379 protein-coding genes, 5 tRNA genes and 3 pseudogenes are annotated in these 449,485 nt (G+C 62.2%); 164 read left to right on the forward strand and 223 right to left on the reverse strand.

Going from position 1 to position 449,485, the window contains the following annotated elements:
• Positions 1–13 precede the first annotated feature (13 nt).
• The 7 genes from acnA to CDO35_RS06110 all read left to right on the forward strand — a co-directional run bounded on the left by acnA (position 14) and on the right by CDO35_RS06110 (position 8,382).
• A complete protein-coding gene (acnA, locus tag CDO35_RS06080) occupies positions 14–2,755 on the forward strand; it encodes an aconitate hydratase AcnA (protein ID WP_099523061.1) in 2,742 nt (913 codons plus the stop codon).
• Between the two features lie 177 nt (positions 2,756–2,932).
• Positions 2,933–4,498, forward strand: coding sequence for a methyl-accepting chemotaxis protein (locus CDO35_RS06085; protein WP_099523062.1), 1,566 nt, complete (start codon positions 2,933–2,935; stop codon positions 4,496–4,498).
• A gap of 219 nt (positions 4,499–4,717) precedes the next feature.
• Positions 4,718–5,869, forward strand: coding sequence for a PIN domain-containing protein (locus CDO35_RS06090; RefSeq protein ID WP_099523063.1), 1,152 nt, complete (start codon positions 4,718–4,720; stop codon positions 5,867–5,869).
• 47 nt (positions 5,870–5,916) lie between these two features.
• Positions 5,917–6,279 (forward strand): VOC family protein, encoded by a 363-nt coding sequence (locus tag CDO35_RS06095; protein ID WP_099523064.1) that lies wholly within the window; start codon positions 5,917–5,919, stop codon positions 6,277–6,279.
• A 254-nt stretch (positions 6,280–6,533) separates the two neighbouring features.
• On the forward strand, positions 6,534–7,235 hold the full coding sequence (locus CDO35_RS06100; protein WP_099523065.1) for an SDR family oxidoreductase: 702 nt from the start codon (positions 6,534–6,536) through the stop codon (positions 7,233–7,235).
• 24 nt (positions 7,236–7,259) lie between these two features.
• Positions 7,260–7,823: a GNAT family N-acetyltransferase gene (locus tag CDO35_RS06105; RefSeq protein WP_099523066.1), complete on the forward strand. Its 564-nt coding sequence runs from the start codon at positions 7,260–7,262 to the stop codon at positions 7,821–7,823.
• A 22-nt stretch (positions 7,824–7,845) separates the two neighbouring features.
• Complete coding sequence (locus CDO35_RS06110; protein WP_099523067.1) at positions 7,846–8,382, forward strand: DinB family protein; 537 nt, start codon at positions 7,846–7,848, stop codon at positions 8,380–8,382.
• 40 nt (positions 8,383–8,422) lie between these two features.
• On the opposite strand, the gene CDO35_RS06115 is transcribed toward CDO35_RS06110, so the two are convergent.
• From CDO35_RS06115 to CDO35_RS06135, 5 genes are all read right to left on the reverse strand, one after another.
• Positions 8,423–9,130, reverse strand: a complete 708-nt coding sequence (locus CDO35_RS06115) for a type 1 glutamine amidotransferase (RefSeq protein ID WP_099523068.1) — start codon at positions 9,128–9,130, stop codon at positions 8,423–8,425.
• Positions 9,131–9,367: 237 nt separating this feature from the next.
• Positions 9,368–9,712 (reverse strand): ribonuclease E inhibitor RraB, encoded by a 345-nt coding sequence (locus CDO35_RS06120; protein ID WP_017679242.1) that lies wholly within the window; start codon positions 9,710–9,712, stop codon positions 9,368–9,370.
• 319 nt (positions 9,713–10,031) lie between these two features.
• Positions 10,032–10,793, reverse strand: coding sequence for an SDR family oxidoreductase (locus tag CDO35_RS06125; protein WP_099523069.1), 762 nt, complete (start codon positions 10,791–10,793; stop codon positions 10,032–10,034).
• A complete protein-coding gene (locus CDO35_RS06130; protein ID WP_099523070.1) occupies positions 10,793–11,722 on the reverse strand; it encodes an alpha/beta hydrolase in 930 nt (309 codons plus the stop codon). Before CDO35_RS06130 ends, CDO35_RS06125 begins: the two co-directional genes overlap by 1 nt.
• Complete coding sequence (locus CDO35_RS06135; protein WP_208019938.1) at positions 11,706–13,181, reverse strand: flavin-containing monooxygenase; 1,476 nt, start codon at positions 13,179–13,181, stop codon at positions 11,706–11,708. Before CDO35_RS06135 ends, CDO35_RS06130 begins: the two co-directional genes overlap by 17 nt.
• 98 nt (positions 13,182–13,279) lie before the next feature.
• Between CDO35_RS06135 and CDO35_RS06140 the strand changes: the two genes are divergently transcribed.
• The 3 genes from CDO35_RS06140 to CDO35_RS06150 all read left to right on the forward strand — a co-directional run bounded on the left by CDO35_RS06140 (position 13,280) and on the right by CDO35_RS06150 (position 15,839).
• Positions 13,280–14,299, forward strand: a complete 1,020-nt coding sequence (locus tag CDO35_RS06140; RefSeq protein WP_208019939.1) for an AraC family transcriptional regulator — start codon at positions 13,280–13,282, stop codon at positions 14,297–14,299.
• A 160-nt stretch (positions 14,300–14,459) separates the two neighbouring features.
• On the forward strand, positions 14,460–15,338 hold the full coding sequence (locus tag CDO35_RS06145) for a DNA-3-methyladenine glycosylase family protein (RefSeq protein WP_099523072.1): 879 nt from the start codon (positions 14,460–14,462) through the stop codon (positions 15,336–15,338).
• Between the two features lie 3 nt (positions 15,339–15,341).
• Entirely contained in the window at positions 15,342–15,839 is a 498-nt protein-coding gene (locus tag CDO35_RS06150) for a methylated-DNA--[protein]-cysteine S-methyltransferase (protein ID WP_099523073.1), read from the forward strand.
• Between the two features lie 5 nt (positions 15,840–15,844).
• Here the strand turns inward: CDO35_RS06150 and CDO35_RS06155 are convergent, their stop codons facing one another.
• The 5 genes from CDO35_RS06155 to aroC all read right to left on the reverse strand — a co-directional run bounded on the left by CDO35_RS06155 (position 15,845) and on the right by aroC (position 19,464).
• Positions 15,845–16,402, reverse strand: a complete 558-nt coding sequence (locus CDO35_RS06155) for a histidine phosphatase family protein (protein WP_099523074.1) — start codon at positions 16,400–16,402, stop codon at positions 15,845–15,847.
• Positions 16,399–16,590 carry a PLDc N-terminal domain-containing protein gene (locus tag CDO35_RS06160; RefSeq protein ID WP_099523075.1) on the reverse strand — a complete coding sequence of 64 codons (192 nt, stop codon included), beginning with the start codon at positions 16,588–16,590 and terminating at the stop codon, positions 16,399–16,401. Before CDO35_RS06160 ends, CDO35_RS06155 begins: the two co-directional genes overlap by 4 nt.
• Positions 16,591–16,651: 61 nt before the next feature.
• The gene (locus tag CDO35_RS06165; protein WP_099523076.1) at positions 16,652–17,191 is read right to left on the reverse strand and encodes a cupin domain-containing protein; all 540 of its coding nucleotides are present in this window, start codon (positions 17,189–17,191) and stop codon (positions 16,652–16,654) included.
• Positions 17,192–17,207: 16 nt separating this feature from the next.
• A complete protein-coding gene (locus CDO35_RS06170) occupies positions 17,208–18,359 on the reverse strand; it encodes an MFS transporter (RefSeq protein WP_099523077.1) in 1,152 nt (383 codons plus the stop codon).
• A gap of 13 nt (positions 18,360–18,372) precedes the next feature.
• A complete protein-coding gene (aroC, locus tag CDO35_RS06175; protein WP_099523078.1) occupies positions 18,373–19,464 on the reverse strand; it encodes a chorismate synthase in 1,092 nt (363 codons plus the stop codon).
• A gap of 124 nt (positions 19,465–19,588) precedes the next feature.
• Here aroC and CDO35_RS06180 point away from each other — a divergent pair, with 124 nt between their 5' ends.
• Together CDO35_RS06180 and CDO35_RS06185 are read left to right on the forward strand one after the other, a co-directional pair.
• Positions 19,589–20,581: an alpha/beta hydrolase gene (locus CDO35_RS06180; protein WP_099523079.1), complete on the forward strand. Its 993-nt coding sequence runs from the start codon at positions 19,589–19,591 to the stop codon at positions 20,579–20,581.
• Between the two features lie 36 nt (positions 20,582–20,617).
• On the forward strand, positions 20,618–21,412 hold the full coding sequence (locus CDO35_RS06185) for a hypothetical protein (protein WP_099523080.1): 795 nt from the start codon (positions 20,618–20,620) through the stop codon (positions 21,410–21,412).
• Between the two features lie 207 nt (positions 21,413–21,619).
• Here CDO35_RS06185 and uraH read toward each other — a convergent pair whose 3' ends face one another.
• Positions 21,620–21,973 carry a hydroxyisourate hydrolase gene (gene uraH / locus CDO35_RS06190; protein ID WP_003460854.1) on the reverse strand — a complete coding sequence of 118 codons (354 nt, stop codon included), beginning with the start codon at positions 21,971–21,973 and terminating at the stop codon, positions 21,620–21,622.
• A 402-nt stretch (positions 21,974–22,375) separates the two neighbouring features.
• Here uraH and puuE point away from each other — a divergent pair, with 402 nt between their 5' ends.
• The 7 genes from puuE (at position 22,376) to CDO35_RS06225 (ending at position 30,443) form a co-directional block, all read left to right on the forward strand.
• On the forward strand, positions 22,376–23,317 hold the full coding sequence (gene puuE, locus CDO35_RS06195) for an allantoinase PuuE (protein WP_099523081.1): 942 nt from the start codon (positions 22,376–22,378) through the stop codon (positions 23,315–23,317).
• A complete protein-coding gene (gene uraD, locus CDO35_RS06200) occupies positions 23,314–23,829 on the forward strand; it encodes a 2-oxo-4-hydroxy-4-carboxy-5-ureidoimidazoline decarboxylase (RefSeq protein WP_099523082.1) in 516 nt (171 codons plus the stop codon). The genes puuE and uraD overlap by 4 nt, the downstream gene beginning before the upstream one ends.
• 42 nt (positions 23,830–23,871) lie before the next feature.
• The gene (locus CDO35_RS06205; protein WP_099523083.1) at positions 23,872–24,375 is read left to right on the forward strand and encodes an ureidoglycolate lyase; all 504 of its coding nucleotides are present in this window, start codon (positions 23,872–23,874) and stop codon (positions 24,373–24,375) included.
• 47 nt (positions 24,376–24,422) lie between these two features.
• Positions 24,423–25,760, forward strand: coding sequence for a urate hydroxylase PuuD (locus CDO35_RS06210; RefSeq protein ID WP_099523084.1), 1,338 nt, complete (start codon positions 24,423–24,425; stop codon positions 25,758–25,760).
• 252 nt (positions 25,761–26,012) lie between these two features.
• Positions 26,013–27,515, forward strand: coding sequence for a nucleobase:cation symporter-2 family protein (locus CDO35_RS06215; RefSeq protein ID WP_099523085.1), 1,503 nt, complete (start codon positions 26,013–26,015; stop codon positions 27,513–27,515).
• A 76-nt stretch (positions 27,516–27,591) separates the two neighbouring features.
• A complete protein-coding gene (locus CDO35_RS06220) occupies positions 27,592–28,452 on the forward strand; it encodes an outer membrane protein OmpK (RefSeq protein ID WP_099523086.1) in 861 nt (286 codons plus the stop codon).
• A gap of 524 nt (positions 28,453–28,976) precedes the next feature.
• A complete protein-coding gene (locus tag CDO35_RS06225) occupies positions 28,977–30,443 on the forward strand; it encodes an NCS1 family nucleobase:cation symporter-1 (protein ID WP_099523087.1) in 1,467 nt (488 codons plus the stop codon).
• Between the two features lie 4 nt (positions 30,444–30,447).
• Here the strand turns inward: CDO35_RS06225 and CDO35_RS06230 are convergent, their stop codons facing one another.
• Positions 30,448–31,287 (reverse strand): substrate-binding periplasmic protein, encoded by an 840-nt coding sequence (locus tag CDO35_RS06230; protein ID WP_099523088.1) that lies wholly within the window; start codon positions 31,285–31,287, stop codon positions 30,448–30,450.
• Positions 31,288–31,328: 41 nt separating this feature from the next.
• The gene (gene moaA / locus CDO35_RS06235) at positions 31,329–32,324 is read right to left on the reverse strand and encodes a GTP 3',8-cyclase MoaA (protein ID WP_099523089.1); all 996 of its coding nucleotides are present in this window, start codon (positions 32,322–32,324) and stop codon (positions 31,329–31,331) included.
• A 213-nt stretch (positions 32,325–32,537) separates the two neighbouring features.
• Here moaA and CDO35_RS06240 point away from each other — a divergent pair, with 213 nt between their 5' ends.
• Complete coding sequence (locus CDO35_RS06240) at positions 32,538–33,182, forward strand: TetR/AcrR family transcriptional regulator (RefSeq protein WP_017679203.1); 645 nt, start codon at positions 32,538–32,540, stop codon at positions 33,180–33,182.
• Between the two features lie 278 nt (positions 33,183–33,460).
• Here the strand turns inward: CDO35_RS06240 and CDO35_RS06245 are convergent, their stop codons facing one another.
• Both CDO35_RS06245 and CDO35_RS06250 read right to left on the reverse strand, forming a co-directional pair.
• The gene (locus CDO35_RS06245) at positions 33,461–33,895 is read right to left on the reverse strand and encodes a GlcG/HbpS family heme-binding protein (protein ID WP_099523090.1); all 435 of its coding nucleotides are present in this window, start codon (positions 33,893–33,895) and stop codon (positions 33,461–33,463) included.
• 176 nt (positions 33,896–34,071) lie between these two features.
• Complete coding sequence (locus tag CDO35_RS06250; protein WP_099523091.1) at positions 34,072–34,986, reverse strand: LysR family transcriptional regulator; 915 nt, start codon at positions 34,984–34,986, stop codon at positions 34,072–34,074.
• 109 nt (positions 34,987–35,095) lie between these two features.
• On the opposite strand from CDO35_RS06250, the gene gcl reads away from it, so the two are divergent.
• From gcl to CDO35_RS06300, 10 genes are all read left to right on the forward strand, one after another.
• On the forward strand, positions 35,096–36,871 hold the full coding sequence (gcl, locus tag CDO35_RS06255) for a glyoxylate carboligase (RefSeq protein ID WP_099523092.1): 1,776 nt from the start codon (positions 35,096–35,098) through the stop codon (positions 36,869–36,871).
• Between the two features lie 95 nt (positions 36,872–36,966).
• The gene (gene hyi / locus CDO35_RS06260) at positions 36,967–37,749 is read left to right on the forward strand and encodes a hydroxypyruvate isomerase (protein ID WP_099523093.1); all 783 of its coding nucleotides are present in this window, start codon (positions 36,967–36,969) and stop codon (positions 37,747–37,749) included.
• A gap of 26 nt (positions 37,750–37,775) precedes the next feature.
• Complete coding sequence (locus tag CDO35_RS06265; protein ID WP_099523094.1) at positions 37,776–38,666, forward strand: 2-hydroxy-3-oxopropionate reductase; 891 nt, start codon at positions 37,776–37,778, stop codon at positions 38,664–38,666.
• A 411-nt stretch (positions 38,667–39,077) separates the two neighbouring features.
• On the forward strand, positions 39,078–40,349 hold the full coding sequence (locus CDO35_RS06270) for a glycerate kinase type-2 family protein (protein WP_099523095.1): 1,272 nt from the start codon (positions 39,078–39,080) through the stop codon (positions 40,347–40,349).
• Positions 40,346–41,761: a pyruvate kinase gene (gene pyk / locus CDO35_RS06275; RefSeq protein WP_099523096.1), complete on the forward strand. Its 1,416-nt coding sequence runs from the start codon at positions 40,346–40,348 to the stop codon at positions 41,759–41,761. The genes CDO35_RS06270 and pyk overlap by 4 nt, the downstream gene beginning before the upstream one ends.
• Positions 41,762–42,084: 323 nt before the next feature.
• Positions 42,085–42,996, forward strand: coding sequence for an urea transporter (locus CDO35_RS06280; protein WP_099523097.1), 912 nt, complete (start codon positions 42,085–42,087; stop codon positions 42,994–42,996).
• 171 nt (positions 42,997–43,167) lie between these two features.
• Positions 43,168–44,193 carry a DNA topoisomerase IB gene (locus tag CDO35_RS06285; RefSeq protein ID WP_099523098.1) on the forward strand — a complete coding sequence of 342 codons (1,026 nt, stop codon included), beginning with the start codon at positions 43,168–43,170 and terminating at the stop codon, positions 44,191–44,193.
• A 59-nt stretch (positions 44,194–44,252) separates the two neighbouring features.
• Complete coding sequence (locus tag CDO35_RS06290; protein WP_099523099.1) at positions 44,253–44,642, forward strand: hypothetical protein; 390 nt, start codon at positions 44,253–44,255, stop codon at positions 44,640–44,642.
• Between the two features lie 64 nt (positions 44,643–44,706).
• Entirely contained in the window at positions 44,707–45,573 is an 867-nt protein-coding gene (locus CDO35_RS06295) for an ion transporter (RefSeq protein ID WP_099523100.1), read from the forward strand.
• Between the two features lie 83 nt (positions 45,574–45,656).
• Complete coding sequence (locus CDO35_RS06300; RefSeq protein WP_099523101.1) at positions 45,657–47,114, forward strand: SLC13 family permease; 1,458 nt, start codon at positions 45,657–45,659, stop codon at positions 47,112–47,114.
• 84 nt (positions 47,115–47,198) lie between these two features.
• On the opposite strand, the gene CDO35_RS06305 is transcribed toward CDO35_RS06300, so the two are convergent.
• The 10 genes from CDO35_RS06305 to ccmA form a co-directional block, all read right to left on the reverse strand.
• Complete coding sequence (locus CDO35_RS06305; protein WP_099523102.1) at positions 47,199–47,525, reverse strand: hypothetical protein; 327 nt, start codon at positions 47,523–47,525, stop codon at positions 47,199–47,201.
• Entirely contained in the window at positions 47,522–48,733 is a 1,212-nt protein-coding gene (gene ccmI / locus CDO35_RS06310; RefSeq protein ID WP_099523103.1) for a c-type cytochrome biogenesis protein CcmI, read from the reverse strand. Before ccmI ends, CDO35_RS06305 begins: the two co-directional genes overlap by 4 nt.
• Positions 48,730–49,218 carry a cytochrome c-type biogenesis protein gene (locus tag CDO35_RS06315; RefSeq protein ID WP_099523104.1) on the reverse strand — a complete coding sequence of 163 codons (489 nt, stop codon included), beginning with the start codon at positions 49,216–49,218 and terminating at the stop codon, positions 48,730–48,732. The genes ccmI and CDO35_RS06315 overlap by 4 nt, the downstream gene beginning before the upstream one ends.
• A complete protein-coding gene (locus CDO35_RS06320; RefSeq protein ID WP_099523105.1) occupies positions 49,215–49,754 on the reverse strand; it encodes a DsbE family thiol:disulfide interchange protein in 540 nt (179 codons plus the stop codon). Before CDO35_RS06320 ends, CDO35_RS06315 begins: the two co-directional genes overlap by 4 nt.
• A complete protein-coding gene (locus CDO35_RS06325) occupies positions 49,751–51,724 on the reverse strand; it encodes a heme lyase CcmF/NrfE family subunit (RefSeq protein WP_099523106.1) in 1,974 nt (657 codons plus the stop codon). Before CDO35_RS06325 ends, CDO35_RS06320 begins: the two co-directional genes overlap by 4 nt.
• Positions 51,721–52,209, reverse strand: a complete 489-nt coding sequence (gene ccmE, locus CDO35_RS06330) for a cytochrome c maturation protein CcmE (RefSeq protein ID WP_099523107.1) — start codon at positions 52,207–52,209, stop codon at positions 51,721–51,723. Before ccmE ends, CDO35_RS06325 begins: the two co-directional genes overlap by 4 nt.
• Positions 52,206–52,382 carry a heme exporter protein CcmD gene (ccmD, locus tag CDO35_RS06335; protein WP_079783423.1) on the reverse strand — a complete coding sequence of 59 codons (177 nt, stop codon included), beginning with the start codon at positions 52,380–52,382 and terminating at the stop codon, positions 52,206–52,208. Before ccmD ends, ccmE begins: the two co-directional genes overlap by 4 nt.
• Positions 52,379–53,134 carry a heme ABC transporter permease gene (locus CDO35_RS06340; RefSeq protein ID WP_099523108.1) on the reverse strand — a complete coding sequence of 252 codons (756 nt, stop codon included), beginning with the start codon at positions 53,132–53,134 and terminating at the stop codon, positions 52,379–52,381. Before CDO35_RS06340 ends, ccmD begins: the two co-directional genes overlap by 4 nt.
• Before the next feature lie 65 nt (positions 53,135–53,199).
• Entirely contained in the window at positions 53,200–53,871 is a 672-nt protein-coding gene (gene ccmB / locus CDO35_RS06345; RefSeq protein WP_037002833.1) for a heme exporter protein CcmB, read from the reverse strand.
• On the reverse strand, positions 53,868–54,512 hold the full coding sequence (gene ccmA / locus CDO35_RS06350; protein ID WP_099523109.1) for a cytochrome c biogenesis heme-transporting ATPase CcmA: 645 nt from the start codon (positions 54,510–54,512) through the stop codon (positions 53,868–53,870). The genes ccmB and ccmA overlap by 4 nt, the downstream gene beginning before the upstream one ends.
• 204 nt (positions 54,513–54,716) lie before the next feature.
• Here ccmA and fliK point away from each other — a divergent pair, with 204 nt between their 5' ends.
• Both fliK and CDO35_RS06360 read left to right on the forward strand, forming a co-directional pair.
• Positions 54,717–56,246: a flagellar hook-length control protein FliK gene (fliK, locus tag CDO35_RS06355; protein ID WP_099523110.1), complete on the forward strand. Its 1,530-nt coding sequence runs from the start codon at positions 54,717–54,719 to the stop codon at positions 56,244–56,246.
• Positions 56,243–56,593, forward strand: coding sequence for an EscU/YscU/HrcU family type III secretion system export apparatus switch protein (locus tag CDO35_RS06360; RefSeq protein WP_099523111.1), 351 nt, complete (start codon positions 56,243–56,245; stop codon positions 56,591–56,593). Before fliK ends, CDO35_RS06360 begins: the two co-directional genes overlap by 4 nt.
• Before the next feature lie 58 nt (positions 56,594–56,651).
• Here the strand turns inward: CDO35_RS06360 and CDO35_RS06365 are convergent, their stop codons facing one another.
• From CDO35_RS06365 to CDO35_RS06585, 45 genes are all read right to left on the reverse strand, one after another.
• Positions 56,652–57,065, reverse strand: a complete 414-nt coding sequence (locus CDO35_RS06365) for a DUF2802 domain-containing protein (protein ID WP_099523112.1) — start codon at positions 57,063–57,065, stop codon at positions 56,652–56,654.
• 3 nt (positions 57,066–57,068) lie between these two features.
• Positions 57,069–57,548: a chemotaxis protein CheW gene (locus tag CDO35_RS06370; protein WP_003243242.1), complete on the reverse strand. Its 480-nt coding sequence runs from the start codon at positions 57,546–57,548 to the stop codon at positions 57,069–57,071.
• 95 nt (positions 57,549–57,643) lie between these two features.
• On the reverse strand, positions 57,644–58,447 hold the full coding sequence (locus CDO35_RS06375) for a CheW domain-containing protein (protein WP_099523113.1): 804 nt from the start codon (positions 58,445–58,447) through the stop codon (positions 57,644–57,646).
• An 86-nt stretch (positions 58,448–58,533) separates the two neighbouring features.
• The gene (locus tag CDO35_RS06380; RefSeq protein ID WP_099523114.1) at positions 58,534–59,322 is read right to left on the reverse strand and encodes a ParA family protein; all 789 of its coding nucleotides are present in this window, start codon (positions 59,320–59,322) and stop codon (positions 58,534–58,536) included.
• Positions 59,323–59,404: 82 nt separating this feature from the next.
• Positions 59,405–60,214: a flagellar motor protein MotD gene (gene motD, locus CDO35_RS06385; RefSeq protein WP_099523115.1), complete on the reverse strand. Its 810-nt coding sequence runs from the start codon at positions 60,212–60,214 to the stop codon at positions 59,405–59,407.
• Positions 60,215–60,226: 12 nt separating this feature from the next.
• Complete coding sequence (locus CDO35_RS06390) at positions 60,227–60,967, reverse strand: flagellar motor protein (RefSeq protein WP_099523116.1); 741 nt, start codon at positions 60,965–60,967, stop codon at positions 60,227–60,229.
• A 25-nt stretch (positions 60,968–60,992) separates the two neighbouring features.
• Entirely contained in the window at positions 60,993–62,129 is a 1,137-nt protein-coding gene (locus CDO35_RS06395) for a protein-glutamate methylesterase/protein-glutamine glutaminase (RefSeq protein WP_099523117.1), read from the reverse strand.
• A 45-nt stretch (positions 62,130–62,174) separates the two neighbouring features.
• Positions 62,175–64,388, reverse strand: a complete 2,214-nt coding sequence (locus CDO35_RS06400; protein ID WP_099523118.1) for a chemotaxis protein CheA — start codon at positions 64,386–64,388, stop codon at positions 62,175–62,177.
• A gap of 12 nt (positions 64,389–64,400) precedes the next feature.
• Entirely contained in the window at positions 64,401–65,189 is a 789-nt protein-coding gene (locus tag CDO35_RS06405) for a protein phosphatase CheZ (protein ID WP_099523119.1), read from the reverse strand.
• A 19-nt stretch (positions 65,190–65,208) separates the two neighbouring features.
• Positions 65,209–65,583 (reverse strand): chemotaxis response regulator CheY, encoded by a 375-nt coding sequence (locus CDO35_RS06410; protein ID WP_169968482.1) that lies wholly within the window; start codon positions 65,581–65,583, stop codon positions 65,209–65,211.
• Positions 65,584–65,682: 99 nt separating this feature from the next.
• Entirely contained in the window at positions 65,683–66,429 is a 747-nt protein-coding gene (gene fliA, locus CDO35_RS06415) for an RNA polymerase sigma factor FliA (RefSeq protein WP_166432387.1), read from the reverse strand.
• A complete protein-coding gene (gene fleN / locus CDO35_RS06420; protein WP_162843938.1) occupies positions 66,426–67,256 on the reverse strand; it encodes a flagellar synthesis regulator FleN in 831 nt (276 codons plus the stop codon). Before fleN ends, fliA begins: the two co-directional genes overlap by 4 nt.
• 114 nt (positions 67,257–67,370) lie before the next feature.
• Positions 67,371–68,681 (reverse strand): flagellar biosynthesis GTPase FlhF, encoded by a 1,311-nt coding sequence (gene flhF, locus CDO35_RS06425; RefSeq protein ID WP_099523121.1) that lies wholly within the window; start codon positions 68,679–68,681, stop codon positions 67,371–67,373.
• Positions 68,682–68,692: 11 nt separating this feature from the next.
• On the reverse strand, positions 68,693–70,840 hold the full coding sequence (flhA, locus tag CDO35_RS06430) for a flagellar biosynthesis protein FlhA (protein ID WP_099523122.1): 2,148 nt from the start codon (positions 70,838–70,840) through the stop codon (positions 68,693–68,695).
• 83 nt (positions 70,841–70,923) lie between these two features.
• Positions 70,924–72,060, reverse strand: a complete 1,137-nt coding sequence (gene flhB / locus CDO35_RS06435) for a flagellar biosynthesis protein FlhB (RefSeq protein WP_099523123.1) — start codon at positions 72,058–72,060, stop codon at positions 70,924–70,926.
• Between the two features lie 2 nt (positions 72,061–72,062).
• Positions 72,063–72,839, reverse strand: coding sequence for a flagellar biosynthetic protein FliR (fliR, locus tag CDO35_RS06440; RefSeq protein ID WP_099523124.1), 777 nt, complete (start codon positions 72,837–72,839; stop codon positions 72,063–72,065).
• Positions 72,840–72,852: 13 nt separating this feature from the next.
• Positions 72,853–73,122, reverse strand: coding sequence for a flagellar biosynthesis protein FliQ (gene fliQ, locus CDO35_RS06445; protein ID WP_013714993.1), 270 nt, complete (start codon positions 73,120–73,122; stop codon positions 72,853–72,855).
• An 11-nt stretch (positions 73,123–73,133) separates the two neighbouring features.
• Positions 73,134–73,919, reverse strand: a complete 786-nt coding sequence (gene fliP, locus CDO35_RS06450; RefSeq protein ID WP_099523125.1) for a flagellar type III secretion system pore protein FliP — start codon at positions 73,917–73,919, stop codon at positions 73,134–73,136.
• The gene (gene fliO / locus CDO35_RS06455) at positions 73,919–74,350 is read right to left on the reverse strand and encodes a flagellar biosynthetic protein FliO (RefSeq protein ID WP_099523126.1); all 432 of its coding nucleotides are present in this window, start codon (positions 74,348–74,350) and stop codon (positions 73,919–73,921) included. The genes fliP and fliO overlap by 1 nt, the downstream gene beginning before the upstream one ends.
• 2 nt (positions 74,351–74,352) lie before the next feature.
• On the reverse strand, positions 74,353–74,829 hold the full coding sequence (gene fliN, locus CDO35_RS06460; RefSeq protein WP_099523127.1) for a flagellar motor switch protein FliN: 477 nt from the start codon (positions 74,827–74,829) through the stop codon (positions 74,353–74,355).
• Between the two features lie 71 nt (positions 74,830–74,900).
• Positions 74,901–75,872 (reverse strand): flagellar motor switch protein FliM, encoded by a 972-nt coding sequence (fliM, locus tag CDO35_RS06465; RefSeq protein ID WP_017679168.1) that lies wholly within the window; start codon positions 75,870–75,872, stop codon positions 74,901–74,903.
• 12 nt (positions 75,873–75,884) lie between these two features.
• A complete protein-coding gene (gene fliL, locus CDO35_RS06470) occupies positions 75,885–76,406 on the reverse strand; it encodes a flagellar basal body-associated protein FliL (protein ID WP_099523128.1) in 522 nt (173 codons plus the stop codon).
• Between the two features lie 228 nt (positions 76,407–76,634).
• The gene (locus tag CDO35_RS06475) at positions 76,635–77,861 is read right to left on the reverse strand and encodes a flagellar hook-length control protein FliK (protein WP_099523129.1); all 1,227 of its coding nucleotides are present in this window, start codon (positions 77,859–77,861) and stop codon (positions 76,635–76,637) included.
• A gap of 67 nt (positions 77,862–77,928) precedes the next feature.
• On the reverse strand, positions 77,929–78,282 hold the full coding sequence (locus tag CDO35_RS06480; RefSeq protein ID WP_099523130.1) for an Hpt domain-containing protein: 354 nt from the start codon (positions 78,280–78,282) through the stop codon (positions 77,929–77,931).
• 30 nt (positions 78,283–78,312) lie between these two features.
• Positions 78,313–80,001, reverse strand: a complete 1,689-nt coding sequence (locus CDO35_RS06485; protein ID WP_099523131.1) for an ATP-binding SpoIIE family protein phosphatase — start codon at positions 79,999–80,001, stop codon at positions 78,313–78,315.
• A 2-nt stretch (positions 80,002–80,003) separates the two neighbouring features.
• Positions 80,004–80,309 (reverse strand): STAS domain-containing protein, encoded by a 306-nt coding sequence (locus CDO35_RS06490; RefSeq protein WP_099523132.1) that lies wholly within the window; start codon positions 80,307–80,309, stop codon positions 80,004–80,006.
• Positions 80,310–80,394: 85 nt separating this feature from the next.
• A complete protein-coding gene (gene fliJ / locus CDO35_RS06495; protein ID WP_021489636.1) occupies positions 80,395–80,844 on the reverse strand; it encodes a flagellar export protein FliJ in 450 nt (149 codons plus the stop codon).
• A gap of 46 nt (positions 80,845–80,890) precedes the next feature.
• Positions 80,891–82,237 carry a flagellar protein export ATPase FliI gene (fliI, locus tag CDO35_RS06500; RefSeq protein WP_099523133.1) on the reverse strand — a complete coding sequence of 449 codons (1,347 nt, stop codon included), beginning with the start codon at positions 82,235–82,237 and terminating at the stop codon, positions 80,891–80,893.
• Positions 82,227–83,027: a flagellar assembly protein FliH gene (gene fliH / locus CDO35_RS06505; RefSeq protein WP_099523134.1), complete on the reverse strand. Its 801-nt coding sequence runs from the start codon at positions 83,025–83,027 to the stop codon at positions 82,227–82,229. The genes fliI and fliH overlap by 11 nt, the downstream gene beginning before the upstream one ends.
• A gap of 3 nt (positions 83,028–83,030) precedes the next feature.
• Complete coding sequence (fliG, locus tag CDO35_RS06510; protein ID WP_099523135.1) at positions 83,031–84,047, reverse strand: flagellar motor switch protein FliG; 1,017 nt, start codon at positions 84,045–84,047, stop codon at positions 83,031–83,033.
• Entirely contained in the window at positions 84,040–85,824 is a 1,785-nt protein-coding gene (gene fliF / locus CDO35_RS06515; protein ID WP_099523136.1) for a flagellar basal-body MS-ring/collar protein FliF, read from the reverse strand. The genes fliG and fliF overlap by 8 nt, the downstream gene beginning before the upstream one ends.
• A 10-nt stretch (positions 85,825–85,834) precedes the next feature.
• Entirely contained in the window at positions 85,835–86,164 is a 330-nt protein-coding gene (gene fliE, locus CDO35_RS06520; RefSeq protein ID WP_013714978.1) for a flagellar hook-basal body complex protein FliE, read from the reverse strand.
• Positions 86,165–86,415: 251 nt separating this feature from the next.
• Positions 86,416–87,831: a sigma-54-dependent response regulator transcription factor FleR gene (fleR, locus tag CDO35_RS06525; RefSeq protein ID WP_099523137.1), complete on the reverse strand. Its 1,416-nt coding sequence runs from the start codon at positions 87,829–87,831 to the stop codon at positions 86,416–86,418.
• A 3-nt stretch (positions 87,832–87,834) separates the two neighbouring features.
• Positions 87,835–89,049, reverse strand: a complete 1,215-nt coding sequence (locus tag CDO35_RS06530; protein WP_099523138.1) for a sensor histidine kinase — start codon at positions 89,047–89,049, stop codon at positions 87,835–87,837.
• Positions 89,050–89,216: 167 nt separating this feature from the next.
• Positions 89,217–90,692, reverse strand: a complete 1,476-nt coding sequence (locus tag CDO35_RS06535) for a sigma-54 dependent transcriptional regulator (RefSeq protein ID WP_017679155.1) — start codon at positions 90,690–90,692, stop codon at positions 89,217–89,219.
• A gap of 257 nt (positions 90,693–90,949) precedes the next feature.
• Positions 90,950–91,243: a flagellar protein FliT gene (gene fliT, locus CDO35_RS06540; protein WP_099523139.1), complete on the reverse strand. Its 294-nt coding sequence runs from the start codon at positions 91,241–91,243 to the stop codon at positions 90,950–90,952.
• 21 nt (positions 91,244–91,264) lie between these two features.
• Positions 91,265–91,645, reverse strand: coding sequence for a flagellar export chaperone FliS (fliS, locus tag CDO35_RS06545; protein WP_017361938.1), 381 nt, complete (start codon positions 91,643–91,645; stop codon positions 91,265–91,267).
• Positions 91,646–91,747: 102 nt separating this feature from the next.
• Positions 91,748–92,140, reverse strand: coding sequence for a flagellar export chaperone FliS (gene fliS / locus CDO35_RS06550; RefSeq protein ID WP_099523140.1), 393 nt, complete (start codon positions 92,138–92,140; stop codon positions 91,748–91,750).
• Between the two features lie 3 nt (positions 92,141–92,143).
• Positions 92,144–93,613, reverse strand: coding sequence for a flagellar filament capping protein FliD (fliD, locus tag CDO35_RS06555; RefSeq protein WP_099523141.1), 1,470 nt, complete (start codon positions 93,611–93,613; stop codon positions 92,144–92,146).
• A 79-nt stretch (positions 93,614–93,692) separates the two neighbouring features.
• Complete coding sequence (locus CDO35_RS06560) at positions 93,693–94,085, reverse strand: flagellar protein FlaG (protein WP_099523142.1); 393 nt, start codon at positions 94,083–94,085, stop codon at positions 93,693–93,695.
• A 72-nt stretch (positions 94,086–94,157) separates the two neighbouring features.
• A complete protein-coding gene (locus CDO35_RS06565) occupies positions 94,158–95,642 on the reverse strand; it encodes a flagellin (RefSeq protein ID WP_099523143.1) in 1,485 nt (494 codons plus the stop codon).
• Positions 95,643–95,890: 248 nt separating this feature from the next.
• Entirely contained in the window at positions 95,891–101,449 is a 5,559-nt protein-coding gene (locus CDO35_RS06570; protein ID WP_099523144.1) for a glycosyltransferase, read from the reverse strand.
• A gap of 71 nt (positions 101,450–101,520) precedes the next feature.
• Positions 101,521–101,931 carry a sugar 3,4-ketoisomerase gene (locus tag CDO35_RS06575; protein ID WP_099523145.1) on the reverse strand — a complete coding sequence of 137 codons (411 nt, stop codon included), beginning with the start codon at positions 101,929–101,931 and terminating at the stop codon, positions 101,521–101,523.
• A gap of 149 nt (positions 101,932–102,080) precedes the next feature.
• Complete coding sequence (locus CDO35_RS06580) at positions 102,081–103,190, reverse strand: DegT/DnrJ/EryC1/StrS family aminotransferase (protein ID WP_099523146.1); 1,110 nt, start codon at positions 103,188–103,190, stop codon at positions 102,081–102,083.
• Position 103,191: 1 nt separating this feature from the next.
• On the reverse strand, positions 103,192–103,656 hold the full coding sequence (locus CDO35_RS06585; RefSeq protein ID WP_099523147.1) for an acyltransferase: 465 nt from the start codon (positions 103,654–103,656) through the stop codon (positions 103,192–103,194).
• 128 nt (positions 103,657–103,784) lie between these two features.
• Here CDO35_RS06585 and CDO35_RS06590 point away from each other — a divergent pair, with 128 nt between their 5' ends.
• Genes CDO35_RS06590 through CDO35_RS06605 form a run of 4 tightly spaced genes read left to right on the forward strand, consistent with a single transcriptional unit; the run spans position 103,785 to position 106,658 of the window.
• On the forward strand, positions 103,785–104,849 hold the full coding sequence (locus CDO35_RS06590; protein WP_099523148.1) for a CDP-glycerol glycerophosphotransferase family protein: 1,065 nt from the start codon (positions 103,785–103,787) through the stop codon (positions 104,847–104,849).
• A complete protein-coding gene (locus tag CDO35_RS06595) occupies positions 104,849–105,370 on the forward strand; it encodes an adenylyl-sulfate kinase (protein WP_099523149.1) in 522 nt (173 codons plus the stop codon). Before CDO35_RS06590 ends, CDO35_RS06595 begins: the two co-directional genes overlap by 1 nt.
• Positions 105,367–105,942 (forward strand): hypothetical protein, encoded by a 576-nt coding sequence (locus tag CDO35_RS06600; protein WP_099523150.1) that lies wholly within the window; start codon positions 105,367–105,369, stop codon positions 105,940–105,942. The genes CDO35_RS06595 and CDO35_RS06600 overlap by 4 nt, the downstream gene beginning before the upstream one ends.
• Positions 105,939–106,658 carry a formyltransferase family protein gene (locus CDO35_RS06605; RefSeq protein ID WP_099523151.1) on the forward strand — a complete coding sequence of 240 codons (720 nt, stop codon included), beginning with the start codon at positions 105,939–105,941 and terminating at the stop codon, positions 106,656–106,658. Before CDO35_RS06600 ends, CDO35_RS06605 begins: the two co-directional genes overlap by 4 nt.
• Positions 106,659–106,672: 14 nt before the next feature.
• On the opposite strand, the gene CDO35_RS06610 is transcribed toward CDO35_RS06605, so the two are convergent.
• The 17 genes from CDO35_RS06610 to CDO35_RS06690 form a co-directional block, all read right to left on the reverse strand.
• Positions 106,673–107,878: a class I SAM-dependent methyltransferase gene (locus tag CDO35_RS06610; protein ID WP_099523152.1), complete on the reverse strand. Its 1,206-nt coding sequence runs from the start codon at positions 107,876–107,878 to the stop codon at positions 106,673–106,675.
• A gap of 17 nt (positions 107,879–107,895) precedes the next feature.
• Positions 107,896–108,636, reverse strand: a complete 741-nt coding sequence (locus tag CDO35_RS06615; RefSeq protein WP_099523153.1) for a phosphocholine cytidylyltransferase family protein — start codon at positions 108,634–108,636, stop codon at positions 107,896–107,898.
• A gap of 7 nt (positions 108,637–108,643) precedes the next feature.
• The gene (locus CDO35_RS06620) at positions 108,644–109,246 is read right to left on the reverse strand and encodes a gamma-glutamyl-gamma-aminobutyrate hydrolase family protein (RefSeq protein ID WP_243699053.1); all 603 of its coding nucleotides are present in this window, start codon (positions 109,244–109,246) and stop codon (positions 108,644–108,646) included.
• Positions 109,243–111,570, reverse strand: coding sequence for a PEP/pyruvate-binding domain-containing protein (locus tag CDO35_RS06625; RefSeq protein ID WP_166432389.1), 2,328 nt, complete (start codon positions 111,568–111,570; stop codon positions 109,243–109,245). Before CDO35_RS06625 ends, CDO35_RS06620 begins: the two co-directional genes overlap by 4 nt.
• 68 nt (positions 111,571–111,638) lie before the next feature.
• Complete coding sequence (locus CDO35_RS06630; RefSeq protein WP_099523156.1) at positions 111,639–113,327, reverse strand: flagellar hook-associated protein 3; 1,689 nt, start codon at positions 113,325–113,327, stop codon at positions 111,639–111,641.
• A gap of 68 nt (positions 113,328–113,395) precedes the next feature.
• Positions 113,396–115,441 (reverse strand): flagellar hook-associated protein FlgK, encoded by a 2,046-nt coding sequence (gene flgK / locus CDO35_RS06635; protein WP_099523157.1) that lies wholly within the window; start codon positions 115,439–115,441, stop codon positions 113,396–113,398.
• A 9-nt stretch (positions 115,442–115,450) separates the two neighbouring features.
• Positions 115,451–116,635 (reverse strand): flagellar assembly peptidoglycan hydrolase FlgJ, encoded by a 1,185-nt coding sequence (gene flgJ / locus CDO35_RS06640; protein ID WP_099523158.1) that lies wholly within the window; start codon positions 116,633–116,635, stop codon positions 115,451–115,453.
• A gap of 13 nt (positions 116,636–116,648) precedes the next feature.
• Positions 116,649–117,728: a flagellar basal body P-ring protein FlgI gene (locus CDO35_RS06645; protein ID WP_037002928.1), complete on the reverse strand. Its 1,080-nt coding sequence runs from the start codon at positions 117,726–117,728 to the stop codon at positions 116,649–116,651.
• A gap of 256 nt (positions 117,729–117,984) precedes the next feature.
• Positions 117,985–118,707: a flagellar basal body L-ring protein FlgH gene (gene flgH, locus CDO35_RS06650; protein ID WP_074916121.1), complete on the reverse strand. Its 723-nt coding sequence runs from the start codon at positions 118,705–118,707 to the stop codon at positions 117,985–117,987.
• A 38-nt stretch (positions 118,708–118,745) separates the two neighbouring features.
• Positions 118,746–119,531 (reverse strand): flagellar basal-body rod protein FlgG, encoded by a 786-nt coding sequence (flgG, locus tag CDO35_RS06655; protein WP_099523159.1) that lies wholly within the window; start codon positions 119,529–119,531, stop codon positions 118,746–118,748.
• Positions 119,532–119,577: 46 nt separating this feature from the next.
• Positions 119,578–120,318, reverse strand: a complete 741-nt coding sequence (locus tag CDO35_RS06660) for a flagellar basal body rod protein FlgF (protein WP_099523160.1) — start codon at positions 120,316–120,318, stop codon at positions 119,578–119,580.
• Between the two features lie 209 nt (positions 120,319–120,527).
• Positions 120,528–121,898, reverse strand: a complete 1,371-nt coding sequence (gene flgE, locus CDO35_RS06665) for a flagellar hook protein FlgE (RefSeq protein WP_099523161.1) — start codon at positions 121,896–121,898, stop codon at positions 120,528–120,530.
• A 36-nt stretch (positions 121,899–121,934) separates the two neighbouring features.
• Positions 121,935–122,600, reverse strand: a complete 666-nt coding sequence (flgD, locus tag CDO35_RS06670; protein WP_099523162.1) for a flagellar hook assembly protein FlgD — start codon at positions 122,598–122,600, stop codon at positions 121,935–121,937.
• Between the two features lie 21 nt (positions 122,601–122,621).
• Positions 122,622–123,065: a flagellar basal body rod protein FlgC gene (gene flgC, locus CDO35_RS06675; RefSeq protein ID WP_013714948.1), complete on the reverse strand. Its 444-nt coding sequence runs from the start codon at positions 123,063–123,065 to the stop codon at positions 122,622–122,624.
• 11 nt (positions 123,066–123,076) lie between these two features.
• Positions 123,077–123,484, reverse strand: coding sequence for a flagellar basal body rod protein FlgB (flgB, locus tag CDO35_RS06680; RefSeq protein ID WP_099523163.1), 408 nt, complete (start codon positions 123,482–123,484; stop codon positions 123,077–123,079).
• Between the two features lie 364 nt (positions 123,485–123,848).
• Positions 123,849–124,676 (reverse strand): protein-glutamate O-methyltransferase CheR, encoded by an 828-nt coding sequence (gene cheR, locus CDO35_RS06685; protein WP_099523164.1) that lies wholly within the window; start codon positions 124,674–124,676, stop codon positions 123,849–123,851.
• A gap of 43 nt (positions 124,677–124,719) precedes the next feature.
• Positions 124,720–125,652, reverse strand: coding sequence for a chemotaxis protein CheV (locus CDO35_RS06690; RefSeq protein ID WP_099523165.1), 933 nt, complete (start codon positions 125,650–125,652; stop codon positions 124,720–124,722).
• 77 nt (positions 125,653–125,729) lie between these two features.
• On the opposite strand from CDO35_RS06690, the gene flgA reads away from it, so the two are divergent.
• The 4 genes from flgA (at position 125,730) to CDO35_RS06710 (ending at position 128,317) form a co-directional block, all read left to right on the forward strand.
• A complete protein-coding gene (gene flgA, locus CDO35_RS06695; RefSeq protein WP_099523166.1) occupies positions 125,730–126,488 on the forward strand; it encodes a flagellar basal body P-ring formation chaperone FlgA in 759 nt (252 codons plus the stop codon).
• A gap of 135 nt (positions 126,489–126,623) precedes the next feature.
• Positions 126,624–126,959 (forward strand): flagellar biosynthesis anti-sigma factor FlgM, encoded by a 336-nt coding sequence (flgM, locus tag CDO35_RS06700; RefSeq protein ID WP_003460690.1) that lies wholly within the window; start codon positions 126,624–126,626, stop codon positions 126,957–126,959.
• A 50-nt stretch (positions 126,960–127,009) separates the two neighbouring features.
• Positions 127,010–127,477 carry a flagella synthesis protein FlgN gene (locus CDO35_RS06705; protein WP_099523167.1) on the forward strand — a complete coding sequence of 156 codons (468 nt, stop codon included), beginning with the start codon at positions 127,010–127,012 and terminating at the stop codon, positions 127,475–127,477.
• A 90-nt stretch (positions 127,478–127,567) separates the two neighbouring features.
• On the forward strand, positions 127,568–128,317 hold the full coding sequence (locus CDO35_RS06710) for a flagellar brake protein (RefSeq protein ID WP_099523168.1): 750 nt from the start codon (positions 127,568–127,570) through the stop codon (positions 128,315–128,317).
• A 4-nt stretch (positions 128,318–128,321) separates the two neighbouring features.
• Here CDO35_RS06710 and CDO35_RS06715 read toward each other — a convergent pair whose 3' ends face one another.
• Positions 128,322–129,650: an MFS transporter gene (locus CDO35_RS06715; RefSeq protein WP_099523169.1), complete on the reverse strand. Its 1,329-nt coding sequence runs from the start codon at positions 129,648–129,650 to the stop codon at positions 128,322–128,324.
• 39 nt (positions 129,651–129,689) lie between these two features.
• Entirely contained in the window at positions 129,690–130,931 is a 1,242-nt protein-coding gene (locus tag CDO35_RS06720; RefSeq protein WP_166432392.1) for a glutamine synthetase family protein, read from the reverse strand.
• Between the two features lie 381 nt (positions 130,932–131,312).
• On the opposite strand from CDO35_RS06720, the gene sstT reads away from it, so the two are divergent.
• Positions 131,313–132,536 carry a serine/threonine transporter SstT gene (sstT, locus tag CDO35_RS06725; RefSeq protein ID WP_099523616.1) on the forward strand — a complete coding sequence of 408 codons (1,224 nt, stop codon included), beginning with the start codon at positions 131,313–131,315 and terminating at the stop codon, positions 132,534–132,536.
• 77 nt (positions 132,537–132,613) lie between these two features.
• Here sstT and CDO35_RS06730 read toward each other — a convergent pair whose 3' ends face one another.
• On the reverse strand, positions 132,614–134,038 hold the full coding sequence (locus CDO35_RS06730) for a diaminobutyrate--2-oxoglutarate transaminase (protein WP_099523171.1): 1,425 nt from the start codon (positions 134,036–134,038) through the stop codon (positions 132,614–132,616).
• 143 nt (positions 134,039–134,181) lie between these two features.
• Positions 134,182–136,266: a TonB-dependent receptor gene (locus CDO35_RS06735; RefSeq protein WP_099523172.1), complete on the reverse strand. Its 2,085-nt coding sequence runs from the start codon at positions 136,264–136,266 to the stop codon at positions 134,182–134,184.
• Positions 136,267–136,683: 417 nt separating this feature from the next.
• On the opposite strand from CDO35_RS06735, the gene CDO35_RS06740 reads away from it, so the two are divergent.
• From CDO35_RS06740 to CDO35_RS06780, 9 genes are all read left to right on the forward strand, one after another.
• Complete coding sequence (locus CDO35_RS06740; RefSeq protein ID WP_425048529.1) at positions 136,684–137,682, forward strand: TauD/TfdA family dioxygenase; 999 nt, start codon at positions 136,684–136,686, stop codon at positions 137,680–137,682.
• An 8-nt stretch (positions 137,683–137,690) separates the two neighbouring features.
• A complete protein-coding gene (locus tag CDO35_RS06745; protein ID WP_158233721.1) occupies positions 137,691–139,145 on the forward strand; it encodes a condensation domain-containing protein in 1,455 nt (484 codons plus the stop codon).
• 15 nt (positions 139,146–139,160) lie between these two features.
• Entirely contained in the window at positions 139,161–140,213 is a 1,053-nt protein-coding gene (locus tag CDO35_RS06750) for a TauD/TfdA family dioxygenase (protein WP_099523174.1), read from the forward strand.
• Between the two features lie 36 nt (positions 140,214–140,249).
• Positions 140,250–143,387 carry a non-ribosomal peptide synthetase gene (locus CDO35_RS06755; RefSeq protein WP_099523175.1) on the forward strand — a complete coding sequence of 1,046 codons (3,138 nt, stop codon included), beginning with the start codon at positions 140,250–140,252 and terminating at the stop codon, positions 143,385–143,387.
• 55 nt (positions 143,388–143,442) lie between these two features.
• A complete protein-coding gene (locus CDO35_RS06760; protein WP_099523176.1) occupies positions 143,443–157,503 on the forward strand; it encodes a non-ribosomal peptide synthetase in 14,061 nt (4,686 codons plus the stop codon).
• Positions 157,504–157,590: 87 nt separating this feature from the next.
• A complete protein-coding gene (locus CDO35_RS06765; protein WP_099523177.1) occupies positions 157,591–167,754 on the forward strand; it encodes a non-ribosomal peptide synthetase in 10,164 nt (3,387 codons plus the stop codon).
• Positions 167,754–171,599: a non-ribosomal peptide synthetase gene (locus CDO35_RS06770; protein WP_099523178.1), complete on the forward strand. Its 3,846-nt coding sequence runs from the start codon at positions 167,754–167,756 to the stop codon at positions 171,597–171,599. The genes CDO35_RS06765 and CDO35_RS06770 overlap by 1 nt, the downstream gene beginning before the upstream one ends.
• 1 nt (position 171,600) lies before the next feature.
• A complete protein-coding gene (locus CDO35_RS06775) occupies positions 171,601–173,247 on the forward strand; it encodes a cyclic peptide export ABC transporter (protein WP_099523179.1) in 1,647 nt (548 codons plus the stop codon).
• A gap of 3 nt (positions 173,248–173,250) precedes the next feature.
• Entirely contained in the window at positions 173,251–174,024 is a 774-nt protein-coding gene (locus CDO35_RS06780; RefSeq protein ID WP_099523180.1) for a thioesterase II family protein, read from the forward strand.
• Positions 174,025–174,151: 127 nt separating this feature from the next.
• Here CDO35_RS06780 and fhuF read toward each other — a convergent pair whose 3' ends face one another.
• Positions 174,152–174,808, reverse strand: a complete 657-nt coding sequence (gene fhuF, locus CDO35_RS06785) for a siderophore-iron reductase FhuF (RefSeq protein ID WP_099523181.1) — start codon at positions 174,806–174,808, stop codon at positions 174,152–174,154.
• Positions 174,809–175,040: 232 nt separating this feature from the next.
• On the opposite strand from fhuF, the gene CDO35_RS06790 reads away from it, so the two are divergent.
• Positions 175,041–176,738 (forward strand): ABC transporter ATP-binding protein/permease, encoded by a 1,698-nt coding sequence (locus tag CDO35_RS06790; protein ID WP_099523182.1) that lies wholly within the window; start codon positions 175,041–175,043, stop codon positions 176,736–176,738.
• Positions 176,739–176,824: 86 nt separating this feature from the next.
• Here the strand turns inward: CDO35_RS06790 and CDO35_RS06795 are convergent.
• The 3 genes from CDO35_RS06795 to CDO35_RS06805 all read right to left on the reverse strand — a co-directional run bounded on the left by CDO35_RS06795 (position 176,825) and on the right by CDO35_RS06805 (position 181,625).
• Positions 176,825–176,899 (reverse strand) — tRNA-Arg (locus tag CDO35_RS06795).
• 75 nt (positions 176,900–176,974) lie between these two features.
• Positions 176,975–178,087 (reverse strand): Leu/Phe/Val dehydrogenase, encoded by a 1,113-nt coding sequence (locus CDO35_RS06800; RefSeq protein WP_099523183.1) that lies wholly within the window; start codon positions 178,085–178,087, stop codon positions 176,975–176,977.
• A gap of 70 nt (positions 178,088–178,157) precedes the next feature.
• On the reverse strand, positions 178,158–181,625 hold the full coding sequence (locus CDO35_RS06805; protein ID WP_099523184.1) for an indolepyruvate ferredoxin oxidoreductase family protein: 3,468 nt from the start codon (positions 181,623–181,625) through the stop codon (positions 178,158–178,160).
• Positions 181,626–181,823: 198 nt separating this feature from the next.
• Here CDO35_RS06805 and CDO35_RS06810 point away from each other — a divergent pair, with 198 nt between their 5' ends.
• The gene (locus tag CDO35_RS06810; protein ID WP_099523185.1) at positions 181,824–182,291 is read left to right on the forward strand and encodes an Lrp/AsnC family transcriptional regulator; all 468 of its coding nucleotides are present in this window, start codon (positions 181,824–181,826) and stop codon (positions 182,289–182,291) included.
• Here CDO35_RS06810 and CDO35_RS06815 read toward each other — a convergent pair.
• Positions 182,288–183,238: a DMT family transporter gene (locus CDO35_RS06815; protein WP_099523186.1), complete on the reverse strand. Its 951-nt coding sequence runs from the start codon at positions 183,236–183,238 to the stop codon at positions 182,288–182,290. The two genes, CDO35_RS06810 and CDO35_RS06815, sit on opposite strands and share 4 nt — an antisense overlap.
• A 278-nt stretch (positions 183,239–183,516) precedes the next feature.
• Here CDO35_RS06815 and CDO35_RS06820 point away from each other — a divergent pair.
• A pseudogene (locus CDO35_RS06820) lies at positions 183,517–183,687 on the forward strand (DUF6316 family protein); the annotation flags it as partial.
• Between the two features lie 100 nt (positions 183,688–183,787).
• Here CDO35_RS06820 and CDO35_RS06825 read toward each other — a convergent pair.
• Positions 183,788–184,777 (reverse strand): alpha/beta fold hydrolase, encoded by a 990-nt coding sequence (locus CDO35_RS06825; RefSeq protein ID WP_099523187.1) that lies wholly within the window; start codon positions 184,775–184,777, stop codon positions 183,788–183,790.
• Positions 184,778–184,975: 198 nt separating this feature from the next.
• A complete protein-coding gene (gene metE, locus CDO35_RS06830; protein WP_099523188.1) occupies positions 184,976–187,279 on the reverse strand; it encodes a 5-methyltetrahydropteroyltriglutamate--homocysteine S-methyltransferase in 2,304 nt (767 codons plus the stop codon).
• A 168-nt stretch (positions 187,280–187,447) separates the two neighbouring features.
• On the opposite strand from metE, the gene metR reads away from it, so the two are divergent.
• The 16 genes from metR to CDO35_RS06910 all read left to right on the forward strand — a co-directional run bounded on the left by metR (position 187,448) and on the right by CDO35_RS06910 (position 210,052).
• On the forward strand, positions 187,448–188,365 hold the full coding sequence (metR, locus tag CDO35_RS06835; protein WP_074916181.1) for a transcriptional regulator MetR: 918 nt from the start codon (positions 187,448–187,450) through the stop codon (positions 188,363–188,365).
• Positions 188,366–188,602: 237 nt separating this feature from the next.
• Entirely contained in the window at positions 188,603–189,256 is a 654-nt protein-coding gene (locus CDO35_RS06840) for a TetR/AcrR family transcriptional regulator (protein ID WP_099523189.1), read from the forward strand.
• A gap of 6 nt (positions 189,257–189,262) precedes the next feature.
• Entirely contained in the window at positions 189,263–190,345 is a 1,083-nt protein-coding gene (locus CDO35_RS06845) for an efflux RND transporter periplasmic adaptor subunit (RefSeq protein WP_099523190.1), read from the forward strand.
• 1 nt (position 190,346) lies between these two features.
• Entirely contained in the window at positions 190,347–193,502 is a 3,156-nt protein-coding gene (locus CDO35_RS06850; protein ID WP_099523191.1) for an efflux RND transporter permease subunit, read from the forward strand.
• An 808-nt stretch (positions 193,503–194,310) separates the two neighbouring features.
• Positions 194,311–195,621, forward strand: a complete 1,311-nt coding sequence (locus CDO35_RS06855; protein ID WP_099523192.1) for a nucleotide sugar dehydrogenase — start codon at positions 194,311–194,313, stop codon at positions 195,619–195,621.
• Positions 195,622–195,734: 113 nt separating this feature from the next.
• Positions 195,735–197,159 carry a mannose-1-phosphate guanylyltransferase/mannose-6-phosphate isomerase gene (locus tag CDO35_RS06860; RefSeq protein ID WP_099523193.1) on the forward strand — a complete coding sequence of 475 codons (1,425 nt, stop codon included), beginning with the start codon at positions 195,735–195,737 and terminating at the stop codon, positions 197,157–197,159.
• A 61-nt stretch (positions 197,160–197,220) separates the two neighbouring features.
• Positions 197,221–198,741, forward strand: a complete 1,521-nt coding sequence (locus tag CDO35_RS06865) for a glycosyltransferase (protein ID WP_099523194.1) — start codon at positions 197,221–197,223, stop codon at positions 198,739–198,741.
• Positions 198,742–198,758: 17 nt separating this feature from the next.
• The gene (locus CDO35_RS06870) at positions 198,759–199,904 is read left to right on the forward strand and encodes a PilZ domain-containing protein (RefSeq protein ID WP_099523195.1); all 1,146 of its coding nucleotides are present in this window, start codon (positions 198,759–198,761) and stop codon (positions 199,902–199,904) included.
• Between the two features lie 43 nt (positions 199,905–199,947).
• Complete coding sequence (locus CDO35_RS06875) at positions 199,948–201,387, forward strand: sel1 repeat family protein (protein ID WP_208019940.1); 1,440 nt, start codon at positions 199,948–199,950, stop codon at positions 201,385–201,387.
• Complete coding sequence (locus CDO35_RS06880) at positions 201,384–202,775, forward strand: alginate export family protein (RefSeq protein ID WP_099523197.1); 1,392 nt, start codon at positions 201,384–201,386, stop codon at positions 202,773–202,775. The genes CDO35_RS06875 and CDO35_RS06880 overlap by 4 nt, the downstream gene beginning before the upstream one ends.
• Before the next feature lie 17 nt (positions 202,776–202,792).
• Positions 202,793–204,226, forward strand: a complete 1,434-nt coding sequence (locus CDO35_RS06885; protein WP_099523198.1) for an MBOAT family O-acyltransferase — start codon at positions 202,793–202,795, stop codon at positions 204,224–204,226.
• Between the two features lie 10 nt (positions 204,227–204,236).
• Positions 204,237–205,340: an alginate O-acetyltransferase gene (locus tag CDO35_RS06890; protein ID WP_099523199.1), complete on the forward strand. Its 1,104-nt coding sequence runs from the start codon at positions 204,237–204,239 to the stop codon at positions 205,338–205,340.
• A 15-nt stretch (positions 205,341–205,355) separates the two neighbouring features.
• Positions 205,356–205,997: an alginate O-acetyltransferase AlgF gene (locus CDO35_RS06895; protein ID WP_099523200.1), complete on the forward strand. Its 642-nt coding sequence runs from the start codon at positions 205,356–205,358 to the stop codon at positions 205,995–205,997.
• Between the two features lie 34 nt (positions 205,998–206,031).
• On the forward strand, positions 206,032–207,450 hold the full coding sequence (locus CDO35_RS06900; RefSeq protein WP_099523201.1) for an alginate O-acetyltransferase AlgX-related protein: 1,419 nt from the start codon (positions 206,032–206,034) through the stop codon (positions 207,448–207,450).
• Positions 207,441–208,556: a polysaccharide lyase gene (locus tag CDO35_RS06905; protein ID WP_166432390.1), complete on the forward strand. Its 1,116-nt coding sequence runs from the start codon at positions 207,441–207,443 to the stop codon at positions 208,554–208,556. The genes CDO35_RS06900 and CDO35_RS06905 overlap by 10 nt, the downstream gene beginning before the upstream one ends.
• A 14-nt stretch (positions 208,557–208,570) precedes the next feature.
• Positions 208,571–210,052 (forward strand): right-handed parallel beta-helix repeat-containing protein, encoded by a 1,482-nt coding sequence (locus tag CDO35_RS06910; protein ID WP_099523202.1) that lies wholly within the window; start codon positions 208,571–208,573, stop codon positions 210,050–210,052.
• Between the two features lie 60 nt (positions 210,053–210,112).
• Here CDO35_RS06910 and CDO35_RS06915 read toward each other — a convergent pair whose 3' ends face one another.
• From CDO35_RS06915 to CDO35_RS06930, 5 genes are all read right to left on the reverse strand, one after another.
• Positions 210,113–210,793, reverse strand: a complete 681-nt coding sequence (locus CDO35_RS06915; RefSeq protein WP_099523203.1) for a polysaccharide lyase family 7 protein — start codon at positions 210,791–210,793, stop codon at positions 210,113–210,115.
• A gap of 109 nt (positions 210,794–210,902) precedes the next feature.
• Positions 210,903–211,244 carry a hypothetical protein gene (locus CDO35_RS22775; protein WP_143507306.1) on the reverse strand — a complete coding sequence of 114 codons (342 nt, stop codon included), beginning with the start codon at positions 211,242–211,244 and terminating at the stop codon, positions 210,903–210,905.
• A 114-nt stretch (positions 211,245–211,358) separates the two neighbouring features.
• Positions 211,359–212,840, reverse strand: coding sequence for a P-loop ATPase, Sll1717 family (locus tag CDO35_RS22955; RefSeq protein ID WP_208019941.1), 1,482 nt, complete (start codon positions 212,838–212,840; stop codon positions 211,359–211,361).
• Positions 212,841–212,876: 36 nt separating this feature from the next.
• A complete protein-coding gene (locus tag CDO35_RS06925; protein WP_099523204.1) occupies positions 212,877–213,425 on the reverse strand; it encodes a hypothetical protein in 549 nt (182 codons plus the stop codon).
• 15 nt (positions 213,426–213,440) lie between these two features.
• Positions 213,441–213,752 carry a hypothetical protein gene (locus CDO35_RS06930; RefSeq protein WP_017364004.1) on the reverse strand — a complete coding sequence of 104 codons (312 nt, stop codon included), beginning with the start codon at positions 213,750–213,752 and terminating at the stop codon, positions 213,441–213,443.
• Between the two features lie 472 nt (positions 213,753–214,224).
• Here CDO35_RS06930 and CDO35_RS06940 point away from each other — a divergent pair, with 472 nt between their 5' ends.
• The 14 genes from CDO35_RS06940 (at position 214,225) to CDO35_RS07005 (ending at position 222,468) form a co-directional block, all read left to right on the forward strand.
• Complete coding sequence (locus tag CDO35_RS06940) at positions 214,225–214,443, forward strand: MerR family transcriptional regulator (protein WP_003245701.1); 219 nt, start codon at positions 214,225–214,227, stop codon at positions 214,441–214,443.
• 39 nt (positions 214,444–214,482) lie between these two features.
• Positions 214,483–214,779 carry a lysogeny maintenance protein PflM gene (pflM, locus tag CDO35_RS06945; RefSeq protein WP_158233722.1) on the forward strand — a complete coding sequence of 99 codons (297 nt, stop codon included), beginning with the start codon at positions 214,483–214,485 and terminating at the stop codon, positions 214,777–214,779.
• 4 nt (positions 214,780–214,783) lie between these two features.
• Positions 214,784–215,071 carry a hypothetical protein gene (locus CDO35_RS06950; RefSeq protein ID WP_099523206.1) on the forward strand — a complete coding sequence of 96 codons (288 nt, stop codon included), beginning with the start codon at positions 214,784–214,786 and terminating at the stop codon, positions 215,069–215,071.
• A gap of 254 nt (positions 215,072–215,325) precedes the next feature.
• Positions 215,326–215,706 (forward strand): hypothetical protein, encoded by a 381-nt coding sequence (locus tag CDO35_RS06955; protein ID WP_099523207.1) that lies wholly within the window; start codon positions 215,326–215,328, stop codon positions 215,704–215,706.
• Between the two features lie 15 nt (positions 215,707–215,721).
• On the forward strand, positions 215,722–215,901 hold the full coding sequence (locus CDO35_RS06960) for a hypothetical protein (RefSeq protein WP_099523209.1): 180 nt from the start codon (positions 215,722–215,724) through the stop codon (positions 215,899–215,901).
• Positions 215,902–215,912: 11 nt separating this feature from the next.
• Entirely contained in the window at positions 215,913–216,116 is a 204-nt protein-coding gene (locus tag CDO35_RS06965; protein WP_099523210.1) for a hypothetical protein, read from the forward strand.
• An 11-nt stretch (positions 216,117–216,127) separates the two neighbouring features.
• Positions 216,128–216,334 carry a major capsid protein gene (locus CDO35_RS06970; RefSeq protein WP_099523212.1) on the forward strand — a complete coding sequence of 69 codons (207 nt, stop codon included), beginning with the start codon at positions 216,128–216,130 and terminating at the stop codon, positions 216,332–216,334.
• A 135-nt stretch (positions 216,335–216,469) separates the two neighbouring features.
• Entirely contained in the window at positions 216,470–217,855 is a 1,386-nt protein-coding gene (locus CDO35_RS22780) for a virulence factor TspB C-terminal domain-related protein (RefSeq protein WP_143507307.1), read from the forward strand.
• Between the two features lies 1 nt (position 217,856).
• Complete coding sequence (locus tag CDO35_RS06980) at positions 217,857–218,174, forward strand: DUF2523 domain-containing protein (RefSeq protein WP_099523215.1); 318 nt, start codon at positions 217,857–217,859, stop codon at positions 218,172–218,174.
• On the forward strand, positions 218,174–219,364 hold the full coding sequence (locus tag CDO35_RS06985; RefSeq protein ID WP_099523217.1) for a zonular occludens toxin domain-containing protein: 1,191 nt from the start codon (positions 218,174–218,176) through the stop codon (positions 219,362–219,364). The genes CDO35_RS06980 and CDO35_RS06985 overlap by 1 nt, the downstream gene beginning before the upstream one ends.
• A 153-nt stretch (positions 219,365–219,517) precedes the next feature.
• Positions 219,518–220,795, forward strand: a complete 1,278-nt coding sequence (locus CDO35_RS06990; protein WP_099523218.1) for a hypothetical protein — start codon at positions 219,518–219,520, stop codon at positions 220,793–220,795.
• A complete protein-coding gene (locus CDO35_RS06995) occupies positions 220,795–221,808 on the forward strand; it encodes a phage integrase (protein ID WP_099523220.1) in 1,014 nt (337 codons plus the stop codon). Before CDO35_RS06990 ends, CDO35_RS06995 begins: the two co-directional genes overlap by 1 nt.
• 100 nt (positions 221,809–221,908) lie before the next feature.
• Positions 221,909–222,184 carry an antitoxin of toxin-antitoxin stability system gene (locus CDO35_RS07000; RefSeq protein ID WP_099523222.1) on the forward strand — a complete coding sequence of 92 codons (276 nt, stop codon included), beginning with the start codon at positions 221,909–221,911 and terminating at the stop codon, positions 222,182–222,184.
• On the forward strand, positions 222,184–222,468 hold the full coding sequence (locus CDO35_RS07005; RefSeq protein WP_099523224.1) for a type II toxin-antitoxin system RelE/ParE family toxin: 285 nt from the start codon (positions 222,184–222,186) through the stop codon (positions 222,466–222,468). The genes CDO35_RS07000 and CDO35_RS07005 overlap by 1 nt, the downstream gene beginning before the upstream one ends.
• Before the next feature lie 402 nt (positions 222,469–222,870).
• Here CDO35_RS07005 and CDO35_RS07015 read toward each other — a convergent pair.
• The 4 genes from CDO35_RS07015 to dapA form a co-directional block, all read right to left on the reverse strand.
• A tRNA-Ser gene (locus CDO35_RS07015) sits at positions 222,871–222,960 on the reverse strand.
• A gap of 118 nt (positions 222,961–223,078) precedes the next feature.
• Positions 223,079–223,948, reverse strand: coding sequence for a phosphoribosylaminoimidazolesuccinocarboxamide synthase (locus tag CDO35_RS07020; RefSeq protein ID WP_045735233.1), 870 nt, complete (start codon positions 223,946–223,948; stop codon positions 223,079–223,081).
• Positions 223,949–224,061: 113 nt separating this feature from the next.
• Positions 224,062–225,186, reverse strand: coding sequence for an outer membrane protein assembly factor BamC (gene bamC / locus CDO35_RS07025; RefSeq protein ID WP_099523228.1), 1,125 nt, complete (start codon positions 225,184–225,186; stop codon positions 224,062–224,064).
• 16 nt (positions 225,187–225,202) lie between these two features.
• Complete coding sequence (gene dapA, locus CDO35_RS07030; RefSeq protein WP_003460631.1) at positions 225,203–226,081, reverse strand: 4-hydroxy-tetrahydrodipicolinate synthase; 879 nt, start codon at positions 226,079–226,081, stop codon at positions 225,203–225,205.
• A 247-nt stretch (positions 226,082–226,328) separates the two neighbouring features.
• Here dapA and CDO35_RS07035 point away from each other — a divergent pair, with 247 nt between their 5' ends.
• A complete protein-coding gene (locus tag CDO35_RS07035) occupies positions 226,329–226,886 on the forward strand; it encodes a glycine cleavage system transcriptional repressor (RefSeq protein ID WP_072425349.1) in 558 nt (185 codons plus the stop codon).
• A gap of 146 nt (positions 226,887–227,032) precedes the next feature.
• Positions 227,033–227,506, forward strand: coding sequence for a peroxiredoxin (locus CDO35_RS07040; protein WP_099523230.1), 474 nt, complete (start codon positions 227,033–227,035; stop codon positions 227,504–227,506).
• A 131-nt stretch (positions 227,507–227,637) separates the two neighbouring features.
• On the opposite strand, the gene CDO35_RS07045 is transcribed toward CDO35_RS07040, so the two are convergent.
• Both CDO35_RS07045 and CDO35_RS07050 read right to left on the reverse strand, forming a co-directional pair.
• Positions 227,638–228,699: an AI-2E family transporter gene (locus CDO35_RS07045; RefSeq protein ID WP_099523232.1), complete on the reverse strand. Its 1,062-nt coding sequence runs from the start codon at positions 228,697–228,699 to the stop codon at positions 227,638–227,640.
• A gap of 114 nt (positions 228,700–228,813) precedes the next feature.
• Positions 228,814–229,053, reverse strand: a complete 240-nt coding sequence (locus CDO35_RS07050; protein ID WP_017679080.1) for a sulfurtransferase TusA family protein — start codon at positions 229,051–229,053, stop codon at positions 228,814–228,816.
• A 108-nt stretch (positions 229,054–229,161) separates the two neighbouring features.
• Between CDO35_RS07050 and CDO35_RS07055 the strand changes: the two genes are divergently transcribed.
• Entirely contained in the window at positions 229,162–230,595 is a 1,434-nt protein-coding gene (locus tag CDO35_RS07055; protein WP_099523234.1) for a M48 family metalloprotease, read from the forward strand.
• A 215-nt stretch (positions 230,596–230,810) separates the two neighbouring features.
• On the opposite strand, the gene CDO35_RS07060 is transcribed toward CDO35_RS07055, so the two are convergent.
• The 5 genes from CDO35_RS07060 to CDO35_RS07080 all read right to left on the reverse strand — a co-directional run bounded on the left by CDO35_RS07060 (position 230,811) and on the right by CDO35_RS07080 (position 240,004).
• On the reverse strand, positions 230,811–235,652 hold the full coding sequence (locus CDO35_RS07060; protein WP_099523235.1) for an NAD-glutamate dehydrogenase: 4,842 nt from the start codon (positions 235,650–235,652) through the stop codon (positions 230,811–230,813).
• Between the two features lie 284 nt (positions 235,653–235,936).
• Entirely contained in the window at positions 235,937–237,241 is a 1,305-nt protein-coding gene (locus CDO35_RS07065) for a TRAP transporter large permease (RefSeq protein ID WP_099523237.1), read from the reverse strand.
• Positions 237,242–237,299: 58 nt separating this feature from the next.
• Positions 237,300–237,806: a TRAP transporter small permease gene (locus CDO35_RS07070; RefSeq protein ID WP_099523239.1), complete on the reverse strand. Its 507-nt coding sequence runs from the start codon at positions 237,804–237,806 to the stop codon at positions 237,300–237,302.
• 66 nt (positions 237,807–237,872) lie between these two features.
• Positions 237,873–238,850: a TRAP transporter substrate-binding protein gene (locus tag CDO35_RS07075; protein WP_099523241.1), complete on the reverse strand. Its 978-nt coding sequence runs from the start codon at positions 238,848–238,850 to the stop codon at positions 237,873–237,875.
• Positions 238,851–239,059: 209 nt separating this feature from the next.
• Positions 239,060–240,004 carry a LysR family transcriptional regulator gene (locus tag CDO35_RS07080; RefSeq protein ID WP_099523243.1) on the reverse strand — a complete coding sequence of 315 codons (945 nt, stop codon included), beginning with the start codon at positions 240,002–240,004 and terminating at the stop codon, positions 239,060–239,062.
• 271 nt (positions 240,005–240,275) lie between these two features.
• Between CDO35_RS07080 and CDO35_RS07085 the strand changes: the two genes are divergently transcribed.
• Positions 240,276–241,499, forward strand: a complete 1,224-nt coding sequence (locus CDO35_RS07085) for an OprD family porin (RefSeq protein WP_099523245.1) — start codon at positions 240,276–240,278, stop codon at positions 241,497–241,499.
• Between the two features lie 138 nt (positions 241,500–241,637).
• Positions 241,638–243,521: a methyl-accepting chemotaxis protein gene (locus CDO35_RS07090; RefSeq protein WP_099523247.1), complete on the forward strand. Its 1,884-nt coding sequence runs from the start codon at positions 241,638–241,640 to the stop codon at positions 243,519–243,521.
• 50 nt (positions 243,522–243,571) lie between these two features.
• Here CDO35_RS07090 and CDO35_RS07095 read toward each other — a convergent pair whose 3' ends face one another.
• Complete coding sequence (locus CDO35_RS07095; RefSeq protein WP_099523248.1) at positions 243,572–244,477, reverse strand: TRAP transporter substrate-binding protein; 906 nt, start codon at positions 244,475–244,477, stop codon at positions 243,572–243,574.
• A 427-nt stretch (positions 244,478–244,904) separates the two neighbouring features.
• Here CDO35_RS07095 and CDO35_RS07105 point away from each other — a divergent pair, with 427 nt between their 5' ends.
• The 9 genes from CDO35_RS07105 to CDO35_RS07145 all read left to right on the forward strand — a co-directional run bounded on the left by CDO35_RS07105 (position 244,905) and on the right by CDO35_RS07145 (position 254,373).
• The gene (locus CDO35_RS07105; protein WP_099523251.1) at positions 244,905–245,657 is read left to right on the forward strand and encodes a 5-oxoprolinase subunit PxpA; all 753 of its coding nucleotides are present in this window, start codon (positions 244,905–244,907) and stop codon (positions 245,655–245,657) included.
• On the forward strand, positions 245,654–246,367 hold the full coding sequence (locus CDO35_RS07110) for a 5-oxoprolinase subunit B family protein (RefSeq protein ID WP_099523253.1): 714 nt from the start codon (positions 245,654–245,656) through the stop codon (positions 246,365–246,367). The genes CDO35_RS07105 and CDO35_RS07110 overlap by 4 nt, the downstream gene beginning before the upstream one ends.
• Positions 246,364–247,293 (forward strand): 5-oxoprolinase subunit C family protein, encoded by a 930-nt coding sequence (locus CDO35_RS07115; RefSeq protein ID WP_099523254.1) that lies wholly within the window; start codon positions 246,364–246,366, stop codon positions 247,291–247,293. The genes CDO35_RS07110 and CDO35_RS07115 overlap by 4 nt, the downstream gene beginning before the upstream one ends.
• 190 nt (positions 247,294–247,483) lie before the next feature.
• Positions 247,484–248,443: an AAA family ATPase gene (locus tag CDO35_RS07120; protein WP_099523255.1), complete on the forward strand. Its 960-nt coding sequence runs from the start codon at positions 247,484–247,486 to the stop codon at positions 248,441–248,443.
• Between the two features lie 100 nt (positions 248,444–248,543).
• On the forward strand, positions 248,544–249,491 hold the full coding sequence (locus tag CDO35_RS07125) for a DUF58 domain-containing protein (RefSeq protein WP_099523257.1): 948 nt from the start codon (positions 248,544–248,546) through the stop codon (positions 249,489–249,491).
• On the forward strand, positions 249,488–249,982 hold the full coding sequence (locus CDO35_RS07130) for a DUF4381 domain-containing protein (RefSeq protein ID WP_099523259.1): 495 nt from the start codon (positions 249,488–249,490) through the stop codon (positions 249,980–249,982). Before CDO35_RS07125 ends, CDO35_RS07130 begins: the two co-directional genes overlap by 4 nt.
• Entirely contained in the window at positions 249,975–250,979 is a 1,005-nt protein-coding gene (locus tag CDO35_RS07135) for a vWA domain-containing protein (RefSeq protein WP_099523261.1), read from the forward strand. Before CDO35_RS07130 ends, CDO35_RS07135 begins: the two co-directional genes overlap by 8 nt.
• The gene (locus tag CDO35_RS07140) at positions 250,976–252,736 is read left to right on the forward strand and encodes a VWA domain-containing protein (protein WP_099523262.1); all 1,761 of its coding nucleotides are present in this window, start codon (positions 250,976–250,978) and stop codon (positions 252,734–252,736) included. The genes CDO35_RS07135 and CDO35_RS07140 overlap by 4 nt, the downstream gene beginning before the upstream one ends.
• The gene (locus CDO35_RS07145; RefSeq protein ID WP_099523264.1) at positions 252,733–254,373 is read left to right on the forward strand and encodes a BatD family protein; all 1,641 of its coding nucleotides are present in this window, start codon (positions 252,733–252,735) and stop codon (positions 254,371–254,373) included. The genes CDO35_RS07140 and CDO35_RS07145 overlap by 4 nt, the downstream gene beginning before the upstream one ends.
• Positions 254,374–254,618: 245 nt before the next feature.
• On the opposite strand, the gene CDO35_RS07150 is transcribed toward CDO35_RS07145, so the two are convergent.
• From CDO35_RS07150 to CDO35_RS07195, 10 genes are all read right to left on the reverse strand, one after another.
• On the reverse strand, positions 254,619–256,973 hold the full coding sequence (locus tag CDO35_RS07150; protein ID WP_099523265.1) for an efflux RND transporter permease subunit: 2,355 nt from the start codon (positions 256,971–256,973) through the stop codon (positions 254,619–254,621).
• Between the two features lie 18 nt (positions 256,974–256,991).
• A complete protein-coding gene (locus CDO35_RS07155) occupies positions 256,992–258,086 on the reverse strand; it encodes a YCF48-related protein (protein WP_425048530.1) in 1,095 nt (364 codons plus the stop codon).
• Between the two features lie 397 nt (positions 258,087–258,483).
• Positions 258,484–259,854, reverse strand: a complete 1,371-nt coding sequence (locus CDO35_RS07160; protein WP_099523269.1) for a DUF1329 domain-containing protein — start codon at positions 259,852–259,854, stop codon at positions 258,484–258,486.
• Between the two features lie 67 nt (positions 259,855–259,921).
• A complete protein-coding gene (locus CDO35_RS07165) occupies positions 259,922–261,904 on the reverse strand; it encodes a DUF1302 domain-containing protein (RefSeq protein WP_099523271.1) in 1,983 nt (660 codons plus the stop codon).
• Between the two features lie 473 nt (positions 261,905–262,377).
• On the reverse strand, positions 262,378–265,035 hold the full coding sequence (gene pepN, locus CDO35_RS07170) for an aminopeptidase N (protein WP_099523273.1): 2,658 nt from the start codon (positions 265,033–265,035) through the stop codon (positions 262,378–262,380).
• Positions 265,036–265,086: 51 nt separating this feature from the next.
• Positions 265,087–265,923 (reverse strand): DUF2797 domain-containing protein, encoded by an 837-nt coding sequence (locus CDO35_RS07175; RefSeq protein WP_099523275.1) that lies wholly within the window; start codon positions 265,921–265,923, stop codon positions 265,087–265,089.
• Positions 265,923–266,186, reverse strand: coding sequence for a YeaC family protein (locus tag CDO35_RS07180; protein WP_099523277.1), 264 nt, complete (start codon positions 266,184–266,186; stop codon positions 265,923–265,925). The genes CDO35_RS07175 and CDO35_RS07180 overlap by 1 nt, the downstream gene beginning before the upstream one ends.
• A 63-nt stretch (positions 266,187–266,249) precedes the next feature.
• A complete protein-coding gene (locus tag CDO35_RS07185; protein WP_099523279.1) occupies positions 266,250–267,104 on the reverse strand; it encodes a rhomboid family intramembrane serine protease in 855 nt (284 codons plus the stop codon).
• Entirely contained in the window at positions 267,101–268,075 is a 975-nt protein-coding gene (locus CDO35_RS07190) for a metallophosphoesterase (RefSeq protein WP_099523281.1), read from the reverse strand. The genes CDO35_RS07185 and CDO35_RS07190 overlap by 4 nt, the downstream gene beginning before the upstream one ends.
• A complete protein-coding gene (locus CDO35_RS07195) occupies positions 268,076–268,963 on the reverse strand; it encodes an NAD(+) kinase (RefSeq protein ID WP_099523283.1) in 888 nt (295 codons plus the stop codon).
• Positions 268,964–269,060: 97 nt separating this feature from the next.
• On the opposite strand from CDO35_RS07195, the gene CDO35_RS07200 reads away from it, so the two are divergent.
• Positions 269,061–269,993 (forward strand): DUF1853 family protein, encoded by a 933-nt coding sequence (locus CDO35_RS07200; protein WP_099523627.1) that lies wholly within the window; start codon positions 269,061–269,063, stop codon positions 269,991–269,993.
• 80 nt (positions 269,994–270,073) lie between these two features.
• On the opposite strand, the gene CDO35_RS07205 is transcribed toward CDO35_RS07200, so the two are convergent.
• The 3 genes from CDO35_RS07205 to CDO35_RS07215 are packed head-to-tail and all read right to left on the reverse strand — an operon-like array spanning position 270,074 to position 273,517.
• On the reverse strand, positions 270,074–271,183 hold the full coding sequence (locus tag CDO35_RS07205) for a cyclic nucleotide-binding domain-containing protein (RefSeq protein ID WP_099523285.1): 1,110 nt from the start codon (positions 271,181–271,183) through the stop codon (positions 270,074–270,076).
• Positions 271,184–271,205: 22 nt separating this feature from the next.
• Positions 271,206–272,147: a 1-aminocyclopropane-1-carboxylate deaminase/D-cysteine desulfhydrase gene (locus CDO35_RS07210; protein WP_099523287.1), complete on the reverse strand. Its 942-nt coding sequence runs from the start codon at positions 272,145–272,147 to the stop codon at positions 271,206–271,208.
• A gap of 2 nt (positions 272,148–272,149) precedes the next feature.
• Positions 272,150–273,517, reverse strand: coding sequence for a chromosome partitioning protein ParA (locus CDO35_RS07215; RefSeq protein WP_099523289.1), 1,368 nt, complete (start codon positions 273,515–273,517; stop codon positions 272,150–272,152).
• Positions 273,518–274,086: 569 nt separating this feature from the next.
• Between CDO35_RS07215 and CDO35_RS07220 the strand changes: the two genes are divergently transcribed.
• Positions 274,087–275,043, forward strand: coding sequence for a TAXI family TRAP transporter solute-binding subunit (locus CDO35_RS07220; protein ID WP_099523290.1), 957 nt, complete (start codon positions 274,087–274,089; stop codon positions 275,041–275,043).
• A gap of 8 nt (positions 275,044–275,051) precedes the next feature.
• On the opposite strand, the gene CDO35_RS07225 is transcribed toward CDO35_RS07220, so the two are convergent.
• Positions 275,052–275,483 carry a nuclear transport factor 2 family protein gene (locus CDO35_RS07225; RefSeq protein WP_099523292.1) on the reverse strand — a complete coding sequence of 144 codons (432 nt, stop codon included), beginning with the start codon at positions 275,481–275,483 and terminating at the stop codon, positions 275,052–275,054.
• 203 nt (positions 275,484–275,686) lie between these two features.
• Positions 275,687–277,720: an NADPH-dependent 2,4-dienoyl-CoA reductase gene (locus tag CDO35_RS07235; protein ID WP_099523629.1), complete on the reverse strand. Its 2,034-nt coding sequence runs from the start codon at positions 277,718–277,720 to the stop codon at positions 275,687–275,689.
• A gap of 202 nt (positions 277,721–277,922) precedes the next feature.
• Between CDO35_RS07235 and CDO35_RS07240 the strand changes: the two genes are divergently transcribed.
• On the forward strand, positions 277,923–278,948 hold the full coding sequence (locus tag CDO35_RS07240) for a carbon-nitrogen hydrolase family protein (protein ID WP_099523295.1): 1,026 nt from the start codon (positions 277,923–277,925) through the stop codon (positions 278,946–278,948).
• Complete coding sequence (locus CDO35_RS07245; protein ID WP_208019942.1) at positions 278,945–280,030, forward strand: AraC family transcriptional regulator; 1,086 nt, start codon at positions 278,945–278,947, stop codon at positions 280,028–280,030. The genes CDO35_RS07240 and CDO35_RS07245 overlap by 4 nt, the downstream gene beginning before the upstream one ends.
• A 192-nt stretch (positions 280,031–280,222) precedes the next feature.
• Here CDO35_RS07245 and CDO35_RS07250 read toward each other — a convergent pair.
• The 4 genes from CDO35_RS07250 to CDO35_RS07265 all read right to left on the reverse strand — a co-directional run bounded on the left by CDO35_RS07250 (position 280,223) and on the right by CDO35_RS07265 (position 281,165).
• Positions 280,223–280,299 (reverse strand) — tRNA-Asp (locus CDO35_RS07250).
• 108 nt (positions 280,300–280,407) lie between these two features.
• Positions 280,408–280,484: transfer RNA gene (locus CDO35_RS07255), tRNA-Asp, on the reverse strand.
• Between the two features lie 35 nt (positions 280,485–280,519).
• Positions 280,520–280,595: transfer RNA gene (locus CDO35_RS07260), tRNA-Val, on the reverse strand.
• Positions 280,596–280,691: 96 nt separating this feature from the next.
• Positions 280,692–281,165 (reverse strand): MarR family winged helix-turn-helix transcriptional regulator, encoded by a 474-nt coding sequence (locus tag CDO35_RS07265; RefSeq protein WP_037000023.1) that lies wholly within the window; start codon positions 281,163–281,165, stop codon positions 280,692–280,694.
• A 113-nt stretch (positions 281,166–281,278) separates the two neighbouring features.
• On the opposite strand from CDO35_RS07265, the gene CDO35_RS07270 reads away from it, so the two are divergent.
• From CDO35_RS07270 to CDO35_RS07290, 5 genes are all read left to right on the forward strand, one after another.
• Positions 281,279–283,048, forward strand: coding sequence for an N-acetylglutaminylglutamine amidotransferase (locus tag CDO35_RS07270; protein WP_099523300.1), 1,770 nt, complete (start codon positions 281,279–281,281; stop codon positions 283,046–283,048).
• 130 nt (positions 283,049–283,178) lie between these two features.
• Positions 283,179–284,918 carry an N-acetylglutaminylglutamine synthetase gene (gene ngg / locus CDO35_RS07275; protein WP_099523302.1) on the forward strand — a complete coding sequence of 580 codons (1,740 nt, stop codon included), beginning with the start codon at positions 283,179–283,181 and terminating at the stop codon, positions 284,916–284,918.
• A gap of 62 nt (positions 284,919–284,980) precedes the next feature.
• Entirely contained in the window at positions 284,981–286,180 is a 1,200-nt protein-coding gene (locus CDO35_RS07280) for an osmoprotectant NAGGN system M42 family peptidase (RefSeq protein WP_099523304.1), read from the forward strand.
• A 156-nt stretch (positions 286,181–286,336) separates the two neighbouring features.
• The gene (locus tag CDO35_RS07285) at positions 286,337–289,087 is read left to right on the forward strand and encodes a hybrid sensor histidine kinase/response regulator (protein ID WP_099523306.1); all 2,751 of its coding nucleotides are present in this window, start codon (positions 286,337–286,339) and stop codon (positions 289,085–289,087) included.
• Between the two features lie 63 nt (positions 289,088–289,150).
• Positions 289,151–289,402, forward strand: a complete 252-nt coding sequence (locus CDO35_RS07290; RefSeq protein ID WP_037000031.1) for a YheU family protein — start codon at positions 289,151–289,153, stop codon at positions 289,400–289,402.
• Here the strand turns inward: CDO35_RS07290 and CDO35_RS07295 are convergent.
• The 3 genes from CDO35_RS07295 to ttcA form a co-directional block, all read right to left on the reverse strand.
• Positions 289,392–290,063, reverse strand: coding sequence for a DNA-3-methyladenine glycosylase I (locus CDO35_RS07295; protein WP_099523308.1), 672 nt, complete (start codon positions 290,061–290,063; stop codon positions 289,392–289,394). The genes CDO35_RS07290 and CDO35_RS07295 overlap by 11 nt on opposite strands.
• Positions 290,064–290,222: 159 nt before the next feature.
• On the reverse strand, positions 290,223–291,287 hold the full coding sequence (locus CDO35_RS07300) for a 3-deoxy-7-phosphoheptulonate synthase (RefSeq protein WP_099523310.1): 1,065 nt from the start codon (positions 291,285–291,287) through the stop codon (positions 290,223–290,225).
• A gap of 515 nt (positions 291,288–291,802) precedes the next feature.
• On the reverse strand, positions 291,803–292,627 hold the full coding sequence (gene ttcA, locus CDO35_RS07305; protein ID WP_099523313.1) for a tRNA 2-thiocytidine(32) synthetase TtcA: 825 nt from the start codon (positions 292,625–292,627) through the stop codon (positions 291,803–291,805).
• A gap of 101 nt (positions 292,628–292,728) precedes the next feature.
• On the opposite strand from ttcA, the gene CDO35_RS07310 reads away from it, so the two are divergent.
• The 4 genes from CDO35_RS07310 (at position 292,729) to CDO35_RS07325 (ending at position 295,439) form a co-directional block, all read left to right on the forward strand.
• A complete protein-coding gene (locus CDO35_RS07310) occupies positions 292,729–293,322 on the forward strand; it encodes a DNA-J related domain-containing protein (RefSeq protein ID WP_099523314.1) in 594 nt (197 codons plus the stop codon).
• Between the two features lie 166 nt (positions 293,323–293,488).
• Positions 293,489–294,088, forward strand: coding sequence for a Yip1 family protein (locus CDO35_RS07315; protein WP_099523316.1), 600 nt, complete (start codon positions 293,489–293,491; stop codon positions 294,086–294,088).
• A 132-nt stretch (positions 294,089–294,220) separates the two neighbouring features.
• On the forward strand, positions 294,221–294,883 hold the full coding sequence (locus tag CDO35_RS07320; protein WP_099523318.1) for a Yip1 family protein: 663 nt from the start codon (positions 294,221–294,223) through the stop codon (positions 294,881–294,883).
• Between the two features lie 61 nt (positions 294,884–294,944).
• Positions 294,945–295,439, forward strand: coding sequence for a SprT family zinc-dependent metalloprotease (locus CDO35_RS07325; RefSeq protein ID WP_099523320.1), 495 nt, complete (start codon positions 294,945–294,947; stop codon positions 295,437–295,439).
• Positions 295,440–295,475: 36 nt separating this feature from the next.
• Here CDO35_RS07325 and CDO35_RS07330 read toward each other — a convergent pair whose 3' ends face one another.
• The 6 genes from CDO35_RS07330 to CDO35_RS07355 all read right to left on the reverse strand — a co-directional run bounded on the left by CDO35_RS07330 (position 295,476) and on the right by CDO35_RS07355 (position 304,969).
• On the reverse strand, positions 295,476–296,912 hold the full coding sequence (locus CDO35_RS07330) for a response regulator (RefSeq protein ID WP_158233723.1): 1,437 nt from the start codon (positions 296,910–296,912) through the stop codon (positions 295,476–295,478).
• 144 nt (positions 296,913–297,056) lie between these two features.
• Positions 297,057–300,098, reverse strand: a complete 3,042-nt coding sequence (locus CDO35_RS07335) for a response regulator (protein ID WP_099523324.1) — start codon at positions 300,096–300,098, stop codon at positions 297,057–297,059.
• A 2-nt stretch (positions 300,099–300,100) separates the two neighbouring features.
• On the reverse strand, positions 300,101–300,610 hold the full coding sequence (locus CDO35_RS07340; protein WP_208019943.1) for a putative pterin-binding protein: 510 nt from the start codon (positions 300,608–300,610) through the stop codon (positions 300,101–300,103).
• A gap of 224 nt (positions 300,611–300,834) precedes the next feature.
• Entirely contained in the window at positions 300,835–302,016 is a 1,182-nt protein-coding gene (locus tag CDO35_RS07345) for a CaiB/BaiF CoA transferase family protein (RefSeq protein ID WP_099523326.1), read from the reverse strand.
• An 80-nt stretch (positions 302,017–302,096) separates the two neighbouring features.
• A complete protein-coding gene (locus CDO35_RS07350) occupies positions 302,097–303,737 on the reverse strand; it encodes an AMP-binding protein (RefSeq protein ID WP_099523328.1) in 1,641 nt (546 codons plus the stop codon).
• 92 nt (positions 303,738–303,829) lie between these two features.
• The gene (locus CDO35_RS07355) at positions 303,830–304,969 is read right to left on the reverse strand and encodes an acyl-CoA dehydrogenase family protein (RefSeq protein WP_099523330.1); all 1,140 of its coding nucleotides are present in this window, start codon (positions 304,967–304,969) and stop codon (positions 303,830–303,832) included.
• A 163-nt stretch (positions 304,970–305,132) separates the two neighbouring features.
• On the opposite strand from CDO35_RS07355, the gene CDO35_RS07360 reads away from it, so the two are divergent.
• Both CDO35_RS07360 and CDO35_RS22785 read left to right on the forward strand, forming a co-directional pair.
• A complete protein-coding gene (locus CDO35_RS07360; RefSeq protein WP_099523332.1) occupies positions 305,133–306,131 on the forward strand; it encodes an AraC family transcriptional regulator in 999 nt (332 codons plus the stop codon).
• Positions 306,132–306,397: 266 nt separating this feature from the next.
• Positions 306,398–307,279, forward strand: coding sequence for a DUF5677 domain-containing protein (locus tag CDO35_RS22785; RefSeq protein WP_143507309.1), 882 nt, complete (start codon positions 306,398–306,400; stop codon positions 307,277–307,279).
• A 219-nt stretch (positions 307,280–307,498) separates the two neighbouring features.
• Here the strand turns inward: CDO35_RS22785 and CDO35_RS07365 are convergent, their stop codons facing one another.
• The 5 genes from CDO35_RS07365 to CDO35_RS07385 all read right to left on the reverse strand — a co-directional run bounded on the left by CDO35_RS07365 (position 307,499) and on the right by CDO35_RS07385 (position 312,286).
• Positions 307,499–308,881 (reverse strand): ATP-binding protein, encoded by a 1,383-nt coding sequence (locus CDO35_RS07365; RefSeq protein ID WP_099523334.1) that lies wholly within the window; start codon positions 308,879–308,881, stop codon positions 307,499–307,501.
• Complete coding sequence (locus tag CDO35_RS07370) at positions 308,878–309,555, reverse strand: response regulator transcription factor (RefSeq protein WP_099523335.1); 678 nt, start codon at positions 309,553–309,555, stop codon at positions 308,878–308,880. The genes CDO35_RS07365 and CDO35_RS07370 overlap by 4 nt, the downstream gene beginning before the upstream one ends.
• 266 nt (positions 309,556–309,821) lie before the next feature.
• A complete protein-coding gene (locus tag CDO35_RS07375; RefSeq protein ID WP_099523337.1) occupies positions 309,822–310,427 on the reverse strand; it encodes an outer membrane beta-barrel protein in 606 nt (201 codons plus the stop codon).
• Positions 310,428–310,539: 112 nt separating this feature from the next.
• Positions 310,540–311,712, reverse strand: a complete 1,173-nt coding sequence (locus CDO35_RS07380) for an MFS transporter (RefSeq protein WP_099523338.1) — start codon at positions 311,710–311,712, stop codon at positions 310,540–310,542.
• A gap of 97 nt (positions 311,713–311,809) precedes the next feature.
• Complete coding sequence (locus CDO35_RS07385; protein ID WP_099523340.1) at positions 311,810–312,286, reverse strand: TlpA disulfide reductase family protein; 477 nt, start codon at positions 312,284–312,286, stop codon at positions 311,810–311,812.
• Between the two features lie 30 nt (positions 312,287–312,316).
• Between CDO35_RS07385 and CDO35_RS07390 the strand changes: the two genes are divergently transcribed.
• Positions 312,317–313,723 (forward strand): pilus assembly protein PilZ, encoded by a 1,407-nt coding sequence (locus tag CDO35_RS07390; protein WP_099523342.1) that lies wholly within the window; start codon positions 312,317–312,319, stop codon positions 313,721–313,723.
• Positions 313,724–313,837: 114 nt separating this feature from the next.
• Positions 313,838–314,230 (forward strand): hypothetical protein, encoded by a 393-nt coding sequence (locus tag CDO35_RS07395; RefSeq protein WP_099523345.1) that lies wholly within the window; start codon positions 313,838–313,840, stop codon positions 314,228–314,230.
• Positions 314,231–314,278: 48 nt separating this feature from the next.
• Here CDO35_RS07395 and CDO35_RS23005 read toward each other — a convergent pair whose 3' ends face one another.
• On the reverse strand, positions 314,279–314,479 hold the full coding sequence (locus CDO35_RS23005) for a hypothetical protein (protein WP_099523633.1): 201 nt from the start codon (positions 314,477–314,479) through the stop codon (positions 314,279–314,281).
• Positions 314,480–314,691: 212 nt separating this feature from the next.
• Entirely contained in the window at positions 314,692–315,909 is a 1,218-nt protein-coding gene (locus CDO35_RS07405; protein WP_099523349.1) for a YihY family inner membrane protein, read from the reverse strand.
• A gap of 142 nt (positions 315,910–316,051) precedes the next feature.
• Between CDO35_RS07405 and arsC the strand changes: the two genes are divergently transcribed.
• Genes arsC through CDO35_RS07420 form a run of 3 tightly spaced genes read left to right on the forward strand, consistent with a single transcriptional unit; the run spans position 316,052 to position 317,408 of the window.
• Positions 316,052–316,405, forward strand: coding sequence for an arsenate reductase (glutaredoxin) (gene arsC, locus CDO35_RS07410; RefSeq protein WP_099523352.1), 354 nt, complete (start codon positions 316,052–316,054; stop codon positions 316,403–316,405).
• Entirely contained in the window at positions 316,402–316,998 is a 597-nt protein-coding gene (wrbA, locus tag CDO35_RS07415; protein WP_099523354.1) for an NAD(P)H:quinone oxidoreductase, read from the forward strand. Before arsC ends, wrbA begins: the two co-directional genes overlap by 4 nt.
• A gap of 2 nt (positions 316,999–317,000) precedes the next feature.
• On the forward strand, positions 317,001–317,408 hold the full coding sequence (locus tag CDO35_RS07420) for a DUF2069 domain-containing protein (protein WP_099523357.1): 408 nt from the start codon (positions 317,001–317,003) through the stop codon (positions 317,406–317,408).
• Between the two features lie 96 nt (positions 317,409–317,504).
• Here CDO35_RS07420 and hda read toward each other — a convergent pair whose 3' ends face one another.
• The 3 genes from hda to CDO35_RS07435 form a co-directional block, all read right to left on the reverse strand.
• Entirely contained in the window at positions 317,505–318,209 is a 705-nt protein-coding gene (hda, locus tag CDO35_RS07425; protein ID WP_099523360.1) for a DnaA regulatory inactivator Hda, read from the reverse strand.
• Between the two features lie 268 nt (positions 318,210–318,477).
• A complete protein-coding gene (locus CDO35_RS07430; protein ID WP_099523363.1) occupies positions 318,478–319,563 on the reverse strand; it encodes an AI-2E family transporter in 1,086 nt (361 codons plus the stop codon).
• A 73-nt stretch (positions 319,564–319,636) separates the two neighbouring features.
• The gene (locus tag CDO35_RS07435) at positions 319,637–320,677 is read right to left on the reverse strand and encodes a DUF2066 domain-containing protein (RefSeq protein ID WP_099523365.1); all 1,041 of its coding nucleotides are present in this window, start codon (positions 320,675–320,677) and stop codon (positions 319,637–319,639) included.
• 247 nt (positions 320,678–320,924) lie between these two features.
• Between CDO35_RS07435 and purM the strand changes: the two genes are divergently transcribed.
• The 3 genes from purM to CDO35_RS07450 are packed head-to-tail and all read left to right on the forward strand — an operon-like array spanning position 320,925 to position 323,352.
• Positions 320,925–321,983, forward strand: a complete 1,059-nt coding sequence (gene purM, locus CDO35_RS07440) for a phosphoribosylformylglycinamidine cyclo-ligase (RefSeq protein ID WP_099523368.1) — start codon at positions 320,925–320,927, stop codon at positions 321,981–321,983.
• Positions 321,983–322,627 (forward strand): phosphoribosylglycinamide formyltransferase, encoded by a 645-nt coding sequence (gene purN / locus CDO35_RS07445; protein ID WP_099523370.1) that lies wholly within the window; start codon positions 321,983–321,985, stop codon positions 322,625–322,627. Before purM ends, purN begins: the two co-directional genes overlap by 1 nt.
• An 8-nt stretch (positions 322,628–322,635) precedes the next feature.
• The gene (locus CDO35_RS07450) at positions 322,636–323,352 is read left to right on the forward strand and encodes a DUF3108 domain-containing protein (protein ID WP_099523373.1); all 717 of its coding nucleotides are present in this window, start codon (positions 322,636–322,638) and stop codon (positions 323,350–323,352) included.
• A gap of 85 nt (positions 323,353–323,437) precedes the next feature.
• Here CDO35_RS07450 and CDO35_RS07455 read toward each other — a convergent pair whose 3' ends face one another.
• The gene (locus tag CDO35_RS07455; protein WP_099523375.1) at positions 323,438–324,646 is read right to left on the reverse strand and encodes an ammonium transporter; all 1,209 of its coding nucleotides are present in this window, start codon (positions 324,644–324,646) and stop codon (positions 323,438–323,440) included.
• A gap of 371 nt (positions 324,647–325,017) precedes the next feature.
• Between CDO35_RS07455 and CDO35_RS07460 the strand changes: the two genes are divergently transcribed.
• From CDO35_RS07460 to CDO35_RS07490, 7 genes are all read left to right on the forward strand, one after another.
• A complete protein-coding gene (locus CDO35_RS07460; RefSeq protein WP_099523377.1) occupies positions 325,018–325,335 on the forward strand; it encodes an ElaB/YgaM/YqjD family protein in 318 nt (105 codons plus the stop codon).
• A gap of 8 nt (positions 325,336–325,343) precedes the next feature.
• Positions 325,344–325,703, forward strand: coding sequence for a phage holin family protein (locus tag CDO35_RS07465; RefSeq protein ID WP_099523380.1), 360 nt, complete (start codon positions 325,344–325,346; stop codon positions 325,701–325,703).
• Positions 325,700–325,984, forward strand: a complete 285-nt coding sequence (locus CDO35_RS07470) for a hypothetical protein (protein WP_099523383.1) — start codon at positions 325,700–325,702, stop codon at positions 325,982–325,984. Before CDO35_RS07465 ends, CDO35_RS07470 begins: the two co-directional genes overlap by 4 nt.
• 115 nt (positions 325,985–326,099) lie before the next feature.
• The gene (locus tag CDO35_RS07475; RefSeq protein WP_099523386.1) at positions 326,100–327,263 is read left to right on the forward strand and encodes an EAL domain-containing protein; all 1,164 of its coding nucleotides are present in this window, start codon (positions 326,100–326,102) and stop codon (positions 327,261–327,263) included.
• Between the two features lie 71 nt (positions 327,264–327,334).
• Positions 327,335–328,666: a deoxyguanosinetriphosphate triphosphohydrolase gene (locus CDO35_RS07480; RefSeq protein WP_099523390.1), complete on the forward strand. Its 1,332-nt coding sequence runs from the start codon at positions 327,335–327,337 to the stop codon at positions 328,664–328,666.
• Positions 328,667–328,678: 12 nt separating this feature from the next.
• Positions 328,679–329,743: an FUSC family protein gene (locus tag CDO35_RS07485; protein WP_099523392.1), complete on the forward strand. Its 1,065-nt coding sequence runs from the start codon at positions 328,679–328,681 to the stop codon at positions 329,741–329,743.
• Positions 329,744–329,813: 70 nt separating this feature from the next.
• Positions 329,814–332,765, forward strand: a complete 2,952-nt coding sequence (locus tag CDO35_RS07490) for an HD domain-containing phosphohydrolase (RefSeq protein ID WP_099523395.1) — start codon at positions 329,814–329,816, stop codon at positions 332,763–332,765.
• Between the two features lie 136 nt (positions 332,766–332,901).
• On the opposite strand, the gene CDO35_RS07495 is transcribed toward CDO35_RS07490, so the two are convergent.
• Positions 332,902–333,243, reverse strand: a complete 342-nt coding sequence (locus CDO35_RS07495) for a YggL family protein (RefSeq protein ID WP_045735171.1) — start codon at positions 333,241–333,243, stop codon at positions 332,902–332,904.
• 247 nt (positions 333,244–333,490) lie between these two features.
• Here CDO35_RS07495 and dacB point away from each other — a divergent pair, with 247 nt between their 5' ends.
• Positions 333,491–334,927, forward strand: a complete 1,437-nt coding sequence (dacB, locus tag CDO35_RS07500; RefSeq protein WP_099523398.1) for a D-alanyl-D-alanine carboxypeptidase/D-alanyl-D-alanine endopeptidase — start codon at positions 333,491–333,493, stop codon at positions 334,925–334,927.
• 71 nt (positions 334,928–334,998) lie between these two features.
• Here the strand turns inward: dacB and rlmKL are convergent, their stop codons facing one another.
• Positions 334,999–337,179: a bifunctional 23S rRNA (guanine(2069)-N(7))-methyltransferase RlmK/23S rRNA (guanine(2445)-N(2))-methyltransferase RlmL gene (rlmKL, locus tag CDO35_RS07505; protein ID WP_099523400.1), complete on the reverse strand. Its 2,181-nt coding sequence runs from the start codon at positions 337,177–337,179 to the stop codon at positions 334,999–335,001.
• Between the two features lie 415 nt (positions 337,180–337,594).
• Here rlmKL and rmf point away from each other — a divergent pair, with 415 nt between their 5' ends.
• Entirely contained in the window at positions 337,595–337,810 is a 216-nt protein-coding gene (gene rmf, locus CDO35_RS07510) for a ribosome modulation factor (protein ID WP_003244273.1), read from the forward strand.
• A 93-nt stretch (positions 337,811–337,903) separates the two neighbouring features.
• Here the strand turns inward: rmf and CDO35_RS07515 are convergent, their stop codons facing one another.
• Positions 337,904–338,926: a quinone-dependent dihydroorotate dehydrogenase gene (locus CDO35_RS07515; protein WP_099523403.1), complete on the reverse strand. Its 1,023-nt coding sequence runs from the start codon at positions 338,924–338,926 to the stop codon at positions 337,904–337,906.
• 86 nt (positions 338,927–339,012) lie between these two features.
• The gene (locus CDO35_RS07520) at positions 339,013–339,234 is read right to left on the reverse strand and encodes a DUF2835 domain-containing protein (protein WP_099523405.1); all 222 of its coding nucleotides are present in this window, start codon (positions 339,232–339,234) and stop codon (positions 339,013–339,015) included.
• Positions 339,235–339,378: 144 nt separating this feature from the next.
• On the opposite strand from CDO35_RS07520, the gene CDO35_RS07525 reads away from it, so the two are divergent.
• Positions 339,379–340,260 carry a DUF6685 family protein gene (locus CDO35_RS07525; RefSeq protein WP_099523407.1) on the forward strand — a complete coding sequence of 294 codons (882 nt, stop codon included), beginning with the start codon at positions 339,379–339,381 and terminating at the stop codon, positions 340,258–340,260.
• Between the two features lie 13 nt (positions 340,261–340,273).
• On the opposite strand, the gene recX is transcribed toward CDO35_RS07525, so the two are convergent.
• The 3 genes from recX to CDO35_RS07540 form a co-directional block, all read right to left on the reverse strand.
• Positions 340,274–340,735, reverse strand: a complete 462-nt coding sequence (gene recX / locus CDO35_RS07530; RefSeq protein ID WP_099523409.1) for a recombination regulator RecX — start codon at positions 340,733–340,735, stop codon at positions 340,274–340,276.
• 11 nt (positions 340,736–340,746) lie between these two features.
• Positions 340,747–341,790 carry a recombinase RecA gene (recA, locus tag CDO35_RS07535; RefSeq protein WP_099523412.1) on the reverse strand — a complete coding sequence of 348 codons (1,044 nt, stop codon included), beginning with the start codon at positions 341,788–341,790 and terminating at the stop codon, positions 340,747–340,749.
• An 87-nt stretch (positions 341,791–341,877) separates the two neighbouring features.
• Entirely contained in the window at positions 341,878–342,378 is a 501-nt protein-coding gene (locus CDO35_RS07540) for a CinA family protein (protein ID WP_099523415.1), read from the reverse strand.
• Between the two features lie 110 nt (positions 342,379–342,488).
• Here CDO35_RS07540 and CDO35_RS07545 point away from each other — a divergent pair, with 110 nt between their 5' ends.
• The 3 genes from CDO35_RS07545 (at position 342,489) to fdxA (ending at position 346,914) form a co-directional block, all read left to right on the forward strand.
• The gene (locus CDO35_RS07545; protein WP_099523418.1) at positions 342,489–343,793 is read left to right on the forward strand and encodes a methyl-accepting chemotaxis protein; all 1,305 of its coding nucleotides are present in this window, start codon (positions 342,489–342,491) and stop codon (positions 343,791–343,793) included.
• 91 nt (positions 343,794–343,884) lie between these two features.
• Positions 343,885–346,452 (forward strand): DNA mismatch repair protein MutS, encoded by a 2,568-nt coding sequence (gene mutS, locus CDO35_RS07550; RefSeq protein ID WP_099523420.1) that lies wholly within the window; start codon positions 343,885–343,887, stop codon positions 346,450–346,452.
• A gap of 138 nt (positions 346,453–346,590) precedes the next feature.
• Positions 346,591–346,914, forward strand: coding sequence for a ferredoxin FdxA (fdxA, locus tag CDO35_RS07555; RefSeq protein WP_017678218.1), 324 nt, complete (start codon positions 346,591–346,593; stop codon positions 346,912–346,914).
• A 435-nt stretch (positions 346,915–347,349) separates the two neighbouring features.
• Here fdxA and rpoS read toward each other — a convergent pair whose 3' ends face one another.
• From rpoS to CDO35_RS07600, 9 genes are all read right to left on the reverse strand, one after another.
• Complete coding sequence (rpoS, locus tag CDO35_RS07560; protein WP_004424060.1) at positions 347,350–348,357, reverse strand: RNA polymerase sigma factor RpoS; 1,008 nt, start codon at positions 348,355–348,357, stop codon at positions 347,350–347,352.
• 101 nt (positions 348,358–348,458) lie between these two features.
• Entirely contained in the window at positions 348,459–349,274 is an 816-nt protein-coding gene (locus tag CDO35_RS07565; protein ID WP_099523635.1) for a peptidoglycan DD-metalloendopeptidase family protein, read from the reverse strand.
• A 111-nt stretch (positions 349,275–349,385) separates the two neighbouring features.
• Positions 349,386–350,324: a polyprenyl-phosphate transporter gene (locus CDO35_RS07570; protein WP_099523423.1), complete on the reverse strand. Its 939-nt coding sequence runs from the start codon at positions 350,322–350,324 to the stop codon at positions 349,386–349,388.
• Positions 350,325–350,349: 25 nt separating this feature from the next.
• Positions 350,350–350,985, reverse strand: a complete 636-nt coding sequence (locus tag CDO35_RS07575) for a protein-L-isoaspartate(D-aspartate) O-methyltransferase (RefSeq protein WP_166432394.1) — start codon at positions 350,983–350,985, stop codon at positions 350,350–350,352.
• Positions 350,986–351,023: 38 nt separating this feature from the next.
• Positions 351,024–351,773 (reverse strand): 5'/3'-nucleotidase SurE, encoded by a 750-nt coding sequence (gene surE, locus CDO35_RS07580; protein WP_099523426.1) that lies wholly within the window; start codon positions 351,771–351,773, stop codon positions 351,024–351,026.
• Positions 351,761–352,819, reverse strand: a complete 1,059-nt coding sequence (gene truD / locus CDO35_RS07585; protein WP_099523428.1) for a tRNA pseudouridine(13) synthase TruD — start codon at positions 352,817–352,819, stop codon at positions 351,761–351,763. The genes surE and truD overlap by 13 nt, the downstream gene beginning before the upstream one ends.
• Positions 352,816–353,289, reverse strand: coding sequence for a 2-C-methyl-D-erythritol 2,4-cyclodiphosphate synthase (gene ispF / locus CDO35_RS07590; RefSeq protein WP_099523430.1), 474 nt, complete (start codon positions 353,287–353,289; stop codon positions 352,816–352,818). The genes truD and ispF overlap by 4 nt, the downstream gene beginning before the upstream one ends.
• 99 nt (positions 353,290–353,388) lie before the next feature.
• Positions 353,389–354,237: an S-formylglutathione hydrolase gene (fghA, locus tag CDO35_RS07595; RefSeq protein WP_099523433.1), complete on the reverse strand. Its 849-nt coding sequence runs from the start codon at positions 354,235–354,237 to the stop codon at positions 353,389–353,391.
• 99 nt (positions 354,238–354,336) lie between these two features.
• Complete coding sequence (locus CDO35_RS07600) at positions 354,337–355,449, reverse strand: S-(hydroxymethyl)glutathione dehydrogenase/class III alcohol dehydrogenase (protein WP_099523435.1); 1,113 nt, start codon at positions 355,447–355,449, stop codon at positions 354,337–354,339.
• 174 nt (positions 355,450–355,623) lie between these two features.
• Between CDO35_RS07600 and CDO35_RS07605 the strand changes: the two genes are divergently transcribed.
• Positions 355,624–356,520, forward strand: coding sequence for a LysR family transcriptional regulator (locus CDO35_RS07605; protein ID WP_099523438.1), 897 nt, complete (start codon positions 355,624–355,626; stop codon positions 356,518–356,520).
• 143 nt (positions 356,521–356,663) lie between these two features.
• Positions 356,664–356,987, forward strand: coding sequence for an HPF/RaiA family ribosome-associated protein (locus CDO35_RS07610; RefSeq protein ID WP_099523440.1), 324 nt, complete (start codon positions 356,664–356,666; stop codon positions 356,985–356,987).
• A gap of 13 nt (positions 356,988–357,000) precedes the next feature.
• Here CDO35_RS07610 and ispD read toward each other — a convergent pair whose 3' ends face one another.
• The 23 genes from ispD to rpsB all read right to left on the reverse strand — a co-directional run bounded on the left by ispD (position 357,001) and on the right by rpsB (position 382,838).
• Positions 357,001–357,699 (reverse strand): 2-C-methyl-D-erythritol 4-phosphate cytidylyltransferase, encoded by a 699-nt coding sequence (gene ispD / locus CDO35_RS07615; protein ID WP_099523442.1) that lies wholly within the window; start codon positions 357,697–357,699, stop codon positions 357,001–357,003.
• On the reverse strand, positions 357,696–357,974 hold the full coding sequence (locus CDO35_RS07620) for a septum formation initiator family protein (RefSeq protein ID WP_099523444.1): 279 nt from the start codon (positions 357,972–357,974) through the stop codon (positions 357,696–357,698). The genes ispD and CDO35_RS07620 overlap by 4 nt, the downstream gene beginning before the upstream one ends.
• A gap of 288 nt (positions 357,975–358,262) precedes the next feature.
• Positions 358,263–359,552 (reverse strand): phosphopyruvate hydratase, encoded by a 1,290-nt coding sequence (gene eno / locus CDO35_RS07625; RefSeq protein WP_099523446.1) that lies wholly within the window; start codon positions 359,550–359,552, stop codon positions 358,263–358,265.
• 147 nt (positions 359,553–359,699) lie between these two features.
• Positions 359,700–360,545 carry a 3-deoxy-8-phosphooctulonate synthase gene (gene kdsA / locus CDO35_RS07630; RefSeq protein ID WP_099523448.1) on the reverse strand — a complete coding sequence of 282 codons (846 nt, stop codon included), beginning with the start codon at positions 360,543–360,545 and terminating at the stop codon, positions 359,700–359,702.
• A 3-nt stretch (positions 360,546–360,548) separates the two neighbouring features.
• Positions 360,549–362,180 (reverse strand): CTP synthase, encoded by a 1,632-nt coding sequence (locus CDO35_RS07635; protein ID WP_099523450.1) that lies wholly within the window; start codon positions 362,178–362,180, stop codon positions 360,549–360,551.
• Positions 362,181–362,331: 151 nt separating this feature from the next.
• Positions 362,332–363,654, reverse strand: a complete 1,323-nt coding sequence (gene tilS / locus CDO35_RS07640) for a tRNA lysidine(34) synthetase TilS (RefSeq protein ID WP_099523453.1) — start codon at positions 363,652–363,654, stop codon at positions 362,332–362,334.
• 58 nt (positions 363,655–363,712) lie between these two features.
• Positions 363,713–364,663, reverse strand: coding sequence for an acetyl-CoA carboxylase carboxyltransferase subunit alpha (locus CDO35_RS07645; protein WP_099523456.1), 951 nt, complete (start codon positions 364,661–364,663; stop codon positions 363,713–363,715).
• Between the two features lie 137 nt (positions 364,664–364,800).
• Positions 364,801–368,331 carry a DNA polymerase III subunit alpha gene (dnaE, locus tag CDO35_RS07650; protein WP_099523459.1) on the reverse strand — a complete coding sequence of 1,177 codons (3,531 nt, stop codon included), beginning with the start codon at positions 368,329–368,331 and terminating at the stop codon, positions 364,801–364,803.
• A 72-nt stretch (positions 368,332–368,403) separates the two neighbouring features.
• Positions 368,404–369,000 (reverse strand): ribonuclease HII, encoded by a 597-nt coding sequence (gene rnhB / locus CDO35_RS07655; RefSeq protein ID WP_099523461.1) that lies wholly within the window; start codon positions 368,998–369,000, stop codon positions 368,404–368,406.
• Positions 369,000–370,133 carry a lipid-A-disaccharide synthase gene (gene lpxB, locus CDO35_RS07660; protein WP_099523464.1) on the reverse strand — a complete coding sequence of 378 codons (1,134 nt, stop codon included), beginning with the start codon at positions 370,131–370,133 and terminating at the stop codon, positions 369,000–369,002. The genes rnhB and lpxB overlap by 1 nt, the downstream gene beginning before the upstream one ends.
• A 5-nt stretch (positions 370,134–370,138) precedes the next feature.
• Positions 370,139–370,915: an acyl-ACP--UDP-N-acetylglucosamine O-acyltransferase gene (gene lpxA, locus CDO35_RS07665; RefSeq protein ID WP_099523467.1), complete on the reverse strand. Its 777-nt coding sequence runs from the start codon at positions 370,913–370,915 to the stop codon at positions 370,139–370,141.
• The gene (gene fabZ, locus CDO35_RS07670; RefSeq protein WP_003244215.1) at positions 370,912–371,352 is read right to left on the reverse strand and encodes a 3-hydroxyacyl-ACP dehydratase FabZ; all 441 of its coding nucleotides are present in this window, start codon (positions 371,350–371,352) and stop codon (positions 370,912–370,914) included. Before fabZ ends, lpxA begins: the two co-directional genes overlap by 4 nt.
• 47 nt (positions 371,353–371,399) lie before the next feature.
• Positions 371,400–372,455: a UDP-3-O-(3-hydroxymyristoyl)glucosamine N-acyltransferase gene (gene lpxD, locus CDO35_RS07675; RefSeq protein ID WP_099523470.1), complete on the reverse strand. Its 1,056-nt coding sequence runs from the start codon at positions 372,453–372,455 to the stop codon at positions 371,400–371,402.
• Positions 372,456–372,457: 2 nt separating this feature from the next.
• Positions 372,458–372,961 carry an OmpH/Skp family outer membrane protein gene (locus CDO35_RS07680; RefSeq protein ID WP_099523471.1) on the reverse strand — a complete coding sequence of 168 codons (504 nt, stop codon included), beginning with the start codon at positions 372,959–372,961 and terminating at the stop codon, positions 372,458–372,460.
• A gap of 44 nt (positions 372,962–373,005) precedes the next feature.
• Positions 373,006–375,366 (reverse strand): outer membrane protein assembly factor BamA, encoded by a 2,361-nt coding sequence (gene bamA / locus CDO35_RS07685; protein ID WP_099523473.1) that lies wholly within the window; start codon positions 375,364–375,366, stop codon positions 373,006–373,008.
• An 85-nt stretch (positions 375,367–375,451) separates the two neighbouring features.
• Complete coding sequence (gene rseP / locus CDO35_RS07690) at positions 375,452–376,804, reverse strand: sigma E protease regulator RseP (RefSeq protein WP_099523476.1); 1,353 nt, start codon at positions 376,802–376,804, stop codon at positions 375,452–375,454.
• A 53-nt stretch (positions 376,805–376,857) separates the two neighbouring features.
• A complete protein-coding gene (gene ispC / locus CDO35_RS07695) occupies positions 376,858–378,042 on the reverse strand; it encodes a 1-deoxy-D-xylulose-5-phosphate reductoisomerase (RefSeq protein WP_099523478.1) in 1,185 nt (394 codons plus the stop codon).
• Positions 378,039–378,854: a phosphatidate cytidylyltransferase gene (locus CDO35_RS07700; protein ID WP_099523480.1), complete on the reverse strand. Its 816-nt coding sequence runs from the start codon at positions 378,852–378,854 to the stop codon at positions 378,039–378,041. The genes ispC and CDO35_RS07700 overlap by 4 nt, the downstream gene beginning before the upstream one ends.
• Positions 378,854–379,600 (reverse strand): polyprenyl diphosphate synthase, encoded by a 747-nt coding sequence (uppS, locus tag CDO35_RS07705; protein ID WP_099523482.1) that lies wholly within the window; start codon positions 379,598–379,600, stop codon positions 378,854–378,856. Before uppS ends, CDO35_RS07700 begins: the two co-directional genes overlap by 1 nt.
• A 17-nt stretch (positions 379,601–379,617) precedes the next feature.
• A complete protein-coding gene (frr, locus tag CDO35_RS07710; protein ID WP_099523484.1) occupies positions 379,618–380,175 on the reverse strand; it encodes a ribosome recycling factor in 558 nt (185 codons plus the stop codon).
• The gene (gene pyrH, locus CDO35_RS07715; protein ID WP_004424012.1) at positions 380,172–380,915 is read right to left on the reverse strand and encodes a UMP kinase; all 744 of its coding nucleotides are present in this window, start codon (positions 380,913–380,915) and stop codon (positions 380,172–380,174) included. Before pyrH ends, frr begins: the two co-directional genes overlap by 4 nt.
• 187 nt (positions 380,916–381,102) lie before the next feature.
• Positions 381,103–381,966, reverse strand: a complete 864-nt coding sequence (gene tsf, locus CDO35_RS07720) for a translation elongation factor Ts (RefSeq protein WP_099523486.1) — start codon at positions 381,964–381,966, stop codon at positions 381,103–381,105.
• 128 nt (positions 381,967–382,094) lie between these two features.
• Positions 382,095–382,838 (reverse strand): 30S ribosomal protein S2, encoded by a 744-nt coding sequence (rpsB, locus tag CDO35_RS07725; protein WP_099523488.1) that lies wholly within the window; start codon positions 382,836–382,838, stop codon positions 382,095–382,097.
• Between the two features lie 282 nt (positions 382,839–383,120).
• Between rpsB and map the strand changes: the two genes are divergently transcribed.
• From map to dapC, 3 genes are all read left to right on the forward strand, one after another.
• A complete protein-coding gene (gene map, locus CDO35_RS07730) occupies positions 383,121–383,909 on the forward strand; it encodes a type I methionyl aminopeptidase (protein WP_099523490.1) in 789 nt (262 codons plus the stop codon).
• An 83-nt stretch (positions 383,910–383,992) separates the two neighbouring features.
• Entirely contained in the window at positions 383,993–386,692 is a 2,700-nt protein-coding gene (locus CDO35_RS07735) for a [protein-PII] uridylyltransferase (RefSeq protein ID WP_099523492.1), read from the forward strand.
• A 37-nt stretch (positions 386,693–386,729) separates the two neighbouring features.
• Positions 386,730–387,926, forward strand: a complete 1,197-nt coding sequence (gene dapC / locus CDO35_RS07740; protein WP_099523494.1) for a succinyldiaminopimelate transaminase — start codon at positions 386,730–386,732, stop codon at positions 387,924–387,926.
• 159 nt (positions 387,927–388,085) lie between these two features.
• Here dapC and CDO35_RS07745 read toward each other — a convergent pair whose 3' ends face one another.
• Positions 388,086–389,720, reverse strand: a complete 1,635-nt coding sequence (locus tag CDO35_RS07745; protein WP_099523496.1) for a Na+/H+ antiporter — start codon at positions 389,718–389,720, stop codon at positions 388,086–388,088.
• A 152-nt stretch (positions 389,721–389,872) separates the two neighbouring features.
• Between CDO35_RS07745 and CDO35_RS07750 the strand changes: the two genes are divergently transcribed.
• From CDO35_RS07750 to CDO35_RS07765, 4 genes are all read left to right on the forward strand, one after another.
• Entirely contained in the window at positions 389,873–390,220 is a 348-nt protein-coding gene (locus CDO35_RS07750) for an ArsC family reductase (protein WP_099523498.1), read from the forward strand.
• A 38-nt stretch (positions 390,221–390,258) separates the two neighbouring features.
• Positions 390,259–391,293 carry a 2,3,4,5-tetrahydropyridine-2,6-dicarboxylate N-succinyltransferase gene (gene dapD / locus CDO35_RS07755; RefSeq protein WP_099523500.1) on the forward strand — a complete coding sequence of 345 codons (1,035 nt, stop codon included), beginning with the start codon at positions 390,259–390,261 and terminating at the stop codon, positions 391,291–391,293.
• 183 nt (positions 391,294–391,476) lie between these two features.
• On the forward strand, positions 391,477–392,682 hold the full coding sequence (locus CDO35_RS07760; protein ID WP_099523502.1) for an aminotransferase class V-fold PLP-dependent enzyme: 1,206 nt from the start codon (positions 391,477–391,479) through the stop codon (positions 392,680–392,682).
• A gap of 103 nt (positions 392,683–392,785) precedes the next feature.
• Entirely contained in the window at positions 392,786–393,199 is a 414-nt protein-coding gene (locus CDO35_RS07765) for a SufE family protein (protein ID WP_099523503.1), read from the forward strand.
• A gap of 25 nt (positions 393,200–393,224) precedes the next feature.
• Here the strand turns inward: CDO35_RS07765 and CDO35_RS07770 are convergent, their stop codons facing one another.
• From CDO35_RS07770 to tcdA, 3 genes are all read right to left on the reverse strand, one after another.
• A complete protein-coding gene (locus tag CDO35_RS07770; protein WP_099523505.1) occupies positions 393,225–393,695 on the reverse strand; it encodes a YehS family protein in 471 nt (156 codons plus the stop codon).
• 38 nt (positions 393,696–393,733) lie between these two features.
• The gene (locus CDO35_RS07775) at positions 393,734–394,528 is read right to left on the reverse strand and encodes a substrate-binding periplasmic protein (protein WP_099523507.1); all 795 of its coding nucleotides are present in this window, start codon (positions 394,526–394,528) and stop codon (positions 393,734–393,736) included.
• A gap of 151 nt (positions 394,529–394,679) precedes the next feature.
• Complete coding sequence (tcdA, locus tag CDO35_RS07780) at positions 394,680–395,489, reverse strand: tRNA cyclic N6-threonylcarbamoyladenosine(37) synthase TcdA (protein ID WP_099523508.1); 810 nt, start codon at positions 395,487–395,489, stop codon at positions 394,680–394,682.
• A gap of 344 nt (positions 395,490–395,833) precedes the next feature.
• On the opposite strand from tcdA, the gene dapE reads away from it, so the two are divergent.
• From dapE to CDO35_RS07800, 3 genes are read left to right on the forward strand one after another with little or no spacing between them, the layout of a single operon-like run.
• Entirely contained in the window at positions 395,834–396,976 is a 1,143-nt protein-coding gene (dapE, locus tag CDO35_RS07790; protein WP_099523637.1) for a succinyl-diaminopimelate desuccinylase, read from the forward strand.
• Entirely contained in the window at positions 396,973–397,800 is an 828-nt protein-coding gene (locus CDO35_RS07795) for a putative RNA methyltransferase (RefSeq protein ID WP_099523510.1), read from the forward strand. The genes dapE and CDO35_RS07795 overlap by 4 nt, the downstream gene beginning before the upstream one ends.
• 5 nt (positions 397,801–397,805) lie before the next feature.
• Complete coding sequence (locus CDO35_RS07800; RefSeq protein WP_099523513.1) at positions 397,806–398,180, forward strand: hypothetical protein; 375 nt, start codon at positions 397,806–397,808, stop codon at positions 398,178–398,180.
• A 331-nt stretch (positions 398,181–398,511) separates the two neighbouring features.
• On the opposite strand, the gene CDO35_RS07805 is transcribed toward CDO35_RS07800, so the two are convergent.
• Positions 398,512–398,721 (reverse strand): cold-shock protein, encoded by a 210-nt coding sequence (locus CDO35_RS07805; protein WP_004423973.1) that lies wholly within the window; start codon positions 398,719–398,721, stop codon positions 398,512–398,514.
• A 559-nt stretch (positions 398,722–399,280) separates the two neighbouring features.
• Between CDO35_RS07805 and CDO35_RS07810 the strand changes: the two genes are divergently transcribed.
• Both CDO35_RS07810 and CDO35_RS07815 read left to right on the forward strand, forming a co-directional pair.
• Positions 399,281–399,673, forward strand: coding sequence for a hypothetical protein (locus tag CDO35_RS07810; RefSeq protein WP_099523515.1), 393 nt, complete (start codon positions 399,281–399,283; stop codon positions 399,671–399,673).
• A 10-nt stretch (positions 399,674–399,683) separates the two neighbouring features.
• Positions 399,684–400,100, forward strand: a complete 417-nt coding sequence (locus CDO35_RS07815) for a hypothetical protein (protein ID WP_243699054.1) — start codon at positions 399,684–399,686, stop codon at positions 400,098–400,100.
• Positions 400,101–400,156: 56 nt separating this feature from the next.
• Here CDO35_RS07815 and CDO35_RS07820 read toward each other — a convergent pair whose 3' ends face one another.
• Positions 400,157–401,968 carry a bifunctional diguanylate cyclase/phosphodiesterase gene (locus tag CDO35_RS07820; RefSeq protein ID WP_208019945.1) on the reverse strand — a complete coding sequence of 604 codons (1,812 nt, stop codon included), beginning with the start codon at positions 401,966–401,968 and terminating at the stop codon, positions 400,157–400,159.
• 359 nt (positions 401,969–402,327) lie between these two features.
• On the opposite strand from CDO35_RS07820, the gene CDO35_RS07825 reads away from it, so the two are divergent.
• The 3 genes from CDO35_RS07825 (at position 402,328) to CDO35_RS07835 (ending at position 406,842) form a co-directional block, all read left to right on the forward strand.
• Entirely contained in the window at positions 402,328–403,170 is an 843-nt protein-coding gene (locus CDO35_RS07825) for an EamA family transporter (RefSeq protein WP_099523521.1), read from the forward strand.
• A 337-nt stretch (positions 403,171–403,507) separates the two neighbouring features.
• Positions 403,508–405,991, forward strand: coding sequence for a glycerol-3-phosphate 1-O-acyltransferase PlsB (gene plsB / locus CDO35_RS07830; RefSeq protein ID WP_099523524.1), 2,484 nt, complete (start codon positions 403,508–403,510; stop codon positions 405,989–405,991).
• Positions 405,992–406,128: 137 nt separating this feature from the next.
• Positions 406,129–406,842 (forward strand): S1 family peptidase, encoded by a 714-nt coding sequence (locus CDO35_RS07835; protein ID WP_099523526.1) that lies wholly within the window; start codon positions 406,129–406,131, stop codon positions 406,840–406,842.
• A gap of 182 nt (positions 406,843–407,024) precedes the next feature.
• On the opposite strand, the gene CDO35_RS07840 is transcribed toward CDO35_RS07835, so the two are convergent.
• The 6 genes from CDO35_RS07840 to CDO35_RS07865 all read right to left on the reverse strand — a co-directional run bounded on the left by CDO35_RS07840 (position 407,025) and on the right by CDO35_RS07865 (position 412,445).
• Positions 407,025–408,632: a malate:quinone oxidoreductase gene (locus CDO35_RS07840; protein WP_099523528.1), complete on the reverse strand. Its 1,608-nt coding sequence runs from the start codon at positions 408,630–408,632 to the stop codon at positions 407,025–407,027.
• Between the two features lie 296 nt (positions 408,633–408,928).
• A complete protein-coding gene (locus CDO35_RS07845) occupies positions 408,929–409,612 on the reverse strand; it encodes an LrgB family protein (RefSeq protein ID WP_074918209.1) in 684 nt (227 codons plus the stop codon).
• Entirely contained in the window at positions 409,609–409,962 is a 354-nt protein-coding gene (locus tag CDO35_RS07850) for a CidA/LrgA family protein (RefSeq protein WP_017674822.1), read from the reverse strand. Before CDO35_RS07850 ends, CDO35_RS07845 begins: the two co-directional genes overlap by 4 nt.
• On the reverse strand, positions 409,959–410,477 hold the full coding sequence (locus CDO35_RS07855; RefSeq protein ID WP_099523530.1) for a DUF934 domain-containing protein: 519 nt from the start codon (positions 410,475–410,477) through the stop codon (positions 409,959–409,961). The genes CDO35_RS07850 and CDO35_RS07855 overlap by 4 nt, the downstream gene beginning before the upstream one ends.
• Complete coding sequence (locus CDO35_RS07860; protein ID WP_099523532.1) at positions 410,474–412,141, reverse strand: nitrite/sulfite reductase; 1,668 nt, start codon at positions 412,139–412,141, stop codon at positions 410,474–410,476. The genes CDO35_RS07855 and CDO35_RS07860 overlap by 4 nt, the downstream gene beginning before the upstream one ends.
• 31 nt (positions 412,142–412,172) lie before the next feature.
• Entirely contained in the window at positions 412,173–412,445 is a 273-nt protein-coding gene (locus tag CDO35_RS07865; protein ID WP_099523533.1) for a hypothetical protein, read from the reverse strand.
• 37 nt (positions 412,446–412,482) lie between these two features.
• Here CDO35_RS07865 and ccoG point away from each other — a divergent pair, with 37 nt between their 5' ends.
• Positions 412,483–413,895, forward strand: a complete 1,413-nt coding sequence (gene ccoG / locus CDO35_RS07870; protein ID WP_099523535.1) for a cytochrome c oxidase accessory protein CcoG — start codon at positions 412,483–412,485, stop codon at positions 413,893–413,895.
• A gap of 282 nt (positions 413,896–414,177) precedes the next feature.
• Entirely contained in the window at positions 414,178–415,590 is a 1,413-nt protein-coding gene (mapR, locus tag CDO35_RS07875; RefSeq protein ID WP_099523537.1) for a GntR family transcriptional regulator MpaR, read from the forward strand.
• Positions 415,591–415,801: 211 nt separating this feature from the next.
• Here the strand turns inward: mapR and CDO35_RS07880 are convergent, their stop codons facing one another.
• The 9 genes from CDO35_RS07880 to CDO35_RS07920 form a co-directional block, all read right to left on the reverse strand.
• The gene (locus CDO35_RS07880; protein WP_099523539.1) at positions 415,802–417,040 is read right to left on the reverse strand and encodes a maltoporin; all 1,239 of its coding nucleotides are present in this window, start codon (positions 417,038–417,040) and stop codon (positions 415,802–415,804) included.
• 172 nt (positions 417,041–417,212) lie between these two features.
• On the reverse strand, positions 417,213–418,379 hold the full coding sequence (locus CDO35_RS07885) for an ABC transporter ATP-binding protein (protein ID WP_099523542.1): 1,167 nt from the start codon (positions 418,377–418,379) through the stop codon (positions 417,213–417,215).
• A gap of 25 nt (positions 418,380–418,404) precedes the next feature.
• Positions 418,405–419,232, reverse strand: a complete 828-nt coding sequence (locus CDO35_RS07890; protein WP_099523545.1) for a carbohydrate ABC transporter permease — start codon at positions 419,230–419,232, stop codon at positions 418,405–418,407.
• Positions 419,233–419,302: 70 nt separating this feature from the next.
• Entirely contained in the window at positions 419,303–420,211 is a 909-nt protein-coding gene (locus CDO35_RS07895; protein WP_099523548.1) for a carbohydrate ABC transporter permease, read from the reverse strand.
• 116 nt (positions 420,212–420,327) lie between these two features.
• Complete coding sequence (locus tag CDO35_RS07900) at positions 420,328–421,596, reverse strand: ABC transporter substrate-binding protein (RefSeq protein WP_099523551.1); 1,269 nt, start codon at positions 421,594–421,596, stop codon at positions 420,328–420,330.
• Positions 421,597–421,700: 104 nt separating this feature from the next.
• Positions 421,701–422,945, reverse strand: coding sequence for a D-mannose isomerase (locus CDO35_RS07905; RefSeq protein WP_243699055.1), 1,245 nt, complete (start codon positions 422,943–422,945; stop codon positions 421,701–421,703).
• Positions 422,946–423,061: 116 nt separating this feature from the next.
• Complete coding sequence (locus tag CDO35_RS07910; RefSeq protein WP_099523555.1) at positions 423,062–424,513, reverse strand: ATP-binding protein; 1,452 nt, start codon at positions 424,511–424,513, stop codon at positions 423,062–423,064.
• A complete protein-coding gene (locus tag CDO35_RS07915; protein WP_092376686.1) occupies positions 424,503–425,237 on the reverse strand; it encodes a response regulator in 735 nt (244 codons plus the stop codon). The genes CDO35_RS07910 and CDO35_RS07915 overlap by 11 nt, the downstream gene beginning before the upstream one ends.
• Positions 425,238–425,292: 55 nt before the next feature.
• The gene (locus CDO35_RS07920) at positions 425,293–426,279 is read right to left on the reverse strand and encodes a glucokinase (RefSeq protein ID WP_099523558.1); all 987 of its coding nucleotides are present in this window, start codon (positions 426,277–426,279) and stop codon (positions 425,293–425,295) included.
• A gap of 322 nt (positions 426,280–426,601) precedes the next feature.
• Between CDO35_RS07920 and ubiM the strand changes: the two genes are divergently transcribed.
• From ubiM to CDO35_RS07940, 4 genes are all read left to right on the forward strand, one after another.
• Positions 426,602–427,771, forward strand: a complete 1,170-nt coding sequence (gene ubiM / locus CDO35_RS07925; RefSeq protein ID WP_099523561.1) for a 5-demethoxyubiquinol-8 5-hydroxylase UbiM — start codon at positions 426,602–426,604, stop codon at positions 427,769–427,771.
• 105 nt (positions 427,772–427,876) lie between these two features.
• Positions 427,877–428,650 carry an SDR family oxidoreductase gene (locus CDO35_RS07930; protein ID WP_099523564.1) on the forward strand — a complete coding sequence of 258 codons (774 nt, stop codon included), beginning with the start codon at positions 427,877–427,879 and terminating at the stop codon, positions 428,648–428,650.
• A gap of 30 nt (positions 428,651–428,680) precedes the next feature.
• On the forward strand, positions 428,681–428,935 hold the full coding sequence (locus CDO35_RS07935) for a hypothetical protein (RefSeq protein WP_099523567.1): 255 nt from the start codon (positions 428,681–428,683) through the stop codon (positions 428,933–428,935).
• 12 nt (positions 428,936–428,947) lie between these two features.
• On the forward strand, positions 428,948–429,853 hold the full coding sequence (locus tag CDO35_RS07940) for a LysR family transcriptional regulator (RefSeq protein ID WP_099523570.1): 906 nt from the start codon (positions 428,948–428,950) through the stop codon (positions 429,851–429,853).
• A 51-nt stretch (positions 429,854–429,904) separates the two neighbouring features.
• Here the strand turns inward: CDO35_RS07940 and CDO35_RS07945 are convergent, their stop codons facing one another.
• A complete protein-coding gene (locus CDO35_RS07945; protein WP_099523573.1) occupies positions 429,905–430,561 on the reverse strand; it encodes a TIGR04211 family SH3 domain-containing protein in 657 nt (218 codons plus the stop codon).
• Between the two features lie 231 nt (positions 430,562–430,792).
• Positions 430,793–432,154, reverse strand: a complete 1,362-nt coding sequence (locus tag CDO35_RS07950; RefSeq protein ID WP_099523576.1) for a putative bifunctional diguanylate cyclase/phosphodiesterase — start codon at positions 432,152–432,154, stop codon at positions 430,793–430,795.
• Positions 432,155–432,527: 373 nt separating this feature from the next.
• Here CDO35_RS07950 and CDO35_RS07955 point away from each other — a divergent pair, with 373 nt between their 5' ends.
• The 4 genes from CDO35_RS07955 to CDO35_RS07970 all read left to right on the forward strand — a co-directional run bounded on the left by CDO35_RS07955 (position 432,528) and on the right by CDO35_RS07970 (position 436,218).
• Entirely contained in the window at positions 432,528–434,306 is a 1,779-nt protein-coding gene (locus tag CDO35_RS07955; protein ID WP_099523578.1) for an acyl-CoA dehydrogenase C-terminal domain-containing protein, read from the forward strand.
• Between the two features lie 129 nt (positions 434,307–434,435).
• Positions 434,436–434,981 carry a chalcone isomerase family protein gene (locus CDO35_RS07960; protein WP_099523581.1) on the forward strand — a complete coding sequence of 182 codons (546 nt, stop codon included), beginning with the start codon at positions 434,436–434,438 and terminating at the stop codon, positions 434,979–434,981.
• Between the two features lie 8 nt (positions 434,982–434,989).
• Positions 434,990–435,523, forward strand: a complete 534-nt coding sequence (locus CDO35_RS07965; RefSeq protein WP_099523583.1) for a DUF3833 domain-containing protein — start codon at positions 434,990–434,992, stop codon at positions 435,521–435,523.
• Complete coding sequence (locus CDO35_RS07970; RefSeq protein WP_099523586.1) at positions 435,520–436,218, forward strand: SDR family NAD(P)-dependent oxidoreductase; 699 nt, start codon at positions 435,520–435,522, stop codon at positions 436,216–436,218. The genes CDO35_RS07965 and CDO35_RS07970 overlap by 4 nt, the downstream gene beginning before the upstream one ends.
• Before the next feature lie 10 nt (positions 436,219–436,228).
• Here CDO35_RS07970 and CDO35_RS07975 read toward each other — a convergent pair whose 3' ends face one another.
• A complete protein-coding gene (locus CDO35_RS07975; RefSeq protein WP_099523589.1) occupies positions 436,229–436,780 on the reverse strand; it encodes a TetR/AcrR family transcriptional regulator in 552 nt (183 codons plus the stop codon).
• A 172-nt stretch (positions 436,781–436,952) separates the two neighbouring features.
• Here CDO35_RS07975 and CDO35_RS07980 point away from each other — a divergent pair, with 172 nt between their 5' ends.
• Genes CDO35_RS07980 through CDO35_RS07990 form a run of 3 tightly spaced genes read left to right on the forward strand, consistent with a single transcriptional unit; the run spans position 436,953 to position 442,680 of the window.
• Positions 436,953–438,122 carry an efflux RND transporter periplasmic adaptor subunit gene (locus CDO35_RS07980; protein ID WP_099523592.1) on the forward strand — a complete coding sequence of 390 codons (1,170 nt, stop codon included), beginning with the start codon at positions 436,953–436,955 and terminating at the stop codon, positions 438,120–438,122.
• A gap of 15 nt (positions 438,123–438,137) precedes the next feature.
• Entirely contained in the window at positions 438,138–441,275 is a 3,138-nt protein-coding gene (locus CDO35_RS07985) for an efflux RND transporter permease subunit (protein ID WP_099523595.1), read from the forward strand.
• Between the two features lie 4 nt (positions 441,276–441,279).
• A complete protein-coding gene (locus CDO35_RS07990; protein ID WP_099523597.1) occupies positions 441,280–442,680 on the forward strand; it encodes an efflux transporter outer membrane subunit in 1,401 nt (466 codons plus the stop codon).
• A gap of 74 nt (positions 442,681–442,754) precedes the next feature.
• Here the strand turns inward: CDO35_RS07990 and CDO35_RS07995 are convergent, their stop codons facing one another.
• The gene (locus CDO35_RS07995; protein ID WP_099523639.1) at positions 442,755–443,156 is read right to left on the reverse strand and encodes a hypothetical protein; all 402 of its coding nucleotides are present in this window, start codon (positions 443,154–443,156) and stop codon (positions 442,755–442,757) included.
• A 117-nt stretch (positions 443,157–443,273) separates the two neighbouring features.
• Here CDO35_RS07995 and CDO35_RS08000 point away from each other — a divergent pair, with 117 nt between their 5' ends.
• On the forward strand, positions 443,274–443,951 hold the full coding sequence (locus CDO35_RS08000; protein WP_099523599.1) for a DUF4197 domain-containing protein: 678 nt from the start codon (positions 443,274–443,276) through the stop codon (positions 443,949–443,951).
• A 160-nt stretch (positions 443,952–444,111) separates the two neighbouring features.
• Here CDO35_RS08000 and CDO35_RS08005 read toward each other — a convergent pair whose 3' ends face one another.
• From CDO35_RS08005 to dctM, 5 genes and pseudogenes are all read right to left on the reverse strand, one after another.
• Positions 444,112–444,894 carry an EAL domain-containing protein gene (locus tag CDO35_RS08005; protein WP_099523601.1) on the reverse strand — a complete coding sequence of 261 codons (783 nt, stop codon included), beginning with the start codon at positions 444,892–444,894 and terminating at the stop codon, positions 444,112–444,114.
• A gap of 42 nt (positions 444,895–444,936) precedes the next feature.
• On the reverse strand, positions 444,937–445,800 hold the full coding sequence (locus tag CDO35_RS23200; protein ID WP_425048531.1) for a methyl-accepting chemotaxis protein: 864 nt from the start codon (positions 445,798–445,800) through the stop codon (positions 444,937–444,939).
• Positions 445,792–446,664 (reverse strand): annotated as a pseudogene (locus tag CDO35_RS23205) (CHASE3 domain-containing protein); the annotation flags it as partial. The gene CDO35_RS23200 and the pseudogene CDO35_RS23205, both read right to left, overlap by 9 nt.
• A gap of 137 nt (positions 446,665–446,801) precedes the next feature.
• Positions 446,802–448,763, reverse strand: a complete 1,962-nt coding sequence (gene acs / locus CDO35_RS08015) for an acetate--CoA ligase (RefSeq protein WP_099523606.1) — start codon at positions 448,761–448,763, stop codon at positions 446,802–446,804.
• Between the two features lie 215 nt (positions 448,764–448,978).
• Positions 448,979–449,485: pseudogene (gene dctM / locus CDO35_RS08020) on the reverse strand (C4-dicarboxylate TRAP transporter large permease protein DctM); the annotation flags it as partial.

Below are 449,485 nucleotides of genomic sequence, written 5' to 3' on the forward strand. Positions count from 1 at the left end.
AAGGAGATGTGCAATGCCCTCCCTCGATAGCCTGAACTGCCGCCGCGAACTGAAAGTCGGCGACGCCACTTACCGCTATTTCAGCCTGCCCGAGGCTGCCCAACGCCTCGGCAACATCGACCGTCTGCCCAAGTCGCTCAAGGTCCTGCTGGAAAACCTGCTGCGCAACGAAGACGGCCAGACCGTGCAGCCGCAGGATCTGCAAGCCATGGTCGACTGGCTGGACCAGCGCGCCTCCGACCGCGAGATCCAATACCGCCCGGCGCGCGTACTAATGCAGGACTTCACCGGCGTGCCGGCGGTGGTCGACCTGGCCGCCATGCGCGACGCCATGGCCAAGGCCGGCGGCGATCCGCAGCGGATCAACCCGCTGTCGCCGGTGGACCTGGTTATCGACCACTCGGTGATGGTCGACCGCTATGCCTCCTCCAGCGCCTTTCACGATAACGTCGAGCTGGAAATGCAGCGCAACGGCGAACGCTACGCCTTTCTGCGCTGGGGCCAGCACGCCTTCGACAACTTCAGCGTGGTGCCGCCAGGCACCGGCATCTGCCACCAGGTCAACCTCGAGTACCTGGCGCGCACCGTGTGGACCAAAGAAGAAGACGGCGCCACCCTCGCCTACCCCGACACCCTGGTCGGCACCGACTCGCACACCACCATGATCAACGGCCTCGGCGTACTCGGCTGGGGCGTCGGCGGCATCGAGGCGGAAGCGGCCATGCTCGGCCAGCCGGTTTCGATGCTGATTCCCGAAGTGATCGGCTTCAAGCTCAGCGGCAAGCTGAAAGAAGGCATCACCGCCACCGACCTGGTGCTCACCGTCACCCAGATGCTGCGCAAGAAAGGCGTGGTGGGCAAATTCGTCGAGTTCTACGGCGACGGCCTGGCCGACCTACCCCTGGCCGACCGCGCCACCATCGCCAACATGGCCCCGGAATACGGCGCCACCTGCGGCTTCTTCCCGGTGGACGAGATCACTCTCGGCTACCTGCGTCTGTCCGGCCGCCCGGATGCCACCGTGCAACTGGTCGAGGCCTACAGCAAGGCCCAGGGCCTGTGGCGCGAGCCAGGCGCCGAGCCGCTGTTCACCGACAGCCTGAGCCTGGATATGGGCAGCGTCGAAGCCAGCCTGGCCGGACCGAAGCGCCCGCAGGATCGCGTCTCGCTGGGCCAGGTCAGCCAGGCCTTCGACGATTTCGTCGGCCTGCAGCTCAAACCGGCGGCCAAAGAAGAAGGCCGCATGCTCAGCGAAGGCGGCGGCGGTACCGCCGTGGGCGGCGACAAGCAGAGCGGCGAAGTCGACTATGAAGACGACGGCCATACCCATCGCCTGAAAGACGGCGCAGTTGTGATCGCCGCCATCACCTCCTGCACCAATACCTCCAACCCCAGCGTGATGATGGCCGCCGGTCTGCTGGCCAAGAAAGCCGTGGAAAAAGGCCTGCAGCGCCAGCCCTGGGTGAAGAGTTCGCTGGCCCCCGGCTCCAAGGTGGTCACCGAATACTTCGACGCTGCCGGTCTGACGCCCTATCTGGAGAAGCTCGGCTTCGACCTGGTGGGCTACGGCTGCACCACCTGCATCGGCAACTCCGGCCCGCTGCGTGAGCCCATCGAGAAAGCCATCACCCAGGCCGACCTGACCGTCGCCTCGGTGCTCTCCGGCAACCGCAACTTCGAGGGCCGTGTGCACCCGCTGGTGAAAACCAACTGGCTGGCCTCGCCGCCCCTGGTGGTGGCCTACGCCCTGGCCGGTAGCGTGCGCCTCGACCTGACCCGCGATGCCCTCGGCACCGGCAAGGACGGTCAACCGGTATATCTGAAGGATATCTGGCCGACCCAGGCCGAGATCACCCAGGCCATCGCCCAGGTCGACACCGCCATGTTCCGTAAGGAATACGCCGAAGTCTTCGCCGGCGACGAGAAATGGCAGGCCATCGCCGTGCCCAAGGCCGATACCTACGCCTGGCAAGGCGACTCCACCTATATCCAGCATCCGCCATTCTTCGAGAATATCGCTGGCGACCCGCCACGTATCACCGATATCCGCCAGGCGCGCATCCTCGCCCTGCTCGGCGACTCGGTGACCACCGACCACATCTCGCCGGCCGGCAACATCAAGGCCGACAGCCCGGCCGGGCGCTACCTGAGCGAGCATTGCGTGGATAAGGCCGACTTCAACTCCTACGGCTCGCGCCGGGGTAACCATGAAGTGATGATGCGCGGCACCTTCGCCAATATCCGCATCCGCAACGAAATGCTCGGCGGCGAGGAAGGCGGTAACACCCTGCACATCCCCAGCGGCGAGAAGCTGGCGATCTACGACGCCGCCATGCGCTATCAGGCCGAAGGCACGCCGCTGCTGATCATCGCCGGCAAGGAATACGGCACCGGCTCCAGTCGCGACTGGGCGGCCAAGGGCACCAACCTGCTGGGGGTCAAGGCGGTGATCGCCGAGAGCTTCGAGCGCATCCACCGCTCCAACCTGGTGGGCATGGGCGTGCTGCCGCTGCAGTTCAAACCCGGTACCGACCGCACCAGCCTGAAACTGACCGGCAAGGAAGTGCTGGCCATCGAAGGTCTGGAAGGCGTGGAACTGCGCCCGCAGATGCCCCTGACGCTGATCATCACCCGTGAAGACGGCACACATGAGGAAGTCGAAGTGCTGTGCCGCATCGACACTCTCAACGAGGTCGAGTACTTCAAGGTCGGCGGCATCCTGCACTACGTGCTGCGCCAGATGATCGCCAACTGATGCACCTGCCCTGCCGCGCCACGCGGCAGGGCCTTACCGTCGGGCCAAGGACGGCTCATGCCGTGACAAAAATGTGACGTCATTCAAAAAGCGTTTACACTCGCCAAAAATGGATTCAGCCCTCAACTTTGCCGTCCGTCGGCCGATGACAGGGCATTACAACGACGGATACCTGCCATGCGTAACAACCAGCCGGTCACTCAGCGTGAGCGCACTTTTCCTGCGCAACAACGCCTGATATCCACCACCGATCTCAAAGGGCAAATCACCTACTGCAACGACGCCTTCGTCGACATCAGCGGCTTCAGTCGTGAAGAGCTGCTGCGCGCGCCACACAACATCGTGCGCCACCCGGACGTTCCGGCGGCCGTGTTCGAGCATATGTGGACGACCCTTAAGAAGGGCCGCCCGTGGATGGGCATCGTCAAGAACCGCTGCAAGAACGGTGACCACTACTGGGTCAACGCCTACGTCACGCCCGTGACCGAAAACAACCAGGTCGTCGGCTACGAATCCGTCCGTGTCAAACCGACCGCCGAGCAGGTACGCCGCGCCGAAACGCTGTACGCCCGCATCAACGCCGGCAAGTCTGCCGTCCCGGCCAGCAACCATTGGCTGCCCATCGTCCAGGCGTGGATGCCCTTCATTCTGGTCAGCCAGATCGGCTTCATGATCGGCCACTGGATGGGCAGCAACTGGGGCTTCATCCTCGCCGCCCTGCTCTCCGTGCCGCTGGGCCTGGCTGGCATCGCCTGGCAGACGCGCGGCGTCAAACGCCTGCTGCGCATTGCCGAGCAAACCACATCCGACCCGCTGATCGCGCAGATGTACACCGACAGCCGTGGCGCCGAAGCACGCCTGGAAATGGCCATGCTCAGCCAGGAAGCACGCCTGAAAACCTGCCTCACCCGCCTGCAGGACACCGCCGAGCAACTCACCCTGCAAGCGCGTGAAGCCGACAAGCTAGCGCACAACAGCTCGGCTGGCCTCGAGCGCCAGCGCAGCGAGACCGAGCAGGTCGCTACCGCCGTCAACGAAATGGCCGCCACCACCCTGGAAGTGGCGAGCAACGTCGCCCGTACCGCTATCGCCACCCAGGAAGCCAACCGCCTTACCAGCGAAGGCCGCACCATCGCCGCAGAAACCCGCGAAGCCATCCAGCGCCTGTCGCAATCGGTGGGCGATACCGGCGAGACCGTGACCCGCCTGGCCCAGGACAGCAGCGAGATTGGCGGCGTGGTCGACGTGATCAAAGGCATCGCCGACCAGACCAACCTGCTCGCCCTCAACGCCGCCATCGAAGCTGCTCGCGCTGGCGAAATGGGCCGCGGTTTCGCCGTGGTAGCCGACGAGGTACGTTCGCTGGCGCAACGCACCGCCGAGTCCACCGAACAGATCCACGCCCTGATCGCCAAACTGCAGCGCACCGCCGAAGAGGCCGTGCTGACCATGGAAATTGGCCGCAAGCAGGCCGACGAAGGCGTCGAACGCGTGCTGCAGGCCGATCAGGCGCTGTCCGGCATCAGCGACTCGGTGGCTAATATCGCCGACATGGCCAATCAGATCGCCGCCGCGGCGGAAGAGCAAAGCGCCGTCGCCGACGAGATCAACCAGAACATCACCACCATCGCCCAACTGGCCGACCAGACTGCTGGCGAAGCCAACGACACCGCCAAACTCAGCGAAGCCCTGACCAACACCGCACAGGGTCAGTATGCGTTGGTGGAGCGGTTTAACCGCTGAAACGAAAGGTGCAGTGGTTAAACCGCTGTGCCTTTCGTTCTCCTCGTCTAGAGAAACTCTGGAAAAACCGTTTTTACAAAGTCGCCGCTCTATAAGTCGTATGGTTACTGGCCTGCAACTTCCGAAAAGGAACCTTTCAGAGCTTCCCTAGCACAGAGAAAAAGCAAAGCCTACTTAGATAGCCATATTGAACATAGAAAATAACCAAGGAGCCAATGCATGCCCGAAGGAATTCCCACTCCCGCGCAGCTATTAAATGGAGAAATCAGTTTTTTCTCGATTGACACGGATGTAATTCAAAGCGCGGGATATAGCTTTGAAGCAGGCGCCTTGAATCAGCTTCACAGACAACTTCCTTCAAGCATGGAACTTCAATTAACGGACATAGTTGCGAATGAAATAATAAAACACCTAATGGATCCAGTGCTCAAGTCCATTCAAACATTCGAAAGTTCTTTAAACAACCTGAAGCGCAGAGCAGAGTTACCGCTAGATCAAATCAGCGATCTTTTCCGAGCAATGACGCCAACCGAATCGGCCAGCGCTCATTTCCGCAAGCGCCTGGAAGATTATGCCTCAAAGTGCAGAGGCGGAGTTCTACCAACTGAAGGCGATGGCATTCTGACAGAGCTATTTAATAGATATTTCAACTCCAGCCCTCCATTTGAATTGAATGCAGCCAAGAAAACTGAATTCCCAGATGCAACATCTCTTCTGGTGCTGGAAAAATTTGCTACGAATAACGAAACAACCGGAATAGTAATATCAAAAGACAACGGATGGGAGGCTTTCGCAGCCCAATCAGAATATCTTTACTGTGTAAAATCCTTAGACGAACTCACTGCACTTTTCACAGCGACAGGAGCGCTCGCAGCTCAAGTACACGAAGCAATAAACAAGGCTTTAGAAGACGAAAAATCCCCTTTACGCTCAAAACTTAGCAATGCACTCGAAGATCACCTCCACAACGCATCCTGGAGCATTGGAGAAATATACTCCAATGTAAACGCCCGCGTTGAAGGTGAAGTCTCTGACATCCATTTGAGCGATCACGATCTTCTAGTAGAAAAAACCTCAATATGGAACGACGAGGAAGACCCAACCCGCTGGCTTATTGAGGTAACTGCCTCTGTACAAGTCAATGCATCTATTTCGGTAGTCACTTACTTATGGGACTCTATCGATAAGGAAGAGGTAGAGCTTGAATCTGATAACCTCGACAGCCAGACAGAAATAGAAGTCTCCGCGTTTCTTACCTGCTCGAATGTCGAAGCTGACTCGGCTCCAACAGACTGGGACATCGAGGTGGAAATCGCTCCAGGCGACTACGAGATTGATGTCGGAGAGGTTCAAGCTTTTCCGTGGGATTAAGCTCAGCGCCCCAAGAGCAGTACTCTTTCAATGCCAAGGAACCCGGCATGCCAACCCACGAAAAGATCAACTACGTCGAATACCCAACCCGCGACCTGCCCGCCACCAGGGCTTTCTTCCAAGCCGCTTTCGGCTGGGGCTTCACGAACTACGGCCCCGATTACGCCGCCTTCGCCGACGAAGGCCTGGATGGCGGTTTCTTCAGCGCCGAGATGTCCGCGCGCAGCGACAACGGCAGCGCGCTGATCGTGTTCTATAGCGCACAGCTGGAAGACACCCTGGCCAAGGTCAAGGCTGCGGGTGGTGAAATCATCAAACCGATCTTTACCTTCCCAGGTGGCCGACGCTTTCACTTCGTCGAGCCAGGCGGCAACGAGTTTGCCGTATGGTCGGAGCCGAGCGGTCAGTAGTCGCCATCACCTGCGAGCCTGCATCACCTGCAGCGACCGTCGTTCCGCGCAGGCGGGTACCCAGAACAACTCTCTGGGCTCCCGCCTTCGCGGGAGTGACGGTGAGAGCAATCCCCCACGCGATAAGTGCTTGTCTGGCATATCCCGTTTGACCCACCACCAGTTCCCCACTTAACGTCCCAGTCTTCCTCTCGGGCGAGCGTTACCCTCGCCGGAGCCATGGAAGAACCCAGCATGAATCAAGGAGGTACAGGATGCGCATCATGGTGATTGGTGCAAGCCGAGGTCTCGGCCGTGCGCTGGTAGAGGGTTTGGCGCCAAGCCACGAGCTGATCGGAATTTCACGCAGCCGCCCGGCCGATCTGCCTACGGGCATCCAGTGGATCGAAGCGGATATGAGCGATCCGCTGCGAGCTGTGGACGCCATTGAAGCCCAGGCACCGCAAAAGCTGGACGCGATCATCTACAACCTGGGGATCTGGGAAACTCGCGCGTTCGAGGATGACTACAGCTTTCTGCAGGACGACGACGCGCAGATTCTCGAGATGGTCAGCGTTAATATCGGTGCGACCTTACTGCTGCTCAAACGCCTGCTACCGCGCCTGCTAGGCGGCGCCAAGCCGCAGTTGATCCTCACCGCCTCCACCTCGGCCCTGCCACAGAGCGGCCGCCCGGAAGTCACCTTCGGCGCCAGCAAGTTCGCCCTCAAGGGCATTGCCGAGACCCTGCGCGAAGGTTTTCGCGATCAGCGTCTGGCCGTCACCTGCCTGCAACTGGGCTACCTCAATACCCAGGATGGCCTGCAAACACCGGTTGAACAGGCGGCGCAAAATGGCGAAGGTCAGCTGATTCCGCTGCACGATGTCGTCGCTCTGGTGCGAACGCTACTGAGCCTGTCCGATGCCAGTTACGTGCGTGAGCTGGTGCTACCGGCCATCGCCGACGAGCGCTTTTGAACACCTGAGCCGCGAGGAAATCCGATGCCCGATCATTCCGTCACGCTGACGACGCCACGTCTTGTCCTGCGCCCTCTGCAAGCAGCGGATGCTGCCGCGCTGTTCGCGATCTTTTCCGATCCGCAAGTCATGCAGTACTGGAACACGCCACCTTGGAGCTCCGAAGTCGTGGCACAGGATTTCATCCGCGCCGAGCAACAGGCCATGCACGATGGCCAACGCCTGACCCTGGCTATCGTCGACAGGGAAAGCGCCGAGCTGATCGGCAAATGCCTACTGTTCAACTATGAGCCGGAGTCGCGTCGTGCAGAGATCGGTTTTGGCATTGCATCGTCTGCCTGGGGCAAGGGTTACGTTCAGGAGGCGGCTGGCGAGCTACTGCGCCATGGTTTCGAAGCTTTGAAGCTGAATCGTGTCGAGGCTGAAATCGACCCAACCAACAGCGCCTCCGGTCGTGCTCTGGAGCGCCTGGGCTTCAGCCAGGAAGGATTGCTACGTCAGCGTTGGATCATCGACGGACAGGTGTCGGACTCGGCACTCTTCGGGCTGCTCAGCGAAGATTGGCGCAGCCGCCACAGTCAACGGTAAGTCGTACGCAACAGGTGAAAACATGCAGAGAATCGACCATATCCGCCTGATGGCACGCTACAACAGCTGGATGAACGAACGGCTCTACGCGGCTGCTTCCACTCTGGCCGACGAAGCGCTGAGTGCCGAGCGTGGTGCGTTCTTCGGCTCGATCCTCGGCACGCTCAATCATCTGCTGGTGGCTGACCGGATCTGGCTTGGGCGCTATACCGCACACCCGGCGAACTTCCGCTCATTGCAGGCGCTCGCAGGGCCGGAAGCGCCGACGCGCCTGGATCAATCGATGGGTACGGATATACGCGAGCTGGCCGCACTGCGTAAACAGCTGGACAGTTGCATCGAAGCCCTGGCCGCCGAGATGGGCGAAGAGCAGCTGGATCAGCCGTTGAGCTACCGCAACATGAAGGGTGCGGCCGCGCAAAAGCACTTCTTCGCACTGCTGATGCATCTGTTCAACCACCAGACGCATCACCGCGGGCAGGCTACGACGCTACTAACCCAGGCGGGCGTGGATGTAGGTGTGACGGATCTGCTGGCGTTGATCCCTGACGAGCTTTGAGCTGCGGCCAAGCGCCGATGGCACCTCGCCCTCTCCAGGCTCAAAGGCCAGCGAGTTTCAGCCAGTGTGCGTAGAAACCTTCGGCAACCTGGTTCAGTGCCCTGACCTTCCCACTCAGGTCGTCATGCATCTCGGCGATACTCTGCTGGCTGGGCTGGCGGGCATTGAGCAAATGTGCCCAGTCGTCTAGCCAGAGCGCGATCAGATCTTCGGTCATCTCCGGATGGCCCTGCAGCGCCAGCACCTTGTCACCCCAGGCGAAGGCCTGATTGTCGCACCACTGACTACTCAACAGAGGCTGGGCGCCGTCAGGCAGCGAGAAGGTGTCGCCGTGCCACTGGAAGATGCTGAACGCTGCAGGCAGATGCGCCAGCCAGGGGCTATCGACAGCTTCTGCACGACGTTGCATGTGCTGCCAACCCGCTTCGGTGTAAGGCATGCGACGGATGCCGGCACCCAGTGCCTTGGCCAGCAGCTGGCCGCCCAGGCAGTGACCGATGATGGGAATGTCGCGCTTGATAAAGCGCTGCAACGCAGTCACTTCGTCGACGATCCAGGGCAACGGGTCATTGACGCTCATCGGCCCGCCCATCACGGCGACCGCCTTGGGCCGCTCCAGGTCGTAACCGTGCAGTTCACCCAGATCGACGCGCAGCACGTCGAAACTGCAGCCACGCGCCTGCAGCACCTGCGCCAGATGGGCTGGCGGGCAATAATCGATATGAGTCAGGATCAGAACATCGGCCATAGCTACCTCCGCCGCGCAGTCTGCGCGAGAAGGATTGGCAAGTCGAGGTGGGCTGGGAGTTGAAGCCATCGGCCGGACAGCCGGCCGATGGTCTGAGCTGATGGACGCCGCTGCATCCACATTTGAGGATGTCCTGAAAAAGCCAGCTATCGTCACTCCCGCGAAGGCGGGAGCCCAGATAATTCGATGGTTCTGGATGCCCGCCTGCGCGGGCATGACAATTTTTTCAGTGTTTCCCTAACGCATGGCTGACGCTTTCACCTCCTGGGTAACGCCCCAGCCATCCATCTTGCCGCCCAGCGGGACGACGATGGACTCCAGGTCATGTTCGAACTCGCCGATACCGGCATGGGTGGCATACATCACTTTGCTGATTTGCAGGTGCCAGATGCCGTCCTCACGGGCGGATATCTGAGCGTTGAGCGACTCGCCGCGAAAGTTTCTGGCCGCCGTTCTGGCCCGTTCTTCGTCGGGAAAGATGGCGTAGAACTCGATCGGGTGAAACTGGGCGAAGTCGAATCCCCCTTCTTTCATCCGACGCAGCACCGATGTGCTGGAGTCTTCGTGGAAGGCTGTGCTCATAAACGACCCCCTCTCAGGCTATGGATGGATTAACCGCTTTCCCAATGCGACCGTCCTACAGACGGTGTCGCGGCCTCTACCGGAAACCTCTGAAAACGCCCTGCGTTTACAGAAGCACCCAAGTGGCGCCGCCCCGAGAATCGAGCTGGTGCTCGATGTGTCTACTGCAAGCGTATCGACGACTGCCCGACAGAACGCCGGGCTGAAAACCGTCACCCCAAGAGTAGCCGCTAAACGCGAGGTTGGCGTCGCCCAGAAAGCCTTTGTGACAAAGCCGACGACCGACGGCAATTGGCCAGCCTGAACGCCTTGCCGGAACTCATGAACGACTGAGCCAGGCCATCAGTAACCTGTTGATCCAGCCCGGCGTGATCTGCCCAAGGTTGAACAACAGCCCGAACTGCAGCCCCACCGGGCGATGCACGGTGCTGGCGTGGGCCTGCTTCCAGGCCGCTTCGGCGATCTGCTCGGCCTCCAGGCGCACGCCCAGACGACGCATCACCGGCGGACGCTGCGCCTGACTGCGCACCATCGGCGTGTCGACGAATGGCGGCATCAGGTCACCCACACGGATGCCATGTTCGCGCCACTCCAGCTCCAGCGCCTCGGTAAGCCCTCGCACGGCGAACTTGCTGGCTGAGTAACTGGCCAGCTGCGGCACGCCGTAAAGCCCCGAGGCCGAGCCCATATTGATCACCTGCGCGTCCGGCGTGACTTTGAGATAGTTAAAGGCCGCATGGCAGAGGTTGAGCACGCCGAGCACGTTGATCTGTACCAGCCGTGTGTGTTGCTCCAGCTCGATATCGGCGAAGGCACCGGTGCGCAGAATGCCTGCGCCGTTGAACAACAGGCGCAACTGGCCACCACTTTGCGCGCAGAAGTCGGCCAGCGCGGCTTTCACCGCCGCGGCATCGACCACATCCAGCGGCGCATGCCAGGCGCCACCCAGCTCTGTGGCCAAGGCTGCCAGCGCCTTTTCATCGACATCGAGCAACCCGACGCGCCAGCCCCGTGCGTGAAACAGCCGCGCGGTGGCGGCGCCAATGCCTGATGCGGCGCCGCTGATGAGAATGCTGTTCATCACACACCCCGCTCACGGAGAAAGGCCGCCACACGGGCGATGGCGTAATCCGCCGCGCGCAACATGCCGACATGCGCCTGGAATACGTGCCACAACCCCGGATAACGCTCCAGGCGCAGGTTGATCCCAGCCGCTTTGGCGCGCTCGGCCAGGCGCAGGCTGTCGTTGAGCAGCAACTCGTCTTCGCCCACCTGGATCAGCGTCGGCGGCAGTTGGCTAAGGTCAGCGAACAGCGGCGACATGCCCGGATCATTGCGCGGCAGGTCGGCCGGGCAATACAGCTGCGCGGCCTGTTCGATCCAACTGGGATGGAGCAGCGGATCTCCGGCCAGCGGCTCGTGCATCTGCTCACCGGTGAAGTCGGTGACCGGCGAGAAGCACACCAGGGCGGCGGGCGCCGGCAGACCGAGTTCGATAATGCGCAGGCAGCCGACCAGGCTCAGGTTGCCGCCGGCCGAGTCGCCGCCAATGGCGATCTGTTCAGGTCTATAACCGGCGTCCAGCAGCGCCTGGTAAGCCGCCACCACATCATCGCGCGCAGCGGGATAGGGATGTTCCGGCGCCAGGCGGTAATCCAGCGCACAGACTTCAAGGACAGCGCGTTTGGCCAGGCTGGCGCAGATGCCCCGGTGCGTGTCCGGCCCGCCGATCATGAAGGCGCCACCGTGTAAATAAAGCAGCACGCTACCGCTGCTGGCAGGCGGTCGATGCCATTCGCAAGGGCGCCCGGCCAGGGTATCGGCGCTGCGCGTTACGCCACGCGGCGTCAGGGTGATGGTGGTGAGTGCGCGCAATATGCGGCGCTGCGCCGGCACGGGCATCGGTGGCCGCACCAGACCGCGAAAGAACAGACGCAGAAAACCGCGCAACAGGCCGCGCAGCAGCATCTGCTCGGCAGCGGGGGCTTTGAAGTCAGCGGACGCAGTCATAGTCGGCAAGCTCCGGAGTACGGGTCATGAGGCGATAGGTGAAGGTGAAACCCGGCCAGTTGTTGGTGTTCTTGCCGGTATCGGTCTTGTACCAGCTGTCGCAACCCTGTTCCCATATCGTTCGATGGGTCGCCTGTTGCAACTCCGCGTTGTAGTGCCGTTGCACCGTCGGCCGCAGATCGAGATAACGCAGTTGCTGCTCGCGCAGCACCTGCAGGCAGCCCAGTACGTAGGCGTACTGGCTCTCCAGCATGTAGAGAATCGAGTTGTGGCCGAGGTTGGTGTTCGGCCCGTAGAGCAGGAACAGATTGGGAAAGCCGCTGACGCTGATGCCCTTGTAAGCCTCGGCGCCCTCCTTCCAGGCCTGATTCAGCTCCAGCCCGTCGAGGCCGCGAATGCACATCGGCGCGAGGAAGTCGGTGGCGGTGAAACCGGTGCCGTAGATCAGCACATCGCAGGGGTGCTCACGACCATCGGCCGTCACCAGGGAATGCTCGCGCACCTCGCGAATCGCCGCGTCGACGATCTCGACATTGGCCTGCGCCAGCGCCGGGAAGTAGTCGTTGCTGATCAGGATACGTTTGCAACCCATGGGGTAGTTCGGCTGCAACTGCGCGCGCTTGCCAGCATCGGGCATCTGCCGCTGCAGGTGGCGGGTGAAGCTGTGGCGAAACAGGCGCATCAGCCAGGGGAAGCGGATAAAGGCCAGCGCCCGCCCCTCGTGATGCAGGTATTGCAGGAGGCGGTCGGCGCGTTGCAGCAGCGGCAAACGCTGTTTCAGGGCAATCTCCCAGGGTCGATAGGTACGATCCGGTTTGGCCAGCACATAGGCCGCCGAACGCTGGAACAGGCTCAGGCTGGCGACCTTCGGCTGGATCTGCGGCACGAACTGGATCGCCGAAGCGCCGGTGCCGATCACCGCCACGCGCTTGCCGGTCAGATCCAGATCATGCCGCCAGCGTGCCGAGTGAAAAGCCTCGCCACGGAAATGTTCCAGGCCGAGCAGTTTCGGATAGGCCGGCCGATTGAGCTGGCCGCAGGCACTGATCAGCGCCTGCGTCTCGATCACTTCGCCCCCTGCCAGCTCGACACGCCAGATACCGCGCGCGGCATCGAAATCGGCACCGAGCACTTCGCTGTTCAGGCGGATGTGCGGGCGCAGCCGGTGTTTCTCCACGCATTGCAGGATGTAGGCGTGGATTTCCGCCTGCGGCGCGAACTTGCGCGACCAGTCGTGCTTGGGCTCGAAGGAAAAGGAATACAGGTGCGAAGGCACATCGCAGGCGGCGCCCGGATAGCTGTTGTCGCGCCAGGTACCGCCGACCTCGCCAGCCTTCTCGAGCAAAAGGAAGTCGTCCTCGCCGGCCTTGCGCAACTGCATGGCCAGACCCAGACCGGCAAAGCCGCTGCCGATGATCAACACGCGCCAAGGCGCGTTCGTACGGGGGTTGTTGTTCATTGTGATGACCCGTGTATGAAGATGAACCGATGCTACTTGCCTCGCCCTGCCCGGGTTATGGCATAGTCGGCCAGGATATTGTGATTTTCGGACAATCTATGTCATCCCCTTGGCCTGCACGCCGCAGTATCACCAGCATTCAGTTGCTCACCCAACTGGGGCTCGATCTGGGTCTGAGCCTGGACAGGTGCCTGCATCAAACGGGGCTCAGCCCGGTGCAGTTGGCCAGCCTGAATGGGGAGATCGAGGCGCAGCGTGAGCTGCAGTTGATTGCCAACCTGATCGAGGCGCTGCCAGCAGTCGAAGATCTCGGCTTGCAGGCCGGTCGACGCTACCACCTGACCACCTATGGCGCCTGGGGTTATGCCATTCTCAGCAGCGCCACGGTGCGCCAGGCCGCCGAGCTGGGCCTGCGCTATCACGGCCTGACCTATGCCTTCACCCGCATCAGCCTGAATGTGGAGGATGCCGTCGCCAGCCTGAATTTCGACGACAGCGCCCTGCCCCCGGCGCTGCATGATTTCATCGTGCAGCGCGACATGGTCGGAGCCCTGGTGGTCGTGCGTGAATTGCTCGGTAGCTCGCTGCGATTACTTGATGTGGAGCTGCGCCAAAACGCGCCGGCTGATCTGGCGCCTTTCATCGCCGCCTTCGGCCAGGCGCCACGCTTTGGCGCACCCTGCAATCGCATGGGCTTCGCTGCCGAACTGCTGGACGCCCCGCTGCCACGGGCCAACCCGCAACTGGTCAGCGCCTGCGAGCAGCAGTGCCAGGCATTGCTGGCGCGCCATCAATGGCATCAGGGCCTGGCCGGGCGGGTGCGCCAGTTGCTGTTGCAGTCGCCGGGGCAGATCGCCGATATGGAACAGGTCGCGGAGCGTCTACACCTGAGCAGCCGTACCCTGAGGCGCCGCCTGATCGAGGAAGGCACCAGCTTCCGTGCGCTGCAGGATGAAGTGCGCCAGGCACTGGCCGAAGAGCTGCTGGCAGGCGGCGGCCTGAGCCTGGAGGAAATCGCCGAGCGCCTGGGTTATGGCGAGCTGTCGAACTTCATCCACGCCTTCAAGCGCTGGAAGGGCATGACGCCAGGGCGTTATCAACGTGGGGCGATGGTGTAGGCGTATTTCTGGTGGACTGTTCGCTGCGCTCCTGAGCCTCCGCTACGAGTGGTCGGCATTTCGATCCTCTCTACGAACAGCCGGTATTCCATTCTCCCAACGGGATTTGAAAGTCATCTTCACGCTGACAAGCCGCAAGCACCGCGCTAGGGTGCCAGCCATGAACATCATCACGCTGCTTCTGCCCTACCAACCGCCCTGGCACTGGCAACAGTTCCACAGCCATTTTGCCCTGCGCGCGATTCCTGGGCTGGAGACGCTGAGCGCGGACAGCTACAGCCGTGGCTTCAGCCTCGATGGCGCACCGGGCTGGTTCAGGGTCGCTCCGCTGCCGGGGCAGAACGCGCTGGAGTTGCGCTGTTACCTGGCCTCGCCCGCGCATCTGGATCAACTCGAACGACGCATACGGCGCATGTTCGATCTCGACAGTGACCCCGAAACCATTGCCTTGCACCTGAGCACTGATGAGTTGCTCGCGCCACTGCTGCTGCGCAATCCCGGCCTGCGCCTGCCGGTGGCGTTCGATCCGTTCGAGCAGGCGGTTCGCGCCATCGTCGGTCAGCAGGTCACGGTCAAGGCGGCGGTCACCATCGTCGGGCGCCTGGTGCAGCGTGTCGGCACGCTAATCGAGACGCCGGAGACGCTGGGCATCAGCCATCTGTTCCCCTCGCCGCAAGCGCTTGCAGAAGCCGATCTGACCGGCATCGGCATGCCCGGCAAGCGTGTGCAGTGCCTGCAGCACTTCGCCGCGCGCATCGCCGATGGCAGCCTGAAGCTTGATCTGGAAGAAGGCAGCCTGGCGCTGATCGAGCGATTGTGTGCCCTACCCGGCATTGGCCCGTGGACAGCGGAGTACATCGCCCTGCGCGCGTTCGGTGAGGCTGACGCCTTTCCCGCAAGCGACCTAGGTCTACTCAAGGCGCCAGTGTGGGGAACGGAAGGTATCGACGCGCGGCGCCTCAAGGCTCACGCCGAGGCCTGGCGTCCGTGGCGTGCTTATGCGGCGGCACATCTTTGGCACAACTATTCGGGAGGCTGAACCATGCATTACCGCTACCACGACAGCCCGGTCGGCCCGCTGTTTCTGGCGGCCGATGAAAGCGGCTTGCAATTGCTGCTGATGGAGCTGGACAGCCGGCCCTGGCGCATCGAAGACCATTGGCAGCCCGCCGGCCGTGAGCTGGACGCTGTCTGCAGCCAGCTGGACGAATACTTTGCCGGCAAGCGTCGCCAATTCGAAGTGCGCCTGGCCCCTCAGGGCACGGCATTCCAGCAGGCGGTCTGGCAGGCGCTGCAGGCCATCCCCTATGGCCGCACCTGCAGCTATTCGGAGCTGGCCAATGTCATCGGCAGACCACAGGCCGTGCGTGCGGTGGGAACCGCCAATGGCGCCAACCCGATCGCCATCATCGTGCCCTGCCATCGCGTGATCGGCCGCGACGGCAGCCTCACCGGTTACGCCGGCGGCCTGCCACGCAAGCAGCAATTACTGGAACTGGAAGGCGTATTGCAGCCAGCGCAGGCGCAACTGGCCTTGTAGCCCTCTCAGGGCGCAGGTATACGTGCCAGTGGCTGAACCCGAGGGCGCAGCGGTAAAGGCAAAATCAGCCCCTCGCCCGAAGCGGGAAAGATGCCGGTCAAGGCAGTGATATTGACTTGGTGGGAAACCAGCACCAACGGCGCACCCGCAGGCAACTCGTTGATCTGGCGAATCAGCTCGGCGGTCTGCTCGCTACCCTCCTCTGGCTGACCAAAGAACGAATCCAATGCCGGGAATGGCTGTACCGGGCCGCGCTGCATGGTGCTGGCCGTATCCTGCGCGCGGCACCAACGACTGCTGAGAAGGCGCGGCTGCTCGATCCCCTGACTCGCGAGCAACTCGCCCCAACGCCGGGCCTCGGCACGCCCTTGATCGTTCAGGTTGCGCTGGGTTTCGCATTGTCCCAGACGAAAGTTCGCCGGGTCGCCCGTACCTGGCGCCGTGGCATGGCGCATCAGCAATAGCGCACGGCCCTCGCGCAGCGCCTGCCAGGCGTCGGCGTTGTCTGCTGCCACACTGAACAGCGGCAGCAGCACGAGGGCCAACAGCCATAGGCGCTTCATATCCTGACGTTGCCGCGCGGCCCCATCAGCGCCCAGATGATCAGGCCGACCACAGGCAGCAGCACGATCAGCAGAATCCATAGAATCTTGATCCCGGTCTCGGCGCTGCTCTTGATCACGTTGAGGATGGCCCAGATATCCAGGGCGAGGATGACCAGGCCAATCAGGCCATTGAACATGGAACCCATGACGACACTCCTGTCTGAGAAGTTGCCTTCATAGGATAGTCAGCGACCGGCGCCGGTTCCCTCAATCGCCGAGGCGGGCAAAACGGCTGGCGATATCGTCATCGGTGCGCACAGGTGCGTCCTCGCTGGCGCTCAGGCGCGCCACCAGCGCATGCGGTTCCTCCCCCAGGTCGAACCAGTAGCGGGTACCCGCTGGCAGCGACAGCAGGTCACCCTTCTCGCCCTGCAGCATGTAGACGTGATCTTCGAGGTGCAGGCTGAGTTGGGCGAAGCCACCGAGGAACAACCAGGCACTGGCCGTCGATTGCGACTGCTCATCCAGATGACGCGCACGCAACTCCAGTTTCTGCGGATGGTTGCGCTGCAGGTTGAACAGCTCCTGCTGCACATGGCCTTCCTTGCCCATGAACGCCTGCAGCCACAGACCATAAGCTGCGTCGAACTCGGCCTGCTCACAGCCGGGGCGCAACGCAGCCGGCAGCTCCACCTGGCGATAATCGATGCCTACCGCCGCCAGGGTGCTGGCGATGTCCTCGGCGTGGTTCAGTATCTTGTTCGGCAGTTCCGGGGAGGTGTGCTGGTAGACGGCGAGGCTGCTCATGAAGGGTTCACTCGATTCAGGGCCGCTCGGGCGGCAGACGGGTGGCAATGATGAAGGCGGCTAGCAAGGCTACCAGACTGGCGATGGCGAAGGTCCAGGCCGGGCCCAGGCTCTTCCAGCTGTAACCGGCATACAGCGCGCCCAACGCACCGCCAATCCCGGCCAGACTGACATACAGTGCCTGGGCCTGGCCCTGCTGGCGATCGGCGAAGCTGCGTTGCACGAAGTGAATGCACGCAGCATGGAAAGCGCCAAAAGTGGCGGCGTGCATGCACTGCGCCAGCAACAGCACTGGCAGGTACTGGGCCAGGTTACCCAGCAGCAGCCAGCGCACGGCGGTGATCAGGAAGCTGGCCAACAATACCGCGCGCAGCGAATAGCGCTGCAGCAGCCGCGCCATGACCAGGAACAGCAGAATCTCCGCCACTACCCCCAGCGCCCAGAACAACCCGATGGCGCCGCGGCTGTAGCCAACACCCTCCAGGTGCAGGGTCAGGAAGGTGTAGTACGGACCGTTGCTCAGTTGCATCAGCCCGACGCAAGCGTAGAACGCGAGGATGCCGGGGCGACGCAATTGGCGCAGAAAACCATCCGACTCCAGCGTGCTAGGGCGCAGCACAGGCTGCGCATTGGGCACCCACAAACTGCTGGCGACGATACCGGCCATGATCACCAGCAGCGCTGCCGGATAGGCATCCAGGCTCAGCCATTCGAACAGCAGGCCGAGGCCGACTACGGCGACGATGAAGCCGATGCTGCCCCAAAGGCGAATCTGGCTGTAGCGCGCCGCCTGCTCGCGCAGATGGGCCAGGGTGATGACCTCGAACTGTGGCAGCACCGCATGCCAGAAGAAAGCGTGAGTGGCCATGATCAGCGCCAGCCAGGCGTAGCTCTGGCTGAAGAAGATGCCGGCGAAGCAGACCAGGGTGCACAGCGCGCCGAAACGCACGATCAACAGGCGCTGACCGGTGTGGTCACCCAGCCAGCCCCACAAGTTCGGTGCCAGGCAACGCATCAGCATGGGAATGGCGATCAACTCGCCGATCCGCGCCGGGGAAAAGCCCAGATGGTCGAAGTACAGGGCCAGGAACGGCGCCGTACCCCCAAGCAGAGCGAAGTAGAAGAAGTAGAAGCCGGACAGCCTCCAGTACGGCAGTGCCCCGCTCATGCCGCCGCCCGGATCACAGCTGCGGCAGCACCGGCGTGGTGACGCGCACGTCGGCATTCTGCCCGCGATGGCGCAGCAGATGATCCATCAGCACGATGGCCATCATGGCCTCGGCAATCGGCGTGGCACGAATGCCCACGCAGGGGTCGTGACGGCCCTTGGTGATGACGTCCACCGGGTTGCCATCGACATCAATGGAGCGCCCCGGCGTGGTGATGCTGGAGGTCGGCTTGAGCGCCAGGTGAGCGACGATCGGCTGGCCGCTGGAGATGCCGCCGAGGATGCCGCCGGCGTTATTGGAGAGGAAGCCCTCCGGGGTCAGCTCGTCGCGATGCTCGGTGCCACGCTGGGCGACGCAGGCGAAGCCGGCGCCGATCTCCACGCCCTTGACCGCGTTGATGCTCATCAGCGCATGGGCCAGTTCGGCATCGAGGCGGTCGAAGATTGGCTCACCGAGGCCCGGCATGACGCCTTCGGCGACTACGGTGATCTTCGCGCCGACCGAATCCTGGTCACGGCGCAGCTGATCCATGTAGGCCTCCAGCTCCGGCACCTTGTCCGGATCGGGGCTGAAGAAGGCGTTCTCTTCCACCGAATCCCAGGTCTTGAACGGAATCTCGATAGGGCCGAGCTGGCTCATGTAGCCACGGATGACGATGCCCTGGCTGGCCAGGAACTTCTTGGCGATGGCACCGGCCGCCACACGCATGGCGGTTTCGCGCGCCGAGCTGCGGCCACCGCCACGGTAATCGCGCAAGCCGTACTTGTGGTGGTAGGTGTAATCGGCGTGGGCCGGGCGGAACAGGTCCTTGATCGCCGAGTAGTCCTTGGACTTCTGGTCCGTGTTGCGGATCAGCAGGCCGATGGAGCAGCCGGTGGTCTTGCCCTCGAACACGCCGGAGAGAATCTCCACCTCGTCGGCTTCCTGGCGCTGCGTGGTGTGGCGGCTGGTGCCCGGCTTGCGGCGATCGAGATCACGCTGCAGGTCTTCCAGAGAAATCTCGACACCCGGCGGGCAACCGTCGACGATGGCGACCAGCGCCGGGCCATGGCTTTCGCCAGCGGTGGTGACGGTGAACAGCTTGCCGTAGGTATTGCCGGACATGGGAAGACACTCCGCGAGATTCAGCATCGGCCTGCCACTGCGCAGGCCCGATTCACAAGGTGGGCGAGTATACCTGCCACCTACTTGCAGTTCACCCCGAACCTTGTCCAACCGAACGCGTCCAATGCCAGTCTGCCACTACCCTACCCTCATCATGCTACGAGCCCTGCTCTTGTCCCTCACCCTGATCACCGGTCTGGCCCAGGCCAACACCACCCGACAACTGCCCATCAGCCTCGACACCGACCAGGGCACCCTGTACGGCAGCCTGCTGGTGCCGCAAAGCGACAAACCGGTGCCGGTGGCGCTGCTGATCGCCGGCTCCGGCCCCACCGACCGCGACGGCAACAACCCAGAGGGTGGCCATAACGATGCATTGAAAAAGCTGGCCCAGGTCCTGGCGCGCAATGGCATCGCCAGCCTGCGCTATGACAAACGCGGCGTGGCCGCCAGCCGCGCCGCCACACCGGATGAGAAAGACCTCAGCGTCGAGCGCTACGTCGCCGATGTCGAAGGCTGGGCCAGTCTGCTAAGGGACGATCCGCGTTTTGATCGACTGATTCTTATCGGTCACAGCGAGGGCGCGCTGATCGCCAGCCTGGCCGCACCTGGCAGCCAGGCCAGTGCTCTGGTATCTATCGCCGGCCCCGCCTACCCCATTGGCCAGGTGCTGGACATGCAACTGGCCATGCGCCTGCCACCGCCGTTGCTGGACGAGAGCCGGCACATCCTCGCCAACCTGATCCGCGGCAAGCTGCAGCCCAAGGTGCCCAAGGAACTACAAGCGATCTATCGCCCCAGCGTGCAGCCCTACCTGATCAGCCTGCTACGCCAGGACCCGGCGGAGAACTTCGCCGCGCTGCAGATACCCGCCTTGATCGTGCAGGGCACCCACGACGCCCAGGTCAGCCCGGACAACGCCGAGGTACTCAAGCAGGCCAAGCCCGATGCCGAGCTGGCGTTGATCCCCAGCATGAACCACGTGATGCGCATCACCCCGGCGCCCTGGAACGAGCAGCTAGCGTCCTACGACGATCCGCAGCTACCCTTGGCCCGTGCGCTGGGCGAACGGATCGTGTCCTTTATTCGCTCCAGTGCTGAGGAAAATGGCCGATAACGCATCGAAGGCCACCGAACAGTACACAGGACGCCCATGAGCGAGAACCCAGCCCCGGTGGCGCAAGCCGCCGACGCCGTAGCAGGCGAGACGCCCGCCGCGCCGCATCCCTGGACTGACCTGCCAGCCGAGCAGTTCAGTCTGCTGCGCCTGGCGCCACTGCCGGTCGACCGGGAGACCGGGCCGCGACCGCTGCGTTTCGTTCAACTCGGCCGTGTGGAGCGTCACGCCAAGGATCTGAGCCTGCTGCGCCTGACCATCCAGGTGCCAGGCCAACGCCTGCATCGGCAGAACAACCTGCTGGAAGTATGGGCCGATCATCAGCGCAAAGAAGTTCGCTTCGGCCCGGACAAGGGCCTCAGCGTGGAGCCCGCCAACCGCGGTCTCGGGCGTTTTCTCATGGCGCAGGGCATCGCCTGGGCGCGCAAGCAATACGCGCACTATCAGGTCGAGGGCGGCGCCCTGCCGACCAAGGACAACTTCAACGAAGCGGCCCGCGCCCGGCGTGACCACGCGCTGAAAGCGCAGGGTTTCACCATCGAGTACAGCGACCCGTTGCAGCTCAAGCCGTTCTACAGCGCGCCACGGGTCAGCTCGCTGCACGGCGACTGGCATGCCGAGAAGGTGCAGATCATCGAGTTGCTGGATGCTGCCGCGATGCTGCAGCAGGCCGACCAGACGCTGCAGGAGCAGGACGTCAAACTGCGCAAACTGGAAGATCGGCTCGAACGCCTCAAGCGCGAGGACAGCGGCCTGCGCTTCACCATCACCTGCCTGGTGGCGTTCAGCCTGTTTCAGGCCGGCCTGCTGATCTGGATCGCCACACGCTAGGGCCCCTTGCTACACAAGGCGCACCCTACGCCGCCCATCACGCTGTTCGTAATAGGCGCCCCACCGATGGGCCGTGCGATGGTTCACCCAGCAACAGCACCCCGAAGTACAGGCGAAAAAAAGCCCGCAGTGTGAGCGGGCGTAAGGACTCAAACGAGTCTGAGGGTGACAAGCATTCGTCTGGCAGGCGCCTGGCCTGCCAGTCACTCAGCTACCGCGGTAGGTGGAGTAGCTGTAAGGGGAAATCAGCAGCGGCACGTGGTAGTGCTCCTGGCCGGCATCGATGCCGAAACGCAGGACGACCACGTCGAGGAAGGCCGTATCAGGCAGTTTCACGCCACGGGCGCGGTAGTAGTCGCCGGCGTGGAAGTGCAGCTGGTAGACGCCCGTGCGGTAGTCATCACCCTGCAAAACCGGCGCATCGCAACGGCCGTCGTGGTTGGTGGTAACGCTGTTGATCAGCTCCAGCTGCGCGCCTTCGACGCGATACAGCTCGACCTTGATGTCACTCCCTGGGCAGCCGTGTGCGGCATCCAGTACATGTGTAGTCAAACGTCCCATGGGTCTCGGATGCCCGCGGCGCCTGGCGCCCTACGAACACCACACCTCCTCTACTCTGTTGAAATCGGCTCGTCGCAATGCTCCGACGCAATCGCAGGATAGCATGCAGATCGAATATAAAACACTTTACGCATAAATTGTACACAATAATTCCAGTGCAGGCGCTGTCGGAGCACCAAACAGGCTCATCGCCCACATCGACGCACACCAGCAACTACGCCATCGGCCGCATGAATTACTGACCAGTGCGGCAATTTTTCAGGCGAGACGCACACTGAATAAAATGATGAAAAGTCGATTTACAAACGGCAACTAACTTTGTATACAATTAGTCATCCCGGTCGCGTAGCCGTCGATTTCCCGGCACGCAGTGACCGCAACGCTCCAGATAGGAAGACTGCAGTGAACGCTGATTACCCACGCGATCTGATCGGCTACGGCGCCAACCCGCCTCACCCGCACTGGCCGAACGATGCCCGTATTGCCCTGTCCTTCGTGCTCAATTACGAAGAAGGCGGCGAGCGCAACATTCTTCACGGGGACAAGGAATCCGAGGCATTCCTCTCCGAGATGGTCGCCGCTCAGCCGCTGCAGGGCCAGCGCAACCTGTGCATGGAGTCGCTCTACGAGTACGGCAGCCGCACCGGCGTCTGGCGCCTGCTCAACCTGTTCAAGCAACACGACATTCCACTGACCATCTTCGCCGTGGCCATGGCCGCCCAGCGTCACCCAGACGTGATCCGCGAAATGGTCGCTGCCGGGCATGAGATCTGCAGTCACGGCTATCGCTGGATCGACTACCAGAACATGGACGAAGCCACCGAGCGCGAGCACATGCTCGAGGCCATTCGCATCCTCACCGAACTGAGCGGCGAACGTCCGCTGGGCTGGTATACCGGTCGCCTGGGCCCGAACACCCGGCGCCTCGTGCGTGAGGAAGGCGGCTTCCTCTACGACTCTGACACCTACGACGACGACCTGCCCTACTGGGACCCGGCCAGCACCGCAGAGAAGCCGCACCTGGTAATCCCCTACACCCTCGACACCAACGACATGCGCTTCACCCAGGTGCAGGGCTTCAACAAGGGCGACGATTTCTTCGAATACCTAAAGGATGCCTTCGACGTGCTCTACGCCGAGGGTAAAGCCGGCGCTCCGAAGATGCTGTCGATCGGCATGCACTGCCGCCTGCTCGGTCGTCCGGCCCGCCTGGCCTCGCTGGCACGCTTCATCGACTATGTGAAGAGCCATGACAAGATCTGGTGCGCCCGCCGCGTCGACATCGCCAAGCACTGGCATGCCACCCACCCCTTCAGCGCGACCGAAAAAGAGAGCCGCCCATGAGCCGTTTCCAGACCCTGACTCCTTCCCAGCTGAGCCGCGACGCGTTCGTCGCCGCCTTCGCCGACATCTACGAGCACTCGCCCTGGGTGGCCGAGAAAGCCTATGACCTCGGCCTGGACGCGTCGGTAGACGACATCGACGGCCTGCAGCAGCGCATGGCCGATATTCTCCTGTCCGCCAGCCATGACGCGCAGCTTGCTCTGATCAACGCGCACCCGGACTTGGCCGGCAAGGCTGCCGTACGCGGCGAACTGACCGCCTCCAGCACCGCCGAGCAATCCGGCGCCGGTATCCACGAGTGCACCGCCGAGGAGTTCGCTCGCTTCACCGAACTCAACGACGCCTACAAAGCCAAGTTCGGCTTCCCCTTCATCAAGGCCGTCAAGGGCAGCAACCGCCACCAGATCCTGGCCGCCTTCGAGGAGCGTATTCACAACACGCCGGAGCAGGAATTCGCCACCGCCCTGGCCGAGATCAACAAGATCGCCCTCTTCCGCCTGCAGCAGCTGTAAGCGCTGCAACCTCCCCATCCGAACAGAACAAGTAGAACAGCCATGCGTAGCCTGACCATCGAGCCCCTGAGCAAAGAAGCCTTCGCCCCTTTCGGTGACGTGATCGAAACCGAAGGCAGCGATTTCTTCATGATCAACAACGGTTCCACCCGCCGCTATCACAAGCTGGCCACGGTGCAGACCGCACAGCCGGAGGATCAGGCCATCATCAGCATCTTCAGCGCTGAGTCGCTCGAGATGCCGTTGACCATCCGCATGCTGGAACGCCATCCGCTGGGCAGCCAGGCTTTCATTCCGCTGCTCGGCAACCCCTTTCTGATCGTGGTCGCGCCAGTTGGCGATGTACCTGTATCAGGGTCCGTCCGTGCCTTCCTCAGTAATGGCAGGCAGGGCATCAATTACCATCGCGGCGTCTGGCACCACCCGGTGCTGACGATCGAAAAGCGGGATGACTTCCTGGTGGTTGATCGCAGTGGTTCCGGCAACAACTGCGATGAGCATTTCTTCAATGAGGACGAGCTTCTCCTCCTCAACCCCCACCAATAAGAGAAGCCTGGGGCTGGCGTGCCTACCCTGGGAAAGAGGTACAGATCGTGGAAGCACATTTCACCGAATGGCTAAACCTGGGCATCCGCTGGATCCATATGATCACCGGTATCGCCTGGATCGGCGCATCGTTCTATTTCGTCTGGCTGGAGAACAACCTCAACCGTAGCAATCCCCGCGAGGGCCTATCGGGCGACCTCTGGGCGATTCACGGCGGCGGTATCTACCACCTGGAAAAGTACAAGTTGGCTCCGCCGAAAATGCCGGAGAACCTGCACTGGTTCAAATGGGAAGCCTACGCCACCTGGCTGTCGGGCGTCGCCCTGCTGCTGGTGGTTTACTACCTCAACCCGAGCCTGTATCTGGTCAAGCCAGGTGTCGACCTGGCGCCAGCAGCGGCCATCGCCATCGGCCTCGGCTCCATGGCACTGAGCTATGTGATCTACCACTTCCTGTGCGATTCGCCGCTGGGCAAACGCCCGGCCCTGCTCGGCGCCGTACTGTTCGTTCTGATCATCGCTGCCGCCTACGGCTTCAGCCAAATTTTCAGCGGCCGCGCCGCGTACATCCATGTCGGCGCCATCATCGGCACCATCATGGTCGGCAACGTGTTCTTCACCATCATGCCGGCCCAGCGCGCACTGGTTAAGGCCATCGAGGAAAACACTACGCCGGACCCGACCCTGCCGGCCAAAGGCCTGCTGCGCTCGCGCCACAACAACTACTTCACCCTGCCAGTGCTGTTCATCATGATCAGCAACCACTTCCCGAGCACCTACGGCAGCCAGTACAACTGGCTGATCCTGGCAGGTATCGCGATTCTGGCCGTGCTGGTGCGCCACTACTTCAACACCCGCCACGACAGCAGCAAGTACGTCTGGACGCTGCCGGCCGCAGCGCTGGGCATGATCTGCCTGGCTTACGTCACCGGCCCGCAAACCAAGGCGGTCAGCGCACCGGCAACGGCTCAAGCGCCGGCAATCAAGTACGCTCCCGTTCCTGCAACCGGTCGCCCTGGCAACCCCGTCACCACCAACGAGCCTGCTGCCGAGGAAACCCAAGCCAAAGTCGATGCAAGCGAGGAACCGTCCACTGCCGCTGACAGTGCGACAACTGCCGCCAGCACCGATTTCGCCCAGGTTGAAAGCGTGATCCACGAGCGTTGCACCGTATGCCACTCGGCGAGCCCGAGCAGCCCGATGTTCAGCGCCGCGCCGGCCGGCCTGATGCTCGATACGCCGGAGCAGATGAAGGCTCAGGCCGCGAAGATCCACGCGCAGACTGTGGCCACGCAGATCATGCCGCTGGGCAATATCACCCAGATGACCCAGGACGAACGTGATCTGATCGGCAGCTGGATCAGCAAAGGCGCTCAGATCAACTGATTGCCACACATGTCGCGCCCGTGACTCGGCGCGGCATCTTTTTACATCCATGAACCGCAGGCAGCGCGAGCTGACCGGCGGTTCATTTTTTGTGCACAATATAAAAATAAATTGTTTTTAACAGTGTCCACAAGTTGCTATAGTCGACTACATCCTGACCAGTCGGACAATTTTTTCGATTGATCGGAGTAGAGGTGCCGTGAAGCCTCGTGTAAGCCCATGACCATATAAGAACAACTGGCAGGCTATGACATGACCACAGACAGCAACACCCAAGCCCCAGCTACGCCCGACGGCAACAGCGACCTGATCTATCAGCTGGACGACACGCCAGCTTTCGCCCCAGCCATCTTCGCGGCGTTGCAGCATGTGCTGGCCAGCTTCGTTGGCATCATCACCCCTACCCTGATCGTCGGCAGTGCTCTGGGCCTGGGTGCCCACGTGCCTTACCTGGTGAGCATGGCGCTGTTCGTCTCCGGCCTCGGTACCTTCGTCCAGGCCAAACGCATCGGCCCGATCGGTTCCGGCCTGCTGTGCCTGCAAGGCACCAGTTTCGGCTTCCTCAGCGTGATTCTCAGCGCCGGCTTCATCGTCAAGGGCCGTGGCGCCAGCGAGGAAGAGATACTCGCCACGCTGTTCGGCATCTGCTTCTGCGCCGCCTTCGTCGAGATTGCCTTCAGCCAATTCATCAACAAGCTGCGCAAGGTCATCACCCCGGTGGTCACCGGCACCATCATCTGCCTGATGGGCTTGTCACTGATCAAGGTGGGCATGACCGATCTGGCCGGCGGCTATGGCGCGCCGGATCTCGGCGCCCTGCACCATCTGGCCCTCGGCGGCCTGGTGCTGGGCACCATAGTCCTGCTCAACCGCGCCTCGTCACAGGTGCTGCGCCTTTCTGCCGTGATCATCGGCCTGACCCTGGGCTTCGCCGTTGCCTGGTTCACCGGCCGAGTGGACTTCGCCAACATGGCCGAGGTACCGCTGATCAGCGTGCCGCAGCCATTCAAGTACGGCTTCGGCTTTGACTGGATCGCCTTCGTGCCCATCGCCGTGATCTTCCTGATCACTCCACTGGAGACAGCAGGCGACCTGACCGCCAACTCGATCATCTCCAAGCAGCCGGTCAAAGGACCGGTATACATGCGCCGGATCAAGTCCGGGGTGCTGGCCGATGGCTGCAATTCGGCAGTCGCCGCCATGTTCAACAGCCTGCCGATGACCACCTTCAGCCAGAACAACGGGGTGATCCAGCTCACCGGTGTGGCCAGCCGCCACGTGGCTTTCTATATCGCCGGTATCCTGGTACTGCTCGGCCTGTTCCCGGTAGTGGGTGCAGTACTGCAACTGATGCCCAAGCCGGTACTCGGTGGCGCCACCCTGATCATGTTCGGCACCGTTGCGGTGGCCGGCATCAAGATTCTCAGCGAAGCCGGTCTGCATCGTCGCAACGTGCTGATCGTGGCCATATCTCTAGGCCTTGGCCTGGGTGTAGCCGGCGTGCCGGATGTGCTGTCGCACATGCCGGACGTACTGAAGAATATCTTCGGCTCGCCCATCACCATCGGCGCCTTCAGTGCCATCGCGCTGAACATCTTCCTGCCCGATGAGAACCACGAAGTCGAGGAAGACGACTACGACCCCGAGGCGCACCTGCACACCGTGCTGCAGAACCGCCCGGACGATGTAGCCAGCGACGACGACAGCCTCAAGACGCTCAGCCGCGACCTCGACCCGGCCGCCCGACTTAGCTGATCCCAGACTTAGAACCAACTCCCGGCGGCACGCTGCCGGGAGACGCACGCTTGCACGCCAACAATAAGGAAAACCGATGAAACTCAAGCATCTGCCCCACTGCCTCGCCCTGTCAGCCGGACTGTTCTCCGGCCAGCAAGCACTCGCTGGCGACCTGCTCTACTGGCAGGACAACAGCCTGTCCTACCTGTACGGCGAGAACTTCCAGCGCATGAACTTCAACGGCGAAGAACAGCGCACCCAGACCACCTTCACCTTCGAGCACGCCAGCGGCTGGGCCTGGGGCGACATCTTCTACTTTCTCGACTACATCCGCGCAGACAACGTGCAGACGCGCGGCAGCTTCGACAACGGCAGCTTCCGTCAGCACGACAAGGATTCCTTCTACTACATGGAGTTCTCCCCGCGCGTCAGCCTGAGCTGGCTGACCGGACAGAAGCTGGCCGCCGGCCCGATCAAGGACGTCTTCGCTGCCTTCACCTACGAGAAAGGCAACGGCGGCCCTGGCCCGGAGAACTACCTCTACGGCATTGGCCTGGACTGGGAAGTGCCCGGCTTCACCTACTTCAAGACCAACCTGTATCAGGTGAAGATCAACAACCACACCTTCTTCGCCGACAGTAATAGCAACGGCTACGCCACCCAGCTGACCGTCAGCGCCGCGTACCCGTTCAGCCTGGGTGACCAGGATTTCGTCGTCGACGGCTTCCTCGACTGGCGTTCGCCGTCGCGTGATGCCGGCACCCAGACCTCGGTGGGCTCTTCGATCCAGGTCAAGTGGGATGCAGGCAAGGCACTGTTCGGCAAGGAACGTCAGCTTTACGTGGGCACCGAGATCAACATGTGGCGCGCCAAGTACGGCGTGAAGCCGGTGGACGGGTCGGATGATCGCTTCGACCAGACCGCCGTGCAGGCATTGGTCAAGTATCACTTCTGATCACGGCCGCAACGAACCTCGCCAACGTCGGGTAGGGACGGTGGCCAGGTAAAAGGGGGATGGCGTTCGCGCCCTCCCCCTTTTTCTTTGACCGATCAATGGCAGGTGCGTACGACACACCCTACGCGGCAGGGCACCATCCGCAGGATGCGCCGTACGCACCGCCCTTGGCAAAGCGGTCTGTATCGCCGCACCAACCCAGCGCCAGCAAATACACCTCAGCACCACGCCGGTGCACAACCGGGACTCCAAGGCGCTTTTCAATCAATAGCTTGCAGCCATGCAACTGACCGCAAAGTCAAGTTTTTGATCACAATATATTTGATTTTTGTGTGCAATTTATCCGAAAGCCATATTCAGCAACGTATTTTCTGTGTACAAGACATTCAGGTTACGACCGAAACACTGTCGAAATGGCTGTATACATCGATTCAGTCATGACGCGAATACAAAATCGGAACGAAACCTGCAGACAAATCTCCTCATAGATCGCCGCGGCGCAAGAACAAAACTGGGAGCTGTCCATGTCCACCACCGAAGACTTTCGCATAAAGCACATCGATCCCTCGCTACACAACGAGGACCTCGCCCCACTGGCCCCAGAAAAACGTACCTGGGGCTGGTTCGAGATTTTCAACGTCTGGTCGAACGACATTCAAAGCCTGTTCGGCTACACCCTGGCGGCGACGCTGTTCATCTCCTACGGGCTCAATGGCTGGGCGGTACTCGCTGGCATCGTGCTCGCCGGCTTCATCGTCATGGGCCTGGTACAGCTGACCGGCAAACCCAGCGTCAAGTACGGTATTCCCTTCCCAGTGTTCGCCCGCGCCAGCATGGGCGTGCGCGGCGCAAACTTCCCTGCGCTGGTGCGCGGCATCGTCGCCATCTTCTGGTACGGCGTGCAGACCTACTTCGCTTCCACCGCAGTGGCCCTGCTGCTCAACTCACTGCTGGAGCCGCAGAACCCGGCTCTATACATGGGGCTGACCGCCATCGGCTGGCTGTCCTATGTGATCGTCTGTCTGTTCCAAGTAGGGCTGTTCGTCTGCGGCATGAGCTGGATCACCCGCTTCCTGAACTGGGCGGGACCGCTGGTCTACGTGGTGATGATCGCGCTGATGGGCCTGATCTGGTACAAGGCCGGCCCGAGCCTGCTCAGCGAGCTGGGCAACATCTTCAGTGGCTCAGGCGAATACAAGGCCGGACCAGTGGCCGCGTTCTTTGCCGTCGTCGGCACCATGGTCGCCTACTTCGCCGCCGTGGTGATCAACTACGGTGACTTCGCCCGCTTCGTCAAAAGCGAAAAGCAGATGACCATCGGCAATTTCCTCGGCCTGCCGGTGAGCCTGGCATTCTTCTCGCTGATCGCGCTGGTGATCACCGCCGGCACCGTAGTGGTGTTCGGTGAAACGCTGACCAACCCGACCGATATCGTCGCGCGTGTCGACAACCTGACCCTGACCATCATCGCTGCGCTGACCTTCTTCGCCGCAACCGTGGGCATCAACCTGGTGGCCAACTTCATCCCGCCAGCCTATGACCTGGCCAACCTGGCGCCGGCGCATATCAGTGCCCGCACCGGTGGCTTCATCACCGCCGGCATCGCCTTCTTCATCGGCGCCCTGTGGGTGGCCTTCATCAGTAGCGTCGGTATCGCCGCCTTCGTCGACACCCTGGGTGCGGTACTGGCGCCGTTGTACGGCATCATCGTCGCCGACTACTACCTGGTACGTCGCCGCAAACTCGACCTGCAGCAGCTGTTCAGCGCCGAGGTCGGTTCGGCCTATTACTTCGACGGCGGCTGGAACCGCAAGGCGATGCTCGCCTTCGCCATCGGTTCCGTATTCTCCGTCGCCTCGGTATGGGCGCCCGTTCTGAGCCACCTGTCTGGCTACGCCTGGCTGCTTGGCGCCCTGCTCGGCGCCGTACTGCACTACGGCCTGATGCATGGCCAGGCGCAGGCACTGAAACGCGCCGACGCCAGCCTCTGAGCACTCACTGACGGGACGAAGCCGGCGCCTGTGCGCCGGCTTTTTCTTTCTGCCGCTCGAGAAAGTCCACCTTCCATTGCTCGACCCCCATGTACTCACTATCGAGATTGGCCTCTACCCGATAGCTCGCCTTGAGCGCCGCCACCTGGGCCGCGTGTTCCGCGAGAAAACGATCAAAACGGGCGATCAGCTGCGGATGGCGCAAGCTCGACAGATGAAAACTGCCACGGGTGTGCGGCAACTTGGGGTCGAACACCAGGGCACCAGGCCGGGCGCGAATGTTGTCCAGATAATGGGTGGCCACCACCACATTGAAGTAGGCGCCGTCAGTCTCCTGCTTCAAGGCCTGACGAATCATCTGGCGCAGATCATCGCTGTAGCTCAGCTGGATCTGCCCACTGTCGATACGCTGCTCGTATCCACGCGGCGTCCAGCCCTGCACCATCGCCAGGCGATGAATGTTCTCCAACGGCTGCCCCTGACGCTGCGGCGCGACCAGCGCACCATCGACGTAGTCGACCACGGCCTGGCTGTACTGCAGCGCCATGCCCGCCTTTTGCGCGCCGGCCCAGTGCGGACTGTCCGGGTACTTGAAGTCGATCTCGCCGCGCTGCAGGGCCGGCAGCAACTGATCCACCGGCAACGCCTTGTAGCTCAGGCTCAGGCCACTATCGGCGGCGAAGGCATCCAGCACCTCGCGGGCGAAGCCACGGTACTGCCCCTCACCATCGAGGCTGTAGTGCGGCGCGAACGGCAGGTCCTCGACACCGACCACGTAGGTCTGCGCCAGGGCAGCGGGCGTCAGCAGAATGGTGGAAAACAGGCACAGTCGTACGGGCTGCATCAAGAGCCTCCTTATTGTTGTTTTGAGATTGCGGTGACGGCCTAGCCGCCGGTCATGCTCATGAAGCGCACCACCTGTACCTGCTCGTCGGTGGCGAAATGGTGCCGCTCGGGTTTCAGACGCAGCGCCTCGATCAGCGCCTGGCGCAGGCGCTCGCCGTCACCAGGATGTGCCCGCAACAGGCGCTTGAGATCCAGCGCGTTGTCGTGGCCAAGGCAGAGCACCAACTTGCCCTCGGCAGTGACCCGCACACGGTTGCAGTCGCCGCAGAAGTTGTGACTGTGTGGCGAGATGAACCCTACCTGGGTCTGCGTGCCGAGCACTTGCCAGTAGCGTGATGGGCCGCCGGTAACCTTGCTGCTGCGCACCAGCGCATGACGCTGTTCGATGCGCTGACGCACCTCGTCGCTGGAGCAGAAGGTCTGCTCGCGGCTATGGCTGACCACACTGCCCAACGGCATTTCCTCGATGAAGCTGATGTCCAGCCCGCGCTCGATGGCGAACTCGACCAGATCCAGCACCTCGTCGTCGTTACGCCCGCTCTGCACCACGCTGTTGAGCTTGATCCGCTCGAAGCCGGCCGCGCGTGCCGCCTCGATACCAGCCAGCACCTGATCGAGCTTGTCGCGCCGGGTAAAGGCGGCAAAGCGTTCGCGCTGCAGGGAATCCAGGCTGATGTTCAGGCGCCGCACGCCAGCCGCGCGCAACGGTGCAGCCATCTCTGCCAGTTGCGAGCCATTGGTGGTGATCGCCAAGTCATCCAGCTCGTCACGCTCACCCAGGCGCTGCAGCAGGCTCAGCAGGTTCTTGCGCACCAGCGGCTCGCCACCGGTGATGCGGATACGTCGCACGCCCAGCCCGATGAAGGCATCGGCCACGGCGTAGAGTTCTTCCAGGCTGAGAATCTGCGCGCGCGGCGCGAACTGCATGTCTTCGCTCATGCAGTAGGTGCAGCGAAAATCGCAGCGATCGGTCACCGACAAACGCAGGTAGGTGATGCGCCGACCGAAGGGATCGACGAGCTGATGGGTGTTCACGGTAGGTCTCCTGCAGCGTCACGCGCCGAGACTTTTATGTCATGGATAACGCTGTGCGCGATAGAAACAGAAAAGCGATTTCTTGTATACAGAAATTTGACCACAGAGTCAGTTAAGCGCTGAGCAGCCCGTGGCCACTGCCTTGAGCCTCGCGCAAAGCCGGTGCTACCATGCCCGACCGCCGCCCGGCGGCAGAGCAAACCACAGGGCCTTATGACCAGCATCCGCGAGCGTAACAAAGAGCTCATCCTGCGCGCAGCCAGCGAGGAGTTCGCCGACAAGGGCTTCGCCGCCACCAAGACCAGTGACATTGCGGCCAAGGCAGGCCTGCCCAAGCCCAACGTCTACTACTACTTCAAGTCCAAGGAAAACCTCTACCGCGAGGTCCTGGAAAGCATCATCGAGCCACTGCTGGCCGCCTCTGCCCCCTTCAACCAGCCGGGCCATCCGAGCGAAGTGCTGACCGCCTACATCCGCTCGAAGATCCGCATCTCCCGCGAACTGCCCCACGCCTCCAAGGTATTCGCCAGCGAGATCATGCACGGTGCGCCGCACCTGTCGCCGGAACAGACCGAACAGCTCAACGCCCAGGCCAAACACAACATCGCCTGCATCCAGCGCTGGATCGATCAACGACAGATGGCGCAGGTCGATCCGCACCACCTGCTGTTCAGCATCTGGGCGGCGACCCAGACCTACGCCGACTTCGACTGGCAGATATCCACCGTCACCGGCAAGGCCAGCCTGGACGATGCCGACTACGAAGCCGCCGCGCAGACCATCATTCGCCTGGTGCTCAAAGGCTGCGACGTCAGCCCGATGCCATCGAAGGCATCCGAGTTGGTGACCAGCGCCTAACTCGAATCCGCGGCCTATGCCAAACCCGTAGGGTTCGCCGCGCGCACCGAGTTTACGACACGGACGTTCGGGAAGCCCTGGTGCGCACGGCACACCCTACGGACTGGTGGATGTACACCCTACGCAAAGCCGAAAACCGTGGGAGGCGCTTTAGCGGCGACGCTTCGATGCCGAAGTCGCGGCTCAAGCCCCTCCCACAGTCGTAGCCCGGATGCATCGGGGGCATCGCGCAGCCGTGATCAAGCCGGTGCGCAGAGCCTAGGCGGCCCCGCAACACCCTACACCCCTGCGTCCGCCTGCAGACCCAGCGACTCCAGCGCACTCACCGCACACTGCTCATCGATATCCGAGGTGTCGCCAGTGATACCGACGGCGCCAATCACCTCGCCGCGCTCGTCCCGAATCAGAACCCCGCCCGGCGCCGGGATCAGGCTGCCCTGCGCCAGATTGTTGACCGCACCGATGAACGCCGGACGTTGCTGCGCGTCGGCAGCGATCAGCCGCGAGCCCTTGCCCAAGGCCAACGCCCCCCAGGCCTTGCCAATGGCGATCTGCGGGCGCAGCAGGCTGGCGCCGTCCTCGCGCTGCAGGCTGATCAGGTGTCCACCGGCATCCAACACCGCCACCGTCAGCGGCGCCGCCTTTATCTCTCGCCCCACGGCGAGGGCATTGAGGGTGATGTTCAAAGCGACATTCAGGTTAAGGCTACTCATAGAGGCAATCTCCAAAACTGCAGATACGGGCATCCACACACGCAAGTGCGCGGCATCAGAAAACGCCCTATGAAATAGCCGAAGGAGAAACCGATTACAATCACTGAGCACAATTAAAATAATTTTTGTGCACAAAAATTAAAATCAAATAACTCAATCAAAGTATCGAATAACCCTTACCCATTACGGGCTTCCCAGTAGCCCGGCGTGTTGTAGATGCCTTTCAGATAATCGATGAAGAAACGCACCTTGGCCGGCAGATAACGCTGCTGCGGGAACACCGCCTGGATGTCGTAGGCTGGCAGAGCGTACTCGTCAAGCACCGTCACCAACTCGCCCGCTTTCAGCTCGGCCTGGATCTCCCAGGTGGAGCGCCAGCCGATCCCCAGCCCCTGCTTGACCCAGCTATAGAGCAGCTCGCCATCGTTGCAGTCGAGGTTGCCGGCCACCTTCACCGCCACCTGTCGACCGTCACGCAGGAAGGTCCAGCCACGTTGCTGGCCACCCTGCATGTTGAACGCCAGGCAGTTGTGCCGCACCAGGTCATCCGGCGTGCGCGGCACGCCATACAACTCGAAATAACGCGGCGCGCCGCAGACCACTCGGCGATTGGGAAACAGCTTGAGCGCCACATAGTTGGGGTCGGTGACCTCACCGATGCGAATGCCCATGTCGTAGCCCTGACGCACCAGATCCACCACGCTGTCAGTGAAGTTGAACGACAGCTTGAGGTCTGGGTATTGCGCCAGGAACGCCGGTGCATGGGGCGCGATATGACGCCGGCCGAACGCCGCCGGCGCGGACACCACCAGATGCCCGCGCACCGATTTACCGCCGCGCGCGACGCTGGCATCGGCCTCGTCGAAGTCCTTGAGCAGGTTGCGGGCACGCTCCAGGTATTGCTCGCCCAGGTCGGTCAGTTGCAGCCCGCGCGTGGAGCGGTGCATCAGTTTGACGCCCAGGTGTTGCTCCAGCGCATCCAGCCGCCGGCCCATCACCACGGGCGTCACGCCCTCGCTGAGGGCGGCCGAAGCGAAGCTGCCGTTGTCGGCAACCAGAACGAAACTACGGATAAGGGTATGACGGTCCATTCGATACTCCAGATATCGACAGAACTGAAGTATCCATCAATTCCCCCTCTTTCGCCCAGCGGTCATCCTCTCCCTCAACAGAAAAACAACCGATTCGAGAGGAATGGTCATGGCCAGAATGAGAGCAATCGAGGCAGCCGTACTGGTGATGCGTCGCGAAGGCGTTGATATCGCGTTCGGCGTCCCCGGCGCTGCCATCAACCCCCTGTATGCCGCACTGAAGAAACTCGGTGGCATCGATCACGTCCTGGCCCGTCACGTCGAAGGCGCTTCGCACATGGCCGAGGGTTACACCCGCACCAATGCCGGCAACATCGGCGTGTGCATCGGTACCTCCGGCCCCGCCGGCACCGATATGGTCACCGGCCTGTACTCGGCATCCGCCGACTCCATTCCAATTTTGTGCATCACCGGCCAGGCGCCGCGTGCCCGTATGCACAAGGAAGATTTCCAGGCAGTCGACATCACCAGCATCGTCGGTCCGGTGACCAAGTGGGCCACCACCGTGATGGAGCCCGGCCAAGTGCCGCGCGCCTTCCAACGTGCCTTCCATGAAATGCGCAGTGGCCGTCCTGGCCCGGTGCTGATCGACCTGCCGTTCGACGTGCAGATGGCCGAGATCGAATTCGACATCGACGCCTACGAGCCACTGCCGGTTGCCAAGCCGAGCACCAGCCGCGTCCAGGCCGAGAAAGCCATCGCGATGCTCAACGACGCCGAGCGCCCGCTACTGGTCGCTGGTGGCGGTATCTTCAATGCCGATGCGGCGGACAAACTGGTCGAATTCGCCGAATTGACCGGCGTGCCGGTAGTGCCGACGCTGATGGGCTGGGGCGCGATCCCTGACGATCACAAGCTGATGGTCGGCATGGTCGGTCTGCAGACCTCGCACCGTTACGGCAACGCTACCCTGCTCGCCTCCGACCTGGTATTCGGCATCGGCAACCGCTGGGCTAACCGCCACACCGGTTCGGTCGACGTCTATACCGAAGGCCGCAAGTTCATCCACGTCGACATCGAACCGACGCAGATTGGCCGCGTGTTCAACCCGGATCTGGGCATCGCCTCCGATGCCGGCAAAGCACTGGACGCCTTCCTCGAAGTGGCCCGCGAGTGGAAAGCCGCCGGCAAGCTGAAAGATCGCAGCGCCTGGGTCGAGTCCTGCCGCGAGCGTAAGCGTACCCTGCAGCGCAAGACCCACTTCGACAACGTGCCGGCCAAACCGCAGCGCGTGTACGAAGAGATGAACGAAGCCTTCGGCAAGGACACCTGCTACGTCAGCACCATCGGTCTGTCGCAGATCGCCGGCGCTCAGTTCCTGCACGTGTACAAGCCGCGTCACTGGATCAACTGCGGCCAGGCCGGCCCACTGGGCTGGACCATTCCGGCGGCCCTGGGTGTGGTCAAGGCCGACCCGCAGCGTCAGGTCGTGGCACTGTCTGGCGACTATGACTTCCAGTTCATGATCGAGGAGCTGGCCGTCGGTGCGCAGTTCAACCTGCCCTACATCCATGTGCTGGTGAACAACTCCTACCTGGGTCTGATCCGTCAGGCGCAGCGCGGCTTCGACATCGATTACTGCGTGCAACTGGCGTTCGAGAACATCAACGCGCCGGAGCTCAACGGTTACGGCGTCGACCACGTCGCGGTAGTCGAGGGCCTGGGCTGCAAGGCGATCCGCGTGCTCGACCCGAACGAGCTGCAGAACGCCTTCGCCGAAGCCAAGCGCCTGATGGCCGAGCACCGCGTACCGGTGGTGGTGGAGATCATCCTAGAGCGTGTCACCAACATCTCCATGGGCACCGAGATCAACGCCATCAACGAGTTCGAGGAACTGGCCGAGCGCGGCGTCGACGCCCCGACCGCCATCTCGCTGCTCGACTGATCCGTAGGGTGCGCCACGCGCACCGCCATATGAGCGCGTACCACCAGGTGCGCAAGGCGCACCCTACGAAATTGCACCACGACAAGGAGCCAACCATGCCCCGTTTTGCTGCCAACCTGTCCATGCTGTTCACCGAAGTGGACTTTCTGGACCGTTTCGCCGCTGCCGCCGAAGCCGGTTTCAGCGGCGTGGAATACCTCTTCCCCTATGACTTCGCGGTAGAAGAGATCAAAGCCCGCCTGGACGCCAACAAGCTCGAGCAGGTGCTGTTCAACCTGCCAGCCGGCGACTGGGCCAAGGGTGAGCGCGGCATCGCCTGCCACCCGGACCGCGTCGAGGAGTTCCGCTCTGGCGTCGACAAGGCCATCGCCTACGCCAAGGTGCTGGGCAACAAGCAGATCAACTGCCTGGCCGGCATCCGCCCGCAGGGCGTGGACTGCGCGACCGTCGAGAAGACCTTCGTCGACAACCTGCGCTACGCCGCTGACAAGCTGGCTGGCGCCGGCATTCGCCTGGTCATGGAAGCCATCAACACCCGCGACATCCCCGGCTTCTACCTGAACAACACCAAGCAGGCGCTGGACATCCGCGACAAGGTCGGCAGCACCAACCTGTACCTGCAGTACGACATCTACCACATGCAGATCATGGAAGGTGACCTGGCCCGTACGGTTGAAAGCAACCTGGCCGCCATCAACCACGTGCAGCTGGCCGACAACCCGGGCCGCAACGAGCCGGGCACTGGCGAGATCAACTATCGCTTCCTCTTCGAGCACCTGGATCGCATCGGCTACCAGGGCTGGATCGGCTGTGAATACAAGCCGGCAACCACCACCGCTGCCGGCCTCGGCTGGATGAAAGCGCACAACGCAATCTGAGCCCCACTCTTCAGGAGCAATCTCTCATGGCTAAAATCGGATTCATCGGCACCGGCATCATGGGCAAACCCATGGCGCAGAACCTGCAGAAAGCCGGCCACACCCTGTTCTTCTCCGAGCACTTCGACAAGGCCCCGGCCGACCTGGTTGGCGACAACGGCATCGCCCTGGCCAACCCGAAGGAAGTCGCCCAGGAAGCCGAATTCATCATCGTCATGGTCCCGGACACCCCGCAGGTCGAAGACGTGCTGTTCCGCGCCGATGGCGTTGCCGCGGGCGTTGGCGCTGGCAAGGTAGTGATCGACATGAGCTCGATCTCCCCCACCGCGACCAAGACCTTCGCCGAGAAGATCAAGGCCACCGGCGCCGCTTACCTGGACGCCCCGGTGTCTGGCGGTGAAGTTGGTGCCAAGGCCGCGACCCTGTCGATCATGGTCGGTGGCTGCCCGAATGCCTTCGAACGCGCCCTGCCGCTGTTCCAGGCGATGGGCAAGAACATCACCCGCGTCGGCGGCAATGGCGACGGCCAGACTGCCAAGGTGGCTAACCAGATCATCGTCGCACTGAACATCCAGGCAGTGGCCGAAGCTCTGCTGTTCGCCGCCAAGAACGGCGCCGATCCAGCCAAGGTGCGTGAAGCGCTGATGGGTGGCTTCGCCGGCTCGAAAATCCTCGAAGTGCACGGCGAGCGCATGATCAAGGGCACCTTCGATCCGGGCTTCCGCATCAGCCTGCACCAGAAGGACCTCAACCTGGCGCTGTCCGGCGCTCGCGAGCTGGGCCTGAACCTGCCCAACACTGCCAACGCCCAGCAAGTGTTCAGCACCTGCGCGGCCCTCGACGGCAGCGGTTGGGACCACTCCGGCCTGATCAAGGGTCTGGAGCACATGGCCAACTTCAATATCCGCGGCGAGTAACAGAGCGCCCTCTCCCCCGGCCCCTCTCCCGCATGCGGGAGAGGGGAGACAAGCAGCTCGGCGTTATACCGATTTTCGGCGTACGCCAAACCAGTCCCCTCTCCCATTTATGGGAGAGGGTGAGGGAGAGGGGCTTTGCTTCTGGCTCACCCTTTCGACCTTCCTGGCAGGAGGTGTCACGGCCCGATTGCCAGGTCGGTCGATTCCACTCCCCAGGCGCTGCCACGCGGCGCCTGCGGACTGGAATCGATCCAGCGAAAGAACATTGATCGTTCCCACGCTCTGCGTGGGCATGCATCTCGTGACGATCCGCGTCGCACAACAGCAGACGCCTGAGCGTCTCGCCAGGCGTTACCACGCGGACGCGGGAACGATCATCCAGCGTCACCCCCAGAACAAGAGAACATCGCCATGACCTTCGACCCGCAACGCCTGCTGCGCGACCTGTTCGCCACCGCCATCGCTGCCGCGCATCCGCGCCAGGTGCTGGCCGATCATCTGCCCGCCGACCGCAGTGGCCGCGTCATCGTCATCGGCGCTGGCAAGGCCGCAGCGGCAATGGCTGAGGTGATCGAGCAGGAATGGCAAGGCGAGGTCAGCGGCCTGGTGGTGACCCGCTACGAGCACGGCGCCGACTGCAAGAAGATCGAAGTGGTGGAAGCCGCACATCCGGTGCCGGACGATGCCGGCGAGCGCGTCGCGCGCCGGGTGCTGGAATTAGTGTCGAACCTCAGCGAAGACGACCGCGTGATCTTCCTTCTCTCCGGTGGCGGCTCCTCGCTGCTGGCGCTGCCAGCCGAAGGCATCAGCCTCAAGGACAAGCAGGCGATCAACAAGGCCCTGCTCAAATCCGGCGCCACCATCGGTGAGATGAACTGCGTACGCAAGCACCTCTCGGCGATCAAGGGCGGACGTCTGGCCAAGGCCTGCTGGCCGGCCACCGTGTACACCTACGCCATCTCCGACGTGCCCGGTGACGAAGCCACGGTGATTGCCTCCGGCCCCACCGTGGGTGACCCGACCACCTCGGCCGAAGCCCTGACGATTCTTGCCCGCTACGCCATAGACATCCCGGCCAACGTACGCAGCTGGCTGCAGGACCCACGCTCGGAAACGGTCAAGCCCGGCGATCCGGTACTCGCTCGTAGCCACTTCCAATTGATCGCCACCCCGCAGCAGTCGCTCGACGCCGCCGCGGCCAAGGCCGAAGCCGCCGGTTTCCCGGTGCTGATCCTCGGCGACCTGGAAGGCGAGTCGCGCGACGTGGCCAAGGTGCATGCCGGCATCGCCCGCCAGGTGCAGCTGCACGGCCAGCCGATCAAACCGCCCTGCGTAATCCTATCCGGCGGCGAAACCACCGTCACCGTGCGCGGCAACGGCCGTGGCGGGCGCAACGCCGAATTCCTCCTCAGCCTCACCGACAGCCTCAAGGGCCTGCCCGGTGTCTACGCGCTGGCCGGTGATACCGACGGCATCGACGGCTCCGAAGACAACGCCGGCGCCATCATGACGCCGTACAGCTATGCCCGTGCCGGCATCAAGGGCCTGAGCGCCCGCGACGAGCTGGACGACAACAACGGCTATGGCTATTTCGCCGCCCTCGACGAGTTGATCGTCACCGGCCCGACCCGTACCAACGTCAACGATTTCCGCGCCATTCTGATTCTCGAGAACGACCAATGAACGCCGACAAGAAAGTAAAGATCCTCGCCACCCTCGGCCCGGCCATCCGCGATGCCGCACACATCCGCCAACTGGTGGAAGCCGGGGTCAACCTGTTTCGCCTCAATTTCAGCCACGGCGAACACGCCGATCACGCCCAGCGCTACCAGTGGGTGCGCGAAGTGGAGCGCGAGCTGAACCAGCCCATCGGCATCCTCATGGACCTGCAGGGGCCGAAGCTGCGCGTCGGCCGCTTTGCCGAAGGCAAGGTGCAACTGGTCAACGGCCAGAGCCTGCGCCTGGATCTGGACAAGACGCCCGGCGACGCCAGCCGGGTCAACCTGCCCCACCCGGAAATCATCGAAGCCCTGCAGCCGGGCATGAGCCTGCTGCTGGACGACGGGCGCCTGCGTCTGAAAGTGACTGCCAAGCAGAATGATGCCGTGATCACCGAAGTGATCGCCGGTGGCGAACTGTCCGACCGCAAGGGCGTCAACGTACCCGAGGCCGTACTGCAGCTGTCGCCACTGACCGAAAAGGATCGCCGCGACCTGACCTTCGGCCTGGAGCTGGGTGTGGACTGGGTCGCGCTGTCCTTTGTGCAGCGCCCCGAGGACATCGTCGAAGCCCGCGAACTGATAGGCGGCAAGGCCTTCCTAATGGCCAAGATCGAGAAGCCCTCGGCGGTGATCCATCTGGAGGAAATCGCCAAGCTGTGCGACGCCATCATGGTGGCGCGCGGTGACCTGGGCGTGGAAGTACCGGCCGAGAACGTGCCGCGTATCCAGAAGGACATCGTGCGCACCTGTCGCCAACTGGGCCGCCCGGTAGTTGTGGCCACGCAGATGCTCGAATCCATGCGTTTCTCCCCGGCACCGACCCGTGCCGAAGTCACCGACGTGGCCAACGCCGTGGCCGAGGGCGCAGATGCGGTGATGCTGTCGGCCGAAACCGCCTCCGGCGACTACCCGCTGGAAACCGTGCAGATGATGAGCAAGATCATCCGTCAGGTGGAAAACGGTCCGGACTACCAGAGCCAGCTCGACGTCGGCCGTCCGCAGGCCGAGGCCACCGCCAGCGATGCCATCAGTTGCGCCATTCGCCGTATCAGCTCGATCCTGCCGGTCGCCGCATTGGTCAACTACACCGAGTCTGGTGCCAGCAGCCTGCGCGCCTCGCGCGAGCGGCCCAAGGCGCCAATCCTGAGCCTGACGCCGAGCCTGACCACGGCGCGGCGCCTGACCGTGGCCTGGGGCATCTATTCGGTGGTCAACGAACGCCTGCGCAAGGTCGAGGAAGTCACCAGTACCGCGCTGGAAATCGCCCAGGCCCAGGGCATGGCTCAACGTGGCGAAACCGTGGTGATCACCGCCGGTGAACCCTTCGGCCAACCCGGCAGCACCAACAGCCTGAGGATCGAAACACTGCATTAAGCCGAGCTGCTCTCCTGTAGGGTGCGCCATGCGCACCGAAAGCCGTACGCACGAAAAAAAGGTGCGCACGGGGCACCCTACACAGCTCCGTAGCTCGGATTAAATCCGGGGAATGCTCTGACCCTGCGCCCCGGATTTCATACGGGCTGTGCGTTGTATTGATTCGTAGGGTGTCGCGGGGCCGCCTGGCCCGTGTGCATCTTGCGTCCCGTTATCGGTGCGCACGGCGCACCCTACGTAGCTCCTCCAAGCGACACGGACGGCTCCCCTCTCCCGCTTGCGGGAGAGGGGCTGGGGGAGAGGGCTCTCTTGGCACAGACATCATGCCTCCACTAGCAACCGCACACCCTGCCCTGCAAAGCCTGCGAGCCTTGCTCAACGGCTTCGCTCAGATCTTCCTGCAACAGCACCCCGGCTGCGGCCTGCTGGTGCTGATCGCCATCCTCATCGGCGCCCCTGAACTGTTGCCCGGCGCCCTGCTCGGCGGCCTGACCTCGATGCTACTCGCGCAACGCCGTGGCTACCCACCTGCCGATATCGCCATCGGCCTGTATGGCTACAACGGCATTCTGCTCGGCCTGCTACTCAGCCTGAAACTGCCATGGACACCGCTGCTACCCGTGCTAATCATCACCAGTGCAGCCTTTTCCAGCCTGCTGCTGGCGCCCTGGATGCAGCGCATGCGCAAACATGACTGGCTGCCCGCCTTCACCTTTCCCTTCGTGCTGCTGGGTTGGCTGATGCTGGCACTGGTCATCCGGCTACAACTGCCCCTCGATACGCCAGCCGGCACGCCCGCTGCACCGGAGCTGAGTTTCCTGCAGCTGCTACTCGGCGTGCTGCGCGGCTTGGGTCAGGTCATCTTTCTCGACTCGCCCCTGGCTGGCCTGTGCCTGCTGATCGGATTGCGCCTGGCCGATGGCCGCACGGCGCTGTGGGCGTTATTGGGCTCCAGCAGCGGCTCGGCACTGGCTCTGTTCTACGGTTGGCCCAGCGATGGCACGCTGGCCGGTCTCTACGGCTACAACGCCACCCTCGCCGCCATCGCCCTGGCCCAGGTTTATCGCTGCCCATTGGTCCCCGCAGTGGGAATTATCCTTGCCCTGGTCCTGCAACCGGGTTTCAGCGCACTGGGCCTACCAGCCCTGACCATGCCATTCATACTCGCCTGCTGGCTGGTGAAAGCCAGCGCTCAGAGCTGGCAACAGGCTGTGAAGCGCAGCACACCCTCCTGAGGCCTGGCAACAGCAGAAGCAGCTCTTCAGCTCGTAAAAACTGAACTACCGCTACGCTCGGAGGGCTAATGGATATCTGCCACGCCGAGCGATGCCAATGCGCTACATCATTTTCTGTCCCGCTACTGCCGTGTCGCCTGCGTTTAGTGCCTCGTTGCAGGATGCCTGGCGATGAGCCCAGCGCCTGACGACATCGATCTACCCGCCGACCTGCGTTATGTCGACGACAGCATGCCGGGTATCAGCCGGCGCAAGCTGCGTGGCAAGTTCTGCTATTTCGACAGCCAGGGCCAACGCATCCGCGACAAGCGACAAGTGGCCCGCATCGATGCCCTGGCAGTGCCGCCCGCCTATACCGAAGTGTGGATCTGCCCATTTCCCAACGGCCACCTGCAGGCAACCGGCCGCGATGCCCGCGGGCGCAAGCAATACCGCTACCACGCGCGCTGGCGCGAAATCCGCGATGCCGACAAATACGCCAGCCTGCTGGCATTCGGCAAAGCCTTGCCAGCACTGCGTGAAGCCCTGCAGCAGCACCTGAGCCTGTGCGAGCACCGTCGCGAGAAAGTGTTGGCCACCGTGATCATGCTGCTGGACAACACCCTGATCCGGGTCGGCAACGCCCGTTACGCGCGGGAAAATCGCTCCTATGGCCTGACCACACTGCGCAATCGTCACGTCGAGGTACAAGGCAGCACGATTCGCTTCCACTTCCGTGGCAAGAGCGGTATCGAACACGAGGTACAGGTCAGTGACCGCCGCCTGGCCCGCATCATCCAGCGGTGCCTGGAACTGCCCGGGCAACACCTGTTCCAGTATCTGGACGAGGATGGCGAACGTCGCGCGGTGACCTCCACCGACATCAACGACTACCTGCGTGAGCTGACCGGCGCAGACTTCACCGCCAAGCACTACCGCACCTGGGCCGGCAGCGCGCTGGCCCTGACGCTGCTACGCGAGCTCGAATGGCAGCCGGAAAGTGCGGCCAAGAAACATGTGGTGGCCATGGTCAAGGAAGTGGCTGAGCAATTGCGCAATACGCCGGCCGTCTGCCGCAAGTGCTACATCCACCCTGCCTTGCTCGAAGCCTTCCAGGCTGGCGATCTGGCCGGTATCCGCCTGGCAGCGCCGCGCAAGGGCCTGCGTGCAGAAGAAAGCCTGTTGATGCGTTTTCTGGAAAAACTGCCGCCCGCCTGAGGCCATCAACTATAGTCGCGACTACCGCCTGCAGGCTGCCACCAAGGAACGATGCACGCATGAACGGATGGATACTGGGCCTGAGCCTGCAACTGTTGGCCGCGCCGTTGCTGGCCGAAGAGGTGATGACGGTGATCGGGCCGGTGCAGCAGATCGAGGTGATCGAGATCGGCCAAGGCCCCAACACGGCCGTGGACCGCTGCGAGGAGCATAGCGTGAGCGCAGAGGAAGTCGCCGACTTCCTGCGCCACGCCATCGTCATCACCAACCGCCAGGAACACGACTGGTACCTCTACAGCCCCTGTTACGCCACCGGCACGTTGACCAGCCGTTACGGTCAGTGGCACTGGCTGCTACGTAACATGGGCACGGGCTGGCTGACGGCGGTCACCGGCGAGACCTTGGTGCTCGGTGATCCCAGGCAGGAGTCGTCGCTGGAAGGGGATTAGAAGCCTTGCCCTCGCTCCGCCTTCTTGCCTAGGCTGTGCCCTTTCGCTTGATTTGGACCTTGCCATGGAAAACCGGCAGAGCTGGCGCCAACGCCTTTACATCATCATTTTCGAAACCAGTACACCGGCGGCGCAGCGCTTCGACAACTGGCTGCTGGTGGCTATTCTCGCCAGCCTGGTGGTGGTGATGCTCGATAGCATCGAGCGCTTTCACAGCCAATATGCGGGGATATTCAGTGCCCTGGAGTGGTTTTTCACCGCCCTGTTCGCCATCGAGTACGGCCTGCGCTTGTACAGCTCGCCGAAGCCGATGCGCTATGTCTTCAGTTTCTTCGGCCTGGTGGATCTGCTCGCGGTGCTGCCAGCGATCCTGGCGTTGATGTTCGCCGATGCGCAGTACCTGATGATCGTCCGTGTCATCCGCATGATCCGTATCTTCCGTGTGCTCAAGCTGCGCCAGTACCTGACTCAGGCCAACTTCCTGCTGGTAGCGCTGCGCGGCAGCAAACAGAAGATCGTGGTGTTTCTGGTGTCCGTCTCGACCTTGGTCACCGTATATGGCGCGCTGATGTACGTCATCGAAGGCCCGGCCAATGGCTTCACCAGCATTCCCACCAGTATTTACTGGGCGGTGGTGACGTTGACCACCGTAGGTTTCGGCGACATCACTCCGCAAACCCCCATAGGCCAGATGCTCGCTACGCTGGTGATGATCACCGGCTACTCGATCATCGCCGTACCTACCGGTATTTTCACCGCCGAACTGGCCAACGCCATGCGCCAGGACGGTCTTATGGAGCACGACTGCCCGCATTGTCGCAAGAACCGTCACGAGTACAGTGCGGCGTTCTGTAGCCGCTGCGGTGGACCGCTGTTCAGCAGACAAGTCGAGCAGTCAGCGTCGTCGCAAAACACACCTGAAACAGACTGAAGCAAAACCGATCGGCCAGCGCGTGGTCATAAAGTCGCCCCCTGGGCTATAAAGCCCGCCTTTTTAGTTTAAGGAAGCGCGCCATGGCCGTTACCACCAATGAATCCACGGCACCTGCCAAGGCTGCCTGGATTGGTCTGATTCTGGGACCCTTGCTACTGCTCGTCTGCCTGGTCACCGAGCCGCCAGCCGGCCTCTCCAGCACCGCCTGGGCCACCATCGGCCTGACCCTGCTGATGGCCACCTGGTGGTCGACCGAAGCCATTCCGATCCCGGCCACTTCGCTGCTGCCGATCCTGTTGATCCCGGCACTGGGCATCGACAGCCTCAATGCCGCCACCGCACCCTACGCCAACCCGACCATCTACCTGTTCCTCGGTGGTTTCGTCCTGGGCCTGGCCATGGAGCGCTGGAACCTGCACAAGCGCATCGCGCTGATGACGCTGCTGGCCATGGGCAGCAAGCCGAGCCGGCAGATCGCTGGTTTCATGATGGCCACGGCCTTCCTCAGCATGTGGGTGAGCAACACCGCTACCACCATCATGATGCTGCCTATCGGCCTTTCGGTGATCGGCATGCTCACCAGCGAGAAGAGCACCGGCGAAGCCGATCGTGAGCGCTTCGCCACTGCCTTGCTGCTGGCGATTGCTTACGCCGCCAGTGTAGGCGGTATCGCCACGCTGATCGGCACCCCACCGAATGCCTTGCTGGCCGCCTTCCTCGCCGACAACTATGACGTTCAGATCGGCTTCGGCCAGTGGATGCTGCTCGGCGTGCCAGTAGCCGTGATCATGCTGGCGTTCATCTGGTGGTGGCTGACCCGTGGCGGCTTCAACCTGGCCGGACATGACAGCACGCAACTGATCCGCAGCGAACTGGCCGAACTCGGCCCACTGAGCCGTGGCGAGAAGCTGGTGGCGCTGGTGTTCGTGGCCACGGCACTGGCCTGGGTGTTCCAGCCGCTGATCGGCGAATGGGTATCGGGCGTCAACGACACCAGCATCGCCATCGCCGCGGCGCTGGCGCTGTTCATCATCCCGGTGGATACCAAGCAGCGCGTGTTCCTGATGAACTGGGAAAGCGCCAGCAAACTGCCCTGGGGCGTGCTGCTGCTATTCGGCGGCGGCCTGTCGCTGGCGGGTGTGATTCGCAGCACCGGCCTGGCCGAGTGGATCGCGCAAAGCCTCGGCGCACTGAGCGCCCTACCGGTGATCGCGATGATCGGCGTGGTGGTACTGGTGATCATCTTCTTGACCGAAGTCACCTCCAACACCGCCACCGCTGCCGCCTTCTTGCCGCTGCTGGGGGCGCTAGCCGTAGCGCAGGGTATGCCGGCCGAACTGCTGGCGATTCCTGCCGCCATCGCCGCCAGTTGCGCCTTCATGATGCCGGTGGCAACGCCGCCCAATGCCATCGTGTTCGGCACCGGGCACATGAAGATACAGTCGATGATCAAGGCGGGCTTCGTCCTCAACCTGTTCGGCGTGGTGCTGGTGACGCTGATCTGCTACCTGCTGGTGGGCATGATCTGGGCGCATTGAGCACGGATCACAGCCAATGAAAACGGCGCCTTCGGGCGCCGTTTTCGTTAGGAATGCAAAGCGGGTGAAACCCGCCCTACGGGATCAGCGGTTCTGGTACTGGCGAAACAACCCGGGCGGAATGCCCGAGCTGTCGGTGTCCTTCCACGGCCCACCGGCTTGCGACGACCAGCTCCAGCCACCATCCCAGCGATAGAACACACGCTCACGGTAGTAGAGATCCCGCGCACCTTCGACCACATAGACGCCCAAGCCCGGATTCCAATGGCTCTTCACCCCAGGCGGCGGTGCGTAGCGCGGGTGCGATGGCTGCTGTACCGGTGGCAGCTCCCCCACCGGCGCGCTCGGTTGCTGCAGTACACAGCCACTCAGGCCGAGCCCGAGTGCGCAGGCCAGCGCCAGGCGCTTCACTGGGTCTGCCCGTCGCGGCTGTCGATCAGCAGCGCCTGAACGTCACGGGCGGTATTGGCAACCGGGCCAGTCTGGCCCGTCCATTCGCCCTGGGTGGCGTTACCCGCACGGGATACACGCGCCACCAGCTGTACCTGGTCGAATCGGGAAATCTTCAGTTCGGGCATCATTGCATCCACGTCGGATAGGCTGATCTGCACCGGCAGGTCGGAGACCTTCAGGCGTTTGACTGCCAGCGGCATCGGTGGGCCGCTGAGTGCACGGGCGAAGACGAATACGGCATCGTCCGGCTGCACGTTCTGCTGCACCTCGGGCGACAGCGACACGCTGACCTCCAACGCATGCACCTTGGCACTCGGCGCGGCTGCCGCATTGGGCTGCTCGCCCTCGCTCATCTGCTGGCGGGCGCGCTCGATACCACCGGCGATGGCCGCACGCGACGGGTCTTGCTCCGGCAGCACGGCGACCAGACGCTCCCAGTAGAGCACGGCATCAGCATAGCGCTGGTTTTCATAGGCGGCGATACCAAGCAGGCCCAGGCTGGTGACCTCTTGCGGGTCGGCCTTCAGCGCTTCGTCGGTGAGCGCCTGCATCTGCTCACTCCACTGCTTGCCTTCAGCGAAGTACAACGCCTGCGCCCACTGGCCGAGCAGTTCCGGGGCGCGCCCGGCAATTTCCACGGCACGCTCGAACGCCTTGGCGGCATCGCCAGCGCGCTCCTGCGCCATGTAGGTACGGCCGAGGAAGTACCAGGCCTCGGCGGAGTCTGGCTGCTGCTGGACAGTCTGCTCCAGGCGCGCAGTCATTTCCTCGATGCTCTGCGGCTGCGCAGCGGCCAGTTGGCGAGTCTGTACGACCTCATCGACCGCGCCCCAATGCAGGTACAGGGCCACGCCCAGCAAAGGTACCAACAGCGCCGAAACTAGCGGAATCTTGCCGCCGAGCACGCTGCTGCGGCGCTGCACGCCTTCGGTGTCATCGAGCAGCTCGCGCGCGGCCTCGGCGCGGCCGGCCTCCATCTGCGCATCATCGAGTACGCCGGCCTGACGCTGGTTTTCCAGCTCCTGCAGGCGCTCCTGATAGAGGGTGACGTTGAGTGCAGTACGGTCTTCTTCGGCCTGCAGCTTGCGAATACGCAGAACCGGAATCAGCAGAAACGCCAGGGCAGTCAGCAACAGCAGCCCAGCGGGCAACCAGAAATCGATCATCGGTCTTTCTTGTCCTGAGAGGCTTGTTCGAGCAACGCGGCGAGGCGCGCCTGCTCATTGGCGGAGAGGCCAGCGACTGGGCGATTCTTCTGCTCGCTACGGCGACGCAGAACGATCACTCCGAGCACGCCGAACCCCAGTACCAGCAGGCCGGCCGGGCCATACCAAAGCAGCAGCGTGCGGCTAGTCAGCGGCGGTTTGTAGAGCACGAAATCGCCATAGCGCGAGACCAGGAAATCGATGATCTCGTCGTTGCTCTTGCCCGCTTCGAGCATGCGGTAGATCTCGTTGCGCAGGTCCATGGCGATCGGCGCATCGGAATCGGCGATGTTCTGGTTCTGGCACTTCGGGCAACGCAGCTCTTCGACCAGATTGCGATAACGCTGGCGTTCGGCTTCATTGGCGAACTCGAAGGTATCGATGGCGGCATGCGCGCTGGCCAGTAGACCAAGCGACAAACCGGCAGAAATCAACAGGCGCTTCATGGCTGGGCCTCGTCGACCAGCTGCTGGTAGATCGGCGCCAGCTGCTCGCGCCAGACACGCTCGTCGATGGTGCCGACGTACTTGTGGCGAATGATGCCCTTGGCATCGACGAAGAAAGTCTCCGGCGCGCCGTACACACCCAGGTCCAGCCCCAGGCTGCCCTTGGCATCTTCGATATTGAGCTGATAGGGGTTGTGCAGGTCGCGCAGCCATTTCTGCGCCGGCTCGCGCTGATCCTTGTAGTTGACCCCATGGATCACCACGCCAGCCTCGGCCAGTTTGTTCAGCACCGGATGTTCGTGACGGCAGGCCGGGCACCAGGTGGCCCAGACGTTGACCAGCGCAGGCCGACCCTTGATGTCAGCCTCAGTGAGAGTGCGCTCGGGATCGTCCAGCGACGGCAGGCTGAAAGCCGGGAACGGCTTGCCGATCAGCGCCGACGGCAGTTCGGATGGATCAAGGAACAGGCCGCGATAGAGGAATACGGCGATCGCCAGAAAGGCCAGCAGCGGCAACAGCAGGAGCAGGCGTCTCATGCACTGGCCTCCTGCATGCCAAGGGCTTCGCGCACGCGGGTTCTGACCTTGATCCGGTAGCGCTTGTCGGCCGCGGCGAGGAAGCCACCGAAGCCCATCAGCAACGCACCCAGCCAGATCCAGCGGACGAACGGCTTGATGTGAATGCGTACGGCCCAGGCGCCCTGCTCCAGTGGCTCACCGAGGGCGACGAAGAGGTCGCGAGTGAAACCAGCATCGATGCCCGCCTCGGTCATGGTCGCCTGCTGCACGGTGTACAGACGCTTCTCCGGGTGCAGCACCTTGATCTGCCGCTCGCCGTCGAATACGCGCACCGTGCCCTTATCGGAAATGAAATTGGGGCCCTCGTGATGCACGGCGCCGTCGAACTGGAAGCGATAGCCGGCCAGCTCCACGGAATCACCCGGCGCCATGCGCAGATCGCGCTCGTAGCTGCCAAGACTGGTAAGCACCACACCCAGGGCGCACACGGCGAAACCGAAGTGCGCCATCTGCATGCCCCAGTAGCTGCGGCTCAGGCTCGGCAGCCCCTTGATCAGGCCCTTGTGGCGCGTCTTGTCGAGGATATCACGCACGCCAGCGAGGATTACCCAGAAGGCCAGCAGGCAGACGGCCAGTACAGCCCAGTGGAAATCACCATGCAAGAAGGTGGCGATGACCGCCAGGACCACACTGGCCACCAGTACCGGCGCCAGCATGCTGCCCAGCCATTTCAGCGGGGTATCCTTCCAGCGCACCAGTACGCCAACGCTGATCACCGCCATCAGCAGTGCCATCAGCGGCAGGAACAACGCGTTGAAGTAAGGCGGGCCAACCGACAGCTTGGCGCCGGTCAGCGCATCGAGCACCAACGGGTAGAGGGTGCCGAGCAGAATCATCGCGGCCGACACCACCAGCACGATGTTGTTGACCAACAGCAGCGTCTCACGCGACCACAGGCCAAAGCCGACCTGGCTCCTGACCACCGGCGCGCGCACAGCGAACAACGCCAGCGAACCACCCACCACCACCAGCAGGAAAGCGAGGATGAACACGCCGCGCTCCGGATCGGTAGCAAAGGCGTGTACCGAAGTCAGTACGCCGGAGCGAACCAGGAAGGTGCCCAACAGGCTCAGGGAGAAGGCGGCGATGGCCAGCAGCACGGTCCAGCTCTTGAACACCCCGCGCTTCTCGGTCACGGCGAGGGAGTGAATCAATGCGGTGCCCACCAACCAGGGCATGAAGGACGCGTTCTCTACCGGGTCCCAGAACCACCAGCCACCCCAACCCAGCTCGTAGTAGGCCCACCAGGAGCCCAGGGCGATACCGATGCCGAGGAAGGCCCAGGCGATGATGGTCCACGGACGCGACCAGCGCGCCCAGGCGGCGTCCAGCTTGCCGCCAAGCAAGGCGGCGATGGCGAAGGCGAAAGCCACCGAGAAACCGACATAGCCCATGTACAGCATCGGCGGATGCACGATCAGGCCGAAGTCCTGCAGCAGCGGGTTGAGGTCGCGGCCATCAGCCGGCGAGTTCGGCAGCAGGCGCTCGAAGGGGTTGGAGGTAACGATCAGGAACAGCAGGAAGCCGACACTGATCATGCCCATCACCGCCAGCACGCGTGCAAGCATTTCTTCCGGCAGATGGCGCGAGAAGATCGCCACGGCGAAGGTCCAGCCGGCCAGGATCAAGGCCCACAGCAGCAAGGAGCCTTCGTGTGCGCCCCATACCGCGCTGAACTTGTAGTACCAGGGCAGCGCGCTGTTGGAGTTGTTGGCCACGTAGGCGACGGAAAAATCGTCGACCATGAAGGCATAGGTCAGGCATATGAAGGAAAACAGCAAAAAGGCGAACTGACCCCAGGCAGCCGGCTGCGCCAGGCTCATCCACTGGTGGTCACCACGCCAGGCACCGATCAGCGGCAGCGTCGCCTGTACCAGACACAGGCACAGCGCCAGGATCATCGCCAGATGGCCGAGCTCGGGGATCATTGTGCACTCTCCTGCTGATAGCCCTGTTTGGCGGCTTTGGCCTCATTGTGCTTCTGCATCATTCCGCTCTTTTCCAGCGCCTGCATGACTTCAGGCGGCATGTAATTCTCGTCGTGCTTGGCCAGCACCTCGTCGGCTACCAGCACGCCTTGTTCATTGACCCGACCCAGGGCGACGATGCCCTGCCCTTCACGGAACAGATCCGGGAGGATGCCGTGGTAGCGAATGGTCACGCCGTGAGCGCCGTCGGTGACGACGAAGTCGACTTCCAGAGTATCGGCGGAACGCTTCACCGAGCCCTCTTCCACCAGGCCGCCGGCACGGATGCGGGTATCGACCGGCGCCTCGCCATTGGCGATCTGGCTCGGGGTGTAGAACAGGTTGATGTTCTCCTGCAGCGCGGTCAGCGCCAGCGCAACGGCGATGCTGACGCCGCAGAGGATGGCCAGGACGATATACAGGCGTTTCTTGCGAACCGGATTCACTTCGACTTCTCCCGGCGCAAACGACGCGCCTCGTCTTGCAGGTAACGGCGGCGCGCCAGGATCGGCAGCACCACATTCAACGCCAGGATCGCCAGGCTGATGCCGTAGGCGCTCCAGACGTAGGGGCCATGGGTACCCATGGCGAGAAATTCGGAAAAGGACGAAAAGCTCATGCCTTGCCCTCCACCAGTGCCTGTACTTCGGCTTTCACCCAGCTGCTGCGCGCTTCGCGCTTGAGCACTTCCAGGCGCATGCGGTAAAGCAACATGGCACCGAAGAAACAGTAGAAACCCAACACCGCCAGCAGCAGCGGCAGCCACATTTCCACCGGCATCGCCGGCTTTTCGGTGATCTTGAAAGTGGCAGTCTGGTGCAGCGAGTTCCACCACTCCACCGAGTACTTGATGATCGGAATGTTGACCACACCGACGATGGCCAGCACAGCGCAGGCCTTGGCGGCGCTGTCGCGGTTGCTGATGGCGTTGCCCAGGGCGATGACGCCGAAGTAGAGGAACAGCAGGATCAGCATCGAGGTCAGGCGCGCATCCCAGACCCAGTAGGTGCCCCAGGTCGGTTTGCCCCAGATGGCGCCGGTGAGCAGCGCAATGGCGGTCATCCAGGCACCAATGGGGGCAGCCTGTTGCACGGCGACGTCGGCCAGCTTCATCTTCCACACCAGGCCGACCAGGCCTGCAACGGCCAGCGTCACGTAGATGGACTGAGCGAGAAAGGCGGCAGGAACGTGGATGTAGATGATGCGAAAGCTGTTGCCCTGCTGGTAATCCGGCGGCGCGAACGCCAGGCCCCAGATCAGGCCAGCGGCGATCAGCAACACGGCAGCGATGCTGAGCCAGGGCAGCCAGCGGCCGCTCATCTCATAGAACCACTTGGGCGAACCCCATTTGTGAAACCACGTCCAGTTCATGCTCGACTCATTATTCAGGCCTGATCCGGCGGTTGCCCGGTTCAGAGGTCAATCACGGTTCGTTGTTATTCGCCGACGCTGATGGTCAGACCGGCGGCAATCGCAAAAGGTGTCAGGGTCACTGCCAATGCAGTGAGGCTGGCCAGCCATAACAGATGGCCGGTCGCCGGCAGTCCTTGCAGGGCCGCCTGCAACGCCCCGCTGCCAAGAATCAGCACCGGGATGTACAGCGGCAGAATCAACAGCGCCAGCAGCAGACCGCCGCGCTTGAGACCGACGGTGAGCGCAGCGCCCACCGCACCGAGCAGGCTCAGCACCGGGGTGCCGAGCAGCAGGGAAATCAGCAGCACCGGCAGGCAACGCCCAGGCAAGCCGAGCATCAGCGCCAGCAAGGGCGCCAGCAGTACTAGCGCCAACCCACTGAATAGCCAGTGTGCCAGCACCTTGGCCAACACCAGAAGAGGCAGGGGGTGCGACGAAAGGACCCACTGTTCGAGCGAGCCGTCCTCGAAATCACTGCGGAAAAGCCCGTCCAGCGAGAGCAGCACGGCCAAAAGCGCCGCAACCCAGACCAGGCCAGGGGAAAGGGTTTGCAACAATTGCGTCTCTGGTCCCACCGCCAGCGGGAACAGCGCGATGACGATGGCGAAGAACACCAGCGGGTTGGCCAGATCGGACGGACGGCGAGCGAGCAGGCGCATTTCGCGCGACAGCAGCTGTGTGAAAACGTTGCTCATGCGGCGTACTGCCCCAGATCCAGGTCGCGATAGGTCGCCGGTGTACGCTGCAGACTGTGGTGAGTGGTCAGCACCACGACGCCACCGCGTTCGCAATGGCCGGCCAGGTGCGCTTCGAGTTGCGCCACACCGCTCTTGTCCAGCGCGGTGAACGGCTCATCGAGCACCCACAGCGGGGGCGTATCGGCCAAATAAAGGCGTGCCAGCGCGACACGGCGCTGTTGGCCGGCCGACAGGGTATGACAGGGAACGTCCTCAAAACCGCGCAGGCCGACCGCTTCCAGCGCCTGCCAGATCGCCTCGCGACTGGCCGGGCGATGCAGCGCGCAGAGCCAGGCCAGGTTCTCTTCGGCGCTCAGCAGGCCCTTGATGCCGGCGGCATGGCCAATCCACAACAGGTTGCGCGCCAACTCGCTGCGCTGCTCGGCCAGGGCCTGGCCCTGCAGGAGGATATCACCGGAGGTCGGCTGACGCAGGCCCGCGATCAGCCGTAGCAAGCTGGTCTTGCCGCTGCCGTTGGGGCCGCTGATCTGCAACATGTCGCCCGGCTGCAGGGCGAAGTGCAACTGCTCGAAGAGCATGCGCCAGTCCCGCTCACAGCTGAGCGCCACGGCTTCGAGAAGGGGAACGGGACGGGTCATCGATACCTGGCAGGGTTAAAGTCGACGGTGCTCCGGCCGCTATACTGACGCGTGCCGGAACTACTATGCGCAGCGGGGCGGCATTATACATGGCGCGCCGCTGTCCCCGCAGTCAGCATTTTCGACAGGGTGTTAATCTGTGGCAGGCAAATCGGCCGTAGGCTGTACTCGTGAAGCAGTACACCATCAGATACGTGAGAGCCCATGAGCGAAATCAGCAGCCCACGCCCACTTCCCCCTTCCGCGCCAGTGATTCGCAACACTGCGACCGCCGCTGACATGGCTGTGCGCCTGTTGCAGCCACTGGAAGGCATGCTGGCGGCCGGCGAAAGCGCCAAGGCCGAAGTCGTGGCGATTCGCGAACAAGCGCAAAGCTTCCAGCTGCTGCTCAAACTGACCCTCGCAGGCGGCAAGCAGGCGACTCTGCAAGCCGAAAGCTCCAGACCGCTGGCTCAGGGCAGCGCGCTAGTGGTCACCGCACTGTCCGAGACTCGCCTGGCGCTGGCCTTGCAGGCTGGCGGTGACAAGCCGCTGACCAGCCTCGACTTGCAGCAACTGCCGCCCGGCACACTGGTGCAGGGCAAGGTCGTCAGCAACGCCCCGCTGCCGACAGAGAATGCGCAGACGATCTATCGCCTGGTGGTCAACCTGCTCAACACTCCGCTGGCGGGCAACAAGCTGGCCATCGACAGCCCCCTGAATCTGCCGCTCGGCAGCCTGCTCAGCGCGCAAGTGCAAGGCAGCCAGAGCCTCGCCTTTCTGCCGCTCAGCGGCCGCCTCGATCAGTTGGTGCTGGGCCAGCAACTGGCCGCCCAGCAGAATCGCCAGGCGTCACTGGAGGGCTTGTTCAAGGGCCTGCAGAACCTGGGCGGTGGCGATGAGGCGCTGCGCGGCAGTATCGACAAGCTGCTTGCCGGCCTCCCCGACAGCAACCAGTTAAGCACCGCCAAAGGCCTGGCGCAGGCACTCGAAGGCAGTGGTGTGCTGCTCGAAGCCAAACTGCTGCAGGGCCAGACCGGCTCATTGCCGCAGGACCTGAAGGCCAACCTGCTGCGCCTGATCGCCCAGCTGATGCCGCAACTTCCAGGTGTCTCCGGGCCCCTTGCCGGCCTGCAGAACGCCCTTAACCAGAACTTGCCCAACCTGGCTCGGCAACTGCTCGGCGCAGGCGCTACCGGAACGGCACGCCAACAGGCGCTGACCTTTCCCCTACCCTCGCGCTTGCTGCAGAACATGGACGGCGAAGCCGACCTGGAAACCCTGCTGAAGCTCGCCGCTGCAGCCGTCTCACGGCTGCAGACCCATCAGCTATCGAGCCTGGCGCAAACCCAGGTGGATGCCAACGGCAACCTGCTGACCACCTGGCAGCTGGAGCTGCCCATGCGCCACCAGCAGGAAGTGATTCCACTGCAGATCAAACTGCAGCGCGAAGACAGTGGCAAGGCGGAGAAAGCGGAGCAGAAGGAAACGCTCTGGCGCGTGGAACTGGCCTTCGACCTCGATCATCTTGGCCCGCTGCAGGTTCGCGCCCAACTACTGCGCGGCAGCCTCTCCAGCCAACTGTGGGCCGAACGCGCCGATACGGCATCGCTGATCACCGCCGAGCTGGGCAACCTGCGTGAGCGCCTGCTAGCCGCAGGACTGGAGGTTGGCGAACTGGCCTGCAGCCAGGGCATGCCACCGCAAGGACCGAAAACCTCGCTGGAACAACGCTGGGTGGACGAAACCGCATGAGCCGCAAGCCGCAGTCCGAAGCGCGTCAGGCCATCGCCCTCAATTATGACGGGCAAAGCGCACCGATACTTAGCGCCAAGGGTGATGATGAATTGGCTGAAGCCATCCTTGCCATCGCTCGCGAATACGAAGTACCGATTTATGAGAACGCCGAGTTAGTACGCCTGCTGGCGCGCCTGGAGTTGGGCGATGCCATTCCTGAGGCGCTGTATCGCTGCATTGCCGAGATCATCGCTTTTGCCTGGCACCTGCAGGGCAAGACACCGGAGGGTTTCACTCCGGCACAGGAAAGCGAGCGCGACGTCACCCCGCCACTTCCCCGCCTGAGTGGGCCGGCTGCCGATTAACGGGAAACTGCCAGAACGCGTTGAGTGACCGGCAGAAAGAGCTTCGCGGCCGCAGCGCTTAGGCTTTCTTGGGTCGATGCAGCCGGCTGATCAGCTCGGCCTCGGCCGTGCTGAGGCCGCAGGACTGGGTGAGATCGTCGACGCTGGCGCCCATGCCAACCAGGCGAGCGGCCTGGGTGAAGGACAGACTGTTGGGATCGCGCTGCTCGATCTGGCTAACCTTGTCCGGCAGTGGCGCCACCACACGGCGCAGCTCATGCAGCTCTTCGCCCATGCGAATGCTGCCGGTCAGGTAGGCGTCGAGACGTTTACTCAGTTCCCTGATCCGTGCATCGCGCACGGCGTCACGCTTGGCCTGTTCGTCCAGCAGGCGTTGCTGGTTGCGGTACAGGCCTTTGCAGACGATGCCCAGGGCCACGCATAGCAGCGCCACGAAGGCCAGAGCCGCGGCAAGCATGGCGAATTCGGACATGGCTCAGATGCTCTCCAGCTCCGACCACTCTTCCTCGGACATCATCTTGTCCAGCTCGACCAAAATCAGCAGTTCGCCGTTCTTGTTGCACACGCCCTGGATGAACTTGGCCGACTCGTCGTTGCCGACGTTCGGTGCAGTCTCGATCTCGGACTGACGCAGGTAGACCACTTCGGCCACGCTATCGACCAGGATGCCGACCACTTGCTTGTCCGCTTCGATGATGACGATACGGGTATTGTCGGTGACCGGCGCCGAACCCAGGCCGAAACGCTGGCGGGTATCGATCACGGTGACCACATTGCCACGCAGGTTGATGATGCCCAGCACGTAGCTCGGCGCGCCCGGAACCGGAGCGATCTCGGTGTAGCGCAGGACTTCCTGCACCTGCATCACGTTGATGCCGTAGGTCTCGTTGTCCAGGCGAAAGGTCACCCACTGCAGAATCGGATCTTCGGCACCTTGTGCAGAACTTTTCTTCATGTCCCTAGCCTCGTCAAAAACCGCTCAGTGCGGCATGCGCGGGTCGACCCGCTTGTCATCAACTATAGAGCCCGTTGGCACAGGCCCACCAATTCTCAATGCAGTTTTCCGCCATTCAGGCGCTTCGCCCCACCGCTGGCGATCAGTTCAGCCAATGCCGCTACGTCGAGCAGCGCGCACATGTGTTCGATCACAGTGCCAGCCAACCAGGGACGCTGGGTACGCTGGCTGCGCCACTTGACCTCGCTCGGGTCCAGGCGAATCGAACGGCTGACCTGATGCACCGACAGCCCCCACTCGTAGCCCTGCACCGAAATCACGTACTGCAGACCCTCGCGGAAGTCCTCGCGATAACGGTCTGGCATCACCCAACGGGCGGTATCCAGTACCTTCAGGTTACCGGCCTGGCTCGGCAGGATGCCGAGAAACCAATCCGGCTGACCAAACAGCGGAGTCAGCTCCTGGCCTTCGAGCGGATAGATCGAGCCCAGGCAAATCAGCGGCACGGCCAGGGTCAACCCGGCAACATCGAACAGCAGGCATTCGAACGGCTCCTCGGCCCAGGCAGGACGACCATCGGCCAGGAGCGCTGCCGGCTGCGGCGCCAGCTCGGCAGCGGGAGCAACTACTGGCGGCGCCTCATCGATGACCGGAGCCTGTATCGGTGCGAGTAATTCAACCGGCGCAACGTCCGCCTGTACCTGCGGTTCGATCACGCTAGCGAGCACTACTGGCTCGACCAGTCGCGCATCGCGCACTTGCTCCTCGAGCACTGCAGCCTCGAATTCGTCGAAGCTGACGGACATCTCCAGTTCGGCGGCAGCTTCCTGCAGCAGCCCATCGAGGTAGGACTGCAGAGCCAACTGGGAACGCGTAGCGGTGGCGAGGTTACGACTCATGACTGGAACCCGGAATAAGATCTTGACAGCCTATCGGCCGCGGCATGCTCCGACTTGAGTGTCGCAGTTCAACACAGACGCTCATTTCAAGCCACCTGCGCCGCCGGCTGATGACTCAACAGATGCTTGAGCAGCGCACGATAGGCGATCACCCCACGGCTACCGGCATCGAACTGCGAGGGCGTGCGCCCTGCCCGGCTGGCATCACGCAAGCGCGTGTCGACCGGAATGTAAGCCGGCCACAGGTGCTCAGGGTAAGTGTTGCGCAGTACCCGCAGCGTACTCATGGACGCCTGGGTACGGCGGTCGAACAGCGTCGGCACGATGGTGTAAGGCAAGGCCTGCTTGCGCGAACGATTGATCATCGCCAGCGTAGTGATCATGCGCTCCAGGCCTTTCACTGCGAGGAACTCGGTCTGCACCGGAATCACCAGTTGCTGGCTGGCGGCCAGGGCATTGACCATCAGCACGCCGAGCAAGGGTGGGCTGTCGATGATGGCGTGATCGAAATCTTCCCACAGTTGCGCCAGGCTCTTGGCGATCACCAGACCCAGGCCATTCTGCCCCGGCGACTGGCGCTCGAGCGTGGCCAGCGCGGTGCTCGACGGCAACAGGGAGATATTCTCGTGACTGGTGCTGTGCAGCAGTTGCTTGGGCAGGCCCTGCGGCACGTTGCCCTGGTGCAGGAACAGATCGAAGCAACTGTGCTCCAGCGCGTCGGGATCATGACCGAAGTAACTGGTCATCGATCCATGCGGATCGAGATCGACCACGACCACACGCTTGCCGGCATCGGCCAACAGGCCTGCCAGGGCGATGGAGGTGGTGGTCTTGCCGACCCCGCCCTTTTGGTTGGCTACTGCCCAAACTTTCATTTTCTCTCATCCTCCCGGCAAGAGGCGCTCAGGCCGAGAATGGCTGTCGCACGCACACAGCAGGCGACTGGGATTTGACGGCTCACGACTGTGGAACCCCCGACGCAGACGCTGGTGCAGGTTGCGTGCCAGCCTCTGACTGCTGGGTCGCGGCACTGCCAGCGCCACGTCGCGTGTCGAGGTTGCGCGAAATCACCAGCACGACCCGGCGATTACGCCCCCTGCCCTCGGCGGTGACATTGTCCGCCACCGGCTGGAATTCACCGTAACCGACAGCCGCCAGACGTGAAGGGTCGACGCCATCCATGGCCAGCATACGCACGATGCTCGCCGCACGCGCGGAAGACAACTCCCAGTTGGTAGGGTATTGGGCGGTCTGGATCGGCAGGTTGTCGGTGAATCCTTCCACCTTAACCGGATTCTGATAGGGCGCCAGAATCTTGGCGACCTTCTCGATGATGTCGAACGCCTGGTTGTTCGGAATGGCATCACCACTGGGAAACAACAGACTGGAGCTGAGCTCGATCTCGATCCACATCTCGTTGCCGCGCACGGTCAACTGCTCACTCTGGATCAGCTCGCCAAATGCCTCGCGCACGCTGGAGGCGATGTTCTGCAGGGTCGAATCCGAGCTGGGGTCATCCATCGAGGTGTTATCAGGCTCGCTGGTGCGCGGCCGTTCCTCGCCGACCGGAATCGGCTTGATCGAGCGATCAGGCTGATTGAATACACCGGTCAGCGACTCGGAAAGAATCTTGTACTTGCCTTCGTTGATCGAAGAGATCGAGTACATCACCACGAAAAAGGCGAACAGCAAGGTGATGAAGTCGGCATAGGAGACCAGCCAACGCTCGTGATTCTCGTGCTCTTCATGATGCCGCCTGCGCGCCATGCCATACCTCCATCAGTCCATGAAGCCTTGCAGCTTCAGTTCGATGGAACGCGGGTTCTCACCCTCGGCGATGGACAGGATGCCTTCGAGGAGCATCTCGCGGTAACGCGACTGGCGCAGCGCGATGGACTTGAGCTTGTTGCCCATCGGTAGCAGCAGCAGGTTGGCAAAACCGACACCGTAGATGGTGGCGACGAACGCCACGGCAATGCCACTGCCGAGCATGCTGGGATCAGCCAGGTTGCCCATCACATGGATCAGGCCCATTACCGCGCCGATGATGCCAATGGTCGGGGCATAGCCGCCCATGCTCTCGAACACCTTGGCAGCCTGGATATCACGGGCCTCCTGAGTGTAGAGATCGACCTCGAGAATGCTGCGAATGGATTCCGGCTCGGCGCCATCGACCAGCAACTGCAGGCCTTTGCGCGCATAAGGGTCAGGCTCAGCATCGGCCACAGCCTCGAGGCCGAGCAGGCCTTCCTTGCGCGCCACCATGCTCCAGCCGGTCACACGATTGATGCCACCGACCAGATCGATACGAGGCGGGAAGAAGATCCAGCGCATGATGCTCATGGCACGCTTGAACACTTGCACCGGCGCCTGCAGAAAAGCCGCGCCCAGCGTGCCACCGATGACGATCAGTGCCGCCGGACCGTTGAGCAACGCTCCGGCGTTGCCCCCTTCCAGATAATTGCCACCCAGAATGGCGACGAACGCCAGGATGACGCCGATTAGGCTCAGTACATCCATGCGCGGTTTCCACACTTAGCCTGGGTCACTGGCAAGCCTCGGTCAGGTGCCGGCCGATGTCATCCAGGCCATAGACGGCATCCGCCAGGTTGGCCTTGACCACGGCCATGGGCATGCCATAGATCACGCAACTGGCCTCATCCTGCGCCCACACCTGACTGCCGCCCTGCTTGAGCAGGCGCGCGCCCTCTCGGCCATCAGCGCCCATGCCGGTCAGAACCACGGCCAGCACCTTGTCGCCATAGGACTTGGCGGCCGAGCCGAAGGTGATATCGACGCAGGGTTTGTAGTTGAGGCGCTCGTCACCCGGCAGGATTTTTATCGCGCCGCGCGCATCGACCATCATCTGCTTGCCACCAGGCGCCAGCAACGCCAGGCCAGGGCGCAGAATATCGCCGTCCTCAGCCTCCTTGACCTGAATGCGACACAGCTTGTCCAGGCGCTCGGCGAAGGCCTTGGTGAAGGCCGCTGGCATATGCTGGATCAGCACCAGCGGTGCCGGGAAATTGGCCGGCAGCTGTGTCAGTACACGCTGCAACGCCACCGGGCCACCTGTGGACGTGCCGATGGCCACCAGCTTGTAAGCCTTGCGCTTGGGCGCAGACGAAACCGCTGCCCCACCACCGGTACGTGCAGGAGCTGCGGGAACGGGAGCGGGAGCCGGCACAGCAGGCCGCGTTGAAACGGCCGGACGACTAATCGGCGCCGCACTCGGACTCGCCGCAGTCGGCGCCGGAGCCACCGCAGCCGAGCTGAAACGACGGTTGCTGCGAGCAATGCTATGCACCTTCTCACAGAGCATCTGCTTGACCTTTTCAGGGTTGCGCGAGATGTCTTCGAAGTTCTTCGGCAGAAAATCCACCGCACCGGCGTCCAACGCATCGAGCGTCACGCGGGCCCCTTCGTGGGTCAGCGAAGAGAACATCAATACTGGCGTCGGGCAGCGCTGCATGATGTTTCGAACCGCAGTGATGCCGTCCATCATCGGCATCTCGTAATCCATGGTGATCACGTCGGGCTTGAGCGCCAACGCCTGATCGATGGCTTCCCGCCCATTGGTGGCCGTGCCCACAACCTGAATACTGGGGTCAGCAGACAGAATTTCTGAAACGCGCCGGCGGAAGAAACCGGAGTCGTCCACCACCAGAACCTTAACAGCCATACACACTCCTAGACGGCGCGAAGCCATGACCCGCGCCGCGAAACATCAGAAACGTCGAGCGTAGCGCTTGAGCATGCTCGGTACGTCGAGAATCAACGCGATGCGTCCATCGCCAGTGATCGTGGCGCCGGACATCCCGGGCGTGCCTTGCAGCATCTTGCCCAGCGGTTTGATTACCACTTCCTCCTGCCCGACCAATTGATCGACGACAAAGCCGATGCGCTGGCTACCGACGGTGAGGATCACCACATGGCCCTCGCGCTGACCTTCGTGGAAGGCCTGCGGCACCAGCCAACGTTTGAGATAGAACAGCGGCAGCGCCTTGTCGCGCACGATCACCACTTCCTGGCCATCAACCACATTGGTGCGCGACAGGTCGAGGTGGAAGATCTCGTTGACGTTGACCAGCGGGAAGGCGAAGGCCTGGTTCTCCAGCATCACCATCAGGGTCGGCATGATCGCCAGGGTCAGCGGCACCTTGATGATGATCTTCGAGCCCTGCCCCTTCTGTGAGAACACGTTGACCGTGCCATTGAGCTGGGAAATCTTGGTCTTCACCACGTCCATGCCCACACCGCGGCCGGACACATCGGAGATCTCGGTCTTGGTCGAGAAGCCCGGGGCGAAGATCAGGTTGTAGCATTCGAACTCATTGAGCCGATCAGCCGCGTCCTTGTCCAGCAGGCCTTTCTCCACAGCCTTGGCACGCAGCACATCAGCGTCCATACCCTTGCCGTCATCGGTGATCGACAACAGGATGTGGTCACCCTCCTGCTCGGCGGACAGCACCACGCGGCCAGCGCGTGCCTTGCCGGCTTTCTCGCGCTCTTCCGGGGTTTCCACGCCGTGGTCGACGGCGTTGCGCACCAAGTGCACCAGCGGGTCGGCCAGCGCCTCAACCAGGTTCTTGTCGAGGTCGGTTTCCTCGCCCACCAGTTCGAGGTTGATCTCTTTTTTCAGATTGCGCGCCAGATCGCGGACCAGGCGCGGGAAGCGGCCGAAGACCTTCTTGATCGGCTGCATGCGGGTCTTCATCACCGAGGTCTGCAGATCCGCGGTGACCACGTCGAGGTTCGACACCGCCTTGGACATGGCCTCGTCGCCGCTGTTGAGGCCCAGACGCACCAGACGGTTACGTACCAGCACCAGCTCGCCGACCATGTTCATGATCTCGTCGAGGCGTGCGGTATCGACCCGTACGGTGGTTTCGGCTTCGCTGGCAGGGGCCTTCTCCGCCGCTGCCGGGGTTGGGGCCGGCACCGCGGCACGCGGTGCGGCAGGTTCAGCCTTGGCCGCAGCTGGCTTGGCTGCTGGTGCCGCGGCCTTGGGCGCGGCAGCCGGTTTCTCAGCGACTACAGGTGCAGGCTCGCTGGGCGGGACGAACTTGCCCTTGCCGTGCAACTGATCGAGCAAGGACTCGAACTCGTCATCGGTAATCTCGTCGCCAGCCGGGGCTGGCGCAGCGGCAGCGACTGGCGCAGCGGCTTCGGTCGTCGCAGAGAACTGACCTTTGCCATGCAGTTGATCAAGCAGTGCTTCGAATTCGTCGTCGGTAATGTCATCGCCTGCCGCTGCACCAGCAGGCGCAGAAGCGACTACCGTGGAGGCAGGCGCCTCGACAGCGCCGGCAAACTGTCCCTTGCCGTGCAATTGATCGAGCAGCGACTCGAACTCGTCATCGGTGATCTCATCGCTGGCACTGACTTCGGCGCTCGGAGCTGCAGCCGGCGCGTCACCCAGCGCATCGAGCAGTTGCTCGAATTCGCTGTCAGTGATGTCGCCCGCGGAGACCGACGGCGCAGCAGGCTGAGGCTCTGGTGCGGGTTCTGGTTCGGCCTGCTGCACCGGCGCAGGAGCCGCTTCGGCGCCGCCCGGTTCGGCCAGGCGTGACAGTGCCGCCAGAAGCTCAGGCGACGCGGGTGTCGGCTCGCGGCGCTCACGCACCTCGCCGAACATGCCGTTTACTGCATCAAGAGCCTCGAGCACCACATCCATCAGCTCCGAATCGACGCGACGCTCACCCTTGCGCAGGATGTCGAAGACGTTTTCGGCGATATGGCAGCACTCCACCAGCTCGTTGAGCTGGAGGAAACCCGCTCCGCCCTTGACGGTATGAAAACCGCGGAAGATGGCGTTGAGCAGGTTCATGTCGTCCGGTCGGCTTTCCAGCTCGACTAACTGTTCGGACAACTGTTCGAGAATCTCGCCGGCCTCTACCAGGAAATCCTGGAGGATCTCTTCATCGGCGCCGAAGCTCATATTGTGTGCTCCTTAGAACCCTAGGCTGGACAGCAGGTCGTCGACATCGTCTTGGCTGGATGCAACGTCATCACGCTTATCGGCATGAATCTGCGGACCTTCACCCCGCGATGGCTCTTTTGATTTTTCTCGTTCGCTACGCAGCTCTTCGTGGTCGTGCCGGATACCCGCAAAACGGTCGACCTGGCTGGCCATGAGCATCAATTTCAGCAGATTGCTTTCCACTTCGGTCACCAGCTGGGTGACACGCTTGATCACCTGACCGGTAAGGTCCTGATAGTCCTGCGCCAGCAGAATGTCATTGAGGTGACCGGAAAGTTTGGCGCCATCTCGCTCGCTACGGGCGAGGAACAGCTCGACCCGCTTGGCCAGTTCACGGAAGCCGTCGGCACCGATCTCGCGGCGCATGAAGCGACCCCATTCGACGCTCAGGCTCTGCGCTTCATCGCTCAGATCATTGACCAGCGGCGCGCTCTGCTCGACCAGATCCATGGTCCGATTGGCGGCCTTCTCGGTCATGGTCACGACGTAGTTCAGACGCTCGGTAGCGTCGGCGATCTGCGACAGCTCCTGAGCATGCGGCATACGCGGATCGAGTTGAAAATTGACAATGGCGTTGTGCAGTTCACGGGTCAGTTTGCCGACCTCGTGATACAGCCCGCGATCACGGACCTTGTTGAGCTCGTTGATCAGTTGCACCGCAGCGCCGAAGTTGCCTTGTTCAAGGCTATCGACCAGATCGCGGGCGTTGTTTTTCAGGGTCGACTCGAGGTCACCCAGCGTGGAGTCATCGTGTTCCATAGCACCCTCGCGGCTGGCATCAGCCGTTGACTCGCTCGAAGATCTTCTCGATCTTTTCCTTCAGCACCTGAGCGGTGAAGGGTTTGACCACATAACCATTCACACCGGCCTGAGCCGCCTCGATGATCTGATCGCGTTTGGCTTCAGCAGTCACCATCAGCACCGGCAGGTGCTTGAGACGCTCGTCGGCACGCACGGCACGTAGCAGGTCGATGCCAGTCATTCCGGGCATGTTCCAGTCGGTGACCAGAAAGTCGAAGCTGCCGCTTTGCAGCATCGGCAGCGCCGAGGTGCCGTCATCGGCTTCTGCGGTATTGGTGAAACCCAAGTCCCGCAAGAGGTTCTTGATGATCCGTCGCATCGTCGAGAAATCGTCAACGATGAGGATTTTCATGTTCTTGTCCAAGTCGACCTCCGTACAGTCCCAAACGTATTGCGCTTGCAACTACGTCCTTTAATCGTGAAACCGTTTGCGCCTGCGAGCACGCCGCGTTCAGCCAGCGCGCCATTCACTCAGCCGCGAGCGCAAACGCGCCGCGCACTGGCTGTGCAACTGGCTCACGCGTGACTCGCTAACCCCCAGCACTTCACCGATTTCCTTCAAGTTCAGTTCTTCATCGTAATACAGCGCCAGCACCAGACGTTCACGCTCCGGCAAACCGGCGATGGCATCGGCCAAAGCCGCCTGGAAGCGTTCGTCTTCGAGGTCCCGCGAAGGTTCGAGGTGGTTGTGCCCGGCGTCTTCGTGCAACCCGCCGTGCTCGCCGTCCTGCAACAGGTCGTCGAAACTGAACAGGCGGCTGCCCAAAGTGTCGCCAAGAATGCCGTAGTAATCCTCCAGACTCAATTGGAGTTCGGCCGCAACCTCGTGATCTTTAGCGTCACGCCCGGTTCTTGCCTCAACCACACGAATGGCATCGCTGACCATGCGGCTGTTGCGGTGCACCGAACGCGGCGCCCAATCGCCCTTGCGCACCTCATCGAGCATGGAGCCGCGAATGCGGATACCGGCGAAGGTCTCGAAACTGGCGCCCTTGCTGGAGTCGTATTTGCGCGAGGCTTCGAGCAAACCGATCATGCCGGCCTGGATCAGATCATCGACCTGCACGCTGGCCGGCAGACGGGCCAACAGGTGGTAGGCGATGCGTTTGACCAGCGGCGCATAGCGCTCGATCAGTTGGTGCTGGGAGTCCTGCGCCTGAGCCTTGTTGTACATACGAAGTCCAGAGGCTGCTGTCATACGGCCGAGTCTGCGGTCGGTTGTTGCACCAGACGCTCGACGAAAAACTCCAGATGACCACGGGGATTGGCCGGTAACGGCCAGGTATCTACCTTCTGAGCTATCGCCTTGAACGCCAGGGCGCACTTGGAGCGAGGGAAGGCTTCATAGACAGCGCGCTGTTTCTGCACGGCCTTGCGCACGCATTCGTCGTAGGGCACGGCACCGACATACTGCAGGGCGACATCGAGGAAACGATCCGTCACCTTGGTCAGCTTAGCAAAGAGATTGCGTCCTTCCTGCGGGCTGTGGGCCATATTGGCCAGCACGCGGAAGCGGCTGATGCCATGGTCACGGTTGAGCAGCTTGATCAGCGCGTAGGCGTCGGTAATCGAGGTAGGCTCGTCGCAGACCACCACGAGGATCTCCTGCGCGGCACGCACGAAGCTGACCACCGCATCACCGATGCCTGCGGCGGTGTCGATCACCAGCACGTCAAGATTTTCGCTGATGTCACTGAACGCCTGGATCAAGCCGGCGTGCTGCATCGGCGTGAGGCTGACCATGCTCTGCGTACCGGACGCAGCCGGCACGATACGCACGCCACCCGGCCCCTGCAGCAGGACGTCACGCAAATCGCATTCACCCGCGATGACATCGGCCAGGGTGCGCTTGGGCGTCAGGCCCAACAGAACGTCGACGTTGGCCAAGCCAAGGTCAGCGTCCATCAGCATCACCCGACGGCCGAGATCGGCCAGGGCCATGGACAGATTGACCGATACATTGGTCTTGCCGACGCCACCCTTGCCGCCAGTCACCGCAATCACCTGTACGGGATGCATACCCATGTTCTTTCTACACCTTGTCTAACTTCGACTTGGCCCTACAGGTCGTTGAAAAGCACCTATTGAGGCCGTTCACTCCCGCACCACGTGGCGAGAGGGTGCAACATTCTCGCTGCTTCAGCCGGCCCGCTTGGCCGGGTTGTGATAGAGGCCGGCGAACATCTGCGCCATGGCATCTTCACTCGGTTCCTCGGCAGCCTGCAGGCCCACCGCCCGGCTGACCAACTGGTGACTGCGTGGCACCTGCAGATCGTCCGGAATCCGCGGCCCATCCGTCACATAGGCTACCGGCAGTTGCTGGCCTATAGCCAGGCCTAAAACCTCGCCCAGGCTCGCCGCTTCGTCCAGCTTCGTCAGTATGCAGCCAGAAAGGCCACAACGCTTGTAACTATGGTAGGCCGCCTTGAGCACTTGGCTCTGACTTGTTGCGGCCAATACCAGATAATTCTTCGCCTTGATGCGTGCCGAGGCCAGACTTTCCAACTGCAGACGCAACGCCGGATCGTTGCTCGGCAGGCCAGCGGTATCGACCAGCACTACGCGTTTCTTGGCCAGCGGTGCAAGCGCCTGCAACAGGGACTGGCCCGGATCGATCTGGGTCACCGACACACCGAGGATGCGCCCCAGGGTCTTGAGCTGTTCCTGCGCGCCAATACGGAAGCTGTCCATGCTCACCAGAGCGACCTGCTGCGAGCCGTACTTAAGCACATAACGCGCAGCCAGCTTGGCCAGCGTAGTGGTCTTGCCCATGCCGGCCGGACCGACCAGGGCGATCACGCCCCCCTCTTCCAGCGGCTCGACCTTGGGCGTAGCGATCGCATGGGCCAGATGTGCCAGCAGCATACGCCAGGCCTGACGCGGTTCGGCAACGCCGGCCACCTTGCTCAGCAACGCCTGCGACAGTTCGGCGGACAACCCCATGCGCTGCAAGCGGCGCCACAGATTGGCTTGCTGCGGGCGACGATTCTGCAGTTGGCCCCAGGCAATGGAGCCCAGCTGTACTTCGATCAGCTCACGCAAGCCATGCAGCTCGAAGCGCATGGCATCCAGCGCGCGCGGGTCGACCGCCGGCGTTGCAGGCGCAGCGGCCTCGACGGGGCGCTGTGGCTTGACGGGAGTCGCTGGCAGCTCGGGCGCCAGCAAGGATTCATTGGCGAATAATTGACGGTCCTTGCCGGCATCCTGCTCGGCACGTGTGCTCAGCTCAGCCTGGGCGCTGGCGATGCGCGCCTGGGTCTTGCGCAGCTCGGCTTCTAGGGCCGGGTTCGGACGTACCGGCGTCGGTGCCTGATAATCCAGCGCAGCAGTCAGCTCGACACCACCGGCAACGCGGCGATTGCCGATGATCGAGGCGTCGGCGCCCAATTCATCACGCACCAGTTTCATGGCGGTCCGCATATCGGCGGCGAAGAAGCGTTTGACCTGCATGACCCTTTACCTCAGTTCTGGCCAACCGTAGCGACTATGGTGACCTGCTTGTTGTCCGGAATTTCCTGGTACGCCAGCACGTGCATGCTGGGTACCGCCAGCCGCGCGAAGCGCGACAACATCGCCCGGACCGGTCCGGCCACCAGCAGAATCACCGGTTTGCCGAGCATCTCCTGGCGCTGCGCCGCTTCCACCAGGGAACGCTGCAGCTTCTCGGCCATGCCCGGTTCGAGGAGGATGCCATCCTCGCCGCCTTGACCGGCCTTCTGCAGACTGTTGAGCAAGATCTGTTCCAACCTTGGCTCGAGGGTTATCACAGGCAGCTCCGGCTCTAGTCCCACGATGCCTTGCACGATGGCGCGGGCCAGCGCAACGCGTACCGCAGCGACCATCGCGGCGGGATCTTGACTCTTCGGTGCGACGTTGGCGATGGCCTCGGCGATGGTGCGGATGTCCCGCACCGGTACCTGCTCCTGCAACAGCGCCTGCAGCACCTTGAGCAGGGTCGACAGCGATACCAGTCCCGGCACCAACTCTTCGGCCAGCTTCGGCGAGCTTTTGGCCAGCAACTGCATCAGTTGCTGCACTTCCTCATGGCCCAACAGCTCATGAGCGTGCTTGTGCAGGACCTGGTTGAGGTGAGTGGCCACCACGGTACTGGCGTCGACCACGGTGTAGCCCAGCGACTGCGCCTGATCGCGCTGAGTGGGGTCGATCCACACGGCCTCCAGACCGAATGCCGGATCCTTGGCGGCGATGCCGTTGAGCGGACCGAACACCTGACCGGGGTTGATCGCCAATTCACGATCCGGATACACCTCGGCCTCGGCCACGCTGACACCCATCAGCGTCAGGCGATAAGCGTTGGGCGCCAAGTCGAGGTTGTCGCGGATATGCACCGAGGGCATGAGAAAGCCCATTTCCTGCGACAGCTTCTTGCGCACGCCCTTGATCCGCGCGAGCAGTTGACCACCCTGATTGCGGTCCACCAGAGGAATCAGGCGATAGCCTACCTCCAGGCCGACCATGTCCACCGGAGTGACATCCTCCCAACCCAGCTCCTTAACCTCCTGAGCCTTCTGCGTCGGCAGCAGCTCCTGCTGGCGCTGCACCTCCTTGACCTCTTCTTCCTTGACCTTGCGGTTCTTGTGCGCGATCCAGTAGGCGCCACCTGCGGCGATCAGACCCAGGCTGATGAAGGAAAAGTGCGGCATGCCCGGCACCAGCCCCATGGCGATGAGGATCGCCGCCGCCACCGCCAGCGCCCGCGGTGACGCGAACATCTGCCGATTGACCTGCGCACCCATGTCTTCGGAGCTGGAAACACGGGTCACCATCACCGCAGCAGCAGTGGACAGCAACAGCGAAGGAATCTGCGCGACCAGGCCATCACCGATGGTCAGCAGGGTGTAGACCTTACCGGCATCGGCGAAGGCCAGGCTGTGCTGTAGCACGCCGATGGCGATACCGCCGATGAGGTTGATGAACAGGATCAGCAGGCCGGCGATGGCATCGCCACGGACGAACTTGCTGGCACCGTCCATCGAACCGTAGAAATCTGCCTCCTGGGCCACCTCGCTGCGGCGTTTCTTGGCTTCGTTCTGATCGATCAGACCGGCGTTGAGGTCGGCGTCGATGGCCATCTGCTTACCGGGCATGGCGTCGAGAGTGAAGCGCGCGCTCACCTCGGAGATACGCCCAGCGCCCTTGGTGACCACCACGAAGTTGATGATCATGAGGATGGCGAACACCACGATACCAACCACGTAGTTGCCGCCGATCACCACCTCACCGAATGCCTGGATCACCTGGCCAGCCGCGCCATGCCCTTCGTGACCATTGAGCAGCACCACACGGGTCGAAGCCACGTTAAGCGCCAGACGCAGCAGCGTGGCGGCCAGCAGGATGGTGGGGAATACAGCGAAATCCAGCGGGCGCAGCGCGTAGATACTGACCAGCAACACGACGATGGACAGCGCGATACTGAAGGTGAACAGGGTATCGAGCAGAAACGGCGGCACCGGCAGCATGACCATGCCGAGCATGACCAGCAGCAGCAGCGGAATGCCCAGGTTGCCATGGCGCAAACCTGCAAGGTTGCTGCGTACGTCACCGATTAACTGTGCGCGATCTACTGCCACGTCCCTACCCCAAGCCATTCAATCTTTTGACGCGAAAGTGCGTCCTAGAGAGGTCATGGCAAGAAGCGTTCCAGAAGTGACACGACAGCGCGCTACACGCCCTAAGAGTCGCGGCGTAGATCCGCCGGGATCGGGAAGTCCGGCAGCGGGCCTGGGCGCTTGCCCTTGCCGGCCTGGTATTGACGAAGCTGATAGACGTAGGCCAGCACCTGCGCCACGGCCAGATACAGGCCAGCAGGAATTTCCTGGTCCAGCTCGGTGGAGTAATACACCGCACGGGCCAATGCCGGGGACTCCAGCACCATCACCTTGTGCTCCTGGGCGATCTCGCGAATCTTCAGCGCCAGGAAATCGCCGCCCTTTGCCAGCAACACCGGTGCGCTCCCCTTCTCCGGGTCGTACTTGAGCGCTACGGCGAAGTGCGTCGGGTTGGTGATGACCACGTCAGCCTGCGGCACGGCTTGCATCATCCGCCGTTCGGCCATCTCACGCTGCAGTTGACGAATACGTCCTTTCACCTCGGGCTTGCCCTCGGTGTCCTTGTACTCGTCGCGCACCTCCTGCTTGGTCATCATCAGCTTCTGCTTGTGACTCCACAGCTGGAACGGCACATCCACCGCGGCGATCAGGATAAGCCCGCAGGACAGCCAGAACGCACTCCAGCCGACAACCTTCAGGCTGTGCAGGATGGCGGGCTCGACGGGCTCGTTGGCAATGGCCAGCAGATCGTCCTGGTCCACCGAAAGCACCACCAGCGCCACCGCCAGGATTACCAGAAACTTGGCAAGCGCCTTGAGCAACTCGACCAACGCCTGAACCGAGAACATGCGCTTGAGACCCGCCAATGGGTTCATCCGACTGGCTTTGGGTTGCAGCGCCTCGGCAGAGAACAACCACCCCCCCAGCGCGATGGGGCCAGCGATGGAGGCGATCAACAACGCAATGAAAAAGGGTTGCACCGCCAGCAATGCCTGCTTGCCCGAAGCCAGCAGATAAAGCGCCATGCTGCGTTCGCTCATCAGCACATCGCGCGGCAAGCTGAAATTACCGCGCATGACATCCATCAACACATTGCCCATGTAGGCGCCGAAAATGATCAGGGCGACAGTGCCGGTGAGCGTCACCGCCACCGTGTTGAGCTCCTTGGACCGAGCGATCTGGCCTTTCTTGCGCGACTCTTCAAGTCGCTTGCCTGTGGGTTCCTCGCTCTTGTCGGCGCCGCTCTCGCTTTCGGCCATCGCTACCTCACAAGAGCGAATTCGCTCAGCTGCTGCAGGGCTTCGCTGGCCAGCGCCTGGAACAGGTTGCCGAAATCGGAAAGCCCCACCCAGAAAATTACCAGGCCCATGGCCAGGGTCAGGGGGAAGCCGATGGAAAAGATGTTCAGTTGCGGCGCGGCGCGCGTCATCACGCCAAACGCCAGGTTGATCACCAGCAGCGCGGTGACCATGGGCAGCGTCAACAACAGGCCGGCGCCGATCACCCAGCCCAGTTTGCCAGCCAGCTCCCAGTAATGATTGACCATCAACCCTTGCCCGGACGGCAGCGTGACGAAGCTCTCCGCCAGAATTTCCAGCACTACCAGATGGCCGTTGATGGCCAAAAACAGCAAGGTCACCAGCATCAGCATGAACTGGCCAAGCACCGGCACCGACACACCATTGGTAGGGTCGACCATGGAGGCAAAGCCCAGGCCCATCTGCATGGCGATGATCTGCCCCGCCACGGCGAACAGATGAAAGAACAACTGCAGAATAAAGCCGAACATGGCGCCGATCAGCACCTGCTCGAGGATCAGCAGCAGACTACGCAGGCTCAAGGCATCGACCTGCGGCATCGGTGGTAGCGTCGGTACCAGCACCACACTGATGGCCAGCGCCAGATAGAGGCGTACGCGGTTCGGCACCAGCTGGGTACCGATGATGGGCATCACCATCAACATCGCCGCGATGCGAAACAACGGCAGCAGAAACTGGCCGACCCAGCCGCTGATCTGCTCGTTGCTCAACTCCAGCATCGCGCCCAGCCCCTCAACCGATGAGGTACGGAATGTTCTGGATCAACGTCTGGGTGTACTCCATCAGCTGACTCACCAGCCAGGGGCCGGCCCAGATCAGCGTGATCAGCATCACCATCAGGCGAGGCAAAAAGCTCAGCGTCTGTTCGTTGATCTGCGTGGCAGCCTGGAACATGGCCACGATCAGGCCGACCACCAGGCTCGGCACCACGGCCAGGCCGACAATCAGCACGATCAGCCAGAGCGCTTCGCGAAACAGGTCAACCGCTACCTCGGGAGTCATCAAAGGCCTCGCTATATGGTGCCGAAACTGGCGGCCAAGGTGCCCATGATCAGCGCCCAGCCGTCAACCAGGACGAACAGCATGATCTTGAATGGCAATGAGATGATCAGTGGCGACAGCATCATCATCCCCATCGCCATGAGGATACTGGCGACCACCATGTCGATGATCAGAAACGGGATAAAGATCATGAAGCCGATCTGGAAAGCGGTCTTCAACTCGGAGGTGACGAACGCTGGCACCAGAATGGTCAACGGCACGTCTTCGACACCGGCCAGGTCGGTACGCTTGGACAAACGAACGAACAGCGCCAGGTCGCTCTCACGAGTCTGCGCCAGCATGAAGTCGCGGATTGGTACCTCTGCCCGTGTCAGCGCCTCCTGAGCGACGATCTCCTCGTTCAGATAAGGCTGCAGCGCATCGGTGTTAATCCGGTCGAAAATCGGCGCCATGATGAACATCGTCAGAAACAGCGCCAGGCCGACCAGGATCTGGTTGGACGGCGTCTGCTGCAGACCCAGCGCCTGACGCAGGATGGAGAAGACGATGATGATCCGCGTGAAGCTGGTCATCAGCATGACGAACGCCGGGATGAAACTCAGCGCCGTCATGATCAGCAGGATCTGCAGGCTGACCGAGTATTCCTGCTGCCCCTGGGCGTCGGTGGACAGGGTGATGGCGGGGATCGACAACGGACTGCTGCCCGTCTGGATTAGCGAATTGCCTGCAGGAGGGTCCTCGGCGAACGCCAGAGAAGCGGCGAGGCTCAGCACCAGCACCAGCAACAAACGCAGCATCAGGATTTGTCCTTCTGATCCTTGCCCATCAGCTCCATCAGGCGCTGGGCGAACTCTGGCGTGGCCTGCTCGGTATCGGCCAGATGCACTGGCTCCTTGAGCACGTGCAGCGGGGTAATGCGCCCAGCGGACAGCCCCAGCAAAATCTGCTCGTTGCCTACCTGCACCAGCACCAGGCGATCACGCGGGCCGAGCGCCTGGCTCGACAACAGCTTGATCACCTGCCCGCCCTTCGGGTTCAGTTGCTGCACTCGGCGCAACAGCCAGGCGAGCAGGAAGATCAAACCGATCACCAGCAACAAGCCGAGCAGCAACTGGCCGAGCTGACCGGCTATGTCGCTGCCAGCCATGGGAGTCGCTGCCTTGCCAGCGGGCTCGGCAGCCATGGCCGCCACAGGCATGCTGAGAAACAGAGCGAGAAGACGAGCCATGGTCAGCGCAGCTTCTTGATACGTTCGCTGGGGCTGATCACGTCGGTCAGGCGAATGCCGAACTTCTCGTTGACCACCACCACTTCGCCATGAGCGATCAACGTGCCGTTGACCAGCACATCGAGCGGCTCACCGGCCAGACGATCCAGCTCGATCACCGAGCCCTGATTGAGCTGCAGCAGATTACGGATAGTGATATCGGTGTTGCCCACTTCCATGGAGATGGACACTGGAATATCCAGGATCACATCCAGATTGGGGCCATCCAGATTGACCGGCAGATTGCCGGGAGGCGGTGCGCTGCCGAACTCTTCCATCGGTGCACGCGGTGCGGCCGGTTGCGCTGCCTGAGCGCCCCCCTGCCCTGCGAGCATGGCATCGATATCGTCCTGATCGGCATCACCTGCCTCGGCCAGCGCTGCGGCCCATTCATCGGCCAGTGCCTGTTCCTCGGGGGAGGTGTTTTCTTCGTCTGCCATCGTGATTCCTCGCCTGGCTTCTGCTATTCGTTCACGTCGGGCTTTGTCAGCCCTGGAGAGTTACCAACGCCTCAGCGTTGGCGTTCGATTGGTTCCAGCACCTGCAGGGCCAGATTGCCCTTGTGCGCTCCCAGCTTGACCTTGAAGGTCGGCACGCCATTGGCGCGCATGACCACGTTGTCCGGCAACTCCACGGGGATCACATCACCCGGCTGCATATGCAGGATGTCGCGCAGCTTCAACTGGCGACGGGCGACGGTGGCGGCCAGCGGCACGCTGACATCGAGAATGTCCTCGCGCAGGGCCTTGATCCAGCGCTCGTCCTGATCATCGACATCGGATTGGAAGCCGGCATCGAGCATTTCGCGGATCGGCTCGATCATCGAGTACGGCATGGTGATGTGCAGATCGCCACCGCCGCCGTCGAGCTCGATATGGAAGGTGGACACCACCACCACTTCGCTGGGGCTGACGATGTTGGCCAGCGCCGGGTTGACCTCGGAGTTGACGTACTCGAAGTTGATATCCATGACCGCGTGCCAGGCTTCGCGCAGGTCGACGAACGCCTGGTCGAGCACCATGCGCACGACACGCAGTTCGGTTGGAGTGAACTCACGGCCTTCGATCTTGGCATGGCGCCCATCACCGCCGAAGAAGTTATCCACCAGCTTGAACACCAGCTTGGCGTCGAGAATGAACAGACCGGTGCCGCGCAGCGGCTTCATCTTCACCAGGTTGAGACTGGTAGGCACGTACAACGAGTGAACGTATTCGCCGAATTTCATCACCTGCACACCACCGACGGCGACGTCAGCCGAGCGGCGCAACAGGTTGAACATGCTGATGCGGGTATAACGGGCAAAGCGCTCGTTGATCATCTCCAGCGTCGGCATGCGCCCACGGACGATACGATCCTGACTGGTCAGGTCGTACTGTTTGACGCTCCCCGGCTCCGCTGCGTCCTCGGTTTCCACCAAGCCGTCATCGACACCATGCAACAGCGCATCGATCTCGTCCTGGGAAAGCAGGTCTTGCACGGCCATCTTCGGCTCCCGCTACTGCAACACGAAATTGGTGAACAGCACCTGCTCGACCACAGTGCTGCCGGTTTCCTTCTGCGCCAGTTCCTGCACGCTGGCCAGCGCCTGCTGCAGAAGCATTTCCTTGCCCAACGGCGTTTGCAGCGCGGCAAAATCCTGACCGGACAGCAACATCACCAGACGGTTACGCAATACCGGCATATGCACCTTGAGCTTCTCCATGCCGGCGGTATCACGGCTCATCAAGGCCATGCTGACCTGCAGGTAGCGGGTACGGTTCTGGTAATTGAAATTGACCACGAAGGCCGGCATCAGATCCTGGTAGATGGCCGGCTGGCGCACTGGCGCTGCTGGTGCGGCGGCCTCTGCCGGTTTGGCCTCCTCGCTCTTGTCACCCTTGCTGAGAATGAACCAGGTACCGCCCACGGAAAGGCCAACGGCCAGCAGCAGACCCACCACGATCAGGATGATGAGTTTGAGCTTGCTCTTGCCGGCGGGTTGTCCGTCGGCAGCCGGTGCCGCTTCTTTCTTAGCCATGCCAATAATCCGTCACTATCGGAGTTCTTTCCGCATTCAAAGGGTTAAGAGCAAGTGTTATGCCAGCATATGAGCAGGCTTGTCTAACTCTGGGCGCGGATTTAACAGCGCCAGCTACTTGCTGTCACCCAAAATACATTCGCCCGGGTACCTTTCGGCAACCCGGGCGAATACAAGTCTAGCGGAGGAACACCGATAATCGGGCATTGCTCAGCGTTTGCCCCCTACTTATGCGTAGTAGTCGACCAGCCCGCGGCCAGAGGTCAAACGCTCACTGCGCACTTCCTGATGGACGCCCGACTGCAGCTCGTCACTGGCTAGCAGATCATCACGCGAGCCAGAACCACCACGACCGCCCTCGCCCTGCCCCTGCCAGCCGCGGTTAAGCGACTGATCGGAAACGTTGGCATCGGCCAGATTCATGCCTTGCTGCGCGAACAGCTCACGCAAGCGATGCATCTGCCCTTCCAGCGCTTCGCGCACCCCGGCATTGGGGCTGGCGAACGTCACCTGGGCCTGATCCTGGGACAGGTTCACCCGCACCTCAAGACGCCCCAACTCCGCCGGGTCCAGTTGAATTTCAGCCGACTTGAGGTTCTGACTGGACAACCACATGACGCGATCGACAACCGCCTCGCTCCAGCCCCCCTGATGCATGGCCACCGGCTGGCCGGGCACCAGCGGCGTGCGCTGGGCGGCACCGACCTGATGATTGAGCGCCTGCGTCAGCGCATTGAGCTTGCTGACGAACTGATCCGGGCGATTGGGCTGAACGCTGTCCTTGAGACTTTCCAAGGCATCCTTGGCCAAGCTTTCCAGCGGCAGGTCCAGCACCGACTCGTCAGAGCTCTCGGCCGACTCCTCCCCCTTGCCCATAGCGGACATGGCCGCAGCGAAGTCCGTGCTGGTCGCCACCCGCGTGCTCTTGATCGCAGCGTCTTGCGACAACTGCGCCTTGCCCGCTTCTTCTGCCGGCTGCTTGAGCTGCGCCAGCGGATCGAGAACATCTTCCTCCAGCACTGGCTCAGCAGTATCGGCAGCACTGGCATTGGCACCGGTGATCACCAGCGCCGGCAACTCCGGCGAGTCCTGGGTGACCGCAGCATCCTCTACTGGCACCTGCATACCGCCCAGTGCCATCGCCAGCAACGGGTCGAGCTCTTCTTCAACGCCCTCCTGGGTCGGCAAGGAATTGCCGGGGGCGGCAACCGAGGGCTGCTCGGCGGCAGAAGAAGCAGTATCAGCCGTCTCTGAAGGTGCAGCAGACTTCTGCTCCTGGCTGGATTTATCGGTACTGCCAGCACGCTCGCCAGGCTTGGCCTGACGCTCCTTGGCATACATATCGGCAAAGCTGGAAGCACCGTTCTTGCTGGGTTCCGGCGCTTTGGCCGGCTGCTTCGCTTTGCTCTTCACCTCAGGCGTAGCCTGCAGGCGTAGGTCGGGCAACGCGGACATGGACGCTCTCCGTCTGATGGGTCGTGACGGGATCAGAGCAAAGGACGGGCCAACTCGTGAAAAGGCATCAGAGGCGATAACGCTGGCGCTCGGATTTGAACAGGATGCGCACGATGGCGAACTCACGCTCGACCTGCTCGATCAGCGCCGGGGCCAGGTCCAGTGCCTCGCGCCGACCGGCGTCCTCGAGTTCCTTGCACAGGCTGGCCAACAGTACCGCACCCATGTTGCTGCAACTGCCCTTGAAGCTGTGCGCAGCCAGTCGCAGGCCCTGCGCATCATCCTCGGCCTGCGCCTGATGCAGCAGGCGCAAACGCTCTTCGGAATCGGCAACGAAGGTATCGAGCAAGATCGGGTACTCGTCTTCCATGACGTCCTGCAGCGCCGCCAGGACGGCATCGTCGAGATGGATATCGGACACCGGGTCACTCCCTGAACATCAAGGCCCGGATTATGCCTCAGCGGACCAGCAAAACTCCACGCTGACGCCTCGTCCGTCGGGGCAACGGCTGAAGCCGTCGCTGAGTTCACGCACCAACGCAAGCCCACGCCCGGAGAGGGCATCATCCGCCGTATCGATGACCCTGGCCGGGTCGAAACCAGGCCCACTGTCCTCCACCTGCACTATCAGCCGACCGCCATTGGCCTCGGGCAACATCTGCAGGTGAAAACGCACATAACCGTCACGCAGCGACGCCAGGCGCAGCCGCCGCTCTCGGTAATACTCGGCAAACCCACTGGCATCCTGCTTCAGCGAGGAATCCAGCCCCATCACGCCATGCTCCAGCGCATTGGAGTACAGCTCTGCGAGCACGGTATACAGCTCGCCGCCACGTGGACGCAGCGCCTGCACATCCAGCAACAGCTGCAGCAGATAGGGCAAGGGATTGAAATGACGCAAGCTCAGCGCACGAAACTCGAAACTGGCCGACCAGTCCATCACGCTGCTCTGGCCGCTGTCGGCAAAAGCCAGCGGCCGGGGACGCTCATCGTCTTCGGCAAGCCCGACCTGGACCATGCTGACATCGTCCTGCTGTTCACCCCGGAACGTCACCAGCGCCTGCTGGATTTCCTCGAACAAGGCCTGCGGCTGCCGATTGGCCTCCAACAGCCGGAGCAAGCGCTTCTCGCCGAACAGCTGGCCGTGCTGGTCGCTGGCTTCGAGTACCCCGTCGCTAAGCAGAAAGATGCGATCCCCTGGCGCTAGCGGATAGACCTCGCAACGGTCACTGAACGCCGCTGGCTCCAGAATCCCCAGCGGCAGATGACGGGATACCAATGGCTGACGCGGGCGGCCATCGCCATGCAGCAGGTAACCATCCGGCAGCCCGCCATTCCACACTTCGAGCAGCCCACGCTTGCTGCTGATGTTGAGCAAGGTAGCGCAGCAGAAAACCCCAACCGGCAGGATGCGCTTTAGCTTGGCGTTGATCTCGCGAAGGATCTCGGCGAGCGCATGGCCTTTGGCGGTCATGCCATAGAACACCTCGGCCAGCGGCATAGCGCCAATAGCCGCCGGCAAACCATGACCGGTGAAATCCCCCAGCATCACGTGCATGCCGCCGGACGGCTTGTAGGCTGCCAGTAACAAATCACCGTTGAACAGCGCATAAGGCGACTGCATGTAGCGGATGTTTGGCGCATCCAGGCAGCCGGAATGTGCCACCTTGTCGAATACCGCCTTGGCTACGCGTTGCTCGTGCAGCAGGTGCTCGTTGTGCAGGGCAATCAGGTCGCGCTGCTGCAATACCGTATCGTGCAGACGGCGCAGGCGGTCCATGGCCCCGATCTTGGCCTCGAGTATCACCCGGTTATAGGGCTTGGCGAGAAAATCATCGCCACCGGCCTCCAGGCAGCGCACCAGCGCTTCGCCCTCGGTCAGCGAGGTGAGAAAGATGATCGGCACCAGCGCCTCGCCGGCCTGATCCTTGATCCGCCGCGCCGCCTCGAAGCCATCCATCACCGGCATCAGCGCATCCATCAAGACCAGATGCGGACGCTCCTGCTCGAACAGGGCGACAGCCTCAAGACCATTGCTGGCGGTCAGTACGCGGTGCCCCTGACGACTGACGATGGTGGACAACAGCATGCGGTCGGCTGCGTTGTCCTCGGCGATCAGGATCGCAAGACGCTCAGACATGCTCAGCTGATTTTGAACAACTGCTCGAAGTTGGAGATGGCGAGGATCTTGCGCACGTCACTGCTGCAGTTGAGCAGGCTAATCTGCGCCGAATCGCCGCCTGCGTGATCGCGCAAGAGCAACAGCATCCCCAGTGCCGAGCTATCCAGATAACTGGTGTCACGCAGGTCGACCTGGTAGCGCTTGGGCGTCACGCTGACGCGCTCATAGGCATCACGAAATTCCTGGTGGGAGGCGAAGTCGAAGCGTCCTCGAATCACGATGGTCAGCTCTTGCCCATCTGCCGAGGGCTGCGAGGTAATGGCCATGTCTACTCCTTTGTCGAGACTCTGCCAGATAGGGCAATTCACGTTTGAAGGTGTAGCATTTGGCCGGCGACGAAACAACCTCTATTCAGGGCTCGCCACGGTCTATCAAGCGCTGCGCCAGCTCGTCGAGCAGTTTCTGCTCGCGCTTGTCCTCGGCCAATCGGGCTTCATCGATATAGCGCTGCACCAGTTTGCGCAGCCCCTCGAGACGTGCATAGCGCTGCTGCCAAACGGCACGCACCTTTTCCAGGTTGGCGCGGTGCCACTCCAGACTTTGCTGCTGCTGGCCAACCGCGGTTTCAAGCTGTGACAAAAAGCGCTGGTAGTTCATCAGCCACTGGCCGGAAACGCCCTTGCTGCCCTCACTGATCCACTGCTGCTGGTAGTCGCCACGAAAACGCTCCAGCTCGCCCAGCTTGGCCTCGGCCTGCCCCACCAGCCCTTGGCAATGCCCGAGTTGGCGCGCCGCCTCGCGCTCTGCTTTTTCTGCCATCTCGACCACAGGTTGCAGACGTTTTGCACGACTGAGGCTCATCGATACACGACCTCAGCGACAGCGAAAGACGCCCTGATCAAAGCCATCATTGCCCCAGCACGGCAGCCAGTTGCTCCCGGCTCTGCGGCATGCCGACGCTTTCGTCCAATCCCTGACGCAGGTACTGAGCCATGACCGGTTGCCGCGCAATAGCCAGGTCGGTGTCCGCATCCCCGCCTGGAACGTAAGCACCGACGCTGATCAGGTCGCGACTCTGCTGATAGCGCGACCACAGCTGTTTGAAGCGCTGCGCCTGCTTGAGCTGCTCGGGCGGAACCACCTGCGGCATGACCCGGCTAATCGAGGATTCGATATCGATAGCGGGATAATGCCCTTCTTCGGCCAGGCGCCGGGACAGGACGAAGTGCCCGTCGAGCACACCACGTGCAGCATCGGCGATGGGGTCCTGCTGGTCATCCCCCTCACTCAATACGGTGTAGAACGCGGTGATCGAGCCGCCGCCGGCTTCGGCGTTACCCGCACGCTCGACTAGCTTGGGCAGCTTGGCAAACACCGAGGGCGGGTAGCCCTTGGTCGCTGGCGGCTCACCAATAGCCAAAGCGATTTCGCGCTGGGCCTGGGCATAGCGGGTCAGCGAATCCATCAGCAGCAGAACGTTCTTGCCCTTGTCGCGAAAGTACTCGGCGATGCGCGTGCAGTACTGCGCGGCGCGCAGACGCATCAACGGCGCCTCGTCGGCCGGCGAAGCGACCACCACGGAACGCTTGAGGCCTTCCTCGCCGAGGATCTCGTCGATGAACTCCTTGACCTCACGCCCACGCTCACCGATCAGCCCGACCACGATGATCTCGGCCTCGGTGAACCGGGTCATCATGCCCAGCAACACGGACTTGCCCACGCCGGTACCGGCGAACAGGCCCAAGCGCTGGCCACGCCCTACGGTGAGCAAGCCATTAATCGAACGGATACCTACATCCAGGGGCTGGCTGATGGGGTCGCGGTTGAGCGGGTTGATGGCAGGGCCATCCATCGGTACCCAGTCCTCGGCCTTCATCCCGCCCTTGCCATCCAGGGCGCGGCCGGTGCCGTCGAGCACTCGGCCCAGCATGGACATACCCATGGGCAAACGCCCGGCATCGGGCAGCGGCACCACGCGTGCGCCAGGCGCAATACCAGCCAGACTGCCCGCCGGCATCAGATAGATCTTGCCCCCGGAGAAGCCCATCACCTCGGCCTCCACCTGAACCGGATGATAGCTGTCTTCGTTGATGACCAGGCAGCGACTGCCTATCGCCGCGCGCAGCCCTTCAGCCTCCAGGGTGAGACCCACCATGCGTAACAGGCGGCCTTCAAGTATGGGCTGGCTGGGCAAGCTGATCGCATCGCTGTAGCCCTCCAGACGCCGGGCGAAGCTCACGCGATCAACGCGCATCGTCGCGATCCAGGTCCAGATTGATGTCCGCTTCCGGCGGCTGGGTACTCTGCGCACGCTGCTGTTCGAACAATTGCTTGAGTGCCTGCGCCATGCGCGTCTCGACGCTGGCGTCGATCTGGCTATTCTCCGACTCGATACGGCAACCACCTGGCAGCAAGCTGTCATCCTCGAGGATGCGCCAGCTTTCCTCATGACGCTCACGCAGCGCCTTGATCGCCTCGAAGTCCTGTGGATTGACCTGAATGCGCACGTTGCCCGCACCCATCGGCAACAGTTTGAGCGCTTCGCGCAGCACCTGACGAATTTGACCGGAGTCAGTGCTCAGCTCGCGCTGAATCACCTCGCGCACCATATGGCTGACCAGGCGCACCATGGCCACTTCCATTTGCTGATCCTGCTCGGCAATCGGCTCGAGCAACTGCGTCATGAGTTTTTCCAGGCTGCCGACCTTCAGCGCCAAGGCTGCGTCGGCCTCTTGCTTGGCTTTGATCTGGCCGGCGTGAAAGCCGTCCTTCTCGCCCGTGGCGAAACCTTCGTTATAGGCATCCTGGCGAATGGCTTCGAGTTCATCGAGCGTCAGTGGTTTGACATCTTCGAGTGCGACCTCTTCGACCTGTGCGGCGTCCTGCTGCTCGGATTCAGCTGGAGGCTGCACATGTTCTTCAGTAGCGGCCTCGGCTTCTGCCAGTTCGTCACCCGGCGCGTCGAAGCTGGGCAACGCCCAGCGATCGAACGTGCCGAGATCCTTGGCGCGAATCAGCTCGCTCTCAGGCTCCTTGGCAGCCATGGCTTAAACCATCTCCTCGCCGCCCTTGCCACCGAGCACGATCTCTCCGGCTTCGGCCATGCGCCGGGCAATGGTGAGAATTTCCTTCTGCGCACCTTCGACATCGCTGACACGTACCGGCCCTTTGGCCTCCAGGTCGTCACGCAGCAACTCGGCTGCACGCTTGGACATGTTCTTGAACACCTTATCCTTGATGGCGTCGTCGGCACCTTTGAGTGCCAGCACCAGCACTTCGGACGAAACTTCGCGCATCAAGGCCTGGATGCCACGATCGTCGACATCGGCCAGGTTGTCGAAGACGAACATCAGGTCTTCGATCTGCGTCGACAGGTCTTCGTCTACCTCGCGGATGGAGTCCATCAGCTGACCTTCCACCGAGCTGTCGAGGAAGTTCATGATGTCCGCCGCACGTTTGACGCCGCCCATGGTGGCGCGTGTGGTGTTGGCGCTGCCGGAGAACTGCTTCTCGAGGATCTGGTTAAGCTCCTTGAGCGCGGACGGCTGCACGGTGTTGAGCGAGGACACACGCAGGATGATGTCCAGGCGCACCTTGTGGTCGAAATGGCTGAGCACTTCACCAGCCTGATCCGGGTCGAGGTACGCGACGACGATGGCCTGAATCTGCGGGTGCTCGTAGCGAATCACGTCGGCAACGGCACGTGGCTCCATCCATTTCAGGCTGTCCAAACCACTGGTGCTGCCGCCGAGAAGAATGCGGTCGATCAGATTGCCGGCCTTGTCCTCGCCCAGTGCCTGGGTGAGCATCTTGCGAATGTAGCCGTCGGCACCGACGCCGAGGCTGGTCTGATCGCCGACGATGTCGACGAACTCGGCCATTACCTGCTCGACCTGCTCGCGATGAATGTTGCGCATGCCAGCCATGGCCACACCGACGCGCTGCACCTCTTTCGGCCCGAGGTGACGCAACACCTGTGCAGCATCGGTTTCGCCCAGCGAAAGCAGCAGAATCGCGGCCTTGTCGACCTTGTTCAGCTTGGTAGCGGTGCGATTGTCACTCATCGGCGTTGATCCACTCTTTCACGACCTGGGCGACGCGGCCAGGGTCTTCCGCCACTAGGCTCTTGATAGCGTTCAGTTGCGCATCATACCCCTCACTAGGGCTAGGCAACATGATGCTCTGCGGGCCGCCAAGACTGACACGGTCATCGGACAGCTCGCCATCCAGACCTGCCATCGAGCCAAGCTCCACATCACCGGAGCCTGCCAGTTCCTTGCCCCTACCACCGCCGGTGATATTGTTGAGCACCGGACGCAACACGCCGAACACCAGCACCAGGATGAACAGAACACCGAGCACCTGCTTGACGATGTCCCAGAACCAGGGCTGGGTGTAGAACGGAATATCCGGAATTTCTTCGCCCATCGACGCGGTGAACGCCGTGTTGATCACGCTGACGCTGTCGCCGCGACTGGCATCGAAGCCCACCGAATCCTGAACCAGACGAGTGAAGCGCGCCAGGTCATCGGCGGTCCACGGCACCCGGCTGCTTTCGCCGGTGGCCGGATCGACACGTACCTGATCGTCCACCACCACCGCCACCGACAGGCGACGCAGGCGCCCCTGCTGCTGACGGGTGTAGCTGATGGAACGGTCCAGCTCGAAATTGCGAGTGGACTGCTCACGCTTGTCGGCCGGATACGGAGCGAGCATCGGCTGGCCGGTAGCCGGGTCCATGATCTGCTGACCATTGGCATCGACCAGCGGCTGACCAGCCGCTATCGGGCCGGCTGGAGCGGCAGCGCCTGCAGCCTGCTGCGGAGCGGCAGCCGGGCCTGGCGGCTGATTGGACAGCGCGCCCGGCACGCCTTGCGGCGGCAAGCTGCTCTGACGCTGCTCGTTGACCTGTTGCTCGCTGCGCAGTGCGGGTTGATCCGGGTTGAACATTTCGGAAGTGGACTCGACCGAACTGAAATCCACATCAGCCGACACTTCTGCCTTGTAGCGGCCGGTGCCCAGCACCGGCTGCAGAATGTTGTGCACACGCTGAGTGAACAGCGTTTCCATACGACGGGTGTAGTCGAACTGCTTGCCAGCCATGGTCAGCTCGGAAAGCTCCTGCTGATCGGAGAGCAGATTGCCCTTCTGGTCGACCACCGTGACTTGGCCCTTGTCCAACTCAGGCACACTGGTCGCCACCAGGTTGACGATGGCCATCACCTGACTCGGTTCCAGGCTGCGGCCCGGGTAGAGTTCCACCAGTACCGAGGCACTAGGCTTGCGCTCATCACGCACAAAAACGGAAGCCTTGGGCATCGCCAGATGCACGCGCGCCGCTTTGACGTTGTTGAGGCTGGACACCGTGCGCGCCAACTCGCCTTCAAGGCCGCGGCGATAGCGGGTCGCCTCCATGAACTGGCTGGTACCCAGGCCCTGCTCACGGTCGAGAATTTCAAAACCGACGCTATTATCGGTCGGCGCCACGCCAGCGGCAGCCAGACGCATACGCGCACTACTCAGATCGTCGGCCTTGACCAGCAACGCGCCGGAGTTGGGCTCGACGGTGTAGTTGATACCCGCAGCGTTGAGGGTTTCCACCACCTGAGTGGCATCCATTCCATTGAGGCTGCCATAGAGCGGGCGATAGTCCGGCTGCTGCGACCAGAGCACCACGGCAAAACCGATCGCCACGCTGGCAGCCAGACCGACCAACAGGCCGAGCTGCCGCAGCACCGACATCTCGGCGAGATTTTCCAGGAAGCTAAGGCCCAACAGGGGCTTCTTCGGCTCGCCTGAATCGGCCTTGGCCGGTACGTTTGCTACTACTGCTTCAGCCATGACTCAACCCTCAGACCGGCATCTGCATGATGTCTTGATACGCCTGGACCAGCTTGTTACGCACCTGGGTCATGGCCTGGAAGGATACGCTGGCTTTCTGCGAGGCAATCATCACATCGGTCAAATCGACCCCGCTCTGCCCCATCTCGAAAGCGGTCGCCAGTTTATTGGAAGCCTGCTGGGTCTCGTTGACCTTGTTCACCGCCTGGCCGAGCATTTCCGAGAAACTCGGCGCCCCTTGCACTGGCTCGCTCGCAGCAGGCTTCTGACGCGCCATGGCCTCAGCCTGCATGGAACGCATTTCCAGCATCAAGCGATTGAATTCGACACCTTGGCTCATGACTTCCTCCACTGCCCGCTTTTTGACACTAGCGGCGCTATGCAGGGGTATTAGCAACAAGGGTGCCAGAATGAAGGAGAGTTCGGAGAGCTGTACAACCGGGAAACCAGTCACCATGATCGGTACGCACAGAACGCCCTAGGGCCGGGCGTTCATGCAAGGTGCGCCGTGCGCACCGCGAAGCTGACGACACACCTGAGCTGCCATGGGGCGCTTAACCTGACAGGCAAAGATGCCCCGAGCGAGAAGTCTCAGCTGGCGTACAGATAAGCCTCGACATCCATCCCGGCATCTCGCATCTGCGCCAGCTTGTATCGCAGGGTGCGCGGGCTGATCCCCAGGCGTTCGGCGGCCTCCTTGCGGCGGCCGCGCTCGGCACGCAGGGTGTCGATGATCACCTGAAACTCACGACGGCGAAGGTCTTCACCCAGCGCGCCGGAATCCACCGCAGCCGCCGGTTCGGCCGGTTGCACCACTGGCGGCGCAACGTTTGGTACGACTGCCAGGCGCGGTGCGGTGCTCTGTACCGTCTGACCTATGGGTGCGTGCAGGCAGAGATCCTGCGCCTGTATCACCCCACCCTGCTGCAGGATCAAGGCTCGCTGAATGGCGTTGTCCAGCTCACGCACGTTGCCCGGCCACTGGTGCTGCACCAGGCTCTGCGCAGCCGACTCGGACAGACGCACCGGCATTTGATTCATTTTTTTGACGTGCTTGGCCAGCAGCCGCTCGGCAAGCGGCAGAATGTCGGCAGGCCTATCACGCAACGGCCGCCAGGCCAAGGGGAAGACCGACAGCCGGTAATAGAGATCCTCGCGGAAACGTCCTGCGGCAACCTCGCTAGCCAAGTCACGGTTGCTGGTGGCCAGCACACGAATATCCAGGTTGATTGGCTTGCGCGCCCCGACCCGCTCCACCTCACGCTCCTGCAGCACACGCAGCAACTTGGCCTGCAGCCCCAGCGGCATTTCGGAAATCTCGTCGAGCAGGATGGTCCCGCCATCGGCCAACTCGAACTTGCCCGGCTGAGCGGTGACCGCACCGGTGAACGCACCCTTCTCATGCCCGAACAACGTGGCCTCAAGCATGTTGTCGGGAATCGCCGCACAGTTGATGGCGATGAAAGGCCCGGAGGCGCGCGGCGACTGCTGATGGATATAACGCGCCAGCACCTCCTTACCGGTCCCCGACTCACCCGTGATCATCACCGTCGAATCACTCTGCGCCACGCGTGACGCCAACTCCAGCAACTGCACGCTGGCCGGCTCGAGCGCCACCGGACCATCGCGATCCCCCGCCGTCAATTTACCGAGAGCGTGCTTGGCCACCAGCTCCAGCAGCGTGCGCGGCTCGAACGGCTTGACCAGATAATCAGCGGCGCCCTGACGGATGGCATCTACCGCCCTCTCTACCGCGCCGAAAGCCGTGATCAGCAATACCGGCAGTTGCGGATAACGACTACGGATTTGCGCCAGCAGTTGATGACCATCCATACCCGGCATGTTGACGTCGCTGACCACCAGCCCGAACGGCTCTTCGGTCAACGCGACCAAGGCCGCCTCGGCGCAATCGACGGCTCGATAATCATGTCCGCCCAGGCACAGGGTATCGGCCAGGGCTTCGCGCAGCGCGCGATCGTCTTCAACCAGCAGGACTTTGGCAGCCATGGGTTACTCCTGATTCGAGTGAGACGCCGCATCAAGCAGCGGCAGAGAAACGATGGCGCAGGTACCACGACCCGCACGCGATTGCAGCAGCAACTGGCCCTGATGGGCGCGTGCCACAGCCTTGACCACGGCCAGGCCGAGGCCGGTCCCGGTAGTCTTGGTGGTGAAAAACGGCTCACCCAGGCGCGCCAGGGTTTCCTGACTCATGCCGGGCCCGTTGTCACTGACGCACAGGCGCAACAGGTTGTCGCGGCGGTACAGATGAACCTTCAGACGCGCATCGCGCCCAGCCGCTTGTATGGCGTTATCGATCAGGTTGAGCACGGTGCCGACCAACGTATCGCGGTTGCACAGCAGTTCGCCGTCACGCACATCGCACTGCCAGCGCACGGCCATATCACCCACGTGCGCATCGGCAGCCGCACGCAGCGCGTCGAACAAGACCGACGGCGACAGACGATCCGGCAACGGCAGCTCGCCACGGGCAAAGATCAGCATGTCGCGCACCTGGTTTTCCAGCTCGTGCAACCGCTCCTTCAAACGCCCAGCGAAACGCTGCTGCTGTTCGGCCGGCAGCACCTGTTCATTGAGGTGGCTTGCGTAGAGCAACGCAGCGGAAAGCGGTGTACGGATCTGATGGGCCAGGGAGGCGACCATGCGCCCCAGCGCCGATAGCCGTTCATGGCGAGAAAGCTGGTCCTGCAGGCGACGGGTTTCCGTCAGGTCGGTCAGTAGCACAAGCTGCCCCGGCTCCCCGTGCAGGGAACGCGTGGCGATAGATAGACGGCGGCCGTCGCGCATGGAAATTTCATGACCATCGTCTTCGCGCGGGGCAAAGTTGCGTGCGATCACCTGACGCCAGAGCATGCCCACCAGGGGCTGGCCGAGCAGCGCACGCGCCACGGGGTTGGCCTCGCGCACGACACCCTGACCGTCGATGACGATCACACCGCCAGGCAGCAGATCCAGCAGGCTTTGCAGGCGATGGGCCAGGCGCTCCTTCTCCGCCAACTCCTGCATGCGCTGTGCACTGACCAGCGCCAGCTGCCCCTTCAGCTCATTGACCCGCGCCTCAAGCAGGCTGTAGGACTCGCTGAGCTGATTTGACATCTGATTGAACAGGGCAAAGGCCTGCTCCAGTCCCGCGCGGCTGGCTTGTTCGAGCGGGGCGGAGCCGTTTGGCTCGGCTGACTCGGTAGGACGAAGGTTGGCTTCCATCTGCTTCTCTCGTACGACGCACCGTCAGAAGACGGTCAGATACAAGAGCTTTAGCAATCCCCGTGCCTACTTTTTTGTTCTTATTTATCAAGGACTTGAAAAAACAAAGCCGGAACTTGCGTCAAAGCTCCGGCTTTCTTTGTGCTGTTTGACGCGAGGCTGCTGGATCAATCCTCGTCCTGGCCATCCTCTTCGCGGCGGCTCATACCGTACTTACGCATCTTCTCGACCAGCGTAGTACGGCGAATCCGCAGGCGCTCAGCAGCGCGCGCCACCACACCACCAGCATCATCCAGCGCCTGCTGGATCAGACCCTGCTCCAAGTTACCGAGGTAGTCCTTCAGATCCAGCCCCTCCGGCGGCAACATGGCTGGCGTATCGAGGCCCGGTAGACCTGCCATGATCGCAGCGCGCTCTTCCATTTCGTCGCGCAAGCTGGCTGCCAGCTGCTCATCCTCGTCATCGACATGACGGAATTTCTTCGGCAACTCGCCAACCCCGATCACACCATAGGGATGCATGATCGCCATGCGCTCTACCAGGTTGGCTAGCTCACGCACGTTGCCTGCCCAATCATGGCGGCACAGCGACATGATGGCAGCTGAGTTGAAACGAATGGAGCCGCGCTTCTCGTGCTCCATGCGCGAAATCAGCTCGTTCATCAGCAGCGGGATATCTTCGATGCGCTCGCGCAGCGGCGCCATCTCGATGGGGAAGACGTTGAGGCGGTAATACAGGTCCTCACGGAAACTGCCGTCCTCGATCATCTTCTCCAGGTTCTTGTGCGTGGCAGCAATGATGCGCACATCGGCCGTCTGCGTCTTGTTGCTACCGACACGCTCGAAGGTGCGCTCCTGCAGCACGCGCAGCAACTTGACCTGCATCGGCAGCGGCATGTCACCGATCTCATCGAGAAACAGCGTGCCGCCGTTGGCCAGTTCGAAGCGCCCTGCCCGGCTGGTGATAGCGCCGGTGAAGGCGCCCTTCTCATGACCGAACAGCTCGCTCTCCAGCAACTCGGCCGGAATGGCGCCGCAGTTGACCGGCACGAACGGCGCCTCGCGGCGCTTGGAGTGGTAGTGCAGATTACGCGCCACCACTTCCTTGCCAGTTCCCGACTCACCAAGGATCAACACACTGGCCTCGGTATCGGCAACTTGCTGCATCATCTGCCGCACTTGCTGGATCGCACGACTGGTGCCGACCAGACTGCGGAACAGATTGGGCTCGCGCTGCCGCCCACGATCACGAGCCTGGTCGTACATCTCGCGATAGACCTGGGCACGATGCAGCGAATCGAGCAGCTTGTTATAGCTGAGCGGAGTCTCCAGGCTGGCCAATACACGCCTGCGCAAATCCTCCGGCCACTCGACGATACTGGAGTCGCCGACCGTCAATAACGGCAGGAACTCATCCCAGCCAGCAATCTGCTTGGTCAGCTCGAGCGCCCCACCCTTGGCCTCGACATCGCCCAGCAAGACGCTGAGCACTTCGCGACTGGAAGCGAGTTCGGCCACGGCGTTGCGCCAGTCTTGGCTGGTACAGGCCAGGTGCTCTTCCCCGAGAAAACTCAGAATGATCGCCAACTCGTGGCGGCGCGCAGCATTGTCATCGATCAACAGGATTTTGGTTTCACGCCACATCTTGTGCTTGTCTGACCCGAGAGGTGAGGGAAATCGCACGCCAGATCTTCGACGCGCGCCGGCAATTAGCCACTAGTAAAGTCAAAAAATTGAAGCCAGTCAATTTTATGGCGTAACTTTTTCGCCCGCCAACGGAATTAGCTAAGCAGCTGTTTGCAGAGCCGGGTAGTGGCAGGCGATAAAAAAGCAGGAGAAGCGCAAGCGCAGAGAGACAACCGAGCCGAACCTACTGGCTAAACTCGGCAAAAATCAGGTTGTCAGCCGAAAAGCTGATAAACCTTGGCGCCCTGATGGGATTGATTGAGCTGCACCAATTCACCAGCCAGACGCTGCTGCTCGGCCTGACAAACGGTCACCAACTCACGGTACAGTGACAGCAGATTTTCCAGGCCACTGCGCAGCTCTTCTTCGTCATTGCTATCGACCATAGCCGCATCGACTACCATGCGGCATTGCAGATCGAGCTCGCCAATAGCGGCCCAGTCCTGTTTGGACAGAGCATCGCGCAGGGCAGAACCGGTCGCTTGCAAACGCTGGACGGATGAACTCATTCGCTTCTCCTCCGATGCTCGCTACTGAGCGATGGCATCCCAACCCTGTTTGACGTTACGCAGCAGCACTGAAACCTCTTCGAGAAGCTCCGGCTCGTTGCTCACATTGGCTTCGGTCAAACGGGCGATCATGTATTCGTACAGGCTATCGAGGTTACCGGCCAGCTCGCCACCTTGCTGGTGGTCGAGACTCTCGCGCAGTCCCGCGACGATGGCAATACTCTTGCCGATCAACTCGCCTTTCAGCGCTGTTTGCCCGCGCTCCATGGCACCACGTGCCTGAGCGATACGAGACAGACCGCCCTCCATCAACATCTGGATCAGTCGATGAGGGCTGGCCTCTGCGGCCTGCGCTTGGTTGTTGACGGTCTGATACTGCTTGAGGGCCGCCATTGCGTTCATAGTCGCTCTCGCTCTACCGATGGGCTGATACTTCGGTATCGGCCCTGAGGCTCAAAGCTTTAACGATTTTGTCGCTGAAACAGCTAAGCCAGAAGCGCTCAATCAGCCAGCAGGCGCCGGTTCGACCTCAGGGCCGATGGCATCCCAGGCGCTTTTGATATCACCCAGCAGCGCCTGAACCTCTTCGAGGGTACGTGGCGTATCGTCCAAAGCGACACCCGCCAAACGGCGCGTCATATAGTCGTAGAGCGCATCCAGGTTCTCGGCGATTTCACCGCCCAGCTCCTTGTCCAGAGCCGCCTGCAGCACGCCCAGAATTGTGATGGTGCTACCCACGGCCATGCCGCGAATCTCGGTATCACCCTCGGCCTGTGCCTGCTTGGCCAGCATCACACGTTGCAATGCACCTTCGAGTAACAGCTGCACCGTACGATAAGGCGATATCTCCTGGCTGGTCTTGACCTGCTTGTAGGCGTCAATCGGGTTCTTGCCCATTACTTAATCCTTTTTCACGAAACCAGGAAGGTTGGCGAGCATGCCGCTCAAACTTTCGCTGGTGCGGGTAAGCTGCCCTACCAAGGAGTCCATGGCGTTGTACTGGGCATAAAGTCGGGTTTGCAGGCTTTCGACACGCTTGTTCAGGCTTTCGCGCTGAGAGTCAACGCTCTTCAAGGTATCGCGCAGGGCACTATCACGCTGCTTCAATACACCATCGGTCGCCACATAGCCGGATACAAAGCCAGAAAGACGCCCCATTAAGCCGTCACTGCCCGTGAGATAGCTACCCACTTGATCGAAATTGGTCTCAAGCGCCTTGGTCAGCGTGGCATCGTCGAGAGACAACTTGCCATCCTTGCCCGTTGTAATGCCCAGATCCGCCAGCGCCCGAACGCCACTCTCTCCACCGCCGGTCATCTTGACGATTTCGTTACGCAAACCGGCGAGCACGCTGCGCACCGTGGAGTCGCCAACCAGAGGGCCTGCTACAGGCTTGGAACCCTCCACCTCAACGACAGCTGTGAGCTGCGCAGACGAGGTGATCAGGGCGTTGTAGGCGTCGACGAACTTCTGCAGGTTGCTCTTGACGCTGGACTTGTCGACACCAACGGTTAGATTGATGGTCTTGCCATCGGTCAGATCGGTAGCGCTCTGCGCCGCAACCAGATCAAGCGTAACGCCCTCAAGGGCATCCTCGATCTTGTTGCTGTTGCGGACCAACTGCAGGCCATCGATGGTCAACTTGGCGGACTTGGCTTGAGTGATTACACCGCCCGCGCCACTGTCCGAGCTTGGCTTGAGGAAAGCATCAGCATTGTCAGGATCAGCCTGTGGCGTGAACGCCTGAGTCGTCAGGGCATTGCCGCCGGTCGTTTCACCATCTTCGGTAACCGCTACCCGGATGTCATTGCCTTCGCCAGTCTTGGTCGAGCTCAGCACCAGGCGGGAACCGGAATCATCGGTAATGATGGTGGCACTTATACCGCTGTTTTTACCGGCTTCGTTTATCGCGTCACGCATGCCAGCAAGCGTGTTGTTAGCTGCGGTGACATCGACACTGATACTGGTACTGCCAGCGGAAATTTCCAGCGTACCGCTGTTGAAAGTAGCCGGGGCGTTACCCACACCCGAGACAGACTGCAGGGCAACCTTGCTGCTGGCAGCCAATTGCTGAACCTGAACGCTGTATGTGCCTGCAGGCGCAGTTGTGGCAGCAGTAGCCTTGAGCATACTGCTATTGGAGGTGCTGGCAGTGCGCGACTCAAACAGGGAAGGTTTGTTTAGCGCGTCGAGGGCCGTCTTGAAGGAGTTCATCGCCCCCGTGAGGGTGCCGATCGCAGAGATACGGGTAGTGGTCTTCTTCTCGAGATTATCGAGCTGGTTGGTTTTCGGCGCTTTCTCGGCATTAACCAACGCCGTGACAATCTCGTTGATGTTGAGACCCGAACCGATTCCCGTAATACCTGCCATGATCTTGCACCTCGTCAAAAATCCGACTGCACCCTGTCGATTGAAGGATATCAGTCAAAACTCATGCCAAGACGTGTCGTTATGCCTCGGCCTTGAACAAAAGGCTGCGCACTTCTGACAGATTTTCTGCCAACTTCAACGCTTCCTCAGACGGAATCTGGCGAATCACATCGCCCGACCCAGCATCCGTCACCTTGACAACCACACGCCCAGAGCCGTCATCGACGGCAAAATTGATGCTGCGACGAACCGACTGCACGAATTCCTGAATGGTCGCTACCGCATCCTCAACCTGCTCACGACTGACATCCTGAGCGGGTGTAACTGCTCGGGCAGTAGCCTGTTCATCAGCATTCGAAACTGTCGCGATAGTCGAAAGACCTTGCTTCTGCCGAGTTTCGGCAGCATTGGAGACGCCACCATCGCGGACAACCGTGGAATTGACCTGGGGCTTAATTGAGCTGACGTCCATAAATTACTCCTCACAATGAGGTAACGGGGAGAAGAGCCAGGCCCTTCCCCCCGTAGTCTAGCGCCTTTGACCTTAGCCCAGCAGGCTGAGTACGGCCTGCGGCAACTGGTTGGCCTGAGCCAGGATCGCGGTACCGGCTTGCTGCAGGATCTGATTCTTGGTCAGTTCCGAGGTTTCGGCAGCGAAGTCAGTGTCACGAATCCGGCTACGAGCAGCGGAGGAGTTCTCAGCGATGTTCTGCAGGTTCGAGATAGTGTTCTCGAAGCGGTTCTGCACGGCACCGAGCTGAGCACGCTGGCTGTCGATGTTGGAGATCGCACCGTTGATGATACCCAGTGCATCCTGAGCCCCCGTCGCCGTACTGATGTCGATGGTGTTCACCGCATCCAGCTCACTGAAGCCGTCAGCACCCAGACCACCGCTCATGCCAGTAACCTGGAAGGCATCGGCTGCCTCGAGTTGTACCTGACCGTCGGCGCGAGCACCACCTCCAGCGACGATGGCAGCTGCAGTGCCAACGTCATCTTCGCCATCGAAGCTCTTGGCCTGCAGAGTCGCACCACCCGAACCAGCGTAGTTGGTGATCTGGATCGCATCGCCGCGCGAGCTGACCAGCTCGATGGTGTCACCTTTGGACACAGCCGAGATACCGGTTTTGCCAGTTTCACGGTTGATGGCATCAGCCAGGGAGGACAAGTCAGTAGTATCGGAGACCACAGCAGAGACAGTGGCAGCGTCAGCTTCCAGCGACTTACTGGTAAGACCAGACAGATTGAAGGAGACGGTACCCGAGGCAGTGATGCCACCGAGAACTGCAACAGTACGAGCGTTGGCAGTTACGCCAGTCTCGTCGCTTTTAGAGTTGATGGCACGAGCCACTTCACTGGCCGAACCACTTGCAGCGCCGGAGATCGCGACATCCCCATCAGACAGCTTGGAGTTGATGTTGAACGAGGAGCTGCCATAAGCGCTACCCGAGGTGGCGCTGAAAGCGGCACCTGAAGCAATAGCAGTTGCAGTAGCACCGTCGGTCGTAAAGCGGTTGATACCGATACGATCGGTAGCGGCCGAGCCGATGGAAACACTGATGGTTTCGTAAGCATTGGCACCTACCTGGAAGCTCTGCGAACCGAAGCTACCGTCGAGGATCTTGCGACCGCCGAAGCTGGTGGTGTCAGAGATACGGTTCAGCTCCTGTTGCAACTGAGCGACTTCGCCCTGCAGGGCAGCACGCTCGGTAGCACCGTTGGAACCGTTGGCCGACTGCAGGGCCAGGTCACGCATACGCTGCAGGATACCGGTGGACTGCTGCAAGGCACCTTCAGCGGTCTGCGCCAGGGAGATACCGTCGTTGGCGTTACGGGTCGCTACGCCCAGGCCAGTAATTTGACTGGTCAGGCGGTTGGCGATCTGCAGGCCAGCAGCGTCGTCTTTGGCGCTGTTGATGCGATAGCCGGTGGACAGGCGCTGGAGGGAAGTATCCAGGCCTTTGGACGAGGTGTTCAGGTTACGCTGAGTGTTGAGGGACGCAACGTTAGTGTTGACTGTAAGGGCCATGGTATTGCCTCCAGATGACCTTAGAACCGTTTGTCTGAGCTTGCGAGCTCGGGCCTGCATGCTCAGACGCCCAGAGAGTTCGCATTCGATCTCTTTATCGGCGCTTGCCTAAGGAGCTTTAGAGACAATTTTCAGCTTTTTTTTATTGTTTACAGTCAATCACTTAACCAGTCACTCACGCTTTATGGGCGCCTTTGCCTGAAAACCGTCGAGCACTATTGCAGCACTCGACGGTTTTTGCGGCACATTTAGTCAGGCATCCAGGCCTTGCGCCAGCGTTCCAAGTTTTCACCGTCCAGCATCCAGTCGCGATAAACCGCTTCGCGTAGCCGATCACCCGCCTGTGCAGTCGCATCCAGATCGCTGGTATGCATGCGGATGGCATCGACCCAATCGCGGAAGCGGTTTTTCACCCGCGTAACAGGAAGGTCTCCGCGATAGCACACAAGATCACTACAGATCACCGGAAAGCCACAGGCGCCATACTCCAGCAGGCGCAGGTTGCTCTTGCACTCGTTGAACAGATTGGCCTCCACCGGCGCCAGCGCCAGGTCGAGATCCAGATTCGCAAGCGCAACCGGGTAAGACTCGATATCGACACCTGGATGAAATTCATTAATGAAGGGCCGGATCGCATCCGGGCACATGCCCATAAACACCCACTCGACCTCTCCCGCCAATTCGCGAACGACATCGACGATCAGATCCAGATCGCCGGTATGGCTGACCCCACCGGCCCAGCCGACCCGAGGCTTACGCCCTCGCCGACGTTGGCTTTGCAGCCCCTTCCACCATTTCACCGGCAGGCGGTTCTCGATTACACGGATATCACCATGCAAGCCGGCGAACGCCTCTGCCAGCGGCTGGGTGGACACCACGAAGCGATCAACGAACTCCAGGCCGCGACGCAGAGACTTGAGGATATCGCGGGGCATCTGATCCCGATGCACGCTTTTCAGTGGCAGGTTGGGTAGATAGTCGTCCAGCTCGTATACTTTGAACGCGCGCGAGAAACGCTTGAGACGGCGCATGGCCTCCAGGCGATCATCGCCAATCTGGCGCTGCAACACGACCACGTCCGGGTCGTAGCGCTCCAGATCGGTTACCTGCAACAACCCCATGGACAGAGTGCCATCGGCCAGCCCCTGAGACTTCAGCGCAGAGAGCGGCTGGATGACGCGGTAATGACCACAGCCCCAAGGATCGGCAGGGTGGGCCAATACCACCGGTAAAGGCCGCCAACTCAGGGGGCGCCAGGTCAGGGACACGTCGCTTTCCAGATCGAAGCCCCGCCCGTTCAATGCCAGATTACGGTTGTAAGCACGGTCGCTTGCCAGTTGCGACAGGTAACGCTCGTAGAGCTGATCCTCTGCTGCGGTGCTGGTCCGTACCCGCTCCGCCTCATGCAGGATAATCGCGTTTGCCGCCCATACAGTCAGATACCCGGCATCGCGTACACGCAAGCAGAGATCCACATCGCGGAAGGCATTCAGCCCGGCATCCATCCCGCCAATCTGGCGGAACACTTCGGCACGCACCATCAGGCATTCCTCACCGACTGCGCTGTAGTTCTGATCCACCTGCAGACGGTGCATATAGCCCGCCGCATCCATCGCCTCACCTGCGAAAGCGGCAGTCGCCGGGCCGTTGACACCCAACAGCAGCCCAGCCTGGGCGATACGCCCGTTCGGCGTCAGCAGCTTGCCGCCGACCACACCGACCTCCGGCCTCTGAGCGTGGTTGAGCAACTCACCCAGCCAGTCAGCATTGATGATGGCCGCTTCGCCAGAAAGCAGCAGCAGGTATTCGCCACGCGCCTGCTCCGCAGCGCGGTTCTGCGCGAGCCCAGCTTCTGCGGGAAACACGCGAACCTTGTCGTCACCGAGTAACGCCACCTCGCGCAACCAAGCGCTGACGTCAGCCCGCGTGCCGCTATCGGCCAGCAACAGCTCGTAATGACTGTAGGCAGTCTTTTCCAGCAAGCTGTCAGTACAGCGCTGCAAGGCGGCCAAAGGCACATCCGTGGCGAGAATGATCGACACCAAGGGAGCAGCGCCATGGCCGTAGTGCAACCGATAACGTCCCGGCAAGCCGGGCAGCACCTGAGCCTGATAGCCTCGATTACCCAGGTGACGCTCGATCACCCGGCGCTCATCAGGATTGTCACGCAGCGCAGGTGCTTCGGTGATCACCAGCGGTTCATCGATATGCCCCAGGCCTGCCAGACCTTCCTGTTCAATGAATCGGGTCAGCAGTTCGAACTCAAAAGCATCGGGGAACGCCGAATCGAAGCCACCGACAGCCAGGAACAGATCGCGGCGATACAACCAATGGCGCGCCATCACCATGGGGAAGCTGAGCAGCAGATCGAGGTTGAAGCCCGGCAGGAAAGCACCGCCCAGGCTGCCGTCCGGCAGACGTTGCAACTGGTCGCCATATACGGCGCGGCACTCGGGATTGCCGGCCAGTTCCAGGCCGGCAATCATCAGGCCGCTCTGGGTGAACTCATCGCCGGCATAAGCCAGCATGAACCACTGGCAATCGCTGGCCTCGACCGCGCGGTTGATCTGCTCGACCAAGGGCTCGTCGGTCATTTGCAGGAAATGCAGCTTGTCCGCCGCCGAGGTGGCGGGCACGTCGGCCGGGGTGATGACCAAGATACGCAGCGTCGCATAGAGGCAGCGCTCGCCGAGCAGGCTCTTGAGCGTGACCATCAGTTGCTCGGACTGGCCGTCGCTATCGAGCACCACCACGCCGATCAGCGGCCCGCCCTGGTGCCCCTGCAGATAGTCGGAGATCAGGCGGTTTTCAGCTGCGGTCGGCAAGCGTTTGGCCAGCCACTGCGCAAGCCCATCCTTGGGTCGTTCCCCCAGGCTTTTGAGCATCTGCTGACGACCACGCTGCAGCCCCTCGCTGGCGGAACCACCGTAGCGCTCGTAGAGCTCGCGGTACAGAGCCGGGAAGTTCTTGCGCTCACGACCGAGCATGTGGTCGCCGCCGGCGCCCGGGGCACGGGTGTGGACTTCGCTGGTCACCGTCGGTACGTGCACGAACGGGTAGCGCGTGGCCATACGCAGGAGCATGTCCCAGTCTTCGAAGGCCGCCAGCCCGGTGTCGAACTCACCGACAGTGGCCAGCATCTGGCGCGGATGTGCCCAGGTGTTGACCGGGATGTAGTTCTGCACGAACAGGCGATCGCGGTCGAACACCTCGTGCTTGAACGGCTGGCCACGACCAAGCTCGATACGCTGGCCATCCTCCAGCTTTTCATTGACGTACTCGACGCCGGTATAGATGACGCTATCTGGATGCTGCTCGAAGGCCTCGGCCAGCACAGCCAGGTGGTTGGGCAGGTAGATGTCGTCATCGTCGAGGTAGACGATGTAGCGCCCACGCGCCAGCTTGAGGCCGGCGTTACGCGCGGCTGACAAGCCCTGGTTGCGGCCCTGGCGGATATAGGTGATGGGGAACGCGTAATCGGCCAGCAGGTGTTCAACCGGCTCGCCGTTATCGTTGATCAGAATGACTTCGAAATCGCGCAAGGTCTGGTTGCCGACGCTGGCCAGAGCATCCTTCAACAGATCGGCACGGTTGTAGGTGGTAAGGATGATGGAGAACAGGCACGTCGCAACCTCATCATGGCTGTTCTGCTCCAGCAGCGCACGGCGGACGGCATCGATGCGCACCTGCAGCGGCGCCCGAACCTCGGCCGGGTAGGCCTCGAAACGCTGGCGGTAGAGCTGCCAGATCGGTTGCGCAGCGCCTCGTATGCGCACACGGGTCGGCGCGTCATCCAGGCACATCTCGAGAATCTCAGTGTGCTCGCGCAGCGGACGGTCACTGCCATAGAAACTCTTGGAGATCTGTCCGCCGTGCACCCGATAGCCGACGCTGGGTTGGCGCAGGAATACGAAATCGGGCGCCACACGGGCCAGGCGAATCCACAGTTCCCAATCGCCAGCAAGCATGTCGTGGCGGTGGATGCCGCCTTCCGGCAGTGCGACGAGATGCAGTGCACTACGGCGCAACATGGCGGCGGAAGGCGTGATGTAGTTATCGAAACACAGCAGGTCGATCACTTCGTCGCGCCCACCGCAATACGATGCGCGCCGGTGCCCCGGATGATCCGCGTACTGCTGGCGTACCCCCTGCTCGTCGATCCAGTAGCACTGGGTATAGCCCAGCGCAGCCTGCGGACTGGCATCCATGGCCTCGACCAACGAGGCCAGGTGGCCCGGGTAGAGCACGTCATCGGAACCCAGTACCACCACGTAACGACCGCGCCCGGTCGCCACGCACTTGTTGTAGTTGCCGGTCATGCCCAGGTTCTGGGCGTTGACCTCGAAATGCAGACGCGACTCGTCGGCATAGCGTTTCAACACCTCCAGGCTGTCGTCTTTCGAGCAGTCGTCGTAGACCACCACCTCGAGCCGAACACCTTCCTGAGCCAGGATCGAATCGAGGGTCTGAGCCAGGAATGCGGCATTGTTGTAGGACATCACCGCAACGGTGACATCTACGCCCTCCTCCTGCGGCTCGACAGAAAGCGGCTCAGGCAGCGTTCTGCGGCGCCGCCCGGCGAGCTCGCTCTGCAGAGTCGCGACGCCCAGCGGCTGCTCAGGCAGCGCCTGGCTGGCGCGCTGTGCATCCTGGTCCAGCCATTGGCGCAGGGCCTCGATGGGAATTTCCACGTTCCAGTGGTAGACAACGCTGTGGGTGCCAGGCAAGCCCTTGACCGGGTGATAGACCAAACGCACGCCCACCGCAGCAGCCAGGGCATGGAAGAACCAGTACCACATCTGCGGATTATCCTGGATCAGCATCACCAGGGTGCCGCCACGGGGCATCCACAGAAGATTGGCGGCAGCCGCGCCAGAACCTAGGATCGCCAGTTCGCAACCGGCGAGCGCACGCACCTGCGAGGCAAAGTCGCGCACCTCCGGCTGAAAGGCCTGAAAGCCATCGCGACTGAGCTCGCGGATCAGCTCCTGCTGGTTGACGATGGTACGGCCATTGCCGCCCGGCGGCCGAATCAGGTAGGCCTTGTCCTGGCCCTCGACCGCAGCGCAGCGGGCCTTGACCTGGCTGGCCATCCAGGCGATGGCCGGCGGGTAGAGATGGTATTCGTCACCGCGATAGACGTAGCCGGCACGCGGCTCCCAGATATCGGCGGTGTCGGAAAAATGGTGCAGTACAGCCACCTGGCAGGCACTTCCCGGCGACACGCAAAGCGTACGCTCACGTGGCCAGAACAAGGCCAGTGCATCCATGATAGAAGCCGGCAAGCCGGCCTCGACCAGCACCACGGTATCGTCCGGCAGGTCGGCCTGCTCGATCCAGTAGAAGCGCCCGAGCTTCTCACTCAACCAGTGTGCATAGTTGCCGTTTTCCCAACCGAAGAAGCTGATGGCATTGGCCACCTGCAACGACTCGCCCTTGCCAGCAAAAAACGCACACGCGCCGCTGTCATCGACACGCAACCCATGCTTTTCATACCAGGCGTTATTCACTCGCCCAAGGTTGTCGTAAACACCGTCGCAGACATACTCACCATTGGCGATATCGCCAATGCCGGCCATGCCGGCGACCAGGCGCACATCGTGAAAGCGCCCGCGATACTGAGCCAGCATGCGCTGCCGGGCCTGGCGCAGGCTTTCCGGCAGAGAGAACCCCACCATCTCCAGCGGTGCCGGCGACCAGCTCTCGGCGGCGGCCAGCTCGGTCAGATCGACACAGCCCTTGGCGCTTCGGGCGGAAACGACCCTGGCGCTGACCACTGCGTCTGGCAGATGACTTCCCTGGGGCATGCAGAAAACTCCGATTGAAAAAAGTGAAAACAGCCAGCCGGGTTATGGCGGCCACGGGCCACAACGGTGGGTTACTTGCCGTTGGCAGCCAGGGAGAACTGGTCGTAGTCGCGGTAGTAATCGTCTTCGCTGTAGTGCTCGGACGCCAGCACCATGCACACCGAGCCGCTGGAGAAGTTGTCGATCTCACGCCAGATCATTGGCGGAATATAAAGACCATAATAGGAACGGTTGAGGTGGTACTTGAACTTGGTTCGCCCATCATCCAGCAGGATGTCGAAACTGCCCGACATGGCGATCAACAACTGGTGCAAACCTTTGTGAGCATGGCCGCCGCGGTGAGAGCCGCCAGGAACGTCATAGAGGTAGTAGACACGCTGGATATCGAAGGGAATGTGTTGCCCTCCCTCGATGAAAGTGAGGTTGCCACGCCGATCCTCGACGATTGGCAGATCGATGATCTTGCAGTGCTGAAGAGACATAGAACGCTCCAAATACGCTGGTGTAACCCATGCGCGCCTGCCTCTCGATCACCGTCCAGGTGACCGAGCCGCCATGCAGTCGCTGCGTCAAGAAAACATGATCGACAGGGTTGTTGTGGCTCCGAAGCAAAACTCGAACCACCTTCCTCTCAGACGCGGAAAGCGTTGCACGCTTCAATGGTCTGCTCGACCCATTCATTTGCCATTCCCGGGTATAGCGGCAAGCTGAGCACCTCGCCAGCCAGGCGTTGCGAGAGCGGCAGGTGCCGATCGGCAAACTCGGAGTAAGCGGCCTGCCGATGGATGGGAATCGGGTAGTGGATCAGGCTCGGTACGCCGTGACGCTCGAGATGCGCCTGCAAGGCCTCTCGTGCCTCGCAGCGTATGACGAACTGGTGCCAGACGTGGCTTCCGGACACGTGCGGAGCCTGGGGCAGTTGCAGATGCGGGTTGTCTATGCCGGCCAGATAACGCGCCGCCAGGTCGCGTCGGGCCAGGGCATCATCAACCAGACGCGCCAGCTTTACCCGCAAAAGCGCAGCCTGCAACTCGTCAAGGCGCGAATTGATACCCTGCAACTCGTGCACGTACTTGCGGCTGGAGCCGTAGTTACGCAGCTTGCGCACCTGCTCGGCCAGGTCATCGTCGTTGGTGGTCAGAGCACCGGCATCGCCAAGAGCGCCAAGGTTCTTCACCGGGAAAAAGCTGAAGCCTGCCGCATCGCCGAGGGCACCCGCAGCGTGCCCGCGGGCATCCACTGCGCCATGCGCCTGAGCCGCATCCTCGATCAGCAACAGCCCGTGCTGATCGGCGAGTGCACGCAGACGCTGCATGTCAGCCAGACGCCCGTACAGGTGCACGGCGATGATTGCCCGTGTGCGCGGACTGATTGCGGTCTCGATGGCGGCCGGATCGATGTTGAACGTGTCCGCCTCGGGCTCGACCAAGACCGGCGTCAGACCAGCCTCACTGACGGCCAGCGCGGTGGCGACAAAGCTGTTGTCAGGCAGGACCACCTCGTCACCCTCGGCCAGGCGCCCCAACTTCCGATAGCCACGCAAAATCAGGGTAAGTGCATCCAGGCCGTTGCCCACCCCGATGGCATGCGCCACTCCACAGGCAGCCGCGTACTCGGCCTCGAACGCGGCGACTTCGGTACCCAGCACATACCAGCCGGAACGCAGCACCCGCTGAAACGCCTCGGTCAGTGCCGCTTCATCGCGCCGGTTGATCCCGGCAAGATCGAGAAAAGGAAACATGTCACTCATCCAGGTAACGCACGATACGTGCAGGGTTGCCAACGACCAGCGCGCGGGCAGGAACGTCACGGGTCACCACCGCGCCGGCGCCGACCATGGCACCGGCGCCGATGGTCAGGCCTGGCAGGATGACCGCCGCGGCACCAATGGAGGCGCCGTGTTCGATCACGGTCTGCGGGAAACTGTCGGGGTATTGCTTGGAACGCGGCAGTCGATCATTGGTGAAGGTAGCGTTGGGACCGATGAAAACATCGTCGGCGATACGCAGGCCGTCCCACAGGTACACGCCGCACTTCACCGTAACCCGATCACCGAGCACCACGTCGTTCTCGATGAAGCAGTGGGCGTTGATGTTGCAGTCACGACCGATGCGCGCCTGAGCGAGGATCACCACGAACTGCCAGACCGAGGTGCCCTCACCAATCGACTGGCTTTTGACGTCCGCGGACGGATGGATCGATGCCATGTATGGACTGCCCTTGAGAGAAGTTTCGAGCGTAGCAAGCCTAGCCTGAAGCGTCACGGAAGAAGCGCCTCAACCGCCGGTTAATTTCCAGTAACATGGCGTATCGGTAATCGCCAGGACGGGACGGCATGGCTAGCGAACTCGAACGCTTCGGTTTTCTGATTCACAACCCTGAGATGTTCAATCACTACCACGCGGTCTGGCAGCACCTGCCGGCAGGCAGCGTGGAGATCGCTGTTACCGGCAAGACGCAGCAGGACATCGACGCCGTGGTCGCCGGCTGCCAGCGGTATCAGTTGCCGTGGCGCGACGCACGGGAAATGCTCGCGCGCAAAGAGCGCTACGCCACCCTGGTGTCGAACTTCCCTCAGCATTACCTGCGTGGCCCCGACTCACCCTACCTGCCCAAGTCCATCGGCCGCTACAACCTGCGGTTCATGTATGCCAACGGTAAGGCTGGCTGGAACTTCCAGTCCTGGAACCAGGTGTACGACAGCATCCTCTGCTTCGGTCCTTATCAGGCTGAGCATCTGGAATTCTGCCAAGACACGCTGAAGATCCAGATGGGCTATCCCCGCTTCGACCGTTTCTTCAATCAGCCGCTGGATCGCACAGCGCGCCTGACCGAGCTGAAACTCGACCCAAACCGGCAGACCGTGGTGTGGCTGCCGACCTGGAGCACGCTCAGCTCGATCGACCTGTTCGCTGCCGCCGTCGCACGTTTGCAGGCGCGCTACAACGTCATCGTCAAACCCCATCCGATCACCATCACCGACGAGCCGGCGCGCATGCGCGAGCTGGAGCGTTTCACCTGCGTGATCCGCGAACATATCGACAACGTCGAGCTGTTCCAGCTCGCCGACTTCCTGCTGTGCGACTACGGTGGCTCCGCCTTCGGCGGCATCTACACCGATCGCAACGTGCTGCTGCTGGACGTGCCCAACGCCGAAGCCGATCCGCTGATGGGCGAGGACTCCTCGGACATCTGGCTGCGCAAATACCTGCCTCACCTTGGCAACCAGCACAGCGGTCGCCTCGAAGAGTTGTTGGAGGATGCCAGTCTGTGGGAGGCCCAGCGACCGATCCGCAAGACCCTGAGCCAGTACTACTTCGCGCCGTTCTACGGTTACGCCGGTCAGGTAGCCGCCGTGGCGATCGCCAACAGTGCCCGCTCCCTGGCAAGGAGAGGCTGATGGTCATCTGGTTGATCGGCCTGTCCGGCTCGGGCAAAACCACACTCGGTCGTGAAATCACCCGCCAATGGAAGCATCAGGCAGCCAATACCCTGCTGGTGGACGGCGACGAGGTTCGGCGCATCTTCCGCCAGGACACCCAGGCCGCGGACTACAGCCTGGCAGGGCGGCGTCTCAACGCCGAGCGCATCTTCGAGCTGTGCGCCTGGCTCGATGCGCAGGAGATCAACGTGGTATGCAGCATCCTGTCGATCTTCCCCGATCTGCGCGCGCTCAACCGCACACGCTTTCGCCACTACTACGAGGTCTACCTAAACCCGCCGATGCAGACGCTGCTCGAACGCGACACCAAGGGGCTCTACCGCCATGCGCTGGCCGGCGAGATGAGCGACATGGTGGGCGTGGATATTCCCTTCCCCCCCCCCAGCGCAGCGGATCTCGAAATCGACACCAGCCAACCGGCCGACATCGCCGAACTGGCCCGTGACATCCTGCAACGAGCACAGGGATCGATGGCATGAGCGACATCGACTACCCCTACAGCCAGGGTGATCGGCTCGAGGAACGCAACACCTACTTCTACAGCCAGTACCACGGCGCAGCCTTTTTCCAGGCCTGGCGTGCGAGCCGTCAGGCGGCGCTGATGCAACTGCCACCAGCGCAGGCCGTGCCGTTACCCGTAGCCGCCGAACGAAACGAACACCCTGTGGATACGGCTGCGCTGCTGGCCGACCTGCTGCACGCGGCCGCGGATGCACCGGGCAAGCGGCGCCTGGCCGAACGCCTGCTGCAACGCTTCGAGGTCAGCAAGCGCCTGCACCGCCGCTATGACGCGAATTTCAAGGCGGTCGCCGACAGCGGCTACGACGACCTGGATCTCTACCTGCAATTCGCCGCGCTGTGCCTGCATCAAGCCGAGCAGCCTGGCGCCCTGCCCTTTCTCAATGGCCTGCTCAAGGTCATCGACAGCCTGATCTCGATTCTCCCGCGCCTGAGCCAGCCCCGGGGCGCTCAGCTCGCCTGGCTGATCGCAGCCGAACAAGACTGGGTCGCTCGCATTGCATCACAGGCCAACGTGGAGCTCGCCCCATGACCCACCTCGACGACGTTCTGCTGATCGCTGCGCACAGTGCGCGCAGCCAGGCTTACGTGCAGACCCTGGCCGCCCATGGCCTGATGCCCTCCCACGCCTTGCTGCTCGGCGAGGCGCCGCAATCCCCCACGACGCCGAGCGAGCCGGCCCGAGAGCTGATGGGGGTTCTACTGCCGGATCTGGGGATCCCCCTCAGCCGCACCCTGGCCGACTGCGATGTACCCATCACCTGCCTGGCGACACGCGACATCAACGATCAGCAGGTCATCGATGCCGTGCGTGAGCGGGCACCGCGTCTGGTGATCTTCTCAGGGTATGGCGGGCAGATCGTCAAGCCGCCACTGATCGAGCTGGGCATCCCGCTGCTGCACATACACAGCGGCTGGCTGCCCGACTACCGTGGCAGTACGACCGTCTACTACAGCCTCCTGGAGGAAGGCAGCTGTGCCGCCAGCGCCATTCTGCTCGATACATGCATAGATACCGGCCCGGTGCTCGCGCGCAAACGCTATCCGGCACCGCCGCTGGGCACCGACATCGATCGCCGCTACGACACTGCAATCCGCGCCGACCTACTACTGGAAGTGCTGCGCCGCTATCAGTCCAGCCGTGAGCTGCAGGTGCTGGAGCAACAGGACGCAGAACGGGGTGGCACCTACTACGTGATCCACCCAGTGCTCAAGCACCTGGCACTGCTGAGCCTTCCCAGCAGCTGAAACGAGCTATGCTCTCAACAGGGAAAAGGCTCGCCCTGATAGGCATAGCGCTTACGCGCCTCGCCCAGATTCATGCTCCGCTGGACGGAAGCAAGTACCTGTGGACGTCGGCGCAACACGACGAATAGCTTGTCGATGTCATGGCTGGGTACGAACGTCTTGGTCATCTTGGAGTCCTGCAGCTCAAAGTAGCGCTCCATGATGTCGAACTTGCGATCCAGATCGCCATCATCGCCCGCCGCGCCAGTGCCAGAGCCGAACACGTTGTGACTCTCGAACAACAGCCAGCCCCCGTCCTGAGTCAGCCCCCAGAGTTTGGCCACGAAACTCTCGAATTCCACGGCCAGATTACCGTCGATCGTGCAGTGATTGGCGAACGAGAGAACGACATCGTAGCGTCGGGCGGGCATCCAATTGCTGAAATCCGCGACCTGAAAACTGACATTGTCCAGAGCCAGCGCTTCAGCAGTGATACGACCGATCTCGACTAGGAACGGGTTGTATTCCACCGCATCGACGATGCCTGCTCGACCGGCGAGTTCAATGGCCATGAAGCCGTTATTGCAGCCTATCTCCAACACGCTCATGTCGCCGTTCAACCAGGGCAGGAACCCATATCCCTCGAGGCGCTCTTCGGTTGGTTTGACGCCCGCGATACCGACTCGGGCATAGCCCTGATAGGCGTAGCCTCCGCAGTAAGGCTTGCCCCACTGCTTGTTCTGCATATCCAGCAAACCGAAGATCCGGTCGGTCAGCTCTGTGCGTTCGGGGGCGACCAACTGCGTCACGACCACGTCACGCCAGGTGTAGTAACGCGCAAGGAAAGCGAACGGAGCGCCACCATTCGGATTGCCATTCTTCAGATAGCTCAGCAGGCGCTGCATCAGCGTGTCGTGCTGGCCGGCATCCCCCTGCTCCAACACCCACTGAGCACTATCGTTCTCGGCCTGCTCCCTGGCATCCGGCACCCAGAGTCGCTCCTTCAGGCGCTGTATGAGTTGGCGCATTTCCGGATGCTGCGAACAGGCATCAGGCCAGAGTGCCTCCAGGTATACCGGATTGAGCAAGACCCTCAGGCACAGCTGCTCCCACAGTGAGTCAGCCTCCTGTGCCTCCAGTGTCTTCAAGCGCGCCAGCGCCTGCTGCTCCAATTCATCGGCAGGACGTGGAAAGCGCTGGAGAATGGCCAGAACCGTGTCGACAGGAAAACTCAAAGACATGAACGGTACTCCAAAACTTAAGGGGCCATCGCGGCCAGAGGCACTATTCGATGATAGAGCGCCAGATCGGTAGCAGCATCCACCTCTCCCCAGGGCCCTTGTACCGGCGAAACGGAAACCCGCATGCCCGCCTGCAACGACAACCGAAGCAGGCTGGTCATGTCCAGTCGATCCACTGCCGCATCGTCATGCTGCTGCAACAGCTCGCGCACCTGTGCCCAACCGGCCGAGGTGAACTTGAGCAGCCCCATGTATTGCCCTTCGATCTCGGAAACGCTCTGACAACGCTCGCCAATGGTGGCCAGATTGCCGCTGGCATCCAGGCGGAAGCTCTCGGCATCGGCCAGCGGGTCGGCAAAACGTTGTGACCACAGCGCATGCCAGTGCGGATCGTAGGCAATCGCCAGATCGGCCTCGACCCGGCTCAGGGTCGCCACGGTGGCGGCGCTGTAAAAGATATCGCTGTAACTGACGATGCAATTCTCAGCCATCAGCCAGGTATCGGCAGCGAGCAGCGTGCGCACCATGTTGCTCTGCTGCCATCGTGGATTCTCGAAATAGGTCAGCGGCTCGTCGAAGCACTCGCTGCGATACCCCCTCACCAGAGCCAGACGTTCGATACCGGCACCACGCAACGCCGCTAACTGCCAGTCGAGCAGACGGCGACCATGCAGCCGGGCGAAGCATTTGGGCTGAGTGTCGGTAAGGTCGCCCATGCGACTACCGCGTCCGGCAGCAAGAATGATGGCACGTGTCATGGAAAGCTCATTCCTTGTTCAAACAGCGATTCAGGAGCAGGCCGTCCAGCTCGGCGAAGGGCGCTTCCCGCTCGGGGTGCCACATCACGCCCAGCAGCGGCAGCTGCGTGTGAAAGAAGGCCTCGATCACGCCATCTTCACTGCGTGCCAGGACTTTCAGGGGCGCAACCAGCGAACGGCAACCCCATTGGTGGTAGCTGTTGACCTCGGTCTCACGCCCGTCGATCAGCAGACGGTGGCGTGTACCAACATGCCCGGCCACCCGCTCCAGGCGATTGCCGAAGGCATCGAGCAGCAGTTGCGCGCCACGGCACAGGGCAAACAGCGGCACCTGCTCGGCCATGGCCCGCGCCAGCAGCGCGCGTTCGACAGCGTCACGCTCCGGGGCATCACCACCGTACTCAGCCAGGTCATTGCCGCCGCTGAGCACCACAGCGGTGGGCTTTACTTGCGTCCACAGGGCGTCCAGGCGCTCGGCCCGATTGGGCACCGGCACCGGCAACAGCCCGCGGCTCGCCAGCCAGTCCGCCAGGCGCTGATCCAGCGCATCGCGGCGCTCGCCGCGGTCAGCCAGCACATCAACGCGCTGGCTGACCAGCACCACCCTCACCGCAACACCTCGACGCGTCGGTTGGCGCAGTCGATGTTGAGCATCTGCGCGGCAGCCCACTTGCGGTAAAGCACCTCTCCTGCACCGATCACGGCGGGCAAGCCGAGTTCGTTGGCGCGGATGGCCATGTGCGAGTTAGTGCCGCCATAAGCGGTGATGAAACCGGCAATGCGGTGCGAGAAGATCCAGTCGAAGCCAGGGTCGGCACTGGGAATCATGACAATGGCCCCGTGCAGCTGGTCGCGCTGGTGGTAGTCCATCACCGAACCCGTCACCTGGCGCTGGGTGATGAAATTCGGCTCGGCCTGCGGCAGGTGAAAACAGAAGGCGTCTTCGGCGCGGGTGATCAGCGGCGGCAAGACGATCTGACAGGTTTCCCCGTAACGCCGGCGCCCTTCCTCGATGCTGGCAGCGATCAGCTCCCTGGGGTCGGCGCTGGCGGCATGCAGCTCCTTGATCACCTGGATGTTGGCGTAGGACATGTCCTCGGCGCTGAAGCCCAGGTCATGGCCCAGTCCACGAAACAGCGACAGCGCATCGGACAGGTTGCGCGTAAACACGAACTTGGCGTATTCGCGCAACTCGATGCCGGCCTGGAGGAAATCGAACAGCCCCACCACGTCATGGGACAGCCCGTGCTCACTGAGCAGGCGGCTGATCTCGCGCATCTGCGCCAGCGACAGGGCAAAACGGGTACTGTCGTGGCGCGCCTCGACCGCCAGATTGTGCCAGTCGAAATACAGATCAGGCGCCTCGTCGTAGCGCGGCGAAAGAATGTCGTAGGTGCCCGGCCGCAAATGACCGTAGCGCGCCAGGAAGGTGGTGCGATCCAGCTGCGCCAGATCCTGGGTCATCTGACCGCTGACCGTGGATAGACCGTTGAGAAACGCGTCGTACTCGCTCTGGTCGAGCACGCCCACGGTGACCAGCGAACGCAGCAGCTGTACGGCGATGAAGCCAGCCCGCGCCAGCCCGGCGAACGGCAGCGTGCCGTAACGACGGCAGTCTTCCAGCAGCCAGTAGATACGCGTGACAGGATCGGTATCGGCCCCGAGGATCTCGTCGCGCCTGGCCAGCAGCACGTCGAGCTTCTGTCGATCGGTGCGCCACAGGCCGGTTTCGTTGTGGACGATGCGGTTGGTCAGCTCGCGCAGGCTGTCGGCCAGGCGCCGGCATTCGGCCTCGGTGAATCCCGCATCCTGCAGTGCCTGCAGGCGTTGCGGCAGATCCAGCGTGTAGCAGGAGAAAACGATCTCGAACTCGACCTTGTCATGCAGATTAGGCGCGGCCAACAGGCGCTCGATGTAGTAGTTGACCAGCTTGTCAGCCAGGGCTCCGTCGATGTCGCGCGGGATGAAGGAGTTGAAGCTGACGCGCACGTCGATGTAGGGCAAACCGTGAAAATGCAGCATCAACGGGAAGCTGCGCAGGTTGCGGTAGCCGTAGTTGTTGCGCTGGTAGGCCCAGATCATGTCGGTCACCAGCTCACGGTACAGCGACAGAGCCAGTGGCCGTGGTCGCACACCGATGATCTCGGCCGGATTCCAGTCCGGCATCACCCCGAACACGGTGCGCTCGCCATGCAGGAAGGGTTGCGGACGAATGCCTTGGGTAATGCGGTCGTGAATCAGTCGAACCAGCTTGCCATGCGCCTGGACATCGGCCGGTTCGGCGCAGAGCACCAGCGGTCGTACCTGCAGCAGGTACAGCCGCGCCTGCGCGTCCACGGCGAATTCGATATCGATGGCCTGGCGCCCGAACAACGCCTGCAACTCGCGCAGTAGCGCCACCACGGGGGCCAGCGAGGGCGGCAGCTCGCCAGCGGCATGATGGGCATAAAAAGTGCGTAGTTCGTTGGAGCGCCCGGAGGTCACGATATCGGTGCGTCCGCTACTCTCGTCGTAGTTGATCACGAAGTACGGCGCCAGCGTGGCCGGGTCGATGCCAAACCCAACCCCAGCCATGCGCACGTCGCCAACCATAGGCTGGACGAAGACCTGATCGTGTGCACTGGCGCCCTGCCCGCCCATCGACTCGAGCACCTGCTCGATGGCGGCCGACAAGCCGTCTGCCTCGACGTTGAGGCAAGAGTCGAACGCCCCGGCGGCCGACGACTGTTCACCATCCTCACGGCTACTGCTGCTGCGCACGGCCATGCTGGCCCAGCCCTTGGCGCGTAGCTCGACCAGACAGGCTTCAGCGCTCTCGCGCCATTGGGCGACGCTGAAGATCACCTGCGGCAATACGCAGGCACTGTGCAGGCGACCGTCGAGCAGCGCGAGCGAACCCGCCTTGGTGGAAAAAGCCAGAATCTGTTCGGTCATGCCGCTGCCATATCCCTGATGAGTAGAACGTGCCCTGCCGCCACTGCGAGCGGCCAGGCGACTGCGGCTCAACGCAACTGGTTGAACAGATTCAGCCCGGCGATCTTCACATAACTCTGCTGCGCCGCCTCGAGAATGATGGTCTGGAACGACAGGCGCGACAATGCCTCGGCGTAATCCAGCTCGCGCAACTCGGCCTGCACCGACTTGTTCACCAGGGTCACGTCTTCGTTGTCGACGCTGGTGGTGTCGATCATGTTGAGGCGCGCGCCGATCTCGGTCTGCACTTCCAGCACGTTGCCCATGCCGTTGTCGAGGTTCTTCAGGGCGATCGCCACTTCGTCGCGCACGCCCAGGTTGCCCGCTGGCGAGGTCGGTGATGACTCCAGCGCCTGACGCAAGCGCGAGATGGTGTTGAGGATGCTGCGCTGCTCCTGGAACTGCGGCTGCACACCGAACTCGTCTCCGCCTGCCGCGGCTGCCGGGCCGGACATCGTGAACTCCGCGCCATAGACCGTGAAGGTGGCAGGGTACGGGGCCGTCACGGTTCCGGTGGCAAGCACCGGACTGTTGGGGCCGACCGGCTGGGCATAAACCTCGTAGTTGGTGTCATCGGTGAAACGCAGCACTACGCCAGAGGTGGGGAACTGGCTGTCGAAAACGGCCTGGTTGACGATGTTGCCCCCAGCCACCACGGCGGCCGAACCGTTGGTAGAGGCACGGGTCACGGCGAACTCGGTCGGCGCGGACTGCAGCGTGAAACTATGGGTGCCGATACCGGGCGAACCGGCGGTGGCAGGCGGCTGGATGTCGGCCAGCAGGTTGTCGAGATCCAGCGCGTTGTCGCCCTCTTTCAAGACGACATCGAGTTGAAAACGCATGCCGCGGAAGTTGATGACATTACCGCCATTGACCAGCGGATCGATCTTGCCCCCGCCGGGGATCTCGGAGGTAACATCAGCGCCGCTGGCATCGTAAATGCGGAACTCGGTGCCACTGACGAATGCCAGCGAATATGGCTCGCCGCCGCGGAAATCGGAGTTGAATGCGCGATTGTCCTCGACCAGTCCTGGCGAGATGAACACCCGCTGATCAGCAGTGGGCACTGCGGGAATGGTGGTCGCCGGCAGGGGCGGCGATGGCAGTGCCGGGTTATTGACTCCATTGCCGTTAGCCACACGATTGGCGTTGGTGACATCCTCGAACAGGCGCTTGCCGTTGTCGTTGGTCGCCACGTTGGTCGAGCTGGCCACCTGCAGCGTCCGCTGCCCTTCGTCGCCGAAGTACGAGTAGGTGCCATCCGGGTTACGCACGAAAGGCTCGTTCTTGCCCAGGAAACCGGAGAAGAGGTATTCGCCGCGAGCATTGCGGCTGTTCATCAGATTGAGTAGTTCGGCCTCGCGCTCGGCAAGCTCCTTGGCGATGGAGTTGCGGTCCTCCGATGAAAGCGAACCGCCACCGGCCCGCACGGCCAGCTCACGCACACGCTGCAACACAGTATTGACCGAGTTCAGTGTGGTCTCTTCCTGAGTCAGACTGTTCTTCGCGGCTGTCAGGTTGTCGCTGTATTGCTTGAGCACCGCCTGTTGCTGCTCGAGTTGCAGTAGGCGAACCGAAGCCACCGGATCATCTGCCGGGGTCAGGATGCGGTTGCCGCTGCTGATCTGCTCCTGGGTGCGAATCAGATTCGAATAATTGCGTCCCAGACCGGAAACGCCGTTATTGAACGCCTGAATGGATGAGATGCGCATAACCATGGGGCTTGCCTCTTGCAACGCCTGTCATCTATACAGGCCGCGCTTTCCCGAACTCGGGAAAGCGACTATCAGAATGTATTGATCAGAGTATCGAACAGGTTACGCGCAACTTGAATGATCTGCGCGGATGCCTGGTAGTACTGCTCGAACTGGATCAGTTTGGCCGCTTCTTCATCGAGGTTGACCCCGGAAATCGAGTCACGATTATCAGTGGCCTGCTTGAGAATCGCGCCGGTCGCCTCGCCATCGACACGCGCCTGGCTGGTGAGGGTACCGACCCGCTCCACCAGATCGCCGTATGAGTCGGAAAAGCTCGAACCCGTGGTATCGGGCGCCGCCGGGTTGACCCCAATCACGGCCTTGTTCTGCAGATTGACCAGATTCAGCGCGTTACGGTTGTCCGATACACCATTGGTATTGAACGACACCGAGAAGTTGTCGCCGCCCGACGGCCTGCCACTGATGGTCACCTGGTAGTCGAATGCAGCGGGAACCGCAGGCGGGTTGGCCGGCACGCTGATGGTCAGCGCGTTGTCCTGCCCTGGAACGATGCTGCCGGTGTCGATCACGTTGCCGTTGATATCGACCACGTCATAGCTCTGCGTCGCACCGCCGCCGGCACCCATCACGATGCGCAGCGGTGGCGCATTGCGCAGACTGGTCTCCAGATCCGCCTGTGCGACCGGGTCGTAGATATTGATTTCGGTCAGCAGCTTCGGCTGAGTGATCTTGCCGGTACCGATGTTGGCCGGGCTGGTTTCGGCCTTGAGCGGCGCAGCGAAGGCCAGCTCCTCGGGGTTCTTCATGTCCGCACGAACATCACGGCCGGCGTTGCGGGTCGGCATCACCAGAAAGCGATCACCGGCAGCGAAGGTGCCACCGGCCACGCCGAGGGAGAAGCCGTCCACTTCAGGCGCAGGCACCGTGGTGATGTCGAAGGTCGCCGGGGTCGGCGGAAACAGCGTGCCATCGGACGTTCGGCGAATCACGTACTCGGTGGCACTGGTGAACTGCACCTCGTAGTCGCTGGTGGTCAAGCGCGAGGTATCGGTGAGCGTGACGTTGAGGTTGGCGTTGGGATCGCTGTTGCCGACCCGCGCCAGGCTGCGCTGACTGAGCAGCGCAGGGTCATTGATCGAACGGAACAGCTCGTTGCCGAACTGACCATTGAGGTCCAGGCCCTGACCCAGCTGCCGGTTGATCTGGTCGGTGATCGACAGGGCCAGACGGCCCACGGCATTGAGCGAAGTGTCCAGCACATCCTCGCGATAGCGCAGCAGGCCGCCCATCTCGCCACCGGTGATCAGCGAGGTGACGTTCTGCCGGGAGTTGCCGCTGATGAACTGGATTTCGCTACGCAGCGGGTCGGACTGCCCCGGTACTACTTCGAGACGCGCCGCATCCTTGCCAACCACCAAGGGCTGGCCAGAGCCGATGAACAGGTTGTAGGTGTTGTCGTCCTGAGGAACGACCGTCACACCGACGAACTCGGAAAGTTTGCGTACGGCCTCCTCACGGGCGTCGAGCAGGTCGTTCGGCGCCTGTCCGTTGGAGGCTGCGATGGCAATTGCGTCGTTGTAGCCGGCAATCGAGGTCGCCAGCTGGTTGACCTGATCGGTCACCGCTGACAGCTGTTTGTTGATGAAGGCGTTCTGCTCATACAGGCGGTCATAGACCGTATTGAAACGCTTGGCCAGCCCCTCTGCCTCCGACAGCGCCAACTGCCGTGCAGGTACGTTGGCTGGGTCTTCGGCTGCAGTTTGCAGAGCCGAGAACAATTTCTGCAGGGCGGGGGTGACACCGGTGGTACTACCCGCGAGCAGGGAATCAAGCTGGTTGATCTGACTCAGGTAGGCCTTGGTATCACTGTTGAGCGCCGTACTACTGCGTACCTGGGTAGTGAGGAACTCATTGTAGATGCGACGAACATCAGTCAGCGTCGTACCCGAACCGATATAGCCGGCGCCACTGAACTGCGGCGTGCGCGTGGCCTGGATCGTGTCCTGCCGGGAAAAGCCAGGCGTATTGACGTTGACGATGTTATGGCCGGTGACAGCCAGCGAAGTCTTGTTCGCCGCCAGGCCCGAGAGGCCTATGTTCAATAGGTCAGCCATGATTCACCCTCAAGTCCTTGTAGTGGCGCTATCGGCAGCGGCGATTGCTTGATAGGTCTGCATCTTGCGGGCGATCTGCGAGATCTTGCGCGCATAGTTCGGGTCGGTGGCGTAGCCGGCCTGCTGCAGCTCCTTGACGAAACGCTCCGGGTTCTCGGTGACGTTCAGAGCCTTCTCGTAGCGACCGTTGCTCTGCAAAAAGCTGACGTAATCGTCGAAGCTCTGCGCATAGGAGTCATAAGCACGGAAGCTGGCCGCCTCCTTGACCGCCTTGCCACCCTTGTATTCGGTGGTCAGCACGCGGGCCGATTCGCCCTCCCAGCTGCCATGGGACTTGATGCCGAACAGGTTGTGGCTGCTGTCACCATCACGGGTGCGGATGATCGACTTGCCCCAACCGGTTTCCAGCGCGGCCTGGGCCACCAGGTAACGCGGGTCGACGCCAATCTTCTCCGCGGCTGCTTCAGCCATCGGCAGCATGGTGGCGACGAATTCCTGCGGTGAGCTGAACGCGGCCTTGCCCGGAGCCAGCGGCGGCTGGGCGATACGGCGTCCCGTCAAGGCATCGCTGTTGGCCAGGCTCAGGCCTGCATCCTTGGACGCGGCGCCGGTCTTCGCCGGAATCCAGTCACTGCCGGCAAGGGCCTTGCCCTCGCCTTCTGCGGCCGATGGCACGATACCGGCCAGCAGGCGATCTGCCAGTTTGCCCGGCACGGAGAGGCGACGGCGATTGAGCAGCGCCACGTCATCGCGAAAACCTTCACTGCTGGCAACCTTGTCGGCCTTGACCTCAGCCGACGCAGCAGTTGGCTGCTCGATTTGCGCGAAGGGATTGGGACGGCTCGACGGCTGCTTGATCTTCGACATCTGCCGCACCAGCACGTCAGCCAGGCCGATACCACGCCCTTCCTTGGAAAGCGTCACGGCCAACTGCTGGTCGTGCATGTCCTGGTAGGTCTTGCTCTCGTTGCTGTTCATGAAGTTGCCCTCGCCGAACGCGGCGTTGGCCGAACGCATGGCCTTGAGCATTTCGTTCATGAACAGCGATTCGAACTCCTGCGCGACCTTGCGGATGTTCTGCTCGGTATCGCCGCCTACCTTGAACTGGTTGAGGCGATTCAGATCGGTGAACGCACCGCTGTCGACCGGGCTTTTACCGTTACCGAGCAAACCGGCTGAGAGTCGAGAATCCATATGGCAATCCTCCTCAGATCACGATCAGGTCGGCCTGAAGGGCGCCGGCTTGCTTGAGCGCCTCCAGGATGGCCATCAGGTCGGAAGGTGCTGCGCCTACCTGGTTAACGGCACGGACGATCTCGTCCAGACTGGTACCGGGGCCAAATTTGAACATCGGCTTGGCCTCTTCCTCGGCGCCTACACGCGAACGCGGCACCACTGCGGTCTGCCCACCGGACAAGGCTTCTGGCTGACTGACAATCGGGTCTTCGGTGATGGTCACGGTCAGGCTGCCGTGCGTCACGGCCGCCGGCTGCACCTTGACGTCCTGGCCGATGACGATGGTGCCGGTACGCGAATTGATGATGACCTTGGCTACTGCCTTGCCGGCCTCGACCTGCAGGTTCTCGAGGATCGACAGATAGTCGACGCGTTGATTCGGGTCGAGCGGCGCGCTGACGCGAATCGAACCGCCGTCGATGGCCTGGGCAACGCCAGGGCCGAGCAGATCGTTGATCTGGTCGACGATGTTCTTCGCCGTGGTGAAGTCGGGGCGATTGAGGTTCAGAGTCAGGTAATTGCCCTGATCGAAACCGCTCGGCACCGGACGTTCCACAGTGGCACCACCAGGAATGCGTCCAGCAGACGGCACGTTGACGGTGATGCGCGAGCCATCGGCGCCACTGGCATCGAAGCCGCCGACCACTAGGTTGCCCTGGGCAATGGCGTAGACGTTGCCATCGATGCCCTTGAGCGGCGTCATCAACAGGCTGCCGCCGCGCAGGCTCTTGGCGTTACCGATAGACGAGATAGTGATATCGATGGTCTGCCCCGGTTTGGCGAACGCCGGCAGGTCGGCATGCACCGACACCGCAGCGACGTTCTTCAACTGCACGTTGCCACCTGGCGGCACCTTGATGCCGAACTGCGCCAGCATGTTATTGAAGGTCTGCACGGTGAAAGGCGTCTGGGTGGTCTGGTCGCCACTGCCATTGAGGCCGACCACCAGGCCGTAACCGATCAACTGGTTGCTACGCACGCCCTGAATCGACGCCAGATCCTTCAGGCGTTCAGCCTGGGTCGGCAGACTCAACAGCATGCAGGCAAGCATGGTCGCCAGCAGCAGCCAGTCATTGGCGCCGCGGTGACGATAGCCACGATGAGCGACGGCGAACTGCCGGCGGCATGCGCCAGCCTGTGCCGACTCACTGCCGTGAACTCGCGTCCCTCGCTTGGTAGCCGAGGTCACAGCGAAAGCCTTGCGCGCCGAACCGCTGGCCATCACTCGCGCGTACCAGTTGGACAGGTGCTCGAGTAACAGGGACGGAGAGTGAGTCAGCCAGGTTTTCATCTACAGTTCCCCGCGATCAGAACGGCCACAGCGGGCTCATGAAGAAACGACTCATCCAGCCGGGCTGGCTGGCGTCGGCGAAGGCGCCCGTACCGGAATAGGTGATGCGCGCATCGGCAACCCGAGTGGAAGACACGGTGTTGTCGGTAGAGATGTCGTCGGCACGCACCAGCCCGGAAATACGCATCAGCTCATCGCCGGTATTGAGGGTCATCCACTTCTCGCCACGCACCGCCAGAATGCCGTTGGGCAGCACTTCAGCGACGGTCACGGTGACCGAGCCGGACAGGCTGTTGCTCTGCCCTGCCTGACCAGAGCCGGTGGCGTCACGCTGGGAGTTCCAGCTCGAATCCAGGCTCAGGTTGTTGTTGGTCATACCCAGCGCGCTGAGGCTGCGCAGCGGGTTGTCCGGCGCGACAGCCATGCCGAACAGGTTGGGCACGCCGAGGGTTCCGCTACTGTCTTTCTGCAGATTGCTGTTGGCGTTCTTGCTGGCCTGGGTGCGCTCGTTCAGCGTGATGGTGATGATGTCACCCACGCGAAATGCCTTGCGATCGTCATACAGGCCATTTTCGAAACCCGCCTGATAGATCGACCCATTGTTCTGTGCAGCCGGAAGTGGCGTACGCGGCAACACCGGCGCGTAATAGGGGTCATCCGGCTTGGCTGTCGGCGCCATGCAGCCGCTGGAGAGCAGCACGCCAGCCAACAGGGGGAAACAGAGAATTTGCCGGTTCATAACCACTACCTCGCGGCGTTCAAAACAGTGTCAAAAAATCAGAGGTTCTGTGTCACGAACGACAGCATCTGATCAGCGGTGGAGATCACCTTGGAGTTCATCTCGTAAGCACGCTGGGTGGTGATCATGTTGACCAACTCCTCCACCACGCTGACGTTGGAGTTTTCCAGGGTGTTCTGCAGCGTGGTGCCCAGGCCATTGAGGCCCGGATTGCCCACCTGCGGAGCGCCACTGGAACCAGTCTCCAGGAACAGGTTGTTACCGATGGCTTCCAGGCCTGCCGGGTTGACGAAGTCCGCCAACTGCAGATTGCCGATGATCTGCGGCTGCGGGTTGCCAGCCGTGGTCACCGAGACAGTGCCGTCTTCGCCGACAGTGAAGGTGCGCACTTCGTTGGGCAGCACGATTGCAGGCTCCAGGGCAAAGCCCTGAGAGGTGACGATCTGCCCATCGGAGTTGAGGTGAAAGCTGCCATCACGGGTATAGGAAACGGTGCCGTCGGGCTGCAGAATCTGGAAGAAACCACGGCCATTGACCGCCAAGTCCAGCGGCTGCTCGGTTGTTTGCAGGCTACCGGCGGTGAAGATCTTCTGCGTACCCACCACGCGCACACCAGTGCCGAGCTGCAAACCCGAAGGCAGCTCGCTGTCCTGGCTGGACTGGCCACCTGGTTGACGACGGATCTGATAGAGCAGGTCCTCGAATTCCGCGCGATCACGCTTGAAGCCGGTGGTCGCCACGTTGGCCAGGTTGTTGGAAATGGTGGTCAGGTTCATGTCCTGAGCGGACAAACCGGTCTTGCTGACCCACAGTGCCGGAAGCATATCGATTCTCCTCGGGCGCCGGTTTTACGGCGCCGCGTGCTGGTAATTAGCTAATTTGCAAAACCCGCGCCATGGCCGACGAGTTGTCCTCGGCGGTGCGCATCATCTTCACCGACAGCTCGAACTGGCGGGACAGGGAGAGGATGGCGGTCATTTCTTCAACGGCGTTGACGTTGCTCGCCTCGAGGAAACCCGAAGTCACCTGAACGGTTGCATCGGCCTCTACCTCGGGCTGCCCCTTCACACGGACCAGGCCATCGGTGCCCTTCTCCATGCTTTTCGGATCAGGGTTGACCAGCTTGATGCGATCGACTTCAGCCAATACGTTGGGGTTTTCACCAAGCGCACGGATGCTGATGGTGCCGTCCTGACCGATCTCCACCTTCTGCTCCGGCGGTACGGCAATCGGCCCGGCATTGCCCATCACCGGCAAACCGTTGCCGGTACGCAGCACGCCCAAGGCATCGATATTCAGACTGGCCGTACGAACATAGGCCTCGCTGCCATCGGGTGCCTGCACGGCGATCCAGCCCTTGCCGCCAATCGCCACGTCCATGTCGCGTCCGGTTTCCTGCAGCGAACCCGCGCGAAAATCCGTGGCCGGGCGTTCGCTCATGGCAAATACGCGCGCCGGATAGGTCTCGCCGAACAGCGGCATGGAGCGCGCCTGCTCGAAGTCGCGACGAAAACCCGAGGTAGAAACGTTCGCCAGGTTGTTGGCGTGGGCGCGCAGAGCCAACGTATTGTTCTGCGCTCCTGTCATGGAAACGTACAGCATCTTGTCCATGGTAATTCTCCGAGTGGGCGACGTGCCCTTGGCTCTTTGCATTGACTACAGCAAGCGCCGTGCCAGGCTCGAAAAATAAATACAAGACACTGATTTAAAAGGAATTTACAGGATTAGCATGAACGCTATAGAAGCGCGGCGGCGAGGTTTTGCCGGCCCAGAAACGGCAAAGCGGCAAGCCTGGCTTGCCGCTTTGCCCCCTCCCATCATCAACGCAGGTTGATGATCGTCTGGGTGATGGCGCTTTCGGTTTCGATGGTCTTGGCGTTGGCCTGGTAGTTGCGCTGAGCCACGATCAGGTTCACCAATTGATCCGACAACTCGACGTTGGAATCTTCAAGTGCACCTGCCTGCAGAGCACCCAGAGTACTGCTGCGCGGCGTACCAATCACCGGCTCACCGGATTCGAACGATTGCGCCCAGGCTGTCTTGCCCACCGGCGTCAGCCCCTGAACGTTGGCGAAGTTCGCCAGCAGCACCTGCCCTTGCACCTTGGACTGGCCGTTGGTGTAACGAGCGAAGATCACCCCGGTGTCGTCGATCTCGATACCCGCCAGCTGGCCTGTGGTGTAGCCATCCTGGCTGACAGCGTTGACCCCGAACGAGGCCGCGTACTGGGTCGAGCCGCGCATGTCGAAGGTGAAGGCCTCACTGTCAGCGCCGTTGGGCACCATGGTTCCAGGGTTGACCGGGTCTTTCTCAGCCGGCACCCAATCGGTATCAGCCAACGCAAAGATGCCATTGGGCGTGCCTCCCGGAATGGCCGGCGCATCCAGTGCCGGGTTGGCCGGCGTGCTGGCCAGCGGGGTGAATGCCGGCGTCGCCAGTTGTCCGGCGGCATCGAAGTTCACCGCATAGCTGAATGGTTGAGTACTGGATGGGTCGCGCGGATTGACTCCATCGATCAGCACATGCATCACCCAGCCGTTGTTGGCCGGCGCTTCGTTCTTGACGAAGTATTGGCTCATCACGTGAGCATTGCCCTGCGAATCGTAGATATTGGTCGAAGTGGACCAGTTGAAGGACTTCGAATCGCTCGGGTCGAAGGTCGGTGCCGCCATGGTTCCCGCGTTGGCAGGTCGCACAGCATTGGAGTTCAGGTTGAGGCGCTGGGTAACACTGGTGGTCGCCTTGGGCTCCTGCTGACCGGCGCTGATACGCAGATCTGCCTGTACCGGCAGGATATTGCCGCTGTCATCGGCCGTATAGCCCTGCAAGCGATAACCGAAGTTGTTGACGATATAGCCATCACGATCGGTGCCAAAGTAACCGGCGCGGGTATAGCCAATCTCGCCATTGTTGCTGGTCACGAAGAAACCGTTGCCGTTGATCGCCAAATCCAGCGCGTTGTTCGTGTAGTTGACGTTGCCCTGGTTGAACAACTGCGACACGTCTGCCAGTAGTACACCACTGCCCTGCGCATTCTTGCCGGTACCCAGAACGGAAGCAGCATAGACGTCGGCGAACTCGGCGCGCGACTGCTTGAAACCCGCAGTACCGGCGTTGGCGATGTTGTTGCCGGTAACGTTGAGGTCGCTGGTCGCGGCACGCAGGCCACTGAGACCAATATTGAACGACATGGAAGACTCCTTTGCCGGAACTGCCGGCGGCAATAGTTATTGGCCGATGACCTGCACTTGAGAAAGCGGAACGCTGCCCAGACCGGCGAGGTTGAGCATCAGCTCGCTACCGCCCAGGGTGACGCTGTCGACGTTAGCCGGGAGCAAGGTGTACAGCCCCTTGGTTTCGCTGCCGTAGGTGGCTTGCGCCTCGAACTTGTAGGTGCCCGGCGGCGCCACGTTGCCGTCGGAGTCCTTGCCATCCCAGATGAAACTGACGTTGCCGGCAGCCTGCTCGCCCAGGTTGACGCGGGTGACCAACGAGCCGGAATTGTCATAGACGTTGACGTACACGTTGCTGCTGCTGACCGGCAGAACAGTGCTGGCCTTGAAGCTTTCACTGGTATCGACCACGGCCTTCTCGCTCGGCACGATCACCTTACGACCGACCAGAGAAGACGCCTGCAACGCCTGCGAAGACTGGAAGCTGGACAGCATCGAACCCATGCTAGTGTTGAGCTTCTCGATCCCTTCGACCTGGCTGAATTGCGCCAACTGGGCGATGAACTCACCGTTGCCCTGCGGCTCCAGCGGGTTCTGGTTGTTGAGCTGCGCGACCAGCAAGTTGAGGAACTCGTTCTTGCCGAGGTCATTGCTCTTCGGTGCGTCCGGTTTGTGCTGATACTGATCCAGTACCGAGCCAGTGCCGCTTACTGTGCTCATCCCTAGTCTCCTCGTCTTGGCTTACTGACCCAGGGTCAGCACGCGCTGCAGCATCTGTTTGGCGGTATTCATCATTTCAACGTTGGTCTGGAAGGCGCGACTGGCGGAAATCATGTCGGCCATTTCCTCGACCACGTTGACGTTCGGGTAATAGACATAACCGTCGGCATTGGCCATCGGATGATCCGGCTCGTAGCGCGGCATCAGGCTGCTCTGATCCTCGATCACGCCGAGCACCTGGACACCACGACCAGCCTCATCCTGCTCGGCGAACAGCGAACCACGGTCGCCACCTTGTGCCTGCTGAAATACGGTGGCGAACACCGGGTGGCGAGCGCGGTAAGTTTGGTCCAGGCTCGAGGACACGGTTTCTGCGTTGGCGATGTTGCTGGAAATGGTGTTCAGGCGAGTGCTCTGCGCGCTCATGCCGGTTCCGGCGATGTTGAAGACACTGGCAAGGGACATGGTCGCGCTCCTTATTCGCCACGCAGGGCTGCAGTCAGCCCTTTGAATTTGCTATTGAGAAAGGTGAAGCTGGCCTGGAACTGCACCGAGTTTTCGGCGTAGTTCGATTGCTCGATCTGCAGGTCGACACTGTTCTGGTCCAGCGACGCGTGGAACGGCGTGCGGTACGGCAGTTCAGCTTCGCCGCTGCTGATGCCCTCGGCCGGAATGTGGCGGCTATCGGTGCGATTCAGGGAAACGCCACCACGCTGCATGCGACTGCTCTGCTCAGCCAGGACACTGGCGAAGTCCAGGTCACGAGCCTTGTAGTTCGGCGTGTCGGCGTTGGCGATGTTGTTGGCCAGCACCTCGGCGCGCTGGGCGCGGAAACCGAGGGCCTGTTCGTGGATGCCGAGTGCTCTGCCGAAGTTGATGCTCATGTTCCGAACCTTTGCCGCTTGGGCCATGTGGTCTCTGTTGCGAACTATCCAGCAAAGGCTGTGCCAACTTATTTAAATCAATAAAATCAATAGCTTATTGGATGAAAAACAGGGAAATAGCGGCAAAGCGGCAAGGCTTTACCGCCTATTGGCAAGCAGGCGGCAAAGCCAACCGGACAGATTGCCGCCCCGCCGAACCCTAGGGTGCGCCATGCGCACCGGCTCTTCAGCCCCGCCAGGTCGCTGGTGCGCACAGCGCACCCTACCCAACCGGTCACGTGCAGCCGAACCGTCATCTCCAGCTCTGGAAACGCAAACGGGAGGCCACAGGCCTCCCGTTGTTGATACCAAACATGCCTTGCGGTTATTTGGCCTTGTAGATGATCCCCGGACTGCACTGCACCATCTGGTACTTCTCCGGCAGGCCATTGAGCGCCTCGGAGGCGCCGAGGAACAGATAACCACCTGGCTTCAGCGTGGCATGGATACGCGTCAGGATGTCCTTCTTCACTTCTGCCGAGAAGTAGATCAGTACGTTGCGGCAAAAAACGATGTCGAACTTGCCCAATGCCGCGTAGCTATCCAGCAAATTCAGCGGGCGGAACTCGACACGGCTCTTGATCGGCGCCTTGACCTGCCAGCGCCCCGGCCCTTTGGGGTCGAAATAGCGCTGCAGACGCTCCTGCGAAAGGCCACGGCCCATGGCCAGGCTGTCGTACTCGCCGGATTTGCAATTGGTCAGCATCGACGGCGAAAGGTCGGTGGCAACGATCTGCACACCTGCCTTGAGCTGACCGAGGTTGGTGCGCTCGAACTCGTCGATGGACATCGACAGCGAGTAAGGCTCCTGGCCGGACGAACAAGCTGCCGACCAGATACGCAGGCGCTGGGCCGGGTAAGCCTTGATCAACTCCGGCAGCACGCGATTCTTGAGCACCTCGAAGGGATAAGTGTCACGAAACCACAGGGTCTCGTTGGTGGTCATGGCATCGACGACCTGCTCACGCAGGCCTCCGCGCGGCTGGCTTTGCATGCGCTGCACCAGTTCGCCCAGGGTTTTGATGCCGTTCTGTTCCATCAGCTTGTTCAGACGGCTGGAGACCAGGTACTGCTTGTTGCTACCAAGCAAAATACCGCAGGCCTTTTCCAGGAAAGTCCGGAACTGCTCAAAATCCAAATTACCTGAAGACACTAGTGCCGCCTCTGCAACCATAACGTTCGCCGAAGGTCGCCCTTCAGCCCCCATCCGATACACGAATGCGATCGACCACACGCGCCGCCAGATCATCTGGCTTGAACTTGGCGAGGAAGTCGTCAGCACCGACCTTCTTCACCATCGCCTGGTTGAACACACCGGAGAGCGAAGTATGCAGGAGGATATGCAGCTTCTGCATGCGTGGATCACTACGAATCTCCGTAGTCAGCGTATATCCGTCCATCTCGGGCATCTCGATGTCGGAAATCAGCATCAGCAGTTCCTTGTCGGGATTATGCCCCTCGTCCGCCATTTTCTTGAGGTAATTGAGCGCCTGACGGCCATCGTTCAGCGCGGTCACCTCAACGCCAACGGTCTGCAAGCAGCGAGAAACCTGCTTACGCGCCACCGAGGAGTCATCGACGATCAACACGTGCTTGGTCACCGCCTGACTCTGCACCTGATCATCGATGACGCCAACGGAGATCACTTCAGAGGTCGGCGCGACTTCGGCAAGAATCTTCTCGACATCGATGATCTCGACCAACTGCTGGTCAAGCCGCGTAACCGCTGTCAGGTAGTGATCGCGCCCGGTGCCCTTGGGTGGCGGATGGATCTCCTCCCAGTTCATGTTGACGATACGTTCGACCGAGCGCACCAGAAAACCCTGAACCTTGGTGTTGTACTCGGTGATGATCACGAAGCTGGTCTTCAAATCTTCCAGTGCGGCGCGGCCAGTCGCGATGGAAAGATCGAGAATCGGAATGGTGCCCCCGCGAATGTTGGCCACACCCCGCACCACCGGACTGGATTTGGGCATGATGGTGAGTTTCGGGCATTGCAGCACCTCTTTCACCTTGAATACGTTGATACCGTAAAGCTGTGGGCCTTCCAGGCGAAACAGCAACAACTCCAAGCGGTTCTGCCCTACCAGCTGCGTGCGCTGGTTAACCGAATCCATCAACCCGGCCATGCCCGGACTCCTTCTTGTCTAGTAACGCCTACCCCAATGAGCCTAGCAGGCGGCACGGGGCTTGCTTTGCATTGCTTATGAAGCAGAGAACGTCATCATTCCGTCAGCTACTGGCAAAGTGCCTTGTGCCCTTGCCCGTTTTACTCGCTTTGCCGATCCTCGGCTACAGCGCTACAGCGGCGGCGACCTTCACCAGCACTGAAGAACTTATCGGCGCCACTGAGGCCTTTCTTGAGCAGGCGACCACTGAATATCTACAGCGTAGCGAAATTCAGGGTCGCCATGAGATTCGCGTCAATCGCCTCGACCCGCGGTTGCGCCTGCCACTGTGTGATCAGCCGCTGACCACCACGCTGGAGAGCCCAGCTCAGCCGCTGGGCCGTGTCACTACGCGCGTGCGCTGTGACGGCAGCGCTCCGTGGACAGTATTCGTGCCCGCTGAAGTGCGCTTGTATCGCCCCATCGTCGTACTGACTCGCCCCCTCAAGCGCATGAGCGTAGTCAAAGCTACGGATTTGAGCCTGGTTGAACGCGATGTCGGTCAATTGGGTCAGAACTTTCTCACCGACCTGAATCAGGCGATCGGCAAGAAATTGACGCGCCAGCTCGGCAGTGACCAGATTCTTCTGTCTATCCACCTGCAAGTAGCCGAGGTCATTCGTCGAGGAGATCAGGTGGTGATAAGCGCTCGTGGCTCCACGGTCAACGTACGCATGCCCGGCGAAGCCCTGACCGACGGGGCCCCGGGCGAGCAGATCAACGTGCGTAACCTACGCTCGCAGCGAGTGGTTCGCGCTCGAGTAGTCGGGCCAGGGCAGGTAGAAGTATCAATGTAGGCATGTTTCTTGTAGCGCAAAGGTCTGGCGATTCCCTACACTGTTTAACGACGCGATGAAATTAATCCTAAAGTTTTCCTGGCAGCAGCCGAGAAGCATGGCAAGCGTCCACCATATCGTCTGAGGTTCTGCATCATGGTCATCGACTTCAACCGGCTGAACAATGCCAATACGCCCGCCAATGCGGGGCGTACCGGCGCGACTCAGGCTGGCAATCGCAATGAGTCGGCACAGCCGAACAAAGCGCCTGTCACCGGTACTGATGAACAGACCAACACCAAGAGCGGTGAATCGGTGCAACTGAGCCGTGAGGCACAGCAGTTGCAAACAATCGGCGAGAAGCTGCGTGATCAGCCCATCGTCAACAAGGAGCGTGTGGCCCAGCTGAAACAGGCCATCGCTGATGGCAGCTATCAGGTCGACAGCAAACGCGTCGCCCAGAAACTGCTCGACTTCGAATCCCAGCGCTAGTCTCAGGGCTGCGCTGGGGGTGTTGGACGCCCGACCCCCAAGAGCCCGCCATGAACGACACAGCCTTGCTTGACCTCTTCACCCACGATATCGGCACCGCCGGGCAATTGCTTGAGCTGATCGATAGCGAATTCCAGGCCCTCACCGAACGCGACCTGCCGCGCCTCGACAGCCTGCTCAGTGAAAAACAACCTCTGCTTGCCCTGCTTCAACAGCACGGCAACGAGCGCAGCCGTCTGCTGCAAAACGCCGGTCTGAGTGCAGATCGCGAAGGGCTCACCGCGCTGGCGAGCAAGTCCTCCGTAGGTGATCAGTTACTGGTACGCAGTGAGGAGCTGTCCGCTCTCCTGCAGCGCTGCCAGGAGGCCAATCTGCGCAATGGGCGTTTGATTCGCGCCAACCAGGCCTCGGTCGGCAGCGTCCTTGGTATTCTTCGCGGCGCAGAGACACCCGGCCTCTATGACAGCCGTGGTAGTGCCGCTAGAATCGCGCAGCAAAGACCGCTCAGCCAGGCCTGAGCCATCCCCCAACAAAAAGCACAGGGACATGCAGGCACTCTGCCAGTATGCTAGTGCCGTTATAGCTCATGAACCGGAGAGTTCCGTCCTGTGTCCAGCGCGTTCAACGACGAGAGCGGTCCTCAGCCGCCCAAGGTGCTCAAGACATCCGTCGAGATCATTGCCACCCTGCGTCAACTGCAACAGAACCACGATCCCCTGATCATTCAGTTCAGGGGACGCGGCCTGCGCTTCCAAAGCTACCTGGTTGAAATCGATAAAGACCGTGCTCGCGTGGCACTGGACGAAATCATCCCCAACGATGGCGAGCGTTTTCTCAAACAGGGTGAAACCTTCAACATAGAAGCGTTTCGCGACGGAGTACGCGTCGCCTGGACCTGTGATCATGACGTGCAGCTCGGCGAGCTCGAGGGAGCCCCCTGCTACTGGGCGCCGCTACCCAGTGAGGTGATCTATCACCAGCGCCGCAGCGCCTTTCGCGCACAATTGAAACAAAGCGATCTGGTCAAGGTTGTGCTCAATGGTGACAAGCTGCGCGAGCCGCTGCCAGGCCATCTGCTGGACATCTCGGCCACCGGCTGCAAACTGCGTTTCGTCGGCAATCTCAGCCAGCAATTAAGCAATGGCCAGGTGCATGAGCGACTCACCGCTTACCTGCCCTTTGGCAACATGACCTGCGCTGTGGAGTTACGTCACGTGCAATACGAGGACAAGGTCGACATGACCTTCGTCGGCACTCGTTTTCATCGCATGACCGGTCTGGAGCAACGCCAGGTCGAGCGCTTCGTCTATCAACTGCAACGCGAGGCCCGCCGCACGGAGAGCGACGGGGCCTTCTGACGCCCTACAGCCGCTGCTGCTCCGCCTGCGTTTTCTGCTGTTCCTCTTCAGCCGCCGTTGCCGCAGCGGCGGCAGGCTCCTGCATCTGCTCCTGCACCGTCTGCTCATCGACCCTCGGGTCGAGCGCAGCGACCAGCGGTGAACTGGTGACGTTACCCGGCATGGCCATATGGTGCAGCGGCGCGTCATCGACCTGATGCAAGTGAGTCACCACTTCAGGACGAATGCGCCAGACCAGAATCAACGCGCAAACGCTGACGAACACATAAAGCATGTTGGCGCCGTAGAAACGCATCAGCACGCCAGCCAGCAGCGGGCCGATGCAGGCGCCCACGCCGAAGGTGACCAGCAGCATGGCCGTCAAGGACACGCGGCGCTCGGGCTCGACGTGGTCATTGGCCAAGGCCACTGCCAGTGGGTAAAGACTGAACTGCATCAGGCTGACCAGAAAGCCAACGCCGAACAGCAAGCCGAGGAAGACCTCCGGCATTGCCGCCAGCGGCAAGGCAGCCAGCAGCAGCAAGACCGAACAGCCACGAATCAGGCGCACACGATCATGCCGATCGGATAGCCAGCCCAGCGGCCATTGCACCAGCAAGCCGGCAAGAATGCAGCTACCCATGAACAGACCCACCTGTTCGGTAGACAAGCCCATCCGCGTGGCGTACAGCGGCGCCAGACCGTAGAACGATCCGATCAGCAGACCGGCCACCGAGATAGTGGTCAGTGACAGCGGCACACGCTTGAGGAAGAAACGCAGCTCCAACGGCGCCGGATGCAAAGGTGCCGGGTGCAGGCGCCGGGTCAACGCCACCGGCACCAGGCACAGCGCGAAGCACAGAGCGACCAGCATCAACAGCTCCAACCCCAGCGTCGGATGCAGGACCAGAGCCAGCTGGCCGAGGATCAGCCCCAGATAGGAGGCCGCCATGTAGCCACTGAACACCAGGCCACGCTGTTTGACTTCCGCCTGCTCGTTGAGCCAGCTCTCGATGACCATGTACTGGCACATCATGCCCAGCCCCACCAGCATGCGCAGGAATAACCAGAACGGCAGCCACTCCACCAGACCGTGGCCAAGCACCGCTGCGGTAACCACCCCGGCGCAGGCCACGTAGGCACGGATGTGCCCGACCCGACCGATCAGCCGATGCCCCAGCTTGCCACCCAGTACCAGGCCGAAATAGTTGGCCGCCATCAACGCACCGACCCACAGACCATCCACGGTATCGGCCAGACGCAGTGCCAGATAAGTACTCAGCAAACCTGAGCCGAGCAGCATCAGCAGAGTGGCAAAGTACAGTGAGCGGAATGACTTCCAGATCAGTCGCATTGGCGGGTAAAGCTCCTTGTTCGGTAACCGGGATTGGCGTCAGGCCTGTGCGGCGAGAACACGGCGCTCCCAGGGCGTAATTTCATCGTAGAAGCTGGTCAGCTCCAGAGTCTTGCTGGCGATGTAACCTTCGATGAATTCAGCACCGAACAGTTCTATAGCCAGCTCGCTGCGTTTCAGACGCTCGATAGCGGCGTGCATGGTACAGGGTAGCGCCAATTCTTCTGGCACCTCGAACTCGCCTTGGATCGGCGCGCTCGGTTGCAGTTCACGCTCAAGACCATGCAGACCAGCGGCCAGGCTGGCGGCCAAAGCCAGATAAGGGTTGGCATCAGCCCCTGGCAGGCGATTTTCCACGCGTCGTGCAACGGGGACACTGGCAGGGATACGCAGTCCCGCCGCGCGATTGTCGGCCGACCAGCAGGCATTGTTCGGCGATGCATAGGGGTGGCACAGGCGCTGGTAGGAATTCACGTGCGGCGCGAAAAGCAGGATGAAATCGGCCATCGCCGCCTGTTGACCGCCAATGAAGTGGTAGAAGGCTGGCGTGGCCTCACCATTGTCAGCAGTGAAGATATTGCGGCCGCTACCCTGCTCCACCACGCTCTGATGAATATGCATGGAGCTGCCCGGCGTGTGCGCCAGCGGCTTGGCCATGCAGACCACGGACAGGCCATGCTTGAAGCCGACCTCCTTGAGCAGGTGCTTGAACAGGAAGGTCTGATCGGCCAACTGCAACGCGTCGCCATGCAACAGGTTGATCTCGAACTGACTGACACCCATCTCGTGCATGAAGGTGTCGCGCGGCAGCCCCAGCGCCTCCATGCAGCGATAGACCTCGGCAAAGAACGGCCGCAGGCCATTACCGGAACTGACACTGAACGCCGAGCCGCCGTCCTCGCGACGACCATCCAAGCCCACCGGCGGCTGGAATGGCTGCTGCGGATCAGGGTTGGCGGCAAACACGAAGAACTCCAGTTCGGTCGCCACCACCGGCTGCCAGCCATGCTCGGCGTAACGCGCCAATACCCCTTTGAGCAGGCCACGAGTGGACAGGCCAGAGCTGCGCCCGTCCAGTTCGTCCGCGTCGCAGATGGCCAGCGCGCGCGGCGACTCGCTCCAGGGCAGACGGTGGATCTGGTGAGGTTCGGCATTGAGCGCCAGATCACCATCGTCACCGCCGTAGAAGCGTGCCGGCGGATAACCACCCATGATGCATTGCAACAGTACACCGCGAGCGAGCTGCAAACGTCGCCCCTCGAGAAAACCGGCCGCGGTCATCACCTTGCCACGGGGGACGCCATTGAGGTCGGGGGTTACGCAATCGATCTCGTCGATACCCTGCAGCAGGGTTTCCAGGTCGCAGCGGCTGGCAGTGCTCATAATCTGTTGTCCTTGAATGACGCAAATACCGCTCTATGGCGGCGCAGCGTACAAAATACGCATCAGTCGTTCGATATTTCAAGCAGGCGAAGCTTACCGAGATGCGACACCGGCTTGCACCCTGTCGCCCAGTTGCCTGGCGCCTGGACCGAAGCCCGGCGAGGCTGTGCTAGAGTCGCGCGCTATTTTTTCGGCCCACCTCCCGAGGCGGTGCTGGAAGCCCTCTCGATCCAGGCTCAGCGCCACCTGCGCCGTGCTCAGCAACCAGAGAACCACGCGATGTCCCAAGCCATCCACCCTGCCTTGCAGCTCCTCAACCGCACCAGCCTGGTGACGCAGATCATCATCGGCCTGCTCGCAGGTATCGCCCTTGCCGTCATCGTTCCGCAGACCGCCCTGTCGGTTGGCTTCATCGGCAACGTTTTCGTCTCGGCGCTGAAAGCGGTGGCTCCGGTGCTGGTACTCATCCTGGTGATGTCGTCCATCGCCAACCATCAGCAAGGCCAGCAGACCCACATCCGTCCGATCCTGATGATGTACCTGATCGGTACCTTCAGCGCCGCACTAGTCGCGGTAGTGGCCAGCTTCGCCTTCCCCTCCTCGCTGGTGCTGAGCAGCCAGGCCGCAGAATTGACACCGCCCGGCGGCATTGGCGAGGTGCTCAAGACCCTGCTGATGAACGCGGTCGACAACCCCGTCAATGCTCTGTTGAAGGGCAACTTCATCGGCATTCTGGCCTGGGCCATCGGCCTCGGTTTTGCCTTCCGCCATGCCAGTACCAGCAGCAAACAACTGCTCGGCGACCTGTCCAATGCTGTCACCGCCATCGTCAAGCTGGTGATCCGCCTGGCGCCGCTGGGCATCTTCGGCCTGGTCGCAGCGACCCTGGCCGAATCCGGCTTCGACGCCCTGCTGGGCTACCTGCATCTGCTGGTGGTGCTGGTCGGCTGCATGCTGCTGGTGGCCCTGGTCATGAACCCGGTGCTGGTGTACTGGAAGATTCGTCGCAATCCCTACCCGCTGGTGCTGACCTGCCTGCGTGGCAGTGCGATCACCGCTTTCTTCACCCGCAGTTCGGCCGCCAACATCCCGGTCAACCTGCAACTGTGCAAGGACCTGAACCTGCACGAAGAAACCTACTCCGTCTCCATTCCACTTGGTGCCACCATCAACATGGCCGGCGCAGCAATTACCATCACCGTCCTGACCCTGGCGGCCGTGCACACCCTGGAGATCCCCGTCGACCTGCCCACCGCCCTGCTGCTCAGCGTACTGGCCTCGATCAGTGCCTGCGGCGCCTCGGGCGTGGCTGGCGGCTCGCTGCTGCTGATCCCGCTGGCCTGCAGCCTGTTCGGTATACCTAATGAGGTGGCCATGCAGATCGTCGCCATCGGTTTCATCATCGGCATCGTTCAGGACTCGGCGGAAACCGCGCTGAACTCTTCTACCGACGTGCTGTTCACGGCGGCTGCCTGCATGGCGAAAGAAGAACACCAGGGCTGAAACAAAAGAAGGCTTGTGCGATGCGCAAGCCTTCTTTCTATCACACGGAGCAAGAGCTCAAACTTGTCGTATGCAGCTCACTGCTGCGCTGCCAGAGCGAACCCCTGAACGGACTGGGCGGCCTGGTAGAGAATCTGCCCGACGAGGTCGATCTCGGCCTCGCTGATGATCAGCGGTGGCAGGAACCTGACGGTCGCCCCGTGGCGCCCGCCCAGCTCGACGATCAACCCGCGCTCCAGACAGGCACGCTGCAGTTTGCGCGCCCGTTCACCATCAGCTACGGGACGACCAGCACCGTCATTGCGGGACGGGTCGACGATTTCCATACCCAGCATCAGGCCACGGCCTCGTACATCACCCACCCAATCGAACTCGGCTTGCAGCCCCTGCAGTACACCTTGCAACCGAGTACCGACGTTACGCACGTGATCGGTGATGCCTTCGCGCTGAATGAAGCGCAAGGTGGCATCACCAGCGGCCATGGCCAACTGGTTACCACGGAAGGTGCCAGCATGGGCGCCCGGCTGCCATTGATCGAGCTCGCCACGATAGACCACCACTGAGAGCGGCAAACCGCCGCCGATGGCTTTCGACAGCGTGATGACATCTGGGCTGATCGAACTGCGCTCGAAGGCGAAAAGATCACCGGTACGGCCGATGCCGCACTGAATCTCGTCGAGAATCAGCGGAATGCCATGCTCACGGGTGATAGCCCGCAGCCCCTGCAACCAGCGATCCGGCGCGGGAATCACGCCGCCCTCGCCCTGCACCGTTTCCAGGATCATCGCGGCTGGCTGGGTCACACCACTTTCCGGGTCGCTGAGCAGATGGCGAATGTAATGCAGGTTGGCATCGATCGATTGCTCGCCGGACAACCCGAACGGACAGCGGTATTCATGTGGATATGGCAGGAACTGCACACCGGACAGCAACCCGCCCAACGCGCTCTTCGGTCCAAGATTGCCACTGATCGAGAGCGTGCCAAGGGTCATACCATGGTAAGCACCATGGAACGCCAGCACGCTCTGCCGCCCGGTTGCCGTGCGCGACAGCTTGAGCGCCGCCTCCACGGCATCCGCCCCGGTCGGGCCGCAAAACTGGATACGCGCGTCCTTGGCGAACTCACTAGGCAGCAGATCGAACAGGGTCTGCACGAAGGCATCCTTGATCGAGGTGCTCAGATCGAGGGTGTGCAACGGGATGCCCGATGCCAGGGTTCGCTGGATCGCCTCGATCACCACCGGATGATTGTGCCCGAGCGCCAGCGTACCGGCACCCGCCAGGCAATCGATGTAGACCTGCCCTCGCGAATCCTCGACGTAAACACCCTGTGCCCGCTTCAACTCCAGCGGTATGCGCCGCGGATAGCTGCGCGCATTGGACTCGCGCTGTGTTTGCCGTTGCAGCAATGGCGTGCTGTCGAGGCAGTAGCGCTGGCTTAGCCCAGTATGGCGATGCCTTAGTTCGAGAGGAATGTTCGTTGTCGGGGTAATCACGCTCATGATGGCCTCCTCGCTTCACACAAGTAGTGCGTTCTCTGACGGCAGCCCTTCGAAAACTTCGAAAGGAACGAGACAACGAACCTTGAATAAGTCGTAGGCGGCGACACCTTTGTCGCCGCCCTCCCTACCTGCTCTTACTTCCTTTAGAAGTCGTAACGAGCAGCTACGCCCAGGGTCATTGGCGCACCGACATCGAGCAGGTCGTCGCTCTGGTTGTTGGTGATGTATTCCTCATCGAAGAGGTTGTGCACATAACCGCTGAGGGTCAGGTTGCCAATAGGCAGCTCAGCGTTCAGGTTTACCAAGGTCACGCTGTCATTGCGGCGTACCTTGGTGATTTCACGTGCGCCATTGGCATCGAAGTTGGAGATGCTCCGCCCCTGATAAACGACATTTCCACCTATCATCAGACCGTTGTTGAAGGTGTAGTTGGCTCCCAGGTTGGCCATCTGTTTTGGCGCATAGACGAATTCGTAACCACTGAGATCCACGCCATCGCGGACGAACGACTTGTACTTGGTATCGTTGTAGGCGAACCCAGCATTGACCAGCAGTTGCGATGTCACCAGATACTCGGCGGAGAACTCCAGACCCACCATCCGGCTCTTGGCCGCGTTGGCTACTTGGGTGGTGCCATCGGCAATATTGCGGAACGACACCTGCTGGTCCTTCCACGTGGTGTGGTAGAGGTTGGCCGTGGTACGCAGACGGCGGTCCAGCCAGTTGCCACGCCAGGCCAGCTCATAGGTACTGGTGAACTCAGGATCGTAGCTATCGTGGCGAGAGCGGCTGCGAATGTTCACACCACCACTGCGATAGCCGCGCTGCCAGGTCAGTCCAAGCACCTGATTATCGGTCAGGTCATGGCTGATACCGATTTTCGGTAGCAACACGCTGGAACTGAGATCACGATCAACCGAAGGGTCGGTTGCGAGGCTCAGCACATCGATGGGGTAATTGATCTTGGTGTTGTTCTTTTCATGATCCCAGCGCAGGCCAGTGATCAATTGCCAGTCGTCCACGAACTCCCAATTGAGTTCACCGAACAACGCGTGGCTGTTGATTTTGGTCTCCCCCTTCTGATTCAACAACACCGTCCCGTTGTTGACCAACTGATCGTCGATCTCGCCTTTTGAACGACCCAGGTATACGCCAACTACACCATCGAGCCGATCTGACGCATAACCCATGCGTAGCTCCTGGCTACCCAAAGTCTGTTCATGATGGCGGGGAGATGTCTGAGTCACGCTCGTCAAGCGGTCGAAGTCGAGAATGGAGTCGTACTTGGACCAGGTGCCAGAGGTGACGCTGGTCAGAGTCCAGAAGTCGTCCAAACGATAATCGACTTTGGCGGTGGCGGTGTTCTGGTTGAGCGTGTTGTAGGTCTCGGTGTTCTCGTAAATGCTGTAGTAATCGGGCTTGCCGTTGGATGCGGCCGTGGCATTAAGGCCACTGCGCTGCTTGGTACGGCTGAAGGTCAGCAGCACGTCCATGTCGTCGGACGGCAGAATAAGGAACTTGCCTCGAATATTGGACGAGCGCAGCTGGTTGGCGTCCATGTCCAGGAATTCGTTCTCGATATAGCCGTCAGACGTCTGGTAATCGACAGCCAAGCGCCCGGCGATGATGCCATCGACCAAAGAGCCGTTGGCCATGGCCGACGCCCCACGCTCACCATACTTGCCTGCGTTGCTTCTCACCGAGAACTCGGGATCGAAAGTCGGATCCTTGCTCTTCATGATGATGGCACCTGCCAGAGAGTTACGTCCCTGGGTGGTCGACTGGGCGCCACGGTAAATTTCCACCTGTTCCATGTCCCACAGCTGCATTGGATTGTGAGTGAGCAGACGATTGACCTGCAGTGCATCGTCGACATAGACGGACACGGCACCGTTCATCGCAGCGGGCCCCTGGTCATCGAACCCACTCACCGGAATACCGCGAATACCCCAGTTCTCGTTCCCCGACTGAGCGTAAACGCCCGGCGTACGATCCAGCACCCCCTGAAGATCCTGGTCGCCATGGATGCGTATGTCTTCACTGGTCACCACCGCAACGCTGGACAGCGTTTTGTCCTGGCTGCGCTGGATCTTCTCCCCCGTGATGACCACTTCCTTGAGCTGCAGAGCTTCCTCTTTCTTGGCCTCTTCGGCTGCCAGCAGCGGAGTCGCAGCCATCAGACCGGACGCTACAGCCAGCGCCAACGTGTTCTTCTTGAAATTGCTCATTTGCCCCTCGGCTCCTTCGCCTGTGCTTATTTTCGAAGCGAACGCACGGCCGCTTCCTACTCCTCCCCAAGCTTCGGCGGCAGAAGCCAGAAGCTCACAGGTGCGAAATATTATCGACTGCAAGAATATTTGCAATCTTTACGATAGTGATTATCATTTGAAATCTTCTTGCAAGTAGAGCAGTCATGCAGGAAGCCGATGCTGCATTGCCGCATCACTCCCGACATAAACCTCTTGAATGGAGGGATGGACTTTGGTCCTTCGTCTACACGGAAGCCCAGCTCACACTGCTCTACTCATCGAGTGCTCTGCCATAGCCGGGCAGCGCTCGGCCAGGAGCCTCGAGCAATCGCTCGGCCCTGCTCTATCCCTGCACCCGGCAGAACCACCGCGCTTTACCGTAAGGATCGCCCGCATATGAATCAGCTTGCCGACGTACTCGCGGCCGAAGCTTTTCGTCCGTCCCGCGTGCAGGATGGCTGCATGGTCACCTCACTGCTGGACGACCATCCGCTCCCCCTCTTGATTGCCAGCCAGGAAGGCCAGTCGATCCATACCCTGAGCGAGTCATTGCGCGCTCTTGCCATCGAAGCCTTGAGCACGACAGGCGGCGTATTGCTGCGCAACTTCAAGGTGCCGACACCATTGGACTTCAAGCGCTTCGCGGCCAGTTTCGGCATGCCCCTGGGCACCTACGAGTTCGGCTCCACGCCGCGCAGCAAGGTGTTCGCCGGCGTCTACAGCTCGACCGAATACCCGGCGCACCAGAGCATTCCCCTGCATAACGAGCAGTCCTATACGCGCCAGTGGCCATCGCGCATCTGGTTCCACTGCATGACACCGAGCCAGACCGGCGGGGAAACCCCAATCGCCGACAGTCGCCAGGTGTACCAGGCGATCGATCCGGCCATCCGCGAAGAGTTCATCGCCAAGGGCTTGCTCTATGTACGCAACTACAGCAGCGCCCTCGACCTGCCCTGGCAGCAGGTGTTCAACACCGATGACCGGGTCAAGGTCGAGCAGTACTGCCAGTCTCAGGGCATCGACTGGAACTGGTCGGAAGACGGCGACCTGAGCACTCGCCAGCTATGCCAAGCGGCCGTCCGCCACCCTGTCAGCCAGGAGTGGGTGTGGTTCAACCAGGCCCACCTTTTCCACATTTCCGCCATGGAACAGAATCTGCGCCAGACGCTGATCGACGCCGTCGGCGAAGAGCAGTTGCCGCGCAATGTCTATTTCGGCGACGGCACGCCAATCCCGGACGCCACTCTGGATGCCATTCGCGCTGTCTATGCCGAGACCTGCGTGGCTTTCCCCTGGCAGGCCGGCGACGTGCTGATGCTCGACAACCTCCTGGTCGCCCATGGCCGCAATCCGTTCAGCGGTGACCGCAAGGTCATCGTGGCGATGGCCTAGTGATGAATATGGATAACCCCATCCCTGCGCTACGCCCTCTGAGCGAGGCCGATGCACGCTGCGTACGCCAGTCATTCGCCCAGAGCCGCCTGTGGTTCCTGCATCAGTTGGAGCCAGGGCGCGCCCAACACAACATCCTGGTGCGCATGGTGCTGCAAGGCCCGGCCTTGCAGGCCGAACGCCTGAAACATGCGCTCGATGCACTGTGCCCACGCCACCCGGTGCTGCGCGCCTGCTACCGCACGGCACAGTCCGGCCCGGAACAATGTCAGGCCGAGCGCCAGTCCATCACCCTGGAGCAGCATGATCTCAAAGGTCTGAGCACCGAGGATCGCAACCACGCCCTGCAGGGCCTGCTGCACACGCAGCAGAACACCCCTTTCGACCTGGAGAACGGCCCGATGATGCGAGCCTGCCTGCTCGATCTCGACGTCGCTGCGCAGGAGCTAATCATCGTCATTCACCACATCGCCTTCGACGGTCGCTCGGGGGAAATCCTCCTGCAGGATTTGGCGCATTACTACACAACCCAGGAACCTGGCGCACCAGTTCCTGGCAGCTTGCAGTACGCCGATTTCGCCGCCTGGGAACCTCTCTACATCACACCCCAGCGAATCGAGAGCGAAATCGCCTTCTGGCGTGACCACCTGGCCGGCATGCCGCTGCAGCTGGAGTTCGCCCGCCGTGTGCGCAGCGAAGGGCCAGCGCTGGGTGGTCGGTACGCCTTCGTCATCCCTGCCGCCAGGGTCGAGCGACTCAAGCAGACATCGCGCCGCCTACGCCTACCGCTATTTGTGACCCTGACCGGGCTGTTCCAGGCATGGCTGCACTACCTCAGCGGCCAGCACCGCTTCCTCATTGGCACCGATGTGCATGGTCGCGACCTGCCGGCGCTGCAGGACATCTTCGGCTTCTTCGTCAACCAGCTCACCCTCAAGTGCGAGCTAGATGACGAACTGAGCCTCGGCGAGCTGTTGGCACGGACCCGCCAGACCATCCGCGAGGCCCACGCACATCGCCAGTTGCCCTTTGATCTGCTGGTGTCGCAGTTAGCACCACAGCGCAAGACGGATCGCTCGCCACTGTTCCAGGCCAAGTTCAACTACCAGCGTGATCGCTTCAGCATCGATGGACTCGGAGAAGCTCGCCTCGTCCACACCCAGGTGATCCAGGATCTGGCCGGCTTCGATCTGGTGCTCGATCTGATGCATCGCAACACAAGCATCGAAGCCACACTGGAGTACGACCGACGCTTGTTCAGCGCCGACGAGATCGAGCGCTTCGCCAGTTTCTGGCAGTCCCTGCTGGACCAGGTCGACGACCTTCTGGAGCGATCGATCAGCGAGCTGCGCGCGCGACTGCGGGGCTGGGACGACACCTACCTGCAGCAGCAACAGCACGCGCATCACGACCAAGGACGCGCACGCCTGGGCAACACCCAACGCCGCGCCATCAGTCTATAGCGACCAGGAGCCCGCATGACCGCCATTCCGCCCTCCGGCAATCGCCCCGTCGCCGGGGCCGCCCGACGAAAACCCATCGTGGTCTCCCAGCAGAACATCGTCAGCGAGCGCCTCTTTGAACCAGGCTGGGAGCTGCCCTGGCTGGTCGAACCGAATTTGCCGGGTGTCGACCTGGTGCAGTGGGCTGCACAGAATAGCGACAAGCTTGAGCAGAAATTACTGGAGCATGGCGCCATTCTGTTCCGTGGTTTCGACGTTCAGTCCGTCGAGCGTTTCAATGCCGTCATCGGCTCGCTGTCTTCCGGGGCCCTTGAATACATGTTTCGTGCCTCGCCCCGTACCCGGGTCGGCGGCAATATCTACACCTCGACCGACTACCCGGCCGATCAGGTAATTTTCCCGCACAACGAGCACTCCTACTCCCCACGCTTTCCACTGCGTCTGTTCTTCTATTGCCACCTAGCCTCGGAAACAGGCGGTGAAACGCCCATCGGCTCGGTACGACGAGTCAAATCCCTGATCCCTGAACAGATCATCGAAACGTTCCGACGCAAGAAGATTCTGTACGTGCGCAACTATGGCGATGGCTTTGGCCTGCCCTGGCAATCGGTATTCCAGACCGACGACCGCGCCGAGGTAGAAGCCTACTGCGCTTCGGTCGGCATCGAGGTGGAGTGGAAGGACGGCAATCGCCTGCGCACACGCCAAGTGGGCTCCGCGCTGGCACGCCACCCTCGTACCGGCGAGGAGGTCTGGTTCAACCATGGCACCTTCTTCCATGTGACGACCCTGCCTGTCGCCATTCGTGACTCGCTCGGCGCAGGTTTCTCAGCGATGGATCTGCCCACCAACACCTTCTATGGCGACGGCAGCCCCATCGAGCAGAACGTGCTCGAGACCCTGCGCGCCGCTTATCTGGATTCACTGGTGAAATTCCGCTGGCAGCGTGGCGATGTGCTGATGCTCGACAACATGCTCTCTGTGCATGGCCGCGAGCCTTACAGCGGCCCCCGCAAGATCTACACCGGCATGGCCGAAGCCACCGCTGGCAGCGACGTACAGCTCTGATACGTCTCTTCTCACTTTCGCTCACGAGGAAATGCCATGTCGGCTCTGACAGGTTTTCGTATCTCTCCACAACAGGCACGAGCCTGGCGCGCGACCCAGTCCGGAACCACGAACGACGCCGCTAGCCGGCTGGTTATCGATGTAACGCTGGCGCCGTCACCCTCCGATATCGAGGCGCGCCTGCATGCCCTGGCCCAACGCGAGGAAATCCTCAGTACCACCTTGCATGCCATGCCGGGTATGGCTTTGCCGATCCAGGTCATCGAGGAGCAGCCACGTGTCACCTTCGTCGCCGAAGACTGGCGTGATGACGAAACCGCCCGCCGTGATGCGCTGGCCAACGACATATTGGGATCAGGCAGCGTGCTGTCCGTGCGCTACGCGCGCGTCGGGCAAGAGCGCTGGCTGCTCTGCCTGGAAGGTGCCCCCAATGCCCTGGATCTTGCCAGCCTGACCTTGATCGCAGCCGAACTGCTGGGCGCAACGGCCCCGGAACGCCTGCAGTATGTCGATTACGCGGAGTGGAAGAACGGCCTGCTGGAAGATGAGAGCGATGGTCAGGCTGCACGCTTCTGGCAACAGACACAGGCGGAAAACGCTCCCCTCGCGCTAAACGCGCTACAAACAGCGAGTGGCGACACACCGTGCGAAGCAGCGCTGCATCGGCTTTCCGGTTTGCCCTCGCGTGCTGACCTCGAAGCATTGGCCACACGGGCCGGAGCGAAGCTCGATGAATGGCTCTTCGCTGCCTGGTCTGTGCTGATAGCGCGGCTGAGCGGCCAGCAACGAATCCAGCTTGGCTGGCAGGACGATGGTCGCGGTGAAGGTCTTGAGCAAGCACTGGGCCTGTTCGAACAGCGCTTGCCAGTACACATTGAAGTCGACCTGCAAACAGCGCTCACGCCTCAGATCGCCAATCTACTCGCGCCACTGCGCCAGGCCATCGGCTGGCGCGATCATTACAACAGCGAACAGAACTGCCCTCTGTATTTCGCCTGGCGCGAACTCGATCTGGCAAAAGAGCTGGGTACACCAACCGCAGCGAGCGGTTTGCAATCACCGTTCGCACTGGGCATGGAGTGCCATGCAAACGGCAATGGCAAGCTGGAACTGCACCTGGCCTACGACCGGACACGCTTCGACTCTACGGCCATCACCTACCTGGAAGAGCAATGGGCCTGCCTGCTGCAAGGCCTGGGGACGGGTGAGTCGGCTCTCGGCGCCATTCCACTGTTCGGCCCGCACCAGGAGCAAGGCCTACAGACCAGCAGCGTACACGCGGTTGTGCGTGATGCCAGCGTACTCACGCTGATCGAGGAACGTGCCCGGACCAATCCCGATGCGCCAGCGCTGGTCGATGCCAACGGCATGACTCGCTATGGCGAGTTGATGACACAGGTCGATGCACTGGCTCGACGCTTGCGTACCGAGGGCATTCAAACCGGCGATGTGGTCGGCATCCTCATGCAGCGCGGGCGCCAGGCCATCGTCGCCATGCTGGCGGCACTGCGAGCCGGCGCGGCCTATGTGCCTCTCGACCCGGCCTATCCAGCCGAACGTCTGAGCTACATGATCGACAACAGCGCGGCACGCCTGCTGCTCACCACCGAAGATCTGCAGGCAGGCATCGACACGACAGTAGCCACCCTGCCGATAGAGACCGTCCACGCAGCAGCCAACGCTGATGAAACGCCTCTGCCAGATATCGCAGGCGAGCAGACCGCCTACCTGATCTACACATCAGGGTCTTCCGGGCAACCCAAAGGCGTGCCGATCAGCCACGCCGCCCTGAGTCGTTCGACCCAGGTTCGTATGGCCTTCTACCCCGAGCCGGTGCAGGCCTACCTGCTGCTCTCGTCGTTGTCTTTCGACAGCTCCGTGGCGGGCATCTACTGGACACTGTGCCAAGGCGGGCTACTGGTGCTGCCGGCCAACGGCGAGGAGCTGGATCTAGAGGTGCTCGCAGGCCTGATCGAGCGTCATCGCGTCAGTCACAGCCTGTCGCTACCTTCGCTCTACGAAACCTTGCTCGACTACTGCAACGCCAGCACCCTCGCCCACCTGCGTACCTGGATCGTGGCCGGTGAGCCCTGCACGCCGCGCGTACTCGCCAAGCACCGCAACAAAACGGCGCAAGCGCAGTTGGTCAACGAATACGGGCCGACCGAAGCTACCGTCTGGGCCACTGCCGACGTGCTCAGCGATACCACGTCCGACGACAGCATGATCAGTATCGGTCGCCCCATTCCCGGCATGCTGCTGTGCCTGCTGAACGAACATGGCCAGCTGGCCGCCATTGGCGAGCCCGGCGAGATCCACCTCGGCGGCCTGACCCTGACCAGCGGCTACCTGGGCCTACCCGAGCAGACCGCCAGCGCCTTCGTGCGTTACCCGCACATCGCGGCAGGCCAGCGGCTGTACCGCACCGGCGACCTCGCCCGACGTCGCGTCGACGGTCGCCTGGACTTCCTCGGTCGCCGCGACCAACAGATCAAGATCCGCGGCCACCGAGTCGAACGGGGCGAAATCGAACGCGCGCTGCAGAGCCATTCCGAGGTACGCGAAGCCGTGGTTATCGCCCAGGTTCACGAAGGTAGTGCCCGCCTGATCGCCTATTTCACCGACCGCCATGGCTACGCCCCCGACGCTCAGGCGCTGAACAGTTTCCTGCACGATCGCCTTCCGAGCTACATGGTACCTGCCGCCTTCATCCACCTGCCGGCCCTGCCACACACGCCCAACGGCAAGCTCGACCTCAACGCTCTGCCCGACCCTGATCACCTGGTTGCCGCCAATGCAGCCTACGTGGCACCGCGTAACGACATGGAGGTCGCACTGACCGAGATCTGCCAGCAGGTACTCAAGCGCGAGCGCATCGGCGTACAGGACAACTTCTTCCAGATCGGTGGCGACTCCATCCTCAGCCTGCAGATCGTCTCGCGTGCCAACCAGCAAGGCATCCGCCTCAGCGCCAAGCAGATATTCGAGAGCGAGACCATCGAGCGCATGGCCCAGGTCGCCACCCGTGGCACCGCCGAAGACAACGCGCCAGCGGCGTGTGCCGCCGCCCCAGAGGACAGCAAGGCGCCGCGGACGGCGGCAGATTTCCCCCTTGCCGATCTCGACGACGCCGCCTTCGGTGACCTGCTCGCGGAACTCAATTCGACCGACTGAAACGGGGCCCTGCCTGAACGCCCCTTCACCCACTTATGCACCTAAGGTCAACCGGATGACGAACAAGACCGCAAACCACCTCGAAGACGTCTACCCGCTGTCGCCCCTGCAGCAAGGCATGCTGTTCCAGAGCCTGCTGCACCAGGAGTCAGGGGTTTACCTCATGCAAGATCGCTATCGCATTGGGGGTGACCTGGCCATCGAGCCATTCCTCGAGGCCTGGCGGCAAGTGATCGCCACTCATCCGGCGCTGCGTACCAGCTTCCTGTGGAAGACGCAGAAACAACCGCTGCAGGTGGTACACCGCAAGATCGACGACCCGGTTGAATACATCGACCTCGAAGGGCTCGCGGCCGAACAACAGGAAGCCCATATCCAGGCCCTGCTGGAACAGGAGCAGCGCAACGGCTTCAATCTGGCCAAACCGCCGCTGATCCGCGTGCGCCTGGTGCGCCTTGGTGCCGGTCGCCATGAAATGATCCGCAGCTTCCATCACATCCTGATGGACGCCTGGTGCATCTCGCTGATCATGGTCGATTTCATCGACGCCTATGCCGCACTGCGTCAGGGATTGAGCGCGAACATACGCAAACCGAGGCCTTACCGCGACTACATCGCCTGGCTGCAACAGCAGAGTGTGCCCGAGGCGCAAGCCTTCTGGCAGGAACAACTGCAAGGGCTGGACGCAGCGACGCCGCTGGTGATCGAACGCCAGACCCGGCAGAGCCAGTACCGTGAAGCGGTACTGGTCGACGATACCGCGATCCATTTCGACGCCCAGCAGACCCGCGAGCTGACGCAGTTCTGCCAATCCCGACGGATCACCCCCAACACCCTGTTTCAGGGCGCCTGGGCCTTGCTGCTGAGCCGCTACAGCGGGCTGCGCGACGTACTCTTCGGCGTCACCGTATCCGGCCGTCCGCCACAACTGGCTGGCGTCGAAGACATGATCGGCCTGTTCATCAATACCCTGCCCCTGCGCGTACGAATCGACGAACAGCAAGACCGTACGTCCTGGCTGCAGGCACTGCAGCGGCACAACCTGGCGTTGCGCGAGTTCGAACACAGCGCGCTGGTGGACATCCAGGGCTGGAGCGACTTCCCCCGTGGCGAAGAGCTGTTCGACAGCATTCTGGTCTACGAGAACGCGCCCATCGACGACAAGCTGTTCAGCGGCGAGCTGAGCTTCAACCTGGACGACATGGAGCACAGCGTACACACCCACTACGGCCTCACCGTCGTGGTCATGCCGGGCGAGCACCTAGCCGTGCGTATCTCCTATGACCGCCGACGTTTTGCCCGTGACAGCGTCGAGCGTCTGCTCGGCCACCTGCGCCAGATCGTCCTCGACATACTCGCAGAACCCAGCGCCAGCCTCGCCTCGCTGCAGTTGCTGAGCGCGCAGGAGCGCCAGACGCTGCTGGTGGACTGGAACCACACGCAGCAACCTTTCCCCCTGGATCGCACCTACGCCAGCCTGTTCGCTGAGCAAGTGGCACGCCAGCCGGACAAGACCGCCGTGGTCTGCGCCGGAGTAACACTCAGCTATGCCGAACTGGACGCCCGCGCCAGCCGCATCGCCGCCGCCCTGATCGAGGCTGGTGCCGGCCCCGACCAACCCGTAGCCCTGCTGGCCGAACGCGGCCTGGCCCACCTCACCGCACTGATCGCTATCCTCAAGGCGGGCGCTTGCTACCTGCCGCTGGAGATCAAGCACCCGCCGCAGCGCCTGGCGGAAATCCTCGAATTGAGCCTGGCACCGCTGATGCTGGTCGGCGACAACCAAGGCCCACTGGCCGATGAACTGTGCACCCGCCTAGGCCACGCAGCGCCGCAGTGCGTCAGTATCGAAGCACGCTGGCTGCAAGGTGCTGTGCCCAGCCTTACACCGCGCGGCACGCCGGACGACCTCGCCTACGTGATTTTCACCTCCGGTTCCACCGGCACGCCCAAGGGCGCCCTGGTGGAACAACGCGGCATGCTCAACAACATCTTCGGCAAGATGCCGACCCTCGGACTCGGCGAGCATGATCACATCGCTCAGACCGCCTCGGTGGCCTTCGACATTTCGGTCTGGCAGTTGCTTGCCGCGCCGCTGGTCGGCGCCACCGTGCATATTCTGCCGGATGTCGTCAGCCATGATCCCGAGCGCCTGCTGCAAGCCCTGCAGGACGAGCGCCTGACCCTGTGGGAAGCTGTACCGGCGGTGATTCGCGGCGTGCTCGCCGCCAGCACTCCGGCCACCCGTCTCGAGAGTCTGCGCTGGCTGCTGCCCACCGGTGAAGCACTGCCGCCGGCCCTGTGTCGTGACTGGTTCGCCCGGTTCCCCCACGTGCCGTTGATGAATGCCTATGGCCCGGCGGAGTGCGCCGACGACGTGGCGTTTCACGCCATCACCGCAGCGTCCGACGAACAGGCTCAGGCCATGCCCATAGGCCGGCCGACGCCGAACACCGAGCTGTACGTGCTCGACGATGCCCTGCGCCCCGTGCCGGTAGGAATTCCTGGCGAAATCTGCGTGGCCGGCGCTGGTGTCGGCCGCGGCTATCTCAATGACGCCGAGCGCACCCGTGCGGCCTTCGTCGACCATCCTTTGCGCCCCGGTGCACGTTTCTACCGCACAGGCGATCTGGGCCGCTACCGCGCCGACGGGGTGATCGAATTCCTCGGCCGCCGTGACCAACAGGTAAAGATTCGCGGCCACCGCATCGAACTCGGCGAGATCGAAGCCAAGCTGCAACAACACCCGGCGGTGAAAAGCGCCGCCGTGGTGGTGCGTGTCGACGCCCGTGGCGAAGCGCAACTCGCTGGATACTGGGTCGCCCATGAGGGCCAGCCCCTCGACAGCACCGTGCTGAAGCTGGCTCTAGACACTCAGCTACCGACCTACATGGTGCCGCAGCACCTGCTCGAACTCGACGCCCTGCCGCTCAATGCCAACGGCAAGGTCGACCGCAAGCGTCTGGCCCAACGCGAGCTGGACTGGAGCGGCGCAGCGGGCGAAGCCATACCGCCGGCCAATGCCACCGAGCAGGCCCTGTACGGCATCTGGCAGGACATCCTGGCGCTCGAACACTTCGGCGTCACCGACAGTTTCTTCGCCCTGGGCGGCCATTCGCTGCTGGCGACCCAGATGCTCTCGCGCATCCGCGCCAGCTTCTCCGTCGAGCTACCGCTCAAGGCCCTGTTCGAGTGCCCCAGCGTGCGCCAATTGGCCCAGGCCATCGACCAGCAGAAAGACAGCGGCGAACAGTCTCAGCTCGAGAAAATCGTGGCAGCACCACGCCCCCAACGCCTGCCTCTGTCGTTCGCCCAGCAACGACTATGGTTCGTAGAACAACTGAATCCTGGCAGCGCCCACTTCAACATTCCGTTCGCCTTGCGCCTGAACGGCGAACTCGACATCGAGGCCCTGCGCGCCAGCTTCCAGTGGCTGATCGAACGCCATGAGGTGCTGCGCACCGCCTTCCCCAGCGACGGCGGCCACCCCCACCAGCGCATCGTCGAGGCGCTGACATTCGAACTGCCATTGACCGATTGCACAGGCCCGCATGAGTCTGCCGTCCAGGACGAGCTGCAAGCCTGGTTCGCCCAGCCCTTCGACCTGCTGCAGCCGCCATTGCTGCGAGCCCGCCTGCTGCGTCTGGGCAAACGCGAGCATGTACTGGCCATCACCCTGCACCATCTGGTGTCCGATGCCTGGTCGGCCACCCTGGCCCTGCGCGAGCTGACCCAGTTCTATGCCGCCTTGCACGCCGGCCAGGCCCCGCAACTGGCACCGCTGTCGATCCAGTACGCCGACTTCAGCCTGTGGCAACAGCAACGCCTGCAACCGGCGGCGCTGCAACCGCACCTGGACTACTGGCAAACCCAGCTAGCCCGCGACGATGACAGCGACTATCTGCTGGAACTGCCGAGCGACCGCCCACGTCCGGCCACCCAGTCGCATCGCAGCGGCATGCTCGCCGCTCGCCTGTCGCTCCAGGCCAGCGAACGTGCCCGAGCCCTGGCAGCAAGCCTGCAACAGTCCACCTACAGCCTGGTGTTCGCAGCCTTTGCCACCTTCCTGCACCGCATGAGCGGCCAGGACGATCTGATTCTCGGCACACCGGTGTCCAATCGCGACCGTGCGCAAACCCAGGCGATGCTCGGCATCCTGCTCAACAACCTGCCGATCCGCGTGCGTTTCCAAGACCAGACCAGCTTCGCCGACCTGGCCCGTCAGGTCAGTGCTACCCTGCTCGATGCCCAGCGCCACCAGGAGCTGCCCTTCGAACGCCTGGTCGACCACCTGGCATTGCCACGCCGTCTCAGCCACGCACCACTGTTCCAGGTGATGGTTGCCCAGCAACTGCCACTGGAGCGCCGGGTACGCTTCCCTGACCTCGACTTCGAGGTACTGGATACACCGCTCAGCCATTCCGAATACGATCTCGATCTGCACATCGTCACGCCAGCGCAGGGGGCCATCGAGCTCAACCTGCTGTTCGCCCTCGACCTGTTCGAACCCACCACCGCCGAAAGCTGGCTACAGCGTTTCGTCCAGCTGTTCGACGCCATGCTGGAAGCGCCCGAGCAGCCACTGGGGGAGCATCACCTGCTCGCCCCAGAGGAACGCCAGCGCACCCTGCACGACTGGAATGACAGTGCGCGTGAACTGCCCTCCGCGCCTAGCATCCTCGATACCTTCGAAGCGCAGGTGACGCGCTCGCCGCAGGCCGTCGCCGTGCAGCACCTGGCGCGCAGCCTGAGCTACAGCGAGCTCGACGCGCAGGCCAACCGTTTGGCCCACTATCTGCGTGCGCAAGGCGTGGGCAGCGGCCACTGGGTCGCCCTGTGCCTGGACAAGACCCCGGAACTGGCAGTGGCCATTCTCGCGGTGCTCAAGTGCGGCGCCGCCTATGTGCCAATCGACAGCGCCTACCCGGCCGAACGAATCCGCTACATCCTCGCCGACTGCGCAAGCAGCCTGCTGCTGACCGATGCCGAGCTGGCAGCACGCCACGCCGACCTGCCGGTACGCCAGTTGGTGCTGGAACACCTGCAGTCAGAGCTGGCCCAACTGCCGGCCAGTGCCCCGACACGCGACCTCGACGACGATGCGCCCTTCTACACCATCTACACCTCCGGCTCCACCGGTCAGCCCAAGGGCGCGGTAGTTACCCATGGCGGCGTGCGTAACCTGCAGCACTGGTATCTGCGCACGCTGGGCTGGCACCAGGGCGACAAGGTGCTGTTGGCCAGCGCCACCGGCTTCGACCTGACGCAGAAGAATATCTTCGCCCCGCTGCTGTCCGGCGCCACGCTGGTCATGCCCAGCACCCAGGGTTACGAGCCGCAGGCACTGCTGCGGGACATCCGCGAGCAGCGCATCACCCTGCTCAACGGCGCACCCAGCGCCTTCTACCCGCTGCTGGATCTCGCTGCTGCCGACCATTGGCACGACCTGGCCAGCCTGCGCGCGCTTGTCTTGGGTGGCGAACCGATCCGCATGGAGCGCCTGCGCCCATGGCTCGACAGCGGCAACGGCCACTGCCGGGTGATCAACAGCTACGGCCCCACCGAATGCACTGACGTGGTGGCCTGGCACGAGGTGAGCAACGAAACCGATGCAGCGCCGCCCATAGGCCGCCCCGTGGACAATACTCAGTTGTACGTGCTCGACCGCTACGACCAGCTACTGCCAGTGGGCGTCCCCGGTGAAATCTGTATCGCCGGCGCTGGCGTCGGCCCTGGCTACCTGCAACGCGAAGCACTGACTGCCGCCGCCTTCGTCGCCAACCCGTTCGGTGCCGGTCGCCTGTACCGCACCGGCGACCTGGGCCGCTACCTGGCCAACGGCGAACTCGAATTCCTCGGTCGCAAGGACTTCCAGATCAAACTGCGCGGCCTGCGTATCGAACCCGGCGAAATCGAGCAGGCACTACGCCGCCTGGATGGAGTGCGCGACAGTCTGGTACTGGTGCGCGACGAGCGCCTGCTGGCCTATGTCCTCACCGCTGACGGCGCCCCCGCACAGGCTGACTGGCGTGAGCGCCTGGCCAGCTTCATCCCCGCATACATGTTGCCGCACTCGCTACAGGCCCTGCCGCAATGGCCATTGAGTGCCAACGGCAAGATCGACCGACGCGCGCTGCCACAGCCCCAGACCGAGAGCGAAGCGCAGTGGCAAGCGCCAGAGGGCGAGCCTGAGACGCGCCTGGCCGAGCTCTGGGCCGATATCCTGCAAGTGCCTCTCGAACAGATCGGGCGGCAGTCCAACTTCTTCCACCTGGGCGGTCACTCCCTGCTGGCCACCGTCCTGTTGACCCGCATCGTCGAAACCTTTGCCGTCGCCCCCAGACTGCGCGACCTGTTCGAACAGGCGACCCTCGCCGAGCAGGCCCAACTGATCGCAAGTGCGTGCGGGCAGCCGACCCGGCACCTGCCGACGCTGCAAGCCGGGCCACATCCGCAACGCCTGCCGCTGTCCTTCGAGCAACAGCGCCTGTGGTTCCTCGAACAACTGGCACCGGGCTCGGGCGAATACAACATCAGCACCGCGCTGACGCTCATCGGCACGTGCAACAGCGAAGCACTGCGCCAGGCCTTCGACACCCTGGTCGAACGTCACAGCCTCCTGCGCAGCCGCCTGCTCGACGATGACCAGGGCGGGCAGTTGCTGATCGATGCCCCCAGCCCTTTCCACGTGGACGTGGAGGACTATGCTGGCGCTCCCAACGACTGGGACGCGTATCAGCGCACGGCCGCCGAGACCGAATCCAAACGCGCCTTCGACCTGAGCAAGGAACATCCGCTGCGCGTCCGCCTGGTACGCCATGCCGAGGCCAATCAGGCACTACTGTTGCTGACGCTGCACCACTGCGCAGGCGATGGCTGGTCCGTGCAGGTGCTGCTGGACGAACTGGCCAGCAGCTACCGTGCAACCCTGGAAGGTCGTCGTGCCGAGCTGCCGACATTGCCCGTGCAATACGTTGACTATGCTCTGTGGCAACGCAACGAGGCACGCCAGCAGCTCTATCGCCAACAACTGGAGTACTGGCAGAGCAGGCTGGAAAACGGCGACTACCGTCTCGAACTGCCTACCGATCTGCCACGTCCGGCCAACCTCGACAACCGCGCCGGCACCTGCTTCGCCCAACTGCCTAGCGCGTTGGCCGAGCGCCTGCGGCAGTTCGCTCGCGAGCGCGAGGTCACGCCGTTCATGCTCCTGCTGGCCAGCCTCAAGCTGTTCCTCGGGCGCTACAGCGGGCAACAGGATCTGCGCATCGGCACGCCAGTGGCCAACCGCCGCCTGCAGGCTGTGCAGCCCTTGATCGGCTGCTTCGTCAACACCCTGGTGATTCGCTCCGAACTCACCCCGACGCAACGCTTCGGCGACTACCTGGCTCAGGTCAGGCACGCTGTGCTGGAGGCGCAGGAACATCAGGACGTGCCCTTCGAGCAGGTGGTCGAACATCTGGCACCGGAACGCGACCTGGCACACACGCCGCTATTCCAGGTGGCGTTCGTCATGCAAAACAGCACACGAGCTTCGCTCGCCTGGCCAGGCCTGCGCCTGCAACCGCTGGATATCCGCTCGCCTGCCGCCAAATTCGACCAGAACTGGGAAGTGCACGACGACGGTGAAACCCTCTCGGTGATGCTCGAATACCGCGCCAGCCTGTTCCATGACGCAACCATGCAGGCCTGGCTGCAGCAGTGGCTAGCCTTCCTCGAGTGCCTGCCGGGTGCAGTGGATACACCACTCGCCCAGCTCTCGCCCCTGAGCGAAGCAGATCGCCAGCGCCAGTTGCAGCACTGGAACGACACCGCCCGCCACTACCCTGGCCCCACGACCCTGAGCGAAGCCCTGATCCGTCAGGCACAACTCGACCCCACGGCCCCTGCGTTGATCTACGAGGGTGAAACCCTCAGTTATGCCCAGTTGCACCAGCGCGCCGACCATCTGGCGCAGGCCCTGACGGCCCAGGGTATCGGCCGCGAGCAGGTCGTTGCCGTGTGCTTGGAGCGCAGTATCGATCTGGTGGTGGCTTTGCTGGGCATCATCAAGGCCGGTGCCGCCTACCTGCCACTCGACCCGCACCTCCCGCCGGCACGCCTGGCGTTCCTGCTTGAAGATGCCGACTGCCCGCTGGTGCTGACCCACGCCACCTGGCGCGAGCGCCTTCCCAAGACACTACCGACCTGGTGCTTGGAGCAGCCGCTAACCGCTCAAACCGCCGCGGCCCAGCCGGTGGCCAACCAGCCCGGCGACCTGCTGTACGTGCTCTACACCTCCGGCTCTACCGGTCAACCCAAGGGGGTGCTCAACGAACACGGCGCTCTGATGAACCGCCTGTACTGGATGCAGGACGCCTTCGCCATCGGCGCAGGTGACCGCGTGCTGCAGAAAACCCCTTATGGCTTCGACGTATCGGTGTGGGAGTTCTTCTGGCCGCTGATCACCGGCGCCTGCCTGGTACTGGCGCGCCCCGGCGGGCATCAGGACAGCGGCTACCTGATGGAGCTGATCCAGCGCGAGCGCATCACCACCCTGCATTTCGTGCCCTCGATGCTGCAGGCTTTCGTCAGCGAACCAGGCCTGGAGAGCTGCACCTCGTTGCGCCAGGTATTCGCCAGTGGCGAGGCCTTGCCGCTGGCCCTGCAGCAACGCTTCCAGGCGCGTCATCCGGCACGCCTGATCAACCTGTACGGCCCTACCGAAGCGGCCATCGACGTCAGTTGCTGGATCTGCGACCCGACCTCGACCCTGGGTTTCGTACCGATCGGCAAACCTATCACCAACCTCAAGCTGTACATCCTCGACCCGCACCTCAACCCGCTGCCGATGGGCGCTATTGGCGAGCTGTACATCGGCGGCGTCGGTCTGGCCCGTGGCTACCTGAACCGTCCAGAGCTGACTGCGGCGGCCTTCGTCGACAGCCCCTTCGAGCCCGGCCAGCGCCTGTATCGCACCGGCGACCGCTGCCGCTTCCTGGCCGATGGCACCATCCAGTACCTGGGTCGCCTCGACCACCAGGTCAAGCTGCGCGGCCAGCGCATCGAACTGGGTGAGATCGACGCCGTCCTGCTCGCCCAGCCAGGTGTACGTGAGGCCGTGACCGTACTGCGCGACGACCTTGGCAGCCCGCAATTGGTGGCCTATCTGGTGGCCAGTGAAAGCGGGCTGGACATCACCCGGCTGCAGGCTGAGCTGACGCAGACGCTACCGGCGCACATGCTGCCGAGCGTGCTGGTGGAACTGGCGACATTGCCGCTCAACCAGAACGGCAAGCTGGATCGCAAGCAACTGCCACGACCACAGCTAGACCAGGAGCAGGCAGCGCTAGACGCGCCGCTGGGTGAGGTCGAGCGACGCATGGCAGCACGCTGGGCCGAGTTGCTGGAAGTACCAGTCGAGCTGATCGGCCGCGACAGTCATTTCTTCCGCCTCGGTGGACACTCGCTGCTGGCCACCATGCTGCTCGCCCGTCTACGTCAGGAGTACGGCCAGGCGCCGGCCCTGCGGCAGTTGTTCGAACAGCCGACCATGCGCGCCTTCAGCGCCCTGATCGGTAACTCGGCAACCAGCACTGCCGCCGAGCTGGCACCACAGCCACGCCCCGAGCGCTTACCGTTGTCCTATGCTCAGCAACGCCTGTGGTTCCTCGAACAGCTCAATCCTCAAGCCGCCGAGTACAACATCACCTCGGCCGTGGAACTCAGCGGTTCGGTACACCTCGACTGGCTGCAACAGGGGTTGGCCGAAATTGTCAGCCGTCACGAGGTGCTGCGTGGCTGCCTGCAGGAGCGCGGCCATGGCGCCGAACTGCTGATCGATGCAGAAGGCCGTGCACACCTGAACATCGAAACACTGACGGAAGCGGACTGGGATGCCCAGGTCGCCCGGCGCATCGACGAAGAAGCCCGACGCCCCTTCGACCTGGCAACTGGCCCGCTGCTGCGTGGCAGCCTGTTGCACGCAGGCCAGCGCACGTTGTTGCTGCTGACCTTGCACCACACGGTCGCCGATGATTGGTCGATGCAATGCCTGATCGATGAGTTGGCCGAGCTCTATCGCGCCCGCAGCGAGCAGCGCGAGGCAAGCTTGCCGGCCCTGCCGGTGCAGTACATCGACTACGCGCTCTGGCAACGCCTGCCGGAGCAGGCCGAGCGCTACCGCCAGCAGTTGCATTACTGGCAGAGCGTGCTCGGCGACGGTGACTACCAACTGGAATTGCCCACCGATCATCCGCGTCGTGCCGAACTCGACACCGCCAGCGGCTTCCACGCCCTGGTGCTGCCCGCTGCCCTCGCCCAGCGCCTGCGTCAAGCCGCACAACAGCAGGGCGTAACGCTCTATGTGCTGTTGCTGGCAGCTACCCAGGTATTGCTCGGTCGCCTGGCCGGTCAACGCGACGTGCGTATCGGCACCGCCGTGGCCAACCGCGACCTGGCGCAAACCCAGGCGCTGATCGGCTGCTTCGTCAACACCCTGGTGATCCGCGCCGAGGTCGATCCGAACCAGTCGTTCGCGGTGTTCTTGCAACAGGTCGGTGAACAGGTATTGAAAGCCCAGGAGCACCAGGAAGTGCCCTTCGAGCAAGTCGTCGATGCGCTCGTCAGCCAGCGTGACATGACCCGTACCTCGCTGTTCCAGGTGCTGTTCGCCATGCAGACCGCGCGCCTGCGCGCCGACGCCTGGGCGCCGCTGACACTGCGCGAAATGGAGGTGCCGTCCACCGCATCCAGTTTCGACCTGAGCTGGGAAGTGCACGACGACGGCCAGCGCCTGTCGCTGCGTCTGAAGTACAAGCGCCAGCTATTCGAGGCCGACACCATCGCCCGCTGGAGCGATGCCTGGCAGCACCTGCTGGACGAACTTGCCGGGCAACCGCTGCAGACGCTGGGCGAACTGGATCTGCTCGGCGCCGCCGAACGCGAACGCCAGATGCAGTGGAACGCCACGGCCAAGGCCTACCCGGGCCCACACAACCTGGCCCAGGCCCTGGCCGAGCAGGCCGCGCGCAGCCCCGATGCCCCGGCACTGGTCTGTGCCGAACAGCGCCTGAGCTATGCCGAGCTGCAGGCCCGCACGGGTGCCGTGGCTCGCGAGTTGCGCGCACGCGGTGTGGGTCGCGAACAAGTGGTCGCCGTGTGCATGCAGCGCTCGGTAGAAGTGGTCGTCGCCCTGCTCGGCATCATCCGCGCCGGCGCCGCCTACCTGCCTCTCGATCCAGAACTGCCAACGGCACGCCTGGCACTGATGCTGGACGATGCCAGCCCGGCCCTGACACTGGTGCAAGCGGACACGGCGTCCTGCCTGCCGGTAGGCACGCCTCACTGGTGCCTGGATGCCTCGACACTGGAGGACGGCCCGCAACCCGAGCCGATCAACCAGCCTGGCGATCTCGCCTACGTCATCTACACCTCGGGCTCCACCGGCCTGCCCAAGGGTGTGCTCAACGAGCATGGTGCGCTGATGAACCGCCTGTATTGGATGCAGGATGCCTTCGCCATTGGCGCGGATGACCGCGTGCTACAGAAAACGCCCTACAGCTTCGACGTGTCGGTATGGGAATTCTTCTGGCCATTGATCACCGGTGCCTGCCTGGTGGTCGCAAAACCCGATGGTCATCGCGACAGCCACTATCTGGCCGAGCTGATCCAGCGCGAACGCATCACCACACTGCACTTCGTACCCTCGATGCTGCAGGCCTTCGTCGGCGAGCCGGCGCTGCCACGCTGCACCTCGCTGCGCCAGGTGTTCGCCAGTGGTGAGGCCTTGCCTCTGGAACTGCAACAGCGCTTCCAGGCGCGCCATCCGGCACGCCTGATCAACCTCTACGGCCCCACCGAAGCGGCCATCGACGTAAGCTGCTGGGTCTGCGAACCAAGCTCGCCCCTGGGCTTCGTACCCATCGGCAAGCCGATCGCCAACCTGCAGCTCTACATCCTCGACGAGGCACTCGCCCCACTGCCGATTGGCGCAGTCGGTGAGCTGTACATCGGCGGTACGGGCCTGGCCCGTGGCTACCTGAATCGCCCAGAGCTGACCGTCGAGCGCTTCGTGACCAGCCCGTTCGACGCAGGCCGGCGCCTGTACCGTACCGGCGACCGCTGCCGCTTCCTGGCCGACGGCAACATCCAGTACCTGGGTCGCTTCGACCATCAGGTCAAACTGCGCGGCCTGCGTATCGAGCTGGGCGAGATCGACGCCACCCTGCTCGACCAGCCTGGCATCGAGGCAGCGGTCACCGTGCTGCGCGAGGACCTGGCCACGCCGCAATTGGTCGCTTACCTCTGCGGCCCCGAGACTCTGGATGTCGAAGCGCTCAAAAAGTGCCTGGGCCAGCAGCTTCCGGCGCACATGGTGCCGGCGTTCATGGTGCAGTTGCCGACCCTGCCGCTGAGCAGCAACGGCAAGATAGACCGCAAGGCCCTGCCCAAGCCTGAAGTGGAACGCCCGGTTCGCCAACACCGCGCGCCAAGCAGTGCCACCGAGGAGGTGCTGTGCCGGCTGCTCGGCGAACTGCTCGGCATCGAGCGGCCGAGCATCGACGACAACTTCTTCGCACTCGGCGGCGATTCCATCCTGGGTTTGCAGTTCATCGCCCAGGCGCGCGCTCAAGGCATTGGCCTGACACCACGCCAGCTCTTCCAGCAACGCACCCTGGCCGACCTCGCGCTGGTTGCCAACCAGGTCGAACAGTGTCAGGCCGAACAAGGCGTGCTGGAGGGCGAAGCTCCCCTGTTGCCGATCCAACACTGGTTGCTGGATCGCTCCCTGGCCGAGCCCGGCCACTGGAACCAGTCGGTACTGCTCAAGCCCAGCCAGCCCTTGCAGGTCGAGGCGTTGCAAAGCACGTTGCAACGCCTGGTCGAACAGCACGACGCGCTGCGCCTGCGCTTCACCCGTGATGGTGGTCAGTGGCACCAGCGCTATGCCGATGTTCACCAGGCCGTTGATTTCGCCCAGGTTCGCCTGGCGGAGCCCTGCACGGCACAAGCCCTGCGTGACTGCATCGCCGAACGGGTCGAGACGACCTTCGACCTGGCCAGCGGCCCGCTGATCCGCGCCTTGCTGATCGATCTCGCCGACGGTCAGCAGCGTCTTTACCTGGTCGCTCATCACCTGGTGGTGGATGCGGTGTCCTGGCGCCTGCTGTTGGAAGACTTCAGCCAGCTCTACCCGCGCCTGGCCGCTGGCCAGAGCATCGAGTTGCCGGCCAAGGTCAGTTCCTACCGGCAGTGGGGCCAGCGCCTCTGGCAACAGGCCGCCAGCCCGACGGTGCAGGCGCAACGCGACTACTGGCTGCAGCAGATACGCCCCGGCGAATTTCCGGCAGATCAGCCGCAGGCCGACAACCGCGTGGCCGACGAAGTGAGCCTGAGTGGCATGCTGAGCGTCGAGGAAACCCAGGCGTTGCAGCAGGCACAGGGCAGCTACCGTACCCAGGGCCATGAATTGCTGCTCGCCGCCCTGGCCAGTGCGCTGCACGAATGCTCGGGGGCCAGGGCCATCGGCATCGACCTGGAAGGCCATGGCCGCGATGCCGCGTTCGCCGAACTGGATGTCAGCCGCACGGTGGGCTGGTTCACCCAGCTCTACCCGGTGCACCTGGAGCTGCCGCAGGGCGGCGACACCGGCGCCCTGATCGTCACGGTCAAGGAGCAGTTGCGCGCCGCTGCGGACAAGGCCATGGGCTACGGCCTCCTGCGCCACCAAGCCGAAGCCCCCCTGCCGGCGCACTGCCATTCGCTGCTGTTCAACTACCTGGGCCAGCTCGACGGCGTCGGTGGAGGCGGTCTGCTGCAACTGAGCGACGAACCGCTGCCGCCGACCGTCGCCGCCGACTCGCCACGCAGCCACGACCTGGAAGTGGTGCTGGCGATCATCGCTGGACGCCTGCAGGTGGAGATGAAGTTCGCCGGCCTGCGCTATGCGCCGGCCAGCCGCGAGCGCCTGTTGCAGGCCTATCTCGCGCACCTGCGCACGGTCATCCACCACTGCCAGGGCAACCAGACGGGGCAACTGTCACCAACCGACTTCCCGCTGGCCAAGGCGCTGAACCAGAAGAACCTGGACACCCTTCTGAGCAAACTCAAGAGCAAACCGATCTCGCAGAGCTAGCAGGCGCCGCGCTGGCTGCCCCACGGGGCGCCGGCGCACGCCCTGCACTCCACACGTTTTCACGGCCTACGGACTGGAACAAGAATCATGAGCAATATCGAGGACATTTACTCCCTCTCGCCCACCCAGCACGGTCTGCTGTTTCACAGCGTCTACGAACCAGACTCGCGCGTGTACTACCAGCAGCTCAGCCTGGACATGACCGGGCCGCTCGACACCGGCGCCTTCCGCCGTGCCTGGCAGGCACTCATGCAACGCCATGCGGTACTGCGCACTGCCTTTCTCTGGGAGGACCTGGACGACGCCTACCAAGTGGTGCAGCACGAAGTCCCCCTGCCACTGAGCGAGCTGGACTGGCGCGACCGCGACGAGGCCGAAGAGGCGCTGCGCCAGTGCGCGCGACAGGAGCGCGACCAGGCGCTGGAGCTCAACGACGCGCCGCTGATGCGCCTGTGCCTGGTGCGCCTGCCGGAGCAGCGCTGGCACCTGATCTGGACCTTCCACCATATCCTCATGGACGGCTGGAGCGTCGGCGTCGCCATTCAGGAATGGCTGGCCCTCTACTACCAGCAGGTACGCGGCGACAATACCGGCCTGCCGCCAAGCCGCAGCTATCGCGACTACATCGCCTGGCTCGCCGAGCAGGACGTCCAGGCCACCGAACATTTCTGGCGCGAGCAACTGCAGGACTTCAGTGAACCCACGCCACTGCCGAGCTTCGCTCCGCTGCCCGAGGCGCCGCAGGCACATCCCTATGCCGAGCGTGAAACGCGCCTGGACGCCGCCGAGACCGAGCGCCTCAACCAGTTCGCGCGTAGTCAGCACCTGACCGTCAACACCCTGATCCAGGGTGCCTGGGCACTGCTGCTGGGACAGCATGCTGGGCGTGACGAGGTGGTCTACGGCATCACCGTCGCCGGTCGCCCGGACGGGCTGGCCGGTGTCGACAGCATGGTCGGCCTGTTCATCAACACCCTGCCGCTGCGCGTGCGCCTGGACGACAGCCGCACGCTCGGCGACTGGCTGCAGGATCTGCAGCATTGCAACAGCGACCTGCGCCAGCACGCCTATCTGCCGCTGAGCCGCCTCAAACCGCTGAGCCAGGTGCCAGCCGAGCGCGCGCTATTCGACTCGATCCTGGTATTCGAGAACTTCCCCGTCACCGATGCCCTCAACCAGGACACCGAAGGCTTGCGCTTCAGCGCCCCGCCAGAACAACGCCGGGCCGATGGTATCCGCCTGACCCAGGGCCGCAACCATTTCCCGCTGTCGCTGATCGTGGTGCCCGGTGAGCGCCTGGAATACCTGTTCAGCTACGACCGCAGTTGCTTCAGCGATGCCGAGATCGCCCTGCTCAGCGCCCAGCTACGTGCGATCCTGCTGGCCATGGCAGAGCAACCGCAGGCCAGGCTGCAAACGCTGGACTGGCTGAGCGCGGAAGAACGCCTGCGCCTGCAAGACCATAGCCAGGGCGCGCACCTCGCCGTCGCCGCCAGTACGCTGCAGCAACGCTTCGTCAGCGGTGCGAAACGCCACCCCGAGCGCCTGGCCGTGCAGGATCGCAGGCGCGCCCTGAGCTACGCCGAACTGGATGCCGAGTCAAACCGCCTGGCCCATCGCCTGCAAAACCAGGGTATCGGCAGCGGCCAGTTGCTCGCCCTGGCCCTGGAGCGTAGCGTCGACTTCGTGGTGGCACTGCTGGCTACCCTGAAATGCGGCGCCGCTTACCTGCCGCTGGACCTCAAACAACCGGCCGGACGCCTGGCGGACATTCTCCAGGACAGCCGCGCCGACCTGCTGATCAGCCAGCGCGCGCTGCAGTCGCGCCTACCCCGTAGCGAAAGCCCGGCCCGGCTGTGGCTCGACGACGAGGCTGCCACGCTCGCCACACTACCCAGCACGCCTGTATCGGCTGGCGACGATGAGGACGCTCCGGCCTATGTCATCTACACCTCCGGCTCCACCGGTACCCCCAAGGGCGTGGTGATCGAACATCGCGCTATCGTCGGCTACCTCGCTGCCGTCGCCGAGCTGCTCGATCCGCCTCCAGCGGCGCGCTATGGCCTGCTCTCGACAGTGGCAGCCGACCTCGGTCATACCCAGCTGTTCGGCGCCCTGTGCAGCGGCGGCAGCCTGATCCTGGTCGACGAGGACACCAGCTTCGATCCACTGGCCCTGGCCGACTTCTTCGGCGAACACCCGGTGGACGCGCTGAAAATCACCCCCGGCCACCTGCAAGGCCTGCTCCAGGCTCACCCGGATCCGCGCCTGCTGCCGCGCGAGCGCCTGGTCTTCGGTGGCGATGCACTCAAGCCAGAACTGCTGCGTCAGGTCGCCGCCCTGGCGCCCACGCTGCAGTTGTTCAACCACTATGGCCCGAGCGAAGCCACGGTCGGTGCGCTGGCTACACCGCTCAGCGCCGATAGCAACCTGGTCGCCCTGGGCCGACCGCTGGCCAACCGCCGCCTGCGTGTGGTCGACGGCAACGGCCAGGCCGTGGCCATCGGTATTCCCGGCGAACTGTGGATCGCTGGCGACCTGGCGCGCGGCTACCTGCACCGCGCTGACCTCACCGCCGAGCGTTTCATCGAAACCGAGCAACAACGCTGGTATCGGACCGGCGACCGTGTGCGCTGGCTGGCCGATGGCCAACTGGCCTTCCTCGGCCGCATCGACAACCAGGTCAAGATTCGCGGCAATCGCATCGAGCTGGGTGAGGTCGAGGCCCAAATTCGCCGCCTCTCGCCCCTGATCGAGCAAGCCCTCGTGCGCGTACTGGAGGTGGACGGCACCCCGCGCCTGGTGGCCTATGTGGTAGCGAGCCAGTCGCTGTCGGCCAGCAAACTGTGCGACGACCTGAGCCGCCGCGTGCCGGACTACATGGTGCCGGCGCACGTCATCACTCTGGATGCCATCCCGCTGACTGCCAACGGCAAAGTGGACCTTCGCAAGCTGCCACCGCCCAGCGCCCCGGCTAGCGATAGTGCCAACCATGTCGCCCCCCGCAACGAGGTCGAAACACTGCTCGCACGCATCTGGCAAGACGTGCTCAAAGTGGAGCGGATCGGCGTACACGACAACTTCTTCAGCCTGGGTGGCGACTCGATCCTCAACCTGCAGATCATCGCCCGCGCCAACCAGCAGGGGCTGAAGCTGACGCCCAAGCAATTGTTCGAGAACCGCACCATCGCCGACATCGCCCAGGTGCTCGGCGCCGGGGCTGAAAGTGCAGCCGCCCGGCAACAGGGTGATGGCTTCGCCATTACGCTGAGCGCCGGCCAGCGCGCCCGCCTCGACGCAGGGGCACTGCAGCCTAGTTGGCGCTGCCTGAACCTTGACGGCGCACTGTCGACCGAGCATCTGGCCCAGGCCCTGGCCGCGCTACAGGGTCATCACCAGGCACTGCGTCTGGCCCTGCAGAACACCGCCGATGGCCAATGGCAGCAGCGCATGCTGGCCAGCCCCCTACCACTCGAGGTCAGCGAACAGACGCAAACCGATGAGACACTAGCGGCCCTGGCCGAGGCCGCTTTCGCCCGCCTCGATCTCGCTGCAGGACAAGGCCTGAGCGCCAGCCTGCTACGCGGCGCAACGGGGGATCGCTTGTTACTGGTCGCCCACCCGCTGTGTTGCGACGAGGCTGCCTGGCCGCTGCTGCTCGCCGACCTCAACCTGGCACTCGCGCAACTGCGATACCAGCGACCAATTCGCCTGTCCTATACCGGCGGTGAACTCGCGGCCTGGTGCGAGCACCAGCAGCAGGACGCTAGCAGCGAGCGCCTGGATGAGGTCTGGGAGCACTGGCTGCAGTTCGCCGACCTGGAGCTGCCAGCGCTGGATATTAGCGGGCTGCCCAACACTCAGGCCGAACTGCGCCTGGACGCCACGACCTCGACGCAGCTCAAGCGTCTGCTCGACACGATGCAACTGGACTGGGAGTCGCTGCTGGCCGCCAGCTTGGTCGAACGCCTGGCGGGTGCAGGCAGCGCAACCGTCGCGCTGACGCTGCAGAGCGGACGGCCAGATGCCACACGCCTGCCACTGCAGGCGCCGATCAGCCTGGCGGATCTTGATCCGGCACGCATCCTGGGCACCCTGACGGTGCCGGTACCCTTCTATCTGCAGGCGCCGAGCGGCGATGCACTGGCCCGCTTGCAAGACGTAGCGGCGCAGTTGCACAGCTATCCGCAATTCGGCGCGGACTACGGCACCCTGCGCTACCTGGCAGACAACCCGTATTTGCTGGAGCCGTTGCGCCAATTGCCGGTCCCCGCAGTCGCCCTGCGCTGGCTGGGTGACTGGGACGCGCATCGCGAGGCACGGACGGTACTCGCCGGCATCCAGGCCGCCAACCATGAACCGACTCTGGCCGAAGCGCTGAGCCTCGACGCCTGCTGGCATGGCGGCGCCCTGCACCTCACTGCCACCGGGCCGCTGGCCAGCACCTGGCTGCCAGCCCTGGCGGCATACCTGCAAAACCTGGCCAGCCTGGCCGATAGCCCCGAGCTGCGTCCGGCTGGCACGGCGTTCCCGCTGTGTCAGGCGCAAGTCGCGACGCTGGCCAGCGAACCACTGCCCTGGGCCCGCCTGGAAGACCTCTACCCGCTGTCGCCCATGCAACAGGGCATGCTGCTGCACACCCTGTTGCAGCCACACAGTGGCATCTACCTGATGCAACAGCGCTACAGCTGGGACGGCGAGCTGCAACGTCCAGCCATGGAACAGGCCTGGCGCCTGTTCCTCGATCGCCACCCCATGCTGCGCACCGCCTTCTGGTGGCAGGAAGATCACGAACCGCTGCAGTGCGTCTACCGCGATACCGAACTGGCCTTCGAGTGGTATGACTGGCGTCACCTCGACGCCGAGCAACAGCGCGAGGCGATGGATGCCGTGCTGGCCGACGAGCGCCAACGCGGCTTCGACATGAGCCGTGCACCGCTCACTTACCTGCGCGTGTTCCAGTTGGCCGAGCAGCGCTTCAGCATGGTGCGCAGCTTCCACCATATCCTCACCGATGCCTGGTGCTTCGGCCTGCTGATGGAAGATCTGCTGGCCATCTATCAGGCGCTGGCCCGTGATGAAGCGGTGGCGCGCCCTCGCTGGCGTCCGTTCCGTGGCTACATGAGCTGGCTGACACGCCAGGACATGGCCACCGCACAAGGTTTCTGGCGCAACGAACTGGCCGGTTTCGAAGCACCGACGCCCCTGCAGGTCGACCTCCCCGTGGCCCAGCAGGATCAAGCACCGGAACTGGTCGGCGACTGCAACCTGACCCTCAGTGTCGCCCGTACCCAGCGCCTGCAGCAGCTCTGCCAGAGCCATCAGTTGACACCCAACACCTGGATTCAGGGCGCGTGGGCCTTGCTGCTGTCACGCTACAGCGGCAACCGCGACGTGCTCTTCGGCGTCACCGTGGCCGGTCGCCCCACCGCGTTGGCGGGGGTCGAAGAGATAGTCGGCCTGTTCATCAACAGCCTGCCGCTGCGTGTCGACGTCGACCCCGAGCGTCCCGTGATCGACTGGCTGCAAGGCCTGCTGTCGCACAACGCAGAGTTGCGCGACCATGAATACGCGCCCCTGGTGGACATCCAGCGGAACAGCGACATTCCCCGTGGTCAGCAGTTGTTCGACAGCCTGGTGGTGTTCGAGAACGCTCCGCTGGATGTGGCCAGCGTCCGACTCGACGGCTTCAGCATCGATATCTACGAAGACCGCGTGCACACCAACTTCCCGATGACGGTGGTGCTCTATCCAGGCGACCGCCTGGGCATTCGCCTGTCCTACGACCAGGGCCGCTTCACCCCGGACAGCGTGGAGCGCATGCTGGGGCACCTGGCGCACCTGCTCGGTGAAATGCTCGACCAGCCCGAGGCGGCGCTTGGCCAACTGCAGATGCTGCCCGAGGCTGAACGTCAGCAACTGCTGGTGGAGTGGAACCGCAGCGCCGTCGACTTCCCCCTGTCGTGCAGCTATGCAGAACTGTTCGGGGATCAGGTACGGGCACACCCACAGCGCCTCGCCGCAGTATGCGCCGATGACAGGCTCAGCTACGCCGAGCTCGACCAGCGCAGCAACGCCATCGCCCATGCCCTGCAGCAGGCCGGTGCCGGGCCGGACACTCTGGTCGCTCTCGCAGCCGAGCGTGGTCTGACGCTGCTGTGCATGATGATCGCCACGCTCAAGGCCGGCGCCGCCTTCCAGGCGCTGGACATCCAGCATCCGCCGCAGCGCCTGGGCGAGTTGCTCGACCTGAGCGCAGCGCCGCTGTTGCTGGTGGACGAGAAGGCCAGCGGCCTGCTCGACACGATGCTGAAGAACGTCACACGCCAGCCCACCAGCCTGATCGCTCAGGAGCTCTGGCACGCCGATGTTCAGCCCGTGCAGTACACCCACCGTCCCGACCAGCTCGCTTACGTGATCTTCACCTCCGGCTCCACTGGCACGCCCAAAGGCGCCCTGGTGGAGCAGCGCGGCATGCTCAACAACATCTTCGGCAAGGTGCCGACCCTGGGCCTGTGCAGCGAGGATCGCATCGCCCAGACCGCCTCGCCGGCCTTCGATATCTCGATCTGGCAGTTCCTTGCCGCGCCGATCGTCGGCGCCACCGTGCACATCCTGCCGGACGCCGTCGCGCACGATCCGGCCGCCCTGCTCGACGCCATCGAGAGCCAGCGCCTGAACCTGCTCGAGGCGGTGCCGGCGCTGATTCGCGGCCTGCTTCAGGAGGCCGGCCCGCAGCACCAGCTCGACAGCCTGCGCTGGCTGCTGCCGACCGGTGAGGCGCTGCCACCGGCACTGGCTCGCGACTGGCGCAGCCGCTTCCCCGGCACCCCACTGATGAACGCCTATGGCCCGGCCGAGTGCTCCGACGATGTGGCCTTCCACGCCATCCACCAGGCGCCGCAGGATGACTGCGCGCACATGCCGATCGGCCGGCCCACCGCCAACAACCAGTTGTACATCCTCGATGCCGAGCTGCGCCCGCAGCCCATCGGCGTGCCCGGCGAGCTGTGCGTCGCCGGTGTGGGGGTCGGCCGCGGCTATCTGGGCGATGCCGAGCGTACCCGTGCGGCCTTCGTCGATCACCCGTTCGAGCCGGGCGCGCGCTTCTACCGCACCGGTGATATCGGCCGCTACCGCGCCGACGGCGTGATCGAGTACCTCGGCCGCCGCGACCAGCAGGTGAAGATCCGTGGCCACCGCATCGAACTGGGCGAGATCGAGAACCGCCTGATGCGCCACCCGCAGGTCGACAGCGCCGTGGTTCTGGCCCTGCCGGACGCCCGCGGCGACCTGCAACTGCTGGCCTGCTACGTGCTCCGCGACGCGGCGCTGGACGCCGACACGGCGCAGGCACTGCTGGTCGAGCACCTGCGCGGGCAACTGGCGAGCTACATGGTTCCTGGCCACTGGCGTCACCTGGAAAGCCTGCCGCTGAATGCCAACGGCAAGGTCGACCGCCGTGCACTGGCCGCCCTGGGTCTGCCCAGCGAGGCATCCGCCCAGGCCCAGGTGGCCCCACGCACCCCCACCGAGCAGGCTCTGGCCGAGCTCTGGCAGGACCTGCTCGGCCTGAGCTCGCTGAGTGTCGACGACGACTTCTTCGCCCTCGGCGGTCATTCCCTGCTGGCCACTCAGGTGGTCGCTCGTATCCGTCGTCGGCTGGCCGTCGACCTGCCACTGCGCGCCCTGTTCGAGCACCGTACAGTGGCCGAGCTGGCCAAGGTAGTGGACGCCCAGGCGCCCAGCGCAAGCGCTGTCGAGGAGATCGTAGCGGTGCCGCGTGAGCAGACACTGCCTCTGTCCTACGCGCAACAACGCCTGTGGTTCCTCGACAAGCTGGAAGGCCCCAGCGCGGCGTACAACCTCTCGACGGCAGTACGTCTGGACGGCGAGCTGGATGCCGAAGCACTGCGTGCGGCTCTGCAGCATGTGCTCGACCGCCACGAATCACTGCGCACGGGCTTCGCCCTGGAGGGCGATACACCCCGCCAGATCATCGCCAATGACGTACGACTCGAGCTGCCCGTGCAGGCTCTCCAGGCCGAAGACGACGGGCAATTGCAACAGTGCATCGACGAAGAGGCCGCCCGCCCCTTCGACCTGCAGCGTCCGCCCATGCTGCGGGCGCGTCTGCTACGCCTGGGCCAGACCAGCCATGTGCTGCAGTTCACCCTGCACCATATCGCCACCGATGCCTGGTCCATGGGCATTCTGGTCGAGGAGGCCATCACCGCCTACAGCGCTTACCACGCCGGGCAGCAACCGGCCCTGACTCCACTGCCGATCCAGTACGCCGACTATGCCCACTGGCAACGTAGCGCTGCGCAGCAACGCCGCCTGGCACGTGATATCGACTTCTGGCGCGGACAGCTGCAGGGGGCGCCGACGCTGTTGCGCCTGCCACTGGACAAGCCACGCCCAGTACCAGCCGACTATCACGGCGCGGCGCTGCGCCAGACGCTGTCCAAGGCCCAAGCCGAACGCTTGCAAGGCTATGCACAGGCACAGCATGCCACCCTGTTCATGGTGTTGCTCAATGCTTTCAATTGCCTGCTGCAACGGGTCACTGGTGACGACGATTTCCTGGTCGGCACCGATCTGGCCAACCGCGAGCAACCGGCCCTGGAAGAACTGATCGGTTTCTTCGTCAACGTGCTGCCGCTGCGCGCGCGCCTCGATGCCACACAGGACTTCACGGCCCGCCTGCAGCGTCTGCGCGACGACACCCTGGCTGCCTTCCAGCATCAGCAGGTGCCGTTCGACAAGCTGGTCGAGACCCTGCAGCCGCCACGTCAGGCCGGCGTCAACCCGCTGGTGCAGGCACTGTTCGTGCTGCAGAACACGCCGCGCTCATCCGCCGAGTTGCCCGATCTACGCGTCGAGCACCTGGCTCCGCGCCAGGAAACCAGCAAGTTCGACCTGGCGCTATTCGCCGAAGAGGACGATCAGGGCCTGACCCTGCGCTGGGTCTATCGCACCAGCCTGTTCCAGGCAGAAACCATCGAACACTTGCAGCGGGGCTTCGATGCGTTGCTGCAACGGGTCATCGAGGCCCCCGAACACGCCTTACAAGGCTGGAACTGGCGCCTGCACAGCCCGGCCGTCACTGAGAACACTGCCATGTACGATGCATCCACCCAGGACGAGGCAAGCCGCACCTCGCGCAAGCTGTCCAAACTGAGCAAGCTCAAGCAGACCCGTGCCACTGCCGTCAGCCAGCGCCCCGAGGAACAGGTACGCAGCGCACCGCTGGCGGCCGAGCGCGCCCTGCCGCTACTGATCGAGCCGCGTCTCGGTGAGCTGGACCCGGTGAGCTGGGGGCAGCAGGCCCGCGGCTGGATCGGCGAGCAACTGCGACGCCATGGCGGCCTGTTGTTCCGTGGTTTCGAACTGCCGGACGCCAGCGCCTTCGAGCAGTTCGCCCAGGCCATCGAACCCGATCTCTACGGCACCTACGGCGACCTGCCAAAGAACAACTCGGGCAAGAACATCTACCACTCCACGCCCTACCCGGAGCAGCACATGATCCTGTTCCACAACGAGAGCTCGCATCTCGCACAATGGCCGCGCAAGCAGTGGTTCTATTGCGAGAAACCTGCGCCACAGGGCGGCTGCACGCCCATCGTCGACTGCCGCGAGGTACTCGCCCGCCTGCCGCAGCCCATCGTCGAGAAGCTGCGCGTCCAGGGACTGCTCTATGTTCGCCACTTCACCGACAAACTCGATGTGCGCTGGCAGGACTTCTTCAAGACCGAACAGCGCGAAGAGGTCGAGCAGCGTTGCCGCGAGGCCGGTACCCAGTGGCAATGGCTCGGCGAGGATGGCCTGCGCATCGCCCAGCACTGCCCAGCCATCGTCACCCACCCGGACACCGGAGAGGACAGCTTCTTCAACCAGGTGCAACTGCATCACCCGGCCTGTCTGGAACCAGAAGTGCGCCGCAACCTGCTGGAACTGTTCGGCCCCGAACACCTGCCGCGCAACGTCTGTTATGGCGATGGCAGCCCCATCGAAGACGAGGTGATGGATGAAATCGGCCGCGTCTACGAGGCCTGCGCCGTGCGTTTCACCTGGCAGAAAGGTGACGTGGTGATGCTGGACAACATGCTCGTGGCCCATGCCCGCGACCCCTTCCAGGGCGAGCGCAAGATCTGTGTCGCCATGGGGCAGATGATGCGGCGTGACCAGCTCGATGCTCTCAGCCAAGGCGCAACGCGTTCTCACCTGGCGCTGGAGGAAAGTCTGTGATGGAACAGTTCCAGCTATCACCGCAGCAGCGCCTGCGCTGGCAGTCGAAGCTACCTGATGCCTCGCTGACACTCGACCTGCACGGCGCAATCGATCCGCACGAGTTGCGCCGACGCCTGCAGCGTCTGGTGGCCCACCATGAAGCCCTGCGTCTGCGCCTGAGCCCCTCGCCGGGCCTGCGCGTACCGCTGCAGCAAGTCGTGTCACTCGATGCACCTGCTCCGCTCGACGATGGCATCCGCCTGGAGGTTCAGGTACTCGCCGCCGACCACCAGCGCCTGCATCTGCAGTTACCGGCTCTGGCCGCCGACCGGGGCACCCTGCTACGCCTGGCCAGCTCACTGGCCGATGAAACGCCCCCCGATGACGAGGACATGAGCTACACCCAGTACAGCGCCTGGCTGTACGAACTGCAGGACGAAGACGACGCCGAACTGGGCCGTCGCTACTGGCGCGAACAAGCCCTAAGCGAGCATGAACAGAGCGACCTGCATTATCGACAGGCACGGGTGCAGGACACCGCCGGGCAACTGATCGCCCAGCTGGATGGCACACCGGAGCTGACGGCACGCCTCGATGCGTTCTGCCAACACCATCAGGTGAGCCCCGCCGAGGTGCTGCTGACCGCCTGGTGTGCCCTACTGCAACGCCTGACCCCAGGCGAGTCACCGGCCCTGACGATGAACTGGGTGCATGACTGCCGCGATGATTACGAAGAGTTGAGCGGCTGCTGGGGTGCGTTCGCCAAGTCCCTGCCACTGGCCTGGCGCTTCCCACTGCACAGTCGCTTCGACGAAGCGCTCGATGGCATGCAGCGCATGTGCGATCGCGCCCGCGAGTGGCAGGAGTACTGCGCCATCACCGGACATCCCTCGCCAACTGCCAGCCGCTACGGCTTCGAATGGGGCGGCCTGCTGCCCCAGGCGCTGCCGATGTCCGGCCTGCCGGACGTGCAACTCTCGGTACTGGAGATGAACGCACCGGCGCAGGCCTTCGACCTGTCGCTCACCCCGGAAACCTTCAGCGACGGGCAAGGCACCATCACCTACCGTTTCAATCTTGCCTTCACCAGCAATGGCTACAACCTGCAGAGCGCCCAGGTGTTGCTGGAACAATACCGCTCTCTGCTGCTCGCCGCCCTCGGGAATCCGGCGCTGGCACTGCAGGCGCTACCGCTGCACAGCCCGAGTTTCACCGCAACGCTGGCCACTGTGCAGGGCCAGCGCAGCGAAGCGGACTGCGCCTCCTTCATGGCCTTCCCGTTGCGCTTCAGCCAGCAGGCGGCACGCTTTGCCGAGCGTCTGGCGCTGTGCGACGCCCGACAGCAGTTGACCTATGCGCAACTGGAGGCACGCAGCAACCAGTTGGCCCGCTACCTCAACGCACGCGGCATCGGTGCGGAGGATTGCGTAGCCCTGCACCTTGAGCGCAATGCCGACGCCATCGTCGCCATGCTCGGCGTACTCAAGAGTGGCGCGGCCTTCCTACCCTTGGACAACCAGCAGCCGCTGGCCCGTAGTCAGGTGATCCTGGCGGCCGCCCAGCCGGCCTTCCTGCTCGTCGACAGTAGCGTCCCGGCACCGACGCAAGCCGGCCTGGAGAGCCTCGACCTGGGTGACCTGCCACGCTGGCAGCACCTGCCGGACAGCCCGCTGGGGCTAGTCATCGCGCCGCATAGCGCCGCCTACGTGCTGCATACCTCCGGCAGCACGGGCACACCCAAGGGCGTGGTGATCGAACATCGCCAGCTCTGCAGCTACGTGGATAGCCTGCTTCGGCGCCTGGCGCTGGTTCCAGGCGAGCGCAGCGCGCTAGTCACCTCGCTGGCCGCCGACCTCAGCTATACCCTGCTGTTCCCGGCATTGCTCAGCGGCGGTGAGCTGCACGTGGTGGACAAGGCCACCAGCCTCGATGCGGCAACATGGGCGGCCTACCAGGCACGTCATCCGATCGATCACCTGAAGACCGTACCATCGTTGCTCGACGCCTGGCTTGCCCACAGTGCGGGCGCCGCCACCCTGCCACGCAAGCAACTGATCCTGGGCGGCGAGCACAGCCCGCAGCGACTGTTGCAGAGCCTGCGTCGCCTTGCCCCTGAACTGTGCGTGTACAACCACTACGGCCCGACCGAAACCACCATCGGCGTACTCATGCATCGCCTCGATGCGGCCATCGATTACCGTCATCTACCCCTCGATGACCGCCTGGACAGCATGCGCACCTATCTGTTCGACGAGCAGGGCAATCCCGCCGCCCCCGGCCAGGCCGCCGAGCTCTACCTCGCCGGGCCGCAACTGGCACGCGGCTACCTGGACGAGCAGCAGACCCAAGAGCGCTTCGGCGAGCACCCACAGTGCCCTGGCGAGCGCCTCTATCGCACCGGTGATCGCGCACGCTATCGACCCGACGGCAGCCTGGAGATCATCGGCCGCGTCGACCGCCAGGTGAAGATTCGTGGTTTTCGCGTCGAGCTCGACGATGTCGAAGCGCAGCTGGCCCGTCTGCCCGGCGTAGCCCAAGTGGCCGTCACCTGCGTGGCACGCGGCCCGTTCGATCAGCAACTGTTCGCCTTCCTCACCCTGGAGCCAGAGCAGAGCAGTACCCTTGCTGAACTGCAGACCCAGGCCCAGGCACGACTGCCAGAACACATGCTGCCGAACCTGCGGCTGGTCGACGCGCTGCCCTTGCTGGCTAACGGCAAGCTGGATCGCAAGACGCTTGTGCAATGGGCCGAACAAGTGCTCGATCACGTCGGCGACAACCTACCGCGTACGCCGTTGGAACAGTTGCTGGCCGAGGTCTGGGCCGGCGTACTGGGGCTCGAGCGAGTCGGTATCGAGGATGACTTCTTCGCACTGGGCGGTCACTCACTTGCAGCAGTCAAACTGGCCAGCCGTCTGCAGGCGGTGCTGGGTACGCATGTGCCGGTCAACGCCGTGTTCAACGCGCCGAGCGTGGCAGGCTTCGCCGAACTGGTGCAGGCACAGATGCAGCTCTCGCCGCTGGTACCCATCTCCCGAGCCGAGACGGCGAAAGGCAACCTGTTCTGCTTCCACCCCTCCACCGGCCATGTACAGGACTACCGCCTCCTGAGCGAACCGCTGGCGGACTGGAACCTCTGGGGCCTGCAAGCCACGTACCTCGCCGAAGGCAGCCCACAACCCGGACGCGACACGCTCGAAGCCCTGGCCAAGGTGTACGTCGAGCAGTTGCGCCAGCAGCAGCCTCAAGGCCCATACCACCTGCTTGGCTGGTCACTCGGCGGTCTGCTCGCCTTCTACGCGGCGGCGCAGCTGGAACAGGCTGGTCAGGAGGTGGCCTTCCTTGGCATCGTCGATTCGCAAACGCAGCGCAGCACCGTGACACAAAGCCTGGAAGCATTGTTGCAGTCGGCCGCCGAGCTGCTCGACGCTGACAGTCAGCGGCGTTTCTCAGCACTGATCGCGCGCGCGCGTGACGAGCTGATCGAGCGAGCACCACAGGAGTGGCCACTCGCGCTGGCGCAATGGGCTCAACAGCAAGGCCTGCAACTGGCAGACGACAGCTGGGAGCAGTTGCAATATCGGCTGCGCCATCATGCCCACACGCAGACCTTGATCGGCACCTTCAACCCCGTCACGCTGCGCTGCCCGTTGCACCTGTGGTGGGCCAGCGCGACCCTGGAGATGGAAGATTTCAGCGCACCTGACTGGCACGGCCTCAGCCAGGGCCCGATCACCGAGCAGACCATTGCCGCGCAACATCTGGACATTCTGCGCCAGGACGCCTGGCAGCGCGCCTTGATCGAAAGCCTGAGCAATCTGGGCACGCCACAGCGTGAACCTTCGAACGACGAGATGACTTGAGATGGATCTGTTACTGCTACTGGCACGCCGCTCCTGGCGTACCCTGCTGATTGCCACCGCCACCGGTCTGGCCTGTGGTCTGGCGGCGGCCGGTCTGATCGCCAACATCAACCACTCCCTGGCCGGTTTCAGCCAGCTGCGCCCAGCCGATGGCTTGCTGTTCGCCGGTTTGGTGGCACTGGTGGTGACCGCGCGTATCGTCTCCGATGTCAGCCTGCTGCGGCTGGGGCAAACAGCGGTCAGCGACATGCGCCTGCACCTGAGCGGCAAGCTGATCGATACGCCCTATCCGCGCTTGCAACGCCTGGGCAAGCACCGCCTGCTGGCGATGCTCACCGACGATACGCAAACCATCAGCCAAGCCGTCGAGCTGGTACCGATTCTGTTGGTCAACAGCGGCATCGTGCTGGCCTGCCTGGGCTACCTGGGCTGGCTCAGCCTGCCGCTGCTGGGACTAACCGTCGCCCTGATCCTGCTCGGTGCTGCCAGCTTTCATTGGCCACAGCGCAAGGCCCTGACCTCCATCGGCAAAGCGCGTGAACTGAAAGATCAGCTGTTCGACCAGTACCGCCTACTCACCGACGGCAGCAAGGAGCTCCAGCTCAACCACTCACGTCGTGTGCAATTCTTCGAGCGTCTGCTCTACCCCATCAGCCAGCAGTACCGCCGCGACTTCGTGCGCGGCATGAGCATCTACGCGCTGGTGCTCAACTGGGGCAATGGCATCTTCTATCTGCTGATCGGTACGGTACTGTTCCTCGCGCCACAGTTCATCGATTTGAGCGCCACGCTGGTGACCGGCTATATCCTCAGCCTGCTATACATGATCACGCCACTGTCGGAACTGATGAACGCCCTGCCCACCCTGGGCCGGGCCAGCGTCTCTTTGCGCAAGATCCGCGCCCTCGAAGGGCAACTGGAGGTAGCCGGCACGCCAGGCGACGACCTCGTGCCTGCACGTAGCGTGGGCTCGCTGAGCTGCCACGAGGTACGCCATACCTACTACCGCGAAGGCGAAGACGGCCGCTTCACCCTTGGCCCGTTCGACCTCGAGCTGCGCGCCGGCGAGGTGGTCTTCATCACCGGCGGCAACGGCAGCGGCAAGACCACCCTGGCCCTGCTGCTGACCGGTCTCTATCAACCCGAAGGCGGCGACCTGTTGCTCGACGAGCGGGTGTCTGCGAGCACCCAGAATCATCTCTACCGCCAACATTTCTCGGCGATCTTCACCGACTTCTGTCTGTTCGAGCATCTGCTTGACGGCGACGACCCGCAACTGATGCAGCAAGCCCGTGACTACCTGGCGCACCTGCAACTGGCACACAAGGTCAATATCGACGGCGGGCGCCTGTCCACACTGGATCTGTCCACCGGTCAGCGCAAGCGCCTGGCCCTGCTCGCCGCTTACCTCGACGACCGCCCCTGCTACCTGTTCGACGAGTGGGCGGCGGATCAGGACCCTGTGTTCAAGCGCTTCTTCTATACCAAGATCCTTCCCGACCTGCGCCAACGCGGCAAGCTGGTGATCGTGATTTCCCACGACGACGCCTACTTCTCGCTGGCAGACCGGCTTATCAAGGTGGATCAGGGCAGCGTGTCCGAAGCCAGCCCCAGCCGCTCGCGGCAGCTTTCAACCGAGGAATGCTGAGCCATGCATGCCGAAGTGTTATTCAGCCAGTCCGCCTCACTCTCGCCGTGGATCCACACCCGCCCGCTGCCCGCTGCTCGCTTACGCTTGCTCTGCTTCCCTTTCGCCGGAGGCAGTGCCGGCAGTTTCATGCCCTGGTTTACGCAACTGGCGCCGCACGTCCAGCTCTGCGCCATCCAGTTGCCAGGACGTGGTGCGCGCTTCGGCGAGCCGCCCGTGCATGACTTCGCCACACTGATCGAACGCCTGGGCGAGGTCATCGCCGGGTATGACGACCTCCCCTATGCCTTCTTCGGCCACAGCCTCGGCGCTCTGGTCGCCTTCGAGCTGGCGCATCACTGCGTCAGGCGTGGGCTGCCCCCACCCCGCCACCTGTTCGTCTCGGCCAGCGGCGCACCGCGCCACCGCGTCGGTGCGCCGCGCTACGATCTGCTGAGCGATGGTGAACTGCTGATCAAACTGCGCGACTACGCCGGCACACCTCCCGAGGTGCTGGCGAACCAGGAACTGATGGCCCTGCTACTGCCGGCCATTCGCGCCGACTTCGCCCTGCTGCGCCACTATCGCTACCAGCCGCGCCCACGCCTGGACGTACCGATGAGCGTGCTGGCCGGACAAGACGATGCCCATGTAGGCCAAGAAACGCTGCACGACTGGCAGACGGAAACCCGTGCAGGCTGCGCACTGCATCGCTTCGAGGGCGGCCATTTCTTCGCCTTCGAGCAGCCAGAACAGGTGTTGGAATTGGTGAAGCGGAAGCTGGACGAGGCGCTGTAATGACATCGGCAAATCGAGGCGTCGCCGAGATGGCTCAGCAGTCCGAATGAAATCCGGGAAATTGCCTCCCGCAGGCAATTTCGTTCCGGATTGCCTGCGGGCTACGCGCGTGTATGACGGGGGCGAACTAGCCCTCCACGCCGTAGATGTAACGCAGATAGCTCACCTGCTCCGCCTGCGGCAAGCGATGCAACTTCGGGCAGGATTCGCACAGCACCTGTGGCTTGCCGACCACCGGGGCATGCAACTGGTAATGCAGGCAGCAATGACGACGCAGGGGAATGCGTGCGCATACCTCTGGCGCCGGCGAATCCACCATCCACTGCAGGCTTCTCGGTTTGATCCGCCCGTCAGCGACCACGGCCCGCTCCAGCCAGCGATGAGCCTCGGCGAAGCCTTCACGCTCCTGCTTGGCGTCAAGGCGTGCGAAGGCGCCATCCCAGATGGCGGCAAAGTTGCCCCAAAGTACCTTCGGCGCCAATCCCCCCCAAGCTGCAATACCAGCGAACAGCGGTTCCAGGTGTTCATGCAGTAGGCGCGCCCAGTAATCATCTCGCTGCTGGGCAGCAAGCGAAGCCGGTAGCGTCGGCAGCCACAACGCTCTTGGCTGACCAGCGTCATGCAACAACGCGACCTCATGATCCCAGAAGGCGATGCCTCGCTCGCGCGTCAACACGGCCGCCAGCATCGCCGGCAACATGACACTGAGGTAGTTCATCGACCATTGGGAGGCGACTGGAGGGCGCTTGATACCGGGATAGAGTTCGGCGAAGCGTTCGAGCATGGGATGCAACACGCTTATCTCTGCCAACTCAGGCAGCGCCACCGACGCCAGCCCCTGGCGCTCGACCTGTATCACACGCTGGATGGGTGGCCATGCTTGGCACAACCAGTCCGGTAGTTCGATGGCTGGCCTCCGCCGCAGTGGGTCAAAAATGATGAGAACGATTAGCGTTGATGGTAAAGCTGCCCCTCTATAAACTCAACGCGTTTTACGCCGGGCAACTTGAGGCCACATGCAGACATTACGTGATTTCTGGTTGCTCGCCCGACCGTTCTGGTCGTCTGCCGAAAAACGCCCCGCCTTCCTACTGCTATTCGGCACGATCCTGATGAACCTGTGTCTGGTCGGGGTCAACCTGCTGTACAACTTCTGGAACCTGCACTTCTACAACGCGCTGCAGGCGCTCGACTACGATGCCTTCCTGATCGGCGGTGTACAGTTCCTCTTCCTGCAACTGGGCCTGGCCACGTTCACCGTGGCCGCCTTCCACTTCCAGCAGAAACTCACTCTGCGCTGGCGCCGCTGGGCCACCGAGAACACCCTGCAGCTATGGCTGCAGCGCCATCGCTACCTCAAGCTGCAGCTCGGCGTGCCAGAGACGGACAACCCCGACCAGCGCATCGCCGATGACATCAACCTGCTCATCAGTCTGTCGCTGAAGCTCAGCCTGGGCCTGATGACCGCTCTGGTCTCACTGTTCTCCTTCCTGCATATCCTCTGGCAGGCCTCAAGCCTGGTGAAGATTCCCTTCGCCGGCGAAGAGCTGGTGATCCCCGGCCTTTTGGTGTGGGCCGCCCTGCTCTACTCCATCCTCGGCACCGGCGGCGCGTTCTGGCTAGGGCGCACGTTGCCGCGACTGAACTTCATCCAGCAGCGCCGTGAAGCGGACTTCCGCTTCGCCATGATGCGCCTGCGCGAAAACGCCGAGGCCGTGGCCCAGTACCGGGGAGAGAGCGAAGAGCATGCCCGTTTCAGCCAACGCCTGGGTGCCGCGCTGGAGAACTTCTGGGCCCTGGTGAAGCAGCAGAAAATCGTGCTCGGCTACTCCACCTTCTATATGCGCAGCGCCATGATCATCCCCATGTTCATCATGGCCCCGCAGTTCTTCGCTGGCGCCTTCCCCCTTGGCCGCCTGACGCAGCTCAGTGCGGCGTTTGGCGAGGTGCATGAAGCCATGGCCTATCTGGTCAAGGTGTTCCCCGAGGTGGCCGAGTGGAAAGCGGTGGTCGATCGCCTGATCGGTTTCCAGCGACGCCTGGATCAGGTCAGCGACGGGGGCGGCGTCTGCCTCGAGCACAGTGCAGAAGGGTTCGAAGCCGCAGGCCTTTCGCTCTGGCTGCCGGATGGCCGGACGCTGCTCACCGACGTCGAACTACGCCTGCAGGCCGGGGAAAGCCTGCTGATCAGGGCACCGTCGGGCTTCGGCAAGTCCACGCTGATACGAGCGCTGACCGGCATCTGGAACCATGCCAGCGGCGTGGCACGCTACGACCTGGGCAGCACCCTGACCCTGGCGCAGAAACCCTACCTGCCGCTCGGCACCCTGCGCGACATGCTCTGGTATCCCGCAGCGCCGCATCCGCAGGACGATCCCCGTCTGCTGGAGGCGATGCACCAGTGCGGCCTCGACCACCTGAGCGCGCGGCTGGATAGCGAGCTTGACTGGTCGCAGACCCTGAGTATCGGTGAACAACAGCGCTGCGCCTTCGTGCGCGCCCTGCTATTACGCCCGCAGGTGCTGTTCCTGGATGAAAGCAGCTCGGCACTGGATGAAGAAAGCGAAAGGCGCTGCTACACGCAACTGCGTCATGCCTTACCGGACGCCATCATCATCAGCGTCGGCCATCGCGCCTCGCTGGAAGCGTTGCATACCCGCACCCTGGATCTGCTGCCCGCACAACGCTCGGACCAGGAATTGGAATACGCCTGAACCGGCCCTGCACATCTGGCTACCAGACAGGAGACCAAAAACGAAAAAGCCGGCTGCAATAGCCGGCTTTTTCGTTACTGAGTCGATGGCGTCCCCTGCTGGAATCGAACCAGCATCTAGCCCTTAGGAGGGGCTTATTCTATCCGTTGAACTAAGGGGACACGGCCGTATTGGCAACGGCCGGGCCGCATCTTAGCGGCGGCGCGCGCATTTGTCATGCCGCCAGCGCTCACTTCCTAGCGCTGCCAGCCCTGGGAAACTACCTTCGAGGTCAATGCAGCGCGCACTGGTTGCAGGCCGCCGCGCAGGCGCTCCAATGCCATGTGATCAGCAATCGCAGTGGTGGTCTCGCCTTCACGCTCGGCGCGCTGGAAGATTTCCGTCAGGGTCGGGCCGATGCCTTCGATATGCGCCTTGAGCTGCGCGGCGCTACCGCCGGTGCGCTCGTAGCAGACGTCGATGATGCCGCCGGCATTGATCGCGTAGTCCGGTGCGTACAGGCATTCGCGGCGACGCAGCAGCTCGGCCAGGCTGGCGTCGGCCAGTTGGTTGTTGGCAGCACCGGCGATGATTGGCGCGCGCAGGGCTTCCAGAGTTTGCAGGTTGATGATGGCGCCCAATGCACATGGTGCGAACACGTCCACATCGAGCCCATAGATATCGTGCTGACCGACCGCAGTGGCGCCAAGCTGGCTCACCGCGCGCTGCACGTTGGCTTCGAAGATATCCGTCACCCACAACTGCGCACCGGCCTCCTTGAGCAGCTTGGCCAGGCCGAAGCCGACCTGGCCGACACCCTGGATGGCCACGCGCACGCCCTTGAGATCCTGGCGGCCAAGGCGATGCGCCACGGCCGCCTGAATACCGATGAACACCCCATAGGCGGTCGAGGGCGATGGATCGCCGTCACGGCTGCCACCACCGAAAGCTTCACGCTGCCCGGCGCCTGCGACATGACGGGTGCGTTCGGCCATGATGCGCATCTCGGCCACGCCAGTGCCTGAATCCGCCGCCGTGACATAGCGTCCACCCAGGCTGTCGACGAAATCGCCCATGGCCTGGAACAGCGCCTCGCTCTTGCCGGTATGCGGGTCGCCGATGATCACCGCCTTGCCACCGCCGAGCGGCAAACGGGCCAGTGCCGATTTGTAGGTCATGCCGCGCGACAGGCGCAGTACATCACGCAGCGCTTGCTCGTCACTGGCGTAGTTCCACATGCGGCAACCACCCAGTGCCGGGCCGAGGGTGCTGTCGTGAATGGCGATGATGGCTTTCAGGCCGCTGGCCTTGTCGTGGCCGTAGACCACCTGTTCGTGCTGATCGAAGTCGACGTGATTGAAGACGGACATCGGGTTACCTCGGATGTAAAAAGCCGCCCCTCTCCCGCACGGGAGAGGGTGGCAAAGGGGATGGGAAAGGTCAGGCCGCTGGTTCGAACAACTGCACCGCAGCGATCTCGCTGACGGTCAGGCGTGCCTTGAGTTGGCTCGCCTGCTCGCGCGCCTTGGCCAGCGCCGCTTCCTTGACGTGGCCGTAACCGCGGACCTGCTCGGGAATCTCGGCCAGCGCCACCGCCGTGCGGTAGTTGCCGGCATTGAGCTCGCCCAGCAGGTAGGCCACGTTGGCCTCGTACTCCTCGATCAGCTCGCGCTCCAGCCGACGTTCAGTACTGTGACCGAACGGATCGAGCACGCTGCCACGCAGGAACTTGAAGCGCGCCAGTACGCCGAACGCCTTGAGCATCCAGGGGCCGAAGCTGCGCTTGCGTGGCTGGCCGGTGACCGCATCGGGCTTGCTCAACCAGCTCGGCGCCAGGTGGAACTGCAACTGGTAGTCGCCTTCGAACTGCGCTTCGAGCTGCTTGCGGAAAGTGGCATCGCTGTACAGCCGCGCCACTTCGTACTCGTCTTTATAGGCCAGGAGCTTGAAGTAATAGCGTGCTACGGCCTTGCTCAGGCGCTGCTGCGCATCGGTATCGGCCTTGCGCACGCGCTCGACCAGCTCACGGTAGCGTTCGGCATAGGCCGCGTTCTGGTAGGCGGTCAGGCGCTGCACACGGTCAGCGACGATCTCCTCCAGCGTGCTGCAATGCGGCGCTTCGACGACCTTGGGCGCGGCGAGTTTTTCCACCGCAGCCAGGTCATGCGCGGCGCGACGGCCCCAGAGGAAGGCCTGCTGGTTGAGTTGAACGGACACGCCGTTGAGCTCGATAGCCTTGTTGATCGCTTCGGCCGATACCGGCACCAGCCCCTGCTGATAGGCGTAGCCGAGCATGAACAGGTTGGTGGCGATGCTATCGCCAAGCAGGCGAGTAGCCAGGCGGGTGGCGTCTACGAAGCGGGTCTTGCCCTCACCCACCGCCTCGCTCAGCGCTTCGCGCATGGCGGCGCCAGGCACCTGAGCGTCAGGGTTGCGGGTGAACTCGGCAGTGGCCGCTTCATGGCTGTTGATCACCGCATGGGCGATCTTGTCGTTGAGCTTGGCCAGCGCCTCTTCACTGGACGACACCACCAGGTCGCAGCCCAGCAGCAGGTCGGTTTCACCAGCGGCGATACGCACGGCGTAGATATCACTCTGTCGCGCGGCGATGCGAATGTGGGTAATCACCGGGCCGAACTTCTGCGCCAGGCCAGCCTGGTCGAGCACGGTGCAGCCCTTGCCTTCGATATGCGCGGCCATGCCCAGCAGCGCGCCGACGGTGGTCACACCGCTGCCGCCAACACCGGGTAGGAGGATGTTCCAGGGCCGGCTCAGGGCTGGCTGTTTCGGCTCCGGCAAGGCGATGAACAGCGCGCCCAGCCCCACTGCCTCGGGCTTGCGCAGGCTGCCGCCGTGGACGGTGACGAAGCTCGGGCAGAAGCCCTCCAGGCAGCTGAAGTCCTTGTTGCAGGCGTTCTGGTCGATCTCGCGCTTGCGTCCCAGCTCGGTTTCCAGCGGCAGCACCGACAGGCAGTTGGACTTGACGCTGCAATCACCACAGCCCTCACACACCGCTGGGTTGATGAACGCACGCTTGGCCGGATCGACCATCTTGCCGCGCTTGCGCCGACGACGCTTCTCAGTGGCGCAGGTCTGGTCGTAGAGGATCACCGAGCAGCCCTTGACCTCGCGCAGCTCGCGCTGCACGGCGTCCAGCTCGCGGCGGTGGTGGAAGGTCACACCCGGCGCGAAAGTAGCGCGGGTCGGGTATTTGTCCGGCTCGTCACTGACCAGGGCAATGCGTTTGACGCCCTCGGCATGCACCTGCTGGCTGAGCTGGTCGATGCGCAGTTCGCCGTCGATGGGCTGGCCACCGGTCATGGCTACCGCGTCGTTGTAGAGAATCTTGTAGGTAATGTTGACCCCGGCTGCTACGGCTGCACGCAGGGCCAGATGGCCGGAGTGGAAGTAGGTGCCGTCACCGAGGTTCTGGAACACGTGCGGCGTGTCGGTGAATGGCGCCTGGCCGATCCAGGTGGCGCCCTCGCCGCCCATCTGGGTGAAGGTGTCGGTGCTGCGATCCATCCACTGGGTCATATAGTGGCAACCGATACCACCGAGGGCGCGGCTGCCTTCGGGCACCTTGGTCGAGCTGTTATGCGGGCAACCGGAGCAGAAATGCGGGGTGCGCGCAGTCTTGTGCTTGGGCGCAGCCAGCGCCTTCTCCTTGGCATCGAGGAAGGCCAGGCGCTCCTCGATGGTCGGGCTGCTGTAGATCGGCGCCAGGCGCTTGGCAATCACCCGAGCGATCATTGCCGGCGTCAGCTCGGCCAGGTTCGGCAGCAAGGACACACCCTGCTCGTCGAACTCGCCGACCACGCGCGGGCGCTTGCCCACCGGCCAGTTGTAGAGCTGGCCGGTCAGTTGGTCTTCGATGATGCTGCGCTTTTCTTCCACCACCAGAATTTCGTCCAGGCCTTCGGCGAAGCCATGCACCGACACCGGCTCCAGCGGCCAGCTCATGCCGACCTTGAGCACGCGCAAGCCGACCTTGGCGCACAGCGCTTCGTCCAGGCCGAGGTCATCCAGCGCCTGGCGCACGTCGAGGTAGGACTTGCCGGTGGTGATGATGCCCAGACGCGGGTTGGGCGAGTCGAGCTTGACCTGGTTGAGGTTGTTGGCCAGGGCAAAGGCGCGCGCAGCGTAGATCTTGTAGACGTTGAGGCGTTTTTCCTGGGCCAGGGGCGGATCGGGCCAACGGATGTGCACGCCGTCTTCCGGCAGTTGGAAATCCTCGGGGATCTTGATCTGGATTCGTAGCGGATCGACGTCCACCACGGCCGAGGAGTCGACGTTCTCGGCAATGGTCTTCAGCGCCACCCAGCAGCCGCTGTAGCGCGACAGCTCCCAGCCGATGATGCCGTAGTCCAGCACTTCCTGAACGTTGGCCGGGTTGAGCACCGGCATCGACGCGGCGATGAAGGCATGCTCGCTCTGGTGGGCGATGGTCGAAGACTTGCAACCATGGTCGTCGCCGGCCAGAACCAGCACGCCGCCATGCTTGGAAACGCCGGCAGAGTTGCCGTGCTTGAACACGTCACCACTGCGGTCTACACCCGGCCCCTTGCCGTACCACATGGCGAACACGCCGTCATAGCGCGCACCAGGAAACAGGTTGGCCTGCTGGCTGCCCCACACCGCGGTCGCGCCCAGCTCCTCGTTGACGCCGGGCTGGAAGTGGATGTGGTTTTCCTTCAGGTACTCGCGCGCATCCCACAGGCTCTTGTCCAGACCGCCCAGGGGCGAGCCGCGATAGCCGGAGATGAAGCAGGCGGTATTGAGTCCGAAGGCGGCATCACGCTGCTTCTGCAGCATGGGCAGGCGGGTGAGCGCCTGAGTGCCGGTCAGATAGAGGTGACCAGTAGCGAGGCGGTATTTGTCATCCAGGCGGATTTCGGCCAGTGACATGGAGCGCTCCTTTTATTGTTATGGCGAGCACAGGGAGCGCGACGGTAGACACGCTCCGTTGAGTCCTGCCGCAGGATCACTGCGACGGATTTGCCTAAATCATGACTGGAGGGTTCCGCTTTTTTCTTTCTATTTTCGAGTAGCGAAGGCGATACTCCGCATGATCCTTCCAACAATCACAATAAATTGGAAACAATCATGCAGGACAAGCTCAGCCCTATCGACCGCCGGATTCTTCGCCTGCTGCAACACAATGCTGACCTCTCGGCCGCCGAGGTGGCGGAAAAGGTCGAGCTGTCGCAGTCGCCCTGCTGGCGGCGGATCAACCGCATGCAGGAAGAGGGATTGATCGAACGCAAGGTCGCCCTGCTCAACCATAAGCGCCTGGGCTTCGGCATCACGGTGTTCGTCGACATCAAGCTGTCGGCACACGGCCGCGGCAATCTGGATGAGTTCGAGCGAGCGGTGGTCGGCTACCCGCAGGTGCTGGAGTGCTACAGCATGGCCGGCGGTTCGGACTACCTGCTCAAGGTGGTGGCCAAGGACATCGCCGATTACGAGCGCTTCCTGCGTGACCACCTGCTGCAGCGCCCGCACGTGCACGAGGCGCACTCGCATATCGCCATGAGCGAGGTCAAACGCACTACCGAGCTGCCGCTGGATTAACGCCCTGGCCTGCGCGTCCGCCAAGCGGCCAGCAGCGACGGGCCAAGCGCGGTGAGTGCCGAGCCAAGCACCACCACCACGGCGCCAGCGTAGGCGATCCAGTTGACCTGCTCGGGCAGCACGTGGTCCGGCCACCAGCTCGAGGCCAGCGCCACGGAAACGAAGGTCACCAGCGGTGTCAGCGCCAGGGTCGCGCTGACCCGCGAAGCCTCCCAATGCGCCAGTGCCTCGGCGAAGGCGCCATAGGCCACCAGGGTATTCAGGCAGCAAGCCAGCAGCAGCCAACCCTGCAGCGGGCTCAATTGCAGCGCTTGTAGCGGCTGCGCCCAAGGCGTCAGCAACAGCGCGCAAGCCAGGTAGATGACCATCATCACCTGCACCGAATTCCACTTGGTCAGCAGCTGCTTCTGCGCGAGGCCGTAGAAGGTCCAGACGAAGGCCGCGGCCAGCACGGTCAGCACCCCGGTGGTGTAGGTGGTCAGCGAAGTCAGCAGCTCACCCAGGCGCTGATTGAAGAACAGGCCGAAGCCCAGCAACATCACCATCAGGCCAATGGCCTGGCCCAGGCTGAAGCGCTCGCGAAAGACGAACAGGCTGCTGATCAGCAGCAGGATTGGAGCGACCTGGATCACCAGTTGCGTGGTGCCGGGGCTGAGCAAATTGAGCCCGACCAGATACAGCACGTAGTTGGCCGTCAGCCCGCCGATGGCCAGCGCCAGCAGCCAACCGCCCTTGCGCCCCAACGGACGAAAACGCGGCAACCGACGGCTCGCGGCAAGGTAGGCAAACAGCAGAGAACCTGCCACGGCCAGGCGATACCAGGTGACCGTTACCGGATCCATGACCTGGAGAACTTCTTTCAGTTTGATTGGCAGGATGCCCCAAAGCACCGAAGTGATCAGGGCCAGCAGCAGGCCGTACATCCAACGGCCGGAAGAAATGTGCATGGCAACCTCTGGCAGGCAGCCAACAGAGCATGTCGACCGCAGCAGAGCATTCTAGGAGAGGCCACCACACCGACACAGCAACAGTTCAGCACAGTTGCCGAGCGAAACTGTACTGATCGGCAACCCAGAAACGCCAGCCGACCGGCGCCAATAATCCATAAAATCGGCTAAAAGCCTGTAACAAGCCGCCAAAATCTACCATCTGTCGTTTTGCCAAGCAGGCCGCATTGGCCACAGTAGACTCAGGTTATCCAGCACCTGCAGATGGAGTCCCCGCCATGTTCGGCCAACGCACCGTCGACCCCCAACCGGGCACGCATTACCGTAGCTCACGCGTCAGTGCCGTCAACGGCCAATATTTCTTCGCCACTCGCGAAGGCACGCTGGAGGGCCCCTATCTCTCCCGCCACGACGCCGAGCAGAGCATCGTGCGTTACATCGAGCGCATGGTCATGGCCGACAAGCTGCTACGCCATAGCAGCGAGCACATCGACAACCTGCAGCGCCGCGAAGCGATCAAGCACAATCAGGAGCTTTGAGCGCTCCCACCTAAAGACGCGCCAAGCCCAAATCCCCCCGATGCGCCGCAAGATGCGGCAGCACTGCGGCCAGCAAAGGCTCCTTGAAGGCATCCTGAAAGCGATGCGCCAGGCCCGGAATCAACTTGAGTTCGGAGCCCTTGATATGCGCAGCCACGTGTACCCCATGCATTACCGGCAATAGCGGGTCGGCCGTGCCATGCACCACCAGCGTCGGCACGTTCAGGCGATTGAGCAACTCGACGCGGCTCGACTCGGCAAGAATCGCCAGCAGCTGACGCTGCACGCCTTCGGGATTGAAAGCGCGGTCATAGGCCTGTTCAGCCTGATGCAAGAGCAAGGCACGATCATCATGCACCGTCGGGCTACCGAGGGCCGCCAGCAAGTCCGCCTGCTGTTGCAGTGCAGCCTCGCGACTACCGGCCTCACGCCTTGCCAGCAACGCCACCAACGCATCGCTGGGCGCGGGCAAACCTTGCGCGCCCGAACTGGTCATCACCAGCGTCAGGCTGAGAACGCGCTGCGGCGCCAAGTCGGCCAGATGCTGCGCGATCATGCCACCCATGCTTGCGCCCAACACATGGAAGCGCTCGACACCGAGCTGGTCCATCAGCCCCATAGCATCACCGGCCATGTCACGCAGGTGATAAGGCGCACCAAGCGACAGACCCAGGCGATAGCGCAGCACTTCGTACGGCAGGTTGATGTTCGGCGCCGGCCGCCGCCAGGTGCTCAGCCCGACATCGCGATTATCGAAGCGCACGACGCGAAAGCCCTGCTGACAGAGACGCTCGACCACCTCGTCAGGCCAGTGGATCAACTGTCCGCCCAGCCCCATCACCAGCAGCAGCGCCGGATCGCGTTCGTTGCCGATACTTTGATAAGCCAGACGCACCTCACCGACATCCGCATAGCGGGTCGGCTCGGACAGGTCGCAACGATTGGCCGCAAGAGACGGCAGGCCGCAAAGCAACGCGGCCAGGAAAATGAATGCACGCATGAAAACACCAGAAACGCAGAACCCCACTGAAGCGCGAGTCTGATGAAAGTCGTTCGACGGCGCTGCCACACAAGCGTGACAGTTTGATGAAGGGGGACGAACGGTTGCCCGGATGGTGACCAGAGGTGCGATCCAGAGCGTCGCGAACGCCCCTCCTACCTACCTGCAGGAGGGGCTTTAGCCGCGACAAGGCGGCAATCAGGCCAGCTCGACACGCAACTGCCTGGCGGCGGCCACCATATTCACCAACGCCGCCTCGGTTTCCGGCCAGGCGCGGGTTTTCAGGCCACAATCGGGGTTGACCCACAGGCGCTCGAGCGGGATACGCCGCGCCGCCTTGCGCAACAGCCCGGCCATCTCGGCACTGTCAGGCACACGCGGCGAGTGAATGTCATACACGCCGGGGCCGATGTCGTTCGGGTAAGCGAACTTCTCGAACGCTGCCAGCAGCTCCATGTCCGAACGCGAGGTCTCGATGGTGATCACGTCGGCATCCATCGCCGCGATGGACTCGATCACGTCATTGAACTCGCTGTAGCACATGTGGGTATGGATCTGGGTTTCGTCACGCACGCCGCTGGCGGTCAGACGGAAAGCTTCGCTGGCCCAGTCCAGGTAGTGCTGCCAAGCGGATTTACGCAGTGGAAGCCCTTCACGGAACGCCGCCTCGTCGATCTGGATGATCTTGATGCCGGCTGCCTCCAGGTCCACCACCTCGTCACGAATCGCCAGCGCCAGTTGCCGGGCCTGCACTTTACGGGAAACGTCCTCGCGCGGGAACGACCACATCAGCATGGTCACCGGGCCGGTCAGCATGCCCTTCATCACCTTGTCGGTCAGACCCTGGGCGTACTTGATCCATTCCACCGTCATGGCCTTGGGCCGGCTCAGATCACCGACGATCACCGCCGGTTTGACGCAGCGTGAGCCATAGCTCTGCACCCAGCCGAAGCGGGTGAAGGCATAGCCATCGAGTTGTTCGGCAAAGTACTCGACCATATCGTTGCGCTCGGCCTCGCCATGCATCAGCACGTCCAGCCCCAGACGCTCCTGCACCTGCACCGCCTGACGAATTTCGCTATGCATGGCCTCGGTGTACTCGGCCGAACTGAGCTTGCCCTGCTTGAACGACTGCCGCGCCAGGCGGATGGCCGAGGTCTGCGGGAAGGAACCGATAGTCGTGGTCGGCAGCACTGGCAGCTGCAGGCACTCACGCTGCTGCTCGATGCGCTCGGCGAACGGCGACTGGCGCTGGGCGTGGCGCGGACGAATCGCCGCCAAACGCGCCTGTACCTCAGGCTTGTGAATACGTTTTGAAGCTGCACGAGCGGCCTGTATTGAACGGCTCGCTTGCAAGGCGGCTTGCACAGAGGCGTCTCCCGGCTCCTCCAGGGCCTTACCGAGCAACGCGACCTCCTGGCATTTCTGCACGGCAAAGGCCAACCAGCCTTTCAGCTCGGCATCGAGCTGGTCTTCACGAGCCAGGTCCACCGGACTATGCAGCAGCGAGCAGGACGGCGCGACCCACAGCCGCTCGCCCAGGCGCTCGTGAGCGTGACGCAGCACCTCGAGGGCCCTCTCCAAGTCACAGCGCCAGACGTTGCGCCCATTGACTATGCCCAGCGACAACACTTTATAAGCCGGCAGGCGGTCAAGGATGGTCGGGTACTGCTCCGGCGCACGTACCAGGTCGATATGCAGGCCATCCACCGGCAAATTGGCGGCCAGACCAAGATTATCTTCCAGGCCGCCAAAGTAGGTGGCGATCAGCTTCTTGCATGGCTCGCGCTGGATCAGGTTGTAGGCACGCTCGAAGGCGTTCTTCCACGCCTGCGGCAGATCCAGCACCAGAATTGGCTCGTCGATCTGCACCCACTCCACGCCCTGCGCAGCCAAGCGCTGGAAAATCTCGCCATAGACCGGCAGCAGGCGTTCGAGCAGCTCCAGCTTGTCGAAGTCGCCGCCCTTGGCCTTGCCCAGCCATAGGTAGGTCAGCGGGCCGATCAGCACCGGTTTGACGTTGTGCCCAAGGGCATGCGCCTCAGCCACCTCCTCGAACAGCTGCTCCCAGCTCAGGGCGAACTGCTGATCCGCGCAGAATTCCGGCACCAGATAGTGGTAGTTGGTATCGAACCATTTGGTCATCTCTTGGGCATGGGCACCACCGCAGCAAGTACCACTGCTCTTGTTTGCAACGGCCCCACGAGCCATGGCGAACAGGGTATCCAGCGTTGGTTTGCTAGCAGCCGGGCGAAAGCGCTCGGGAATGACGCCAAAGGCTAGGGAATGGCTGAGCACCTGGTCGTACCAGGCGAAATCACCCACCGGCAGCAAGTCGATGCCGGCATCCTTCTGAAGTTGCCAATGCTCGGCCCGCAGGCGCTGGCCAACGGCGCGCAGGCCGGTTTCGTCCAACTCACCTTTCCAGTGGGCTTCGAGGGCTTTCTTCAATTCGCGGTCGCGGCCGATGCGCGGGAAACCGAGGGAATGGGACAGGGCCATGTCGTAAAACTCCAGAATCAATCGAGATGGCGCCATTCTCGGCATCGATACCGAGTGAGACAAACTCAAGATTTTCGTCTTGATCTAAAGATTTACTCATGTAGGCTGTATGAACCATTTTCATCCAGACAGGCCACTGGATGAGTGAAACCTTTCTAGAGAATCGCCATGCTCGAGCTACGCCACCTGAAAACCCTGCACGCCCTGCGCGAGACCGACAGCCTGGTGGAAGCCGCCGAGCGCCTGCACCTGACCCAGTCGGCGCTGTCGCACCAGTTCAAGGAGCTGGAAGAGCGCCTAGGCCTGCAACTGTTCGTACGCAAGACCAAACCCGTGCGCTTCACCAGCGCCGGCCTGCGTCTACTGCAGCTGGCCGACGCCACCTTGCCCCTGTTGCGTGGCGCCGAGCGTGACCTGGCACGCCTGGCCGGCGGCACCGCCGGCCGCTTGCACATGGCCATCGAGTGCCACAGCTGCTTCCAGTGGCTGATGCCAACCATCGACCAGTTCCGCGACGCCTGGCCGGAAGTGGAGCTGGACCTGGCCTCGGGCTTCTCCTTCGCCCCGCTGCCGGCACTGGCCCGTGGCGACCTGGACCTGGTGGTGACCTCAGATCCCATCGAGCTGGCGGGCATCACCTATGTGCCACTGTTCACCTATGAGGCGATGTTGGCTGTCGCCAATCAGCATCGCCTGGCACACAAGGCCTACATCCAGCCTCAGGATCTGGCCACGGAAACCCTGATCACCTACCCGGTAGAACGCGATCGTCTGGACATCTTCACGCGCTTTCTCGAACCCAACGATATCGAGCCGGCGCAGGTGCGCACCTCCGAACTGACGGTGATGATGATGCAACTGGTGGCCAGCGGTCGTGGCGTATGCGGGCTGCCCAACTGGGCGCTGCACGAGTACAGCTCGCGCGGCTACGTCAGTGCCAAGCGTCTGGGGGAAAAGGGCCTGTTCGCCACGCTTTACGCGGCAATCCGCACCGACATGCTCGATGCGCCATTCATGCGCGACTTCCTGCTTACCGCCAAGGACACCTCCTTCGCCAGCCTCGAAGGCGTCAGCGTGGCGCGTTGACGGCCGCACGTAGGGTGCGCCGTGCGCACCAACAATCCACCACCGCCGGCCTGGTGGGTTAGAAGCTTCGCACCGGGGTGCGGGCTTCTACATTCATGCATCCCCTGTAGAAACCCCACCTCGCAGCAAATTAGGCAGTGAACGGCTGCCCGCCAATTGCCTTGTTACAACTCCCGTCTTGCTGCATGGTGACCAGCAGTCATAGCATGACCACCGGTCACGAAACCCGGAACCGTCATGCGCTATCAGGATCAGCTCTTCCAGCAGCGGGAAAACGCCCTGCTGCAATCCGCTCGCCAGCTATTTCAGGAACAATCCTGGGATCGCGTCACCATCGCCGAGGTGGCCCGTCACGCCGGCATTGGCAAGGGCACGGTGTACAAGCACTTTTCCAGCAAGGAAGCGCTCTATGCGCGCCTGGTGCTGGATTGCTCGCGCCAGCACCTGGCCGAGATGCAGGAAATATCGCGCACTGCGCCCGCGGACAAAGCCATGCGCCTGGTGATTCGCCGCGCCTTCGAATTGCTCCACGCCGATCCGCTGCAAGCGCAGCTTTGCCTGCTGTGCGACCGCCCAGCTTTTCAGGAACGCCTGGAAGCGCTCTACCGCGACCAGTTCATCGAACTTGAACACCAGTACATGACGCTGTTCAGCGGTCTGCTGCAGAACAGCTTCGGCCTGCAACTCTCCCCCGCACACTGCCAGCATCTGCTCTGGGGCGTGGAAGCCTGCGTCAATGGTGTCATGGCGCGCATCGCCTCCGGTGGTTTCGCGCACTGGGCCGAATACATCGAACTGGATGCGTATTTCGATCGCGTCACCGACTTCATCATTGCCGGCCTGCAAGGCCAGGCCGCCGCGCTGCACACAGCGCCTGCCCTCAGCGAGTAAACCCACATGTTCGCCCAACTCAGCAAGCGTCCCTGGATCATCGCCGTCGTCATTGCAGTCCTGCTGTTGGCCTGGCTGTTCAGCGGTGATCGTTTCGTCGCTCGTGACGATGTCGAGCCCGACCAACCCGCTATCACCAACGATCTGGCGCGCGTCGAAATTCAATGGCTGGAAGCCCAACCCATGCAACGCCAGCATGTGGTGCAGGGGCAGATCGAAGCCTGGCGCCGGGTAGAACTGCGCGCCCAGGTCAGCGGCAGCGTGCAGAACCTTGATCAGGACAAAGGCAACCGCGTCGCTGCCGATCAATTGCTGTTGAGCATTTCACCAGACGACCGCCCGGCTCAGGTCGCGCGCAGTGAGGCCGATGTGCGCCAGCGTCAGAGCGACGTCACCGCCGCCAAGCGCCTGCGCGAACGCAGCCTGGTCTCGGCCAACGAGTTGATGCGCCTGGAAAGCGAGCTGGCCAAGGCCCGCGCCGAACTCGACAGCGCCCGCCTGCAGCAGCGCAACACCAAGATCAGGGCGCCGTTTGCCGGCATCTATGACCAGCGCATGGTCGAACTGGGCGATTTCGTCCAGCCCGGCCAGAGCCTGCTGACGCTGGTGGATATCGACCGCCTCAAGGTCAGCGCACAGATCGCCCAGCAGCAGGTCACCCAGCTCGAACTGGGCCAACCGGTAAAAGTTGAACTGCTCGATGGCCGCACGCTGCAGGGCGAGCTGCATTTTATCGCCGCGGCTGCCGATCCCGGCTCGCGCAGCTTCCGTATCGAGGTCAAGGTGGACAACCCGGATGGCCTGCGCCTGGCCGGCGCCAGCGCCACCCTGCACATCCAGACTGGCGAGGCCATGGCTCATCGCCTGTCCCCTGCTCTGCTCAGCCTGGATGAAAGCGGCCGCCATGGCGTCAAGTGGGTCAACGACGCGCAGCGCGTCGAGTTCACCCCGGTGCAACTGATCAGCGTCGACAACCAGGGCGCCTGGGTCAGCGGTCTGCCGCCGAAAGTGGCGTTGATCACCCTCGGCCAGGGCTTCGTCCAACCCGGCCAGCAGGTACGCACACAACTTGCGGCCGAGGGCAGTTGAGATGCACGCACTGATCGCTGCCGCACTCGACCGTAGCCGTACCACCATCCTGGTCCTGCTGTTCCTGCTCTGCGGCGGGCTGGTGGCCTACATCGCCATGCCCAAGGAATCCAACCCGGACGTGGTCATTCCCATCATCTACGTTTCGGTGACCCTGGAAGGCATCAGCCCGGAAGACGGCGAACGCCTGTTGGTACGCCCATTGGAGCAGGAGCTGCGCAGCCTCGAGGGCGTCAAGGAAATGCGCTCGGTCTCCAGCGAAGGCCACGCCTCGGTAACGCTGGAGTTCGACGCTGGCTTCGACGCCAAGGTGGCGCTGGCCGACGTGCGCGAGAAGGTCGATACCGCGCGCAGCAAGCTGCCAGAAGAAGCCGACGAACCGACCGTCAACGAAGTCAACGTGGCGTTGTTCCCGGTGCTGTCGGTGGGGCTGTCCGGGCCGATTGCCGAAACCGAGCTGGTGTACATCGCCCGGCGCCTGAAGGAGAACATCGAGGGCATCGCCGAAGTGCTGTCGGTGGAGATCGGCGGCGACCGCGAGGACCTGCTGGAAATCGTCGTCGACCCCCAGGTGCTCGACAGCTACGGCATCGACTACAACGAGCTGTTCAACCTGGTCAGCCGCAACAACCGCCTGGTCGCCGCCGGCAGCCTGGATACCGGCGCCGGCCGCATGAGCATGAAAGTGCCCGGCGTCATCGAAGACCTCGAAGACGTGATGCGCATGCCGATCAAGGTAGTCGGCGACAGCGTGGTCACCTTCGCCGATGTCGCCACCATTCGCCGCACCTTCAAGGACCCCACCGGCTTCGCCCGCATCAACGGCCAGCCGGCCATCGTGCTGGAAGTGGCTAAGCGCAGCGGCGCCAACATCATCGAGACCATCGATCAGGTCAAGGCACTGATGGAGCAAGCCAAGCCCCTGCTGCCGCCAGGTGTGGAAGTCAGCTACATCATGGATCAGTCGCAGGAAGTGCAGAACATGCTCGGCGACCTCCTCAACAACGTGCTCACCGCCATCGTCCTGGTGCTGATCCTGGTGGTGGCGAGCATGGGCATGCGGTCGGCGCTGCTGGTCGGCCTGACCATTCCCGGCGCCTTCCTCAGCGGCATCCTGCTGATCTGGATGCTCGGCTTCACCCTCAATATCGTCGTGCTGTTCAGCCTGATCCTGGTGGCCGGCATGCTGGTCGACGGCGCCATCGTCGTCTCCGAGCTGGCCGACCGCTACCTGCAGCAAGGCCAGACGCCTCGCCAGGCCTGGGCCAATGCCGCGACACGGATGGCCTGGCCGGTAATCGCCTCCACTGCCACCACCCTGGTGGTGTTCCTGCCGCTGCTGTTCTGGCCCGGCGTGGTCGGCCAGTTCATGAAGTACCTGCCGGCAACCGTGATTCTCTGCCTGTTGGCCTCGCTGGCCATGGCCCTGGTGTTTCTGCCGGTGCTCGGCGCCGTCACTGGCGGCCAGGCACGGCCGCAGGCACAGAGCGCCAGCCGCGCGGGCAGTGCTTATCGCCGCCTGCTGGAGAAGCTGCTAAAGCGCCCCGGCCTGACCCTGCTCGGCATGCTCGCGCTGATCGCGCTGATCTACGTCGGCTACGGCCGCTTCAACCACGGCGTGGAGTTCTTCCCCGACGTCGAGCCGGAAAGCGCGCAGATCTGGCTGCGCGCCCGTGGCGATCTGTCGGTGCAGGAGAAGGACGCCCTGCTCCAGCAGGTGGAAAAGCAGGTGATCGGCATGCGCGAGGTCAAGGCTCTGTATGCCCGTTCTCTGGCCCAGCCGGAAGGCCAGCAGGGCCAGCTCGGCGCCGACGTGATCGGCACCCTGCAGTTCCAGTTCGTCGACTGGCATCAGCGCCGTCCGGCCAAGGACATCCTCGCAGAGATGAGCCAGCGCACCGCCGGCATTCCCGGCGTGGTGCTGGAGTTCCGCAAGCAGGAACAGGGCCCCACCGACGGCAAGCCGGTGAAGCTGCAGATCAGCTCGCTGGACCCGGCACAGGGCGAGCAGTGGGTCGAGCGTATCCGCGGGGAAATGCAGAAGCTCGGCGGCTTCGCCGATATCGAAGATGACCGTGCGCTGCCCGGTATCGAATGGCGAATCAAGGTCGACCGCGAGGCCGCTGCGCGCTTCGGCGCGGACGTACTCAGCGTCGGCAACGCCGTGCAGATGATCACCAACGGCCTGAAACTGGCGACCTACCGTCCCGAAGATGCCACCGACGAAGTGGACATCCGCGTGCGCCTGCCCGGCAACTGGCGCTCGCTCGACCAACTCGGCCGCCTGACCCTCAATACAACGTCCGGCCAGGTACCGCTGAGCAACTTCGTCGACCTGCAGCCTGCGCCCAAAGTCGGCACCCTGCGCCGCGTCGATGGCGACCGCACCATCACCCTGCAGGCCGACCTGGCCGAAGGTGCGCGGCTGGATGAGCGCCTCAAGGCATTGCGCGAAGCACTCGGCAACGTGCCGGCCGAGGTCAAGGTGACGTTCGCCGGCGAGGATGCCGACCAGCGGGAGGCGGCCACCTTCCTGATGACCGCCTTCGTCGTCGCCATCTTCCTTATGGCGATCATCCTGGTGACCCAGTTCAACAGCCTGTATCAGGCAGCACTGGTGCTCTCTGCCATCGTCCTGTCCACTGCTGGCGTGCTAATGGGCCTGCTGGTCAATGGCCAGTCGTTCGGCATCGTCATGGTCGGCATGGGCCTGATCGCCTTGGCCGGAATCGTGGTGAACAACAACATCATCCTGATCGACACCTACAACCAGTTGCGTCGCCAGGGCCTGGAACCGCGTGAAGCGGCGCTGGAAACCGGCAGCCTGCGCCTGCGCCCAGTGTTGCTGACTGCCGTGACCACCATCCTCGGCCTGATGCCCATGGTGCTCAGCATCAACGTCGACCTGGTGACACCGAGCCTCGGCTTCGGCGCCCCCTCGACACAGTGGTGGACGCAGCTATCCAGCGCCATCGCTGGCGGCCTGGCCTTCGCCACGGTGCTGACCCTGCTGCTCACACCCTGCATGCTGGTGCTCGGTGCCCGCTTCGAACGGCGCCCACCGCCACTGGAGACCTACGACACCGACCTGCTCGACCTGCCGGAGCACCTGATCGCCACCAAACCCGACAGGACGCACCTACAGCGCAGCAACTGATACTGGAGTCCACCTGGCAGGGGCAGCATGGCAAAACGCCAGATATCGCCTAGGCTAACCAACAACGGTACTTAGGGCGGGAATGGAAAGGCAGCAGGGATGCTTTTAACAGACAGCAGACGCGCAAGGCGTCTTGCAGAAACAGCAAAGCCCTCTTTCGGAGGGCTTTGTCGTTTCCGCTCGCCTCGCATAGGCCAGCGCAAGCAATGAACACCGAGCTAACGAAGTGTATGGGGTCGGCATCCTGCCTGTTGATCACTTCGTTAGCCCGGTGACCGGAGAGTAGTCCAGGCACTGGCATCGTGCCAAGCCTCAATTACGTGGCCCGACTCACAGAGCAAAGAAGCTCCCCTGGCAGCTCTGACACTTCGAAACTCCCCAGCACGTTCGCATGACGGCAGATCACCACCTCCGTTCATGGCGCTGACAACTACGCAGCACACTCACGCACAACTTCCGAGCAGAGCCTTACTTCAGTGCAATAGAACCAAGCACAAAAGATAATGTTTTTATGACGCCATAAAAATAACGCACTAAAAAGCTACAACTATTTTTTGGCGCCTAAAAAACAACAATTATAAATAATTGTTTTTATTATAAAAAATATTAAATAAAGTAAGCAGCACACATTTCCTAACTTTTGGTTCACGTTTTGCTTGAAATGCCAAAACAGCCAACTTAGTATCCGCGCCAATTCGAGTACGCCATTCGATTGCAGTAACCATTACGCAATCTTAATGGCGTACTTAATGAACACGGATGTTGGCCAGTTCAAATCGGCTAGCTCACTTATATGAGAGAGGGATCTATGCGAATCAGCATCTTTGGACTGGGTTATGTGGGCGCCGTATGCGCCGGTTGCTTGTCGGCTCGCGGCCATGAGGTCATCGGCGTCGACGTATCGCAAACCAAGATCGACCTGATCAATCAGGGCAAGTCCCCCATCGTCGAGCCCGGCCTCGCCGAACTGCTCGAAGCCGGCGTCAACTCCAGCTTGCTGCGTGGCACCACCGATGTGGCGGCAGCAGTCCTGGCCAGCGAACTGTCCTTCATTGCCGTGGGCACGCCGAGCAAGCGCAACGGCGACCTTGATCTCGGTTATATGGAATCGGTGTGCAAGCAGATCGGTACCGCCCTGCGCGACAAGCAGGAGCGCCACACCGTGGTCGTACGCAGCACGGTTCTGCCGGGCACGGTAAAGAATGTGGTGATTCCCCTGATCGAAGCAGCGTCCGGCAAGAAAGCCGGTGTCGATTTCGGCGTGGCCACCAACCCGGAATTCCTGCGTGAAAGCACCGCGATCAAGGATTATGACTTCCCGGCCATGACCGTGATCGGCGAGCTGGACGAACAGTCCGGCGACCTGCTGCAGGAGCTGTACAGCGAGCTGGACGCGCCGATCATCCGCAAGTCCATCGAAGTGGCGGAGATGATCAAGTACACCTGCAACGTCTGGCACGCTGCCAAGGTCACCTTCGCCAACGAGATCGGCAACATCGCCAAGGCAGCCGGCGTCGACGGCCGCGAAGTGATGGATGTGGTCTGCCAGGATCACAAGCTCAATCTCTCCAAGTACTACATGAAGCCCGGCTTCGCCTTCGGCGGCTCGTGCTTGCCCAAGGATGTGCGCGCCCTCTCCTACCGCGCCGGCAGCCTGGACGTGGAAACACCGCTGATCAGCTCGCTGATGCGCAGCAACGCCGCTCAGGTGAAAAAAGCCTTCGACATCGTCACCCATTACGACAAGCGCCGCATCGGTCTGCTGGGCCTGAGCTTCAAGGCCGGCACCGACGACCTGCGCGAAAGCCCCCTGGTCGAACTGGCTGAAATGCTGATCGGCAAAGGCTACGAGCTGCGTATTTTCGACAGCAACGTCGAGTACGCCCGCGTGTTCGGCGCGAACAAGGAATACATCGAATCGAAGATCCCCCACGTTTCCTCTCTGCTGTGCAAGGAGCTCGATGAGGTGGTCTCGCAATCCGATGTACTGATCATCGGCAATGGCGAACAGCGCTTCGCCGAGGTCATGAACAGCGTCGGCGACGACAAACAGATCGTCGATCTCGTGGGGTTCATGGCGCATGCCACCCAGGCCAACAAGGAAGGCATCTGCTGGTAGCAGACAGCTAACAAGAACAGAGGCGGCACCAGTCAGGTGCCGCTTGGTTGGTTATGGCGTGTCGCCAGTTCACTGCCCATACGATCCGAATCGATGTTTACAGGAGTGACAGCATGATTCCTCTGATTTTGTCCGGCGGCAGTGGCTCCAGACTCTGGCCGCTCTCACGCAAGCTGTATCCCAAGCAGTTCCTGGCCCTCACCGGCAGCAAGACCCTGTTTCAGCAGACGCTCGGCCGCCTGGCAATCGAAGGCATCAGCCGCCCCATCGTGGTATGCAACGAAGAACATCGCTTTATCGTCAGTGAACAACTCGCCGCCATCGGCAGCGAAGCGCAGAGCATTCTGCTGGAGCCGTTCGGCCGCAACACCGCGCCGGCCGTGGCCATCGCCGCCATGCATCTGCTCGCGGCCGGGCGTGACGAACTGCTTCTGGTGCTGCCGGCCGATCACGTTATCGAAGACCTGCAGGTATTCCACGGCGCCCTCGGTGTAGCTCGCAAGGCTGCAGAACAGGGCGAAATGGTGCTGTTCGGCATCCCCGCCGAACGACCCGAGACCGGTTACGGCTATATCAGGACCGGCGAGCGAGCCGGGCTGCCGGGTGGCGTTCTGTCAGTCGAGCAGTTCGTCGAGAAGCCCGACCTGGCCACCGCCAGCGAGTTCGTGGCGCAAGGCGATTACGTCTGGAACAGCGGCATGTTCCTGTTCCGCTGCAGCCGCTATCTGGAAGAACTGCAGCGTCACGACCCGGACATCTACGACACTTGCCAGCTGGCACTCAGCCGTAGCAAGAGCGACCTGCAATTCATCCGCATCGACCCCAGTTCCTTCGAGTGCTGCCCGGATAACTCCATCGACTACGCGGTGATGGAAAAGACCGAGCGCGCCTGCGTGGTGCCGCTCGCAGCAGGCTGGAACGACGTCGGTTCCTGGTCCGCGCTGTGGGACGTTCAGGACAAGGACGACAACGGCAACAGCCGCTCTGGCGACGTGGTGATTCATAACAGCCAGGACTGCCTGGCCCATAGCCAGAGCAAGCTGGTGACTTTGGTCGGCCTGAAGGACGTGGTGGTGGTAGAGACCAAGGACGCCGTGATGGTCGCCCACAAGGATCACGTGCAGGACGTCAAACAACTGGTCAACACCCTCACCTGCGATGGGCGTGCCGAGGCGCAGAACCATTGCCAGGTCTATCGCCCCTGGGGCAGCTACGACTCCATCGACAGCGGCAACCGCTTTCAGGTCAAACGCATCGTGGTCAAGCCAGGCGCCAGCCTGTCACTGCAAAAGCACCACCACCGTGCCGAGCACTGGATCGTGGTCTCCGGCACCGCACGGGTGACCTGCGACGACAAGACCTTCCTGCTCTGGGAGAACCAGTCGACCTACATCCCCATCGCCGCCGTTCACCGTCTGGCCAACCCCGGCAAGATTCCTCTGGAGATCATTGAGGTCCAGTCCGGCGGCTATCTGGGTGAAGACGACATCGAGCGCTTCGAGGATGTCTACGGCCGCACCGACGTCACGGTCAACTGACGGCGTTCAGCGCCACAACGCCTGACATCCGTATACGGCTTCACTGGAGGAAGCACGTCACATGCCTAGGTTATTCAACGGGGTCGATACCTCATCCGGCTTCGGCAAGCTGTGCGGTTGGGCGTGCCTGATCGCCCTGCTCGCGCTTGCCTCGGAAATGGTCGACCCAAGCTACCTCGACCCGTCGCATCAGAAATTCATTTTTCTGATCGGTGCGCTGGGCATGTGGCGTTATGGCAATGCGGCCACTCACTACCTGCGCGGCATGTACTTCCTGCACTGGCGTTTCCCACGCATGCGCAAGGCCGTCGAGCGCATGGGGGCTGCGGCACTGCCCGAGCACATGTTCATGGTGGTGACCAGTTTCCGTATCCCGACACACACCACCTTCAAGGTCTACCAGTCGGTGTTTCAGGAAGTGCAGCGGATGCCGGTGCCCTGCACCGTCATCGCCTCGATCGTGGAGAAAGGCGACGAGAACTTCATCAAGGACATCATGCGTCAGGAGGTCCGTGACCGCGACGATATCAAGCTGATCATCGTGCGCGCCCGTGGCACCGGTAAACGCGACGGCCTGGCGCATGCCTTCCGCGCACTGTCCCGGCAGATGCCCTTGGAGAACGCCGTGGTCGGCGTGGTCGATGGCGACACCATGATGCTGCCCGGCTGCGTCGAGCGCGCTGTCAGCATGTTCGCCTATCTGCCCAGTGTCGGCGGCATCACCACCAACGAGTTCTGCGAGGTGGAAGGCAGCAAGCTGATGCAGGAATGGCACACCATGCGCTTCGTCCAGCGGCACATCAACATGTGCTCGATGGCACTGAGCAAACGCGTGCTGACCATGACCGGGCGCCTGTCGTTCTTCCGCGCCAGCGTGATGACCAACCCGGAATTCATCAAGGACGTGGAAGCCGACTTCCTCGATCACTGGCGGCTGGGGCGCTTCCAGTTCCTCACCGGCGACGACAAATCCTCCTGGTTCAGCCTTATGCGCGCCGGTTGGGACACCTTCTACGTGCCCGACAGCCACACCCTGACGGTGGAGCATCCACCAGACAACAGCTTCCTGCGCGCGACCCGGCAACTGATGTACCGCTGGTATGGCAACTCGCTGCGCCAGAACTTCCGCGCCACTCGACTGCTGGGCCTCGATCGCCTGGGCCTGTTCACCATGTACGTGCTGTACGACCAGCGCGTGTCCATGTGGACCTGCCTGATGGGTTTGAGCGCCTCGGTGGTGGCCGGCCTGCTGTTCGGCATCCAGTACCTGCTGCTGTACCTGTTCTGGGTTCTGTTGTCGCGCACCCTGGTAACGCTGTTGTTCTTCTTTGCCAAGCACCCGGTGCATCCGATGTACCCCTTCGTTCTGTATTACAACCAGATCGTCGGCTCGGTGATGAAGGTTTACACCATGTTCCACATGGATCAGCAGAGCTGGACCCGGCAAAAGACCACGCTCAGCAACGGCAGCGTCAGTTTCGATGCAGCCCTTAATCGATGGACGTCGAAGACGATGTTGTTGTCCTCCATTGCCATCTTCTTCGGGGTCATTTCGGTCCTGCTAGAACTCACGCAATCTTAAGTAAAGGCGCGAATGCTATGAGTAGCACCACTGTCTTACCTGTAAACGTTGTTCACGAAGCGATCGATGAGCGCCAGTTCGTGCGCGCCAAGATCCCCGCCCGTATCAGCCTGCAAGGCCACGGCCTGAACGGCGTGGAATGCGAGATCCTGGACATCTCCCTGGGCGGCATCGGCCTGTCCTACGAGCAGCCACTGAAGCTCGGTAGCCTGTTCCAGGGCTCGATCAAGCTGAAGCTGAACAAGGTCGATCTGAACATCGACACCAAGCTGAAGATCGTCTCCCAGCGCGGTCACGAAGTCGGCGCCGAGTTCGTCGAGCTGGATCGGCAGAAGCGCGACATCCTGCGCTACATCATCTCGGCCTACATGTCCGGCGACATCGCCGACATCAACGGCTTGTTCAACGTGATGCAGCGCGAGAACTACATCAAGGAGCGCAAGACCAAGCAGGCCAGCTCGCGTACGCCCACGGAACGCTTGAAGGCGGCATTGGGTTCGATGCTGTTTCTCGGCGCCGGCCTCGCGGCAGTCAGCCTGATCGTCTACAAGAGCTACCTGCTGTTCTTCCAGATGCCGGCCGCACAGGCGGTGGTCAGCGCCAACGCCTATGTGCTGAGCATGCCGGAGAACGGCAACCTCAAGTACCTGATCGGCCCCGAGCAGACCAGCGTGAGCACCGGCCAGCCGCTGGCCAGCGTGTCCACGCAACTGGCCAGCAGCCTGACCAGCCCGACCGACATCGCCGCTCTGGCCAGCCTCTCCGAACAGGATGCAGCCGCTCTGCTCGGCCGCGTGACCGTCGAGACGGTGATCGCCAGCCCTTGCGACTGCAGCCTGTACTTCCCCCGCCCGCGTATGGACGGCTTCGCCTACAAGCAGGAACAACTGGTGCACCTGCTGCCGCAGGATCAGCCGCTGAACGTCAAGGCCAGCGTGCCGTTCGAGCGCATGGACAAGATCGAGCGCGTGCGAGCGGTCGAGATGCGCGTCCTGGGCAGTGACACCATCTACACCGGCGAGATCGTCGCCAGCCGCGTCGACGATCAACGACAAATGGTCGAGCTGACCATCAAGCCGGATCAGGAGTTGCCGCGCAGCGCCTATCAATTGCCCACTGCCGTCGACTTCAAACTCGGCCTGCCACTGCGCTGGACGTTCTGAGGTCGCCATGCCGGTCAGATATCTTCTTTGCACAACCGCTCTGATGCTGGCTCTCGCCAGCTCGGCTCATGCGGCGCGCAGCCTCGAGCAGGTCCGCTATGCGCTGTTTCAGGACGGCCAGGCGGAGGTCGAGGAAGACCTGCGCCATCTGGCCGCGCGTGGCGACCTGGCCGCCACGCGCCTGCTTGGCGAGGTACTGGCCAGCCGCAGCCCGGCGAACACCACACAGGCCATCGACCTGTTCAAGCAGGCCTTTGCCGATGGCCGCGGGGACATCGGTGCGCTGATTCCCCTGGCCAGATTGCTGGACAACAAGCCGCGCTGGCGCGAGGCCAACCGCACATACATGCGTCAGGCCCTCAGCCGCTTTACACCGGGACGCGATTTCATCGCAGTCGACACGCGCCTCGAAGTGTTTCTGGTCTACCCCGAGCTGTTCACGCAGGACGAAGTCACCCGCCTGATCGAACTCTATGACCGCGCCTGCCTGATCTACTGCCACGCGCCGCTGTACCGAGCGGTAGCGGCAGCCCGCTACGGCGACAGAAACGAAGCCGAGAAGTGGTTCCAGCTGGCCGTGGAGAGCGACCCGCGCGCCGTACAGCGCTATTACGACTTTCTTGGCGCGCAGCGCAACGTGCTGTTTCGCGCCTTCGCCGAACGCCTGACGCCGCGCATCAACGCCCTGCCGGTCGACCTGGTGCACCGCATCGCCCAACAGGTGGCGAACATTCGCAACATAGAAATCAGCACCTTCAACAACAACCGCCCGACAACCCGCGCGCAGAACGACGAAGAAAAAGCAGCCCGCGAACTCAAGGCAAAGGCCCATGCCAGCCTGGTCGAACAGCTCGACCGGGAAGTACTGCTGTGGCTGGACAACGCCATCGAGCGTGATTTCGGCCCTGCCATGCTGAGCAAGGCCAGCTTTCTCATGACCGCACCGGACCGTTACAGCCCGGAGCCGGTGCTGGCCCTGATTCAACGCCTGGAACAACGCCAGAACAATAGCCCGACCCTGAGCATGGTCGAACGCGAAAACCCGATCACTCCGCAGCGCATCAAGGCACTGCGCGCCAGCCTGCACATGGTGCTGTGGCGCACACTCGATCCACGCTTGAGCCAACGCCTGATCGCCGAACTGCAGGCCGAGCAATACCCCGAGGCATTGCTGCTCGAAGGCGACCTGTACAGCCAGGGCGGGCTGGACGAGCCCGATCAGGATCGCGCCCTGGCGCTGTACATGGAAGAGGCCCGCCAAGGCTCGGTGAATGCCCTGCTGCGCATCGCCCGCCTCTATACCTACGGCCGCGCCATCTGCCGCGATAACGGCAAGGCCTATGCCTTTGCCTATGCGGCCCATGAGCTGGGCGACCTACGCGCCAGCGATCTGATGCACTCGCTCAGCACCCGGCTCACGCCTGAACAGCGCGATACAGCCACCGCCGAAGGCAACCGTCTTATCGAGGAATCCACACTGTGAGCGCTCCTAACGCCCTTAGCCGCGCAGCCCTGCTGCTCGCCTGCCTGCCGCTCGGCCTGCTGCACGCAGAAGAACCCAGCCTCACCTCGCCCGAGCTGGAGCCGGTCACCTCGCTGCTGACGCACAAGCTGTTCCTGCGTACCGGCTATGGGCCGGACGAAACGCGCCTGGGCGAAGACCGTCGCAGCTTCTTCAGCTTGCGCTACGAGCCGTCCTACCGCTGGTATTCGCCCGAGCAACGTTGGGCGAAGTGGGAAGCCTTCGGCCGCCTGTGGCTCAACTACGACACCGATCCGAATGCCCTGCAAAGCGATGAGGGCAATGACGAGAACGTATCGAGTCGGCGCCATGCCTACAGCGAAGCCCGCGAGTTCTATGTACGCCGCAACCTGCTGGGCGACGACCCGCGTTTCTCCGCGACCTTCGGCCGCCAACGTTTCACTGATCGCTTCGGTATCTGGTGGGACGACAGCATCGAAGCCTTGCGCCTGGACTACAACGACAGTTTCGCCAGCGGCTTCGTCGCCATCGCCGAGAAGTTCTACTACTACAACTCCGACGACAACCGACTCGACCCGCGCGACAAGAAGATCCGCTACCTGATGGCCGAGTACGCCTGGCGCTGGCATGCCGATCACTGGGTCGGCGCGCGCTTGCTACACGAAGACGACTACTCGGGTAGCTCGCCGGATGATCGCCAGGACTTCGATGGCCTGCGCTACGGCGTATTTTTGCACGGTGATACCCGCCACCTGACATCGCTGTTCAGCGACTACCATCTGGAAGTCGCTGCACTCGACGGCAGGCTGGAGACCACGCAGAGCAATGGCCAGCGCGACAGCGGCGACAAGACCGGCTGGGCAGTCGTGGCGGATGTCGGCAAACGCTTCGAGACACTGCCATGGACACCGCGCGTAGGCATCAGCGGCGGTATCACCGACCGCCCCAATGACAGCGGCAGCGACGGGTTTACCCTCAACCGCATTCAGTCTGATCGACGCAACGATCCGCTGAGCTACAGCAATCGCCTGGTCAGCAACCTGGTCAGCGTCAACCTGAGCAACCTGGCCTTCTACGGCATCGTGCTGGAAACCCAGCCCACTGACCGCAGCGCGCTGGATCTGCGCATCAGCGACCTGCACCTGCGTAACAGCTCGGCGCAGATGCCCCTGCGTACCACCAACGAAGGCGTGGTGCGCGATACCAGCTCGTCCCACCTGGGCCAGGTGCTCGACATCAACCACTACTGGCGCATGTTCCCGCTGGCCTACGACGGTAAACGGGTACAGCTCAACACCCTCACCAGCCTGAGCTACTTCAAGGCCGGTAGCGCGCTGGAAATCGGTGATGACTATCAACTGACGCTGGGCATAACCCTGACTTACTGACCGAGAGCAGCGCTAGCATGATCTTCGCCTCCAACGTCTTTCTGTTCCTGTTCCTGCCGGTGTTCCTGCTTTGTTACTACATAGCCAAGGACCACTGGCGCTCGTACGTGATCGTGCTCGGCAGCTATCTGTTCTACGCCTGGTGGCGTCCGGACTTCCTGCTGCTGTTCGTTGCCATTTCGTACTGGAACTACTGGTTCGGCCTGCGCATCAAGGCGCGGATCGATGCCGGCGAGAAGAAGATCGCCTTTCGCCTGCTGACCGTCGGCGTGATCGGCAACCTGGCCACCCTCGGCTACTTCAAGTACGCCAACTTCGGTGCCGATGTGCTGGTGGCGGTGCTGGAACCATTGGGCATCAACACCTTTACCCTGGAACACATCATCCTGCCGCTGGGCATCTCCTTTTATGTATTCCAGGCGCTGAGCTACATCGTCGACATCTATCGACGCAATGCCGAACCCACCAATCGCTTCGTCGATTTCGCGGCCTATATCGCCCTCTTCCCGCAACTGATCGCCGGGCCGATCCTGCGCTACAGCCTGATCGACAAGCAGTTGAAGAACCGCACCCACTCGCTGGAGCTGTTTTCCCTCGGTGCCTGCCGCTTCATGCTCGGCTTCATCAAGAAAGTGCTGATCGCCGACTCCCTGGCACCGATGAATACCCTGTTCATTGGCGGCGGTGATGAGCTGCAGATGGCCGACGCCTGGTTTGGCCTGCTGATCTCCGCCCTGCAGTTGTACTTCGACTTCTCCGGCTACAGCGACATGGCCATCGGCCTGGGCATGATGATGGGCTTTCGCTTCGCCGAAAACTTCAACCAGCCCTATATCGCGCAGAGCATCACCGAGTTCTGGCAGCGCTGGCACATGACCCTGGCCGACTTCCTGCGTGACTACGTGTACATGCCGCTGGTACGCAAGCGCCTGGCCGGTATGCTCGTCGGGCTGGTCATCACCATGGTGCTGTCCGGGCTATGGCACGGGCCAAGCTTCGCCTTCATCTTCTGGGGGCTGTTCTTCGGCATTGCCATGGTGGTCGAACGCAAGCTGGGCATCGCCACCAAGGTCAACACGCCCTACAACTTCTGGCGCAATGCCCGCTGCATGTTCGTGCTGGCCTCCTGCATGCCACTGTTCTTCACCGGCAACCTGCCGCACGCCCTGCAGGTCTACCAGGCGCTGATCGGCCTCAACGGCATCGGCTCGCTGGACCTTTACTGGTTCGGCACCTCCGCCATGAGCATGACCTTCACCCTGATCGCCCTGCTGTGGATCGTCATTGCCGGCGGCATCAACATTCGCTACTACGCCGGCACGCACAAGGACCAGTACTTCATGCAGCACGTCAGCGGCTTCAGCGCTCTTTTGCTGTGGGTCGGTTTCCTGCTGACGCTGACCCGCCTGGCCGCGAACTCCTTCTCACCTTTCCTGTATTTCCAGTTCTGAGGATGCCCCAATGTTTCCGGTGATGAACTCGGCCAGCAAGATCAACGGGATTCTCTTCTGCGTGATGCTGTGCGCCATGTTCCTGTACTCGCTGCCGACGGTGTTCGCCTTCGCCGGCACGCAGACCCAGGCTCTGTCGCTGTTTCTCGACGGCAAACTGGTGCGCAAGTTCGAGCAGTTCTACGACAAGCAATTGTTCCTGCGCGACCCATCCGTCGAACTGTGGGCCAACATCCAGCACGCGATCTTTCGTGAAGGCGCCAGCGGCGTGGTACTGGGTCGCGACGGCTGGCTGTTCACCAACCAGGAATACCTGCAACCCCGTGACCTCGAGGGCAACCTGGAGCGGCAAATCGTGCTGATCGACAAGGTGCGCGCGCAACTGGCGCAACAGGGCGCGCGGCTGATCGTCCTGCCGATTCCGATGAAGCTGGACACCTACGCCGAACACTCCACTTATACCCCCTCGCAGCAGATCAGCGGCCTGTACCAGCACTTCAGCCAGCGCCTGCACGACCACGGCATCGACACCGTGGACCTGCGCAGCGCCTACCAGAGCGCGGCGGCCACCGAGCAGCTGTTCCTGCGTAACGACACCCACTGGAGCCCAAGGGGCGCCGAACTGGCAGCCCAGACCCTGGCCAAGCAGTTTCCCGAGCTACTGGGCGAGACCCCTTACCTGACCCAGGCCGTCAGTGAAAAAGAGGTGACCGGCGATCTGCTCAACTACCTCAAGTTTGACCCCAGGCTGGCGCCCAGCTATTTCGAGCCAGTGCATATCCAACTCTACGAAACCCTGCAGCAGAGCCATAACGACCTTGCCGACAGCCTGTTCGGCGAAGAGGCCGTGTCACTGGCGCTGGTAGGCACCAGCTACACGCGCATCGATGACTGGAATTTCGTTGGTTTTCTCAAAGAGGCCCTGCAGCGTGACCTGGTAAGCGTCGCACTTGAAGCCCGCGGCCCGTTCCAATCGATGAACGAATTTCTCGCCGGCCCAGCCGCGAAAAGCGGTGACCTGCAGACCGTGATCTGGGAGTTCCCCCTGCGCACCCTGCTCGCCCAGCGTCAGATTCCTTCCGCCCTGGCCATGCCAGAAACTGCCCAACACTGACCGAGGTAACGTCATATGCCCGCCCTCATCCCCCGCGCCCTGATCATCCTGCTGACGATCGCCAGCGCCGCCGCACAGGCCCAGGACGGCAACGCCGACCTTTACGACCCGGTGGCCCCGGCCAACTCGGCTTTCGTACGGGTACTCAACCTCAGTGAACGCAACATCGAGGTCACCCTCAGCGGCAAGAACAAGCCCCAGGTCGTCACCGGAGGCCAGTTCGGGGGCTATCGCTTCGTTACGCCAGGCAAGCAGCGTATCGCCGTGGCCAACCAGGCGATCGAGCACGAGCTGAAGGCCAATACCGCCAGCACGGTGATCTACCGCGACGGCCAACTGCTGCTGATCGCCGACCAGTTCGTCAACGAACCGCGCAAGGCGCAGATCGCCTTCTACAACCTCACCGACAAGCCGGCGGCGCTGAAGACCGTCGACGGGCAGCACGTGGTGGTCGACACCATCAAGCGCGACGAGACCGGCAGCCGCATGGTCAACGAACTGAAGATCGCCTTCGCCGCCTATGCCGACAGCGAACAGCTGATCGGTTTCGACGAGCTGTTCCTGAAAAAGGGCCGCTCCTACACCTACGCCCTGCTACCCGCAGCCAATGGCTACCGCGCGATAACCCTGGCCAACAGCATCGACCCCAGCGAATGAACCCTGAACGGCTGGCCAAACAAGTGAGCGGACGATGATCGCAAAGAGCATGAAGCACTATTTTCTCCTGGCCATCGGTAGCCTGATCGCAGCGGGCGTACAGAACGCTTCCGCTGCGTCGCAAAGCGAAAAGACCGATGAATGTACGGATTTGCAATGCCTGATCTGCCCGCAACTCAGTGCGCCTGAGGAATATGCCGAAGGCAACATGAAGTCGCTCAAGCAGATCGTGCCGGGGAGCGACCGCTGGCTGTTCCGTTCGGAGGTCGACCTGACCAACGAGTTCGGCATTCCGCCAGCCATGCAGCCGGAATTCGCCCGTCTGATGCGTGCGTTCGCCAGCCATGGCACTCAAGTAGCAGTGGCCGTGCAGCCGACTCGCGGCCTGATGCATCGCGCTCAGTTGCAGCCAGGACAGATGCATGGCTTCGACTACGCGCGTGCCAGCGCCAACCTGCGCAAGTTTCTGCAGCAGATGCGTGATGGTGGCGCCATCGTTCCGGACATCATGACCCTGGTCGAACAGCCACCGAAGGACTTCTTCTTCCGTCGCGACCACCACTGGACCCCGGTAGGTGCAGAAGCCACCGCCCGGGTCACTGCCGACGCCATTCGCCAGCACCCGGTCTACGCGCAATTGCCGCGCAAGGGCTACACCACCGAGCAAACCCTGACCCTGTACAAGGACGGCACCCTCAACCTGGGCCTGGCGGCGATCTGCGGCAACCACTTCGGCTATCAGTTCGTGCCCGGCTACCAGACCGTGCCGGAAGACAACGATGCCTCCCTGCTGTTCGAAGAGCAGCCGGACCCGGAAATCGTCCTGGTCGGCACCAGTAACTCCGCCGCCCGTGAAGACGAGACCAAGCAGTTCAACTTCGACGGTTTTCTCAAGCAGTACCTGAACAGCGACCTGATCAACTACGCCATGCCCGGTGCGGGCCAGGATGGTTCGCTGCTGGAATACCTGCTGTCGTCCAACTACGCCCCGGACAAGGCGCCCAAGCTGATCATCTGGGAGCTGCCGGCCAACTACCGCCTCGATGGCGACCTGACCTACCGCCAGCTGATCCCGGCCGTCAACGGCGGCTGCAAAGCCAGCGACAGCCTGCTCGAAACCCGTGTCGAACGCCCGTCCATGGGTCTCAACGACCGTCTCGAGCTGCTCAGCAACGCCGGTGAGCAACGCAAGGACCTCAAGGGTCGCGACGCGGTGCTCGACATCCGCATCAGCGATCCCAACATCAAGAATTTCTACATCATCACCTACTACGACAACGGCACGCGCGACAAGGTGTGGTTCCGCCGCGAGGCCATCGTCACCGGCGGGCAGTACTACCTGGAGCTGAGCCGCGCCGCAGAATTTCGCGACGCCAACCTGCTGTCCGTGCTGCTCGAACCTACCCAGGTCGTGGAGCAGCCCTTCCAGATCGAGACCAAGCTATGTCTGTGAGGATTTCGCCCGGCCGCCTGACGGCCATGCTGGTGCTGCTCGCCGGCCCCATGAGCGCCAGCGCCACGCAGTCGATCTGGAGCAACCACACGCCGAACATAGCGGCGCAGATGACGGGCGACTACCGCAACCAGAGCTGCCCGAAAAAACCGCCTGCCGCCTACACCGGGCACCTGCAACTGGACAGCAAGTACGACCAGAGTGACGCCAGCAAATCACGGCTGGTAGCGCGCCAGAGCAAGGACACCGAGCGCATCCGCCAGCAGGTCAAGCAGTACATCGGCGGCCTGGTGAAAGCGACTCAAGTGTTCCAGCGCACCAGCAAGGCCAACGAAGCCACCACCGCCCTGGCCTGCCTGAACCAGTGGCTCGATGCCTGGGCCAGCAAATCGGCACTGCTCAGCGACGACGCCAGCAAGACCGGCGTCGCCTCGCGCAAATGGGCACTGGCCGCCATCTCCTCGACACTGCTCAAGGTGCAGGCCTTGAGCGATCAGCGCTATCAGTTGAGTGCGGTTCAGACGCGCTGGCTGGGCCAGCTGTCGGCCAAGGTGATCGCCGAGTACGAACCACGCCGCTACGACAGTGGTATCTACTTCAACAACCACGACTACTGGGCCGCCTGGGCCGTGGCTGCCACCGCCATGCTGCTCGACGATGACCGCGCCCTGGCCTGGGCCGATGTCGCACTGCGCCGCGCCTTCACCCAACTCGAGCCCGGCAAGGGCGACTACCAGTACCTGCCTCTGGAGGTCGCCCGCGGCCGCCTGGCGGCCGACTACAGCCATTACGCCCTGGTACCGCTGATGCTGCTGGTGGAGGCCGCCGAGCATAACGGTCGCCCGCTCACCGAGCAGGAGCGCGAGAAACTCGCCGGCCTGGCCAACTTTGCCGCGCGCGCTGTGCTGGAGCCCAAGACCCTGGCGGAACTGACCGAGCGCCAGACGGAAGTCGGCCCGCACAAGATGGTCTGGGTGCTGCCCTTTCTCACGCGCTATCCGCAGCATCAATGGGCCGCACGCCTGTACCAGGCGCACGGCAAAGCCATCAATCATTACAGCCAGGTGGGCGGCGATCTGAAACCGCTGTACCCCCAGCTCAACTGACGCAGGATGCCACCATGTCCCAGGCACTGACCCTCTTCCGCGCGCTGCTGCTGACCGCCTGCGCAGCCTGCAGCCTGAGTGCCCTCGCCGGCCCCGCGGCGTTGCACACGCTGGACCCGCAATGGCAACAGCAGCAGCAACAGCGCACCAGCCAGCAGATCATGCAGCACAGCCAGCCACCGGCCTTCGACCTGCAGGCACCGGCGCAACGCGGCAACGCCAGCCTGGAGCCGATGTACTCCGCCCAGGCGGGCAGCTGGCCCTTCGAGCCATTCGTGCACAACGGCCTGTTCCGCGCCATCGCCGGCTACCAGGCGCAGCACCCGCGCGCCGTGGTCATCCGCGGTGGCAGCGTCAGCCTGGCGCAACTGCACGCGCAACTGAACGACCCAAAGGTGCTGCGTAAGCATGAAGACGGTTACCTGCTCAGCTACCCGCTGATGATCGCCGAAGACGCCGCCCTGCTCATTGATGATCAGGTGCTTTACCTCTTCGGCCCGTCGGGCACCGCGCTGATCAACCAAGGCTTGCTGCAGGTAAAGGGTTCGCGCCTGGAAAGCTGGAGCGACGGCCGCGCGCTGGCCACCGACCGCCCTACCCGGCCCTTCATCATGAACTGGGCCGGCAGCCGTCTAAAGGTTGCCGACTCGCACCTGGTCAAGATCGGCTACAACGCCAACTTCTCCCGCGGCATCAGTAGCGGCATCAGTGCGCAGCAATCGGCCACCCGGCCGGCAGCGCGCATTCTGATCGACAACAGCCGCTTCGACGGCATGGCCAGCGCCCTCGAGCTGCGCCACAGCGAGGCCCTGATCCGCAACAACCAGTTCAGCCACCTGCAGCAGTACGGCATCGATCTGAGCAACAGCCGCTTCCTGATCGCAGACAACCGCATCGACGACGTAAAACACAACAGCGGCATCCGCATCGGCGGCAGCAGCAGCGGGCGCATTCAGAACAACCTGATCCTGCACACCGGCAAAAGCGCCATCGAGGTCAGCGAGCAGAGCGGCGCCCTGCTGATCGAGAACAACCGCCTCGGTGCGTCCAAGGGCTACGGCCTGATGCTGCGGCAGATCAACGGCGGCGCCGGGCTGCTGATCGAGAACAACCTGATCGCCAACAGCCGGCTCAGCGCCATCGACGCCGGCGGGCTCAGCGGCGCCCTGATCATCGACAACCGCATCCAGTCCACCCCGGAATACGCCATCAGCCTGCGCAACGAGCAGCTCACCGCCGGCCAACTGGTCATCACCGGCAACACCCTGGAAAGCATCGGCAAAGCCATGATCCGCGTGGAAGGTATGCAGAACACCGTGCTGGGCAGCAACCAGTACCGCGCCAACCCGCTGTTGCAGAACCTGCTGATCGGCGACCTGCTGCCCCTGCAAAGCCAGATCCTCGACAACACCGTGCGGCGCAATTGCCACCTGCAGATATCCCAGCCCCTGACCGGCACCAGCAGCAGCGCAGACGCCCCCACCTGCACCAACTGACCTACGCCAGACGTGGTCAAAAAGCCTGCACTCATTCTGATCCGAGTGCAGGCCAAGACCCTAAAGGTGCTCGACTTTCAACGCTGAAAACACCGCAGCCCCGGCACTGGTTTCGTTGCCGTTGTTGTCGAGCGTGTAAACACCCGCCTTGAAATACAGGTTGTGGCTGGCCCAGGACGAGTTGAGTACACCGCTCCAGGTCTTGACCGCACCACCGGGCTCGACCAGGCCAATCGTCAGCCTGCCGTTCTTCGCCAGAAACACCTCATAACTGAAATCCTGATTCAGCTTGATCTTGCTCGACAGCACGATCTTGGTTGCATTGGCGCTGGCCGGATTGCCGCGAAACGAAATCACCACATTGCCATAGCCAGTGGGCGACAAGGATTGATAGCCCAGCATCACGGGGGGCGAAGTGCCGTTCTTCGAATGGATCTGGGAAAAGGCGATCAGCCCGTTCGAAGGCACCTGGGTGATTCTCGCCGTGGCGGTCAGCACGTTATCCGCAGCGCTATAGGGCCAGTTGCGCAGAGCGCCGTCAGCGAAAGTCTCGCGCAACTCGCTGCGCGGGTAGGTCGAGTTGGCTGTCGTGGTGCCGTTGACCGGTGCCCAGAAAAACAGCTTGCCCTCCTTGGACTGAAAGTAGTGATCCTGATACCCCCCAGCCAGAACGGGGGTGGAAATAACGGCGGCGGGAACGCCGACAGGGATGGTCAGGTTCCAGGTGGACAGGTCGATCATGGGGGCGGTACTCCGAGGGTGAAACGGTGGTCTACGCCCGATCTATCCATGGCCGTGCCGGCATCGCTTCGAGCGTTGAGGCGGAGAATATCGGCACACTCAGCGGCCGTTAACGACCACCCGTCACCATGCTGGCGCTATTTTTTTGACCAAACAAAGCATGACCAACAGAAAAATCTATCCCCCATTCACCGCTAAGGAATTTCCCAAGCGAAACGGCGAACAGCGCACCGGAACTGAGGGAGTTGGCGCCAAAAAGCACTTTGCAGAAATGTGCGTCAGCTCGCGCTTTGTAGCGCGGCGAGCGTTGCTTCAAGGGCGTTCGACCATTTGCGGCAGGCCAAGGCGAAGACCCGGAAACGACAAAGCCCCGAAGCGTATGACGGTTCGGGGCTTTGGTTTGGATATGGCGGAAAGATGAGGATTTGAACCCTTTTTTGCGGGTGCCCATTGCTGCCCATCATTGCCCAAAGCAAGCAAAATTGGGGCTTTCGCCTCATGCCTTCTGCCCATTGCCGCACTCTGTCGCCCGTTGATTTCGACACGTGCGGTAGCGGTCTCTATATTAACTTTTTCGTTTTCCCGACCTCTGAGCTCTAATCTTTTCTGATTTTGACTCCACGTTTTTCAGTCTCAAAGTTCGTCTGAAAACTGGATGAATCTCCCATGATACGCCTTCGTCAACGTTACTTTCGGAGCGTAGTAAATTTGGTCTTTTGTCGAACGATATATGCTCATACTCTCCGCTTTGCATATCTCGCCTAGCGGAGAGAAATCCTATCGAGTATAAAAAGTGCGCAATCTCTTTGGCGCTCGGGGTTCCAATCACCCCTTCAATTTTGGCAAGAGCTCCTGGCTGAACCCTGTTTTTTATAGTTCTTAAAAGTTCATCAGTTGTGAACCTTTCCGGTTGATCTGCAAATCCTACAATTAGACTTTCTATTTGTGGGCATTGAGATTTGAATTCTGCAATTGTGTCCTCAATTCTTCTTTGGCCGAATTCATCCATCTGGCCTAGAACATCCTCTAGTGTTATTTTTTCACGCCTGGCTTCATTAGCTTTAATTGCAGCTAACTTACATATCTCGACGAGCCATCTTGGCCTGTGTCTTGATATTGTATGCAGAGCCACATGCATTGGGCGAAGCCCTGCCCCGCCCCATGCAACCGGATTTTCAAACAGTAGACTTATGTATTCTGAGTTTCTCGCGTTCTCACCGGAGCCAATAAATTTCTGACCTGATGTCTGAAGGTAACCTTCAACCCGTCTTGCAAGCATTTCTTCGAAGCTGTCAACATCCCATGAAAGATTGACCATGTATTGTTCTACGTTTGAAAGAGCCTCGTAGTCTGGCTTAATACTGGCCCATACATTTGGTCTTACGCACAACCTGAATCTAAACTCTGGAATCTGCCCAAATATCTGCCTTACTGCAATAAAGCAAGACGCAACCTTTATTTTGTATCTGGGGGTATTTTGAAAATTCTGATCAATGTCATCTAAAATCATCCAGACAGGTGCTTTATTTCCTAGCCACCTTTGCAAGACCCTTTCAGGATTTTCCATCAAAGGCCTGCTTCTTTCTAAAGGCACCTCGCTAGTTCTAAGTCGATCAAAAACAGCGGATACAAACGAGCGTTCTTTGTAACTGTTACGCTCAGCCTCTTCAACTAGGCTGATCGCGTCATCAGTGAATGCATAGTTTATTTTTGCACCAATTTCACTTGCAATATTCCTTAGAATATTTGTTTTCCATGCTCTAACCCACTCATCCGAATCATTACTATCTATCGATGGAGATAGAGCCTGGCCTGTTGTCCTTATGATAATAATGTCATCATTAGCCTTTAGTTGCAGTTCAATAAGCCGTAACAGTGCGGACTTACCTTCTCCCTTGAAGGCTCTGACAATTTGTAAAGGCTTGTCTGCATTTAGGAATCTATTGATCTCTGGCCTATCGACCGCATACGAAAGCAGCTTATCAATATCCTCGTCCTCTGCGGCCTCGTTCCCAAAAATCTGATCTGGATCGTCAAGACTAAACATAAGCTGCCTCTTTTTTCCTGATATAAAAAGGTACTTCTATTCTCGGTAGTTAAGGCCAACGCCCAACCGGCAATTTCGCCGTTCGATGCTGCCTTCTTTCAATGGCCAGCACGTTGAATCCTTCGTTTCTTTGATAACTGTCACCCGCACCTTATCAGCCGGTTTTTCCGGTTCTGCGGGCTTATAGGTATCGCGAAGGCTGAGCACGTTGTCAGCCCCTCGTGGGGTGTAGTTCTGATCGTTAAACACCGTCTGTTTTACTGCTGGGCTATCTGAGCCAGTGGGCTGCTCAGGTTGCTGCGTAGACATTGCGTCTCGCCTTGCCTGCTCTTCCACGATCCTGTCCCAGTCGTTCCTGGGCGCTGGTTCTGCTCGGGTGATCTCGGCAACCGGCTTGGGCTTCGGTGGCTGACTGTTCGCGGCCAGGTCCTTTACGGTGTTCTGCATGAACGCTTGACCGGCCAGAGTGAGAGCACCAAGGGTAACGACAGTGCCGATTGTTCCTGCCAGTACAACCTTTAGGTTGCTGCCTTTGCTCGGGCGGCTGGTTAGCCATTCTGGGGCGTCGTCTCTGTCTGCCTTCATCCTTGAACTCCTTCCTTACCAGTCCCTTTCTCGCATGCCCATGATGCACTCCTGCACGTCTTCATCGATGACGTTGCCGGGTTTGATGCACTCTTTCATGGTCTTGCGCGTGCCGCGATTAGCTTCCCGCTCGGCCTTGGCCTGACGCTCGAGGTTATCGCGTGCAGCTCGGCCCATCGCGGTGTCATTGCCCGACAGGCTCTGCATGATGCTTTTGCTGACGTATTCACCTGCCGCGTTTGTGGCGGGTTTGATCGCGTCGATGGCTTTGGACAGGGCTGTCTGATCGTCTGCGTTGGCTGCAAGGCTGACGATGGCCAGTGCCAATATGGCTGCTCTCTTCATTCTTTACCCACCTCCCTTCGGGCATACCAGCGCCTAGCTACTTCCTGGGTGATCGCTATCCCGCGTCTTGATCGGTCAAGTTTCGGTTGGCCTCGTCGTAATCCGGGCTTCTATGTCCGCCCTCTGGCTCAACCCTGCCGCTCACTAGCCAAAGCGCGTACTCAGGAAAGGCATCTGCAAGGATGCCGATTTCCTCTGTACCGATACGAATTTTCTCGCTGCTGATGTTCCGCCAGCGGTCGTAGTTCTTCCCGCCCTTTTCGCTTAGGCGTTTCGGTCCTACGGCCCTAATCAATTGAAGCGCTCTATCTCGAACAGAGTCCATATAGACACAAATCATTGTGCGTAACCTTTACGCAGACATGATGCCGTGTAAATATTACGCAGGAGTAAATTTTACGCAAAGCTCAGCTTTGCCAACAAAGACCAACATAGTGCAACAAAGGCCACTCCGATGGAAGGAATCCCCCTGACGCTGAAAGACCTTGTGAACCCGCCGCCGATGATGCCGTGGCGCGAGTTCGCAAACTGGATTCGCATGAGTGAAGACCACGACACCGTTCGCGGCTGGATGCGCAACGGCTACCTGCCCCACCTCAAGGTAGGCCGCCACGTAATGGTCAACGTCGCCCTGCTGACCAAGAAGCTTATGGAAGAGGAGTGGGTTGAATGATCCGCCAAACCTCTAGCCTCCCAGGTGAGGGCATGACTTATGACCCTCTCCCGCTACCTGCACCAGCCGCACGCCGAGAACTGCGACTGCTCTGTGTGCTGGCTAAACCGCAACTGGATACCGCCCAAGGCGCCTACTTACCCATACACACAATGCACCGCCTGCCGCCCCGCGCGATGGTCCGTGGTCAATGGTCGGAACCACGTTACGCAGGCCTATACCTGCGAGAGACACAAGCCCGGCAACCGTCCGCCGCAGTACTGGCACGTTGTGAGCGACACCGGCAAACCAACGCCCTTCGTGCCCCTGCGCGAACCGTTCGAGCTGGTGGGGTGAGCGCATGATCGTTCTCGATACGCCTTCTATCGTCATGCTCGGCCTGCTGCTCATCAACTGCATCGGCGTCGCCTACTGGTTTGGCCGCATGGACGGCGCCCGTACCGCCCGCCCTGCAGACCCGCGCCTGGCCAGCACGCAGGCGGAAACACGCAGCTTCTTAAAAGGCCTGACCGCCGCGCTCGTTGCTATGTCGGTCAAGGGCCGCGCTCCCGGCTCGTCGGATCACGCTTCACCGATCCGGCGAACGGAAGCACGGGCAGAGCGAACCCTTGAACACCCACCACCCTGAATAGCCTCCGCTCGTGAGTGTGGGGCAGCTCCACCGCCCCGCGCTCCCGAGCCCTCGGCGGCAAGAGTGGGATGACAAGGGCAAAGCCCTTGGTGTTGAACAACTAACCCGCTGCACCAGCGGCGCTAACTGAAAACCTCGGCAAGTCGAGAACCCCACCCGGGCAAAAACGCGAAGTTTGCCCGTGTGGACCCGCTCGGCCTGCTGAAAGGCAAACCCGCGCAATACCGCGCAACCAAGCGAGGAAACACAACATGGCACGCACCACTATGGAATTGGCATTCATCAGCGCTGAGCGCGTGAAGTTCGACAATGTGGATCTGGTGAAGCTGTACCTGGGCGACGAACCGGACGGCGAAAAAGACCTGGGCGTCTCCCTGCTCTCGATGCAGGTAGCTGAAAGCGCCCTGGACGAAGTGTGGGCCGCCTGCAAAGGGCTCGATGTACTGGAGACCGTCCGCGTCACCGTAGAGATTGATCGCGGCTCCAAGAACGCTGGCAAGTTCATCGTCCTGCACGTCGAGTCCGCCAAGCCTGCTCGCGGTGCTGCTGACCCAGCCAGCGAGGCCCGCAAGCTCGCCGCCCAACAACAAGCCAAGCCGACCGGCACCCAGCCGGACCCGGCCAAGGCCTGACGGGAGGGCGCCGCCGTGCTGATCGTTGATCGCGTGCTGTGTGACTGCTGCGGGCAGCCCATGGGCCAGCTCTACAACCAGTCCGCCCCCCAGCCCGACCTGCTGCCCGATCTGAACAAGGCGCCCGACCTCGTGATCTGCCCCGACTGCATCGACATGGCTGAGGTCGCCCGCGACCCCAGCTTGGCCGAGTAACAGGGGGCGCCATGGATTTCATCGTGTGCGATGGCGTGTGGGAAAGCGCAGGGCAAACCCCGGTTTGCAACGGCACCCTCTCGACCGTCTCGCTCGGTGAGATAAGCCCATCCGGGCTAACCGCTGAAGACCATGCACAGATCCGCGAACACGCCCTGGTGCTGTTCGCCATCGTCTTCGGCGCTCTCGTGCTGAAAAAGGCACTCAACCTGTAGGAGACACACCCATGCAAAACCTGAAAGTCCTGCGCCGCTCGCTCGGTGCTTCCGCCGCTGTTGGCCTGCTGGCCGTACAGCAAGCCCACGCCGCCCTCCCGACCGGCGTGACCACTGCCCTGACTGATGCGCAGACCGATGGCGTCGAGGTCGCGGGCATCGTCCTGGGCGTGATCATCGCGATTGCCGCCTTCAAGTTCATCCGCCGCGCGCTGTAAGGCCGGCTGCAACCAACCAGCCCGGTAACTCGTTATCGGGCTTTTTCACATAAGGGCTTTTCATGGACGCCAACATGCTGACCACGATCATCATCGTTATGGCGTTCTGGGCTCTGTTCTTTGGGCGGGTTTGAGATGTGCCAGGGTCAATCGCTACGGATCGTTCTTGCGCTGATCGGATTGCTCGGCGGGGCGTTGACCTTCACGCCCGATGCGAAGGCTGAGGACTATTACTGGATTATCGCTTATCCGCAGGATAATGCTCGCTACTCTAGCGCCATATCTGCTTGTCAGGCCAACACCCAATTTTATCTTTCCCAAAACCCCACTCATACACAGGTTTCGACTAACTATCGGCCTCACTCAGACCAAACCGGTTTTTGGTGCACTGTTCGTTTTCGCCGCCCTGATACTTCTGAATACAATGTCAGTAACGTTGCGCAGCGTCGTGGCACTGGCTGTACTGATCCGAATATCTACAACCAGCAAACTGGTGCCTGTGAGCCTCCACCGGTTAATTGCGAACCCAAGGCCGGCCAAAACACCACCTGGTCCATGCTGCGGCCGGACCTCAACGGCCTCGGCCCTATCGAACATGGTTGCGAGGCCGGTTGCCGTATCGCCCTCGGCACTTCGCAATGTGCACCTGTCTCCGAAGGCGCGACCACTGGCGTTTGCTGGGGCGTAGGCAAGTTCACCGGCGCTGAATGCCAACCCGGCGACAACCCTACAGGTGGCACCCCGCCGCCCGATCCTACCGACCCCACGGACCCCACCGACCCGCCGCCAGATTGCGGCCCTGGCCACTCATGGTCCGGCACCACCTGCGTGCCTGATGAACCAGAGGAATGCGACCCCAGCACCGGCGAAGTCTGCCCGCCCGACGATGGTGACGGCGAAGACGGCGATGGAGAGGACGGCGACGGGGATGGTGACGGCGAAGGTGACGGGGATGGCGAGGGAGACGGCGATGGGGATGGGGATGGCGAATGCGATCCCGCCACCGATCCTAACCAATGCAAGGGCACGGACGGCGGCGACTGCGATCCGAAAACCGATCCCAACCAGTGCAAGGGCGATGATGAGCCTGAGTGCGACCCCAAAACCGACCCGAACAAATGCGTAAAACCCAGCGTCGAGGGCGAAGCCTGCGACACCGAGCTGAAGTGTGAAGGCGACGTCATCCAGTGCGCCATTCTGCGCGCCAACAAAAACCAGATCTGCCAATGGAAGTACGACGAACAGGTCCGCAGCGATATCGCCTCCGAACTGGCCGGCGAGGACTACCAGCTGGAAGAGAAGTCCATCGCCGTCAGCAGCCTGTTCACCGAAGCCGTGAACAAAGGCCGTTGGCTGCCTCAATCCTGCCCTTCCCCACAGAGCTTCACCGTCATGGGTCGCAGCTACTCGTTTAGCTGGGAGCCCGCCTGCCGTTTCGCCCAAGCCATCGGCCCGCTGATTGTGGCCCTGGCTTCGATCTTCTTTGCAGTCTCCATCGGACGCGGAATCAAGGGGTCTTGATATGCCACTACTACCACTGCTTGCCACCTTCCTCGGCTCCATCGTTTCCGGGCTGGTCTTCCGGGCGTTGGCTTCCCTGGGCTTTGCCTACGTTGCCTATGTCGGTATTGGCCAACTGATCGACACCGTCGACAGCTACGTCAAAGGCCTCTTCGGCACCATCCCGCCACCGGTCGCGGCCATCCTCGGTATGGCCAAGGTCGATGTAGCCATCAACATCATCATCGCCGCCGTCATCGCTCGCCTGATGCTGGCCGGGATGGACCGCATTACCGGCACCATCACCGGCCTCGCCCTGCTCAACAAGGCTGGTGGCTGATGTTCGTTCTGCGCACAGGTCTGCAGGGCAACGGCAAGACCTTGAACACCATCAAGGAAGTAGACGCCAAAGCCGCGAAAGAAGGCCGCCCGGTCTACTATCACAACATCCGCGGCTTCGATCCCAACGCCGAAGTGCTCGAGGCCGTTTGGCAAGAATTCGACGAGCCGCAGAAATGGCACGAGCTGCCACAGAACGCCATGATCGTCATCGACGAAGCGCAGACCTTCTTCCGGGTGCGCCCTGCTGGCTCTGCCGTCCCCGCCTACGCCAGCGCCCTGGAAACCATGCGCCATCGCGGCCATGAACTGCACTGCATCACCCAAAACCCCGGCCTGATCGACACCCACTTCCGCAAGCTCTGCAACTCGCATATCCACTACGTGCGAGGCCACAAAGGCAAAGTCATCAAGCGCTGGGAGTTCGAGCGCGTAAACATGGACGTCGAGAAGAAAAACGACTTCAGCGACGGCCAGGCCACGCGGGTGCTACTCGATAAGAAGTACTTCGGCGTGTACCAGTCCGTTGCTGAAGGCTCTGAACATCACATGAAGTTCAAGCCGCCTCGGGCGCTGTTCGTGTTTATCGCCTGCATCATCGGTATCGGCTACTTCGGCTACGGCATCTATGAACGGCGCATCGCCCCGCCCAAGCCCCAGGCCGAAGCCGTCGAACAAGCGCGCGCCACGTCACCGACCGGCGAACCCGTGGCGCAACAGCCAGCCCCCAGCAATGCCGCGCCGCTGTCGCCTGAAGAGTACGTCGCCCTGCGAATGCCCCGCCTGCCCGATGTACCCAGCTCGGCGCCGATCTATGACGAAATCACCCGGCCGGTGACCTATCCGCGTCTGTCCTGCATGTACTCCACCGATCAGCAGATGGTGGCCAGGAATCACAAGCGCCTCGTCCTGGGCTACCGCGACGGCAAGGTGTATGGCTGCCGCTGCAACACCCAGCAAGGCACCCGGGCGGTGGTGTCCTTCGAAGCCTGCATGGCCTACGTCGAAGAAGGCGCTTTCGATCCTGCAAAGCCTGATCGCCTGCCCGATCCGAACGGCCAGATTGCTCAGATACAACCAGATCAACAAACACCGCAACGCCAGCCCACTCGGCCTGCTCCTTCTGCTGCATCCAAAGCGCCTGTAGGAGCCGCCTGGCCGTCGCTGAGCGGTTATCAGGGTGCCCTGTGAGCAAACACCAAAGGAACGCCATGCGCGGCGGCGTGGTTGCGTGCGAGGCACGAGCGCGCGTGTGCGCCGCCGCGCGGGCGCTGACGTCCCTGTAGCACGTCAGATAAACCGATTTCGAAATGGCAAGTAATGGCCAGTAAGGAAAACCCAAGCATGAAGATCAAAGATTTTGCCCGTCTAGACCTCAACGGTGAGCACAACAGCCTTGGACGAATTTTCGTTGATCCTGGTACTGCTGAAATCGTCGATCTGTCGAAGGCCAAAATCCTGGCCTGCAGCGTCGATACAGTTCGCCAGCTCTATCGCGGCCTGATCCGCCCGGAAATCATGGGCCTTTTTGAGAAGCCAGGGACCATCGTCGACTTCGCTGGCCAGCGTTGGCACTCCGGGCGTGTCAGCAAGGATTCGGGCTACCAGTACAAGCTGCAGAATGCTGACCTGGGGATCATCCTGCTAGTGAAGAACTTCAACGCCAAAATCGAGAACATCGGCCCACACCTGAAAATCGAAGTGTCACCCCATGCCATCGACCAATTCTGCCCCGAGCGCCTGCAGGAACGCCTGGACTACTACGCCGGCCACGTGCTGACCAATATCGAGCGCAACCAATGCGCGGTCCACCTAGCGCTAGACCTGCAGGGCTGGCAACCGCCCGCCGATCTGGTCGCCCGCATGCACTGCCGCGCACGCGCCGCCCGCGATATTTCCGGCATCAAGGAAATTCAGTGGACGCTGGAGTCTGCGACCTACGGCAAAGGCCAGTCCTATCTGTTCGGCTCCGCTGGTGGCGTCCAGCTGGGGATTTACAACAAGACCGAACAGGCCAGGGCCATCGACAAGCTCGACTACTGGGAAAACGTCTGGAGACGCCGCGACAGCTTCGACGAAGCCGACCCGGACAACTACAACCCGGAACAGGACGTGTGGCGCGTAGAGCTGCGTTACCACCACTCAGTGATCCAGCAATTCGCCTCCGGCTCGTTCGATCTGCAGACAAGCCAGATCATTGAAACCAACAGCTACGCCGCCTTTGCACCGCACCTAGACGGCCTGTGGCGCTATGGCCTTCGCCAGTTCAAGCTGCTGGCTCGCCCTGGTTACTTTGAACCCATCTGGACCCTGATCCGTGACGATGTGCGCGTGGATCTGCCGGTGGATTCCCTGGTGGATGAAACCGAGTACAAGCGCCAATACAAGACCTCGCGGGGCTTCTCGGGGAAGAACGTCGAGCTATTCCTGGGAAACTTCGTCAGCCTGCTGGCACGGGAGCGAGTGGGCGCTAGAAAGGCTTTCTATCGGCTCAAGGATTGGGAATGCTGGCCGGTGATCCGCGACCACTATGCCGCCAAAGGCATGGATGAAGATGGGTTGCACAAGCACATCAAAGGCATCCTTGAAGAACGCCATGTTCGTTGGGGGCGTGCTGTCTGATGGCAATAGAGCAACTGCCTGACGGGCGTTGGAAAGTCGATGTAGAGCCCATCAAGGGCAAACGCTTTCGCAAGACGTTCAAGACCAAGGGCGAAGCGCAACGATTCGAAGCTACTTGCCGCGCCAAAGTCATCACTGCACCTGATTGGGCACCCAAGCCAAAGGACCGCCGTAGGCTCTCCCAGTTAATCGACCGCTGGGCAGCACTGCATGCCCACACCCTAAGCGATGGTGAGGCAAGGCGTCGTCTTCTGGATACCATGGCCAAAGAGCTGGGCGACCCGGTGGCCATCAAGATGACCGGCAACGAGTACGCGGAACATCGAACCCAGGCGATCAAGGCCGGTATTAACCCCAAGACCTTGAACAACCGCCTGGGCTACCTCCGTTCGGTGTTCAACGTGCTCTATCAGCTTGGCGAAATCGACTACGCCAATCCGCTTGCTCGCGTCCGACCGCTGCGCCTGCAGGAAAAGGAACTGACCTACCTGACCGATGACCAGATAGAGACACTGTTCACCACCATTCACAGCTATTGCCGGACACCTCATGTCGCCATGGTCGCGGCCATCTGTCTGGCTACTGGTGCCCGTTGGGGTGAGGCTCAGGCCCTGACACCCGACCGGGTACGCAACCAGCTGGTTACGTTCGTGAATACCAAAGGCAAGCGCGTCCGCTCGATCCCCATCGCCTTGGAACTGCAGCATCAGATACATCGGCACTTCAAGCAGCACGGCCTGTTCAGCAACTGCCTGAACAGCTTCGACAAGGCCCTGGGTGAGTCTCGCTTGCCGGTGCCGGCTGGCCAGTCATCGCACGTGCTACGGCACACCTTCGCCAGCCATTTCGTCATGAACGGTGGCAACATCCTGACCCTGCAGAAAATCCTGGGCCATACCACCTTGGCCATGACAATGCGCTACGCGCACCTGGCTCCTGATCACCTGCAGGATGTCGTCAGGTTCGGACCAGCTAGCGATCACCAACGCTTTCTCAGCATCATCACTCCATAGCCATATCCGATGACGCGTGCTTTCCAGTGCCGCAAGCATTGCTTAGCATGTACACAACGTATATACGTTGTAGTTACGAATTGACTGATAGGTGACGACCATGGCCAAAGAAGCCGTTTTCAATCTGAAGCTTGAGCCCGAACTGCGCGAAGGCTTCATGGCAGCCGCCCAAGCTGCACACCGGCCGGCCTCCCAGGTCATGCGCGACCTCATGCGCGACTTCATTCGCCAACAGCAACAGGCCAAAGAGCATGAGGAATTCGTGCAACGCAAGGTCGCTGCTGCCAGGGCATCGTTAGAGGCAGGTCGTGGCCGCTCCAATGATGATGTAGAAGCTGAATTCGCCGCTCGCCGTGCTAAGGCTATGGGTCACTGATGCAGGTCATTTGGACACCCGAGGCACTGCAGGATCGTCTGGATATCTGGGAATACATCGCAACCGACAACCCACGCGCTGCCGTGCACATGGACGAGCTATTCAGTGCTGCCGCCGCCAGTCTGGCTGACTTCCCCGACAAGGGCAGGCTGGGAACGGTGGCCGGTACTCGCGAGCTGATCCCCCACGAAAACTACCGCCTTGTCTATCAGACTGAGCGTGACGCCGTCTGGATTCTCGCCCTGGTGCACGTCGCCAGGATGTGGCCGCCGATCCAGAGCTAGCAAGCTGGGCCCGTAGCTATGTAGGTGTACGCTTTCAGAGGCTCACAGACTTCCAAATGAGGCAATTTTTGAGAGCCTCTTCTCGAACCTGATAAAGCTACTCTCGCCCAGAATCAGAGGCGGTAACAGCAAGGCGAATCCGAGCACACCGCCGATCACTGCGCCTATCCCTGAGCCGATGATCCCCATAAATGTCCCGAACCCTAGAAAGACGCAACCGACCAAAGCAAAGCCTCGCCTTGCTCGAGCTTGATTGGGGTACCTGTTAAGCACGCAACCTAGGAACATCCTTATCTCCCTCGCGTTTCGCTTCTATTCTCGACACTTCTTCGACACCTTGCATGTCGCAGATAGCAAAAGCCCCCGAAACTCTAGGAATTTCAGGGGCTTAGGCTTGAGATATGGCGGGAAGATAGGGATTTGAACCCTAGGTGCCATTGCTGACACAACGGATTTCGAATCCGTCCCGTTCGACCACTCCGGCATCTTCCCAAGCGGCGCGAATCATAACAGCTGAATGCGCTTTGGCGAAGCTTATTTTGAAAAATTTTCGTGTTCTATCAGGCGCTTGTGAAAAAGCCGGAGGCTGCCCGGCCTTCTCTCGCAGGGCTCAGGCGGTCAGCCGGGTCAGTGCTTCGCGATACTTGTCAGCGGTTTTCTGCGCGACGTCTGCCGGTACGGCCGGGGCCGGGGCTTGTTTGTTCCAGCCGGTGGATTCAAGCCAGTCACGCACGAACTGCTTGTCGAAGCTCGGCGGGTTGCTCCCTTCGGCGTAGCTGTCGGCCGGCCAGAAGCGGCTGGAGTCCGGGGTCAGCACTTCATCCATGAGGGTCAGAGTGCCGTCTTCGTCCAGGCCGAATTCGAACTTGGTGTCGGCGATGATGATGCCGCGGGTAGCGGCGTACTCGACAGCCGTGGTGTACAGCTTGATCGCGGTGTCACGCACCTGGGCAGCCAGTTCGGCACCGATGATGGCTTCGCACTGCGCGAAGCTGATGTTCTCGTCATGATCGCCCACGGCGGCCTTGGTCGAGGGGGTGAAAATCGGTTGCGGCAGCTTGGCTGCTTCCTTCAGGCCTGCCGGCAGGGCGATGCCGCAGACGGTGCCGCTCTTCTGGTATTCCTTCCAGCCGGAGCCGACGATGTAACCACGCACGATGGCTTCCACGGCGACCGGCTTGAGGCGCTTGGCAACCACCGCACGACCTTCGACTAGCGGCAGCTCGGCGGCAGACACCACGTCCTCGACCTTGTCACCGGTGAAGTGGTTGGGCACCACGCCAGCCAGCTTGTCGAACCAGAAGTTGGAGATGGCGGTGAGGATCTTGCCTTTCTCCGGAATCGGTTGCTCGAGGATGACGTCGAATGCCGACAGACGATCGGTGGCCACCATCAGCATGCGCTTGTCGTCGATTTCGTAGAGGTCGCGGACCTTGCCCGAGTAGATCTTCTTCAGGCTCAGGGTGGTGGGTGTGCTCATGTCGGCATTTCCGTTTCTGGCAAACAAAACAGGCGAAACCTTTGCGGGTTTCGCCCATCGATTAACGGCTGGAGCGCGCTGCAGGCCGCTTTTCAACGGCCTGCCGGCGCCGGTCAGCCGAGATTATCCTGGATCAGGCTCAGCACGCGGCGCGATACGTCGGCCGGGGCAATGGTGTTGAGGTCTTTTTCCACGGTGACCTGGACGCCATCGCCAACCGGAGTCAGGCGCACCTGGTAGCGCTCGGCACGGGCTTCGATCTCTTCCTTGCTCGGCGCGCTGCCGAACAGGCGACCGAAGAAGCCTGGCTTCTCTTCGTTGATCTGAGCGCCTTCGGCCATGTTGATGTAGTACAGGCCAAGGCTGCGGTTAAGGTCGTCGACGCGCACGTCGCCAAGCTCCAGCGAACGGCCGACGCCGGACCATGCACGGTCGAAATCGGCGCCGAGATTGAGCACCGGGTTGCCGTTGCCGTCTTCGCTCAGGCTGACTCGGCTGGGTGCGTCATAGTCGCGTGCGGCGAGCAGCGATACCGAACCGCCCTGCTCCACGCCACGAGCCATGCTCACCAGCATTTCGTCGAGCAGTGCAGCTTCGAGGCTGCTGGCGTTGCTGCTACGGGCAGCGAAATCGACATCGGCGGTGCTGCCGGCAGGACGCTCGGCGCTGCTGACGAAGACCTCACTGGTGTTGCGCTGCACGCCCGGCTCGATGCGCACGCGCACGCGGGTTTCGGCATCCGCCGCAACGCCGGTTACGCGGCTGCTCAGGCTACGCGCCATACCTGCGGAGAGATCATCGAAACGCTGCCAGGCGGTGGTGAACTCACCGACCTGCGGGCGCTCGCTGGCGATGCGGAAGCCGTTGTCTTCGAAGAATTGACGCGCCAGCGGCCAGACTTCGGCCGGCACGCGCTGAGCCACGACCCAACGCGAATCGCCGCTGCGCTGCAGGGTGAATTCGCGTTCATCGGCACGCACCTGCAGGCCTTGCGGGCGCGGCACTTCGAATTCAGCGGGGGTAGCGGTGGTGCTGGCAATCTGAGCGGGCACCGGCAGCAGCGGGTCGAGGCGCTTGGCCTGGACATCGGCCGGCAGTTGCATCGGTGCAGTCTGGCGCGCTTCCAGGTAGTCGCTGCCGCGATCACGGAAGTAGCCATTTTCACCCCAGAGCCAGCCACAACCGCTGGTGCTGGAGACGATCAGAGCAAGGGCGGAAAATCCGGCCAGTCGCTTCATGCGTAGAATCCTTGAGTTAAGCCAATACACCGCACTGGCGCATGGCCTGGCGCAGCGGTTCGTGACAGCGCGGGCTGAGCCAAGTCAGCGGCAGACGAATACCGTCGCCCATCAGGCCCATTTCGTGCAGCGCCCATTTCACCGGAATCGGGTTGGATTCGAGGAACAGTGCCTTGTGCAACGGCATCAGACGGTCGTTGATGGCACGGGCGATGGCAGCCTCGCCACGCATGGCGGCGGCGCACAGATCGCTCATGGCACGCGGCGCAACGTTGGCAGTGACGGAGATGTTGCCCTTGCCGCCCAGCAGCATCAGCTCGACGGCAGTGGCGTCGTCACCGGAGTAGACGAGGAAATCCTTGCTGACGCGATCCAGTACGTCCTGGGCGCGTTGCAGGTCGCCGGTGGCTTCCTTGATACCGATGATGTTGTCGATCTTCGACAGACGCTCGACTGTCTCCGGCAGCATGTCGCACACGGTACGACCCGGCACGTTGTAGAGAATCTGCGGGATCGAGACGGCTTCGGCGATGTGGCGGAAATGCAGGTACAGGCCTTCCTGGGTCGGCTTGTTGTAGTACGGGGTGACCAGCAGGGCGGCGTCGGCGCCGACTTCCTGAGCGGCACGGGTCAGCTCGACCGATTCACGGGTGGAGTTGCCACCGGTGCCGGCGATCACCGGGATACGACCGGCAACCTGCTTGACCACACGTTTGATCACTTCGATGTGCTCGGGCACTTCCAGCGTGGCGGACTCACCGGTGGTACCGACCGCGACGATGGCATTGGTGCCCTCTTGCAGGTGGAAATCCACCAATTTGCTCAGGGCCTCCCAATCCAGACCACCCTGCGCATCCATGGGCGTGACCAGTGCCACCATACTGCCCGCAATCATGCAACCGCTCCTGCCGGAAAAATTGAGCCGTAATGGTACTGGTGCCACCAATCCGGCACAAGCAACGGACACGGGCTTATCAGGTCGTTTGCACATGACCTGCGTTTTTCCGCGACCGGCTATCGGCGCAGGCCGTCGTCCGATACACAAGGCTTCGCCATTCCCCTCGGCGGTGCTTTTCGCTAACCTGCTGTCTTTGGTCTGCGGCTTCTCACGCGCGGACCGTTCATCGCTTTAGGAAGGCTGCATGTCCACCCCCCCCGTTCGCGAACAATTCCTCGTTATCAGCGCTCTCGGCCGCGATGCCATGGCCCTGACCAATCTGCTCAGCCGTACCAGCCATGAGAACCGTTGCGCGGTGATCAGCACTCGCCTGAGCCGTCACGGTGAATTCAGCGCCCTGGTGCTGCAGGTGTCCGGTAGCTGGGATGCACTGGCGCGCCTGGAGTCGAGCCTGCCGCTGCTGGCCAAGAAGCATGATTTCAGCGTGGACCTGGCACGCAGCGCCGCCGCTGAGGTGCGCCCGCAGGCGCTGCCTTATGTGGCCTATGTCAGCGCCGTGTACCGCCCGGACATTCTCAACGAGCTGTGCCAGTTCTTCATCGATCACCGCGTCGAGCTGGAAGCCCTGACCTGCGACACCTACCAGGCGCCGCAGACCGGCGGCACCATGCTCAACGCCACCCTGACCGTGACGCTGCCGGCCGGCACGCAGATCAGCTGGCTGCGCGATCAGTTCCTGGATTTCGCCGATGCGCTGAATCTTGATGCCTTGATCGAACCCTGGCGCCCACAGAATCCATGACGATCTGCTGCGCGTCGGCCCTGCTGCGTTAGAAACAGGTTCGGCCTGCTCATTTACAACTCGTAAACTCCGCGGCCTCACCTGTTTCTGCCTTGCATGGCTCTAGCTCGCGAGATCGCCGACAACCTCTGAATGAAGGAGTTTCCATGCCCGTAGAACTCGACAAAGCCGTTGCCGACTTCCAGGCCGAGGCCACCAGTGGCCAGCAGGTAAAGCTGTCCGCCCTCAAGGGCCAGCAGGTCGTGCTGTATTTCTACCCGAAGGACGCAACCCCGGGCTGCACCACCGAGGGGATGGACTTCAGTGCTCGCTTCGAGCAGTTCAAGGCGGCCAACACGCTGATCTTCGGCGTATCGATGGACAGCCTGAAGAAGCATGAAAGCTTCAAGTGCAAACAGGCGTTCCCTTTCGAGCTGATCAGCGACGAAGAACATCAGCTGTGCGACCAGTTCGGCGTGTACCAACTGAAGAAGAACTATGGCAAGGAATACATGGGCATCGTGCGCAGCACCTTCCTGATCGACAAGGACGGCGTGCTGCGTGAAGAGTGGCGCAACCTCAAGGTCGCCGGTCATGTCGACAAGGTGCTGGCAGCCGCCGAAGCGCTGCACAAGGGCTAAACGGCGCACCCTACGGCATCGCTGGATACCCTGAAACCTGAAAAAGGCCGCATTTTCGGCCTTTTTCGTTGGGCTAGGCACCCGTGCTTGCTGGGCTGCGCGGCCGAAGCCGTTCCTACCAGCCCTAAGACTTACGCAGACACCGGCTCGGTACGCGGCCAGGCGTTGATCACGGCCTTGAACAAGGTGGCCAGTGGAATAGCGAAGAATACGCCCCAGAAGCCCCATAGCCCGCCAAACAGCAGCACTGCGCAGATGATCGCCACCGGATGCAGGTTGACCGCCTCGGAGAACAGCAGCGGCACCAAGACGTTGCCGTCGAGCGCCTGGATGATGCCGTACACCACCATCAGGTAGAGGAACTGATCGCTCCAGCCCCACTGGAACAGACCGATCAACGCCACCGGCACGGTCACCACCACCGCGCCGATATAAGGCACCACCACCGACAGGCCGACCAGCAAAGCCAGCAGCGCCGCATAGTTGAGGCCCATGTAAGCGAAGGCGATGTAGGTGGCCACGCCGCAGATGATGATCTCGATGAACTTGCCACGGATGTAGTTGGCGATCTGCTGATTCATCTCCTGCGCCACCTGCGTGATCAGGGCGCGTTCGCGTGGAAGGTAGCTGCGGAACCACTGGCCGATCTGCTCGCGGTCCTTGAGGAAGAAGAACACCAGGATCGGCACCAGCACCAGATAGATCATCACGCTGACCAGCATCGGCAGGCTGGACAGGGAGAACGACAGCGCCCACTGGCCGAACTTGCCAGCTTCGCCGCGCATGCTGTCGATCAGCTGCACGACCTGCGCGTCAGTAATCAGGTTCGGATAACGCTCCGGCAGCAGCAGGAACACCGATTGCCATTCGGCCGCCATACGCGGCAGCTCATTGAACAGCGTGCTCAACTGTTGCCAGAGCAGCGGCATCAGCACCAGCAGGAACACCGTCAGGCCGCCCATGAACAGGGTGAACACCAGCCAGACGGCCAGCACCTGCGGCATCTTCAGGCGCTCCAGGCCGTTGACCAGCCCCTGCATGAGAAAGGCCAGCACCAGGCCAGTCAGCACCGGCGCGAGCATCCCGCCCAGGGTCAGTACCAGTGCAAAACCCAGCACCAGCAGTACCGCAAGCACCACCGCCTGCTCATCGGAGAAATAGCGATGCAACCAGTCGCGAATAACCTTGACCATCAGAATTCCTTAACGCAGAGAAATGCCGGTTCTTTCGCTACGCCCGCCATATGAAAAATGGCGCACGCCGCGCATGAATGGCCACTGGGATATGTTTCAAGCTGCAACAGCTGTTCAGGCCTTGCGCAGCCAATAGCGGTAAACGCCTGCCTCGAGTTCCTCATGCAATAGCGCATGCCCGGCCAGGCTGGCGAAGGCACGAAAGTCGCGCTGCGAGCCGGCGTCAGTGGCGCTGACCTTGAGCACCGCGCCACTGGCCAGGCGATTGAGCTCGAGCTTGGCCTTGAGCAAAGGCAGCGGGCAGTTCAGCCCGCAGGCATCGAGTTCAGCATCGAAAGCCGGTACGTCTGTCATCATCTACTCCTGATAGGTCGGCTAGGATACCCAAGCCGCCACAACCCTGGCCAGCGCGGTAGCTGGCCGGCTACAGTAACGCCTTTGCCTCCCGAGAGCCCTGAGTGCATGACTTTTCTGCGCCCCACCCTGCTGACGCTGGCCTGCCTGTTCGCCGCCCATACGGGTGCCAGTGATCTGCCGTCGCTAGGCGACGCCAGCTCCTCGATCGTCTCGCCCCAGCAAGAACACCAGCTCGGCCGCGCCTGGCTCGGCCTGCTGCGTGGTCAGGTTTCGCAACTGGACGACCCGCAACTCAAGGATTTCGTCGAGTCCAGCGTCTATCGCCTGTCGGAAACCAGCCAACTGCAGGACCGTCGTCTGGAGTTCGTGTTGCTCAACAGCCCGCAGCTCAACGCCTTCGCCGCCCCCGGCGGGATCGTCGGGGTCAACGGTGGCCTGTTCCTCTATGCCCAGACCGAAGCCGAGTACGCCTCGGTCATGGCCCACGAATTGGCGCACTTGTCGCAGCGCCACTTCGCTCGTGGCGTCGAAGCGCAGCAACGCATGCAGTTGCCACTGATGGCCGCCATGCTTGCCGGTATCGTCGCCGCTGCTGCAGGTGCTGGTGATGCGGGTATCGCCACCATCATGTCGACCCAGGCCGCCGCCATTCAGGAGCAACGCCGTTTCTCCCGGCAGAACGAACAGGAGGCCGACCGTATCGGCCTGGTCAACCTGGAAAAGGCCGGCTACGACCCGCGCGCCATGCCGCTGATGTTCGAACGGCTGATGCGTCAGTACCGTTACGACGCCCGCCCACCGGAATTCCTGCTGACTCACCCGGTGTCGGAATCGCGTATCGCCGATACCCGCAACCGTGCCGAGCAGTACCCCGCCACGGGCCGCGAAGACAGCCTGCGCTATCAGTTGATGCGCGCCCGCGTACAGCTGACCTACGAAGAGACGCCGGGCGTTGCAGCCAAGCGCTTTCGCGCCATGCTCGACGAGAACCCTGGCCTCGATGCCGCGCGCTACGGCCTGGTACTGGCGCAGATGAAAACCGGCCAGCTCGCCGAAGCAGGTGAAACCCTGGCGCCGCTGCTGAGCAAGAGTCCGGACGACATCACCTACAACCTGGCACAGATCGAGCTGGATATGGCGGCCAACCGCCTGGACGCCGCCGAGCGTCGTCAGGAGCGCATGTTCACCCTCTATCCGAGCAATTACCCGTTGCAGCAGGCCCGTGTCGACCTGCTGCTCAAGCAGCGACGCATCCCTGATGCCGAGCGCGCACTGGACAATCTGCTCAAGACTCGCGCCAAGGACCCGGATGTCTGGTACCAGGTCGCCGAGGTGCGTGGCCTGAGCGGCAACACCATCGGTCTGCACCAGGCACGCGCAGAGTTCTTCGCCCTGGTCGGCGATTACAACCAGGCCATCGAACAGCTGGACTTCGCCAAGCGCCGCGCCAGCAACAACTTCCAACTGGCCTCGCGCATCGATGCCCGTCAACGCGAGCTTTCCGAAGAAAAACGCCTGGTCGAACAGATGCTGCGCTGATCCGGAGCATAGAGGTGCGCACGGCACACCCTACCCGTCGCCCATGGCAGCACCGTAGGGTGCGCTGCGCGCACCGATAACGGCGTGGTAGCCCGGATGCCATCCGGGAAACAGCGCCCTCGGAATCGCATCCTGGCGACGAAAGTCTGTGAATACAGCGCCACACAAAGAAAGAGCCCCGCACTTGGCGGGGCTCTTTTATTTCAGCGGACGGCTCAGGCGCTTTGTGCCAGGTCCATCAGCTCACGGTTGGCCACCGCGTACATGGCGTAGTCGGTGCCGGTTGCCGAACGCAGCTCAGCCAGCATCGCCTTCCAGCGGTCAACCAGGCGTTGGTGCTGGTCGAGCCACAGGGCCACGCGCGCTTCGATCTCCTGCGGACCATCGGCCATCTGCAGCACCGACACGGTGATCGCACGCTGCTGCCAGTCCAGGTCATCACGGAAGGCTTCGCGGGCCAACGCTTGCCAGTTGTTCTCTACCGGCAGGTTGGTGATCTGTTGCAGGTACCAGGACAGCTCCAGCGAACCGCCGACGGCGAAGTAGGCCGTCGCCACTTCACTGGTGTCCTTGCCGGTGACGTCCGCCGCCTCAATGATCGGCAGCAGCGTGTACAGGTGGCTGGTGCCAGCGACCACGCGCGCCAACTCTTCTGGCGTGCCGGCTTCGACGAAGCTCTGGTAGCGCGCCAGCCACTGCTCGCGGGCCGGGCCTTCGAGCAGTTCGTCCAGACGGCCGACCAGCGCTTCGATGCGCGGCGCGAAGTGTGCCACGTCGCGTGCAGCGTCCAGCTCGTTGCGGCGGCTGCGCAGGAACCAGCGGGTGGCGCGGCGGCCCAGGCGCATCAACTCGTCCATCAACTGCAGTTGCAGTTCGGCCGGCACCTTGTAGTCCAGCGCCTCGATCTGCGCCCACCAGTGCGGCAGGCGGAACAGGTCACGCACGATCACGTAAGCGCCAGCGACGTTGGCCGCGCTCATGCCGGTGGACTCCTTCAGGCGCTGCACGAAGGTGATGCCCATGTGGTTGACCAGGTCGTTGGCGATCTGCGTGCTGACGATTTCGCGCTTGAGGCGATGACGGCGCATGGCGTCGTCGAACTTCTCGGTGAGGATCGCCGGGAAGGCGGTTTCCATCTCGCGCGCCAGGTACTCATCGTCCGGCACCAGGGACTTGAGCAGAGACTCCTTGAGGTCGATCTTGCTGTAGGAGATCAGCACCGACAGCTCCGGCCGGGTCAGGCCCTGGCCGTTGGTGGCGCGCTCGTTCAGCTCCTCGTCAGATGGCAGGAACTCCAGAGCGCGGTCGAGCTTGCCGGCGCTTTCCAGCGCATTCATCAGGCGCTTGTACTCGCCGACGCGCTCGCGGGCGCGGCGCTCGGCCAGCGACAGCGCCTGGGTCTGTTTGTAGTTGTTGCCCAGTACCAGCTCGGACACATCATCGGTCATCTCGGCCAGCAGCTTGTTGCGCTGCTTCTCGGTCATGTCGCCAGCGGAGACGATCTCGCCGAGCAGGATCTTGATGTTCACCTCGTGGTCGGAGCAGTCCACGCCACCGGCGTTGTCGATGAAGTCGGTGTTGCTGGCGCCGCCATGCAGGCCGAACTCGACGCGGCCGAGCTGGGTCATGCCCAGGTTGCCGCCCTCACCCACCACCTTGGCGCGCAGTTCACGACCATCGACGCGCAGGGCGTCGTTGGCCTTGTCGCCGACGTCGCCGTGGCTTTCATGACTGGATTTCACGTAAGTGCCGATGCCGCCGTTCCACAGCAGATCGACCGGCGCCTTGAGCAGCGCATTGAGCAGCTCGGTGGGCGCCAGCTTGTCGGCCACGATGTCAAAGCGCGCCTTCATCTGCGGGGTGATGGTGATGCTCTTGGCGCTGCGCAGGAAGATGCCGCCGCCATCGGAAATCAGCTTGGAGTCGTAGTCGGCCCAGCTCGAACGCGGCAGCTCGAACAGGCGCTTGCGCTCGACGAAGCTCTTGGCCGCATCCGGGTTCGGGTCGATGAAGATGTGCAGGTGGTTGAAGGCCGCTACCAGCTGCAAGCTTTCCGACAGCAGCAGACCATTGCCGAACACGTCACCGGCCATGTCACCGATGCCGATCACGGTGACATCGTCCTTCTGCACATCGATGCCGCGCTCGCGGAAGTGACGCTGTACCGAAACCCAGCCACCCTTGGCGGTGATGCCCATGCCCTTGTGGTCGTAGCCGGCCGAGCCGCCAGAGGCGAAGGCATCGCCAAGCCAGAAACCGTACTCGGCAGCAATGCCGTTGGCGATGTCGGAGAAGGTCGCAGTGCCCTTGTCCGCCGCCACAACCAGATAGGGGTCGTCGGCGTCATGGCGCACCACGTTCTGCGGCGGTACTACTTCGCCGTCCTTGAGGTTGTCGGTGATGTCCAGCAGGCCACTGATGAAGATGCGGTAGCAGGCGATGCCCTCGGCCATCACTTCGTCACGCGAGCCGCCGACCGGCATCCTGCGCGGTACGAAACCACCCTTGGCGCCCATGGGTACGATCACCGCGTTCTTCACCTGTTGCGCCTTGACCAGGCCGAGCACTTCGGTGCGGAAGTCTTCCTCTCGGTCCGACCAGCGCAGGCCGCCACGGGCAACGTCGCCGAAGCGCAGGTGCACACCCTCGACGCGCGGGCTGTAAACGAAGATCTCGAACTTCGGCACCGGCCGCGGAATATCCGGAATCAGGCGCGGGCTGAGTTTGAAGCTGAAATAGGACTTGGCCACGCCGCTGGCATCGGCCTGGAAGAAGTTGGTGCGCAGGGTGGCTTTGATCAGGTCCAGGTAGCGACGCAGGATGCGGTCTTCGTTGAGCACGGCGACGTTGTCCAACGCAGCCAGGATGGCCTGCTCGAGCTTCTGCTGCTTGTCTTCCAGGTCCTCGGCGGTGAGCTTGCGCGCCAGGTAGAAGCGAGTACGGAACAGGCGCACCAGCTCCTTGGCGATATCGGCGTGGTTGACCAGGGTGGCGGCGATGTAGCTCAGCGAGAAACCCAGGCGGATCTGTTTGAGGTAACGCGCATAGGCACGCAGCAGCGCCACGTCGCGCCAGGGCATGGCAGCGGTCAGCACCAGGCGGTTGAAGGCATCGTTCTCAGCAGAGCCACCGACGATATTGATGAAGGCATCCTGCAGGGTATCGTTGAGCTGCTGGATGTCGACGTCCAGACCTTCGGCATAGGTGAAGGCGAAGTCGTGAATCCAGAACTCGCGGCCATCGGCACGGCGCAGCTTGTAGGGGAACTCACCGAGCACACGCAGCCCGAGGCTCTCCAGGATCGGCATGACATCGGACAACGGCAACGGCGTATCGGCGTGATACAGCTTGCAGTGCAGTTGCTGGTCGCCCTGCGCCAGCGGCTGGTAGAAGCTCATCACCAGCGGCTTGTCGTTGCTCAGGCTGAGCAGGTGCTGCATGTCCACCACCGCCGAGTGCGGGGCGAAACGCTCGCGGTAACCAGCCGGGAAGCCGCCGGGGAATTCGGCCAGCACGCTGGTGCCCTGGGCTTCGCCGAGGCTTTCCACCATCAGGCTGGCGTAGTCGTCCTTCCACGAACGGCAGGCCTGGATGACTTCCTTCTCCAGACGCACGGGGTCGATCTGGGTCTTGTTCTTGGGATCGACGCGCAGGATGAACTGCACACGCGCCAGCACTGACTCGGAGAAGAAGGTCCAGAACTCGCAGTCGGTGGCCTGCAGGCGCTCCATCAGCACCTGCTGGATCTTCATCCGGGTTTCGGTGGAGTACACGTCGCGCGGCACGTAGGCCAGGCAGTAGCAGAAGCGGCCATAGGGATCGCGACGCAGGAACACGCGAATCTTGTTGCGCTCCTGAATCTGCACGATGGAAAGCGCCGTGCTGAACAGGTCGTCCACCGGGGTCTGGAACAGGTCGTCACGCGGCAGCACTTCCAGCACCTGGGCCAGTTCCTTGCCGAGGTGAGCGCTGCTGTCGAAGCCGGAACGCTGTTTGATCACGTCCACCTTGCGGCGGATGTAGGGGATGTTCCATACGCTCTCGGCGTACACCGCCGAGGTGTACAAGCCCATGAAGCGGCATTCCTTGACCACGTTGCCTTTGGCATCGAGTTCACGGATGGAAACGAAATCCGGGTAGGCCGGACGGTGCACCCGGCTTGGTACCGCGGCCTTGGCGAAGGACAGCAGCTGCGGCTCGCGCAGGTAGGCCACCGCCTCCGGCTCGATATGCAGCTCCTCGGCGCTCAGCCCAGTGCGCAGGCGCTTGGATAGACCGAGCAGGGATTTCTCGTCGTAGACCATGCTGCCGCCATCGGCGGTCGGGGCGACGGTGAACTCCTCGTAGCCGAGGAAGGTGAAGTGGTTGTCCAGCAACCAGTTCAGGTAGACCTTGATTTCATCCAGCTCGGCCTTGTCCACCTTGAGCTTGGCGCGATCCAGCCAGGCCAGCAGCTCGCGTGCCTTGGCCTTCATCGGCTGGAAGTCGGCGACGCTCATGCGCACGTCGCTGAAGACTTCGTGAATCGCCCTCTCCAGGGTCTTCAGTTCGGCGGAACTGGAGCAGCGGTCGATTTCCAGGAACATCAGCGCTTCCTGCAGCACGCCCTCGCCCTGAGTACCACGCGGCAGGATTTCCAGCAGCTGGCCATTCTTGTCGCGACGCACGCTGAACACGCTGTTCTGCAGCGTGTGGATGCTGTAGCCATGGCGGTTCAGTTCCATGCGCACCGAGTCGACCAGGAACGGGATGTCGCCATGCAGAATTTCCACCGCGGTGTGGGTGGACTGCCAGCCGTGTTTCTCGTAATCGGGGTTGAAGGTACGCACCTGCGGTTTGGCGTGATCGAACTGCTCCAGCATGTGCCAGGCCGACAGGGTGCAGCCGACCAGGTCGGACAGACGCCGCTGGGTCAACTCCTCGAGGGCGATGATGCCGAAGAACTGTTCGGCGAACAGGGCTACTTGTGGCAGCGCCTGCTCACTCACGTGCTGTGCCAGGGCCGCTTGCAGTTGGTGCTGGAAGTCGGCTTTGCTGGCCGCCGTAAAGAACGCCATGGTTTTGCTCCATTGGGCTAGTGGTTCGACAGGAGGTCTGGATCGCTGCCGTGAGGTGTTAGTTCAACGTTAGTCCATGAAGCGACAATGACACTTGCGAGTCGCATGCGGACCGGCGTGAAGAGCGCGACCGACGGGTCACACATAACCAGCGAGCTTAACGAGGGATGGCCTACAACCGCTTGCGGCGCTGCGACATTTTCTTTCAAGGCTGCACCGACACGGTGCAAAGGGAGAAAAAGCCACGGCCCGCCACCGGAGAATGAACGGGCCATGGCAGGAGGTCAGGCGCCGCGCATCGCGTCGGGCAGCGCCAGCACGATCTGCGGGAACAAGGTGATGAGGATCGCCGCCAGCACCAGCAGGAGGAAGAACGGGAAACTGGCGCGTGCGACCGCGCCGAGATTACGCCCGGTGAGGTTCTGGATGACGAACAGGTTGAAACCCACCGGCGGGGTGATCTGCGCCATTTCCACCACCAGGATGACGAAGATGCCGAACCACAGCAGATCAATCCCGGCAGCCTGCACCGCCGGCAGAATCACCGCAGTGGTCAGCAGGATGATCGAGATGCCGTCGAGGAAGCAGCCCAGGGCAATGAAGAACAACGTCAACGCCAGCAGCAACAGGTACGGCGACAGCTGTTTGGCGATGATCCAGTCGGCCAGCGCCGCCGGCAAACCCGTGAAACTCATGGCCGAGGTCAGGTACGCCGCACCGAGCAGAATGAAGAAGATCATGCACGAGGTGGACACCGCGCCCATCAGGCTGGCCATGAAGGTTTCGCGGGTCAGCGCTCCCGAGATCAACGCTATCAGCAGCGCACCGACCACACCCACAGCCGCTGCCTCGGTGGCTGTGGCGATGCCGCCGTAGATCGAGCCGATCACCGCGACGATCAGGCCCAATACCGGAATCAGCAGTTTGGCCCGACGCAGTTTGTCCATGAACGGCAGGCGCTCGCCCTCCTCCGGCAACTTGCTGCGATTGCAGGCGGCCCAGAGCATCAGGTAGCCGCTGAAGATCGCCAGCAGCAACAGGCCCGGCAGGATGCCGGCAATGAACAGGCGCGAGATCGACACCTGCGCCGCCACGCCGTAGACGATCATCATGATCGACGGTGGAATCAGCAGACCGAGCGTACCGGCACCGGCCAGCGAGCCCATGGCGATGGATTCCGGATAACCACGCGACTTCAGCTCCGGCAGAGAGATACGCCCGATGGTGGCAGCGGTGGCCGCGGAAGAGCCGCTGACCGCCGCGAACATGCCGCAGCCGAACACGTTGACGTGCAGCAGCCGCCCCGGCAGGCCACGCATCCAGGGCGCCAGGCCGTTGAACATGTCTTCGGAAAGACGGGTGCGATAGAGAATCTCACCCATCCAGATGAACAGCGGCAGTGCCGTCAATGTCCAGCTGGCGCTGGAAGCCCAGCTGGTGGAGGCGAGAATCGAGCCAGCCGGCGCGCCGCCGAACAGCTCCATACCGATGATGCCGACGCCGAGCAACGACAGGGCAACCCAGACGCCGCCGCCAAGCAACACGAACAGTGCCAGCAGCAGGGTGATTGTAATGATTGTGTAGTCCACGGGTTCACTCACGAATGCAGTGCGGTGATGGCCGCAATTAAAGGTCGAGCCCGCAGGCTCACTCGCTCATCGCCGTGCCGGCTTCGACAGCTTCGAAGCGCTTGCCCTGGCAGGTCAGCACCAGGCGCTCGGCCATCGCCACCACCAGAATCAGCGTGCCCAGCATCATCGGCAGTTGTGGCAGCCACATGGGAATCGGCAACAGGCCGGACGACACTTCCTTGAACTCGTAGGACTCCAGCACGAACAACGTGCAGTACCAGGCCATATAGGTAGCGATGCCCAAACCGACCAGCGTGGCCAGTACATCGACTACACGGCGGCCGCCAGCAGGCAGCAGCCGCAACATCAATTCCACACGGATGTGTGCGCCACGCTGCAGCGCGTAGGGCAAGGCGAGAAAACCCGATGCGGCCATCGCGTAAGCGGCGAGCTCATCGGCGGCGGGCACCATGGTGCCCAATTGGCGGGCGACGATCTGCGCCACGACCAGCAGGCAGATCAGGACGAGAAAAACGCCGGATAACCATCCCGACAGGGTGTAGAGCTTGTGCAGTGGGGTCATGAACTACGGGCTCCCTGGGCAAGCCACAAGAAAAGCCCGCCGCAATAAGCGCGGCGGGCAGCAGAATCAACGCTGGTAGCTATCGAGAATCGCCTTGCCGTCAGCACCGGCGCGTTTGAGCCACTCTTCGGTCATGGTCTGGCCGATCTGCTCGAAGCCGCTCTCCACCGCTGCCGGGGCTTGCTCGGATACCTGCATGCCGTTGTCGGCCAGGGTCTTGACCAACTCGCCGGTCTTCTCCTGAGCAATCGCCCAGCCACGTTCCTCGGCACGCTTGGCCGCCTCCAGCACTGCAGTCTGAGTCGCTTCCGGCAGGCGGGCGAAGGCGCGCGCGTTGACGATGACGAAGTTCTTCGGAATGAACGCCTTGACGTCATAGTAGTAGGAGGAGAAGTCCCAGGCCTGGGAGTCCACACCCGTGGTCGGCGAGGTGAGCATGCCGTTGATCATGCCGGTGCTGAAGGCTTGCGGGATTTCGCCGGTCTGGATCACGGTCGGCACTGCGCCCATCAATTCGGTCATGCGCGAAGTGGCCGGGTTATAGGCACGGAATTTCATGCCCTTGAAGTCGTCCATGTTCGTCACCGGGGTTTTGGTGAAGATGCTCTGCGGCGACCAGGGCATGGCGTACAACAGCTTGATGCCCTGCTTGTTCAAGCGCTCTTCCACGGCCGGACGGCTCGCCGCCCAGAGGGCCTGGGCCTGCTCGTAGTTACGCACCAGGAAGGGCACACTGTCGATTTCGAAGATCGGATCTTCGTTGCCCAGCACCGACATCAGTACGTCCCCCACCTGCACCTGGCCGGTCTGCACGGCGCGTTTGACCTCAGGACGCTTGAACAGGACCGAGTTGGCGTGCACGCGGATCTGCAGCTCGCCGTTACTGGCTTTTTCCACATCCTGGGCGAATTCTTTGGCCACGGTGGTGATGAAGTTGCCATCAGGGTTCTCGGCGGTCATGTTCCAGCGCTCGGCGGCCTGGGCACCGAAGCCCAGTGCACAAGCCAAAGCGGTGATAGCGAAACGCGATGCGATGCTTTTCATGGTGCTCTCCTGTTCATTGTTTTTTGTGCGCCGCAAGGCGCGGCTGGAAGACGATTTCGAGTCTCAGCGCATCGCCCTACCCTGTCCAACTAGAAAAACCGGAGGCGCATGATCGGAAATCGTTATGGGATGAAAGGGGGCATTTCTGCAGCGAATGCACCAGCAGCGGGCAGCCAGTGAAGGCCCCGCAAGTGGGTGGATGACGACGATCAGGCGCTCTGCTGTTCCGGCGCTGGCGCGACTCGCGCCATGCAGGATTCGCCCATTTCCTCGGCGTAAACGTCCAATGCCTCACAGGCCAGGGCGATGATGTCTTCGCTGAGTTCCAGCCCCACGCCCGTGCGCCAGGTAGCGACCACCGGCAAGGGCGGCGGCTCGGGCACATCGTCAAGAATGGTCAGCAGGCCCTGCTTGAGCTCGTCATGCACCAGCGCTGGCGGCAGCGCGCCGATACCAAAACCGTCGCGCACCAGGCGCGTCATCGCGGCGATGGAGTTGACGCAGTTGATGCGCGGCGCGCTGACGCTGCCGGCATGCAGCAGGTTGAGAATGTCCTGATGCGGTCGCGAATTCTTCGAGAAGGTGATGATGCGCTCGCGTGCCAATTCCTCCATCGAGGCATAGCAGCGGTGGTACAGCGAACCGGTCGGAACGATCCAGCGCACCGGAAATGCGGCCAGTTCCAGGTTGCGTACGCTGTCGCCGTTGACCATATCGGTCTGGAACACTATATCCAGATAGCCCTTGAGCAGTTGCTCGTTGAGGTTGCGTGCAGTGTCGGCGGTCAGTTCGATCTCCACTGCCGGGTAGCGCTCCATCACCCGTGTTACGAACGGACTCAACCAGGTGTGAATGACAGTATCCATGGCACCGACGCGAATACGCCCCTGAATCTTTCCGGTATCGCTGATCGACTGTTTCAAGGCCTGCATGGTGTCGATCATGCGCTCGGCGTATTCGAGCACCTTCTGTCCTTCCGGAGTCAGCGATACGCCTTTGGAGTCACGCAGAAAAAGACGCGTGCCGAGTTCGTCCTCGAGCGCGGCGATGCGGCTGGAAATGGACGCCTGGGTGCTGAACAGCTTCTCGGCTGTCAGGCGGAAACTCTTGAGCCGTGCCACCCAAACGAAGGTCTCGAGAAATCTCAGGTTCATGCCGCAACGCCTCTTCGCAATGTTCTTCTCAGGGGCTGATTGGCAGCGCCCACGCTGCCTCAGGCGTAGCAGGTTGTATGCCAGAGGTTTTTCGCCCAGCCGATGAATTTTCCTATCGCTGGCCCCCTGTTTTTTCTCGTTGGACGCCGCCGAACAACGCTTTGAAGAATGGCGCCGCGCTCTGCGCAGACCAAAACAACATCATTCAAAACGCGCTCTGCCAAGCAGCCGCCCACGTCGGCTGCGCGCTCCCAACAGGAGACACTGCACCATGAAACCTCATTACCCCTTGGCATCCGCGCTGCTGCTCGGCGGCGGCCTGCCAACTCTCGCGCATGCCGATTTCATCGCTGACAGCAAAGCCAGCGTCGAGATGCGCAACTTCTATTTCAACCGTGATTTCCGCCAGAGCGGCGCCCGCGACAAGGCCGAAGAATGGGCGCAAGGCTTTCTGCTGCGCATGGAGTCGGGCTACACCGAGGGCACCGTCGGTTTCGGTATCGATGCATTGGGGATGCTCGGTCTGAAGCTCGACTCCGGTGATGGCACGGCCGGCAGCGGCCTGCTCCCGGCCGACCGCTCCGGCGGCTCACAGGATGAGTATTCCAAGCTCGGCCTGACCGCCAAAGTGAAGGTTTCCAACAGCACATTGAAAGCTGGCGCGCTGCACTTTCGCAGCCCGATCGTCTCGGCCAACGACTCACGCCTGCTGCCGCAGACCTTCCAGGGTGCACTGCTGAATGTTCAGGAAATCGACAACCTGACCCTGCAGGGCGGCAAGATCAACCGCATCAAGGCCAACAGCTCCACCGATTACACCGAGATGACCGGCAACCGCATCGGCGGCAATAGCGACTCTTTCGTGTTCGGTGGCGGTGAATACAAGATCACCCCGCAGCTCACCGCCGGCCTGCACTACGGCACCCTCGAGGACATCTACCAGCAGTACTACGGCACCCTGGTGCATGTACTGCCGCTGGGCGATGGCCAATCGTTCAAGACCGACCTGCGCTACTCGCAAAGCCGCGAGGACGGCAACTTCCGCGACCTCGACAACAAGGCTTTCGGCGCCATGTTCACCTACAGCATGGGCGGCCACGCCTTCGGTGCCGGCTACCAGCGCATGAGCGGTGACGACCCGTTCCCGTACATCGCCAGCAGCGACCCGTTTCTGGTCAACTTCGTGCAGATCAACGACTTCGCCAACGTCGAGGAGCGTTCCTGGCAGGTGCGCTACGACTACAACTTCGCCAGCATCGGCATCCCCGGTCTGACCTTCATGACTCGCTATATCTCTGGTGACAACGTAGAAGTCGCCGGCCGCAGCAGTGAAGGCAAGGAATGGGAACGTAATACCGATATCGCTTACGTGGTGCAGAACGGCCCGCTGAAGAATCTCGGGCTGAAATGGCGTAACGCCACGGTTCGCTCCAATTTCGGCAACGATCTCGACGAGAACCGCCTAATTCTCAGCTACACCCTGCCACTTTGGTAAGTACTCAACTCATGACGGGGCCCTTGCGGCCCCGTTCGCGTTTCTCGGGAAACAGGATAGTCATAGACTTTTAATCAAGTTGTATGACAACTTGCCGACTCCTGAGAATCATCCTGAAGAAGATGGCGAGGCGTTATCGTGAGCTTTTTACTGTCCTGGCAACAAAAATTCCGAGCCCTTATCGCGCTCACCCTGATCAGCCTGATCTTGATGGCGGCCGCTTCGTTATGGGCCAACCATCGCGTCAGTAGCGCATTACAGGCGAGGGAACAGGCGGCAGCCTATGCCAGCGCCAGTACCCAGCTGATGAACAACTGGTGGCAACAGAACGCACTGCGCCAACAGATCACTCCCGATCTGCAGGCAGAATTCGACAGCGGTCTCAATGAGCTGCAAGAACTCGTCGGACAACTGTTGACGCAGGCACAAGCACTGGAAGACGACGCCACCTTGCAATACGCCCAGCAGATTCAGACCGTGCTGCTGGAAGAACTGGCCCAACAACGCCAATGGCTTAGCCTCAATCAGACCCTGGGCCTGACCCCCTTCGAGGGCCAGCGCAAAACGCTGACCGAGAGAGGCAAGGCCTTGGAGGCGATCAGCTTCGATCTGATCAAACCGTTCATCAGCGGCGCCCTGAGCAGCCAACGCGACTACCTTTCCACCTTCGATCCAGCCTTCGCCCAGATTGCCCTGACGGCGATCGGCAAACTGCAGGAGCAGATCACGGAGCTCGAATGGCAGGACACGCCGATCGGCAAGAACGTGCAGGGTTATGCCCAGGCGTTCGGCGATATCCATGGCAATATCGAGCGCATCAACGCGACCAATCAGCGCCTGCGCCAATTGGGCGAACAGTTGCAGACGCGTATCGAAGAGCAGGCGCAAGCCCTGCAAAGCGGCTTGCTGCAGCGCCGCACGCAGGAAGCCGAACAGGCGCGCCTGTCGGCACTGTGGATGATGGGGCTGAGCTTCATTGCCGTTGCTGCCCTGCTCTGCTTCACCCTGCTGCAGGCGTCACGCACGCTGGTCACCCGCCTGCGCAATGCTACCCAGTTGCTCACTCAGGTCGCTTCTGGCGATCTCACCGGCAAGCTGCCGGTAGGCAGCAACCCGCGTGACGAATTCAACCAGTTGGCCGAATCCGCCAACCGCATGATCCAGGGCATCGGCGGCATCGTTGCCGAAGTGGTGCGCGCCAACGGCGAGCTGAGCCGCCTGCACCATCACCTGGGCGATGCCATGCGCCAATTGGGTGATAACAGTACCCAGGTGGAGATGCAGACCGAGCAGGCTGCCTCGGCCTCGCATCAGATCAGCGCTACCCTCAACGACATGGCGCAACGCACCGCCGAAGTCGGCACTGCCACCACCAGCGCTTATGATGCCGCGCGCGATGGTGGCAAGGTAATCGCTGCCAGCGTCGACAGCATGAGTCGCCTGGCACAGCTGATTCAGGACACCCACAGCCAGGTCGATGCTCTCGGCCAGAGCAGCGCACGGGTCAACGGCATCGTCGATGTGATCAACAGCCTCGCCGACCAGACCAATTTGCTCGCTCTCAACGCGGCCATCGAGGCAGCACGAGCGGGTGACGCCGGCCGCGGCTTCTCGGTGGTAGCCGATGAGGTGCGCTCGCTGGCGCAGAAGACGGTCTCGGCAACCACCGACATCAGCGCCATCGTCAGCGAGTTCCAGCAGCAGACCCGTCACATGCACCAGTTGATGAGCAATGGCCTGAACCTGGCCGCCGACAGCGAGCGACATGCTGCTCAGGTAGCCGACGCCATCAGCTCCATCACCTCGGCGATGGAGCGCCTGACCGGCGAGATGAACCAGGTCGTGGTGGCCATCGAGGAAGTGTCCACCACCACCGAAGACATCGCCGACAAGATGGAAACCATCAACGTGCATACCGGGCAAAGCAAGGACCTGCGTCATACCCTGGGCGGCCATACCGAGGGGCTGTCGTCCCAGGTCGATGCACTGGGACGCAGCGCCAGCCAGTTCCAACTGGCCTGAATGCAGCCAGAGCCCGGTCGCCATGACGACCGGGCGTTCACATCGACGGACTAGCGTGGCAGCCCATCGAGATACGCCTCGATGATCTGCGCGTACTCCTCACCTGCACGCGCCAGCCATTCTTCGGTGAGCTGCTGACCCACCTCGGCCAGATCACGGTGCAATTGCGGGTCGATGTCCTGCACCACGGTCATGCCGCGCCTGGCGAGCATCCGCGTCTGATAGCCAGTCAAGGCCCAGGACAATTCCCACCCTGCCCGCTCGGCGCGCTCACCGGCATTCAGCAATGCTCGACGCTGTGCCTCTGGCAGACGCTGGAAAGCGCGCTCGTTGACGATAACGATGTTCTTCGGGATGAAAGCGCGCACGTCGTAGAAGTGCGAGGCGAAATCCCAGGCGCGCAGGTCCATGCCGGTGGCGCTGGAGGTGAGCATGATGTCCACCTGCCCTGCACGGAAGGCCTGCGGCACGTCCTCGGTATTGATGGTCGTCGGCTGCGCGTGGAGCAAATGAGCCAGGCGCGAGATGGTCGGGTTGTAAGAGCGAAAACGCAGATCGCGAACATCCTCCACAGTCTGCAGCGGGCGATTGCTGAACAGGCTCTGCGCCGGCCACGGCACGGCGTAAACCAGGCGCACGCCGTCGGCCAGCAAACGCCGCTTCACCGCCTCACGGCTTACCGCCCAGAGCTTGCGCGCCTGCTCGTAGTCGGTGGCGAGAAACGGCAGACTGTCCAACTCGTAGATCGGATCTTCATTGCCCAGCGCAGACATGAACACATCGCCGATCTGAATATCGCCGCGGCTTACCGCCGGCTTGACCTCGGGACGGCGATACAGGGTGGAGTTCGGGTGAACGCGAATATCCAGCTGGCCTTTGGTGGTCTGACGAACATTCTTGGCGAAGTCCACCGCCACGCGGCTGATGAAGTTGCCGGCAGGCTGTTCCACGGACATGGACCAACGTTCAGCGCCGTACAGGGGTAACGCCAGAGGTAGAGCGACAAGTAATGCGCAAAACACGGACATGCAAGGTACGGTCTTCATTGGGTTGCCCCCGTAGACTGGTAGACCAGGTACATGAGTCGATTGGAAAGAAACGCAAAAGCCCCCGGGTACGGGAGACACCGGGGGTTGCGCCAGAACGGCGCCAAGGAGCGTCTCACCCAGTCACTGTCGAGGGCTGCGACAATGCTGTCCAACGGGAAAAACCGGCGCCTGGCGATTAGAAAATCCGATGCGTGCACCATCAGCTTTTCCTATCTCCGGCGGATGTTTTAATTAGTTGGACGCTTCTCGGCGGCACCGGAAAAATGAAGCCAACGCCCAGAACAGCCCAAAGCTGTCGGACCACATCCATGCACGCCATGATTAGGATGCTCACTTGAACAGCCTGCTTTTGAATTGCGACATCGGCGAAAGCTTCGGCGCCTGGACCATGGGCCTGGACGCCGAGGTCATGCCCTACATCGACTGCGCCAACATCGCCTGCGGCTTCCACGCCTCCGACCCCAGCGTGATGCGCAAGACCGTGGCCCTGGCCGTGGCTCACGACGTACGTATCGGTGCGCACACTGCCTATCAGGATCTGGTCGGTTTCGGCCGTCGTTCGATGGACTGCACGCCGCAGGAGGTCGAAGACCTGATGCTCTATCAAATCGGTGCGCTGGAAGGCATCTGCCGCAGCCAGGGTACCCACGTCAGCTACGTCAAACCGCACGGCGCGCTGTATCAGGACATGATGCGCAAGCCCGCCACCCTGCGTGCGGTGATGAGTGCCGTGGCCAAGTACAACCGCCATCTGCCGCTGATGCTGATGTGCACCCGCGACAACAGCCAGTTCCAGGCGCTGGGCAACGAGTACGGTCTGACGTTGTGGTTCGAGGCTTTCGCCGATCGTGCATACGACGCCGCCGGTTTCCTGGTGAGCCGCAGCCTGCCGGGTGCCGTGCACCATGACAGCGAAGTGATCGTCAGCCAGGCGATCACCCTTGCGCGTGGCGAGGCGCTGCAGGCCAGCGACGGCAGCGCGCTGCAGTTGAACGCGCAGACCCTGTGCGTACATGGCGACAACGCCAGCTCGGTGGCTGCCGTGCAACGTATCCGGCAGGCCTTCGACGGCCTGGCACAGGCATGAAGGCGCCCAACGTCCGGCTGGAAGTCGCCGGCATCGACAGCCTGATCCTGCGCCTGTTCGACTTTATCGATGAAGCCAACATGCCGTGGATGCTGGCAGCCCGCACGCGCCTTCAGGAAGTGTTCGGCGGCGCGCTGATCGACCTGGTGCCCTCCTACACCACCCTGTTGTTGCACTACGACCTGTGCCAACTCGACAGCAAGCAGGCGCGGGCCAAGGTCGCTGAAGCATTCGACGGTTTGCAGCCTGCCGACCTGCAAGGCGGCCGCGAACACCAGTTGCCTACCTGGTACGACCGCAGCGTCGGCCCGGAACTGCAACTGCTGGCACGCCGTAGCGGGCTGAGCGAGGCCGAAGTGATCACCCGGCACAGCGGCCATGCCTACCAGGTGTTCGCCCTGGGTTTCGCCCCCGGTTTCGCCTTCATGGGCCTGGTCGAGGAAATCCTCGCTGCGCCACGCCTGAGCACACCGCGCAAGCGCATCGCCGCCGGTAGCGTCGGTATCGCCGAACGGCAGACAGCCGCCTACCCGGTGGTTTCGCCCGGAGGCTGGAACCTGATCGGACGCACGCCAAGTCGTCTGTTCGGCAGCGATATCGAAGGCTATAGCCTGCTGCAACCCGGTGATCGCGTGCGCTTCGTAGCCATCGACCGCGCCGAGTTCATCCGTCTGGGCGGCGACGACAGTCCGCTGGAGGCCAGCCAATGAACGCTCTTGATGGCGGCTTGCGTGCATTGCGCAGCAGCCCTTTCGTTCAGTTGCAAGATGGGGGACGTTTCGGCGTACGCCACCTTGGTGTGACCCAGTGCGGGGCCCTGGACTGGATCGCCCATCGCTGGGCCAACTGGTTGCTGGGCAATCCGCTGACTGCCGCCGTGGTGGAGATCACTCTGGGCAATGCCGAGTTCGAATGCAGCCGCGACGCCACCCTGGCGCTAACCGGTGCCGACCTCGGTGCACGGCTGGACGACCAGCCGCTAACACCGTGGCGCAACTTCGCAGTGCGCAAAGGCCAGCGCCTGAGCTTCGCCCAGCCGCGCCAAGGCGCGCGTGCCTACCTGGCAGCACCGGGTGGATTCCAGGCACCCTTGGTGCTCGGCAGTTGCGCCAGTATGCTGCGCGAGGGGCTTGGCGGCCTGCTGGGCGATGGCCGTGCCATTGCTGTCGGCGACTCGCTGGGCTGGACCGCTGCCACTGGCGCAACGCGGCAGATGCCCGCCGAATTCATTCCCGAATACCAGGCTGCGCCTCGCCTGCAACTGGTACTGGGCGCGCAGATTGGCGACTTTCGCGGGCAGAGCCTGTTCGACGCCTTCAACAGTGAATGGCTGATCGACCAGCGCGCCGATCGCATGGGCATTCGCCTGAATGGCCCGCAACTGCAATGCCAGCGGGGCTCGATGATCTCCGAAGGCATCCCCCTGGGCGCCGTACAGGTGCCGCCGGACGGCCAGCCGATCATCCTGCTCAACGATCGTCAGACCATCGGTGGCTACCCGCGCCTGGGTGCGCTGACGCCACAGGCCGTGGCTCGGCTGGCGCAATGCCTGCCAGGGCAGACCGTACACCTTGTCCCCACCACGCAGGACAGCGCCCTGCTAACCCAGCGTCAACTCCTGGCGCAGTGGCAATAGCGCCGCGTAGCAATGGCCCACCTGCGGCAATGGCGGGTCATTGCGGCGCTGGCGATCAGCCTCTCATTTCTGTTGCCAGACTGTTCATGAACAGCGCCGCAGATAGCGGCTGAAGCCGCAAATGCATTAAAGTCGGCGGTCTGCACGCGCGGCAATCACAGCCCCGCCCATCCGCCAGAAGAGCCCTACGATGGAACACCGTGAAGCGCTGGTCGCGTTACGCCAATTTCTCTCCACTCAGATCCTCGGCCAGGAAAAGCTCATCGAGCGTTTGCTGATCGCGCTGCTCGCCGATGGCCATCTGCTGGTCGAAGGCGCCCCTGGACTGGCCAAGACCAAGGCGATCAAGGAGCTGGCCGAAGGTATCGAGGGCGAGTTCCATCGCATCCAGTTCACCCCGGACCTGCTCCCGGCGGACATCACTGGCACCGAGATCTACCGCCCGGAAACTGGCAGCTTCGTGTTCCAGCAGGGGCCAATCTTCCACAACCTGGTGCTGGCCGACGAGATCAACCGCGCCCCGGCCAAAGTGCAGTCGGCGCTGCTCGAAGCCATGGCCGAGCGCCAGGTCTCGGTCGGACGCTCGACCTACGATCTGTCGCCGCTTTTTCTGGTCATGGCCACGCAGAACCCCATCGAGCAGGAAGGCACCTACCCGTTGCCAGAAGCGCAACTCGACCGCTTCCTTATGCATGTGAAGATCGGTTTTCCCGACGCGGCCGTGGAGCGCAAGATTCTTGCCCAGGCCCGCGGCGATGCGCTCAATGGTGAGGCCAAGCCCGAGCACCGGGTCAGCCAGCAGGCCGTGTTCGCCGCACGCAAGGAGATTCTCAGCCTGTACATGGCCGATGCCGTGGAGGAATACCTGGTGCAACTGGTCATGGCCAGCCGCACCCCGGCCAAGTTCGACGCCGAGCTGGCCGACTGGATCGCTTACGGCGCCAGCCCGCGCGGCTCCATCGCCCTCGACCGTTGCGCACGCGCTCATGCCTGGCTGGCCGGGCGCGACTTCGTCAGCCCGGAAGACATCCAGGCGGTGCTGTTCGACGTGCTGCGCCACCGCATCATCCTGTCTTTCGAGGCGGAAGCCTCGGGGGTCGATCAGGATCGCGTGATCCAGCGCATCCTCGACGTGGTGGCGGTGGCTTGATGCAGCCGCGCCCTATGCGCCTGTCCCACGTAGCCCGGATGCAATCCGGGGCTGATTACGCTGCCTGCCCGGATTGCATCCGGGCTACGGGCTGAAGCCCATGCAAACCCCAACCAGCCAACCCGGCATCCATATCACCCTCGGCGAGCTGATCGACATGCGCCACAAGGTGCATGAGGTGCCGCTGTTCTCCACCCCGGCCCGGCGCAGCCCGCTGATCGGCCTGCATCACTCCAAGCTGCGCGGCCGTGGCGTGGACTTCGACCAGGTGCGCGTCTACCAGCCGGGCGACGATGTGCGCACCATCGACTGGCGCGTCACCGCACGCACCCAGGAGCCGCACACGAAGCTGTTCCATGAGGAACGCGAGCGCCCCATCTTCATCATCAGCGAGCAGAGCCAACGCCTGTTCTTCGGCTCCGGTCAATGCTTCAAATCGGTTCTGGCCGCGCGCGCCGCGGCGCTGATCGGCTGGGCCGCGCTGGGTCACAACGATCGCATCGGCGGCCTGGTGTTCGCCGACAACGAGCATCACGAGGTCAAGCCACGGCGCAGCAAGCAGAGCCTGCTACAACTGCTCAACCTGCTGGCCCGCGCCAACCAAGCGCTCGGTCCGGAAAGCCAGGCCAACACCAGCCGCGACAATTTTGGCCTGGCCCTGCGTCGCGCCCGCGAGGTGCTGCGCCCGGGCAGCCTGGTGATCGTGCTGTGCGATGAACGCGCCCTGAGCGACAACGCCGAACAGCAACTCACCTTGCTCGCACGCCACACGGACCTGTTGCTGCTGCCGCTGTCCGATCCGCTCGACCACGCCTTGCCGGCAGCCGGCCTGCTGCGTTTCACCCAGAACGGTGCGCAGCTGGAGCTCGACAGCCACAATGGCGACCTGCGCCAGGCCTATCGCACCCAGGCCCAGGCCCGCGAGGCACGCTGGCAACGCCTGGCACAAAAGCTGGGCGTGCCGCTGCTGCCGCTGAGCACGCAGTTCGAACTGGTCGAGCAATTGCAGGAGCAGCTCAGCAGCCTGCACGCGAGAAAATCCCTATGAATCCCATCGACCAGTTGCAGCCGCTGATCGATCCAGCGCCCGTGCCCTGGTGGCCACTAGCACCCGGCTGGTGGTTGCTGGCTGTGCTCTTGCCACTGCTGGCTTGGGGCCTGTGGCGCTTGCTGCGCAATTGGCGACGCCGTCCGCCAAAGGTGGCGACACAGCAAACACTCGACCCACTGCGCCAGGCTGCGCTCGACGAACTGTCGCGCCTGAGCAAGCCCTTCGACGGCGCCCCGGCCGGCCCCTGGCTGCAGCAGCTCAACGCCCTGCTCAAGCGCCTGTGCCGCGAACGCTATCCCGAGAGTGCCAGCCACACCCTGAGCAGCCGCGCCTGGCTGGCGTTTCTCGATAACCGCTGTCCGGCGGCGGGTCTGACCCGCTGGATGATACTCGTCGACGGCAGCTACAGACCGCAGTGCACGCTGAGCGACAAGGCCATAGTGGAGCTCGATCAGGCCATCGCCACCTGGATTCGCAAGCATGTTTGAGTTCGCCTGGCCCTGGGTCTTTCTGCTCGCGCCGCTGCCCTGGCTACTGCGCGTGCTGCTGCCGCCGGCCGACAGCGGTGATGCGGCGCTGCGCGTCGGCTTTCTTGACGAATTGCAGGCCCTGAGCGGGCGTCGCGCCCGTGCCGCCCTGCCCAGCTGGCGCCAGCAAGCGCCGCTGGTGCTGCTCTGGTGCCTGCTGCTGTGCGCTGCCACCCGGCCACAGTGGGTCGGCGAACCGCTGCCGCTGCCCGCCAGCGGCCGCGATTTGCTGCTCGCCGTGGATGTATCCGGATCCATGGATTACGCCGATATGCAGTGGGACGACGAACCGATCAGCCGTCTGGAGCTGGTCAAACGCCTGCTCGGCGATTTCATCGAAGGCCGCCGTGGCGATCGCGTTGGCCTGATCCTGTTCGGCAGCCAGGCCTATCTGCAGGCGCCGTTGACCTTCGACCGCCACACCGTACGCACCTGGCTGGACGAGGCGCTGATCGGCATCGCCGGCAAGAACACCGCCATCGGCGATGCCATCGGCCTGGCGGTCAAACGTCTGCGCCAGCGCCCGGCGCAAAGTCGCGTGCTGGTGCTGGTCACCGACGGCGCCAACAACGGCGGCGAAATCGATCCGATGGTGGCTGCACAACTGGCCGCCGATGAAGGTGTGCGTATCTATGCCATCGGCATCGGCGCCGACCCACAGCAAAGCGGTGCATTCGGCAGCTTCGGTTTCAGCGCGTTGGATCTGGACGAAACCAGCCTGCGCGCGATCACCGACGTCACGGGCGGTGAGTATTTCCGCGCACGCAATCAGGCCGAGCTAACCCAGATCGAACAGACCCTCGACCGCCTCGAGCCCGTCGCCCAGCAACCCACCCTCGCCCGTCCGGCCCAGGCCCTCTATGCCTGGCCACTGACGCTGGCGCTGCTGGGCTCGTTGCTGCTGGTTAGCCAAGTGCTCTGGCCTGACATGCTACAGCGGCTCAGGAGGCGTACATGAGCATGCTCTGGCCGGAATGGCTGCGCCCATTGTGGCTACTGGCCGCGCCCTTGCTGGCCTGGTTGCTCTGGCGCCTGTGGCATCGCGAGCGTCAGAGCGGGCGCTGGCAACTGCTGCTGCCACCTGCATTCCATCAGGCACTGCTCAAGGGCGGCAGTGGCCGCTCCAGCAAGCTGCCCTGGCTGGCACTCGGCCTGGCCTGGCTGCTCGCCGTACTGGCGCTGCTCGGCCCCAGTTGGCAACGCGTCGAGCAGAGCAACCAGAAGCCCGCCGACCCACTGTTGATCCTGCTCGAACTGACGCCGCAGATGCTCGCGACCGACGGACGCCCCAATCGACTGGAACAGGCTCGGCGCAAGTTGCTCGACCTGCTCGAAGCCCGTCGCGACGCACAGACGGCAATCATCGTTTACGCCGGCAGCGCACACAGTCTGGTGCCGCTGTCCGATGACCTGGCCACCAGCCGCAACCTGCTGGAAGCGCTGAAACCCTCGCTGATGCCGGAGCCGGGCCGACGCGCCGATCTGGCCGTCGCGCGCGCGCTGCAACTGCTCGACCAGGCACAGCTGGGCCAGGGCCGCCTGCTACTGATCACCAGCGCCCTCGATGAAGAGGAGCGCAGCGGTATCCAGCAGGCACTGGAGAAACGCTCGGTACCGCTGCTGGTGCTCGGCGTGGGCAGTCGCGAAGGCGCGCCAGTGGTGCAAGAGGACGGTAGTTTTCTCAAGGACTCGCGCGGCGCCATCCTGATCCCACGCCTGGATGCACGCGGCCTGCGGGAAACCGCCGAGGCTCACGGCGGCCGCTATGCGCCGATCCGCCTGGACGACGACGACCTGCGCCGCCTAGGCCTGCTCGATGGCCCACAGGCCATGCGCGCGGCAGGTGAGCCGACCTTGCTCGACAGCCATATCGACCAGGGCTACTGGCTGTTGCTGCCACTGCTGTTGCTGGCCGCCTGCGCCGGGCGCCGCGGCTGGCTGTTCTGCCTACCACTGCTGCTGATGCTGCCGCCACAAAACAGCCAGGCCTTCGAATTCGATGACCTCTGGCTGCGCCCCGATCAGCAGGGCCAGCGCCTGCTGGAAGCACAACGCCCGGACGAGGCCGCCCAGCGCTTCGTCGATCCGCAGTGGCAAGGCAAGGCTCTCTATGAGGCCGAGGATTACTCTGCCGCCGCAGAGCGTTTCGCCAAGGGCGACAGCGCCATCGATCACTACAATCGCGGCAACGCCCTGGCCAAGGCCGGTGAACTGGAAGCGGCACTGGATGCCTATGAGCAGGCCCTGGAACGCCAACCGGAGCTGGCTGCCGCGCAGCACAACAAGGCCCTGGTGGAAGAAGCGCTGCGCCAACGCGAGAATCAGCAGCAGTCAGGCAATAGCGACTCGGGCCTGCAGCAGGAACCTGCCAACGAGCAACCGGAGGCCAATGAGTCTTCGACCGGCCAACCTGCCGAGAACAATACCGCGCAACCCGCCCAGCCAAGCAGCTCCGGCGATAACAGTGCGCGCAGCGAAACACAGGGCAGCGCCAACGGCGCCGGTGAAGATGAGGTGCGACCCACCTCCGGCAGTGAAACCCCGGATGACGCCGAGCCCGTCGAGCAACCGCGCACGGAAGCCGACCTGGGCACCGCGGCAGAACGTCGGCAAGCGCTGGAACAATGGCTGCGGCAGATCCCGGACGACCCGGCGGAGCTGCTGCGGCGCAAATTCTGGTATGAACAGCAACAGCGTCAGGACTCGAACCGATGAAGCGTCTGGTCTTCCTGCTTCTTCTAGTGCTCGCGGGGCAGGCCCATGCCGAAGCCTTTTTCGCCAGCGTCGACCGCACTCGCCTGAGCGAAGGCGAAACCGTGGTACTGACGCTGGAGTCGACTGACCCGACCCGCTTCGGTCGGCCCGACCTGAGCCCGCTGGAGAAAGACTTCGAGGTACTTGGCAGCCGTCAGGTTAACCGTCTGAGCAGCATCGGCGATGCACCGCGCGCCAGCACTCGCTGGATCCTCACCCTGCAGCCGCGCCGCAACGGCGAGGTGACAATCCCGGCAATCCGCCTGGAAGACGCCGAAACCCTGCCAATCACGCTGAATGTCGAGGCAGCCGTCAGCGCTGGCGATGGCGAACAACTGGCACCGGTATTCATCGATGCCAGCCTCGATCAGGACAACGTCTACGTCCAGGCTCAGGCGGTGCTGACCCTGCGCATCTACCACTCGGTGTCCATGTACGACGACAGCAGCCTGACGCCGCTGCGGCTGCCCGATGCCCGCGTCGAACAACTGGGCGAACCGCGCACTTACGAAAAGAGCATCGGCGGCGTGCTGCACGGCGTGATCGAGCTGCAGTACGCCATCTATCCGCAACGCAGCGGCGAGCTGGTGATTCCCGGGCAGACCTTCAGCGCAACCCTGGTCGACCGCTCGCGCAGTACCGACTTCCTGCCATTCGGGCCACGCACCGGCAAGGTCTCACGGGTCAAGTCCCCCGATATTCCGTTGCAGGTCAAACCCAAGCCGGCTGACTACCCGGCCGATGCGCCCTGGCTGCCGGCGCGCGCACTGGGCCTGGCGGAAACCTGGAACCCGCAACCGGAGCAGAGCCAGGTCGGCGACTCCCTGACCCGCCGCCTGATTCTCAAGGTCGACGGACTTTCCAGTGCTCAGCTGCCACCATTGCCGGCGACCCAGGTCGACGGCCTGCGTCGCTATCCGGATCAGCCGCAGATGAACGACCAGAAGAGCGAAACGGGCATCATCGGCACCCGCGAGGAACGCGAGGCACTGGTGCCTAATCGCAGCGGCAGTTTCGAGCTGCCGCCTCTGGAAGTGCTGTGGTGGAACACCCAGACCGACACACTGGAGCGCACCACCCTCTCCGCCCGCACGTTGCAGGTCGCGGCAAACCCGCAACTGCAGAACGATGAACAACCCAATACACCGATGGTGACGACCCAGGTGATCGAAGGGCCGGACCTGTGGCCCTGGCAGTTGGCCTGCGCGCTATTGAGCGTAACCACGCTGCTCGGCTTCGGCTTGTGGTGGCATGCCCGTCGGCAACCGGCGATCCAGCGCGTGGCACAGAGCGGCCCCAGCCCGCGCACGCTGCTCGACGACATCAAGCGCGCCTGCCAGGCCGGCGATGCCCAGGCCACGCGTCATGCACTCGACGCCTGGGCCCGTCAGCAACCGGAAACCCTCGCCGATATGGCAGCACGCTACGTACCGCTGTCGGACGCCCTGGACGGTCTCAACGGCGCGCTGTACAGCGAAGTTGGCCAACAGTGGCAAGGCGAGGAGCTGTGGAAGGCGATTCGCAACTTGCCCGATGTGCAGGAACCGGCTGCTACGCCGCAAGACAGCAGCGCACTACCACCGCTGTATCCGCGCTAGCACTGCTCTCGCGGGCGTCGAAGCGCCCCCCACGCAGCGCGTTCGGATCACGGCGACAACGCCAACGTGGCAGGCGCCTACGATTGCAGTGTCCCCACAGAACTAGCCGGCTTGCCGGCGATACACCCTATGGCAGCAATGTCGCCAGCAAGCTGGCTCCTACAGAGCGCACAGCGGAAACATACCGATAGCTCATAAAAAAACCGCGGCCCAAGGGCCGCGGTTTTCGTTCTGCGCGATAGGCATCAAGCCTTGGCGCGCATTTTCTCGGTATTGATCAGGAAACGGGCCAGGGCCGGCAGCAGCCAGATCGCACCGATCATGTTCCACAGGAACATGAAGGTCAGCATCAAGCCCATGTCGGCCTGGAACTTGATCGCCGAGAAGATCCAGGTCGCCACACCGATCGCCAGGCAAACGCCGGTGAACAGTACCGCCTTACCGGTAGACTTCAGCGTCTCGTAGTAGGCTTCCTGCAGCGGCATGCCCTGACGCAGGTAAGTCTCCAGACGGCTGTAGATGTAGATGCCATAGTCGACACCGATACCCACACCCAATGCGATCACCGGCAGCGTGGCGACCTTCACACCGATACCCATGAAGGCCATCAGCGCGTTACCCAGCACCGAGGTCAACACCAGTGGCAGGATCACGCAGAGGGTCGCAGCCAGCGAGCGGAAGGTCAGCAGACACATGATGCTCACCGCCGCGTAGACGGCGATCAGCATGGTGGTCTCGGACGCGGCGATTACCTCGTTGGTCGCGGCTTCGATACCGGCGTTACCGGCAGCCAGTACCACCTGAAGGTCGTCAGTGGTGTGCTGCGCAGAGAACTCTTCAGCCGCAGCCACGGCGCGCGACAGGGTCTCGGCCTTGTGGTCCTCGAGGAACACCAGCACCGGCGCCACGGAGCAGTCGGCGTTGTACAGGCCTTCGGCACGGGCAATGGAGTTGTTCAGTACGTCCTGGTTACGCGACAGGGTTTCCCATTTCAGGTTGCCCTCGTTCATGCCCTTGATCACCTGTTTGGACACGGTGACCATGGAGATGGCCGACTGCACGCCCTCGGTGTTCTCCATCTTCCACATCAGCTCGTCCATGGCGGCTAGGCTGTCATAGGTAGAGCAGCCTTCGGGGCCGGTCTTGATCATGACTACCAGTACGTCGGAACTGGTCGAGTAGTTGCGGATGACGAAGTCGTTGTCCAGGTTGTAGCGCGAGTCCGGATGCAGTTCCGGCGCGCCCTGATCGAGGTCACCGATCTTCAGGTTCTGGCCGTACCAGACACCACCAGCCAGCGCCACTACGGCAACGACAACGGAGATCGGTGCCACCATCGGGTGGGCGCAGTTGGAAATGGCGCGCCAGACCGGATGATCCTTGGCGGCCTCCTCGCGGCTCTTCTTCACCGCACGGTTGCCGATACCGATATAGGAAATCACGACCGGCAGCAGGATCAGGTTGGTGAGGATGATCACCGCCACACCCATCGATGCGCCGATGGCCAGCTCGCGGATAACGCCGATATCGATCAGCAGCAGGGTAACGAAACCAACTGCGTCGGACAGCAGCGCCACCAACCCCGGGATGAACAGTTGGCGGAACGCCATGCGCGCGGCGGAGAGTGCATCGGTCGCCTCACCCGATGCCATGGCGATGCCGTTGATCTTCTGCACGCCATGGGAGATGCCGATGGCAAATACCAGGAATGGCACCAGCATCGAGTAGGGATCGAGACCGAAGCCCAGGGTATGCAGCAAGCCCAGCTGCCAGATCACTGCGACCAGCGTGGTGATCAGCACCGCCAAGGTGCTCTTGACGCAGTGGGTGAACCACAGCAGCAGCACGAAGGTGATGCCAATGGCCACGGCAAAGAACAGCGCCACACCGATCAGGCCATCGATGAGATCACCGACCTTCTTGGCGAAGCCGATGATATGCACCTTGACGTTGGGATTCTGCGCCTCGTACTTCTGGCGAATCTTGTCTTCAAGCTCGTGAGAGAACTTCTGGTAGTCCAGCTTGATCAGCTTGCTCTGATCATTCGGGTCCGGGTAGGACTCGAGCAGCGGAATATCGACGATGCTGGACTTGAAGTTGTTCGCCACCAGGCGACCGATCTGACCGGACTTGAGAATGTTGCTACGCAGATCCTCAAGGCTATCTGCAGAACCGTCGTAGGTCTGCGGGATCACTTCGCCGCCAGCAAAGCCCTCTTCGGTCACTTCGGTCCAGCGCACGCTCGGACTCCACAGCGACTTCAGACCGGAGCGGTCGACGCCAGGAATGTAGAACGCCTCGTCATTGATCTGCCGCAGCGTTTCCATGTATTCCTTGCTGAAGATGTCACCATCGGTGGCTTCCACCGAGATGCGCACCGTGTTACCCAGGTTGGCCAGGTCATTACGGTGTTCGAGCATCTTCTGAATATAGGGGTGCCCCAGCGGAATCATCTTCTCGAAACTGGTCTGCGGGCGTACCTGGGCAGCCTGATAGAACAGGAAGATGCTGATCAGCAGGCAGATCAGGATCACCGCCGGGCGATTATTGAAAATCAGCCGTTCAAGGAAGGAAGCAGGCTGTTGTTGGTGATTGGTCATGCAAAGGCTCCCGGCTTGTTATTGTTGGCCCAGATCGGCGCCAGTCGAGGCGGCGAGGTGAACGCCGCCCTGCCCCACCAGGATCAGGTTGCCGTTATCCAGTGCAGCTACCCCGGCCAGCGAAAGGCGGTCGGGACGGTTGATCAGGCTGAAAGTCTGACCGTGATCCTTGCTGCGCAACACGGTGCCACCGTGCCCTACCACAGCGACGTTGCCATCATTGAGCAGCGCGCCATCGGCCAGACCGAACTCCAGCGGACCATTGTTCGGCGTATTGAGTTTGACCTGCTGCCAGCTATCACCGAAGTCGGTGGAGCGGAACAGGTGGCCGCGCAGGCCGTAGGCCAGCAAGGTGGCCGACTGGTCGGTGCCGAGCACGCCGAACAGCGAACCCTCGTAGGGCAGATCCTCGATGCGTTCCCAGGTCTGGCCCCAGTCAGCGGAGCGGAACATCTGTCCCAGCTCACCGACGATGAACAGGCCCGAGTCCTTCACAGCGGCAATGGCATTGAGGTGATAGGCGTCTTCGTTGTCGAGACGATCGCTGACGTCTTCCCAGCTCTGGCCACCATCGGTGGTTTCCAGCAGCGCGCCATAAGCGCCCACGGCGTAGCCGGTCTCAAGATCCTTGAACCAGATATCCAGCAGCGGCGCCTCGCGGTCGAGGTCTTCGTACTGCTTGGTCCAGGTCAGGCCACCATCGCTGGTCGCGAGGATCTGCGCATCGTGACCGACGACCCAACCATGCTGGGCATCGACGAAGAACAGGGAGGTCAGCATCTGGCGAGTCGGCACCTTGGCCTGCTGCCAGCTTTGCCCCTGGTCGTTGGAATAGAGAATGTGGCCACGGTCGCCAACGGCAACCAGGCGCTCGCCGGTGTTGACCACATCGAGCAACAGGCTGTGCACGGCCTTGGGCGACTCGATGGCGTAGCCGGCATCAGCCGCAGCCGAAGTCTCGGCCTGCAAGGGTGCGGCAGCGAAAGCCAGAATGGAAAGCACACTGCACAGCGAGAGCGCTTTAGCCAGCGGCGAATGGACACGGAGCGCCGATTTGCGCGCCAGGATGGGCGCCAGACCGGACTGGGTGCGCCGCATGACGGGCTCACTCATATACCTTCCCCCTTTCTTGTTATAGGCGGTACTGCCTTCAGAGCCTACTCACGATTTGCTGCGCGTCGGCTCTGCTACGTTAAAAACCAGCTCGGTAGGCCGCTTGCGGCCAACGCACTTCAGTGCGGCCCCGAAGGGGCGAGCGAAGCGAGTCATGCTCATGTACAAAAGTACACTGCGCTTCCTCGCTTGTTTTTGCCTTGCATTGCTCTAGCTCGCGAAACCTTGAATAGACTCTTAGCAGGCCACTCATCCTAGCGAGCTTCGGAAAGCCCTGACAATTGGCGCGACGTTATGTTTTGTTAAGGCAAAACCCGCGTGATAGAAGCCTATCCATCAAGCTGATACGAAAAGGCCGCTACTACTGTAGCGGCCTTCGCGTGAGACTACACGACTATTATCGCGTACCGCGGCGACGCAGGGCTGCTGGCTTGAAGTAGCCGTCGTCCGGAGTGGCCTGGGTGAAGTCGATGGTATTGCTCTCTTCGTTGTCCAGGTTCTGCACGTGGTAACGACGCGCCTGCAGGTCATGGAACACATCGAGCGCGGACCAGGTGGTCGGCAGATCGTAGTAGTTCTTCAGGTAGGCGATGGAAACGCGCCACAGCTCGCCACGACCGTCGTACTGATCCACCACCGCGGCTTGCCAGCTGTCCTCGTCGAGGAACAGGGTACGCTTGGAGTAGATGTGGCGGGCGCCGGACTTCAGCGTGCCCTCGACCACCCATACGCGGTGCAGTTCGTTACGGGTCAGCGCCGGGTTGAGGTGACCAACCTGCAGCAGATCCTTGTACTTAACCTCGGGGCTGGTGACCTTGTAGTTGTTGTACGGGATGTAGATTTCCTTCTTGCCCACCAGCTTCCAGTCATAGCGATCCGGAGCACCGTTGAACATGTCGGTGTCGTCGGCGGTACGCAGACCGTCGGCAGCGGCGATCGGGGTGTCGTAGGCCAGGTTCGGCGCACGACGCACGCGACGCTGACCGGCGTTGTAACCCCAGGCCTGACGGGGTTCCTTGACCTGATCCAGAGTCTCGTGAACCAGTACCGCACCACCGGCCAGACGCGCCGGGCTGGTGGTGAAGGACAGGTAGTAGAACATGATGTTGTTCAGGTCGGCGAAGGAGCCGTTCTGCAGGTAATACTTGAACAGCGCTTCCTGCTGGGAAGTGACCAGCGAGTAGGCGCCATTGCGCTGTACTGCCACTTCCGAGGCGCGACGCACAATGTAGGTGCCGCGGTAGCGGGCGATGTGGTTCCACAGCGCCTCGACACCATTCTGCGGGATCGGGAACGGGATGCCGCCGTAGGCATCGGAGAAGCCGTTGCCGCCATCGACCAGCTTGGCGCTGGTGGCATTCTTGACGGTGTTGTCATAGACCCACTGCGGCGCGGAGCCGGAGCGGCGGCTCTGATAAACCGGCATCTGATAGGTTTCCGGATAAGCCTTGAACAGGGCGATCTGGCCGGGGGTCAGATTGGCCTCGTACTGGCTCAGGTTGGCCGCGGTGATGGTGAACAGCGGCTTGTCGTCCGGGAACGGATTGACGTGGTGCTGGCCCGAACGGGTATAGCCAGCCGGCGCCTGGGTGATGCCACCGGTCCAGGCCGGAATGGTGCCGGCAGCGTTGCCGGCCTTCTCGGCGCCGAAGGGAGTCAGGGTATCGCCGAGCTTGGCAGCTTCCTGCGGGGAAACGGCAGCCAGCGCGGAGCCGGCGGAAAACGCCAGTGCAACGGCTACGGCCATCAGCCTGTGCTTGTTCAGCATGGGTAATTCTCCGTGAAGAGTATTGCCGGGCGCCCGAGAGCGCCCGGCGTATTTCTGGTTATAGGTATTAGAAGGAGTACTTGACGTTCAGACCGATGTTGTCGCGGTCACGCGCACCGTTGTTCTGGCCTGCACCATAGAACTCGGTGTACTGGAGCTCGGCTTCCAGGCTGTTCAGATAGCTGGCGCGCATACCGACGGTGTACGCCTTACGACCTTCGATGAAGTTGCCGGTCTGGTGCGAGTTACCTTCGAAATCGTGCTTGAACACAGCAAACGGCGACAGGTTCACGCCAGCGTAAACGTCATTCCAGGTGCCCGAGAGCACCAGGGTGTAGCCGTAGGCGTTCTTGTTGATCTGATCGTCGCGATCGTAGCCGGACACATAAGAGTTGTTGGCTCGTCCAGCATAGTAACGGACGCCATCCCGCGAATTATATTTGAGGCTATCTCCACGAAGGTGCTCGGAAGACAACTCAGCAATACCAAATAGCGAGTCAAAACCCAGCGATGGGCCAAAGTTGTAAATTGTGCCCAAAGATGCATTAAACGCCTCTACTCGCTCATAGTTGTGTATCTGACCATCGCGACTTACTCGACTGCCAGCAATCAGAGCGGTACCGTTACCAACCGTGTTCGAGTTATCTGCCAGACCGGCACCTTGAGCGATTACATCACCCAAGAGGTCATTTGTCGTGGCGATACCAATTGGAAGATTCGGCCGGTATGCAAGCTCCCCGAACACGGAAGCATTACCTATTGTGGTATTGAAGCTAGTACCAAACATGCGAATATCTTCGGCATATTCACGCTTGGCCTGAATATTCCCCAGCATATCTATCGTTGCCAAACCAGCAGCATTTGCAAGCCCGCCCGCAAACCCCGCCAAGCTAGCAACATCTACACCCTGATAGCCATTCAGATCCGCATAAATGGTCGGCTCCTTGGCGTGATAATTTACGTAATAAAAACCAAACTCTGTACTATTGAGTTCTTCAGCAATATAACGGAATGCCAAACCATACTGACCGTCATTCTTTGCATTCAGATCCCCACCCACACTCGCGACCTGAATAGCCCTAGCAGACGACACATAGCCATTAGCGCCGCCGCTCAAAATCCCTGTATTCAGGATCGCTTGCTGCACCCCTGCCGGAAGTCCGGGAAAGGTAGTATTTACAAAATTTGCGTAACCATTAGCCGCTGCCTGCAACTGTTGGCCACTAGCAGTACTCAAATCAGGAACGGTATAAGCCCTTGAACCACCATCGGCGAACAAATCCGTCTCCGAGAAATAAGTGCCGACCGGGTCAATAGCCGTCTCTTTCCAATTGAACTGGTAGAAAGCTTCCATCGACAGATTATCTGTCAGCCCGAGGTTGAAGCTCAGCGCCTCGACCGGCACCAGAACCTCCTTCACTTCCGAGCCTGGCAGGCGGAACTTGGCAGCATCGACCGGGTTGGTGGTGTTCACCCCACCTCGGTAGAACAAACCTTCACCCCAGTTGAATACCTGCTTACCGAAACGACCGGAGACCGGCATATCGGCCACATCCCAGTTGCCATAGACATAGGCATCCAGGATCTGCGCATCGCGGCCAGCCTTGTGGCGGGTTTCACGAGTGAAGGTGTTGTCGCGCGGATAGCTTTGGCTTGGCTGAGCCGGAGTATTTGCGTCGTAGTAGTCGTTGCGCTTGTCCATGATCTGGGTGTCATAGAAAGCAGTACCACGGACGAATACACCGTAGTTCTGGTAGGAGGCTTCCAGGTCAGTGGTGATCTTGAACACTTCGGAGACCAGGCCGGTATCGAAGTTGCGGTTGCCATCGTTGGTATTGATGTCATTGTTAGTCTTGTCCTGACCCTGTACGCGCCACAGCTGGCCGTAGGAGACGGTGGTGTCGATGGAACCGGTGATTTCGTTATCGGCGAAGCTGAACTCCACCGCTTGAGCCTGGGCGGCGACCAGCAACGGCAGAACACCAGCGAACGCAAAGCCGGCCTTGGCCGGGGCAAAACGTAGAACGGGCTTGCGGGACTTAATTTCCATCGAGACTCACTCCGTGGACAGATCATTCTTTTGGGCGATCCCGTAACCGGGCCGCGATTGCCGTACTGACGACGGCTTCTATTTTTTATTTGCTGTGACATGTGCCAAGAACCAGCGAGCGCTCGCCCGCGGTCAAATCCTGCTCAGCACTGCAACCATGGTGCCAATTCAAACAGGTGTATCAGCGCAAACAGGCTTGGAAGAGCTGTTGGCCAGCTTCTTTGCGTGACTGATCAGCCACTGACCAATACGTCAGAAAAACTGGCGCGCTTTGTCCTACGATCCGACGCTTTATGCCACTCACCGCGCGCCTCGCAGCACAGCTGGGCAACGAATATCACCTCGCTGTCAAGCGACGAAGCCCGAACTTAAGTGTGCAAAGGCATAACGGACTGTATGCATATTTCATTGGGTAACAAAAAAGTGTTACCAACCAGAGGCCGGTAACACTTTTTTGTAGAGCAAAAACCGTCTTAGGCCAGACTTTTACTCACCACTTCATAGACATCACTGGACAGCTCGCCGGAAGCGAGGATGCGCTCCAGCTCGCCCTTCATCAGCGCCTGACGAGCCGCGCCGTACTTGCGCCAGCGGGTCAGAGGAGCCAGCAGACGCGAAGCGATCTGCGGGTTGAGGGCATTTAGGGTGATGACCTGGTCGGCAAGAAAGCGGTAGCCCGCCCCGTCCGCATGGTGAAAGTTGATCAGGTTCTGGTTGGCGAAAGCGCCGATCAGCGCACGTACCTTGTTCGGGTTCTTCAGGGTGAAGGCTTCGTGCTGCATCAATGCGTGCACACGCTCCAGGCCGCCCGGCAGCGGGCAGCCTGCCTGTACGCTGAACCACTGATCCATGACCAGCGGGTTGTCCTTGAAGAAGTCGGCGAACATGGCCAGGGCCTTGCCCTGCTCTGCCTCAAACGGCGAGTTGACCAGCACGGCCAGGGCCGACAGGCGCTCGGTCATGTTGTCGGCGTTGTCGAACTGATCGACGCAGGCCGCCAGCACCTCGGTTTTCTCGCTGAGCATCAGGTAGGACAACGCGATGTTCTGCAGACTGCGGCGAGCGAAGTGCGCCGCTTCAGCCACATAAGGCGTCGCCTTGGAAATCTCGCGATTGGCTTGGTAGCGCGCCCACAGCGGGGCGAACAGCGCGTCGGCAAGAGCCTTGCGAGCAAACTCACGCGCGGCGTGGATGGCTTCGACATCCGCCACCTCGCTGATCTCGGTCAGGTAGGCCTCGCCCGGCAGCGAGAGCATCTCCGCGACCATGGCCTGATCCAGCGACTCGTCTTCAAGCAATGTGCGCAGCGCGGCGACCAGACGCTGATCCAGGCTCAGAGCCTCGCCGCGCTGGTGCTGGCCGATCAGCTCCTGCAGCACCTGCACGGACAACTGCTGGCCAGCCTCCCAGCGGTTGAAGCCGTCAGAGTCGTGCTGCATCAGAAACATCAGCTGGTCGCGGCTGTAGGGGAAGCTCAGCTTGACCGGCGCACTGAAGCCGCGCAGCAAGGAGGGCAGCGGCTTCTCGGCGACGCTTTTAAAGGTGAAGGTCTGCTCAGCCTCGGTGACCGACAAAACGCGACTGGTGCCCTGCGCCGCGCTTTCGCCCTGCAGGCGCAGCGGCAGCTCATTGCCTTGAGCATCGAGCAGGCCGAACGCAACCGGAATCACGAACGGCAGCTTCTCGCTCTGCCCCGGCGTAGCCGGGCAGCTCTGACGGAAGGTCAGGCTGTAGGTCTGCGCGGCGGCGTCATAGGCTTCGATGACCTCCAGGCGCGGCGTACCGGCCTGGGTGTACCAGCGCTTGAACTGAGTCAGATCGATGCCACTGGCATCTTCCATGGCCTTGACGAAATCGTCGCAGGTCACGGCCTGGCCGTCGTGGCGCTCGAAGTACAGGTCCGAGCCCTTACGGAACAGTTCCGGCCCGAGCAGGGTGTGGATCATGCGCAGCACTTCCGAGCCCTTCTCGTAGATGGTCAGGGTATAGAAGTTGGAGATTTCCATGTACGCGTCCGGGCGCACCGGGTGGGCCATGGGGCCGGCATCTTCGGCGAACTGGTGAGTACGCAGGTAGGCCACGTCTTCGATGCGCTTGACGGTACGCGAGTGAGTATCGGCGGAGAACTCGCTGTCGCGGAATACGGTGAAGCCTTCCTTGAGCGACAGCTGGAACCAGTCGCGACAGGTCACGCGGTTACCCGACCAGTTGTGGAAGTACTCGTGCGCTACCACCGCCTCGACGCGCTGGTGCGCGGCGTCAGTGGCGGTCTCGGCCTTGGCCAGCACGCAGCTGGAGTTGAAGATATTGAGGCCCTTGTTCTCCATGGCGCCCATGTTGAAGTCGTTGACCGCGACGATCATAAAGATGTCCAGGTCGTACTCGCGGCCGTAGACTTCCTCGTCCCACTTCATCGAGCGCTTGAGGCTGTCCATGGCGTGCTGCACCTTGTCGATGTTCTCCGGCTCGACATAGATGCGCAGCGCGACTTCGCGGCTACTCATGGTGGTGAAGCTGTCCTCGACGCACCAGAGGTCACCGGCAACCAGGGCGAACAGATAGGCCGGTTTCTTGAACGGGTCTTCCCAGGTGGCCCAATGCCGCCCCCCCTCTTCCGAGCCGCTGGCAATCGGGTTGCCGTTGGACAAGAGCACCGGATAGGCATGCTGCTCGGCACTGACCGTGGTGGTGAATTTGCTCATCACGTCCGGGCGGTCGAGGTAGAAGGTGATCTTGCGAAAACCCTCGGCCTCGCACTGGGTGCAGAACATGCCGCTGGACTTGTAAAGCCCCTCCAGCGCGGTATTGCTTTCCGGATGGATGCGCACGCTGCTGTCGACCACGAAGCGTTCCTGGGTCGGCTGCAGGGTCAGGTGGCTGTCGGTCAGGCTGTAATCGCCCGCGCCCAGCTCACGATCATCGAGCTTGAGCTCCAGCAGCTCCAGTTGCTGACCGTCGAGCACCAGCTTAGGCAGACCGGCACCGGCTTCAGGGTTGCGACGCATGACCAGTTGCGCGTGCACCAGGCTGTGATCCTCGAACAGCTCGAAGGTCAGGTGGGTCTCGTCGATCAGGTAATCGGGAACCTGATAGTCCTTCAGGTAGATGGTCTTGGATTGTTCGGTGCGCATGGCTCTTGGCCTCTCGTCTGCGGCGCCTCGGGCGCCGGTGGCAATCGGGTGTCAGGCGGCGATCTCGTGGACGGCCAACTGGTAGGCGGTGTACTTGCGGATATTGATCACGCCGGTATCGAACATCAGGTACTGGCCCTTGATACCGAGCAGGGTACCCTCGGCCAGCGGCTGCTTGTCCAGGTTGAAGCTGGTGATCTTGGCCGGATAGGCCTCGATGGGATAACGAATCGCCTGCACCTCGGCCGCGGACAGCGGCTGAATGGCCTGCAGGCCGAAGCGCTGCTGCAGCTCGGCAATGCCCGCGCCACAGCTGTCGAACAACTGCTCGCGAATGGCCAGCAGATCGACCGGCTCAGCGTCGCCTTTTAGCAACGCACGCCAGTTGGTCTTGTCCGCCACCTGACTGCGTAGCAGATCCTCGACGAAGCCGGACTGCTGCCGGGTGGCCACGCGTAGAATCGGCAGCGCTTGAGTCGCGCCCTGGTCGATCCAGCGCGTCGGCACCTGGCTGGCGCGGGTGATGCCGACCTTCACGCCACTCGAGTTGGCCAGGTAGACAATATGGTCGGTCATGCAGAACTGCTCGCCCCAGCTCGGCTCGCGGCAAGTGCCTTGATCGTAATGGCACTTTTCCGGGCTCATGATGCAGATATCGCATTGCGCCAGCTTCTGCATGCAGGGGTAGCAGTAACCCTGGCTGAAACTGGTCTTGGTCTTGCGCCCGCAGTGCGTGCAATGGATGGCGCCGAGGAATTCCAGGCGCAAGTGCTTGCCCACCAGCGGATTGACCGGCACTTCTTCCTCGCCCAGGCGGAAAGCGTATTGCACCGGTGCGTCCAGGTGCGCCTTCATTTTGCTCAGCGAGCCACGTCCCAATTCACTCATCAGTGCAGGGTATCCGAGGACTTGAACAGCAGGTTGGGAACCGGCTCGGACTTGCTGCTGCACTCCTGCGGGCCCATGTAGCCGGTGCGCTCGTCCTCCGGCAGGTTCTGCATTTCCCAGGCGATCATCGCCTGCAGGCTCAGCTCTTTCTGCTCCTGGGTCAGCTTGCGGCCGTCCGGCCATTTGCCGATTTCCACGGCCAGCTTGAGGCTCTCGTAGATTTCCGGGGTGATGTTTTCAATCGCATCGAGAAAGGACGACATACAGGTCTCCAAGTAAATCGTAGAATGGGCCGGGCGGCGCTCCGCTTCAGCCCACCCAATAAATCAGCGTCTTGCCAGCATACCGCCAAGCAGCCCTGTCAGGCAGCCGATGAGCAAACCACCGACGTGCGCGCCGTTGGCGATGGCACCAACACCCAGCGTTTCGAAGATGCCGGTCATGCAGACGACCAGCCAGATCAGCATCATCACCAATACGCCGGGCGGCAGCCGGTAGGCCGGATTCGGCGCCAGGCGCTGGTAGATCCAGCAATGCCCGAGCAGGCCATAAAGCACGCCAGACAACCCGCCGAACAACGACGGCCCAGCCCACCAGTATTGGGCGAAGTTCGACGCCAGGCCGAACAGCAAGGTCAGCCCGAGCAGGCCAATGGCCCCCTGACGAAACTCGATGCGCCGCCCCAGCTCCCAGTACCACAGGCTGTTCATCGCCAGGTGCAGCCAGCCGAAGTGAATCAGCATCGGCGTGATCAGGCGCCACCACTGACCGCTGCCCAAGGTGGCATCCAGATAGGTCAGATAGATGCGCTCACCGTCGATACGAAAATCGACGAAGCTCAGCCAGCGGATGGTAGAAAAATTCTCGCCCGCCAGGGTCACCGCAAAGACGATGAAGGTCGCCAGCAGCACCAGTGCCGTAATCGGACTGCCCCGCAACTGCGTAAAGAAACTCTCCCGCACCGGCGCAGCGCTAGCCGGCAACTCTCCACCGGCGTCGCCCTGCGGGTGACGCGCATAAAGCTCGCGCACCTGCCCGGCAAGCTGCTCACCTGGCACCCAGAGCACCTGCTCACCGCCCTCTTCCGCCACCCGGTGTGGTACGTTCAAGCGCTGCAACAGGCCAACGAAGCCGCTCAAGTCGGTATCCAGTGGCAAGCGCAGTACTTCTACTGCCGTCATCGCGGTGCCTCCTGCGGGTCGACATCGACCCAGACGAATTTGCCCGCATCAAGACGTGTTTCCTGATCCAGGCGATAAGCGACCAAGCGGCCGCCGACCACTGCGCTGTAGTCCAGACAGGCCAGATTGGGCCGGATCGGCGCCGGCTTGCCGCGTCGCCAGTAATGACCGACGAACAAAAGCGGCTCGTGCGCGCCATACCTGAGCAATTCGTCCTTCTGCAGTTCGGTCAGCGGCGTCTGCGCCGCCAGCTCCGGCAAGGCATCGGGCTGGAAGACGATATCGCCATAGGTCTTCGGGTCCTCTTCCCAGAATTTGGTGCGGAAGTAGGAACGCGTGAAGCCATCACCGCTGGTCAGGGTCAGGCCGTGCGGCAAGCGCATGTCGGTGCCGCGCAGCAGGCGATCGAGCGCCATGTTGGCGAAGCTGCCGGGCACGGCCGAGGCCTGCAGGAAATGCTCGTCAATGCAGCCATCGGGAAATTGCGCCTGCAGCGGTGCGATCAGCTCGGCATCCCAGCAGGCGTGCACGACGCGGAAGCGCCCGGCGTCGATGAACAGTGGCATCTCGTAGAACCAGCGCAGAAACTCGCGCCACTCCTGCGGATGGTCTTCGAACTGCGCCAATGTCTCACGCATCAGGCGCTGATGGCGCGGGCTGTGCTCGCGCACGTAGTGACGGCCGCTGCCTGGTGGAGCCGGTGTACTCCAGCCCAGCGCGTTGAACTCGTGGTTGCCCATGATGCACAGTGCCTGGCCTGCGCGAACCATATCGTGCACCAGGTGCAGGGCTTCACGAATGCCAGGGCCACGGTCGACCAAGTCACCGAGGAAGATCACCATGCGCGTCGGATGGCGCCACACGCCGCCCTGCTGGCTATAACCCAGGCGATCGAGCAGACGTTCGAGGGTGCGCGCACAACCGTGGATATCACCGATCAGGTCATAGCCACGATGGGGGTCGAGGGACATTCAGTCCTGCCCTCCCAGGCGACTGCCCCAACCCAGCTTCGTGCGGCAGACCTCGTAGTAATTGTGATCCAGCGGATGGATCAGGCGCAGCTTCTGCGCTTTCTTCGCCACGTGCAGGGTGTCGCCCGGCGCGCAGGTGAAGTGGTTCTGGCCGTCGCAGGACACCTGCGGGTAAATGGTCATGTCCGGTGATACCACCACCTTCAGCTCGCTGTTGCCGTCGACCACGATAGGCCGGCTGGACAGGGTGTGCGGGTACATCGGCACCACCACGATGGCATCGAGCTTGGGATGCATGATCGGCCCGCCTGCGGAGAGCGCGTAGGCGGTCGAGCCGGTGGGTGTAGCGACGATCAGGCCGTCGGCCTTCTGACTGCAGACGAACTGGCCGTCGATATACAGCTCGAACTCGATCATCCGCGTCGACTTGCCGGGGTGCAGCACCACGTCGTTGAGTGCATCGCCCTGGCCGATGGCCTCGCCCTGGCGGCGCACCTCGGCCTCCAGCAGAAAACGGTTCTCGGTGAGGTAGTGGCCTTCAAGCACCTGCGCCACCTTGAGCTCCAGCTCATCGGGGCGAATGTCGGTGAGAAAGCCCAGGCTGCCGCGGTTGATCCCCAGCACCGGTACCTTGTGCCGCGCCAGGGCGCGCGCCGCGCCGAGCATGCTGCCGTCGCCGCCGACGACGATCACCAGGTCGCAGACCTCGCCCAGCATCTTGCGCGAGGACGTCTGCAAGCCATGCCCAGGCAGCACGTCAGCGATGGTGTCCTCAAGGATCACATGCAGGTGACGGTCGATCAGAAAGCGCTTGAGGCGGCGCACGGTTTCCAGAACCCGCGTGCTGCCCAGGCGCCCGATGATGCCGACATTGCGAAATTGCTCCATGGGACTCCCGCCAGACAGATAAGAAACGAAGAGAGATTATCGGCCAAACGCCGGGGCCGCAGCAAACCACTGCTGTTGCTGCGCTATGCTCGGGATCATGAGCGACCCTGACCTGATGCATGACCTGCTGCAAAGCCTCCACACCCCTGCCGTGCGCGACCTGGCGTGGACGCTGCTCTCGCCACCCATGCTCGGTGAGACCACGAAAGCCCAGCGTCATCCCCTGCAAGCCAGTTGCTGGACGCGACAACCACAACAACTGGCAGACTGGCTTGCGCAGCAGGACAAGGACCCCAGCCCACTGCACACCTGGCTGGCTGCAAAACCGGTGCGCCGCCTCGGCCTTTATTACGAACGCCTGTGGCAGTTCGCCCTGCGCGCGGCGCCGGATGTCGAGGTGGTCGCCTCCAACCTGCCGATCCGTCAGAACGGCCAGACACTGGGCGAGTTGGACCTGCTATTGCGCGACGCGGAAGGCGAGCATCACCTGGAGCTGGCGGTGAAGTTCTACCTGGGCACGCGCAGCAGCGACGCGGCGGACTGGCTGGGCCCCGGCAGCCATGATCGGCTTGACCTGAAACTCGGTCACCTCGCGCAGCACCAGTTGCCCCTGTCGTCGCGCCGCGAGGCACGCGCGACCTTGAACGAGCTGCAGTTGGGCGATACTCGGTCCGCCTTCTGGCTCGGCGGCTACTTGTTCTACCCCTGGCCTGATGGTTGCCCATCACCTCGCGGCGCGAGCCCCGAGCACTGCCGGGGCAATTGGCTACACCAGTGCGACTGGGATGCTTTCGCCGCGACCAAACCAGACGCTCGCTGGCAACCCCTGCCGCGATTGGCCTGGCTCGCACCGGCGCGAGTGAAGACTGACGAGACCTGGCCCGCAGACACCTTCCAGCAATGGCTGAACACGCTGCGCCCAGAGGCTCAGGCGCAGCTGCTGGTACGACTGGAGGAAGATCACGCCGGTGATTGGCGGGAGGTCGAACGAATCTTTCTGGTCAACGATCAGTGGCCGGCGCAGTCGTAGCCCGGATGCAATCCGGGACGCTGCTACCGGCAATCCGGGGCTTCACCCACCTCGTTGATAGGCCGCAGGGCCAGCGCCAATCAACGGCTACGTTCGGTACGCCCACCGGAACGCGCCAGATACCCTGCCCCGCTTTCACACAGCAGTGCGTCGCGCTGCACCGCCGGCAGGGCATCCAGGCCGCCACGCAGGGCATAAACGCTGTAACCCAGTTGCGAGAGCAGAAACACCGCACTGCTGCTGCGCTTGCCGCTATCGCAGTAGCACAGGTAGGTGCGTGAGCGATCCAGCAGGCGCGCCTTGAGGCGCAACAGCTGCAGCGGCATGTGCAGCGCTTGCGGCGCGTGCGCCTTCTCGTACTCTTCCTGCAGCCGCACATCCAGCCACTGCGCGCCCTGTGTCAGCAACCTGGCGCCCTCGCCCAGCGACACTTCGGCCACGACTGGAGCCTTGAGCAAAGCAAAGAAATCCTGACGATCCAGGCGCAGCACACTGCCCGCCTCGACCATGGTCACCGTGGCATTGCGTGGCCGATCAGCAAGCAGCGCTTCTTCACCGAAACAGGCGCCCACTTCCAGCTCCGCCAGCACCTGGTGATCACTGCCAGCGCCGCGAATCACCTCGGCGCGGCCACTTTCCAGGAAGTAGCAACAATCGCCGGTAGCGCCTTCTTCAAGCACCCGACTGCCAGCAGCCAGCTCGACCCTGTGCAGCCGCGCCAGCATGTTCTGCACGTTGGCTGGCGGTACCTTGGCAAATAGCGGGTTTTCCAGCAGTCGCTCCAGCCATTCGATATCGGCGCCACTGTGTTGCAATGCCAGTAACAGATCCTGATGCGCCAGACGCCAGGTCAACAGGCGATCGAGCGTGGCACTGTCGATCATCAGCACGCTGATATCGGTCAAGGCGCGAGCGTCATGCAACCGTGGCAGGCCGGGTGACACCGGGTGACAGCTGATCTCGCTGCCGGCCTGCAACGTCTGCGTCCTGCCCGCGGCATCCTGCAGCTGCAACTCGCCAGCCAGCAGATAGCAGGTCAGGCGCGCCTGATCCCCCTGACGAAACAGCAGTTGCCCGGCCAGCAGCGGCTGCGGCACCAACTGGCTACGCAACTCGCGCCACTGCTGCGCGGAAAGCGCATTGAGCGGCGTCAGGCTGCGCAGTTGTTCGGGGGTAAGGGGTTCGCTCATGAGGATTTCCAGGCTCCGCTGGTCAGACCTGAGTGTAGTCGGCACTGGCGCCCATCAACACCCGTCGACCTTGCAAGCCGCCAGTATGAATGAAGATCAGCCGAGTGCCGCGTGCGAGTTGACCTTGCTCGCAGAAATCGCGTAGCGCCATCAGCGCCTTGCCGGTATACACAGGCTCCAATGGCACACCGCAGGCTTGCTCGGTTTCCAGGATGAACTGGCGTAGCGGCTCATCGATACGGGCAAAACCGCCGCGTGCTGCCTCGATCAGTTGGTGACGCCGCGCCGACGCCCCGGCCTCGTCCAGCAACGTGGCGACCTGAGTGGCGACGCCGTGAGCATTGGGTACCGCCTGCGCGCCGAATACGCTGCGCTGACCATCACCCAGCAGCAAACCGGCCAGGGTAGTGCCGGTCCCCGTAGCCAGCCACCAGGCATCGAAATCGGACCAGCCGATATCGGCCAACTGCGCTTCGGCCATCGCCACCAGACAGCTACAGCCACTGGCGCCCTGAAGCCCCAGACCGCCCTCACCAATCACCTGAAAATTCGGGTATCGAGCGAGCCAGGGCACCCAGAAATCTGGCTGATGCCGCGCACGGTAACCGCCATAACCCAGCCAGTGCAGGGTCATGCCCATGCGCTGCAGATCATCGACGGTCGGGGTCTGCTGCACCTCGCCACGTAACAGACCGACGCTGGCGAAGCCGAAACGCTGTCCCGCCGCAGCCAGCGCATGCAAATGATTGGAGTGCGCCCCACCCAGACTGATCACCCCCTGCGCACCATCCGCAGAGGCCTGTTCAAGATAGGGCGCGAGTTTGAACCACTTGTTGCCGGACAACAGGGGGTCGACAAGATCCAGGCGCAAACAGGCAAGCTCGACGCTGGCAGCCTCGAGCCAGTCCAGTTGCAGACGTTGTAGCGGCGCACGCGGACGCCAGGTGGGAATCCGTACTGGCAAGATCAGCTGACGGTACGCAGACGACTACTCGCCTTGTGCCGCCCACAGCAGTTCGAATCACCCAGAGCGAAACGGCTGGGCGTATCGACGCGGTCGATGGGAATGGCGCAGCGCTCTCCACTGGGCAAGGATGCGTCGCAGCTGGGCTGCTGATAATGCGCCAACCAGTGGCGATACTGCTCTTCGGAAACGAAGCATTTACCCGCAGCGTAGGCCATCGGGTTGTCCTGGTAGCGGGCGACGTCCTGGAGAGGAATGGTCAGGTGCCCAGCGCCCGGGTGGTACACCACGAACACCACACCAAGCTTGGCCAGACGATCCAGCACCTGGTCACCGCCCTGACTGGCGAATGCATCGCGCTCACGCTTGAGGCGCTCGATCTCCGCTTGCAACTGGGCATCCAGCTCGTTGCGATAGGCCAGTTCAACGTCACGAATGGCGATCTGCTCCTTGTAGTCCGCCACGGCCGCAGCGACTTTGGCGCGCATTTCGCCGTCGAACTGCGCACGCAGGATGTCGCCCTCGGTACGACCATAACGCTCAAGGGCACGTAGCTGCTGAGTCATGTCTTCACGGCTGCTCTGGAAACTTTCAGCCTGGGCGGCCAGTTGCGCCTTGAGGTTAGCGTTGAGCTCCTCCTGCTGGCGCAGCGCCTGATGCAGCCCATGAATCTGCCCCTGCAGATTCTTGCTCTGCTCCTCGCTGGCCAGTTTGAACTTGGCCAGTTCGTCTTCATGCTGCTGGGTCAGGCTGGTGATGCGCAGACGCTGCTGCTGAATCAGCTGCGCGGTCTTGGCTCGATGTTCCTGATCCATTTTCTGCGCCAATTGCTCGGCCACTTCCTTGGCCGGATCGGGCGCATACCATTTATCTTCGGAAGCCACCTGCAAACGCTCGGCAACCACCGCCTGAGCACTGTCGTCCTCGATCAGCAACCCAAGCTGATTGCGTTTGACTGCATCGCGCAGCAATACCAGGTCATTCTGAGTGGGCGCCAGGCTGGGGTCCCAAAGGTGCATCTGATGCCAGGAAACCGGACACTGGCTGCGACAGGCCAGACGAATCGGCCCAGCGCCAAGATCCGGACCACGGCCGGCACGCTCGGCCAGATGTTGTAGAGGAATATTCCAGCCCTTATCGGGGCGACCGTCCTCGTCGAAATCCAGAAAGAAGAACACCGCAGCCCTGACCAGCAGGCGCGGATTGATCACCACGAACACCGCACGCATCTGCTCGTCGGCGAATTCGGGCATGTTCACCACGCCGTCGAGCAAAGCCTCGAACTCAGGGAACATCATCTGTTTGCAGATACCGCGTTCACTGAAGAACATCACGGCTTCCACCATCTGCGGCTTGTTCTGCATGCTCATTGAGGACCCTCTGGACCAACCGGGAATACGTCGCGTGCCAGCGCAGCGCAGACTCTGCACTGATATCGTCCTTGATACCTCGAGCAAGTCTAGGGGAAAACCCAACCACAGCAATGTGACTGGGTTGGCACTCACTCTGCGAGCCAGCCCAAATAGGCCACTGCTTGGCGCAAAAATGTGACCAGAACGGAAAGTACGCGAATTGCCAGCCACCCGGCGCGACAGGATGAGCACTAGCCTGCCCAGCACAGCTCGCTCGGCGGATTCTTGCTTTTTACTTTTCCAGCATAGGCAAACTTCCGCCTATCAGAGTCGAGACCATTGAGCTCACCCGCTCTAGACCGGCGGTCCGACAAGCTGGCACGTCACCTGCTCTGTGACAGACCAACCCGCGCGCGAAACGCGTGGTCGGACTGATAAAAAAGACAAGAGGTCAGCCATGTTCTGCCATCACCATTTCACTGCCAGTACTCATCACTCAAGCCGTTTCAGGCCCCCCAGCACCAGAGAACTGCCCGCACAGCGCTGATGCATCCTTAAGTCCAAAATAACAATAACGGAGAATCCCCATGCACTCAGCCAAGCGCCTTGGCCTGCTCGCCGCTGCCGCGATTTTGGCCAATAGCCTCAACGTTCAGGCGAATCCAACCTCGATCAACATTCTCACCGGCGGCACCAGTGGCGTTTATTACCCGCTGGGCATGAGCCTGTCCGACCTTTATAGCGAGCGCATCGCAGACTCGACCACCAGCGTGCGGGCCACCAAAGCCTCGGTGGAGAACCTCAACCTGCTGCAGATCGCCCGTGGTCAGTTGGCCTTCGCGCTGGGTGACTCGGTAGCCGATGCCTGGAAAGGCGACGAAGAAGCCGGTTTTAGAGCACCGCGTGACCGCCTACGCGCTATCGCCGGTATTTACCCGAACTACATCCAGATCGTCGCCAGCAAGGCATCGGGGATCACCAGCCTGGAAGACCTGCGCGGCAAGCGTATTTCCGTCGGGGCGCCGCGCTCGGGTACCGAGCTTAACGCCAGAGCCATCTTCAAGGCCGCAGGTCTCAGCTACGAGGATATGGGCCATGTCGAATTCAAGCCTTACGCCGAATCGGTCGCACTGATCGAGAGAGGCCAACTGGACGCTACCCTGCAGTCGGCCGGGCTGGGCATGGCGGCGATTCGCGACCTGGCCGAACGCGTGCCAATCACCTTCGTCGCCATTCCAGAGCAGGTGGTGTCACGTATCGGCAGCAGCGCCTATCAGTCAGGCACCATTCCTGCCGGCACCTACAAAGGCCAGGGCAGCGACGTGACGACGGCGACCATCACCAACGTTCTGGTCAGCCAGACCAGCGTTTCCGACGCCGTGGCCTATCAGATGACCAAGTTGCTCTTCGAGAACCTCGACCGATTGGCCGAAGCGCATCCGGCAGCCAAGGACATCAGACTGGAGCGCGCCACCAGTGGCCTGCCGATTCCGCTGCACCCAGGCGCCGAGCGCTTTTACCGAGAAGTGGGCGTTCTCAAGTAGAGCGCCGTTCAGCCTTTGGCTGCAGCGAGAAAAGGCGCCAGGCGCTGGGCCATTTCGGCACCGAGCGCCTGCAGCCCACTCATCGGGCGCACCATCACCTCGAACTCGACGATTAGCCCCGAATCGTCGAAACGAATCATGTCGATTCCTTTCAGCTCGCGCCCACCAACCTTCGCGGAAAACTCCAGCACCACATTGAGGCCATCGGCGGTGGCCAGTTCACGGTGATAGGCGAAGTCCTCGAATACCTTGAGCACAGTATTGAGGATCATATTGACCACCTGCGCCCCCGGATACGGGGTGTGTGCCATCGGTGAGCGGAACACCGCCTGTGGGTGCAGCAACTCAGGCAAGGCGCTCAGATCCTTGGCGGCGACGAATTGGTGCCAGCGCTCGAGGCTGGCTGCAGCGGCAGGTTGCAGCTGGGCATTGAGAGACATCGGCTTCTCCTTGTTGTTGTCAGGCCAGACAGCCAACACCTCGCAGCAGACCGTATGAAAACTACTGCGCTCGGCCATGCTGCGTTAAAAAACGGCTCAAAATGCTCATTTACAACTCGTAAACTGCGCTTTCTCGCCATTTTTTGCCTTGCCTGACCTTCGCTCGCTACGTTTTCAAACGGTCTGTAGGCGGGGCGTCGTCATTACAGCTCAGCAGCCAGACGCGAGCCCTGGTTGATCGCCCGCTTGGCGTCGAGCTCGGCGGCGACATCCGCGCCACCGACCAGGTGCACGCGCTGGCCAGCGCTCTCCAGACCTTCCTGCAGCTCACGCAGCGGGTCCTGGCCGGCGCAGACGATCACGGTATCGACCGGCAATACCTGCTCCTCGCCACCAGCGATGCGGATATGCAGACCGGCATCGTCGATCTGCACGTACTCGACGCTGTTGAGCATCTGCACGTCCTTGTTCTTCAGGCCGGTGCGATGAATCCAGCCGGTGGTTTTGCCCAGGCCGTCGCCGACCTTGGACTTCTTGCGCTGCAGCAGGAACACCTGACGCGCCGCCGGGTGAGGATGCGCCTCGACACCCGCCACGCCGCCACGGGCTTCGAGCGCGGTATCGATACCCCATTCCTTCCAGAACTCGTCACGGTCGAGGCTGGTGGCCTTGCCCTGATGGGTGATGAACTCGGAAACATCGAAACCGATACCGCCGGCACCGATCACAGCGACCTTCTGCCCGACCGGCTTGCGCTCGAGAATCGCGTCCAGGTAGCTGATCACCTTGGCATGCTCGATACCCGGAATCTCTGGCGTACGCGGCGCGATACCAGTGGCCAGGATGATTTCGTCGAAGCCGCCAGCTACCAGGTCGTCCACCGACACACGGGTATTCAGGCGCACGTCAACGCCAGTGGTTTCCAGCTTGCGCTTGAAGTAACGCAGGGTCTCGAAGAACTCTTCCTTGCCCGGCACGCGCTTGGCCACGTTGAACTGGCCGCCGATCTCGCTGGCCGAATCGAACAGAGTCACGCTGTGGCCACGTTCGGCGGCGACGGTGGAAGCGGCCAGACCAGCCGGGCCGGCACCGACCACGGCAATCTTCTTCACCGTGGTGGTGGGGATGTAGTTCAGCTCGGTCTCATGGCAAGCACGCGGGTTGACCAGGCAGCTGGTCAACTTGCCGCCAAAGGTGTGGTCCAGGCAGGCCTGGTTGCAGCCGATGCAGGTGTTGATCTCGTCCGCGCGGCCTTCGGCGGCCTTGTTGACGAAGTCCGGGTCGGCGAGGAACGGACGCGCCATCGACACCATGTCGGCATCGCCCTCGGCCAGTACCTGCTCGGCCACTTCCGGGGTATTGATGCGGTTGGTGGTGATCAACGGGATCGACACCTCACCCTTGAGCTTGGCGGTGACCTTGGTAAAGGCCGCGCGCGGCACCTTGGTGGCGATGGTCGGGATACGCGCTTCGTGCCAGCCGATACCGGTGTTGATGATGGTGGCACCAGCCTGCTCGATGGCCTTGGCCAACAGCACGATCTCGTCCCAGGTGCTGCCGCCCTCGACCAGATCGAGCATCGACAGGCGATAGATGATGATGAAGTTCGGCCCCACCGCCTCGCGCACGCGACGGACGATTTCCACCGGCAGACGCATGCGATTCTCGTAGCTGCCGCCCCAGCGGTCGGTACGGTGGTTGGTGTGGGCAACCAGGAACTGGTTAATGAAGTAGCCTTCCGAACCCATCACCTCGACACCGTCATAACCGGCCTGTTGGGCCAGCGCGGCGCAATTGACGAAGTCGGCGATCTGCTTCTCGATGCCCTCCTCGTCCAGCTCACGCGGCTTGAACGGGTTGATCGGCGCCTGAATGGCGCTCGGTGCCACGGACTTGGGGCTGTAGGCATAACGCCCGGCATGGAGGATCTGCATGCAGATCTTGCCGCCGGCCTCATGCACAGCCTGGGTGACGACCTTGTGCTTTTCGGCCTCTTCCACCGTGCTCAGCTTGGCCGCGCCGGAATACACGCCGCCCTCCTCGTTCGGGCCGATGCCACCGGTGACCATCAGGCCGACGCCGCCGCGGGCGCGCTCGGCGAAATAGGCCGCCATGCGCTCGAAGCCGCCCGGCTTCTCTTCCAGACCAGTGTGCATGGAGCCCATCAGGGTACGGTTGCTCAGCGTGGTGAAGCCGAGGTCGAGCGGGGCCAGCAGGTGCGGGTAACGAGCAGTCATGGAATTCTCCACATCGCGGTGCAGTTCACGGATTGCCGCGGTCTCATGGTCACGCGGTCGGTTATGGAGCCAGACGATAAAGAGGCTGCCAACCATGCTCAATGATCGAAACTAACAAGATAATGATCAAAAATAGCAATTCACCTTGGCAGCACGGCTCGACCGACCTAACCTGCACCGCAACGAAGCCGAACATCCCGAAATGCGTCTACTGATCACCCTACTGCTCTCACTCGCCCTGCTTGCCGGCCTCGGCAGCTACGCCCAGTGGATCGAGCAGCGCCCCAGCAGCCACTACCTGTCCGACCTGCGCAGCCAGGTCGCGCTGGATATCGGCGAGCCCGGCCCGCGCGGTAACCTGCTGGGCATCCAGCCTGAGCTGTTCCCAGCGGACTACCAGAGCCTCGCCCGTCTGCGCCTGAAACTGAACGCCTACCTCGATCACGCCCGTGAGCGGGGCATGCTCAACGCGCGCACCGTCGTCGTGCTGCCGGAACATATCGGCACCTGGCTGCTCGCCGTTGGCGAGAAGGCAGAGCTCTACCGTGCCACCGAGCGCCGCCAGGCCATGCACTGGCTGGCGGTAACCAACCCGCTGGATTTTCTCGGCGCGCTACTGGGCGCCGCAGACGACGCGCGCCTGGACGATGCCATGCTGCGGACCAAGGCCAAGACCATGGCGCGCGACTATCAACAGCTGTTTGGCGATCTGGCTCGCGATTACCAGATCACCCTGGTGGCGGGCTCCATCGTTCTGCCCGAGCCTCATATAGAACGGGGCCGCCTCGAGATCGGCCGCGGGCCGCTGTACAACGTCAGCCTGGTCTTCGACCGGGCCGGCAACCCGCTCGGCCAGCCACAACGCCACGCCTTCAGTGCAGGCGCGCTGACGACCGAAACAACCGGTGCCGTGCAGGTACTGGAAACCCCGGCAGGTCGCCTCGGCGTGATACTCGGCGGTGACATGCAGCAATTGCGCCAGGCAACGACGGCTGGCGACGAGACCATCGAGCTCTTGGCAATGCCCAGCGATCTGGACAGCCAGGCGGACGACGCCAAGCTTGGCGAACTACTGCAGACCCATGGCATTCGCGCCGGGCTGAAAGTCCATCTGCGCGGCCGATTGTGGGAGCGTAGCGGTCAGTCCCAGGCGCTCGCCTTCGATGCCGGACGCAGCGAACGAGGCGCCAGCGAGCGTGGCGCGCAACTGATCAATCTATGGTTATGAAGGCATCACGCGTTCGCCTCGGCGATCTCTCCGTCGGCTTCACCCAGGCATTGGCCGACGCACTGCGCGAACAGGGCCAGCGCCCAGAGCCGCTGCTCGAGCAGTTCGGTCTGGATGCCGCACGCCTGAGCGAGCCACGCGCGCGCCTGTCGATCCCGCGCTTCATGCGCCTTGGCCATAGCGCCATTGCCCTGTGCAACAACCCAGCCCTGGGCCTGGACATGGGCCGCCACAGCCGCCTGAGCCAGGTTGGACTGGCCGGTATCTGCGCCGCGCAAGCGCCTGATCTGCGCGAAGCGGCACGCACCCTTACCCGCTTCGAGCCGCTGTATGCCGCCAACTATCGAGGCCGTTCGGGCTTCAGCGAGGATGCGCGCGGCGCCTGGCTGCATTTTTATTCCATCAGTCCGTACAACGCCTACAACCGCTTCGTGGTGGATTCGGTACTGGCCGGCTGGCAGATCAATCTGGGCCAGGTGGTCGGTCGCCCGGTCATCCCCGAAAAGGTCGAAATCGAATTTCCTGCGCCAGACTACGGCGAGCGTTACGAGCCCCTGTTCGGCTGCCCGGTGGAATTCGCCAGCGGCGCCAACCGCCTGCGCCTGAGCAGCGAAACCCTGGCCCTGCGCAACCCACAACATTGCCCAGGCACCTGGCGGCACCTGCTGGAGCTGTGTGAACGGGAGCTTGATCAACTGACTCGCACGCGTAGTCTGCGCGAACGCGTGATCCAGCTTCTGGGGCCCTTGCTGCACGGCCATGAGCCGGACCTGCAGGAAGTGGCGCGCAGCCTGCACCTGCCGAGCTGGACGTTGCGGCGCAAGCTGGCCGAGGAAGGCACACAATTTCGCGCCATCCTCAACGACACCCGCCGCGACCTGGCCACGGCCTATATCCGTGACACCGAGCTGGCCTTTGGTGAGATCGCCTACCTGCTCGGCTTCGCCTCGGCCGAAGCCTTCCAACGCGCGTTCAAGCGTTGGCTCGGGCAGACGCCGGGCGATTACCGTCGCACACAGCGCAGGGCCAGCGGCGCAGCTCAGAGTTCGGTGGCGTCGTCGTCCACATCGGGCATGTCCTGATTGAGGACGTCGCGCTCGAGCAGTTCTTCCTGATAGTCATCCATCGGGCATTCTCCTGGGGCATTTCATCTTTCGTTAGCAAGCTACGTTGCCAGTGTGAAGACAAGATGACGAAAAGCCGCAGGGCGATTGATTACCCCGGATCACAGGCAAAAAAAACCCGTCGATCTTGCGATCGACGGGCTTCGTATATGGCGCAGCGGACGGGACTCGAACCCGCGACCCCCGGCGTGACAGGCCGGTATTCTAACCGACTGAACTACCGCTGCGTGTCGGTTGGACTTGCGTCCAAAGAACTCATGGAACTCTGTTGCATCTGATGGCGCCCTTACGGGCTTTACCATCTCAAATCGACAAGGTGCCGATCTGGGAAATAATGGCGCAGCGGACGGGACTCGAACCCGCGACCCCCGGCGTGACAGGCCGGTATTCTAACCGACTGAACTACCGCTGCGCGTCGGTGGACTTTCGTCCTTCTCTCTAAGGCTATGGTGGGTGATGACGGGATCGAACCGCCGACCCTCTGCTTGTAAGGCAGATGCTCTCCCGGCTGAGCTAATCACCCATGTGCCTTAGCGAGGCGCGCACTTTATGCAGGCGGCGATGCTAAGTCAACACCCTGCTTGAATTTTTTCTGAAAAAGGCAGGTTCATCGCCCACCTCATTCCATCTCTCCGCACAGTTCGGCGGCGCGCAGCAGCGCGGCAGTGAGGCTGTGGCGCTCCCAATCGGCCAGCGCGGCAAAACGCTGGTTGAATTCCGGCGGCATCAACGACGGTGCCTGCTGGATCAGCTCGCGTCCGGCGGCACTGATCAGTAGCCACTGGCGACGGCGATCCTGGTCATCGCGCTGGCGCTGCAACAGGCCGTGCTCTTCGAGACGATCGAGCAGCCCGGAAAGCGTCGCCGCGGTGAGGCTGACGCGACTACTGAGCACGCTCGCAGTCATCCGCGTCTCGCTGGCCAGCACCTGCAGCACCATCAACTGCATGGGCGTCAGCCCGCCAAAGCGAGCCAGACGCTTGGCGTGAACCTCTCCCGCCTGCTGCAAGCGGCGTAGCGCCTGGAATAGTGGCATTTCAAAGGCCATGACAGATGACAAATCTATTTCACCAGGAACTTTTTTATCACTCATAAGCACCAATACACATTAACCAAAACTTTGACATGAAAGCATTTTCTTGTTTTGGTGTAAAAGGTTCGGGCTGTCCGAACCACCATCCCCAACGGCAATACCGGTAAGGAACTATGTGCGGAATAGCTGGAGAACTTCGTTTTGATCGACGCCCCGCGGACCTGGCGGCAGTCGAGCGCATCACCCACCACCTGGCCCCTCGCGGCCCCGACGCCCATGGCTTTCATAGCCAGGGCCCCATCGCCCTGGGCCATCGCCGGCTGAAGATCATGGATCTGGCCGAAGCCTCGGGCCAGCCGATGATCGACAGCGATCTCGGCCTCTCGATGGTGTTCAACGGTGCCATCTATAACTATCCCGAGCTGCGCGGCGAGCTGGAAGCGCTGGGCTATCGCTTCTTCTCCGGCGGTGACACCGAGGTGCTGCTCAAGGGATATCACGCGTGGGGCGAGAAACTGCTGCCCAAGCTCAATGGCATGTTCGCCTTCGCCGTCTGGGAGCGTGACAAGCAAAGCCTGTTCATCGCCCGCGACCGCCTCGGCGTCAAACCGCTGTACCTGTCGCGCACTGGCGAGCGCCTGCGCTTCGCCTCGTCGCTGCCAGCCCTGCTGCAGGGTGGCGACATCGCCAAGACGCTGGATGCCGTCGCCCTCAACCACTATTTGAACTTCCATGCCGTGGTGCCCGCGCCGCGCACCATTCTGGCGGGCGTGGAGAAACTGCCGCCAGCCACCTGGATGCGTGTCGATGCCGACGGCAAGGTTGAGCAGCACACCTGGTGGACGCTGCAGTTCGGCCCGCAAGGCGAGGAAGTGAACTTCGGCTTTGAAGAATGGCGCGACCGCACACTGCAGACCATGCGTGAAGCGGTGGAGATTCGTCAGCGCGCGGCGGTCGACGTCGGCGTGCTGCTCTCCGGCGGCGTCGATTCGAGCATGCTGGTCGGCCTGCTGCGCGAAGCCGGTGTGGAGAACCTACTGACCTTCTCCATCGGCTTCCAGGATGCCGGCGGCGAACGTGGCGACGAATTCCAGTATTCGGACCTGATCGCCCAGCATTTCGGCACCCGCCATCATCAATTGCGCATTGGCGAGCACGAGATTCTCGAGCAGCTGCCGCAGGCCTTCCGTGCCATGAGCGAGCCGATGGTCAGCCATGACTGCATCGCCTTCTACCTGCTCTCACGCGAAGTCGCCAAGCACTGCAAGGTGGTACAGAGTGGCCAAGGCGCCGACGAACTGTTCGCCGGCTACCACTGGTATCCGCAAGTCGATGGCGCCAAGGATGCTTTCGCCGCCTACCGCGCCGCTTTCTTCGACCGCGAGCACGACGAATACGCGGCCTGCGTGCAGCCCGCCTGGCTGACCGGCGACATGGCTGGCGAGTTCGTTCGCGAGCACTTCGCCATGCCCGGCGCCGATGCTGCAGTGGACAAGGCCCTGCGCCTGGACAGCACGGTGATGCTGGTCGACGACCCGGTCAAACGGGTGGATAACATGACCATGGCCTGGGGCCTGGAAGCGCGCACGCCGTTCCTCGACTATCGCGTGGCCGAGCTGTCGGCGCGCATTCCCGCGCAGTTCAAGCTGCCGGAGGGCGGCAAGTACGTGCTCAAGGAAGCCGCGCGCAAGGTCATCCCCAGTGAGGTGATCGACCGGCCCAAAGGCTACTTCCCCGTGCCAGGACTCAAGCATCTGGAGGGCGCCACCCTCGGTTGGGTGCGCGACCTGCTGCTCGACCCAAGCCAGGATCGCGGCCTGTTCAACCCGACCATGCTCGACCAGTTGCTGACCAACCCGCAGAGCCAGCTCACGCCGCTGCGCGGGTCCAAGCTATGGCAACTGGCTGCGCTCAATCTGTGGTTGAGCGAACAGGGTCTGTAACTCACATGGAGCGGCCCTCGGGCCGCTCCTGCAGGATCAATGGTCATAGCCCGGCAAACCCGGGATGTGTCGCGACTCAATGACGATCCGGCCAAGACCGGACGTAGTGAACACGGACAGGGATTATTCCATGCGCTCCACTGCCTTCAACCAACGCCTGCTGCGAGGCCAGACACCATCCTACGAGCGTCTGCAGGCCCGCCTGGCCGAGGATCACAGCAGCCAGCCCAGTCAGCCACAAGCCATTCATTGCGGCTGGGGCCGCCTGCTGATCGGCCATACCTACCCCGACGCCACTGTCCTGGCCGAGTCCCTGCTGGACGAGCAGCCCGGTGAACGTGACATCGCCCTGTACGTGGCTGCCCCGCACCAGGTGCTGGCGCATGCACCGCAGCAACTGTTTCTCGACCCATCCGACACGCTGCGCCTGTGGTTCACTGACTACCGCCCGGCGCGGCGCAGCTTTCGTGGTTTTCGTATTCGCCGGGCGCAGAACGATGCCGACTGGCAGGCGATCAACTGCCTGTACCAGACCCGCGGCATGCTGCCGATCGACCCGGCCAAGCTCACGCCCTACAACGAGGGCGGCCCGACCTACTGGCTGGCCGAGGACGAAGACAGCGGCGCGGTGATCGGCAGCGTCATGGGCCTCAACCACCAGCGCGCCTTCCGTGACCCGGAAAACGGCAGCAGCCTGTGGTGCCTGGCGGTCGACCCGCAATGCAGCCGGCCCGGTGTCGGCGAGGTACTGGTGCGTCACCTGATCGAGCACGGCATGAGCCGTGGCCTGAGCTACCTCGACCTGTCGGTGCTGCACGATAACAAGCAGGCCAAGAAGCTCTACGCCAAGCTCGGCTTCCGCGAGCTGCAGACCTTCAGCCTCAAGCGTAAGAACGGCATCAACCAGCCGCTTTTCCTCGGCCCCGGCCCGCAGGCCGAGCTCAACCCCTACGCGCGCATCATCGTCGACGAGGCGCTGCGCCGCGGCATCGAAGTGCAAGTGGATGACGCCGAGGCCGGGCTGTTCACCCTCAGTCACGGTGGCCGACGCATTCGCTGCCGCGAGTCGCTGTGCGACCTGACCAGCGCCGTGAGCATGACCCTGTGCCAGGACAAGCGTCTGACTCACCGTGCCCTGTCGCGCGCCGACCTCAGCGTGCCAGCCCAGCGCCTGGCCGGCAGCGCCGAGGACAACGCCACTTTTCTCGCCGAACATGGCTCGGTTGTGGTCAAGCCAGTCGATGGCGAGCAAGGCCAGGGCGTGGCCGTGGACCTGCGTACGCCGGGCGAGGTGCAGGAAGCCATCGAGCGCGCCCGCGTGTTCGATCAGCGCGTACTGCTGGAGAGTTATCACGAAGGTCACGACCTGCGCGTACTGGTAATCGGCTACGAGGTGGTGGCCGCGGCCATCCGCCGCCCAGCCGAAATCATTGGCGATGGCCGCCACAGCATCGGCCAGCTGATCGATGCCCAGAGCCGTCGCCGCCAGGCCGCCACCGGTGGCGAAAGCCGCATCCCCAAGGACGCCGAAACCCTCCGCACCCTGCATGGCGCCGGCCTCGACTACGACAGCGTGCTGCCCGCCGGCGAGCGCCTGGCCGTGCGCAAGACCGCCAACCTGCATACCGGCGGCACGCTGGAAGACGTCACCGCGATTCTCCATCCGACCCTGCGCGATGCTGCCATCAAGGCCGCACGCGCCCTGGAAATCCCCGTGGTCGGCCTCGACCTGCTGGTGCCCGCCGCTGACCAGCCGGAGTACGTATTCATCGAAGCCAACGAGCGCGCCGGTCTGGCCAACCATGAGCCGCAGCCGACCGCCGAGCGCTTCGTCGACCTGCTGTTCCCGCTCAGCCAGGTATCGAGCTGACCACTCTCCCCCGGCCCTCTCCCGCACAGGGAGAGGGGAAACCCGAATGCCGAGGAGCTTGCATGCAACAACTACCCGAACCCGATCTCGACTACATGCAGAAGGTGCTGCTGGAGATGCTTGCCATCCCTAGCCCCACCGGTTTCACCGACACCATCGTGCGCTACGTCGCCGAACGTCTCGAAGAGCTGGAAATTCCCTTCGAGCTGACCCGCCGCGGCACCATTCGCGCCACGTTACGCGGGCGCCAGAGCGAGTACGAGCGTTTCGACCGCGCCGTATCCGTGCATCTGGACACCATTGGCGCCATCGTCCGCGAGATCAAGGACAACGGTCGCCTCGGCCTGGCGCCGGTAGGCTGCTGGTCGAGCCGCTTCGCCGAAGGCAGCCGTGTCAGCCTGTTCACCGACAACGGAGTGATCCGCGGCAGCGTACTGCCGCTGATGGCCTCGGGACACGCCTTCAACACCGCCGTCGACACCATGCCAGTAAGCTGGGATCACGTCGAACTGCGCCTGGACGCCTACTGTGCCACCCGCGCTGATTGCGATTCGTTGGGTGTTTGCGTCGGTGATTTCGTCGCCTTCGATCCGCTGCCGGAGTTTTCCGAGAGCGGCCATATCAGCGCCCGCCACCTCGACGACAAGGCTGGCGCCGCAGCACTGCTGGCATCACTCAAGGCGATTCGAGATCAGGGCCTGCAACCGATGATCGACTGCCACCCGCTGTTCACCATCACCGAAGAGGTCGGCTCCGGCGCCGCCGCCGCCCTGCCCTGGGATGTCAGCGAGTTCGTCGGCATCGACATCGCTCCGGTCGCGCCGGGCCAGCAGTCAAGCGAGCACGCCGTCAGCGTGGCCATGCAGGACTCCGGCGGCCCCTACGACTATCACCTGTCACGTCAGTTGCTGCGCCTGGCAACCGAACAGGACGTACCGGTACGCCGCGACCTGTTCCGCTACTACCACAGTGACGCGCAATCGGCAGTCACCGCCGGCCATGACATCCGCACGGCGCTGTTGGCCTTCGGCTGCGACGCGACTCACGGCTATGAACGCACCCATATCGACAGCCTCAAGGCCCTCAGCCGCCTGCTCACCGCCTACATGATGAGCCCGCCGGTGTTCGCCAGTGATGCGCAACCGGCACAGGGCTCGCTCGAGCGCTTCAGCCACCAGCTGGAGCATGACGCGCAGATGGAAAGCGATACCCGAGTGCCGCCGGTGGACAGCCTGGTTGGCCAACATGATCGGGACGCTTGAAGGCTTGAGCGCATAAAGGCAAAGTGACACACAGAACGACAGGGGAGCATCAGCTCCCCTTTTTCTGGCCTGCAGTCAGTGGCCAACCTTAGGGCCGTCGCCAAGCGACGTTGAACATGACACCCCGGCCATTTCCTGGCCTTCTGAGGTTCACGGATGCCTCGCGTCTTTCTGGCCTTGCTGTTGCTCTGGCTCGCCTGCCCCAGTTGGGCGCTTACGCCTGCGTCGCTCGACAGCGACGACCTGCGCCTATCCCTGGGCCCTTACACCGGTTATTACGAAGACATAAACGGCACCCTGAGCATCGAGCAGGTGCAGGCGCTGGATGATGACGCCTTCAAGGCCCTGGGCGGTGAACATGCCAACCTCGGCAAGAACGCATCGGTGTGGTGGTTCAAGGTTCGCCTGGTCAACGCCCTGAACCATGAGCTGGGCGGCTATCTCGAAGTCAACTATCCGTTGCTCGATCATCTGCAGGTGCACCTGATCGATCCGGAGGGCAACCGCCTGGAACAGGAAAGCGGCGACACTTTCGCCTTCTCCCAGCGGCCGGTGCAGGTCCGCAATTTCTGGTTTCCCATGCAGCTGGAGCCCGGTGTCAGCACTCTGCTGATCCGCGTGGAGACCACCAGCACGGTGTTCGTGCCGCTATTCTTCGCCACCTACGGTGCCAGCGCAGCCGCGCAGGAAAACCTGATGGGCTTCAACGGCGCGTTCTACGGCGTGCTGTTCGCCATGTTCTGCTACAACCTGTTCCTCTACCTGTCGCTGCGTGAATCGGCCTACCTCTGGTACCTGGCCTACAACCTCAACGTCGGCCTGCTCGCGGCGTGCTTCGACGGCATGCTGTTCAAGCTGCTGCCCGAGCACGTGGCCTTTCAGTCGGTCAGCATCTACATCCTGATGTACGCGCACTGCCTCACGGCCATCCAGTTCAGCCGCCATTTCCTGCATGCACGCCAGTATTTCCCGCGCCTGGATACCGGCCTGCGCCTGCTGATGTTGGTCTGCGTCGGCTGCCTGCTATCGATACCACTGATCGGCTTCGCCGCCTGGAACATCCTGGCCAGCGTCACCGTCTCGCTGGTGTCACTGATCCTGCTGCTGACCGGCATCTACGTATGGCGTCGTGGCGTGCGTTATGGCTCCTATTACACCCTGGCCTGGGCCATCCTGCTGTTCGCCTTCATCCAGGCCACCACCGGCTCTCTGGGCCTTGAGGTCTTCGGTGTATTCGGCGCCACGGCGGTTAAAATCGGAGTGACCATCGAGCTGATCACCCTGTCCATCGGCCTGGCCGACCGCATCAACCTGCTCAAGGAAGAAGGCTTCCAGTCGCGTCGGGCGGCCGAGCAGGCGGCATTCGAGAACCAGGCCAAGAGTCGCTTCCTGGCCAAGATGAGCCACGAAATTCGCACACCGCTCAACGGCGTGCTGGGCATGTTGCAACTGCTGCGCGAAACACCGCTGGATCGCAGCCAGCGCTTCTACGTCGACACCATTTCCAGCTCCGGCAGCTCGTTGATGGCGGTGATCAACGACATCCTCGACTACGCCCGCATCGAGTCCGGCAAGCTCAGCCTGGAGCAGATCGAGTTCGACCTGGAAGACATGATTTCCGAGACGCTCAGCCTGTTCACCGGCCAGGCGCTGGACAAACGCCTGCGCCTCTATGTCAGCTTGGAAAACGGCGTACCCCGGCGCATTCAGGGTGATCCGACGCGGCTTAAACAGGTGTTGATGAACCTGCTCAGCAACGCTCTCAAGTTCACTGCCGAAGGCCATGTGGCCGTCAGCGTCAGCCGCCGCAGCGACAGCCATGGCCGGCCGCATCTGGTGTTCGCCGTCAGCGACAGTGGCATCGGTATCAGTGAGCAGGCACTGGCGCAATTGTTCGAATCTTTCGCTCAGGGCGACTCCAGCACTACTCGCCGCTATGGCGGCAGTGGTCTGGGCTTGGCCATCAGCAAAGAGCTGGTGGAGATGATGGGCGGTAGAATCGAAGTGCAGAGCACCCTGGGCCAGGGCACCCGCTTCGCGTTCGACATGCCGCTACTGGCCGAACAGGAAACAACCGACGAGCTCAACCGCCTGCTGGCCGGCCGCACCGCCCTGCTCGCCTCGCTCGACGGCCTGGGCCTGGACGCCATGAGCCGTCTGCTCGGGCGCTGGGGCATGCGCACCGAGCGCTGCCAGACGCCAGAGCGGCTGCAGGATTATCTGGAGGATTTCGCTGCGCCGCCGCTGCTGGTATTGATGGCGCCCTGGCCAGGTGGCGTCAACCACTGGCTCGACTCACTCAGGCCCAAGCTGCAGGCGCAACAGCGCGTGCTGCTGGTCTGCCCGCCCGAGGCCTGCCAACATCTGCCGGCGAGCCATGGTCTGCGCCTGCAACACCTGGCCCAACCCGTGGCAATCAACGCGCTGCGCCAGGCCTTGAACGGGCTGTATGAAGAACCCAGAGCACAGGTACATCAGTTGGTCAGAGAAATACGCAGCGACAACAGCGAAGCCCCCTGCATTCTGGTGGCGGAGGACAACCCGGTGAACCAGCTGGTGGTTCAGGGCTTTTTGAAGAAACGTGGCTACAGCGTGCGCCTGGTAGTCGACGGCCAGGCGGCGGTGGACGAATACGCTCGCGACCCGGCAGCCGTGCACTTGATCCTGATGGATTGCGAGATGCCGGTGATGGACGGCTTCGAAGCCACACGGCAAATCCGCCGGCTCGAACGCGACCGGCAACTCGCTGCCGTCCCCATCATCGCACTGACCGCGCATATCCTCGAGGAACACCGTCAGCACGGTCTGGACGCTGGCATGGATGATTTCCTCGGCAAACCGCTGGATAGCGCCCTGCTCTACAGCACGCTGGAGCATCACCTCAAGCGGCCCGGCACGATGCACTGAGGAAGCTCGCAGCATGGAGCCCTGTGGCTCTATCATGGACTCCAATAACTGGAGTCACTCGCTGTGCTGATCCCCGCTGACCTGCTGCAAGCCGACACCCTCACCGCCCTGATCGAAGATTTCGTCACCCGTGACGGGACCGACAATGGCGATGAAACCCCGCTGGAAACCCGCGTGCAACGCGTGCGTCGCGCCCTGGACAAGGGCGAAGCGGTGATCGTCTTCGATCCTGATAGCCAGCAATGCCAGTTGGCGATGAAGCGTGACGTGCCCAAGGAATGGCTGGAAGCCTTGCAGCAATCGCTCAGTGATTGACCGTATGCGCCAGCATCACCGATAGCTGACACAGCGGTCGACCGCTTTCGGCCTGCCACTGGTTGAACGCCGCCTGCACCGCGGCCAGGTCTTTCAGGCTGGTCGGCGCCTTGTCGATCACGTCCTGCGCTTTCAGCGCGGCGACCATGTCATCGGTGGGAATGAAGGTGTCCTTGCCCACCATGCGCAGAAAACGCGGCGCCGACAGGCCGCCAAGCTGACTGCCATGCTTGGCCAGGTATTTCCACAGGCCGACGATGTCGGTCACCGGCCAATCGGCGATCAGGGTGCCAAAGCTGCCTTTTTCACGACGCACATCGAGGATGAACTGGGCGTTGCGCGGCACGCTTTTCAGCTTGCCCAGGTGGCGAATCAACCGCGCATCCTGCATCAGGTTCTCCAGGCGTTCGGCGCCCATCAGCACCACCTTCTCCGGATCGAAGCCAAAGAAAACCTGCTCGAAGGCCGGCCATTTGGCGTCCACCAGACTGTGCTTGAGACCGGCGCGGAAGATGCGCAGGCTGATCAGCGACAGATAACGGTCATCACTCAGCGCCCGCAGTTCGGCATCGCTACGCGGCTGCGGCAGCATGGCCTCCAGTGCCTTCGCCGAGCCGAAGCGATTGAGGCAAAACTCGTGCAGCCACTTGTAATCACGCATGAATCAAATCCTTCATGAAACGGATGACGAAGCCTGCACGCAGTAAGCCCCCGAGTACAAGCCCTGTAGGAGCCCCGCCCCGGGGCGAAGCGCTTTGTCTATGCGCCTCTGGCCTGAGCATATTCGCCGCGAGGCGTGGCTCCTACAGCACAACGCCCCTCACCCACGCAAACGATCAGCCGCGTGGCGCAATACTGCTTTGGTGCCGCTCCAGCCCAGGCAGCCATCGGTGATCGATACGCCGTAACGCAGCTCACCGGACATCGCCTGACAACCGTCGAACAGGTGGCTCTCCAGCATCACCCCGCGCAGGCTGTCATCGCCAGCCAGGCGCTGCTCGATCACGCTTTCCAGCACCGCAGGCTGACGCAAAGGGTCCTTGCCGCTATTGGCATGGCTGCAGTCGACCATGATGCGCGGTGCGATACCCTGACGCTGCAACGCCTCACGCGCGGCCGCCACGCTGGCGGCATCGTGGTTCGGCGCGCCGTGGCCGCCGCGCAACACCAGATGGGTGTCCGGGTTGCCCGCAGTGTGCAGCAGGGCCGGATGGCCGAGGTCGTCGATGCCAAAGTGCTGGTGCGGATGCGCCGCCGAGCGCATGGCGTCGCAGGCGATGCCTACACTGCCGTCGGTGCCGTTCTTGAAGCCCACCGGCAGATCCAAGCCGCTGACCATCTCACGGTGCACCTGCGACTCACTGGTGCGCGCACCGATGGCCGCCCAGCCGAGCAGATCGTCGAAGTAACCAGCCGCCATCGGTTGCAGCAATTCGGTGGCCAGCGGTAGGCCGCGCTCGAGGATATCCAGCATCAATTGTCGCGACTGGCGCAGCCCTTCAGCCATGTCGCCACTGCCATCCAGGTTCGGATCGTACAGCAGCCCTTTCCAACCGACGGTGGTGCGCGGTTTTTCCACGTAGGCGCGCATCACCAGCAGCAACTGATCGTCGACCTGCGGCGCCAGTTCAGCCAGGCGCTCGGCGTATTCGAGGGCGCTGCTGCGGTCGTGCAGAGAACAGGGGCCAACCACCACCAGCAGGCGTGGGTCGCGGCGATCGAGCACGGCGCGGATGGCGTCGCGGTCAGCGGCGATACGTTCGGCAAGGGCGGCGGATAGCGGCAAGCGCTGGCGCAAGACGGCGGGGCTGGGCAGCGGCTGGGCGCTGCGGCGGGCGATGCTGGTAACGGGCGAAGCGAGTTGAGCAGAGACGGAAGCATTCATGATCTGGCGGTTCCTTGGCCGGCGCGGTCGATGCCGCGGCGGCGCTAACTGAGTGTTCGTGGCAAAGGTGTCAGGGCGGTGGTGACGCTGCTAAATCGCCAGTCGTAGCGGTAGTTGCGGTAATAACGGTTCATCTGTGAGTCCTCGATCTGTGGCCGTTTTTCGGCCGGAAAAAACAAAACCCCCGGTCGGGTTGCCGACCGGGGGTTTTCTGGAAAACGTCTCTGGTGGCGACCCTGGTGTCTCAGGCCGCCTGTGGGGTATCAGGCGCGCCTGTGGCTAAACCAATACCCAAAGAAGTAATACGCCGCAGCCACAAGCGACTGCGCACGCGCCAACGCGGCGCGCGAGGCACCGGCTTGCAGCATGGACAGGAGGTTGAGGCTGGCTGACATGGAATTCTCCAAAGCGATGGCCGAACCATACTCCAGGCCTTTGCGGCCTGGCAAGCGTCGCGGCTAAAGCCCCTCTCACGGATTCGAGTCACATGTGGGAGGGGCTTCAGCCGCGATGGCTTACAGGCTCATCACATCAAGGAAGCGCGGCGTGGCGCTGTCGTCGATCTTCAGGCTCTTGAAGTCGAACAGGTTGCGATCGGCCAGCTGCGAGGGGTGCACATTCTGCAGGGCGCGGAACATGATCTCGACGCGGCCCGGGCTCTTGCGCTCCCACTCCTGCAGCATCTCCTTGACCACCTGACGTTGCAGGTTCTCCTGCGAGCCGCAGAGGTTGCACGGGATGATTGGGAATTCCTTGAGCTGGCTGTAGGCCTCGATATCGGCCTCGGCGCAGTAGGCCAGCGGGCGGATCACCACGTTGCGGCCATCGTCGGACAGCAGCTTGGGTGGCATGGCCTTGAGCGTGCCGCCGTAGAACATGTTGAGGAAGAAGGTTTCCAGAATGTCGTCGCGGTGGTGCCCCAGCGCCATCTTGGTCGCGCCGATCTCATCGGCGTAGGTGTACAGCGTGCCGCGACGCAGACGCGAGCACAGCGAGCAGGTGGTCTTGCCCTCGGGAATCTTCTCCTTGACCACCGAGTAGGTGTCCTTCTCGATGATGTGGTACGGCACGCCAACGGATTCCAGATAGGCCGGCAACACGTGCTCGGGGAAGCCGGGCTGCTTCTGATCCATGTTGACCGCGACGATCTCGAACTTGATCGGCGCCACCTTCTGCAGATACAGCAGCACGTCGAGCATGGTGTAGCTATCCTTGCCGCCGGACAGGCAGACCATCACCTTGTCGCCATCCTCGATCATGTTGAAATCGGTGATGGCCTCGCCGGCCAGGCGGCGAATGCGCTTCTGCAGTTTGTTCTGGTTGACCGAGAGGGTGCCCATGGTGCGTCGAAATCCGAGGGAGTGGGAACGAAAGCGCGACATTTTACGCACAATGGCGCCGCGCCCCCACCCCACCGACAACTAAATGCTAGGCTGGGCCGATGAACGACGACCTCGACCCCGATCTGGACCTCGCCGAGCAGGTACTGCAACTGCTACAGGCAGCACCGGAAGGCATTGCCGAATACACCCTGATCCAGCAATTGAAAGATCGCCACAGCGGTCATGTCCCCAATCTGCCCCTGGCCGACAAGCTGGTGCTGTTTCGCACTCATTTCCTGCTGTTCAACGCGCTTTATCGCCTGCGCGAGCAGCTATGGCAGAAAAAGAGTCACCTGCTGCAGATCAGCCCGCTGTGTATACGTCTGCTGCCCTATCAGTCAGACAGTGCGGCGCTCAGTGAACGCGACGCCCTGCGTGACTACTATCTGGACATGAGCAACCTGCAGAGCACCGACGAACGCGACGTCGAGCGCTTGCTGACCAGCTTCTGGACGCGCATGCAAGGCGGCGAAGAGAAGCAGGCCGCACTCGAGTTGTTCGAACTGACCAATGAACGGACCCTCGACCTGCCACGAATCAAACTGCGCTACCGACAAATGGTCAGCGAGCATCATCCGGACCGAGGCGGCAGCACAGAGCGGCTGCAGTCGATAAACCTGGCCATGGAAATTCTTGAGCGCTATTACCACTGACTTCTAGAGAGCGATTTGCTCTAAAGCCAGACACCACGCCTGCTCCAGGCCCTGCCTATACTGCGACATAAGGTCGCATAGATTTGGCCTGACACCCGGTGGCGCTGTACACGCGCCCCGGGCGTTCGCTGGGGGGCGACCGTCATAAGAAAAGGAGGTGTCTGGCATGATCCACCACGTTTGGGGGCTCTTCACCCATCCCGATCAAGAATGGCAAGAAATCCGTGGCGAGGAAGAATCCATCAGCCACATGTACCTGACCCATGTGCTGATTCTTGCAGCAATTCCCGCTATTTCAGCCTACATCGGCACTACCCAGGTTGGCTGGGCGATTGGTGACCGAGCACCAGTAATGCTTACCGAAGGCAGTGCGATGGTGATGACCATCATGTCCTACCTGGCGATGCTCGCCGGGGTAGCCGTGATGGGCGCATTCATCCACTGGATGGCACGTACCTACGACGCCAATCCCAGCCTGACCCAGTGCATCGTATTCGCGGCTTACACCGCCACCCCACTGTTCATCGGAGGTCTCGCAGCGCTCTATCCGCATCTGTGGCTGGGCATGGTCGTGGGCACGGTCGCGATCTGCTACACGGTTTATCTGCTCTATGTCGGCATACCGACGTTCATGAACATTCCTGAAGATGAAGGCTTCATGTTCTCCAGCTCCGTACTGGCGGTCGGCCTGGTTGTGCTGGTAGCGATGATCGCCAGTTCGGTCATTCTCTGGGGCATGGGCGTCGGCCCGGTCTACACAAGCTGACAGCCGATAGTGACAAACCCACAGGCCGCCCTCGGGCGGCCTTTTCGTTGCCATGCCCCAGAAAATTTGGGTTGAACCCTACGCTGCAACGGCTGCCGGACATTTAAAGGCAGCCAAGCGGATGGTCACACCATGTATGCGAACCTCTACACCCTTCTCACCCGCCCGGACCGCGCCTGGACGGCCATTCGCCAGGACGAGGAATGCAACAGCGCCAGCTACCTGCCCTACCTATTGCTTTTCAGCCTGCTACCAGCAGTTTGCCTGTTCATCGGCACCCATTGGGTCGGCTGGAGCCTGGTAGACGACGAACGTATCCGCCTGGAGTTCGCAAGCGCATTGCAGTTGAGCGTGTTGCTGTATCTGGCGGCGCTGGTCGGTGTGTTCATCATGGGCTACTTCCTGCGCTACATATCGCGTACCTTCGAGGCCAGGCCCACGTTCAACCAGTGCATCGGTTTCATCGCCTACGCCTGTACGCCCTTCTTTATCGCCGGGATCGCCGCGCTCTACCCCACGCGCTGGCTGGCAATAAGCGTCCTGCTACTAGCCTGCGCCCATGCCGCCTACCTGATTTATGTCGGGCTGCCACGCTTCATGCGCATCGACAATCAGCAGGGTTTCCTTTACGCCTCCTCGATGATTGGCGTGGGGCTGCTGGTGATCGTCACCATTCTGGTCAGCATGATTCTGTTCTGGTCTTACACCCTCGAGCCGGACTACCAGCGAACAGTCGATGAAGACCAGAGCCGCGGCACGCAGCAGGAGCGCATGCAGGCGCCAGGAGACGAGTGATACCTGCGCTGTCTGCTGGCTTGCGGCATAATTCACGCTCAGCCTGCACCAGCGCCTGTCCATGCCCGAACAGATTCATGCCCGCGTCGAAGCCTGCTATCAGCAGGCCGAAACCTTCTTCAAGCAACGCTTTGCCCGCCCCGAAATCAGCTTCAAGCTGCGTGGGCAGAAGGCAGGAGTCGCTCACCTCACGGAAAACAAGCTGCGCTTCAACCTGCAGCTGTACCGCGCCAACCATGAGGATTTCCTGCGTCAGACCGTGCCTCACGAAGTCGCTCACATGGTCGCCCACCAGCTATTCGGCCCGCGCATCCAGCCGCATGGTGAGGAGTGGCAATTGATCATGCGCGGCGTCTACGAACTGCCGCCACATCGCTGCCACAGCTATGAAGTTGAACGGCGCAAGGTCTGTCGCTTCATCTATCGTTGTAGCTGCGCGGACGGTGAATTTCCCTTCTCCGCCCAGCGTCACGCTCTGGTCGCCAAAGGCCGCCGCTACTACTGCCGGCGCTGCAAGGTGACGCTGACCTTTAGCGGTGAGCAGCGCCAGGAGTGACTCTGCGCAACTGACCTGACTGTACGATTACACCTCTCAAGCACGCGGCAGGTTCACTCGGATGCTGTAACTGCCGCCCTCGTCACCATGCTGTATATCGCCACCCAGGGCATGCGCCATGGCTCTTGCCGCAGCCAGTGGCTTGCTGCTTTGCGGGCGCGAAGGCAACACCAACTTCACTTGAACCGGGCTCTCGTCGATCATCACCAGACTGAGCTGGCTGCCCATCGGGCAGGCCTGGTGGGCATGCCTGAGCACCCGATAGAACAATGCATGACACAGGCCACTATCAGCGAGCACGGTGGCGCTGCTGCCGAGCGCGGTTTCCAGTTGAATGTCCACACCCTGATCGCCATAACGCTGGCGCAGCTCAGCGATAAGCTCGCGCAGCAGTGGGTTGAGGCGGATGCTCTCCGGCTGCAACTCACGCTGCCCAGCACCCAATGACAGCTGCTCGCTGGCGATGTCGAGCAACTCCTTCATCTGCTGCATGCTCTGCGCGGCGCGCTGCACCTCTTGTACCTGAACGGGAGTCAGGCCCGAGCGCGCCAGCGCCCGCAGCACCTCGCCGCTTTCATTGAGCGGTTGTTGCAGTTCATGTTTGACCAGGTGCAGCATGTCCGCGCGCAAGGCAGCCAACTCCAGCAACTGATCCAGATCGGCCTGCAACTGCCGACGATGCTCGACATGCCGCATCAGGTTGCGCACGCGTATGCGTAACAAGGCCGGATCGATGGGCTTGAACACATAATCCACCGCCCCATGCGACAGACCGTGCTCACGGGAGCGCTCATCGTTAAGGGCAGTGACGAAAATGATCGGAATATGTTCGGAGGCGTGATGCTGACGCAGCCGGCGGGCCACCTCGAAACCGTCCATGTCCGGCATCATGACGTCCAGCAGAATGAGATCCGGTGGATTGTCGGAATGACAGATGGAGATGGCTTTCTCTCCGTTGTGCGCCAGCTTGACCTTGAACTGATCACGAAACAGCCCGGCAAGCAGCTGCAGATTCTCCGGCGTGTCATCCACCACCAGGATGCTCGCCCGCTCCTCGCCCTCGGCCTGGGTGCTCGAACGAGCCGGCAAATCATCACTCTGCAAGGAGCGTTGAATGCGTTCCAGAAGGCGCTGAGTGGTAAAAGGCTTGACCAGCAGATCACGGATTCCCAGTTGAATGGCGCGCTGCACATCCTGCCGTTGCATGGCGCTGGACATCAGCACAAAAGGGATTTCAGCGAGCCGCTCATCACTGCGCATGCGTTCGAACAGGGTCAGGCCAGTGGAGCCGTTGAGGTTCTGCTCGCTGAGCACCAGCGATATGGGCTTGTGCTGCAACAGCTGGACCGCTGCATTCACGTCGTTGGCCTGCAAGACCTGAGAGAAGCCCTGGCGCTGCAGCTCCTCGACCAGCGCCCGAGTCAGCGCCGGATCACTGTCGACGACCAGCAAGGTAGAGTCTTGAACTGACATGTTGAGGCACCTCCATTCATGCTGGCGGCCGCAGCGATGTAATGCACGGCCGTTGATTGGGTTTAAGCATCTGATTGTCACGCTTGGCATCAATAGCGGTCATGACCTGGCCTGCGGGTGTATCTATCTCTGTCGGATCGTTCATCAGGCCGCGCCTTCGTTCAGCGCCGGATTGCCCTGTATGGCGATACGCAGAGCGGCCAGGGCATCGTCCAGAATGTAGCTGTTGATCGCCCGCTCCAGCGCCACGAAGTCAGCGCCCAGGGCGGCCTTGAAAGACGCTGCCTCCTGTTCGAACAGCTCGATGGCATCGGAATCATCATCACTGAGCAGAAGCTCCAGCCGGGTAACCAGCAGACGTATCCGTGGCCAGTCGATATCACCCTGGGCAGCCTCTGTCAGCGCTTGCGCGGGTAGTACCCGCAGCACACAGTCGATCAACTCGGCACAGTGCTCAGCCAGCGCACCGAGCTGGGCGTCGAAACTGGCGTCAGGCTGCCCCAGCTTCAGTGCATCCTCCAGCCGTCCTGCCTGGTTGGCCAACGCTTCGGCACCGATGGTTGCCGCGGTGCCCTTGAGGGTGTGAAGCGCGCGCACAGCGTCTTCAATCAGTCCTTCGGCAAGTGCGATACGCGTCGTTTCTACGGCACCAGCTTGGCCCTGCACGAATTTACGCAACAGCGCCTCATAAGCCGGACGCTTGTTGAGCACACGACGCAGGCCGGCCTGCACATCCACGCCAGCGATATCAGGGAAAGCCGCTTCAGGCAGTTGCACCGGGGGCAGGGCCGCCTGTACTGCCACGGAAGTTTCAGTTGCAGGCAACCATCGCAACAACAGCGCGAACAGCTCGTCCGGGTCGATGGGCTTGGCCAGGTGCGCATTCATCCCGGCGGCCAGGCACTGCTCGCGATCACTGATCATGGCGTTGGCGGTCATCGCTAACACCGGCAGATCACGCCAACGTGGATTGCTACGAATCTGCCGGGTGGCAGTGAGACCATCCATGACAGGCATCTGTACATCCATCAACACAAGCTGATAGTCGCCAGCCGCGAGCCTATCCAGCGCCACCTGGCCGTTCTCGGCAACGGTGACACGCATTCTAGCGGCCTCCAGCAGATCGCGACCGACTTGCTGGTTCAGTTCATTGTCGTCGACCAGCAGCACCGATACATCGCGCAAGGCTCCCAGGTCATTCACGCTGACCTTGCTCACCGAACGTAGCGGCATCTCGGTAGCCGTGCTGCCACCCAACGCCCGAATCGCCGCATCGAACAGCAATGAAGGGCTGACCGGCTTGACCAGCAATAACGGGATACCCGCCTGCTCGGCCTCGTGGAACACTTCCTCGCGGCCATAGGCGGTGACGATCACCGGCTGCGGCGCTGGCTCGAGCAAGGCCAGCCGTCGACAGGTTTCCAGGCCGTCGATACCTGGCATACGCCAATCGACGAAGGCGGCCTCGAACGGCTCACCATCGGCACACGCCCGCGCAGCCAGCTCCAGCGCCTGCTCCCCGTTTTCGGCCTCTACTACCCTGAAACTCATCGAGCGCAGCAAACTTGAGTGGATATGCAACGCCTGCGGATTGTCATCGACCACCAGCACCCGACGGTTGCGCAGATCCGGGCTGGGCAGCAGCGCCGGCATCGGTTTCTCGGTCGCGACGCCCAAACAGGCGGTGAACCAGAAGGTACTGCCCTGCCCCAGTACGCTTTCGACACCCACTTCACCCTGCATCAGCCCGGCCAGCCTGCGCGAGATAGCAAGCCCCAGGCCGGTACCGCCATATTTTCGCGTGGTGGAACTGTCGGCCTGCTGGAATGATTGGAACAACCTTGCCTGCTGCTCCGGCGACAGGCCGATACCGGAGTCCTCGACGGCAAACCGCACTTGGATGCTCTGCTCGTCCTGCTCCAGCAGTTGGGCACGAATCACGATCCCGCCGCGCTCGGTGAACTTCACCGCATTATTGGCGTAATTGATCAGGATCTGTCCCAGACGCAGCGGGTCGCCGACCAGGCTGGTCGGCAAGGCAGGGTCGATATCGAAAATCAGCTCCAGGTCCTTGCTCGCGCATTTCTCGCCGATCAGGCTGGCCATGTTCTCTAGCACGGCCTGCAACTCGAAAGGCACGGATTCCACATCCAGCTTGCCGGCTTCGATCTTGCTCAGATCGAGAATGTCATTGATCAAGCTCAGCAGGTGCTGACCGGAGCGTTGAACCTTCTCGACGTAATCGCGCTGCTTGGCGTTCAGAGCGGTGCCGAGCAACAGGTGACTCATGCCGATCACCGCATTCATCGGGGTGCGTATCTCATGGCTCATATTGGCCAGGAAGTCGGACTTGAGCTGGGAAGCACTCTCGGCCTTGGCCCGTGCGACCTGTAGCTCTTCCTCATGCTCGAGCAGGGCCTGGTTGGCCTCGGCCAGTTCCTGTGTGCGCTGCTGCACGCGCCCTTCCAGCACTTCCTCGTTCTCCTGCAGGGCATCTACCAGCCGGCCCTGTGCAGCAAGCAACTCGCGCTGAGCGCGCACACGCTGACGCGACTGGCGCAACATGGCCAAGCCAAAGAAGAACGTCAGCACACCTTGGAATAAAGTCAGCGCGGTAGTCACCACCACCTGATGGCGAAACTCGCCGTTACGCTCATCCACCGCTTGGGCGGCCAATTGCGCCGAGCTGTAGACCAGCTCCTGGATATCGTCCTGCAGCGCCTGCAGCTGTTCGCGCAGTTGCACCGCATTCAGCGGTTTGCTCTGTCGGGCGAATGCGTCCAGCGCTTGATCGCTCTCGTCAATGAACGCCTCGATGGCCTGCAGCGTGTGTTGATAGACCGGCTCCTGGCCCATGAGGCGCATGGCCGAGTCCGTCTTGATGGTGGTGATACGGCTGACGAAAATGTCATAGCGCAAGCGCAATTCATCGATGCCGATACTGCCCTGTTTGTCCGATGAATGATTACGACGCGGCACCACAGGATCGAGGATATAGGTGTGCAGTGCGTGGTCGAGGCGTTGATATTCCGTGCCCAACTGGGCGAAGGCCCAGAGCGCGTTGTCATCGCCGCTGCGCATCACCTCGCTCAGGCTGCGGTACTGGTGCACGAGAATGGCGCCGATCGCCAGGTACAGAACTACCAAGCCAGCGACCAGCACCCACAGCAGACGAAACCTGCGCATGCTTACTTGATCTGCAGCGAACGTAATTGCCAGGCTGAGCGGTTGTAGTACGTCGCAGCCTGCAACTCGGCCTTGCTGTCGAAGGGATAAACCAGGAACAGCGGGCCCTTCTCACGCACCGACATGGCTTGCCCATTCATCGTCGTGGCGACGATCAAGTCGTATTTGATGGCGTCCTGAAAGGGGATCTCGGTGCGGTAGTCATTCAGTGCGACAGCAGACATGCTTTCGCCCTTGGCCCCGGCAGCAGCCAGTACGTCACGCAGCAACGGCCCGCTGAAGGTAACCGGATCGTTGTACCAGGGCGTTTGCGTGGTGAAGCTGTGCTGCTCGAACGCATGCAGCATGGACATATCGAAATGCGCCTGCTGCAGGTTGTTGGGTTGACTAACCGCGCCGGTGATACGCAGGATCACTGGGCCGCTGGGCTTGTCGAGCGCATGACTGAGGCCGGAGAACAGCAGCGAGGCGACGAAGACCAGCACTTGCAGGCGATGGCTGTTGATAGACACGGGCGGCTCCTCTCATATCCATTATTCGGAGTACGCACGAAAGACCGTCAATCTCTTCCATGGCCGTCCACCCCACGCGTAAACGGGTCGGTGAATGGCGTAGAACAAATTCTTGATCAGCTCGAGCGTCGGCAGTCCTGAATTAATGCCTGAGATTGAAGGCTAGCACCAGTCAATTCGCGACTAATTTGACGTCAACGAAACATCTCCATCTCTTACGACGCTCAAACCGTCACCCTGGCAGCCTTGAGCTGAGCGATACGTTCGGCGTCGTAACCCAGCTCAGCCAGCACCTCGGCGGTATGCGCGCCAACCGTCGCACCGACATGCCGCGGTGGCGGTAGCCCTTCGGAGAACTTCAGTGGGCAGGCCAGTTGCGACTGCGCCGGTAATCCTTCGCGCGGCACCTTCACCACCAGACCACGCGCCTTGACCTGCGGGTGCTCGACCGCCTCGGCCAGCGGCAACATCGGCTCGACGCAAGCATCCAGCTCGGCGAACACCGCGCACCATTGCGCGAAATCGCGCTTCTCGAACTCGATCTCGATCTCGCGCTTGAGCGCGCGCTGGTCCTCGGGCTTTTGTGACAAACCACGCGCCGCTAACTCGGGGCGGCCGATGGCGGCGCAGAACTGCTGCATGAACTGCGGCTCAAGGCTGCCAACGGAGAACCAACGACCGTCGCGGGTACGGTAGTAGTCGTAAAAGCTGCCGCCATTGAGCGCCTGGTTTTCCATGTCAGGCTCGACGCCGGCACCCAGGTAGCCAGCCCCTGCCATGCCGTGCAGGCTGAACGCGCAGTCGGTCATGCTCACGTCGACCTGCTGTCCCAGGCCGGTAACCTGGCGCTGCACCACCGCCGCGAGCAAGCCGATCACGCCATGCAGCGAGCCACCTGCCAGGTCGGCCAACTGCACGCCAAGCGGTAACGGGCCACTGTCGCGGCGCCCTGTATAGCTGGCGATGCCGGCTAAGGCCAGGTAGTTGATGTCATGCCCGGCACGGTCACGGTACGGCCCGCTCTGGCCGTAACCGGTGATCGACACGTAGATCAGCCGCGGGTTAATCGCCTTGAGCGCCTCGTAACCGACGCCCAGCTTGTCCATCACACCGGGGCGAAACTGCTCGAGCACGATGTCGTACTCGCCAACCAGTTGCTTGACCACCTCAACGGCCTCTGGCCGCTTAAGGTCCAGGGCGATGCTGCGCTTGTTGCGGTTAAGGTAGGCATGACTGGTGGAGGTTCCGCCATCGTGCGGCGGCAGCACGCGTACCAGATCCATGCGCGTGGGCGACTCCACCCGCAGCACCTCGGCGCCCATGTCGGCCAGCAGCAACGAGGCGAACGGCCCAGGCAGCAGCGTGGAAAAATCGAGAACCTTCAGTGATGACAACGGGCCAGACATGGTGACTCCAGATTGGCGTGTTCGAGGTAGCCCGGATGCAACCTGGGATGACGCTTACCGGTTTGCACCCAGACGATGAATCAATGTTCCCAGACGATGACCCGCTCACCTGGCAGGCCGACAATAGCCTCGGCATAACGCACTTCCAGGACGTTGCGACGAATTTTCATGGTCGGCGTCATGCTGCCGTTATCCACCGTCCAGGCCTCACTGACCAGATAGAAGTGACTGACACGTTCATGCGGCTCCAGCCCCTGATTGACGGCATACAGGTGCTCGGCAAGTGACTGATCGAGCAACTCGCGCGGCTGCTGGCGGGCAGCGGGCGACAGTTCGATCAGCGCCAGCGGGTGATCCAGGTTGCTGCCCATCAGGCACACCTGCTCGACCCAATGGCTCTTGGCGATCTCGCCCTCGATGGGCGCCGGCGCCACGTATTTGCCCTTGCTGGTCTTGAAGATGTCCTTCACCCGCCCGGTGATGCGCAAGTAGCCCGCCTCGTCCAGCTGGCCGCGATCACCGGTGTACAGCCAACCGTCCTTGAGGGTTTCCGCGGTCTTTTCCGGTTCGCGGTAGTAACCCTGCATCAGCGTCTCGCTGCGCAGGAGAATCTCGCCGGCCTCATCAATGCGCACCTGCAGATGCGGCATCGGCCTGCCCACGGTGCCAAAGCGCACCTGCCCAGGGCGATTGAAAGAGCCGTAGGCGAAGTGCTCGGTCATGCCGTAGCCCTCGCAAATGGTCATGCCCAGGCGCCGATACCACTCCAATAACCCGGTGGAAATCGCCGCCGCACCGGACACGAGAATACGCGCACGATCCAGCCCCAACCCCGCCCGAACCTTACGTGCCACCAGACGCCCCAGCAACGGAATGCGCAGCAGGCGCTCGAGCCGCTGCGCTGGCAGTTTCTCCAATACGCCCTGCTGAAAACGCGTCCACAGCCGTGGCACCGAGAAAAACACCGTGGGACGCACCTGGCGAAGATCGCTGGCGAAGGTCTCCAGCGACTCGACGAAGGCCACCGGTGCGCCGCAATAAAGGCTGTTGAACTCCACCAGAAAACGCTCGGCGGCATGCGACAGGGGCAAGTAAGAGAAAAACTGATCCAACGGCGTCATGTTCAGCTCAGCCGTGGCGTTGGCCGAAGAGAACGCCATGGCGTGGGCCGAAAGCATCACGCCCTTGGGCTGCCCGGTAGTGCCGGAAGTGTAAAGGATCGACAGCAGATCCTCGCCACGTTGAGAGCGGGTCCCCGGCAGCGGCTCGTGAGCGGCCAGTAGCGCGTGCCACTGGTACTCAGCAGGCATGGTCGGATATGGCATGGCGATGCGGGTGATATGCGCGGCGATGCCGCTGGCCAGCTTGTCCGGCTCATCCAGCTTGCCAACCAAAATCACCTTGCAGCCCGCGTGCTCCAGCACGTAAGCGATCTGTTCCGGCGCCTGCAGCGGATACAGCGGCACGCTTACCAGCCCAGCGTGCTGGATCGCCAGGTCGCTGATGAACCATTCAGCGCAGTTTTTCGCCAGCAGCGCCACGCGCTCGCCAGGTACGCAACCCAGCGCCAGCAGCGCGCTGGCCAGGCGCCGCGCCTGCTCATCGACCTGCAGCCAGCTGTAGTCATGCCACACGCCATTGACCGGCTGACGCAGCCAGACTGCGTCGGGTTGCCGATCCAGCCAGTGGTTGAAGCGTTCCAGAGGTAGTTGCAGGGTCATGGGAGGCTACCTTCTTGTTCTTGTGGTTCACCTGCTCATTGCGATACGAGCGCTACTGACGATAGACCGCGATGCCGTCATAACGCGAAAACCTACAGCTTCATCCCGCGACTGATGATCTCCTTCATGATCTCCGACGTGCCGGCGAAGATGCGCTGAATGCGCGCATTCGCGTACATCTTGCAGATCGGGTACTCCCACATGTAGCCCCAGCCGCCGTGCAGTTGCACGCCCTCGTCGACCACCTTGCCGAGCAGTTCGGTGGTGAACAGCTTGGCCTCGGCAGCCACTTCGGGAGTGAGCTTCTTCTGGTTGTGATCCATCACGCAGCGGTCGGTGAACACCTGCGCCACGTCGACCTGCGTGCGCATTTCCGCCAGCTTGAAGCGGGTGTTCTGAAAGTGCGCCACCGGGCGGCCGAACGCTTGGCGTTCCTTGACGTACTCGATGGTGGTCTGTAGCGCCGCCTCGGCGCCGGCCACTGCGCCACAGGCATTGGTCAGACGTTCCTGGGCGAGCATGTTCATCAGGTAGAAGAAGCCGCCCTTGGCATCGCCCAGCAGGTTGTTCTTCGGCACCTTGACGTCATTGAAGAACAGCTCGGCGGTGTCCTGGCTGTGCATACCGAGCTTCTTCAGCTTCTTGCCGCGCTCGAAACCGGGCATGCCGCGCTCCACCAGAAACAGGCCCATGGCGTGCTTGTTGGCCGGGTCGGTCTTGGCCGCGACGATCACCACATCGGCCAGATAGCCATTGGAGATGAACACCTTGGAGCCGTTGAGCAGCCAGTGATCGCCCTTGTCCACCGCCGTGGTGCGCATGCCGGCCAGATCCGAGCCGGCAGATGGCTCGGTCATCGCCACCGCCAGGATGGTTTCACCGCTGATGATGCCCGGCAGCAGCCGCGCCTTCTGCTCGGCATTGCCGTACTCGGCGATATAGGGACCGCAAAGCGCCGAGTGCAGCGGGATCATGAACCCTGGTTCGTTGATGCGCGCCAGCTCCTCGCACATGATCTGCTCGTAGCGAAAATCCTTGAGCCCGGCACCGCCGTACTCCTCGTCCGCCCAGGGCAGCAGAAACCCCATCTCGCCGGCCTTGCGCCACACGCTGCGATCCACCACACCGGCCTCTTCCCAGGCTTCCTGATGGGGCACCACTTCCTTGTCGAGAAAGGCCGCGAAGGCATCGCGGAACAGGTTGTGCTCGGTGTCGAAATGGTTGCGTTGCATGGGGCGGGTCCTCCGCTGTTGTTATGTCCTTGAGGTTAAGGGCCGCTCCGCCGCCCCTCAATGACCCATGCGCTCAGCCTCGGTTGACCCAATCGCTCGGCTGGCTTGCCCTGGCTGGGAGCAACTGCCTACCATCGACCACCCTCGCTTTCGGAAACCCAGCATGCGCGAACGCACCATTGCCAGCCACTTCGTCCGCGCCGCCCTGCGCGGTGCGGACCGCCACGGCCTGGACTGCGACCCGATACTGCGCCAGGCTGGCATCCAGAGCGCCGTGCTGGTCGAGCCGCGCGCACGCATCGCCCCGGAACAATTCTCCCGGCTGATGCAACTGCTGTGGGAAGCGCTGGACGACGAATACCTCGGCTTCGGCCGCCAACCAAGCAAGCGTGGCACCTTCGCCATGATGGGCCACGCCATCATCCACTGCCGCAGCCTGGAAAAAGCCCTGAGCCGTGGTGCGATGTTCTATGGGCTGTTTCCCGACGCACCGAGCATCACCCTGCAACGCGAAGGTGACTGGGCGCGGCTGAGCGTCGACGACAGCACGCTGTGGGACCCGGATCATTTTCTCGTGGAGAGCCTGCTGGTGATCTGGCACCGCCTCGGCAGTTGGCTGATCGGCCAACGCATTCGCCTGGAAGAAGCCACCTTCGCCTATCCCGAACCCGCCCATGCCACCGAATACGAACTGCTGTTCCCCTGCAGTCGACGCTTTACCGCCGCGCAAAACAGCCTGCTGTTCCATGCCCGCTACCTGGCCATGCCGCTGCTGCAGGACGAACGCACCCTCAAGCAGTTTCTCCAGCACTCCCCTGCCGACCTGCTAGCCCGCCCCGACGGCGGCGACAGCCTGATCAGCCAGATTCGTCGCCTGCTCGGTCGCGACTGCCGAACCTGGCCGGACCTAGAACAGGTCGCCCAACACCTGCACACCAGCCCGCAAACCCTGCGCCGCCACCTGCGCGAAGAAGGCACCAGCTTCCAGGAGCTCAAGGATCACCTGCGCCGCGACCTCGCCATCTACCACCTGGGCCGCGACGAACTGGCAATTCAGGACATCGCCGAACAACTCGGCTTCTCCGAACCCTCGGCCTTTCACCGCGCGTTCAAGAAATGGACGGGGCTGACGCCAGGGGCTTATCGGGCGCAGGAGGGGTAAGGCGTATTGCTGTCTGTGCATCTGACTTAATGGATGGACAGGCCAGGCGGATATGCACTAGCTTCTGACCCAAGCCTGCTGGCAATGCGCCAGAGGCGATAGGCTTGCCCTTCTCCCTGTCGCTTTTTCTCGAATGCTGTCGCGTTTGCAGCGAGCATCGTCAGGCCAGACAAGGACTTACAGGATGACACGGAAGGTTATGCGACAGGTGTCGTGTGGAAATGCGACATGTATGTCGTCTGATTAATAGTTAGAGAAAACAACTTATGTCCGCAGACGAGGAGTTGCCACTGCTGGATGCTTTGCGAGGCTTGGCAATGCTTCAGCAAGAGTTCTTGCGCCTTGCACTCTTCGTCGCATCCCAAGGCTCCACCACATTTGAAGGCGAAACCCTGACATGTAGCCTCCCGGACGCACAACGACGCACAAGCACATTACTAGCAATGGGGGCAGGACAGTCTGTCGAGTCCCTTTTACTCATTGCCAAGAAACGCGGAATTCCAGTCCGCGACGCCTATCCAATCGCACGATCAGCAGTCGAGTCATTTGTAAATGCGAGCTATCTCCTAGCGGAGTCAAATGCGGTTGCAGAACGAGCTGTTAGGTACATCGAATTCGCCGCATGGCGGCAACACAATCGGAAATTCGGGAGTGGCGAATACTCGATTGAAGTCCGCACTGATCCTGACCCAGCATCAACACTTGCATCTAAATTTCCCGAATTTACAGGCAAAGGAAACGGAAGCTGGACCAACCTAGATATGCCAAGTCGTATCAGGCGGGTAGGTGAACTTGCAGGGCGCAAGGCTGGATCGCGGCTGCTCGCGGCATATGGGCTGATCTACTCACTCTCGTCAGAAGTCATTCATGGCTCACCCTTTGGCGCAAGCTTCTTTTATTCAGCCCACCTCAAAGGAGAACACACCACAGAGGCCTTCATCGCTGGAACGGTTCGGCAGTTAGAGGAAATCCTTATTGCAGTTCTTCACGCCGGATGTGGTTACTTAGTTGCCTTCTTTGAAAAACAGCAAATGCAAGTGGGGCTTGATGCCGAAGAAAAGCTATTCAAACGTCTTATGGCTCTGAGTACTAAACCAGCATCAGCCTTTCCTCACGAAACTGGCGGAAACCCTAACAAGTGTATATAGACTCTCCCCAAAAGTAGTGAGCAAAGCCTTGCTTTTGCACCTGTCGTCAGCGCGGTTGCATTCGTATATCCGACCTATTGTGGGCGTTCACGCCCTGGCCATTCTGTAGTTCGCGCAGCGGGAGCCAAGCGTTCAATCGATCACGAGGATCATCATTGTTATCGGCCCTGCTCCGCTGCAGTAGCCTGAGCGCAATCAAGGAAGATGCATCAGCAAGGCTCAGTCATACAACCGCACCCTGAAACAGGCGCCGCCCAGTTCCGAATCTTCCAGGCTCAGCTCACCGTCGTAGCTTTCGACGATATCTTCTACCACCGCCAGGCCGATGCCCTGCCCCGGGTTCTGCGCATCCAGACGCTCGCCGCGTTGTAGCACCCGCTCTCGCTGTTGCTGCGGTACACCGGGGCCGTCGTCCTCGATGGTGATCAGGCAGCCGCCAGCCAGCGGTTGCAGCCTGACGCGTACGCGATGCAGGCATAGGCGGTAGGCGTTCTCCAGCAGGTTGCCGAGCAGCTCCATCAGCGCACCACGTTCCATGGTGATCTGGCTGTGCTCGGGCACTTCCAGTGTCGCTTCGACGCGCTTGTCGCGATAGACCTTGTCCAGCGAACGGCACAAGCCGTCGAGCACCGGCCAGACCTGCTCGCGATGGCGTACCAGGCCACTGCGGCGCAGGCTGGCGCGCTGCAGTTGATAGCCGACCTGCTGGCTCATGCGTTCGATCTGCGCCTGCATCAGCTGCGCCTGCTCGCGATTTTCGTGTTGAACGGCAAGGGTTTCGCCAATGCCCTGCAAAACGCTGAGTGGTGTTTTCAGGCTGTGGGCGAGGTCTTCCAGCGAGTCGCGATATCGCTCGCGCTGACGCCGCTCACTGTCGAGCAGGCGGTTGAGGGAATTGGTCAGGCGTAGCAGTTCGCGTGGATGTTCATCACTCAGGCGCTGGCGAGTGCCCGCCTCCACGCCATCAAGCTCGTCGCTGATGCCGCGCAGGCTGCGAAAACCCCAGGTCAGGCCGAACCAGAGCAGACCTAACAACACCAGCAAGGCGATGCCCAGCCACAGACGCAGTTGCCAGGCAAAGCCGTTGAATAGCCCCTGGTATTCGCGCGTCGGCTGCATGGTCACGATGCTCAGCGCGGCTTGGTCGCCGCGCAGCAAATCCACTTCCACGTCGTATACGAAGTATTCCTGGCCGCTGTCGTCGCGAATGCGGATGAACTCGTGGCCGCGACCGTCGTAGCGCGGCAGGTAGCGCACCAACTCGTCGATGGAGGAGCGTGAGCGCCAGATCATCTGGCCCTCACGATCAAAGATGAAGCCCAGCAGGTGCGAGTCGAGGTTGTCGAATTCCTCGTCGGGCATCTTGTCCGGCATGTGCAACTGGCCGTCATGGATGCGGGCGGCAGATATCAGCGCAGCCGCATCGGAGGCCAGACGCTTCTCCACGGTCTGCTCCAGGGCCATGAGGAACACGCCCTGCAAGACAGGCATCAGCAACAGCATGAACAGCATCGCCAACGCGGCGCTGGCCAGCATCAGGCGCAGGCGCAGCGAGCCGAAACGTATGCGCAATTTGCGCAAAGCGGCGCGCGCTCGACTCACTTGCAGCGCTCGTTGAACATGTAGCCCTGGCCGCGCACGGTCTCTATCGGTTTGCCGCCGAGCACACCTTCCAGCTTGCGCCGCAGACGACCGACCAGCACCTCTATGACGTTGGGGTCACGCTCGTCGTCGCCCGGATAGAGTTGCTCCATCAAGCGTTCCTTGGCCACCACCTGCTGGTGATGCAGCATGAGGTATTCGAGAATGCGGTACTCGTAGGCCGTCAATTGCAGCGACTGCTCATCCACTGTGGCCTGCTTGCGATTGAGGTCCAGCACCAGCGACCCCGCCTCGATGGTCGATTTGGTGAACCCGGAAGAGCGTCGCAGCAGCGCGTTCAGCCGAGCCTCCAACTCTTCGAACTGGAACGGTTTGACCACATAGTCGTCAGCGCCGCAGGACAGCCCTTCGACCTTGTCCTGCCAGTTACCGCGCGCGGTGAGGATCAGGATCGGAAAATTCTTGTCCTGGCTGCGCAGCTCACGGATCAGGTCGATACCGCTCATACCCGGCAGACCGAGATCGACCAGGGCCAGGTCATGATTGAAGGACTCAGCTCGGTACAGTGCTTCTTCGGCGGTGCGCACGGCGTCCACCACATGCCCGTTTTCACTGAGGCGAGTGAACAGGTGGTGACGCAGTAACGCCTCATCCTCCACCACCAGCAATTTCATGAGTTGTCCCCTTTTTTAGTTGTACGAAGGCCGGGCAAATCAGTCGATGTGAAAACTACTGCGCTCGGCCATGCTGCGTTAAAACCCGGCTCAGAATGCTCATTTACAAGTCGTAAACTGCGCTTCTTCGCCGGTTTTATTCGCTGGCGCTCACCCTTCGGGCCAACCTTCGGTTGTTACTCCCGCTGGTCGTTGCGCCTTGCCTGACCTTCGCTCGCTACGTTTTCACTCGGACTGATGCCCGGCCTGGTAACGCTAAGCCGCCATTAGAAGGCGAAGTTGGCGCCGAGGTAGAGCTGCGAACTGCTATGCAGGTCCAGCGACCCGGCCTTGCCTTCACCACGCGGTGCCATTTCTGTGCTGGCGTTGGTACGCAGATAACGATAGCCGGCTTCGATCGAGGTATTGTTGTTCAGTTCCTGCAGGATACCGGCCTGCAAACCTGCAGCAAATCCGATATCGCTGTCGCGGGAGAAGCCGCGGCTTTCCTGCTCGAGCTTGACTAGGCCGGCGGTTACACCACCGAACAGCTTGGTGTTGTTGCTGCCCAGCGGGACGAACATGTCGTAGCTACCGAGCAGATTCTGCTGACGCAGTTTGTAGCCATTGTGACTGTCGGAGACATTCTCGTAGGTCGCGTAGTAGCGACCGTCAGCAGTCTTCTGGCCGGCGCGGACACCCCAGGTACCCTCGCCATTGATCACTTTGTCCAACTTGGGATTGCCGAGGTTGGCATTCAGCGCGTTGGACTTCTGAATGTTGTTGTCAGTCTGACCCCAGGTCAGGCCGACGAAATTGTCGTTGGCTTGGGCAGCGGTTGCGCCCAGGGCCAGGCAGGTAGCGAATGCGATGCGGTTCAGGGTGATTTTCATTGAATCCTTCCTCTCGTTGCAGTTTTGATCAACTCGGCAACAAGTCTGCGGGAAGACTACTGAATCCCTCCTGAACCCTCCTTGAACCTGCACTGAACGAGCGACAAACAGCCTAGATACGCCGTACCAGAGCCCCTGCGACGACAAACAAATAGGCCAGCACAGCCAGCAATGCCAGCCAACCGGCGTGCTCCCAGACATAGCCACCGACGTAGCCCACCAGGCTGGAGCCGAGGTAATAGGCACACAGGTACAGTGCCGATGCCTGCGCCTTGGCCCCCTGCGCATGGATACCGACCTGCCCGCTGGCAACCGCATGAGCCGCGAAGAAACCCAGGGTGAACAGCGCCAGCCCGATCACCGCAGCGCTCAACCAGGGCGTCGCACATAGGGCCACACCCAACAACATCAAGCCGATCCCGCCGTGCAACACCTGGCGGGCGCCGAAGCGTGGCACCAGGCGCCCTGCCCAACCGGCACTGAAGATGCCCAGCAGGTAGACGGTGAACAACAGGCCGATCACCGTCGCCGACAGGTTGAACGGCGCGCCGGCCAGGCGAAAGCCAACATAGTTGAACAGCGCAACGAAGCCGCCCATGAGCAGGAAGGCCAGAGCGAACAGCACGCGCAAACGCGGGTTGCTCAGGTGCAAGGCGAAGTTGCGCAGCAGCCCGCGCAAGGACAGCGGCTGGGCGGTGAAATGCCGTGAAGGCGGCAACAGCCAGATAAACAGCCCCAGCGCCAACAGGCCAAGCCCGGCAATGCCGCCCAGGGCCCAGGGCCAACCGCCCAGGTCACTGAGCAGACCAGCCAGCAAACGCCCGAGCAAACCGCCAAGCGCCGTACCACCGATATACAGCCCCATCGCCGCCGGTAGCGCTTCGGGGTCGAATTCTTCGCCGACATAGGCCATGGCCAACGCAGGTAAACCGCTCAATGCCAGCCCCAGCAGCGCGCGCAGAATCAGCAAACTGCCCCACTCTTCTACCAGCGCGCAGGCGATCCCCAGAATTGCTGCCAACCCCAGCGCCGCAGCCATGACCGGCTTGCGCCCCCAACTCTCGGCCAATGCGCCGGATACCAGCAGGCACAGCGCCAGGCTCAGTGTGGTCAGCGAAAGCGCCAGGCTGCTACTGGCCGCAGACACGCGAAAGTGCGCCGCCAGCAGAGGTAGCAGCGGCTGCACGCAGTAGAGCATGGCGAAGGTGGCGAAGCCGGCGCAGAACAGCGCCAGGGTGGCACGCCGGTAACCGGCGCTGCCACGGGTAAGGTGGGTAGCGGACATCAGGCAGACTCATGAAGCACGGCGCAGGTTCGGCCGAGGCAAAAGCTTAGCATGCTACCTATCGTTGCGACTGCCCGACGTGGCGGTTTTCTCGGTGTTACTGCCCGCGCAACTGCTTGAGATGCGCCTGCAAGCCTGCCGACGTCTGCTCGCCTACCAGACGCTCGCGCAGCTTGCCGTCGGCATCGACTATATAGGTCACCGGCAGTACATCATTGTGCGGCAACTCGAAGCGCGCCGCCGGGTCCTGCGCCAGCACGGTGAAACGAATGTCGAAACTGTCCGCTGCGCGCTTGAGGTCATCCCCCTGCAGGGCATCGAAATTGACGCCGATCACTCGTGCCGACTGGGTTTTCAGTTCTTCTTCCAAAGCGTTGAGCTCGGGAATTTCCGTGCGACACGGCGCACACCACTCAGCCCAATAATTAATGACTAGCCACTGGCCATCCAGGCTCTCAGCCGTTACCTTTCGTCCATGCTGATCAAGGCCGTAATCTTCGGCACAAGCCGTCAGCAACAGACCGGCGCAGATACTCAAAACAGCCTTGCCGAATTTCCGGAGCCCTAAGCCCATGTACTCGATCCTCGTCCACCCGGGGTTGATATGACGCTGGATGCCCTGCGCCTGGAAGTACCGGACATCCGCGAGGACAACAGCTTATCGCCGGCGGAAATCGCCCAGCGACTCGCGGCTGCTCGCCATCTGGAGCCGGAACATGGCCTGCAACAAGTGCTGGGCCTTTTGTTTTCGCTCAATCGCAGCGCTCTGACCTTACTGGAAAGACAGCGTGCGCTGCAAAACTTCAGTGACGAGTACCGCCATTACACCAGCCTTGCCAATCGCCAGCATCCGCCAAGCCCATTATTCGTGCGGCTGTGCGGCGAATTAGCGATCGGTTTCAAACGCCTGCTACTGCAAATTTTGCAGGGTCGCCAGCCGTCGATGCCGCACCTGGCGTGGTGCCTGTACATGGCCCAGCACTTTCTAGCTCAGCAGTTGCTGCGCCACTACCAACTGTACCAAGAGCCGCCTGCAACGCTCTGGCGCGACAGCCACTTGCTGTACTGGATCGGCGAACATCAGCAGTGCCTGGATGAGCCCGTGGCGGCGGCCTTCGAGCCGAAGCCATCCAGCACCCTGCGCGGGCTCTATCAGCAGATGCTGTTATTGGCCCTGAGCAATCCATTTCATCTCGATGAAGGCGAATGCCTGGCCCTGTTCAGTGCGCTGGCCCCTTTGGCAGCACTGGCCAGGTTGCAAGCCTGGGACGATGAAGACGATGCCGAAGGTCCGGTGGTCGACCTCAGCGAATCACAGGCTTGCCTCAGTTTCGAACAACGTATCGAAGGCGAAGCCGCCAATCTGCGCCGCTTCGAACTGGGCGCGCTGCTGATTGCCCTGCACGAACCCGCGCCCCTGCAAAGCGCGCAGGAGCGCCAGTTGCTCGAACGAGTGCGCCAGCACTGGCTGGGCCGCCAGCAACGTCGACATGAACGCGCCGAGCTGGAAGGCCAATGCAGTCTGGTGGTAGGCCTACCGGCCATTCATGCGCAGCTGCTGGATAAACTGCCGCAGCGTACCGAGGCGCAGATTCTCGACGCCAGCCCGGGCGGCGCGCGCCTGCTGTGCAACGCCAACGAGGGTGGACAACTGCAGGTCGGGCAACTGGTTCTGCTGCTGACCAACGCCACACCGACGTTGGCCCTGGTACGTTGGCGTCATCTCAATAGCGAAGGCCTGCACCTCGGGCTGCGGTATCTGAAAGGCCTGCCGCGGCCGATCTGGCTGCGGCGTGCACCCAATGCGCAGACTCACCCTGGCGTACTGCAAAGCACCCCGGCACCGGGCAACGGTTGGCACCACGGCCTGTGGTTGCCCAACGGCCAGTTCAGCTCCGGCGAGCACCTTTGGCTGCAATTGGCCAGCGTGCATAACCAAGCGATTTTGCCGCTGCCCGACAGCAACCTGCAGACCTCATCGGTTACCCGCCACCCGCTGCGCCTGGCCTGATATACAAAACTGCGACGCCAGTCACGCGGCCTGTCCGCCGAGTGCACAGTTTCGCCAACAGGTGGCTGCTTATAATTCCTGGCACTCAAGTCTCACCCAGCCTGGAATTTCACCATGTCCCAAGCGCAAGACAAGCTGATTGGCTCCGTGCCCTCGCGCATCGTCGACGTCGCTCACCTGCTGGTCACCCCCTACGAGGGGCGCGTGGCCGAATACAACGTCGCCACCTGGCTGCAATTGCCGGGGCTGGCCAACCTGCCGGTATCGCTGCTGGTGAGTTATCGCGACGGGGACAAGCGCCGCGAGGTGAATGTCGACCATGGCAAGGTCAATGCCCATGGCAAGATCCTGCTCTCCGGGATCGCTCGCATGCCGGTGCGGATGAAGATCGAAGACATGCAGGTACGCCTGCGCTCAGCTGTGCCGGCGCAGAGCCTGGTGGTCGAGGAATTCTTCGTTCAAGCCGTCGAATTGGCCAACAGCGAGAGCCGCCAGGCCATGGCCTGAACCAGAACGGCAACATCGAACCCCGCGCAGTGACGCGGGGTTTTGCTTTCAGCCAGAGGAAACTCCGGGGCTGGGCGCAGCCTGCGGGCTTGAATCGTCAGCGTCTGGCTGCAGGTTTTCGGCAACCACATGCTCGAGCAACGACTCCGGCCAACGCGCGAACTGCAGCCCGGTGATTCGGTTGAGCCGCTCCAGCGCCTCCTGCGGATCGCGTCGATGAAGGTGGATTACCCTGTTTTTTACCGTCATTACTGCCTGCGCCCTCAGCGATCCCTGCCCCTGCTGGCAGTTCGATAGCAACTGCTCCTGCAGTAGCTAGAAGCGTGCCAGCCCTTGTACAACGCATTCCTTGGCGCCTACCCCTTGCGTTCAGGCCACGGCAGGACTAGCCAACGCCTGAAACTGACGTTTTTTGTCACCCTTTCTGGCGCCCCATTGCCCGACACGCCGCGCGGGTTTGCTCAGCCCTTCCCCGGCAACCAATCCGCCAGACTGGCTCCGAATTGCTCCTCACGCTCCGCTTGCATGCGCTCCAGCCCCTCGCGCAATGCCGGGTACCAAGGCTCGTCGAGCTGAGCGGGCAGTTGCGACAAACTCGGCAATGGCCAGGGACTGCACTCGAGCAATTGATACAGGGAGAAGTTGTGCAGATCGCGGCACAGCACCCACCCTCCGCCATTGGCCTTGCATGCCAGGTGCTCGCGCTCGAGAAAATCCATCACCTGCGCCCACTCGTCTTCGGGCAACCGCCAGCCCGCACGTTGCATGTCGCCGTAATGCAGAGCCTCGCCCTTCTGCTGACGTTTGAGCAAAAGCCGCAACACCACCAGCACAATCAGCCCCTTGGGGATAGGCTCGCGGCGCCAGTGCCGCGGTTGCGACAGGCCATACACCAGCTCGGCGCCCAGCAGCACGATCAACCAGGACAGATAGATCCACACCAGAAACAGCGGCACCGTGGCGAAGGCGCCGTAGATCAGGTGATAACCGGGAAAAAGCCGCACATAGAGGCCGAACAGCGCCTTGGCAACCTCAAACAGCACGGCGCTGAACAGGCCGCCCAGCAGAGCATGAGACAACGGCACCCGAGTGTTGGGGACCGCGGCATAGAGCAAGGTAAAGGCCGCGATGCTCGATAACAACGGCGTGAAAGCAAGCAGCGTCTTGGCGCCGATTACTGCGTCCGGCCCGGATATCAGTGACAGCGAGGCTATATAGGTACTGACTGCAAAACCGGCCCCCAGCAGCAGCGGCCCAAGGCTGAGAATCGCCCAGTACAGCAGGAAACTGGACATCCCGCGGCGTGGCTGACGTACCCGCCAGATCACGTTGAAGGTCTTCTCGATGGTCACCAGCATGAGGAAGGCGGTAACGGCCAGCAGGCCGACGCCGAACCAGGTCAGCTGCCGCGCCTGCGTGGTGAACTCACGCAGATACTCCTGCACCGTCTCGCCAGTGGAGGGTACGAAGTTGTTGAAGATGAACCCCTGGATTTCCTCGCCCACCCCCTGGAACGCCGGAATTGCCGACAGCATGGCGAAGGTCACGGTCATCATCGGCACCACGGCGAACAAGGTGGTGTAGGTCAACGCCGCTGCATTGCCTGCGCCGCGGTTATCCACGAAACGCTGATACAGGCTGAGCCAGAACCCCATCCAGTCCTTCAAACGACGCAGCATGACCTCTCCTTAGCCCTCAAACCTAAACAGACAGACAATGCGCCGCGTAAAAAGGTCGCAGCAAAGCCGCCGCAGCGGTTTGCGTGCATCCGCGCATCAGGCGGTTAGAATAGCCGCCACTTCAAGCCGGATGCGAGCCACCATGACCGACCTGACCCTCTACCACAACCCGCGCTGCTCGAAATCCCGCGGTGCTCTGGAGCTGCTGCAAGCCCGCGGCCTGCAACCGCACGTCGTGCGCTATCTGGAAACGCCACCCAGCGCCAGCGAGCTCAAGAGCCTACTCGGCAAGCTGGGTATCTCCGCACGCGACCTGCTACGTAGCGGCGAGGACGAATACAAGACGCTGGGCCTAAGCGATGCCAGCTTGAGTGAGGCGCAACTGATCCAGGCCATGGTCACGCATCCCAAGCTGATCGAGCGCCCGATCCTCATCGCTGGCGACAAGGCCGTGATCGGCCGCCCACCGGAAAAAGTACTGGAGCTGCTGGCATGAGCGCGCCCTACATCCTGGTGCTCTACTACAGCCGCCATGGCGCCACCGCGCAGATGGCCAAACAGATTGCCCGTGGCGTCGAGATGGCTGGCCTGGAGGCGCGCCTGCGCACCGTGCCTGCGGTATCCAGCGAATGCGAGGCCGTCGCGCCGAGCGTGCCGGCGGACGGCGCCATGTACGCCACCCTGGATGATCTGAAGAACTGCTCGGGTCTGGCCCTGGGCAGCCCGACCCGTTTCGGCAACATGGCGGCGCCACTCAAGTACTTCATCGATGGCACCAGCAATCTGTGGCTGACCGGCGAACTGGTCGGCAAGCCGGCTGGCGTGTTCACCTCCACCGCCAGCCTGCATGGCGGTCAGGAGACCACCCTGCTGTCGATGATGATCCCACTGCTGCACCACGGCATGCTGCTCTGCGGCCTGCCCTACAGCGAAGCGGCACTGCTTGAAACCCGTAGCGGTGGCACGCCCTACGGCCCCAGCCACCATGCGGGCGGCGACGGTAAACGCGCGCTGGACGAACATGAAGTCACCCTGTGCCGTGCACTGGGTCAACGCCTGGCGCAAACCGCCAGCAAACTGGAGCGCTGAACGTGGCCCGAGCGAAGAAACCCTTGCCCAGCCTCGAGTGGCTGGAGCCACGGGTCAAACTCAGCCGAGCGCTGAGCCTGTTCAGCTTTATCGCCCTGCTGACCCTGCTGCTGGTGTGGAACCTCGCCTTCGCCGATCTGCATGGCGCGCGGGTCGGCGTGGTGCTGGCCATTCAACTGCTGCCGCTGGCGTTACTCGCCCCCGGCATGTTGCTGGGCAACGCCCGCGCTCATGCCTGGGCCTGCTTCGTGGTCAACATCTACTTCATCCAGGGCGTACTCGCCGCCATCGATCCGGCGCGTGCACTGTTCGGCGCACTGGAGGCCGTGATCAGCTTCGGCCTGTTCTGCTGCGCATTGCTCTACACCCGCTGGCGTTTTCAGTACGACCGCAAGCTGGCTGGGGAATAAACGTCCTGGTGTGGGAGCGAGCTCTGCTCGCGAAGCGCTTGTGCAGCCAAGAGTTCGCGAGCAGAGCTCGCTCCTACACCTGAGTTCCCGAAGCAGTTACCAGCCCAGCGTTTCCTTGAGGAAGGGAATGGTCAGCTTGCGCTGGGCCTGCAGCGAGGCCTGATCGAGGCGCTCCAGCAGCTCGAACAACGCACTCATGCTGCGCTCGCCCCGAGTGAGGATGAAGCGACCGACCTCGTCGCTCATCTGCAAGCCACGGCGCGAGGCGCGCAGCTGCAGAGCGCGCAGCTTGTCCTCGTCGGACAGCTCATGCAGTTGGAAGATCAGCGAAAGGGTCAGTCGCGACTTCAGATCAGGCAGTTGAATCGGCAACTCGCGCGGTGACATGGTGCCTGCCAGCAACAAGCGCCTGCCACTGTCACGCAGGCGGTTGAACAGGTGGAACAAACCTTCTTCCCAGTCGCTACGTCCGGCCACGGCATCGAGATCATCGAGACAGACCAGCTCGCAGAGTTCCAGGTTGTCGAGCAACTCCGGGCCGTGCTGCACCACTTCGCTGAGCGGCAGATACACCACCGCTTCGCCACGCTGTTCGAAACGCAGGCAGGCCGCCTGCAGCAGGTGGCTGCGCCCGACGCCTTCGGCGCCCCACAGGTAGATCAGGCTTTCCGTCCAGCCGGCGTCGGCCTCGCACAAGCGCTCGACATAGCCCAGGGCCGCAGCATTGGCGCCGGGGTAGTAATTGGCGAAGGTGGCGTCATCACGCAGACGCACCCCCAGAGGCAGCTGGATTGGTTTCATGCTCAGGGTCTGTTCCCGTTTCGGCGCGAGCCGCGTTGCTGCGCCAAATGGCGCCAGGCCAGGCGTGGAGCGCAGGTAATGGTCGCTCCCTTGCCAAGCTCCACAACGCAGCATGGCGCCATTTGCCGCGCAACCCGAAGGGCCGGGCCAGTTTTTGCGCGCTGCTGCGTTATTCGTCGTTCATTTGGAATAACCAAATCTCTCTCCTCATGCCTTGCCCCGCGCAAAAACTGGCCCCGGCGCGGCCGCGGCGAAACGGGAACAGACCCTACCTCGTCGGCTCGTCGGAACCGCTATTGGACTCTCCGTAAAGGCCGGAAAGTTTATACAAATCATGGGCATGGCGCAGCAGAACCATGATCACGGCAGCAACCGGCAAGGCCAGCAGCACGCCGGTAAAGCCAAACAGCTGGCCACCCGCGAGGATGGCGAAGATCACCGCGACCGGGTGCAGGCCGATGCGATCGCCCACCAGCATGGGCGTGAGGACCATGCCCTCGAGCAACTGGCCGATCATGAACACCACGCCAATACCGATCAGCGGATAGGGCTCGAGACCGAACTGGAACAGCGCAGCGGTCAGCGCCGCACCGATACCGACGATAAAGCCCATGTAAGGCACGATACTGGCCAGGCCCGCCAACACACCGATCAACAGCCCCAGCTCCAGCCCCACCGACATCAGGCCAACCGAATAGATGACACTCAGCGCCAGCATCACCAGCAATTGGCCGCGCAGGAAGGCGCCCAGCACTTCATGGCATTCGCCAGTCAGTTTGACGATCAATCCTTCGCGCTGGCGTGGCAGCAGGCGGCGCACGCGCTCGACCAGCAGATCCCAGTCGCGCATCAGGTAGAAGCTCACCACCGGAATCAGCATCAGGTTGCCGAGCCAGGCCAGCAGTGCCAACCCCGAGGATGTCGCCTGGGCCAGCACCGCCTTGAGCACATCGGTGGTCTTGCCAATGTTGTCGGTAAAGACCTGCTTGAGTTGATCGACCTGCAGCAGGTCATCCTGCAGCCCCAGATGCGACTGCGACCAAGGCAAGGCCGTGCCTTGCAACCAATCGAGCATTTCCGGCGCCAGCTGATATAGACGCACCAGCTGTCGTCCCAGCATGGGCACCAACACCAGCAGCAGGATCAGCAATACCAGAGCGAACAGCGCGAATACCACCACCACGCCCCCCGTGCGCGACAGCCGATGCCGCTCGAGACGGTCGACCAGCGGGTCGCCCATGTAGGCCAGCAGGATACCGATCAGGAACGGGGAAAGAATCGGGTGCAACAGGTACAGCAGCCAGCCGAGCAGAAACAGCCCAGCCATCCATAGCCAACGGGTGGAATCGGTCATGCTCGCGTCCTCGATGCGAAACGGCGCCAGGAAGGCGCCGCGTAACTGGGCTGTGGTCTACCCGGCGCAGATTCTACCAGCGAAAGCGCAATTGATCGGTGCGCGGCTTCACCTGCGGCGCCTCGGTTGCAGCGGCCTCCGGGTTCTCTACTGGCTCAGCAGCATCGAGCGGCTCACTGACTTCCTGCAGTTGCCCCAATGCCAGTTGCGCGCGCAGCTGCTCCGGGCTAGCGCTGACCTGATAAACCAGGCGCTGGCCGTCGATTTCCTGCAAACGCGCGGCGAAGGGTTCGAGCAAGCGCTCCAGTGCCGCGAAACGGCCCAGGTCTGCGCCTTCGATCACCAGCGTCAGGCTCTGCGCAGCACCCGGTTTGACCAGGAAACGCGGCGCCAGGCGCTCGGCCACGGCCAGCAGCACTGCATCGGCCAGCGCAGCCTGATCGGCGGCCTCTGCCTTGCCCTGCTCGCGCTCGTCACCCAGCCACAGGCGCCAGGTCGCCTGCCAGCTGCCGCCGCTTTCAGTCGCCTGCACGGCCAGCAAGGCATCGGCGCCATAGCGCTCGGACGCCTCGCGCAGGGCTTGTGGATCGTTGGCCAGCAGCACATCGGCAGTACCCAGCGCCTGCTCGCTCAGGTCCGCCAGCGGCAAACGCAGTGGCAAGCCACGATGTTGCGCGGCATCGCGCAGCAGTGCCGATGCGCTCTGGCTTTCACCAACCAGCTGGCTGCCTTCCGGCGACTCGTTGAGCCACCAGGTCAGGATGGCCGGGCGATTGGCGCCCCACAGGGCCAGGCCGGCCTGACGCAACTGGCGCTCGGTACTGCCCGGATCGAACTCGACCAGCAGCGCGTCACCTTCATAACCGTACTGGCTGACGATCTGCTGCGGGTCCTTGCGCAGCCCTTCCAGCTCGGCACTTTGCAATGCCTTGGCGTCGCCGGTCAGGCGTAGCACCAGCGTCTGCAGGGCTTTCTGCATGGCAGCGTCGCGAGTTTCCGGCTGTTGGTCGGCCACGGGCTCGCGCACCTGGTACAGACCGGTAACCGGCGCGGCCAATACCGGCAGGCTCAGCAGCGACAGACAGAGGAACAACAGGCGGATGGGCAAACGCATTGGGGTGGACTCTCGCAAGGGATGGCCGCACGGCGGGCGGGCACAAAGGCCTATACCTTAAACAGCCGCTCAAGCCCCGGCAACCAGAGCCAGTGCCTGCGACGAAGCGCATGCACACGAGTGGCCGCTACCGGGCAAGCCTGATAAAATCGCGCGCCTTCGCCAGCCGGTACGCGCGCCGGGCTCCTTGGATGAGCCTGCGCCACGTCGGCGCCTACACGAACTCCCCATCCAAAGGCCCGGATCTATGAGCAAGCAACCCTCCATCAGCTACAAGGACGCAGGCGTCGACATCGATGCCGGTGAAGCCCTGGTCGAACGCATCAAAGGCGTCGCCAAGCGCACTGCGCGTCCGGAAGTCATGGGAGGCCTGGGCGGCTTCGGCGCCCTGTGCGAGATCCCGGCCGGCTACAAGCAACCGGTACTGGTGTCCGGCACCGACGGTGTCGGCACCAAGCTGCGCCTGGCACTGAACCTGAACAAGCACGACAGCATCGGCCAGGACCTGGTCGCCATGTGCGTCAACGACCTGGTGGTCTGCGGCGCCGAGCCGCTGTTCTTCCTCGACTACTACGCCACCGGCAAGCTCAACGTCGACGTCGCCGCCACCGTGGTGACCGGTATCGGCGCTGGTTGCGAACTCGCTGGTTGCTCCCTGGTCGGTGGTGAAACCGCCGAAATGCCGGGCATGTACGAAGGCGAAGACTACGACCTGGCCGGCTTCTGCGTCGGCGTGGTGGAAAAGGCCGAGATCATCGACGGCTCCAAGGTCGTCACCGGCGACGCCCTGATCGCCCTGCCTTCCTCCGGCCCGCACTCCAACGGCTACTCGCTGATCCGCAAGATCATCGAAGTCTCCGGCGCCGACATCGAGCAGGTGCAACTGGACGGCAAGGCTCTGGCCGACCTGCTGATGGCGCCGACCCGCATATACGTCAAGCCGCTGCTCAAGCTGATCAAGGACACCGGTGCGGTCAAGGCCATGGCCCACATCACCGGCGGCGGCCTGCTGGACAACATCCCGCGCGTACTGCCGCAAGGTGCACAGGCCGTGATCGACGTGGCCAGCTGGAATCGCCCGGCTGTGTTCGACTGGCTGCAGGAGCAAGGCAACGTCGACGAGCATGAAATGCACCGCGTGCTGAACTGCGGCGTCGGCATGGTCATCTGCGTCGCTCAGGATCAGGTTGAAACCGCCCTGGCCAGCCTGCGCGCCAGCGGCGAGCAACCTTGGGTCATCGGCCAGATCACCGCCGCAGCAGAAGGCGCAGCCCAGGTTCAGTTGAACAACCTGAAAGCCCACTGATGCCCTGCAATGTCGTCGTCCTGATCTCCGGATCAGGCAGCAATCTGCAAGCGCTGATCGACAGCGTCGGCCACGACGGCAATCCGGCCCGAATCGGCGCGGTTATCTGCAACCGCGCCGATGCCTATGGCCTGGAGCGAGCGAAACAGGCCGGGATCGCCACCGGCCTGCTCGACCACAAGCAGTTCGATGGCCGCGACGCCTTCGACGCAGCCCTGATCCAGGCCATCGATGCCCACCAGCCTGACCTGGTGGTGCTGGCTGGCTTCATGCGCATTCTCACGCCGGGCTTCGTTCAGCACTACGCAGGCCGCCTGCTGAATATCCATCCGTCACTGCTACCCAAGCACAAGGGGCTGCATACCCATCAGCGCGCCCTGGAAGCCGGCGACAGCGAACACGGCTGCAGCGTGCACTTCGTGACCGAGGAACTCGATGGTGGCCCTCTGGTCGTACAAGCTGTGTTGCCGATCAAGGCAGACGACACGGCCGAAAGCCTTGCTCGCCGCGTGCACCAGCAGGAACACCAGATCTATCCGCTGGCAGTGCGATGGTTTGCCGAAGGCCGCTTGCGTCTTGGCGCTCAAGGCGCAATGCTGGATGGCCAGCCGCTGCCCGCCAGCGGCCACCTGATTCGAACCTAGGAGACTCTATGCGTCGTGCCCTGCTGTTCGCCCTGACACTGTTCAGCCTGTCCGCCTTTGCCGAGGACCTGCAGCCCTTCTCCGCCAGCTACACCGCGGACTGGAAGCAGCTGCCGGTCAGTGGCAGCGCCGAGCGCAGCCTCAAACGTGAAGACGACGGCCGCTGGACCCTCAACTTCGAAGCCTCGATGCTGGTCGCCGGCCTCACCGAAGAAAGTACCTTCCGCGTCGACAACGGCGCCCTGCTGCCGCTGACCTACCGCCTCAATCGCAGCGGCTTGGGCAAAGGCAAAAAGGTCGAGCAGGACTTCGACTGGGAGCAGAAGCAAGTGATCGGCAGCGACCGTGGCGATGCCGTGCGACTGCCGCTCAACCGTGGCCTGCTGGACAAATCGACCTACCAGGTTGCCCTGCAAGAGGACATTGCGGCCGGCAAGAAGAGCGTGAGCTACCAGGTGGTCGACGGTGACGAGATCGAAACCTATGACTTCCGCGTGCTGGGCGAAGAAGTGGTACGCACCAAGGCGGGCCTGATTGACGCAATCAAGGTCGAACGCGTGCGTGACCCCACGCAAAGCACCCGCAAGACCGTGCTGTGGTTCGCCAAAGACTGGGGCCACCTGCTGGTACGCCTGCATCAGGTGGAAACCGACGGCAAGGAATACCAGATCATGCTCAAGGAAGGCACCGTCGCCGGCAAGGCGGTAGAAGGTCGTCGCGACTGATCTACAACTGAATAAAAAACCGGGCCATTGCCCGGTTTTTTATTGCCCGCCGTAAACGCTGGCAAACAACGCCAGCCCTGGCCTCTCAGTCCTGACTCACCGCACCGATCTTGTGAATCGACAGGTCAGCACCGTTGTATTCCTCTTCCTGACTCAGGCGAATACCCAGCGAAGCCTTGAGCAGGCCATACACCACGAAGCCGCCGACCAGCGCGACCACCACCCCCAACGCAGTGCCGATCACCTGGCTGGCCAGGCTCACGCCACCCAGGCCGCCGAATGCCTCGAGGCCGAAGATGCCGCAGGCAATGCCGCCCCAGATACCGCACAGGCCATGCAGCGGCCAGACGCCGAGCACGTCGTCGATCTTCCACTTCACCTGCGTCGCGGTGAATGCCCAGACGAACAATGCACCGGCAATCGCCCCAGTGACCAGAGCACCGATCGGATGCATCAGGTCCGAGCCGGCGCAAATCGCGACCAGGCCAGCCAGCGGGCCGTTATGCAGGAAGCCAGGGTCGTTGCGCCCTACCAGCAGCGCGGCGACGGTACCGCCAACCATGGCCATCAGCGAGTTGACCGCCACCAGGCCACTGACGCCCTCGAGCGTCTGCGCGCTCATCACGTTGAAGCCGAACCAACCGATGATCAGGATCCACGAGCCCAGCGCCAGGAACGGAATGTTCGAGGGCGCCATGGCCACCAGCTTGCCGTCGCGATAACGCCCGTTGCGGCGCCCCAGCAGCAGCACCGCACCGAAGGCCAACCAGCCGCCCATGGCATGCACCACCACCGAACCGGCGAAGTCATGGAAGCCGGCACCGAAGCGAGCCTCGAGCCAAGCCTGGAAGCCGTAGTTGCCGTTCCAGATCATGCCTTCGAAGAAGGGGTAGACGAAGGCTACGATCAATGCCGTGGCACACAGCTGCGGGCCGAACTTGGCACGTTCGGCAATACCACCGGAGATGATCGCCGGAATCGCCGCGGCGAAGGTCAGCAGGAAGAAGAACTTCACCAGGCCGTAGCCATGGTTCTCCGTCAGCACCGCAGCCGGCTCGAAGAAATTGATGCCGTAGGCGATCCAGTAGCCGATGAAGAAATATGCCAAGGCGGAAATAGCGAAATCCGAGAGAATCTTCGATAACGCGTTGACCTGGTTTTTCTGCCGTACCGTTCCCACTTCGAGAAAGGCAAAGCCGGCATGCATGGCCAGGACCATGATGGCACCCAGCAGGATGAACAGGGTATTGGAGCCGTGGATCAGCGTGGCCACGGCACTGTTGATGTTTTCCATCGAGAAAGAAAACTCCGGAGGCAGAAGAAAAGGCACCAAACAAAGGCACAAACCCGAAAACGCGCACCACAATGCAGCCAAAAACAGTGGGGCGCCCTCGAAAAGTGCCGTCGAGTGGCTCTAAAATAGCGCCACCATATGTCGACATATCGATGCTTATTTCTTGTTAATCAAATGGTTATGCGCGAAATGGACCATCCTGAGCCGCCCCGAAAAAGCCCCATCACAGGGCATTTCTCGACCTTCGCGCACCAGCAAAATGCAATCGCTATACCAAACGCCAGGCCGGTCACTTCCCGACTATTCTTGCGGAACCCTCACGCTGCAGAGCAATCGTAAGTAGCACATACCAACGCAGAGGACTGCTCACTATGCCCCGTAAAGCCGCTACTCCAAGCACCAAGGACGCCCTGCTGGATGAATTCCAGGCTCTGGTCAGCGATACCGAGAAGCTTCTGCAACATTCCGCCAGTCTCGCTGGCGAACACGCCGAGGCCCTGCGTGATGACATTCGTGGCAGCCTCGATCGTGCCCGAGACACCCTGCACAAAGCCGAGTCTGGCCTGCGCGAGCAGGGCAAGATCGCCGTCGACGCCACTGAAGACTATGTGCACAAGCACCCATGGCAGGCACTGGGTTTGTCGGCCGCTATTGGCCTGGTGCTCGGCCTGCTGATCAGCCGCCGTTGACAGCGCCAATGTCCAATGGACCATCGCCAAGGCGCCTGGGGGCGGCCCTGCTGGGCCTCCTACAGGGCCATGTGGCGTTGCTGGCCCATGAACTCGAAGACCAACGCAACCAGGCACTGCGCGCGCTGATTCTCGGCGGCCTGTGCCTGGCCTTCGCCCTGCTCCTGCTGATAGGTCTGTCCGCGCTGTTGCTGATCGTCTACTGGGACAGCCACCGCCTAGTAGTCGCCACGGGTCTTTGCCTGTTCTACGGTTCTGGCTTGGTAGGGTGTGCCACCTGGCTGCTGATCAGTCTGCGCAACGCCGAAACACCGTTCAGCGCCAGCCTGGAAGAACTACAACGTGACCGCGAGCAACTGCTGCCATGACGTCCAACTTGCCACCAGGCGCCTCGCGCCGTCAGTTGCGTAAAGCCGTGCTGCGCATGCGCCTGGAGATGCACCGCCAAGAACTGCGCCATGAAGTGCTGCAAATCAGTCAGCCACTCAAGCAAGTACGTGAGTATGGCCAGCGTCTGCGCCAGGGCAATGCACCCTTTTTGCTCACTGGCGGCGCCTTGGCACTGGCCGGCCTGCTTGGCGGTAAACGCGGTTGGCGACGCTGGTTACGCCTGGCATTGATCGTTGCGCCACTACTTCGGCGCCGGTAAAGCGGCATCGACCGAAACGCAGATTGGTCTAGACCTGGGCTGGCCGCGATCTTGCTTGGTTGAGTAACCAGCCGCCATCAGGCAGCTCAACCGCTCAGCGCTAAGGACATCCCAGGTGATCGACGGACTGCCTTTTGCCGTCTTCCAACCCTTTATCGATACCGCCACCGGTCGCATCGCCGGTGTCGAAGCGCTGGCTCGGCTGCGCGATGACAAGGGCCAGGCTCGCTCGGCCGGGCCGCTTTTCGCCGACCCGAAAACCCCACCCGCCGCCCTGCGCCGCCTTGACCGACAGGTCCGCGAAGATGCCTTGCGCCGCTTCCATCAGGCCCCGGCGGACTGGTTCCTCAGCCTGAACATTTCCCCACGCTGGATCAGCCGCCTGCGCCCAGCGCAGCCACTGCCCAGCCTGATCCAATTACAGCGCAGCGGCATCGACCCGACGCGCATCGTTTTCGAGATCACCGAACTCGGCGGAGCCAGCCAGCGCCTGCCTGACGTGGTGTCGCGCTACCGCGACGCCGGTGCGCGTATCGCCATCGACGACTTTGGTGCCGGTTACTCACAGCTAGACCGCGTGCTGGCGCTGCAACCGGACATCCTCAAGCTGGATATGCGCCTGTTTCAGGAAGCCGCCCGTGGCGGCCCGAGCGGCGAAGTGGTCAAGGCGCTGGCGCAAATGGCCGAAAAAACCGGCTGCTGGATCATCGCCGAAGGAGTGGAAACCGAAGCCGAGCTGAACTTCGCCCTGGAATGCGGCGCCCGCTACGTGCAGGGGTTCTTGTTCGCCAAGCCGGAAGAGGAGCTATTCGCCAGCGATGCCTTCGTCGGCCGCTTCGCACGTCTGCGTGACAACTACGTGCAACAGAAACTCGCCGAGCGCGCGCGCCTGGTCAACCTGCGTCAGCAACTGGCCGAGCTGATGTCCGAGCTGAGATTCTGGGCCGAAAGCGGTGCCCCGACAACGAGCCTGAAAGCACCGGACAACTACCCCTGGCTGTTGCGCATCTATCAGTGCGACCGCCACGGCACCCAACTCACGCCAAACCTGGAGTGGTGCCTAGGGGCATGGCAGGCCGATGATCGTTACCTCGGCCATAACTGGTCATGGCGCCCCTACTTCTATCAACTGCTGGCCGAAGGCTGGGAGGAACGGCGCCTGACCCTCTCCACCACCTATCGCGACGCCACCACCAACCAATACTGCCTGACGGCCGGCCAGTTCATCGATAACGGCCGCCGGCTGCTGCTAGTGGATATCGACGCCGCCGGCCTGTAACCAACCGGGGTTGCAGCCGGCGGCATGAACACCCAAGCTAGGGGCCCGGATCAACCTGGCGAGGATAGGCCTTGGATTGGCACACCCTGCTCACCCGCGAACGTCTCGGTAAACCTGCGCCCAGCTCGGCAGAGCTAGGCCGCAGTCCCTTCCACAAGGATCATGACCGCATCATCTTCTCCGGCGCATTTCGCCGCCTGGGACGCAAGACCCAGGTGCATCCGGTTTCGAGCAACGACCATATCCACACCCGCCTGACCCACTCGCTGGAAGTCAGCTGCGTCGGCCGCTCACTGGCCATGCGCGTCGGTGAGATGTTGCGTGACGATCTGCCCGACTGGTGCACACCGAGTGACCTGGGCATGGTCGTGCAGTCCGCCTGCCTGGCCCACGATATCGGTAACCCGCCGTTCGGCCACTCCGGCGAAGACGCCATTCGCCACTGGTTTCAGCAGGCCGCCGGGCGCGGTTGGCTGGATGCGATGAGCGATGCCGAACGCGGCGACTTTCTCAATTTCGAAGGCAACGCCCAGGGTTTTCGTGTGCTCACCCAACTGGAATACCACCAATTCGATGGCGGCACACGACTGACCTACGCCACCCTCGGCACCTACCTCAAGTACCCCTGGACCGCTCGCCATGCCGACGCTCAGGGCTACAAGAAGCACAAATTCGGCTGTTACCAGAGCGAGCTGCCGTTGCTCGAACAGATCGCCGCCAAGCTCGAGCTGCCACAACTGGAGGCGCAGCGCTGGGCACGCCACCCGCTGGTCTACCTGATGGAGGCCGCGGACGACATCTGCTACGGCCTGATCGACCTGGAAGACGGCGTGGAGATGGAACTGCTCGACTACACCGAAGTGGAGGCATTGCTACTCGACCTGGTGGGCGATGATCTGCCGGAAACCTATCGCCAGCTCGGCCCCAAGGACTCCCGCCGACGCAAGCTGGCGATCCTGCGCGGCAAGGCCATCGAACACCTGACCAACGCCGCGGCCGGTGCCTTCGTCGAGCAACAACACGCCCTGCTGGGCGGCGGCCTGCAGGGTGATCTGGTCGAACACATGCACGGCGCGGCCAAGCACTGTGTGCAGAGCGCGAAATCCCTGGCGCGCGAGAAGATCTTCCACGACAAGCGCAAGACGCTGCATGAAATCGGCGCCTACACCACGCTGGAAATCCTCCTCAACGCCTTCTGCGGTGCAGCACTGGAGCTGCACAGTGGGCGTGCGCCGTCGTTCAAGCATCGGCGCATCCTCGACCTGCTCAGCTACTACGCGCCTGAACCCGGCTGGCCGCTGTATCGCTCGTTCATGCGGGTGATCGATTTCATCGCCGGCATGACGGACAGCTACGCTACGGAAATGGCGAGGGAGATGACCGGCCGTTCGAGCCCGATCTGACGAAAACAGCGCATGAAGAACCTGATTCGCAACAGTTTCACCTGGCATGCCGGCCCGCCGGCCTGGGGCCCTGCCGTGGTCGCGGTGCTGGGCTGCGCCCTGCCGCTGGTGCTCGGCCTGTTCACTGCTCACAGTGGTTTTCTCTGGGCCTCGGCAGGCGCTTTTCAGGCCGCCCAGGCCAACCCGTTGCACCGCTTCGGCATGCTGCGCATGCTGCTGCTCACCGGCCTGGGTGCCTGCAGTGCCGGCCTGGGTTTCTGGGCGGGTAGTCACCCCCTGCTCAGCCTGTGCATTTTTGCAGCGTTCGGCCTGCTGTTGGCCTGGCTGCAACGCTTCGGTAGCGAAGCCGGCAAGCTGGGTATCGGCCTGAGCATCTGCCTGTGCCTTGGCCAGGGACAGTTCGGCATCGGCAATCTGCACAACCCCTACGCAGTGGCCACGCTGTTCATCCTCGGCGGGCTCTGGGTCATGCTGCTGGCCTTCGGCCTGCGCGGCCTGCATGGTCTGCGCATGTGGCCGTACATGCCGCGCTTTCTCGCCATTCTCAAGGTGCTCAAGCGCCACGCGCAGCGCCTGCCGCGCCAACAGTGGCGCCTGCACGCCCTGGCCTGCATGCTGGCTTTCGCCGCCTCGGGGCTGATCGTCAACCTGGCCGGTCTGTCGCGCGGCTATTGGTTGACCCTGACCGTCATCAGCACGCTGCAACTGGAATTCCAGGGCAGCCTGGTGCGCGCCCTGCAGGCCAGCCTGGCCAGCCTGGCCGCCGCCGGCCTGCTGATCATCTTCGGCCACAGCCTGCAGAGCCCACCGATGATGGTGATGACCCTGCTGGCGCTGGTGTTTCTCAGCCGCGCACTGCAGGCCAATCACTATGGCCTGTTCGTGCTGCAGACCAGCCTCTGCTTCGTGCTTCTGGCCGAGAGCCTGTCGCATGACTGGCACCTTGCCGAGGTTCGCCTGCTCAACGCACTGATCGGCGTCGCCCTGACCCTGACCATCGCCTTGCTGGTGCATGGCCTGCGCCTGCAACTGAACAAACCGGGCAAGACCGAAGATAGTTCGCAACAGCCTTTATAACGTTTAGGCAGATTCGCCCACACTTCACTATGCTGTTGGAGCCTGCAGCGCCAGCAAGGAGTGAAGTGCGATGCCCAATACAGCGGTTGCGCGCGAACGCCGTTTTCCCCTGCATGTTCACATCAGCGTCCTGTTCACCTTGCTACTGCTGTTCACCGGCGTGGTGCTGGGGCTATTCAACTATCAACAGACCAGCCGACTGATCTTCTCCAGCAGTTCGACCCTGTTCGAGCGCATCCAGTACGACGTGCAGAAGGATCTGGATAGCACCTATCGCCCGATACGCCATCTGCTCAGCCTGCTGGCGCTGCACCCCGCCACCCAGGCCGATACGCTCGACGAACGCCTGGAAATGTTGCCGCTGTTCGTTCAGGCCCTGCGCGACAACCCCAAGCTGGCCTCGATCTACCTGGGTTATGAAGATGGTGATTTCTTCATGGTCAGACCGCTGCGCAGCGACATGCTCAAGCAACGCTTCGACGCACCGGACAAAGCCGCGTACCAGGTCTGGGCCATCGACCGCAGCAGCGTCGGCACCGACAGCGACTACCTGTTCTATGACGGCTCATTGAACCCGCTCAGCCGCCGGCAGAACCTCAGCGAACCCTATGATCCGAGGCAACGCGAGTGGTTCAAACGCGCCCGCGGCGACGGTGGGCAGATCACCACCGCACCCTATCTGTTCTTCTCCACCCAGGAAATCGGCACCACCCTGGCCAGGCGTAGCGGCCTGACCACGGTGATCGGCGCGGACCTGACCCTGGATGACCTGTCCGCGACCCTGGCCAGCCATCGCGTCACCCCCAACACCCAGGTGGTGCTTGCCGACAGCGATGGCAACGCCGTGGCCTACCCCGAGAGCAGCCGTCTGCTCAAGGAGGTCGACGGCAAGGTATCGCTGGTCAAGGTCAGCGAGCTCAACCCGGCCTTGGGTGAACTGCTGGCCGGCCAGTTGAACGAAAAGGACGCAGGCGTCATCGAGCTTGCCAAGCAACGCTGGGCCATGGCCCATCGGCACATTCAGGAAGGCGGCCCGCAAGGTTTGCATCTGGCGCTACTGGTCCCCGAGCAGGAGCTGCTGGCCGAGGCCTACCGCATCCGCTGGCAGGGTGCCCTGATCACCCTCACCACCCTGTTGCTGTGCCTGCCCCTGGGCTGGCTGACCTCGCGCCTGGTGGTCAAACCGCTGCGCAGCCTGGTGCAGGAGGCGCAGGCCATCCGCCGCTTCGACTTCGCCTATCCGGCCAGCGGGCGCTCGCCGATTCTCGAGGTCGACCAGCTGGCGGTGTCCATGACCAGCATGAAGGACACCCTGTCGAGCTTCCTCGACATCGCCGCCAGCCTGTCTGCGGAAACCCAGTTCGAAGCGCTGATCAAACGCGTGATGGACGCCACCGTCTCCATCAGCGATGCCCAGGGCGGCCTGCTCTACCTGCTGGACAACGACAGCGGCCGCCTGGAGCCCCATGGGCTGATCATCGACGGTCAGAGCCGCAACCTCGCCGACCTCGGCATCCACGGCCTGGCCCATGACGACCCAACCCTGCCCACCTGGTTACAACGCCCGGCCAGCGGTGGTAACAGCATCGCCACCTCCATCGGCTTTGATCAGGCGGGGAAATTCCAGGGGCTGCTGTCGGCCATGGATAGCCCGCGTCTGCATCTGATCGCGGCCGGCCTGCACAACCGTCAGGGCGATACCGTCGGCGTGCTGGTGCTGCTGCAACGTGACACCGGCGAGAACAGCGAGAGCATGCTCAGCCCCGACCGTGTCGCCTTCGTAGATGCCGTCTCAGGCAGTGCAGCCCTATGCATCGAGAGCCAGCGTCTGCTGGCCAGGCAGAAGCAGTTGCTCGATGCCTTCATCCAGCTGATCGCCGGCGCTATCGACGCCAAGAGTCCCTATACCGGCGGCCACTGTCAGCGCGTACCGGAAATCACCCTGATGCTGGCGCGCGCCGCTGCCGAGAGCGACGCCCCCGAGTTTCGTGATTACCACCCAAGCGACGAAGAATGGGAGGCGCTGCATATCGCCGCCTGGCTGCATGACTGTGGCAAGGTCACCACGCCGGAATACGTGGTCGACAAGGCGACCAAACTGGAAACCCTGTACGACCGCATTCACGAAGTGCGCATGCGTTTCGAGGTGCTCAAGCGCGATGCCTGGATCGCCTATTGGCGTGCCCGCAGCGAAGGTGGCGAGGAGGCGGCGCTGGCCAGGCTGCGTGACCAGTTGCTGAGCGATCTGGACGACGAGTTCGCCTTCATCGCCCGCATCAATCTGGGCGGCGAGGCCATGGCCGATACCGACCAGGCGCGCCTGCAGCAGATCGCCGAACGCCGCTGGCTACGCACCCTGGACAATCGCCTGGGCGTGTCCTGGGAGGAAGCCAAGCGCCTGGAACGCTCGGCACCCGCCGGCCTGCCGGTGGAAGAACCGCTGATAGCCGACCGCCCCGAGCACCTGATCGAGCGCGTTGGCCAGGAGGTGATCGCACCGGACAATCCCTGGGGCTTCAAGCTGGAAGTGCCGCCGTACAAATTCAACCGCGGCGAGTTGCACAACCTGAGCATCGCCCGCGGCACGTTGACGGCCGAGGAGCGCTACATCATCAATCATCACATCGTGCAGACCATCCTGATGCTCGACCGCCTGCCCTTCCCAAAGCATCTGCAGAACGTCACCGAGATCGCCGGCGGGCACCACGAGAAGATGGACGGCAGCGGCTATCCCAAACGCCTGACGCGCGAGCAAATGAGCCTGCCGGCACGCATGATGGCAATCGCCGATATCTTCGAAGCATTGACGGCGGTGGATCGCCCCTACAAGAAAGGCAAGACGCTGTCGGAGGCGCTGAACATCATGGTCGGCATGTGCAAGGGCGCGCACATCGACCCGCAGCTGTTCGCTCTGTTCATTCGTGCCGGCATCTATCGGCGCTACGCCGAACGCTTCATGCAGCCCGAACAGATCGATCAGGTGGACGAACAGATGGTCTTGGAAAAGGCAGGAGTGCTGTAGGAGCGAGCTCTGCTCGCGAAACGTTGGTCAACGCTTCGACTCGAGAGCAAAGCTGCTCCTGCAGTCAGGTATCAGGCCGTGGCCTGGATCAGCCAAAAGCTGAGGCGGCGCCTGGGAACCCGGCGCCGAGTAGCGATCAAGCCTGGTTGATCGGGTTTTCCGGGTACCAGACGTCCTGCAGCGGGCTGAGCTCGAACTTCTCCAGTTCGTCACGGCCTTTCAGCCAGGCTTCGACGGCAGCGCGCTGCTCTTCGTTGACCGAGCCACGCTTGGCCAGGCAGACCAGGCCGAAGTCTTCGCCACCGACGTAATCCAGACCATTGCCGGCGATGGCCTGATCGAGGAACTGATCGACGAAATCGTCGAGGGTCTGATCGCTCAGGTCAGCCTTGAAGTTCAGGGTCAGCTCGAAGCCCAGCTCCTGGAATTCATCGACACAGAGCTTCTTGCGCAGACGGCGGGAACGGTTGGTCGCCATGAAACAATCCTCAAAGGTAATAACGCGCGGCACTCTAGCAGTTTCGCCGCCAGAGCGCCCGCTTTGTGTCGCCCAGCAGCCCCTCGAACATGTTGAACGCCAGCTGTTTACAGTGACTGTTTTTAAATAGGCGAGGCCGACTGCAAGCCGGTTCTTGCTGCATAATGCCGGCAACTTTTCCCCGAGTCGGACTGTCGTTTGTCTGTCTCCCTCGTTACTCCCGCCTGACTGCGGAAGGTTCTTGTCGATGATCCAGCGGTTTCGCCAACTGGCGCTGAGCGCCCTGCTTCTCCCCCTCGCCCTGTCCTGCCACGCTGCCAGCGCCGCACTCCCTGCCAAGGTCGAGCAGGCCCTGAAGGCCAACAAGATTTCCAACAACTCGCTGTCGGTGATGACCGTGCCTCTGGGCGGCCAGGCCGGCGGTCTGCAGTTCAATGCCGATATTTCGGTCAACCCAGCCTCGACCATGAAACTGGTGACCACTTACGCAGCATTGGAATTGTTGGGGCCCAACCACCAGTGGAAGACCGAGTTCTATGCCGACGGCCCGCTGAAGGATGGCGTGCTGCATGGCAACCTCTACCTCAAGGGTGGCGGCGACCCGAAACTGAACATGGAGAAGCTCTGGCTGTTGCTGCGCGACCTGCGCATCAATGGCGTGCGTCAGGTCCAGGGCGACCTGGTGCTCGATCGCAGCTTCTTCGTCGCCCCACAATTGCCGGCGTTCAACGACGATGGCGGCGATGCCAACAAGCCGTTCCTGGTGAAGCCCGACTCGCTGCTGGTCAACCTCAAGGCGCAACGTTTCATCACCCGTGCCGAAGACGGCAAGGTGAGCATCGCCATGGACCCGCCCATCGCCTCGATCCGTATCGATAACCAGGTCCGCCTGCTCAAGGCCGCCCAGTGCCCATCCTGGCCCGACATTCGCTACAACGCGGTGGATCAGTTCGACGGCACCACACTGATCGTCAGTGGCCAGTTGGCCGAAGGCTGCAGCGCGCAGACCTACCTGTCGTTGCTCGACCACCCCAGCTACGCAGCTGGCGCGGTACGCGGCATCTGGCAGGAACTGGGCGGCAAGATCCTCGGCAAGGACCGCCAAGGCCCCGTGCCGGAAAAAGCCCGCATGCTGGTACGCGCCTTCTCGCCCGATGTGGTGGAGATCGTCCGCGACATCAACAAGTACAGCAACAACACCATGGCACGGCAGTTGTTCCTCAGCATCGGCGCACAGTTCCGTACCGAAGCCGACAAGGATGACTCCATGGCCGCGCAGCGCGTCATCCGCAGTTGGCTGGCACGCAAGGGCATCACTGCACCACATCTGGTGATGGAGAATGGCTCCGGCCTATCGCGCTCCGAGCGCATCAGCGCACGGGAAATGGCGCTGATACTCCAGGCGGCCTGGCGCAGCCCTTACGCTGCCGAGTTCCGCAGCTCGATGCCGCTGGTGGCAATGGACGGTACCATGCGTCGACGCCTGCAGCGCACACCACTCGTGGGTGAGGCGCACATCAAGACCGGCACGCTGAATAACGTGCGCGCCATCGCCGGCTTCAGCCGCGACAGCAACGGCCAGGACTGGGCCGTGGTCGCCATCCTCAACGACCCGAAACCCTGGGGCGCCACCTCGATTCTCGATCAGGTACTGCTCGACACCTACAGCCAACCCAAGCGCTGACGATCACGTAGCCCGAATGCAATCCGGGGGCTTTCATGAACCAGGCCCCGGATTGTGTCCGAACGACGCAATCAGCGGGCGGTGAAACGCCAGGCGCGATGAATCTTGGGATTGCGCGCGAAGTCCGGGTCCAGTGTCTGCGCGCTGATTTCTTCGACCTGATAGCGCGCCACCAGGCTCTCATCCAGCTGGAACTTGCGGAAGTTGTTGGAGAAGTACAGAACGCCGCCACGGGCCAGACGCGCCATGGCAAGGTCGAGCAACTCGACATGGTCGCGCTGCACATCGAACACACCTTCCATGCGCTTGGAGTTGGAGAAGGTTGGCGGGTCGATGAAGATCAACTCGTACTCACCGCGATCCTCCCCCAGCCAGGCCATCACATCACCCTGCTCCAGGCGATGCTTGTCGGAAAAACCGTTGAGCGCAAGATTACGCCGCGCCCAATCCAAGTAGGTTTTTGACAGATCGACGCTGGTGGTGCTGCGCGCGCCACCCTTGGCCGCATGCACAGTGGCCGTCGCGGTGTAACAGAACAGGTTGAGGAAACGCTTGCCGGCTGCCTCGCGCTGAATGCGCAAACGCAACGGGCGGTGATCGAGGAACAGCCCGGTATCCAGATAGTCGGTGAGGTTAACGAGCAGCTTGACCCCGCCTTCGTTCACTTCCATGAACTCGCCCTGCGTCGCCTGACGCTGATACTGCTTGGTACCGGCCTGGCGTTCGCGACGCTTGATGACCACACGACTCTGCGCCACGCCCAGCGCCTGCGGGATTGCAGCCAGGGCATCAAGCAAGCGTGCCTGCGCCTTGTCCGGGTCGATCGAACGGGGCGCGGCATATTCCTGAACATGTACGTAGTCGCGGTACAGATCGACTGCCACGGCATACTCGGGCATGTCGGCATCGTACAGCCGATAGCATTCGACACCTTCGCGGCGCGCCCACTTACCCAGTTGTTTGAGATTCTTCTGCAGACGATTGGCGAACATCTGCCCGCCTTCGGACAGACGCGCCTGTTGCGGCGCATCCTGCGCTGGCTCTTGATCGTCTTCGCGCGCACGCCGCTCACCGGTAACGAACTGCTCGGTCTGCACCTTGATCAACAACAGTTTGCAGGGCAGTGCGCCGTTCCAGAACGCGTATTGCTTGTGGCTGCGCAGGCCCATGCGTTTGCCCAGTTCGGGCGCGCCGGTAAATACCGCCGCTTCCCACCCCAGGCAGGCCTGGCGCAGGCGCTCGCCGAGGTTTTGGTAGAGATACAACAGGCTGGCTTCGTCGCCCAGGCGCTCGCCATAAGGCGGGTTGCTGATCACCAGGCCCTTCTGATTCTGGTCCGGGCGCGGCTCGAAACTGCCCAGCTCGCCCTGATAGATTTTCACCCAGTCGGACAGACCGGCGCGCTCGACGTTGTTGCGCCCAGGCTGGATAAGCCGCGGATCGGCTTCGTAACCACGAATCCACAACGGCGGCTTGGCCAGACCCGCTGCCGCGCGCTGCTCGGCTTCGGCGTGCAGCTTCTTCCAGATTGCCGGTACGTGGCCGAGCCAGTTGGAGAAGCCCCAGCGCTCACGCCTGAGGTTGGGGGCGATATCGGCTGCCATCAACGCCGCCTCTACCAGAAAGGTGCCCACACCGCACATCGGGTCAGCCAGGGCGCCACCCTCAGCAGCAATGCGCGGCCAACCGGCACGGATCAACACCGCGGCAGCCAGATTCTCCTTCAGCGGCGCAGCACCCTGCTGCAGGCGGTAACCGCGCTGGTGCAGGCTATGGCCGGACAGGTCCAGGGAAAGCACCGCCTCACCGCGATCCAGGCGCAGATGCACGCGCAGGTCCGGGTTGAGTTTGTCGATGCTGGGCCGCTCGCCGCCCGCAGTACGCAACCGGTCGACAATCGCGTCCTTGACCTTGAGTGCACCGAAGTGGGTGTTATCGATACCCGAACCGTTGCCACTGAACTCCACTGCCAGGCTGCCGGACGGCTCAAGATGGTCTCGCCAGTCGATCGCCTGCACGCCATCATAAAGCTCGTCGGCGTTGCTCATGGCAAAACGCGACAGCACCAACAGCACGCGGTTGGCCAGGCGTGACCACAGGCAAAGCCGATAGGCCACTTCGATTTCAGCGTGGCCGCGGATCGCAGCCGTTTGCTCGCGCGCTTCTTCCAGCCCCAGCGCCCTGGCCTCTTCCAGCAACAGCCCTTCGAGCCCCTTGGGGCAGGTCAGTACGATTTCGTAACGATCAGACATGGATGTTCCACTGCCTATGGCAATCAGAGAGGTGCGGCGGCGCACCTCGACTCAAAATAAGTGACAAAAGGTCACAGCGCGACCCTTCGTCGGAATAAGCAAGCACTCTCATTTGCACTAGCAAAATGACGGCATCTGCGTGCATAGCCAGATATGACGGCGCCTGGCCGAAAGAGGCTGGACGTATCACCAGCCCCCTTATGGCCTCACCCGCATTTAGGTTACGCCCTTATGACAAATCGATCATTCACAGGCCCCGGTGCATTCGTTAGAACACTACCTAAGGCTTTCGCTGCAACGGCGAAGGCACAGAAAGTTCGCCACGCCGGCAGCGGACTTTCGCAGGCAGAAGATTCTGCCCGGCCTTGCCACAAGGCCAACGGGACATAACAGTCAACAGTGAGGGCAACACCCTATGAGAAGACTTAAGCGTGATCCGTTAGAAAGAGCTTTTTTGCGCGGCTATCAGTACGGCATCAATGGTAAATCCCGCGAACTTTGCCCCTTTACCCTACCTTCGGTTCGTCAGGCCTGGCTCAATGGCTGGCGTGAGGGCCGTGGCGATAACTGGGATGGGCTGACCGGCACAGCCGGTATTCATCGACTCAACGAACTTCACGCTGTCGGCTGATCAGGAACACACCCGACTTCACCATGCCGACCCCCTCCGGGCGGCGGGCGCAAGCCCAGGGGCTCCTTCGGGAGCCCTATTTATTTACGCAGCTTATTTGCGCAGCGCGGCAATCGCATCAACCGCCTCGCGAATCAGCGCCGGTCCTTTGTAGATGAACCCTGAATAGATCTGAACCAGGCTCGCACCCGCAGCGATCTTCTCCGCCGCATGCTTGCCTTCGGTAATACCGCCAACCGCGATGATCGGCAGACGCCCCGACAACTCAACGGCCAGTACCTTGACGATATGCGTGCTCTTGTCACGTACGGGTGCACCCGACAGACCACCTGCCTCGTCCCCGTGGGCCAGCCCTTCGACGCCCTCACGACTAAGCGTGGTGTTAGTGGCGATCACCGCGTCCATATCGGCACCCAGCAACGCAGATGCCACCAGCGCGGTCTCTTCATCGCTCATGTCCGGGGCAATCTTGATCGCCAGTGGCACGCGTTTGCCGTGCTCCTGGGCCAGATCTTCCTGACGACGACGCAGCGCCTCGAGCAACTCCTTCAACGAATCACCGAACTGCAGACTGCGCAGCCCCGGCGTATTGGGCGAGCTGACGTTGACCGTGACGTAACTGGCGTGGGCATAAACCTTGTCCAGGCAAGCCAGGTAATCATCCACTGCCCGCTCGACCGGCGTATCGAAGTTCTTGCCGATATTGATACCCAGCACACCCTTGAACTTCGCTGCCTTGACCCGCTCGAGCAAATGATCGACGCCACGGTTGTTGAAGCCCATGCGATTGATCACCGCCTCGGCTTCCGGCAAACGAAACAGTCGTGGCTTGGGGTTACCCGGCTGCGGACGTGGTGTAACGGTGCCGATCTCGACGAAACCAAAGCCCAATTGGGCGAAACCATCGATGGCATCGCCATTCTTGTCCAACCCCGCCGCCAGCCCGACCGGATTGGCGAACTGCAAACCCATCACGTTTACCGGCAGGCTGGCCGGCGCCTTGGTCAGCAGGCCGTTGAGCCCCAGCCGACCACCAGCACCGATCAGATCGATGGACAGCTCATGGGAAGTTTCTGGGGACAGTTTGAATAGCAGCTCGCGGGCCAGGGAGTACATGATCAGGCTCAGCTCGACAGGTAGAGGGTTGGCAGCCGGCGATTATAGCCGCGCAGGCGGCTTCGGCGCGAGGCAAGTGCGCCAGATCACTCCAAAGGGCGTAAGCTCAGTAACTCGCCGGAGCTATTGAATTCCAGCACGAAGGAACCAAAGATGCCGGCGTGGGTCAAAAAGGGCCGCAAATGATGGGCCGGCAAACTGACGCGGCGCCCGTCGCGGCTTTGCGCCATAATCCGATTGGCCTGGCCACGATAGATGGCCTGCAACCGTTCGGCCGATAACGCAATATCCAGCACCAAGCTGGGCATGGAGGCACCCTCGCAAATGAATGCGGCTATTTTGCCACAGACCTGTAACGCGACAGGTACTCACGCGCCGCGCTACGCTATATGGGCAATAGCCATCCGCGTCTGCCACACTGCAGCAGACGCTTCAGGAGCGATCTGCCGGCCATGAGCCTGTCCGAATCCTCAACTCTCAGCAGCCGCCTGGCTGCACTGGCTCAGCGCATGGGCCTGCTCGGCCGCAGCTCACGGCAGATATTCGCCAGAGCCAGCGCCTTGCGCCTGCCATTCAAACCCTTGCCAGCAGCGGTCGAAAGCATTGGCTGGCACGACGGCCCGCAGCTGCAGCTTCTGCTCAACCTGCCTCGCGGCGCACTTTCCGGCCCGGTGCAGGAAGACAAAGCACAGGCCCACTCCGCACTGACTCAAGTAGTGGAAGCGCAAACGCAGCAACTGCAATCGTTCGATCTGCGCCTGATCGATGGCTTCGCCTGTCCTTGTCCGGTACCAGGCTACGTGAGCTTCGAAGACTACGCGGCAAGCGAACACTGCAAGCAGGTGCGCATCATCAGCTACAAGGATTTCGTCAAGACCGTCAGCCAGGCGTTGCCGCGCTTTCTCGCCGGCGAGCCTATAGAACTGCGTCAAGCCAACTGGCGCGGCTCGCGCACCTTCTGGTCAGGGGAGATGCACGGCGAAGCCTTCGCCGGAGCAATCGCCTATGCGCGCAGACGCGAACTGGAAGTGCTGCTGCCAGCCAATCTGGTTCGCTATCGTTTGAATGAAGCGGGCTTGGACAACCTGCAAAATCGCTATCACGTACTAGCCATGCCAGAAGCAGCGTGGAGCGATCCCAGCTTCATGGGGCTGCTACTGGACAACGGCATCCCTTATGCGCGCCTGTCGCTACTGAAGAAAGCCGGCACCCCGGAGTTCCTCCTCCTGCCCAAAGAGCATCAGGAAGCCACTGCACTTGGTGAGGGGTTGCGCCTGGCCGGCGCACCAGACGTGCCGAGCCATCTACGTCAGTTGGCCATCCAGCCAGCCTGAGCAGACTGGCGCGCTATTCATCGCAACCGCGCAACAGACGCCCGATCATATCCAGCGAATAACCACGATAGGCCAGAAACCGGCCTTGCTGAGCACGCTCTCGAGCATCCCCAGGAAGCCGACTGGCAAACTTGCGCTGCCAGGTTTCACGCAACTGCTCGAACCAGTCGATACCACTTTCACGCAGAGCCTGATCGACATCGCTACGCGCAAGCCCACGTTGGCCGAGCTCCTCGCGAATACGCAACGGCCCGTAGCCAGCACGCGCACGATAAGCAACGAAACTTTCCAGATAGCGGGCCTCGGATAGCAAGCCCTCCTCCGATAGCCGCTGCAAAGCCGCGTCGATCATGTCCTCGGAGGCGCCACGCTTGCGCAACTTGCGCGCAAGCTCGACACGTCCATGTTCACGCCGCGCCAGTAGATCCATGGCCGCCCGCCTGACGGCGAGCGGGTTATCCAGTACGACGGTCATGCTCTGACGACTTAGAAGTCGACTTCAGCATCAGCCAGATCGGCAGCCGAAGCCTTGGCCGGAGTGCTGCTGACCAGCAGCTTCTCGCGAATCAGACCTTCGATCTCGCGCGCCACTTCCTGATTGTCTTCCAGGTACTTGGCCGCATTGGCCTTGCCCTGACCGATCTTGTTGCCCTTGTAGCTGTACCAGGCACCCGACTTCTCGACCAGGCCCTGTTGCACGCCGAGATCGATGATCTCGCCATTACGGTAGATGCCTTTGCCGTAAAGGATCTGGAACTCCGCCTGGCGGAAAGGAGGCGCGACTTTGTTCTTGACGATCTTCACGCGGGTTTCGCTGCCCACAACCTCTTCGCCTTCCTTCACCGCACCAGTACGGCGGATATCCAGACGAACCGAGGAGTAGAACTTCAGGGCGTTACCACCAGTGGTGGTTTCCGGGCTACCGAACATCACGCCGATCTTCATACGAATCTGGTTGATGAAGATCACCAGGCAGTTGGCGTTCTTGATATTACCGGTGATCTTGCGCAGCGCCTGGCTCATCAGACGCGCCTGCAGACCTACGTGCATGTCACCCATCTCGCCTTCGATTTCCGCTTTGGGCACCAGAGCCGCCACGGAGTCGACGATGATCACGTCGATAGCGTTGGAGCGCACCAGCATGTCGGTGATTTCCAGTGCCTGCTCACCAGTGTCCGGCTGCGATACCAGCAGATCATCGACGTTGACGCCGAGCTTGCCGGCATAATCCGGGTCGAGCGCATGCTCGGCATCGACGAAGGCGCAGGTGGCGCCAAGCTTCTGCGCTTCGGCGATCACCGACAGGGTCAGCGTGGTCTTACCAGAGGATTCCGGGCCGTAGATCTCGACGATACGTCCCTTCGGCAGGCCGCCGATACCCAGTGCGATATCCAGCCCAAGCGAACCGGTGGAGATAGCCGGAATGGCCTGACGCTCATGGTCGCCCATGCGCATGACCGCGCCCTTGCCGAACTGTTTCTCGATCTGACCCAGGGCAGCCGCCAAAGCGCGCTTCTTGTTCTCGTCCATTACCATCCTCACGTATTAACAAGGGCCCCTAGGGCCGCCGACAACTGTATAAGTAGCCAGTATTATTCCACAGGGCAAGTCGCCCGCCTACCCCATAAGCGGATTTTCCTCCGCCAACAGGCGCAGAAGCCCCGCCAGAGCGGCCTCGACCGTTTGTCGGCGCACCTCATCGCGGTTACCCGCGAACTGCTTGCGCACACTGAAAAGACGCTCGCCGTCGCCCCAGGCCAACCAGACCGTACCGACTGGTTTGTCCACGGAACCACCGCCCGGCCCAGCCACACCACTGACTGCTACGGCATAGCGCGCCCCACTATTGGCCTGAGCACCACGCACCATCGCTTCGACCACCTCCCGGCTAACGGCGCCCACACTGGCGAAAAAGTCGGCACACACAGCCAACTGCTTGGTTTTCTGGGTGTTGGAGTACGTCACATAGCCGGCCTCGAACCAGGCCGAACTGCCAGGGATGCGAGTGATTGCCTCGGCAATACCGCCGCCTGTACAGGACTCCGCAGTGGTGACCTGGGCAGCTTGCGCCTGTAATGCTGCACCCAGTTGCTCGGCCAGTTGGCTGATTCTGTCCATATCCACTCCTCGCTCATCGAACGGCAAACCCTACACAGCTTGCACCGCCAGTGGAAACGGCAAATTTCGTCTACTGTTATCACGGCTAGGGTGCGACAGGAGGCACTGCAATGTGGCTGTCACGGAACAAGGAACACAAGGACGCGCAGGATCTGGGAGCGGCGGAGTTACAGGCCATTCGCCAATCGATGGCGATGATCGAATTCACCCCGGACGGCATCATTCTCGACGCCAACCCAGCCTTTCTTGGCGTGGTGAATTATCGCCTGGAGGACATTGTCGGCAAACACCACCGCATGTTTTGCCCCCGAAGCCTGAGCGAGAGCCTCGCTTATCAGCAGTTCTGGCAGCGCCTACGCCAGGGTGAGCACTTCAGTGATCGATTCCCTCGAGTGACGCGAGACGGCAAGGAGGTCTGGCTGGAAGCGACCTACATGCCAATCCGTGACGCCCGGGGCTCTGTGACCAAAGTCATGAAGATTGCCACCGACATCACCCGCCAGGTAGCGGCCGAACATATGCACGAGAGCTATATCAAGGCCATCGACCGCTCTATGGCGGTGATCGAGTTCAACCTCGAGGGTCACGTTGTCAGTGCCAACCAGAACTTCCTTGACCTGATGGGCTATCGCCGAGACGAGGTGGTTGGCCAGCATCACCGGCTCTTCTGCCTGAACGAGGACAGCCACAGCGAGGACTACCATCAGTTCTGGGCTCGCCTGAACAAGGGCGAGTTCATGTCCGATCGCTTTCGCCGAGTGACCAAACAAGGCCGTCAGGTCTGGCTGCGCGCCACCTACAACCCCCTGTACGACGCTAACGGCCGCGTCTATGGCGTCGTGAAATTCGCCAGCGACATCACCGCTCAGGTCGAACGCCGCGACTCGGAGGCTGCCGCAGCCCAGCTGGCTCATGACATCGCCAAGGAAACCGACGTTTCCGCCGATCACGGCACGCGCACGGTAGCCCAGACCGTCGAGGTGGTTGCCGACATTGCCAGCGAACTGGCTCATGTGGCCGAACAGATAGAAGGCCTCAACAAACAATCCGAGCAGATCACCAGCATCGTTCAGGTGATCCGCAGTATCGCCGACCAGACCAACCTGCTGGCACTCAACGCGGCCATCGAAGCAGCACGCGCCGGTGAACAGGGCCGCGGCTTCGCCGTGGTGGCCGATGAAGTGCGTCAACTGGCCTCGCGCACTAGCCAGGCCACCCAGGAGATCAACGGCGTCGTTCAACAGAACCAGAGCCTTACACGCAACGCAGTGGCCAGCATGGCAACCACGCGAGAGCGTGCACGCACCGGCGTAGACCTGGCCAACCAGGCCGGCGAAGTGATCCGCGAGATACGCAGCGAGTCGCAGCGCGTGGTTGAGGCTGTGGCCCAGTTCTCGGTGACCTTCACCGACTGACAGGTAATCGCGTCAGATTCGCAGCCCACGTGAGGGACGAAGTATGGGAAAATTCCCGGCTTCGTCACACCCACCGCACGTAAGGCCCGGCATGACCGATCTCTCCGCACACACCCCGATGATGCAGCAGTATTGGAAGCTGAAGAACCAGCACCCGGATCAGTTGATGTTCTATCGCATGGGTGACTTCTACGAGATTTTCTACGAAGACGCGAAGAAAGCCGCCAAGCTGCTCGACATCACCCTGACCGCACGCGGCCAGTCGGCCGGCCAATCGATCCCCATGTGCGGTATTCCTTTCCATTCGCTCGAGGGCTATCTGGCCAAGCTGGTCAAGCTCGGCGAGTCGGTGGTGATTTGCGAACAGATCGGCGACCCGGCCACCAGCAAGGGCCCGGTGGAGCGTCAGGTGGTGCGCATCATCACCCCCGGCACCATCAGCGACGAAGCCCTGCTTGATGAGCACCGTGACAACCTGCTGGCCGCGGTACTCGGTGACGAACGTCTGTTCGGCCTGGCCGTGCTGGATATCACCAGCGGCCGATTCAGCGTGCAGGAGATCAAAGGCTGGGAAAACCTGCTGGCTGAACTGGAACGCCTGAGCCCCGCCGAGCTGCTGATCCCGGATGACTGGCCCCAGGGCTTGCCAGCCGAAAAACGCAAAGGCTCGCGCCGTCGCGCGCCATGGGATTTCGACCGTGACAGCGCGTTCAAGAGCCTGTGTCAGCAATTCAGCACTCAGGACCTGAAAGGCTTCGGCTGCGAGAACCTGACCCTGGCCATCGGCGCCGCCGGCTGCCTGCTCGGCTACGCCAAGGAAACTCAGCGCACCGCCCTGCCCCACCTGCGCAGCCTGCGTCACGAACGCCTGGACGACACGGTGATCCTCGACGGCGCCAGCCGCCGCAACCTGGAGCTGGACATCAACCTCGCCGGCGGCCGCGATAACACCCTGCAGTCGGTGATGGATCGCTGCCAGACCGCCATGGCCAGCCGCCTACTGGGCCGTTGGCTGAACCGCCCGCTACGTGATCGCGCGGTGCTGGAGGCGCGCCAGGACGCCATCGCCCGCCTGCTCGACGGCTATCGCTTCGAAACGCTGCAGCCGCAGCTCAAGGAAATTGGCGATCTGGAACGCATCCTTGCCCGCATCGGCCTGCGCAACGCCCGCCCACGCGACCTCGCCCGCCTGCGCGACGCTCTGGCGGCACTGCCCGAACTGCAGATGGCGATGACCACGCTGGACACCCCGCACCTGCAACAGCTGGCCGGAAGCATCTCCACCTACCCGGAACTGGCCGATCTGCTGGCCCGCGCCATCATCGACAACCCGCCGGCGGTGATCCGTGACGGCGGCGTGCTGAAAACCGGCTACGACGCCGAGCTGGACGAGCTGCAGGCGATGAGCGAGAACGCCGGCCAGTTCCTCATGGATCTGGAAGCTCGGGAGAAGGAGCGTACCGGCCTGGCCAACCTCAAGGTCGGCTACAACCGCGTGCACGGCTACTTCATCGAATTGCCGACCAAGCAGGCCGAATCGGCGCCAGCTGACTACATCCGCCGACAGACGCTCAAAGGCGCCGAGCGTTTCATCACCCCCGAGCTGAAGGAGTTCGAAGACAAGGCCTTGTCGGCCAAGAGTCGCGCCCTGGCCCGCGAAAAGATGCTCTACGACGAGTTGCTCGAGCGCCTGATCGGCCATCTAGCGCCACTGCAGGATAGTGCCGCGGCCCTCGCCGAACTGGACGTACTGAGCAACCTGGCCGAGCGCTCGCTGAACCTTGACCTGAATCGCCCGCGTTTCGTCGACGAACCATGCATGCGTATCGACCAGGGCCGTCACCCGGTGGTCGAGCAGGTGCTGACCACGCCCTTCGTGGCCAACGATCTGGATCTCGACGACAGCCGCCGCATGCTGGTCATCACGGGGCCGAACATGGGTGGTAAATCCACCTACATGCGCCAGACTGCGCTGATCGTGCTGCTGGCCCATATCGGCAGCTTCGTGCCGGCGGCGGCCTGCGAGCTGTCGCTGGTCGATCGTATCTTCACCCGTATCGGCTCGAGCGATGACCTGGCTGGCGGCCGTTCCACCTTCATGGTGGAGATGAGCGAAACTGCCAACATCCTGCACAACGCCAGCGAGCGTAGCCTGGTGTTGATGGACGAGGTAGGCCGCGGCACCAGTACCTTCGACGGCCTGTCGCTGGCCTGGTCAGCCGCCGAGCACCTGGCGCGCCTGCGCGCCTTCACCCTGTTCGCCACACACTATTTCGAGCTGACCGTGCTGCCGGAAAGCGAGCCGGTGGTGGCCAACGTGCACCTCTCGGCCACCGAGCACAACGAGCGCATCGTCTTCCTCCACCACGTTCAGCCAGGCCCTGCGAGCCAGAGTTACGGCCTGGCTGTAGCGCAACTGGCTGGTGTACCCGGCACGGTAATCAGCCGCGCACGCGAGCACCTGGCGCGCCTGGAGGCTACCAGCCTGCCGCACGACCTGCCACGCCAGGAAGCCGGCCAGCCGCAGGCGCCGATGCAAAGCGATCTGTTCGCCAGCGTGCCGCACCCGCTGCTGGAGCAATTGCACAAGATCAATCCGGATGATCTGACTCCGCGCAAGGCGCTGGAGCTGTTATATACATGGAAGACGCAGATCTAACGCTCAATACAACAAACTGCTAGAATCGCGCGCAATTTTACGACCGCCCGGTTTACAGCCTGAGCCGCGGCCACAGACAGAGCGCCTGACAGCCCTTCACAGAAAGGGCTCGGGCCGCCGCCCGAGGAGAGAATCAGAATGACCTTCGTCGTCACCGACAACTGCATCAAGTGCAAATACACCGACTGTGTGGAAGTCTGCCCGGTGGACTGCTTCTACGAAGGCCCGAACTTCCTGGTCATTCACCCGGATGAGTGTATCGATTGCGCCCTGTGCGAGCCGGAGTGCCCAGCGCAGGCGATCTTCTCGGAAGATGAAGTGCCCGAAGACCAGCAGGAGTTCATCGAACTGAACGCCGACCTGGCTGAAGTGTGGCCGAACATCACCGAGAAGAAAGAAGCACTGCCGGACGCCGAAGAGTGGGATGGCGTGAAGGACAAGCTGCAACATCTGGAGCGCTGAGTTCGCCCAGAAACACAAAGACCCGCCAAGTGCGGGTCTTTTACTTTGAACGGAGCGTCAGGCTGGCACTACGAATAACGCGCAAAAAAAGGGGCGGCTTGCGCCGCCCACTTTTATTCCCTAGTCCCTTTGTTTCCCAACTCATCGTCCTGATGAATCGCGTCTTGCGATGTTCCTGACCCTCATCCTGACGGCCTGTGCTTGTCCCTGAGCACGGGTGTGATATTAGCCGCTTCAGGCAACCGCACAACCCGACTCAGATTGACCCAGTCTGTTCATGATTTTTTAAAATCTTTAAAAAACAAACAGTTAAGTAAAAGCTCAGTAAAAACCATGGGCTTTCAGAACATATACTGACAATACCTGTAAGCGATGGCTTACATAAGCGTGCATAAAAAACCCGGCCGGAGCCGGGTTCGTGATCGAGGCGAAACCTCACTGAAACAAGGCGTCGCTGGACAAGCCGTTCTTCTCGAGAATCTCCCGCAGGCGCTTGAGCGCTTCGACCTGAATCTGCCGCACTCGCTCGCGAGTCAGGCCGATTTCCTGGCCTACCTCTTCCAAAGTGCAGCTTTCGTGGCCGCGCAAGCCGAAGCGGCGCACAACGACTTCCCGTTGTTTGTCGGTCAGGTCGGAGAGCCACTGATCGATGCTCTGCGACAGATCATCGTCCTGCAACAGCTCGCAGGGATCGGTCGGGCGATCATCGGTCAGTGTATCGAGCAACGTCTTGTCCGAGTCAGGGCCAAGCGAGACGTCCACCGAAGACACCCGCTCGTTGAGGCCGAGCATGCGCTTGACCTCACCCACCGGTTTCTCCAGCAGGTTGGCAATTTCTTCCGCAGAAGGCTCATGGTCGAGTTTCTGGGTCAGCTCACGAGCCGCTCGTAGGTAGACGTTGAGCTCCTTGACCACATGAATCGGCAAACGGATGGTTCGCGTCTGATTCATGATGGCGCGTTCGATGGTCTGGCGAATCCACCAGGTGGCATAGGTCGAGAAACGGAACCCCCGCTCCGGATCGAACTTTTCCACGGCGCGAATCAAGCCGAGGTTACCCTCCTCGATCAGATCGAGCAGGGAAAGACCGCGATTGACGTAACGTCGGGCGATCTTCACGACTAGCCGCAGGTTGCTCTCGATCATGCGCTTGCGCCCGGCAGGATCGCCCTTCTGCGCCAGACGCGCGAAGTGCACTTCCTCTTCGGGAGTGAGCAAGGGAGAGAAACCGATTTCGTTGAGGTAAAGCTGAGTGGCGTCTAGCGCCCGGGTGTAGTCGATGTACTTGTGCTGCTTGGATGGGGTGGCGTTCTTGGCCTTGGTACGTGCGACAGGCGCTTCCACCTCATCGCCCTGAACCTCGCCGAAAACGATGCCTGGCTCCATGAGGAGCAGTTCATCGTCGACGTCAAACTCCGGCGCTTCTTTTTTGATGAGAGCCATTGTTGTTGTCCCTAGCTGAGTTCGACAACAGACTCTGGCGGAACCGTCCTGGCCACACCTGAGCCCGTCCCTCCTACGTGATGGAACGGGTCAGCGACGGATCAACGACGTGGCAGATATTGCAGCGGATCGACAGGTTTACCTTGGCGGCGAATCTCAAAATGCAGCTTCACCCGGTCGGCCCCTGTGGACCCCATTTCGGCAATACTTTGCCCGGCTTTGACCTGCTGCCCCTCCCGTACCAACAACCTGCGGTTATGACCGTAAGCACTTACGTAGGTATCGCTGTGCTTGATGATGATCAACTCGCCGTAGCCCCGCAAACCACTCCCGGCGTACACCACTGATCCATCAGACGCAGCTAAAACAGGCTGGCCTAATTGCCCAGCGATATCAATGCCTTTATTCAAACTACCGTTTGAGGAAAAACGACTGATTACCGCGCCTTCAGTTGGCCAGGACCAACCACTGGCAGAACGACTCACTGGAGTGACTGGCGTCGTCGCTGGCGTATTGGCTACCGGCGGGCGAGCGGGCTGAGTTGCAGGCGGCGCAGTCACGGCAACCGGCGGACGACTGGGCACTGGTTGGGTGATAACAGTCGAGGTGGTTGGAGGCGGTGCCGAAGCGACCGACTGGCTGTTACCTACCGGGCGGTTGTCGAAACGGATCGTCTGGCCAACACGGATGATATAGGGATCGCGTAAACCGTTGTGCGCAGCCAGCGCCTTCCAGTCCCAGCCGAAACGAAAGGCAATGGAATAGAGCGTATCGCCACGCTGCACCACATAGTGGCCGCTACGCACGGGCTGACGCTGTACCACTGGAGCTCGTCCCTGATTCTGCCCGCGATCAACTACCTGCACACCACCTGGGGGCGAGCTGACACAGCCGACCAACGCGGAGACAGCAAGCATGGCCAGAGGCAGGCGAATGGCTGCTACTGCGCGGACTAGCACGTGAAGGACGGTCCAACTCACCCAACAGCTCCCTGAATGATTCCGAGTACGGCGCCTATTGTGCCGTATTTATTCGGCGCGACCAGTATCGACTGGCCGACGACTCGCCAGCCACTCCAAACCGAGCACTAGAACGATGCCGCCAATTGCCAGTGCGATGGCAAACAGCAACTGCGGATCCTGACCACTGATTTCTGCAAAATGCCCTGGTAGCAGATTGTTCTGCAGCAGCGGCACTTGCTCGCCTTTACTGTCGACGCGCCAGCTCAGGGTTTCCTTCCAGGGCCAGACCTTGTTCAGCGAACCCAGCATCAGGCCGGCGAGAAACGCCAGGCTGAGGTCACGCCAACGTGAAAGCAGCCAACTGAGCAAACGAGCGAAACTGAGAAGGCCAACCAGACAGCCGCTGGCGAACACTGCCAAGACCACGAGATTGAGATCCTTCACCGCTCCCAGTACCACCGAGTAAAGACCCAGCAGAAGCAGGATGAAACTGCCCGAGATACCCGGCAGGATCATTGCGCAGATAGCGATGGCACCAGCCAGAAACAGAGTCGGCAGGTCACTGCCCCACTGCATGGGCGCCGCGACGGTGATCCAGTAGGCGAAAGCCAGACCGAGCACAAAACTCACCACCCTGCTCCAGTTCCACCGCCCGATCTCGCGCCCCACCAAATAGGTGGACACCAGAATCAATCCGAAGAAGAACGACCACACCGGAATCGGATGATAGTGCAACAAATAGGTGATCAAGCGCGCAAGCGTCAGGATACTGGTGAGGATGCCGCACAGCAGCACCAGCAGAAAGGTCGCATTGGCCATCTGCCAGGCGTCCTTGATGCGGCCACGCAGCAGGAGCAAGAGCGCTTCGGGAATGCTGGCGATGGAGCGCAGCAACTCGTCATAAATGCCACTGATGAAAGCGATGGTGCCGCCGGAAACGCCAGGCACGACATCTGCAGCGCCCATGGCCAAGCCCTTGGCATAGAGCAGAAAATGTTTCTTCATGGATCCTTCCGGAGCGAAAAAGCGATCAGGCCAGCGGCCCGTTGAGTAATGGCACGAAACGCACCGCATCGAGCACATGCCGGGAAAAACCCTGCTCTTCACGTACGATCAGCAACAACTGCTGCACATCACCACTGCCGACCGGGATGACCAAGCGTCCACCCGGAGCCAATTGATCTAGCAGTGCCTGCGGCACTTGCGCGGCGGCGGCGGTGACGATGATGCCGTTGTACGGACCGAGCGCGTTCCAACCTTCCCAACCATCACCCCAGCGAAAGACCACGTTGCGCAGCTTGAGTTCGGCCAGACGCTCCTTGGCGCGATCCTGCAGCACCTGAATACGCTCCACAGAGAACACCCGCTCGACCAGCTGTGCCAGCACGGCGGTCTGGTAACCGGAACCGGTGCCGATCTCCAGCACCTTGTCCAGCGGGCCAGCAGCCAGCAGCAGCTCGGTCATGCGACCGACCATGTAAGGCTGGGAAATCGTCTGGTTATGCCCGATGGGCAGCGCCGTGTCTTCATAGGCTCGGTGCGCCAGGGCTTCGTCAACGAACAGATGACGCGGCGTGCGACGGATCACTTCCAGCACCCGCGCATTGGACAGCCCTTCCTCGTAGAGGCGTTGGATCAAGCGTTCGCGGGTACGCTGCGAGGTCATGCCGATCCCGCTGCGTTGCATGTCGTCCTGTCCACGCATCAGAAGATGCCCTCCAGCCAGCCATCCATCGTTTCGAGGGCCTCATTGAACGTGCGATCAAGCCGTAGCGGCGTGATCGATACATAACCTTGCATCACGGCATGAAAATCAGTGCCCTGGCTGCCGTCCTCGACATCCCCGGCGGCGGCAATCCAGTAACCTTCCTTGCCACGCGGGTTGACCACCTTGACCGGCGCCGCCGCGCGCGCGCGATGACCGAGTCGGGTCAGCTGCACGCCACGGATATGTTCGAGCGGCAGGTTCGGCACGTTGACGTTGAGTACGGTGCGCGGCGGCAGTTCGAGCCGCTCATGCGCCTCGACCAGTTTGCGGGCGAAATAGGCGGCGGTCGGCAGATTGTCGGGAAGACGCGACAACAGCGAGAAGGCGAACGCTGGCTTGCTCAGGAAGCGGCCCTCGAGCGCGGCGGCGACAGTACCGGAATAGAGCACGTCATCACCCAGGTTGGCGCCCAGGTTGATGCCGGAGACGACCATATCTGGCGTCTGCTCGAGCAAGCCATTGAGCCCCAGGTGCACACAATCGGTCGGCGTGCCATTGAGGCTGATGTAGCCATTGGCCAAGGCCATGGGATGCAGCGGACGATCGAGCGTCAGTGCGCTGCTGGCGCCGCTCTTGTCTTCGGCAGGCGCGATCACTACGCACTCGGCATAGTCGGCCAGCGCTTGGTGCAACGCAGCGATACCGGGTGCGTTCACCCCGTCGTCGTTGGAAATCAGAATTCGCATGGAGTATCCGTCTGCCCTGCTGGCACCAGATCGAGCAATTCGCGCACCACCACGGTGGCGAAACACCCGGCCGGCAGGACGAATGCAAGTTGCAGAATATCGGGTTCGGGATAATGCCATGACAGGCCGCCGATGGGGAGGCGCAGAATTCGCCGTTCGTGCGCCATGTCCGCCTTGATCAGCCATTGCACCAGTTGCCCAGCCTCATCGGCCACCGCCTGCTCCAGTTGCTGGGTCTCACCAGCGGTCGGCAACGGACCGTCCCCCCACAGCGGGCCGGTGGGATGCAGATCGAGAATAGCCAGGCGCGGGTCAACACACTCGGCCTCGCCGGCCATGAAGAAACTGCGACTGGCAGTGAAGGCCAGCAGGTCGCCAATCCGAGCCTGGTTCCAGGTGCCAGCGGCCACGCGCTTGGCCAGCACCTGGTTGAACAGGTAACTGCGCGCCGAAGACAGCAGGCGCGAGCGCAGGTTGCGCTGCACCGGCAACTCCTGGCGCGAGGCAAAATCACGCGCCTGCTCGACATTACCGCCGTCGAAGCCAAAGCGCTGCAAGCCGAAATAGTTGGGCACGCCTTGCTCGGCGATACGCTGCAGACGCTGCTCCAGCGCTTCGCGGTCCGCCTCCAGGGCAGTCAGGAGCAGAGTGAAGCCGTTGGCGGCATGGGCACCACGCTGCAATTTACGATTGTGTCGCTGGCTGCGCAGAACGACCAGATCATCGCCCTGCGCAGCGGCCAGATCGGGGTCGGCCTTGCCCGGCAGGTGCAGGCTGAACCACTGCCGGGTCAGCGCCTGGCGATCCTTGAGTCCCGCGTAACTGACCGCCTTGAGCGGCAGGCCGGCAGCGCGGGCGATCCGCCGGGCGGCCTCTTCGGTATTCAGGCCGCGCTTTTCCACCCACAACCACAGATGCTCACCCTGGCCAGTGAGCGGGATATCCAGCACTTCATCGACCTGAAAATCCTCGGCAGTGGCCTTGAGCACCGCCCGACCACACGCCTCACCATGGGCGCGCGGCCCCAGCAGTTGCAGCTCGTTCATGCCTTGACCAGCAAGGCGACGGCGTGCACCGCGATACCTTCCTCACGCCCGGTGAAACCAAGCTTCTCGGTGGTAGTGGCCTTGACGTTGACCTGATCCAGTTCGATACCCAGATCCTCGGCAATGCGCTCGCGCATGCCCTGGATATGCGGCGCCATCTTCGGTGCCTGGGCGATGATGGTGGCATCGACGTTACCCACCGCGTAGCCCTTGCCACGCACCAGGCCCATCACATGGCGCAGCAGCGCACGGCTGTCGGCGCCTTTGAAAGTCGGATCGGTATCGGGGAAATGTTTGCCGATATCGCCCAGCGCTACCGCACCGAGCAGGGCATCGCTCAGCGCGTGCAGCAGCACGTCGCCGTCGGAATGAGCGACAAGACCAAACTTATGGGGAATCCGTACGCCGCCGAGGGTGATGAAATCGCCCTTGCCGAAGCGGTGTACGTCATAGCCATGACCGATACGCATAAAGAACAACGCCCTGAAAAAGTCAGGGCGTGATTCTAACCGCATTGCCCCGTAACCCGGATGAAATCCGGGAATTTCGCGCCCCGGATTTCATCCGGGTTACGCCGGGAGCAAAGCGGCTGCATGGTGACGCAGGTGATCGTCGATAAAGCTGGCGATGAAGTAGTAGCTGTGGTCATAGCCTGGCTGCATGCGCAGGGTCAGCGGATGAGCGGCGGCCTTGGCCGCAGCCTGCAGGGCCTGCGGCTTGAGCTGGCCGTCGAGGAAATCATCACGATCACCCTGATCGACCAGGATCGGCAGTTTCTCGCCAGCCTCGGCGATCAGCACGCAGGCATCCCACTCACGCCAGCGCGAACGCTCCTCGCCGAGGTACAGCGAGAACGCCTTCTCCCCCCACGGGCAGTTCATCGGATTGCAGATCGGTGAAAAGGCCGATACCGACTGATAGCGCCCCGGGTTCTTCAGCGCGCAGATCAGCGCACCGTGGCCGCCCATGGAATGCCCGGCAATGCCACGCTTGTCCGATACAGGGAAATTGGCCTCGATCAACGCCGGCAGCTCCTGCACCACGTAGTCGTACATGCGGTAGTGGCGCGCAAAGGGTTCCTGGGTGGCATTGACGTAGAAACCTGCGCCGAGGCCGAAGTCATAGGCACCATTGGCGTCGTCGGCCACGCCCTCGCCACGCGGGCTGGTGTCCGGTGCGACGATGATCAACCCGAGCTCGGCCGCCATGCGCTGAGCGCCGGCCTTCTGCATGAAGTTCTCGTCGGTACAGGTCAGGCCGCTCAGCCAGTACAACACCGGCAGCCTGGCACCCTGCTCCGCCTGGGGTGGCAGATAGACGGCGAACACCATGTCGCAGTTGAGACTGCTGGAACGATGGCGATAGCGCTTGTGCCAGCCACCGAAGCTCTTGTTGCTGGAAACGATTTCGAGGGTCATGAGCCGCTCCGTAGGGTACGCCATGCGCACCAAGGGGTTGCGGTGCGCACAGCGCACCCCGCGAGAATCCGTGCAGCCATGAGGCCGCACGGCGTTTCATCAGAAATGAATGACGGTGCGGATGCTCTTGCCTTCATGCATCAGCTCGAACGCCTCGTTGATTTCTTCCAGCGGCAGGTTGTGGGTGATGAAGGTGTCCAGCGGAATTTCACCGCTCTGCGACTTCTCGACATAGCTGGGCAGCTCGGTACGACCCTTGACACCACCGAAGGCGCTGCCACGCCAGACACGACCGGTGACCAGCTGGAACGGACGGGTGCTGATCTCGGCACCAGCTGGTGCCACGCCGATGATGGTCGACTCGCCCCAGCCCTTGTGGCAGCACTCCAGCGCAGCGCGCATCAGTTGCACGTTGCCGATGCACTCGAAGCTGTAGTCGACGCCGCCATCGGTCATCTCGACGATGACCTCCTGAATCGGCTTGCTGTGCTCCTTCGGATTGACGAAATCGGTGATGCCCAGCTCACACGCCACAGCTTCCTTGGCCGGGTTGATATCGATGCCGATGATGCGCGAAGCCTTGGCCATCTTGGCGCCGATGATCGCCGCCAGACCAATGCCACCCAAACCGAAGATGGCCACGGTGGAGCCCTCGGTAACCTTGGCGGTATTGAGCACGGCGCCAATACCGGTGGTCACGCCGCAGCCAAGCAGGCAGACCTTCTCCAGCGGCGCCTCCTTGGGGATCTTCGCCAGAGACACTTCCGGCAGCACGGTGTACTCGGAGAAGGTCGAGCAACCCATGTAGTGGTAGACCGGCTCGCCGTTGTAGGAGAAGCGGCTGGTGCCATCGGGCATCAGCCCCTTGCCCTGGGTGGCGCGTACCGAGCTGCACAGGTTGGTCTTGTTGGATTTGCAAAATTTGCACTCGCCGCATTCAGCGGTGTACAGCGGAATCACGTGGTCGCCGACCGCCAGCGAAGTGACGCCCTCACCCACCGCCTCGACGATACCGCCACCTTCGTGACCGAGAATGCAGGGGAACACGCCCTCGCTGTCCTGGCCGGACAGGGTATAGGCATCGGTGTGGCAGACGCCGGTAGCGACAATACGTACCAGCACTTCTCCGGCCTGAGGTGGCGCGACATCGACCTCGACGATTTTCAGGGGCTCATTCGGGGCGAAGGCGACGGCGGCGCGGGATTTGATCATGGCAGTTCTCTCCAGAGAGCGTGGGCAATGGCCGGCAGTCTAGTTCACGGCCGACAAGAGATAATCAGCGAAATAGCAAAACATTATTGCTGTACAGGGATAATATTGAGCCCTGCAAGCGCCCCCTCTACGAGCCAACCGGATGCAATCGGGAGCACAGGAGAACAAGCATCGATGAATCGCTGGGAAGGACTCGACGAATTCGTCGCCGTGGCCGAGTGCGGGCAGTTCAGTGCGGCGGCCGAGCGCTTGGGATTGTCCACTTCGCAGGTCAGCCGCCAGGTCGCACGCCTGGAAGAGCGCCTGCAGAGCCGTCTGTTCTACCGCAGCACCAGGCGGGTAGCACTGACCGAGGCCGGCCAGTTGTTTCTGCAACACTGCCAGCGCCTGCAGGATGCCCGCGAAGAAGCGTTGCGTGCAGTCGGCGATCTTGGCGCCGAACCCAAAGGGCTGCTACGCATGACTTGCGCCGTGGCGTATGGCGAGCGCTTCATCGTGCCACTAGTCAATGACTTCATGGCGCGACATCCACAGTTACGCGTCGAGATAGAACTGTCCAACCGCCCGCTCGACCTGCTGCACGATGGCCTGGACCTGGCCATCCGCCTGGGACGCCTGCAGGACTCACGCTTGATGGCCGCACGCCTGGCGCCCCGCGAGATGTACCTGTGCGCAGCACCCGAGTACCTGCAACGTTACGGCCGCCCTCATTCGCTGTCGGAGCTGGCGCGCCATAATTGCCTGATCGGCAGCAGCGAGACCTGGAGCTTCGCCGAAAATGGACGGGAAACCCAAGTGCGAGTGCAGGGCAACTGGCGCTGCAACAGCGGCCAGGCCGTGCTCGACGCTGCGCTACGCGGTTTTGGCCTGTGCCAGCTACCCGATTACTACGTCCTCGAACATCTGCGTAGCGGGCGGCTGACCTCTCTACTGGAGCAGCATCGCCCACCCAATACCGCAGTGTGGGCGCTCTACCCACAGCAACGTCACCTTTCACCCAAAGTGCGCCAGTTGATCGACGCCCTGCACCAGGGGCTCCGCCAACGCATCGAATACCTCGCTCCCGCCTGAGATTTTGCAACAACCTTGTCACCCAGCTGAACAGTCATGGAATGTCACAAGCCAGGGCGAAACTTGGGCGAGACGACCGCGTCACAATCTATGCACCCCGCTCAAACGGGGCCTCACGAACTCAGCTACATGAGGACATGGTTATGCAGGTTCTGGTCAACAGTGGTAAGCACGTCACCTCCTCGATGGACTTCAAGGACGACATTCGCGGTCGCGTCCGGGACAAGCTCCAGCGCTACGAGGACCACCTCACCCGGATCGAAATTCATCTCTCCGACGAGAACGCGCTCAAAAGTGGTCCGCAGGACAAGCGCTGCAAAGTCGAGGCGCGGATGAAAGGACGCGACCCGTTGACGGTCTCCCACGATGCCAGCGAACTGCAGCAGGCAATCGACGGTGCCATGAACAAGCTGACCAACGCGCTGGATCGCAACCTGGGCAAAGACGCCAAGCGCTGGACGCACTGATGCTGCGGATCGCTCAGCGACTCTCGCGCCAGATACGTTGTAGATAATGCAGATCTTCCGGGCGGGTGACCTTGAGGTTGTCCGCCCGGCCTTCGATGAGCCGGGGCGACTGCCCTGCCCACTCCATGGCCGACGCTTCATCGGTCACTGCCACACCTTCTTTCAGCGCTTGCGCCAGAGCCTCGCGCAGCGCGCCCAGACGAAACATCTGCGGCGTGTAAGCCTGCCAGATCACGCTACGATCCACGGTCTCCACCACCCTGCCATCGCTTCCGGCACGCTTGAGCGTGTCGCGCGCTGGCACCGCCAGCAGGCCACCAACCGGATCATCAGCGAGACTGTCCAACAGTCGCTCAAGGTCTTCCCTGGACAGATTGGGTCGTGCCGCGTCATGCACCAGCACCCAATCCTCGCTGTTCGCGCCCTCTGCGACTAGCGCTTCCAGCCCTGCCAATACCGAGTCGGCGCGTTCGTGCCCGCCAGGCGCCCGGCGGATACGCGCGTCGTTTGCCACAGGCAAGTGCGGCCAGAACGGGTCATCCACGGCAACGCATACCATCGCGCCCAACAGGCCGGGATGATCGAGGAAACAATGCAGGGTATGTTCGAGAATGCAGCGTCCGGCGATCTGCAGGTACTGCTTGGGCCGGTCGGCTGCCATACGTGCACCGACACCGGCAGCTGGAATCACCAGCCAGAATTTCGTGGTCATTCAGTCAGCAGATAGAGGGTTTCACCCTCTTTGAGCATGCCTAACTCCTGCCGTGCACGTTCTTCAACGGTCTCCATGCCGCGCTTGAGCTCCATCACCTCGGCCTCGAGGATACGATTGCGCTCCAGCAAACGCTCGTTCTCGCCCTTCTGTTCGGCGATCTGCTGTTGCAGACGGCTGGCAGCAGCCAGGCTGCCGTCGCCGACCCACAATCGATATTGCAGACCGCCCAGCAACAGGACCAACACGATAAACAGCCAATACGGACTACGCATGGAGCGGCTCGCAGAATGAGTCATCGGCATGGTAGGGGCTGCGTTCATGCTTGAAAAGAAGCCGTCTGATGAGTGACATGGGGTTTCGGTACCTGCATCCGTGCATTGGTTCCCAGAGATCGACGAAGCGTCCACGAAAAAGGCCCTGCCTGCAATGACGCAGCCTTTGTAGGAGGGGCTTCAGCCGCGAAAAATCGCGGATAAATCCGCTCCTACAGCATGCAGCGCAAACGCTGGAATAACCACGAAAAAGGGCGACTTGCGTCGCCCTTTTCTACCACGCAGATGTCAGCCGCGGAACTCGGCACGGCCCTTGTATGGAGCCTTGCCGCCCAGTTGCTCTTCAATGCGCAGCAGCTGGTTGTACTTGGAAACGCGGTCGGAGCGGCACAGCGAACCGGTCTTGATCTGACCGGCGGCAGTCCCCACGGCCAGGTCGGCGATGGTGCTGTCTTCGGTTTCACCGCTGCGGTGCGAGATCACGGCGGTGAAGCCAGCGGCCTTGGCCATCTGGATGGCTTCCAGGGTCTCGGTCAGCGAGCCGATCTGGTTGAACTTGATCAGGATCGAGTTACCAATCTGCTCATCGATACCGCGCTTGAGGATCTTGGTATTGGTGACGAACAGGTCGTCGCCAACCAGCTGTACCTTGGCGCCAATCTTGTCGGTCAGGACTTTCCAGCTGGCCCAGTCGGACTCGTCCATACCGTCTTCGATGGAGATGATCGGGTAACGCTCGGTCAGGCCAGCCAGGTAGTCGGCAAAGCCTTCGCCGCTGAATACCTTGCCTTCGCCGGCTAGGTCGTATTGGCCGTCCTTGTAGAACTCGCTCGATGCGCAGTCCAGCGCCAGGGTCACGTCGTCACCCAGCTTGTAGCCGGCGTTGGCAACGGCTTCAGCGATGGCAGCCAGGGCATCTTCGTTGGAAGCCAGGTTCGGCGCGAAACCACCTTCGTCACCGACGGCAGTGTTCAGGCCACGGGCCTTAAGCACGGCTTTGAGGTGATGGAAGATCTCGGCGCCCATGCGCAGGGCGTCGGCGAAATTCTTGGCGCCAACCGGCTGCACCATGAATTCCTGGATGTCGACGTTGTTGTCGGCATGCTCGCCGCCGTTGATGATGTTCATCATCGGTACCGGCATGGAGTAGACACCCGGGGTGCCATTCAAATCAGCGATGTGCGCGTACAGCGGCACGCCCTTGGCCTGAGCAGCGGCCTTGGCGGCAGCCAGAGACACGGCGAGGATGGCGTTGGCGCCCAGAGTCGCCTTGTTCTCGGTACCGTCGAGCTCGATCATCGCGCGATCCAGAGCTTTCTGGTCGACAGCGTCTTTGCCCAGCAACAGGTCACGGATCGGGCCGTTGATGTTGGCGACGGCCTTAAGCACGCCCTTGCCCAGGTAACGGCTCTTGTCGCCGTCACGCAGCTCCAGCGCTTCGCGCGAGCCAGTGGAGGCGCCGGACGGAGCGCATGCGCTACCGACGATGCCGCCTTCCAGAATTACATCCGCTTCCACGGTGGGGTTACCACGGGAGTCGAGAACCTCACGACCCTTGATGTCGACGATCTTTGCCATTCTTGATAACGCTCCAAAGGTTGACGATAAGACGGCAGCAGCAGGCTGCACTGGGCCGTCGCTGCCCGAGGGCAGATCGACGGCTCACTCTGACTCACGGGTCAGGGGGATTTTTCTCGGGCGGCACTTTACCGGATTACAGCCGGCTCAGGCAGTCTCGATCGGAGGAAAACTCTTGATCAGGTCATCCAACTGCTTGAGCTGGGTGAGAAACGGCTCCAGCTTGTTCAGGCGCAGGGCGCATGGACCGTCGCACTTGGCGTTTTCCGGTTCCGGATGCGCTTCGAGGAACAGGCCTGCCAGGCCCTGGCTCATGCCCGCCTTGGCCAGGTCGGTAACCTGAGCGCGACGGCCACCAGCAGAGTCGGCGCGACCGCCCGGCATCTGCAGGGCGTGGGTCACGTCGAAGAACACCGGATACTCGAACTGCTTCATGATGCCGAAGCCGAGCATGTCCACCACCAGGTTGTTGTAACCGAAGGAGGAACCACGCTCGCAGAGGATCAGCTGATCGTTACCGGCCTCTTCGCACTTGGCCAGGATGTGCTTCATTTCCTGCGGGGCGAGAAACTGCGCCTTCTTGATGTTGATTACCGCACCGGTCTTGGCCATGGCCACTACCAGATCGGTCTGCCGCGACAGGAAAGCCGGCAACTGGATGATGTCGCACACTTCGGCCACGGCAGCCGCCTGGTGCGGCTCGTGCACGTCGGTGATCACCGGCACACCGAAAGTTTTCTTCACTTCCTCGAAGATCTTCATGCCCTCTTCCAGGCCCGGGCCGCGGAAGGAGGTGACGGAGGAACGGTTGGCCTTGTCGAAGCTGGCCTTGAACACGTAGGGAATGCCGAGCTTCTCGGTCACCCGCACGTACTCCTCGCAGGCCTGCATGGCCAGGTCGCGCGACTCGAGCACGTTGATGCCGCCGAACAGCACGAAAGGCTTGTCGTTGGCGATCTCGATGTCGCGAACCTTGATGATCTTCTTTGCCATGCCTTAAGCCTTCTTCGCTTTCTGCGCTAGGGCAGCATTGACGAAACCGCTGAACAGCGGATGGCCGTCACGCGGCGTGGAGGTGAACTCCGGGTGGAACTGGCAGGCAACGAACCACGGATGATCCGGCGCCTCGACCACTTCGACCAGTGCGCCGTCGCCAGAACGGCCGGTGACCTTCAGGCCAGCCTCGGTCAGCTTCGGCAGCAGGTTGTTGTTCACCTCGTAACGGTGACGATGACGCTCGACGATCACGTCCTTGCCATAGCAGTCATGTACCAGAGAGCCGGCCTGCAGTTGGCAGTCCTGAGCACCCAGGCGCATGGTGCCGCCGAGGTCAGAGCTTTCACTGCGCTGCTCGGTGGCGCCAGTTGCGTCCTGCCATTCGGTAATCAGGCCCACCACCGGATGAGCGCTGGCCATGTCGAATTCGGAAGAGTTGGCGTCAGTCCAACCCACGACGTTACGGGCGTACTCGATGACCGCTACCTGCATGCCGAGGCAGATGCCCAGGTAGGGAATCTTGTTCTCGCGAGCGTACTGCACGGTCTTGATCTTGCCTTCCACGCCACGCAGACCGAAGCCGCCCGGTACCAGGATGGCATCGACGCCTTCGAGCAGCGCGGTGCCCTGGTTCTCGATGTCTTCGGAGTCGATATAACGCAGGTTGACCTTGGTACGGTTCTGGATGCCGGCGTGGCTCATCGCTTCGATCAGCGACTTGTACGCATCGAGCAGCTCCATGTACTTGCCGACCATGGCGATGGTGACTTCTTTTTCCGGATTGAGCTTGGCATCGACGACGCGATCCCACTCGGACAGATCGGCGCCGCCGCATTCCAGGCCGAAGCGCTCGACGACGAAGTCATCCAGACCCTGGGCATGCAGCACGCCCGGAATCTTGTAGATGGTGTCGACGTCTTCCAGGCTGATCACCGCACGCTCTTCGACGTTGGTGAACAGGGCGATCTTGCGGCGCGAGGAGACATCGATCGGGTGGTCGGAGCGGCACACCAGCACGTCAGGCTGCAGGCCGATGGAGCGCAGTTCCTTGACCGAGTGCTGAGTCGGCTTGGTCTTGGTCTCACCAGCGGTGGCGATGTACGGCACCAGGGTCAGGTGCATCAGCATCGCGCGCTTGGCGCCCACTTCCACACGCAGTTGGCGGATGGCCTCGAGGAACGGTTGCGACTCGATGTCGCCGACGGTGCCGCCGATTTCCACCAAGGCCACGTCGGCATCGCCGGCACCCTTGATGATGCGACGCTTGATCTCGTCGGTGATGTGCGGGATGACCTGAATGGTCGCTCCCAGATAATCACCACGGCGCTCCTTGCGCAGTACGTCTTCGTACACGCGACCGGTGGTGAAGTTGTTGCTCTTGGTCATCGTGGTGCGGATGAACCGCTCGTAGTGACCCAGGTCGAGGTCGGTCTCGGCGCCGTCGTGGGTGACGAACACCTCACCGTGCTGGAACGGGCTCATGGTGCCCGGATCGACGTTGATGTAAGGGTCCAGCTTGAGCATGGTGACCTTCAGGCCCCGCGCCTCCAGGATGGCCGCCAGTGAAGCCGAGGCGATGCCTTTCCCCAATGAAGAAACAACACCACCCGTGACGAAGATGTAGCGCGTCATGAAAAACCCTAGAAGTCTGCGTTTAAGCGGTCAATGCCGCCGGGGAAAGCGAAGGAGCGCCATCAATAGCAAAAATGGCAAGCCCGCCAAGCTCCCTGAGGGAGTCGGCAAAAGCTGTATTAAGACGGGAGCGTAGTCTACCGGAAAGGCCTTACCAGCTCAAACCTTGCACGCCGATAGGCGGCGACCACTGCAGACGCGCCCCACTCGCCTGAATTACTGACGACTGCGTCAGATTCGCCACCGCTATCAACTCATCGCCATCGAACAGCAGCGGCAGGCGCGGACGCACGAATGCCGGTACGCGCAGCTCATTGAGCAAACGCTTGAGATCGCGCCTGCCGCGCCCCAGCACCTGCAGTGACTCACCACCCTGGCGGTAACGCAAATGCCAGCGACCTGGCGGCAACTCACCCTGTAGATGCACACAACCGTTACCGGGCAGCTCGACAGGCTCGGGAAACGAGCTGAAGGCAAGATCGAGTGGTTCGAGCGGCTGCTGCCACTCACCGCTAAGCCACCAAAGCCGAGCATCGGCACGGTGCAGCTCACCATCGGCCAGCTTCCAGATCGGCGCTGCATCCGTGTCAGCATCACGCAGGTCACACCAGCCGGCCCAGTGGTCGCTATCGGGCATACGCGTATAAGGCGCCAACCAGTGGCGCAGCAAATTGCGCTGGCGCGCCTCGCTCAACGCAGTGACAGCCGGCAGATACAGCGACGGCAACGACAGCCAGGCAAACGCTGAGCCGCCATGGGCAGCGGCAAGGTCGATCTCGGCCAATTCATCCAGCAACTGCTGCGCCTCAGACAGATGGCCTGCGCTGCGCACCAGGCTGCTCGACGCTTGCGGCCAGCGCTCCACCAGCAGCGGCATCACTTGTCGCCGCAGGAAGTTGCGACTGAAACGCTCATCGGCGTTGCTCGGGTCTTCGATCCAGGCAAGGCCATGACTCTGCGCATAGGCCTGTAATTCAGCCCGAGAACAATCGAGCAGCGGCCGAATCAGGTGGCCCTGCCCTAGCGAGCGACTTGCCGGCATGGCTGCCAGTCCGCGCACACCCGCCCCCCGCAACAGACGAAACAGCAGAGTCTCGGCCTGATCATCACGATGCTGAGCACTGAGCAACACCTCGCCCGGACCAAGCCGCGTAGTGAAAGCCTGATAACGCGCGTTACGCGCTGCCTGCTCGAGACTGGCGCCTAGCGCCACCTGCACCCTGACGATGTCCAGAGCAATACCCAGCCGTGCGCAAACCTGCGCGCAATGCTCTGGCCAGGTGTCAGCCGCTGACTGCAACCCATGATGGACATGAATGGCGGAAAGCGGCGGCAGCTTCTCACGCCGAGCCAGATCGGCGAGCAAATGCAGCAGCACGGTGGAGTCGAGACCACCGGAGAAGGCGATACACCAGGCAGGAGCCGTACACCAAGGCTGCAGGGCCTGGCGCAGGCGAATAGAGAGATCGGTCATTGGCCAAGCTTAAACAACAACGGGCCCGAAGGCCCGTTGAGATAGACGCAGAACTAACTCAGGCGATGCCGTAACTCATCAGGCGATCGTAACGACGCTTGAGCAGCGCGTCAGTGTCGTGCTTCTGCAGGCTGGCCAGTTGCTTGATCAGCTCCTGACGGATCGACTCGGAAGCTGCGGCCGGGTCACGGTGCGCACCACCCAGCGGTTCGGCGATCACCTGATCGACGATGCCCAGATCCTTCAGACGCTCGGCGGTGATGCCCATGGCTTCGGCGGCATCCGGCGCCTTCTCGGCGGTACGCCAGAGAATCGAGGCGCAGCCTTCCGGCGAGATCACCGAGTAGGTGGAGTACTGCAGCATGTTGAGCTGGTCGCAAACACCGATGGCCAGTGCACCACCAGAACCACCTTCACCGATGACGGTGGCGATGATCGGCGTTTTCAGACGAGCCATCACGCGCAGGTTCCAGGCGATGGCCTCACTCTGGCCACGCTCCTCGGCATCGATACCCGGATAGGCACCCGGAGTATCGATGAAGGTGAGGATCGGCATCTTGAAGCGCTCGGCCATTTCCATCAGGCGGCAGGCCTTGCGGTAGCCTTCCGGACGCGGCATGCCGAAGTTGCGGCGCACCTTCTCGCGCACTTCACGGCCTTTCTGGTGGCCGATGATCATCACCGGCTGGTCGCCCAGGCGGGCAATGCCACCGACGATAGCGGCGTCATCAGAGAAGTGACGATCACCGTGCAATTCATCGAACTCGGTGAAGATGTGCTGGATGTAATCCAGGGTGTAAGGGCGACGCGGGTGGCGCGCGAGCTGCGCGATCTGCCAGCTGGTCAGATTGCCGAAGATGCTTTCGGTCAGGGAGCTGCTCTTGTCCTGCAGGCGGGCAATTTCATCGCCGATATTCAGCGAGTTGTCGTTACCAACCAGGCGTAGCTCTTCGATCTTGGCTTGCAGGTCGGCGATCGGCTGTTCGAAATCGAGGAAATTCGGGTTCATAGTCATCCGTCTTGCGTCGACGGCCAAGTGGCCGGGGAGCTGTATCCATTAGGCGCCCTACCTTAAGGTATAGGGCGCAGCGGGTCGACACCCTCGGGTGCCTTTGCTGTCACGAAGAGGAATTTTCCTCTCGTATATCAGCGGTAGTGCAAAAAGACGTTGTCGCGCCCGAACTGGTCACGCAATGCTTGAATCAAAGTGTCAGCCGGGTCGATTCGCCAGGCATCGCCGAATTGAAGCAAGGCCCGTGCCTCCTCGCCACTGTAGTCGACGGTCACCGGGCAAGCGCCCTTGTGCTTGCTGCACAGCTCGGCCAGCCAGCGCAGGCGGTCGCCCTTCAATGCCTCACTGGCCACCTTCACCCGCAGGCTGTCGGCCAGGCCGGTGCGCGCTTCTTCCAGGCTCATCACGCGCTTGGCGCGCAGGCGTAGGCCACCGGAGAAGTCGTCGTTGCTGACTTCACCTTCGACCACCACCAGCGCATCGTTCTGCAGCAACGCCTGGTTGCTGGCGAAGGCGTCGGCGAACAACGAGGCCTCGATGCGCCCAGAGCGGTCATCGAGGGTGATGAAGCCCATCTTGTCGCCCTTCTTGTTCTTCATCACCCGCAGGTTGACGATCATCCCGGCGATGGTCTGGGTGTCGCGCGCCGGCTTCAGTTCAACGATGCGCTGACGGGCGAAACGACGGATCTCACCTTCATACTCGTCGATGGGGTGACCGGACAGGTAAATACCCAGGGTGTCCTTCTCGCCTTTCAGGCGCTCTTTGATCGGCAGTTCGCGCGCCTTGCGGTGGTTGGCATAGACGTCCGCCTCGGGCTCGGCGAACAGCCCGCCGAACAAGTCCATATGGCCGCTCTCGGCACTGCGCGCGGTCTGCTCGGCAGACTGCACGGCCTCCTCCATCGACGCCAGCAGCACGGCGCGGTTCTTGTCCACGCTGGCCTGATAAGCCTTGAGCTCATCCTGGTAGTACGGCCCGAGGCGATCCAGCGCTCCACTGCGAATCAAGGCTTCGAGGGTACGCTTGTTGATGCGTTTAAGGTCGACACGGTTGCAGAAGTCGAACAGATCCTTGAACGGCCCACCTTCGGCCCGGCATTCGACGATGGCCTCGACCGGCCCCTCGCCCACGCCCTTGACCGCCCCCAGGCCGTAGACGATGCGACCGTCGTCGTTGACGGTGAACTTGAATTCGGAGACGTTCACGTCCGGCGGATCGATGCGCAACTTCATGTTGCGGCACTCTTCCACCAGGATCACCACCTTGTCGGTGTTGTGCATGTCCGCCGAGAGCACCGCGGCCATGAACGGCGCCGGGTAATGCGCTTTCAGCCAGGCAGTCTGGTAGGACACCAGACCGTAAGCGGCCGAGTGCGACTTGTTGAAGCCGTAACCGGCGAACTTTTCCACCAGATCGAAGATGTTACCCGCCAGGTTGGCGTCGATGCCATTACTGACACAACCTTCGATGAAGCCGCCGCGCTGCTTGGCCATCTCCTCAGGCTTCTTCTTACCCATGGCACGACGCAGCATGTCCGCACCACCGAGGGTGTAACCGGCCATCACCTGAGCGATCTGCATCACCTGCTCCTGGTACAGGATGATGCCGTAGGTGGGCTTGAGCACCGGCTCCAGGCCAGCGTACTGGTAGTCGGGGTGCGGGTAGGACAGCTCGGCACGACCGTGCTTACGGTTGATGAAGTCGTCCACCATGCCCGATTGCAGCGGGCCAGGGCGGAACAGCGCCACCAGTGCGATCATGTCTTCCAGGCAGTCGGGCTTGAGCTTCTTGATCAGCTCCTTCATGCCGCGCGATTCAAGCTGGAAGACCGCAGTGGTCTCCGCCTTCTGCAGCATGTCGTAGGTTTTCTTGTCATCCAGCGGGATGAAGTCGATGTTGACCAGATCCTCATCCGGCGCGCCATCACGCTTCTGGATACGGTGGATGGTTTCCATCGCCCATTTGATGATGGTCAGCGTACGCAGGCCGAGGAAGTCGAACTTGACCAGGCCGGCCTGCTCGACATCGTCCTTGTCGAACTGGGTCACCAGGCCACCACCCTCCTCGTCACAGGCGATCGGCGAAAAGTCGGTGAGTTTGGTCGGTGCGATCACCACACCACCAGCGTGCTTGCCGGTGCCGCGCACCACGCCTTCGAGCTTGAGCGACATGTCCCAGATTTCCTGGGCTTCCTCGTCGTTTTTGAGGAAGTCGCGCAGCGGCTCCTCCATCTCGAAGGCCTTCTCCAGGGTCATGCCAACTTCGAAGGGGATCATCTTCGACAGACGGTCGGCCAGGCCGTAGGATTTGCCCTGCGCCCGCGCCACGTCACGAACCACCGCCTTGGCCGCCATCGAGCCGAAAGTGATGATCTGGCTCACCGCATTACGCCCGTATTTCTCGGCCACGTAGTCGATCACCCGGTCGCGGCCATCCATGCAGAAGTCGACGTCGAAGTCGGGCATGGAGATCCGTTCGGGGTTGAGGAAGCGTTCGAACAGCAGGTCATAGGCCAGCGGGTCGAGGTCGGTGATCTTCAATACGTAGGCCACCAGCGAACCAGCACCCGAGCCACGGCCCGGGCCAACCGGCACGCCGTTGTTCTTGGCCCACTGGATGAAGTCCATAACGATCAGGAAGTAACCGGGGAAACCCATCTGGATGATGATGTCGAGCTCGAAGTTGAGGCGGTCGATGTAGACCTGCTTCTTCGCCTCGTAATCCGGCGTGTCCTTGGGCAGCAGCACTTCGAGACGCTCTTCCAGGCCCTCGAAGGAGGCGTGACGCAGGTAATCGTCAATGCCCATGCCGTTTGGTGTGGGGAAGTCCGGCAGGAAATACTTGCCAAGCTGCACGTCGATGTTGCAGCGCTTGGCGATCTCGACCGTGTTCTCCAGTGCCTCGGGGAGGTCGGAGAACAGCTCCCACATTTCGTCGGCGCTTTTCAGGTACTGCTGATCTGAGTAGTGCCGCGGCCGGCGCGGATCGTCGAGGGTACGGCCTTCACCGATGCAGACGCGGGTTTCGTGGGCCTCGAAGTCACCCTGCTTGATGAAGCGCACGTCGTTGGTCGCCACCAGCGGTGCCTCGACGCGGTCGGCCAGCGCCACTGCGGCGTGCAGGTATTCCTCGTCACCCACTCGGCTGGTGCGTTGCACTTCCAGGTAGAAACGATCTGGGAATACTGCCATCCATTCGCGCAGACGCGTTTCGGCCAGCGCTTCGTCACCGGCCAGCAGCGCCTGGCCCACTTCGCCCTCACGGGCGCCGGACAGCGCAATCAAACCTTCTGCCGCATCCTTAACCCAGTCACGCTGAATAATCACCAGGTCGTTGCTCTGACCTTCGGACCAACCACGGGAGATCAGCTCGGTGAGGTTGCGATAGCCCTTGGCATTCATCGCCAACAGGGTCAAGCGCGTCAGCGGGCCGTCTTCCTCGGCGCTGGCCATCCAGATATCGGCGCCGCAGATCGGTTTGACCCCGGCGCCCATGGCCGTCTTATAGAACTTCACCAGCGAGCACATGTTGCTCATGTCGGTGACCGCCACTGCCGGCATGCCGGCCCCGGCGACGGCCTTGATCAGCGGTTTGACCCGCACCAGGCCATCGACCAGGGAGTATTCGGTGTGCAGACGCAGGTGGACGAACGCTTGGGTCATGAGGCGGCCTTGCAGATGAAAACGACAAAGCGCGGATTGTAGCCTAAGCGGGTCTGGCTGAGGGCCAGAGGTTCAGACTTCGAGCAGTGCCCGCACCGGAGCGAAAGAACGCCGATGAATCGGCGTCGGCCCCAGGCGTATCAGCGCTTCGAGATGAACGGGCGTGGGGTAACCCTTGTGACCGGCAATGCCGTAGCCGGGATAGAGACGGTCCATTTCGAGCATTTCGCGGTCGCGACTGACCTTGGCCAGGATCGAAGCGGCGGCGATAGCCGGAACCCGACTGTCGCCCTTGACCACCGGCGCACTCGGCACGGCCAGCTTGGGGCAACGGTTGCCGTCGATCAGCGCCAGTCTCGGCGTTACGCTCAACCCCTCGACGGCCCGCTGCATCGCCAGCATGGTGGCATGCAGGATATTCAGGCGGTCGATTTCCTCGACCTCGGCGCGAGCGATGCACCAGGCCAGGGCTTTCTCGCGAATCTCGTCGAACAGCAATTCACGGCGCGCCTCGGTGAGCTTCTTCGAATCGTTCAGGCCGATGATCGGCCGCGCCGGATCGAGGATCACCGCCGCCGTCACCACGGCGCCGCAGAGCGGGCCACGACCAACCTCGTCAACGCCGGCGACCAGCTCTTCGACCAGGGTAAAGTCCAATCCCAGCTGCATCAGACTCGCCCAGCAAGCTTGAGAACTGCATCGGCCGCAGACTGCGAAGCATCGCGACGCAGCGCACGGTGAATGACGTCGAAACCTTCGGTCTGCACTTGCCCACCATCGATCAGCGGTGCCACGGCCTGGGCCAATGCCTCAGGCGTCGCTGCATCCTGAATCAGCTCAGGCACCAGCAAACGCTCGGCCAGCAGATTAGGCAGCGAGATATAGGGGCTCTTCACCAGGCGCTTGAGGATACGGTAGGTCAGCGGCGCTACGCGGTACGCCACCACCATCGGCCGCTTGTACAGCAGCGCTTCCAGGGTCGCGGTACCCGACGCGATCAGCACTGCATCGCAGGCGGCCAGCGCTTCGTGGGATCGACCGTTGAGCAACGTCAGCGGCAAATCACGCCCTGCCAGCATCTGCTCCAACTGCTCACGGCGCTCGGGGGTGGCGCAAGGCAGGAGGAAACGAACACCCGGGCGAAGCGCACGCAGGCGGATCGCCGCCTCGAGAAACAGCTCACCCAAGCGCGCGACCTCGCCACCACGGCTACCTGGCATGAGCGCGACCACGGGCTCGTCCTGCGGCAGATCCAGTGCTTCGCGCGCGGCGGCACGATCAGCTTGCTGGGGAATCGCATCGGCCAGCGGATGACCGACAAAGCGCACCGGCACCTGATGTTCATCGTAGAACTGCGCCTCGAACGGGAACAGGGTCAGCATCAAGTCGCAGGCTTCGCGAATCTTCAGCACACGCTTCTGCCGCCAGGCCCAAACCGAAGGGCTGACGTAATGCACGGTCTTGATCCCGGCACGGCGCAGCTTTAGTTCCAGGCCCAGGTTGAAATCAGGGGCATCGATGCCGATAAATACATCCGGCTGCGCGGCGATCAGATCGCGCGCCAACTGGCGGCGACGGCCAAGCAGTTCGAACAAACGACCGAGCACCTCGACCAGACCCATCACGGCCAGGCGCTCCATCGGGAAGTAGGATTTCAGGCCCTCGGCTTCCATACGCGCACCGCCAACACCGATGAACTCGGCATCTGGATAACGCTGCTTGATAGCCTGCATCAGGCCGGAGCCGAGAATATCACCGGACGCCTCACCGGCGACCAGTGCGACGCGAATAGGTCTGCTCATAGGAATCAGCGCGTGATGCCGCGCGTGGAGGCCTGGATCGAATCACGGAAGATCGCCACTTCGGGGAACTGAGCAGCAGACTCGGCCAACTCGGCCAGCGCCTGCTCGACGGTCAGCCCCTGGCGATAGACCAGCTTGTAGCCCTTGCGCAGGGCAGCGATGGCCTCAGCGGAGAAACCACGCCGGCGCATGCCCTCAAAGTTCATGCTGCGCGCCTCGGCCGGGTTACCGAATACGGTAACGAAAGCAGGCACATCCTTGCCAATCGCGGTGCCCATGCCCGAGAAGCTGTGCGCGCCAATGCGGCAGAACTGATGCACCAGGGTATAGCCGGACAGAATCGCCCAGTCGTCGACCCATACATGACCAGCCAGTGCCGTGTTGTTGACCAGAATGCAATGGTTACCGATCACACTGTCATGGCCGATATGGGCATAAGCCATGATCAGGTTGTGGTCGCCAATGGTGGTTTCACTGCGATCCTGTACGGTGCCGCGGTGGATGGTGACGCCTTCGCGAATGGTGTTGTGATCGCCGATCACCAGGCGAGTGAGCTCACCTTTGTACTTCAGGTCCGGCGTATCTTCACCGACCGAAGAAAACTGGTAGATGCGGTTGTGCTTGCCAATCACGGTCGGTCCCTTGAGCACTACGTGCGGACCGATGACCGTACCCTCGCCAATTTCCACATCGGCACCAACAATGCTCCAAGGGCCAACGACAACGTCGTCAGCCAATCTGGCACTGGGGTCGATGATCGCGCGGGGGTCAATCAAACTCATAGCTTGCGTTCCGCACAAATGATTTCAGCGGAGCAGACTTCCTTGCCATCGACAGTGGCGCGGCACTCGAATTTCCAGATGCTGCGACGATCGCTCAGGTACTTGGCTTCCAGCGTCAGCTGGTCACCCGGCAACACCGGCGAACGGAAACGCAGCTTGTCGGAGCCAACGAAGTAATACAGGGTGCCATCGGCCGGCTTCACGCCCATCATCTTGAAACCGAGGATACCGGCAGCCTGCGCCATCGCCTCGATGATCAGAACGCCCGGCATGATCGGGTGCTCGGGGAAGTGACCGTTGAAGAACGGCTCATTGATGCTGACATTCTTATAGGCGCGAATCTGTTTGCCTTCGACGTCCAGGTCCACCACACGGTCCACCAGCAGGAACGGATAGCGGTGCGGCAAATATTCACGAATTTCGTTGATGTCCATCATGTCCGGTTAAGCCTGTAAGAAAAGAAAAGAGCACGGCCGCGCCGTGCTCAGGCATCAGATGAGACGTTTGCCGTCTGGGTCACGGCGGCCAGCTGTTTTTCCAGCTCACGCAGTCGCTTGGCCATCTCGTCCAACTGACGAATACGGGCTGCACTCTTCTTCCACTCGCCCGCCGGCTGCATGGCGGTACCGGAAGAATAGGCGCCCGGCTCGGTGATCGAACGGGTCACCATGGTCATGCCGGTGACGAACACGTTGTCGCACACTTCGATATGACCAACCATCCCCACACCACCAGCGATCATGCAATTCTTGCCGATCTTGGTGCTGCCAGAAATACCGCAGCAGCCTGCCATGGCCGTGTTGTCACCGATCTGCACGTTGTGCGCGATCATGATCTGGTTATCGAGCTTCACCCCATTGCCGATCAAGGTATCAGACAGCGCACCACGATCTACCGTGGTGTTGGCGCCGATCTCGACGTCATCACCGATGGTCACTCCACCGATCTGCGCGATCTTCTGCCAGACACCTTTCTCATTGGCGAAACCGAAGCCCTCACCGCCGATCACGGCACCGGATTGAATCACCACACGCTTGCCGATCTGCACGTCGTGATAGAGCGTCACGCGTGGCGCCAGCCAGCCGCCATCACCCACCACACTGCGCGCACCGACTACACAATGAGCACCGATGCTGACATCAGCGCCGATACGTGCACCGCTTTCGATAACCGCAAAAGCGCCAATACTCGCACTCGGATCGACCTGAGCGTCTTCGGCGATCTGTGCCGTGGCATGAATACCCGACGCAGCCTTGGGCTTGCGATCGAACACATGCGACAGCTGGGCATAAGCCAGGTACGGGTTGGTAACGATCAGGGCATCGCCAGCGTAGCCTTCAGCATCGGCTGCGGTCAGAAGCACGGCACCGGCCTGAGTCTGCGCCAGAAACTTGCGGTACTGGGCATTGGCCAGGAAGCTCAACTGTTCGGGCCTGGCCTCCTGTAAGGTGGCCAGGCCCGTGATGACCTTCGCTTCGGCGCCACGCAAGGTGGCGCCAAGACGCTCAGCCAATTGGCCGAGGGTAACTGTAACTGTCATGCTTAACGCATCTGGTTCATGCGCTCGATGACCTGGCGAGTGATGTCGTACTGAGGCTTGACCTCGATCACCGCACCACGCTCGAGCACCAGGTCGAAGTTGCCGTTCTTGATCACGTCTTCGACGGCCTTATCCAGGTTCGGCTTCAGCTTGCCCAGCATCTCGCGGTCAGCGATGGCCTTGGCTTCGTTCAGTTCCTTGGATTGGAACTGGAAGTCACGGGCCTTCTGCTTGAATTCGAGTTCGAGACGCTCGCGCTCAGCCTGCTGCATCTTGTCGCCATCTTTGACCATACGATCCTGGATGCGCTTGGCGTCGCTTTCCAGGGTCTTGAGCTTGTTCAGTTGCGGACCAAACTTCTTCTCGGCATCGACGGCGTAGCGCTTGGCTGCATCCGACTCGAGCAGCGCCATCTGATAGTTCAGTACGGCCACCTTCATCTCAGCGAACGCCGGAGTGGCGATCAGGGCGGCGGTGAACAGAACCAGTTGAGTCAACTTACGCACAATGCACTCCTGCAACAAAACTGTTGGCTTTCTGTGAAACGAACTTAGAAGGTTTGACCCAGGGAGAACTGGAATACCTGAGTATCGGCATCATCCGGCTTCTTGATCGGCATGGCCAGACTGAAGCTCAGCGGGCCCAATGCGGTGATCCAGGTCAGGCCGACACCCACGGAGCTGGCCATACTGCTGAAGTCGATATTGCAGCTGTCGCTGAGCTTCTTCTGGCTCGACGAGCAGTTGGTGTCGAATACGTTACCCACATCCCAGAACAACGCGGTACGCAACGAACGCTGGTCCTTGACGAACGGCAGGGGGAACAGCATCTCGACCCCACCCTGCACCAATACGTTACCACCGAACGGCAGCGGGTCCTGATCCGGGTCACGCAGGGTGCCTGGCTTGTTCCCAGAGCTCGGGGTGCTTCGTGGGCCCAGGCTGCTGTCTTCGAAGCCACGCACCGAGTTGAAGCCACCGGCGTAGTAGTGCTCGTAGAACGGCAGCTCAGCCGTGGAACCGTAGCTGTCGCCATAACCCAACTGGGTATGGAAGCGCAGGGTGTAGTTATCGCTGATCGGGGTGAAAACCTGACCACGGTAGTCGAGCTTGTAGAACGACAGATCGCTACCTGGAATGGTGGTTTCCAGTACCAGGCTCTGCGAATGACCACGGTTGGCCAGCACACCACGGTTCAGAGTCGACTCGGACCAACCGATAGAGCCTTTAAAGTTGAGGTAGTTATCACCCTCAGCTTCGATGAAATCAAAGATCTCATCGACGGTATAGCGACCAGTATCGATGCTGTCCTGCTGTACGGTCAGACCATAGGTCAGACGCGCGGTTTCGCTGATCGGGTAACCGATGTTGATACCTGCACCCAGGCTGTCAACCGAATAGCTGGATACATCGACATCGAGTTCATCGTAGTCGGTGGTGCGGTAGAAGGCGTTGTAACCCAGACTGACGCCATCAACGGTCCAGTAGGGATCAACGAAGCCAAAGCTGTATCGGGTCTGGTATTCACTGCGAGTCAGACCGATGCTGACGCGGTTACCGGTACCCAGGAAGTTGTTCTGGCTGATCGAACCACCAAGGATCAGGCCGGCGTTCTGGGCGAAACCGACGCTGGCAGTGATGGAGCCGGACGGCTGCTCTTCGACGCTGTAGTTGACGTCGATCTGGTCATCAGTGCCTGGCACTTGCGGAGTTTCGACGTTGACTTCCTTGAAGAAGCCCAGGCGCTCCAGGCGAGTCTTGGACTGGTCGATCAGGTAGGTCGAGGCCCAGCCACCTTCCATCTGACGCATTTCGCGACGCAGCACTTCGTCTTCGGACTTGGTGTTGCCGCGGAAGTTGATACGGTTGACGTAGGCACGCTTGCCCGGATCGACGAAGAAGGTGATCGAAACGGTGTTGTCTTCGTCGTGCGCTTCCGGCACGCCGTTGACGTTGGCGAAGGTGTAACCCTCGTTACCCAGACGACGGGTGATCAGCTCACTGGTGGTGGTCATGACCTTGCGCGAGAAGACCTGACCTTCCTTGACCAGCAGCAGTGCGCGCACATCGTCTTCCGGGACCTTGAGGTCACCGGACAGTTTCACGTCGCGAACGCTGTACTTCTCGCCTTCTTCGACGTTGACGGTGATGTAGACGTGCTTCTTGTCCGGGGTGATGGAAACCTGCGTGGAGCTGATATCCATGTTGATGTAGCCGCGGTCCAGGTAGTAGGAGCGCAGACGCTCGAGGTCACCGGACAGTTTTTCGCGGGCGTACTTGTCGTCGTTCTTGAAGAAGGACAGCCAGTTGGTGGTCTTCAGCTCGAACAGATCGACCAGATCTTCATCGGAGAACACGGTATTGCCGACCACGTTGATGTGGGAGATAGCGGCTACGGTGCCTTCGTTGATGGTGATCTTCAGCGCCACGCGGTTACGCGGCTGCGGAATCACCTCGGCTTCGATCTCGGCCGAATAACGGCCCTGAGCGACATACTGGCGCTGCAGCTCGTTACGCACGCCTTCGAGGGTGGCGCGCTGGAAGATCTCGCCCTCGGCCAGACCAGACTGGTTCAGGCCCTTGAGCAGATCTTCAGTGCTGATGGCCTTGTTGCCTTCGATCTCGATGCCGGAGATGGAGGGACGCTCGACCACAGTAACGACCAGAACATCGCCATCGCGACCAAGCTGAATATCCTGGAAGAAGCCAGTACGGAACAGGGAACGGGTGGCATCGACCAGCTGGCGATCATCTATCCGCTCGCCCACATTGAGCGGCAACGCGCCGAATACGCTACCAGCGGAAACCCGCTGCAGGCCGTTGACGCGTATATCGGAGATGGTGAAGGACTCGGCGTGAACTTCGGCGATCATCAATGCGGACAGTACCGCAGGTAGCAGCAGACGTTTCATGAAGTCCTTTCTTATTCCAACTGACGATAAAAACTGCCGCTTAGGCGACACTTCTTTTAAATCTCAAGAACGTATTCAGTAGTGCTCACAGGCGGCTGAGGTCGTTGACCAGGGCAAGCAACATGACCCCGATGACCAGACTGATGCCGATCTGCATCCCCCAACCCTGAACCCGCTCAGACAAGGGGCGACCACGCACCCACTCGACCAGATAAAACAGCAGATGCCCACCATCCAGTACAGGAATGGGCAGCAGATTGAGAACCCCCAGGCTAATACTCAGATATGCAAGGAATTTCAGGAAATCCCCCAGCCCTGACTCAGCTGAAGCGCCCGCCACTTTAGCAATGGTTATCGGCCCACTCAAGTTTTTTACCGAGAGCTCACCGAACAGCATTTTCTTGAGGGAATCGAGGGTCAGCAGGCTCATGGACCAGGTTTGACGCATGCCCTCGACGACGCCATCGAGCGGACCGTAGCGCACTTCGCGGAGCATCTCTGGCGGCCATTCGACACCCTGTACACCCGCGCCCAGGTAACCGCTGCGGGCATCCCCTTCGCCGCGCGACGCCAGCGTCAGCTGCACGTCCCGCTCCTGTCCTGCGCGCTCGAAGCGCAGCGTGACCGCCTCGCCTGGCAATACCCTTACGCGATCAACCAAACTCTGCCAGTCGGCAAGCGGCTCACCATCGAGCGCCAGCAGTCGATCTCCGGCCTGCAGGCCTGCAGCATAGGCAGGCCCCTTGGAATCCACCTCAGCCAGAACCGGCTCCAGCACCGGACGCCAGGGGCGAATCCCCAGCGAGCCAATCGGGTCCGGCTCGTCGACGCCGCGCAACCAGTTATCCAATTGCACCTGTTTGGGCGCTTCAACCGTGGAGCCCGGCTCGAGCACGCGCAGATCGAGCGTACCGCTCTCGCCCAGACGCCTTACCAGCTGCAGATTAACCGCCGCCCAACCACTGGTGGCCTCACCGTTGACTGCAACGATCTCCTGCCCAGCACGCAGCCCGGCCACTTCCGCCAGGCTGTCGGACTGCACGCCACCGATCACCGGCCTAACCTGCTGACTGCCGAGCATGGCGACGAACCAGAAGAACAGCAGCGCCAGCAGGAAATTGGCCAGCGGGCCAGCGGCAACAATGGCGATGCGCTGGCGTACACTCTTGCGATTGAAGGATTGCTCGACCAGTTCGGGCGGTACATCGCCCTCGCGTTCATCGAGCATCTTGACGTAGCCGCCCAGAGGAATGGCTGCTACGACGAACTCAGTGCCCTGGCGGTCGTGCCAGCGCAACAATGGCGTACCGAAGCCGACGGAAAAGCGCAGCACCTTGACGCCGCAGCGGCGAGCCACCCAGAAGTGTCCGTACTCGTGAAAGGTGACCAGGACACCCAGTGCGATCAGGGTGCCAACCAGCATGTACAACCCACTCATTTCACTTCTCCAGCCCTACGAGCCGCTCAAGTACAAGACCAACACCGGCGCGATCAACGACCAACGAGCCACTGCCCAGCCAGTTCACGCGCACGGGCATCGGCTTCGAATACTGCGTCGAGCGCTTCGACAGCCTGCACAGGCTGGGCGTTCAACACGGACTCAATCATACGCGCGATATCAGTGAAACGGATGCGCCGCTGCAGGAAAGCCTCGACCGCCACCTCATTGACCGCGTTGAGCATCGCCGGCGCACTGCCGCCGACCTGCGCTGCCTCACGCGCCAGGCGCAAACAGGGGAAACGCTGCTCGTCGGGACGCTCGAAATCCAGGCGACCGACGGTAAACAGATCCAGAGGAGACACACCCGAGTCGATACGCTCCGGCCAGGCCAAAGCATGCGCGATGGGCGTGCGCATGTCCGGATTACCCAGCTGGGCCAGTACCGAACCGTCGATGTAATCGACCAGCGAATGAATCACGCTCTGCCGGTGGATGACCACTTCGATCTGCTCGGGGCGGGCATCGAATAGCCAGCAGGCTTCGATCGACTCGAGCCCCTTGTTCATCATGCTGGCCGAATCGACCGAGATCTTGCGCCCCATCGACCAGTTCGGATGCGCGCACGCCTGCTCCGGCGTGACACATTCCAGATCGGCCAACGGCGTTTCGCGAAAAGGTCCACCGGAAGCCGTCAGCAGTACGCGACGTACACCAACCGCCTGCAGACCGCGCGAATAGTCGCCCGGCAAGCATTGGAAAATCGCGTTGTGCTCGCTATCGATGGGCAGTAGCACCGCCCCGCTCTGCTTGACCGCCTGCATGAACAAGGCGCCGGACATCACCAACGCTTCCTTGTTGGCCAGCAGCACTTTCTTGCCGGCCTGCACGGCTGCCAGGGTCGGCTTGAGGCCCGCCGCGCCAACAATGGCCGCCATTACGCAATCGACGGCGGCGTCGGCAGAGACGGCGCACAGCCCTGCTTCGCCAACCAGCACTTCGGTCGCCAGCCCGGCAGCGCGCAAATTTTTCTGCAACTCGAGCGCTGAATCGGCATCTGGCACCACCGCGTAGCGCGGGCGATGCTGCACGCACAGCACCTGCAGCTCTGCCAGACGCGAGAAGCCCGTCAGCGCGAAGACGCTGTAGCGCTCAGGATGGCGCGCGATCACATCCAGCGTACTGAGACCAATAGAGCCAGTAGCCCCCAGCACGGTGACCTGCTGCACTGCGCTCACAGCGAACCCCAACCCGCCAACCAGAGCAGTGTGGCGAACAACGGAATGGCCGCCGTCAGGCTGTCGATGCGATCCAGCACACCGCCGTGACCCGGCAGCAGATTGCTGCTGTCCTTAACCCCGGACTGACGCTTGAACATGCTTTCGGTCAAGTCGCCAACCACGGAAATCAGCACCACCACGGCAGCACCGGCAAGAGCCAGCAGCAGCCCAACAGCGGACCAGCCCTGTTGCAGCCCGACCAACAAGGTGATCAACAGGCTGGCTGCGAGACCACCATATAGCCCTTCCCAACTCTTGCCGGGGCTGACCCTGGGCGCCAGCTTGCGCTTGCCAAAGGTCTTGCCGGAAAAATAAGCACCGATATCCGCCCCCCAGACCAGCACCATTACCGCGATGATCAGCGCATTGGCCTGCGGCCACTGCTTGAGCAAAACCAACCCCTGCCAAGCCGGCAGCAGAATAAGCAAACCAATCAGCAAACGCCCCGGAATACCACCCCAGAAACGACTGCTATCCGGGTAGGTCATTACCAGAAAGGTGGCGAGCAACCACCACAGCACGGCCACCGCCAACAGCACTGGAGCAACGCTCGGAACCATGTACAGCAGGCCGAGCAATACAGCCACTGCAACCGCATAGGCCACACGCAACGACTGCGCCTCGAATCCTGCCAGACGCGCCCATTCCCAGGCACCCAGCGTGACCACTGCACCGATGAACAGGGCAAAGGCACCGCCATCGAGCAGAAAAAAACCGCCCAGAGCGATGGGCAACAGCACCAGCGCCGTGATGATTCGTTGTTTGAGCATTAAGAGCGCGCCTCAGCTTCCACCTGATCGCCGGTCTTGCCGAAGCGACGCTGGCGGGTAGCGAAATCGGCCAGCGCCTTGCGCATGGCCTCGTGCTTGAAGTCCGGCCAATAGAGGTCGGAAAAGTACAGTTCGCTGTACGCGAGCTGCCAGAGAAGGAAGTTGCTGATACGGTGCTCGCCCCCCGTGCGAATGCACAGGTCGGGTAACGGCAGGTCACCGGTGGCCAGGCAGCCCTGAAGCAATTGCGGCGTGATGTCTTCGGGCTGCAAATGGCCTGCCTGCACCTCACGCGCCAAACGCTGAGCGGCCTGAGCGATATCCCACTGACCGCCGTAGTTGGCGGCGATCTGCAGGGTGAAACGACGGCTTCCGGCAGTCAGCAGCTCAGCCTCACGCATGGCCGCCTGCAATTCGGGATGAAACCGCGAGCGGTCGCCGATGATGCGCAGGCCGATGTCATTATCCAGCAGCCGCTTGGCCTCACGACGCAGCGCCCCCAGGAACAGCTCCATTAGCGCGCCGACCTCATCGGCCGGGCGCTGCCAGTTCTCGCTGGAGAAGGCGAACAGGGTCAGCACCTCGACGCCAGACTCGGCACAGACCTCGATCACCGCGCGAACCGCGTCGACCCCGGCCTTGTGCCCCGCCACACCCGGCAACAGGCGCTTCTTCGCCCATCGGTTGTTACCATCCATGATGATGGCGACATGCCGCGGCACCGCACCCTGCTTGTTCTTGTCCATGTATGGGCGCCCAGCCGTCAAACAGCCATCAGGTCCGCTTCTTTCACCTCGAGCGCCTTGTCGACATCACCGATGAACTTGTCGGTGATCTTCTGCAGCTCATCAGCAGCGCGACGCTCTTCGTCTTCGCTGATTTCCTTGGCTTTGGACAGTTTCTTCAGCTCGGCCAGCGCATCGCGACGCACGTTACGGACGGCGACCTTGGCATCTTCGGCAACGCCGCGCGCCTGCTTGGTGTAGCCCTTGCGGGTTTCCTCGGTCAGCGCCGGCATCGGCACACGAATGGTGGAACCAGCGCTGCTCGGGTTCAGACCCAGGTCCGAGGTCAGGATGGCTTTCTCGATCGCAGCGCCGAGAGTCTTGTCATGCGCGACAATCTTCAGGGTACGCGCGTCCTCAACAGTGATCGCCGCCACCTGATTGAGCGGCATGTCGCTGCCCCAGGCCGGTACCTTGATGCTGTCGAGAATGCTCGGATGGGCACGACCGGTACGAATGGAAGCCAGGTTACGACCCAGCGCTTCCAGGGACTTGCTCATGCGTTCCTGAGCGTCTTTCTTGATGTCGTTGATCATTGTGCATCCTCCTCGATCAGTGTTCCTTCGGCGCCACCCACTACAACGTTCAGCAGTGCGCCGGGCTTGTTCATGTTGAAGACCCGCAGCGGCATGTTGTGATCGCGGCACAGGCAGATGGCCGTCAGATCCATCACACCCAGCTTGCGATCGAGCACCTCGTCATAAGTCAGGCGCTCGAACTTCTCGGCATGCGGGTCTTTGAACGGGTCGGCAGTGTACACGCCATCGACCTTGGTCGCCTTCAGTACCACGTCCGCATCGATTTCGATGGCGCGCAGGCAGGCGGCTGAATCGGTGGTAAAGAAGGGGTTACCGGTGCCGGCGGCGAAGATCACCACCTCACCGGTCTTCAGGTGACGCATGGCCTTGCGGCGATCATAGTGATCGGTCACGCCGACCATGGAAATCGCCGACATGACGATGGCCGGGATATTCGAGCGCTCCAGCGCATCGCGCATGGCCAGCGCGTTCATGACGGTCGCCAGCATGCCCATGTGGTCGCCGGTTACGCGATCCATACCCGCAGCGGACAACGCCGCGCCACGGAACAGGTTGCCGCCACCGATCACCAGGCCGACTTGCACGCCGATGCCGACCAACTGGCCGACCTCCAGCGCCATGCGGTCGAGCACCTTGGGATCGATGCCGAAATCTTCCGAGCCCATCAGGGCCTCGCCGCTAAGTTTGAGCAGAATGCGTTTGTAGCGAGGTTGGCGACCAGTTGTCTGCTGAGCCATTGCAAGTCTCTCCTGCGGCGATATGAAATTCGTCAGCAACGCGTTCGAGCGCTGCAATTATCCGGCACTTCGACAGCGCCAACGGCCGTTCATTGAAACGACCGCTACTTTATTCATCATCCCTTATTCGGCAAAGAGGCCGCCCGCGCAAACGGGCAGCCTCTTTGGGGACACGTACCGAAAACGATTACTGCTTGCTGGCGGCCAGCTGGGCAGCAACTTCTTCAGCAAAGTTGTCAACCGGCTTCTCGATGCCTTCGCCGACTTTGAAGTAGGTGAAGGAAACGATTTCAGCGCCAGCTTTCTTGGCCAGCTCACCGACCTTGATTTCCGGGTTCTTGACGAACGCCTGCTCAACCAGGCTGGCTTCTGCCAGGAACTTGGAGATACGGCCGGCAACCATCTTCTCTGCGATATCGGCAGGCTTGCCCTTGAGCTTCTCTTCGTTCAGTTGCAGGAAGACAGCCTTCTCGCGCTCGATCGCTTCAGCCGAAACGTCGCTTGGCAGCAGGAATTCCGGGTTGCTTGCAGCAACGTGCATCGCGATGTCTTTGGCCAGCTCGACGTCGCCGCCCTTCAGAACAACTGCAACACCAATCTTGTTGCCATGCAGGTAGGAACCGACAACGTCACCCTCAACACGTACCAGACGACGGATGTTGACGTTTTCGCCTACTTTGGCGACCAGAGCGGTACGCTCGGCTTCCTGAGCTTCGATCAGCGGAGCCGCGTCGGTCAGCTTGTCAGCGAACGCCTTGTCCACGCTGCTGGTAACGAAATTCTTGAAGTCGTCCTGCAGGGCCAGGAAGTCGGTCTGCGAGTTAACTTCGATCAGCACGGCGGCCTTACCGTCGGCCTTGACGGCGATAGCGCCTTCAGCAGCAACGTTACCAGCCTTTTTGGCGGCCTTGATGGCGCCGGAAGCGCGCATATCGTCGATGGCTTTTTCGATGTCGCCGCCAGCCTTGGTCAAGGCCTTTTTGCAATCCATCATGCCTTCGCCGGTACGCTCGCGCAGTTCTTTAACCAGTGCTGCAGTAATCTCTGCCATTTTGAAAATCCTCTCGGTAGGTCTTCAACCATCGCCCGCATCACGGACGATCAAATCTTTGAGTGGCAAAAAGGGGGCCTAGCCCCCTTTTTGCACAGCGCGTAACGCTAGATGCTTAGCGTTACCGCTTAGCCTTCGGCGCTCTCGGCAGCCGCGGCTTCTTCGACGAACTCTTCAGTGGCGCCGCCAGCATTGCTGCGACCACGGATCACGGCGTCGGCCATGGCACCCATGTACAGCTGGATGGCGCGGATGGCGTCGTCGTTACCCGGGATGATGTAGTCAACGCCTTCCGGGCTGCTGTTGGTATCGACGATGCCGATAACCGGGATGCCCAGCTTGTTGGCTTCGGTGATAGCGATGCGCTCGTGGTCAACGTCGATGACGAACAGTGCGTCCGGCAGGCCGCCCATGTCCTTGATACCGCCCAGGCTGCGATCCAGTTTTTCCAGATCACGCGAACGCATCAGGGCTTCTTTCTTGGTCAGCTTAGCGAAAGTACCGTCCTGAGACTGAACTTCCAGCTCACGCAGACGCTTGATCGAGGCGCGGATGGTTTTGTAGTTGGTCAGCATGCCACCCAACCAGCGGTGATCGACGAACGGCGAGCCGCAACGAGCAGCTTCTTCGCGAACGATCTTGCCAGCGGAACGCTTGGTGCCGACGAACAGGATCTTGTTCTTGCCAGCAGCCAGCTTCTCAACGAAAGCCTGAGCTTCGTTGAACATCGGCAGGGTTTTTTCGAGGTTGATGATGTGAATCTTGTTGCGCGCGCCGAAAATGTACTTGCCCATTTTCGGATTCCAGTAACGGGTCTGGTGGCCGAAGTGCACACCGGCCTTCAGCATATCGCGCATGTTGACTTGGGACATGATAGTTCCTTGATAAGTCGGGTTAGGCCTCCACGCATCCCAGCTTCCAACCCTCGAACTTGTCGAAAGGCACCCAGGAAACCGTGTCGATACGTGTGTGGGTTTAAGCTTTCGGGCACTGATGCCCGTAAAGCGGCGCGTTTTATACCACACAAAGCCAGCTCAGGCTACAAAAGCTGGCAAACAACGCAGCGACTCCCCAACGCGGTTACAGCGCCCTTTGGGGCTGAGACGGCGAAGCTGTTAATATGTCGCCCTTTCCGTCGCGCCTGAGAGCTTGATATGACCGTCACCATCAAATCCGCCGAAGAAATCGAGAAAATGCGCGTCGCTGGCCGCCTGGCCGCCGAAGTGCTGGAGATGATCGGTGAGCACGTCAAGCCAGGCGTCACCACTGAGGAAATCGACCGCATCTGCCATGACTATATCGTCAACGTGCAGCAGGCGATTCCCGCCCCGCTCAACTACAAGGGTTTTCCCAAGTCGATCTGCACCTCGATCAACCACGTGGTGTGCCACGGCATCCCCAACGACAAGCCACTGAAAGACGGCGATGTACTGAACATCGACGTGACCGTGATCAAGGACGGCTACCACGGCGATACCAGCAAGATGTTCATGGTCGGCAAAGTGGCCGAGTGGGCCGAGCGCCTGGCCAAGATCACCCAGGAATGCATGTATAAAGGCATCGAGCTGGTCAAACCGGGTACACGCCTCGGCGATATCGGCGAAGTGATCCAGAAGCACGCGGAAAAGAACGGTTTCTCCGTGGTCCGCGAATACTGCGGCCATGGCATTGGTGCGGTGTTCCACGAGGAGCCGCAGGTGCTGCATTACGGCAAGGCAGGCACCGGCATGGAGCTCAAGGAGGGCATGACCTTCACCATCGAGCCGATGATCAACCAGGGTCGCCCGGAAACCCGCCTGCTCGGCGACGGCTGGACCGCCATCACCAAGGACCGCAAACTCTCGGCGCAATGGGAGCACACCGTGCTGGTTACCGCCGATGGCTACGAGATTTTCACCCTGCGCAGCGATGACACCATCGCGCGCACCTCAGCTGGCCACTGACTCGTAGGGTGCGCCATGCGCACCATGAATTGAAACGGTGCGCACGACGCACCCTACGAACCCTTGATAAGGAAGGCAACTGCATGCCGCAGATGGACCCCGAACTGTTTGACCGCGGTCAGTTCCAGGCCGAGCTGGCGTTAAAATCCAGCCCCATCGCCGCATTCAAGAAAGCCATCCGCGGTGCGCATGAGGTGCTCGATGCGCGCTTTCGCGACGGCCGCGACATTCGCCGCCTGGTCGAAGACCGCGCCTGGCTCGTCGATCAGATCCTGCAGGAAGCCTGGAAGCGCTTCACCTGGAGCGAGGACGCCGACATCGCCCTGCTCGCGGTCGGCGGCTACGGCCGTGGCGAGTTGCACCCCTATTCGGACATCGACCTGCTGATCCTGCTCGACAGCAGCGACCACGAAATCTTCCGCGAGCCCATCGAAGGCTTTCTCACGCTGCTATGGGACATCGGCCTGGAGGTCGGCCAGAGCGTGCGCTCGGTCGATGAATGCGCCGAGGAGGCACGCGCTGACCTGACGGTGATCACCAACCTGATGGAAAGCCGCACCATCGCCGGCCCAGAGCACCTGCGCCAGCGCATGCAGCAGGTGACCAGCACCGACGCCATGTGGCCGAGCAAGCACTTCTATCTGGCCAAGCGCGAAGAACGCAAAGCCCGCCATGGCAAGTACAACGACACCGAGTACAACCTCGAACCCAACGTCAAAGGCTCGCCGGGTGGTTTGCGCGACATCCAGACCGTGCTCTGGGTCGCGCGCCGCCAGTTCGGCACGCTCAACCTGCAGGCCCTAGTCGGCCAGGGCTTTCTGCTGGAAAGCGAGTACGCCCTGCTCTCCTCCAGCCAGGAGTTCTTGTGGAAGGTACGCTACGCCCTGCACATGCTCGCCGGACGCGCCGAGGACCGCCTGCTGTTCGATTACCAGGTGAAGATCGCCGCCCTGTTCGGCTATCAGGACGGTGACGGCAAGCGCAGCATCGAACACTTCATGCAGAAGTATTACCGCGTGGTGATGGGGATTTCCGAACTCTCGGATTTGATCAACCAGCACTTCGAGGAAGTCATCCTGCGTGCCGGCGAAAGTGGCCCGGCAACGCCGTTGAACAGCCGCTTCCAGGTGCGCGACCGCTACATCGAGGTCACCCACCCCAACGTCTTCAAGCGCACGCCCTTCGCCATCATCGAAATCTTCGTACTGATGGCGCAGCACCCTGAGATCAAGGGCGTACGTGCCGACAGCATCCGCCTGCTGCGCGACAGCCGCCACCTGATCGACGACGACTTCCGCAAGGACATTCGCAACACCAGCCTGTTCATCGAACTGTTCAAGTGCCGCGAGGGCATTCACCGCAACCTGCGGCGGATGAACCGCTACGGCATTCTCGGCCGTTACCTGCCGGAGTTCGGTCATATCGTCGGGCAGATGCAGCACGACCTGTTCCACATTTATACGGTCGACGCGCACACGCTCAACCTGATCAAGCACCTGCGCAAGTTCCGCTGGCCGGAACTGGCAGAGAAATTCCCGCTGGCCAGCAAACTGATCGACAAGCTGCCCAAGCCGGAACTGATCTATCTCGCCGGCCTGTATCACGACATCGGCAAGGGCCGTGGTGGTGACCATTCGGAGCTGGGCGCCGTGGACGCCGAGGCCTTCGCCCGCCGCCATCACCTGCCGGCCTGGGACAGCGCGCTGATCGTCTGGCTGGTGCAGCACCACCTGGTGATGTCCACCACTGCACAGCGCAAGGACCTTTCCGACCCACAGGTGATCCACGACTTCGCCCAGTTCGTCGGCGACCAGACGCACCTGGACTACCTCTACGTGCTGACCGTGGCCGACATCAACGCCACCAACCCCAGCCTGTGGAACTCCTGGCGCGCCAGCCTGCTGCGCCAGCTCTACACCGAGACCAAGCGCGCCCTGCGCCGCGGCCTGGAAAACCCGCTGGACCGCGAAGAACAGATTCGCCAGACCCAGAGCGCGGCCCTGGACGCCCTGGTACGCGGCGGTACCGACCCGGATGATGCCGAACAACTGTGGAGCCAGCTCGGCGACGACTACTTCCTGCGCCACACCGCCACTGACGTAGCCTGGCACACCGATGCCATTCTCCAGCATCCCAACGATGGTGGCCCGCTGGTGTTGATGAAGGAAACCACCCAGCGCGAATTCGAGGGCGGCACGCAGATATTCATCTACGCGCCGGACCAGCATGACTTCTTCGCCGTGACCGTGGCCGCGATGAGCCAGCTCAACCTGAATATTCACGACGCGCGGATCATCACCTCCACCAGCCAATTCACCCTCGACACCTACGTGGTGCTGGATGCCGACGGCGGCTCCATCGGTAACAACCCCGCGCGTATCCAGCAGATTCGCGAAGGCCTGATCGAAGCGCTGAAGAACCCGGACGACTACCCGACCATCATTCAGCGCCGCGTACCGCGCCAGCTCAAGCATTTCGCCTTCGCGCCGCAGGTGACCATCCACAACGACGCGCAGCGCCCGGTGACCATCCTCGAGCTGACCGCACCGGACCGCCCCGGCCTGCTGGCGCGAATCGGGCGCATCTTCCTCGAGTACGACCTGTCACTGCAGAACGCCAAGATCGCCACCCTGGGCGAGCGCGTCGAGGACGTGTTCTTCGTCACCGACGCCAACAACCAGCCGCTGTCCGACCCCGAGCTCTGCGCGCGCCTGCAGGAAACCATCGTCCGCCGCCTGTCAGAGCCGAGCATTCAGCCGCAGAGTCTGCAGATAAACATTTGATCGAGCCGCCCCGCTTTCCGACGTACACGAGATAACGATGAATCCAGCCCTCGACCAGCTCCAGCCCTACCCCTTCGAGAAACTGCGCGAACTGCTCGGCAGCGTACAACCGGCCGCCGACAAGCGTCCGATCGCGCTGTCCATCGGCGAACCCAAGCATCGCTCGCCGGACTTCGTCGGCCAGGCGCTGACCGCCAACCTCGACAAGCTCGCCGTCTACCCGACCACGCTCGGTCTGCCAGAGCTGCGCCAGAGCATCGCCACCTGGTGCGAGCGCCGTTTCGGTGTGCCCGGCGGCTGGCTGGATGCTGCGCGCCACGTGCTGCCGGTCAATGGCACGCGCGAAGCGCTGTTCGCCTTCACCCAGGCGGTGGTCGACCGCAACGCCAAGGGCCTGGTGATCAGCCCCAACCCCTTCTATCAGATCTACGAAGGTGCGGCCTTCCTCGCCGGTGCCGAGCCACACTACCTGCCGTGCCTGGAAGCCCATGGCTTCAACCCGGACTTCGATGCCGTGCCGGCCGAGACCTGGAAGCGCTGCCAGATACTGTTCCTCTGCTCGCCGGGCAACCCCACGGGTGCATTGATCCCGGTCGAGACACTGAAGAAACTGATCGCCCTGGCTGACGAGCACGACTTCGTCATCGCCGCCGACGAGTGCTACAGCGAGCTGTATTTCGATGAAGACGCACCGCCGCCCGGCCTGCTCAGCGCCTGCGCCGAGCTGGGTCGCAGCGATTTCGCCCGTTGCGTGGTGTTCCACAGTCTGTCCAAGCGTTCCAACCTGCCGGGGCTGCGCTCAGGCTTCGTCGCCGGTGACGCCAGCATCCTCAAGCACTTCTTGCTGTACCGCACCTACCACGGCTGCGCCATGCCGGTACAAACCCAGCTGGCCAGCGTTACCGCCTGGAACGACGAAGCGCACGTACGCGCCAACCGCGATATGTACCGCGAGAAGTTCGCCGCCGTGCTGGACATCCTCGCCCCGGTGATGGACGTGCAGCGTCCGGATGGTGGCTTCTACCTGTGGGCACGCACCCCGGGTGATGACACCCTGTTCACCCGCGACCTGTTCGCCGCCGAGCACGTTACCGTAGTGCCGGGCTCGTACCTGTCGCGCGAAGTGAACGGCGTCAACCCTGGCGCCGGCCGTGTACGCATGGCGCTGGTTGCACCACTGGCCGAGTGCATCGAAGCCGCCGAGCGCATCGCCCGCTTCATTCGCGGCGCCTGAGCGACTTCAGAAGCAGTCGCGGCTAAAGCCCCTCCCACAGCTAATTGATTTGTAGGAGGGGCTTTAGCCGCGAGCCTCTAACTCCGTAGCCCGGATGCAATCCGGGGATAGCCCGCCCAAGGCCTCCCAGATTGCATCCGGGCTACGCCTATCTGTGACTCAACTCTTGTGCAGGCGCGCCTCGGCGATATCCAGATCGCGCAGGATCTCGGTCAGCATATCGTCATCCAGTTCATTGTCCTTGCGCATGCGATACAGCTCCAGCCGCTGGGTGCGCAGCGCCTGCAGGCGCAAGCGATACTCCAGGCGATCCACTTCACGCTGCTGCTCGCGTGCTTCGTCGCCATCATGGGCGCGCTCCAGCAGATCACGGTATTCGCTCATCAGTCGCGCCTTCACCTCCACCGAGGTGATCGCGCCCTCGGCATCGGCCGCGCGCTCATCTTCCGACTCCAGGTAGCGAATCGCCGACTCCAGCATCAGCGCACGGTGGCGATTGAGTTCACGCTCGCGCAGGGCGGCGTTGTCCTGCGGAAGTCGCGGCAGGAGGCGCGGCAAGGCCACGCTGGCCACCAGCAGCGACAGTAGGATCACCCCAGCAGCGATCAGAATCAGCAGATCGCGCTGCGGAAACGCCTGCCCGTTGTTGAGCAGCAACGGCAGCGACATCACCCCCGCCAGCGTCACCGCACCGCGTACCCCGCCTAACGTCAGCACCGCACTCAGGGCGACACGCGATTGCCCGGCAAAACGCGTCGGCTCTCCACGCAGGCGACGCACCGCACCGGACACCCGCCAGTAGCTGTAGACCCAGACGAAGCGCAGCAGCATGAGCACCGCATAGATCGCCAGCACCATGCCGGCCGCTTCCAGGGCAAACGACCAGGACGCTGCGTGCTCGCCCAATGCCGCATTGAGGATGTCGGGTAACTGCAGGCCCAGCAGCAGGAAGATCAGGCCGTTGAAGGTGAACTCCAGCAAGGCCCAGACACTGCGATTGAGCATCCTCGTGGACGTTTGCCGCGGCAGCAGATCGAGACGGCTCTGCATCATCCCTGCCGCGACTGCCGACAGAATACCGGACAACCCCAGGTGCTCGGCCGCCACATAAGCGGCGAACGGCAACAGCAGAAGCAGCAGCACGTGCGGCGCCGGGTCTTCCCAGCCGCGAGCGATCATCCAGGCGCGCAAGCGCCCCAACATGTAACTGAGCGCGACACCGATGGCCAGTCCGCCACAGGCCACCAGCACGAACTGCAGGCTGGCATCGGTGATCGAGAACACGCCGGTGAGGGTCGCAGCCACCGCGAACTTGAACGCCACCAGGCCAGAGGCATCGTTCATCAGCGCTTCGCCCTGCAGCAGGTTGTTCAAGGTGCTCGGCAAACGGCCGTGGGTGATCGCCGCCACAGCCACCGCATCGGTTGGAGACAGCACGGCAGCCAGGGCGAAGCAGGCAGCCAGCGGCACCTGCGGCAACAGCCAGTGGATGAAGTGGCCAGCACCAAGGATGGTGAAAAACACCAGTGCGAAGGCCAGTAGCAGTATCGGCGTGCGCAACTGGCGAAACTGCCCCTTGGGCATGCGCCAGCCATCGACGAACAGCAACGGCGGGATGAACAGCAGCAGAAACAACTCGGGATCGAGCCGCACATGCAGCCCCAACACGGGAATCGCCAGCAGCGCACCGATCAGAATCTGCAGCAGCGGCAGTGGCAGGGGAATGAACTGGGCGGTAATGCGGGTGCCACTGACCACCAGCAACATGGTCAGAATGGTGTAGAGCAATTGCATGGCGTGGAACCGGCGGGAACGAGCGGGAGGCCGTGATTCTAGCGCCGTAACACATCGCAGCGACAGCCACCGCCATGCAAGGACACGACGTGGCATAATGGCCCGCCGTATTTACCGGACCTTCCGGCACGCCACTCATCAGAGGAAGATCAATGAGTTACGTCCTGTATGGCATCAAGGCCTGCGACACGATGAAAAAGGCCAGAACCTGGCTCGATGAACACCAGGTCGACTATGCCTTTCACGACTACAAGAGCGTCGGAATCGACCGTGCAAACCTGGAAAAGTGGTGCAACGAGCATGGCTGGCAGACCATCCTGAACCGTGCAGGCACCACCTTCCGCAAACTGGACGACGCGCAGAAAGCCGATCTCGACCAGGCCAAGGCCATCGAACTGATGCTGGCCCAGCCATCGATGATCAAGCGCCCGGTACTCGACCTGGGCGACAAGACCCTGGTCGGCTTCAAGCCGGATAACTACCAAGCCGCGCTGGCCTGATCACTCTCACCCGATTTCGTTGCAAGGAACCCATCTTAATGAGCACCTCCCTTTACAGCATCGCCTTTGGTGTTGGCACCCAGAACCGCCAGGGCAACTGGCTGGAAGTCTTCTACGCCCTGCCGCTGCTCAACCCGGCCAGCGAGCTGGTGGCCAAGGCCGCCGAGAAGCTCGGCTATCAAGGCGGCAACCAGGCCATCACCTTTACCACTGCGCAAGCCGCCGATCTGGCCGAAGCCCTGAAAGGCGTGGATGCTGCTCAAGCGGCGCTACTGACCCGCCTGGCCGAAAGCCACAACCCGCTGGTCGCCACCTTCCTGGCTGAAGATGCCGCGCTGACCAGCACCCCGGAGGCCTACCTCAAACTGCACCTGCTGTCGCATCGCCTGGTCAAGCCTCACGGCCTGAGCCTGGCAGGCATCTTCCCGCTGCTGCCCAACGTCGCCTGGACCAGCCAGGGCGCTGTCGACCTGAACGAGCTGGCCGAGCGCCAACTGGAAGCGCGCCTCAAAGGCGAGCTGCTGGAAGTGTTCTCGGTGGACAAGTTCCCGAAAATGACCGACTACGTGGTACCGGCCGGCGTGCGTATCGCCGATAGCGCCCGTGTGCGCCTGGGCGCCTATATCGGCGAAGGCACCACCGTGATGCACGAAGGCTTCGTCAACTTCAACGGCGGCACCGAAGGCCCGGGCATGATCGAAGGCCGCGTTTCCGCTGGTGTATTCGTCGGCAAAGGTTCGGACCTGGGCGGCGGCTGCTCGACTATGGGTACCCTGTCCGGTGGTGGCAACATCATTATCAGCGTCGGCGAAGGCTGCCTGATCGGTGCCAACGCCGGTATCGGTATCCCGCTGGGCGACCGCAACACCGTCGAAGCCGGCCTGTACATCACCGCCGGCACCAAGGTGAACCTGCTCGACGAGGGCAACGCCCTGGTCAAGGTGGTCAAGGCACGCGACCTGGCTGGCCAGCCGGATCTGCTGTTCCGTCGCAACTCGCTGACCGGCGCCGTGGAGTGCAAGACCCACAAGTCGGCTATCGAGCTGAACGAAGCCCTGCACGCCCACAACTGAAAAGTTGGTTTAACGCTGCTGCGCTAGCCCATACTGCGTAGCAATAAGGCTCGGATCGGTCATTCAGATCAGTAAAGTCGCCCGCGACTCCGACCGTTCCTCGCCTTATTGCGCCTTGTCTGGCCTTCGCTCGCTAGACGTTAAACCCAACTTTTAACCGCCGGATGATCTCTGGAAGCATCCATGTCACTGATCTCCCCCTGGCGTGCCGACTTTCCCGGCATTCTCGCCCTCGCAGCCGAAGGCCAGACCTACCTGGACAGCGCCGCCACTGCGCAAAAACCGCAGGCGGTGCTGGACGCTTTGCTCGGCTACCTAGCCAGCGGCGTGGCCAACGTGCATCGCGCCCAGCATCTGCCAGGCGAGCGCGCCACTCGCGCCTTCGAGGCGACACGCAGCCAGGCGGCGCAGTGGCTGAATGCGGCCCGCGCCGAGGAGATCATCTTTACCCGCGGCACCACCGAATCATTGAACCTGCTGGCCTACGGCCTGGAGCACTTGCTACAGCCGGGCGAGCAGATCGTCATCAGCGCACTGGAACACCACGCCAATCTGCTGCCCTGGCAACAACTGGCCAAGCGTCGCGGCCTGGAACTGGTGATCCTGCCGCTCGATGACGCCGGCAGCATCGACCTGCAACAAGCGGCCCGGCTGATCGGCACACGCACCCGCCTGCTGGCAGTTTCGCAACTGTCCAACGTACTAGGTCGCTGGCAGCCGCTGGACGAGCTACTGGCACTGGCGCGCACGCAAGGCGCTCTCACTGTGGTCGACGGCGCTCAGGGCGCGGTGCATGGTCGTCATGACCTGCAAGCGCTGGGCTGCGACTTCTACGTCTGTTCGTCACATAAGCTCTACGGCCCGGATGGCGTCGGCCTGCTATATGGCCGCCGCGAAGCGTTGGGCCAATTGCAGCACTGGCAATTCGGCGGCGAGATGGTGCTCGACGCCGACTACCATGAGGCGCGCTTTCGCCCTGCTCCACTGGGTTTCGAGGCCGGTACACCGGCGGTTTCTGCGGTCATCGCGCTGGGCGCCGCACTGAACTGGCTGAACGGCCTGGATCACGCAGCCGTGGCACGTCATGAGGCGACCCTGCATGCCGAACTGCTGGCCGGCCTGCAGGCGCGTGACGGTGTTCGCCTGCTGGGCCAACCCCAATTGGCCCTGGCCAGCTTTTGTGTCGATGGCGTGCATAACGCCGACCTGGCGCACCTGCTCAGCGAACAGGGTATCGCCGTGCGCGCCGGGCATCACTGCGCCATGCCGCTGATGAAAGGCCTCGGCCTGAGTGGTGCGATTCGCGTGTCGCTCGGCCTGTACAACGATGGCGAGGACCTGCAGCGCTTCTTCAGCGCCCTGGATAACGCCCTGGAGCTGTTGCGATGAAATGCCGCCAATTGCTCGTTGTAGGAGCGGCTTCAGCCGCGAATATCGGTACCCGGACCATCGCGGCTGAAGCCGCTCCTACATGCTACGGGAGTCTCTCGCCATGAGTCTGCCAGTCGCCGCTCAGGAAGCACTGGCAGCCTTTGCCGCCTGCCTCGGCTGGGAACAGCGCGCGCGCCTGCTGATGCAATGGGGTGAGCGCCTGGCGCCATTGAGCGACGCCGAGCGGGTCGACGAGCACCGTGTGCATGGCTGCGAGAGCCTGGTCTGGCTGATCGCCGAGCGCAGCGGTGAACATCTGCACTTTCGCGCCAGTAGCGACGCTCGCCTGCTACGCGGCCTGCTTGCCGTATTGCTGGCGCGGGTCGATGGTCTGCCTCGCGCCGAGCTGGCCAGTGTCGATCTGGTCGACTGGTTCAACCAATTAGGACTGCAAAGACAACTGTCGCCATCACGCAGCAATGGTCTCAATGCCGTGCTGCAGCGTATGCGCGAGCTGGCAGGTCGACCAGCCTAAGCCGCACTCTTCGCGGGCGAAGCGGTCAGGCGCCTTTGCCCCGCTCACGCAAGGTCAAACCCCGCAGGAAATTGCGCAGAATCTGGTCGCCGCACTCGCGAAAATGCTTGTGCCCCGGAGCCCGGAACAGCGCGCTGAGCTCGGTCTTGGTCATCGGCAGGTCAGCCGCTTGCAGAATGGACTGAATATCATCGTCACGCAGCTCGAAGGCCACGCGCAGCTTCTTCAGGATCAGGTTGTTGGTCAGACGCTTTTCCACCGGCAAGCGCGGCCGGCTGTCGTCCTTGCCACGCTTGTGGAACACCAGCCCTTCGAGCACGTGCGCCAACAGCACATCGTTGCACGAGCGATAGCCTGGCTCGTCCTCGTGCAACAGACAGGCCGAGATCAAACCCGGCTCGACGGGATAATCCGCCAACCGGCAGAGGTCTTCCAGCTTGGCGTCGCTGACGTCTAACAGATAGCGCAGGCTGCGCAGTACATCGTTATTGAGCATGCAAAAGACTCTTGAGAACGGAATTCGGCGAGTGCCGTTCAATCTCGCGCCAGCGGAGTTGACTGGCTGGGTTTCCAGTCATCGGCATCGCCGGAGTTGAGTGCCTGCTGCAGTCGCTGCAGATCACCACGGTTGGCGAACTCACGCAGCCCGGCATTGAACTTGCGCAACAGCATGACACTTTCCGGATCGTCCTTACGAAACAACAGGCGCAAAGGCTCTGTATTAAGCTGACGCGGATGGTGAATGATGTTACCGCCGTCTTTTGGAAACAGCCGGCGCAACATGGCGTAACCCACCGCACGATCCTGCGGGTGCAAGTCGATGCGCCCCAGTTCAAGCAGACGGAAGCTGGTGTCTTCCTTGCCATTTTGCTCGACGTTGAGCCGACCGGCCTGCAACGCTGCATCGAACGCCGGGCCGTAGGAGTAACCCAGAGTCGTGCCAATACGGTAGCTCAGTAAATCCTCGACCGTGGTCCAGTCGAACGCCTGCTCGCGACGATGGAACAGGACGATCTCTCCGCGCACCAGCGTGTCGCTACAAATCCCATAGTTGAGCCGGCTGGGCGTACAACTGTAGGGCATGATCGCGTGCAACTGTCCCTGCTGCAGCATCAGCACGTTGCGGTCCCAGGGACGAAAGACGTACTCGACCTGATAGCCCGCCTCAGCAAAGACCGCGCTGATCAGACGCGCCAGAGCACCACCATCACTGCGCTGCTGATCGACGTAAGGCGCCCAGTCGCCGGTACCGATAAACAACTTCTGAGGTTCAGCCTGAACCGGTCCCATCGCCACCCACAACAAAGGCAACGTCAGGGAGGCGAACATCCGTGCCCAGCGTCTTTTCAGAGAGACGCTACAAAACAGGTACGACACAAATCACCTCTGATACGAATCATCTACGACCTATCCCTGTCAGCTACGGCAACCTCTCCGTTATCGCCCCAGCATAGTCAAACGAAGCATGGCCGGGGATTTTTCAAGCCTTGGGCAAACGCTCCGCCGGGCGGCGAGCCCCGGCCACCAGCTTGTCCACCAACTTGGCCGCTGCGGCCATACCGAAGCTGGCGGTGACCATCATCACCGCACCGAAACCACCAGCGCAGTCAAGGCGCACGCCTTCTCCGACGAACCCCTTGGCCTGGCAGACCGTGCCGTCCGGCTTGGGATAGCGCAACTGCTCGGTGGAAAACACGCAGGGCACGCTGTAGGTGCGCCCCGGTGTACGAGAGAAGCCGTAATCGCGACGCAGCATGCTGCGCACCTTGGCCGCCAGCGGGTCATTGAAGGTCTTGTTCAGATCGGTGACCTGAATCTGCGTCGGGTCGACCTGCCCGCCTGCCCCACCGGTAGTAACGATCTGAATCTTGCGCCGCTTGCACCAGGCGATCAGCGCCGCCTTGGCCGGCACGCTGTCGATGCAATCGATAACCCCGTCGAGCTGCTCGGTGATGTACTCGGCCATGGTTTCGCGAGTGACGAAATCTGCCACCGCATGCACCACGCAGGCCGGGTTGATGGCGCGGATGCGCGCGGCCATCTCATCGACCTTGGCCTTGCCTACCGCGCCTTCGACGGCATGCACCTGGCGATTGGTGTTGGTAATGCAGACGTCGTCCAGGTCGAACAGGGAGATCTCGCCCACGCCCGAGCGCGCCAGCGCCTCGGCCGCCCAGGAGCCGACCCCGCCGATGCCGACTACCGCCACATGCGCGGCCGCCAGGCGTTGATAGCCTTCCTGGCCGTAGAGCCGGGCTATGCCGCCGAAGCGTTGATCGTCTGTACTCATCTCCCCCCCCTGAAGGGCGCCTCTAAAAACGTAAGCGAGGCAGCCAGTGCAAGGCAAAAACAGGCGAAAAAGCGCAGTTTACGTGCTGTAAATGAGCATTTTGAGCCTGTTTTTAACGCAGCGATGGCAACGCAGGTAGTTTTTAGAGATGCCCTGAACGAAGCGGCGCATTATAGAGATAGCCACCTGCCCACCCAAGCCCGTCATGCCGGTCAGCCGTCGGCCAGTCGCAGCAGGCGACTTTTATGGCGAAGATGCCGTACGGCGCGCCTTATCACCTGATCGGTAACGACTTTTGCTTTAAGATGGCCAGCCTTCACGCTAGCTGTCGTACCGGAGCCATCATGACCGCCCCCCTCACCCCGACCCTGGACCTCGCCTTCGACCTGATCCGCCGCCCGTCCGTGACCCCGGTCGACGAAGGCTGTCAGGAGCTGATGATGCGCCGCCTGGCCGCCTGCGGCTTCGAGGTCGAGCACATGCGTATCGAAGAGGTGGAGAATTTCTGGGCCAAGCGCGGGGGTGACGGCCCGGTACTGTGCTTCGCCGGCCACACCGATGTGGTGCCAACCGGCCCGCTGGACGCCTGGCAGTACCAGCCGTTCGATGTGCGCTTGGATGAAGACGGCATGCTCTGCGGCCGTGGCGCAGCGGACATGAAAGGCAGCCTGGCGAGCATGATCATCGCCGTGGAGCGTTTCGTCGCCGACTACCCAGAGCACAAGGGCGCCATCAGCTTTCTTATCACCAGCGATGAAGAAGGCCCGGCCCAGCACGGCACCAAAGCCGTGGTCGAGCGCCTGCGCGACCGCAGCGAGCGCCTGGACTGGTGCATCGTCGGCGAACCGTCGAGCACCACCCTGCTCGGTGACGTGGTCAAGAACGGCCGCCGCGGCTCGCTCGGTTGCACCCTGACCGTGTACGGCAAGCAAGGCCACGTCGCCTACCCGCACCTGGCGAAGAACCCGATTCATCTGGCCGCTCCGGCGCTGGCTGAACTGGCCGCCGAGCACTGGGATCACGGCAACGACTACTTCCCGCCGACCAGCTTCCAGGTGTCCAACCTCAATTCCGGCACCGGTGCGACCAACGTCATCCCCGGCGAGCTGAAAGCGGTGTTCAACTTCCGCTTCTCCACCGAATCTACCGTCGAAGGTCTGCAGCAGCGCGTCACCGCCATCCTCGACAAGCATGGACTGGACTACCACCTGGAGTGGGCGCTGTCCGGCCTGCCCTTCCTTACCCAGCCGGGCGATCTGCTGGACGCCGTGGCCGCCAGCATCAAGGCCGTCACCGGCCGCGACACCACGCCGTCGACCAGTGGCGGCACCTCCGACGGGCGCTTCATCGCCACCCTGGGCACCCAGGTGGTCGAACTCGGCCCGGTCAACGCCACCATCCACCAGATCAACGAGCGTGTACTGGCCAGCGATCTGGACCTGCTCACCGAGGTTTACTACCAAACCATGGTGAAGTTGCTGGCATGAGCCTGATCTGCCCCATCTGCCAGACATCGCTGGAGCCGAGTGACAGCGGTCTGATCTGCAGCAACCGGCACAGCTTCGACCGCGCTCGCCAGGGGTACTACAACCTGCTGCCGGTGCAACACAAGAACAGTCGCGACCCCGGCGACAACGCCGCCATGGTCGAGGCCCGCCGGCGTTTTCTCGACGCTGGCCACTATGCACCGCTGGCTGCTCGTCTGGCCGCACTGGCTGCCGACTACAAGCCGGTGCGCTGGCTGGATATCGGCTGCGGCGAGGGTTACTACACTGAACAGATCGCCCGTGGCCTGCCGGCGGCCGACGGTTATGCCCTGGACATCTCTCGTGAGGCGGTCAAACGCGCGTGCAAACGTGCTCCGCAGTTGAACTGGCTGGTGGCGAGCATGGCCCGCGTGCCCTTGGCCGATGCCAGTTGCAGCCTGCTCGCCAGCGTCTTCAGCCCACTCGACTGGAACGAGGCCAAACGCCTGCTCGCCCCAGGTGGCGGCCTGCTGCGTATGGGCCCAACCCGTGGCCACCTGATGGAGCTGCGGCAGAAGCTGTACGACGAAGTCCGTGACTACGACGACGAGAAGCACCTGGCGCTGATTCCGCCCGGCATGCACTTGGCCCACAGCGAGACCCTCGAATTCCCGCTGCATCTGGCCGACGCACAGGCTCGCGCCGACCTGCTAGCCATGACCCCGCACGGCTGGCGCGCCAGTGCCGAACGCCGCGAAGCGGTCATCGCCGAGCCCTTCGATGTCACCGTTTCAATCCGCTACGATTGGATCACCAAAACCCAGAGCCCACGCTCTCAGGACTGAAAGCCATGCGCCAACCCGACATCGAGATCTACCTCAAAGACGCCGAACGCGACGCCGTGGCTCAGTGGCTGGGCGAAGCCCTGGGCCCGTGCAGCGACTGGCAGCAAAAGGGCCAGACCTTCAAATGCAAGGCCGGTGACGTGCCGGTGACCTGGCTGCCGAAAGCCGTGGGCAAATGGCACAGCCTGTACCTGGAAAGCGACGCCACGCCCTGGGCCGACGACCTGGCCTGCGCCCGCGCCGCCCATGCCGCGCTCGGCGTGCAAGTGCGCTGCGCACCGGGCACCTGGGTAGAAGATGAAAGCGATGAGGAAGCCGATCGCTGGATCAAGGTCGACGCCGATGGTGAAACCGAGATCGTCTGGCGTACTGATCAATAGCGGCCGCAAGGCGGCCATCTGATGACCCTCTCCCGCTTGCGGGAGAGGGTGCCCGAAGGGCGGGAGAGGGTAAGGGGTCTCGCGCTACGAGCTTTCTGAGTCGACAGCTAATCTAGGCGGCACCACCTAATATAGCTTCGCCCCGGGGCGGGGCTCCAACGCAAGGCTGTGCGGGGTCATTATCGTCGCCGTAGCCCGGATGAAATCCGGGAGATCAGCGCATTTCCCGGATTCCATCCGGGTCACAGTGATCCAGGCCCTAGTGGCCCAAGATACGCCATAAACAACAAGGCCCGTCATCGACGGGCCTTGTTGTATGTCGAGCAGGAGCTCAGACCGCGGAGACGTCTTCCGCCTGCAGGCCTTTCTGGCCCTGGGTCACACCGAACTCGACCTTCTGGCCTTCGACCAGAGTGCGGTGGCCGTCGCCACGAATAGCGCGGTAGTGAACGAATACGTCCGGGCCGCTTTCGCGCTGAATGAACCCGTAACCCTTGGAATCATTGAACCATTTGACGGTTCCCGTCTCACGATCTGCCATTACCAACTTCTCCAAACTCGCTATGTTTTTATTGTCCCGAAGGCGCTTTGACGGCTCGGTAAAAACGTTCTTCTCAGCGTTCGCCACCCCCGGCAATCGAGCATGGAGCAGGTCAAGCGATTCGCGTTCTTGCTGCAGCCGAAGGCCGAGTATAAAGCATGAATTGTGGCTGAAAAGCACTTTTTCAAAACCGCCAAGAACCCAGAAGATATGCAGGTTACAGCTTGTTTTATGAGCTTTTGACTAACAGATCGCGCAACTTCTTAAACAGCCATTGCGCCTGAATCAGGCGCCAGACGACACGCTAGCCAAGTACCTGCCAATACTGCTCAGCCTGCTCGCTCATCGAGGGCCTGTTCACCAAAACCAATAGACTCAGTGGCTGCACCGGCCCCAGCCTGAATCAACTGCGCGAGCGCACAGCGTCGTGACCTCTTCGAGGATATGGTTACCGGGATGAAATGGCGCACAGGTTGGAATCTCCATCCCGACTGCGTCCAACGTCTTCGCTTTGACGCTATGCTCTCCCCCGCTCATACCAACAAGGACGTAAACACCGATGGACTTCATTGCACGCAATTTCAGATGGCTGATGCTGCTATCTGGCGTTCTCACAGCGACCATGTTCTACGGCCTGTTCGCTCCACAGGAGGCGCTGCAGTCGATGTTTGGCGCATCCTTCGACGGGCAGTTGCAATCCTTGGTCGTTCGCAGTTGGTCGGCGCTGATCGGGTTGATGGGCATGCTGCTGATCTATGGCGCGCTGAGCCCGAAGCATCGGGTTCCCTGTGCCGTCATTGCCGCGCTGAGCAAGGCCATCTTCGTGTCGCTGTTGCTGATCCATGGCCAGAACTACCTGAGCAAGGCCGCGCCCGCCGTCGCCCTGGATCTGCTGGTGATCGCCTTTACCCTGCTGTTTCTGCTGGCCGTGCAAAAGCGGCGCAGCGCTTGAGGCGGGCCCCATGGGAATGATCAGGCATATCCTCTGGCTGGACTGCATGGCCGCAGCAGTCTCGGGGGTTCTCGTGCTGTCGTTCGCCGCCTGGTTGAGCGAGTGGTATGCCCTGCCCCGCGAGCTGCTGAGCTTCATCGGCGCGGTCAATATCGCCTATGCCTGCTTTTCCTTTTCGCTGGCGATTCATGTGCGGCGCTACGAAGCGCTGATCAAGCTGCTGGCAGTGGCCAACGGATTCTGGGCGTTGGTATGCCTTGGCATCGCTGCCGCCTTTGCCCCGATCATGACGCTACCGGGGTTTTTCCATGTGCTCGGCGAGGCTGCGTTCGTCGCAGGCTTGGGCATACTGGAGTGGAAATGGCGCAGGCAGCTGCTGGTGGCTGGCGAACAGGGCGTTTCGACTCAGCCTGTCGCGGACCAGTAGCCGTCCAAGGTACTCAGGCGAAGATCCGTAGATGGCTGTTCAAGCCATCATCAACCTTATCCGTCAGCGCTGTGAAAGCGGTTCTTGCCTGCGTGCTTGGCCGCATACATGGCCTGGTCCGCACGTTTGAGCAGGTCTTGGCCGCTTTCACCGTGCAGCGGAAACAGAGCGGCGCCGACACTAGCCGATATCCGCACCACGCTACCATCCAGGTCGAATGGACGTGCCAGAACATCCAGCACCTTGAGCGCCACGGCCTCACAATCCTGGCTGCTATGCAAGCTGGCGAGGACGATGCCGAACTCATCACCGCCGAAGCGCGCCACCGTGTCCGTGCTGCGCACACATCCCTCGAGCCGCCTGGCGGCCATCTGCAGCAGGCCATCGCCGGCCGAATGACCTTGGCGGTCGTTGATTTCCTTGAATCCATCCAGGTCGATATAGAGCACGGCGCATAGCTCCTGCTGGTCGCGCGCAGACGCCAGCGCCTGGTCGAGCCGCTGGTGGAACCTGACGCGGTTGGCCAACCCGGTGAGGGCGTCATGCTCGGCATCATGACAAAGGCGCGCCTCCAGGTGCTTGCGCTCGGTGATGTCCTGCGTGACCAGCACCAGGAACTCCGGGTGACCATAGCGGTTGCGTACGACGCTCGAGGCCTCGCAGACCCAGATCAGCGAGCCATCTTCGCGCCGATAGGTCTTCTCGATTTCCGGGGAAAGTGTGCGTGCCTCGCTGACCAGTTGTTCGCTCAGGAAGCTGCGCGCTGCGCTAGCCACTTCGGCGTCGCTAAGGTCGAAAATATTGACGCCTAGCAGCGCCCCGGCGGGGCGCCCCAGCATGCGCGCGAACGTGTCGTTGACCCGCAGTATCTGGCCATCAGGGCTGATGTGGGCGATACCCATGGCCGCCTGGTGGAAGGTGGCGCGAAACAGCGCTTCGCTGTCTTGCAGGGCATCAGTGGCCGCGCGCTGGCGGACCAGCATCAGCGCCAGCAGGCCAACGAACAACATCACCACCAAGGTGACGCCGACCGCGGCCATCAGGTAGGTGGAGCGCCGTTGCATGGTGGTGGCCATCTCCTCGTCGTAGGCGGTGGCCACGGTAATCATCAGTGGATAACCACTCATGGTGCGGTAGCTGACGATACGGGCGATGCCATCGAGCGCCTCGCCACTGTCGTAGAAATCGTCGGCATCGTGCAGCTTTTGCCGCTGGAACCAGGCCAACGACTCGGCACCCAGGCCAAATTCGCTGCGGGTGCCGACCTTGCGTGCACGCACCACGCCGTCGAGACCGGCGAGTTCCAATAGCCCCTGCGGTCCCAGATCGACCTGCTGGAAGAAACGCGTGACATCCTCTGGACGCACGGCCATCACCACGACGCCAGCGAAGCTACCGTCAGCGTGCTCGATACGCAGCGACATGGGTATCAACCAGCGCCCGGAAACCCGCCCGAGTACTGGCTGATTGATGAACAGGTGATCGATACGGGCATCGCGCTGCGCGGTGAAGAACTCGCGGTCGGCGTAGTTGACCGGGCCAGTGTCCTGGCTACTGCTGACGATATCGCCATGCTCGTCCACCACGCTGACGATGGTGAACATCTCCTCGCGGATCACGCCCTCCTCGACCCAGCGGCGCAGGTCGATGGCCTCACCCTGCCGGCGGTACTGCTCGCGCACGAAGGCCGCCACCTGCTCGGCCGCCTTCAGCGCGCGAAACACCTGCTGCTCGAACGCGATGGCCAGGCTGGAGTTGGCCTCCATTTCTGCGGCCAGCGCCTGCTCACGCTCGAAGGCGATACGTTGCAGGGTGATCAACCAGACAACGGCAACGAATACGCTCGCCAGAACGATCAGCAGGTTCAAGGGTGTTGCGATTCGAGGGCGTCGAGCGACGGCGTCATGCGCGTCAATCGACAGTCTAGGCGGGGTCATCGCCTTAGTTCTCCAAGCCATGCACGGGCGGGCTGTTTTCTAGTTGTCGAGGGCAAGGGTTTGCTGCCCTTTCGTTCAGCGTCGCGGGGGTGATCCATCGCCTTGCGTTGAATCATAGGCATTGTTGCGCCACTGTGCTGCCATCACGTTGTAATGGGTTTTGCCCGAAAATAGAGCTTGCGGCAAACTGACGACCGGCACTGCACCTCAGCCACATCACTTCGAGCCGAGCGCTATCCGCACTGCTCCTGCTCTATTTCTTCGACAACCGCCTGCCTTCGAGGCCCGCCTTGGAAACCACGGTCTTTCTCGCCGTCATCGCTGCCGCTGCCCTGCATGCCGGCTGGAACGCCCTGCTCAAGATTGGTCTGGATCGCTTTCTCACCGCCACGCTGATTCAGATAGGCGCTGGTCTGGTAGCGCTCTGCGCCTTACCACTGGTGGCGCTGCCACAAGCCTCGGCCTGGCCGTGGATCGCGCTGTCGGCGTTGCTGCATATCGGCTACAACTTTTTTCTCGCCCGCGCCTACCAGTACGGCGACCTGGGCCAGGTCTACCCCATTGCGCGGGGCAGCTCGCCGCTGATGGTCGCCCTGCTCTCACTGCTGCTGTTGCATGACGGGCTCGGTGCCTTGCAGTTGCTGGGTTTGCTGGTTCTGGTACTGGGCATCTGGCTGATGGCGCTGCGCGGCGGCCATCACCAGGCGCCACAGGGGGCGATGCTGGGCTGTGCGTTGATGACGGCGCTGTTCATCGCCGGCTACACCCTCAGCGATGCCGTGGGCGCACGCAGCAATGGCGATGCACTGAGCTATTCGCTGTGGCTGTTTACCGTCAACGGCGTGGTGATGGCGGCGGTATTGGCCATCAGCCGTGGGCCGCGCGCCTTCCTGCAGCTGGGCCCGCACTGGCGTGGCGGGCTGGCCGGCGGGGCGATGTCGATGGCGGCCTACACCATCGTCATCTGGGCCATGACCCAGGCGCCGGTGGCATTGGTTTCGGCCCTGCGCGAGACCAGCGTGGTGTTCGCCGTGCTGCTGGGAGTGGTGTTGCTCAAGGAAAGGTTGCGACCGATTCGTCTGGTGGCGTGCGCGGTGATCGCGGCTGGCGTGGTGGTGATGAAGCTGGCGTAGGGGTTCGGTCAAGGCCGCATCGGAGCAGGTGGTGGCTGAAGCGGATCGCCGCCCGGCCCACCCTACAATGTCATAACGCTGTTCGCCCTCCCTGCTCAGGTCACTGCAATCATCCTGAAAGCTGACTCGGTATTCCAATCGGGAACCCGGGACCCGCTTTACGGTTCTGTTGATCAACGGGTGCTGAGTCATTGACCGTTTTTTCGTCATACGCCGCCTCCATGCTGGTCGGGCTGACCGCCTGGACGCACGAGTTTTTTGCCCGCCAGACGCGGCTTGCGGCACACTAGCGCCCTTCCCGAGCCACCGCTCGTTTTGCCATACAAGCAGAGTCCGTATGACCCGTTCCCCCTTCCGCCGCCTCGTCTTCGGATCGTTGCGCCGCCTGCTGTACCTCTGGGTACGCTCGGAAACCATCAACCAGTCCGCCTTCACCCTCAAACTCGACCGCAGCAAGCCGGTGTTCTACGTGCTGCAGCAGCCGTCAGTGAGCGACCTGGCAGTGGTCGACCGCGAGTGCACCAAGGCTGGCCTGCCACGCCCGGTGTTGCCGGTAGCCGTCGGGGAACATATCGAACCCGCCGCTTTCTTCTACCTGACGCCGGAACCGGACTGGTTCGGCCGCCAGGACAAGCGCGGCATCTCGCCGACCCTCGATCGCGTGGTCAGTGCCCTCAGCCAGCACGCTGTGGATGACGCGCAGATCGTCCCGGTCAGCGTGTTCTGGGGCCAGTCGCCAGATCGCGAAACCAGCGCCTGGAAGCTGCTCTTCGCTGACAGCTGGGCCGTCACCGGGCGCCTGCGCCGGCTGGTCAGCATCCTGATTCTCGGGCGCAAGACCCGCGTGCAGTTCTCCACGCCGATTCACCTGCGCGAGCTGGTCGAGCAGGACAAGGGCAAGGAGCGCACCCTGCGCATGGTGCACCGCATCCTGCGCGTGCACTTCCGCAACCAGAAGGCGGCGGTGATCGGCCCAGACGTGTCGCACCGGCGCAACCTGGTCAAAGGCCTGGTGCACGACCCGATGGTGCGCCAGGCGATTGCCGAGGAAGCCGAGCGCGAGAAGATCAGCCTGGAGAAGGCCGAAGCCCAGGCGCTGCGCTACGGCAACGAGATCGCCTCGGACTACACCTACACGGTGATCCGCTTCCTCGAACTGGTGCTGAGCTGGTTCTGGAACAAGATCTACGACGGTATCAAGGTGCACAACGTCGAAGGCGTGCGCGACATCGCCCAGGGCCACGAGGTGATCTATGTGCCCTGTCACCGCAGCCACATCGACTACCTGCTGCTGTCCTACCTGCTGTTCCGCAATGGCCTGACGCCGCCGCACATCGCCGCCGGCATCAACCTCAACATGCCAGTGATTGGCGGCCTGCTGCGCCGTGGCGGCGCCTTCTTCATGCGCCGCACCTTCAAGGGCAACCCGCTGTATACGGCGGTGTTCAACGAATACCTGCACACCCTGTTCAGCAAGGGCTTCCCGGTCGAGTACTTCGTCGAGGGCGGCCGCTCGCGCACCGGGCGCATGCTGCGGCCGAAGACCGGCATGCTGGCCATCACCCTGCGCAGCTTCCTGCGCAGCAACCGCCTGCCCATCGTCTTCGTGCCGGTGTACATCGGCTACGAGCGCGTGCTGGAAGGCCGCACCTACCTGGGCGAGCTGCGTGGCGCGAGCAAGAAGAAGGAGTCGATCTTCGACCTGTTCAAGGTGCTCGGCGCGCTCAAGCAGCGCTTCGGCCAGGTCTCGGTGAACTTCGGCGAGCCGATCAAGCTGGCCGAATTCCTCGACCAGCGGCAGCCCGGTTGGCGTGAACAGGAGCTGGGGCCGCAGTACCGCCCTGCCTGGCTCAACGACACCACCAATCGCCTGGGCGAGCGCGTGGCGCGTCACCTCAACGAGGCGGCGTCGATCAACCCGGTCAACCTGGTGGCCCTGGCGCTGTTGTCCACCAGCAAGCTGGCGCTGGATGACCGCGCCCTGGCCCGTGTGCTCGACCTGTACCTGGCCCTGCTGCGCGCGGTGCCCTACTCGCCCCATACCACCCTGCCGGAAGGCGACGGCGCGGCGCTGATCGAGCACGTCAAGGGCATGGACCTGCTGGCCGAGCAGAAGGATGCACTGGGCAAGATTCTCTATCTGGACGAGCAGAACGCCGTCCTGATGACCTACTACCGCAACAACGTGCTGCACATCTTCGCCCTGCCAGCGCTGCTGGCGAGCGTCTTCCAGAGCAGCGCACGGATCAGCCGCGAGCAGATCCTGCGCTACGCCGGCGCGCTGTATCCGTATCTGCAATCCGAGCTGTTCATCCGCTGGGAGCAGAGCGAGCTGGAAGGCGTGATCGACCAGTGGCTGGCGGCCTTCGTAGAACAGGGCCTGCTCAAGGTCGAGGGCGATGTGTACGTGCGCCCGGCGCCGAGTTCGCGCCAGTTCGTGCTGCTGACGCTGCTGTCGCGCTCGGTGGCGCAGACCCTGCAGCGCTTCTACATGGCCATCGCCCTGCTGCTCAATGCCGGGCAGAACGCGATCAGCGCCGAGGAGCTGGAAGACCTGTGTACGGTCATGGCCCAGCGACTGTCGATTCTGCATGGTTTGAACGCGCCGGAGTTCTTCGACAAGAGTCTGTTCCGCCACTTCATCCAGAGCCTGCTGGATCAGGGCGTGCTGCGCCAGGACGAAGCCGGCAAGCTCAGCCATCACCCGCTGCTCAGCGAACTGGCCGAAGGCGCCGCCAAGCGCGTGCTGCCGGCAGAGATTCGCCTGTCGATCCGCCAGGTGGCGCTGGATCGCAACGAGGATGAACCGGCCGTGCCGTGATGTGTGTAGGGTGCGCTACTGCCTCGGATGGATGTCACGTGTTACATCCACCATGGCGGAGGCTCAGAACAAACAGACGAACCTGTCACGGGTTTGGCAGTCAGTGATAGACCACATACCGGCAGGAGGCCCTGGCCATGATCGACTCCCTGATGTTGAGCGCTGCACGCATCACCACCCTGGCCGCGGGGCAGATACTGACCAACGCCAGTGGTTTCTTCTTCCGCCGGGAGCAACGGCTGTTTCTCGTCACCAGCCGCCATGTAGTCCTCGACGAACCCAGCGGCCATCAGCCGGACAGCCTGCAGATCGAGCTACATACCGACGCGAACAACCTTGCCAGCACCGTCAGCTTCTCCATCCCGCTGTATGACGGCGACCAGCACCTATGGCGTCAGGGCATGGATGGCGCGGGCGAGATCGATGTGGCGGTGATCGAGCTGGATCAGGCCGCGCTTCCCAACGGCGGCGCCTACCAGGCCTTTACCCCGCAGCACCTGCTGCAAGCCGACGAGCATGTAGAAATCGGCTCGACGCTGCTGGTGGTGGGCTTCCCGCTGGGCTTTCAGGACACCCTGCACCGTATGCCGGTGGCGCGTCACGCCGGGTTGGCCTCCTCTTTCGGCCTGCGCTTTCAGGGGTTGGGTTACTTTCTCACCGACGGCCGCACCCATCGCGGCATCAGCGGCGCGCCCGTAGTCAAGCGCGCCAGTGTCGATGGCGACCTGCCCTGGCATTTGCTTGGTATCCACTCGACACGCCTGCTCGGCAATCGCGACGAGGATCAGGACGAAGCGCTGGGTCTGAACTGCACCTGGTATGCCGATATTCTGATGACGCTGACGGAGTGATCAGCCTGCCCATGACCCGGGCGTAAACCTAGCAATCACCCTGCTATAACCCCTCCCACAGCCACAGCGGGATCTGTGGGAGGGCTTCAGCCGCGAAAGATTCAGCTCACGAATATCAGCGGCCCAAGAAAAAACCCGCCGTGCGCATCACGCAGGGCGGGTTCCTTCGCAGCGTTTAAGCCTTACAGCGTCACGGGCGTCGGCTCGGGCTCGACAGCCATTTCCACGTCCGGCGCCACTTCGATGTGCTGCAGTTCGAGACGCTCGCTGCTCCACTGACGAATACGGTTGGTCAGCGCCAGGTCGTCGTTCAGCTTCTGCCCGTAGGACGGGATGATTTCCTTCAGGCGCGCTTGCCACTCAGGAGTGGCGACCTTGTCAGCGAAAGCCTTCTCGATCAGTTGCAGCATGATCGGCGCGGCAGTGGAGGCCCCCGGCGAGGCGCCCAGCAGCGCGCTGATGCTGCCATCGGCGGAAGTCACCACTTCGGTACCGAACTGCAGTACGCCGCCCTTCTCGGCATCCTTCTTGATGATCTGCACGCGCTGGCCGGCGGTGAGCAGCTCCCAGTCGGAGTCCTGCGCCTCCGGGAAGTACTCGCGCAGCGACGCCATGCGGTCTTCCTGGCTGAGCATCAGCTGGCCCATCAGGTAGGTGCTCAGCGACCAGTTGTCCATGCCGGCATTGACCATCGGCATGAAGTTGTCGGTGGTCATGCTGCTGAACATGTCGAGCAGCGAGCCATTCTTGAGGAACTTGGTGGAGAAGGTGGCGAACGGGCCGAACAGCAGCACGTTCTCGCCGTCGATCACGCGGGTATCCAGGTGCGGCACGGACATGGGCGGCGAACCGACCGAGGCCTTGCCGTAGACCTTAGCCAGGTGCTGGGCAACCACCTCCTGGTTACGCGTCATGAGGAACTGGCCGCCAACCGGGAAGCCGGCGTAGCCCTTGGCTTCTTCGATGCCGGACTTCTGCAGCAGCTTGAGCGCGCCACCACCGGCGCCGATGAACACGAAGCGTGCATTGATGCTCTGCTCGGCGCCGCCTTTGGCCAGGTCGGCCACGGTCACGCGCCAGGTGCCGTCATCGTTGCGCTGCAGATCACGAACTTCGTGTTCCAGGTGCAGGCTGGCCTGCTCCTTGCCGATCAGCGAGTCGATCAGCTGACGGGTAATCTCGCCGAAATTGACGTCGGTACCGATGGCCATGCGGGTAGCCGCAACCTTCTGCTGCGGATCACGACCTTGCATGATCAGCGGTACCCACTGAGCGATCTGTGCGTGGTCCTCGGTGAACTCCATGCCGCGGAACAGGTTGCTGTGCTGCAGGGCTGCGTGACGCTTGCGCAGGTACTCGACGTTGTCGTCGCCCCAGACGAAGCTCATGTGCGGAGTGATGTTGATGAAGCTCTTGGGCTTGCTCAGCACGTCGCGCTCGATCTGGGTGGCCCAGAACTGCTTGGAGATCTCGAACGATTCGTTGATCGCGATGGCCTTGCTGATATCGATGCCACCGTCGGCGGTTTCCGGGGTGTAGTTCAACTCGCAGAAGGCCGAGTGGCCGGTGCCAGCATTGTTCCAACCATTTGAGCTTTCAGCGGCTACCTTGTCGAGGCGCTCGTAAATTTCGATGCTCCAGTCCGGCTGCAGCTCGTGGAGGTAGGTGCCGAGGGTGGCGCTCATCACTCCAGCGCCGATCAGCAGCACGTCGACGGTTTTCTCGGGCTCGCGGGGTTTCGAGCAACCGATCACGCTGAGACAAAGCAGCGTCAGCAGGATTTTTTTCATGGGACAGTCCTATTCGTCGCACGACGACAAGGGCCGTGCAGGCAAGGTTTCGGGCAGCGGCCGTTTGGGCCGCACATGAGCGATAGCCGCAGGTCTGCGACAGGGCGAAAGGAAGGGGGTTCCAGGCCTCTTGGCGGGCGTGTTCCGATCGCGCCGCGTGCTAGAGCAATATGCGTGCCGCTGAATGGATTCAGCAGGTCGAATGCGGCTTTCTGCCACACAGCAGACTCGGCGCTGGCGGGAACTCGCCAGCACCCCGTGAAGAGCCCTTTGGAAATGGCGGAATCCCGCCCGATTCAGGCCAGCAGTAGCGGCAGCAGCAAGGCAGTGCCGATGCCCAGCAGGCTCATCGCCAGGGCGGCGAAGGCGCCGCACTCCTCCCCTTCCTGCAAGGCATGGGCAGTACCGATGGCATGGGCGTTGATGCCGTAGCTCAGGCCACGCGCCGCCGGGTGGTCGACGCCCGCCCAACGCAGTAGCAGCGGCCCCATGGCCGTACCAATCACACCGGTGAGCATGACCATCACCGCCGCCAGCGACGCCACGCCACCGATCTGCTCGGCCACCGGCATGGCAATCGGCATGGTCACGAATTTCGGCGCCAAACTCATCACCACGCTCCAGTCGGCCCCCAGCGCCCAGCCGATGGCCAGGGTCAACGCCACCGACAGCACGCCGCCGGCCGTAAGGGTGATCAGCACCGGCCAGAACAACTGGCGGATGCGCTTGATGTTGTGTTGCAGCGGCACCGCCAGGGCCACGGTGGCTGGCCCCAGCAGCCAGGCAACGGGCTCGGCGCCGGCGCGGTAGGTGGCGTAGTCCACCCCGCACAGCAGCAAGGTGGCGACGATCAGCGTCACCGACACCAGAACCGGCTGCAGCAGCAGCCAACCGCTGCGGCGATAAAGCCAGGCGGCGATCAGAAAGGCGGCCAGGGTCAGGGCAATGGCGAATAGCGGGTGATGAGTCAACAGGGTCATCCCTTGCGCTCCTGACGGCGAATCAACGTCTGCAGCAACCAGCCACAGAAAGGCACGGTCACCAGCAGCGACAGCACCAGCGCCGTGGCGATCACCGGCAGTTCACCGAGCAGCAGATCGCTGCTGGTCATGATTCCAGAGGCCGGTACGGCCAGCAGCAGCGGCAGATACGGCAGTAAACCACCGGCGGCCTGCTGCAGCGGCTCGGGCACGGCGCCGCGCCACATCAGCCAGACCGAGAGCAGCAGCAGGCCGATGATCGAGGCCGGCAGCATCGGCAACAGCCAGTGATTGAGCGCCACGCCGAACAATTGCAGCAATACCAGCCAGAACAGGCCACGCACCATCATGATCTCGACTCCTCCTTATGGCGCCCCCGACGAAATAGCGGACGCGGCTCGATAACCGAACGACCATACAACACACTGAGCCCTTGCAGGCCCTTGAGTGCATCCTCCAGCGATTTATCGGCGCGCACGGCGAAGGCATCGAAGCCGCACTGGCGCATGTGCGCCAGTTGGTCACGCAGCACGTCGCCCACCGCGCGCAACTCGCCGCGCCAGCCCAGTCGGGTACGTAGCAGGTAGGCCTGGCTGTAGCCACGGCCATCGCGAAAACTGGGGAAGTCGATGGCGATCAGCGGCAGGCTGAAAAGAAACGGCTGCAGCGCTTCCGGCTCGTCGTCGACCTGCAGCAGCAGACCATCGGCGCTCATCGCCCTACCCTCCAGCACCTCCACAGACTGCCGCTCACGCCAGGCCGCCAGCGGCAGGATCAATGGCGCGTCAGCCTCCACATCGAGCTGCCAGGGATCGTCATCGACGATGCAGGCCTGGCCCTCGACCAGGCGAATCAGGTTGTTCATGCCACCTCCTCGCGGCTGTAGACGCTCGCCTTGAATGGCTCCAGGCCGATGCGCTGGAAGGTGTCGAGAAAGCCTTCGTTGACCTGCCGCTGATCTACGTAGGTGCGCACGATGCGCTCAATCACTTCGGGCACCTGCTCGGCGGCGAACGACGGGCCGATCACCTTGCCCAGGGCCGCCTGCTGGCCCTGGCTACCACCGAGGGTGAGCTGGTACCACTCACTGCCGTTCTTGTCGACGCCAAGGATGCCGATGTTGCCGATATGGTGATGGCCGCAGGCGTTCATGCAGCCGGAGATGTTCAGGCTCAGCTCGCCCAGATCATGCAGGTAGTCGAGATCGTCGAAACGCTGCTGGATGGCCTGGGCAATGGGGATCGACTTGGCGTTGGCCAGCGAGCAGAAATCACCACCGGGGCAGGCGATGATGTCGGTGAGCAACCCGGCGTTGGCCGTGCCCAGCCCGGCCGCTTCGGCCTCCCGCCATAGCGCGTAGAGGTCGGCCTTGCGTACATCGGGTAGCACCAGATTCTGTTCGTGGGCGACGCGAATCTCGCCGAAGCAGTAGCGCTCGCTCCAGTCGGCCAACGCCTCCATCTGCTCGGCCGTGACGTCGCCGGGCGGAGCGCTGATGCCGGGCTTGGTCGACAGCACCACGCTGAGGTAACCGGGCACCTGGTGCGCCATGACATTGCGCGAAACCCAACGGGCGAAGGCCTCGTCGCGCGCCAGGTGGGTGCCGAAGTCGAGGTCGAGGGCGTCCTGCGGCACGTAGTCCGGCTTGTGGAAGGAGGCCGCGACACGCTGGTACTCGTCCTCGGTCAGTTGCGCCGGGCCGTCCTTGATCGGCTGCCATTCACGCTCCACTTCGGTAGCGAAAGCCTCGATGCCAAGGGCCTTGACCAGGATCTTGATCCGCGCCTTGTACTTGTTGTCGCGCCGGCCATGGCGGTTGTACACGCGCAGGATGGCCTCGACGTAGGACAGGCAATCCTGCCAGTGCAGACCCTCGCGCAGGGTCTGGGCGATGATCGGCGTACGCCCAAGGCCGCCGCCGACCAGCACGCGCAGACGCAGCTCGTTGTCCTGGTCGCGATACAGCTGCAGGCCGATGTCATGCACCTGAACGGCTGCGCGATCTTGCTCAGCCGCGCACAGGGCGATCTTGAACTTGCGCGGCAGAAAGAGGAATTCCGGGTTGACCGTCGACCACTGACGCAGAATCTCGGCCAGCGGCCGTGGGTCGAGGTACTCGTCGGCAGCGACGCCAGCGAAAGCCTCGGTAGTGACATTGCGCACGCAGTTGCCGGAAGTCTGGATGGCATGCATGTCGTGATCGGCCAGCCAGTCGAGGATGTCCGGCACGCGCTCCAGCTCGACCCAGTTGAACTGGATGTTCTGCCGCGTGGTGAAGTGGCCGTAACCGCGGTCGTACTCGCGGGCGATATGCGCCAGCGCACGCATCTGCTTGGCCGATAGCGTGCCGTAAGGGATGGCCACGCGCAGCATGTAGGCATGCTTTTGCAGGTACAGGCCGTTCTGCAGGCGCAGCGGCAGAAACTCCTCCTCGCTCAGTTCATCGGCCAGGCGCCGCTGTACCTGGTCGCGGAACTGGGCGACGCGCTCGCGCACCAGCGCGCGGTCATAATCGTCGTATTGGTACATGCCGGCAGGCCTCCTGATCACGGGGCGTCGACTATGCCTGCCAGGCGTGCACCGAAAACAGCGCCAGAAAAGCCTTAAAAAAGCGGATCAGATAGATACGACAGTGACCAGCGCAGGTCACTGATTGCCGCGGCGCGATGTCGCAGGGCGTCCGTGGCATAGCCAGACGGCAAAGCTCCAGACGCCAGAAATGGCAGGGCCTGGCGACCTTTCTGACATTTTTCCATACGTCCAACGCGATCATCTGATCCGCTTTTTTATCGAAAACCTGAGTCTGTTTCGCGATCAGTTGCCCTCGGATCATGGCGCCAGCCTGATAAACGCCTGATGAGGGCAACTAAATGACCGATCTGATCCCCGTGCGCAGCGTCGAGACCATCGACCCGAGCAAACCCATCCGCCTGACACCGGCCCAGGCCGGCGGCCCGATCCATACGCGCAGCTTCACCGGACGCTTTCGCAACCTGCGTCTGCTCGGTGCCGGCCTGCTGTTCCTGCTGTTCTTCGGCACCGCCTGGATCGATTGGAACGGCCGCCAGGCCGTGCTCTGGGATCTGGATAACCGCCAGTTCCATATCTTCGGCGCGACCTTCTGGCCACAGGATTTCATCCTGCTCTCGGCGATCCTGATCATCGCCGCCTTCGGCCTGTTCTTCATCACCGTGCTGGCCGGCCGCGTCTGGTGCGGCTACGCCTGCCCGCAGAGCGTGTGGACCTGGGTCTTCATGCGCGTGGAGCAGATCACCGAGGGGGACCGCGGCCAGCGCATCAAGCTCGATGCCGCGCCCTGGTCGCTGAACAAGCTGCTGCGGCGCAGCGCCAAGCACGGCCTGTGGCTGGCGGTGAGTCTAATCACGGCGATGGCCTTCATCGGCTACTTCACCCCGGTGCGCCAACTGACGCTCGATCTGGCGACCCTCGAAGTCGGTGCCACCACAGCGTTCTGGGTGCTGTTCTTCACCGCGGCCACCTACATCAACGCTGGCTGGCTGCGTGAGAAGGTGTGCCGCGACATGTGCCCTTACTCGCGCTTCCAGAGCGTGATGTTCGACAGCGATACGCTGGTCATCTCCTACGACGCCGCCCGCGGCGAAAACCGTGGCCCGCGCCGCAAGGACGCCGACTACAAGGCCGAAGGCCTGGGCGATTGCATCGACTGCACGATGTGCGTGCAGGTCTGCCCCACCGGCATCGACATCCGCGACGGCCTGCAACTGGAGTGCATCGGCTGCGGCGCCTGCGTCGATGCCTGTGACAGCATCATGGACAAGCTCGGCTATGACCGTGGCCTGGTGCGCTACAGCTCGGAGAACGAGCTGGCCGGCGGCAAGACCCACTGGTTGCGCCCTCGCCTGATCGGCTACGCGGCGATGCTGGCAGTGATGATCGGCGCCTTCGCCTGGGCCCTGGCCGAACGCCCGCTGATCTCGCTGGACGTGACCCGCGACCGTGGCCTGTTCCGTGAGAACTCGCTGGGCCAGATCGAGAACATCTACAGCCTGAAGATAATCAACAAGACCCAGCAACCGCGCAGCTATGCCATCAGTCTGGTCGAGCCCGGCGACTTCGAGCTGCATGGCCCGAGCACGCTGAACCTGGCGCCGGGGGAGATTCGCGACCTGCCGGTAAGCGTCGCGCTGACGGCCTCGCACAACGCTGCCGGGCCGCAGACCTTGCGTTTCGAAGTGCGCGACAAGGCCGATTCGCAGAGCCATGTGAGCACCAAGAGCACCTTCTTGGCACCGCTGCGTTGAGGCGCAGTAAACCGTGCTGTTCACCTAACGAAAGGTGGACACGATCAATCCCCTCTCCCCCACGGGGAGAGGGCTAGGGAGAGGGTGTAACGGTTACACGGAGATGTATCTAACCCTCTCCCCCGGCCCCCCTCCCATGAACGGGAGAGGGGAGCAAGTGTTGTAGCCCGGATGCAATCCTGGGCGATTCGAGATACGTCCCCTTCACGAGGCACTGCCATGTCTGCCGCTCACCCCGTAAAGTGTTCGCCCATACCCTTTGCGGCGGTGAACCAGGACAGGATGAAACGCTACGAAAAATTTGCCGACGAGATCGCCGAGCTGATCCGTACCGGCGTGCTCGGCCCCGGTGAGAAAGTGCCCTCGGTGCGCCATGCCAGCCGCACCTACGGCGTCAGCCCGTCCACCGTGTTCCAGGCCTACTACCTGCTGGAGGATCGCGGCCTGATCCAGGCCCGCGCCCGTTCCGGGTACTTCGTCCGCGAACACGCCAAACGCCCGCTGCACGAACCGGAACTGACCGCTCACGCGGCGCAAACCACCGACGTCGACGTCAGCGAACTGGTGTTCTCCGTGCTCGCCTCGCTGAAGGACCCGCATACCGTCCCCTTCGGCTCGGCCTTCCCCAGCCCCGACCTGTTCCCGCTGCCGCGTCTGGCCAAGAGCATGGCGCACGCGCTGCGCATGCTATCGCCGCACGAGATCATCGCCGACATGACCGCCGGCAACGCCGACCTGCGCCGGCAGATCGCCCTGCGCTACATGGTCAGCGGCGTGATGCTGCCGATGGAGGAGCTGGTGATCAGCAACGGCGCCATGGAGGCACTCAACCTCTGCCTGCAGTGCGTGACCCAACCGGGCGACCTGGTGGCCATCGAGTCCCCCACCTTCTACGCCTGCCTGCAGGTGCTGGAGCGCCTGCAGCTCAAGGCGGTGGAGATCCCCGTGCACCCGCGCGAAGGCATCGACCTGGGTGCCCTGTCCGATAGCCTCAAGCAACTGCCGATCAAGGCCTGCTGGTTCATGAGCAGCCTTCAGAACCCGCTCGGCGCCAGCATGAGCGAGACCAAGAAGCAGGCGCTGTACGAGCTGCTGGTCGAGCATCAGGTACCGCTGATCGAGGACGACGTGTACGCCGAGCTGTACTTCGGCAGTCACCCGCCCAAACCGGTGAAGAGCTTTGACCGCGAAGGGCTGGTGATGCATTGCAGCTCTTTCTCCAAGAGCCTGGCGCCGGGCTATCGCATCGGCTGGGTAGCCGGCGGGCGCTATGCCGAACAGATCGCCCGGCTCAAGCTGATGACCACCATCTCGCCGTCGGTGCCGGCACAGGCGGCGCTGGCCGACTACCTGCAGCACGGCGGCTATGACCGTCACCTGCGCAAGCTGCGCCACTCGCTGGAAATGCAACAGAGCGCGATGCTCGCCTCCGCCGCCCGACACTTTCCCGCCAGCACGCGGGTCACAAGGCCTTCGGGTGGCTACTTCCTCTGGTTCGAATTCCCCGAGCGCCTGGACTCGCTGCAACTGCTGCGCCTGGCGCTGGCCCAGGGCATCAGCCTGGCGCCGGGGCCGATCTTCTCTGCCAGCCAGGGATTCCGTCATTGCGCGCGGCTAAATTACGGCCACCCATGGAGCCCGCGCAGCGAACAGGCCATGGAAGTGCTTGGGCGCCTGGTAGCGGGATTGCTCTGACGCCTGGCGCGCACAGCGCACCTTACGCGCTGTTGTAGCCCGGATGAAATCCGGGGCTGGAGAAGGAGCTTTCCCGGATTGCATCCGGGCTACGGTCCTGGTGCGCACGGCGCACCCTACGATAACCCCGCAGGTCACGTAGGGTGCGCCATGCGCACCGCGTCTCATGACCAGACGCTACCTCTGCAGCGCGATCCACCCTACCGACTGGCTACTTCCACCAATACTCCACCTGCACACCGAAGTTGGAGCCGTTGCGTGCACTGCCGAAGGCGCCGTTCTCGGATAAGGCCGAGCCGTCGGCCAACAGGTTGGCGGCCTGCTGCGCGGCGCGGTTCCAGCTGGCGTAGGTGTAGTACAGGCGAATTTCCGGGCGTTCCCAGAAACCGGGGCCGGATGGCGACCAGGTCGGCGCGATGGTGAACTTGGTCAGCTTGCGCGTACCGCCGGGCGCCTCGACCTGGTCGCGACCGATCTCGCCGACCAGCTTGAACTGCTCGGTGAAGGCATAGCTGGTACGGCCACCGACGGACAGCCAGTTCTGATCGGCGCCGTCCGGGCGCTTGTCACGCTGATAAACCAGCTGCACCTGGCCGCCAAGGCGTGGGGTCATCTGGAAGTCGAAGAACTCCACCAGACGCCAACTGCTACTGCTGCTGTCCAGGGTCGGATCACCGGTGTAGCCCAGTGCGGTGCCCGGCCCACGACCGTATTGCAGAGCGACGGTGTTGACGCCGCCGAGGAAGTCCTGCTGTTTGTGCTGCGCGGTTACCGCCCAGCCACTGTGACTGTCGGTGCTGTCCGGTTTGTCGATGTAGCTGACGCCCACTTCCAGCTCACCGCCGGGGTTGACCTGGAAGCCGCCAACGTTGAAATCGTGGCGGTTGATATAGGGCTCCTGGTCGTAGTTGTCCTTGCGCGAGAACACGTAGCTGTACTTGAGGTCGCCGATTTTCATCTCGTCGATACCGAAACCGGTGGCGCTCTGGTTCCAGTAGTAGAAGTCGGAGATATGGATGTCGTTACGTTTGTAGAAACGCCGCCCGGCCCACAGCGAACCACCGTTCAGCGCCGGCATATTGCTCCACTCCGCGTACATCTGGTTCATCCGCGCAAAGCCATAGTCGCCGGTGAACTTCGGTGTGTGGCCGTACTGGTTGTAGAGTTGGGCCATGCCCTCGACGCTGATCACCGAGCCGTCGTCCAGGCGAAACAGATCCTGACGCAAATCCAGCTCGATGTACTGCTCGCACTCGTTACCCAGGCGGTACTTCGATTGCGCCCCCGGTAACTGGAAGCACTGCTGCGTGCCGCCGGTGTCCGCGCCACCGATACCGCTGCGTACGTAGCCGGTGAACTCGACGGCCTGCACCTGCGGGGTGGCCAAAGCCAGTGCCAGCAAGCAGGGGGCGCCGAGTGAACAGGTGAGGGTTTGCTGTGTGGTCTTCATCATTGCTCCTGATTGTTTTTATTGAGCGATGCTGCGGAATAGCCGCCGCAGCGACGGTTCTTCGTTTCCCTGGTGCGCACGGCACCTCCTACGTGACGTGGTACGTCGCGTAGCCCGGATGCAATGCGGAAGGTTGTTTCGGCAGAGCCCGGATTTCATCCGGGCTACACGGCTAACCGCGCTTCAATTGCGCCACCTTGTTGTCAGTGGCCTGGCGCTTTTTTGCCAGCAGGCGCTCGCCGCTCTGGGCATCGAACAGCAACACCCGGCTCGGCTCGAAACGCAGCGACAGCGTGCTGCCCACCTGCGGCGTCATGTCCGGTGCCAGGCGGCAGCAGACCTTGGTCTGGTTGAGGTTGACGAACACCAGGGTGTCCGGCCCGGTGGGCTCGGTGACCTCCACTTCGGCGCAGATACTCGGTGCCTCAGCACCGTCGTCGGCAGCCAACTGGATCTGTTCGGGACGAATGCCGAGGATCAGGTCGCGGTTGTCCATGCCTGCCTCCAGCTCGCCCAACGGCAGTTCGCAGCGCGCCTGCCCGGCGACGCCGAGCGACGAGCTGAGCACGGCCCAGCACTGACCATCGCGACGCTGCAGGCGCACGGGGATGAAGTTCATCGGCGGCGAACCGATGAAACTGGCGACGAACAGGTTGGCCGGGTCGTTGTAGATCTGCTGTGGCGTACCGAACTGCTGGATGATGCCGTCCTTCATCACCGCCACCTTGTCGCCCAGGGTCATGGCTTCGATCTGGTCGTGGGTGACGTACACCGTGGTGGTCTTCAGGCGCTGGTGCATCAGCTTGATTTCGGTACGCATCTCCACGCGCAGCTTGGCGTCGAGGTTCGACAGTGGCTCGTCGAACAGGTAGATCTTCGGTCGCCGCGCCAGCGCCCGGCCCATGGCCACGCGCTGCTGCTGGCCGCCGGACAGTTGGCCGGGCTTGCGCTGCAACAGGTGCTCGATCTGCAGCAGCTTGGCCACCCGCGCCACTTCTTCGTCGATGGCGGCCGGAGCCATCTTGCGCATCTTCAGGCCAAAGGCGATGTTGTCGCGCACGTTCATGGTCGGGTACAGCGCATAGGACTGGAACACCATGGCGATGTCGCGATCCTTCGGGCTCATGCCGCTGATGTCTGCGCCGTCCACCAGGATCGCGCCGCCGCTGATGCTTTCCAGCCCGGCGATGCAGTTCATCAGGGTGGATTTACCGCAGCCGGACGGGCCAACGAGGATCAGGAATTCGCCAGAATCGATCGACAGTTCGATGTTCTTCAGCGTGTCGGCCAGGCCGCTGCCGTAGGATTTGTTGACGTTGCGCAGTTCGAGAGTAGCCATGTTGCGTCCTCCAATCTCTGAGGCGTCAGCCTTTCACCGCACCGGCCGTCAGGCCGCGCAGGAAGTACTTTCCAGCCACGATGTAGACCAGCAGGGTCGGTAGCCCGGCGATCATCGCGGCGGCCATGTCGACGTTGTATTCCTTGGCGCCGGTGCTGGTATTGACCAGGTTGTTCAGCGCCACGGTGATCGGTTGCGCGTCGCCACTGGCGAACACCACGCCGAAGAGGAAGTCGTTCCAGATCTGGGTGAACTGCCAGATCAGGCAGACCATGATGATCGGCACCGACATGGGCAGCAGAATTCGCCCGAAGATGGTGAAGAACCCGGCGCCATCGAGCCGCGCCGCGCGCACCAGGGCATCGGGCACGGTGACGTAGTAATTGCGGAAGAACAGCGTGGTGAAGGCGATGCCGTAGACCACATGCACCAGCACCAGGCCGGCCGTGGTATTGGCCAGGCCCAGCTTGCCGAGGGTGAACGAAGCCGGCAGCAGCACGGTCTGGAATGGCAGGAAGCAGCCGAACAGCAGCAGGCCGAAGAAGAGCTGCGAACCACGAAAGCGCCACATCGACAGCACGTAGCCGTTCAACGCGCCGACGGCGGTGGAAATCAGCACGGCGGGAATGGCGATCTTCACCGAATTCCAGAAGTAGCCGTCGACCACGCTCCAGGCCTTGACCCAACCGATCAGGGTGAAGGTCTCGGGCCAGGACAGCAGGTTGCCGGTGCGAATGTCCTCGGGCGTCTTGATGCTGGTCAGCAGCATCACCACCAGCGGCACCAGGTACAGCGCGGCGGCGAACAGCAGGGTGGCGTGGATGGCCAGGCGGCTCGGGCTGATCGCCCTCATCCGGCGCTTCGCGCCACCGTCTCCCGAGGGCAGAAGGTCAGCGGCAGATCGTCGCTGCGCGACGCTCGCATCATTCATGGCGTTTGCCTCGCAGTTCCGAATAGAGATACGGCACCAGCAGTGTGAGGATCGCGGCCAGCATCAGCATCGCGCTGGCCGAACCGATACCCATCTGGCCGCGGCTGAAGGTGAAGGAGTACATGAACATCGCCGGCAAGTCGGAGGAGTAGCCGGGGCCGCCTGCGGTCATCGCCGCCACCAGGTCGAAGCTCTTGATGGCAATGTGCGCGAGGATCATCACCGCGCTGAAGAACACCGGGCGCAGGCTCGGCAGGACGATGCGTAGGTAGATGGTCGGCAGCCCTGCCCCATCCACCTGAGCTGCGCGGATGATCGACTGGTCGACGCTGCGCAGCCCGGCCAGGAACAGCGCCATGACGAAGCCCGAGGCCTGCCACACCGCTGCGATCACCAGGCAGTAGATGACCCGGTCCTGATCCACCAGCCAGTCGAGGCGGAAGCCTTCCCAGCCCCAGTCGCGGAGCATCTTGTCCAGACCCAGGCCGGGGTTGAGCAGCCACTTCCAGGCGGTGCCGGTGACAATCATCGACAGCGCCATGGGGTACAGGTAGATGGTGCGGATGAAACCTTCGCGGCGGATACGCTGGTCCAGCAGCACCGCCAGGAACACGCCGATCACCAGGCTGATGCCGATGAACAGGCCACCGAACACCAGCAGGTTCTGGCTCGCGACCCACCAGCGGTCGTTGTCCATCAGGCGCATGTACTGCTGCAGTCCGACCCACTTGTAGCTGGGCATGAAACTGGAGTTGGTGAACGACAGCACCAGGGTCCAGAGGATGTAGCCGTAGAAACCGACCAGCACCACCAGCATGCTCGGCGCCAGCACCAACTTGGGCAGCCAGCGTTGCAGCACATCGAGTGGAGAGGTCTTGGTCATTACCGTGGCGATACTCATCGGGCATTACCAGTTGGCGAAGTGAAATCCGGGCCGAGCGCCGCCCTGACGGGGCCAGAGCCCTGTCGTGCGAGGCGGTGCTTGGGAGTTGGGCCGGCAGCGCCGGCCCGGTGGCGCTACTGAGCGGCCTTGATCGCCGCGTAGATCTGCGCGCCGGCCTTGCTCGGGTCGGCGTTCTTCTCGCTCATGAAGTTGGTCACCACATCGAAGATGGCGCCCTGCACGGCGAGGTTGGTGGCCATGCTGTGGGCCATGCTCGGTTCCAGCTTGCCGTTCTTGTCGGCCTCCTGGAAATCCTTCATCGAGGCCTGGGCGCAGCTGTCGAACTTGCTCATGTCCAGGTCCGAGCGCACCGGGATCGAGCCCTTGTTCTCGTTGAACACGTACTGGAACTCAGGCTCCAGGGCGATCCGTGCCAGAGCGTGCTGGGCAGCGATGTCGCCTTCGTTCTTGAGCTTGAACATGGCCATGGAGTCGATGTTGTAGGTGTAGCTGCCGGCGGTGCCCGGCATCGGCACGCACTGGTAGTCCTTGCCCGCCACCTTGCCGGCGGCCGTCCATTCGCTCTTGGCCCAGTCGCCCATGATCTGCATGCCGGCCTTGCCGTCGATCACCTCGGCGGTGGCCAGGTTCCAGTCGCGCCCGGCGCGGTTGTCGTCCATGTAGGTGGAGAGCTTCTTCAGCGCGGTGAACACTTCGGTCATCTGCGCGCTGGTCAGGGTCGCCTCGTCGTTCTCGACGAACGCCTTGTGGAAGCCCTCGGCACCCATGATGCTCAGCACCAGGCCTTCGAACACGGTGCTGTCCTGCCAGGGCTGGCCGCCGTGGGCCAGCGGGATGAAGCCGGCAGCCTTGAGTTTGTCACCGGCAGCGTAGAGTTCGTCGAGGGTGGTCGGCGCCTTGTCGATGCCGGCCTTCTCGAACACCTGCGGGTTGATCCACAGCCAGTTGACCCGGTGGATGTTCACCGGCACCGCGACGTAGTGACCGTCGTACTGCATGGTCTTGGCCACGGTCTTCGACAGCAGGCCATCCCAGTCATTGGCCTGGGCCACTTCATCCAGTGGTGCAAGCAGATCCAACGCGCCCCACTCCTGCAAGTCGGGGCCTTTGATCTGCGCCGCCCCCGGCGGGTTGCCGGACACCACACGGGTCTTCAGCACGGTCATGGCGGCGGAACCGGCGCCACCGGCCACGGCGCCGTCCTTCCAGGTGAAACCATCCTTCTCGACCAGGTCACGCAGAACCTTCACCGCAGCAGCTTCACCACCGGAGGTCCACCAATGCACCACTTCCACCGTACCTTTGGAGTCGGCGGCCAGCGCGGCGAAGGGAAACAGGGAGGCGAGAGAAACGGCGGTAGCGAGGCGAGTAATAGCGTTCATCGGAATACCTTTCTTGTTGTTATCGGGCAAGTCGTGGCGCTTGCGTTAACAGGGAGTGTAATCAGGGTCGTTGCCGGCTCGGGTAACGAAAGGATGCATGAATGTCACCGCCTCGTTACATCGGCGGCAAGTGCCGTGGCCAGGCTCGGCGCTAGCGCCAGAGGCGGCAACAGCACGGCCTGGTAGGCGTGATAGAGATCGGGTTTGCCCGCCCAGATACGGGCGGCCGGCTGGTTGTGTTCATCGAGTTCGTGGTGCCAGCTACCGCCGTGCAGGTCGATGAAATGCTCGGTTATGAACGCCCAGCCCTGCCGATACCACTGCTCGTAGGCCGCTTCGCCGGTTCGCTGCACAAGCGCCGCCGCCGCCGCAACGGCCTCGGCATGCACCCAGTGCAGGCGTGCGCGAACCACCGGTTGCTGGTTCCAGTCGAGGCTGTAGACCAAGCCCGGCGCACCGTCGGCCTGCCAGGCATGCTGGCAGGCGCTGGCGAACAAGCCCTTGGCATCGATCAGCAGCCAGTCGGGCGCGGCGAGCACGGCCTTAGTCAGCGCCGCTTCCAGATGCAGCAGCAGGCGCGCCCACTCGAAAGCATGACCAGGCGTGCTGCCGTAGGGACGAAAGGGGTCGGCGCGGTTATCCGCGTTGTACTCCGGCAGCGCCTGCCAGTGCGCATCGAAGTGCTCGACCACGACATGCCCGCACGCGGCGGCGTGCCGATGGATCAGGCGCTCGGCGATGCGCAGCGCGCGCTGCAACCAGAGCGCATTACCGGTGACATCGGCCAGGGCAAGAAAGGCCTCCACGCCATGCATGTTGCTGTTGGCGCCGCGGTAGGCCTCTTCATCACGCCAGTCACGGTTGAAGCTCTCGCGCAGCGCGCCCTCCTCTTCGCTCCAGAAATGCCGCTCGATGATCTCGATAGCGTCATCGAGCAACGCCTGCGCGGCAGGACGACCAGCGACCCTGGCGGAGCTGGCCGCCAGCGCGACGAAGGCATGCAGGTAGGCGGACTTGCCGCCGCTGCGCGTCGCATCGGCGAACCAGCCGCCGTGCGCCTCGTCCCATAGCGCGCCGCGCAGTGCAGCAAGGCCATGGTCGACCAGCGCGGCATGGCCGGGAATGCCCTGGATATGTGCCAGGGCAAAGCAGTGGGTCATGCGCGTGGTGTGAATCAGCTCGGCAATCGCGCCTTCTGGCAAGCGCCCGTGCACATCGAGCGCGGCGAAGCCCTGCTCGACCTTCGCCCCGCGTGCGAACGGCAGCAGACGCAGGCATTCGTCATTCAGCCAGGTGAGGTGAGCGGGCTGACATAGCCAGCTGTCGGGGCGCCAGGCAGGTGCTTTCACGGTTGTGCTCCATACGCAGCGCGGCGTGATGCCGCTGGGTCGAAGCCGGATTCTAGTCAGTGCCATCCGTGGCTCCGGTCACGAAAGCGCGCGCCTTTGTCACCGTTCGGTGACATTCACTCCGGCGTACGCGGCAGACGCAGGGTGACGCGCAAGCCGCCCTCGCGCAGGTTACGCAGGCTGACTTCACCACCATGGCTGTGGGCAATGTTGCGCGCGATGCCGAGGCCCAGGCCGTAGCCCTGCTGCTGCCCGGCCAGGCGAAAATGCGGCTCGAACACCTGTTCCAGGCGTTGCTCCGGCACACCTGGGCCGTCGTCATCGACATGCAGGACGAAGGCTGCGTTGTCGTCCTCGATATGCAGATGCGCGTTGTGCCCGTACTTCAAGGCGTTGTCGATCAGGTTGCCAATGCAGCGGCGCAGCGCCAGCGGCTTGCCCGGATACGGCGCGCAGGCCTCGCCATCGAGGGTCACGCGGCCATTGCCTGCCGGCGCCAGGCAGGGTTCGACCAGACAATGCAGGAGGTGGTTGAGGTCCACCGGCTCGATGTTCTCGTGAATGTCGGTGTCCTTCACGCACTGCAGGGCACCTTTGACCAGCAGCTCGAGGTCATCCAGATCACGACCGAACTTGGTCTGCAGACTTTCGTCGTCGAGCAGTTCGACGCGCAGGCGCAGACGCGTGATGGGTGTGCGCAGGTCATGGGAAATAGCGCTGAACAGCTGGCTGCGCTCGGTCAGGTAGCGGCTGATGCGCTCGCGCATGGCATTGAAGGCGCGGGCCACCTCGACCACTTCGCGGCCGCCTCCCTCGGCCACCGGCTCCACCTCGGCGCCCAGCGACATATGCCGCGCGGTGCGCGCCAGGCGCTTGAGCGGGCGGCTCTGCAGGTGCACCAGCAGACCGATGAACAGCAGCAGGAAAGCCGTGGTCAGCAGGATGAACCACAGCTGCTGGGTCGGCAGGATAGGTTCTTCCAGGCTGGTGTAGGGTTCGGGCAGCAACGAGGCGATGTACAGCCACTCCCCCGGCGCCAGCTGGATCTGCGTCACCAACACGGGCGGATTGACCGGCTCCAGAGTCAGCGCGTAATGCGCCCAGGAACGTGGCAGCTCGTCGAGTTTCAGGCCGCCGTTGAAGATGCGCAGGTCATCCGGGCTGACGAAGGTCACCGAGATGTCCGCGGCGGTGCCCAGCGACTGGTGCAGCACCTCGGCCACCGCCTCGGTCACCGCCTGCTTGCGCGGCGTGGCCGGCAGCAACTCCATCTGCAGCGGACGATCATTGAGGCTGACCACGAAGCGCGTGCCACCCATGCTACGCAACTGATCGAGCACCAGCGGCCGATACGCCACCGGCAGCGAGCGGAAGTAACGCACGCTGGCGGACATCGAATGCGCCAGGCTGCGCGCAGTGGTGACCAGGCCTTCGAGCTGGGTGGCGCGCAGTTGCGACAGCCAGATCACGCTGGACAGCGTCTGCGCCGCCAATATCGCCAGCAAGGTGAGCAGCAGCATGCGCCCGAGCAGCGAGCGCGGCAGCCAGCGCCGCGGGTTAACGCCCATCGCCGGCCTGCAGGCTGACCGTGGCCGCCAGTTGATAGCCGCTGCCACGCACGGTGCGAATCAGCCGCGGCGGCTTGTCGGTATCGCGCAGGCGCTGGCGCAGGCGGCTGACGGCCATGTCGACGATGCGCTCCAGCGGCATCACCTCGCGGCCACGGGTGGCGTTACCGATGGTGTCGCGGTCGAGAATCTGCTGCGGGTGGTCGAGAAACAGTTTGAGCAGGGCGAAGTCGGCGCCGGACAGAATCACCTCCTCGCCGTCACGGTGAAACAACCGATGGCTGACCATGTCCAGGCGCCAGTCCTCGAAGGCCAGCACCTCGCCGCTGCGCTCCTGGGTGAACTGCGCGCGGCGCAGCAAGGCCTTGATCCGCGCCAGCAATTCGCGCGGGCTGAATGGCTTGCCGAGGTAGTCGTCGGCGCCCAGCTCCAGGCCGATCACGCGGTCGGCTTCGTCGGAGCTGGCGGTGAGCATGATGATCGGCACCTGGGCGAAGCGTTGGTGCTCGCGCACCCAGCGGCACAGGCTGAAGCCGTCCTCGTCGGGCAGCATCACATCGAGAATCACCAGGTCGGCCGACTCCGCACACAGGCTCTGGCGGAAGGCGGCGCCATCGGCCACGGCGCGCACCTGAAAGCCAACGCGGCTCAGGTAGGTATCGAGCAGTTCGCGAATTTCCTGATCGTCATCGACCAGCAGAATCGATTTGCCGGGCTGGCTCATGGTCCGCCACCTTTCTTGTTATGACTATGTAGCCCGGATCAAATCCGGGGGGCTATCAATGCTTCTCCCGGATTGCATCCGGGCTACGTTCCGATGCCTGTTGCAAGGCCACGCCAGCGCCGGTCAGGCCGGGATACTCGGCCGTCACCAGCCACACTGGAATGCCGTGAAGGTAATCGCTCATGCAACCCTTGTCGCTGAAGCTCTTGGCAAAACCGCTGGCGAGAAAACGTTCGGCAAAACGCGGCACCACGCCGCCGACGATGTAGACCCCGCCGCGCGCGCCCAACGTCAGTACGTTGTTACCAGCCACGCGCCCGAGCCAGCAACTGAACTGTTCCAGCACTTCGCCGGCGACGGGCTCGCCCGCCAGGCCGGCAGCGGTGATGGCCGCTGGCGTCGCGTGCTGCACAGGCTGACCGCCCAGCTCACAGATGGCCCGATACAGCACCAGCAGGCCATTGCCGCTGAGCACGTCTTCGGCGCGCACATGGCCCAGTTGCCGATAAAGAATTTGCCAGAGCTCGGCTTCGCGCGGGCTGCCGATGGGCAGGTCGACGTGGCCGCCCTCGCCTGGCAGCACCAGCCAGCGCCCCTGCGTCTGCTCCAGCAGCGTGCCGACACCGAGACCGGTGCCGGCGCCGATCACCAGGGCTGGACGGTCGGCCTGCGGCTCGCCCGGGCACACCTGCACACGCTCGTGCTCGGCGATGCGGGTCATGCCCAGGGCCATGGCGGAGAAGTCGTTGATCATCAGCAAGCGGTCGATCTGCAACGCCTCGCAGAACGCCGTGCGGTCGATACGCCAGTGATTGTTGGTGAAGCGAAACAGGTTGCCGCTGACCGGCCCGGCGCAGGCCAGACACACCGAGCCGATGGCTCCCGGCTGCAGACCCTGAGCCTGCAGATAGGCGGCAATGGCCTGCTCCGGCCCTGCGTAATCGGCGGTCGGCAGAACCTGCACCGCCTCCAGTTGCTCGTCACGCCACAGGGCGAAGCGTGCGTTGGTACCACCGATATCGCCGACCAGAGCCAGTTTCACTTGAACGCCTCCGGAGCGAAAGCCGTTCGATGATCGGCAACTGCAGAAAAGTGAGGATGCATGGCATCGACTCCAAACTCGAATTATTTTTGTAGTTCAAACAACGCGCACCACAGTAAACCCGAAAATTACGCCTATCAAGCCGGCCAAAGTCGTAATAACAACAATATTCAATGCCAACCCATAGCCATCGACCCGCTCAACGGATTCAGCCCTCGGCATGATCCCGGACAATATCGGCGGCGTTGCGGCGACCTAGACTCGCACCGGCGCATGGCGGGTATCAACCGCCCCCTTGGTCATCCGCACGGAGAGCTGCAGCATGTCACCCGATATCGTCATCGTCGGCGCCGGCCCGGCGGGCCTGTGCCTGGCACGCACCCTGTCCGGGCATGGCCTGTCCATCGTGGTACTGGAACGCCAAGCCGAGCAGGCCCTGGCCGAACCGGCCTTCGACGGCCGCGAGATCGCCCTCACCCATGGCTCGCAAGCCTTGCTCGAGCGCCTGGGATTATGGGCGCGTCTGCCCACCGAGGAGATCGCCGTACTGCGCGACGCTCAGGTATTCAACGGCCCCTCGCTGTTCGCCTTGAAGATCCGCGCCGAACAGGCCGGTGCCGAGCGCCTCGGCCATCTGGTGGCCAACCAGGCCATTCGCCGCGCTGCCTATCAGGGGGTACGCGACTGCGCCGATGTGCAAATGCTGTGCGACACCAGCGTGCGCGCCATCCAGACAAGCGAGAACGAAGTGAAGTTGGTGCTGCAAGACGGCCAGGTGCTGCAACCGCGCTTGCTGGTCGCTGCCGACAGCCGTTTCTCGGAAACCCGTCGTCAGCTCGGCATCGGCGCGCAGCTGAAGGACTTCGGCAAAAGCATGCTGGTGTGCCGCATGCAGCATGAACAGGATCACCAGCAAGTGGCCTGGGAATGGTTCGGCTATGGCCAGACCCTGGCCCTGCTGCCGCTCAATGGCCGGCAATCGTCCGTGGTGCTGACCTTGCCGCCGCGCGAGATCGAACGCCTGCAGAAGCTGGACGAAGCCACCTTTGCCCGCGAGATGGAGCAACGCTTCGACCGCCGCCTGGGCGCCATGCAACTGCTCAGCAGCCGCCACGTTTACCCGCTGGTGGGCGCCTATGCGCGGCGCATGGTCGGCACTCGCTGCGCCCTGCTCGGCGATGCCGCCGTGGGCATGCACCCGGTCACCGCGCATGGTTTCAACTTCGGTCTGATTGGCGTGCAGCTGCTCAGCGACGCCCTGCTGGCCGCCCATGGCAAACACCAGGACATCGGTTCAACATCAGCGTTGGCCTGCTACGAACGCCAGCTGCGTCTGGCTACCTGGCCGCTGTACCAGGCCACCAACCTGCTGGTGGAGCTGTACACCAACGACCACCTGCCCGCCCGTCTGCTGCGCGGTGCCGGCCTGCGTGTGGCGCAGGGTCTGCTGCCGCTGAGGAAGGGCATCGCCCGTCACCTGACTGCTCAATGAAGATTGGTCGCCAATTCTGGACAATGCATCCAGAACCACGACGCTGATCAGCCCCGGATGGTTACCTAGACTCAGGTTTCCTCAACCCGAGTCGGGAGACATCTCATGGTCAATCATTCCATTGCAGGCAAGACGGTACTCATCGCCGGTGGCGGCAAGAATCTCGGTGGGCTGCTGGCCCGCGATCTGGCGGCTCACGGAGCCAGTGCGGTGGTCATCCACTACAACAGCGCAGCCAGCAAGGCAGAAGCCGAGGCCACGGTGCAGGCGGTACAGCAGCTCGGTGCCAAGGCCGTGGCGCTACAGGGCGACCTGACCAGCGCTGCCGCGGTGGAGAAACTCTTCGCCGATGCAGTGGCCGCCGTCGGCCGTCCCGATATCGCCATCAACACCGTAGGCAAGGTGCTGAAGAAACCCTTCAGCGAGATCAGCGAAGCCGAGTACGACGAGATGACCGCGGTCAACTCCAAGTCGGCGTTCTTCTTCCTCAAGGAAGCCGGCAAGCACGTCAAGGACAACGGCAAGATCTGCACCCTGGTGACCTCGTTGCTGGGCGCCTACACCCCTTTCTACGCGGCCTACGCCGGCACCAAGGCGCCAGTGGAACACTACACCCGCGCCGCCTCCAAGGAGTTCGGCGCGCGCGGCATCTCGGTCACCGCCATCGGTCCAGGACCGATGGACACGCCGTTCTTCTACGGCCAGGAAGGCGCCGATGCGGTGGCCTACCACAAGAGCGCAGCGGCGCTGTCGCCATTTTCCAAGACTGGCCTGACCGATATCGAAGACGTGGTGCCCTTCATTCGCCATCTGGTCAGCGATGGCTGGTGGATCACTGGGCAGACAATTCTGATCAATGGCGGCTATACCACTAAGTAAGCACCTGGAAAAAGCCTGGGAGGTGGGCGGATGCGAACCTTGATTCTGCTGGTTATAGGCCTGGCGATAGCCGCCCTGGCCCTGCGCTTCGCACCGGCGGCACAGCGCACGCTGGCAATCACGCTGTTCACCTTATTGTGGTTGGGCGTCTGCACGCTCAACCTGCGCACCGGGCTTTCCCATGGCTATACCCTGGCCGAGGAACTGCCGATCCATGCCGTACTGTTCGGCGTTCCTGCGGTTGCCGCCTGGCTCGCCTGGTGGTGGCTGCGTCGGGCCAGTTGAACAGGTAGAACAATGGACAAACTCGAGCAGTACCGCGTTTTCCTGCAGATCGCCGAGATGGGTAGCTTCATCAAGGCAGCCAATGCCCTGGAACTGCCACGCGCGTCGGTATCGGCGGCGTTGCAGCAACTGGAAAGCCAACTGGGCGTTCGCCTGTTGCACCGCACCACCCGCAACGTACGCCTGACGCCCGATGGCAGTCAGTTGCTCGAACGTATTCGCGAATTGCTGGCGCTGGCCGAGGATATCGAGCAGAGCGCGCAAGGAACTGCCAGCCAGGTCAGCGGACGCTTGAAAATCGACGTGCCCAGCCGTATCGCCCGGCGCCTAATCGCTCCGGCGCTAGCGCCGCTGCTACGTCGCCACCCACAACTGCAACTGCTGCTGAGTTCGACCGACCGCGCTATCGACCTGGTCAAGGAAGGCGTCGACTGCGTGCTGCGCGTCGGCACGCTCAGCGACAGCAGTCTGGCTGCACGGCAACTGGGCAACCTGGCGCTGATCAATTGCGCCAGCCCGGCCTACCTGCGTGAACATGGCGAGCCGCAGCAGGCCGAGGACCTGGAAGGCGGCCACTGGATGGTTGGCTACGCTTCACCCACCAGCGGCCGCGAGCTGCCCTGGGAATATGTCGACGAGAATGGCGAACTGTGCGGACTGCGCCCGGCCAGCCGGGTGATCGTCAACAACGCTGAGAACTACATCGCCTGTTGCCTGGCCGGCCTGGGCCTGATCCAGATTCCGCGCTTCGACGTGCAGCACCTGCTGGCCTCCGGCGAACTACTGGAGGTGATGCCACAGCAGCGCGCCGCCGCCATGCCGATCGCCCTGCTCTACCCGCACCGCCGCCAGCGCTCACGGCGTCTGGCAGTGTTGATCGAATGGCTGGAGCAGTTGATGGCGCCGCACCTGGAATGACTCAGGGCCTGTTGATGTTCTGCACCGGCCTGGCGTCATTGAAAGCAGGCTCTACACCCACTGATCATTACGCTTGCGCTTGACCCGCAGCATGGTCGGCAAAATCAGACCGAGCAGCAGGCCGGCGCCGGCGATGCTGCCGCCATAGGCCATGTAGCGCATCAACACCTGCTGCTGCTCCTCGCCCAATTGCGCCTGGGCATCACGCAGCTGCGAACGGGTGGTGGTCAGCTCGGCGTCCAGCGCGCCGCGGGCGGCCTGCAGTTCGTCGATCAGGTTCTTGCGCGTGTCGAGGGTTTCCTGCATGCCTTGCACACGAGCCTTCCAGGCATCGTCGATGCCTTTGAGCTCGGCGCTGAGGTCGGCGACTTTCTGTTCGAGTTGCGGCAGGCGTTCGGTCTGGCCTGGCACCGATTGCAGGTCGCGGCTGGGAATCCAGACGCTGTTGCCGCTTGCGCTACGCACCTGGCTGTAGTCGCCCTGAGTGCGCAGCAGCTCCACTTTCTCCCCGGAAACCAGCGTGCCGACGATACGGTAGCCATCGGTGGGGCCGCTGCGTACGTAGGTATTGAGGCTGTCGCTGACCCAGCGCTGGTTACTGGCGGCCTCTTCCGCCAATGAGGGCTGCACGCCGCCAAGCAGGCCACCGAGCAGCAGGCAGGCACCGAGAATGCGGGGTTGGAGTGGAGCATGACGAGATAAAAACATGGGGCGATCTTCACATGGCAGTCAGACGAACCCGGCGAACGGGATGAACGATGCCGGCCACACGCACGAGCATATGCTCAAGCACGATCCAGGCAGAATCAGCGACGTAGACGCCACACTAACGGCCAATAGCCATCAATTCCTGCCGGTACGGGCCGACAGCAGACAGACATTGGCCACTTGCTTCGAGTTCACTCGCAGCAGGAGATGGTAGATGGACGGAGCGTGGGTTCAGCCGTTGTGGCGCTGCACGAAGGAGCAGAAGTCCGCCAGTGGCATCGGCCGGCCAAGCAGGTAGCCCTGGAACTGGCTGCAGCCGTTATCAGCCAGAAACCGCCGCTGCGCCTCGGTTTCCACGCCCTCGGCGATCACCGTCATGCCCATGCTCTGCCCCAGGGCGATCACCGTGCGCACGATGGTTTCGCTGTTGGCATCGGTGAGCACGTCGCAGATGAACGACCGGTCTATTTTCAGTTTGCTCAGCGGCAGACGCTTGAGATGGCTGAGGGAAGAAAAACCGGTACCAAAGTCATCCAGCGAAAAGCGCACGCCCTGCTCGACCAGGGCCGCCATCTTGCGCGTAAGGTCCTCCATGTCGCGGACGATCAGCGTCTCGGTCAACTCCAGTTCCAGGCGCTGGGCATCGATACCGTGACGCTCGATCAGGCCGAGGATTTCGGCGACGAAACTGCTCTGTGAGAATTGCTTCTGACTGATATTCACCGCCAGCCCCACATCGCCAAAGAGCGGGTCATCCTTCCATTGCCGCAAGCGCGCGGCCGTTTGCTCCAGCACCCACTGGCCAATGGGGATGATCAACCCGGTGTTCTCGGCGTGGTCGATGAACTCACCCGGCGCCAGCAAACCACGCTGTGGGTGCTGCCAGCGAATCAGCAATTCGGCACCGATCACCCGGTTCGCGTCATTGAGCTGCGGTTGGTAATACAGCACGAACTGCCGCTCACGCACGGCCGCGCGCAAGTCACGATCCAGCTCCGAGCGCTCGGCGGTATCGCTCTGCAGGATGTGCAGGAGCAGGAAAAACAGCGCCATGGCGGCAACGCCCTGCACCCAGGAGCCGACGATGCGCACATCGTCCGGCAGCGCATAAAGATCGGTGGGCCGCCAGTTGGACGCGGCCAGTGCAACGAACAGCAGCAGGCAGAACAGGCACATGCCGTAACGCAGCCACAAGGGCTCATCGCGGAAGGCCATCAACGCACCGACGGCCACCGGCAGCAGATAGAGATGAGTCGCACGCGGCGCCGTGAGCGTCGGCGGGTCGAGCAGCAGGGTCGAGGCGACGACGATAAGGATCAGCGCACCGAACAGAATCAGGTTGGCGCTGCGCGCCTGGTTGCGCAGGGTCAGCGCGAAAACCGCCACACCACTGCAGACGATAGCCACATCCATGATGACGATGGCCCAGTAGCCGCGAGAGGAAAAGAACAGCCCCCAGAGCAGGCCCATCACGATCATCACCAAGCTCGACAGCATGCGCATCCGGCGCTCACGTCGCTGGCCGACCAGAGCCAGGTCTGCCCCATGCCAGAGTTTGCGCACGCGTCTGCCGAAGCTTGAGAGTGATGGCATGATGAAATCCTTATCCGATCACTTCATTCTTGAAGCTGCCTGGCCGAATGCAAGTTTCCCAGATGCTTTTAATGCTGCTTGCACGCGGTGCCTGCAAATAGCCCGACAATAAATCAATCGCCGCCTCCCTGGCTTGTCCGCCTGAACCTTCAGAACCATGGCTTGGCCTATGACACCGACACCCACTGCTAGCACAAGGGGCGCAATCGGGCGCTTTTGCTTGTGAACCAGCAAAACCTGTACAGCCTGCACAACTTCAGGCGTGACGCAGCAGTCATTGCACGAACTAACTCGAAAGGGCTTGCAAAGGAAGAAAAACAGCTATACAAAAGCTGTACACAGCAAAATATTGTACAGCTTTAGGTAAATCGATATGCCGTCCTACCGTGCTCCGCTGCGTGACATGCGCTTCGTGTTCGAAGAACTGCTCGACGCCTACACCCAGCTGCAAAACCTGCCCGAACACCATGAACTCAGCGCTGATCTCGGTGGTGCGATTCTCGAAGAAGCTGCAAAGCTGGCCGAGAACGTGCTGGCACCACTGAACGGCCCTGGCGATAAGCAAGGCTGCCAGTACGACCCGCAGAGCCGTAGCGTGCGCACACCGGATGGATTCAAGGCCGCCTACAAGCAGTTTGCTGAAGGGGGCTGGACAGCCCTGGCCTGTACGCCCGAGTTTGGTGGCCAGGGTCTGCCACATGTACTGAACATGCTGGTCGAGGAAATGACCTGCTCAGCCAACCTGTCGCTGGGCATGTACCCGGGCCTGACCCATGGCGCCATCAATGCCCTGACCAGCCATGGCACCCCCGAACAACAGGCGCAATACCTGCCGCGTCTGATCAGTGGTGAGTGGACCGGCACCATGTGCCTGACCGAACCGCAGTGCGGTACCGACCTTGGCCTGATACGCACCCGCGCCGTACCGCAGGCCGATGGCAGCTACGCCATCACTGGCACCAAGATCTGGATCACCGGCGGCGAGCACGATCTGGTCGACAACATCGTCCATCTGGTGCTGGCCAAGCTGCCGGACGCACCGGATAGCGTCAAAGGCATCTCCCTGTTCCTGGTGCCCAAGGTGCTTGAAGATGGCAGCCGCAACCCGGCCTTCTGCGGTGGTCTCGAGCACAAGATGGGCATCAAGGGTTCGGCCACCTGCGTGATGAACTTCGAAGGCGCCAAAGGCTGGCTGATCGGCGAACCGAACAAGGGTTTGAGCTGCATGTTCACCATGATGAACTCGGCCCGCCTGATGGTCGGCATGCAAGGGCTGGGCGTGGCAGAGAGCGCCTACCAGGTCGCCCTGGGCTTCGCGCGTGAGCGCCTGCAGAGCCGTTCAATCTCAGGGCCGAAAGCGGCCGACAAGCCCGCTGACCCGATCATGGTGCACCCGGATGTGCGGCGCATGTTGCTGCGGCAGAAGGTGATGATCGAAGGCTGCCGCGCCCTCGCCTATTTCGCCGGCCTGCAGCAGGACATCGCCCACGGCGCCGAGGACGCCGAAGCCCGCACCCGCGCCGACGACCTGGTGCAGTTGCTCACGCCTGTGGTCAAGGCCTTCCTAACAGATGAGGGTTTCACCTGCGCCAACGAAGGTCTACAGGTGTTGGGCGGCTCGGGCTTCACCGAAGACTGGGGCATCGAACAACTGGTGCGCGACAGTCGCATCACCCGTATTTACGAAGGCACCAACGGCATCCAGGCGCTGGACCTGGTGGGCCGCAAGCTCGCACTCGGCGGTGGTCGCGCCGTGCGTGCCTATTTCGCCTTGGTCGAAGGCTGGCTCAAGAGCAATGCCGATGCCCCGCACGCAGCGGCCGTCACCCAGGCACTTAAGCAACTGCAGCAAGCCACCCTATGGCTGGCCAGCGAAGGCAGCAAGGATCCGGAGCAGGCCGCCGCTGCGGCAACCCCTTACCTGCGCCTGTTCGGCCTGGCTAGCCTGGCGTGGTTGTGGTCGCAACAAGCCCAACTGGCCCAGCGTCACCTCGATGCCGGAACCTCGGAAACCCATTTCTATGCAGCCAAGGTCAAGTCTGCCGACTTCTTCATGGCGCGCATCCTGCCAGAAACCGATGCCCTGCTCAGCGAAATCAAGGCTGGCAAGGCGACGCTGATGGCCTTCACTGACGAGGAGTTCGCTGCCTGATTGCAGGCAGCGCCAACAAGCTGCGCAATCCGGCAACCCACTTCTCCCCTTTTGGTTGTCGGATTTTTTTATTCTTCACCTGCGGCCAGTTACTGGCCGCAGTCAAATTCAACTGCGGAGCGATGAGCCATGGCAACCCCGAGATCACGCCTCTGTTCAGTCCTGCTGCTATCGCTGGCACTCGCTGCTGGAGCGGCACAGGCCAATAGCCCGAGCGGTTGGCGCGAACAACTGCCACAAGCGACGCTTATTGGCAGTGGCGACTTCAGCTGGTTCGGTTTCTCCGTCTACAACGCCAAATTGTGGAGCCCGAGCAGTCGAGTTGACTTCACCGAGCCCTTTGCTCTCGAACTGACATACCGACGCACCATCAGCCGGGAAACCCTGGTCGACACCAGTCTCGACGAAATCCGCAGGATCAACGGTCAACCGCTGGACCCTGAACAGCAGTCCGCCTGGACGGAGCAGATGAGCCAGGCCTTTGTCGACGTCAAGGACGGTACGCGCATCACCGGCGTATTCCTGCCCGGCGAGGGCTGCCGTTTCTATGTCGACGGCCAATTGCAACACGTCATAGATGATCCGGAGTTCGCCCGCGCCTTTTTCTCCATCTGGCTCGACCCGCAGACCCGCAGCCCGAAACTGCGTGCCGCCCTGCTTGGCCTTAACCCATGAGGTACTACATGAAAGCCCTATTGATCGTGCTGAGCACTCTGCTGCTGATCAGCTGCGGCCAGGTCCCGGTCGAACATTACGCCAACGAGAAACCCGTGCTGGATCTGCCCACCTACTTCTCCGGACCGGTGCAGGCCTGGGGCATGTTCCAGGATCGCTCCGGTGAGGTGATCAAGCGCTTCCACGTCGACATCCAGAGTCGCCGCGACGGCGAAAAACTGATTCTCGATGAACGCTTCCTGTACAGCGACGGCACCCGCCAGCGCCGGGTCTGGACCCTGACCCCGGACGGTGAAGGACGCTGGATCGGCACCGCCGACGACGTGGTCGGCGAGGCCATCGGTGAAGTGGCTGGCAACGCCCTGCGCTGGCGTTATCACCTCAACCTGCCGGTAGATGACAGCACCTACGTCGTCTACTTCGACGACTGGATGTACCTGATGGATGACGACACCCTGATCAACCGCTCGGCCATGAGCAAGTTCGGCATCGAGCTGGGCCAGGTCACGCTGTTCTTCCGCCGGGGCGCTGCCACACCATGACCCTGCACAGCCTCGGTAGCGGCTACAAGGCGCTGGTGATTGGCGCCAGCGGCAGCATCGGCAAGGCCTTCTGCCAGGCGCTGCGTGCCGACCCCAACTGCGCCAGTGTGCGCGAGCTGAGCCGCAGCAGCGCGCCGTCACTCGATCTGGAGCTTCCAACCAGCATCGCCGAGGCCGCAGCGGCACTGACCGACGAAGGGCCGTATCAGTTGATCCTGCACACGGCCGGGCTATTGCACCGCGACGGTATCGCACCGGAGAAAAGCCTGGCGGCCATCGAGGCCGATGCGTTGCAGGCCGTATTCCAGGTCAACACACTGGGACCGGCGCTGGTGCTGCGCCACTTCCTGCCACTGCTGGACAAACAGGGCGCCATGGCCATGCTCTCGGCCAAGGTCGGCAGCATCGGCGACAACCGTCTCGGTGGTTGGTACGCCTACCGTGCGTCCAAGGCGGCGCTGAACATGCTGATCAAGACCGCCGCCATCGAGCTGGCACGCAGCAAGCCCAAGGCTCGGCTGCTCAGCCTGCATCCCGGCACAGTGATTTCGCCCCTGTCACAGCCCTTTCGCGGCGCCACAGCCGCACGACCGGCCGAACAGGCAGCAGCGGAAATGCTGCGGGTGATCGATGCATTAGGGCCCGAGCACAGCGGCAGCTTTCACGCCTACGACGGCCAGCCCTTGCCGTGGTGACAGGCTTGAATCAGGGCCGTTGCTGCCCGGCACCCTTGAGAAAGAACTGCTCCAGCACCGCCAGCGAACGCGCACTGGCGGCGCGGCCACGGCGCTCGGCATCGACCATGCCATAAACAAGCGATACGAACAGTTCGGTCAGCAGCTCGGCGGTGATGTCTATGCGGAAGTACCCCTCCTGCTGGCCACGCAGGAAGAAGCTGTCCAACGCATCGGTGTAGGCAATCCAGCGTGCCCCGTCCTGGTCCGGGTCGAGGCTGTCCGGGCGGTACTGGAAGATCATGAACACCAGCAATTCGCGGTGTCTGAGGTGATTCTCGATCAGGTCACGCAATGCCTGCGCCACATCGGCAACCTGCAGGTTGGCGTCTTCGATCACCTGGTTGAGCGCTGCCTGACTGTGATTCATCAGGCGCTCGACCAGGCTGTCACGCGTGCCACAGAAACGATGCAAGGTGGCCTTGCTGACGCCTGCAGCTTCGGCCAGGTCTTTCAGCGTCGCCCGCGGGCGATCGACGATGGCAACAGCCAGGGCCTTGAGCAGCTTTTCATCATTGGACATCGAAGGCCTCCAGCTTGAGCAGCGCGCATTGTGCAGAAAGAGTCCCCAGACTCAACGGGGACTTACAATTTTGCTCACAGAAGACCCACATGAGTCAATATTGACTCATTTAAGCCAAAGTACGATCATTCGCGCCTTTCAGGGAAAATGAATCTCAATCCAGGTGACAGGCATGAGCAGAATTCGCGGACGTTACGTTTTTTCAGTGGTCACTCTGTTGGCAGCAATCGGCCTGGCCGGCTGCGACAAAGGCGAGCAAGGCTGGGGCGAGGCACCGCCACGCGAAGTCGACGTACTGACCGTCAAGCCCGAGCCGTTCACCGTGATCGCCGAACTGCCAGGCCGTATCGAACCGGTGCGCACCGCTGAAGTACGCGCCCGGGTCGCCGGCATCGTGCTCAAGCGCACCTTCGAGGAAGGCAGCGACGTCAAGGCCGGCGACCTGCTGTTCCAGATCGACCCGGCGCCGTTCAAGGCCGCCCTATCTCGTGCCCAGGGCGAACTGGCGCGCGCCGAGGCGCAGCTGTTCCAGGCTCAGGCCACGGTCAAGCGCTACGAGCCGCTGGTGAAGATCGATGCCGTCAGCAAGCAGGACTTCGATGTAGCCAAGGCCGCCCTGCAAAGCGCGCAGGCCGACAAGCGCTCGGCACAAGCCAGCGTGGAAACGGCACGCCTTGATCTGGGTTACGCCGAAGTCCGCGCGCCGATTGCCGGGCGTATCGGCCGTGCCCAGGTGACCGAAGGCGCACTGGTCGGCCAGGGTGAAGCCACCCTGCTCGCGCGCATCCAGCAGCTCGACCCGGTGTATGCCGACTTCACCCAGCCAGCCGCCGATGCCCTGCGCCTGCGTGCCGCCATCGCCGATGGCAAGGTCTCCGGTGAGACCGACAAGCAGCTGTCGCTGCGCGTCGACGGCACCGACATCGAGAGCAACGGCACTCTGCTGTTCACCGATATCTCGGTGGATCGCAGCACCGGCCAGATCGCTCTGCGCGGGCGTTTCGACAACCCGCAAGGCGTGCTGCTGCCCGGTATGTACGTACGTGTGCGCACCCCGCAAGGCCTCGACCAGAACGCCATTCTGGTACCGCAACGCGCCGTTCAACGCTCTGCCGATGGCCAGGCCAGCGTGATGTTGCTGGACGCTGACGATACCGTCGAGTCACGCCCGGTCACCACTGGCGCCATGCAGGGTTCGCGCTGGCAGATCAGTGAAGGCCTCAAGCCGGGTGACAAGGTCATCGTCAGCTCGCTGTCGGCGATCCGCCCCGGTGCCAAGGTGATGCCCCGCGAAGAAGGTGCGCCAGCGTCCGACGCCGCCAGCCAACCCAAGGCGCAATAAGCCGGAGTCCATGACATGACGCCCCAGTTTTTCATCAAACGCCCGCGCTTTGCCTGGGTGGTCGCGCTGTTCATCTCGATGGCAGGCCTATTGGTCATCCCGTTTCTGCCGGTGGCCCAGTACCCCAACGTGGCGCCCCCGCAGATCACAGTCACCGCCACCTACCCCGGTGCCTCGGCTCAGGTACTGACCGACTCGGTGACCAGCGTCATCGAGGACGAACTCAACGGCGCGAAGAACATGCTGTACTTCGAGTCGACCAGCAACGCCAACGGCATCGCCGAAATCACCGTAACCTTCCAGCCCGGTACCGACCCGGATCTGGCCCAGGTCGACGTGCAGAACCGCCTGAAGAAGGCCGAATCGCGCATGCCGCAGGCGGTACTCACGCTGGGCATTCAGACCGAGCAGGCCACCGCCGGCTTCCTGCTGGTCTACTCGCTGCGCTACAAGGACGGCGACAAGAACGCCAACACCACGGCGTTGGCGGACTACGCCGTGCGTAACGTCAACAACGAGATTCGCCGCCTGCCCGGCGTCGGCAAGTTGCAGTTCTTCGACTCCGAAGCCGCCATGCGCGTGTGGATCGACCCACAGAAACTGGTCGGTTACGGCCTGTCCATCGACGACGTCAATCAAGCGATCCGCACGCAGAACGTTCAGGTACCGGCCGGCGCGTTCGGCAGCACACCGGGCTCCAGCGAACAGGAACTGACCGCCACACTGACCGTCAAGGGCACGCTGGACAACCCGGAGGAGTTCGCCGCCATCGTACTGCGCGCCAACCAGGACGGTTCGCAACTGACCCTGGGCGACGTCGCACGCATCGAAGTCGGCCGCCAGGATTACAACTTCGGCTCGCGCCAGGATGGCAAGCCTTCCGTCGCCGCAGCCGTGCAGCTGGCGCCTGGCGCCAACGCCATCCAGACCGCCAAGCTTGTAAAAGAGCGTCTGACCGAGCTGTCCGCGAATTTCCCCGACAACGTCGAATTTTCGGTGCCTTACGACACCTCACGCTTCGTCGACGTGGCCATCCAGAAAGTCATCACCACCCTGGCTGAAGCCATGCTGCTGGTGTTCCTGGTGATGTTCCTGTTCCTGCAGAACCTGCGCTACACGCTGATTCCCACCATCGTGGTGCCGGTGTGCCTGCTCGGCACCCTGACCTTCATGTACCTGCTGGGCTTCTCGGTGAACATGATGACCATGTTCGGCATGGTGCTGGCCATCGGCATTCTGGTCGACGATGCCATCGTGGTGGTGGAGAACGTCGAGCGGATCATGGCCGAAGAAGGTCTGGCGCCGCTGCCAGCGACCATCAAGGCGATGGGCCAGGTATCCGGAGCGATCATCGGTATTACCCTGGTGCTGTCGGCGGTGTTTCTGCCACTGGCGTTCATGGCCGGTTCGGTCGGGGTGATCTACCAGCAGTTCTCACTGTCGCTGGCAGTATCGGTCCTGTTCTCCGGTTTCCTGGCACTGACCTTCACCCCGGCCTTGTGCGCCACCCTGCTCAAGCCGATCCCTCAGGGTCACCATGAAAAAACCGGCTTTTTTGGCTGGTTCAATCGCCAGTTCACCCGACTGACTGGCCGCTATACCGCTGTGAACAAGACCCTGGTGCCGCGCGCCGGGCGCTTCATGTTCATCTATATCGGCATCGTCGTACTGATGGGCTTCTTCTACCTGCGTCTGCCGGAATCCTTCGTACCGGTGGAAGACCAGGGCTACATGATCGTCGATATCCAACTGCCACCGGGCGCCACCCGCGAGCGTACATCGGCAGCAGGCGAAGAACTGGAAGCCTTCCTCGCGTCTCGCGAAGCGGTAGCCACCTCCTTCCTGGTGATGGGCTTCAGCTTCTCGGGCATGGGCGAAAACGCCGCGATTGCCTTCCCCCTGCTCAAGGACTGGTCCGAGCGCGATAGCTCGCAATCCGTGCAGGCGGAAACCGAGGCGGTCAACGCTCACTTTGCCAACCTCGATGACGGCGCAATGATGGCCGTGCCGCCTCCGCCTATCGAAGGCCTGGGTAATTCCGGCGGCTTCTCGCTGCGCCTGCAGGACCGCGGCAGCCTGGGCCGTGAAGTGCTGCTCGCCGCCCGCGACCAACTGCTCGGCGAGGTCAACGGCAACCCGCTGTTCCTCTACGGCATGATGGAGGGCCTGGCCGAAGCGCCACAATTGCGCCTGGTCATCGACCGCGAGAAAGCGCGTAGCCAGGGCGTCGCCTTCGACTCGATCAGCACCGCGCTGTCCACCGCCTTCGGCTCTGCGGTGATCAACGACTTCGCCAACGCGGGTCGCCAGCAGCGGGTCGTCGTGCAGGCCGAACAGGCCGCGCGAATGACCCCGGAAAGCGTGCTCAAGCTGCATGTACCCAACGATAGCGGCAGCCTGGTGCCACTGAGCGCCTTCGTCACCACCCAGTGGGAACAAGGCCCAGTGCAGATCGCTCGCTACAACGGCTACCCGTCAATTCGCATCTCCGGCGACGCCGCCCCCGGTGTCAGCACTGGTGATGCCATGGCCGAACTGGAGCGCATCGCCGCCGAGTTGCCGGAAGGTATCGGCTACGAATGGACGGGGCTGTCTTACCAAGAGCGGGTTGCCAGCGGCCAGGCGGTGATGCTGTTCGCACTGGCCATCGTGGTGGTGTTCCTGCTGCTGGTCGCACTCTACGAGAGCTGGGCGATTCCGCTGGCGGTGATGCTGATCGTACCGGTCGGCGCACTCGGCGCGGTGCTGGCAGTGACCGCCGTCGGCCTGCCCAACGACGTGTACTTCAAGGTCGGCCTGATCACCGTGATCGGTCTGGCAGCGAAGAACGCCATCCTGATCGTCGAGTTCGCCAAGGACTTGTGGGAAGACGGCTACTCGCTGCGTGACGCCGCCATCGAGGCAGCGCGTATGCGTTTCCGCCCGATCCTGATGACCTCCATGGCGTTCATGCTCGGCGTGGTGCCACTGGTGATCGCGTCCGGCGCCGGCGCCGCCAGCCAGCGCGCCATCGGTACCGGTGTGCTGGGCGGCATGTTCAGCGCGACGCTTCTCGGGGTGATTTTCGTGCCGATCTTCTTCGTCTGGGTGCTGTCGCTGATGCGTGCCAAACCTCAGCAAACCGACAACCATCCCCTGCACAAAGCGGAGTAATGCGATGACTACTCACTTCATGCTCCGCCCCGCTCTGTTGACCCTGGCCATCGCCCTAGGCGGCTGCTCCCTGACGCCGACCTACGAACGCCCGGCTGCGCCGGTGGCGGCAGACTGGCAGGTGGCCAACGCCAATGGCACCCGTGCGCAAGCGCTGGACTGGCAGACCTTTATCGTCGATGCCGACCTGCGCCGCGCGGTGGATACTGCGCTGAACAACAACCGCAGCCTGCGTCAGGCATTGCTGGACATCGAGGCGGCGCGTGCGCAGTACCGCATCCAGCGTGCCGACCGTCTGCCGTCGATCAACGCCAACGCCACGGGCAACCGCCAGCGCCTGCCGGCCGATCAGTCACAGACCGGCCGTTCGGAGGTCGCCAGCGTCTACCAGGTCGGTCTGGGTCTGGCCGAGTACGAGGTCGACCTGTTCGGCCGCGTGCGCAACCTATCCGAGGCCGCCCTGGAAACCTATCTGGCTACAGAGGAAGCGACCCGCGCCACGCAGATCAGCCTGATCGCCGAAGTGATCCAGGCCTACCTGACCCGCGATGGCGCGCTACGCCGCCAAGTGCTGGTGGAGCAGACCCTGGAAAGCCGCCTGGCCTCGCTGGAGCTGGTCAGCAAACGTCGTGAAGTCGGCGCCGCCACCGCCCTGGATTACCAGGAAGCGGTCGGCCTCGCCGAGCAGGCCAAGGCCGAGCGGGAAAGCACCGAACGCCAGCTGCGCCAGGCGGACAACGCCCTGGCGCTGCTGCTCGGCACGCCAGACGCCGGACAATTCTTGCCGTCGACCCCACGCGACGAGCTGATGGTGCTGCAAGACATCGCCCCCGGCACCAGCTCGGAACTGATTGAGCGCCGCCCCGACATTCTTGCCAGCGAGCACCGCCTCAAGGCGCGCAATGCCGATATCGGTGCGGCCCGTGCGGCGTTCTTCCCGCGCATCACCCTGACCGGTTCGGTCGGCAGTTCCAGCACCGAGCTGTCCGGGCTTTTCGAGGGCGGCTCGCGGGCCTGGAGCTTCGCCCCGACGCTGTCGCTGCCGATCTTCGCCGGCGGTCGCAACCGCGCCAACCTGGATCTCGCTGAAGTCCGCCAGGACGCCGCCGTGGCCAACTACGAAGGCACCATCCAGACCGCCTTCCGCGAAGTCGCCGATGCCCTTGCCGCCACCGATACACTGCGCCGTGAGGAAACTGCGCGGCGCGCCCTGGCCGAGTCCAGCCGAGCGGCCGAAGCCCTGGCTGAAGCACGCTACAGAGGCGGTGTGGATGACCACCTGCGCTACCTGGATGCCCAACGCAGCAGCTTCAACGACCAGACCACACTGATCCAGATCAGCACCGACCGCCAACTGGCGCTGGCCGATCTGTTCCGGGCGCTGGGCGGTGGCTGGCAGCGCTAGCCTGCTCATCCGCCATAAACGACAACGCCACGCTTATGCGTGGCGTTGTCGTATTCGATCAATGCGTATTCGACCTAGCCAGCTCCCAGCAAATCGTTGGCGTCGAGCAGGCGCCAGGCGATTTCTGGCCTTTTCTCCATGGCCCGGCGGATCGCAGCCGGGATGCTTTGCCGCGTTTTACGACACAGCCCCGGATGCGCGTCGAAGCGCATGTGAATGCCGCGCATGCTGCGTACCTCGCCATGTGCGGGTTCGATATGCAGGCGAATGCCCAGGTTTTCGAACATACGCTGCTGCATACGCTCAAGGTCTTCCAGGCTCTGCAGGCTTTCCAGTCGCTCCAGAAGGCGCTGCTCCTCGTTACGCGTTAGTAACAGCACGCGCGTGTCGGCACCCGGCACCCCCAGCAGCTCATCGCGCTGGCAGTCGCAGGCACCCGGAGGGCAAGAATTTCGGAGGGGAAGCGGTGAATTCATGGCGCCGATCATAGCCATAGCTGAGCGCGCTGCCCATCCACGCCTATCGGTTGGCTTGCCTACGCTGCAGACTCCGTTAAGCTCACAGCATTTCCCCCCGATGCAAGGATCATCATCATGCTGCGCCTCACCACTCTCGCCGCTGGCCTGCTGCTCTCGGCCAACGTCTTCGCGCTGTCCCTCTCCGACCTGAGCCAGCAGGACGCCAGCGGCGGCCTCAAGGATGCGTTGATCCAAGGCGCGCAAGTTGCAGTCAAGCAACTGGGCGCGCCCGGCGGTTTCAGCAACAACCCGGAGGTGCGCATCGAGCTGCCCGGCAAACTCGGCAAAGCCGCCAAGACCATGAAGATGATGGGCATGGGCGCCCAGGTCGATCAGCTCGAAGCGAGCATGAACAAGGCCGCCGAAGCCGCCGTGCCGCAGGCTCAGGCATTGTTGGTCGACGCGGTGAAGAAGATGACCGTGGCCGACGCCAAGTCGATTCTCAGTGGCCCGCAGGACTCGGCCACCCAGTACCTGAACAAGAGCAGCCGCGAGCAGATCCGCGCCAAGTTCCTGCCTATCGTCAAGCAGGCAACCGATCAGGTCGGCCTGGCCCAGCAATACAACGCCTTCGCCGGCCAGGCCGCCAGCTTTGGCGTGGGCGATGCCAAGAACAGCACGGTGGAAAGCTACGTGACCGAGCAGGCGCTCGATGGCCTGTTCGAGATGATTGCCAAGCAGGAAGCCAACATCCGCCAGAACCCGGCCGGCGCTGCTACCAGCCTGGCGAAGAAGGTATTTGGCGCACTCTGAGAAAAGCCCCTGATGCCGATCAGATAAGTTTTCAAAGCGGCCTTTCGTAGGAGCCCCGCCCCGGGGCGAAGCCTTCCGATTGCGCCCCGCCCTTGTTCGCGGCGGGGCGCCGCTCCTCGATTAACTGACTGGCATTACCTGACGCCCCGCATGCTGTTCGCTAGTGGGGCAGGCAGAGTCGATTCAGTGCCGGCCGCGCAAAGAAAAAGCCCTGCATGTAGCGGATACCAAGCTCGATCAACGCATCACGCTCACCAACACTTTCGACGCCCTCGGCGATGATGCGAATACCCAGGCGCTGCGCGACCAGCACGATACCGGCGACGATGGCCTGGCGCACCGGGTCCTGATCGATGCCGCGGGTCAGGGCCATGTCCAGCTTGAGTAGGTGCGGTTGAAACTCGGCCAGCAGATTGAGCCCGGAATAGCCCGCGCCAAAATCGTCGATGGCGGTGGTGAAGCCCTGCTTGCCGTACTCGGCGAAGATTCGCTTGAGGTGCTCCGCATCGTGGATCTGCTCTCCCTCGGTCACCTCGAACATCAGCCGTTCGCGTGGAAAGTCGAAGCGCCTGGCTGCCTCCAAGGTGGCGCGAATACAGGTCTCGGCCCGGTAAACCGCATTAGGCAGAAAATTGATGCTGAGCAGACAGTCGGGAATCTTGTGCAGGCCGAGGCCAGCCGCCAACTCGATGGCCTTGACCCGGCACGCCTGATCGAAGCGATAGCGATTGCCGTCGTTGACCCGCCCGAGTATTTCCCCCGCGGACTCGCCATTGAGGCCACGCACTAGTGCCTCGTAGGCGAATGGCCGCTGTTCCTCGACATCCAGAATCAGCTGGAACGCCATGGTGAAATCGAACCCCAGCGCTTCGGGATTGCGGCACTCGTTACAGCCAACTGAACGAAAGGGTTCAGGGAAAGTACTGGGGCTGACAATGTCCATTGAACGGGTCCTGACCAGGAGACGACACCGGCTGCTAACGAATCAGAGCTTGAAGTAATCCACCTGCCTTTCCAGAGACAGCGCGAGTTGCTGCAGATCTCTCGCAGTGCTTGCCGTATCAGCCACTGCCTCACTGTTTTGCATCGACATCTGCGCGATGCGCTCGACGTTGCGCGCCACGTCCTGGCTGGCCACCGTCTGCTCGCGCAGTGCCAGAGAAATCTGATCGACCACACCAACCACGCGTTCGGAGGCCTGACGGATGGTGACGATGGCATCGCCTGCCTGGTTGGCCTGCTCCACCCCGCTACTGACCTGCTGCACGCCGATCTCCATGTTGCCCACCGCATTGCGCGTACCGGTCTGGATCTTCTTGATCATCTCGGTGATTTCCTGGGTGGAATTGGCAGTGCGCTGCGCCAGCAGACGCACCTCATCGGCGACCACGGCAAAGCCACGCCCCTGCTCACCGGCACGCGCGGCCTCGATGGCCGCGTTGAGGGCCAGCAGGTTGGTCTGATCGGCAATCTCCTTGATCACGTTGACGATCGAGGAAATCTGGTCCGAATGCTGGCCCAGCTCGCTGATCTGCACAGCGGCGCCCTGCACGGTATCGGCAATGCGCTGCATGCTCGACAGCGTGCTCTGAATCACCGTACCGCCCTCGGCCGATTGCCGTCCTGACTCACTCGACAGGCCATGGGCCTCGTTGGCGTTGTCAGCGACATGATTGATGCTAACCGTCAGCTCCTCGACCGTCGCCGCCATGCTGGACGCTGCCTGCGACTGCTCCTGAGTCGACACCGACAGCTGCGTTGACGCGCTGGAGATGTTCTGCGCCGAGGCGACCAGCTGCTCAGCGCCAGAGCGAATCTGCCCGATCATCTCGCGCAGACGCTCCTGCATGGTCGCGAAGGCATCCAGCAGCACGCCGATCTCGTCACCACCGGCACGACTGATGCGCGAATCCAGGCGCCCCTGGGCGATGCTGCGGGCGACGTCGACGACCTGTTGCAAGCGCCCGGCAATGCTGCGAGACAGCACGAAGGCAACACTCAGGGCCAGTACTACAGCAACCAGCCCGCCCAGCAGGAGAATCACCAGAGATGAAGACTTGGCCGATTGCATGGATGCCGAGCGTTGCTCCAACAATGCGCTCTCCTCGGCCTGCAGGTCTTTGAGCAACAGACGCATGCCATCCATCTTGGCTTTGTCGCGGCCCGCACTGACCTGCTCGATGACTGCCTCAATGGGCTGCGAACCGGCGCTCACCTTGCGGCGCAATTCGACATTGCTGTCGATGTCTTCCCGCATCCACTGGTCGTGTGCGCTCAGCAACTGATTGAGACGCTGCTGTTGAGCCGGGTTGTCGGCAGTCAGATTGCGCAACTTGGCGAAATGTTCCTGAAATGCGTGCTCACCTTCGGTCAATGGCGCGAGGAACTGCTCGCGGCCGGTGATGACGAAACCACGCATACCGGTCTCGATATTGATCAGGCTCGCCAACAGATCGGCCGACTCGTTGATCACATCGTAGGTATGGATGTTGCGCTTGACCGTACTGTCGACCTCACTGAAACCACGCCAGGTCGATAACACAAGGATCAGGATGATCAGCAGAACAACGCCGAAACCCGCATACAGCTTTTGAGAAATGCTGAGATTGGCAAACATGAGGACGTCCTCGGAGCGCAAAGGTAGGCATTGACTATGGGATAGCGGCGACACGCACAAGGAAGTGATGCCCCGAGAGACATGGCGCAGCGCCATTATGCACACCCATACAAAACTTGTACAAATAAATAAACATGTACAACAAGACCCATCCTGCTGGCTTTCACTCCTCCTAGAAATGAAAAAGCCCCGCCGGGCTTTTGGCCGGCGGGGCTTTCGGTTGCCGTTACCGATCAGGCGCAGGCGGCTTGCATCTGGCGATGCGTGTCGATGAGGTGCTGCACCACGCCAGGATCGGCCAGCGTGGAGATGTCGCCGAGAGAATCGTATTCGGCGGTAGCGATCTTGCGCAGGATACGGCGCATGATCTTGCCCGAGCGGGTCTTCGGCAGGCCCGGAGCCCACTGAATCACGTCCGGCGTGGCGATCGGACCGATCTCCTTGCGCACCCAGTTGCGCAGTTCCTGACGCAGTTGTTCCGATGCTTCTTCGCCCGCATTCAGGGTGACGTAGACGTAGATGCCCTGCCCTTTGATGTCGTGCGGTACACCGACCACCGCGGCCTCGGCCACTTTCGGGTGGGCGACCATGGCGCTTTCCACTTCGGCGGTACCCATGCGGTGGCCGGAGACGTTGAGTACGTCGTCGACACGGCCGGTGATCCACCAGTAGCCGTCTTCGTCGCGGCGCGCACCGTCACCGGTGAAGTACATGCCACGGAAGGTCTTGAAGTAGGTGTCGACGAAGCGGTCATGGTCGCCGTACAAGGTGCGCGCCTGGCCCGGCCAGGAATCGATGATCACCAGGTTGCCTTCGGCAGCGCCTTCGATGATGTTGCCCAGGTTATCCACCAGCGCCGGCTGTACGCCGAAGAACGGACGTGCAGCGGAGCCCGGCTTGAGGCCATGGGCACCCGGCAGCGGGGTCATCAGGCAGGCGCCGGTTTCGGTCTGCCACCAGGTGTCGACGATCGGGCAACGGCTCTGACCGACGTTTTCGTAGTACCACTGCCAGGCTTCCGGGTTGATCGGCTCACCGACCGAACCGAGCAGGCGCAGGCTGGAACCATCGGCGCCTTCAACCGCGGCCTTGCCCTCGGCCATCATGGCGCGAATGGCGGTTGGGGCGGTGTAGAGGATGTTGACCTTGTGCTTGTCGACGATCTTGGCGACGCGGGAAACGTCCGGATAGTTCGGCACGCCTTCGAACATCACGGTGGTGGCACCGTTGGCCAGCGGGCCATAGACCAGGTAGGTGTGGCCGGTGACCCAGCCGATATCGGCGGTGCACCAGAAGACTTCGCCCGGACGGTAGTCGAACACGCGCTCATGGGTCAGCGAGGCGTACACCAGGTAGCCGCCAGTGGTGTGCAGCACGCCCTTGGGCTTGCCAGTGGAACCGGAGGTGTAGAGGATGAACAGGGCTTCTTCGGCGCCCATTTCCTTCGGCGCGCAGACACTGCCAGCCACCTTCATCAGGTCTTCGTACCAGATGTCACGATGCTGGTTCCACTTGATTTCGGAACCGGTGCGCTGCACCACGATGACCTTCTGGATGCTGCGGGTCTCAGGGTTGGTCAGGGCGTCGTCGACGTTGGCTTTGAGCGGTACTTTCTTACCGCCACGCAGCCCTTCGTCAGCGGTGATCACCACCTTGGACTGGCAATCGATGATGCGCCCGGCCAGCGCCTCGGGGGAGAAGCCGCCGAATACCACGGAGTGGATCGCGCCAATACGCGCACAGGCCAGCATGGCCACCACAGCTTCCGGAATCATCGGCATGTAGATGGTTACCACGTCGCCGCGGTGCACGTCCTGGCCACGCAGGGCGTTGGCGAACTTGCACACTTGCTCGTGCAGCTCGCGGTAGGTGATTTCCCGGTGCTCGGACGGATCATCGCCTTCCCAGATGATCGCGATCTGGTCACCGCGCTCTTCCAGGTGACGGTCGAGGCAGTTGTAGGAGACGTTCAGGGTGCCATCGGCGAACCACTTGATGTCGACATGGTGATCGTCGAAGGTGGTCTGCTTGACCTTGTTGTAGGGCTTGATCCAGTCGATGCGCTTGCCCTGCTCGCGCCAGAAACCCTCGGGGTTGACCACGGACTGTTGGTACATGGCCTTGTAGGTGGCCTCGTCAGTGAGGGTCCGCGCGGCCACTTCGGGACGCACAGGGTAAAGAGACGCAGCACTCATGAAATCACCTCGACGGGGAGTTGTTTTTGTATGGTGCCTTTTGTATCTCCCGACCCTTCGTGAGGCCATTCGACCATGGTCTTACCGCTCTAAGACCATGGTCTTGAAGCCCTGCCTGGCATATGGCGAGCCAATTCGACAGCGTCATGGATACGTCGAGGCGCGCAGATAAAAAAACCCGGCACAAGGCCGGGCACAAAGGTAGACACAATTGCTCAGCTCATCCCCAGCCAGTTCGGCAACGCCATGGATACCGCTGGGATGTAGGTGATGATCATCAGGAAGCTCAGCAACAGCATCAGCCACGGCATCGCCGCGCGGATCACTGCCGTCAGTGGCATCCCCGTCACCGCCGAGGTCACGAACAGGTTCAGCCCCACCGGCGGCGTGATCAGGCCGATCTCCATGTTCACCACCATGATGATGCCCAGGTGGATCGGGTCGATGCCCAGCTGCATGGCGATCGGGAACAGGATCGGTGCGAGGATCAGGATGATCGCCGACGGCTCCATGAAGGCACCGGCCACCAGCAGCACGATGTTCACCACCAGCAGGAACTGCCACGGCTGCAGGCCCAGCTCCACCACCCAGGCGGTGATCTGCTGCGGAATCTGCTCGGTGGTCAGCACGTGGGCGAAGAGCATGGCGTTGGCGATGATGAACATCAGCATGATGGTCAGCTTGCCGGACTCCAGCAGCACCTTCGGGCACTCGCGGATGGT

The sequence above is a fragment of the Pseudomonas sediminis genome, from assembly GCF_002741105.1.
In the GTDB taxonomy this organism is placed as follows: Bacteria; Pseudomonadota; Gammaproteobacteria; order Pseudomonadales; family Pseudomonadaceae; genus Aquipseudomonas; species Aquipseudomonas sediminis.

What these genes read in the sequence shown, in the direction of transcription:
- acnA (WP_099523061.1), top strand. Translation starts at nt 14, where the DNA reads ATGCCCTCCCTCGATAGCCTGAACTGCCGCCGCGAACTGAAAGTCGGC.
- CDO35_RS06085 (WP_099523062.1), top strand. Translation starts at nt 2,933, where the DNA reads ATGCGTAACAACCAGCCGGTCACTCAGCGTGAGCGCACTTTTCCTGCG.
- CDO35_RS06090 (WP_099523063.1), top strand. Translation starts at nt 4,718, where the DNA reads ATGCCCGAAGGAATTCCCACTCCCGCGCAGCTATTAAATGGAGAAATC.
- CDO35_RS06095 (WP_099523064.1), top strand. Translation starts at nt 5,917, where the DNA reads ATGCCAACCCACGAAAAGATCAACTACGTCGAATACCCAACCCGCGAC.
- CDO35_RS06100 (WP_099523065.1), top strand. Translation starts at nt 6,534, where the DNA reads ATGCGCATCATGGTGATTGGTGCAAGCCGAGGTCTCGGCCGTGCGCTG.
- CDO35_RS06105 (WP_099523066.1), top strand. Translation starts at nt 7,260, where the DNA reads ATGCCCGATCATTCCGTCACGCTGACGACGCCACGTCTTGTCCTGCGC.
- CDO35_RS06110 (WP_099523067.1), top strand. Translation starts at nt 7,846, where the DNA reads ATGCAGAGAATCGACCATATCCGCCTGATGGCACGCTACAACAGCTGG.
- CDO35_RS06115 (WP_099523068.1), bottom strand. Translation starts at nt 9,130, where the DNA reads ATGGCCGATGTTCTGATCCTGACTCATATCGATTATTGCCCGCCAGCC.
- CDO35_RS06120 (WP_017679242.1), bottom strand. Translation starts at nt 9,712, where the DNA reads ATGAGCACAGCCTTCCACGAAGACTCCAGCACATCGGTGCTGCGTCGG.
- CDO35_RS06125 (WP_099523069.1), bottom strand. Translation starts at nt 10,793, where the DNA reads ATGAACAGCATTCTCATCAGCGGCGCCGCATCAGGCATTGGCGCCGCC.
- CDO35_RS06130 (WP_099523070.1), bottom strand. Translation starts at nt 11,722, where the DNA reads ATGACTGCGTCCGCTGACTTCAAAGCCCCCGCTGCCGAGCAGATGCTG.
- CDO35_RS06135 (WP_208019938.1), bottom strand. Translation starts at nt 13,181, where the DNA reads ATGAACAACAACCCCCGTACGAACGCGCCTTGGCGCGTGTTGATCATC.
- CDO35_RS06140 (WP_208019939.1), top strand. Translation starts at nt 13,280, where the DNA reads ATGTCATCCCCTTGGCCTGCACGCCGCAGTATCACCAGCATTCAGTTG.
- CDO35_RS06145 (WP_099523072.1), top strand. Translation starts at nt 14,460, where the DNA reads ATGAACATCATCACGCTGCTTCTGCCCTACCAACCGCCCTGGCACTGG.
- CDO35_RS06150 (WP_099523073.1), top strand. Translation starts at nt 15,342, where the DNA reads ATGCATTACCGCTACCACGACAGCCCGGTCGGCCCGCTGTTTCTGGCG.
- CDO35_RS06155 (WP_099523074.1), bottom strand. Translation starts at nt 16,402, where the DNA reads ATGAAGCGCCTATGGCTGTTGGCCCTCGTGCTGCTGCCGCTGTTCAGT.
- CDO35_RS06160 (WP_099523075.1), bottom strand. Translation starts at nt 16,590, where the DNA reads ATGGGTTCCATGTTCAATGGCCTGATTGGCCTGGTCATCCTCGCCCTG.
- CDO35_RS06165 (WP_099523076.1), bottom strand. Translation starts at nt 17,191, where the DNA reads ATGAGCAGCCTCGCCGTCTACCAGCACACCTCCCCGGAACTGCCGAAC.
- CDO35_RS06170 (WP_099523077.1), bottom strand. Translation starts at nt 18,359, where the DNA reads ATGAGCGGGGCACTGCCGTACTGGAGGCTGTCCGGCTTCTACTTCTTC.
- aroC (WP_099523078.1), bottom strand. Translation starts at nt 19,464, where the DNA reads ATGTCCGGCAATACCTACGGCAAGCTGTTCACCGTCACCACCGCTGGC.
- CDO35_RS06180 (WP_099523079.1), top strand. Translation starts at nt 19,589, where the DNA reads ATGCCAGTCTGCCACTACCCTACCCTCATCATGCTACGAGCCCTGCTC.
- CDO35_RS06185 (WP_099523080.1), top strand. Translation starts at nt 20,618, where the DNA reads ATGAGCGAGAACCCAGCCCCGGTGGCGCAAGCCGCCGACGCCGTAGCA.
- uraH (WP_003460854.1), bottom strand. Translation starts at nt 21,973, where the DNA reads ATGGGACGTTTGACTACACATGTACTGGATGCCGCACACGGCTGCCCA.
- uraD (WP_099523082.1), top strand. Translation starts at nt 23,314, where the DNA reads ATGAGCCGTTTCCAGACCCTGACTCCTTCCCAGCTGAGCCGCGACGCG.
- CDO35_RS06205 (WP_099523083.1), top strand. Translation starts at nt 23,872, where the DNA reads ATGCGTAGCCTGACCATCGAGCCCCTGAGCAAAGAAGCCTTCGCCCCT.
- CDO35_RS06215 (WP_099523085.1), top strand. Translation starts at nt 26,013, where the DNA reads ATGACCACAGACAGCAACACCCAAGCCCCAGCTACGCCCGACGGCAAC.
- CDO35_RS06220 (WP_099523086.1), top strand. Translation starts at nt 27,592, where the DNA reads ATGAAACTCAAGCATCTGCCCCACTGCCTCGCCCTGTCAGCCGGACTG.
- CDO35_RS06225 (WP_099523087.1), top strand. Translation starts at nt 28,977, where the DNA reads ATGTCCACCACCGAAGACTTTCGCATAAAGCACATCGATCCCTCGCTA.
- CDO35_RS06230 (WP_099523088.1), bottom strand. Translation starts at nt 31,287, where the DNA reads ATGCAGCCCGTACGACTGTGCCTGTTTTCCACCATTCTGCTGACGCCC.
- CDO35_RS06240 (WP_017679203.1), top strand. Translation starts at nt 32,538, where the DNA reads ATGACCAGCATCCGCGAGCGTAACAAAGAGCTCATCCTGCGCGCAGCC.
- CDO35_RS06245 (WP_099523090.1), bottom strand. Translation starts at nt 33,895, where the DNA reads ATGAGTAGCCTTAACCTGAATGTCGCTTTGAACATCACCCTCAATGCC.
- CDO35_RS06250 (WP_099523091.1), bottom strand. Translation starts at nt 34,986, where the DNA reads ATGGACCGTCATACCCTTATCCGTAGTTTCGTTCTGGTTGCCGACAAC.
- gcl (WP_099523092.1), top strand. Translation starts at nt 35,096, where the DNA reads ATGGCCAGAATGAGAGCAATCGAGGCAGCCGTACTGGTGATGCGTCGC.
- hyi (WP_099523093.1), top strand. Translation starts at nt 36,967, where the DNA reads ATGCCCCGTTTTGCTGCCAACCTGTCCATGCTGTTCACCGAAGTGGAC.
- CDO35_RS06265 (WP_099523094.1), top strand. Translation starts at nt 37,776, where the DNA reads ATGGCTAAAATCGGATTCATCGGCACCGGCATCATGGGCAAACCCATG.
- CDO35_RS06270 (WP_099523095.1), top strand. Translation starts at nt 39,078, where the DNA reads ATGACCTTCGACCCGCAACGCCTGCTGCGCGACCTGTTCGCCACCGCC.
- pyk (WP_099523096.1), top strand. Translation starts at nt 40,346, where the DNA reads ATGAACGCCGACAAGAAAGTAAAGATCCTCGCCACCCTCGGCCCGGCC.
- CDO35_RS06280 (WP_099523097.1), top strand. Translation starts at nt 42,085, where the DNA reads ATGCCTCCACTAGCAACCGCACACCCTGCCCTGCAAAGCCTGCGAGCC.
- CDO35_RS06285 (WP_099523098.1), top strand. Translation starts at nt 43,168, where the DNA reads ATGAGCCCAGCGCCTGACGACATCGATCTACCCGCCGACCTGCGTTAT.
- CDO35_RS06290 (WP_099523099.1), top strand. Translation starts at nt 44,253, where the DNA reads ATGAACGGATGGATACTGGGCCTGAGCCTGCAACTGTTGGCCGCGCCG.
- CDO35_RS06295 (WP_099523100.1), top strand. Translation starts at nt 44,707, where the DNA reads ATGGAAAACCGGCAGAGCTGGCGCCAACGCCTTTACATCATCATTTTC.
- CDO35_RS06300 (WP_099523101.1), top strand. Translation starts at nt 45,657, where the DNA reads ATGGCCGTTACCACCAATGAATCCACGGCACCTGCCAAGGCTGCCTGG.
- ccmI (WP_099523103.1), bottom strand. Translation starts at nt 48,733, where the DNA reads ATGATCGATTTCTGGTTGCCCGCTGGGCTGCTGTTGCTGACTGCCCTG.
- CDO35_RS06315 (WP_099523104.1), bottom strand. Translation starts at nt 49,218, where the DNA reads ATGAAGCGCCTGTTGATTTCTGCCGGTTTGTCGCTTGGTCTACTGGCC.
- CDO35_RS06320 (WP_099523105.1), bottom strand. Translation starts at nt 49,754, where the DNA reads ATGAGACGCCTGCTCCTGCTGTTGCCGCTGCTGGCCTTTCTGGCGATC.
- CDO35_RS06325 (WP_099523106.1), bottom strand. Translation starts at nt 51,724, where the DNA reads ATGATCCCCGAGCTCGGCCATCTGGCGATGATCCTGGCGCTGTGCCTG.
- ccmD (WP_079783423.1), bottom strand. Translation starts at nt 52,382, where the DNA reads ATGAGCTTTTCGTCCTTTTCCGAATTTCTCGCCATGGGTACCCATGGC.
- CDO35_RS06340 (WP_099523108.1), bottom strand. Translation starts at nt 53,134, where the DNA reads ATGAACTGGACGTGGTTTCACAAATGGGGTTCGCCCAAGTGGTTCTAT.
- ccmB (WP_037002833.1), bottom strand. Translation starts at nt 53,871, where the DNA reads ATGAGCAACGTTTTCACACAGCTGCTGTCGCGCGAAATGCGCCTGCTC.
- ccmA (WP_099523109.1), bottom strand. Translation starts at nt 54,512, where the DNA reads ATGACCCGTCCCGTTCCCCTTCTCGAAGCCGTGGCGCTCAGCTGTGAG.
- fliK (WP_099523110.1), top strand. Translation starts at nt 54,717, where the DNA reads ATGAGCGAAATCAGCAGCCCACGCCCACTTCCCCCTTCCGCGCCAGTG.
- CDO35_RS06360 (WP_099523111.1), top strand. Translation starts at nt 56,243, where the DNA reads ATGAGCCGCAAGCCGCAGTCCGAAGCGCGTCAGGCCATCGCCCTCAAT.
- CDO35_RS06365 (WP_099523112.1), bottom strand. Translation starts at nt 57,065, where the DNA reads ATGTCCGAATTCGCCATGCTTGCCGCGGCTCTGGCCTTCGTGGCGCTG.
- CDO35_RS06370 (WP_003243242.1), bottom strand. Translation starts at nt 57,548, where the DNA reads ATGAAGAAAAGTTCTGCACAAGGTGCCGAAGATCCGATTCTGCAGTGG.
- CDO35_RS06375 (WP_099523113.1), bottom strand. Translation starts at nt 58,447, where the DNA reads ATGAGTCGTAACCTCGCCACCGCTACGCGTTCCCAGTTGGCTCTGCAG.
- CDO35_RS06380 (WP_099523114.1), bottom strand. Translation starts at nt 59,322, where the DNA reads ATGAAAGTTTGGGCAGTAGCCAACCAAAAGGGCGGGGTCGGCAAGACC.
- motD (WP_099523115.1), bottom strand. Translation starts at nt 60,214, where the DNA reads ATGGCGCGCAGGCGGCATCATGAAGAGCACGAGAATCACGAGCGTTGG.
- CDO35_RS06390 (WP_099523116.1), bottom strand. Translation starts at nt 60,967, where the DNA reads ATGGATGTACTGAGCCTAATCGGCGTCATCCTGGCGTTCGTCGCCATT.
- CDO35_RS06395 (WP_099523117.1), bottom strand. Translation starts at nt 62,129, where the DNA reads ATGGCTGTTAAGGTTCTGGTGGTGGACGACTCCGGTTTCTTCCGCCGG.
- CDO35_RS06400 (WP_099523118.1), bottom strand. Translation starts at nt 64,388, where the DNA reads ATGAGCTTCGGCGCCGATGAAGAGATCCTCCAGGATTTCCTGGTAGAG.
- CDO35_RS06405 (WP_099523119.1), bottom strand. Translation starts at nt 65,189, where the DNA reads ATGGAACACGATGACTCCACGCTGGGTGACCTCGAGTCGACCCTGAAA.
- CDO35_RS06410 (WP_169968482.1), bottom strand. Translation starts at nt 65,583, where the DNA reads ATGAAAATCCTCATCGTTGACGATTTCTCGACGATGCGACGGATCATC.
- fliA (WP_166432387.1), bottom strand. Translation starts at nt 66,429, where the DNA reads ATGACAGCAGCCTCTGGACTTCGTATGTACAACAAGGCTCAGGCGCAG.
- fleN (WP_162843938.1), bottom strand. Translation starts at nt 67,256, where the DNA reads ATGGGTATGCATCCCGTACAGGTGATTGCGGTGACTGGCGGCAAGGGT.
- flhF (WP_099523121.1), bottom strand. Translation starts at nt 68,681, where the DNA reads ATGCAGGTCAAACGCTTCTTCGCCGCCGATATGCGGACCGCCATGAAA.
- flhA (WP_099523122.1), bottom strand. Translation starts at nt 70,840, where the DNA reads ATGGCTTGGGGTAGGGACGTGGCAGTAGATCGCGCACAGTTAATCGGT.
- flhB (WP_099523123.1), bottom strand. Translation starts at nt 72,060, where the DNA reads ATGGCCGAAAGCGAGAGCGGCGCCGACAAGAGCGAGGAACCCACAGGC.
- fliR (WP_099523124.1), bottom strand. Translation starts at nt 72,839, where the DNA reads ATGCTGGAGTTGAGCAACGAGCAGATCAGCGGCTGGGTCGGCCAGTTT.
- fliQ (WP_013714993.1), bottom strand. Translation starts at nt 73,122, where the DNA reads ATGACTCCCGAGGTAGCGGTTGACCTGTTTCGCGAAGCGCTCTGGCTG.
- fliP (WP_099523125.1), bottom strand. Translation starts at nt 73,919, where the DNA reads ATGCTGCGTTTGTTGCTGGTGCTGGTGCTGAGCCTCGCCGCTTCTCTG.
- fliO (WP_099523126.1), bottom strand. Translation starts at nt 74,350, where the DNA reads ATGGCTCGTCTTCTCGCTCTGTTTCTCAGCATGCCTGTGGCGGCCATG.
- fliN (WP_099523127.1), bottom strand. Translation starts at nt 74,829, where the DNA reads ATGGCAGACGAAGAAAACACCTCCCCCGAGGAACAGGCACTGGCCGAT.
- fliM (WP_017679168.1), bottom strand. Translation starts at nt 75,872, where the DNA reads ATGGCCGTGCAAGACCTGCTTTCCCAGGACGAGATCGATGCGCTGTTG.
- fliL (WP_099523128.1), bottom strand. Translation starts at nt 76,406, where the DNA reads ATGGCTAAGAAAGAAGCGGCACCGGCTGCCGACGGACAACCCGCCGGC.
- CDO35_RS06475 (WP_099523129.1), bottom strand. Translation starts at nt 77,861, where the DNA reads ATGTCCGCGTTGCCCGACCTACGCCTGCAGGCTACGCCTGAGGTGAAG.
- CDO35_RS06485 (WP_099523131.1), bottom strand. Translation starts at nt 80,001, where the DNA reads ATGTCTGAGCGTCTTGCGATCCTGATCGCCGAGGACAACGCAGCCGAC.
- CDO35_RS06490 (WP_099523132.1), bottom strand. Translation starts at nt 80,309, where the DNA reads ATGGCCATTACCTCGCAGCCCTCGGCAGATGGGCAAGAGCTGACCATC.
- fliJ (WP_021489636.1), bottom strand. Translation starts at nt 80,844, where the DNA reads ATGAGCCTCAGTCGTGCAAAACGTCTGCAACCTGTGGTCGAGATGGCA.
- fliI (WP_099523133.1), bottom strand. Translation starts at nt 82,237, where the DNA reads ATGCGCGTTGATCGCGTGAGCTTCGCCCGGCGTCTGGAGGGCTACAGC.
- fliH (WP_099523134.1), bottom strand. Translation starts at nt 83,027, where the DNA reads ATGGCTGCCAAGGAGCCTGAGAGCGAGCTGATTCGCGCCAAGGATCTC.
- fliG (WP_099523135.1), bottom strand. Translation starts at nt 84,047, where the DNA reads ATGAGTGACAATCGCACCGCTACCAAGCTGAACAAGGTCGACAAGGCC.
- fliF (WP_099523136.1), bottom strand. Translation starts at nt 85,824, where the DNA reads ATGGCTGAAGCAGTAGTAGCAAACGTACCGGCCAAGGCCGATTCAGGC.
- fliE (WP_013714978.1), bottom strand. Translation starts at nt 86,164, where the DNA reads ATGAGCCAAGGTGTCGAATTCAATCGCTTGATGCTGGAAATGCGTTCC.
- fleR (WP_099523137.1), bottom strand. Translation starts at nt 87,831, where the DNA reads ATGGCTGCCAAAGTCCTGCTGGTTGAAGACGATCGCGCGCTGCGCGAA.
- CDO35_RS06530 (WP_099523138.1), bottom strand. Translation starts at nt 89,049, where the DNA reads ATGGAAGCCAACCTTCGTCCTACCGAGTCAGCCGAGCCAAACGGCTCC.
- CDO35_RS06535 (WP_017679155.1), bottom strand. Translation starts at nt 90,692, where the DNA reads ATGTGGCGTGAAACCAAAATCCTGTTGATCGATGACAATGCTGCGCGC.
- fliT (WP_099523139.1), bottom strand. Translation starts at nt 91,243, where the DNA reads ATGAGTTCATCCGTCCAGCGTTTGCAAGCGACCGGTTCTGCCCTGCGC.
- fliS (WP_017361938.1), bottom strand. Translation starts at nt 91,645, where the DNA reads ATGAACGCAATGGCGGCCCTCAAGCAGTATCAGACCGTCAACAACCAA.
- fliS (WP_099523140.1), bottom strand. Translation starts at nt 92,140, where the DNA reads ATGGGCAAGAACCCGATTGACGCCTACAAGCAGGTCAAGACCAGCCAG.
- fliD (WP_099523141.1), bottom strand. Translation starts at nt 93,613, where the DNA reads ATGGCAGGTATTACGGGAATCGGTTCGGGTCTCAACATCAACGAGATT.
- CDO35_RS06560 (WP_099523142.1), bottom strand. Translation starts at nt 94,085, where the DNA reads ATGGACGTCAGCTCAATTAAGCCCCAGGTCAATTCCACGGTTGTCCGC.
- CDO35_RS06565 (WP_099523143.1), bottom strand. Translation starts at nt 95,642, where the DNA reads ATGGCCCTTACAGTCAACACTAACGTTGCGTCCCTCAACACTCAGCGT.
- CDO35_RS06570 (WP_099523144.1), bottom strand. Translation starts at nt 101,449, where the DNA reads ATGCCCCAGGGAAGTCATCTGCCAGACGCAGTGGTCAGCGCCAGGGTC.
- CDO35_RS06575 (WP_099523145.1), bottom strand. Translation starts at nt 101,931, where the DNA reads ATGTCTCTTCAGCACTGCAAGATCATCGATCTGCCAATCGTCGAGGAT.
- CDO35_RS06580 (WP_099523146.1), bottom strand. Translation starts at nt 103,190, where the DNA reads ATGTTTCCTTTTCTCGATCTTGCCGGGATCAACCGGCGCGATGAAGCG.
- CDO35_RS06585 (WP_099523147.1), bottom strand. Translation starts at nt 103,656, where the DNA reads ATGGCATCGATCCATCCGTCCGCGGACGTCAAAAGCCAGTCGATTGGT.
- CDO35_RS06590 (WP_099523148.1), top strand. Translation starts at nt 103,785, where the DNA reads ATGGCTAGCGAACTCGAACGCTTCGGTTTTCTGATTCACAACCCTGAG.
- CDO35_RS06595 (WP_099523149.1), top strand. Translation starts at nt 104,849, where the DNA reads ATGGTCATCTGGTTGATCGGCCTGTCCGGCTCGGGCAAAACCACACTC.
- CDO35_RS06600 (WP_099523150.1), top strand. Translation starts at nt 105,367, where the DNA reads ATGAGCGACATCGACTACCCCTACAGCCAGGGTGATCGGCTCGAGGAA.
- CDO35_RS06605 (WP_099523151.1), top strand. Translation starts at nt 105,939, where the DNA reads ATGACCCACCTCGACGACGTTCTGCTGATCGCTGCGCACAGTGCGCGC.
- CDO35_RS06610 (WP_099523152.1), bottom strand. Translation starts at nt 107,878, where the DNA reads ATGTCTTTGAGTTTTCCTGTCGACACGGTTCTGGCCATTCTCCAGCGC.
- CDO35_RS06615 (WP_099523153.1), bottom strand. Translation starts at nt 108,636, where the DNA reads ATGACACGTGCCATCATTCTTGCTGCCGGACGCGGTAGTCGCATGGGC.
- CDO35_RS06625 (WP_166432389.1), bottom strand. Translation starts at nt 111,570, where the DNA reads ATGACCGAACAGATTCTGGCTTTTTCCACCAAGGCGGGTTCGCTCGCG.
- CDO35_RS06630 (WP_099523156.1), bottom strand. Translation starts at nt 113,327, where the DNA reads ATGGTTATGCGCATCTCATCCATTCAGGCGTTCAATAACGGCGTTTCC.
- flgK (WP_099523157.1), bottom strand. Translation starts at nt 115,441, where the DNA reads ATGGCTGACCTATTGAACATAGGCCTCTCGGGCCTGGCGGCGAACAAG.
- flgJ (WP_099523158.1), bottom strand. Translation starts at nt 116,635, where the DNA reads ATGGATTCTCGACTCTCAGCCGGTTTGCTCGGTAACGGTAAAAGCCCG.
- CDO35_RS06645 (WP_037002928.1), bottom strand. Translation starts at nt 117,728, where the DNA reads ATGCTTGCCTGCATGCTGTTGAGTCTGCCGACCCAGGCTGAACGCCTG.
- flgH (WP_074916121.1), bottom strand. Translation starts at nt 118,707, where the DNA reads ATGAACCGGCAAATTCTCTGTTTCCCCCTGTTGGCTGGCGTGCTGCTC.
- flgG (WP_099523159.1), bottom strand. Translation starts at nt 119,531, where the DNA reads ATGCTTCCGGCACTGTGGGTCAGCAAGACCGGTTTGTCCGCTCAGGAC.
- CDO35_RS06660 (WP_099523160.1), bottom strand. Translation starts at nt 120,318, where the DNA reads ATGGACAAGATGCTGTACGTTTCCATGACAGGAGCGCAGAACAATACG.
- flgE (WP_099523161.1), bottom strand. Translation starts at nt 121,898, where the DNA reads ATGTCGTTCAATATTGGTCTCAGTGGCCTGCGTGCCGCGACCAGCGAC.
- flgD (WP_099523162.1), bottom strand. Translation starts at nt 122,600, where the DNA reads ATGAGCACAGTAAGCGGCACTGGCTCGGTACTGGATCAGTATCAGCAC.
- flgC (WP_013714948.1), bottom strand. Translation starts at nt 123,065, where the DNA reads ATGTCCCTTGCCAGTGTCTTCAACATCGCCGGAACCGGCATGAGCGCG.
- flgB (WP_099523163.1), bottom strand. Translation starts at nt 123,484, where the DNA reads ATGAGCATCAACTTCGGCAGAGCACTCGGCATCCACGAACAGGCCCTC.
- CDO35_RS06690 (WP_099523165.1), bottom strand. Translation starts at nt 125,652, where the DNA reads ATGGCCGGGTTGATGGATTCGGTTAACCAGCGCACGCAGCTGGTAGGG.
- flgA (WP_099523166.1), top strand. Translation starts at nt 125,730, where the DNA reads ATGAAGCAGAGAACGTCATCATTCCGTCAGCTACTGGCAAAGTGCCTT.
- flgM (WP_003460690.1), top strand. Translation starts at nt 126,624, where the DNA reads ATGGTCATCGACTTCAACCGGCTGAACAATGCCAATACGCCCGCCAAT.
- CDO35_RS06705 (WP_099523167.1), top strand. Translation starts at nt 127,010, where the DNA reads ATGAACGACACAGCCTTGCTTGACCTCTTCACCCACGATATCGGCACC.
- CDO35_RS06715 (WP_099523169.1), bottom strand. Translation starts at nt 129,650, where the DNA reads ATGCGACTGATCTGGAAGTCATTCCGCTCACTGTACTTTGCCACTCTG.
- CDO35_RS06720 (WP_166432392.1), bottom strand. Translation starts at nt 130,931, where the DNA reads ATGACCGCGGCCGGTTTTCTCGAGGGGCGACGTTTGCAGCTCGCTCGC.
- sstT (WP_099523616.1), top strand. Translation starts at nt 131,313, where the DNA reads ATGTCCCAAGCCATCCACCCTGCCTTGCAGCTCCTCAACCGCACCAGC.
- CDO35_RS06730 (WP_099523171.1), bottom strand. Translation starts at nt 134,038, where the DNA reads ATGAGCGTGATTACCCCGACAACGAACATTCCTCTCGAACTAAGGCAT.
- CDO35_RS06735 (WP_099523172.1), bottom strand. Translation starts at nt 136,266, where the DNA reads ATGAGCAATTTCAAGAAGAACACGTTGGCGCTGGCTGTAGCGTCCGGT.
- CDO35_RS06740 (WP_425048529.1), top strand. Translation starts at nt 136,684, where the DNA reads ATGAATCAGCTTGCCGACGTACTCGCGGCCGAAGCTTTTCGTCCGTCC.
- CDO35_RS06745 (WP_158233721.1), top strand. Translation starts at nt 137,691, where the DNA reads ATGGATAACCCCATCCCTGCGCTACGCCCTCTGAGCGAGGCCGATGCA.
- CDO35_RS06750 (WP_099523174.1), top strand. Translation starts at nt 139,161, where the DNA reads ATGACCGCCATTCCGCCCTCCGGCAATCGCCCCGTCGCCGGGGCCGCC.
- CDO35_RS06755 (WP_099523175.1), top strand. Translation starts at nt 140,250, where the DNA reads ATGTCGGCTCTGACAGGTTTTCGTATCTCTCCACAACAGGCACGAGCC.
- CDO35_RS06760 (WP_099523176.1), top strand. Translation starts at nt 143,443, where the DNA reads ATGACGAACAAGACCGCAAACCACCTCGAAGACGTCTACCCGCTGTCG.
- CDO35_RS06765 (WP_099523177.1), top strand. Translation starts at nt 157,591, where the DNA reads ATGAGCAATATCGAGGACATTTACTCCCTCTCGCCCACCCAGCACGGT.
- CDO35_RS06770 (WP_099523178.1), top strand. Translation starts at nt 167,754, where the DNA reads ATGGAACAGTTCCAGCTATCACCGCAGCAGCGCCTGCGCTGGCAGTCG.
- CDO35_RS06775 (WP_099523179.1), top strand. Translation starts at nt 171,601, where the DNA reads ATGGATCTGTTACTGCTACTGGCACGCCGCTCCTGGCGTACCCTGCTG.
- CDO35_RS06780 (WP_099523180.1), top strand. Translation starts at nt 173,251, where the DNA reads ATGCATGCCGAAGTGTTATTCAGCCAGTCCGCCTCACTCTCGCCGTGG.
- fhuF (WP_099523181.1), bottom strand. Translation starts at nt 174,808, where the DNA reads ATGCTCGAACGCTTCGCCGAACTCTATCCCGGTATCAAGCGCCCTCCA.
- CDO35_RS06790 (WP_099523182.1), top strand. Translation starts at nt 175,041, where the DNA reads ATGCAGACATTACGTGATTTCTGGTTGCTCGCCCGACCGTTCTGGTCG.
- CDO35_RS06800 (WP_099523183.1), bottom strand. Translation starts at nt 178,087, where the DNA reads ATGTCCGTCTTCAATCACGTCGACTTCGATCAGCACGAACAGGTGGTC.
- CDO35_RS06805 (WP_099523184.1), bottom strand. Translation starts at nt 181,625, where the DNA reads ATGTCACTGGCCGAAATCCGCCTGGATGACAAATACCGCCTCGCTACT.
- CDO35_RS06810 (WP_099523185.1), top strand. Translation starts at nt 181,824, where the DNA reads ATGCAGGACAAGCTCAGCCCTATCGACCGCCGGATTCTTCGCCTGCTG.
- CDO35_RS06815 (WP_099523186.1), bottom strand. Translation starts at nt 183,238, where the DNA reads ATGCACATTTCTTCCGGCCGTTGGATGTACGGCCTGCTGCTGGCCCTG.
- CDO35_RS06825 (WP_099523187.1), bottom strand. Translation starts at nt 184,777, where the DNA reads ATGCGTGCATTCATTTTCCTGGCCGCGTTGCTTTGCGGCCTGCCGTCT.
- metE (WP_099523188.1), bottom strand. Translation starts at nt 187,279, where the DNA reads ATGGCCCTGTCCCATTCCCTCGGTTTCCCGCGCATCGGCCGCGACCGC.
- metR (WP_074916181.1), top strand. Translation starts at nt 187,448, where the DNA reads ATGCTCGAGCTACGCCACCTGAAAACCCTGCACGCCCTGCGCGAGACC.
- CDO35_RS06840 (WP_099523189.1), top strand. Translation starts at nt 188,603, where the DNA reads ATGCGCTATCAGGATCAGCTCTTCCAGCAGCGGGAAAACGCCCTGCTG.
- CDO35_RS06845 (WP_099523190.1), top strand. Translation starts at nt 189,263, where the DNA reads ATGTTCGCCCAACTCAGCAAGCGTCCCTGGATCATCGCCGTCGTCATT.
- CDO35_RS06850 (WP_099523191.1), top strand. Translation starts at nt 190,347, where the DNA reads ATGCACGCACTGATCGCTGCCGCACTCGACCGTAGCCGTACCACCATC.
- CDO35_RS06855 (WP_099523192.1), top strand. Translation starts at nt 194,311, where the DNA reads ATGCGAATCAGCATCTTTGGACTGGGTTATGTGGGCGCCGTATGCGCC.
- CDO35_RS06860 (WP_099523193.1), top strand. Translation starts at nt 195,735, where the DNA reads ATGATTCCTCTGATTTTGTCCGGCGGCAGTGGCTCCAGACTCTGGCCG.
- CDO35_RS06865 (WP_099523194.1), top strand. Translation starts at nt 197,221, where the DNA reads ATGCCTAGGTTATTCAACGGGGTCGATACCTCATCCGGCTTCGGCAAG.
- CDO35_RS06870 (WP_099523195.1), top strand. Translation starts at nt 198,759, where the DNA reads ATGAGTAGCACCACTGTCTTACCTGTAAACGTTGTTCACGAAGCGATC.
- CDO35_RS06875 (WP_208019940.1), top strand. Translation starts at nt 199,948, where the DNA reads ATGCTGGCTCTCGCCAGCTCGGCTCATGCGGCGCGCAGCCTCGAGCAG.
- CDO35_RS06885 (WP_099523198.1), top strand. Translation starts at nt 202,793, where the DNA reads ATGATCTTCGCCTCCAACGTCTTTCTGTTCCTGTTCCTGCCGGTGTTC.
- CDO35_RS06890 (WP_099523199.1), top strand. Translation starts at nt 204,237, where the DNA reads ATGTTTCCGGTGATGAACTCGGCCAGCAAGATCAACGGGATTCTCTTC.
- CDO35_RS06895 (WP_099523200.1), top strand. Translation starts at nt 205,356, where the DNA reads ATGCCCGCCCTCATCCCCCGCGCCCTGATCATCCTGCTGACGATCGCC.
- CDO35_RS06900 (WP_099523201.1), top strand. Translation starts at nt 206,032, where the DNA reads ATGATCGCAAAGAGCATGAAGCACTATTTTCTCCTGGCCATCGGTAGC.
- CDO35_RS06905 (WP_166432390.1), top strand. Translation starts at nt 207,441, where the DNA reads ATGTCTGTGAGGATTTCGCCCGGCCGCCTGACGGCCATGCTGGTGCTG.
- CDO35_RS06910 (WP_099523202.1), top strand. Translation starts at nt 208,571, where the DNA reads ATGTCCCAGGCACTGACCCTCTTCCGCGCGCTGCTGCTGACCGCCTGC.
- CDO35_RS06915 (WP_099523203.1), bottom strand. Translation starts at nt 210,793, where the DNA reads ATGATCGACCTGTCCACCTGGAACCTGACCATCCCTGTCGGCGTTCCC.
- CDO35_RS22775 (WP_143507306.1), bottom strand. Translation starts at nt 211,244, where the DNA reads ATGGGCACCCGCAAAAAAGGGTTCAAATCCTCATCTTTCCGCCATATC.
- CDO35_RS22955 (WP_208019941.1), bottom strand. Translation starts at nt 212,840, where the DNA reads ATGTTTAGTCTTGACGATCCAGATCAGATTTTTGGGAACGAGGCCGCA.
- CDO35_RS06925 (WP_099523204.1), bottom strand. Translation starts at nt 213,425, where the DNA reads ATGAAGGCAGACAGAGACGACGCCCCAGAATGGCTAACCAGCCGCCCG.
- CDO35_RS06940 (WP_003245701.1), top strand. Translation starts at nt 214,225, where the DNA reads ATGGAAGGAATCCCCCTGACGCTGAAAGACCTTGTGAACCCGCCGCCG.
- pflM (WP_158233722.1), top strand. Translation starts at nt 214,483, where the DNA reads ATGACCCTCTCCCGCTACCTGCACCAGCCGCACGCCGAGAACTGCGAC.
- CDO35_RS06950 (WP_099523206.1), top strand. Translation starts at nt 214,784, where the DNA reads ATGATCGTTCTCGATACGCCTTCTATCGTCATGCTCGGCCTGCTGCTC.
- CDO35_RS06955 (WP_099523207.1), top strand. Translation starts at nt 215,326, where the DNA reads ATGGCACGCACCACTATGGAATTGGCATTCATCAGCGCTGAGCGCGTG.
- CDO35_RS06965 (WP_099523210.1), top strand. Translation starts at nt 215,913, where the DNA reads ATGGATTTCATCGTGTGCGATGGCGTGTGGGAAAGCGCAGGGCAAACC.
- CDO35_RS06970 (WP_099523212.1), top strand. Translation starts at nt 216,128, where the DNA reads ATGCAAAACCTGAAAGTCCTGCGCCGCTCGCTCGGTGCTTCCGCCGCT.
- CDO35_RS22780 (WP_143507307.1), top strand. Translation starts at nt 216,470, where the DNA reads ATGTGCCAGGGTCAATCGCTACGGATCGTTCTTGCGCTGATCGGATTG.
- CDO35_RS06980 (WP_099523215.1), top strand. Translation starts at nt 217,857, where the DNA reads ATGCCACTACTACCACTGCTTGCCACCTTCCTCGGCTCCATCGTTTCC.
- CDO35_RS06985 (WP_099523217.1), top strand. Translation starts at nt 218,174, where the DNA reads ATGTTCGTTCTGCGCACAGGTCTGCAGGGCAACGGCAAGACCTTGAAC.
- CDO35_RS06990 (WP_099523218.1), top strand. Translation starts at nt 219,518, where the DNA reads ATGAAGATCAAAGATTTTGCCCGTCTAGACCTCAACGGTGAGCACAAC.
- CDO35_RS06995 (WP_099523220.1), top strand. Translation starts at nt 220,795, where the DNA reads ATGGCAATAGAGCAACTGCCTGACGGGCGTTGGAAAGTCGATGTAGAG.
- CDO35_RS07000 (WP_099523222.1), top strand. Translation starts at nt 221,909, where the DNA reads ATGGCCAAAGAAGCCGTTTTCAATCTGAAGCTTGAGCCCGAACTGCGC.
- CDO35_RS07005 (WP_099523224.1), top strand. Translation starts at nt 222,184, where the DNA reads ATGCAGGTCATTTGGACACCCGAGGCACTGCAGGATCGTCTGGATATC.
- CDO35_RS07020 (WP_045735233.1), bottom strand. Translation starts at nt 223,948, where the DNA reads ATGAGCACACCCACCACCCTGAGCCTGAAGAAGATCTACTCGGGCAAG.
- bamC (WP_099523228.1), bottom strand. Translation starts at nt 225,186, where the DNA reads ATGAAGCGACTGGCCGGATTTTCCGCCCTTGCTCTGATCGTCTCCAGC.
- dapA (WP_003460631.1), bottom strand. Translation starts at nt 226,081, where the DNA reads ATGATTGCGGGCAGTATGGTGGCACTGGTCACGCCCATGGATGCGCAG.
- CDO35_RS07035 (WP_072425349.1), top strand. Translation starts at nt 226,329, where the DNA reads ATGTCCACCCCCCCCGTTCGCGAACAATTCCTCGTTATCAGCGCTCTC.
- CDO35_RS07040 (WP_099523230.1), top strand. Translation starts at nt 227,033, where the DNA reads ATGCCCGTAGAACTCGACAAAGCCGTTGCCGACTTCCAGGCCGAGGCC.
- CDO35_RS07045 (WP_099523232.1), bottom strand. Translation starts at nt 228,699, where the DNA reads ATGGTCAAGGTTATTCGCGACTGGTTGCATCGCTATTTCTCCGATGAG.
- CDO35_RS07050 (WP_017679080.1), bottom strand. Translation starts at nt 229,053, where the DNA reads ATGACAGACGTACCGGCTTTCGATGCTGAACTCGATGCCTGCGGGCTG.
- CDO35_RS07055 (WP_099523234.1), top strand. Translation starts at nt 229,162, where the DNA reads ATGACTTTTCTGCGCCCCACCCTGCTGACGCTGGCCTGCCTGTTCGCC.
- CDO35_RS07060 (WP_099523235.1), bottom strand. Translation starts at nt 235,652, where the DNA reads ATGGCGTTCTTTACGGCGGCCAGCAAAGCCGACTTCCAGCACCAACTG.
- CDO35_RS07070 (WP_099523239.1), bottom strand. Translation starts at nt 237,806, where the DNA reads ATGACCCCACTGCACAAGCTCTACACCCTGTCGGGATGGTTATCCGGC.
- CDO35_RS07075 (WP_099523241.1), bottom strand. Translation starts at nt 238,850, where the DNA reads ATGAAAAGCATCGCATCGCGTTTCGCTATCACCGCTTTGGCTTGTGCA.
- CDO35_RS07080 (WP_099523243.1), bottom strand. Translation starts at nt 240,004, where the DNA reads ATGAACCTGAGATTTCTCGAGACCTTCGTTTGGGTGGCACGGCTCAAG.
- CDO35_RS07085 (WP_099523245.1), top strand. Translation starts at nt 240,276, where the DNA reads ATGAAACCTCATTACCCCTTGGCATCCGCGCTGCTGCTCGGCGGCGGC.
- CDO35_RS07095 (WP_099523248.1), bottom strand. Translation starts at nt 244,477, where the DNA reads ATGTCCGTGGAACAGCCTGCCGGCAACTTCATCAGCCGCGTGGCGGTG.
- CDO35_RS07110 (WP_099523253.1), top strand. Translation starts at nt 245,654, where the DNA reads ATGAAGGCGCCCAACGTCCGGCTGGAAGTCGCCGGCATCGACAGCCTG.
- CDO35_RS07115 (WP_099523254.1), top strand. Translation starts at nt 246,364, where the DNA reads ATGAACGCTCTTGATGGCGGCTTGCGTGCATTGCGCAGCAGCCCTTTC.
- CDO35_RS07120 (WP_099523255.1), top strand. Translation starts at nt 247,484, where the DNA reads ATGGAACACCGTGAAGCGCTGGTCGCGTTACGCCAATTTCTCTCCACT.
- CDO35_RS07125 (WP_099523257.1), top strand. Translation starts at nt 248,544, where the DNA reads ATGCAAACCCCAACCAGCCAACCCGGCATCCATATCACCCTCGGCGAG.
- CDO35_RS07130 (WP_099523259.1), top strand. Translation starts at nt 249,488, where the DNA reads ATGAATCCCATCGACCAGTTGCAGCCGCTGATCGATCCAGCGCCCGTG.
- CDO35_RS07135 (WP_099523261.1), top strand. Translation starts at nt 249,975, where the DNA reads ATGTTTGAGTTCGCCTGGCCCTGGGTCTTTCTGCTCGCGCCGCTGCCC.
- CDO35_RS07140 (WP_099523262.1), top strand. Translation starts at nt 250,976, where the DNA reads ATGAGCATGCTCTGGCCGGAATGGCTGCGCCCATTGTGGCTACTGGCC.
- CDO35_RS07145 (WP_099523264.1), top strand. Translation starts at nt 252,733, where the DNA reads ATGAAGCGTCTGGTCTTCCTGCTTCTTCTAGTGCTCGCGGGGCAGGCC.
- CDO35_RS07150 (WP_099523265.1), bottom strand. Translation starts at nt 256,973, where the DNA reads ATGACCAATCACCAACAACAGCCTGCTTCCTTCCTTGAACGGCTGATT.
- CDO35_RS07155 (WP_425048530.1), bottom strand. Translation starts at nt 258,086, where the DNA reads ATGAGTGAGCCCGTCATGCGGCGCACCCAGTCCGGTCTGGCGCCCATC.
- CDO35_RS07160 (WP_099523269.1), bottom strand. Translation starts at nt 259,854, where the DNA reads ATGCTGAACAAGCACAGGCTGATGGCCGTAGCCGTTGCACTGGCGTTT.
- CDO35_RS07165 (WP_099523271.1), bottom strand. Translation starts at nt 261,904, where the DNA reads ATGGAAATTAAGTCCCGCAAGCCCGTTCTACGTTTTGCCCCGGCCAAG.
- pepN (WP_099523273.1), bottom strand. Translation starts at nt 265,035, where the DNA reads ATGCGCACCGAACAATCCAAGACCATCTACCTGAAGGACTATCAGGTT.
- CDO35_RS07175 (WP_099523275.1), bottom strand. Translation starts at nt 265,923, where the DNA reads ATGAGTGAATTGGGACGTGGCTCGCTGAGCAAAATGAAGGCGCACCTG.
- CDO35_RS07180 (WP_099523277.1), bottom strand. Translation starts at nt 266,186, where the DNA reads ATGTCGTCCTTTCTCGATGCGATTGAAAACATCACCCCGGAAATCTAC.
- CDO35_RS07185 (WP_099523279.1), bottom strand. Translation starts at nt 267,104, where the DNA reads ATGACGGCAGTAGAAGTACTGCGCTTGCCACTGGATACCGACTTGAGC.
- CDO35_RS07190 (WP_099523281.1), bottom strand. Translation starts at nt 268,075, where the DNA reads ATGTCCCTCGACCCCCATCGTGGCTATGACCTGATCGGTGATATCCAC.
- CDO35_RS07195 (WP_099523283.1), bottom strand. Translation starts at nt 268,963, where the DNA reads ATGGAGCAATTTCGCAATGTCGGCATCATCGGGCGCCTGGGCAGCACG.
- CDO35_RS07200 (WP_099523627.1), top strand. Translation starts at nt 269,061, where the DNA reads ATGAGCGACCCTGACCTGATGCATGACCTGCTGCAAAGCCTCCACACC.
- CDO35_RS07205 (WP_099523285.1), bottom strand. Translation starts at nt 271,183, where the DNA reads ATGAGCGAACCCCTTACCCCCGAACAACTGCGCAGCCTGACGCCGCTC.
- CDO35_RS07215 (WP_099523289.1), bottom strand. Translation starts at nt 273,517, where the DNA reads ATGAGCATGCAGAACAAGCCGCAGATGGTGGAAGCCGTGATGTTCTTC.
- CDO35_RS07220 (WP_099523290.1), top strand. Translation starts at nt 274,087, where the DNA reads ATGCACTCAGCCAAGCGCCTTGGCCTGCTCGCCGCTGCCGCGATTTTG.
- CDO35_RS07225 (WP_099523292.1), bottom strand. Translation starts at nt 275,483, where the DNA reads ATGTCTCTCAATGCCCAGCTGCAACCTGCCGCTGCAGCCAGCCTCGAG.
- CDO35_RS07235 (WP_099523629.1), bottom strand. Translation starts at nt 277,720, where the DNA reads ATGACTGCTCGTTACCCGCACCTGCTGGCCCCGCTCGACCTCGGCTTC.
- CDO35_RS07240 (WP_099523295.1), top strand. Translation starts at nt 277,923, where the DNA reads ATGCGTCTACTGATCACCCTACTGCTCTCACTCGCCCTGCTTGCCGGC.
- CDO35_RS07245 (WP_208019942.1), top strand. Translation starts at nt 278,945, where the DNA reads ATGAAGGCATCACGCGTTCGCCTCGGCGATCTCTCCGTCGGCTTCACC.
- CDO35_RS07265 (WP_037000023.1), bottom strand. Translation starts at nt 281,165, where the DNA reads ATGAGTGATAAAAAAGTTCCTGGTGAAATAGATTTGTCATCTGTCATG.
- CDO35_RS07270 (WP_099523300.1), top strand. Translation starts at nt 281,279, where the DNA reads ATGTGCGGAATAGCTGGAGAACTTCGTTTTGATCGACGCCCCGCGGAC.
- ngg (WP_099523302.1), top strand. Translation starts at nt 283,179, where the DNA reads ATGCGCTCCACTGCCTTCAACCAACGCCTGCTGCGAGGCCAGACACCA.
- CDO35_RS07280 (WP_099523304.1), top strand. Translation starts at nt 284,981, where the DNA reads ATGCAACAACTACCCGAACCCGATCTCGACTACATGCAGAAGGTGCTG.
- CDO35_RS07285 (WP_099523306.1), top strand. Translation starts at nt 286,337, where the DNA reads ATGCCTCGCGTCTTTCTGGCCTTGCTGTTGCTCTGGCTCGCCTGCCCC.
- CDO35_RS07295 (WP_099523308.1), bottom strand. Translation starts at nt 290,063, where the DNA reads ATGCGTGATTACAAGTGGCTGCACGAGTTTTGCCTCAATCGCTTCGGC.
- CDO35_RS07300 (WP_099523310.1), bottom strand. Translation starts at nt 291,287, where the DNA reads ATGAATGCTTCCGTCTCTGCTCAACTCGCTTCGCCCGTTACCAGCATC.
- ttcA (WP_099523313.1), bottom strand. Translation starts at nt 292,627, where the DNA reads ATGGGCACCCTCTCGGTCAACCAGAACAAACTGCAGAAGCGCATTCGC.
- CDO35_RS07310 (WP_099523314.1), top strand. Translation starts at nt 292,729, where the DNA reads ATGAACGACGACCTCGACCCCGATCTGGACCTCGCCGAGCAGGTACTG.
- CDO35_RS07315 (WP_099523316.1), top strand. Translation starts at nt 293,489, where the DNA reads ATGATCCACCACGTTTGGGGGCTCTTCACCCATCCCGATCAAGAATGG.
- CDO35_RS07320 (WP_099523318.1), top strand. Translation starts at nt 294,221, where the DNA reads ATGTATGCGAACCTCTACACCCTTCTCACCCGCCCGGACCGCGCCTGG.
- CDO35_RS07325 (WP_099523320.1), top strand. Translation starts at nt 294,945, where the DNA reads ATGCCCGAACAGATTCATGCCCGCGTCGAAGCCTGCTATCAGCAGGCC.
- CDO35_RS07330 (WP_158233723.1), bottom strand. Translation starts at nt 296,912, where the DNA reads ATGTCAGTTCAAGACTCTACCTTGCTGGTCGTCGACAGTGATCCGGCG.
- CDO35_RS07335 (WP_099523324.1), bottom strand. Translation starts at nt 300,098, where the DNA reads ATGCGCAGGTTTCGTCTGCTGTGGGTGCTGGTCGCTGGCTTGGTAGTT.
- CDO35_RS07345 (WP_099523326.1), bottom strand. Translation starts at nt 302,016, where the DNA reads ATGTCTGGCCCGTTGTCATCACTGAAGGTTCTCGATTTTTCCACGCTG.
- CDO35_RS07350 (WP_099523328.1), bottom strand. Translation starts at nt 303,737, where the DNA reads ATGACCCTGCAACTACCTCTGGAACGCTTCAACCACTGGCTGGATCGG.
- CDO35_RS07355 (WP_099523330.1), bottom strand. Translation starts at nt 304,969, where the DNA reads ATGCAACGCAACCATTTCGACACCGAGCACAACCTGTTCCGCGATGCC.
- CDO35_RS07360 (WP_099523332.1), top strand. Translation starts at nt 305,133, where the DNA reads ATGCGCGAACGCACCATTGCCAGCCACTTCGTCCGCGCCGCCCTGCGC.
- CDO35_RS22785 (WP_143507309.1), top strand. Translation starts at nt 306,398, where the DNA reads ATGTCCGCAGACGAGGAGTTGCCACTGCTGGATGCTTTGCGAGGCTTG.
- CDO35_RS07370 (WP_099523335.1), bottom strand. Translation starts at nt 309,555, where the DNA reads ATGAAATTGCTGGTGGTGGAGGATGAGGCGTTACTGCGTCACCACCTG.
- CDO35_RS07375 (WP_099523337.1), bottom strand. Translation starts at nt 310,427, where the DNA reads ATGAAAATCACCCTGAACCGCATCGCATTCGCTACCTGCCTGGCCCTG.
- CDO35_RS07380 (WP_099523338.1), bottom strand. Translation starts at nt 311,712, where the DNA reads ATGTCCGCTACCCACCTTACCCGTGGCAGCGCCGGTTACCGGCGTGCC.
- CDO35_RS07385 (WP_099523340.1), bottom strand. Translation starts at nt 312,286, where the DNA reads ATGGGCTTAGGGCTCCGGAAATTCGGCAAGGCTGTTTTGAGTATCTGC.
- CDO35_RS07390 (WP_099523342.1), top strand. Translation starts at nt 312,317, where the DNA reads ATGACGCTGGATGCCCTGCGCCTGGAAGTACCGGACATCCGCGAGGAC.
- CDO35_RS07395 (WP_099523345.1), top strand. Translation starts at nt 313,838, where the DNA reads ATGTCCCAAGCGCAAGACAAGCTGATTGGCTCCGTGCCCTCGCGCATC.
- CDO35_RS23005 (WP_099523633.1), bottom strand. Translation starts at nt 314,479, where the DNA reads ATGACGGTAAAAAACAGGGTAATCCACCTTCATCGACGCGATCCGCAG.
- CDO35_RS07405 (WP_099523349.1), bottom strand. Translation starts at nt 315,909, where the DNA reads ATGCTGCGTCGTTTGAAGGACTGGATGGGGTTCTGGCTCAGCCTGTAT.
- arsC (WP_099523352.1), top strand. Translation starts at nt 316,052, where the DNA reads ATGACCGACCTGACCCTCTACCACAACCCGCGCTGCTCGAAATCCCGC.
- wrbA (WP_099523354.1), top strand. Translation starts at nt 316,402, where the DNA reads ATGAGCGCGCCCTACATCCTGGTGCTCTACTACAGCCGCCATGGCGCC.
- hda (WP_099523360.1), bottom strand. Translation starts at nt 318,209, where the DNA reads ATGAAACCAATCCAGCTGCCTCTGGGGGTGCGTCTGCGTGATGACGCC.
- CDO35_RS07430 (WP_099523363.1), bottom strand. Translation starts at nt 319,563, where the DNA reads ATGACCGATTCCACCCGTTGGCTATGGATGGCTGGGCTGTTTCTGCTC.
- CDO35_RS07435 (WP_099523365.1), bottom strand. Translation starts at nt 320,677, where the DNA reads ATGCGTTTGCCCATCCGCCTGTTGTTCCTCTGTCTGTCGCTGCTGAGC.
- purM (WP_099523368.1), top strand. Translation starts at nt 320,925, where the DNA reads ATGAGCAAGCAACCCTCCATCAGCTACAAGGACGCAGGCGTCGACATC.
- purN (WP_099523370.1), top strand. Translation starts at nt 321,983, where the DNA reads ATGCCCTGCAATGTCGTCGTCCTGATCTCCGGATCAGGCAGCAATCTG.
- CDO35_RS07450 (WP_099523373.1), top strand. Translation starts at nt 322,636, where the DNA reads ATGCGTCGTGCCCTGCTGTTCGCCCTGACACTGTTCAGCCTGTCCGCC.
- CDO35_RS07455 (WP_099523375.1), bottom strand. Translation starts at nt 324,646, where the DNA reads ATGGAAAACATCAACAGTGCCGTGGCCACGCTGATCCACGGCTCCAAT.
- CDO35_RS07460 (WP_099523377.1), top strand. Translation starts at nt 325,018, where the DNA reads ATGCCCCGTAAAGCCGCTACTCCAAGCACCAAGGACGCCCTGCTGGAT.
- CDO35_RS07465 (WP_099523380.1), top strand. Translation starts at nt 325,344, where the DNA reads ATGTCCAATGGACCATCGCCAAGGCGCCTGGGGGCGGCCCTGCTGGGC.
- CDO35_RS07470 (WP_099523383.1), top strand. Translation starts at nt 325,700, where the DNA reads ATGACGTCCAACTTGCCACCAGGCGCCTCGCGCCGTCAGTTGCGTAAA.
- CDO35_RS07485 (WP_099523392.1), top strand. Translation starts at nt 328,679, where the DNA reads ATGAAGAACCTGATTCGCAACAGTTTCACCTGGCATGCCGGCCCGCCG.
- CDO35_RS07490 (WP_099523395.1), top strand. Translation starts at nt 329,814, where the DNA reads ATGCCCAATACAGCGGTTGCGCGCGAACGCCGTTTTCCCCTGCATGTT.
- CDO35_RS07495 (WP_045735171.1), bottom strand. Translation starts at nt 333,243, where the DNA reads ATGGCGACCAACCGTTCCCGCCGTCTGCGCAAGAAGCTCTGTGTCGAT.
- dacB (WP_099523398.1), top strand. Translation starts at nt 333,491, where the DNA reads ATGATCCAGCGGTTTCGCCAACTGGCGCTGAGCGCCCTGCTTCTCCCC.
- rlmKL (WP_099523400.1), bottom strand. Translation starts at nt 337,179, where the DNA reads ATGTCTGATCGTTACGAAATCGTACTGACCTGCCCCAAGGGGCTCGAA.
- rmf (WP_003244273.1), top strand. Translation starts at nt 337,595, where the DNA reads ATGAGAAGACTTAAGCGTGATCCGTTAGAAAGAGCTTTTTTGCGCGGC.
- CDO35_RS07515 (WP_099523403.1), bottom strand. Translation starts at nt 338,926, where the DNA reads ATGTACTCCCTGGCCCGCGAGCTGCTATTCAAACTGTCCCCAGAAACT.
- CDO35_RS07520 (WP_099523405.1), bottom strand. Translation starts at nt 339,234, where the DNA reads ATGCCCAGCTTGGTGCTGGATATTGCGTTATCGGCCGAACGGTTGCAG.
- CDO35_RS07525 (WP_099523407.1), top strand. Translation starts at nt 339,379, where the DNA reads ATGAGCCTGTCCGAATCCTCAACTCTCAGCAGCCGCCTGGCTGCACTG.
- recX (WP_099523409.1), bottom strand. Translation starts at nt 340,735, where the DNA reads ATGACCGTCGTACTGGATAACCCGCTCGCCGTCAGGCGGGCGGCCATG.
- recA (WP_099523412.1), bottom strand. Translation starts at nt 341,790, where the DNA reads ATGGACGAGAACAAGAAGCGCGCTTTGGCGGCTGCCCTGGGTCAGATC.
- CDO35_RS07540 (WP_099523415.1), bottom strand. Translation starts at nt 342,378, where the DNA reads ATGGACAGAATCAGCCAACTGGCCGAGCAACTGGGTGCAGCATTACAG.
- CDO35_RS07545 (WP_099523418.1), top strand. Translation starts at nt 342,489, where the DNA reads ATGTGGCTGTCACGGAACAAGGAACACAAGGACGCGCAGGATCTGGGA.
- mutS (WP_099523420.1), top strand. Translation starts at nt 343,885, where the DNA reads ATGACCGATCTCTCCGCACACACCCCGATGATGCAGCAGTATTGGAAG.
- fdxA (WP_017678218.1), top strand. Translation starts at nt 346,591, where the DNA reads ATGACCTTCGTCGTCACCGACAACTGCATCAAGTGCAAATACACCGAC.
- rpoS (WP_004424060.1), bottom strand. Translation starts at nt 348,357, where the DNA reads ATGGCTCTCATCAAAAAAGAAGCGCCGGAGTTTGACGTCGACGATGAA.
- CDO35_RS07565 (WP_099523635.1), bottom strand. Translation starts at nt 349,274, where the DNA reads ATGCTTGCTGTCTCCGCGTTGGTCGGCTGTGTCAGCTCGCCCCCAGGT.
- CDO35_RS07570 (WP_099523423.1), bottom strand. Translation starts at nt 350,324, where the DNA reads ATGAAGAAACATTTTCTGCTCTATGCCAAGGGCTTGGCCATGGGCGCT.
- CDO35_RS07575 (WP_166432394.1), bottom strand. Translation starts at nt 350,985, where the DNA reads ATGACCTCGCAGCGTACCCGCGAACGCTTGATCCAACGCCTCTACGAG.
- surE (WP_099523426.1), bottom strand. Translation starts at nt 351,773, where the DNA reads ATGCGAATTCTGATTTCCAACGACGACGGGGTGAACGCACCCGGTATC.
- truD (WP_099523428.1), bottom strand. Translation starts at nt 352,819, where the DNA reads ATGAACGAGCTGCAACTGCTGGGGCCGCGCGCCCATGGTGAGGCGTGT.
- ispF (WP_099523430.1), bottom strand. Translation starts at nt 353,289, where the DNA reads ATGCGTATCGGTCATGGCTATGACGTACACCGCTTCGGCAAGGGCGAT.
- fghA (WP_099523433.1), bottom strand. Translation starts at nt 354,237, where the DNA reads ATGACCCTCGAAATCGTTTCCAGCAACAAGAGCTTCGGTGGCTGGCAC.
- CDO35_RS07600 (WP_099523435.1), bottom strand. Translation starts at nt 355,449, where the DNA reads ATGATCAAATCCCGCGCCGCCGTCGCCTTCGCCCCGAATGAGCCCCTG.
- CDO35_RS07605 (WP_099523438.1), top strand. Translation starts at nt 355,624, where the DNA reads ATGAATCGCTGGGAAGGACTCGACGAATTCGTCGCCGTGGCCGAGTGC.
- CDO35_RS07610 (WP_099523440.1), top strand. Translation starts at nt 356,664, where the DNA reads ATGCAGGTTCTGGTCAACAGTGGTAAGCACGTCACCTCCTCGATGGAC.
- ispD (WP_099523442.1), bottom strand. Translation starts at nt 357,699, where the DNA reads ATGACCACGAAATTCTGGCTGGTGATTCCAGCTGCCGGTGTCGGTGCA.
- CDO35_RS07620 (WP_099523444.1), bottom strand. Translation starts at nt 357,974, where the DNA reads ATGCGTAGTCCGTATTGGCTGTTTATCGTGTTGGTCCTGTTGCTGGGC.
- eno (WP_099523446.1), bottom strand. Translation starts at nt 359,552, where the DNA reads ATGGCAAAGATCGTCGACATCAAGGGTCGTGAGGTTCTCGACTCCCGT.
- kdsA (WP_099523448.1), bottom strand. Translation starts at nt 360,545, where the DNA reads ATGGCAAAGAAGATCATCAAGGTTCGCGACATCGAGATCGCCAACGAC.
- CDO35_RS07635 (WP_099523450.1), bottom strand. Translation starts at nt 362,180, where the DNA reads ATGACGCGCTACATCTTCGTCACGGGTGGTGTTGTTTCTTCATTGGGG.
- tilS (WP_099523453.1), bottom strand. Translation starts at nt 363,654, where the DNA reads ATGACCGATCTCTCTATTCGCCTGCGCCAGGCCCTGCAGCCTTGGTGT.
- CDO35_RS07645 (WP_099523456.1), bottom strand. Translation starts at nt 364,663, where the DNA reads ATGAACCCGAATTTCCTCGATTTCGAACAGCCGATCGCCGACCTGCAA.
- dnaE (WP_099523459.1), bottom strand. Translation starts at nt 368,331, where the DNA reads ATGACCCAAGCGTTCGTCCACCTGCGTCTGCACACCGAATACTCCCTG.
- rnhB (WP_099523461.1), bottom strand. Translation starts at nt 369,000, where the DNA reads ATGCAGCTGGGATTGGACTTTACCCTGGTCGAAGAGCTGGTCGCCGGC.
- lpxB (WP_099523464.1), bottom strand. Translation starts at nt 370,133, where the DNA reads ATGAGCAGACCTATTCGCGTCGCACTGGTCGCCGGTGAGGCGTCCGGT.
- lpxA (WP_099523467.1), bottom strand. Translation starts at nt 370,915, where the DNA reads ATGAGTTTGATTGACCCCCGCGCGATCATCGACCCCAGTGCCAGATTG.
- fabZ (WP_003244215.1), bottom strand. Translation starts at nt 371,352, where the DNA reads ATGATGGACATCAACGAAATTCGTGAATATTTGCCGCACCGCTATCCG.
- lpxD (WP_099523470.1), bottom strand. Translation starts at nt 372,455, where the DNA reads ATGACAGTTACAGTTACCCTCGGCCAATTGGCTGAGCGTCTTGGCGCC.
- bamA (WP_099523473.1), bottom strand. Translation starts at nt 375,366, where the DNA reads ATGAAACGTCTGCTGCTACCTGCGGTACTGTCCGCATTGATGATCGCC.
- rseP (WP_099523476.1), bottom strand. Translation starts at nt 376,804, where the DNA reads ATGAGTGGGTTGTACATGCTGGTTGGCACCCTGATCGCACTGGGTGTC.
- CDO35_RS07700 (WP_099523480.1), bottom strand. Translation starts at nt 378,854, where the DNA reads ATGCTCAAACAACGAATCATCACGGCGCTGGTGCTGTTGCCCATCGCT.
- uppS (WP_099523482.1), bottom strand. Translation starts at nt 379,600, where the DNA reads ATGGACAAGAACAAGCAGGGTGCGGTGCCGCGGCATGTCGCCATCATC.
- frr (WP_099523484.1), bottom strand. Translation starts at nt 380,175, where the DNA reads ATGATCAACGACATCAAGAAAGACGCTCAGGAACGCATGAGCAAGTCC.
- pyrH (WP_004424012.1), bottom strand. Translation starts at nt 380,915, where the DNA reads ATGGCTCAGCAGACAACTGGTCGCCAACCTCGCTACAAACGCATTCTG.
- tsf (WP_099523486.1), bottom strand. Translation starts at nt 381,966, where the DNA reads ATGGCAGAGATTACTGCAGCACTGGTTAAAGAACTGCGCGAGCGTACC.
- rpsB (WP_099523488.1), bottom strand. Translation starts at nt 382,838, where the DNA reads ATGTCCCAAGTCAACATGCGCGATATGCTGAAGGCCGGTGTGCACTTC.
- map (WP_099523490.1), top strand. Translation starts at nt 383,121, where the DNA reads ATGACCGTCACCATCAAATCCGCCGAAGAAATCGAGAAAATGCGCGTC.
- CDO35_RS07735 (WP_099523492.1), top strand. Translation starts at nt 383,993, where the DNA reads ATGCCGCAGATGGACCCCGAACTGTTTGACCGCGGTCAGTTCCAGGCC.
- dapC (WP_099523494.1), top strand. Translation starts at nt 386,730, where the DNA reads ATGAATCCAGCCCTCGACCAGCTCCAGCCCTACCCCTTCGAGAAACTG.
- CDO35_RS07745 (WP_099523496.1), bottom strand. Translation starts at nt 389,720, where the DNA reads ATGCAATTGCTCTACACCATTCTGACCATGTTGCTGGTGGTCAGTGGC.
- CDO35_RS07750 (WP_099523498.1), top strand. Translation starts at nt 389,873, where the DNA reads ATGAGTTACGTCCTGTATGGCATCAAGGCCTGCGACACGATGAAAAAG.
- dapD (WP_099523500.1), top strand. Translation starts at nt 390,259, where the DNA reads ATGAGCACCTCCCTTTACAGCATCGCCTTTGGTGTTGGCACCCAGAAC.
- CDO35_RS07760 (WP_099523502.1), top strand. Translation starts at nt 391,477, where the DNA reads ATGTCACTGATCTCCCCCTGGCGTGCCGACTTTCCCGGCATTCTCGCC.
- CDO35_RS07765 (WP_099523503.1), top strand. Translation starts at nt 392,786, where the DNA reads ATGAGTCTGCCAGTCGCCGCTCAGGAAGCACTGGCAGCCTTTGCCGCC.
- CDO35_RS07770 (WP_099523505.1), bottom strand. Translation starts at nt 393,695, where the DNA reads ATGCTCAATAACGATGTACTGCGCAGCCTGCGCTATCTGTTAGACGTC.
- CDO35_RS07775 (WP_099523507.1), bottom strand. Translation starts at nt 394,528, where the DNA reads ATGTTCGCCTCCCTGACGTTGCCTTTGTTGTGGGTGGCGATGGGACCG.
- tcdA (WP_099523508.1), bottom strand. Translation starts at nt 395,489, where the DNA reads ATGAGTACAGACGATCAACGCTTCGGCGGCATAGCCCGGCTCTACGGC.
- dapE (WP_099523637.1), top strand. Translation starts at nt 395,834, where the DNA reads ATGACCGCCCCCCTCACCCCGACCCTGGACCTCGCCTTCGACCTGATC.
- CDO35_RS07795 (WP_099523510.1), top strand. Translation starts at nt 396,973, where the DNA reads ATGAGCCTGATCTGCCCCATCTGCCAGACATCGCTGGAGCCGAGTGAC.
- CDO35_RS07800 (WP_099523513.1), top strand. Translation starts at nt 397,806, where the DNA reads ATGCGCCAACCCGACATCGAGATCTACCTCAAAGACGCCGAACGCGAC.
- CDO35_RS07805 (WP_004423973.1), bottom strand. Translation starts at nt 398,721, where the DNA reads ATGGCAGATCGTGAGACGGGAACCGTCAAATGGTTCAATGATTCCAAG.
- CDO35_RS07810 (WP_099523515.1), top strand. Translation starts at nt 399,281, where the DNA reads ATGGACTTCATTGCACGCAATTTCAGATGGCTGATGCTGCTATCTGGC.
- CDO35_RS07815 (WP_243699054.1), top strand. Translation starts at nt 399,684, where the DNA reads ATGGGAATGATCAGGCATATCCTCTGGCTGGACTGCATGGCCGCAGCA.
- plsB (WP_099523524.1), top strand. Translation starts at nt 403,508, where the DNA reads ATGACCCGTTCCCCCTTCCGCCGCCTCGTCTTCGGATCGTTGCGCCGC.
- CDO35_RS07835 (WP_099523526.1), top strand. Translation starts at nt 406,129, where the DNA reads ATGATCGACTCCCTGATGTTGAGCGCTGCACGCATCACCACCCTGGCC.
- CDO35_RS07840 (WP_099523528.1), bottom strand. Translation starts at nt 408,632, where the DNA reads ATGAAAAAAATCCTGCTGACGCTGCTTTGTCTCAGCGTGATCGGTTGC.
- CDO35_RS07845 (WP_074918209.1), bottom strand. Translation starts at nt 409,612, where the DNA reads ATGACCCTGTTGACTCATCACCCGCTATTCGCCATTGCCCTGACCCTG.
- CDO35_RS07850 (WP_017674822.1), bottom strand. Translation starts at nt 409,962, where the DNA reads ATGATGGTGCGTGGCCTGTTCTGGCTGGTATTGCTGCAATTGTTCGGC.
- CDO35_RS07855 (WP_099523530.1), bottom strand. Translation starts at nt 410,477, where the DNA reads ATGAACAACCTGATTCGCCTGGTCGAGGGCCAGGCCTGCATCGTCGAT.
- CDO35_RS07860 (WP_099523532.1), bottom strand. Translation starts at nt 412,141, where the DNA reads ATGTACCAATACGACGATTATGACCGCGCGCTGGTGCGCGAGCGCGTC.
- CDO35_RS07865 (WP_099523533.1), bottom strand. Translation starts at nt 412,445, where the DNA reads ATGATCCGAGGGCAACTGATCGCGAAACAGACTCAGGTTTTCGATAAA.
- ccoG (WP_099523535.1), top strand. Translation starts at nt 412,483, where the DNA reads ATGACCGATCTGATCCCCGTGCGCAGCGTCGAGACCATCGACCCGAGC.
- mapR (WP_099523537.1), top strand. Translation starts at nt 414,178, where the DNA reads ATGAAACGCTACGAAAAATTTGCCGACGAGATCGCCGAGCTGATCCGT.
- CDO35_RS07880 (WP_099523539.1), bottom strand. Translation starts at nt 417,040, where the DNA reads ATGAAGACCACACAGCAAACCCTCACCTGTTCACTCGGCGCCCCCTGC.
- CDO35_RS07885 (WP_099523542.1), bottom strand. Translation starts at nt 418,379, where the DNA reads ATGGCTACTCTCGAACTGCGCAACGTCAACAAATCCTACGGCAGCGGC.
- CDO35_RS07890 (WP_099523545.1), bottom strand. Translation starts at nt 419,232, where the DNA reads ATGAGGGCGATCAGCCCGAGCCGCCTGGCCATCCACGCCACCCTGCTG.
- CDO35_RS07895 (WP_099523548.1), bottom strand. Translation starts at nt 420,211, where the DNA reads ATGAGTATCGCCACGGTAATGACCAAGACCTCTCCACTCGATGTGCTG.
- CDO35_RS07900 (WP_099523551.1), bottom strand. Translation starts at nt 421,596, where the DNA reads ATGAACGCTATTACTCGCCTCGCTACCGCCGTTTCTCTCGCCTCCCTG.
- CDO35_RS07910 (WP_099523555.1), bottom strand. Translation starts at nt 424,513, where the DNA reads ATGGGCGTTAACCCGCGGCGCTGGCTGCCGCGCTCGCTGCTCGGGCGC.
- CDO35_RS07915 (WP_092376686.1), bottom strand. Translation starts at nt 425,237, where the DNA reads ATGAGCCAGCCCGGCAAATCGATTCTGCTGGTCGATGACGATCAGGAA.
- ubiM (WP_099523561.1), top strand. Translation starts at nt 426,602, where the DNA reads ATGTCACCCGATATCGTCATCGTCGGCGCCGGCCCGGCGGGCCTGTGC.
- CDO35_RS07930 (WP_099523564.1), top strand. Translation starts at nt 427,877, where the DNA reads ATGGTCAATCATTCCATTGCAGGCAAGACGGTACTCATCGCCGGTGGC.
- CDO35_RS07935 (WP_099523567.1), top strand. Translation starts at nt 428,681, where the DNA reads ATGCGAACCTTGATTCTGCTGGTTATAGGCCTGGCGATAGCCGCCCTG.
- CDO35_RS07940 (WP_099523570.1), top strand. Translation starts at nt 428,948, where the DNA reads ATGGACAAACTCGAGCAGTACCGCGTTTTCCTGCAGATCGCCGAGATG.
- CDO35_RS07945 (WP_099523573.1), bottom strand. Translation starts at nt 430,561, where the DNA reads ATGTTTTTATCTCGTCATGCTCCACTCCAACCCCGCATTCTCGGTGCC.
- CDO35_RS07950 (WP_099523576.1), bottom strand. Translation starts at nt 432,154, where the DNA reads ATGCCATCACTCTCAAGCTTCGGCAGACGCGTGCGCAAACTCTGGCAT.
- CDO35_RS07955 (WP_099523578.1), top strand. Translation starts at nt 432,528, where the DNA reads ATGCCGTCCTACCGTGCTCCGCTGCGTGACATGCGCTTCGTGTTCGAA.
- CDO35_RS07960 (WP_099523581.1), top strand. Translation starts at nt 434,436, where the DNA reads ATGGCAACCCCGAGATCACGCCTCTGTTCAGTCCTGCTGCTATCGCTG.
- CDO35_RS07965 (WP_099523583.1), top strand. Translation starts at nt 434,990, where the DNA reads ATGAAAGCCCTATTGATCGTGCTGAGCACTCTGCTGCTGATCAGCTGC.
- CDO35_RS07970 (WP_099523586.1), top strand. Translation starts at nt 435,520, where the DNA reads ATGACCCTGCACAGCCTCGGTAGCGGCTACAAGGCGCTGGTGATTGGC.
- CDO35_RS07975 (WP_099523589.1), bottom strand. Translation starts at nt 436,780, where the DNA reads ATGTCCAATGATGAAAAGCTGCTCAAGGCCCTGGCTGTTGCCATCGTC.
- CDO35_RS07980 (WP_099523592.1), top strand. Translation starts at nt 436,953, where the DNA reads ATGAGCAGAATTCGCGGACGTTACGTTTTTTCAGTGGTCACTCTGTTG.
- CDO35_RS07985 (WP_099523595.1), top strand. Translation starts at nt 438,138, where the DNA reads ATGACGCCCCAGTTTTTCATCAAACGCCCGCGCTTTGCCTGGGTGGTC.
- CDO35_RS07990 (WP_099523597.1), top strand. Translation starts at nt 441,280, where the DNA reads ATGACTACTCACTTCATGCTCCGCCCCGCTCTGTTGACCCTGGCCATC.
- CDO35_RS07995 (WP_099523639.1), bottom strand. Translation starts at nt 443,156, where the DNA reads ATGAATTCACCGCTTCCCCTCCGAAATTCTTGCCCTCCGGGTGCCTGC.
- CDO35_RS08000 (WP_099523599.1), top strand. Translation starts at nt 443,274, where the DNA reads ATGCTGCGCCTCACCACTCTCGCCGCTGGCCTGCTGCTCTCGGCCAAC.
- CDO35_RS08005 (WP_099523601.1), bottom strand. Translation starts at nt 444,894, where the DNA reads ATGGACATTGTCAGCCCCAGTACTTTCCCTGAACCCTTTCGTTCAGTT.
- CDO35_RS23200 (WP_425048531.1), bottom strand. Translation starts at nt 445,800, where the DNA reads ATGCAGGAGCGTCTGCGCGAGATGATCGGGCAGATTCGCTCTGGCGCT.
- acs (WP_099523606.1), bottom strand. Translation starts at nt 448,763, where the DNA reads ATGAGTGCTGCGTCTCTTTACCCTGTGCGTCCCGAAGTGGCCGCGCGG.